Below are 442,554 nucleotides of genomic sequence, written 5' to 3'. Positions count from 1 at the left end.
AGGGGCCGTCATCGGCGGGGGAGTCGTTGGTGGCGGCGGGGTTCCTACCTCTCCTCCCGCCGTTCCGACGCGCCGCGCGAGTCGTTCTGGGCCGGAGACATGCCCGAGCGCGACGACGAGCAGCCGGGCTCCCTGTGGGGGCTGTTCGGCGGCCGTCAGGACAGGAACCGCGACAAGCGCGGCCGGCGGCGAGCGCAGGACCGGCCGGACGCCGAGCGGGAGAGCGTCCAGGGGCGGCCGCGGGAGGAGCCGAGGCGTTCGTGGACGGCGGGCACGCAGGGGCAGCCCGCGGGCGGCGCATGGGACAGGGGCCCGAGCGGCAGCCACGACGCTCCTCCCAAGGAGGAGAAGAGCTCGCGCTACGCGGCCTCGGTCATCGACAGGCCGCAGTACACCTGGCAGGACTTCGAGCGGATCGACGCGCGCCCCAGGGCGCAGCCCAACAGGCCCGACACGCCCGCCCAGGGCGACGGCCTGGCCCACTGCGGGCGGCTCGAGGGCATCCTGCACCGGCAATGGGACGCGAGGCAGGGACCGCCCTCCGCCGACGCCGTGCGAGCCGTGGAGAGCCTGGCCAGGCTCCCTGAGCGGCTCAAGGAGCTGCTCGCCGAGGGGCTCGAGGGCATCTACGTCGGCGAGGGCGGCGTGCCCGACCTCGACGACATGGGCTACCTGAGGGGCGCGCCCCTGCCCTCGGGACGGGCCTCCTGGGACATCTGCGCGGGCGCGTACGGCGACCGCAAGATCGTCGTGGGTGACCGTCCCTCGCCCACGCCCGACGTGATGATGCACGAGGTGGGTCACGCGATCGACGACGTCGACTCCCCTCACGGGGATTGGGTGTCGGACTCGCCGGAGTTCATGGCACTCTACGAGCAGGCCCAACCCCTGCTGGCCTCCTCCTTCCACCGCCAGGGCGACGGACTGGGCCGCAAGGAGTTCTTCGCGGACGCCTTCGCGGCGATCGCATCGCGCCAGCGTCCCGCCCTGGTCGACATGCTGGGCGGTGACACGCGGATGGCGCTCGATGTCATGTTGTTCTTCAACCGGCGCTACGGAATCTAGGTGATCAGCCATGTACGTGATCCGGCTCGCTGACGGGACTCTGCGCGTCCCGCAGAGCCTGACCAGCGAAGACGGGCGGCTCATCGGCAACGCGTACGTCGAGGTGGAGCCCGGCGATCCGGACTACGAGCGGTGGCTGCCCGAGGCGCTGACCGAGGAGGAACTGGCCGAGCGGAGGCGGCGCTGGGAGGAGGAGAACGACGAGCTGGAGCGGGCGTTCCTCGCGTTCAAGTCACAGCAGGAAGAGACCTGAACCCTCATCGAGGGAGGCGGGGCATGGCGGCTCGTCGTGCTGACCATGCGACGTGGCGGCGGCCGGCCGGAGTCCGCTGGAGCGGCGTGGGGGACGGGCCTCGGCCACGGACGGCGGGTGGGCCTGGGCGCGCCTGCCGTACGCGCTGATCATCCGCACCGGTGACCCTGCGGGTTGTGACTAGCAGGATCACCGGCTGACGGAACGTCAGACGCGCGGGGACTCACCAGGCCGGTCGGCCGTAAGGACGTCCTCGCCACGCAGAAGGGCGTGTACTTCCGATTCGCGGAAGCGACGGTGCCCTCCGGGGGTACGGATGCTACTGATGCGGCCTGCCGCGGCCCAGCGCGTCACCGTCTTTGGGTCTACCCGGAAGAGGGCGGCTACCTCTCCCGGCGTCAGCAGACGCTCGCTGCTACTCTCCACCAATCTCTCCCCCTCGCATCCCGCTTCCTGCCAGCGGGCGGACAGGTACCCAGTGTGTCGAGCGAACCCTGATTTATCCGTGCTTTTCTACAAAGATCACGGGTTGTTATCAGCTGACTGCCCGATTGTTATATGATAGAGCCTCTTTGGGGCTCTCGTGGGTGTTTCTTTACGAAAGCGCCTAACTGGGAACAGTAGCAGCGCTCGCGCCCGGTGCGTAGAGCGACCGCCCGAAGGGCCGAGTAACCTCGACGTTGTGCGTCCTGTACTCGTTTACACCGCGTCGCGGATCGGGCTGTTTCTCGTGACCCTGGGTGTGCTCTACCTGCTGAACCTTCGCGACCCGCTGCTGCTGATCGCGGTGGCGTTCGTGATCAGCGGGATTGCCAGCTACGTCCTGCTGTCCAAGCAGCGTGACGCCGTGAGCGCACGCATCAGTGACAAGGTCGACCGGCCGAAGCCGGAGGACGACTAGGGCAGGGGGAACATGCCAATCCGGGCATGGTACTCCCGTCCGAGTCGCGTTGTGTCACTACCAACGAGTAGTCCGCCCGCGTGCGCCAGAAATGCCTTGACTCCGATGCCACGCTCACGTCCCGGATTCCAGCTGAGCGCCTTTCCCGTGACGGGATGAATGGCGGCGATCCCCTCACGTGGCACCGCGCCGGGGCCGGCGGAGTCGCGCCCGCTCGGATTGTCCATCCAGCGCTGGTGTCCGCCCACGTAGACGGCTGACCCCGTCACTGACACCGAGTAGAGCGAATCGCCACCCGTGTGGTTGACCCAGGTGGGCCTGACGCGCTCGCCACGGGCGTAGGTCTCGAACCTGGCCGCGGTGTCGCAGAGCTTCCTCCTGCCGCCGGGCCCGCCCGTCGTGACGACGGCGAAGTAGCTGCCGTCGGGGGCGAAGTCGAGCCCGCGCACGTAGGAGGGGAAGACGTCCATGCAGTCGGCGGCGTAGGCGTCGGTGCGCCAGTCGGCGACCTTCGCGCTCACCCCCCCGACGTCGACCAGGCCGAGCTGCGGCCTCGACAGCCCGTTCAGCGTCGTGAAGGTGCCGTCGACGGCCAGGCGGTCGCGGCTCACCGCGAGCGCGTGGACCTTCACCCTCGGGGTGCGCGGGTGGCCCGGCGTGATCGCGAAGCTGGAGTCGGCCACACCTGTCGTGGCGCTGAGCCTGGCCAGCGCGAGCCGCGGTCGGGTGAAGTCGCCGCCCACGTAGAGCTTCGACCCCTTCCTGGCGAGCGTGGAGACCGTGCCGCCGCTCACCCTGGGATCGAAGCTCCGTACGGCGGAGCCGTCGGAGAGGCGCAGCCGTACGAGCCCCGCGCCGCCGACGTAGACGGTGCCGCCCGCGCCCTCGGCCAGCGCGTTGACGGGCGAGGACATCACGGGGGCGAAGTGCGGGAGGATCTCGCCGGTGCGCAGGTCGTAGGCGAAGAGATTGGCACGGTCCAGCGTCGTGGAGCCGCGCGCGTCGCTCACCTCGCTGAAGGAGCCGCCGACGACGACCGTGTCGCCGACCAGCGCGATGGCGTTGACGATGCCGTCGAGCACGTGGGGTGTGGTGTCGACGGGGTTGGCCGACACCACGCGTGCGTGCGCGATGGGGGAGACGGCGACGAGCGCCGCGAGGGTGGTCCGGGCAAGCATTCGCCAAGTCTTAGCAGACTGTGAGTAATCGAGCGACTACTTCCGGTTTATTGCCGCTAAAGCCCTAGGCTTGTCCCATGACCCGCGCACAGTTGGACAAGCAGCCGCATGAGGTCGCCGCGATGTTCGATCGCACGGCCCGGCGATACGACCTCGTGAACGACGTCATCTCGCTCGGCCAGGTGCGACTGTGGCGCAAGGCAGTCGCCGAGGCCGTCGACGCGGGTCCCGGCGAGATCGTGCTCGACCTCGGAGCGGGCACCGGCACCTCCACCGACGCCTTCACCAGGCTGGGCGCTCGCGCGATCGCCTCCGACTTCTCCATCGGCATGCTGAGCACCGGTGTCAGGCGCAGGGGGCGCAACGCGCTCACCGGCCCCGGCCTGCCGTTCATCGCGGGTGACGCGCTGAACCTGCCGTTCGCCGACAACGCCTTCGAAGCCGTGACGATCTCGGTGGCGCTGCGCAACGTGCACGACACCGAGCAGGCCCTGCGCGAGATGCTGCGCGTCACCAAGCCGGGCGGCAAGCTGGTGATCCTCGAGTTCTCCCACGTGACGGTCAAGTCGTTCGACCTGGTCTACCGCGAGTACCTGATGAAGATGCTGCCCAAGGTGGCCAAGGTCTTCGGCTCCAACGACGACTCCTACGAGTACCTCGCCGAGTCCATCAGAGACTGGCACGACCAGCCGGCCCTGGCCAGGATCATCCAGAGGGCCGGCTGGGAGCGGGTGGCGTGGCGCAACCTCAACCTGGGCATCGTCGCCCTGCACAGGGGCTACAAGCCCCAGGGTTGAACCACTTCCATCGTCACCAGGCCGCCGTTGGCAGGGTGCTGATAGAAGACGACCGCCTGCGCCAGACAGGCGGTCCTGATCTCGGCCGCGTAGTCCTCGAGCAGTTCGAGGCTGAGCCCCGAACGCAGCCCGAGGAGCAACAGCACGCTGGCGCCCTCCACGCTCATCCTGAGCACGAGCGGGAGGCGGCCTCTCGTCGTCCGCATCGAGGTTCTTCTGGCCAGCCCCTGGAAGCGGTGGCGCACGATCACCGAGACGGCGTAGCCGACGATCTCCCGTCTGGCCTGTGGCGTGCCCGCGCACGCGAGGGCGACGCCGACCAGCGCCATCCCCGCGGTGACCGCGTTCGTCCACACCGCCACCTGCGCGGTGGCCATCGCGGTCAGCCCGAAGGCCGCCACCTCCGACCGCCACCTGAACAGCGCTCCGAGGAAGGCCGGCAGGTCCCGTGCCTGCGGTATGTGCGGGTGGTTTCGCGGGTGCCCCTCACCGGGCGGCCCGCCTGCTGTTAAGTGGTGGTCCGAAGAGCTCCAGAGGAGGAAGCTCCCCTTGCGCGACACGCGCCTGGGGGTGACTCTGGTCATGTCTCAAGGCTCCGATGTCCTGTCGTAGGTGCGCGGGTGCTGCGGGACCTTACGGGCGGATGGGTCGCGACCATCCGCCCGCGTCGTCTGCGTGGACATCCGGCTCGATGGGCCCGTGGGGAGGCGCTCGCGTCTTCATCCGATTCACCGCATTTCGCGCTGCAGAGGCTAGGATGGAGATTTCCCTCCGGGAAGTGTCGTGCAATTCCCGCTGGGATTATTGGAGAGATGCCCGCCTTGAGAAGGGTTCAACCCTTCCGAGTGGTGGGTAGTACTTCGACACGCTTGTGAGGAGAGCTGAGTGGCGCGGGAGCCGAGCCCCACCGTCAGCCGACGCCGACTCGCCGCAGAGCTGCGTCGACTCCGCGAGGATGCCCAGGTAACGGGAACACAGGTCGCCCAGGTGCTCGACGGGTCGTCCTCCAAGGTGTCCCGCATGGAAAAGGCCCAGGTCATCGCCCACAAGGACGACGTGGCACTCCTGGCCGACTTCTACCACGTCTCCCCAGCCGCCCGGGCGGAACTCCTGGCCCTGGCCGAGGAGGCCGAGGGCAAGGGGTGGTGGGACGCCCTGGACTCCATCTCGGAGTCCTACGCGAACTTCATCGGCCTGGAATCCGGCGCCGAGACCATCTTCACCTGGCAGAACGTGATCTTCCCCGGCCTGCTGCAGACTTCCGACTACGCCCGTGCGCTGATCGGGTTCGGCGACGCGTGGAGCGCTCTTTCTCCCGCCCAGACCGAGCGGCTGGTGCGGGTCAGGGCGCGGCGAGCGGGTGTGCTCGAGGAGGCGAATCCGCCACAACTCACCGTGCTCCTCGAGGAGTCGGTTCTGATGCGCAGGTTCGGTTCACCGGAGGTGATGCATGACCAGCTCCGCCACGTTCTCGATGTCGCCACCCGCCCCAATGTCTCGGTGCGGGTCGTGCCGCTGGAGCGCTCCTCGCCTTTCCACAGTTTCGTGCTGCTGAAGTTTCCGCAGCGCAAGGGTCTTGGCGACATGCACGACGACCTGGTCTACATCGAGAACGCCACGGGGGCCATATTCGACGAGAACGAGGAGCACACCTTCGCCTACGAGCGCGTCTTCTTCCAGGTGTCCACCGCGGCGCTGTCCGAGGAGGACTCGCTGAAGCTCATCGGCGAGCACGCGCGGTGAATTTCCGGCTCACTGTCGGGGTATGCCCATTTTGGCCCCCGATAGTGAGGATATGCCCATGGAGTCAACGACCTCAGACGAGATCGTGTGGCGCAAGAGCAGCTTCAGCAATATCAGCGGCGAGTGCGTGGAAGTGGCATGGACCGACGGCGGAGTGCTGGTGCGTGACTCCAAGCAGCCGGAAGGCCACGTCCTGAGCTTCACGCGCGCTGAATGGGCCGCCTTCCTCGCCCGGGTCAGGCACGGCGAGTTCGACACCCCCGAGGTCGATATGTTGGCCGAAGGGTGATCTTGTCGGCTTAGGTTGGCGAAGGTGGCATAACCGCCGCGAAAGAGCACAATGCCCCCTCCTTCAGGACGCCGGGGGCTCTAGCCGTGCAATAGGGACAGGTGGGCCAAAAACCCGCCAGTACCATAGCTCAATGGCAACATTCATCTAACCTCGGAGTGCCGATCTGGTAACTTCGCCTGCAGCTTCTGTGATCACTGGGATTCAATCCACCAGGATTGGCGTCATTGTCAGCCGCGGGCGATTCGCCGACGCATCGCCGCGCCTACTTGCCATTGGATGAGACGTGAACAGTGTGGTGGTGGGGGAGTTCCTCCCGAGTGATTCCTCCGGTGACGCGGGCGCCGAGTCGCGAGCGATCGCTTCGTGGCGGAAAAGCACCTTCAGCGGCCCCACTGGCGAGTGCGTGGAGGTCGCTCCTGCCGCCGACGGTGGGGTGATGGTGCGGGACTCCAAGAACCCCGGCGGTGCCGTCCTGGCGTTCACCACCGGCGAGTGGCGGGCCTTCCTGGCAGGGGTCCGCAACGCCGAGTTCGACCTCTGACCCCCCATTTGATGCACGAGTCAAGGCCCTCTGTCGCTGACGGGGGGCCTTCCGTATGGGCCAACCGTGTACCCGCCTGCCACCTGGTGCCGGAAAAGCGCTAGACTTCCAGCCGACAAAGTTTGTGAAGAGCTTCACAAAGGAACGAAGGCCCACACTCCGCGGCCAACAAGCGTGTAGGACAGGACAGGTCCGTGACCGTGCCAGCTGACAGCAGGCAAGCGCAGGAGCTCGCCGTGAGCGCGCGAGGAACCAGCCAACCAGCGGCGAGGCGGGCGCGACCATGAACGCGGTTGACGCCGACGTCATCGTCGTCGGCGCAGGTCCCGCCGGATCGGCGACGGCGTTCTATCTCGCCCAGGCCGGGCTCGACGTGCTGCTTCTCGAGAAGACCCGCTTCCCCCGCGAGAAGGTCTGCGGTGACGGGCTGACCCCGCGGGCGGTCAAGCAGCTCATGAACATGGGCGTCGACATCGACGCGCCTGGATGGGTCAGGAACAAGGGCCTGCGCGTCGTGGGCGGCGGCGGTCGCTACGACCTCGACTGGCCGCAGCTCGACAGCTTCCCCGACTTCGGACTGGTGCGCACCAGGCAGGACTTCGACCAGGTCGTCGCCGCCACCGCGGTCAAGGCCGGTGCCCGTCTGATGGAGGGCGTCAACGTCACGGGGGCGATCCTCGACGACCGCAGCGGGCACATCGTCGGCGTCACGACCAAGGACGGCGCCTCCTACCGCAGCCGCGTGGTGGTGGCCGCCGACGGCAACTCCACCAGGCTCGCCCTGGCGATGGGGCTGTACAAGCGGGAAGACCGTCCGATGGGCGTGGCCGTAAGGACCTACTTCGAGTCTCCTCGTCACGACGACGACTACCTGGAGATCTGGCTGGAGCTCTGGGACGAGGAGACGCTGCTGCCCGGGTACGGGTGGGTGTTCGGCGTGGGTGACGGCACCTCCAACGTGGGCCTCGGGCTGCTCAACACCAGCGACGCGTTCAAGAACATCGACTACCGCGACCTGCTGAAGCGGTGGACGAGGAACATGCCGGCGGAGTGGGGCTTCACCGCGGAGAACATGACGACCCCGATCAGGGGCGCCGCGCTGCCGATGGCGTTCAACAGGCAGCCTCACTACACCCGGGGCCTGGTGCTCGTGGGCGACTCGGGTGGCGCGATCAACCCGTTCAACGGTGAGGGCATCGCCTACGCGATGGAGACGGGCGAGGTCGCCGCCGAGGTGATCGCCAAGGCGCTGCGCGGCACCACCGCCGCCCAGCAGGAGCGAATCCTGCGAAGCTACCCGCAGGTGCTCAAGGACGCCTACGGCGGATATTTCACGCTTGGCAGGTGGTTTGTCGAAGCAATTGGGAAGCCTGGCGTGATGAGCTTCGGCACGCGGCATGGTCTGCACCACCCCAGGCTGATGCGCTTCGCCCTCAAACTCCTTGGTAATCTCACCGACCGGCGAGGCGATGCGTCAGACCGGATCATCAACGCTCTCGCGAAGGTCGCCCCACCAGCATGAACCGTTCATCCACCCGGCACACTTACAGTTCAGTCTGCGCGCCCGCGCGCGTGGAGATGGGAGAGGAGGCGTAGCGATGGATCTTTATGTGCCCATCCTGGTGCTCGCCATTGTCGCGGGGGGCTTCGCGCTCTTCTCGGTGGCGATCGCTCCGTTCACCGGTCCCAAACGCTGGAACCGCGCGAAGCTCGACGCCTACGAGTGCGGCATCGAGCCGACGCCCCAGCCTGTCGGTGGCGGACGCTTCCCGCTGAAGTACATGATCACCGCGATGCTCTTCATCGTGTTCGACATCGAGATCATCTTCCTTTACCCGTGGGCCGTGTCGTTCGACATGCTCGGGGTCTTCGGGCTGGTCGAGATGGTGCTGTTCATCGTCACCGTGCTCGTGGCCTATGCCTACGTGTGGCGCCGCAAGGGTCTGGACTGGGACTAGATAATGGGACTTGAAGAGAAACTCCCGAGCGGGTTCATCCTCAGCACGGTCGAAGCGGCCGCCGGGTGGGCCAGGAAGAACTCCGTGTGGCCGGCCACGTTCGGCCTCGCCTGTTGCGCGATCGAACTGATGGCAACCGGTGCATCGCACTACGACCTGGCGCGCTTCGGCATGGAGCGCGCTTCGGCGTCTCCTCGCCAGGCCGACCTGATGATCGTCGCCGGCCGCGTCTCGCAGAAGATGGCGCCGGTGCTGCGCCAGATCTACGACCAGATGGCCGAGCCCAAGTGGGTCATCGCGATGGGCGTGTGCGCCTCCAGCGGCGGCATGTTCAACAACTACGCCATCGTGCAGGGCGTCGACCACATCGTGCCCGTCGACATCTACCTGCCGGGGTGCCCCCCGCGGCCCGAGATGCTGATCGACTCGATCGTGAAACTGCACGACAAGATCCAGAACATGAAGTTCGGCGCGCACCGCGCCAAGCAGATCGAGGAGCTCGAGCTGCAGGCGCTCCGCACGCTGCCCCTGATCAACCAGGAGGCCTCCAAGTGAGCGAGAACCTCCCCGAGGTGCCCAAGGAGCAGGTGCCCGAGGAGCCGGTGGCCCGCCAGGGCATGTTCGGCGCCAGTGGCACCGGCGACACCTCCGGCTACGCCGGCCTCGTCGTACGGCGGGCGCCCCGCCTGTCGACCCCCCGCCCCTACGGCGGCTACTTCGACGACGTCGTCGACAAGCTCGAGTCCTTCGTCGAGGACGGCGTCGAGCGCGTGGTCGTCGACCGCGGCGAGCTGACCCTCCACGTGAAGCGCGAGAAGCTGGTCGAGATCTGCCAGCGCCTGCGCGACGAGCCCGAGCTGCGCTTCGAGCTCAGCCTGGGCGTGAGCGGCGTCCACTACCCGCACCTGACGGGCGAGGAGCTGCACGCGGTCATCCACCTGTGCTCCATCACGCACAACAGGCGCATCCGCGTCGAGGTGAGCGCGCCCGACTCCGATCCGCACATCCCCTCGACGGTCGGCGTCTACCCGACGCACAACTGGCACGAGCGCGAGACGTACGACTTCTTCGGGATCATCTTCGACGGTCACCCCGCGCTGACCAGGATCATGATGCCGGACGACTGGGACGGTCACCCGCAGCGCAAGGACTACCCGCTCGGCGGCATCCCCGTCGAGTACCGCGGCGCCGAGGTCCCCTCCCCGGACAACAGGAGGTCATACGCGTGAGCACCGGATATGACGAGGCGACCGAGGGCAAGGTCTACTCGGTCAACGGCGCCGACTGGGACGACGTCGTCGGCGCGGTGCGCGACTCCGAGGACGAGCGCCTGGTCATCAACATGGGCCCGCAGCACCCTTCCACGCACGGCGTGCTCAGGTTGATCCTCACTCTCGACGGCGAGTCGGTCACCGAGGCCCGTACCGGCATCGGCTACCTGCACACCGGCATCGAGAAGAACATGGAGTACCGGACGTGGACCCAGGGGACCACGTTCGTCACCCGCATGGACTACCTCGCGCCGCTGTTCAACGAGACCGCGTACTGCATGGGCGTGGAGAGGCTGCTCGGCATCGAGGACCGCATCCCCGAGCGGGCGCAGGCCATCCGCGTCATGATGATGGAGCTCAACCGGATCTCCTCGCACCTGGTCGCGATGGGCACGTTCGGCATGGAGCTGGGCGCGACCACGCCGTTCCTCTTCGGCTACCGCGACCGTGAAATGATCATGGACCTGTTCGAGTACATCACGGGTCTGCGGATGAACATGGCCTACGTCAGGCCGGGCGGCGTCAGCGTCGACCTGCCGGCGGGCACGGTCGACAAGGTCGGCGAGTTCCTCAAGGAGATGCCCAAGCGCATCAGGGACACCCGCAAGCTGCTCGACGAGAACCCGGTCTACACCCGCCGTACCAAGGACGTGGCCTACCTCGACCTGACCGGCTGCATGGCGCTCGGCATCACCGGCCCCATGCTGCGGGCCGCCGGCCTGCCGTGGGACCTGCGCAAGTCGCAGCCCTACTGCGGCTACGAGACCTACGACTTCGACGTCGCCACGCAGCAGAGCTGCGACGTCTACGGTCGCTACCTCGTCCGCATGCAGGAGATGGAGGAGTCGCTCAAGATCATTGAGCAGGCCCTCGACCGCATCGCGGGACCGCTGAAGAACAAGCCGGTCATGATCGAGGACAAGAAGATCGGCTGGCCCGCGCAGCTCGCGCTGGGCCCTGACGGCTTCGGTAACTCGCCCGACCACATCGCGCACATCATGGGCAGCTCCATGGAAGCGCTGATCCACCACTTCAAGCTGGTCACCGAGGGCTTCAGGGTCCCGGCAGGCCAGGCGTACGCGGCGGTGGAGTCCCCCCGCGGCGAGCTCGGCGCGCACGTGGTCAGCGACGGCGGCACCCGCCCGTACCGCGTGCACTTCCGCGAGCCGTCCTTCACGAACCTGCAGGCCGTACCGGCAACCTGCGAGGGTGGCCAGGTCGCCGACGTCATCGCGGCTGTGGCATCCATCGACCCGGTCATGGGAGGTGTTGACCGGTGAGTTACTCGCCGGACGTCCGGGAGCGTCTCGAGAGAGACGCCAAGGAGATCATCGGGCGCTACCCGAAGACGCGCTCGGCTCTGCTGCCGCTGCTGCATCTGGTGCAGTCGGAGGACGGTTACGTCTCCGAGCACGGGCAGGAGTTCTGCGCGGAGATGCTCGGCCTGAGCAAGGCCGAGGTCACCGGTGTCGCGACCTTCTACACGATGTACAAGCGCAAGCCGATGGGCGACTACCACGTAGGCGTCTGCATCAACTCGCTGTGCGCCGTGCTGGGCGGCGACCAGATCTGGGAGGAGCTGTCGGAGCACGTCGGCGTCGGCCACGACGAGACGACCTCCGACGGCAAGGTGTCGCTCGAGCGCCTCGAGTGCAACGCCGCCTGCGACTTCGCGCCCGTGATGATGGTCAACTGGGAGTTCTTCGACAACCAGACGCCCGAGTCGGCCAAGCAGCTCGTCGACGACCTGCGCGACGGCAAGAGCGTCTCGCCCACTCGCGGTCCGAAGAAGCTCTGCACCTTCAAGGAGGCCTCGCGGGTGCTCTCGGGCCTGCCCGACGACCTGGCCGGTGACGGCCCGTCGGCGGCAGGTCCCTCGCTCGAGGGACTGAAGGTCGCCAAGGCCAACGGATGGAAGGCCCCCGAGGCATGAGTACCACCCTTACTCCGGTCCTCACCGCGAACTGGGACCAGGCCAACTCCTTCACGCTGGAGGGCTACGGGCCCTACGACGCGGCGAAGAAGGCGCTCGGCATGGACCCCGACGCGGTGATCCAGGCCGTCAAGGACTCCGGTCTGCGCGGCCGAGGCGGCGCGGGCTTCCCCACCGGCATGAAGTGGGGCTTCATCCCGCAGGGCGACGGCAAGCCGCACTACCTCGTCGTCAACGCCGACGAGTCGGAGCCCGGCACCTGCAAGGACATCCCGCTGATGATGGCCAACCCGCACTCGCTGGTCGAGGGCATCATCATCACCTCCTACGCCATCCGCGCCAACCACGCCTTCATCTACGTGCGCGGCGAGGTGCTGCACGTCATCCGCCGCCTGCACGCGGCCGTGCGCGAGGCGTACGAGAAGGGCTACCTCGGCAAGGACCTCTTCGGCTCCGGCTACGACCTGGAGCTGGTCGTGCACAGCGGCGCGGGCGCCTACATCTGCGGCGAGGAGACGGCGCTGCTCGACTCGCTGGAGGGTTTCAGGGGTCAACCGCGCCTCAAGCCTCCGTTCCCAGCCGTGGCGGGCCTGTACGCGTCGCCCACTGTGGTGAACAACGTGGAGTCCGTGGCCAGTGTTCCCTCGATCATCGCGAACGGCGCCGACTGGTTCGCCTCGATGGGGACCGAGAAGTCCAAGGGCTTCGGCATCTTCTCGCTGAGCGGCCACGTCACCCGTCCCGGCCAGTACGAGGCGCCGCTCGGCATCACGCTGCGCGAGCTGCTCGACATGGCGGGCGGCATCCGCGAAGGGCACCAGATCAAGTTCTGGACCCCTGGCGGCTCCTCCACGCCGATCTTCACCGACGAGCACCTCGACGTCCCCCTCGACTTCGAGGCGGTCGGGGCGAAGGGCTCGATGCTCGGCACCCGCGCGCTGCAGATCTTCGACGAGACCACCTGCGTGGTCCGTACGGTGCTGCGCTGGACCGAGTTCTACGCCCACGAGTCGTGCGGCAAGTGCACGCCGTGCCGTGAGGGCACCTACTGGCTCAAGCAGGTGCTCAAGCGCCTGGAGGCCGGCCAGGGCACCGAGGACGACATCTCGCTGATCACCGACATCGCCGACAACATCCTGGGCCGCTCCTTCTGCGCCCTGGGCGACGGCGCCACCAGCCCGATCCACTCGTCGGTGAAGTACTTCCGTGACGAGTACCTCAAGCACTTCGAGGTCGGCGGCTGCCCGTTCGACCACAAGAAGTCCACCGTGTGGGGTGACAAGTGACAACGACAGCCGTAGAGACCCAGGTCGTCACCCTCACGATCGACGGCTTCCAGATCTCCGTGCCCAAGGGCACGCTGATCATCAGGGCGGCCGAGCTGCTGGGCATCCAGATCCCCAGGTTCTGCGACCACCCGCTGCTCGACCCCGCCGCCAACTGCCGCCAGTGCCTGGTCGACATCCCCGACGCGGGCAACGGCCGCGGCTTCCCCAAGCCGCAGCCGTCGTGCGCGATCGAGGTCGCCCAGGGCATGGTCGTGCAGACCCAGCTCACCTCGCCGGTGGCCGAGAAGGCGCAGCGCGGCGCGATGGAGCTGCTGCTCATGAACCACCCGCTGGACTGCCCGGTCTGCGACAAGGGCGGCGAGTGCCCCCTGCAGAACCAGGCGATGTCCAACGGGCAGGGCGAGTCGCGCTTCCACGAGCACAAGCGCACCTTCCCCAAGCCGCTCCCGCTGTCGACGCAGGTCCTGCTCGACCGCGAGCGCTGCGTGCAGTGCGCGCGGTGCATCCGCTTCTCCGACGAGATCGCGGGCGACCCGCTCATCGACTTCTTCGAGCGCGGGGCCAAGGAGCAGGTGGGTGTCGCCGACGGCAAGCCGTTCGACTCCTACTTCTCGGGCAACACGATCCAGATCTGCCCGGTCGGCGCGCTGACCAGCGGTGCCTACCGCTTCCGCGCCCGCCCGTTCGACCTGGTCTCCACCCCGAGCGCCTGCGAGCACTGCGCGTCCGGTTGCGCCCTGCGCACCGACCACCGCCGCGGGAAGGTCACCCGTCGTCTGGCCGGCATGGACATGCAGGTCAACGAGGAGTGGAACTGCGACAAGGGCCGCTTCGCCTTCACCTACGCCACGCAGCCCGACAGGCTCAAGACGCCGCTGGTCCGCAACGAGGAGGGCCTGCTGGTCCCCGCGTCGTGGCCTGAGGCGCTCGCCGTCGCGGCCGCCGGTCTGGCCAAGGCGCGCGGCAAGGCTGGCGTGCTGGTCGGCGGCAGGGTGACCGTCGAGGACGCCTACGCCTACGCCAAGTTCGCCCGCGTCGCGCTCGGCACCAACGACGTCGACTTCCGCGCCAGGCCCCACTCGGCCGAGGAGGCCCAGTTCCTGGCGCACGCGGTCGCCGGCAAGGGCATCGAGATCTCCTACACCGACCTCGAGCAGGCGCCCGCCGTCCTGCTGGTCGGGTTCGAGCCCGACGAGGAGTCGCCCATCGTCTTCCTGCGCCTGCGCAAGGCGTGGAGGAAGAAGGGCCTCAAGGTCACCTCGATCGCTCCGTTCGCCACCGAGGGCCTGGCCAAGATGGGCGGCACGCTCATCAGGACCACGCCGGGCGGCGAGGCCGACGCGCTCAACGAGCTCGGCTCCGTGGCCGAGGGCACGATCATCCTGGCGGGCGAGCGGCTGGCCGCCGTCCCCGGCGCCCTGTCGGCGCTGGTACGGCTGAGCGCCGCCTCCGGCGCGAAGCTGGCCTGGATCCCGCGCAGGGCGGGCGAGCGCGGAGCCGTCGAGGCGGGCGCGCTTCCCAACCTGCTGCCCATCGGCCGCCCGGTCGAGGACGAGTCGGCGAGGGCCGAGGTCGCCCGAGCGTGGAACGTCGGCTCCCTGCCGGCCGCCCCCGGTCGCGGCACCGACGCGATGCTCGCCGCGGCGCTGAACGAGGAGCTCGACGCGCTGCTCGTCGCGGGCGTCGACCCGCACGACCTCGCCGACACCGAGGCGGCGCTGACCGCGCTGGAGAACACGCCGTTCATCGTCAGCCTGGAGATCCGCGCCAGCGCGGTCACCGACAGGGCCGACGTGGTCCTGCCGGTCGCCGCGGTGGCCGAGAAGGCGGGGACGTTCGTGAACTGGGAGGGCAGGGGCCGCTCGTTCGAGCGCGCGCTCAGGGTCCCCGGTCTCATGAGCGACCTCGGCGTGATCGGCGCCATCGCCGACCACATGGACGTGCACCTCGGCCTGCCGGACGCCGCTTCGGTCCGCAAGGAGCTCGGCGCTCTCGGCGCCTGGCGCGGCACGCGGGTCTCGGCGCCGAACGTCAACGCCAGGGCCCAGGGCTCGCCCCAGCAGGGCGAGGCCGTGCTGGCCACCTGGCACCAGCTCCTCGACGCGGGCAGGCTGCAGGACGGCGAGCCGTACCTCGCGGGCACCGCTCGCGCCGTCGAGGCGCTGCTGTCGGAGAGCACCGCCGCTGAGATCGGCGTGGTCGACGGCGACAAGATCGTTATCGGTGAGACGGTGTCACTGCCCGTGCGCGTCGCCGACCTGCCCGACCGGGTGGTTTGGGTGCCGGCGAACTCCGCAGGCAGCTCGGTCTCGCGCGACCTGCGCGCGGTGGCCGGCGACATCGTCAAGATCGGGAGTGCTTCATGAGCCTGCCAGTCCTCGCGGTCGATCCGACCCTTGCCGACTTCGGCAAGGACCCGCTCTGGATCACCATCATCAAGGCGGTCGGCGTCTTCGCCTTCCTGATGCTCGGCATCCTGTTCGGCGTCTGGTACGAGCGCAAGCTGATCTCCCGCATGCAGAACCGCTACGGCCCCAACAGGGCGGGCAAGTTCGGCCTGCTGCAGTCGGTGGCCGACGGCATCAAGATGGGCCTCAAGGAAGACATCTTCCCCAACACCGTGGACAAGGTGCTCTACCTGCTGGCCCCGGTCATCATGGTGATCCCGGCCTTCCTGGCCTTCTCGATCACGCCGTTCGGCCCCATGGTGAACATGTTCGGCGTGCAGACGCCGCTGCAGCTGGTCGACCTGCCGGTCGCGGTGCTGTTCATGCTGGCGATGGGCGCCGTGTCGGTCTACGGCGTGGTGCTGGCCGGATGGTCGTCCCGCTCGCCGTACGCGCTGCTCGGTGGTCTGCGGTCGGCGGCCCAGGTGGTCTCCTACGAGATCGCGATGGGCCTGTCGTTCGTGGCGGTCTTCCTGTTCGCGGGCACACTGTCCACCTCGGAGATCGTGGCGGCCCAGGCCTCGGGAGGGGAGTTCTTCGGGATCCCGATGCCCTCCTGGTACGTGATCCTGCTGCTGCCGTCCTTCCTGATCTACGTGGTCTGCGCCTTCGGTGAGGCCGCCCGCATCCCGTTCGACCTGCCCGAGGGCGAGGGCGAGCTGGTCGGCGGCTTCCAGACCGAGTACTCCTCGTCGCTGAAGTTCGCGCTGATCATGATGGGCGAGTACCTGCACACGTTCACCGCCTCGGCGATGGCGATCACGCTGTTCCTCGGCGGCTGGCGTGCACCGTGGCCGATCTCGCTCTGGGACGGCGCGAACACCGGCTGGTGGCCGTTCCTGTGGTTCCTCATCAAGTTCATCCTGGTCTTCTCCTTCGTCGTCTGGGTTCGCGCCTCGCTTCCGCGAGTGCGTTACGACCAGCTGATGGCGCTGGGCTGGAAGGTGCTGATCCCGCTGAACCTGGCGTGGATCATGCTCGTCGCCACCGTCAAGCTGATGAGGACCGAGGACGGTGTCATCGACAAGACGCCAGTGATGATCATCGGAGCGATCGTCATCGTCGGAGCCTTCGCCATCTGGTGGCGCTTCGACACCGTGAACCAGCGCCGCAAGGACGCGGACAAGGCCAGGGTCGCCGCCGAATTCGAGCAGCTCGCCACCGAGCCGACGGCCGGCGGCTTCCCTGTGCCGCCGCTTGACCTGCCGCACTACCACGGGGTGGAGCGCAAGGAGGTTCCCAGTGGGACTAACTGATTTTCTGAACCCCGTGAAGGGGTTCGGCGTGACCTTTCACACGATGTTCAAGAAGCCGGTCACGACGAACTATCCGGAGGAGAAGAAGCCGACGGCTCCTCGCTTCCACGGTCGTCACCAGCTGAACAGGTGGCCCGACGGCCTGGAGAAGTGCATCGGCTGCGAGCTGTGCGCATGGGCGTGCCCCGCGGACGCGATCTTCGTCGAGGGCGCGGACAACACCGAGGACGAGCGGTTCTCGCCAGGCGAGCGCTACGGACGCACCTACCAGATCAACTATCTGCGGTGCATCCTGTGCGGTCTGTGCATCGAGGCGTGCCCGACCAGGGCGCTCACGATGACCAACGAGTACGAGCTCGCCGACTCCAGCCGAGAGAGCCTCATCTACACCAAGGAGATGCTCCTCGCGCCGCTCACCCAGGGCATGGAGCAGCCTCCGCACCCCATGCGGCTCGGCGACACCGAAGAGGACTACTACCGCTTGGGGCGCGATAATGGGTGAGACCATTACGTTCTGGGTGCTCGCCGTCGTCTCCGTCGGCGCGGCGCTCGGAATGATCTTCAGCCGCAAGGCGGTCTACTCGGCGCTCCTCCTCGGCGGCGTCATGCTGTGCCTCGCGGTGCTCTACGCCGTGCAGGAGGCGCCCTTCCTCGCCGCGGTGCAGATCATCGTCTACACCGGCGCGATCATGATGCTCTTCCTGTTCGTGCTCATGCTGGTGGGCGTCGACTCGGCCGACTCGCTGGTCGAGACCCTGAGGGGTCAGCGCGTCTGGGCGGGCCTCGCCGGGATCGGCTTCGCCGTCCTGGTGATCCTGGCCATCGGCAACGCGCTGTTCGTGCCCGAGCCCGCGGGACTGGCCGCCGCCACCGAGCAGGCGGGTGGCAACGTCCAGGCGCTGGCGAGGCTGGTGTTCACCCGCTACGTGTTCGCCTTCGAGGTCACCTCCGCGCTGCTCATCACCGCCGCGCTCGGCGCGATGGTGCTGGCGCACCGCGAGCGGATCGAGCCGAAGGCCACGCAGAAGGACATGGCTCGCGCCCGTTTCGCCGAGGGTGACCCCTCGCCGCTGCCGGCACCGGGCACGTACGCCAGGAACAACGCCATCGACATGCCCGCGCTGCTGCCCGACGGCTCGGTCTCCGAGCTGTCGGTCAACCGCCACATCGCGCGCTACGACGTCGAGCGGGGCCACCTGCCCGATGACCCCAAGCTCGCCGAGGCGCTCAAGCACGCGGTCGAGGAGGAGCCCGTGACCGAGCGGAGCCACAGGCACGAGCAGGCTTCGTCGCAGGAAACCGACTCGCAGGCCGAGGTGACCAAGTGACCACCGAGTACCTGGTCCTGTCGGCCCTGCTCTTCGCGATCGGCGCGCTCGGCGTGCTGATCAGGCGCAACGCGATCGTGGTCTTCATGTGCGTCGAGCTCATGCTCAACGCCTGCAACCTCGCGTTCGTCACCTTCGCCAGGATGCACGGCAACCTCGACGGTCAGATCATCGCGTTCTTCGTGATGGTCGTGGCCGCCGCGGAAGTCGTGATCGGTCTGGCCATCATCGTGACGATCTTCCGAACCCGCAGGTCGGCATCCGTGGACGATGCCAACCTGCTGAAGTACTAAGAGGTGACAGTGGAACCGGCTGAGATCATCCCGCACTCCGGTGGAGTGATCGGGGCCTCCTGGCTGATGATCGCACTGCCCCTCTTGGGCGCGGCGATCCTCCTGCTCGGCGGGCGCCGTACCAACGCATGGGGGCACTACCTCGGTGTCCTGATGTCACTGGGTTCGTTCGTCGTCGCGGTGCTCGCCTTCCTCCAGCTCGCTGGTGGTCGTTACAGCATCCGCCTTTTCGACTTCATTCCCGGCATCGCCGACATCAGCCTGCTGGTCGACCCGTTGTCCATCAGCTTCTGCCTGCTGATCACCGGTGTGGGTTCGCTGATCCACATCTACTCGATCGGCTACATGTCGCACGACCCCGACCGCCGCAGGTTCTTCGCCTACCTGAACCTGTTCGTCGCGGCCATGCTGCTGCTGGTGCTGTCGTCGAACTACGTCGGACTGTTCATCGGCTGGGAGGGCGTCGGTCTCGCCTCCTACCTGCTGATCGGCTTCTGGCAGTTCAAGCCCACGGCGGCAGCCGCGGCCAAGAAGGCCTTCATCGTCAACCGCGTCGGCGACTTCGGCCTGCTGGTCGGCATCTTCCTGATGTGGACCACGTTCGGCTCGCTCGCCTTCGGTGACATCTCCGGCAAGGTCGGCGAGGCCTCGCAGGGCACACTGACCGCGATCGGCCTGCTGCTCCTGCTCGGCGCCTGCGGCAAGTCGGCCCAGCTGCCGCTGCAGTCGTGGCTCCTGGACGCGATGGAGGGCCCGACCCCGGTCTCGGCCCTCATCCACGCCGCGACCATGGTCACCGCCGGTGTCTACCTGGTGGTCCGCTCCGGCTTCATCTTCGAGGGCGCGCCCACCGCGCAGCTGGTCGTCACGATCGTCGGCGTCGCCACGCTGCTGGCCGGTGCGATCATCGGTTGTGCGAAGGACGACATCAAGAAGGGCCTGGCCGGCTCGACGATGTCGCAGATCGGCTACATGATGCTCGGCGCGGGCCTCGGCCCCGCCGGCTACGCCTTCGCGATCGGCCACCTGATCACGCACGGCTTCTTCAAGGCCAACATGTTCCTCGGCGCCGGATCGGTCATGCACGGCATGAACGACGAGGTGAACATGAGGAAGTACGGCGGCCTGTTCTCCGTGATGAAGGTGACCGCGGTGACCTTCATCATCGGCTACCTGGCGATCATCGGTTTCCCGCTGCTGTCCGGTTACTTCACCAAGGACGGCATCATCGAGACCGCGATGCACCACAACCAGATCCTCGGCTGGCTCGCCGTCGCCGGCGCGGGCCTCACCGGCTTCTACATGTCGCGGATGGTCTTCATGACCTTCTTCGGCAAGCGTCGCTGGGACTCCGAGGCGCACCCGCACGAGTCGCCCGCCGTCATGACGGTCCCACTGATCATCCTGTCGGTCGGCTCGATCTTCCTCGGTGGCTACCTGGTGCTGAGCAACAGGCTGATGCTCTTCCTCGCCCCCGCTGTCGGCCGGCCGGAGGAACTGCCCGTCTTCCACTGGAACAGCGTCGCAGGACTCGCGACGCTGGCGCTGGTGGCCGTGGGCGCCGTGCTCGCGTGGTTCAAGTACGGCAAGGCGGAGGTCCCCGAGGTCGCTCCTCGCGGCTCGTTCGTCACCGTCTTCGCGCGGCGTGACCTGTACGGCGACGCCCTCAACGAGGCGCTGCTCATGCGCCCCGGTCAGTGGCTCACCCGCATCGCGGTGTTCTTCGACAACCGCGGCATCGACGGCCTGGTCAACGGGCTGGCGGCGACGATCGGCGGCTCGTCGGGACGGCTTCGCCGCCTCCAGACGGGCTTCGCGCGGACGTACGCGTTGTCCATCCTCTTCGGCGCTGCCGTACTGGCGGGCGCTCTGCTCCTCGTAGGGAACCTGTGATGCCCTGGCTTACGATCCTGATGGCGGTGCCCGTGGTGGGCGCCGTCCTGGTGGCCCTCACGCCGAAGGGCAACGACAAGCTGGCCAAGCAGCTCACGTTGGCCGTCTCCGTCGTGGTGCTGGCGCTGACCATCGCGATGGCGGTGCAGTTCAGCCCGAAGGGTGACCGCTTCCAGTTCGTCGAGACCTACGAGTGGATCCCGCGCTTCGGCGTCCACTACGGCGTCGGCGTCGACGGCATCGCCCTGGTGCTGATCGCGCTGTCCGCCGTGCTGGTGCCGATCGTGGTGCTGGCCTCGTGGCACGACGCCGACGCGCCGAGCGCCAAGCGCTCGGTGAAGACGTACTTCGCGCTCCTGCTGGTGCTCGAGGCCATGATGATCGGCGTCTTCGCGGCGACCGACATCTTCCTCTTCTACGTCTTCTTCGAAGCCATGCTGATCCCGATGTACTTCATGATCGGGTCGTACGGCGGAGCCCAGCGGTCCTACGCGGCCGTCAAGTTCCTGCTCTACTCGCTGTTCGGCGGCCTGCTCATGCTGGTCGCGGTCATCGGCCTCTACGTGGTCGCGGGCAAGAACACCTTCATGTTCCCCGAGCTGATCGGGGCCATCCAGGACCCGACCACGCAGAAGTGGCTGTTCGCCGGCTTCTTCTTCGCGTTCGCGGTGAAGGCGCCGCTGTGGCCGTTCCACACCTGGCTGCCCGACGCGGCCGCCCAGGCTCCCGCGGGCGCGGCCGTGCTGCTGGTCGGCGTGCTGGACAAGGTCGGCACGTACGGCATGCTCCGCTTCTGCCTGGAGCTGTTCCCTGACGCGTCGAAGTTCTTCACGCCGCTGGTGATCGTGCTGTCGGTGGTCGGCATCATCTACGGCGCGATCGTGGCCATCGGACAGACGGACATGAAGCGCCTGATCGCCTACACCTCGATCTCGCACTTCGGCTTCATCGCCCTCGGCGTCTTCGCGATGACGAACGACGCGGGCGCGGGCGCCACGCTCTACATGGTCAACCACGGCTTCTCGACCGGCGCGCTGTTCCTGATCGCCGGGTTCCTCATCGCACGGCGCGGCTCGCCGCACATCGAGGACTACGGAGGCGTGCAGAAGGTCACACCGAAGCTGGCGGGCGTGTTCCTCATCGCCGGCCTCTCCGGTCTGGCTCTGCCCGGACTGTCGTCCTTCGTCAGCGAGTTCATGGTGCTGATCGGCACCGCCGAGCGGTACATGGTCCCCGCGATCATCTCCGCGAGCGGCGTGGTCCTGGCGGCCATCTACATCCTGTGGATGTACCAGCGCGTCGCGGGCGGTCCGACGGCCGAGCCCGTCAAGGAGTTCAAGGACCTCAACGGCCGCGAGCTGTGGGTGGTCGCCCCGCTGATCGCCCTGATCATCGGGCTCGGCTTCTACCCCAAGCCGCTGCTTGACGTGATCAACCCGGCCGTGGACCACACCCTGGTCTCCGTCCAGGTGGAGAAGTTCACCCCGGCGATTGCCGAGAAGGGGGCCGGACAGTGAATGGCATCCAAGCGCCGACGATCGAGTACGGCACGCTCGCGCCGATGCTCGTCATCTTCGGCGCCGCGATCATCGGCGTGCTGGTCGAGGCGTTCGCGCCGCGCTACCTGCGCAAGTCGATCCACGTGCCGCTGACGCTGCTCAGCACGGCCGGCGCCTTCGTGCTGGTCATCTTCCAGGTGATCGGCGGCGTTCCGACCACGGCCGCGGCCATGGGCGCCGTCGCGGTGGACGGCCCCGCGCTGTTCTTCTGGGGCGTCATCCTCGTCCTGTCCTTCGTGAGCGTGCTGCTGGTCATCGACGACGAGCACTTCGTGGCCTCGGCCGCGGCCGTGCCGGGCAGCGCGGCCGAGGAGGAGGCGGAGATCTCCGGTGGCGCGCACACCGAGGTCTACCCGCTGATCCTGTTCGCGGTCGGCGGCATGCTGCTGTTCGCCTCGTCGAACGACCTGCTGGTGATGTTCGTCGGCCTCGAGGTCATGTCGCTGCCGCTGTACCTCCTGTGCGGTCTCGCCCGCCGTCGCCGCCTGCTGTCGCAGGAGGCGTCGATGAAGTACTTCCTGCTCGGCGCGTTCTCCTCGGCCTTCTTCCTGTACGGCATGGCGTTCGTGTACGGCTTCGCCGGCTCCGTCGACCTGTCGAAGATCAATGACGCGCTCGGCACGGTCGGCGGGCTCGACACGGTGCTGCTGATCGGCCTGGGGCTGCTCGGCGTCGGCCTGCTGTTCAAGATCGGCGCCGCGCCGTTCCAGGCGTGGAAGCCTGACGTCTACCAGGGCGCCCCGACCCCCGTCACGGCCCTCATGGCCTCGGGCACCCTCGTTGCGGCCTTCGGGGCCGTCCTGAGGGTCTTTTGGGTGGCTCTGGGCAACCTCGACTGGGACTGGCGTCCGGTCATGTGGGGCGTCGCGATCCTGACCATGATCGTCGGTGCGGTCCTGGCCATCACCCAGACCGACATCAAGCGCATGCTGGCCTACTCCTCGATCGCGCACGCGGGCTTCCTGCTCATCGGCGTGATCGCGACCAGCCCCGACGCCGAGGGCAACGCCACCTCGCTGTCGGCGATCATGTTCTACCTGCTCGTCTACGGCATCACCACGGTCGGCGCCTTCGCGGTCGTCACGATGGTGCGCGACGCGGGCGGCGAGGCCACCCACCTGTCGAGGTGGGCCGGGCTCGGCAGGCGGTCGCCGATGCTGGCGGGCGTGTTCGCCTTCTTCCTGCTGGCCTTCGCCGGAATCCCGCTCACCAGCGGGTTCTTCGGGAAGTACGCGGTCTTCGTCGCCGCCGTGGCCAACGGCGCGACGCCGCTGGTCGTCGTCGGTGTGGTCTCCTCGGCGATCGCCGCGTTCTTCTACGTTCGCGTGATCGTGCTGATGTTCTTCAGCGAGCCCGCGGCCGACGGTCCCACCATCGCGGTGCCCACTGCGGCCACCGCGGCTGTTATCACTCTTGCGGCAGCAGTTACGGTAGTGCTGGGGGTTTTCCCGCAGCCTGTCCTGGATCTCGCCGACAAGGCTGCCTCTGCCTTGTTTATCCGCTAAGGGGAATGTATGTCCGCGCCACCGGTTGTTGATCTGCCCATCGACGATGAGCGGTTGGCGCAAGACCTGGCCAGCGGTCTCGCGTCTGTCGAAAAGCTGCTGCGCACGTCGGTCGAGAGCGAGGACGCCTTCGTCACGGAGGCGTCCAAGCATCTCATCGAGGCGGGCGGCAAGCGCTTCAGGACGATGATGGTGCTGCTGGCCGCGCAGTTCGGCGATCCCTCCGCGCCGGGCGTCGTGCCCGCCGCGGTGGTGATCGAACTGACCCACCTGGCCACGCTCTACCACGACGACGTCATGGACGAGGCGCCGGTCCGCAGGGGCTCGCCCTCCGCCAACGCCAGGTGGGACAACACCGTGGCGATCCTCACCGGCGACTTCCTGTTCGCGCAGGCGTCGGAGATCCTCGCCGACCTCGGCGCCGAGGCCATCAAGATCCAGGCGCAGACGTTCTCCCGCCTCGTGCGCGGGCAGATCCGCGAGACGATCGGCCCCTCCGCAGGCGACGACCCCGTGGCGCACTACATCAGGGTCCTGGCCGACAAGACCGGCTCGCTCATCGCCACCTCGGGCCGCTTCGGCGGGCTGCTGGCGGGGGCCTCTCCCGACGTCGTGGAGCGGCTCTCCAACGCCTGCGAGGCGATCGGCGTGGCCTGGCAGCTCGGCGACGACCTGCTGGACGTCGCCTCCACCTCCTCCGAGTCGGGGAAGACACCCGGCACCGACCTGCGTGAGGGCATCAGGACGCTGCCCGTGCTCTACGCGCTGGAGTCGTCGCCCTCCTCGCGGCTGCGCTCGCTGCTGAGCGCGCCCGTGGCGGAGTCCGACGTGGACGAGGCGCTGGAGCTGCTCAGGGCAGACCAGGGGATGGCACGGGCCAGGCAGGAGCTCGACTCGTGGGTGAACAGGGCTCGGAGCGAGCTGGCGGAGCTGCCTGACATCCCGGCCAGGTCGGCGTTCCTCTCGCTGTGCGACTACGTGGTGGAGCGGTCGGGCTGACGCCTTCTCCCTGGACGCCGTGACGGCTTGCCTGGGACGCCTACGCCATGACGGCATCCCTGGAGAGCCGTGACGGCTTCCTGGGAACGCCCATGCCGTGACGGCTTCCTGGGAACGCCCACGCCGTGACGGCTTCTCTGGGCGCCGTGACGGCGGGGACCGGAGTTCTGCTCGGGGGCGCGCCCGCGGCGGGGGGAACCCTGTGACCGCGGAGGCGCCGTGGGGAGCTTGCCGTACGGGGGCTTCCTGACGGTCAGGCCGGCTGCAGCTCGGCCGCGCGCCGGGCGCGCGCCGAGCGGAGGCTGTCGTAGGTGAAGACCGCCAGCGCCAGCCACACGATCGCGAACCCCGCCCACCGGCTCGGCGGCATGGTCTCCTTCACGATCAGGACGCCCACCAGGAACTGCAGGATCGGGGCGATGTACTGCAGCAGGCCGATCGTCGTCAGCGGCACCCTGATCGCGCTGGCCGTGAAGAACAGCAGCGGCACCGCCGTCACCACGCCGCCGCCCGCCAGCAGGAGCGCGTGCCACGGACCGTGGTCGCCGAACGTCGAGCCGCCCGACTGCTCCAGGTAGACGAGGTAAGCCAGCGCGGGGGCCAGGAGCACGAGCGTCTCGACCGTCAGGCTCTCCGCGGCCCCGACGTTGGCCTTCTTCTTCACCAGTCCGTAGACGCCGAAGCTCATCGCCAGCGTGAGCGCGATCCACGGGAGCCGGCCGTAGTCGATGGTCAGCACGAGTACGGCCAGCGTCCCGAACCCCACCGCGACCCACTGCAGGGTCCGCAGCCGCTCCTTGAGCAGGATCACCCCGAACAGCACGCTCACCAGCGGGTTGATGAAGTAGCCGAGCGCCGACTCCACCACGTGTCCCGAGTTGACGCCGTAGATGTAGGTGCCCCAGTTGACCGTGATGAGCATCGCCGCCAGCACGAGCAGTCCGAGCTGCCTGCGCGTCAGCTGCCTGAACCACGACCAGTGCCTGCGCACCGCCAGGATCGCCACGACGGCGACCAGCGACCACGCCATGCGGTGGGCGAGGATCTCGATCGCTCCCGAGGGCTTCAGCAGGGGCCAGTAGAGCGGAAAGAGTCCCCACAGGGCGTAGGCGGCCACCCCGTAGAGGACACCGCGACGTTGGTCAGGCATGTAATCGATTTTTACGCCTTACTCCATTAAATACAAATGCGTATTGCTATCTGGGATGATGTAGGGCCGCTTAAGTGTTGTCGCGTAGAGTCGATGGAGGAGGTGGATGATGGGCTGGCTGTTCGGCACGCACAAGTCATCGATGGTGGACCCCTCGGATGCTCTACCGGGCCGTCCGACCCCGATGCCGGTGCCCGCTCGCCACGCGGTCCTGGACGCTCCCCTCGAGGGCGCGAACGGAGAGATCGCGGACTTCGGGATGGGCTGCTTCTGGGGCGCCGAGCGCATCTTCTGGCAGACGCCGGGCGTGGTGTCGACCGCTGTGGGCTATCAGGGCGGCTACACCCCCAACCCGACGTACGAGGAGGTGTGTTCAGGGCGTACGGGACACACGGAGGTCGTACGGGTCTTCTTCGACCCTGCGAAGGTGTCGTACGGGGAGCTGCTGCGCGTGTTCTGGGAGGCGCACGACCCTACGCAGGGCATGCGCCAGGGCAACGACGCGGGGACGCAGTACCGCTCAGCCGTGTACTTCCACTCACCTGAGCAGGAGAAGGCGGCACTGACGTCGCGCGACTCCTACCAGGAGGTGCTGAAGGGAGCAAGGTACGGCGACATCACCACAGAGATCGCCCCAGCAGGCCCGTTCTACTACGCGGAGGACTACCACCAGCAGTACCTTCACCGCAACAAAAACGGCTACTGCGGGATAGGCGGCACGGGTGTGGCCTGCCCGATTGGCTTGACGTCGGGCGAGGCCTGACGAGTGCCCTTACGGACGCCTCGGGAGCACCTGGAGGACATTCGCAGGCGACCGGGGGCGTACGGCCTGGACGGCTCGTACCGGTTGTTCACGACGTACATCGCCGGGTTCGACGCGGGCGGTGGCCATACTCTTCTGGAAGGCTTCAGGGAGTGGCTGATCGTCCAGGTGAATGGGGCTAACAACCTCGTCTGGGAGGCGCTGGTGCTCATGCTGGCGTTTCCCGGCGAGACTGGACTGTCTTCCGTGCGGGTGGATGAGGAGCGGAACGCGGTCGCTGTGGGCGTGCTCTTCGATGCGCTTGAACGCTTCCTGGCCGATCGTGATGGACGGCCAGGTGGGCGGAACATGATCCAGGCTGCGTATGACCAGTGGCTCAGTCAGCAGAGCTGGATGCAGCCGTAGACGGGCCGTATAGATGAGCACGCGGAGTAATCGCGGCGACAATCTTCACTACCGGGTTAAAGGCGTGCCGCCTGCGGCGCCCCGCCGCGCGTTCGGCGGTCGCGGGCCGCGCTGCGGCTCGGCGCCCGCACCGCCACGCGCTGGCAGCGTCACGCCGGACAGCCTGAGCGAGTGAAGGCCATTACGGAGTAGGCCAGGCGTGGCGACAGGCCGCAGAAAGTGATCGTCAAAGCCATGGCTCCGGCGGGGATCTCCAGCGCCGAGGTGATCAGGATGGACGTGATGTGGGGCGAGGTCAGGTGTAGTCCGCGTACGCCATGTGGATCCCGCAGTTGCGGCACCTGAACAGATAACCGGTTGGATTGCCGTCCTTGTCAAGTGCAGCAAGGAAGTTCTCTACCTGCCCGGAAGACCACCCACCAGTGGATTCCTCGAAGCGCAGCATTTCCCGTGCATCCGGGTAAGTGACGAGTTCTGACGCCCCGGCTGCGCCGAGGAAAGTAGCTCCGTCGCCACAGTGGAACAGCCAACGGTTTCCCTGCCAGGTGGAGAAGCCGGGGGTTCGGCGACTGATGATCTCGATCTTGTCCGTTGGGACGCCGCTTGGGGAGTCATACACATCTACGAACGTGGCGTCGAAGCGGGCTGCGAGGCTTCCGTCCGCGATGCACCAGGGGCATGGCTCACTGGCGAGAGACTCGACGCAGTAGACCGGCCCTGTGTAGACGTATCCCTTATGTCCCTCACAGCACACGCAGGCGGCATCAGATGCCTTCACCGATCCCGTATGGAGCGGGTCCGGGTGATAGGCGAAGTCGGGCAGCATGGCGGTAGCGTACGCAGTGGTGGGCTTGATCCGGTTTGACGGACATCTGAGATCAGGGGTTCGTCCCCGGAAGGATGTCCATCATGGAGAGCATGGGGAAGAAGCGTCCTCGCCGCTCGTTCACGCCGGAGTTCAAGGCCGAGATCGTCGAGCTGTGCCAGCGCGGTGATCGCTCGATCGGTCAGGTGGCCAAGGACTTCGATCTGACCGAGACCGCGGTGCGTGACTGGGTCCGCCAGGTCGAGGTCGATAGCGGCCGAGGGGACGGGCTGACCAGCAGCGAGCGGGAGGAGCTGGCGGCGCTGCGGCGGGAGAACCGCCGACTGCGTGAGGACGTCGACGTCCTCAAGCGAGCGACAGCTTTCTTCGCGAAGGAGACCCGGTGAGCGTTCACCCGTTCATCGAGGCGGAAAAGCGGGGCGGCCACAACGTCAAACGGGCGTGTGAGCTGCTGGGAGTCTCCCGTGCCGCCTTCTACGCGCGCCGCCAGGCCGCGCCCGGTCCTCGCGGCGCGCGACAGGGAGCTGGGCGAGCGCATTACTCAAGTGCACCGCCACTCGCGTGGCACCTACGGCGCCCCTCGCATTCACGCGGTCTTGCAGGGCGAGGGTGAGCGGTGCGGGCGACGGCGGGTGGCCCGGTTGATGCGCGCCGCCGGGCTGCGCGGCCGTCATCGGCGCCGCCGCCTGGTGACCACGATCGCCGATCCTGGTGCCGCAGTTCGGCCCGATCTGATCGGCCGGGACTTCGAGCCGGACGCGGCCGCGGTCGATACCCGCTGGTGCGGCGACATCACCTACATCCCGGCCGATGAAGGCTGGTTGTATCCGGCCACCGTGATCGACATCGCTTCACGCCGGGTGGTCGGCTGGGCTACCGCCGACCATCTGCGCACTGAGCTGGGTGGTCGAGGCTCTGGAGATGGCGTGGTCGCGCCGCCGTCCCACCGGGTCGGTAATTTTCCATTCGGATCGTGGCTGCCAGTTGATCTTGCCTCGATTTGGTGGACACCTGATCTCTGGGGAAGCCTGGTTCCCGGAAGGAGCCCACTGTGCCGGACAGCGCTTGTAGGTGAGTGCTGACAGCGGTTGAAGATCACCACGGGACGAAATGTTGGTGAGAAACGACAGCGCTCGCTCCGCCGTGATCAAGCGGAAGCGGGCGCTGGATGCTCCGGTCATCTGGGCGCGCTGAACCGGCCGAAAGTACGGCCGGGAGACCGTGAGCCCCGTCTTGTGGTCGATGTCCGCACCGGGCCGCATCCGAAGAATGGGGCCCTATGCCCTTACAAGATCATGCTCCGGCACTGAACGCCGGAGATGTGGCCGGCGCTCCCGGCGTCCCCTGCACCCGCGCCGAGGCGACGGCAGGGGAGGCTCCGCGATGACCTCACCCGGCCGATCGCGTATCGCCGCGCTCGACGTCCTGCGCGGGTTCGCGCTGTGCGAGATCCTGTTCGCCAACGTCCAGCTCATGGCCACCGGGAGTTCCGCCGTCGTGGCACAGCCCATGGGCGACTGGGACCCCTGGCTCGGAATGCCGATCTTCTCCCTGCTGTTCGGCATCGGGTTCGCGCTGCTGCTGGACTCCGCCGCGAGCCGCGTCCCCCACCCACGCCTGGCCCTGCTGCGCCGGCTGGGGGCGCTGCTCGCGATCGGCCTCGTGCACATGCTGCTATGGCCGGGCGAGATCCTGACCGACTACGCCGTCGTCGGCATACTGGTGCTGCTGCCCGCGACCTGGCTGCCCCGGTGGGCCATGGCCGGCCTCGCCGCCGCACTCATCCCGGCGGCGCTGATCCTCAGCGGGGGCGGGCCCCTGCTGATCGCAGGGCTGTTCCTGCTGGGCTCGGCACTGGTCCGCTACGGGGTGATCGAGCAGATCGAGCGGTCCACCCGAGGGCCGCTCCTGCTGGGCCTGGTCTTCGCGGCGGGACTGGCCTCTGCCCTGTGGGTGCAGGCCAGCATGCGGGCCGTGGGGGCCACGACGTATCTGCCTTCCACGTCCAGCCTTGCTGATCTACTGCTCGTCGGTGTGTACGTGTGCGGCATGCTGGTCCTGCTCAGAACGCCGCTGCGACCGGCGCTGCAGTTCGTCTTCGCGCCACTGGGCCGGATGGCACTGACCAATTATCTGACCGCCACACTCCTCGTCCTGGCGGCCAGCCACATCCTCGGCCTGCCGATCGGCCAGTCCTTGACGGCGGCGTACTGGACCGCGGGAGCCATCCTGGCGGCCCAGTGGCTGTTGTCCACCCTCTGGCTGCGCCGCCACCGCCAGGGTCCCATCGAGTGGCTCTGGCGCTGGGCCACCTGGGGCCACCGCTCATCCCTGCGCATCCCTACGAGCTGAGTCCATTCCCTTGACATCGGGATGCTCCGGACTTCTACCTGACCGCGGCGGACCGTGAAGAGGAGCGTGAACGGACGCTCGCCACCGCGTCCCGGCTGCTCCTTGCCTTGATCAAGCATGATCCCACCGCGCGTGCGCTGGTCATAGCGATGCCGGAGGTCTTCCCGTGGGTTCGCCACCTCTCGGCGGAAGAACTGCGTGCCTTCACTTTGGAACTGGTGGAAGCGCTCTCTGACGCGGCCGAGTTGGAGGTCGAGGCCACCACCCACGAGGTCATAGAGGGCTGGCGGGCCACTGCCAGAATCAAGGCCGACCCTGCGAACTACGCCGAAGCTCCTAAACCCACGAGCGGTGACTTCGGGCCGGTGCAGGTTTCGGCATGAGCCCGAAGCGCGGAGATCGAGTTACGGTGCCACCGCCGGATGGCGAGTGGGATGTCCGGTTCGGTACCAGCGATGCTGTCAGGGGCTGGGAAGAGCTGTGCCGTCATGCCCTGGCCAACACGCGCCGATGTTTCGAGGTGTTGCGGGTCGATCCCCGTTCACGCTCCAGCCACGACCGTCAACATCGCCTGCGCGGGATCTCGCGACTCATCGTCACAATGGCAAGGACTTGGAGCAGTGGGAGTTCGAGGTCACCAGCGGTGGGCGTGTGCGCTATGCCATCGATGACGTAACCCGCACTGTGTGGGTTATCTATGCGTCGCCTCGACACCCCAAGGACACCGAATAACCGACTATTGTCATGCCAAGCCCACCAGCGATGCCTCATCAGGCTCCCAAACGGCTACTGCGGGCTTGGAGGCACCAACGTCAAGCCAGGTGCCCCTTCCGCGTGGGGTGCCTTTTCGCGCTGAGAGTCGTTTGACAGCTCGATTTGGCCTGCTTGCAGACCACGGGTCCCGCTACGACGGAAGACGCAGGGTGAACGTCGTGCGGACACCTGGCACGCTGGCGACCGTGGCTGTGCCGCCGTGCGCCTCGGCCAGGTTGCGCACGATGGCGAGCCCGAGCCCGCTGCCGCCGGTCTGGCGGTTGCGGGACTTCTCCGCCCGCCAGAACCGGTCGAAGACGTGGGGAAGGTACTCGGCGCGGATCCCGATCCCCGTGTCGGTCACCTCGACGACGACCTGGTCGCCATCCTGACGGGCACCCAGCGTGATATGCCCGCCGCGTGGCGTGTAGCGCAGGGAGTTGGTCACCAGGTTGCCGATGGCCTGGCGGAGCCGTACCGGATCCGCGGTCAGCGGGGGGTCATCGGTAACCACGGTGGTCAGCGTGAGCCCTGCGGCTTCGGCCCGGCCTCGGTGAGCGGTGGTCACCTGGTCGAGAAGGTCGCCGAGGTGGACGGGTTCGACGTGCAGACGGAGCTTGCCCGCGTCGGCGAGGGCGAGCTCCTGAAGGTCGTCGACGATGTGCTGCAGCAGCAGGATCTCCTCGACCAGCGAGGCGATCAGCGCCGGGTCCAACTCGGCGACGCCGTCCTGGGCGGCCTCCAGCCAGCCCCTGAGGTTGCTCAGCGGTGTGCGCAACTCGTGGGAGACGTCGCTGACCATGGCCTTGCGCTGCTCCTCCATGCGCTGGAGGTGTTCCGACATCTCGTTGAACGCCGTGGCGAGCTCGCTGATCTCGCCGGTGGTCCTGACCGTGACGCGGGCGGAGCTGTCCCCGTCACGCATCCGCTGCGCGGCGTGGGTGAGCGCGTTGACGGGCCTGACCAGGCGCCTGGCCGCCATGACGCTCACGCCCACGGTCAACACCAGCACGAGGAGGGCGGCACCGGCGATCGAGGGCAGCGGGATGCGCTGGCCGGTGGCCTCGGCGGGGGAGCCGATGTACAGGTAGGCCGCAGGGGCGACGTAGGGATCGAGTTGTTCTTTGCGGGCGGTGACGACGCAGGTAGAGATCATCTGATCGGGTTCAGCTGCCGGCGGCATCGGCTGTTTCTCCTTGGAGACCCAGGTGAAGTCGAGTCCGACCGAGCCCCTTTCCGCGCCCTTGCCCTTGAGACACCTGCTGACCAGGAGGTTGAGTTGTTTCAACGCCGCCTTCTCGGTGCGCGTCGGCGTGCTGAAGGTGGTGGCGTCGCAGCCGCCCACCACGATGGGGGCCGCGGCCGGCACCGCGCTGGGCATGGGGCTCGGCTCCTGACCGACCCCCTGGCTGAGCGTCGTGACGAGGGGCCTGCCGGTGTTCGAGACGGTCACCTGTACGGCCTGCCCGGTGCGGCCCGCGCAGACGGCGTAAGTGTCGGCGGCCTTCCTCAGCCGGGCGCGATCGCGGGCGGACAGCAGGAAAGGACCCACCGCGCGTGGATCAATACGGTCCCTGGCCGCCCCCGGCACCAGGGTCACGTCCACGGCCAGCGGGTCGACGACGGCCGACACCTTGGCGGGCAGTGGGGTCCCGGCGGTCGCCGAGTCCGCGATGAGGGCGCCGTTCTCGGTGGCCAGCGCGATGCGGCGGCTGGTCTGGGCGGCGAGATCGCGCAGGGTGGGTGCGACGCCCGACCAGTCCGAATGGCGCGAGGCGTAGCCGAGCAGGCTGTTGTTGATCCGGGCGTCGCTGGCCAGTGTCTGGCCCTGTTCGCGCTGGATGGCGCCGGAGGTGCTGCTGGCAGCCAGCCACGCGGTCGCCGTGATCGAGCAGACCGCCACGACAGCCGAACTCGTGAGCAACCTGACGAACAACGACCTCATGCGTGGGTCAGTTTGTAGCCGACGCCGTACACGGTCAGCAGCCGGACCGGGCGGCGCGGATCAGGCTCGATCTTCTTGCGCAGGTTCATCACGTGCACGTCGACCGTGCGTTCGGTGATGAACCTGTCGAAGCCGTGGATGCGCTCCAGCAACTGCTTTCTGGTGAACACCCGCTCCGGCTCGGCAGCCAGCGTCTCGATGATCCGGAACTCCGCGAGCGTGCAGTCCACCAGCGTGTCCGCCGCGGTGACGGTGTGCCTGACCGGGTCCACGAGGAGGTCGCCCGCCTGGAACACCTGCCGATCGGCGTCCTGGGACTTCCCTGTACGGCGCAGCAGGGTCCGCACGCGAGCCATCAGCGCACGCGGGCTGTACGGCTTGGCGACATAGTCGTCAGCACCGAGGTCGAGTCCCAACAGCAGATCATCCTCGGTGGACCTGGCGGTCAGCATCAGGATCGGCAGGTCGGACTCGGCACGCAGTACCCGGCAGACGTCCAACCCGTCAACCTTCGGCATCATCACGTCGAGCACCACGAGGTCGGGATCGGCCCGCCGAGCCTCGTCGATCGCGGAACGCCCGTCGTGCACGACGAGGACCTCATGGCCCTCCCGCTCCAGGTACCGCCTGAGCAGTTCGGCCTGCTTGGGATCATCCTCGGCGACCAGCACGTACGCGCACATGGGCTGAGGCTATGTCCATGTCAGGGGTGCACATGGGATCCGCATGACAACCAAACAGGTTTCACACATTCTGCCGCCAGGCTGCGGCAGGTGAGAACCAACCTGCTTCGTACGGCTGCTGTGGCGACACTCGCGTTCCTGCTGGCCGGCTGTGTGGGCAGCGCGAGCAGCGCCGCACGGCCCGAGCCGGCGAGCAGCGTCAGTTCGAAGATCGCGAGCGTCAAGGGATCTCGGATCACGGTCTACGGAAACAAGGAGGGGGTGGCGCAGAGGACGATCACGAGTCCCAACGACTACGGCGCGACGCGTGTCTTCCTGGTGGAACGTGACGAGGGGAAGTGGCTCCAGGTGCTGCTGCCGATCCGGCCGAACGGCAGCAAGGGCTGGATCAAGGCCACCGACGTGACGCTCGCGGAGACCGCCTACCGGATGGAGATCGATCGCGGGGCGTTCAGGTTCACGGTCTATGACGGCGACAGGGCCGTCAGGACGGGCAAGGTCGCGACGGGCGAAGCGGGCACGCCGACACCTCCGGGTCGCTACTTCTTCACCGAGCTGGTGAAGCCCGTCGACCAGGGAGGGGCCTACGGCGCCTACGCCTTCGGGCTGAGCGGCTTCTCGCCGGTGCTGAAGAGCTTCGCCGGCGGCCCGGGCCAGCTGGCAATCCACGGGACGAACAAGCCCTCCGCCATCGGCACGCGGGCCAGCCACGGCTGCGTCCGGATCAGCAACGACGACATCACCTGGATGGCGAAGAACCTGGCGATCGGTACTCCGGTCGTCGTCCAGGGCTGAGGCCCGACTCGAATGAACAGGGGAACCCATATGAAGATCAAAGCCACTCTCATCGGCATCAGCGCGGTGCTGGCCCTGACCGCGGGCCTCGCAGGCTTCTCGGGCACGGCCGCGGCCGATCCCGAGAAGCCGTCCGCGACGTCCGCCCCGGCGCCGGCCGACCAGCGGCCCACGGTCAAGACGACGGCGGGTCCGAGGGAGCCCGTCGTCGTCAGGCCGGCCTACACCGGCTGATCGCCGTGCGGCGCCGCACGGCGATGCCGCCGTAGAGGACGCCGGCCAGCCGTACCAGGCGTGGCGTATCTCCTCTCCTGCCCGCGGTCGCGTCAGCGACCAGGCCATCGCGGGCAGGAGCAGGACCCCGTGCGTCGACACCGCCTGCGCGGGCTCGCCCGAACATGAAGAGACGCCGCCTCCCTGGATCGGGAGAGCGGCGAAGGGCTTCGTTCTCGAAGCCTCCGCTATGTCCTTCGGCACCCACGCGAACGGGCGAGCTCCTGAAGGCTGGGGCCGCCCGATCCCTCAGATGTGTCGAAGACGATAGAATTGCAGCTCTTATTCCGTTTTGCGCCTCTTCGGCCGTGCCGCATCACTTTTCGTATCACCCTGGCCGCGGTACTGGACCGCCGAGCACGGGGGCTGTGATGCTGGCATGAAGATTTCCCGAGCTGACGACGACGCGCCGAACCGGGCCGCCCGCCGCATGGCTCTGCTGGCACCGTGCGCCGCCCTGCTGATCGCGAGCTGCGTCCTGCCCTCGGAGGCAAGTCTCACGGCCCTCTCTGACGCGTCGCCCGCGCCTGCGGCGGCGGGCGCCCCCAGCCCCACTCCGTCGGCGCTGAAGCCCGTCGATCCGGCCGCGTTCCAGTCCGCCGTCGAGCGTGCGGCGAAGAAGCTCATGGTTCCCGGCGCGGTGGTCCTGCTCCGCACCCCGCAGGGAACCTTCAGGGTGACCGTCGGCACCACCGAGCTGGGCACGGCCAAGGCGCCCACCACGCGCGACCACTTCAGGATCGCCTCCAACACCAAGACCATGACCGCGGCGCTGATCACCCTCCTCGCCCAGGACGGCGAACTCCGGCTGAGTGACCCGGTCTCCGCCTACGTCCCCGGAGTGCCCAACGGCGAACACATCACGATCGCCGACCTGCTGAAGATGCGCAGCGGACTCTACAACTACACCAACGCACCCGAACTCGCGGCGACCCTGGACGCCGACCCCGGCAAGGTCCAGACGCCGCAGGCGATGCTGGACATCGCCTTCCTGCGCCCGCCGAACTTCGCACCCGACGCGTCCTACGAGTACAGCAACACCAACTACGCGCTGCTGGGCCTCGTCGCCGAGAAGGCGGGCGGCCACCCGCTGGCCGAGCAGCTCCGGGACCGGCTGTTCGCCCCGCTGGGACTGGCGGGGACCTTGTTGCCCGCCGCCGACGACCTGTCCCTCCCCGCCCCCTCTTCACACGGCTACATGTACGGCGGATCGGCCTACGCGCTGGTCGACCGGCCCTACCCCGACGACATGCAGGCGGCGGCCAGGTCAGGAAAGCTCAGGCCGGTGGACTACACCCACCAGAACCCCTCCTACGCCACCGCCGCAGGAGGCGTCATCTCCACCGCGGACGACCTGGCCACCTGGATCCGGGCACTGGTGACGGGCAAGGTCCTCAACCCCGAGTTCCAGCAGCAGTGGCTCCACAGCCCGCAAGCCCAGGACCCGGCCGCGCCCGAGGGGCAGAAGTACGGGTACGGCATCGCCTACCAGCGCTTCGGTCCGAGCGCCTCGATGTACTACCACGGAGGTGAACTGCCCGGCTTCAACTCCTTCATCGGCCACGACCCGGACAACGAGGTCACGCTCGTCATCTGGACGAACCTGACCCTCTCGCCCGACGGCAAGACCACGGCCCAAGCCCTGCTGCCCACGGCCCTCAACCAGATCTACGCCGGCCTCTCCCTCCCCACCATCACTGACTAGGGGCCTTGTGGCGGGCGAGTTCAGCCGGCCCGCTCCATGGCGTCCATGCGTTCTGCCCGAAGGTCGTCTTCCGGCTTATCCGAGGTCGCGACGGCGGAGCCCGGCCAGTCCGGCAGCGGTGAGACCGGTGGCGACGACGGCCAGCAGGACCAGCGGCGTCACGGTGAACGCGGCGACCGGAAGGCCAGGGGTTTGCGCGAACGGAGATACCTTCAAGATCGCCGGGTCGGCGCCCAGCAGTTCCACCGCGAACTCGAGCACGAGGCACAGGCCGAGCGCGGCATAGGGGATGATCGCGGCGAGCCGTGGCAACAGGCCGTACGCCAGCGCCGAGACGGCGGCCAGCACCAGGACCGAGGGCAGCCGCGTCAGGCTCGCACCCACCAGCCGTGCGATCTCGCCGCCCGGATCTCCCGTGGAGAGCCCGTGGACCAGACCCATACCCAGACCGAGCCCGGCGAGCACGATCCCCGACCCGGCCGCGACGATGGCCAGGTGACCGCCTGCCCAGCGCAGTCTGCCGACCGGGCCGGTCAGGATGATGTCGGCACGGCCGGAGGTCTCCTCCGCCCGCAGTCTCAGGGTCGCCTGAATCGCGTAGAGCGCGATGACCTGGCTCATCAGGTAGATGACGAAGGCGAAGAAGCCGTCGGCGGGACGGCCACCGCCACCCATCCGCTCGATCAGGTCCCTGAGGGCCTCGCTCGCGTTCAGCTGTTCGGCCGCGCTCCGCGCGGCGCCTCCCAGGCCGGCGCCGAACGCGGTGAACGCGATGGCCCAGGCGAGCAGCGTGCCCCGCTGCAGCCGCCATGCCAGGGCAAGCGAGGTGCGCAAGCTCGGCGCCGCGTCGGCCGGACCGAGCCGGGGCGGGAGGATTCCGGCCCCCAGGTCCCGGCGCGCGGACATCCGGTAGGCGCCGGCTCCCAGCAGCAGGATCAGGCCGATGACCGGCAGGAGCGGCCAGTAGTGGTCACCGGCGAAGGGACGCATGTGCTGGGTCCAGCCGAACGGTGACAGCCAGGACACCCAGGAGCTCCCCTCGACGTCCGCGCCCGCGCGCACGGCGTACAGGATGCCCATCGCCGTGGCGGCGAGGCCGCCGGCGGTATGAGAGCTTTCGGCCAGCTGGGCCGCCAGGCCCGCGACCGCGGCGAAGACCCAACCGGCGGCGGCGACCGACAGTCCCATCACCAGGGAGCCCCGCGGAGGCAGCCCCTGGCCCATGAGCCCCAGTGCCACGACAAGGGCGGCGACCAGGTTGGCGGCGAACGCCACGGTCAGCGCGGCCGTCAGTGCCGCGTGCCTGCCGACCACGGTCGAGCCGAGCAGTTCGCTCCGGCCCGCCTCCTCCTCCGCGCGGGTGCTGCGGATCACCAGCAACAGGCTCGCCAGCGCGATGAGCAGCGCTGCCTGCCCGCGTACTCGCCACGCGGCGAGCCCTCCTGCGGACGAGTCGTAGATCGGGCCGATCATCATGAGCTGTGTCGGGTCGCCGTTGGTCGTGTGGAGGAACGCCTGCCGCGCCTCTTCTGTGGGATAGGCGGCGGCCACCGAGCTCGCGACGCCGATCACGAGCATCGCCACGAGCCCGAACCAGGCCGGTAACCTCACCCGGTCGCGTCGCAGGATGAGCCGGATCAGTCCGCCGGTGCCGGTGAGAGTGCTCATCGCCGTACCACCGCGTGCTCTCCGGTCGCGCCCGCGCCGGACAGATCGTCTGCGTAGTGGCGCAGGAACATCTCCTCCAGCGTCGGCGGCCGGCTGACCAGGCTCCGCACGCCGATCTTCACGAGCTCGCGCAGCAGCGCGTCGAGCGCGTCACCGTCGACCTGGCAGCGCAGCCGGTTGCCCTGTGTCCACAGGTCGTGCACGCCGACCGATCCGGCGAGCCGGGGGACGGGGCCGGCGAGCTCGGCCGTGATCGAGGTGCGGGTGAGGTGACGCAGCTCGGTGAGCGTGCCCGTCTCCACCGTACGGCCGTGCCGGATGATGCTCACCCTGTCGCACAGGGCCTCGACCTCGGCGAGAATGTGACTGGACAGCAGCACCGTGCGTCCCTTGCTCCGCTCTTCCTGGATGCTCTCCTGGAAGACCGCCTCCATCAGCGGGTCGAGGCCGGACGTGGGCTCGTCCAGGATGAGCAGGTCGGCATCCGAGGACAGCGCCGCGACCAGGGCCACCTTCTGCCGGTTGCCCTTGGAGTAGGCCCGCCCCTTCTTTCGTGGATCCAGCTCGAAGCGCTCGAGCAGCTCGGCTCGGCGCCTGGGGTCGAGCCCGCCGCGCATCCGGCCGAGCAGGTCGATCGTCTCGCCACCGGACAGGGTCGGCCACAGGGTCACGTCGCCGGGCACGTACGCCAGTCGGCGATGCAGTGCGGTCGCGTCTCGCCATGGATCGCCGTCCAGCAGCCGAACCGTCCCTGCGTCCTGGCGCAGCAGGCCGAGCAGGACCCGGATGGTGGTGGATTTGCCGGCCCCGTTGGGGCCGAGGAACCCGTGTACCTCACCGGCCCGGACCGTCAGGTCCAGACCGTCGAGTGCCCGTGTCCGGCCGAAGGTCTTGACCAGACCGGACACGGAGATCATGTTGGACATGCTTCGCAGACTACATGAATTTCACGAAATTCGTGAAGTATCGATAGTCTGTAGCCTGGGGCCTGCCGGAGACGACGCGCAGAGGGTGTGCATGACCAAGAGAGTTGACGACGAGAGCGGCACGGCGGACGCGCTGCGGTTCCTCGAACGCTTCGCCGTGATCATGTCCGACTCGGGTTACCCGCGCATGGCCGCACGCGTGCTCGCGGCGCTCCTCATCGCCGACGACGGCCGGCGTACCGCCGCGGAACTCGCCGACATGCTGCAGGTCGGCCCGTCGGCCGTCTCAGGTGCGGTGAAGTACCTGATGCGGGTCGGGATGGTGACCCGTGAGCGGGACCCCGGTGAGCGTCGTGATCATTACCGTGTCGACCAGACGGCGTGGTACAAGGCGGCGGCGTCGAGTGACGAGGTGTTCCGTCGCTTCGAGGAGGGCGCGCGCGATGGGGTCGAGGTGCTCGGCACGGACACGCCCGCGGGCGCCCGGATGGACGAGACCCGGCGTTTCTTCGCGTTCCTCCGCAGGGAGGTTCCCCAACTGCTGCACAAGTGGAACGAGGTGAACGCTCGGCCCGCGGAGCAGTCAGTCGACCCGGATCGAGAGGCCCGGTCCGTCCGATGACTCGTACCCGGTGTCGGCCAGGGCCTCGTACGGCCGGTCGCCTCCGGGTCGGCGGCGAACTCGCGAGCGGGGCGAGGTGAGCCCGGTCGCCGTCGGGTCGCTCCGCGGGTTTCGCTCGGACCCGTCTTCGCGCGGTTCGAGCCCGGCCAGTACAGTACGCGGATGGCGAACCTACGGGAGCAGATTCTCGCCGAACTCGGCGTCAAGGCGACCATTGTCCCCAAGGTCGAGATCCGGCAACGGGTCGACTTCCTCAAGGACTACCTGCGGTCGACCCCGGCCAAGGGTTACGTGCTCGGGGTCAGTGGCGGCCAGGACAGCACGCTGACCGGCAGGTTGTGCCAGCTCGCCAGCGAGGAGTTGCGTGCCGAGGGGCGTGAGGCCACCTTCATCGCGGTGCGGCTGCCGTACGGCGTGCAGGCCGACGAGCACGACGCGCAGATCGCGCTGAAGTTCATCCAGCCCGACCGGTCGATCACGGTGAACGTCAAGCCGGGCGCGGACGCCGTCGCCGCGGAGACGGCGTTCGGCCTGCGGGAGCTGCTGGGCGATGAGCCCAAGCTGCGGGACTTCGTGCGCGGCAACATCAAGGCCCGCGAACGCATGGTGATCCAGTTCTCGATCGCCGGTCAGCTGAGCATGCTCGTCGTGGGCACCGACCACGCCGCCGAGGCGGTGACCGGCTTCTTCACCAAGTACGGCGACGGCGGTGTCGACATCACCCCGCTGACCGGACTGACCAAGCGCCAAGGCGCCGCCCTGCTGCAGGAGCTCGGCGCACCACCGAGTGTCTGGGAGAAGGTGCCGACCGCCGACCTCGAGGACGACCGGCCCGCACTGCCCGACGAGGTGGCACTCGGCCTGACGTACACCCAGATCGACGACTATCTGGAGGGTGTCGACGTCGCGCCGGACCTGGCGGCGAAGGTGGAGTCGGCCTACCTCGCGACCCGGCACAAGCGGACCGTTCCGGTCACCCCCCTCGACAACTGGTGGCGTAGTTGATCCCGCAGTAATCGCCCGGCATCCATCCGATCACCGTCGATTCTTCAGCACGGAGAACATGGACGTGCGACCGTGATCTTCATGGTTTGGGCGACGTTGTTCCGCTTGGTGCTGATCCTGGCCGCGGTGACCGGCTTGAGCTACACGTGGATGGCCCTGGCCGACCCTCTGAACCCGCTCGTGCTCTTCACCGTGCAGAGCAATCTGATGCTCGCGGGATATTGCTCCTGGCGGGTGGTGACCAGACGGCGGCCTTCCACCGAGGTCAAGGGGGCGGTGACGCTCTACATCGTGATAACCGGGCTGGTCTGGCACTTTCTGCGCATGCGTGGAGCCAACCCCTTCGAGCACCTCTCCCTCACAGGTCCCGGCCTCGGCAACTTCCTCCTCCACTACGTGACACCGATCATGGCCGTGATCGACTGGCTGGCCTTCGACCGGACCGCCCCTCGGCCGAAATGGGCGGCCGCCCCTGCATGGCTGGTCTATCCGGTGGTGTACATGGTCTTCGCCCTGGTCCGGGCTGCCCTGCTGCCTCCACACGCATGGAAGCGATACCCCTATCCGTTTCTGAATGTGGACAGGTTCGGGTACAGCGGAGTCCTGCTCATGGCGGTGGCGCTGGCCGTCTGCTTCGTGCTGCTCGGTTACGGGCTGATCGCCCTCCACCGCCTCGTCAATCGCGGGAACCGTACGCCGGTCGACTCCATGCCCCGCCCTCCAACCGAACCGCGACCCTCCAGCCAGATCCAGCCGCACATCTGATGCCTCATGTGAATCTTGAGAGTCGGAGCCCTTCTATGGGAAGGAACTCATGCCGGGCGCGGTGACGATCAGGCCATCCTCGTTGACTTACGGATAGCCACACGGGCGACGTGAAACTCCGCCTCCCAAGATCGCCCTTCTCCTGCAGCTCGTGGAGCGAATCCGGCTGGCCGCGGGGCCCTATCGCCGGCGGCTCACGCGAGTGTGACGTCGTACCATCGGTCCCGTGTCCCGACGATCATCGATCCTGTGGGTGACGGCCCTGCTCACCGCGGTAAGTCCCACCGTCTACTTCTGGATCGACGACGGCGGTGGCGGGTCGTTCACGTGGGGGTCCGCCGGACGGTGCTTAGGCAACGAGCTCAGCGATCAGCTGTGGTTCATGTCAGGCCTCCCGCTGTTCTGGTACGGCGGCGCCCCCCAGATCGTGCTGGGCTTCCTGGGCTGGTACCTGGCCGTTCGCGTCGGGCGGGAACGGCTCGCCCGAGCCCTCGCCCGGGTCGCGGCCGGCGCGCTGCTCGTTTGCGGCAAGGTGAGCACCGAGAGCGAGCTCGACTGCGACGGTCTCGGCGACGGCACCGCCAATGGGTTCAGCAAGGCGGAGAAGGACTTCCTCTGCCGTGCCCACGGCCATACCGCCTTCCACGGCGAAGGGGACGCCTTGGCGGCGGCTCCGGACCAGGTGCTGCTGGAGCGGGGATACCGGCTCTGCAAGATGGCAGAACATGACATTCAGGGCGACCAAGGGGTGGGACGAGGTGGTCGAGGTCGGCTACGAGAGCCCGAGCGGGTCGCTGGTGATCGTCGACAACCAGGCGTTATGGCCATGACCTGCTTCCAGCGCTTCTGGAGCCCGGAACCTACGCGGTGAATCCAGAGCCCTCCGGGCCGCCGTGGCGCAAGAGGGAGGAGATCGGTGCGGAGGAAACAGCAGCCCGCGGCGTGTACGCGCCTGCCTACGCCCTGTCGTACGGGCCGCCGGGAGCGGTCGCGGTCGCACCGGGTGACGTCCGCGGGACCGTTCTGATCTTGGAGCGATGTGACGGCTACTGTTGCGGTCTGGACGGCAAGGACGGACCGAACCTGGCCTGCGTGGCTGCGTGCGATCTACGACCGCGCGAAGGGCAGCCGATCCAGTCACGCGCTCTGGCGGTAGGGAGACATCACTGCTGGCACTGCTCGGGGCCTGCCCAGTTCGTTTCCGTCTGTAGAACCATGTGCTCATGTCCGTGACCGAGTTCGACGGCGTGACGGAGGACAAGGATCGTGGCGTCACCTCCAAAGCAGGGCTGTACGACTTCTGGACCGCGGAGGACGCCCATGTCTACCTCCACGACACCGACTTCAGGTGCCTGACCTATGAGCCAGGCAGGCGGCCAGTGCTGGAGTTGGAGTTTCTCTACGATCCGCGGTGGACTCCGCCCGAGCTGTCCGAGACGCCTGTCGTGGCCTTCCGGTTCGAAGACGTTCGCGTCGTCGAGTGGCGTGAGGACCGGCAAGGTCATGACAGCGTGGCCACTCAGTCTGACGCCCCACCTGGGCAAGTCGAATGCTTCGACTGGGACGGCGCCCACCTGTTCACCTTGGACACCTTCACGCTACGTCTGGTCTTTCACGCCCGACGAGCAGAGGTGACCGTACGCGCGAAGTCCATTCCCAGGCCCCCAACGGGTACCGCGAAATCGGTGGCGCCAACGTCAAGCTGGGTGACCCGTTCGAGTGGGGCTGCTGTCAGGCGGGTCTGATCCCCGCGCTGAGGAGTCGGTCGGGGTCACTGCTTTGGTGCGAGGGTGAGGTCGAAGTGGATCTCGACTTCGTCGCTCACCCTGAGGGCGCCGAAGAACGCCGAGTAGGGCCGAATCCCCCAGCGGGACTGCAGAACGGTCGCCGAGCCGTGTACGCGGTCCTCGGTCAGCGCTCCCTGTACCGTCACAGGCTGGGCGACGCCGACCATGGTGAGGTCGCCCTCGATGCGGAACGACTCCGCGCTTCCCTCGACCCGTGACGACCTGAACGTGATCGTGGGGTGGCGGCCGGTGTGCAGGATCTTCTCTCGAACGATCTTCTCGATCTCTTGACGATCGGAGCTCGTCAGCGGTTTGACGCCGCCGGTTCCTTCCTGGACCTCGAACGACTCGGCGTCGACCTCGACGGTCACCGAGCAGCTGGCCGGGTCGGCGGGGTCGACCGAGGCATCGCCGCGCCAGCGTGTGACCCCGATGGTGAGATCATGGCCGGCCTTCGCACCCAGCCCGGTACGCGTCGTCTTGACCAGGAGCCGACCAGACTCGGGTCCCCACGCGTAGCCACCAGCGGTGATGCTCACCCTTCCAGGCTAGCCCCGGCTGGAGGGTGCGCAGTATCCCGCTCGGCGCCCGAGTTCGGCAGGCGGCGGCGCACGTCTCTCGTCGCCTGCGTGCTCTGCTGGAGGGCGCGCACCACGATGATGGCCGGTCCAGCTGACGTGGGCTGCGGACAACCTCAGGGGCCGGCCGACGCCGGGCATCCACGATCTCGACGCGACGAGAACTCGATCGGCGCTTGCGGGTGAAAGGGAGTGATCGGCCCCAAGGAACGGAGCTCAAGCTTGATCACCCATGGCGAACCGGACGACGCGGAGGTGATCGGCCGTGCCCGGCGAGATCCCGCCGCCTTCTCCGTGCTGTTCGATCGGCACGCTCCCGCCCTCCACCGATACGTGACCCGCCGGCTGGGCGACTCGCTGGCCGACGACGTCGTGGCCGAGACGTTCCTGGCGGCCTTCCGCCGGCTCACCCGCTACGACACCGCCCACCGCGACGCCCGCCCGTGGCTGTACGGCATCGCCGCCAACCTCATCGGCAAACACCGCCGCGCCGAGGTCAGGGCGTACCTGGCGCTGGCCAGAACCGGGACGGACGAGGTGGCGGAGAGCTACGCCGACAGAGTGGAGGCCCGCGTGTCGGCCTCGGCGGCGCACCAGGAGCTGGCGGAGGCGCTCGCGGTGCTGTCGCCCGAGGACCGCGAGGTCCTGCTGATGATCGCCTGGGCCGACTTCAGCTACGAGGAGGTGGCGCGGGCGCTCGGCATCCCTGTCGGCACGGTCCGTTCGCGCCTGCACCGGGCCCGGAGGAAGACCCGTGCAGCCCTGGGCGGGGTCGACCCGTCCGCTGTCGAAGAGGAGACCACCCGTGGATGACCTGGAGCTGCTGAGCGGCATGCGAGCGGACGCGCCCGAGCCCGGGGTGGAGCGGCTGAAGGCCCTGCGCGCCCGCGCGCTGAGGCGCCGGCGCCGGTTCTGGATCGCGCCGTCCGTGCTCGCGGTGGCCGGGGCGCTGGCGGCGGCGGTGGTGGTGAGCGGCACCGGCGCGCCCACCCAGGGCATCCGCCCGATCGTCATCACCGAGACGGCGCCCATGAGCGCGGAGGCTGTGCTGAGACAAGCCGCTCGGGTCTCCGAGCGGCACGCTCCCGCCCCGCCACCCCGCCTCGACCAGTGGTTGTACCGGAAGACCCTGGTCAAGCAGCCGGGCGAAGCGACGGCCGAGGTCCAGGAGTACTGGACCCGCTACGACGGCACCCGGCAGGCCGTACGCCGGGGGCAGGGCCCGCTGGAGCAGCACCACCACAGGCCGGACCCGGATGACGACGACCTGACCCCTCGGGAGTACGCGGCCAGGCTGGCCAAGCTTCCCACCGACCCCGGCAGGCTCCTGGCGCACGTCAAGGGCGACAGGCACTGGGCGACCAAGCCGAAGGAGGAGGCGGGCCTAGGGGAGCATCCAGACGCGCGGGCCTTCCGGGTGTTGTCGGTCTACCTCGAGCAGGAGATACCCGTGCCACCCAGGCTGCGGGGAGCGATCTTCCGCGCCCTCGCCGAGATCCCCGGCGTGCGGGTGGACTCCGGCGTACGCGACGCGGCGGGCAGGTCGGGCATCGGCATCGCCTACGAGTGGGGTGCTCCAGGCGTCGGCACCGAGCGCGACGCGAACGGCCAGGTGGTGGCCAGGTCGTACCTGGTCCTCGACGCCACGACCTACGAGTTCCTCGGCAGGCGGGTGGACTACGTGCGCGACTACGTCATCAACGGCGACGTCGCCTTCACCGCGGGGAGCTTCTACGCCAGTGCCGAAGTCGCGGCGGGCGTCGTGGACGAGCCCGGCGAGCTCCCCGGGTAGGTACTGTCGGCAGATGTCGATCTCCCCCTCTCCTCACCTTCTCGACCTGGCGGCCGAGCTGCTGCCCGGCGTGTCCCTCGACGGAGCGCGGTCCGGCGGAGGGCAGTTCCACGACGTGGTTCTCATCCCCGGCGCGGCCGCCGTCCGTGTCGCGCGCACAGAGGCGGCGGCGGCCTCGTTGCCCCGCTGTACCGAACTGCTGGCCAGGCTGGCCCGGATGGACCTGCCCTTCCAGGTGCCCACCCCGCTCGTCCCCGTCTCCACGGTCGCAGGCCGCGTGGCCGTCGCCGTGAGCTGGGTGGACGGCGCCGCGCATCCTCGGGGGAGCGGTGATCCCGCGAAGCTTCGCGGCCTGCTCGACGCCCTCGCCTCCGTCGATCTGCGACTGGTGGAGGACGTGCTGGACGAGCCGCACGCCTACGCGGGCAGGGAGCGCTGGGAGGAGCTCCTCGTGGAGGAGGTGCTGCCCCGGCTGCCCGTCCATGTGCGAACGGAGGCGCGGCGCAGGGTCGAGGCGGCCCTCGAGCTCGAAAAGGTCACGGCGAGTCTGGTTCACGGGGATCTGGGCGGCGAGAACGTGCACTGGAGTCCGGACGGCGACCTGGTCGGGGTGCTCGACTGGGATCTCGCCCAGGCCTTCGACCCCGCTGTGGACGCCGCCTGCCTGGCCTGGCACGGGTGGGACGCCGTGAGGTCGGCGGTGGACGGCGAGACCTACAGGAGAGCGCGAGTGTGGGCGGGGACGTTCGCGATCGAGCAGGTCGCCTCGGCCCTCGCGAACGGCGAGCCGCCACACGTGGTCGATCGCTATGTCGAGTCGACGGTGCGCCGGCTGGAGCGCGGCGAGCATTGACGGTGCATGACGCCCGACTCTAGCCTGAAGCATCTACCTATCAGTTGGTAGGTCTTCGAGCGAGGAGTGGCGGGATGGATGACAAGCCCGGCATGGCGGAGAAGTCAGCCTTCTTCTCGGGGGTGTTGGGTGGCGTGCTGATGGGCGCGGGCTCCGGCTTCCTCCTGCTGTACCTCACCGACATCGTGGGCCTGGGCGCGGCGGCCGTCGGCACGCTCATGCTGGTCGCCAGGGTCGCCGACGGCGCCAGCGACCCGATCATGGGCTACCTCGTCGACCACCTCCCTCCCACGCGCTGGGGCAGGTTCAGACCGTACGTGCTGGTCGGCGCGGTGTTATGCGTGTGCTGCGTCATCGCGCTGTTCGTCGTTCCCGCGCTCCTGCCCGACGCGCTCGTCGCCCTGTGGATCACCTACCTGCTGTGGGGCCTGCTGCTCGACCTGTTCCAGATCCCGATGACCTCGCTGGTCCCCGCGATGAGCGGAGACCAGGGAGCGCGCGGTCAGCTCGCCGCGATCGTCGGTGTCACGGGGCTGTTCGCGGCGGCGCTGGCCACGGGGCTGACGCTGCCGATCGTGAACCTGCTCGGAGGGGGCACACGCGGATGGCTCACCTACGTCATCGGCTCCGCGATCCTGGGGTTCTGCCTGGTCGTCGTCATGGTGCTGCGGGTGCGCGAGAGGGTGGTGCCGCTCTCGCCCGAGCGCTACCGCCTGTCGGACGTGCGCAGGGTGTTCTTCTCCGGCAGGGCGGTGCCGATCCTGCTGCTGTCGAAGGTGTCGGTGCAGGCGGCCAGCGGGGCGCTCACGGCGGCGATGCCGTACTTCTTCCTCTACTACATCGGCGACACGGTGTACCTGTCGGCGGCGGCGTTCGTGATGGCCATCCCGATGGTGGCGGGGGCCGTGGTGGTGCCCGTGCTGGCCAGGCGGTCCGGGGCCAAGCCGCTCTACGTGGCGAGCCTGGGCGTGTCGATCACGGGCCTGGCGGCGCTGATGGCCGTGCCGCCCGATCCCGTGCCTGTGCTGGCCTGCTTCGCCCTGACGGGGGTGGGCCTGGGCGGGGCGGTGTCGCTCAGCCTGGTGCTGCTGGCCGAGCTGACCGACTACACCGAGTGGAAGCACGGCTTCAGGACCGAGGCGTCTCTCGCGGCGATGACCTCGTTCGCGACCAAGGCGGGCGGGGGCGTGGGAGGCGGCCTGCTGGCGTACACGCTGGCGCTGACCGGCTACCGCAGCGGCGGCGTGGCGCAGAGCGAGGAGACGCTGGACGGCATCCTCATGGCGCAGAGCCTCGTTCCCGCGGGGATCGGCCTGGTGGGCGCGCTGGCCTTCCTCCTCTACCCGATCAGCGGTGAGGTGGCGCGCGAGGCTTCGCGGCGGCTGGCCGAGCGGCGCACGGCCGTGGTGGAGCCGGCATGATCGTCAAGACCGCCCAGGGCCGGGTGCGGGGGACGGTGGAGCGTGGCGTGGCCAGGTTCCTCGGCGTGCCCTACGCCGCCGCGCCGTACGGGGCAGACAGGTTCGCGCCGCCCAGGCCGCACGACCCGTGGGCCGGCGTGCGCGAGGCGACGAGCATGGGCCCCACGCCGCCGCAGGTGCCGTACGCCGGAGGGCTGGAGAAGGTCCTGCCCAGCGTGATCATCCAGGGCGAGGAGGTGCTCAACCTCAACATCTGGGCGCCGGCGGAGGGCGCGGGGCACCCCGTCATGGTGTGGGTGCCGGGCGGGGCGCTCACCAGGGGTGGCAACGCCCTCGCCACCTACGACGGGAGCGCCTTCGCCCGTGACGGCGTCGTGCTGGTGTCGATCAACTACCGGCTGGGCGCCGAGGGCTTCTCCGTGCTCGACGACGCGCCCGCCAACCTCGGGCTGGCCGACCAGTTCGCCGCGCTGCGCTGGGTGCGCGACAACATCGCGTCCTTCGGAGGGGATCCGCGCAGGGTGACGGTGGCGGGCCAGTCGGCGGGCGGCGGGGCGGTGGCCGCGCTGCTCGCCCACCCCTCGGCGGGCGAGCTGTTCGCCCAGGCCGTCGTGCAGAGCGGTCCCCTGGCGCCGGGGCGGGGGGACAAGGCGAGGCGGATCACCCGCCTGATGGCCAAGGCGCTCGGAGTGCGGGCGACGCGGGAGGCGTTCGCGCGGGTGCCGCCCGAGGAGCTGCTGGCCTGCCAGACGCGGGTGCTGGCCAAGGGCGTGGGCTTCGGCGTGGTGCCGGGAGACGAGCTGGTTCCCTCGGACCCCGGCACCGCCCTGCTGGCGGGTGCGGGCGCGGACATCCCGCTCATGATGGGCCACACGGCCGAGGAGTTCAGGCTGTGGACGGTGCCCACAGGGAAGATCGACAAGCTCGGCCGGGTCCACGTGCTGGCCGCCAGGGTGCGCTTCAGGGACTTCGCGGCCCGCGGAGGTGCGAGCAGCGGCGACGTCTTCGGCGCGCTGGTCACCGACGCGCTGCTGCGCAGGCCGATGAACGCGCTGGCCGACGCCCGCCGAGGACGCACCTGGATGTACGAGTTCGCGTGGCGCTCGCCCGTCATGGATCTCGGCGCCGCGCACGCGACGGAGCTGGCCTACGTCTTCGACACGCTCGACAGCCCCGACGCCGAGATGATCGGCGGGCCCGGCCGTCCGCGGGACCTGGCCGACAGGATGCACGCCGCGTGGGTGCGCTTCGTCAAGGACGGCGACCCGGGCTGGCCCGTGTGGGACGAGGGCCGCCCGGTGATGGTCTTCGACTCACCGGGCGGCGGTGTGGTCAGGCCTTCAGACTCGCCCTGATGGAGTCGAGCAGGGTCTCCCGCCAGGCGCGGGCGACGGGCAGGAGCCCGGTGAGCATCTGCGAGCCGTGGACCTGCCCTTCGAACTCCACGTGCGTCACGGGCACCCCGCTCTCACGCAGTCGTGCGGCGTAGCGGCTGCCGTCGTCGGCCAGCGGGTCGCACTCGGCCGTCAGGATGACCGCGGGAGGCAGACCTGTCAGGTCGTCGGCGAACAGCGGGGAGACGAGCGGGTCGGCGGGGTCGTGGCCGCCGAGGTAGTTCTCGACGCACCAGCGCAGCTCCTTGCCCGTCAGCACGTAGCCCTCGGCGTACGTCGCGATCGAGGGGGAGGACAGCGTGAGGTCGAAGGCGGGGATCTCCATGATCTGGAGATCGAGCGAGGGCCCGCCGCGCTCTCTCGCCAGCAGCGCCATGACCGCGGCGAGATTGCCGCCCGCGCTCTCTCCCGTGACGCCGAGCCAGCCGGGGCCGAAGCTCTCGGCCGCCCACTCCAGCGCGCGGTAGCAATCCTCCGCCCCGGCAGGGAAGCGGTGTTCGGGAGCGAGGCGGTAGTCGACGCTGACGACCGTCAGGCCGGTGCCCGCGGCGATGGTCCTGCACCGGGTGTCGGAGTCGTCCGGGTGGCCCGACCACCAGCCGCCGCCGTGGTAGTAGACGAGCGTGCCCGCACTCGCGGGTCCGTGACGGTAGACGCGGACGGCGACGCCGTCGGGCGGGACGCTGTCCTCGTAGACCTCGTCCACGTCGGGCGCGGCCTCGATGTACCTGGCGTAGGGGCTCCCACCGGCGGATCGCCTGGCCTCGTCGCGTTCGCGGCGGCGCTCGGCGGCGCTCTTCCATTCGGGGGTGGGGGGCAGCGAGGAGTAGACCTCGAGCAGCGGAACGAGCAGCGGGTCGAGTGGCATGCAAAAAACCTACCAACTGATTGGTGGTTTTTGTTAGCCTTGATCTCATGACCGCTCGAAAGCCCTCCTCCGTGGGCGTCGCACGCAGAAAGCAGATCCTCGCCGCAGCCCGCGAGTTGTTCAGTCTCAAGGGCTACAGAGGAGCCTCCCTGCGCGACGTGGCCGCCCAGGTCGGGCTCACGCTCGCGGGCGTCCTGCACTACTTCCCCTCCAAGGAGGAGCTCCTCGCCGCGCTGCTGCAGGAGCGCAGCGAGGCCGACACCACCTGGTTCGAGGAGACGTGGGAGGAGCTGGGCAGCTTCCGCCTCGCGGTCCGCGAGCTCATGATCCGCAACATGGACACCGCGGGCGTCATGCGGCTGTTCGTGACCCTCTCGGCCGAGGCCTGCGATCCCGAGCACCCCGCCCACGACTTCTTCGTGCAGCGCTACCGCACCAGCCGTGAACTGTTCTCCACCACGCTCGCCAAGGCCCAGGCCAGGGGCGAGGTCGACGCCAGGGCCACGGGTCCTGTGCTGATCGCCGTACTCGACGGGTTGCAGACCCAGTGGCTGATCGACCCCGAATTCGACCTGCTCGCCTCGCTCGAGGCCTACCTGGACACGATCACGCCGTGAACGACCTGACCCTCGCAGAGAAGGCGGCGCTGACCTCAGGAGCGTCGCTCTGGACCACCAAGCCCGTCGAACGCGCGGGCATCGCCTCGATCACGCTGAGCGACGGCCCCCACGGGGTGCGCCGTCAGCTCACGGGCGGCGACCATCTCGGCATCGGCCGCAGCATCCCCGCCACCTGCATGCCGCCCGCCGTCGCCCTCGGCTCGTCCTGGGACCCTGACCTGTTACGAGGGGTGGGCGCCGCCCTCGGGGCAGAGGCGCGAGCGCTGGGCGTGCAGGTGCTGCTCGGCCCCGGCATCAACATCAAGCGCTCGCCGCTGTGCGGTCGCAACTTCGAGTACCTGTCGGAGGACCCGCTGGTCAGCGGCGTGCTCGGGGCGGCGCTCGTCGAGGGCGTGCAGTCGAGCGGCGTCGGCGCCGCGCTGAAGCACTTCGCCGCCAACAACCAGGAGACCAACAGGCTGAGGGTCAGCGCCGAGGTGGACGAGCGCACGCTGCGCGAGATCTACCTGGCCGCCTTCGAGCACGTGGTGAAGCGCGCCAGGCCGTGGACCGTGATGTGCGCCTACAACAAGGTCAACGGCGAGTACGCCTCCCAGAACCGCTGGCTGCTCACCACAGTCCTGCGCGAGGAGTGGGGGTTCGACGGCCTGGTCATGTCCGACTGGGGCGCGGTCGACGACAGGGTGGCGGGGGTGTGGGCCGGGCTCGACCTGGAGATGCCCACCTCTGGCGGCATCACCGACGCGCTGCTCGTCGAGGCCGTGAGGGTCGGCAGGCTCGACCCCGCCCTGCTCGACCTCGCAGTCTCGCGCGTCCTGGCCCTCGTCGCCAAAGCCCGCGCCGCCCAGCCCGAAGCCTTCGTCGTGAAAGCCAGCGCCGCCCAGCCCGAAGCCTTTGTCTCGGAGTCCTCCGCCGCCCAGTCCGAAGCCTTTGTCGCGTCGGCCCCCGACGCGCGACCCGGAGCCGTGATGGTCACCGAGGGCGGAGGAGCCGTCGAGATCGACGGGGTGCGGGCCTGCGCGCATCACCGGCTGGCTCGCCAGGTCGCCGCGCAGTGCGCGGTGCTGCTGAAGAACGACGGCGTGCTGCCGCTGGCCACCTCCACCTCCGTCGCGGTCCTCGGCGAGCTCGCCCGCACCCCCCGCTACCAGGGCGCAGGCAGCTCGCAGATCGTGCCGACCAGGCTGGACGACGCGCTCACCGAGATGCGCGCCCTCGCCGGCGCCGACCTCCCCTTCGCCCCCGGCTACCGCCTCGACCACGGCGAGCCCGACGAGGCGCTCGTCGAGCAGGCCCGTGAGGTCGCCGCCGCGGCGCAGGTCGCGGTGGTCTTCCTCGGCCTGCCCGAGGGCGAGGAGTCGGAGGGTTACGACCGCGCCCACCTCGACCTGCCCGCAGGCCAGAGCGCGATGCTCGACGCCGTGATCGCCACGGGCACGAGGACGGTCGTCGTGCTGTCCAACGGCGGCGTGGTGGCCGTGTCGGGATGGGACGCGCGGGTGGCCGCGATCCTGGAGGGCTGGCTGCTCGGCCAGGCGGGCGGCGGCGCCGTCGCCGACCTGCTGTACGGCGTGGCCAACCCGTCGGGACGGCTGGCCGAGACGATCCCCCTGCGCCTGGAGGACACTCCCAGTTTCCTGAACTTCCCCGGCGACCCCGACCAGGTGAGGTACGGCGAAGGCGTCTTCGTCGGCTACCGCTACCACGACGCCGTGCGCGGCGAGGTCGGCTACCCCTTCGGCCACGGCCTGTCCTACACCGCCTTCGTCTACTCCGACCTCACGGTGTCGGTGAAGGGAGCCGACGAGGAGATCGAGGTCGAGGTCGCGGCCCGCGTCACCAACACGGGCGGCAGGCAGGGGCGCGAGGTGGCGCAGCTCTACGTGTCGGCGCCGAGCGCCACGGTCAGGCGGCCGGTCAGGGAGCTGCGCGGCTTCACCAAGGTCGCGCTGGAGCCTGGCGAGAGCGCCGTGGTCCGCTTCGCCCTCGGCTATCGCGACTTCTCCTACTTCGACGTGCGGGAGGGCCGATGGGCGGCCGAGCCCGGCACGGCGAGCGTCCACGTGGGCGCCTCGTCCAGGGACCTGCGCCTGCACGCGGAGGTCACCCTCGACGTGGCGGGCAGGCGGCCGCCGCTGACTCCGGACTCGCCGCTCGGCGACTGGTTCGCCGACGACGCCGGCCGTACGGCGCTGCTCGGGGTGGCGCGGGAGCCGTCCCGCTTCCTGAGCGAGGAGTACGCCAGGACCCTAGGCTCGATCCCGCTGAGCCGCCTGGCCAGGTTCCCCGGCTCGAAGATCGACCCCGACAGCCTCGACGAGCTGGCGGCGAGGGTGCGCGATGATCGACCGTGAGCGGCTGGTCCGTGCCCACAACGTCGTCGTGACGGCGTGGCATCCCTCCTCGACACTGAGCGTCGGCAACGGCGACTTCGCCTTCAACGTGGACGTCACGGGGCTGCAGACCTTCCCCGCCGAGCACGAGCTGCCGCCCAGGCCGCTCCTGGTGACCGACGAGCACGGCGTCAGGCGGCTGCCCGTGAGGGAGTTCGCCCTCGACGACTTCCCCGTGCCGCTGCGCACCCAGTCCACGTGGGGGTGGTACGCCACGGAGCCTGCCGCGCCGTACACCCTGGACGAGGCCTCCACGGGCTATGCGACCAGGCGGGGCGAGGTGCGCTATCCCGACGGGCTCGGTCCCGTGCCCGAGGCGGCGGCGTGGCTGTACGCCAACCCGCGCAGGCTCGACCTCGGCAGGCTCGGCCTCGACTTCCCCTGCGGACGGGTCGAGCTCGGCGACCTTGAGGCCACGCGCGTCGAGCTCGACCTGTGGACGGGCTGTGTGCACGCGCGCTTCGAGGTGCTGGGCCGCCCCGTCGAGGTGTGGACGGTCGCCCATCCGCGCCTCCACCTGGTGGCCACCAGGGTGGAGTCGCCGCTCCTGGCCACCGGGGAGCTGCGGCTCAGGCTGTCCTTCCCCGACCAGGGCGACCCTCTGGTGAAGGGCGAACGGCTGACGCAGGAGACCGTGTACGGCAGGGCGTCGGCTGTACGGACGGTCGGCGACGCCTGCTACGTCGTGCGGGTGGCGACCGACGGCGTGATCGGCCCCGAGTTGGAGCTCGCCACCGCCGCGCCCGCGCTCGGCGCCACGGTCGCCTTCGGCCCTATGCGGACAGGCGATCTGCCGGGCTTCGAGGAGGTGAGGGCCGCGGCAGCCGCGCACTGGCGTGACTTCTGGACCCGCGGCGCCGCCGTGAGCTTCGAGGGCAGCTCCGATCCCCGCGCTCCGGAGCTCGAGCGCAGGGTCGTGCTGTCCCGCTATCTCACCGCCGTCCACAGCGCGGGCGTGCTGCCGCCGCAGGAGTCGGGGCTGGTCCACAACTCGTGGGGCGGCAAGTTCCACCTGGAGATGCACTGGTGGCACGCCGCGCACTTCGCCGTGTGGGGCAGGCCCGACCTGCTCGAAAGGGGTCTCGGCTGGTACGAGTCGATCCTCGGCGTGGGCAGGGAGAGCGCGCGGCGGCAGGGCTACGCCGGAGTGCGGTGGCCCAAGCAGGCCGGCCCCGACGGGCGGGAGTCGCCGTCCGACATCGGCGCGTTCATCATCTGGCAGCAGCCGCACCCGATCTACTTCGCCGAACTGCTCAGGCTGAACGGCGACGACCCCGACGTGCTGGAGCGGCACAAGGAGATCGTCTTCGAGACGGCTGAGTTCATGGCCGACTTCGCCGAGTGGGACGGCGGCACCTGCCATCTCGGGCCGCCCGTCGTGCCTGCGCAGGAGACCTACTATCCGGGCAGGGCGCGTACGGCCGACCCGACGTTCGAGCTGACCTACTGGCGCTGGGCGCTGGGGGTCGCGCAGAGCTGGAGGGAGCGGCTCGGCATGCAAAGACGCGCCGACTGGGACGCCGTCATCGACGGCCTGGCCAGGCCCGCCGTCCGCGAGGGCCGCTACGCGGCGGTGGCGGTCGAGCCCTACACGCTGCCCGACGACCATCCCTCGATGCTGATGGCGCTCGGCTTCCTGCCGAGGACCCCGCTGATCGACCTGGAGACAATGGCGGCGACCTACGACGACGTGCTGGCCCGCTGGGACTTCTGCACCACCTGGGGCTGGGACTACCCCGTGCTGGCGATGTGCGCCACCAAGCTCGGAAGGCCCGCCTCGGCGGTCGACGCGCTGCTCATGGACACCGGCAAGAACATGACACTCGCCAGCGGGCACGTGCCGCAGTTCCCTGGAGGGCTGAGCGTCTACCTGCCCGCCAACGGCGGCCTGCTCGCCTCCGTCGCGATGATGGTGAAACAGGACGGCTTCCCCCGCGACGGCTCCTGGCGGGTTCGCCACGATGGGCTGGGCGACTTCCCCTCCGACACAGACTCCTCCTCAGGAGGATGATGTGCGACCGCACAGGGTGGACCACCCTCCCGTGGCCCGGTTGGCGGCCGGTCTGCTGCGCGACGTTCCCGAGCTGACCCGCAGGGTCTTCACGGCGATCGTGGCCGAGGACGCGACCTACGCCGCGCTCGACGCCGAAAGGCTGGCCGAGGTCAGGGAGCACAACAGGCGCAACCTCGTCACGCAGCTGACCGACCTGGCCGAGCAGCGCCCGCCCTCCACGGAGGCGGCCAGGCAGACCGCTCGCCTGCGGGCGGCGCAGGGCTTCCCTCTGGGGGCGCTGCTCCACGCCTACAGGATCGGGTTCAGGGTGGTCTGGGAGAGCCTGGTGGAGCGGGCGACGGCCGATCCCCGCTACCCCGTCGACACGCTGGCCACCTCCATGACCACGGTCTGGACCCTCGTCGACGCCTACTCGGTGGCGGTCACCGAGAGCTACAGGGAGACCGTGGTCGAGCTGACCAGGCACGACGAGCGGAAACGGCTGGTCCTGCTTGACCTGCTCATCGAGGGCAGGGTGAGCGACTGGACGGCGCTCGACGGCAGCGCGCAGGCGCTCGGCCTGCCCGCCAGGGGCCCCTACCTGTGCGTGGTCGCCGACCTCGGCGTGACGATGCCGAGGGGGAGCGCGTGGCGGCTGCGCGCCGACGACCAGGTGGGGGTGCTGGCCGTCCGCGCCTTCGAGGGCATGGACGGCAGGGCAGGCGTCAGCCCGCCGTACGAGCGGCTGACCGAGACGGCTGCGGCGCTGCGTCTTGCCACGCTGGCGCGGGCGAGCCTGCCCGAAGGCGTCACGGGTGTGGCCACGGTCGACGCGCGGCCCGTGGGCGCGCTGCTGGCCGCAAGCCCGGACCTCGCCGAACGGTTGGCGGGCACGGTGCTGGGCCCGCTGCTCGGCAGCAGGGAGAGCGCCCGCCTGCTGGAGGTGCTCGAGATCTGGCTGGAGACAGGGGAGTCCACCGCCGACCTGGCCAGGCGGCTCTACTGCCATCGCAACACCGTCCGCAACAGGCTGGACAGGATCGAGCAGCTCACCGGCAGGTCGCTGGAGCGCCCTGAGGACGTGGCCGCGCTCTACACGGGAGTGCTCGCGCTGCGCCTCACGGGTTGTGCGCCCGCACAGGAGGCTGCTCGGAAGCGGCGGCGCGGGCCTAGTGACTCCAGAACATCGTTCCAGCAGGATCTGGGGACAGCCCGTCCCCGCTGGAGGCGATGATGTCGCGAGCCGTACGTGCCCTGCTCTCCGCACTGGTCATCGCCATGGCGGGGGCGCCGCCCGCGGCGGCCGGCGCGCCTGAGGAGTCCGTCGGCATCACCGGGCCGCTGGCCGAACCTGTGTGGCTGTGCAAGCCGGGCAAGCCGAACAACCTGTGCGGCCAGGACGCCGCCGGGCTTCCCCAGACCCTGCCCCGCTACCCCAGCGGGGCGACCACCCCGCTCGACGCCACCAGGGTCGGCGCGGACGGCACGCTCACCCACGAGCCCTTCGAGGTCGCCGCCCCGCCGCCCGTCGACTGCTTCTACGCCTACCCCACCGTCGACCTGGTCTCCAACCCGCTGCTGCAGATCGGCTCGCTGCCCCCGCTGCCGCGTGACGAGGAACTGGCCGTCACGCTCGTGCAGATCGGCAGGCTCGCCACCACGTGCAGGCTGTTCGTGCCGGTCTACCGCCAGGTGCCGCTCAGCGCGCTCGCGGTCGGCATCATCACGGGGCTGCCCACCGACATGCGTCCGGGAACCCTGGACGTTCAGCAGGCGTGGGAGCACTACTGGACGCACGACAACCTCGACCCCGTCACGGGCAAGCGCAGGGGCGTGGTCCTGCTGGGCCACTCGCAGGGCAACTGGCAGCTCGCCACGCTGATCAGAGACAAGATCGACGGCACGCCCTCGCAGCGCAACCTGGTGTCGGCGATCCTGCTCGGCGGCAACATCGACGTGCCGGTGGCGACCGACGCGTACGGCGGTGTCCCCGTCTGCCGCAGACCCTCGGCCGCCGACCCGGTGCCGACCGGCTGCCTGGTCTCCTTCTCCGCCTACAACAGGCCGGAGGGCGCGCCGCCGAACGGAGCCTTCGGCCGTACCACCACGCCGGGCAACGAGGTCGTCTGCGTCAACCCCGCCCAGCTCCTGCGCGGAGGCGAGGAGCCCTACCTCGACGCCTACCTGCCCACCAGGAAGCTGCTCAACGGCAACGCGCTCACCCCGAACGGCTCGCTCACCCTGCTGCTCGGCAGCTACCGCTTCAGCCAGCACCCCACCGGCTACGACCGCTACACCGACACCCTGCGCGGACGCTGCGCCAGAGCGGTGGACGAGAAGGGGCCCGTCAACTGGTTGCAGGTCAGCGGCGGGGACCACCTGTTCCCCTCGACCGCGCCCGACCACGTGCTGGGCCTGCACGTGGCCGACCACAGCGTCGTCCTCGGCGACGTGGCCGCGCTCGTCGCCGCCCAGGCGGCCGCCTGGAGACCATGACGGCCGCCGTGCCCCCCGATCGGGCTAGGAGCGCTTGTCCTCGACATGGACGACGACCAGCTCATTCCCGTCCTGGTCGCGCTTGCCCCGCCCGAAGAGGCCGACGGTCAGATCGTCGTCGGCCTCGAGCTCGTCGTCGGCGACGTAGGTCAGGATGTCGGGGTGGTGGCAGGTCACTGCCCAGCCGGGCGCGTCGTCGAGGTCGATGGTGGTGAAGTCGCCCGCGGGCGTGCCCGCCTGGACAGGGCCGAACTCGCGGAGCAGGTCTCTGGCCTGCCCGGCCAGATCGCCGTCGGGTTCCATCAGGATCACGCAGGTGCCGTTGGCGAACAGCACCCACGACCTGGCGGGATGCAGCAGCTGCCGCCAGGTCGCTATCACGCTCTCGTGGGTCATGTGCGAGACGGTAGCGATCGGCTACGACAGATCTAGATCATCCTTGGCCGCGAGCCGCCTCACGCTCGGCCTCCACCTTGTCGTCGTAGGCGTACCGGGCGGCGGCGATGTCGTTCTGGTGCGTCTCCGTCCAGACGACCAGGGACTTGATCGCCTCGTGGAGGGTCGCGCCGAGCGGGGTGAGCGTGTATTCGACGCGCGGCGGCACCACGGGATGCACGGTCCTGTCGACGAGGCCGTCGCGTTCGAGCTGCCGCAGGGTGACCGTCAGCATGCGCTGGCTGACGCCGTCGATCTCGCGGCGGAGTTCGGTGAAGCGCATGGTGCGCCGCTCCAGCAGAGCGATCACGAGCAGCGACCACTTGTCGGCGATCCTGTCGAGGATCTGACGCACCTCGCAGTCGGCCCGCGTGTCCCACTGGAGGATCTCGTCATCCATGGTTCTGCAGAAGTAACCCGGTGCCTTTGAAGTGCCGTCTTCCATGCTTCCTCATGGTGACGCAAGATGCTCCCTGTTACAAGAAAGAACTGACGCACCAGCAGGAACCAGGGAGTGCCCGTGACCGCCACCGTTCGACCGCCCACGCCTCAACCGCCCACGCTGAAGATGACACCGCGCGCGTGGGGAATGCTGTTCGTGCTGTGCGGCGCGATCTTCCTTGAAGGCATCAACGTCGCCATGCTCAACGTCGCCCTCCCGGCGATCAGGTCCGATCTCGGCCTGTCCACGGGGGAGCTGCAGTGGGTGATGACCGCCTACGTGCTCGGCTACGGAGGCTTCATGCTCCTGGGCGGACGCGCCGCCGACCTGTTCGGGCGCCGCAGGATGTTCCTTCTGTGGCTCGCCATCTTCCTCGTGGTCTCCGCCGTGGGTGGCCTGGCCAGCGAAGGGTGGATGCTCATCGCGGCGAGGTTCGTGGCAGGCGTGGCGGCGGCGGTCATGACTCCGGCGGGGCTGTCGATCATCACGACCTCCTTCGAGGAGGGCAGGCAGCGCAACCAGGCGCTCCTGGTCTACTCCGGCACGGCGGCGGGCGGCTTCTCCCTCGGCCTCGTGCTGGGCGGGCTGCTCGCCGAGATCGACTGGCGATGGGTGCTCTTCGTGCCCGCCATCCTCTCGCTGCTCATCCTGGTGGCCGCGGTCCCCATGATTCCCAGGACCGACCAGCGCAGGCCGAAGGGGCAGCGGATCGACCTGGCGGGCGCGGTCACGGTCACCGCCGCGATCCTGCTCATGGTCGTCGGCGTCGAGCGGGCCTCGCACGTGAGCCTGGGGCAGACCGTGGCGACCCTCGCGGTGGGCCTCGCGCTGTTCGGCCTCTTCGTCGTGATCGAGCGCAGGTCACCCGACCCTCTCGTGCGCCTCGGCATCCTCCGCTCGGGACCGCTGCTGCGCGCCAACCTCGCGGGGCTGCTGTTCGCGGCCAGCTTCTTCGGCTTCCAGTTCGTCGCCGTGCTCTACCTGCAGGAACTGCGCGGCTGGACCTCGCTCGAGACGAGCCTGGCCATGCTGGCGATCGGCGCGGACGCCGTCCTCGCGCCGACGCTGACGCCCAGGCTGGTCAACCGCTTCGGCAACGCCAAGGTCATCCTGTACGGCCTGCTGGTGGCCGCGCTGTCGTACGCGCTGTTCCTGCCCGTCGGCATGGACTGGGCCTACGCGGCCATGTTCCCCACGATGATCGGCCTCGGCGTGGCGTTCGCGCTCGCCTACGGCCCGCTGACGATCGTCGCCACGGACGGCATCGACGAGAGCGAGCAGGGGCTGGCGGGAGGGCTGCTCTACACCTCCTTCCAGTTCGGCGCCGCGCTCGGCCTCGCCGCCACCACCGCCGTCATCGTCACCTCGCAGGACCTCGCCGACAGCTACCGCTCCGCCTTCGCCGTCCCGCTCGTCGCGGTCGCCCTGGCCGCCGTGGTCAGCGCCTTCGGCCTCAGGCGCCGATGAGTCCTAGGCCCAAAGCCGCACGGCAGACCGGTCCCCGCGGCCGATGTGGGGCACGGGTACGAGCGCGTAGCGTCCGCGGCTATGACGTTTCTCGTGACAGGCGCGACAGGGAAAGCCGGCAGGCACGTGGTCGGCCAGTTGCTGAAGGAGGGGCAGCGCGTCAGGGCGCTGAGCCGCGACCCCGCCAAGGCGAACCTGCCCGAGGGGGTGGAGGTGGTGCGAGGAGATCTCACCGACCCCGCCACCCTCGGGCCCGCGCTCGACGGCGTGACAGGGGCGCATCTGCTGACCATGGGCGGGGACGACTACGCCACGCTGCGCACAGGACCGGAGCTCGCCGAGCTGATGGAGAAGGCCGGCGTACGGCGGGTCACCCTGCTGTGGAACGGCAAGGCCGGCCCGGTCGAGGAGGCCTTCGCGGCGAGCGACCTGGAGTGGACCAGGCTGGAGGCCGTCGACTTCATGAGCAACACGCTCCACTGGGCGCAGGCCATCAAGGCCGAGGGCAGGGTGGAGGAGCCGTTCGCCGATGTGCCCAGCGCGGTCGTGCATGAGGCGGACGTCGGCGAGGTCTCCGCGAGAGTGCTGGTCGACGGCGGGCACGGCGGCAGGTCATACACGCTGACCGGCCCCGAGACGCTCACCGCGCGCCAGCGGCTGAGCGCGCTCGCCGAGGTGCTCGGCAGGAAGCTGGAGTTCGTCGAGCTGACCGAGGATCAGGCGAGGGAGCGCTGGAGGAAGGCGGGCTACGACGAGGAGCTCATCGACCTGCTGGCCGACTGGCAGGGCAACCCGCCGCGCGAGGCGTACACGGTGGTGCCGACGGTCGAGCGGATCATCGGGCGCCCGCCCCGCACGTTCACCCAGTGGGCGGCCGAGCACGCGGAACGCTTCCAGCGGGGCTAGTCGTCCAGGCCGCGGGCGCTCAGGGCCTCGCCGAGGGCGTCCGCGTGCCGGAGCGCGCTGACCACCAGTGGGATGGCGAAGGCGCGCATGCTCCACGAGACCCCGCGGGCCCGCTGCGCCTCGCGTACCCGGGTGGCGAGCGCCGAGATGACCGGCACGCTGCGCACGGTGAGAGACAGGAGCAGCGACACGCGGAAGGGATCGACGCCCACCCTGCGCAGCGGCCCGAAGCAGCGCTCGAAGAAGGTCATCATGTCCGCGAAGCGGGTGGTGAGGGTGACCAGCCCGGCCAGGGCGACCGCGAGGACGATGCGCAGCGTGGAGACGAGAGCCGTGTCGAGGCCCATCAGCACGAACTGCATCACGAAGAGCACGAGCGCGAACCAGCGCAGCGGCCGGATCTGTGCCCACGCGGCGGTGAACCCGACGCCGGAGACGACGTACAGGATCGCGACGAAGGCGCTGAACCCGGCGAGCGCGGCGAGGGAGCCGAGCAGCACGAGCACCGTGCACGACACGACCAGGCCCAGCACCTTGGCCCACGCGGGCAGGCGGTGAAGGAGCGAGTCGCCAGGAACGTAGATCCCGATCACGACATGAGCTTGCGATAGTGGTCGATCGCCGAGGAGGGCAGCCCGTCGGCGACGATCCTGCCCTCGTCGAGGACCAGCACCCGGTCGAAGGAGTCGAGCAGCCCGAGATCGTGGGTGACCACGACGACCTGCTGGGGGAGCTCGCCCAGGAGCTCGGCCACCACGCGGGAGTGCCGCAGGTCGAGCAGCGTGGTGGGCTCATCCATGATCAGGATCCGCGGTTCGAGCACCAGGACGGAGCAGAGCGCGAGGAGCTGCTTCTGCCCGCCGGACAGCTGGTGGGCGGGGTGGTCGGCGTGGTCGGACAGGCCGTGCCTCGACAGCACCCGCTCCACCCTGTCCGCCACCTCGGCGGCGGACAGGCCCTTGCGGCGCAGGGAGAAGGCGACGTCCTCGGCGACCGTGGGCATCACGATCTGCGCGTCGGGATCGGTGAACAGGAAGCCGACCTCGCGCCTGATGCGGGCGGCGTGGCGGCGGGTGTCGTGGCCGAGGACGGTGACCGTGCCCGAGGTGGGCATGGCCAGGCCGTTGATCAGGCGGGCGAGCGTGCTCTTGCCTGAACCGTTCGCGCCGACCACGCCGACGCGGCGCTCGGTCAGCGAGAGCGTGATGCCGGACAGCACGTCGCGCCGGCCGAGCCGTACGTGGACGTCGGTGAACTCGATCACTCACACCACCTCGAACAGGGCCGCGACGCCCAGGCCGCCGCCTACCGCGGCCGCCGCGAGTCCGAGCGTGCCCTGGGGCGCGCCCGCCCGCACGAGCCTGCTGAACAGCCTGGTCACGACCACCGCGCCGGTCGCGCCCCACGGGTGTCCGAGGGCGAGCGCGCCGCCCTGGGCGCAGACCCTGTCGAGGTCGGCCTCGAGCGCGTCGGTCACCGCGAGCACCTGCGCGGCGAACGCCTCCACGATCTCCACGGCGGCGACCTGCTCCATCGCCACCCCTGTACGGCCCAGCACCCGCCGTACGGCGGGCACCGGGCCCCAGCCGGGCAGAGAGGGGTCGCAGCCGACGACCGCGCCCGCCACCAGCCGCAGCCCCGGCAGCCCCTCGCGCAGCCGGTCGGGGACCAGGGCCACGGCGGCGGCGCCGTCGCTGATGGGTGAGGAGTTGCCCGCCGTGACCGTGCCGCCGGGCACGAAGGCCGAGGGAAGCCTGGCAAGCATGGCCATGCGCAGCGCACGCGGCCGCTCGTCGGCGGACCTGCCGTCGACGGGCACGATCTCCTCGCCGAAGTCGGCTGCCAGCGCCAGGGCGTGGCTGCGGTGGGCGTAGGCGTCCTGCCGCTCCCTGCTCACGCCGCGCGCCGCCGCCAGCGCCTCCGCCGCGGGCCCCATGTCGGGGTCGGGATGCCCCTCGGGTGCGAAGGGCGCCCGCGGGTACGGCCCGGCCGCGCCGCGCATCGTCCGCAGCGGCGCGGTGGAGGCGCTCTCCACTCCGCCCGCCACGACGAGGCCCAGGTCTCCCGCGCGGATCGCCTGGCCCGCCAGCAGGATCGCCGCCAGCCCGCTGCCGCACTGGCGGTCCACGGTGACACCGGGGACCTCGTGCCCGAGCCCCGCCGCCAGCGCCGACACGCGGGCCAGGTTGCCGCCCGGCCCCATGCAGTTGCCGAGCACCACGTCCTCGACGGCGAGGTGGGACACCTCGGCCGCGACCGCCGCGATGACGGGCGCGGCGAGCCGGTCGGCCGTCATCGACCTGTAGGCGTGGCCCGCGGTGCCGATGGGGGTACGGCGCGCCGCCACGACGACGGGCTGCTCGCTCATCTCACACCAGCCGGCTGATCGCGGGATCGTCATCGGCCAGGCGCGCGGCGACCAGGGCGCGCGCGGGCTTGCCCGTGGGCGTGCGGGGCAGCGCGCCCATGGCGTACCAGCGGCGAGGGCGCTGTGCGGGGTCGAGACCTTCACGCGCGGCCGTCTCGAGCGCCGACCGCGAGGGCGAGCCCTCCACGACCGCCGTGACGACCGAGCCGAGCTGCGGATGCGGCGAGCCGATGACGACCAGGTCGGTGACGCCCCGCACGTCGCGCAGCACCGCCTCCACGTCCTCGGGCACCACGGTCGCGCCGCCGGTCTGTATCGCGCCGTCGCCTCTGCCGCGCAGCCTGAGCACCTCGCCTGGGCGGTACGGCTCGGCCAGGTCGCCCACGCTCGTCCAGCCCTCGGCGTCGGTCGTGAGCGGGCCCGCCGCCCCCGCCAGGTAGCCCTTCGCCATCCACGGCGAGCGCGCCCACACCTCGCCGCGCCTGACCTCGATCTCCACCTGGGGGAAGGGCCGCAGCCCCGACCCGTCGGCGTCCACGGCCACGAAGGACATCTCCGTCGCGCCGTAGTACGACACGACGCGCACCCCCGCCTTCGCCGCCATGGCGCGTGAGCGGTCGGGCAGCGCCGCGCCGCCGACCACCGCCGTGCGCAGCGGCCCGCCGACCTCCTCCACCACCGCCAGAACGGCCGGCAGCCTGTGCGGCACAAGATGGACCACGCTCGCCCGCCTGAGCTGGACGGTCAGCGTTCCTGGCGACCAGCGCCCAGGGACGATGGCCGTGGCGCCCGCCGCCAGCGCGTGCACGGCGGCGAAGCCGTACAGGGAGGAGACCAGCGGGCCCGGCACGAGTACCACGTCGTCGGGGCCGATGCCCGCCAGCTCGCTCAGATAGGGGAAGGAGCCCGTCCACGAGTGGCGGGTGCGCACGACGGCGCGCGGTCTGCCGGTGCTGCCCGAGGTGAGACACGCCCACGCCAGGTCGTCGGGCCCTTCGCAGGGTGAGGGAGCGGGGTCGGGAGCCTCGGGCAGAGCGCTTTCGACGTGCAGGCTCACCGGGACCGCGGCCGTCACCCTGGCGAACTGATCAGCCTCGCACAGCAGCGGAGTGGCTCCCGCCAGGTCGGCGGCCAGCACTGTCACCAGCTGCTCCACGGGGTCGGCCAGGCTGATCGCGACCAGTCCCTTGTCGCCCAGGCGCCGGGTGCTGACGCGCTCCCACAGCTGGGCGTAGGTGAGCGAGCCTCCGGGGCCGCACAGCGCGAGCTGGTGTGGACGTTCGGTGGCGTGACGCAGGACCTGTGCGGCGACCGGCATGCTCGGCTCAACCGGCCTTGACGCGCTCGCTGTGGACGGCGGGAATCGCGTCGGGGTAGGCCCGCTGGGTGCCTCTGGCCACGACCGCGGCCAGCACCGCCTTGGCCACGTCGCCCGGCACGAACGCCAGGCTGAGCAGCGCCGCCTGCGCCAGCGGCAGCCCGGTGACCGCGGCCTGGACGGGGATGCCGAACAGGTAGATCACTCCGACGCCGCCCGCCAGGCAGGCGACGACCAGCCGTACGATGCCGGGGGTCCTGCCGCCGCGCTCCACGATCCAGCCGGTCAGGGCCGCTCCGGGCAGCCAGCCGAGCAGGAAGCCGACCGAGGGCCCTGTGAAGACGCCGAGCCCGCCGCGCCCGCCCGCCAGCAGCGGGAGCCCCGCGGCGACCAGCAGGATCAGCACGGCGACCGCCAGGGCGGCGCGCCACGATCCGAGGATGGCCCCGGCCAGCATCACGCCGAACGTCTGGAGGGTGATGGGGACGGCGTTGCCGAAGACGTTGAGCGCACCGGGCAGGCCGAGCACGGCGATCAGGGCCGCGAACACGCTGATCCTGGCCAGGTCGCCGGTCGGGAACCTGCGGCGGGGGGATTCATTCGTCATGCGTCTGATCCCACACCAGGACGTCTGGGTTCAAGCATGGAGAGATCCCACAACATTCTCGGTGTTCGTCTGAGCTACACGGACGTGACAACGGTACCTGGCTCTCGAACAAGCAACGGACCCGTGTCCTCGCGGAAAGAGTCGCTGCCTCGCGTCCGGGTAGCCGCAGCCGTTCAAAGCTAGGCATCTGGAGGCAAGGTGACTGAATATCAGTCAACCGGCGACAGACCGGCATCAGAGGTGGCAGATACCGCGCGCCGTCAGGCCGCCGTGGTGACGGGCGAAGCCAGGTCACAGGCGAGCAGGGTCGCGGGGCACCTCAAGGACCGAGTCGGCAGAGAGGCCGACTCTCAGACGCACAAGGCGGCGCGGAGCATCCGCCAGTGGGCCGACGATCTCGCCTCGATGGCGGAGAGCAGCAAGCCCGACTCGCCCATGCGCTCGGCGGCTCACCAGGTGGCGAACACCGGCCAGCGGGCCGCCGACTACCTGGAGGAGCAGGGCCTGTCCGGTGTCGTGCGGGAGGTTCAGCACTTCGCCCGCACGCGTCCAGGAGTCTTCCTCGCCGGCGCCGCCGCCGCGGGATTCCTCGTCGGACGGATCATCAAGGCAGGGGCCGACGTCGCCCAGGAGGAGACGCACCGGCAGGTCAGGGATCCGTACACCGGGCCGGGCGCCGCAGGAGGCCCGTGATGAGCGAGCCGATCGGTCGGCCTGACCGCTCGATCGGCGAGCTGGTCGGTGAGATAGGCGAGGACCTGTCGAAGCTGTTCAGGCAGGAAGTCGCCCTGGCCAGGGCGGAGATCAAGGAAGAGGCGCGCAAGGCCGCCAAGGCGGGAGGCATGTTCGGCGGCGCCGGCTTCGCCGGCGTCATGACCGCCGTCCTGCTCAGCCTGGCTCTGGTGTTGGGACTGGCCAACGTCATGGACGCGGGCTGGGCCTCGCTGATCGTCGCGGCCCTCTGGGCCGTCGCCGGCGCGGTGCTGTACGGCAAGGGCCGCGCTCTCGCGCGCGAGGTGTCCGTCAAGCCGGAGCAGACCGTCGAAACGCTCAAGGAGGATGCTCGATGGGCACGAGACCTGACGAGATAAGGCAAGAGATCAGCCAGACCCGGGCGGAGCTGACCGGCGACGTCGACAGGCTCGCCGAGCGCACCAGCCCCTCGCGGATCGCCAGGCGCCGAGCCGCCCGCGTCCGCGCGGCCGCCCGCACGTGGCGCGAGCGGGTCATGGGCGTCCCCACCCAGGCGGCGCAGACCGGCAGGCAGGCCGCCCACCAGACAGCAGAGACCGGACGGCAGGCCGCCCTCCAGGTGGCGGAGACCGGACGCCAGGCGGTCGACGCCGTCGCCTCGGTTCCCGCGCAGGCGGCCCGTACGGCTCGGGGCAACCCGATGGCGGCGGGCCTCATCGCCTTCGGCGCGGGGCTGCTCGCGGCCAGCGTCATCCCCGAGACCCGCGCCGAGCGCGAGGCCGCGCGACAGGCGAGGGAGTACGTGGAGCCCATGGCCGAGTCGCTGAAGGAATCGGCCCAGCACCTGGGACAGGAGGCGAAGGAGGCCGCCCGTCAGGCCGGCGAGCAGGTCAGGCAGACCGCCGCCGAGGCCGCCCGCTCGACGGGACAGGAGGCGCGCGAGCAGGCCCAGAACGTCAGGAGGGACGGCTTCTAGGCCGGTACCGCCGTGGGCGCTCCAGGACGCGCGCCCACGGCTCCCTCCTGCCAGACCATCCGCTCGTGACGACGCGGAGTACTTCATGCCAGAGATCCGCAGGAGATGGGACCTGCAGGGCGACCGGCATCCGTAGGAGGACGACGGTCAGCGGTCGAACCAGGACCTGGCCCCCGGCGTGCACAGCAGGGCCAACGCCGTCGCGGGCAGGATCACGTGGGGGTTGAGCAGATCGCCGAGGATGAAGTAGCCGAGAAGGACAGGCGGCAGGACCTGTAGTCCCAGAGCCACCGTCTCCACGATGATCGCCAGGATCAGGACGGCTCTTCTTCTCGAGTGCCATCTCACCACCACGAACAGCAGCACCGCCGTCAGCAGCAGCGTCACGGCGAAGACGATCCCGACGATCGTCAGTCCGGACGGCACGCCCAGCATGAAGAGCAGACCGAGGAGCCCGACGACGGCCTGGATCGCCATCACGATCCTGGACGCGTGGGCGACCACGGGCATCCGCGAGGCGAGTTGATCAGTCACCGGCCCACCATGGCACACCGAGAACGGGTGGGACCAGGCCGCGGCTGCCGCCGGGCGGGCTGCCCGCCGGGGGCCGGGTGCGGCAGGGAGGTGCTGCCGTTCAGGGGGTGCGGCTCAGCTGGTGGAGGCCGTGTCGTGGCGGGGCAGGGCGCCGGAGGTGTTCGCAGGGCGGTCGTGAGCGGTCCGCAGGAGCAGCGCGCCGGTCAGTGCGACCAGGACGGCGGTGAGGCCGTGGACGAAGTACGCCATTACGGCCGACCCGTTGTGGCCGAGGACGAGGGCGGCGTCGCCGAACGGGACGAGGGCCATGGCGAGCATCGTCCAGCCGAGGGCGCGGCGCTGACCGGTGACGAGGAGGGCGACGACGATGAGCCCGGATGCCAGATCCCGGACGCCCTTGACCTGGAGGAACCCGTTGTCGGACGGGATGGCGGGCAGGCCGAACCCGGCGGCGGTGGCCTGCGGCGCGAAGAGGTAGCTGACGCCGATGTAGAGGATGAACAGAGCGCCGAGGACGGCGAGGACGGTGGCGACGCGGTTCATGACAGACTCCTTGATTAGTTATTAGTCACTAAGTTTCATGGGCGTGAGGCGACGCCGACGCGCCCCGATGAGGGATCAGGGGGCGAAGTCGGCCCAGACGCGATGGCTGGAGGGGAAGCCGAGGGAGACGAGAGTGTTGATGAGCATGCCGTACGACATGAAGAAGGTCGTCTCGTGCGTGTCGGCGCCGAGGAGCAGGTGCATGGAGTCCCACCAGTCCTCCCACACCTTGCGGATCTCCGCGCCGAACTCGTCCTCCATGGCGGCGACCGCGACGTAGACCTGCATCTGCATGAGCAGCATGTCGCGGTCCTCGATGAAGGTCTTGTAGGCCGCGGCCATCGACATGTGCGGGTCGGCGTCGGTGCAGGCCTCCTCCAGCACGCGGCGGGTCTCCGACAGGCAGCGGGTGGCCGCCGCCAGGAAGATGGCCTGCTTGCCGGGGAAGAGCCTGAAGAGGTATGGCTGGCTGACGCCGACGCGGCGGGCGATCGTCTCGGTCGAGGTGCCGTGGTAGCCGCCGCGCGCGAACTCGGAGATCGCGGCGCGGATGACGCTCTCGCGCCGTTCCTCGGCGCTCATTCTGACCATGCGAGTAAGTTAGTGGCTAATCACTAACGGGGTCAAGTTCGGCGGAGCAATCCGCGTCCAATAGTGTCCGGAGCATGAGCACTCACTTCGACGTTGTCGTCCTCGGCGCGGGGCCCGGGGGATACACGGCGGCGGTCCGCGCCGCCCAGCTCGGCCTTCGTACGGCCGTCATCGAGGAGAAGTACTGGGGCGGCGTCTGCCTGAACGTGGGCTGCATCCCCTCCAAGGCGCTGCTGCGCAACGCGGAGCTCGCGCACATCTTCACCAAGGAGGCCAAGACCTTCGGCATCAGCGGCGAGGTGAGCTTCGACTACGGAGCCGCCTTCCAGCGCAGCCGCAAGGTGGCCGACGGGCGCGTCAAGGGCGTGCACTACCTGATGAAGAAGAACTCGATCACCGAGTACAACGGTCGCGGCACCTTCGTCGACGCCAACACCATCGAGGTGAACGGCGAGAGCATCACCTTCGGCAACGCCATCATCGCGGCGGGCACCACCACCCGCCTCATCCCCGGCACCAGCCTGTCGGAGCGCGTGGTGACCTACGAGGAGCAGATCCTCACGGAGGACCTGCCCGGCAGCATCATCATCGCGGGCGCGGGCGCCATCGGCGTGGAGTTCGCCTACGTCCTGCACAACTACGGCGTCAAGGTGACGATCGTGGAGTTCCTCGACCGCGTGGTGCCCCTCGAGGACGAGGAGGTGTCGGCGGAGCTGGCCAAGCGCTACCGCAAGCTCGGCATCGACGTGCTCACCTCGACCAAGGTCGACAACATCGAGGACACCGGCGCCTCGGTGAAGGTCACGGTCTCCAAGGACGGCCAGCAGCAGGTGCTCGAGGCCGACAAGGTGCTGCAGGCCATCGGCTTCCAGCCGCGGGTGGAGGGCTACGGCCTGGAGAACACCGGCGTCAAGCTGACCGACAGGGGCGCGATCGCGGTGGACGGGCGCGGGCGCACCAACGTGCCGCACATCTACGCCATCGGCGACGTCACCGCCAAGCTGATGCTGGCCCACGCCGCTGAGTCCATGGGCATCATCGCGGCCGAGACGATCGGCGGCGCGGAGACCATGGAGCTCGACTTCCCGATGATCCCGCGCGCCACGTACTGCCAGCCGCAGATCGCCAGCTTCGGCTTCACCGAGGCGCAGGCCCGCGACCTGGGCTACGACGTGAAGGTGGTCAAGTTCCCCTTCACCGCGAACGGCAAGGCCCACGGGCTCGGCGACGCCCAGGGTTTCGTGAAGATCATCGCTGACGACACGCACGGCGAGCTGCTCGGCGCCCACCTGATCGGCCCCGAGGTCACCGAGCTGCTGCCCGAGCTGACCCTGGCCCAGCAGTGGGACCTCACCGTCCACGAGGTGGCGCGCAACGTGCACGCCCACCCGACGCTCGGTGAGGCGGTCAAGGAGGCGATCCACGGCCTCGCGGGCCACATGATCAACATGTGACGTCCGCACGCAGGCGTCCTCGGGCCCTCAGTGGCCCGAGGAGCTGGTTGCTTCTTGCGGCGCTCCCGTCCCGGCGGTCTATCCTCGTCCGGTGGCTCGTGGAGCTGGTTGCTTCTTGCGGCGCTCCCGTCCCGGCGGTCTATCCTCGTCCAGAGGAGGGTCGCATGGACGCACCACCTGGCTGGCGCCGCGGTGGGAATCTCCCCGCCGAGCTCGCCTCCTTCATCGGCCGCGGTGAGCATCTGCGGAGGCTCACCGAGATGCTGGCTGCCTCGCGCCTGGTCACGGTGACAGGCCCCGGAGGGGTGGGCAAGACCAGGCTCGCCGTACGGGCGGCCGGCTCCCAGCACGGCCGCTTCCCCGACGGTGTGTGGATGGCCGACCTCTCGCAGGTCCGCGACCCCGAGATGGTGCCCCACGCGCTGATCGCCGCGCTCGAGTTACAGGACCGCTCCACACGCGACAGGGTCGACTTCCTCGTCGACTTCCTGCACGACAAGGAGCTGCTGCTCGTGCTCGACACCTGCGAGCACCTCGTGGCCGAATGCTCCGAGCTGGTGGAACGGCTGCTGAGCGGCTACGGCGTGCGCGTGCTCGTCACCAGCAGGCAGCCACTCGGCCTCGACATCGAAAAGCGCCTCCCGCTCCCGCCGCTCGACGAGGCCGACGCCGTCGAGCTGTTCCTGGAGAGGGCCTCGCTCGTCCAGCCCGACCTGGCGCCCGACAGGCAGACCGTCGCGCAGATCTGCCGGCACCTCGACCGTATGCCGCTGGCCATCGAGCTGGCCGCCGGACGGCTGTCGGCGCTCTCGGCCGAACAGCTCCTCTCCCTGCTGAACGACAGGTTCAGGCTCCTGCGCAGGGAGGCGCACGGCGTCGGCCCCACGCGCCACCACGCGCTGCGCGCCACGATGGGCTGGAGCCACGAGCTGTGCGAGGCGAACGAGCGGCTGCTCTGGGCCAGGCTCGCGGTCTTCGCGGGCTCCTTCGACCTGGCCGCCGCCAAGTACGTCTGCGCCAGCGACGAGCTGCCCGAGGCCGAGGTGGCGAGCGCGCTGACCGGGCTGGTGGACAAGTCGATCGTGACCAGGACGCCCTCCTCGGGGCGCTACCGCCTGCTCGACACCATCCGCGCCTACGGGGCCGAGCGCCTGGAGGAGCTCGACGAGACGGCGTGGCTGTGCAGCAGGCACCGCGACTACTACCTCGACCTGGCCAGGCAGGCAGAGCGCAGCTGGTCGAAGGGGTCGAGGCAGGTCTACTGGTACCTGCGGATGGTGGTCGAGCACCCCAACGTCATGGCCAGCATGGAGCGCTGCCTCGCCACGCCGCACGAGATCGAGCGCGGACTCGACCTGGCCGCCTCGCTGTGGTTCCTCTGGCACGCCTGCGGCTTCACCGGCGAGGGCGCCCACTACCTCGACCGGGCGCTGAAGGCCAGCAGGCGACCCAGCAGGGAACGGTGCAAGGCGCTGTGGGTGCGGGCCTTCGTCGCCTCCGGCCAGGGCGACATCGAAGGGGCCGAACGGCTCGCGCGGCGCTGCGCCGAGGAGGCCGCGCTCCTGGGCGACTCCGAGGCCATGACCTACGCCTCCAAGATGACCGGCCTGTGCGCCTACCTGCGCGGCGACTTCCCCAGGGCGACCGCCTACCTCGAACTGGCGGTCAAGTCGTTCAGGGCGGAGAGCGGGCTCAACCCGGGGCTGCTGCCCGCGATCGTCGAGCTGGCGCAGTGCCTGGGCGCGCAGGGCCAGCCGGAGAACGCCGAGCAACTGCTCAGCGAGTGCCTCGACCTGTGCGAGGCGAACGGCGAGCGGTGGGTGCGCTCCTATGCGTACTGGGCGCTCGCCGACGTCCACAGGGCGCTCGGCCGTACCTCCAGGGCGATCACCTCCGCGCAGCGGGCGCTGCGCAGCAAGCGGGAGTTCCACGACGTCATCGGCTCGCTCCTGGTCATGGAGACCCTGGCATGGCTGCTCACGGACGGCTCGCCCGACGCCGCCTCCGCCGAGCAGGCCGCGCTCCTGCTCGGCGCCGCCGAGGCGGGATGGCGGCGCTTCGGGCTGGAGCGGCTGTTCGGGTCCCCGCCGTTCATGGACCAGAGCGAGGAGGCGGTCAGGCGAGCGGTCGCGGTGCTGGGCGAAGGCGCCTTCCAGGAGATCGCGGACAAGGGGGCGGCCTTCGACCTGGACGAGGTGATCGCCAGGGCCGTCGCCTAGGACTGTCGGCGCCGTCTGGTTACATGTGCGGCATGGGTGTGAGCGTCGAGGAGTTCATGGCGATCGTCCTGCGGTTGCCTGAGGTGTCGCAGCACGAGAGCGCCGGCTATGTCGGGTTCAAGGTGCGTGGCAAGGGCTTCGGCTACCTCTGGGAGGAGACCGAAACCGTCGGCCTGAAGGCCACGGTCGAGGAGCAGCTCGCGCTGGTGGCCGAGCGGCCCGAGGTCTTCGAGGTCCAGTTCACGGCCGGCAGGTTCGGGTGGGTGGTGGTGAGGCTGGCGGGCATCGAGGCCGACGAGCTCGCCGAGATGGTCACCGAGGCGTGGTCCCTGTCGGCGCCCAAGGGCCTCATCGAGGCCACCCTCTGACGGCATGGGCCCTCGCTCGGCGCGCTTCGCGCGTGGCGCGTTCGGGCCGGCCTCCCGGCGCACCGTGCCGCTTCCTCCGCAGGGAAGCGTGATCTACTGAGGGCCGTGGATGTGATGCAGGGGTGGGACAGCGTGGCGACGCTGGTGGACGGGCGATGGATCGACAGGCGCCCGCGCCGCCCGGAGGTGGCCGATCTGCTGATCATGGAGAGCAGGGTGATGCCCTGGCTGGCTGTCCAGCTTCCTCTCAAGGTCCCCGTCCCGCGCGTGGTGGAGAGCGAGCCGCTGGTCGTCAGGCATGAGGCCGTTCCCGGTTCGCCTGTCACGGAGTTGACGGCCGTCCACGGCAGGCAGATGGGCGCCTTTCTCAAGGCGCTCCACGGGGCGGACGTCGCCGGAGCGGTCGAGCACGGCCTGCAGGGCGCCGAGGTCACCCTCCAGGAGCGGCGGGCCTTTCTCGGGCGGTTCAGGGAGGCGGTCGTGCCCATGGTCCCCGAGCGCGCGGAGGCGCAGGCGTTGCTCGACGCGATCGAGGCGCTGCCCGCCGACACCGTGGTCCATGCCGATCTCGGGCCCGAGCATCTGCTGGCCGTGGACGGCGAGCTCACCGGGGTGATCGACTTCTCCGACGCCCATGTCGGTGACCGGGCGATCGATCTGTCCTGGCTGTTGTACGGCACGCCGCCGCCGTTCGCCGAGGCGCTGGCCGAGGCCTACGCCGTCACGGTCGAGGAGCGCGGGCGCGCCCTGCTGTGGCATCGGCTGGGGCCGTGGCACGAGGTCCTCCACGGCCTGGAGACCGACGACCCCTCGACCGTCGCCTCCGGCCTGGAGGGTGTGAGAGACCGCCTCGCGCCGTGAGCCTGCCAGATGCGGGTGCGGGTGCGGGCGCGTGCAAAAGCGGATGCTCAAGGACACAACGGGCCGCTAGGGTCGGGCGGCGTGACAGCTGACCACACTGAGGTGTTCGAGCGGTTCGGCCTCCCCTCGCAGGAGTCGATCTACCCGTACGCGCCGGTCTTCACCGGGTGGATCGACGGCGTGCGCGTGGCGGTGAAACGGACCCATGACGCCGAGGCGATGGGCCGGTGGGTGCGCAGGCTGAAGGAGCTCGGCCTGCCCGTGGTCACGCCGCTGGCGGGGCCGTACGAGATCGGCGACGATCACTGGGTGGCCTACCCGTGGGTGGAGGGCCGCGCCTACGACGGGTCGGAGCGGGACGTCGCCGCGGCGGGTGAGCTGCTCGGCCGCCTGCACGCGGCGGGCACCAAGGAGGGGCTCGAGGACTTCGGGTGGCCCGACCACGACGAGACCTCCGTGCAGGAGGACGTCGACGGGCTCGCGCCGTACACGAGCAGGTTCGACGAGCCGCTGCGGGCGTTCATGACCACGACACTGCCCGCGATCCGCGACGCCGGACTGCCGGTGGCCGAGGTCAGCATGGACTTCAAGGCGGTCAACCTGGTCTACACGGGCGAAGGGCCCGTGCTGGTCGATCCGGACAACGGCGAGCGCGCCCCCCGCCTGCTCGACCTCGCGCTGGCGGCGTTGCTGTTCCACAACGACCTGGACGGCGAGCCCGCGCGGATGTTCACCGCCGCCGAATGGGCGAGCTTCCGCGACGGCTACCTGCGGCACGTCGAGCTCACCGAGAAGGAGCGGGAGCTGTGGCCGACGGCCCTGCTGTACATGATGCTGGAATGGGGCGTCTGGACGGTGATCAACGGCGAGTGGCACCTCGACAGGCACGCGCGCTTCCTCACCGACCTGCTCGCCGTCGATCTCGGGAGGTACGCGCTGTGAGACTGCGGGAGTGGACGGCCGGCGACGCGGACATGGTGCTCGAGGCCTTCAGGTCCGAGGACATGCGCGCGCAGAGCGGCGAGCCGATCCGCACGCTCGACGACGCCGTGCGTTGGATCGAGGGCTGGCAGGACAGGGGGCACGCCTTCGCGGTCGAGCTCGACGGGCTCGTCGTGGGCAACGTCGCGGTCACCGGCATCGACAGGCACGGCAACGGCTGGGTCTCCTACTGGACCACCGCGCAGGCGCGCGGCAGGGGGGTGGCGGCGCGGGCCGCGGGCCTGCTGGCCGAGTGGGCCTTCGCCGAGCGGGGGCTCTTCAGGCTGGAGCTCGGCCACCGCACCAACAACCCCGCCTCCTGCAGGGTCGCGGTCAGAGCGGGGTTCGTGGCTGAGGGGATCGAGAGGGGAAAGCTCGTCTACGACGGCGTACGCTACGACGTCGAACGGCACGCGCGGCTGGCCACCGACTGACACGCTCCTCTACTCTCGGGCTGTGGACAGCGAGAGCCGCGCGGCGGCCGGGCTGCTGGCGGCCATGAGCAGGGCGGCGGCCATGTTCGACGAGCTGCGCCATCCGTTCGTCAGGCGCGAGCAGCTGACCTACTTCCAGCCCGCAGGATGGACGACGGGCGTGCTGTTCACGCTGCCCGACGGGCGGACGGTGCGATTCTCGGTGTCCTTCGCCCACTCCGAGACGTTCTTCCACGTCAGCGGCGAGGCGCTGGTCGAGGAACGGGCGCTGGTGGAGTTACCGACGAAGAGCACAGGCAGCATCCACGAGGCGCTGGCGCTGCTCGAAGGGCACGTCGGCGAGGTCGTCTCGCCGGCCCGACGGCTGCTCGACCAGCTGCTCGAGGAGATCACAGAGATCTGAGGCCGTGCAGCACCTCGCGCAGCACGCCCACGTCCTCGGCCGCGTGCCGTACGGTGACCAGCTGCCTTTCGCGCAGATCGCCGAGCAGCACGCGGACCACGCCGAGCGACAGCCCGGTGGCGGAGGCCACCTCGGCGACGGATATGGGGTTGCGGCAGGCGGCGAGCACCCTGAGGTACTCAGGAGTGAGACCGGCGCTGGGCGAAGGCACCCCTGTCGCCGCCACGATGGCGATCAGGTCGAAATCCTCGCCCGTCGGGCGAGTACGGCCGCGCGTCATCATGTACGGCCGGACTAACCAGTCTTCACTCATCTCGTCGCCTCCGGGAAGCGGCCAACAGTAGCAACCTCTGACCCGTCGGTGACAGTATCTGCGGGCACTCCCTACGTCGAGAAGGGAGTGAGAATGCTCATCGGGGAGCTTGCCGAGACACAGGTGTGGCTCGCCGACCCACAGGTGGTCGAGCGAGGGGAAGAACTCGAGGAATCGGTGCAGGTCGTGCGCTACGCGCCGACGGTCGTGACCGCCGAGGTGGCGGGCGGCGCGGCGCACGTGGAACTCAGTGTGGTCGACGGCTCACTGACGTGGTTCTGCACCTGCGGCGAGGGCCGCGAGGGCGTGTTCTGCGCGCACTGCGTGGCCACCACACTGGCAAGGCGCAGGCTGCTGGTTCAGTCGGCCTGCAGAAGAACCGACAGGTAGGCGTCGCCGCCGGCGCCGTCGGCGACCGCCTCGGTCAGCACGGCCGCGATCGCGTCGTAGGCCGTGGCATCGGCCGCGCGCAGCGGCGCGGGGTTCGACCAGATCAGCACGTGCTCGCCCGCGGGCAGCCAGGACAGGTCCGTGAGGCAGTCGTAGAGCGCGTCGAGGTTGTGCCCGAAGTAGGAGGGGAACTTCAGCGCGGAGGCGATCGCCGCCATCACCGCGTCGGAGGTGTCGAGCGCGTCGCCGCCGATCTCGTGCTCGAACCTCATCGCTTCACGTCCACGGAGACGAAGGAGCGGTAGTGGTCGGCGGTGTAGTAGAGCTCGTTCGCTCTAACCCCTGTGACCAGCCGCCGCGCGCCCCTGTCGCGCGAGCCGGGGGTCGGCACCGTGTACTCGTGGTAATAGCCGCGCTTCTGCTGCGGCAGCAGCCGCTCCCGGTTCTGGAACACCACGCCGTCCCTCCTGTAGGGGAAGGGGCCGTCGTTCTGGATGAGCTTCCAGGTCATGGCCGCTTCAGGCGGGAGCGAGGAGAGCGCCTTGACGGGCATGGCCGTCGGGACGACGGCGGCTCCACAACCCCCGATGAACGTGACGAGTACCAACAGGACCGCTGCGATGCCCCTGAAATTCACCTCATTCGGCGTACCCGGACAAATTCACTTGCGAACCTTGTCTAGTTGTCAGACAATGTCCGAATGAAGAACGTCCTCGCCGCCGCCGTCCTCTGGGGCACGGCGGGCACGGCCGGCCTGCTGATCACCGCCGATCCGGTCTCCGTGGCCGCCGCCCGCCTGGTCATCGGCGGCCTCGTGCTGGCTCTGCTGGCCAGGGGCACCCGCGTCACGCCCGCCCTGCTGCTCGGGGCGGTCGCCGTCGCGGCCTACCAGCTCTGCTTCTTCGCCGCGGTCAGCCGTACGGGGGTGGCCATCGGCACGGTGGTGGCGATCGGCAGCGGCCCGGTCTTCACCGGACTGCTCTCCAGGCAGTTCTCCGCCCGATGGGCCGCCGCCACGGCCGCGGCCATCGCGGGATGCGCCGCGCTGATCGTCGGCGGCGAGGCGCAGGCGGGTGACGAGGTGCTGGTGGGCGTGCTCCTGGCGCTGCTCGGCGGGCTCATCTACGCCTTCTACGCCGTCACCGCGGCGAAGGCGATCAACGGCGGAGCTCCCTCCGACGCCGTCATGGGCATCATGTTCGGCGGCGCCGCGGTCATCATGCTCCCCGTCCTGATCCTCACAGGCCCCGGCTGGCTGGCCGAGCCGCGCGGCCTGCTCGCCGCCCTCTACCTGGGCGTCGGCACCACCGCCCTGGCCTACTTCCTGTACGGCAGGGGCCTGCGCACCACCCCCGTCGCCACCGCCGCCACCCTCGCCCTGGCCGAACCCGCGGTCGCCGCGCTGCTCGGACTCCTCGTCCTGCGTGAGACGCTGACCCCTATGTCGTTCGGCGGGCTGGTGCTGCTCGGGGTCAGCCTCGTGGCGGTGGCCGTACCGGAGAGGAAGAAGATCAGTGTTGAGGCCGGTGTCGACGGTCAGCGCGCTCGCTGACGCGCTGCGGCAGCGGGTGCTGTCGGGTGAGATAGATCCGGGCACGTCGCTTCCCGAGCAGGAAATCGCCGCCGCCTACGGCGTCGCGCGGCCGACGGTCAGGGAGGCGTTGGCCGTCCTCGTGCACGAGGGCCTCCTCAGGCGCGAACGCAACCGCAGCGCGTACGTCCCCGAGGTGACGACGGCGGACCTCGACGACCTCATGTTCGTCCGCAGGCCGCTGGAGCAGTTGATGGCCAGGTCGCTGGCCGGGAGGCGGGTGCGGGAGGCCGACGCGGCGCTGGAGCGGATGTCCGCGCTGCCCGACGACGCCCCCTGGTCGGACGTGGTGGCCGAGCACATGGCGCTGCACCAGGCGCTGGTGGAGGCGGTGGGAAGCCCCAGGCTGCTGCGGCTGTACGGGGCGCTGGCGGCCGAGACGAGACTCGGCCTGGTACGGCTGCGCAGGGTCTACGAGGACCGCGACCAACTGGTCGCCGAGCACCGCGCCCTGCTCGACGCGATAGCCGCGGGAGACGCCCAGGCCGCCGTCCACGAACATCTCGGACATTCCTGGGGCTCGACGGCCGGCGACTAGGCGGGCGGCCTGGCGTAGAAGGCGACGTGCTCGTAGCGCCAGCCCTCGGCGATCGCCGCGTCCCTGGCAGCCGGGCCGATCACGTACTGGTGGTAGGCGCCCTTCTGCAGGCGATGGATGTCCACGAGGCCCGCCGTCGGTGCCACGGAGGCGTAGAAGGCCACGCCCTCGACGGTGTAACCCCATCGCGTCACCGCGGTGTCCCGCTCGGCCGCGCTCGTGAGCAGGAGCCTGTCGCCCGTCGTCGGGTGGAGGAGGCGGTGGACGGGAGCCAGCGCCCGCGCTCGGCCCGAGGAGGCGAGGAAGCCCACCCCGCGACTGTCGTAGCCACGGGACGCGGCCCGCTCGGCCTCTCGCCCGTCGAGTGTCATTAGGACGTGACCTGTCGATGAATGCACCAGAAAGTGGACCGGCCTGCGGAGCACCCCCTGCCTGTCCGCCGGCGTGGGGGAGGGTGAGGGAGAGGCGGTGGCCGTGGGTTCGGAGCCGCCGGAGTCCGAGTCGGGCCAGCGGAGCGCGCCGAGCGGAGGTCGGGTGCCCTCTTCCACCTCGAGCGCGGCCGCGATGTCGGCGGGCAGGGGGGCTCCCTTCTCCGCCGCCTGGCTCTCCTGGAGGACTCGGTAGTCGTCGGCGCCGGCGAAGAGCGGCTGGGCGCCCTCCAGATAGCGGCCGTGCCTCTCGTGCCCCGTCGCCTTGAAGCCCGCGAGAGTCGGGTAGCCGACCTCGCCGCCGCTCGGCTGCGCCCACGTGACCACGTGGGGAGGGCTGGCGGGCCCGGCTCTGTGATAGGCGTTGTGGTCCATGTGGGTGCCGGGAATCATGCCCTTCGCGCCCACCCGCCTGCCCGACGCCTGTCCGTTGGCGTCGACGGTCTCGATGACGCCGGCGCCCTGCGCCCTGGCGGCGAAGATGTTGTTCATCAGCGTCACGTCCGAGGTGTTCCAGGTCACGCCCCGGGCCAGGGCCTCCTCGCTGGGGCAGTTGTCGGCGTCGCAGCGATCGGTGTTCGGCCTGGGATCCTCGGCGACGAGGAGCGTCTGCGCGTTGCCTGCGAGGGTGTTGTTGTACACGCGCACGTGGTTGGAGCCGCTGATCTTGAGGCCGGACTGGCCGTTGCCCGTCATGAGGTTGGAGGCGATGAGCCCGCGGGCGGAGACCTCGTAGTACAGGCCGTGTTTGGCGTTGCCCTTGGCGAGGTTGCCGACGATCGTGACGTCCTCGCAGGACAGGTCGCACCAGAAACCCGTACCGATGTTGCCCTCGAAGACGTTGTCCTTGATGATCGCCTTGCGCAGGTAGGTGGCCTTCATCCCGGCGCCCGCCAGGCTGCGTGACGACTCAAGCCCCGTCCGCTCCTGGTTGTTGCCGACGATCTTGTTGCTCTCGAAGCGCAGGCCCACCGCCCTGTACGAGAGCACGCCGTTGGAGCCGTTGAACGAGATCTCGTTACCGGTGATCCGCATGTTCGAGGCGTTCGCCACCACTCCGGCGGCGGCGTTCAGCGTGATGGTGTTGTCCTCGAGAACCACGCCGTCCGCCTGGCTGATGACCACGGCCGGTTGCTTGCGGTAGTCCTGGCTCGTGGCGTACTGCGCGAAGCCGATCCCGCGCACGACGGAGTTCTCGGCTCCGGCCAGGAACTGCAGCGCGTAGCGCCTGCTCGAGACCTCGACCACCTGCCCGGCGGGGTCGTTGCCGACGTACAGCGTGCCGCGGGCGCTGTCCCAGTGGAAGGTGTCCTCGCCGAGCTGGTCGTGGGCGGCCACCTGGCGAAGCGGCGCGCCGTTGTAGAAGACCATCGCGGGGTCGCCCGCGAGCTCGTTGCCCTGGACGATGTCGGGCGGGAACACGCAGGCCTTGCCGTCCGCGCCAGGCCTGCAGATGTCAGGGTTCCAGCCGTCCAACCGCCAGGCGGGGCCGTCGGCCACGAACGTGCCGGACTCGACCAGCGTGCTGCCCTTGAACCACACCTCCTCGCCGGGATACGCCTCGATCGTCACCGGCTTGGAGATGCCGCCGAGCGATTCGCGGTAGTCGCCTCCGCGGAGCACGATCGTCGTCATCGCGTCGGCCTTGGCACGGCCGACCGCGGCGGCCGCCGTGCGCAGGGGGCTCTCGGCCGTTCCCGCGTTCCCGTCGTCTCCGTCCGCAGCGGACACGAAGAGCTGAATCCCCGGAGAGAGCGTCGCCGCTGACGTGCCGGAGAATCCCGACGGCGTCAATATGACGAGCAAGCTCAAGGCCACGCTGCTAAAGCGAAGCTTCATGTCACCTTCATACCGATATAGGTGGTTTGCTGCCTATGAAAGTGCTCAACCGTTCTGGATCCCGGGCGACGCTGGGCATGTCACCGTACTTTCCGCCATTCTGCGGTGTAGGTCCCTTGCGGGAAACACCCTGAACTCGCAAGAATCGCGCCCATGCACGGCAACGCAGTGCCGGACTCCTACGTGTACGTCACCGAAGAGGGTGTGACCCGCCACTACGCCGACGGGAGCGTCGAGGCGATGGCGTGGGAAGACGTCGTCGAGGTGCGGGTCGTCACCGAGTCGGAATCCGAGCTTCTCTACATTCTCCTCGACCGCGATGGGGAAGGCTGCGTCGTGCCGCGGTCCGCCACGGACGCCACCTTCCTGGCGCGGCTGCGCTACCTGCCCGACTTCGACCTCGAGCGGCTGCGTGTCGCCTCGGAGGCGATCGCTGACCGGATCGTGGTGGTGTGGCGGAGCCCCGAGCCCCCCGCCGCGCTGCAGGACCTGGAGTACGACTAGCGCGTCTCGGCTGATCTGGATCGCGGACCTTCTGTCAAGGGCGATCTTTGCCATAGGCGTTGATCGGCAATTTAGTCCGGAATGCCGATACCCGTGATCACGGTGGTGCTGGTGATGCGCCGTCGAGTTCCCGGCCATGGCCGTGGCATCTGAGGCGGCGGCCTGTCAAGACCGACTCCTATCAATCCGCGTGGCCGGATCTGGACATCCAAGTTGACTTCCGATGAACGGCAGGCGTCTTGGATTCTAAGGATGATCCCGATTTGGGGGCTTTGGCTGTCAACCAGTGGGGCTAGTGGCACGTCTGTTGTGCATGGGGCGGGTTAGTGCAGCGAGGGGCAATGGATACAGCCGTACAGAGAGCAGCGTTATCGACCTCTCAGAAGGAGGGGCGGTTATGGTTCAGGCGCTACGTCCGTACCGCTATCGCGGGCGATCTCGCCTGCGTCTTCGCCGGCCTGACGACGGTGGTGGTGATCAGAAGCTTCACGGGCCAGCTCACACCCATCGAGATAGGCCTGGCCGGAGTACTCGTGGCGAGCTGGCCGGTGGTGATCGCGGCGGCAGGCGGCTACGACGAGCGCTACCTGGGTGACGCGCCCGACGAGTACCGAAGGGTCTTCCAGGCCGCCGCCGCTCTCGCCTCGCTCGTGGCGATCATCGCGTACGGCACGCAGACCCCGATCGCCAGGGGCTACGTCATGGCGGGCCTCCCCCTGGCCGCCCTGGCCAACCTGTTCTTCCGCTACCGGCTGCGCAAGAGGCTGCACCAGCGCCGCTACGAGGGCGAGTGCATGCGAAGCGTCCTGGTCGTCGGTCACTGGACGGCCGTCATCGAGCTCCACCGCCAGCTGAGCAGGGAGCGCTACCACGGAATGCGGATCGTGGGCGCCTGCGTGCCTTCCCTGCTCGACCCCGATGTGCCGCACCAGTTCGACGGCTTTCCCGTACTGGGTGACTTCACCCGCGTCGCCGACGTGGTGACCGAGGTGGGCGCGGACACGGTGGCGGTGCTCTCCTGCCCGGAGTTCGACGGCATCGCCCTGCGCCAGCTGGCATGGCGGCTGGAGGAACGTGACACCGACCTCTACGTGGCCTCGGCCCTCATGGAGGTGGCAGGGCCGCGTATCAACATCCGCCCTGTCGCCGGCCTGCCGTTGCTGCACGTCGATCACCCCTACCTCAAGGGCGGCCGGCAGATCGTCAAGAGCGTCTTCGACAAGGTGCTCGCCGCCTCGGCCCTTCTCCTCCTGCTGCCGGTCTTCGTGCTGGTCGCCTCCGTGATCAGGGTGGACAGCTCGGGGCCCGCGCTGTTCCGTCAGACCAGGGTCGGCAAGGACGGCAAGGAGTTCACCGTCTACAAGTTCAGGACGATGGTGAGCGACGCCGAACAGATCAAGACCAACCTGCGTGAGCTCAACGAGAGTGACGGCGTGCTCTTCAAGATTAGGAACGATCCAAGAATCACCTCCGTGGGGGCCTGGCTGCGGCGTCGCTCCGTCGACGAGCTCCCTCAGCTGTTCAACGTCATGCGCGGCGACATGTCCCTGGTGGGGCCGCGTCCTCCCTTACCCGAGGAGGTGGCCAAGTACGGCGACGACGTTCGCCGCAGGCTGCTCGTCAAGCCCGGCATCACCGGCCTGTGGCAGGTGAATGGGCGATCCGACCTCAGCTGGGAGGAGTCGGTCAGGCTCGACCTGCGCTACGTGGAGAACTGGTCGCTGATCCTGGATCTCCAGATCCTGTGGAAGACCTGGCCCGCCGTCACCCGCGGTGAGGGGGCGTACTGATGAAGGCACTCGTCCTCGCAGGGGGATCGGGCACCCGGTTACGTCCGATCACGCACACGTCCGCCAAGCAGCTGGTCCCCGTGGCCAACAAGCCGGTGCTCCACTACGCGCTGGAGGCGATCGCCGACGCCGGCATCACCGAGGTCGGGATCGTGGTGGGCGACACGCAGGCCGAGATCGAGGCGGCGGTCGGCGACGGCACCCGGTTCGACCTGGCGGTGACCTATCTCCGTCAGGCCGCGCCGCTCGGTCTCGCGCACGCGGTGCTCATCGCACGGGACTACCTCGGGGACGACGACTTCGTCATGTACCTCGGCGACAACTTCATCGTCGGCGGGATCAACGACCTGGTGTCCACGTTCAGGGCAGAGCGTCCCGCGGCGCAGATCCTTCTCACCCAGGTGGCCAACCCTCAGGAGTTCGGGGTCGCCGAACTCGACGACGGCGGGCGGGTCGTCGCTCTCGAGGAGAAGCCCTGCAAGCCGAAGAGCGATCTGGCCCTGGTCGGGGTCTACCTGTTCACCCCGGCGATCCACACAGCGGTGACAGAGCTGAAGCCGTCGTGGCGCGGGGAGCTGGAGATCACCGACGCCATCCAGTGGCTGATCGACGAGCAGTACCGGATCGAGTCCACGGTCATCTCCGGATACTGGAAGGACACGGGTAACGTCACCGACATGCTCGAAGTCAACCGCCTGGTCCTGGAGTCGCTCGAGCCGGAGGTGTCGGGAAGCGTCGACGGGGCCAGCCAGCTGATCGGGCGGGTCGTGGTCGAGAAGGGGGCGGTGGTGCGGGGGTCACGCATCGTGGGTCCCGCGATCATCGGCGCGGGCACCGAGGTGAGCGCCTCCTACATCGGGCCCTTCACCTCGATCGCGAAAGACTGCAGGATCATCGACAGCGAGATCGAGTACTCGATCGTGCTGCCTCGCGCGTCGATCTCGGGGGTCCGGAGGATCGAGGCCTCACTCATCGGGCACGACGTCGAGGTCACCCCCGCCCCTCACACACCCCGAGCACACCGGCTCGTGCTCGGCGATCACAGCAAGGTGCAGATCAGTTCATGAGGATTCTCGTCACCGGCGGCGCCGGCTTCATCGGGTCGCACTACGTCCGCACGCTGGCCTCCGGCGGCTATCCCGCGTTCGCGGGCGCCGACGTGACCGTTCTCGACCGGCTCACGTACGCGGGCAACCTGGCCAACCTGGAGGCGGTGGCCGGCCGCTTCCGCTTCGTCCACGGCGACATCTGCGACGCGGAGCTGCTCGGGAGGACCGTTCCAGGGCACGACCTGGTGATCAACTTCGCCGCCGAATCCCACGTGGACCGGTCGATCGAGGGCGCGGCGGAGTTCGTGCGCACGAACGTGCTGGGCACGCAGACACTGCTGCAGGCCTGCCTCGACGCCGGAACAGGGAAGTTCGTGCAGGTCTCGACCGACGAGGTCTACGGCTCGATCGACACGGGTTCCTGGACGGAGGAGGCGCCTGTACGGCCCCGCTCGCCGTACGCCGCCTCGAAGGCGGGCGGCGACCTGATCGCCCGCGCCTACGCCATCACGCACGGGTTGCCGGTCTGCGTCACGAGGTGCGGCAACAACTACGGCCCCTACCAGTACCCGGAGAAGATCGTCCCGCTCTTCACGACGAACCTGCTGGAGGGGCGGAACGTCCCCCTCTACGGTGACGGCCAGAACGTGCGCGACTGGGTCCACGTCGCCGACCACTGCGCGGGGATCCAGCTCGTCGCCGAGCGGGGCGAGGCAGGCGAGGTCTACCACATCGCGGGCACGGCCGAGCTGACCAACAGGGAGCTCACCGATCGCCTGCTGCGCGCCTGCGGAGCGGACTGGGAGCGGGTGGAGCACGTCGAGGACCGCAAGGGTCACGACCGCCGCTACTCGCTGGACGACGGCAAACTGCGGGCCATGGGCTACCGGCCCGCCGTCGGCTTCGACGAGGGCATCGCCGAGACGGTCCGCTGGTACGCCGACAATCCCTCCTGGTGGAAGCCGCTCAGGGCGGGCGGATGAGCACCTGGATGGTGACAGGGTCCACAGGCCAGCTGGGCTCCGAACTCGTGGCGCTGCTGGAAGCCGAGGGAGAGCGGGTCGTCCCCCCTGGACGGCGCGTCCTCGACCTGTCCGACGAGCGCGCGGTGCGCGACCTGGTGGCCAGGGTGAAGCCGTCCGTGGTGGTCAACTGCGCGGCGTGGACGGCTGTGGACGACGCCGAGGCGCAGGAGGAGCGCGCCCACCAGGTCAACGCGGCGGGTCCGCGTGCGCTCGCCCTCGCGTGCCGCGAGGCGGGAGCCCGCCTCGTCCACCTGTCCACCGACTACGTCTTCTCGGGGACGGCGACGACGCCCTACCCAGAGGACGCGCCCACCGCGCCGCTCAACGCCTACGGACGCACCAAGCTCTCAGGCGAACGCGCGGTGCTCGACCTGCTGCCCGACAGCGGCTACATCGTCAGAACGGCCTGGCTGTACGGCAGGTCCGGCGCCAACTTCGTCAAGACCATGGCGCGGCTGGCCGCCGAACGCGAGACCGTGCAGGTGGTCGACGATCAGCACGGGCAGCCGACCTCGGCGGCCGACCTCGCCAGGCACCTCCTCCTGCTCGCCAGGTCGGAGGCGCCTCCCGGCGTCTACCACGGGACGAACGCGGGACAGGCCACCTGGCACGGACTCGCCCGCGAGGTCTTCACGCTCCTGGGCGCCGACCCCGACCGGGTGATCCCCGTGGCCACCTCGGCCTTTCCCCGCCCGGCGCCCAGACCCGCCTACGGGGTCCTGGGACATGCCCGGTGGGCGGCGGCCGGGCTGCCCGCGCCCCGGGACTGGCGGGCGGCCCTGCACGCGGCGTGGCCGGGCCTCAAGGGCTGAGGCGGCGCACGCGGCGTGGCCGGACCTCAAGCGCTGAGGCGGCCCACGAGTTCGGCGGCCCGCTCGGCGGGGATCAGGACGACGTCGCGCGAGCCGTACCGGGGAAGGGGCGCCTCGGCTGCGAGTTGCTCGTCGGTGACGGGGTGCAGGGCGTCCTCGCCGATCGCCCACACCTCCCAGTCGTGGGCGCGCAGGTCGACGAGCACCCGGCGCAGGTCGGGAACGTTCCTGAGCACCTCGAGCACGATCGTGGGGCGCCCTGCGAGGATCTGCGGCCACGCGGCCCTCAGGACCTTCGCCTCGTAGCCCTCGATGTCGAGCTTGAGCAGGTCGACGCCGCCGATCAGGTCGGTGATCCTGACCGTCGGCACGCTGATCGTGCGGGAGGCGGGCCTGTCGGTGATCCCCTCGCCGCCCTGCGCCAGGTAGGCCCCGGTGGGCGCCACGTACTGCTCCTGGTCGGGGAGGGCCAGTTCGAGCGAGTCAGGGGCGTCGTCGTCGACCACGGCGGCCTGCACGACCTTGACGTTGTCGAGGGAGTTGGCCGCCACGTTGCGCTCGACGATCGCGGCCGACTCCGGATTGGCCTCGACGGCCACGTAGGCGGCCGGACGCGCCGCGCTCGCGCCCTGCACGGTGTAGTAGCCGATGTTGGCGCCGAGTTCGAGGACGCTGCTCGCGCCGCCGCACAACCGCCGCCAGCACTCGGTCTCCATGCCCTCGTAGCCGCGCTCGCCGTACCAGAAGAGCAGGCGGACCAGCCGCGACTCGACGGAGACCAGCCGGACCTCTGGATTGTCCGGCAGCGAGAAGTCGGTGAGAAAGTCGAGCGGCCGGTGGCGCAGAACTCTGACGACCTGCCCGAGCACCGCTCTGGTGGTTCCGTGTGACCGCGCGAACGCGTTTCTGGCACGGAGTGTGGCGCTTCCCGGAAATATGCGCAGGGATCGCGACAGGGCTATTCGGGCCCTGACGCGGATGCGCAGGGAAAGGGGGAGCGATGAGGGCATGACTTCTCTCGGCTCGGCGCGAATAACGATAAAACGATACACCACGGAATGCATTCTCAATTGTCCAGAAGTGGACATTTTCAGCGTGCGGTGAGCCTCAGGTCGAAGCTCACGTCGCTGGAGGCGACCTGAGCCTGGTGCACTTCCACGGCCAGCGTGTTCTGACCCGCCGACAGCAGCGCCGGCGCGATGGACAGCGTCTGCCAGACGTTCTCCGCGTCGCCCGAGACGGTGCTGGGCGCCAGTGTGGTGGAGGTGATGGTCCCGGCCGGCATGTTGCTTCTCATCACCTCCCGTCCGTTGAGGTGGACGACGGCCCCGTCGTCGCGCAGGACGCTCAGCGTGACCGCCTCCAGCGCCCCGGGGTCGGGCACCGTGAAGGTGTGACGGAAGTAGTAGGTGGTCCGTCCCGCGGCCAGGACGCGGCGCTCGTCGCCGTCGCCGAAGCCCAGTTGGGCCGGGCCCGACGGCCACGCCGAGTCGTCGTGCGTGGGCTGCGACCAGGCGGTGCCCAGGTCGGCGCCGCTGTCGTCGTAGCGCCACGTCGACCCCTGGGCGATCAGCGTGATGTCCGGGCTCGGCGGGCGCAGGGGGAACTCGGTGTAGTAGGGCCTCGACTGACCGTTGACCTGGGAGTACGCGCCACCTGTGCGCAGCGCGTCAGGGCCCGCGTCCAGGGCGAATATCTGCCCGTTGGCCGTGGGCGCGAAGTCGGGATCGACGGCGCCGGTGGCGGCGTCCACGGCTGCGAAGTCGCATCGCGTGAAGCCGGAGAAGTCGGGACAGAAGTGTCCCCCCGCGTAGACCCGGCCGTCACGGACGGCCACGGACTCCACGTCCCCGTCGGCGAGCCGCTCCCACCGGCGGGCGCCTGTGCCGAGGTGGTAGGCGGCGAGCCTGCCCCCTGGACCGGCGATGGAGGCGTAGGCGCTGTCGCCCTCGACCGCCAGGTCGGTGACGATGCACTGGTTGCTCGGGACCATGCAACCCGGCGGCGGCTGCCAGCCGGTCACGGCTCCGGACGCGGCGTCGATGCTGCCCAGGTAGTTGCGCGTGGTGCCGCCAAGAGTGGTGAACAACCCGCCCACCAGGAGCGCCCCGCCGTCAGGACGGGCGGCGAGCGTGTAGACGGTGGCATTGGCCGCCGAGACCCAGCCTGCGCGCAGGGCGCCGCCGGCCGCGTCGAAGGCGGCCAGGCGGGTGCGGGCCTGACCTGCGACGGAGGTGAACTGCCCGCCCGCGTAGAGCGTGGAGCCGATGACGGCCAGCGCGCGCACCGAGCCGTTGGCGGCGGGGTTCCAGCCGCCGATCACCGCGCCCGAGGCCTGGTCGAGCGCCACGAGGCGGACGCGGCTCTGGCCCGCCACCGTCGTGAAGTCGCCGCCTGCGAAGACCCTGCCGCCGCCCACCGCCAGCGCTCTGACCGATCCGTTCGCCGCGGGAGCCCACGACCTGACGAGGTCGCCGGTGGCCGCGTCGAACATCGCGAGGCGGCCGCGGGCGACGGATTCGCCGGTCACGGGGTTGCGCAGGCTGGTGAAATCGCCGGCGATCACGACCCGGTCCCCGGTGTGCGCGATGGCGGACACTCTCGCGTTCGGCAGCCAGTTGTTCCTCGGCTGGGTGGCGTAATCCGCCGCGCGGGCGGGCGAGGCCGAAACCAGAACGACAGGTGTGGCGAGTAAGAGAGCCCCGAGGAATGTTCGGATGTGCATGATTCCCCCACGCGGCATGTTGCCGCTAATTATGCGAGGAAATGCGGTGGCCAGCTATTCATCTGTCCCGTTGTGATGGAAGCGCAATGACGTCGGCGGGGGGTGAATGCCGCTCCCGTCGCCTGCGGACCGCGCTGCTCGCCGCCCCCGCGCCCACCAGCAGGAGCAGGAGCGCTCCCGCGCCGACGAGCCACGCGAGGGGCAGGTCGGACCCGCCGGACTCACTCTCCTGAGCGGCGGGGGCGCTCGTCATGGGGCCAGGGGTGTTGGCGGGCGTCGCGACCAGGTTCTCCGGCAGGGGCAGGGAGAAGACGGAGCTGCCCCTGCCCTCGCTGCCGGCGAGCAGGGACCTGCCGTCCGCGCTGATCGCCAGAGACTCGCCCTGCGGCTGCTGCGGGGCGGGGATGGTCTCGAGCAGCTTGCCGGTGATGTCGGCGAACACCCGGATCTTGTTGTAGCCGCGGATGAACATCAGGCCGTCGGCGTTGAGCGCCCCGTCGGAGACCACGTGCGGGAGGGGGCCGAGGTATTCCAGCCGGTTGTTCACATCGGGCACCAGCGCGGACGGTGCGCCGTAGATCGCACCGCCCGAGGGGCCCTTGGTGATGAGGTAGAGGTTCCCGGTCTGCGGGTGGACCAGGATGCTCTCCGCGTCGTGCGCGCCGTCGGGATAGACCAGCTGGTAGCGCTGGGCGCTCACCCTGCCGTCGGCGAGGACCGTCGGCTCGGGTACGGCGAGCACGGTGACGCCGCCGCTCCTGCTGCCCTCGTTGTCGCCGATGTCGGCCAGGTACAGCATGGAGTTGCCGCGGACGTCCACCGCGCCGCCCATGGCCTCGGTGTCGATCGCCTCGGCTCCCCTGATGGAGATCGCCGCCCTGGTCCTGCCGTCGGGCCCTACCGCGTACAGCGTGGGCGGCCCCGCGCCGTCGTTGTGGGTCCAGACGACGCCGTCGTGAAGGCGGCTGGCGTACAGGCCACTCGATTCGGTGATGCGGTCGTCGGCGTAGGCGAACTCCTTGGCCCACGGCGCGGCGGTGGCGGTGGGCGAAGGGTCGAGGCGGCTCTCGGCGACCGCGGGGGCGGAGGTGAGTGCCGCCACGACGACTGCCGCTAACGCCGACCTCGCAGGCAGGCTAGATCGCATGGGTCCCTCTTTCGGGATCGGTGTGACGTGCGCGCACCGTGTCGCGGATGATGCGCAGTCGCCACCATAGAAGCAAGCCCGAGACCATACCTCCGAGACCGATGCAATACGGGGCAAACACCGCCAGATCTGGGCGCAGGACGAGCAGGATGAGGACCGCCGCGAGGCCGACCGCGGTTTCGGCTCCTCGCACCAGGAACACCAGCCGTGACTGCTTGTACGCGGTCGCCATCGAGGCCAGCGGGAGGGTGGCGGAGAAGCTCACGGCGTAGACGGCCCAGCCCCCCACGCTGACGGCGTCGAGGGTGAACGCGCCACCGGTGATCAGCGGACCGAAGAAGCCGAGCGTGGCGATCGCCGCCACTCCGCACGCGCAGGAGACCCCCGCGAGGACGATCGAGCCCACGAGCGCGTTACGAGGGCGCATCGGGATCCCGGCGTCGCGTTGCCTGACGAACGTGGGAAGCAGGTATCCCCCCGCTCCGGAGATCAGCGTGAGCGCGGGAGTCATCAGCAGCCTGGCCGCCTCGACGACCGCGAGAACCGTCCTGGAGGCGAAGGCGTCGATGGCGACGCGGGTCACCAGCAGGGCCAGGGGGCGCAGGCTCGACTGGGCGGAGCGCCAGGCGGCGAACGCGCTGAGCTCCCGCATGCCGGCGATGCGGGGACGCACGAGCGCGTACTCCTGTCGCGGAAGCCGCCGGAGGGTGACGGCGAGCGCGGCCAGGCACCCGACGCACATGGCCAGGAGAATGCCGTCCAGGTCGAACCCGCCCGTGATCAGGCGAAGGCCGCCGAGGAAGACCAGCGTGGTGATCACGTACGTCAGGTCGTTGGCCAGCAGCGCGCCGAACTCGAGCCTGGCGTGCAGCACGCGTCTGAAGGTCTCCTGGGCCAGCCACAGCGTGATGAGCACGGCGAAGAGCGCCACCCCCGCGGGGCCCGTGAGCCGCAGGACGAGGGCGAGCGCCACCCCGGCCGCCGAGCCGGCCGTCGCGAAGAACAGCGCGGAGGCGACGAGGGCGGGGCGAAGCGCCGGATCGAAACGGTCCAGGACGTTGAGCGAGTCGCCCACCCACGAGGTGTAGACGGTCGTCGCGGTCACCAGGATCGCCGACAGCAGCGCGAAGGCGCCGAGGGCGACGGGCCCGATGAAGCGGACCGCGACCAGCTGCAGCACGAGGCTGCCGAGCGCGGTCACGGCCTGTGAGGCCACCGAGCCGCCCGCGGAGGCGGCGAGTCTGCGAACGCGGGCCATCGCCGCGTGCGGGGACGCCACGGTCAGTGCTGACTGCTGGAGGAGCCGGTCCCCGCGTCGACGGACACGCCGTTCTCGCCCGGCTTGCTCCTGGCGACGTAGCCGAGCAGCTTGTCCCTGTCGTAGACGGCGGTGACGTCGTCCTCCTGCTCTTCGTCCAAGGAGGGGGAGGGGGCAGGGGGCGGGGTGGCGGCGGCGGGTGTCTTCGAGGTGCGCTGGCGCTGGCCGGTCCCCGTGGTCACCCGCTGCGCGGTCGCGATCGGATTGGTGGCCCGCAGGAAGGCGATCACGATGGCGAGAAGCAGGCCCACCGCGAGTCCGATGCCGGCGTTCTTCGGCGCCTGGCTGGGCGTGACCCTGAGCGGGTTGGCCTGGTCGACGAAGCGCACTCCGGAGCCGTACTGCGCCAGGTCGATGGCCGCGTCGCCCTCCTTGAGCTGGAGCTGGACGAGAGCCTCGCCCAGGGTGACGGCGGTCGTGCTCCTGGCGGGGGCGCGTTTGAGCTCGGTCTCGATCCGGGCGCGGGTGCTGCGGACGCTCTTGAGCAGCTTCTGCTGCTCGCGCTGGGCATCGGCCTCGGTGAGCATCTGGTAGGCGGCCACCACGGCGTTGGCGATCTGGGCGGCGGACCGGTCGGTCTTCGCGGTGACGGTGACCTCGACGATGCCGCCGTTGGTGCCGGGCTTGGCCTCCACGGCCTTCCTGAGGTCCTCCAGCCCGATCTGCATGGCCTGCTCGGTCGCGAGCAGCTGCCTGGCCTTGTCGAGGACACCGGCTGATTCGGTGAAGGCGGCGCGCTGGCTGGTGTAGGCGATGTAGCTGCTGTCAGAGGAGACGCCCTGGCGGAGGAAGGTGGTGCTGCGGGGGTCGGTCACGGCGAACTTCGCGGTCGCCTCGACGCTGGTGAAGACGTAGACGGTGGCCAGCCCCCCGGCCAACCCCGCCAGCACGACGAGCAGGAGCGAAGACCACTTGTACCGCCATAAGGCTTCGAGGAGCCCGACCTCGCGGTCCTCGTTGCTTCTCTCTGTCACCACGAAGCCCGCTCTCCCCGCCCTCGTCCATCTTCACGTAATGAAGCGGCCTAGGGGCGATTCTAACCACGAGGCAAGTTACCGAAAATGGCCGTTCTGACCTCCTCCTGGTATCGAGCGAGGCTGTACCGAGATAATGCCTCAGACTGGCCTTTTGCCGCTATTGTCTGAGCCAGCGCCCAGTCATTCAGCAGGGTTTCGACCGCGTCCGCCAGGGCGGCCTCGTCCTTCGGCGGGACGAGCAGCCCTGTCTCCCCGTGCGTGATGATCTCGTTGAGTCCCTGGACATCGCAGGCCACCACCGGGCGGCCCGCCATCATGCCCTCGACCGCCACCAGGCCGAAGGACTCGCCGTGCGAAGGCACGAGCACGATGTCGGCCTCGGCGAGGTGCTCGTCGACGGAGTCGCTGAACCCGGCGAAGGCGACGTTAGGACCCGCCTGCGCGCGCAGTTCGCGCTCGAACCATTCGTAGCCGGGGAAGACGTCCCCCACGACCACGAGCGACACCTCACGACCGCGCCGGGCCAGGAGGGCCGCGGCGCGCACGGCGACGTCGCTGCCCTTGCGCGGTGACAGCCTGCCGACCATGACCAGCGCGCCGCGCGGCGCCCTGGCGAGCGGGGCGGACGCGGGCGGGGCGACGGCGTTGTGAACGGTGACCGTGCGGGCCCTCGGCGCTCCGTCGGCCACGATCCGCGCGCGGCAACTCGCGCTGTTGGCGATGGTGACGTGGGCCAGCCGGGTGGGCAGGCTCAGCGCCCGCCTCATGGGGGACGGCAGCAGGTCCTCCGCCTCATGGACGTGGCAGACGACCCGGGCCAGCCCCGCGAGCCTGCCCGCCGCTGTCCACCAGGGAAGGGTGAGGGTGTTGACGTACAGGACGTCGGGCCTTCTCCTTCGCAGGAAGGCCACCATCGCGGGCATCCTCGTGGCCAGGAGCGCCGCCAGCCTGATCAGCCCTGCCGGGGACAGATAGGCCTTGCGCAGGACCGGAACGTCGAGCACGATCACCTCGGCCCCCGCGTCGCGGAGCCGGTCGCACAGAGGGCCCTCGGCGGGCACCGTGACGACGACCTCCGCGTGCCCTGCGAGCGCCCAAACGGATTCCAGCAGCATGCGGTCCGAGCCGTACAGATCCGGCGACGGATGAGCCAACACCACGCGTTTCATGCTCTTGATGTCCCCGGCCTTTGATTAGTGTTTAGGCTGGCACGCCTATTTTGTCATCCTCGATGGCTTATGAAGGGGAACAATGCGTATTGCCATGATTGGCACCCGAGGTGTGCCCGCGCGGTACGGCGGGTTCGAGACCGCGATCGAGGAGATCGGCTCACGTCTGGTCGCCGCAGGTCATGAGGTGCGGGTGTACTGCCGAGGGGCGGAGAGCCCACAGGGTGAGTACAAGGGCATGCGGCTGGTCCACCTGCCCGCCGTACGGCACAAGGCGCTGGAGACCCTCAGCCACACCACCCTGTCGGTCGCGCACCTGCTGTTCAGGCGAACCGACGTGGCGCTGGTCTTCAACGCGGCGAACGCGCCCCTGCTCCCTCTCATCAAGCTGGCGCGCATCCCGGTCGCCACGCATGTGGACGGGCTGGAGTGGAAGCGCGCGAAATGGAACGGTACAGGCCGGCGCTACTACCTCGCGGCCGAGCGGCTGGCCGTGCGCTGGTCTCGCCAGATCATCGCCGACGCGGTGGCCATCCAGCACTACTACAGGGACCGCTACGGCGCGCCGAGCGTCATGATCCCGTACGGGGCGCCCATCCAGGACGACTGCGACGCCGGGCTGTTAGCCCGCGAGGGATACCAGGTCGGCGAATTCCACCTGGTGGTGGCGAGGTTCGAGCCCGAGAACCACGTCGATCTGATCGTCGAAGGCTACACAAGGAGTTCGGCCAAGCTGCCCCTGGTGGTCGTGGGATCGGCGCCCTACGCCGAGGAGTACAGCAGGCGCATCTCGGCGCTCGCCGAGAAGGACGAGCGGGTCAGGCTGGTCGGCGGGGTTTGGGACCAGGACCTGCTCGACGCCCTGTACGCCGGATGCGCCAGCTATCTGCACGGGCACTCGGTCGGCGGCACCAACCCTTCGCTCCTGCGCGCCATGGGTGCGGGCGCCCCCGTCGTGGCGTTCGACGTGGTCTTCAACCACGAGGTCCTGGGCGACAGCGGCGTCTTCTTCGCCGGCCCCGACGACCTGGCGGCGGCGGTGGAGGCGGCCGAGGCGTCGCCGTCCCACGCGCGCGAGCGAGGAGACAGCGGAAGGGAACGTGCCAGGACGCACTACACATGGGACGACGTCGCGGCGCGCTACGAGCGGCTCTGCCATGACCTGAAGGCGGGCGCATGAGCGGAAGGTTCGTCCGCTATCCACCAGGCCGCAGCAACGTCTGGATCCCGGTGGACGACGCGCGGTCCTGCGCCGCTGGCCTGTCACTGCTGACCTTCTCCAGACCGACGCCGCTGACCGCGCAGCGGATCCTGCACGCCGGCGCCCGCCTGGCGGGACCGTGGATCCTTCCCGGCCGCCGCGAGTGGTGGGACGCCGAGCCGTGGCGGCCGGTGCTCAAGAGCGCGGAGGAGTCGATCGGCCCCTTCGACGGCTACGCGGTCTACCACCGGCCCCAGGCCTCCCGCGAGGGAGCGGCGCTCCTGCTGCTCAGGTCGGGGCGGCCGGTGGGCTTCCTCAAGGCACGCGCGCGGGCAGGGGAGGTCGAGCGCGAGGCCAAGGTCCTGCAGATGCTGGCGGGAGGCCGAAGACCGGGGTTCCGCGTGCCGGAGCTCATGGGCACGGGCTCGGCGGACGGCATGGCCTGGCTGGTCATGTCGCCGATGGAGCCGATCCCCTCCAGGCCCGCGAGGAACGTTCCCGCGGCCGAGGTGGCGGCCCAGATCACGAGCCTGCTGGCCGGACTGCCGCGTCCCGAGGGGGTCGCCGCCCACTGGGAGCCGATGCACGGCGACCTGACCCCGTGGAACCTGCGGATGACCAGGGGCCCGGTGCCGTGGCTGATCGACTGGGAGGACGCGCGCCATGGTCCGCCCGGTGCCGACGAGGTCTACTACCTGGCCACCAGGGCCGCGGTCTTCGGCGGAGCGGTCACTCCGACGGATCATCTCGAGGCCGCCGACTACTGGCGGACCGTGGTGATCGCCCGCCAGGCCGACGACAGAGGGCTTGCCCGCCGCCTGCTGGCGGCGCTCGACAGGCTCGGCGGCTAGCGCGCCGTTCCCGCCCGCACCCGCTCGCACGGCGGAGGTCTCAGGGGGCGGTCCAGTCGGGGAACGTCCTGCCCAGCATCTGTTCCAGTTCGGCGTTGTGCGGAGCGAAGTGCTCGGCCAGCCTGGCCCGCACCTGATCTGTCATGTCCGACTTGGGGGCGGGGTTCCACACCCGTCCAGCCGAGGGGAGAGGGGCGGAGGGCAGGCCGAGGAAGGCCGCGGCGCCGTCGCAGGCCTTCTGCGGGTCCTTGTAGAACTCCTCGCTGGTCAGGATGTGGAACCGGGCGAGAGGGAAGTGCTCGAACCAGCGGCGCAGGCAGCGGGCGTACTCGCTCTGCGCGACGTAGGACTGGTGCTCGTGCGCGTAGCTGGAGTAGGCGGGGTCCGTGACGAGACGCTCCTCCTCTCCCTCGGTCCTCTGCTTCTCGGCCTCGAGCGCCGCCTCGAAGTCGAGCGGCTCGGCCGCGCTGCGGACCCGCTCCCGGTAGTGGGAGAAGGTTCGCTCGACGGGATCACGCAGGATGAGGAGGATGCGCGCGTCAGGGAGATCCTTCGCCGCCCGCTCGGCGGCCAGCGGGTGGTGCAGGTAGTAGGGCGAGCCCTCACCTGTGACGACGGGCCCGCCTGACCTGCGGGCGGCTCTCGCGCGGGTGAGTCTGCTGGGCAGGTGCGAGCGGTACCACCGCAACCCGCGACTGTAATTCGAGTCGAAGAAATGCACGCCCTTGGTGTGATTCGACTTGGGGATCAGGCCCGCCGCGGGAAAGAGCGGAACGACGCGGGGGTGCTCGAGCAGCGCATAGTAGAAAGAAGTCGAACCGCCGCGTTTCGCCCCGATCAGCAGGAAGTCGGGGTCTGGGCGGAGGTCGGCGGTGGCCATGCCGTACAGGCGGAACCCGGCGCGTCCCGCCTCGATTAACGGTTCGGGCAGCAGATCTCGCATCCCCATAAAACAGGCCCTCTCCCTACATTTCGCCGCCGGCGTTACCGTCGTATGCTGACACACGCAGCGCGATCGAACGGTCCAAAACGGGGTGCCAGGTGGAGACAGCGCGTCACCGTCGATCGCGTCCGGCCTGGTGGCCGACGCTCGCGCCGATGGCGCTCATCCTGGCGAGCGAGTACAAGCTCAGGTCCAGAGGGATCGGCGAGGCGATCAGCGGTGGGGTGGACACCCAGATCCTCGTCGAGATCGGGGCCTACGGCCTCGTCGCGGTCTATCTCTACCGCAGGTTCGGCATCAGGTCGCCGCGTCGCACGGCTTCGATCGCCCTTGTGCTGGCGTGGATCTTCGCCCTCTACGTGGCCATGTCCGTGATGTGGACGCCCTATCCGCAGTTCGCGGTCGTCCGCGCGGCTCAACTCCTGGTGACAGCCAGTGTCTGCCAGGTCGTCGCCACGAGGGCGACCAGGGAGGACCTGCACAGGCTCGCCCACGCCTTCATCGGCCTGGTCGTGGTCTCGGTGGGGATCGGCGTGGCGATGCCTCTGCAGCGGACGCCGAACACCCAGGACCGCTTCAACTGGCTGTACGTCCATCCCGTGACGGCCGGGATCTTCCTCGGGATCGCGCTGCTGCTGGCCGTCGCCTTCCTGCTGCCAGGAGGGCCCCCTCGGCGCTGGCGCAAGGGTTTCTACCTGATCGCTGTGGGGGTGACAGGGGCGGCGCTGATCGCGACAGGCACTCGTGGCGCGGCGGCGGGGTGCGTGGTGGGCCTGGCCGTGCTGCTGCTGTGCTCCCGAGGCCCGCGGGGCAGGGCGGAGATGCTGCTGTTCGTCATTCCCGTCGGCGCGCTGGCCGTGCTCGCGTTTCCCGACGAGATCATCGCGTTCGCCACGAGGGGCGAGTCCGCCGAGCAGCTGGAGTCGCTGAACTCCCGTACCGACCTGTGGACGCTGGCGCTGGACGCCGCCATGAAGCAGCCGCTCTTCGGCAACGGGATCTCCTCGGCCCGTGGCCTCTTCCTCGAAGAGATCGGGCTCGGTGGCGGGCACAACGCGTTCGTGAACATCCTGGTCGAAGGCGGGGTCGTGGGCGTGGTGGCGTTCGCGGGGCTCTGCTTCGCCGTCATGGTCGTCCAGCTGTCGCTGACCCGGGTCAAGGAGGTGCGCGCGGAGGCGGCGCTGCTGCTCGGGCTCATGGCCTTCCTGCTCGTGGACGCGCTGACCGCCGAGATGATGGCGGCGAGCGCCAACGTGGCCTCCATCTGGCTGTTCCTGATCATCGCGTGGACTTGTGTGATCGCCGGTAAACCAGCGGGGCTGGAGAAGCGTCATGGTGACGATCGGACTCAAGTGATCGCGAGGGGCTAGATCTCGCAGCCGCCATCGAAGGACCGCATGGCCGCGCTGCGACCAAGGCGTGCGGTCCAGCCCTGAGGGGGGTACATGCGTAAACGACTCATGGCGGCGGGGATGGCCTGCTTAGGCCTCTCCATGCTGCTCGTTCCACCGATGTCGGCAGGCGCCGACACCACGCCCGCTCCAGGCGAGCCCGCCACGGTCACCGCCGACGCGCTGCCGACCTGGCAGACCGACGGGGTCGTGCTGGCGATGGAGATCGTCAACGGCGTCGCCTACGTGGGCGGCAACTTCGACCACGTCAGGCCGCCGGGCGTACCCCGAGGCGGCGCGGGAGAGGTGGCGCGTACCGGTCTCGCGGCCTTCGACGCCGCGACGGGAGCTCTTCTGCCCTGGGCGCCCGTCGCCACCGGCCCGATCTTCACCGACGACGTCGTGCAGACCGAGTGCGACAACCTCGGCGGCAACCAGTACCGCTGCGACACCGTCTGGGAGATCAAGGCCTCACCTGACGGTTCACGGCTCTACGTGGCGGGCGACTTCGGCAAGATCGGCACCGAGCGGCGCTACCGCATTGCGGCCTTCGACACCGCGACGGGAGCGCTGGACCCGGACTTCGCGCCCTCGCCCAACAGCCGGGTCAGGGCGCTGGCCGTCTCGGACACGACCGTCTTCGCCGGGGGTCATTTCACCGCCGTCAACGACGTCACCAGGACCAGGCTGGCCGCCTTCAACCGGGCGGACGGGGCGCTGCTGCCCTGGGCGCCGACCGCGGACAAGCGGGTCATGGCCATGGTGCTCTCTCCGAGCGGCACCAGGCTCATCGTGGGCGGCGACTTCAACAGGATCAACAACATCTGGCAGCACGGACTGTCGGCCGTGAACGTCAGCAACGGCACCAAGGCGAGCTTCCTCAGCAACGACATCCCCTACAACAACTCCAACAGCCGCTCCTGGGTCACCGACCTGGTCACCGACGGCACCAGAGTGTTCGCCAGCGCCGACGGCGTCGGCACGTTCGACGGCCGTCTCGCGGTGAACCCGGAGACCGGTGCGCGCATCTGGATCAACAACTGTCTCGGCGCGACGCAGTCGATCTCGGTGATGGACGGCGTGCTCTACAGCGGCTCGCACGCCCACCGCTGCGACATGCAGACCTACTACGAGGGCAACGGCTTCCCCGAGACCCGCCCGCACAGGCGCTTCCTCGCCGAACCTGCGGACACGGCCCAGGGGGTGAAGCAGAGGGTCCTCCACTGGTTCCCCAACGCCCAGCCGGGCACGACCTACCCGTTCGTCCAGGGGCCGTGGACCATGGCCAACGACGGCACCCATCTGTGGGCGGGCGGTGACTTCACCCAGGTCAACGACGTTCCCCAGGAAGGCCTGACCAGGTTCACCACCCACGACGTCAGCCCCGACGTCACCGGTCCCGTGCAGACCAACTTCCAGGCGCCCACGGCGGTGGCCAACGGTGGCGGCAAGGTGACCATCACCTGGGGCGCGACCTGGGATCTGGACAACCGCAAGGTCCGCTACGAAGTGGTGCGCAGCGACGGGCAGGTGGCCTGCACCGCGGAAGCCAACAGCGTCTTCTGGACGCTGCCGAACCTGTCGTGCGCGGACCTGGGCAGGGTTCCCGGATCGGTCTACAAGTATCGCGTTCGCGCGATAGACCCGCACAATAACCGTATTTCCAGCCCGAGCTCTCCCGACGTCACAGTGACCTGACAGATGGCCCATTCCCGCCCGGGTTGGATCGCCAATCCGGGCGGTACGGCACGCTGCCCTCCGGTGTCATCGACGTGGAAAAACGCGCCGGATTGTTACAAAATTCTACTAATCAGGGTCTCCTCGTCTTTGTAACGCCATATTACGATTCGCATCCAGCGTGACCCGTGAGGGCGCGTTATTCCCTGAGATGTAGGAAAAATCGTGATCAAAGCGCTTTTATCCAGGACCGCGATGGCGCTCATCGCGCTTCTCGCGGTGACACTGGTCATACCAGCGGCCCAAGCGGATATCGATCCCGAACAGGGGACTCCGGAGACCGTCAGCGCCGACGCCCTGCCCACCTGGCAGATCAACGGAGTCGTCTGGAAGATGGCCACCGTGGGCACGACCGTCTATGCCGTCGGCAGCTTCTCCAAGGCCCGTCCTCCCGGCACCAACCCGGGATCGGCCCAGGAGGTGAACAGGTCGAACATCCTGGCCTTCGACATCACCACGGGCAACCTGCTGCCGTTCAACCCCGCCCTCAACGGCCAGGCGCGGACCATCGCGGTCGCCCCCGACAAGTCCAAGATCTATGTCGGCGGAGACTTCACCACGGTGAACGGCCAGACCCGCAACCGGGTGGCCGCCTTCGACGTGGCCACGGGAACGCTGGACGCCGGCTTCGCCCCCTCGGTAGGGAACGTCGTCCGAGCTCTGGCCGTCAGCAACACCACGGTGTACATCGGCGGAGCCTTCTTCAACGTCAACGGCTCGACGAGATCCCGCCTCGCTGCCGTCTCGCGGTCGAATGGCACGCTCCAAACGTGGGCGCCGACCACTGACGACGAGGTGTTCGCGCTCCTGATGTCCCCCGACTCCAGCAGGGTCATCGTGGGCGGCAAGTTCCAGTCGCTCAACGGCGTCACGAGGGTCGGCATCGGCGCGCTCGATCCTGTCACCGCCGCCTCGCTGCCGTGGAGCAGCAACCCGATCCCCGCCCGCCAGGGGACCAACTACTCGATGACCTACGACCTGGTGACCGACGGGACCAACGTCTACGCGGCCGCCGACGGCGAGGGATGGCACTGGTTCGACGGCCGCTTCGCGGTCGAACCCAACACGGGCGACCTGCTCTGGCTCGACAACTGCTACGGAGCCTCCTACGGGGTCTTCCCCATCGGACAAGCCCTCTACAGCGTGGGCCACGCACACGACTGCGTCTCGATCAGCGGCTTCCCCGAGGTCTCCCCGACGCGCTGGCAGCGGGCGCTCGCCACGACGATCTACCCCACCGGCAACGACCCCGCGCCGCCCTCCAACAACAGCCAGTACAGCGGCCAGCCCGTGCCGACGCTCCTGCACTGGTACCCCACGGTCAACGCCGGCAGCTACACGGGCATGAACCAGGGCGGCTGGGCGCTGACGGGCAACTCGCAGTACCTCGTCATGGGCGGCGAGTTCACCACGGTCAACGGCGCGCCCCAGCAGGGACTGACCCGTTTCGCCGTCAAGGCCGGCGCCCCCAAGGACTCAGGCCCCCTCGCCCTGCCCACGTTGACGCCGAGCGCCGTCTCGCTCAACGCGGGCACCGCCAGAGTGAGCTGGCAGGCCACCTGGGACCGCGACCAGGAGAAACTGAAGTACCAGATCCTGCGCGACGGCGGCTCCACGCCGATCGGCGAGGTGGAGTACAAGTCGAACTTCTGGACGCTGCCCTCGCTGGGCTTCATCGACACCGGTCTGGCCCCGGGATCGACCCACACCTACCGCATCCGTGCCGTCGACCCTTCGGGCAACACGGTCGGCAGCGGGACCTCGGCGCCGGTGACGATCTCGTCGTCCGGCTCCATGAGCGCCTACGCGCAGAAGGTCGTCGGCGACGGCGCCGCCCACTACTGGCGCCTCGGCGAGAGCAGCGGCGCGCTCGCCTACGACTACGCGGGCTTCCTCGACTCGACCCGCGAGGCAGGGGTGGGCCACGGCTCTCCCGGCGCGATCAACGGTGACACCGACGCCTCAGCGGCCTTCAACGGCACGGGCACGGGATTCACCAGGACCCTGTCCATGGAGAACGCGACGACCAGCTTCAGCATCGAAGCCTGGATCAAGACCAGTTCCACCAGCGGCGGCAAGATCGTCGGCTACGGCAACGCGGCGACCGGCGACAGCTCCAACTACGACCGCCACGTCTACATGGACAACGCGGGACGCGTGTGGTTCGGCGTGTATCCGGGCGGTGTCCGTACGGTCAACAGCTCCGCGGCCTACAACGACGGGCAGTGGCACCACATCGTCGCCACGCAGGGCTCTGGTGGCATCGCGCTGTACGTCGACGGGCGCAGGGTGGCGCAGGACGCCGGCACCACGGGCGCCCAGCCATACGGCGGATACTGGCGCGTCGGCGGCGACAACCTGAACGGATGGCCGGCCCAGCCCACCAGCCGCTACCTGGCCGGTGACATCGACGAGGTGGCGATCTACCCGTCCGCCCTGTCCTTGACCAAGGTCAACGAGCACTTCGTCGCCAGTGGCAGGACGAGCACCCTTCCGCCGAGGCCAGCGGACGACTACGGCAGATCGGTCTACGACGACGAGCCGAGCCTGTACTGGCGCCTCGGCGAGGCGAGTGGGACGGTGGCCGCCGACTCCGGCCAGACCGGCACGCCCGGGACCTACACCGCCACCGGCGTCACCTACGGGCAGCCCGGCGCGATCACCGGAACCGGCAACCCCTCGATCACGGTCAACGGCGGCAGGGTGATCTCGACCGCGCCCGTCTCCAACCCGACCACCTACTCCGCCGAGCTGTGGTTCAAGACCACCACCACGAGCGGCGGCAAGCTCGTCGGCTTCGGCAACGCCGCCAGCGGCACCAGCGGGAACTACGACCGCCACGTCTACATGGGCAACGACGGCAAGCTCACGTTCGGCACCTACACGGGCGCGTTCAACCTGATCACCACGCCGACCGCCTACAACGACGGCCAGTGGCACCACGTGGTCGCCACGCAGGGCTCGGGCGGCATGACGCTGTACGTCGACGGCGCCGCTGTCGGCACCCACCCGCAGACCAACGCCGAAGGCTACACGGGCTACTGGCGAGTCGGCGGCGACAATCTCAACGCCTGGCCCGCCAGGCCGTCCAGCGACGACTTCGCGGGCACGCTCGACGAGGTGGCGATCTACTCCGCCACGCTGAGCGCCGCCCAGGTGTCCGAACACTGGCAGAAGGGCTCGGGCTCGGGTCCTGCCAACCAGCCGCCCACGGCCTCCTTCACCGTGTCGTGCGAAGACCTGGAGTGCGCGTTCGACGGCACCGCCTCCGACGACGCCGACGGCACCGTGGAGGGTTACGCGTGGAACTTCGGCGACGGGCAGAGCGGCACAGGGGCAGACGCGACGCACACCTACCAGGTCGCAGGTGACTACACGGTCACGCTGACCGTCACCGACGACGACAGCGCCACGGGCCAGAGCAGTCAGGTGGCGGTGCCCCGCCCGCCGGACAACCCGCCGTCCGTCCTCGCCGCGGACGCCTTCTCCCGTACGGTCAGCGGCTCGCTCGGTAACGCCGACACGGGCGGAGCGTGGAGCCTCCTCGGAGGCGGCGCGAACTTCTCCGCGGACGGCAACGCGGCCAAGATCAACCTTCCGGCGACGACCGCGGGCCCCCGCGCCTTCCTCGACTCGGTGTCGAGCACGGACTCCGACGTCACGTTCAAGGTGTCGGCGGACAAGACGGGAACCGGCAACGGCACCTACATCTGGGCCGTCGGCAGGCGGGTGAGCGGCCAGGGCGAGTACCGTGCCAGAGTGCGGCTGCTGCCCACAGGGGTGGCGCTGGCGCTCACCAGGATCACCGCGCCGAACACCGACAACCTGCTGACCACCGAGCAGCTGATCCCCGGTCTGTCCTACGCGGCGGGGGATGTGCTCAGGATCCGGCTCCAGGTCACCGGCACCTCGCCCACGACGATCTCGGCGAAGGTCTGGAACCAGGCGGCGGCCGAGCCCGCGGGGTGGCAGGCCACGGTGACGGACGCCACGGCGGGCATGCAGGCGCCTGGAGGGGTGGGCCTGGCCTCGTACCTCTCGGGCACGGCCACCAACCCGCCGGTACTGCTGACCGTGGACGACTTCTCCGCCACGAGCACGGCATCGGGGCCCACGGCCGCCTTCACGGCCGCGTGCACCGCCCTGGCGTGCTCGGTCGACGCCACGGCCTCGACCCCGGGTTCCGCGCCCATCGACTCCTACACCTGGAGCTTCGCCGACGGCCAGGTCGGGAGCGGGGTCACCGCCCAGCACACCTACGCCCAGGCGGGCACCTACCGCATCACCCTCACGGTGACAGGAACGGACGACCGCACCAGCGTCTCCACACAGACGGTGACCGTTCCCTGATCATCTGATCCGACGCGTACGGCTCGCGGCTCCCTGCGGAGTCGCGAGCCGTACGCACCCCAGCGACCGGAGGGGTCCTGTGCACATGGAACAACTCACGATCGAGGGAGCCCACGTTCACTCCCCGACCGTCCACGAGGACGACAGAGGCGCCTTCCTGGAGTGGTTCAGGGCGGACAGCCTGAGCGGCGCGGCCGGTCATCACCTGCGCCTCGCGCAGGCCAACTGCTCGGTGTCTCGCGCGGGGGTGCTCAGGGGCGTCCACTTCGCGGCGGTGCCCCCCGGGCAGGCGAAGTACGTCACGTGCGTGGCGGGGGAGGTGCTCGACGTGGTGGTGGACGTTCGCGTCGGCTCGCCGACCTTCAGCCGCTGGGAGGCGGTCGCTCTCGACGAGCGCTCTCGACGGTCGCTCTACCTCGCCGAGGGGCTCGGACACGCCTTCATGGCCCTGAGCGAGCGGGCCACCGTCGTGTATCTCTGCTCCGAGCCGTACGCGCCGGGCCGGGAGTACGGGATCCACCCTCTCGACCCCGACCTCGGCATCGCGTGGCCCGACGGGGTCGAGCCCCTGCTCTCACCGAAGGACGCGGCCGCGCCCTCGCTGGCCCAGGCCGCCGAGCAGGGTCTGCTCCCGTCGTATGACGACTGCCTGGCCTACTACGCCAAGCTCGGCTCCGCATGACATCGGCCCGCAGAGGATGATCCTCTGCGGGCCGAAGGTCCGTGCTCTAGCCGATGCGCCAGGTGTCGCCGCCCATCAGCAGGTCGCTCAGGTCGCCTGGGCCCTTCTGCGCCACGGCCTCCTCGAGCTGCTCGGCCATCAGCGTGTCGTAGGCGGGCCGCTCGACCTGCCGGAAGATCCCGATCGGCACGTGCTCGAAGGCGGGCTCGTCCAGGCGCGACAGCGCGAACGCCACCGAAGGGTCGGGGTTGTGCGCGTCGTGCACCAGGACGCGGTCGCCCGCCTCAGCCAGCGGCACCACGTCGAGCCCGCCGTTCGCCGCCCTGACCACGGCCTTGGACGCGCTCGCGATCGGCTGCCCGTGCTCGAGGCGCAGCGTGATGTCGTCGCGGATCTCCGGGTCCTTCAGCTGCTCGAAGGCGTTGTCGTTGAAGATGTTGCAGTTCTGGTAGATCTCCACCAGCGACGTGCCCCTGTGCGCCGTGGCCTCGCGCAGCACCGACTGCAGGTGCTTGCGGTCGGAGTCGATCGTGCGGGCCACGAACGACGCCTCGGCTCCCAGCGCCAGCGAGATCGGGTTGAACGGCTTGTCCAGCGAGCCCATCGGGGTCGACTTGGTGATCTTGCCGATCTCGGAGGTGGGGGAGTACTGGCCCTTGGTCAGACCGTAGATCCTGTTGTTGAACAGCAGGATGTTGAGGTTGACGTTGCGGCGCAGCGCGTGGATCAGGTGGTTGCCGCCGATCGACAGCGCGTCGCCGTCACCCGTGATCACCCACACGCTCAGGTCGGGCCTGGAGGAGGCCAGCCCCGTCGCGATCGCGGGGGCGCGACCGTGGATGGAGTGGAAGCCGTAGGTGTCGAGGTAGTAAGGGAACCGGCTGGAGCAGCCGATGCCCGAGACGAACACGATGTTCTCGCGACGCAGGCCCAGCTCGGGCAGGAAGCTCTGCACCGCGGCCAGGATGGCGTAGTCGCCGCAACCGGGGCACCAGCGGACCTCCTGGTCGGACTTGAAGTCCTTGAGGGTCTGCTTGGCATCGGTCTTCGGGACGAGGGCCAGGCCCTTGCCGTTCAGGGTCTCACTCACTGTCGATCACGTCCTGGATGACTCCGGCCAGCTCCTCGGCCTTGAACGGGAGCCCGCGCACGCGGTTGTAGCTGATGATGTCGACCAGGAACTTCGCGCGCAGCAGCAGCGCCAGCTGGCCGAGGTTGATCTCGGGCAGGAGCACCTTGTCGTAGCTCTTGAGCACCTCGCCGGTGTTGGCCGGCAGGGGGTTCAGGTGGCGCAGGTGGGCCTGGGCGACCTTGCCGCCCGACTTCCTGATCCTTCGTACGGCTGCCGCGATGGGACCGTAGGTCGAGCCCCAGCCCAGGACCAGCACCCTGGCGTCGCCCTCGGGGTCGTCGACCTCGAGGTCGGGCACGTCGATGCCGTCGATCTTGGACTGGCGGAGCCTGACCATGAGGTCGTGGTTGTTCGGGTCGTAGGAGATGTTGCCCGAGCCGTTGGCCTTCTCGATGCCGCCGATGCGGTGCTCGAGGCCCGCCGTACCGGGGATGGCCCACGGCCGCGACAGCGTCTCGGGGTCACGGACGTAGGGATGGAACTCCTCGTCGGTCTTGACCGCGAACTCGGTGGAGATGTCGGGAAGGTCGGAGACCTCCGGCAGACGCCACGGCTCGGAGCCGTTGGCGAGGTAGCCGTCGGACAGCAGGTAGACCGGCGTGCGGTACTTCACCGCGATGCGCGCGGCCTCGATCGCCGCGTCGAAGCAGTCGCTCGGCGTGCTCGGCGCCACGATCGGCACCGGCGACTCGCCGTTGCGGCCGAACATCGCCATCAGCAGGTCGGTCTGCTCGGTCTTGGTCGGCATGCCGGTCGAAGGGCCTGCCCGCTGCACGTCGACCAGGATCAGCGGCAGCTCGGTCATGACGGCGAGGCCGATCGTCTCGGCCTTCAGCGCCACACCGGGGCCGCTGGTCGTGGTCACGCCCAGCGCGCCGCCGAACGCCGCGCCGAGCGCCGCGCCGACGCCCGCGATCTCGTCCTCCGCCTGGAAGGTGCGGATGCCGAACCGCTTGTGCCTGGACAGCTCGTGCAGGATGTCGGAGGCCGGCGTGATCGGGTACGACCCGAGGAAGAGCGGCAGCTTCGACTGGACGCTCGCCGCGATCAGGCCGTAGGCCAGCGCCTGGTTGCCCGAGATGTTGCGGTAGACGCCAGGGGCCAGCTGGGCCGGCTTGACCTCGTACGACACCGAGAAGGACTCGGTCGTCTCGCCGTAGTTCCAGCCCGCCTGGAAGGCCGCGATGTTGGCCTTGGCGATCTCGGGCTTCTTGGCGAACTTCTGCTCGAGGAAGCTGATCGTGTGCTCGGTCGGCCGGTGGTAGAGCCAGCTCAGCAGCCCGAGGGCGAACATGTTCTTGGAGCGCTCGGCGTCCTTCTTCGACAGGTCGAAGCCCTCGAGCGCCGTCACCGTCAGCGAGGTCAGCGGCACGGCGTGGACGCGCCACTCACGCAGCGAGTCGTCCTCGAGAGGGTTGGCGTCGTAGCCGACCTTCTGGAGGTTGCGCTTGGTGAACTCGTCGGTGTTGGCGATGATGTCGGCGCCCTTGGGCAGGTCGCCCAGGTTGGCCTTCAGCGCCGCCGGGTTCATCGCGACCAGGACGTTCGGCGCGTCGCCTGGCGTCAGGATGTCGTGGTCGGCGAAGTGCAGCTGGAAACTCGAGACGCCGGGCAGGGTTCCTGCGGGCGCGCGAATCTCGGCGGGGAAGTTGGGGAGCGTGGACAGGTCGTTGCCGAACTCCGCCGTCCCTGCTGTGAAGCGGTCGCCGGTGAGCTGCATGCCGTCACCGGAGTCGCCGGCGAACCGGATGACCACTCGCTCGAGTTGCTGAACCTGCTTAGTCACAGCGAAGTCCTCCTCGACTGCGCTCGTGGCACGTTCTCGTATTCCATGCTAAGTCCTCGGGGGTCACACGTTTCCGTGACACCCGTCACGGGTAAACGCGGTGAAAGTCAGGCCGACGCGAGAGAACGGGAGGGGCGACACAGCCCTGCCGCGAGCCGGCACAGGTCAACGTGCAGGCGGGCGAAGAGGACGGTTCGGGTCACGGTGCCTAACTATATGTCCCCGGCAAGGCTTACCTACGTCAGGGGCCGCTTACCCGACGTGTACGTGTGTCCTGCCTGCATCCCCGCCGAGCCGTACAGCTCGGGGACCGTCACGAACGTGTAGCCCTTCTCGGCCAGCTGCCGCAGGATCGCGGGCAGCGCCTGGACCGTGGTGCGGTGCACGTCGTGCATCAGGATGATCGCCCCCGGATGCGCGCCCGCGACCGCCCTCCGCACCACCGTCGCCGGGTTCCTTTCGTGCCCGTCCCTGGTGTCGACGTCCCAGTTCACCAGGGAGAGCCCGAGCCTGCGGGCGATCGTGGCCACCTGCTTGTTCACCGCCCCGTACGGCGGGCGGAGCAGCGTGGGCGCCTGTCCGAGCTCGACGCTGATCACGCTCTGCGCCCTGGCGATGGCGTCGGTGATCTTGCTGCTCGACAGCTTGGTCAGGTCCCGATGCGACCAGGTGTGGTTGGCGACGAGGTGGCCCTGCTCCCGCATGTCGGTCACCAGCTCGGGATTGGCCGCCACGTTCGTGCCCACGGTGAAGAACGTCGCCCGCGCGCCCGCCCTCTTCAGCTGCTCCAGCAGCTCGCCCGTGAAGGGCCCTGGCCCGTCGTCGAAGGTCAGCGCCACGCACTTGTCCTTCTCACAGTCCACGCCGCCCGCCTTGCTGCTCGTGGCCGGTGGGCTGGTGATCGGGGTCCCGCTGACGGCGGGCGAAGGAGTCGCCTCCTTCGCCGCCTCGCGCGCGCGCCGTCCCGTCTCCGTCAGCAGCGGCTCCGCCTGCTCTTCCGGTACGGCGACCGCCACCCTGCCCAGCGCGCCAGGACCCACCTGGTAGTCGTCGAACTCCACCACGAGATCGCCCGCAGGGTTGAAGGCCATGGAGTCGAACAGGTCGGGGTTGGGCCGCACGGCGTCGTAGCTGACCTCGGAGCCCCGCTTCCTCAGCTCCTCGCGGACGATCGTGGTCAACGGGTACAGGCTCGTGACCAGGCCGGGGGAGTCGACGACCTGCTTGGAGGAGCGGTCGTACCAGACCGTGCGGAGGGAGTTGGCCCAGGCGGCGCCCGCGAACTCGCCGGTGCGGAGCCGTACGCCCACGATGTCGTCGTCGGCGGCGGTCAGCTGCCAGTCCACGTTGAGCTCGGGACGAGGGCGGGGACCCTCGGGGACGGTGGACTCGGTGAAGCGGCGGAGCTGGGTCTGCGCGAGGGCGCCGAGCTTGCGGTTGAGGTCGGGGGCGTCTTTCAGCTGGGGGTAGACGATGTGCACATCCCTGTCGCCGGCGTCACCTGCGGTGAGTGTCCTGGTGGTCAGCTCCTCGACGTGGGAGGGGTCGACAAAGCTGATCATTGTGGGCTCGGCGGGGATGGTGAGTCCCCGCTCGGGGGAGGCGGTGGCCATGCCGCAGCCGGTGGAGACGGCGGCGATAAGCGCGATTCCTCCGAAGAATCGCCTTTTGTGCATGCAGGTCAGGTTATGGCCGCTCAAACCCGCTTTGCCATGGTTTGGGGTTATGAGGACAGAGGCTTTGGGTGGGGTTACGATCAGCACATGGGTGGCTACTTCGGCTCCTACGCGCTGGTTCTCGCGCTGCTCGTCATCGGGGTGGGCATCGTCGCGGGAGCCCTGACGGCCAACCGCCTGCTCCGCCCTTCCCGGCCCACGGTGGAGAAACTCACCACGTACGAGTGCGGCGTCGACCCTGTGGGCGAGGGGTGGGCGCAGTCGCAGATCAGGTATTACGTGTTCACGTACCTGTACGTGGTGTTCGCGGTCGACGCGGTGTTCCTGTTCCCCTGGGCGACGGTGTTCGCGACACCCGGGTACGGGATGACGACGCTGGTCGAGATGTTCGTGTTCCTGGGGTTCATCGCGCTGGGCATCCTGTACGCCTGGAAGAAACGCGTCCTCACCTGGACCTGACCCCTACACCCTCCTCACCGCCCCAGCCCTTCGCCTTGGTCGGCCTTCCGCCTGGATCGGCCCTGGCGATCTCCCGAAACGCCCTCTCCAGGGCCGGAGTCACACCACAGGGGTGGATTTGTCGAGGCGGGATGCGGGATGTCGGAGTGCCCCTCTACTCCTGGAGCGGCGGGCGTTGGAGAATGGAGGTATGGCCGATCTTCCGATGCCGACTGTGGGGCCGGTCTCCCGGCTGGCGCCCAAGCCGATGCGCTTCGTGCTGAACTGGGGACGGCGCTACTCCCTCTGGGTGTTCAACTTCGGTCTCGCCTGCTGCGCGATCGAGTTCATCGCCACCTCGATGAGCAGGCACGACTTCATCCGCTTCGGGGTGATCCCCTTCGCCAACGGCCCCCGCCAGGCGGATCTGATGATCGTCTCGGGGACCGTCACCGACAAGATGGCCCCGGCCGTCAAGCGGCTCTACGAGCAGATGCCCGACCCCAAGTACGTCATCTCCTTCGGCGCCTGCTCCAACACCGGCGGCCCGTACTGGGACTCCTACTGCGTGACCAAGGGCGTCGACCAGATCATCCCTGTCGACATCTACGTCCCCGGCTGCCCGCCGAGGCCCGAGGCGCTGCTGCACGGCATCATGAAGCTGCAGGAGAAGATCGCCCAGGAGAAGCTCGGCGACCGTTACGTGTGGTCCCGCGCCCACGGGGAGGACGCGTGACCCTCGCCGAGCGGTTCGGGGACAGGGCCCAGGTCTCGGAGTCATGGGGTGATCGGACGGTCGACGTCGCCGCGAGCGACTGGATCGAGCTGCTGACGTTCTGCAGGGACACGGGGTACGAGTTCTTCGACTGGCTCAGCGGGGTCGACGAGCCGCCCGACGCGTTCGGGGTCGTCGCTCACGTCTACAACCCGTCGACGCACGAGCGGCTGCTGCTGCGGACGCGGGTGCCGCGCGCCGATCCTCACCTGCCGTCCGCTGTGGGGGTGTATCGGGGGGCGAACTGGCACGAGCGGGAGACGTTCGAGATGTTCGGCGTGATCTTCGACGATCACCCGTATCTGGTGCCGCTGCTGCTTCCTGACGGGTTCGAGGGACATCCGCTGCGCAAGGACTTCGTGCTGGCGGCTCGGGTGGCGAAGGCGTGGCCCGGCGCGAAGGAGCCTGGCGAGTCGGGTCACGGCGCCCCGAGCCGCCGCAAGACCCTCCCGCCCGGCGTTCCCGCCGACTGGCCCTCCCCATCCGCCTCCACCGGAGCCGTCGCGCCCCCGATCTCCGGGGAGCCGACCGCCCCCGGTTCCACGGCGGAGCCTCCCGCACCCGCCGCGGGTTCCGGAGAGTCGGCTCCGCCAGGCTCCTCTTCTACGGCGGAGCGTCCCGCATCCGCCGCGGGTTCCGGAGAGTCGGCTCCGCCAGGCTCCTCTTCTACGGCGGAGCGTCCCGCACCCGCCGCAGGTTCCGGATTGCCCGCACCCCCCGCAGGTTCAGGAGAGCCCGCTCCGCCCGGTTCCGCATCGCCCGAGCGCCTCGATGCGCCAGGCTCGCCTTCGACTCCTGCGGCGGCGCCTTCGACTCCTGCGGGCGCGGGGGAGGCGGCTTCGTCGGGGGAATCGTCATCGCAGTCTTCGGAATCGCGTGCGCCCCTGGAGGAGCCCGATGGGTGAAGTCCTCGACATCGTTCTGAGGTTCGTCGTCATCCTGCTCGTGTTCCTGCTCCTCCCTCTCGTCGTGGGCCAGGCCGAGCACAAGGTCATGGCGCACATGCAGTCACGCCTCGGCCCGATGTACGCAGGAGGCTTCCACGGCTGGGCGCAGCTCATCGCGGACGGCGTGAAGTTCGCCCAGAAAGAGGACGTCATCCCGGCCGCCGCCGACCGCAGGGTCTTCCAGCTCGCGCCGGGCGTCGCCCTTGTCCCGTACCTCCTCGTACTGATCGTGATCCCCATCGGCCCCGGCCTCGTCGGGGTGGATCTCGATCTCGGGCTGTTCTACGTGCTCGCGGTCATGGGCATCGGCGTGCTCGGCTCGATCATGGCCGGGTGGGCCTCGGCCAACAAGTACTCGGTGCTGGGCGGGATGCGCTCGGCCGCGCAGCTCATGTCCTACGAGCTTCCGCTGGTCCTGGCCGCCTCATCGGTGGCCATGGCGGCGGGCACCCTCTCCCTGCCCGGCATCGTCGAGGCCTGGCAGTGGTGGTGGCTGCCCTGGCAGGCGATCGGCGCGGTCGTGTTCTTCCTCGCGGGCCTCGCCGAGCTGCGGCGGCCGCCGTTCGACATGCCCATCGCCGAGTCCGAGATCATCATGGGCCCGATGACCGAATACACCGGCATGCGGTTCGCCCTGTTCATGCTGGCGGAGTATGTCGGCATCGTGGTGCTGTCGTTCCTCACCACCGTGCTGTTCCTCGGGGGCTGGCACGGCCCGCTGCTGCCCGGTGTCGTCTGGACGTTCCTCAAGGTCTTCGCGCTGGCCTTCGTGATCATCTGGTTCCGGGTCAGCTTTCCCCGGCTGCGCGAGGACCAGTTGCAGCGGCTCGCGTGGGTCGGCCTGGTTCCCCTGGCCCTGGTGCAGCTCGCGCTCACCGGTGTGGTGAAGGTCCTCGTCAGCTGAGGCTCCCGGGGGTACGGCGGGCGCTTCGTCCCTCAGGGGCGATGTGACGGCGGTCAGCCGAAGTCGGCTGGAGGAGCGTGGGGGACGGGCGGGGGCGGTGACCACGGTGGGCTGGGGTGGGCTTGCCGTACACGGTGATCAGTCGACGATGGCGAGCATGATCTCGGACGCGGTGGGGCGGTCTGAGGGGTTCTTGGCCAGCGCGGCGCCCACGATCCCGCGTAACGAGGGCGGCAGCGGCGACAGGTCGGGGTGCAGGTTGAGCACCCGGTTGAAGACGGCGGGCACCGTGTCCTCGCCGAACGCGGGCCTGCCGGTCGCCGCGAAGGTCATCGTCACCGCCCAGCTGAAGACGTCGGACGGCGGGCCGACGGGTGATCCTGACAACTGCTCGGGCGACATGTAGGGCGGCGTGCCCGCGACCTTGCCCGTCATCGTCGAGCTGTCGAGCGAGCGCGCGATGCCGAAGTCGATCACTCGAGGGCCGTCGGAGCCGATCAGGACGTTGCTGGGCTTGAAGTCGCGGTGGACGACGCCCGCCCTGTGGATGGCGGCGAGCGCGCCGACTGTGGACAGCGCGAGCCTGGTGAGGCTGTCCTCGTCGCGCGGCCCATGGGCGCGGACGAGCTGCTCGAGGGAGGGGCCCGCGACGTACTCGCTCACGATGTAGGCCTGGTCCTGGCTGATGTTGACATCGAGCAGCCTGGCTGTGGAAAACGTGGCGACCCTGCGCGCGGCGTCGACCTCGCGGGCGAAGCGGGTGCGGGCGAACTCGTCGCCGAGGTCGTGGAGCACCTTGACGGCCACCTGCGTGCCGTTGGGAGCGGCGGCGAGGTAGACCGCGCCCTGGCCGCCGCGGCCCAGGGAGCGCAGCACCCGGTAGTGGCCGATCCACTCGGGCTCGCCCGGACGGCGCGCGGCGCCTGAGGGCATGGTGGACCTGCTGTGGACAGGGTCGCGGCCCGCGGTGGGACGGGAGTTCGCGCCGTGCGCGGGGCCTCCCTGCCCTGGGTGGCGGTTGTGGACGGCCTGCCTGTGGACAGAGCCCGCGTGGGGGTGGGCGGGCCTGCCGCGCCTGACCATCAGGGGAACCAGGATGCCGCTGTGGATGACGCCCCCTGCCCACGCCACCAGCAGGCCGATGCCGACCAGGGCGAACAGCCAGTCGGGCGCCTTCTCGATGTCGTCGTAGCTGAGCGCGACGATGACGAACGCGCTGGCGCACGCGCCGTAGAGCGCTGCGGCGACGATCAGGGCCCTGCTCTGCAGCCAGTAGGCGGCGAACCCGATGGTGAAGGGCGTCGCCATGCCACACGTCAGCAGCGGGACCACGGCCCAGGCGACGGCGGCAGTCCAGGCTCCTGCGCCGGGGCGGTGGGGATGGCTGTGCGGCATGGGCGAGAGAGTATCCGGTCGGGAGATGGAATCGGGATTGTGGACGACGCCTGTGGATAACGTCCGTGATTCCTGTGGATGGCTGTGGAAAACCTGGGGACAACGGGCTGGTGCATTCACCTGCGACGCATAGTGCGCCATGATGTGAATCATGGCGCGGATACCGGGAGTAGGACTGGTAAAGGGGCTTTCCGTCACCCTTCGCCACATGCTGCGCCGATCCGTGACCCAGCAGTACCCCGAGGTCCATCCCGACCTTCCCTCGCGCAGCCGCGGCGTCATCGCCCTGGTCGAGGAGAACTGCACCTCCTGCATGCTGTGCGCCCGCGAATGTCCCGACTGGTGCATCTACATCGACTCCCACAAGGAGACCCTGCCCGCCCCCGAGGGCGGGAGGGCGAGGCAGCGCAACGTCCTCGACAGGTTCGCGATCGACTTCGCGTTGTGCATGTACTGCGGCATCTGCATCGAGGTGTGCCCGTTCGACGCGCTGTTCTGGTCGCCGGAGTTCGAGTACGCCGAAGGGGACATCCGTAACCTTCTGCACGAGAAGGACAGGCTCGCCACCTGGGTGGAGACGGTCCCGCCTCCTCCCGCGCACGAGGTGGGGGCCGAGCCGCCCAAGGAGCTCGCCGCCGGTGCCCGGCCGCCACGTGCTGCGGGCCGTACCGCGCGGGACGAGGCGGGCGCGGCGGAGACAGCCGCTCCTGGCGCGCGGACGGCGCGCAGGGCCGGGGCCGAAACCCCCGAAACCCCCGCCGCGACCGAACCGACCCCGCCCGCAGCGGAGGCGCGCCCTGCGGGAGGGGCCACCCCCACTGGCGGTCCGGCGACCCCTGGCACGACTTCTCCTGGAACGGCCGGAACTGCCGGTACGCCCGGTATGCCCGCCGCTCCTGGAACGCGAGACGCTTCCGGAACCGAAGGCGCTCCTGGAAGAGCAGGTGAGCCGGGATCGACCGACGCGCCGGGTACGGCAGGCAGGGCCGAAGCCGGCGACCAGGTGGGCGAGCGCGCGCCTGACGTCCCAGGCAGGGACCGCCCCCAGGGCACGTCGGAAGGTGACAGGGGACGGCCTCAGCGCCGCACCAGGATGGGCGACGTACGCGGCATCAGGCCGCCGGGCGCCCTTCCTCCCGAGTCCTCGAGCCCATCGCCAGGCGCTTCATCCACAGGCGCGCCCTCGGGTGAAGAGTTGTCCACAGGTTCGGGCGCGTCGTCGCCGCAGCCTCCGCCGGAGGAGCAGACTTCTGCAACCGAGCCGCGCAGGCGGAGGATGGCCGATCCCCGTTCCATCCGTCCTCCAGGCGGGCTGAAGCGCGACGAACCGGCGGAGCCCGAGGAGGACTAGTGACCGCGGTGCCTTCCTATCTGTCCCCCACAGGGCAAGAGATCGTCTTCCTGCTCCTGGGCGCGGTGGCGGTCGGCTCGGCACTGCTCGTCGTGACCACCAGACAGCTCGTCCACGCCGCTCTCTGGCTCGTGGTCTCCTTCGGAGCGCTCGCCGGCTGCTACATCGTGCTGACGGCCGAGTTCGTGGCCTGGGTCCAGGTGCTCATCTACGTGGGCGCCGTCGTGGTGCTCCTGCTCTTCGGCATCATGCTCACCCGTGCGCCCATCGGCAGATCGGCCGACCTCGACAGCGGCAACAGGCTGGTCGCCGCCGTGGTCGCGCTCGCGACTGCCGGCGTCCTCGTGGCGGTCGTCATCGACGCCTTCCGCACCGCCTACAGCCCGCTCGAACCCGGCGGCGGCGCGGCCAAGGAGCTGGGCGCGAGCGTCTTCCGCACCTGGGTGTTGCCCTTCGAGGCGCTTTCGGTCCTGCTGCTGGCCGCGTTGATCGGAGCCATCGTGCTGTCCCGCACCGATATCAAGTCAGGCGACGAACCCCCGGCCCCTGAGAGCAGGGGGGAGTAGTGCACATCGTCTATCCGGCGGTCGTCGCCGCGTTGCTGTTCTCCATCGGCGTGTACGGCGTGCTCGCCCGGCGCAACACCATCCTGGTGCTCATGTCGGTCGAGCTGATGCTCAACGCGGTCAACCTCAACCTGGTCGCCTTCGACGTCTGGCTGCGCGATCGGCTGCACGGCGGGCAGGTCCTCACATTGTTCGTCATCGTGATCGCCGCGGCCGAGCTCGGGGTGGGCCTGGCCATCGTCCTTGCCCTGTATCGCAACCGCAGGACCGTCGATCTCGACCAGCTGCGCGAGCTGTCGGAGGACCAGCCCATGCCCGCGGGCCGTACGCTCCCGCCCCCGCAGGCGGGCGCCGACCAGCAGGGCGGCGGCTCAGGAGGGGAGCGGCCTGTGGACGACCCCGCGACGTCGGGCAACGGGGCGGCGGCCGGCCGGCAGGAGAAGCGTGCGAGCCGAGGAGGCGTCCAGTGAGCCGCACGTTCGTCGACGCCTTTCCCCTGCTCGTCATCCTGCTCCCGTTCCTCGCCGCCTTCGCCGGTCTGCTGCTGTCCCGCTGGCCCCGCCACCTCCGGCCGTCCTCCGGCACGGCCAGGCCGCGAGCCGCCGACGACCCCGCCGAGGAGAGGCCCGCCGACGGCACGGCCGCGCAACGGGGAGCCGACGCGCGAGCCAACCGCAGGGCCGCCTGGTTCGCGGTGCTTCCCGCCGCCGTCTCCGCCGTCCTGGCGTGCTGGCTGGCGGCGAGCCAGGGCTTCGCGTTCTTCCAGCGGCTCTCGCCCTACTCGGCGGAGGGCCCCGCCGCGTCGGCCACCGCCAAGGCGGGGAACACCTACGGGGTGATCGAGACGGGCGGGGTCCCGATCTCCCTCACCCTCCAGGCCGACGAGCTCTCCTCGATCCTGGCCATCCTGGTCACGCTCGTCGCGCTGGCCGTGCAGATCTACTCGATCGGCTACCTGAAGGACGACCCGCGCTACCCCTCCTACAGCGCCTTCATCAGCCTGTTCACCAGCGCCATGCTGCTCGTCGTCTACGCGGGAGACCTCCTGGTCCTCTACGTCGGCTGGGAGATCATGGGGCTGTGCTCCTACCTCCTGATCGGCCACTGGTGGGAGGACAGAGCCAACTCCAGGGCCGCGGTCAAGGCCTTCCTCGTCACGCGCCTGGGTGACGTCGGCTTCCTGTTCGGCATCTTCGTGCTCGGCCTGTCCGCCGGCAGCTTCCGCATCGACGACGTGATCGCCAAGGTGCCGGAGCTGCCCACCGCCACCGTGGTCGCCGCCACGATGCTGCTGCTCGCGGGGGTCGCGGGCAAGAGCGCCCAGGTGCCGCTGCACACCTGGCTGCCCGACGCGATGGCGGGTCCGACACCGATCAGCGCGCTGATCCACGCCGCCACGATGGTCGCGGCGGGCATCTTCCTGGTCGCCAGGCTCTTCCCCGTCTTCCTCGCCGCGCCGCCGACCCTCGACGTGCTGGCCGTCCTCGCGGCCCTGGGCATGCTGGGCGCCGCGCTGGCCGCGCTCGCCCAGGACGACCTGAAACGGGTGCTCGCCTACTCCACCGTCAGCCAGCTCGCGTACATGGCCGCAGCGCTCGCCGCGGGGTCCGACACCGCCGCGATCTTCCATCTCCTCACGCACGGCGCGTTCAAGGCGCTGCTGTTCCTGTGCGCGGGCGTGGTCATCCACCACGTCGGCTCCAACCTCATGAGCCAGATGGGCGGGTTGCGGAGAGAACTTCCCGTCACGTTCGTGACCATGACGATCGGCTTCGCGGCGCTCATGGGGCTACCGCCCGCCAGCGGCTTCTTCAGCAAGGACGGCGTCCTGCTCGCCACCGAGCACGCGCTGGGCGCGGGCCGCCTGACCGACGCCGCGGCCCTGCTGCTGTACGCCTGCGCGCTCGCGACGGTCGCCGTGACCGGCGCCTACGCCGCACGGGCCTGGCTGCGCACCTTCTTCGGGCAGGTGCGGGTCGTGGCGCTTCCCGAGCCCGAGCCGGGAACCGCTCACATCGTCGACACCCGGGAGGCGCCCGCCTCGATGCTCGGGCCCGTCGTCCTGCTCGCCGTCCCCGCTCTGGGGCTCGGAGTCCTCGGGCTCGACCACGTCAGCTGGGGCACGGCGGCGATCAGTGTGGCGCTCGCGCTGCTCGGCGCCGGCATCGTCTACGCGGTGTGGCGAGGCGATCCGCTCGCCGATCCGGCCAGGCTGCTCGGGCCGCTCAGGGTCCCGTGCGAGCGGGCCTTCTATGTCGACACCGTCTACGGCGCCTTGTTCGTCCGTCCCGTGCTGGCGCTGGCCAGAGCGGTGGTGCGCACCGACGACACGGTGGTCGACGGCGCGGTGCGCGGCTCGGGCCGTGCCGCCCAGGGAGCCTCGGGGCTGCTGCGCCTCGCGCAGAACGGCAACGTGCAGCTCTACGTCAGCGGCCTGCTGGCCGGGGTGCTGCTGATCGCGGTTGGGGCGGTGGTGTTCGGATGACCTGGTTGCCGGTCGCGCTGCTGGCGGTGCCGCTGCTCGGCGCCGCGCTGCTGCTCGTGCCCGCCACCGCGGGCCGCCTCAGGCTCATCGGCCTGCTGGTGTCGGGGCTCACCCTGGCGCTGGCGGTGCTGCTCGCGGTGTTCTTCGAGTACGGCCAGGCCGCGCGTCTCCAGTTCGCCGTGGACGTGCCCTGGATTCCGTCGCTCGGCCTGCGCTTCCACCTCGGCGTCGACGGCATCTCCCTCCCCCTGGTCGTGCTGACCGCGCTGCTGACCTTCCTCTGCTTCGTCTACCTCTGCTGGAGCCCCGGCCGTCTGCCGGACCGCGCACGGGCTCTGGTGTTCACGCTGCTCGTCCTCGAAGTCGGCATGCTCGGCACATTCCTCGCGCTCGACCTGCTGCTGTTCTTCGTGTTCTTCGAGGTCGTGCTCATCCCCATGTACTTCGTGATCGCCATCTGGGGCGGGCAGGGACGGCGGGCCGCGGCGGTCAAGTTCATCCTCTACACGCTGCTCGGCTCGGTCGTGCTGCTGCTCGGCCTACTGCTCATCTGGGCACAGACCGGCACGCTCGACATCGTCGCCCTGACGCAGGCACACGGCTCAGGGCTGTCCCGCTCGGTGCAGATCGTCGCCTTCGTCGCGGTCGGCCTCGGCCTGGCGGTCAAGACGCCGATGTGGCCGCTGCACACGTGGCTGCCCGACGCGCACACCGAGGCGCCCACCGTGGGCTCGGTGCTGCTCGCGGGCGTCCTGCTCAAGATGGGCACGTACGGCTTCGCCAGGATCGCCATCCCCGTCCTGCCCGAGGGCGCGGCCGCCGTCGCCCCGTGGCTGGGCGCCTTCGCCGTGGTCGGCATCGTGTACGGCTCGCTGGCCTGCCTCGCCCAGACCGACCTCAAACGCATGATCGCCTACTCGTCGATCGGCCACATGGGCTTCGTCCTGCTCGGCTTCGCCACGCTGACCCCCGTCGGCGTCAACGGCGCCCTGTTCGCCAACGTCGCTCACGGTCTCATCACCGGCCTGCTGTTCTTCCTGGCGGGAGGCATCAAGGAGCGGTACGGCACGGCGGACATGCCGACGATCGGCGGCGGCATGCTCACCCGCTATCCCCATCTGGGCTCGCTGCTCACCTTCGCCTGCATCGCCTCTCTCGGCCTGCCGGGGCTCGCGGGGTTCTGGGGCGAGATGCTGGCCCTGCTCGGCGCCTTCCAGCCGGCGCCGGGGCTGTCCCGCCCGCTGTTCCTGGCCTTCATGGTGATCGGCGGTCTGGGAGCGGTCCTGACGGCGGCGTACTTCCTCACGATGCTCTCCCGCGTCACCCACGGCCGCAGGACGGCGCCGCGATCGGGCGCCGGTGTCCCCGTCCTCGATTTCGAGGGTGGGCAGGCGACTCCCGCTACCGCCCTCGATGAGGGTGGACGTGCGACGTCCGAGGGGGCAGGGGCCGCCACCGCCGTCCGCGAGGGTGGGCAGGCGGTGCCGACGGCGGCCGACGTCCGCCGGTACGAACTGGTGGCCTGGGTGCCGCTGGTCGTGCTGACGCTGGTGTTCGGGCTGTGGCCCAAGGCGCTGCTGTCCCTCACCACGCCTGCCGTACAGATCCTGCTGGGAGGCGTGTCGTGATCCAGACGATCGACTACTTCGCCATCGCGCCACCCCTGATCGTGGCCCTGCTGGCGGGTCTGGTCCTGCTGCTCGACGCCTTCCTTCCGCACACCGCCAAGGTCAGGACGGCCCTCGGCCTGGTGTCGCTCGCTGGACTGCTGGCGGCCCTCGCGTTCGTCGTCGCCCAGGCCGCGGCCGGCACCACGCTGCAGACGTTCTGCGTGCCAGGCGATCTCGTCAGCTCGGGCGGCGCGGCGCCCTGCTCGTTCGTGGTCGACCACTTCACGCTCGTCTTCTCAGGTCTGGCGCTGGTCGCGGGCCTCGTGGTCGTGCTGCTGTCGATGACGGAGCTCGCTGAGGGCGGCATCCCCGTCGGCGAGTGGTACTTCCTCCTGCTCTGCACCCTCGTCGGCGCGACCACCCTGCCCGCCTCGCGCGACCTCATCATGCTCGTGGTCGCGCTCGAGCTGGTCTCCCTGCCGGTGTTCGCGCTGACGGCGCTCAAACGCTACGACGGCAGGGCCTCCGAGGCGGCCGTCAAGCTCTTCCTCGTCTCGGTCGTCTCCACGGCGATCATGCTGTTCGGTGTGTCCCTGCTGTACGGCATGACGGGCGCCGTGCATCTCATCAGGCTCGGACAGATCCTCGGCGGGCTCTCGCCTGCTCCTTCGGGCGTGCCACTGAACGAGCTGCCCGCCGTGGTGACCGTCGGCGTGGTGCTCGTGGTGGCCGGATTCGCCTTCAAGATCGCCGCTGTGCCGTTCCACGCCTGGGCGGCCGACGTCTACCAGGGCGCGCCGATCCCCGTGGCCGCTCTGCTGTCGGTCATCTCCAAGGCGGCGGGTTTCGCCGGGCTCATCCTGGTGCTCATGAGCGCGCTGCCGAGCCAGGCCCCGACCTGGTCGCCCATCATCGCGATCATCTCGGCGCTCACCATGACGGTGGGCAACCTGCTGGCCATGCGGCAACGCTCCGCCGTACGGCTGTTGGCCTGGTCCTCGGTCGCGCAGTCCGGCTACATCCTCGCGCCACTCGCGGTGATCACCGAGGCGGGTCAGCGTGGTCTGGCGGTGAGCGCGTCCGTGGCGTACCTGGTGTTCTACGCGGCGATGAACCTGGGGGCGTTCGCGGTGGTCATGCTCGTGTCCAGGAGCGGCACGCGCAACGAGCTGGACGACTACAGGGGGATGGCCTTCCGCAGCCCGGTGGCGGCGCTGGCGCTGGCCTTCAGCCTGATCTGCTTGGCGGGGCTGCCGCCCGGGCTCGCGGGGCTGTTCGCGAAGGTGGTGGTCTTCCGCGAGATCGTGAACGGCGGGCTGGGATGGCTCGCCATCGTCATGGCCGTGAACACGGTGATCGGGCTCTACTACTACGTCGTGTGGACGGCCCGACTGTTCACACCGGTGACCTCAGGGGCTCCCCGAGCGACGGGGGTGGGCAGGAGACCGGTGACGGCCGGGTGGATGGCGGTGGGGGTCACTCTGGTGGTCGCCATCCTGTTCTCGGCGGCCCCCCAACTGGTCTTCGGCATGACCACGTTGTAACAGGGCAGGCTGGTCCCCTTCTGCCCCGAGGTCGAGGGCGGACTGCCGACGCCGCGCCCCGCCAACCGGAGCCCTGCCCAGACCCGACACCTCGGGCTCCGGATTCGGCGGCTCGTAGCTTTGGACTCGCCATGTCCCAAGTTCCGATCCCAGCGCACCGGAAGCTTCAGCCGCCATGTCTCGTGCTACGGCCTCAGCTGCAGCGAGCCGGAGCTGCGGGCTCACGGGGTTCTCGGGCTGGGGTTCCAGCACACCGGGAGCTTCGGGCCATCGTGTCTCGGGCCTGGGTTTCAGCTCCAGCGGGGTTTCGGGTGGCGTTGGCGTGGTGGTCCTGGTGCGGGTGCCATCTGCATGGGGCCGGTCTTGGGTCCCGTCCGCGGGGCTCCGCATTGCGAGTCGCGGGGGCCCGCCACAGCGCTTCGCCCAGGGTTCCGGCTTGGGGGTGGGCGGGTTTCGTTCGAGGTCGGCGGGTCGGTCTTCCCGGCCTCCGTTCCCGGGTTCGAGCAGGAGGGGTGGTGGCGGCGGTGGATGTGGGAACGCGTGGCCGGGGGATGGACGTTGGTACAGGTGAGCCCACGCCACGGAAGGAGAGACCCCTTGCGCCACAACGGAATGCGCACCGCTCTCCTCCTGGGGTTGCTCTCCGCGCTGATCATCACCCTGGGGGCGTGGCTGGGAGGCGGCACCGGCGTTCAGATCGCGCTCCTGCTCGCTCTCGCCGGCAACGGCGTCGCCTACTTCTTCTCGGACCGCATCGCCCTGTCGGCCATGCGTGCGCGCCCCGTGAGCGAGGTCGAGCAGCCGACCCTCTACCGGATCGTGCGTGAGCTCTCCACCGAGGCCAGGCAGCCGATGCCGCGCCTCTACATGTCGCCGACGATCCAGCCCAACGCCTTCGCCACCGGGCGCAACCCCCGCCGTGCGGTGGTGTGCGTGACCTACGGGCTGACCCAGTTGCTCGACGAGCGGGAGCTGCGTGGCGTGGTCGGGCACGAGCTGTCGCACGTGTACAACAGGGACATCCTGATCTCGTCGATCGCGGGAGCGCTGGCGACGATGATCACCTGGCTGAGCTATGTGGCGGTGTTCTTCGGGGGTTCTGACGACGACGAGGGGCCGGGCTTCCTCGGGGCGCTGCTCATGATGGTGCTCGGTCCCGTCGCGGCGGGCATGGTGCGGATGGCGATCTCGCGGTCCAGGGAGTTCCAGGCTGACGAGGCGGCCGCCCGGCTGACGGGTGATCCGCTCGCGCTGGCGTCGGCGTTGCGGAAGATCGAGATGGGCGTCCGTCGGTTGCCGCTGCCGGAGAACAGCCGGTTGACGTCGGCTTCCCACATGATGATCGCCAACCCGTTCAGCGGGAGCGGGCTGGGCCGGATGTTCTCCACCCACCCGCCCACGGCAGAGCGCGTGGCCCGGCTGGAGCGCATGGCGGGCTACCGCCGCTGAGCCAGGGGAGCCGTTCGGCGAGCACCCAGCGCCGGGTGGAGTCAGCTGCACCCAAGCCTTGACCAGGCTGGACCGTCGTGTCAGTCGCCTGCCAGGTGGACGTCCCAGGTGTGCCTGCCGACAGTGAAGCTGTCCACCACGCGCGCGCCTCCACCTCTGACCTCCACCGACCTCGCCACGAACCTCCGCGGCTCGTCGAACGTCAGCAGCGTCATCCCTGACCCGGAGTCCCAGCGCAGCATGCGAGGCTCCTCCGCCGAAGGGACCTTCACCCGGACGGGCGCCCGCGACTCCATCGCGTTGGACGTGGCGTAGAACCGCACCAGCACCCGCGATCCCTCACGAGCCGCCCCCGCCACGGTGGCGCCGTCCGACGTCAGCGCCCCCCATCCCACGACCGTGACGCCTCCGGACGGCACCGCGCCCCCGGGACGGTAGACGGCGCTCTCCTCCTGGTCGAGGACCACCCGCAGCAGCCGTCCGTCGGGGCTGAACCCCTGGACGCTCGCATACGCCGGAAGCGTCCACGCCTTCCCCGTCGCCACCTCGATCACCAGGACGCCCCGCGTCGAGTTGCGCGTGGGGTCGAGCACGAGATAGCGGCCCTCGGGGCCGACGCGCAGCTCCACGTCCGACATACGCAGCCCGGACGGCAGGCTGCCTGCCGTACCGGGGACGCGGGTGAGCCTGCCCGAGCCGACGTTCCGTACCACCAGGCGGCGGTCGGAGGTCGCGAAGTAGGCGACGTGCCGGCCGTAGGGGTCGACGGCGACAGGGGCGCGCTGGACCTCTTCACGGCCCCTGGCGTCGAGCGAACGGATCTGGGCGTCCTTCAGCTGCACGGTCCTGCCGCCGCGCAGCCACAGCCGCCACGGCCCGCAGATGTGCCGCTTGCCGTTCGCGCCGGGGCACGAGGTCAGTCCCGCATAGCGGACAGGCGCGGGGGACGGGGCGCCGCCGGGAAGGGCGGCGCCGAGCAGGAGAGAGCCGGCGGCCAGCAGGGGGACGAGCATGGCTGTCACCTTAGCTAGGAGACCAGGCCGGGGACGATGGTTCTCATCGCGTCCTGCGTGACGAACAGCTTCCTGGCCTGCCCTGTCCGCACGTTCACCGCGTAGACCGTGGCGGCGTTGCCGTCGCGTGCTGATGTGGGGACCGCGAGCAGCGTGACCTCGTCGGCGTTCAACCAGGCGCCCAGCCTGGCGGGGTTCACGCCGGAGGGGATACCGGACAGCTTGACCCTGGGCCGGTCGCCTCCCGCGAGCGCGTCCGTGAGGATGATCGTCCTGTCCTGCTGTATCTGGGGTCGTCTGTCGGGGTCATGGGTCTGCCCCAGCCTGGCGATCGTCCTGCCGTCGGGGGCGAGCGGGCTGAAGTCGTAGGTGAAGTCGGGCAGGGTGATCTGGTCGTGGCCGAGGATTCGCAGGCTCGTATGGTCGTCGAAGGGTCTGATCAGCACGGCCGCGCCCGTGTCGCTGACGCTGACGGGGAACCAGGCCCTGTCGAGCTCCTTCACCGACCCCTTGATGAGATCGACGAGCACGTTGCGTCCTCGGCCCGCTCCCCAGCCCGCGACGATCATGCGCATCCCGCTGGGCGACAGCCGGAGCGCGTACTCCGCGTCGAACGTCCTGGCGGGAAGCTGCAGGGGCGCTCCCCAGATCTGTCCGCTGGCCAGGTCGCGCACCACGATGGTGCGCAGTTTCCCGTCGAAGTAGGCGATCCGCCGCCCGTCGACGGTGATGCTCAGCGGGCCGTCGCCCTGGATGACCTCGCCCGCGTCGTACAACCGTCCTTCACGCGTGACCAGATGCCAGCGGCCCTGCCGCTGGTAGGCCTCCAGGAGCGCGCCCACCCCGTTGCGCGGCAGCGGGCGTGCCTCCTGGGTGATCACGTCGGACGGCAGCGGGCTCACCTGCGGGGTGACCACCGTGGCCCGCTCGGGTGCCCCCACCGCGACGGCGACGCCCCCCGTCACGACGGCCACAGCGGCGGCCACGCTCACGACCAGCCGTACGGCACGCCGTCGCCGCGCACCTGCCAGCGCCTGTGAGGCCAGATCCACCGAAGGCGCTTCGAGCGCCAGTTCGTGCAGGTCGTCACGCAGAGCGTTCATCAGTACACCTCCTGGGGAGCGAGTGCGCGCAGCTTCGACAGCGCGTAGTGCGTCTGGCTCTTCACCGTGCCGACCGAGCACCCCATGAGCTGCGCGGTCTCCTGCTCCGAGCGGTCTTCGTAGAAGCGCAGGACGATCACGGCGCGCTGTTTGGGCGAGAGCTTCGCGAGCGACTGCCGGAGGGCCAGACGGCGCAGCGTGGCGTCGTCGTGTGCCTCGCCCCGATCGGGCACCTCGAGCCCCGCGATCTCGGAGAACGAGCGCCGCCGCCGCCACGACAGGTGCTGGTTCACCAGCGCCTTGCGGGTGTAGGCCTCGGGGTTGCCGGTCCCCGCGAGCTTGCTCCAGTGGGAGGCGACCCTGGTCAGGACCGTCTGCAAGAGGTCCTCGGCGAGATGGGAGTCCCCGGTGAGCAGATAGGCGGTGCGCATCAGCGACTGCTGCCGCGCATCGACGAACTCCCGGAACCCTTCGTAGCGGTCCATGCCCTCTAATAACTCCGCTCAGGGCTCCGGGGTTGGAAAGGTGGCCTACTTCCCTGCCGAAGTCGCGCGATCAGGTCGCAGGGGGTGCCGAGCTGCCGAGCTCGAGCGGGGCGGTCAGGAGTGGGTCGCCACGGGGTCGGTCTCCGACGCGCTCAGTCCCGGCAGCCCGTCGATGCTCTCCCTGTTGTTCTTGGCGCGGTAGGCGCGCTTCTGTCGCACGTCCTTGCGCTCCGCCCACTGGTCGAGCAGCCCTCTGTCCTCCTCGAAAGCCATGAAAGGTACGGCATAGCCGCACGAGTCGGAGATGCGGTCGCAGCCGACCACGATGATCGACCGCACGCCGGGATGCGGGCCGAAGCGCGTGAGCAGTTCGGCGAAGTCGGGGTCGTTCTGGGTGACGACGCGGCCGGTGCCGTACAGGCGGACGATGGTGGGAGGGCCGTGGAACGCGCAGAACATCACCGTGATGCGGCCGTTCTCCCGCAGGTGGGCGATGGTCTCGACACCGCTGCCGTCGAGGTCGAGGTAGGCGACGGTGTGGTCGTCGAGGATGGCGAAGGTGTCGGCGTAGCCCTTGGGTGAGACATTCACATGCCCGCCGGATGCGGGAGCGGTGGCCACGAAATAGACCGGCTGAGCGGAAATGAACTCGCGCAGCCGGTCTGTGAGCTTTTCGTAGATTTTCCCCATGAGTCACGATAACTGCGATCGGACGTGACGGGGAGACGCGTCTCGCGCTCGCAAGGGTGCGGAACAATCAGGCCATGGTCGTTCAGAACGGACTACGCCTGCGCCTGACCCAGGCCGAGCGCCGCCTGTGGCGGGCCTTCCACTCAGGCGCGCTGGTCCAGCTCGGGGACAATCCGATCGGCGTCGGCCGTACGCCAGGGCAGAACGCGCCCGCCGACGGCGCGACGTGGGGGCCCGAGCGTACCGTCAGGGCGCAGGTGATCGTGGCGCTCCTGCTGGGCGCGCGCGAGCCGGGCGTCGGCGCGGTTCCCGCGGTACGGCTGCGCGGGGCCAGGATCACCGGACGCCTCGAGCTGCGCGGCGGCACCGTGGACTACGAGCTGGCGCTGAGCGGCTGCTACCTCGACGAAGCGCCCGACTTCAGCGGAAGCGTGACGCGGACCATGCGCTTCACCGACTGCCAGATGCCGGGCTTCAACGGCGGCGGCATGCGGGTCTCCGGTCACCTCAGCCTGTCGGGGGCGCACGTCACCGGCACGGTACGGCTGCCGCGTGCCTCCTTCGAGAGCGGCCTGTGGATGGGCGGAACCAAGATCGACGGTGGGGTCCACACCGGCGCCCTCACCGTCGACGCGGGCTTCTACCTGGAGAACGCGGAGATCTCCTCCGGGCTCAGGCTGGTCGGCGCGCGGCTGACCGGCGGGCTCTTCATGGACGGCGCCACGCTGCGCAATCCGGGCGGCGACGCGTTCACCGGCGACAGCATGGTCGTCGAGGACATCATGAAGTGCGGCAAGGGCTTCACCGCGCTGGGCTGCGTGCGCCTGCGCGGGGCCCGCCTCACCAGCCTGTCGATCACCGGGGCCCTGCGCAGCCCCGACACCCCCTACGCGCTGCACGCGAGCCACATGGAGGCGCGCGAGGTCTATCTGAAGTACACCGAGCCGGTCGAGGGCGTCGTCACGCTGGCCCATTCGCGCATCGGCACCATGCGTGACGACCCGGAGAGCTGGCCCGAGCAGCTGAGGCTCAACGGGCTCATCTACGAGACGCTGCGCGGCGGCTCCATCGAGCGCAGGGTCGGATGGGTGGCGCGCGATCCCTACGGCTTCCTGCCCCAGCCGTACGAGCAGCTGGCCGCCTGGTACCTGCGCGACGGCAACGACCTGCTCGCCCGCCGTACCCTGCTCGCCAAGCAGCGCGCCCGCCGCCGTACCTTCAACCCCCTTGGACGGCTGTGGGGCCGCCTGCTCGATGTGACCGTCGGATACGGCTACCGGCCGTGGCTGGCGGGCGTGTGGTTCTCGCTGCTGCTGGCGGTGGGGACCGTCGCGTTCGGGCTCGTGCCGCCCAGAGCGATCAAGCCGGACGAGAGCCCGGGCTTCGACTCCTTCGCCTACACCTTCGACCTGCTCCTGCCCTTTCCCGCCTTCGGCCAGCGCGACCTGTTCGACCCCGCGGGGTGGACTCAGGGCCTGGCCTACGGGCTGATCATCGCGGGCTGGATCCTGGCCACGGCGCTGATCGCGGGCGCTACGAGGGTGTTGCGGCCTTCCTGATCAGCGCGGGCAGGATCGGCGGGTGGTAGACCTCGCCGCTGGCCTCCAGCTCGTCCGCGCCCCACCAGCGGTGGCCGAGCGTGGTGGCCAGCTCGATCTCCTCCATGTGGTCGAAGCGTACCTCGGCCGCGTCGACGCGGACGGGGAAGTACGTCTGGTCCTGGACGTAGGCGCGATCGGCGAAGGAGAACTCGACCGTGTGGGTCTCCAGCGGACGGCCGAAACTCTCCGGCGCCGCCGTGATGCCGACCTCCTCGAACAGTTCGCGCGCGGCGGCCTGCTCGAGGCTCTCCTCCTTCTCCGCTGCGCCCCCGATCGTGAACCAGTAAGGCGAGTCGGGATGGGCCGGGTCGAAGCCGTACAGCAGCAGGACCCGGCCACGGGCGTCGACGGGCAGAACGCGGGCCGTGAACCGGCGAAGGGGGATCTCTGTCACGATCAGGAGAGTTGCACAACCGCCCTCGCCTTGGACAGCACGCGGGCGTCACCCGACTTCGCGGTCAGCCCGACGACCACCCTCTTGTCCTCGAGCTTCTCCTCGACGACTCCGCTCACCGTGATGGTCGCCCCCTGGTCGTCGTCGGGGACGATCACCATCGAGGAGAACCGCACGCCGTAGTCGATGACCGCCGCGGGATCGCCGACCCAGTCGGTGACGAACCTGCCGCCCTGGGCCATGGTGAACATGCCGTGCGCGATCACGTCGGGCAGCCCGACGGTCTTGGCGAATCGCTCGTTCCAGTGGATCTGGTTGAAGTCGCCTGACGCGCCCGCGTACATCACCAGGTTCAGCCGGCGCACCTGGTAGTCGGTGGCGGGCAGTTCCTGGCCGACCTCGACCTCGTCGTACTTCACCGTGGCAGCCATGCTCAGCCCGCCCCTCCGCGCTCGACGATCGTGTTGTAGGTGGTGCACACCGGCTCGCCCGCCACGGTCGTGACGTCGCTCCTGATCGTCATGAGCTCGTTACGGCCGGCGCTGCGGATCTCGGTGATGGTGGAGGAGGTGACCAGTTCGTCGCCCGGGTAGATGGGGCGGACGTACTCGAACCGCTGCTCGCCGTGGACCACCATGGCGTAGTTCAGGCCGAGCTCGGGGTCGGCCAGCGCCTCGCCGCCGCTCTGCAGGCTGAACACGATGGGGAAGGTCGGCGGGGCGACCACGTCGGGATGCCCGGCGGCCTGGGCGGCCTGCCTGTCGCGGTAGATCGGGTTGCTGTCACCGATAGCCGCGGCGAACTCCTTGATCTTCACCCGGCTGACCTCGTACGAGGTGGTGGACTTGTAGGTCCGTCCCACGAAATCACGGTTCAAGGCCATCAGCGCCCTGCTCCTTAGCTGCGTTCTGGGCTGTTGAGCCGACGGTAACAGAACAACATTCGGGCTGTCGCGGCCTGGAGACGACAAACGGCGCCCTCGAGTGAGGACGCCGTTTGTTCGGTTATGCGTCAGGAGTGCCGGGCTAGGCTACCCGGGACCACCTCAGCCGCCGCAGCGGGCCTTGCGAGCCTGTTGCGCCTGGCAGCGCGGACCTTTGCGGGTCTCGCGGTGCGCCTGGTGGGTGCGGCCCGATTCAGGGACACAGTGGGCGGTACTTCGTTGAAGCGACCGCCCACGGGCGCGGACCTTAGCGGGTCTCGCGGTGTGCCTGGTGGGTGCGGGCCCGATTCAGGGACACAGTGGGCAGTACTTCGTTGAAGCGACCGCCCATGGGCGCGGACCTTAGCGGGTCTCGCGGTGTGCCTGGTGGGTGCGGCAGTTGGGGCAGTACTTCTTCAGCTCAAGCCGATCCGGGTCGTTGCGCCGGTTCTTCCGCGTGATGTAGTTGCGGTGCTTGCACTCCTGGCAGGCCAGCGTGATCTTCGGCCTAACGTCGGTGGCAGCCACGTGGGAGTGCCTTTCTACGTTTGGGACTGGGACACACCCGTACCCGAGCGATGACTCGGGTTTGGGTAGTAGCGGAGGCCGGACTTGAACCGGCGACACAACGATTATGAGCCGTTTGCTCTGCCTGACTGAGCTACTCCGCCTTATGCCGGTCGAAACTCCCGGCCAATGAAGGATACCCGACCCGCGGACTAGTCACGAACACGCCAGAACTTCGCCCGATCGAGTGAGGTGCCCCCCAGTATGCCTCAGGAACCATCCTGACCTGAAATCCATACAAGAAACGCCCGACCCCGAGATCGGAGCGGGCGTTGGCTGTGGAGCCCCCAAACGGAATCGAACCGTTGACCTTCTCCTTACCATGGAGACGCTCTGCCGACTGAGCTATAGGGGCCTGTCCGCTTCGCGTCTGCGCTGCGGACAGGTGTAACCATACACGGCACTCAACGATGATGCGAACTCGTCCGGCCCATGAAGTCGACCACCTCGCACAGCTCCGCGAGATCGACATGCATCGCCACCGCCTCCACCGAGAAGCAGTCGGCCACGATCCATCCGTGCCTGCGAATGCGAAGGACCTGCTGCCCCGCGCGCACCGCCGGGACGATCTCGAGACCCTCCGGCCCAACCCACCGCCTGTCCATAGCGGCACAGAGTAGACCTCAGGTCTCTCATTTTTCGTTGGTTGACACGCGTTACAGCCATACCAACTGGGTTTCACGCCGGGGCAAAGCCAACGTAGCGGGCCTCCGCCCCGCAGGCCGGGCGACACGCGGCTGCTCCGCCGTCCTCACAGGCGGTAGTAACCCCTGAGGTGCTTGCGCCCCGCGATGTCGTCCACGCGGACGACCGCGCCCGTCTCGGGGGCGTTCATCATCTTGCCGTCGCCGAGGTAGACGCCGACGTGGTGGGTTCTGCGCTTGCCGAAGAAGACCAGGTCGCCGGGGCGGGGGTCGGTGACCTTGCGCATCCTGCGCAGATGGTCGTCGGTGTTGCCGGGGCCGAGCACGTCGTAGCCGTGGGCGCGCGCGTAGACCAGCCGGGTCAGACCCGAGCAGTCCAGGCCGCGCGTCCGCCTGGCAGGGCACGGCTTGATCTTGCCCGTGTACCCCTGGCACGTTCCAGTCGACGGCCCGGGGCGCTCCTTGTGCCCGCCGCCCCACGAGTAGGGGATGCCCTGGTACTCGTAGGCCAGGACCACGATCCGGGGCATGGTGAGCTGGCGGAGCGGCATCGACGACGGCACCGCCAGCAGCAGGACCAAGAGGGTCAGCGCGCCTTGAGCGAGACCTTGACGGAGCCGACCGTGACGTTGAGCCCGACCGTGCCCCTCGCCTTCGAGGGCTTGGTCGCGATCGTGACTCTGATCGAGTGTCCGGGGTTGACCTTGGGAATGACGCATCGCACCGCCGTACCGCTGAACGAGCAGCCGGGACCCGCCTTGACCACCTTCTGGCCGCCGAACGTGCGTCCCGCGAGCCTGACGTCGGTGACCGCGTGAGGGCCGGTGTTCTTCAGCGTGATCGTGTAGAGCTTCCTGCTCTTGGCCGCACCCGAGACCGTCACTTCCGCAGGGGGATTGGCCAGGCTCTTGAGCTGCGACTCGGTTCCGTTGAAGGAGTCCTGGCCGCCGACGATGGGGCCCTTGTCAGCTGACTGCCAGAACGTGTGCTTCTTCCATCCTGAAGGCAGTTCGCCCGGTTCGGCGCCCCAGCGGGCAAGCCAGAGCGGATTCTTCCCGAACTTGGTCGAAGCGCCCGTGCACGTCTCCCACCAACTCGTCGTGGTGTAGATGATCGCGCGACGCTTGGTGCGCTGGTGGTAACGGGTGGTGAAGTCGCGGATCCAGGTGACCATGTCCTCGGGGGACAGGTCGTAGCAGTTGTTCTTGCCGTTCTTGTCCTTGTACGGGTTGTCCTCGACGTCCAGCACGCCGGGCAGCGTCTGGCCGTCGGAGATCCATGCGCCGCCGTTGTCGACGAAGTAGTCGGCCTGGGCGGCGCCGTCCGTCTCGTGCGGCTGGGCGAAGTGGTAGGCGCTCCTGATGAGACCCGCGGCGGCGGCTCCGCCGTACTGGGCGTCAAAACGCGCGTTGCGGTAGTCGACGCCCTCGGTGGCCTGCACGAAGGCGAATCTGCCTCCGGCGTCGCGGACCTTGGCCCAGTCGATGTCGCCCGTCCAGTTGCTCACGTCGACCCCTGCCACGCCGTCCGCCGCCTGGGCGCTGGCGGGAATCATCAGACCGGCCACAGCGATCATGGCCACCAGGGACAGGCGTCTCACGGGTGTCCTTCCGGGGGGTGACAAGTGGGGATGATCCTCCCGGAGTACTGCAGAAGCCCGCAAGTGCCTTGATCGGAACAGCAGGCCAGGGCCTGGCAGGATGATCGCATGGACGCACCGCTTGTCGTTCCCGAGCTCCGGGCAGGCCCGAAACACCGGCTCCGCCCCTGGACGCTGGACGACCTCGACGCGGTGAGGGAGGCGTCGACGGACGCGTACATCACGCAGGTCACCAGCGTGCCGTCGGACTACACGGAGGCCGAGGGCGCCGCGTTCGTCCGGCGGCAGTGGGAGAGGGCGGCGGAGGGGACCGGCTACTCCTTCGCGATCGAGGATCTCGCCGCCGGGCGCGCGGTCGGGCAGATCGGCCTGTGGCCGGGCGCCCACGGGCGGGCCTCGGTGGGGTACTGGGTGGCGCCGTCGGGCCGCGGGCAGGGCGCCGCGGCGGCCGCACTGCTGGCGCTGTCGTCGTGGGGACTGACGCGGTTGCGGATCCCGCGCGTGGAACTGCACGTCGAGCCGTGGAACACCGCGTCGTCACGGACGGCGGAGCGCGCGGGCTTCACCCTGGAGGGCCTGCTGCGAAGCTGGCAGGAGGTGGGGGGTGAACGACGCGACATGTACGTCTACTCCCGACTCGCCTGAACCCCTGCCGTGCCGGTTCAGGGTGACGGTAGGAGGCTGACGACGATCTTGCCGGTGGTGTGGCCGCCGTCGATCTGGCGCATGGCTTCGAGTGCCTCGCCGAACGGGTAGACGTGCTGGATGACCGGCGTGACGGCTCCCGATTCGACGAGGTCGTTCAGGGCGAGCAGGTCGGCCCTGTCCTCCTTCGCGGCGAACGGGCGCAGCCGCTGCCGTACGAACGGGCTGATCACGAGCGAGGCGGCGATGCGCCTGGCCGGCCCGAGCCACCGGCCGCCGCCTCCCGAGGACAGCACCAGGGTTCCCGTGGGGCTCAGCGTCCGGCGCAGCGCCGAGACGGGGTGGTTGCCGATGAGGTCGAAGATGACGTCGTACCGCCGGCCCGCCCTGGTGAAGTCCTCCTTGGTGTAGTCGATGACGTGGTCGGCGCCGATCGAGCCGACCAGGTCGGCGTTTCTCCCGCCGCAGACCGCGGTGACGTGGGCGCCCAGTGACGCGGCGATCTGGACGGCGAAGGTGCCGACGCCGCTCGAGGCGCCGTTGATCAGCACGCGCTGCCCTGGCCGGACCTGTCCCCGATCGCGAAGGCCCTGCAGGGCGGCGGTCGCGGCCACCGGGATGGCGGCGGCCTGCTCGAATGTCAGGGTGGCGGGCATCGGGGCGACGAGCCGCTCGGCGGCCCGGACGTACGCGGCGAGCGCGCCTGGGCACTCGGCGTACACCGCGTCGCCCGCCCGCACGCCTGTCACCTTCTCGCCGACCGCCTCGACCAGCCCGGCCACGGCCCTGCCGAGGACGTGGTTCGCCCTCGGCCGGCGCAGGCCGCCCGCCATGGGGCGGATGGCGTACGGCTCGCCGCGCAGCAGGAAGCTGTCGGCGGCGTTCAGCCCCGCCGCGTGCACCTTGATGAGCACCTCGTCGTCGGCGGGGACCGGCTTGTCGATCTCTCGGAGGTCGAGCGCGTCGGGTGAGCCGTACGCGTGATGGACGACGGCCTTCATCGGCTCGCGTGTGGTCGTGGCGGTAGCAGGCATGCCGGGCCGCTTTCCTCGTAGGCTTACGGTGTAAGCCGGGCTTACCGCGTAAGCTAGACAGCCATGGCCGACATGTCAACACGCCGAGGTGACCGGATGGCCGCACGTGAACCGCTGAGCACCGAGCGGGTACTGCGCGCGGCCCTCGAACTCGCCGACTCCGGCGGCACCGACGCGCTGACCATGCGCGGGCTCGGCCAGGAGCTCGGCGTCGAGGCGATGTCGCTGTACAAACATGTGGCGAACAAGGACGCGATCCTGGACGGGATCGTCGACCTCGTCGTCGGCGAGATCGCTCTGCCGTCCCTGGGGGACGACTGGAAGCAGGCCATGCGCCGGCGGGGGATCTCGGCGCACGAGGTGCTGCTACGGCACCCCTGGGCGTGCCGGCTGCTCATGTCGCGTCCGAACGTCGGACCGGCGATGCTGCGCTACGTCGACTCCACCGTCGGCACCCTGCGACAGGCGGGTTTCTCGATCGAACTGGCCGACCACGCGTGGAACGCCATGGACAGCCACGTCTACGGGTTCACGCTGCAGAAGCTGACCTTCCCTTTCGAGCCGCAGCAGTATCCCGAGAAGGCCGGGGCCTACCTGCCGCAACTGCCCCCTGGCAGGTACCCGTACCTCACCGAGATGGCCCTGTACGTCATGGAGGGCCACTACGACGGCGTGCACGCCTTCACGTTCGGCCTCGACCTCATCCTCGACAGCCTCGAACGCCTCCTGGCCGCGCAGTGCGGCTGAGGCGAGCCGCTCAGCAGGCGGTACGGGTGGGCAGGCCCAGCAGTTCAGGTTGCTCGCGGGTCAGGCCCAGGCTCCGGAACAGGTGACAGGCGGTCTCGCGCACCAGAGGCTCCCTGACCCGCGCCACGAAGGTCTCAGGCGTGGGCCCGCACAGCTTCCGCAGCTCCGCCGAGCGGGAGAGCAGGCGGGCGATCAGCCGTGGTTGGGCTTCGAGCCGCATGGCCTCGCCCGTCCTCTCTGTGAGGCACCCGTGCCTGCCCACGTACACCGAGCACGTGGGAAGTGCCGCACCGGACACCAGCGTGACCGGGTGCCGCTCGGCGGGCAGAAGGCGCCGGTAGTAGTTCGGCTCTGTCACGTCCAACGCCACCAGCTGGGCCTGGTCCACCCACAGCACGAACATCCGCGATGGACCGGGAACGGCGATGGGCGCGGCTGGCACGTAGCCGTGGCGGTTGATGTGGGCGGACACCCCGGCAGCGATGCCCCCCACCGTCGCCAGCGTCAGGGGGACGACCGGTCGCAGGGCGCTGTCGAAGAGCTTGCGGTAGAGCTGGCTCGGGGCCGCGTTGGAGCCGACCGCCAGGACGGCGTGACGCGCCGACACGGGCGCCGCGCCGAGCGCCTCCAGATGGTCGCCGAGCCGTACGGCCTGGCCTTCGACGTGGGCCTGCCAGTCCTCGGCGGGCGCGCCTGCGACGTCGGCCAGCGGGACGAAGCTGTCGTCCTGGAGGAGGCCCGAGGTACGGGGGAGACGGCCGGGGTAGGTCAGCGGCGCGGCCGTCGGGTCGTCGACGAAGAGATCGGTGAGCGTGGCGGGGCGGGGGAGCGCCTCGGACATGAATCATCCAGTTCGGGTTCTCGTCTTGGTTGTGGTGCCCATCAGCGTCGCGTGTACGCCGCCTCCGTCTACAGGTATTTTTCCGGTTGTCGGGAAAATTCTTCTAGACGTATATTTGGGCCATGCAGGAGTCGCGACGCGAACGAAAGAAGCAGCTGACCCGGCAGCGGATCGTCATGGCGGCCATCCGGCTGTTCGAGGAGCAGGGGTACGAGCAGACCACGATGGCGCAGATCGCCGCCGCGGCGGATGTCGACCCCAAGACGTTCTCCAACTACTTCCGCAGCAAGGACGAGGTGCTGTGGGTCGGCATGGATCGGGACTTCGACGTGCTGCTCGCGGCGATCGCGGAACGTCGGCCGCACGAGAGCCCTGGCGAGGTGCTGGCGAGGATGGTCCAGCAGTACGCCGCCCACCGCCGTCCCAAGGTTCCCCGCAGGGAGCCCGAGGAGCTGTCGGCGACGGTCCGGCTGGTCATGAGCACGCCGACGCTTCAGGCGAAAGGGCTGTACCTGCTGTTGGACCTGCAGCAGCGGATCGCCGACGAGCTCCTGAAAGCGTTCCCCGACCAGCTGGACCCGATCACCGCGGCCGCGATGACCGGAGCCCTGATGGGCGCCATCCAGCAGGCCGGCCTGGCCAGCGTCCGGCTCGGCCGGTCGCAGGACGAGCTGTGGGAGGCGTCCAGTCGTGGCCTCGACATCGCCATGAGCGGCCTGCTCTCGGTGCGGCAGCCCACCTAAAGCCCGTGAACCGCCTGAAGGTCCTGCTCGCAGGAGAAAGGATCAGCCCATCATGAAGGAAAGCGTCCGATCGCTCTCCCTCGACGCACGACGCGCCATGCGGGAAGGCCCCTCGGGGATCGCACGGCGGCAGCGTGCACGCCTGGCCGAGATGGTGGCCTACGCCCGCGCCCACTCGCCCTACTACCGAGAGCTGTACCGGGACCTGCCGGAGCAGGTGGACGACCTGGGGCTGCTCCCTGTCACCGACAAGAAGATGCTGACGGCCCGCTTCGACGACTGGGTCACCGACCGCCAGGTGACGCTCGAGCGGGTCGAGGCGTTCGTGGCCGACCCGAGCCTCGTGGGGCATCGCTTCCAGGGCCGGTACCTGGTGGCCACCAGCACAGGCACCAGCGGCCTGCGCGGCCTCTTCGTGCTGGACGACCGGAACCTGGCCGTGGGCACCGCCGTCGGGTTGCGCGCCGGCGGTGGGATGGCGGCCCGCGATGTCATCAGGACCCTGTCCCGCGCCGGCCGTACTGCCATAGTCACCGCACCAGGCGGCCATTTCGCCACCGTCGCGGGGGCGGCCAGGTTCGGCGTGGACAGGCCGTGGCTCGGCCGGATGATGCGGGTCTTCTCGATCAACCAGCCGATGGCGGAGCTGGTCGACGAGCTCAACCGGTTCGATCCCGCCAGTCTCGCCGGCTTCGTGGGCATGCTCACGCTGCTGGCAGGCGAGCAGGAGGCGGGCCGTCTGCGCATCCACCCTGCGGTCGTCATCCCCGGAGGTGAGACGTTGACTCCGGAGGTCCGGGAGCGGATCACCACCGCTTTCCAGGCCAAGGTCCGCGCCTCCTACGCCTCCACCGAGTGCGGCTTCCTCAGCTCCGGCTGCGCGCACGGCTGGTACCACGTCAACAGCGACTGGGCCGTCCTGGAGCCGGTCGACGCCGATCATCGGCCTGTCCCGCCAGGTCAGGACTCGCACACCGTCCTGATCAGCAACCTCGGCAACCGGGTCCAGCCGATCCTGCGCTACGACCTCGGCGACAGCGTCCTGGTCCGCCCCGACCCCTGTCCCTGCGGCAGCCCACTTCCCGCCATCCGGGTGCAGGGCCGCGTCGCTGACCTGCTCACCTTCCCCACTGATCGCGGTGAGCGCGTCAACATCTCACCCATGGCCTTCGGCGCCGTACTGAACGTTCCGGGTATCGAGCAGTTCCAACTCGTCCAGACCGCGCCCACCACCCTGCGCATGCGCCTCCTGCCGGCAGACGGCGCCGACATCGACGGCGTATGGCAGATCGTCCACGACAAGATCACCCACTTGCTCGCCGAGCACAAGGCAGGGGACATCACCCTCGAACGTGCCGACGAACCGCCGCAGCAGTCACCAGGCGGCAAGTACCGAAGAATCGTCCCCCTGGCCAAGCCGTGACGACGTTGAATCCCCGCATCCAGGGTGCCGCGACTGATGGTCGAAGGAAGTCGTCCCGTGCCTTTCCGACAAGAGGCGTGAGACTATGCGCAACACTTGCAAGCCCGCCACGTTGAACCGGTGGACTGCAGTATTCCTGGCCGTACTCATCGGGGCATGCGGCTCATGTGGATTCACGGAACCCGGTGACCGCCAATGGCTGCTCGCCGTACAGAATACGTCTCTCGTGTGGAACAGCGGATCCTACTTGTTGTCCAGTGATGGATCCACCCGGCTGGAGTTGGATGGCTGCGGCGTGGATTCCGGTTCTGCGCAACCAGTTCTCAGTAGCGAAGGACGCGCTCTGTTGCTTCTTGGGTGTCACAACGGCGGCGGCGATGGGGGGTCCGTTGCGAATGCTCTGGTGAATAGCGAGACAGTGGTGATGGATATCGACGCGTCTCACGCCACCTGGATAGATCAAGGGCGAGCCCTCTTCGTCGATGAGCGCGGGGTTCTCCGGCTTGTCGATTTCTCGAGCGAAGATCCGAAAATTTCTGTAGTCGGTGACCTTGGTCGCCCCGTCACGGCGATCGACTTCGACGCGGGCACGAGTCGCCTCGCCGTTCTGCTGGGCAATGACAACGAGAGCGCGTCCAGCGCGATTCAGCTGGTGGATATGAAAGGCAAGGTTCTCGGTAAGATCAATCTGGGCCCGGATGTCCGGGCCACCACACCGTTCCCCCTGCAGGCGGCACACCGAATTGCCTACGAAGAACGCCGGCCCTCCGTGAGTGGTGGTTCGGAGTAGTCCAGCGAGAGCTTGGTGCTCAGGTCGCGTAGGCACTCTTCGAAGACCGGCTCCAGGTCGGTGTAGGCGAAGTCGAGCTGGTGCAGAACTTCCATGCACAGCAGGCCGTACAGCCTGATCCAGCACGTCAGGAAGACATGGGCCGCCTCGGGCGGCAGCCGTCCTTCGATGGTGGCCGAGTAGGCGGTCAGTTGTTCGCGCAACGACGCGGGCAGGCCGGCCAGGTCGGGCACCGGGAACGGCTGCGCCTGCCACAGCTCGACGGTCAGGTCCAGCAGGACCTGCTCGAATCGCAGCGCGGCCTGGTGGCGGACCGAATCCTGCTGCCTGTTCGGCGGGGCTATCGGGCTGGCGAAGATCCAGCCGAACTCGGCCGGGTGGGCGATCGCCCAGGCGCGCATGGCGCGGCAGACGGACAGGAGCCGGTCGCCGATCGGCGCGTCGGCGTGAGCGTCGCGCGCCTGCTCCATCGTCTCGGCCAGCTCGCGAAAGAAGCCCGCGGTCACCGCGCCGACCAGCTCGTCGTGGCCGGCGTAGTAGTGGTACAGGGCCGGACCGCTCATGCCCATCTCCCGGGCCACCGCGTTGATCGTCACCGCGGCGGATCCCTGCGCGACCAGCAGCCTGCGCACGGTCACATGAATCTCCTCCACGGTGGCCTGACGCAGCCTGTCCCGCCGGCTCGTGGTGTGCGCTGGCATGGCTCCCCCTCGCTCGCTGTGACGCCGTTGACATCCTAGGGCATCTATGTTTCCTTAATGGCTCTAAGCAAATTTAGAGCCATTAGGAGTCGCTGTGGAACCTCGATGGTGGATCCTCCTCGCGTCACTCACGCTCGCGACGGCCGTGTGGTGGCGGCTGTCCAGGTCCGCGCACGTACGGCGTGGCCTGCGCGAGCCGTACGGCACGCGGGAGAAGTCCTGACATGCCGCGCACGCGCAACCCGCTGATCGCCGTCTTCGGCAAGTACGCGATGAACGCGACCATCACGCACGTCGAGCCGGTCACCCCTGCGATGCAGCGGATCCGGCTCCAGACCGACCGGCCCATCACCTTCTCCTACACGCCCGGCCAGCACATCAGGATCCAGCTCAAGGATCCGCTGTCGGTCTCCGGGATCCTGCGGCCGGCCGAGACACTGCGCACCTACACGATCTGGGACTTCGACCCCCACGAGCAGGCGCTCGAACTGCGGGTGCACCTCTACGAGGGCGACGGCATCGGGCTGAGATGGACGCGCCAGGCCAGGCCAGGCGACGCGGTGACCTTCTGGTGGCCCGAAGGCGACTTCTTCACCCGCGAGGCGGCCTTTCACGTGTTCATCGGCGAGGAGAGCGCCAGCGCCGCCTTCGGCCCGATGATCCGGGCGCTGGGAGGGGCGGCGAGCGTCCACGGTGTCCTGGAGAGCGACACCCCCGAACGCGACCTGCCCATGCCAGGGCCCCACCGGCTGCGCCGCGTGTACCGCCAGGGCGCCTCGGCCGCCTCCTCCCCGCTGCTGCTCGCCGCGGTGGCCGAACTCGACCTGCCGGGCAACACCGGGGCCGCCTATGTGGCCGGAGAAGCCAGGACCTGTCAGATGGTTCGGGACTTCCTGGTCAAGGAGCGCAACTGGCCGCGGACCTCGATCAAGGTCAAGCCGTTCTGGACGCCGGACAAACGGGGCCTGCACTGACGCAGGCGTCCGCGATGACACCACAGATGGAGACCGAACAGTGAAAGCGATCATTGTGGGTGGCGGGATCGGCGGGCTGACCGCGGCCGCCGCTCTGCATCAGCGCGGCTGGGAGATCGAGGTCCTCGAACGCGCCCCCGAGTTCACCGAGGTCGGCGCCGGGCTTGCGGTGCAACCCAACGGGCTCCGCGCACTGGACACGCTCGGCCTGGGCGACCTCCTGCGCTCGAAGGGGCCGGCCGACCCGCCTGCGGGAATCCGGCGCAGGAACGGGCATTGGCTGGTCCGCAACGACCTCGACTACCTGAAACGCCGCTTCGGCCAGTGGGCGACCGTGCACCGGGCCGACCTGATCGACCTGCTGCGCACCGCGGTGCCCTCAGCGGCGCTGCGGCCGGGCATCGAGGTGCATCACGTACGGCCCGACGGAACGGTCATCCACAGCGGCGGCGCCTCCACCGCGGATCTCGTGGTCGGCGCCGACGGCGTGCACAGCATCACCCGGCGATCGCTTTGGCCGCACGCACGCGGACCCCGCTATGTCGGCTACACCACCTGGCGACTCCTCACCCCGCCACAGCCCGTCGAGGCAAGCACCGAAACCTGGGGCGCAGGCGAACGGTTCGGACACATGCCCATGCCCGACGGCCGCGCCTACTGCTACATCATGGCCAACGCCCCGCAGGGCTCCCACGGCGTCCTGGATGACCTGCGCGAACGCTTCGCCCGCTGGCACGATCCGATACCCGCCCTGCTGCACGCCGCGCGGGAGGACCACGTGATCCAACGCGACACCTACGAGCTGCCTGACCTGAGCACCTACGTCGCGGGCAGGGTCGCGCTCCTCGGTGACGCCGCTCATGCCATGACCCCCAATCTGGGGCAAGGGGCTTGCCAGGCGATCGAAGACGCGGTCACGCTGGCCGCCGCGGTGGACGGCAGGGATGTGCGCGCCGGGCTGGAGGCCTACGACCGCGACCGCAGGCCACGGACGCAGATGATCGTCCGCCTTTCCCGCCAGGTCGGCGCGGCCGCGCACTGGACCTCCTCCGCGCTGACCGCCGTACGGGACGCCGCCCTCCCCCTCCTGCCCAGATCGGTCTTCGAGCGGTCGCTGGCTCCCTCGTACGACTGGACGCTCTAGCACAGCGGGCCCGCTCCGACGCTCTTGCACCTATGACGGAAAGGTCGCTTCACCGTGCTTCTCCCGCGCATCCTCATCGCCGCGGTCGGGCTGATCACGATGGCCGGTGCCGTGCTCGCGGACCTGGTGATCCCCGATCTGGCGGCGCAGCACGCCTTCAACGAGGGCTGGCCACCGCACGCGAAGTTCCACGACGCCCAGTACATGGTGATGACGGTGCTGCTCGGCCTCATCGGCCTCGTGCTCGTCACAAGACGGGACGGGAACGTCCACTCGCGGCTGCTCTGTGCCGCCGCGATCCTCGCGACCCCATGGCTCGGCATGCTCGGAGCGCTCCTGTTTCCAGGCACCGCCACCTACGACCCGGAGTTCTCAGAGATGACCGTCTTCGTGCTCGGTATGCACGGGCAGGTCTTCATGGCACTCGTCCTGCTGTTGACGTTGCTCAGCGCAGCGGCCGCGACCCTGCGCCACCTCGGGAGTGCGACGGCTCGATCGTGAGCTCGGGCAGGGGGTGTCAGACGTCAGCTCGCGAACCGCCCGCTCAGAAGTGCTTGATCGGGTCTGGGGGCGGGGGGGACATCCTGGGCCAGGATCAGGTCCAGCTCCTCCTCGGTGAGAAGGTGGACGTCGCGCAGGGTCCGTGCCGACCGGTGCCAGCACTCGCGGGCTTCGGCGTGCCGTCCCAGGTCGTTCAGGGTGTCGCCGAGCCCCCACAGGGAAACGGCCTCCAGTGCCCGGTGGCCGGCTCTGCGCTGGAGCTCCGCGGCCCTCCGATAGAGGGGCTCGGCTTCCGCGAGCCGGCCCGCACGCCGGTAGGCGTCGGCCAGCGTGTCGCACGTCGCGCCCTCGTGATGGGGATTGTCGAAGTCCGACCAGATCTCCAGGCTCTTCCGGCCGGCGTCGATCGCGTCGTCCAGGCGGCCCATCTTGATCAGCACCGACGCCCGGCCGTTGAGCACGGTCGCCTCGTAATCGCGCAGGCCGCTCTCCCGGACTGCCGCTATCGCCCTGTTCTGGGTGGCCAGCGCTTCGTCGAAGCGCCCCAGCCTGCCGTACGTCGTGCCGAGGTTGTGCAGCGGGCCCGCGGCTCGGGAGGGCAGACCCGCCCGTTCCCAGCAGAGGACGGCCTGTTCGAGGTGGGCGACCGCAGGCTCGAAGCGGCCCTGATTCTTGTGGATGCAGCCCAGGTAGTTGTGCCCGCGAGCCTGGCCCGCCCAGTCGCCCGCACGGGCAGCGATTTCCAGCGCGTGAAGCTGGATCTCGATCAGATCGTCGAGCCAGCCTCGATGGCTGAAAGGCCCGTTGACACAGGCGGCCAGTCCGGTGGCGGTTTCGAGATCGTCGGCCTGCCGGACCGCGGCGATGAGGTTGTCGCGTTCGGTGTCGATCCAGGCGATGGCTTCCTGAGCGGTGTTCAGGTGCAGCCCGGGCTGGTCGGCTCGGAGGCCGGCCACGTTGACCAAGGAGGGATTGAGCAGGAGACCGGCCGTTCTGGCGGTGGCGAGATAGTGATGCAGCGCCCGGTGCGTGGCGGCGCGGCGCTCGCCTTCGGGAATGTCTCGGGCAGCCTGCTCTCGTGCGTACAGCCGGACCAGGTCGTGCATACGGTAGCGGCCGGGACCGGCCGGCTCCAGCAGACGGGCCTCCATCAGGTGGTCGAGCGCCGCCTCCACGGCGTGCGCGGGCCGGTCAGTGAGGGCCGCGGCCGCCTCCGGGGTGTGCGCGGGCGTGTCCAGCAGGCCGAGGAGGGCGAACAACCAGGCCGCGTTCTGGCCCGCCGGCTCCTCGCGCAGGTGGTGCAGGCTGACGGCCATGCTGACGCGCACGGCCAGGTCGGCATGTTCCAGCGTGTCGAGGCGGCGCGTGGCGTCGGCGAGCCGGTCGGCGAGGTAGGACGGCGTCCAGTCCGGGCGGGCGGCCAGGCGCGCCGCCGCGATGCGCAGGGCCAGCGGCAGGCCGCCGCACAGCCGGACGATCCGCGCAGCCGCCTCCGGCTCGGCGCACACCCGGGCGGGACCGGCGATCCGGGCCAGCAGCGTGGTGGAGTCGGCCGGGTCGAGCTCGGCCAGGCGTAGGTGGTTCACGCCGTCGAGCGAGGTCAGCGCCTGCCGGCTGGTGATGATCACCGCGCATCCCGCCCCGGCGGGCAGAAGTGGGCGGACCTGGGGGGCGTCCCGGGCGTTGTCGAGGATGATCAGCAGGCTGCGCGTGGCGGTGAGCGAGCGGTAGCGCGCCGCCGCCTCTTCCACCGCGGCGGGTACGGCGGAGCTGTCCAGTCCTAGCGAGCGCAGCAGCCGGCCCAGCGCGTCCAGCGGCGACAGCGGTTCCATCCCGGCGGTGGCGCCGCGCATGTCGACGTGGAGGACCCCGTCGGTGAAGCGGCCGGCCAAGGCGTGCGCGGCGTGCACGGCCAGCGCCGATTTGCCGATCCCGCCCGGCCCATCGATCGCCGCGATGGCCGGCGCACCCGGCGAGATCTCGGTCAGCGTCTTGCCGAGCCAGGTCAACTCGAGGTCACGTGCGGTGAAGGCCCCTGCGGCGGCGGGCAGCTCGGCCGGAGCGGGAGCCACGCCCTGCGCAGCCTGTTGGGGAGGGGTGGAGAGGTCGAGGACCGGGTCTCCGGCCAGCACCGCCTGCTGCAGGCGCCGCAGCGTGGCGCCCGGCTCGATGCCGAGCTCCTCGACCATGACGCGGCGGGTGTCCCGGTAGACCGCCAGGGCGTCGGACGACCGCGAAGCCCGATACAGCGCGAGCATCAGCTGCGCCCTCGGGCGCTCCCGCAGCGGGTGCGCCTCGATGTGCGCGGCCAGCTCGGGAACCACAGCGTGGTGGTCGCCCATGGCCAGCCGCAGGTCGGCGTCGTCCTCGAAGGCGGACAGCCGCTCCTCCCCCAGGCGCGCGGCCTCGATTCGCGCCCACTCTCCCTGCATCCCGGCCAGGGCATCGCCCCGCCACAGACCCAGGGAGTGACGGAACAGCGCGTGCGCAGCGGCGGTCTCGCCACGTGCCCGTGCCGCGCGGGCATCGCGGACCAGCCGGGCGAACCGGTGCGCGTCGACGTGCTCAGCCGGCAGGTCCAGGCGGTAGCCGCCGGGCACGGTCACGATGACCTCGGCGGCCAGGTACGCCGCGACGGTCGCGCGGAGCTTCGACACCACGATGTGCAGTTGCTTGGCCGCCGTCGCCACGTGGCTGTCGCCCCACACATCGGCCAGCAGCTGCTCGGCCGTGACCGGCTGGCCGGCGCTCAGCGACAGCCGGGCCAGCAGGCTGATCCGCCGACTGCCGGCCAACGGCAGCGGTGTACCGTCCGCGGAGACCTCCCACGGGCCCAAGACCCTGATGTCCAGTCCCATGAGCGCACCCCCTCCGTCTGTCACGTACAGGGCTGTTCGGTTCTGCGGCACTGATCTTAGAGCGCTCGGTCACGGCCAGCGTGGCGCGTCTCACTACGTGCATCGGCTGCGGATGGCCGGGAGGAGGCATGGAAAGCCCAGGTCAGCCAGGGCGGACAGGTTCGCGGCGGCTGCGGCGTCCTCCAGCGCCGCCATGGAGCCCGCCGTACTCGTACCCATGCCCATCGGAGGGGCGTCACCAAGGAGCGCACGAAGTCGAGGCAGGAGGAAGGAGGTGCAAACAGCTGTGGTGCCACCCCAATTGGTCGAGATCCTGAACCGGCGGGGTGTCCAACCGTGGGTACGGTATGCCGCGGGTATAGCGGCCCAGGTCCACGGCACGAAAATGTTGACAGCTGAGCCCGGCGGCTGACGGAATGGGCGGCCTCTCCCTGGAAGGAAATCCGTGCGTCTCGCTCGCCCTCTTGCCGCCGCCATGCTCGTGGTCGCCGCTGTGTCCGTCCCGCAGCCCGCGAAGGCGGCCGTGTTCAAGCACCCTGGCGTCCTGGTCAGCCGCGCTCAGCTCGACTTCGTCAAGGCCAACCTCGGCAACGAGCCGTGGAAGTCTGCCTGGACCGCCCTGCAGCGCAGTTCCTATGCCTCGCTGTCCTATACGGCCAAGCCCCGCGCTGTCGTAGAGTGCGGCCCGAGGTCGGATCCCGACCATGGCTGCTCGGACGAGCGCAAGGACGCCATGGCGGCCTACACGCACGCCCTGCAGTGGTACCTCACCAAGGACTCCCGCTACGCCACGAAGGCGATTCAGATCATGGATGCCTGGTCAGCCGTGATCACCAAACACACCGGGGACAACGCGCCACTGCAGACCGGCTGGGCGGGCGCCAACTTCTCCCGAGCCGCCGAACTCATCAAGCACACCTACACCGGCTGGTCCCAGGCCGGCCGGTTCGCCGGCAAGCTTCGCACGGTGTACCTCCCGACCCTGATCGCAGGAAGGCCCAACAACAACGGCAACTGGGAATTGATCATGACGGATGCCGCCATCGGCATCGCCGTACACCTTGACGACCGCGCCTCCTTCGACCGAGCGGTCGCGACCTGGCGCGGCCGGCTGCCTGCCTACATCTACCTCGCGACGGACGGCGCGCTGCCCAAGGCGCCGCCGGGCAGCACGTACAACACCAAAGCCGAGATCATCGACTACTGGCATGGGCAGACCAAGTTCGTAGACGGGCTGACCCAGGAGACCTGCCGTGACTTCTGGCACACCGGCTGGGGGCTTGCCGCCATCTCCCACGTCGCGGAGACGGCCCGCCATCAGGGTGTGGACCTGTACGCCAAGGCCAAGCACCGGCTGCGATTCGCGATGGACTTCCACGCTCGGCTGCAACTGGGCGGGACGGTGCCGTCGTGGCTGTGCGGCGGCAAGGTCACCCGTGACCTCGGGGCGCACTTCGAGGTGGGCTACAACGCGCTGCACCACCGTCTCGGATACGACGACGTTCCCTACGCCACGCGGTGGGTCGAGCAGAGCCGCCCCGCAGGGGTGTCACACTTCTTGGGCTGGGAGACCCTCACCCACGCGCAGAACCCGGACGGCGCCTGGACGAGTGGATCGGCCACGCCGGACTTCAACTCCGACGGCGTGGGCGACATCTTCTCGGCCGCCACCGGAACGCTGACCGTCTGGAACGGCGAAGGCGGTAACAGGTTCGGCCCGGCCACTACGATCGGCGGTGGCTGGGCGGTCTTCAGCCGTCCGATCGCCGGCGATTTCAACGGCGACGGGATCAGCGATCTCCTCGCGGTCAAGAAGGACACCAACACGCTGCACGTCTGGAACGGCGAAGGGGCCAACGAGTTCACCAGCGCCATCGAACTCGGGCCCGGTTGGGAGCCGTACGCGAGCACCTTGATGTCGCTGGGGGACGTCAACGAGGACGGTCACACCGACATCGGCGCCGTGCACGCCGAGACGGGGACGTTGACCGTCTGGAACGGCGAAGGCGGTAACAGGTTCGGCCCGGCCACTACGATCGGCGGTGGCTGGGCGGTCTTCAGCCGTCCGATCGCCGGCGACTTCAACGGCGACGGGATCGGTGACCTGGCGGCGGTCAACAAGGCCGGCAACGAGCTGCACGTCTGGAACGGCCGGGGCTCTAACAACTTCACGCCCGCGATCAAGCTCGGGCCCGGCTGGGAGCCGTACGCGAGCACACTGATGTCGCTGGGGGACGTCAACAAGGACGGTCACACCGACATCGGCGCCGTGCACGCCGAGACCGGGATGCTGTACCTCTGGAACGGCAAGGGGGGGCAACAAGTTCGGCCCGGCCACCGCCATCAGCTCCGGCTGGACATCGTACTTCTGAGGGCCTCCAGGGTGAGGACCACACCGCGATCCCATCCGCCATTGGAGGGCCATGACGAGGCGCTTCGCCGTGCCCGTGAAGCTGTGATGCCGGACGTATGCCGCTCGCTACCTGCACGTCCCCTCTCCTCACTGGACACCAGGATCGTAGGCACGAGGGGTGAGGGTGCTTACCCGGCTACGACACGCCGTTGATCGACCTTGAGACAGGCTCCAGCCGCATGATCGAGCATCGGCTACCAAGGGCCCTGGAGAGCCTCCGGGGCCCTTCGGTGTTCCATCCCGCACATGTCCCGCAGCGCCCTTTGAGCGCAGGGGAAACACGCCCGAAATCAGCCCGCATTTATCCCGCGACCACTGACATGAGGCTGCATGGCCTGGAAAAGCAAAAGAGCCCCCGAAGGGGCTCTTAGCTGGGAAAACTCCCTGTGGCAGGTCCAGGGTTCGAACCTGGGTAGGCTAAGCCGACGGATTTACAGTCCTGTGACGAGCGTGCTTTGACCTGCTGATTCCCGAATCCGCTGCCAGAATGGGAACGCAGTGGGAACAGTCGGAATTTGGTCTGACGGCTATAGGCGCATCCACCGCCTGAATAGCACGGAAACCGCCGACGGGATGTGCTCACGCCAGCAGTTCCTCCGCGACGCTTGGAGGGCCGAGACCGCCTAACCGGCCCTCTCGAAGGCGATCACTACGGTGATGCGGGGGTCAACTCCGACGCGGTCTCATCGTTGCGACCCCCGGTCGCCCCGGAGGGCGACCGCCACGGGCGGGTGAGCACCTGGTTGGGGTTGAAGAGCGTGTTGCGATCCTCGGTCGCCCCGGAGGGCGACCGCCACCATCCACAGGGACGGCGGAGGTGTTCTCGACGTCGATGTTGCGATCCTCGGTCGCCCCGGAGGGCGACCGCCACTCTTTGAGGAGGGTCACTCGATCCACGCCAAGTGGCAGTTGCGATCCTCGGTCGCCCCGGAGGGCGACCGCCACCCGGATGCGGTCCAGGCCGTAGCCGAGCATCGTGATGTTGCGATCCTCGGTCGCCCCGGAGGGCGACCGCCACTGGAGTACGGCAACGGCCGCGGGATCGTCCACTGCAAGTTGCGATCCTCGGTCGCCCCGGAGGGCGACCGCCACCAGGAAATGGAGCGCCTGGAACAGCGTCTGATCGCGTTGCGATCCTCGGTCGCCCCGGAGGGCGACCGCCACTCCGCGTGGAGGACCCGGGAGAGATCCCGGGTGTGGAGTTGCGATCCTCGGTCGCCCCGGAGTGCGACCGCCACGAGCCGGGCACGCAGTTGATGGTCAGATCCCAGTCGTTGCGATCCTCGGTCGCCCCGGAGGGCGACCGCCACAGCCCAGCGCCGGCGCCGGCGTACACGTCCTGAGCCGTTGCGATCCTCGGTCGCCCCGGAGGGCGACCGCCACCCAGGGCATCCCGTTCTGGTGGCCCGTCTCGAGGAAGTTGCGATCCTCGGTCGCCCCGGAGGGCGACCGCCACTTCCAGCGCAGTACCCTCAGCGATCTCGAGCGGGTAGTTGCGATCCTCGGTCGCCCCGGAGGGCGACCGCCACTGTACGACGGGCAGCAAGCCGAAGAGGCCCTTGTGCAGTTGCGATCCTCGGTCGCCCCGGAGGGCGACCGCCACGGTGACCTCCACGGCCTCGTCAACGAACGCGAGGTCGTTGCGATCCTCGGTCGCCCCGGAGGGCGACCGCCACTTGCGGAGGTCCATCTCTCGCCGGCCGGGGAGTGCGAAGGAGTTGCGATCCTCGGTCGCCCCGGAGGGCGACCGCCACCTGCCTGGAGTGGCCGCGCTGACCACCCCGAACGGGAGTTGCGATCCTCGGTCGCCCCGGAGGGCGACCGCCACTCGGCATCGGCGTCGCCCTGCTGGCACAGAACAAGTTGCGATCCTCGGTCGCCCCGGAGGGCGACCGCCACCTGCATGTCCAGCGCGGACAGCGGCGACGTCGACAGGTTGCGATCCTCGGTCGCCCCGGAGGGCGACCGCCACGACCTCGACCTGCCGACCGATGTGATCGAAGCACAGTTGCGATCCTCGGTCGCCCCGGAGGGCGACCGCCACCCGGCATCCGCTCAAGCAGTGCTGGAGGTGCAAGGGCGTTGCGATCCTCGGTCGCCCCGGAGGGCGACCGCCACTTGGGGAGCGTGACGTGGTCCGGGAGCGTGAACCAGTTGCGATCCTCGGTCGCCCCGGAGGGCGACCGCCACCGGCCACGGCGGGCGGGCAGGCGGATAGCTCACAGGTTGCGATCCTCGGTCGCCCCGGAGGGCGACCGCCACCGCGTCGTCCGTCGCGATCCGCGCCTGAGCTGGCGTGTTGCGATCCTCGGTCGCCCCGGAGGGCGACCGCCACGCCGGGAGGCCAGAGACAAGTTCGAGCGCGAGAGTCAGTTGCGATCCTCGGTCGCCCCGGAGGGCGACCGCCACCACACCCGGGCCGCTGACCGCGCGCTGACAGACGACGTTGCGATCCTCGGTCGCCCCGGAGGGCGACCGCCACTCCGAGGGCGAGCAGGTTGATGCGGCCGCCTACGCCGTTGCGATCCTCGGTCGCCCCGGAGGGCGACCGCCACCACGACGGACGCGGGGTGCTGGTTCATCCCGACTGGGTTGCGATCCTCGGTCGCCCCGGAGGGCGACCGCCACGGCACCTGAGCAGGCATGACGCTTTTCTAGCGCCGACAGGAGGGGATGCGAATTCACTTATCAAGGAACATAGGGGGCGATAACTACTTCGGAACCTATCGCGTATCGCGTGAGCACTTCAGGTTCCGAACCGCACGTCTCTCTGTCTGCGGAGGTGTCCGAGCACAAAGTTACTCCCACGGCGGATCCTCGTCTGGTTGGGGTCTCCAGGCGCTCCGAAGAGTTGCGGGATGCTCCGCAGTCGCGAGATTGTGGATCGCAATAATGATCATGGTTGGCCTGCGGGGAGCAGAGGCGCAGGCTCGGTCGCCTGAGCGGCCGACCCTGCACAGCGTGAAGCAATCGATGTTGTTGGCGCTTATTTGGCGGAACGCGGCGAAACTGTCGGTGCTATCTCCTAAAGTGCAGCTCTCGTAGGGTTTTTCCAAGTAGGGGGTGTGCGTGGCTGAGCGCTTGTGGGCGCACAGCGCCCGGGATGGCGACCGGCTTCGCCATGATCTCACCCACCATTTGCGGGGAACTGCGTTACGTGCAGGTGCCTTTGGCGAGGTCTTCGGCGCGGGACCGCTCGCCGCTCATTGTGGTTTGCTGCACGATGTCGGAAAAGGGTCGTGCGAGTGGCAGCGGGGCCTCATCGATGCGGAACGTCACGGTGGTCGGGTAGGCATCCCGCACAAGCATGCGGGTACCTGGCTGCTGGACAAGCAGGGCCTGGGCATCATGTCGTCCGTGGTGTTTGGTCACCACGGAGGATTGCCGGACTCCACACGCCTCAAGAAGGAGTTGCTCTTCGCGGATACTGACCCGCTGGTCGCCGAGGCCATCCAGCGGGTAGGGGAAGTCGTCCCCGAGATCTATTCGCCGGCGTCGATCGCGTTGCCTCGCTGGTTGCCCGAGGCCGCAACTGCGGACTCCTATGCGTTAGATCTCCTGGTGCGTATGGTCTACAGCGCGGTAGTTGATGCGGATTTTCTGGACACTGAGGAGCATTTCTCCGGCACGACACGCCCTTTTCATTCGGTTTCTGCTGCTGATTTGGCTGAGCGATTCGAGCAGGGACGCCAGGAGTTGCTCAAGAACAAGCCGAGGTCACCGATCGACGGATTGCGCCAGGACGTCTATCGGCAGTGCCTGGAGGCCGCGCAGGGACCGCGTGGGATTTACCGCATCCCAGCCCCCACAGGCTCGGGGAAGACACTCGCGGCGGGCGGCTTCGCCGTGCATCACGCCCGGCTACATGGCATGAAGCGCATTATCGTCGCGGTGCCGTTCATGTCCATCACTGAACAGAACGCCTCGGTCTATCGCGACCTATTGGAGGTCGAGGGCGGGGATTCGGTGGTGCTGGAGCACCACAGCGGCATCGATCTGGACGACGGCACCCCTGGGAGGAGGTGGCAGCGGCTGGCTGCGGAGAACTGGGACGCTCCCTTCGTAGTGACCACCACCATCCGGCTGTTCGAGTCGCTGTTCTCTCACAAGCCCGCGGCGATGCGTCGCGTGCACCGGCTGGCCGGCTCGGTGATCGTCCTGGACGAGGTACAGGCACTGCCGGACCGCCTGCTGATCCCGATCGTGTCCGCGCTGCGAAGCCTCACGCAATGGTTCGGGGTGACGGTAGTGCTGGCCTCGGCCACTCAACCACCCTTCGAGGTGCTCAGCCCGCTGCAGCAGACACCGATCAGGGATGTCATTGCCGAGCCGAAGCCGCTGTACAAGGCGCTGAACCGGGTGCGCTACCGGTGGCTGCTAGATCCGAAACCGACGATGGCGCGGATTGCCGAGCAGGCCGCGTCGGAGCCACAGGTCCTGGTGGTGGTAAACACCACCAGAGACGCCGCCCGGATGCATGAACTCGTGGAGGAGCATCGTCCAGCGCTGCACCTGTCGACGCGTATGGCGGCGGCCCACCGGCGCAACACTCTGGAGGAGATCCGGCAGCGCCTCGACGAAGGGCAGCCGATCGCGGTGGTAAGCACACAGCTAGTCGAGGCAGGAGTTGATCTCGACTTCCCCACCGGGTTTCGAGCGATCGCTTCCGCTGATTCTATGCAGCAGGCAGCTGGCCGGGTCAACCGAAGTGGGCGCCTGCCGTACGGAGAGATGATCATCTTCGACCCCGAGGACGGCAACAAGGCAGCCGACATGTTGTACGGCGCCGCACTGCAGGCCACCCGCGCCAGGTTCGGCCCCCACTGCCCGCCGGACGATCTGGATGCGCTGCAGGCCTATTACCAGGCGAGGTTCGACTTCAACAATGTCGAGGCGGCCGGTCGGGAGATCCAGCAGGGACGCCAGGCCCATGACTTCCCGCGTGTGGCGGAACTTTTCCGCATGATCGACGAGTGGACCGTTCCCGTCGCGGTCCGTTACGGCAACACCGAGAAGCTGGACCGGATACTCGCCCACCTGCGTGCCGGCCATCCGGGTGCAGGGGCGCAACTGCGTGCTCTGCGTCCCTATCTGGCCACCCTCCCGCGGGGTGCCGCGCGCAAGGCAATGGAAGAAGGACTTGCCGCCCCTGTCGTCGGTGACCTCATCGAATGGCTCGGCGACTACCACCCGCATCGAGGCATCGATATAGCCTCTCCCGACCCCCAGGAGCTGGTGTTTTGACAACCCGTCGCGTTCACCACCCACCTCCGGCGCTCGTCGTGGAAGTCGAGGCGCCGTACGCCTGTTTTACTCGCCCCGAGTTCAAAACCGAGCGCATGAGCTATCCGGTCATGACCCCGTCGGCCGCCAAGGGTGTTCTGGAGGCGATCTTCTGGAAGCCGGAATTCAGCTACCAGATCGAGCGCATCGATGTACTGAAGCCCATCCGATGGGTTTCGATCCGCCGCAACGAGGTCTCCTCCATGCTGACGCTGGCCTGGGTGCGCGAGGCCATGGCAGACACCACTGTGCGTTTCGACGTCGAAGCTGACCGCGACCAGCGCAACATGGTGTGCCTGCGCGACGTTGCGTACCGTATCCACGCGCAGGTACGGCTGCGCCCGCACGCCACCGCCCCTGAGGCCAAGTACCGCGATCAGTTTCGCCGGAAAGTCCAGCGTGGCGCCTGCTTTTCCCAGCCGTTCCTCGGTGTTCGGGAGTTCTCGGCGTCCTTCCACGCGAAGACAGATCGCGAGCCGATCCAGCGCGACGAAATGTTCGGAGTGATGCTGCACAGCATCGTCTACCGCCCGGACGGCGAAAGCTACCGGTGGTTCCATGCAGAACTCCAGCAGGGCGTGTTGGCGGTACCGCGTGAAGGCATCGAGCTGCCAAGTGCCAGCACGCGTACCGGCGGCAGGCGGTGACCTCATGCTGATCAGACAGCTCGCGGCCCACGCCGCCGACAGACGTGACCTCCCCCCGCCCTACTACCGCAACCGCAATGTGCGCTGGGCGATCGACCTAGACGCGGACGGACGCCCGCGGGGAGACCGCCTGGTGGATCTAAGCACCGCCGATGCCAAGGCGGGGATTCCGCTCGACACGCCGTACGTGCAGCGCTCCGGTACCGGATCGCTGCCGTTCTTGCTGACCGACACCTTGCAGTACGTACTGGCCATGCCCAAGGACGACAGCGACAAGCAGATCGCCGACGCCCAGCGGCGCGCCGAGGACTTCGCTGAGTTGGTCAATCGATGGGCCGAAGACGAACCACTGGCTGAGCCAGTGGTCCGTTTCCTGCGGCGCGGCGCCTTCTCAGAGGTGGAGATCCCTGCGCAGGCCAAGCCGTCCGACGTGGTGGCGGTCCGCACAGATCAGGGCTGGATGCATGATCTGCCGTCCGCTGTGAAGGTGTGGGGGCAGATCGTTCGAGAGCGCAAGAGCGCCGCCAGCGGTCAGGGGATCTGCCTGTCATGTGGTGAGCAGGGCCCGTTGCTGGCCACCATTCCGGAGCCGGTCAAGCCGGGCGGCATCCCAGTGGCGGGTGGACGGGGCCGGGATGCACAGCTCGTATCGATCAACAAGACCGCCCAGGGGCGCGGCGGCATCATTCAACTGGCCAACACCCCGCTTTGCGACACCTGCGGCGGGCAGGCGATGTCCGCACTGAACGCGCTCTTGGCGGACCGTCAGCATCACTACCGCGGCGCTGACAGCGTCCTGGTGTGGTGGCTGCGCCGCCCGGCCCCTTTTTCTCTGCTGGGGGCCGTCCGCGACGCCCAGCCACAGGACGTCCGCAGCGTCGTTGAGCAGCTGAACCTACCGTCGGCCCGCCGGGCCGACTGGCTAGACGACAACGACTTCTACGCCGTTTCCCTGTCGGCGAACCAAAGCCGTGTGGTGATCCGTGACTGGATCGACGTCCCGTTGATCGAGCTGTGTCAACACCTGGGCACCTGGTTTGCCGACCACGAGATGACCGATCTGTGGGAGGAAGGACCACAGCGGGTCCCACTGTGGCGGATGGCGTCCTCGCTCGGCCGGTACGGCAAGCAGGGCTATGTCAAGGACACCGCACCCCGGTCGGCCGAGCGAGATCTCATGGCCGCCGCCCTGCACGGCACCCCGCTGCCCTCGAATCTGCTGGCCCGCCTGATCCAGCGCATTCATGCCGACAACCGCGTTGACCTGCCGCGTACCGCGCTACTGCGTCTTCTACTCGTCCGAGCCACCCCGGCCATTAAGGAGATCCTGTTGGAGCATCTCAACTTGGGCACTCGCGACTCCGCCTACCTGTGCGGACGGGTCTTCGCCGTGCTTGAGGACATCCAGCGCACCGCCCTGGACAACGTCAACACCACCATCGGGGACAAGTTTTTCGGCGCGGCCATGGCCAGGCCGCTGCCGGTGCTCACCATGTTGCGCAAGAACGCCACCGGCCATCTGCGGCGGCTACGAGGCACCAAAAAGGCAGCCGGGATCGCCCTGGACAAACGCCTGGACGAAATTTTCCAGAACTTCACCGACGAGATGCCAGCCACCCTGGATCTCGCTGGCCAGGGACGTTTCGTTCTCGGCTACCACCAGCAGCGGTCGGCAGACCGAGACGCGGCCCGCGCAGCCGCCGCCGCGCGCAAGGCCTCCGCACCCGAATCCGTCTGATTCATCATCTTCGTCCTATCGAAAGGAACTCCACGGCATGTCCGTCCACCTGGACCCCGCCCGTAAGCACGACTTCGTCTTCCTGTTCGACGTGCGCGACGGCAACCCCAACGGTGACCCCGACGCCGGCGGCATGCCCCGGACCGATCCGGAAACCGGCCATGGCCTGGTCACCGACGTAGCGATCAAGCGCAAGATTCGGAACATGGTGGCCCTACTCAACGAGGGCATGGCCGGTTACGACATCTACGTCGAGGCCGGTGTCGCGCTTAACGCGCAGCATGAACGGGCCTACGCCGCCCTGGACCTGGATCCCAAACAGCGGCGTAAGTCCGAGCCTGAGGCGCAGCAGTGGATGTGCCAGACCTTCTACGACGTGCGTATGTTCGGCGCCGTCATGTCCACCGGCACGAAGCCGTGCGGACGTGTCCAGGGCCCGATGCAGCTCACCTTCTCCCGCTCCATCGACGTGGTCCTGCCGCAAGAGCACGCCATCACCCGCGTCACCCAGACCCGCGTGGACGATATCGACAAGGGCGAGTCGACCGAGATGGGCAACAAGCACATGATCCCCTACGGCCTTTACCTGGGATATGGCCACTTCAGCGCCCCTCTGGCCCGCCGCACTGGCGTAACCAGTCAGGACCTGGAAACGTTCTGGCGCGCCATGGTGTTGATGTTCGAACACGACCGCGCCTCCACCCGCGGCGAGATGGCGCTGCGCGGCCTGTACGTGTTCAGTCACGACGACCCCTTTGGCATGGCGCCGGCTCACGAACTGTTCGATCGCATCAAGGCCGCCCCCAACCAGCCGATTCCGCGCTCGTTCGCCGACTACACCGTCTCTGTCGGGAATGACCTCCCCCATGGGGTCGCCCTTACCAGCGTCATCGGGTGAGCCTCAGGACTCTGCAGGCCGACGGCGCTCCCGTGCTACAGGTGACGCTGTCGGCTCTGGAACATCACGCTTACTGTCCACGCCAAGCCGGGCTTATCCTCCTAGAGGACGGATACGCCGATGACGCGGCAACCATTCGCGGCACCCTCATGCACCAGCGCGTCCACGACCCCGGGTACGAGACACGCGGCGCCGTACGCACCCTGCGTGCCCTTCCGGTGTGGCACGACGGGCTCGCGCTGGTCGGGGTCTGCGATGTAGTGGAGATCCATCATGACGGCCCCGTCATCCCGGTCGAGCACAAGTCGGGCTCGTACAAGGCGGGCGGACCTGCTGACGTACAGGTGACGGGCCAGGCGATGTGCCTAGAGGCCATGTTCGGATGCTCGGTTCCGCAAGGGGTGGTTTACTCCACCGCGGATCGCCGCAGACACACTGTCGCCGTCGATGCCGCCGCCCGGGAGCGGGTGCTCACCCTCGCCGAAGAGGTACGACACACGCTGACCACGGCCACGCTTCCCGACGCCGCGGCCGATCAACGGTGTCGGCGTTGTTCGATGCATGACATGTGCATGCCGCGCGTTCTCGCTCGCAGGGGCGCCATCATGCGAGCCGCGTCCAGCCTGTTCACCCCCCAACCTGAAGCGGCCTGGGATGACTGAACTCCTGAACACGCTCTACGTCCAGACACAAGGGGCGAGTCTCCATCTCGACCACGACAGTCTTAAAATCATCATTCCGGAAACCTCGAAAACGAGGCTACCCCTGCGCCGCTTGGACGGCATTGTGGTCTACGGTCACGTGTCTCTGTCCGCCGAACTCCTTACTCGGTGCGCCGAGGACGGCCGGTCCGTGGTCTGGATGAGTCTGTCCGGACGCTTCCTCGGGCGAGTCGACGGACCCATCCGCGGCAACGTCCTGTTGCGCCACGCCCAGCACCTCTCCCACTCCGACACTGCTCTACGCCTGAAGATCGCCAGAAGCTGCGTCGCCGGCAAGTTACAGAACTCTCGGCAACTCCTCCTTCGAGGAGCACGCGATGAGAGCGGCCCGACACAAACTTTTCTGCGGTCGCTCGCGCATGACATCGATGACCTCTTGGCCCGCGCCGGTGACGCGGGAGACCTTGACGAACTCATGGGACTGGAAGGTCACGCAGCCCGCCTCTACTTCGAGGGGTTGACGCGCATACTCCGCCCGCCGTCCGGCATCGCCCCCTTCACCAACCGGACGCGACGGCCCCCCACCGACCCTGTCAACGCGCTGCTGTCGTTCTTGTACGGGCTGACCCGCTCCCTGGTTCATGGAGCCGCGGAGCAAGTGGGTCTTGATCCCTACTTGGGTTTCCTCCACGGCATGCGCCCCGGCAAGCCGGCTCTCGCCCTGGACCTGATGGAAGAGTTCCGTCCCATTCACGCCGACAGGCTCGCGCTCAACCTGCTTAACCGCAAGCGACTACGCAAGGAACACTTCCAGACACTTCCGGGCGGTGCCGTCCAGTTGACTGAGGACGGTCGCCGTCTCGTTCTCGCTGAATGGCAGGGATGGAAGAACAAGGACTGGCCGCACAAGCTACTCGGACGAAAGGTGTCCGCCTCATTGCTGCCTGTTGTCCAGTCCCGCCTCCTAGCTCGGCACATCCGCGGCGAACTGCCTGCTTACGTCCCTTGGACCGTCGGCTGATGCAACTTCTCCTGACGTACGACGTGGTGACTACCACGCCAGAGGGTCGACGTCGGCTGCGGCGAATGGCCAAGCTATGCGAGGGATACGGTCATCGCGTCCAGAAGTCCGTATTCGAGATCACCTGTACGGACGCAGAGTTGCTTACCCTGCTCGACGCCGCAACGCGGATTATCGAGGTTTCCGATGATTCGGTACGGGTCTATCGGCTGCCAAGCAACGGGTTCGCCACAGTGCATCGCTTGGGCGTTGCTGAGCCCGCTCCCCATCATGACCCGCTCATCCTGTAGTTCGGAACCTGAATTGCTCACGCGACACGCGGTGGGTTCCTAATGAGTTATCGCCCTAAATGTTCCTTGATAAGTGAATTCGCCAGTCTTCCTGCCGACGCCGGGAAGGCATTGTGCCTGCTCGAATACCGTGGCGGTCGCCCTCCGGGGCGACCGAGGATCGCAACTTCAGCTCGATCCGGGCGGTGTAGCGGGTCACGGCGTGGCGGTCGCCCTCCGGGGCGACCGAGGATCGCAACACTGGAAAGCCGATCATGGCGATGCTCGCCATCGAGTGGCGGTCGCCCTCCGGGGCGACCGAGGATCGCAACTACGCCAGATCGGTTCGGCCATGACGATCTCCTTCGAGAGTGGCGGTCGCCCTCCGGGGCGACCGAGGATCGCAACATCGTGTGCGGGTCAGTAGCGCTGACCACCGGGGTTGGTGGCGGTCGCCCTCCGGGGCGACCGAGGATCGCAACACGCAGCCGGCGGTGACGAACCCGTCGACCGGCGAGGTGGCGGTCGCCCTCCGGGGCGACCGAGGATCGCAACACCGTCGTACCGGCCGGGAACGTGTAGGAGTTGGTGTGGCGGTCGCCCTCCGGGGCGACCGAGGATCGCAACACCGCGGGCGAGTGGCGAGCGTTCGTCTTGGGCGTGTGGCGGTCGCCCTCCGGGGCGACCGAGGATCGCAACTCGGTGGTCATGAGCGTCATCACGTCTCCTGCGTCTGGTGGCGGTCGCCCTCCGGGGCGACCGAGGATCGCAACGTCGGCCCACGCCTGGTAGGCGCGGCGTGCCTGGGTGGCGGTCGCCCTCCGGGGCGACCGAGGATCGCAACGGCGCACGCCTGCTCGTCCTCCGCCCATAGGTCTGGATGTGGCGGTCGCCCTCCGGGGCGACCGAGGATCGCAACGCTGACACCGGCTGGGAGCCCAGCGCGGTCTACGGTGTGGCGGTCGCCCTCCGGGGCGACCGAGGATCGCAACTTCATCCGCGCCCGGATCTCAGCGTCCGTGGGCCCGGTGGCGGTCGCCCTCCGGGGCGACCGAGGATCGCAACGACGGCGTGAAGGGCACCTGCACCCGCGGCGCCGGTGGCGGTCGCCCTCCGGGGCGACCGAGGATCGCAACATGCGTGCCTACCTGTGTGTGTTGGGGACCTGCATGGTGGCGGTCGGCCTCCGGGGCGCCCGAGGATCGCAACTCGCTGGTACCGGCTCGACGTCCGACCCGGTCGTCAGTGGCGGTCGGCCTCCGGGGCGACCGAGGATCGCAACAGCAATGTCTTCGCGGATGTCGGCTCGCACGTCTCCGTGGCGGTCGCCCTCCGGGGCGACCGAGGATCGCAACCCTGTACGGCTGGCGTCGTGCCCGCCATGGTGGCCGTGGCGGTCGCCCTCCGGGGCGACCGAGGATCGCAACGTGAGCCCAGCCGACAGTAGGACCCGACCGACCGGTGGCGGTCGCCCTCCGGGGCGACCGAGGATCGCAACACGATGGCGCTCAGCGTCGGCACGGGCGGCGGCCCGGTGTGGCGGTCGCCCTCCGGGGCGACCGAGGATCGCAACGGGTGTACCTGAACCTGGCGTTGGCGGAGGCGGCGGTGGCGGTCGCCCTCCGGGGCGACCGAGGATCGCAACACCTTGGTCAGCGCCTTGTACACGGCGTCCGGCGTCGGTGGCGGTCGCCCTCCGGGGCGACCGAAGATCGTAACGATGAGCAGATCTACGCCTGCGCCAAGCCGGGTGGGTGGCGGTCGCCCTCCGGGGCGACTGAGGATCGCAACACGAAGTCGTGACGTCACGAAGCCGCGAAGTCGTGTGGCGGTCGCCCTCCGGGGCGACCGAGGATCGCAACGTCAAGGGCTGGATCACCCCCAAGCCCGGCTCTGCCGTGGCGGTCGCCCTCCGGGACGACCGAGGATCGCAACCACCGCTTCGCCCTCGCCTCCGCCTCCTGCACACGGTGGCGGTCGCCCTCCGGGGCGACCGAGGATCGCAACGGCGACGGGACCACGGCCGTCCACAAGCGCGCGGACGGTGGCGGTCGCCCTCCGGGCCGACCGAGGATCGCAACTTGCGATGCCGGCTCACTTCGCCCCTGCCTGACGGTGGCGGTCGCCCTCCGGGGCGCCCGAGGATCGCAACAGCGCCTTCAAGAACCTGATGCGCACCTGGATCGAGTGGCGGTCGCCCTCCGGGGCCACCGAGGATCGCAACGGCAGCAGCGTCGTGCCCGCTGGGCAGACGCGCGCATGTGGCGGTCGCCCTCCGGGGCGACCGAGGATCGCAACCCCCATGTCATGAGATCCGCTGCTGATGCGATCAGTGCCGGCCCGTAAGAGCCGCAGAATGCCCACTCTTGCGAGGTGATAGCACCTGATTCATTGCTGCGTACCTGTTCGCCTGCGTATGGTCCCAGGACTGAGACATCTATGAAGCGAGGTGTGTCATGTCTGGTCCAAGGACTCCCGACCATGTACAGGGTCACGGACATGGTCACGAGGAATCGCAGGGCATCAAGAAACTGTTGTCTCGTGTCAGGCACGCCATCGCCCCGCACAGCCATGGCAGCGCGGACAAGACAGATCAGGCGCTTGAGTCCAGTAGCCGGGGCATGCGCGTGCTCGCTCTCTCCTTCGCCGCCCTCATGGCCACCGCGCTCGTCCAGTCCGTTATCGTGGCTGTCTCCGGCTCCGTCGCGCTTCTTGGCGACACGCTCCACAACTTCGCCGACGCGCTGACCGCGCTTCCCCTGGCCGTCGCATTCTCCCTGGGGCGTCGAGCAGCGACCCGCCGTTTTACCTACGGGTACGGCAGAGCCGAGGACCTGGCGGGCATCGCGATCGTCCTGCTCATCGCGGCTTCGGCGGCGTTGGCGGGATACGAAGCTGTGGTCCGGCTCATTCATCCACAGGATGTGGAAGCTCTCGGATGGGTCGCCGTAGCGGGTGTAATCGGCTTTCTTGGCAACGAGGCGGTCGCTCGCTATCGCATCAAGGTCGGGAGGGAGATCGGCTCAGCTGCCCTGGTCGCGGATGGTCTCCATGCCCGCACGGACGGCTTCACCTCGCTCGCCGTCCTGCTCGGCGCTGGGGGCGTCGCTCTCGGCTTCCCGATCGCCGATCCCCTCGTCGGCCTCGCCATCACCGCCGCGATCTGCTTCGTCCTGCGCGACGCCGCACGCGAGATCTACCACCGGCTCATGGACGCCGTCGACCCCCGCCTGGTCGAGCAGGCCGAACACATCCTCTCCGGCGTCCCAGGAGTCGAGCAGGTGGGAGCCGTGCGGCTGCGCTGGATCGGCCATGCGTTGCGCGCTGAGGTGGACATCGCGGTGAACCACTCACTCTCCCTGGTCGAAGCGCACGGGGTCGCAGTGGAGGCGGAGCACCGATTGATCCATGATCTACCGCGCCTTCAGGCCGCCACCGTGCATGCCGACCCCAACGGCCCTGAAGGCACAGACCACCACTCTGTGCTTGTCACCCATCGCATCCGCAGCAGGTGATCGGCGCTGGCTGGGGAAGTAGGGAGGGCGTGCCTCCTGTCAGCCGTACATCCGGTGACAGATCCTGTTGCGCAGCGCGGAGGCCCGCTTATGAGGCGGGAAGAGTCGATCGCACTTGCGGTCCGCCGTGCTGATGCGCTTCGCCCTCTGTGGCGGTCTCTTCGTCTTGGAACTTGGTCTCTTGGCCGTCTTCGACTTCGCGCGGGAGCTCGCCGAGGCGTGGCGGTCGGCTCGGTCGCGGTTATGCGCGGCTCGGCCCCGGTGGGTCGACTGGGCGGTAGGGCGCTGCGGCGGCGTGGGCCTCGCGCTCGTCAACGACGGGCTGGCAGTCGCCGGCGTCGGTGAGGTAGGGGCGGGCAGAGCTGAGGCCGTCCGCTGATGGCGTGGTGCGGCCAGCGGACTGTCGTGGACGGCGGGCGTTGGGATGGATGCGCTAGTCCAGCTGGCCGACCACACGCCCATGGCCATGAGAGCGACCAGGGCGCTCAGGAGCACAGGACGCAGGTGGCGATCCCAGATTTGGGCGGCGGCCAGGACCAGCGTGATCCCCCAGCGGCGGCCTGGCGGCGTGGGTTGAGCATAGCGGGCGTACAGTCGCGGGGGCTCGGCGGATTGCTGGCCGAAGCTCGCTGGTGACATGCCGTACGGCGGCGGCCAGCGCCGCGTCTCCTCCTGAGGTCGAGGGTCGTCATGCTCACTGTGCATGTGGGCTCCCTGATGATCGCCGGACTCTGTCAGAGCGTCCGGACAGGTCATGAGTTCGCCGTGAACCTCCCTGCCGTGTGCAAGTAGCGGAACGAAAGACGTGCGGGCATGCTGGTCGGATGCCTGAATTGATCAATCCGACCAGTAGGCTGCGGGTCTCGTTCCTGGCCGCGATCATTGAATGGCGTGCAGACCGCGACTACCCGGTTCCGTGGTTCGTCACCGATGTTGATCCTCCGGCCCTGGTTGTCCCGTCGGCCTTTGACGCGTACGTGGCGCGGTTGTTGCGTGAGCGGGATGAAGCCGCTGACAGAGCACCTGGCTTCGTCCCGATGACGACGCTGTGGTGGACCGATGGGGAGCACATGCTGGGCAGGTTGGCGATCCGTCACCGGCTCACTCCGGCGCTGGAGAAAGCCGGTGGCCACATCGGTTATGACGTTCGGCCCAGTGCACGGCGTCAGGGGCACGCGAGTGCGATGCTCGCAGCAGAACCAGCTCGCTGATCCGAGTGGCTTCTAAGGCACGAACCGTCACGCCTTTCTGGCTCTGTCGCGCATGCCGCCGCATTGCCGCGCAATCCGCAGAATTCCCATGGAGGGCCGATACGGCAGGTCAATGAGCCCGTGCTTCTAGACAGGAGTGCTGTCCGCAGAATCGAGCGCAACTACGCAGATTCGGAGGGCTGCACTCGGCGTGCTGCGCGAGCGAGTTGTCCGGCTCGGGCCTTGGACAAGCCGAGTTGCTCGGCGAGCGCCGACACTGAAAGCCCCTCTGCCGTCTGGATGCGCAACGCGGTCTCGGCTCTCACCAGGGCGGCCTCATCAGCCAGCCCGCGTATCTGCTCGGCGAGGCGAGTGGCACTCTCGTAGGCCGTGCGCAGGTCGGGTTCGGTCCGTATTTGACGGACGACCTCCTGATACGCACGCCTCAAGGCGAACAGAGCTGCGTCCAGGCCCACGACGTCGGAGGGTTCCATCATGAGTGCTCCCTGATCAATCGTTGCTGGACACGTCGGGGTGGTGAGCGCGGCGGCGAGTCGCGACACGGGCCGTCCTTTAAGGGGTGGCAGGACGGGGCGCTCGCCGCCGCGCCGCTTTAGGACCGCCTCACACGCTCGGTGACGAGGCGGGCGCACTCCTTGCAGACGGCATCGCCGACGCGCCAGGTGAACAGTTGGCCGAAGTTGTTGCCCACTCGGGCCGTACGTCCGCACAGCGCGGTGACGCATTGTGAGACGGCCGTGTCGGCCTGGCGCTCGTGGAGGCACCACGGCCCAAGCCCGCTGATGATCAGTACGAACCGGTCCATGTAGGTGTAAGGCGCTGACGGCATCACGAAACCTCGCCAGTCGCGGTGGCGAGGAGCACCACAAGCCCCAGAGCGCTGTGGTGGTGAATCGTCCGTGTACAGGCGCAGCCGGCTTCCCAGCATGTCCCGGTGGCACACCAGATGCCTCCGGGTTGTTCGATGAGCCAGTCCGGGTACGCCTTCTGGATCGACTGAGCGAGTTCCTCGGCCTGCCCCTGATTCAGGTCGAGAGTGATGCGCGAAAATCCTGGCACTCTCATGGCCTCAGGATAGCGCGGTATAGAGCGGTATGCAGCAGCATGCCGCTACCTAAGTGTTTGTGCAGCTCAGGGCCGTTCTAGGTTGCTGTTATGGCAGAAGAGCAGGGCATCCCGCCGTTCGACCCCGAGGGAGCCGTCTACGTCTACGCGGCGATGGCCGATCACATCGCCGCGCGCATCCAGGCGGGAGAGCTACGCGTGAATGCCCGTCTCGCTGGAGAACGCGCCTTGGCCGAGGAGTACGGGGTGGCGTTGGGCACCGCGCGCCGTGCCATTGAAGAGCTACGTCAACGCGGTCTGGTGGTGACCCTGCCCGCCAAGGGGACCTTCGTGGCCGCGCCTCAGCCTGGGGGTGACGGCGAGACAGAGCCGGTCTGATTCTGCGGAGTTCTGCGTGATTCCGCTGAGCGGGAGTGGCGCCTGCCGAAAGCAGTAAGCGCTCAGAAGATCACTCCTCTGAGCGCTTACTGCGGATTGTGCGAGGACGTTCCGCGTCACATCTCGTCGTGACGGATCTCCGCTGCCAGTGTGACCGTCACGCCTGCCCCTTGATCCGCTACAGAGGCATGCAGGCGCACGCCGTAGTCCTGCTTGATGCCGTTCGGCCATGCCTCGGCTCCGAGGGCTGCCCGCCACGCTTCGAAATCGTCTTGCCGTTGGATCGGGTCGACGGCCTCACAGTGCCCAGCGAGGATCGGTTCGGACTGGGCGCTCGCCACGGTCCACGCGATGACTGGCAACTCCTCGCGAGCGGCGCGTTCCAACAGCACGCCCAGCAGTTCATACGCCCGGCGTTGATTCTCCGACTGCTCAGCCATGCGAGTCTCCTAAGCGATCTGCCCATCCGCGATCGTGATGGGCTCCTCACCGTGCTTGTGGTCGTACATGCCGGCCAGCGCGGGACGGAAGGCCGCAAGGTGCCGCCGCCACGTTTCGCACAGCGCATCGCGGGCCGAGGAGTCGGTCTGCAGCAGGAACTGCAGGTGGCGCATCCCGTGCAGGAGGACATCTATGTACCGCGGAATGGGGGCGTCGGCCGCGTCCACTTCGATGGGCTTGCCGACGACGTCAGTCAGAGCGGGGCTGACCGGCTTCGCGTCCGGCCACTGATCGCGCACGTAGTCCAGGCAGTCGATGACCGCCACGTAGGTCAGGATGACGGCCTGGCCGTCAGCACGCCACGAGGTGGAGTGCAGCAGCTTCACGCCTGCTGCGGCCTTGTTCGCCTCCAAGACATCAGTGACGGTCGTGTGCGGGTCGCTCTCCTGAAGGATGGCCGAGGAGCGCCATGCGTCGCTCCCGCTGATCAGCCAAATTCCGGTTTGGTCCGCCGAGACCGGCCAGACCTCCACCCGAACCTCGGTGCGCTCGCTCACTGAGTTTCCTCCATCGCGGTTCCACGCTGATCAGTGGCGTCTTTGGCCGTCTTGATCAACTGGGCTGCTCGTGCCTTCGAAACTCCGATGCGGCCAGCCAGGTCGGCCAGCGACATCCGCTCTTGCTCGAAGATGCGGGCGGCGGTGAGCGCGCGGCGATCGCCCGAAAGCTCATTGAGCTGCCGGATCGTCTCCACAAGCTGAGTTGCACCGCCGTACGCACGGTTGGGATCTGGTTCTGCCTCGATCGCCGCCACTGCCGCGTCGAAAGCGCGCACGAGGTCGGCAAGCGCGGTTTTGACCGCCTCACTCACGCCTTCATCCGTCATGCCCACCAGCGTAGACGCTTCGTCAAGGGGGGACTAGACAACACGCGTGTAGTACCCCCTTGACGTTCGTGCAGGGGGCCCTATACGGTCTGTCGTGTAGCGCCCCCTACACGGGCGGTCGACCAGGAGGAAACCGATGATGATCCCTACGCAGCAGTCACGCCGCATCATGCCGACCCTGCTCGTGATCGGCGCTCTGTTCTTCATCGTCCGCGAGCCTGCGAAGGCCGCCGCGTTCGCCACGGGCGCGCTGGACGCCCTTCTGAAGGTCGCTGAAGCCTTCGCGACCTTCGCCTCTCACCTCGGCTGAACCTTCCACACGCAAGAGGGACGGCCCTCATCCGCCAAGACGCAGGCCGCCCCTCACTCCCGGTAAAAGGAGCAAGCCCATCATGACTCGCCGATCCAACCGCGTAAATCGCCCCGTCCACCCCTCACACACCGCGCTGAAGACGCCGTGGCGGATGCAGGAGACAGCGCTCCCCGAGTGCGTCTACGACCCCGAGCTGCACACCGGACCGATCGACACGATCGAGAGTACCGACCAGCGAGCCGCCCGCGAGGACGTTGCCCGCGACGTCTGCGCCACCTGCCCCGCGCTGCGGCTCTGTGAGCTCTACGCGCTTCGAGTCCGCCCGGCCTCCGGCGTCTGGGCTGGCCACACTGCCGCCGAACTCGCCGAGTACCGAGCGGAGGTGGCCTGATGCAGAGGAACACCATGCTGGTGCTGCTCGCCCTGCCCGCCGCCGTGGCCACGTGGTCGGGATGGGTGGGGCTGGGGGAGAAGACCGGCTTCGGCATGGTCACTCCGTTGCCCGGCATCGCGGACGGTTTTCAGATCAACACCGCCATCACACTGCCGATCGGCGTGGAGACCTACGCCGCGTACGCCCTGGGCGCGTGGCTGAGAAGCGGCGGACGGGTGAGCGACACTACGCGCACGTTCGCCAAGTGGTCGGCCATCGGGTCGCTGGCACTGGGCATGCTCGGCCAGATCGCCTTTCACCTGCTGGAGATCTCCGCTCAACCCAAGGCACCGGACGTGATCACAGCGGCCGTCTCCGTGCTGCCGGTGCTGGTCCTGGGCATGGGTGCTGCCCTCGGTCACCTGATGGCCCGCGATGCGGCTCAGGTCCCCGAATTGCCCACAGAGCAGGCCAGCGACGGGCCCACATCCGCATCAGCCGAACCACAGCCAGAGGCGCTGGCACTTCCGGCAAAACCCCTCAAGCGGACCGTCCCCGGTATCGATGACCTCATGCCGGTCGGGCGCAGCATCGCCGCCGACCTGGCGGACCGAGGCCTCTCCCTGACCCGTGATCGGCTGCTGAAGGCGGTCCGCGACACGGGCCGGTCGATCTCCTCTGACCGCGCCACGGCGTTGCTGGCCCGCCTCAAGAGCGAGGCCAGCCATGCGGACGCCGTACCGAACCAGAGGCAGGCCGCCTGACGCCCGCCGTCCGTCCGGACGGCGCGCAGACGGACCGCGCATCGTCCCTTGAACCGCCAGCAGGGGCGCGGACTCATCCGCCAAGACCAGACCGCGCCCCGCCACCCCGCAACCGCGAAGACCACGAGGTGACCTCATCATGACGCACGACCACATTGACCCCAACGAAAACCCGGACGGCCGAGACGCGGACATCGTCCACCTGGACGCCGCACGCGCCGGACGCCAACCGGACGGACCGCCCGAGGACCGTCCCGCTGAGGCGGACAGGACCGTCGCCCCTGCGGACGGACCGGTTCTCGAAGGCGAGATCGTCCGCGTGGACCAGCCCGGCCCGGCCCGGACCGACTGGCGGACGGACCTGGAGGCGAAGGCTCGTGCTCGACAGCCGATCGTTCCGCTGTGGCTGCGGTCGGCTCCTGAAGCGAGCGAGACGCTGAAGTGGGTGGGCCTCCACTACCTGCACGTCAGCGGGTACCAGCTGGCCCGCGCGCCGCTGTATGGCGGACGGTTGGCCGTTCGCTCCCCGCGAGGCTTCGCCCGCCTGGTCGGTGGCATGGTCCGGTGGACCTTCGACCTGGAGGGCGAACCCGTACGGCTGGCCAGCGTGCAGAAGGCTGACCCCGAGAACTACATCAAGCTGAGCAGGCAGCGAGACTCTCGCGTCCGCCTGCGCGTCTGGGTCACCGGTGCTGCTCTCGTGACGCTGCTGATCGCGGCCATCGTGGTAGCCGACCAGCCAACGCACGTGCAGTGGACGGCACTCGCCGTCGCCCTGGCGGCCCTCGGCGTCATCGGCAAGCCAGCCGATCGCCCGCTCATCAACCGCGCCGTGGTACCTGCCAACGTGGAGCGGCTGACCAGTGACATCGTCATCCGCGCGCTGACCGCCCTGAGCATTGCGGGCATCAACCAGGCCATCGCCAAGAACTCAAAGGACGCCATTCGGTTCGTCGCCCCGATCACCCGCGACGGCCCTGGCTGGCGGGCTGACATCGACCTGCCGTACGGCGTGACCGTGGCCGACGTGATGGACAAGCGCGACCGCATGGCCTCCGCATTGCGCCGCCCGCTCGGGTGCATCTGGCCCGAGGGCGACAGCTCCATTCACGAGGGACGGCTGATCCTCTGGGTGGGCGACAAGGACCTGTCCAAGACCGTCGTACGCTCCCCACTGACAAAGGCGAGCAGCCACGACGTGTTCAAGGGCATTCCCTTCGGCAGCGACCCTCGTGGACGCCCCATTGTTGTGCCGATCATTCAGCACAACATCCTGATCGGTTCGTTGCCAGGCCAGGGCAAGACCGCCGCCGTCCGCGTGCTGGCCTCGGGGGCCCTGCTCGACCCGACCGTTGAGGGCTGGATCCACGAGCTCAAGGGAACCGGCGACCTGGACCCTCACGAGCAGAACTGCCACCGCTACATCTCGGGGATCGAAGACGAGGCTATCGCCTACGCGGCTGACTCCCTGACCCTGCTGCGCAAGGAGGTCATGCGCCGCTCGGGTGCGCTCAAGGCGCTGCCGCCCGACCTGTGCCCGGACAAGCGCGTCACTCGCGAGATCGCCGACAAGCGATCTCTTGGGCTCCACCCGCTGGTCTGCATCATCGACGAGTGCCAGAACCTGTTCGCGCACCCGGAGTACGGCGGCAAGGCCGGCGACGACGCAGAGTTCATCATCAAGCTCGGGCGCGCCCTCGGCGTGGTGCTGATCCTGGCCACCCAGCGCCCGGACAAGGACAGCCTGCCCACTGGCATCTCAGCGAACGTGTCGATCCGGTTCTGTCTTCGAGTGGCCGGTCAGATCGAGAACGACATGATCCTGGGAACGTCCGCCTACAAGAACGGCGTCCGCGCCACCGTGTTCGTTCCCGAGATCGACGCCGGTATCGGCTACCTCGTGGGCGCGACTCCGATGCCGAAGGTGGTTCGGTCGGCCTACTTGGATACTCCGGCCACTCAGCGCATCGCCGATCGAGCGCACGCCCTGCGCACCAAACTGGGGACGCTGTCCGGGCACGGCCTGGGGGAGAGGCCCGAGCACATCATCCCGACCTATGACCTGCTGGCAGACATCCTCGCCGTGGTCCCACCGTCCGAGGCCAAGGTCTGGAATGAGATCGTCGTGGACCGGCTGGCTGATCTCCGCAGCGACGTCTACGCCCCCTGGGCAGCGCTGGAGGGCGGCGCGAGGACGGCTCAGCTCACGACGGCGCTCAAGCCGTACGGCATCAAGACCACGCAGGTATGGGGCACGCCCGAGGGCGGCGGCAAGGGCGCGAACCGCATCGGAATCGTCCGTGACGACATCGTGAACACCATTACCCAACGTGATCGTGGAGCCGCTTCGTAGCGCCCCGGATCGCCTCTAGATCTAGAGGCCGACCCCTCTAGGTCTAGAGGCTCCCCTAGAGCCCAAAACGGCGCTCTACCAGCGATCTAGCGCCTAGACCCTGACCTGCGCAAACTCCGTATTCGGCCCTGGAGGCCCTCATGGCGACCGCCATCGTCCTGCTAGTGCTGTGCCTGCCACTCATCACTCTCGGTTACTTCGGCTTCTGTCTCGCGTCCCCGTGGGGCGTCTGCCGCCGCTGCGCCCCTGGCGGCAAGAACCGCACCTGCCGTTCCTGCCACGGCACCGGCCTGCGGCCTCGCCTCGGCTGGCAGCTCTATGTCTACGCCCGTCGCCTGCACCGCGACGGCAACCACTGATGGGGGAAATCCACATGTACGACCTCACCCGGTATGCCCTGGCCGCCGCCGCTCGCGGATGGCACGTCTTCCCGCTCACGCCTGGTCAGAAGCGCCCCTTGCGCGGCTTCACCGACTGGGAGCGGCAGGCCACCACCAGCGCCGCACTTATCCGTCAGACGTGGGGACGCGCGCCGTACAACATCGGCATTGCCTGTGGCCCGTCTCGCCTCACAGCGATCGACCTGGACGTCCCCCAGGATGGGGATGAACCGGCACCGCCTGAATGGGCTCAGCCCGGCGTTCATGACGGCGCTGACGTTCTCGCCCTGCTCTGTGAGAAAGCGGCAGAGCCTCTCCCTCTGGAAACTTTCACGGTCCGCACGGGGCGCGGCGGCATGCATCTCTACTTCTCCACCCCGCCTGGTGCGGACCTCGGCAATTCGGCCGGCAAGCTCGGCTGGAAGATCGACATCCGAGCATGCGGCGGCTACGTCGTCGGCCCTGGAAGCCGCGTGGCCTCCGGAAGGTACGAGGCCATCCACACGGCTGCCCCGGCGTTGCTCCCGTCCTGGCTGGCAGAACGTCTGGCTGCCGCCCCTGTGCAGCCCTCACGGGAACCCGCGGTGGGTCACGCTCTAGGCTACGCGCTGACCGCCATGCGCGCCGAAGTGGAACGCGTCCTGGCCGCCACTCACGGCAGTCGCAACAACACGCTCAATGCCGCCGCCTTCGCCCTCGGGCAGCTCGCCGCCGCAGACCTGCTGCCACGCCACCTGGCGGAAGCCTGCCTTCAGAGCGCCGCCGAGGCCATCGGGCTTCCTGCCCGCGAAGCCTTCTCCACGATCCGCTCAGGACTCGACTCCGGGTACCGCGAACCTCGGAGGGCGGCTTGAGCACCATCACCGATCCACACGCCGCCGCCGAGGCTCTTCTCACGAGGTTGGGCGCGGCTGAGCAACTGTCCGAGCTTCACCAGGCCGCGCAGCCGTGGGACAAGCCCGCGCCCTTCGGCCAGCGTCGCGACCTGCCGCCCTTTCCCGTGCATGCGCTGCCTACGTGGGTGGCCGATCACATGGTCGCCGTGGCGGAGGAGACTCAGACCCCTCTCGACCTGGCGGGCTGCGTTGGCCTGGCCGCACTGTCCACCGCCGCCGGGGGCCGAGCGGTGGTCAATGTCAGAGGGTCGTGGACCGAGCCGGTCAATCTGTTCGTCCTGGTCGCCATGCCGCCTGGCTCGCGCAAGTCAGCCGTCTTCCGTGCCATGACCGCGCCGCTCCACAGGGCGGAGAAAGCGCTGGCGGATCGGATCGGCCCGCAGATCACCGAGGCCGAAGTCGCTCGCCGCCTGGCCGCTGACGTGGCGGAGAAGGCAGCCCGCACGGCGAGTAGTGCGCGAGGCGAAGCCGCCCCCGAGGCCGTCGCCGAAGCGCAGAGCGCCGCGCTGGCCGTGGAGGGCATCAAGGTTCCTGTCCTGCCTCGGCTCGTAGCCGACGACATCACTCCGGAGACGGCCGCGAGCCTGCTCACCGAGCAGGGCGGACGGCTGGCCGTCCTGAGCGCCGAGGGCGGCATCTTCGCCACGCTCGCCGGACGCTACTCGGGCACGCCCAACCTGGACCTGTTCCTCAAGGGCCACGCCGGAGACGCGCTGATCGTCGATCGGCGAGGCCGCACGGAACGGGTCGACAGCGCCGCCCTGACCATGGGCCTGGCCGTACAACCTGAGATCGTCGCCGACATCGCCGGCATGCCGGGATTTCGCGGCAAGGGCCTGCTGGGGAGGATCCTCTACAGCCTGCCCAAGAGCAACGTGGGATACCGGCGCATCGACTCGCCGCCCGTGCCGGAGCCGGTTATGGCCCGCTATGACGGCAACCTGCAACAGCTCACCATCGGCATGCACGACTGGGAAGACCCTGCCCGCCTGGTCCTGTCCGCCGAAGCGGATCAGATTTTCACGGAGCACCGCCGCAGGACCGAGACCCGCCTACGTCCTGACTCCGGCGACCTCGGACACATCACCGACTGGGCAGGCAAGTTCGACGGCGCAGTGATGCGCCTGGCTGGCCTAATCCACCTGGCAACACATGTCGACGACGGCTGGCGGCGTCCGATCAGCGCCGACACCGTCAACGCCGCCATCTCTCTCGGCGAGTACTTCACCGCTCACGCGCTGGCCACCTTCGACGCCATGGGCGCCGACTCCGACGTGGACGCCGCCCGCACCGTTCACGCCTGGCTTGAGCGCACCCGGACAGCTCGCTTCACGATCCGTGAAGCCTTCACCGCGCTCTCCCGCAGCCGCTTTCGCAAGGTAGCCGAGCTGGAAGCGCCGCTGGACCTGCTCGAACAACTCGGTTGGATCAGGCGCGAACCGCCACCACCTAGAAGCGGGCCAGGGCGCAAGCCCTCACCGGCCTACCGAGTCCACCCCGAGCTAGCTGGAAGGGACATCGCCTGATGAGTGCTGACGAGAAGCTCACCGTCCCCGAGGTGTGCAAGGAACTCAAGATCGCACAGTCCACCTTCTATGAGTGGCGCGCGAAGAGGCGCGGACCGCGCTGCATCACCTTGGCCAATCGGCAGCTCCGTGTACGCCGTTCCGAACTGGACCGCTGGCTCAACGAGCGAGAGGACGCCGCCTGATGAACGTCAGCTACGACGTGCGCATTCACAACATCGAGAAGCGGAAGAACAGCGCAGGCAAGATCACTTCCTGTCGTGTCTCATGGAAGGTGAACGGCACGCCATTGAAGGAGCGCTTCAGCACGGTCGCCCTGGCGGACACCTTCCGATCCGAACTGATGGCCGCTGCTCGCCGAGGGGAAGCGTTCGACGTAACAACAGGGCGGCCGGTCTCGTGGAAGCGCGAGGAATCCGTCCTGACTTGGTTCGCATTCTCGCTGTCCTATGCGGAGGCCAAGTGGAAGCACGCTTCGCCGAACCACCGTCGGGGGATCGCGGAAGCTCTCACAGACGCAACAGAGGCGTTGCTGCTCGGAGTGGACAAGGCGCCTGACAGAGATAACCGTCGCGCGGCTCTCCGCTGGGCGTACAGCAATCGCGTTCGCGATGGTCTGGAGGAGCCGCCAGCGGCCCTGGCAACGGCCTATCGATGGCTGGAGTCCAACACCGTTCTTATGACGGCCTTCGAGGAACCGTCAGGCAAGGGGGCCGTCCTGGCACGGGGCCTGCTCGACAGGATCAGTAGCACCAAGGAGGGCAAGACCGCCGCCGCCGCGACTACAGCCCGCAAGCGTGCGACCGTGAACAACGCCATGGAATACGCCATGGAGATCGGCGCGCTGTCCAGCAACCCTCTCAAGGCCGTGAAGTGGACCAGGCCGCGACTCCTCGCCAGCGTTGACCCGCGCGTGGTCATCAACATCGGACAAGCGCGCCGCTTCTTCAGCGCCGTAGAGCAGCGCGCCGAACGTGGCAAGCGAATGAAGGCGTTCTTCGCCTGCATGTACTTCGCGGCGCTACGCCCCGAGGAGGTCGTAGACCTCCGTGAGGAACACCTGGCTAGTCTTCCCGTAGGCGCATGGGGTGAGATGCGGCTCACCAACGCTGAACCTCGCGCCGGAAGCCGTTGGACGGACAGCGGCAGAGTCCGCGAGCGGCGCGGGCTCAAGCACCGGGCCAATGGCGACACTCGCTCTGTCCCGATCCACCCTGAGCTAGGGGCCATGCTCAGAGCACACATCGACGAGTTCGGGACCGGCCCTGACGGTCGGATCTTTATCGGGCCGCGCGGGGGTCTCATGACAGATCGTGCTTACCTCAAGGTCTTCCATGAGGCACGAGGGAGGGCGTTCACCGAGGCAGAGGCCAAGTCCCCGCTCATGGCGGTTCCCTACGACCTCCGCCACGCCGCCGTCTCCACATGGCTCAACGCCGGGGTCTCGGCGCCGCAGGTGGCCGAGTGGGCAGGGCACAGCGTAGACGTGCTCTTGCGTGTCTACGCGAAATGCATTCACGGGCAGCAGAGCGCGGCGATGAAACGCATCTGGGAAGCGACTCGGGCCTAATCCACGTGGGAACGGAGTGGGAACGATCAACCGTGAATCGCCGTAGACGACCGTAACCAACCGGAGTGAACAAAAAAGGCCCGTCACCGCGTTTCCGCTGGTGACGGGCCTCTTCGTACTGCTGTGGCAGGTCCAGGGTTCGAACCTGGGTAGGCTAAGCCGACGGATTTACAGTCCGCTCCCATTGGCCACTCGGGCAACCTGCCGTGTCATCCGCTCGCGGCGACAGACAGAAGAATAGCGGACTTTCGAGCCGCACGTGACATCGGTTTGTCCCATGCCCGATCCCCACCTCGGACCCCCTTGGTCGCTAAGGTCGGAGGGGACGAAGAGAGGACACTCACACCGATGGCCGACAGCAGCTTTGACATCGTCAGCAAGATCGACCGCCAGGAGGTCGACAACGCGCTGAACCAGACGGTCAAGGAGATCGGACACCGCTTCGACTTCAAGGGCACTGGGGCAGCGATCAGCTGGTCCGGGCAGAACAACATCGAGATCAAGGCCAACAGCGAGGAGCGCGCCAACGCCGCCCTCGACGTCTTCAAGGAGAAGGTGGTCAAGCGCGGCCTCTCGTTGAAGATCCTTGACGCCGACGAGCCGAGGCTGTCCGGCAAGGAGTACCGCATGCTGGTCGCCCTCAAGGAGGGCATCGACCAGGAGCACGCGAAGAAGATCTCAAAGATCATCCGGGATGAGGGCCCCAAGGGGGTCAAGGCGCAGATCCAGGGCGAGGAGCTCAGGGTCAGCTCCAAGAAGAAGGACGAACTGCAGGACGTCATCACCCTGCTCAAGGGCAAGGACCTCGACATCGCCCTGCAGTTCACGAACTACCGCTGAAAAGTGGCTTGATCATGGCTCTTACCTGGGCGGCTATCGTCCTGCAGGGCTTTGAGGGCACATCCGGGGCACACGGCCAAGAGCGCCGTCCACGAGGGCACGCGTCTTCTCGTGTGCCTCGGGCCACTCTCCGACGTACGTGTTGAGCGTGACCATCGGCGTGGAGTGACCGAGGGCCAGCTGTACGGCTTGACCGAAGCGCCCTTGTGGATCAGCAGGGTCGCGAAGTAGTGCCTGAGACGGTGCAGGCCGACGCGAGGCGGGATGCCTGCCGTACGGGCCGCCGGTGACCAGATGTGCGACCAGGTCGCCCGGTGCATCGGAAGCAGCAGGTTCGTGGTGAACAGCAGCTTGGCGGTACGGCGCAGCGGCTTGCGCGGGTCGGTCTCGTCGTCGATCTCTTGTTCGACGATGGCGAAGCGCTTGAGGTGCTCGCGACGAGAAGGGCCGTGACCAGCTGGAGGCACTGCGGAGATATGATCAGGTCATGCCTTTGACGGTGGGTGACGTCGACCGGTTCGAGCTATCCAGGCCCCGTCTGGAGGCCATCGCCTACCGTCTCCTCGGCTCCGCGCACGAGGCAGAGGACGTCGTGCAGGAGACGTTCTTGCGTTGGCAGGCCGCCGACGTCGACCGCGTCGAGGTCCCCGAGGCTTGGCTGACGAAGGTACTCACCAACCTGTGCCTCAACCAGCTCACCTCCGCGCGGGCACGCCGCGAGACCTACGTGGGCCGATGGCTCCCCGAACCGCTGCTCGTGGGGGACCCGATGCTCGGCCCGGCCGACACCGCTGAGCAGCGCGAATCGGTCTCGTACGCGGTCCTCACCCTCATGGAGCGCCTGTCCCCCAACGAACGGGCCGTGTACGTGCTGCGGGAGGCCTTCGACTACCCGCACCGGGAGATCGCCGAGATCCTCGACATCACCGAGGCTGCCAGCCAGCAGATCTTTCACCGTGCCAAGAAGCATGTCGCATACGGCAAAGCCCGCAGCGAAATCGACGAGGCCGCCGCCCAACGGATCGTCGAGGAGTTCCTCGCGGCCGCCACCAGTGGCCAGACCGATGAGCTCGTACGCCTGCTCACCACGGACGCCATCTCCATCGGCGACGGCGGAGGGAAGGTTCCGGCACGCACCAAGGCGTTCGAGGGAGCCGTCGCGGTCGCGAAGTTCGTATGGGCCATGTTCAAGCCCGCCGAGGCCAAGCGCGCCATCGTCGGCGGCTCGCCCGAGATATACGCCTGGGCCGCCAATGGCGAACCCGCCGTTGTGGCCGTCGTGGAAGGCCGGGTCGTCGCCATCATGTGCCTGGAGGTCACCGCCGAGGGCATCACTGCCTGCCGTACCCAGGCAAACCCCGACAAGCTCGAACGCGCGACCGAGCAATGGGCGGCGGCCAGCCATGGGGAGCCCCTGCTCGTGATGTGACGTGTATCACCTCTGGCTCCTGTCAGGAAACGGCGGGCCATCCGGTTCAAGTGACAAATCCGAACCGGACAGCAAGGGAGCCGACGATGAGAGTGCTGGTGGCAGGAGCGACCGGAGCGATGGGCAAGGAACTGGTGCCGCGTCTGGTCGATGCGGGACACGAGGTGTTCGCTATGATCCGCAGCGAATCTGGCAGGGCCAGGGCATCACAGCTGGGCGCGGTACCGGTCATCGCCGATGCGCTCGATCGCGCCCAGGTCGAGGCGGCCGTGCGCCAGGCGGCCCCGGAGGTGATCGTTCACCAGCTGACCGCCATCGGGCACATCGACACCCGCCATTTCGAACGCAGCTTCGCCGCCACCGACCGGCTGCGGATCGAGGGCACCGACAACCTGCTCGCGGCCGCACGCGCCACAGGAGTACGACGGTTCGTCGCCGCGAGCAACGGCGCGTTCACCTACACCCGGACCGGCGGGCCGGTCAAGAACGAACAAGACCCCCTGGATCGCTCACCCGGCCAGATGGCCCCGATGATCGCCGCGATCGAGCACTTGGAGAAGGCCGTGCTGGGCGCCGCCTGGACCGAAGGGATCGTGCTGCGCTACGGCGCGTTCTACGGACCCGGCACCTCCATGGCGCCAGGCTCCGAGCAGCTTGAGACGATCCGCAAACGCAAGTTCCCGGTCGTCGGCGACGGCGGCGGGGTGTGGTCGTTCGTCCACATCGCCGACGCCGCCGAGGCGACGGTCGCAGCCGTGGAGAACGGCGGCCGCGGTGTCTACAACATCGTCGATGACGACCCCGCCCCGGTCGCCGAATGGCTGCCGGAACTGGCAGCGATGCTGGGCGCCAAGAAACCGATGCGCGTACCGCGGTTCATCGGACGGCTGGCCGCCGGACAGGCCGGCGTCGTGCTCATGACCGAACTGCGCGGCGCATCCAACGCCAAGGCCAAGCGCGAACTGGGCTGGCACCCGGCACACCCCACCTGGCGCCAAGGCCTCCAGGTTGTGACGTGACTTGCTGAGCGTCGTTCTTCCTGCCTCGGTAGGTATTCGGGCATCAGCAGCTGGCGGCCGATCTGCTCGCTCATCGACTTGGACGCGGCCTTCGGACATTGGGCGCAGGAGTTCACCGACGCCCAGGATCTCGGCCCCGATGCCGTCGATTGGTTGCTGGAGTTGAACCGCGGAGGCCCATCCCACCGGGAAACGTTCTTCGGCATGGTGCGGGAGCGGTTCGCGCTCGACGACCCCGTCGAGGATCTGTGGGCTGCCTACCGCAGCCACATGCCGCACCTGGTGCGGTGTCGCCCAGAGGTGATGGCCGGGATAGCCGAGCTTCGGGCGTCCGGTCGGCGGGTGGGGATCATCACCAACGGCGCTGCGGACAATCAGCTCGGCAAGCTCCGACAGACCGGACTCGCCGATGCCGTCGATGGCTGTGCGGTGTCCGGCCTGGAGGGCGTCCGCAAGCCAGACCGGGCACTGTTCGAGATCGCCGCCCAGCGCTGCGGGGTGAGTCTGGCCGATGGCGGGTGGATGGTGGGTGACCGGTTGAGTGCCGACATCGCCGGAGGGAGAGGCGCCGGGCTGCGAACGGTGTGGATCGGAACCGATCTGGACCACCAGGGCCAGGCGGACCATGTAGTCGGCGACGTCATCGGGGCGATCGAGATCTTGCGCACGGCAAAGGCCCCGGCCTGAGGCTTCAGTTCAAGAGGTCATCGCGTGGAGGCGTGACGATCGCTGACTTCGGTACCCGAGGTTCAGGGTCGGGGCGATCGGCTGCCGCGACCCTCCTTCGTCGGGTCTTGCCGCCGGACAGGGTGGTGCTGACGACGACACCGCTGACGACAACGTCGGCTTCCGCCAGCGGACGGTGGCACCCGCCCACCACGCCCTGACCTCGCGTGGGCAAGACGATCAGGAATTGGTCCGCATAAAAAGCGGAAGGTCGGCAGTTCGACCCCTGCCCACTGACCCCCGGTCGTCTCAACGATCGTCGTCATTGCATCGTGTCCTCCTCGTTCCTCAGTTGCGCACAACTCGGACGATCGATGGCGTCAGCGGCCGTGATCTGGTCACACGTCCCATTTCTGGGCGTTCAGTTGCTCGATCAGCGCCTCTGGCGTAGGGGCTGGGAAGATGGTCGCCCTTCCTGCGGTGGCGTCGCCCGGCGACGGCTCAGCACCGCTGCGGTGGGGAGGGCTGCGGCCAGGCCGCTCAGAAGTACAGCTGCGAGCGCTCCCAGGATGGCCGGCTCGTTGCCGAAGGCGATGCCCACGGCGGCGAGCGCCGGCCCCGCGTTGCGCACCGCCGCGACTCCGCCCATGGTGGTGCGGCGGGTCCACGGTCCGGTGGCCAGGGCCGTGCCCAGAGCGAAGGCGACGCCGCCGAAGACGAAGCCCGCGAGCAGGCTGAGAGAGCCGATCAGCGCGACGACGTCGCGCCAGTTGCCCAAGAGCATGCCCGCCAGCACGATGAGGAACGTCACGTTCGACGTCTTGGCGGCCGCAGGATGCCACGACAGCGCTGTGGACGGCGCGTAGTGGCGCACGATCAATCCCACGGCGAACGGTGCGAGCTGCAGGATCACGACGGTCAGCATCAGTTTGGGGACGTCGAGCGCGACGCCGCCACCCACATTCGCCGCCTGGAGGACGACGTTCACGGTCGGACCGAAGGTGATGCTGCCGATGGCGGCGAGCAGTACTTGCATCGCCGCACCCGCGGCCACGTCCCCGTTCTGCACCATGCCGAGTTTCGCTCCGAACGGCCCGCCAGGTGAGGAAGCGATCAGAAGCAGCGCGATGAAGGCCGCCGAGGGCAGGCCGAACAGCGCGGCAACGCCCCAGCCGAGCAGCGGGATGGCGATCAGGTTGGCCAGAAGCACCAGCAGGACCAGCAGGACGTTCGCGAACACGGCGCGCAGGGCCGCCAGCGTCGCTCCCAGACCGGCGGCGAACATGGTGGTCGCTATGAAGATCACGGTGACGGCGTTGAACAGCAGTTGCAACGTAGGCATGAGACTCCCCTGTCGTGCAAGAGCAGCGTCGTCATGATCAGCCGGTGAGATCGCCGAGCCAGCGCAGCGCGGTCAGCCCCGGCATGAAGCAGTATTCGCCACCACGTGTGAGGACGAACGACGGCAGCGAGAGCAGACGCCGACGTACAGGACGCCGGGGGATGGTGAAGTCACCGGAGCCGTCGCTGAAGCCGACGACGGGGTCCTTGGCGTCGTCCGCGCCGAAGAAGACGCCGTCGTTCATCCATTCGGTCTGGACGAACTCGAACTGCCGCCCGAGGTGCGCTCCGACGAACGCGAACATCAGCCCCCGATCAACCCCATCGTCCTCCAGGACGCCTTCGGGCAGCGGCGGGCCGTAGACGGTGCCGCGTCTGATCATCCGGTGCAGCCTCACCACGCCCGCCACCGCCGCGTCGCGGGGGTTGCCCCGGCGGATGTGACAGCCGCCGGGGGTGATGAACCCCGCCGGGTCGTCCTTCTGGTAGAGGAAGCTGTTGCGGTACGGGTCGGCGTCGAGGGCGGGATCGTCGCGGTCCGGGCTGAGCGCCAGCGGCGCGCCGCTGCGCCAGCGTCCCATGATCTTCGCGGCCAGCAGTTCCTCGTCTTCGGGGCTGGTGGAGTTGTCCTTCAGGTACTGCCGGAACAGGGCGACCCGCTGGTGGAGTTTGCGGAAGACCACGTAGGTGCCGTTGCGCCCGAGCACCTCGGGCGTCGGGGCCTGGAGGCCGCCGAGTTCGTCGCGGTACCCGAGCACGAACTCACCGGCCTTGAGCGGTTCCTCCAGCGTGTTGGATCCGGGGATGCCGCTGCCCTCGACGGCCGGGTGGCTGATGCCGTCGCGGTAGCCGAAGGGTTCGGTCTCGGTGGGCAACGCGTGGCAGTTCTGTCGCCAGATCGCCTTCACGCCGGAGAGGGCTTCATACGCCGGGCGGGCGCGATCGATGGCGGCCTCCAACTCCGCGCTGTCAGGCGCGAGCGCCACCAGCACCACGTGGACGTCAGGCGTGCCGAGCGGCGATTCCCAGTGCTCGGGGCTGTTCTCGCCGACGTCGCCCAGCGCTTTCGCCCGTGCGGCCATCCCCTGCCGAAACTCCCAGGCGAACGTGCTCAGCGATTCCTGTGGCACGCCCAATGCCTTGAGACCGTGATAGGTGAGGGCGATACTGACCCACGTCTCGCCCAGAGGGCTCATCGAGTCGGCGGCCGAGGTCACCACGGCGCTCGCGCGCCGCATCAGCTCCCGCCCGTGCCTACGGTCGTCGATGCGGAACAGGATGTAGGTGGCCGCGTACGGGCTCGGCCGGGGGCTGAGAACCCCACGCTGGATGTCGTCGAGTTCGAGCTTGACCTGGTTTTGCTCGCTCACCGGAACCCGCCTCCCTGCCGTGCTACTTCGCCGAGACGATGTTGTTCCAGAACGTGCGCAGGCTCTCGTCGACGCCGAACAGGGAGCTGAAGATCGTGGTGTCGGCGAAGATCACGTCACCGGCACGGTTCCCACTTGGCGGCATCCACAGGAACATGTTGAACTCGGTGTTGCCGGCCTCGGTGAACGGGTGCGGCGGCCTGGACATGTCGATCGGCTGCCTGCCCAGCACGTGGATGACGTTCGGGTCGTCGGTGGTCACGGCGTAGTGCGGCAGGTGCATGTGGAAGTTGAAGCTGGACACGCCGTCCAGCCACCCCTTGGTGTCCAGATCCCTGGCGATGGACAGGGGCGCGCTCCTGTTCCCCTCCGCCACGGCGGGGCGCAGCCCGTAGCGGTTCTCGACGGGCGTCCCCAGCCCCGCCATCAGCGAGCGGGTGTACCTGCCGAAGCGTTGCTGACGGGGCACCAGCGCGTCGCCGTGGTGGCGGTACTCCATGTCGCGCACCGCCATGTCGTCCGTTGCGCCGACGTCATGATGCGGCCCCAGAGCCAGGCAGGTTCCTTCACGGGTGAGCCATTCGCGCACCGCATCGATCTCCGCAGGTGTGGCGTCCTGCCCGGTGATCATGTGATCCAGTCCCCACACGAACAGGGTGTCGGTGTCGGCCAGCACCCGCTCATCCAGCGGCGTATGAAAACCCGCCTGATCGACGCGTTGGTACACGGGCACCGGGTACCCGGTGCTCTCTTCCACGAACTGCTGGAACGGCAGCCAGCCCCAGAAGAACAGCTCCAGCCCACCGGCGATGCCCTGCTGGAAGCGCAGCGGGTCCGACCATTTCGGGTCCTCGTAGGCCGGCCACGTCACGCGGCGCACTTCGGTCATCGTGGAGAAGCGGTTGTCCAGCTCGGCCACGTTCCTGCCGGCTTCGGCGGGATAGCTCCAAGCCACGTAGATGCTCAACCGCCGCCGGCCGGGGGTGTAGGGGCGCGGCGCATGGTTCTGGTTGTAGGTGCGCGCGGTTCTGGACTCGCTCATCTCGTCTCCGGGTGGCGCTGGCGGATGTCACTGCAGCTGGTCGAGCATCTCCGACAGGGAGCTCTTGATCTTCAGAGCTTTCTTGATCTCGTCGGCGGTGAAGTACGGGTACTCGCCGTACTCGATGAAGCTCGGGCAATGGTGCTCGCGAACGAATGTGATGAACGCCTCCGGGTTGGTCTTCCAGTCCTCGGGGAAGCCCTCCAGGTTCTCGAAGGCCGTGTTCAGCCCCGCCTGGGTGAAGAGCGCGATGGCGTCTTCGGTGTACTTGTCGAAGTCGGTGTCGAAGATGCCCTGGTACATGAATCGCGTGTCGTCGTCGAAGAGCACCCAGCGCAGGTAGTGCAGCTTGAGCGGAGCGAGGAACTGCGGATCGGCTTCCAGCGCCTTGGCGAGCGTGTTCCCGTAGTTGCGGATGGTGTCGGCCCGGCCGGGCTTGACCTTCGCAATGATGGTGAACCCGTAGCACGCCGGCGTCTTTGGAAAGATGGGGCCGTATTTCCCCTGCTCCAGATGGTCGGTCTCCTTCGGGATGACGACCGCCTGCGGCCTGATCTCCATACCGATCCCCCTACGTCGTCCTACTGGATGGGGGAGGCTGAAGTACTGAAGTGACCCGACTGTCCCAATTGTCTCATAGTGCGGTATTGCGTCAAAGCTCGTCGCGGATGTCTACCCGCAGCCGCCCCCGCGACCGCACAAGCCACCTGCCGGCGTCCCAAGCTTCAAGACGCCTCGTTCAGGTCTCTGCCCGCGTCCTGTTCGAGGCGGCGGGTGGCGATGTAGGCGGCGCGCCCCACGATGCCTGCATAGGTAGGGAAGGACAGGGGGATCCTGGCGAGCTCATCGACCCGCATCCGAGCGGTCATCGCCACAGCGGCGAGCTGGGTGGTCTCCACGGCGCGCTCGCCGACGACATGGCAACCGAGAATCTGGTTGCTGGTCCTGTCGACGATGAGCTTGCAGAATCCGGTGGTCCGGCCATCGATGACGGGACGTGTGGCGGCATCGAGGCCGACGGTGGCCACGATCACGTCGTGCTCCTGGCGGGCCTTCGTCTCGGTGAGGCCCACCTGGGCATATTCGGGGTCGGTGAAGCTGCCGATGGGGCTGACCTGGTCCCACATGGGAACTGCCGGTCCGCGTACCGCGTTCGTCGCTGCGATGAACCCGGACTGACTTGCCTGCGGCACCAGCATGAGCCGGCCGGTGACGTCCCCCGCGGCGAAGATGTGGGGGACGGAGGTCCGCTGGTAGGCGTCGACGCGCACGAAGCCGCGTTCGTCGGTCTCGACACCCGCCGCCGCCAGATTGAGTCCTGTGGTGGCCGCGGTCCAGCCGATGGCGACGACGACGAGCGCCGCCTCGGCACTGGCGGGTGCGCCGTTCTGGGTGAAGTGCATCAGCACGCCATCGGATGTCTTGTCGAAGGACTCGATGGCGTCGAAGTTCTCCCGCACTACCATGCCGCGCTCGCGGAAAGCCTCGGCCACGACCGCCGAGACGTCGTCGTCCTCCGTCGGAAGGATGCGAGGCCCCCTCTCGAACAGCTCGACGCGTGAACCGAAGGCCGTGAAGATGGAGGCCACCTGCGCACCGGTCGCGCCACCGCCGATCACCAGCATGGACGGAGGGACGTCGCGCAACGCCCAGGCGTCGCTGTGGGTGTGGGTCAGCTCGGCGCCTGGAACGGTGAGCGGCCGGCTGACGCCGCCCGTGCACAAGATGATCTTATCGCCGTGGAGTCGCAGCCCCCCGCTGGTCTCGACCGTGTGCGGATCGACGAAGGAGGCCGTCCCTGCATGCTCGTGGACTGTCACCCCCAGACCATCGACGCGATCGCGCAGATCCGATTGTGTCCGGACGTCGTGGACGACCTCGCGTACCCGGGCGAGGAGCCGCGGGTAGTCCAGACGAAATCCGTCCCCGGTGATGCCGTACCGGTCGAGTTGGTGTGCTTCCCGCAGCAACCGGGCCGCATGGGCGAGGGTGCGGACCGGTACGGGGCCGTCGTTGGCCGCCATCCCGCCGAACTCGTCGCGGGCCACCAGAGTGGTACGAGCGCCCAGGTCCGCGGCGCGATGAGCAGCGAAGGCGCCTGCTGGGCCAGCGCCGATGACAATGACATCGGTCATGTCCGGTCCTGTGGTCGAGACGGGAAGATGAGCGGCCGACCGTCTCTCTTCACTGTAGTAAGTCCTGCACAGCCTGCGACAACGCGCCCCCGACACCGAGCGAAACGGCCGCCTCGGTAGACGATCGGGTCTTCGTGCACCTGTTCATCGTCAGCCGTGACGATCGCTGACTTCGCTCCTCGCCGTAGCCAGGGCGATCGGCTGCCGCGGCCCTCCTTCGTCGGGCCTTGCCATCGGGCACGGTGAATCTCTGACGGCACCGCCGGCCATCAGTCCTGTACGGACGCCACCGCGAGCAGCCGAAGGCCATGATCGATCCGACCAGCGGCTGTTGCGTAATCGGGGTGACCTGCGGCGACTTCTTCCACTGGCTGTACCGTCGAAGGTGGCCTGACTCACACCGCCCGCCCACGCCCGGGACGCGTCGCGGCCTCGGGCACCCACCGGCCAACGGTTCGGGTGAAGGAGGCGCTCACCATGAAGCACGACCCGACCACACCGACTCCCCGCCTCGAAGGCGACATCGGTGCACCTGACAAACACATCGCTCCGGCTCTCAGGGAGAGGCTCGACGCCGTCAACAAGACGGCCTACGTCGAACTGGTACGGGCCAGCGAGACCAGAGCCGGTCTCCTGCTGTCCTGGGGAGGTGTCGCGTACGGCGTGCTCGTCACCCTCATCCTGACCGGCCCCGCCCAATTCCCAGGAATCGGGCGCGTCGGCGTCGTGATGGCGCTGATCATGCTGTCCATCGCCGTCATGCTGATCCTGTACACCGTCCGCCCGAGAATCCCCAAACATGGCGGCCCCAGGATCATCACCTATGCCCAGGCACCCACACCTGAGGCCCTGATCGACCTGATGCACGTCGAGGAGGCCGAGGCGGGCAGGTACGAGCTGGCCCTGGCCAACGATGCCCTCCTGGCCTGCAAGATCGCCGTGCTCAAGCACCGCAATCTACGATGGGCTGTCGACCTGATCGTCGCCAGCATCGCGACCTTGACGGTCACGGTCTTCCTGGAACGCCTGATCTGAACCGTGTCGCACAGCACGGCGAGCCTCGTAGGGCCTTAGAGATCGCTCACTTGGCTGGAGCCCGCCGTAGCGGGGTGATCGACACTGAGGTCATACTTCGTCTGGCCTCAGCGCTGGGTGCCAACGATGACAGCAGCGCACAGCAACTTCGATCACCGGGCGAAGCCTCGCAAGACGAAAAGACTCTCATCGATGTCGTTGTGGTAGGGGCCGTAACGATCGCTCACTTCGGTGCTGGCCATAGCCGGTTGGGCGTTCGGGGCCGCGAATGCTCCGACTGTCGATGACCCCGGCATTTGGCGTGGAATCGCACCTCTGACCGAGCCGTTCCTGCCCGCTCAGCGTGGCCCCAACCTCCTGCCTGCTCGCGGCGCCAGTAGTGATACCACACGCCCGATGCTCACCGAAACCCACCCTCTCCGCCACCGAAAAGGATCTTTACATCAGATCGCAACACATGTGATGATCACTCCGTTTTGCCAATTTTGTTCGAAAGGCTGGAGTGAACACATCACGAACAGCGTCGGGCTTATCCGTCCGGACGCGTCGTCGCGCGGCCCTGCTCGCAGCTCTGACGCTGCCGCTCTCGCTAATGAGCGCACCCGCAATCGCGCAGGGCCCCACGCCACCCCCCACCACCACCACTCCGACAAGCATCCCCACGACGCCCCCGCCAAACGCGCCCGCCACCCCCACCAGCAAAGCGCTGACGCAGGCGAAGAAGGACAACCGTCGCGTCGAGATCGAGTCGCTACGCTCAGAAACCGCCACCGTCTACGCCAACCCCGACGGCAAGACCCTCCGGATGGAACTGCACAGCCAGCCAGTCCGGGTCAAGAACACCGACGGCAAGGGCTTCACCCCGATCGACACCACGCTCGTCGAACAGGCCGGCGTGATCAAACCCAAGGCGATCAACGGCACCCTCACGCTGTCTGCCGGGCAGGACAAGACTCTGCTCAAGAGCCAAGCAACGACAGGCGCCGACACCGCGAAGATCACCACACCCTCGACGCTGCCCAAGCCCACACTGAAGGGCAACACCGCGCGATACCCAGCCGCCTACGGCAAGGGCCGCGACCTCGTGGTGACCGCGACCGCGACCGGCTTCCGGCAGCAGGTCATCATCACCGAACGGCCCACCGGCCCGGTCACCTTCAAGATGCCGGTAGCACTGCCCGCCGGACTCTCCTTCAGTAAGAATGCCCAAGGCCAGCCCATCATCGTGGGCAAGGACAGCAAGACGCTGACCGAGGTGCGGCCAACGCTCCTGCAGGACGTCACGGCCGCCGACGCCTACGCCCCCATCGACGCGGGCAAAGTCGGTAAGGCCGCTGTCAGTCTCGATGGCGACGGCAAGACGCTGGTGTTCGCTCCGGATGCCGCATTCCTGGCCGACCCTGCGGTCACCTATCCCGTGACCATGGCGGCCGTAGCAGCCGACTGGTGGGAGACCCATACCGGCGCAGGCGGCCTGCCCAAACAGGGCTGGGACACCTTCGTCAATGACGCGGACTATCCTGACAGCTGGGACAACTTCCGGTTGGACCGGATCCTGGTCGGCAAGTCCAACAGCGGCACCGTGCGCTGGCGCAGCTACATCAAGTTCCCCGACATGCCCGCCGAGTTCCGCGGCCTCAAGGTACAGAACGCTGACCTGATCCTGTGGAACCACCTGTCCAACGACTGTGGGACCTACGTCGGCTCCGGCGTCACCACCCGGCGGATCACGTCGGCCTGGGACGAAGCGACCATGACGTGGAACAGCCAGCCGTCGGTCACCTCGACCGGCCAGATCACCGAATATGCCGCCTACAGCCCCAACTGCACCAGCGGAGCCGCGAGCTGGGCAGGCAAAGAATGGGACCTGGTCTACTCGATCGACGAGATCGTCCAGGCATGGTCGGACGGCGCCTCCAACTACGGCGTCCAACTCACTGCCGGCAGCGAATCAGACAGCACCAACTGGCGCCGCTACCGGACCGACGAAGCAGGCGGCTGCAGGAGCACCCCGCTAGAGGCCTGCAAGGGGCAACTCCACCCTCCGATCCTCACCGTCGACTTCGAGGCACCCACGCCGCCACGCCTGGAGACGGTGGTCACCACCTCACGGGAGCCGCTCACCTCGATTCCTGAATACGAGGAAGCTCTCACCAAATCCGTCTACGTGCCAGAACTCGACGAGCTGATCGAACCGCTGAGCGATGAGCTGATCGCTGCAAATGAAGGGCAGCGGGACAGTGAAGGCACCTTGATCAGAACCGACAAACTCTCCCCCGCAGTGCCGGATCCCGGCGATAGCGACGACACCACCAATCCCGAGGGTGATGACACGACACCGCCACGGGTGCTGGCGACAGAGCCAGCCAGCGGCGCCACCGATGTCTCCCTAGGCTCCCAGGTGCGGGTGACGTTCTCTGAGGAGATCTTCGATCCACAGTTCGTGGTGAAGAGCGCGCAAGGCGTCCAGATCCAGGGCACCACCACGCTGGACGACACCAAGAAGATCGCGACTTTTGCTCCCGTGCAGCCGCTCCACCCCGGTACGGCGTACACCGCTGAGGTATCAGGAGCGATCGACCCGTGGGAGAACGCGATGGCTCCCTACACCTGGTCCTTCCGGACGATCGATCAGGCAGCCGGCCATTGGACGTTTGATGAGGGGGACGGCCGTACGGCTGCCGACTCGTCGGGCAACGATCACGATGCGAGCTTGCACGACACGGCGTCATGGATCGTCGGCAAGAGCGGGAACGCGGTCTCCAACGTGCCGTCGCAGGCGCGGATCGCCGCCTCCCAGGCGGCGGCCAAGCAGGGCAAGGCGGTCGAGGTCGCCGACGAGACGACCGCGACCAGCATCACCTACGCCCAGCCGGACGGGAAGACGTTCAAGACCGAGGTCACGGCCGGTCCGGTGCGGGCCAAGCAGGGCAGCGGCTGGGTGGCGATTGACACCACCTTGGCTGAGCAGGGCGGCAAGCTGCGGCCCAAGGCTTTGGCCGAGGGCGCGGCCGTGGAGATCTCGGCCGGTGGCACGGATCCGTTCGTGAAAATGTCGGCCGACGGGAAGTCGTACGCGCTGCGCTGGCCGACACCGCTGCCCAAGCCGAGCATCAAGGGCAGTGTCGCCACCTACATCGACGCCGCGGGCGTGGGCGCCGACTTGGTGGTGACGGTGTTGCCGACCGGGTTCCGGCACGACGTGGTGCTGCGGCAGCGGCCGTCGAAGCCGCTGGAACTGCGTATCGGCGTAGAGAGCGACGGCCTGACCCTGTCTGAGGGCAAGGGCGGACGGCTGCTGCTGAAGGCCAAGGACAAGAAGCTCGTGGCCTCAGCCCCCCAGCCGATCATGTGGGACGGCAGCGCCAAGGGCCGCCTACCGCTGGCCAAGCACGCGGTCATCGACACCCAAGTCGTGTCCAAGCCCGGGCGCACAGAGCTGGTGCTCAAGCCCGACCACGCGTTCCTGTCGGACCCGAAGACGGTGTATCCGGTCCGGGTGGATCCGACCACGACGCTGCCGGTCAACAACGACCTCAGTGTCCTCAGCACCGATACAGTCGACTCCCCGGCCTATCCGACCAGCAACGCCCTGCCAGTAGGTGTGCAAACAGGCCAGAAGATGCGCGCCCTTCTGCGCTTCGACACCTCCTCGCTCGTGGGCAAGACCATCACCGATGCCAAGCTGTCGATGTCGATCATCGATGCCAAGACCTGCGGAGCAGCAGTCGGGCAGGGTGTCCAGGCGGCCCGGGTGACCGGCGCCTGGGATGAGAACAACCTCTATTGGGCGAACAAGCCCGCCTTCACCACCGAAGACGCCCAAATCAACAAGACATCCATCGACTGCACGAGCACCCTGACTCCGACGGAATGGAATATCACCGGCATCAGCCAAGACTGGGCGGCAGGCGCGGCCAACCACGGCCTGGTGCTGAAGGCTCCGACCGAAAACACCACCATCGAATGGCGGATGTACGCCTCCTCCGACGACAGCGAATGGAACGCCCCGCCCAAGCTGGTCGTCACGACCAACGCGCCCGCATCGTCCCCCACGATCGCTAATCTCACGATCACCCCGGCGCAGGATGTTGCCGGCACGACCGTAACCACCTCGCTCACCCCGCAACTGGCCGCCACCGTCGCCGACACCGTCGGCGGCAACCTGACCGGCGAGTTCGAGGTCGAACACGATCCCGTCGCCACCGGCCAAGGCACCGGCCAAATCTGGGCCGGAGCATCTCCGGCGGTCACGTCCGGTGACCAGGCCACGGTGAGTATCCCCGCCGGGAAGCTGGCCGACGGCTGGAATGTCCGCTGGCGAGCTCGTGCGGTCAACGCCACCGCCGCCACCACCTCGGTGTGGTCGGCTTGGCAGACGGCCACGGTCGACGTGCCGAACCCGACGGTCGGCGCCTTCCAGGTCACCCCCTCACAGGTGGTGAACGACATCACCGTGGCCACGAGCGTGACCCCCACCCTGCACACCACGGTCACCGACCCGGCCGCGCATCCGGTGCGGGCGGAGTTCGAGGTCGAGCACGACCCGGCCTCGACCGGGCAGGGCACCGGCCAGATTTGGGCGAGCGCTGTGGACAACGTTGCGTCCGGCACCCAGGCCAGCATCGCCGTCCCCGACGGGAAGCTCACCGACGGGTGGAAGGTGCGCTGGCGGGTCCGGGCGGTGAATACCGCCACCACGGCCGGCTCGCTGTGGTCGGACTGGCAACTCCTGACCGTGGACGTGCCGGACCCGGTCTCCGAACCGGCCGTTGGCGCGCTGCAGGTCACCCCGTCCCAGCAGGTGGACGGCACCACCGTCACCCCAACCCTCACCCCCAGCCTGCTGGTCCAGGTGAACGATCCGGTCGGCGGCGCACTGCGCGCCGAGGCCGAAGTCGAACACGACCCCGCCGCACCCGCTGGGCAGGGTAGCGGACAGATCTGGACCGGCAGCGCCGACAACGTCCCAGCCGGAACCCAGGCGAACATCGCCATCCCGGCGGACAAGCTGGCCGACGGGTGGAAGGCCCGCTGGCGGGCCCGCGCGGTCTCATCCACCGCCGCCTCCACCTGGTCGGACTGGCAGACCTTCACCGTCAGCCTGCCCAAACCCACCGCCACCGGCCTGACCATCACCCCGTCCAAAGTGGTGGACGGCGTGACGGTGACCGACACGCTCACCCCCACACTGCAGGCCACCCTCACCCACCCGACCGGCCAGGCCCTGCGTGCCGAGGCCGAGATCGAGCACGACCCGGCCGCGACCGGTCAGGGCACCGGCCAGATCTGGGCCGGCGCCGTGGACGGTGTCGCCTCCGGCACCCAGGCGAGCATCGCCGTCCCAGCGGACACGCTCACTGACGGGTGGAAGATGCGCTGGCGTCTGCGCGCGGTCGCCGGCGACGCCTCCTCGGCCTGGTCGGACTGGCAGCAGATGACCGTCGACGTCATCCAGCCGGGTGAGGAGCCTCTGGCGCAGACGGCCGGGCCGGTGATCCGCACCGACCAGAGCTTCACCGCCGCCGCCTGGCTGCGCTGGAGCGACAAGGACGGCGACTACACCGTCCTCGAGCAGAAGGGAACCCACCAGGCGCCCTTCCGCCTCGGCAGCACCGCCGACCACGGACTGGTGTTCACCTTCACCAGCGCCGACACCACCGGTGCGACGGTAGAAGGCGTGCTGTCCGGGATCGAACCGCCCGTGGACGAGTGGTTCCACCTGGCGGGCGTGTACGACGCGTCCACCAAAACGGCGACCTTGTACCTGAACGGTGCACAGGCCGGGACAGCGCAGCTGTCCTTCCCCGCTTGGAACGCCCAAGCCCCGCTACGGATCGGCGCGGCGATGGCAGGGAGCATCGACGAGGTTCAAATCTACCAGCGCCCGTTCAGCGCCGATGAGGTCGCCAGTGTGATCGCATCGGTCACAGTCTCGGCACCTGTGGCTGTGACCGCACCGCAGAAGACCGCGTCTACGCAAGCTGCGGTTGTAACCAGCGACTTCGATTATGACCGCATCAATCTGCAAACATGCCAGGTCAGCGGAAGCGAAACCGGGCACGGCGAGTACGATGCGCGAATCCGCGAGCTGCCGTACAACTCCTGCTGGTCCTCCTACCTCCAAGTGAACGACTACGTAGAGGACGAATCGACCGGCAGACTAGTGAAAGCCGGCTGTAAGAGCCTGTTCAAGAATCCGGTCCTCAAATGGGCCTGCAAGCAGGTGGCTGAGCCGTTCGATGAAGACCTCGCCCTCCGCTTCCGGGCCACGGTAGTCATCCACAGCTATCTCGGAAACGCGACCGGGACCGGTGTGGTGGATGGGGTCGCCGGAGACGGCATCAAGCCGACGGACATGAAGATGTTCATCCAGCTCGATGATTTCGCGCTCATCGGTGAAGACGGGCGCGTGGTCAAGCCCGGAAACCAGTTGAGTGGCATGCCCATCACAACGAGACTATATATTCCGGATCCTCCTCTCACAGATGAGGGCTGCACTACTGGCGACGGAGAAAAGAAGAAGGATATCTCTACCTGGCAATCCAGCTCGTACGATCCCTTCAAGATTCGAACGACCATCGACAATCCGGGCGTAGTCACCTGCGCGTTCCATCCCGAGGTCGTGCTTTACACCGACCTTGGGGTGGAGTGGTTGCGCCTGCCCCTCTTCAGCCAGAAGGTCATTGACGTTAACGGCGAGTGGGTCGGCGTCGCACGCGAGGGTGAGGGGGTGCCCACGGGCTGGAAGCGGTGGATGCCCCACTTCCGCTGCGATAGCCTCGCGTTCGGCGCGGGTGACTCACAGGTTGAGGATCGCGTCGGCGGCTGTATCAACACCAGGTCGAAACGCGTATTCGTCATGTCCACGAAAAGTGGCACTGAATTCCCAGAAGTGGCCCAGCACATCAAGGACGCTCTCAACCCCGCCACGAACAAGAATACCAACCCGCCTAAACGTGAAGGGGAGTACGAGGTCCCGAATCCGCCAAGCAGGAATATCATTGGCAATGAGCAGCCCAAGAAAATCCCGGGGAACTGGGCGGCTCCTGTCGGGAGCGATGCAGGCGAACCACTACACAGGACCACAAGCAAGATCAGGAATATGTCTAACCGGCTCGTCTTCTCGCGACGTTCCTTCATTGCCGACCGCGGCGACGTGAAAGACTATGTATGGCCGCAGAATCCGGGAAGCAACTATTGCAAATACTATCAATGGGAAAAGTACATTGCCCCCGGGGCCGACTGGAGCGACCTGAACTGTGACGAGTATCCATTCGCAGCCACATTAGAGGGAGCCGCGAGCACTGAGTGGGACTTCTCGATTCGTACGCTCAACGCAAAACAAAACCGAGACCAGGGTAATGCCCTGAATAGATTCTACGCCGAATTCCGAGTCGGCAATGAGAACTCTTTCTGGGTGATGATCGAGTAGTAATCGGTGTAGTGCTTGGGTGCTGGGTTCGAGACTGATCTCGAACCCAGCACTCATGCGCAATTAAAGCATGGTCGCGGCGATCAGGTTCCTAACAAACCGGAGGCAATATCATTCCAGGCACCTCAGTAGGTCAAGAATACTAAGCAGTGATCACGTCTACCGCCCGCTAAAGAAAGAGCAGCAGCACATCACTCCTTACCTGATTAGCTTTGATTCGCAGCTTTTCAACCTCGAGACGGGCGTGCCCTCATTTAGGCGCCGATCCTGAGCTCGTACGCTATGAGGTCCCAGAAACACGTGTAACGACTGGCGCCGGCTAGCCAAGGCGCGAGATACCACGCTTCCCACTCACCTTCAGGAGTTTTGACGTGGGGGTTGAGGAGAACGACTCCGTCGTCCCAATACCCGGCTAGAAGGGTATCGGATACATACTCCCCTCTCATGTTGCCGGAGACTTGCTCGTGTCCGTAGACGAAGTAGAGCTCGTCGGGCACGCTCCATGAGTTCTCGGGCTTGGGTGCTGACCAGCTCTCGGCGACCGAGGGGGCGACATCACGAAGCCAGCCGATTTCCTCGACACGCAGCAGGCGGCAGTCATCGGCGTTACCCCACCCATTGGCGAACAGGAGAAACTGCCGGTAACTCGGCGGCAGCTCCATGCCCAATTGCTCTTCAAGCTGGCGGACCTTTGCCTCGGTAGCTGGGGGATGCAGATCGCTGTCAGTGTTCAACGCTGAGCGATCAGGGCCTTCGGTCGCCGAATGCCTTGCGGGGAAGCGTTCAGACCATGCGTATTGGGCACTCATGGTGAAGAAGATATCCCGTTTCGAGCGGCTGCTACATGTGCAGCACAAAGCTAGGGCTGCGCCTCCCGATAACCTCCAGGTGTGGGACATACGCGAGATGATCAAGGCATTGCTCTATCGATGCTTAGCATCGCCGCAGGTCACCCAGCACACCGGATCACAGGAGCGCCGCTGACGACAGAGGACGAGGCATAGCGAGAGCCGGATGCCCAGGCCAGAGCCTAGATCACCACTCGCGTCGAGTTCACGATCATGCACCGCGCAGTTCACGAACTACCGCTGAACCAGGCTCTTACCTCGCCGGCTGTCGCCGGGAGGGGCATCCGGGGCACACGGTCGAGAGCGCCGTCCGTGAGGGCGCGTGTCTTCTCGTGTGCCCCGGGCGATCCCCGCGATGGTGTGGCGGCAGGGCGGACCTGCTCCTGGTCCAAGCGGCCGAGGGACCTGCGCCTCCCGCCCGCGTGGAGGGGGCCGCGGGGCTGCGCCTGATCGCCGATGAGGTTCTGCCTGGCGGGCTGACCTGGCCCTGCTGCTTCGGGCCTGCTCCGGCAGCCCCGCTCGTTCCGGTCGTCCGCGGTGACGAAGCCGCCGGTGTGCAGCTCCGGCGGCGGTACCGGTTGTCCGCGCTGATGGGGCGCTGGTGTCCACCTTCGGCGGTGGTACCGGTCCTCTGCGGTGACGGCCCCGCCGGTGTCCGCCTTCGGCGGTGGTACCGGTCATCTGCGGTGACGGGGCCGCCGGGTTCATTCATCCTCCGGCAGCCGGCGTCATCCGTCCTTCCGCGAATACGGTGGCCGCCCCGCGTACGGAAACCAGCTCGGGTGATCGCTGACTTTCGTCAGGGTGAGTGGGTAGTCGTGGGATATGAGTGAAGCCCCGAGACACGTCACCGAGCTCGCCGAGCGGCGAGTCAAGGCCAGGGCGGTGCGCGACTACGCCGCCGCCGACGTCCTCCGTCAGGAGATCGAGCAGGCGGGCTGGCAGGTCCGCGACTCGGCCGACGGTTACGAGCTGACCGTGAAACCCCCCTTCGAGCAGTGGCCGTCGGTGCGCTCCGTCCCGGTCTCGGCGATGACGGAGACCGAGGGCGAGAAGGGCAGCGGCCTCGACAAGATCAACCCCGCCGCCGAGCTGGGCTTCTCGGGCGACCCCGGCCAGACGGGCGACCCCGGTGACGACATGCTGCACGCGCAGCGGACCTGGGACGCCGGCCTCGCGACGAACAGGCTCGACATCGCGGGTGTCGACCTGGAGCGGCAGCGGGTCGAGATCTCCGGCGTGACCGCGAGCGTGGGGGTCATCGTCGACGGATGGGCCGACGACATGCGCAGGTGCCTGGAGTCGGTCCTCGAGCACACCAGCGCCCCGATCCTCGCCCTCGACCTCGGGAACGTGCACGGCGCGGGGGAGGCGCTGCACCAGCTGGCCGAGCGTCACCCCGAGCGGATCACCGCGTGGCACGTGGCCGAGCAACCGCACTGGCAGGGAGGTACGGCGGGCTGGGGCGCGGCCCGTACCAAGCTGATGCAGCTGGACACCGCGGACGTGCACGTGCTGATGGAGACGTCCACGGTCCTGGAGGGAGACGCGCTCACGCCGCTGGTGAAGGCGGTCAAGGACGGGGCGGTCGCCGCCGGGTGGAAGGGCGTGGATCCCGGCGAGAACGACACGGAGTGGAACGAGTCGGGGCCCGGACGGGTGCGGGCGCTGCTCGGGTACCTGATGGCGGTGCGGAGAGGCGCGGCGCTGCGGGCCTTCCCCGAGAAGGTGCGCTACTACCGCAACGCCGATCTGGTGCTGTCGCTCGCGCTGGAGGGGCCGCTGGTGGTGCCCGACGCGCGGCTGCCCGTACGGCAGGAGCGTCACCACGGTTACCACGACGTCTCCCCTGAATACAGGGACAGGGAGGCGCGCAGGAACTACGAGGCCGTGTTGCGCATGCTGCGTTCCTCGTAGGCTTGTCGCTTATGGGAGACCTGAGGTTGCTCGCGCCGTACACCACGCTGGGCCTGGGCGGGCCCGCTCGCGCCTACGAGGAGGCGACGACCGCCGAGGAGCTGGTCTCGCTGGTGGCCGAGGCCGACAGGCGTGGTGAGCCGACGCTGATCCTGGGTGGCGGCAGCAACCTGGTGGTGTCCGACCAGGGCTTCGACGGCCTGGTGGTCAAGGTGGCCACGCGCGGGGTGACGGTCTCGCGCGACGGCGGCCAGGTGGTGGTCGAGGCCGAGGCGGGCGAGGACTGGGACCCCCTGGTCGCGCGGGCGGTCGCCGAGGGCTGGTCGGGGCTCGAGTGCATGTCGGGCATCCCTGGGCTGGTCGGGTCGACGCCGATCCAGAACGTCGGCGCCTACGGCCAGGAGGTCGCCCACACGGTGCGGTGCGTGCGGGTCTTCGACCGGCGCACGCGCGAGGTGGTCGACGTGGAGGCGCGCAGGTGCGGGTTCTCCTACCGCGACAGCGCCTTCAAGCGAGACCTGGGACGCTACGTCGTGCTCGGCGTCACCTTCGCGCTGGACGTCTCGGCGACGTCGGGCCCGCTCACCTACCAGGAGCTGGTGAACCGCGTGGGCGAGCGGGCCGCGCTGACCGAGGTGCGCGAGGCGGTGCTGGGGCTGCGCAGGGGCAAGGGCATGGTCCTCGACCCCGACGACCCCGACTCCCGCAGCGCGGGCTCCTTCTTCACCAATCCGATCGTCTCCGCCGAGCAGGCCGCCGCGCTGGGCGACGGATCCCCCCGGTTCGACATGCCGGACGGCTCGGTCAAGGTGCCCGCGGCGTGGCTGATCGAGCAGGCAGGGTTCCCGAAGGGGTACACGCGCGGTCCCGTGCGCATCTCCACCAAGCACACGCTCGCGCTGACCAACCCTCACGGCCACGGCACCACCGCGGACCTGATCGCGCTGGCCCGTGAGGTGCGCGACGGTGTGCTCGCGAAGTTCGGCGTCACGCTGGTCAACGAGCCCGTGATGGTCGGCTGCGCGCTCTAGCCCTGCATCCAGCGGGTGTCGGAGATCACCCAGTACTCCACGAACCTGTCGTTCTCGGCGCGCAGGATGTCGTGGCCGCTGAAGGCGACGCGGGCGTTCTCGGGAAGGGGCACGCCGGGGATGCCGCCCGTGTAGTCGCCCTCGAACGTCCAGCGGGCTGCGACGGTGTCGCCGTCGACGATCGGGCCGACGTCGAGCGTGACCATCACGTTCGTGAACGGCGCGTGGCCCTGCTCCAGGGCGCGCTTGAGCCCGTCGGGGCCGTGCACGTCCATGCCGGGCCAGTGGCCGACGAAGTCGTCCGACACCAGCTCGTCGGCCAGGTCGAAGTCGCCGTTCCACATCTCCAGCAGCCAGCGTCTGTACAGCTTGACCATGGTGATATCCTCAGTCCGATATGCCCGAAGGGGAGTAGTCCACAATCCGCGTGGTCGACATGCTGGCTCTTTTGCCCGGCTACGCGAGCCTGTAACAGGCGGACGAGACCTTCGGCCTGGCAGCCATGCCGGGCCGAAGTCGTGCTTCCCCAGGTCGCTTCAGGTCCGGCTGTACGAAAGAGGACCGTTGGAAGCGTTCTGGATCAGTCTTGGCGTGATTTTCGTAGCCGAGCTGGGCGACAAGAGCCAGTTGATGGCCATGACGTTCGCCACCCGTTTCAAGACCTGGCCCGTGCTGGCCGGCATCACCATCGCCACCACGGCAGTGCACCTGGCCAGCGTGGCCGTCGGCGGGCTGATCGGCGACGCGCTGCCGACCACGGCCATCTCGATCGTCGCGGGCATCGCCTTCCTCGGCTTCGCCCTGTGGACACTGCGCGGCGACGAGCTGACCGAGGAGGAGTCGCGCAAGGCCCAGCGGACGACCAGGAACGCCGTGATCGCCGTGACGGTGGCCTTCTTCCTGAGCGAGCTGGGCGACAAGACCATGCTGGCCACCATCACGCTGGCCACGCAGCACGGATGGCTCGGCACCTGGATCGGCTCCACTGTGGGCATGGTCGCCGCCGACGCCCTGGCCATCGTGGTCGGGCGCCTGCTCGGCAAGCACCTGCCGGAGAAGGCCATCAGGTACGGCGCCGCCGCCGCCTTCGCGGTCTTCGGCATCGCCCTGCTGGTCGAACCCCTGCTCTAGGACGGCGTCACGCCGACAGCAACGCCAGCCTGTGTGCGGCGGCGGCGGCCTCGCCCCTGGTCGCCACCCGCAGCTTGGCGAGGATGTTGGAGACGTGCACGCTGACCGTCTTCGCCGAGATGAACAGCTCGGCCGCGATGTCCCTGTTGGTACGGCCGAGCGCGACCAGGCGCAGCACCTCCAGCTCGCGCGGGGTGAGCAGGTCGGGCGAGGGCGCGGCGGGCTCCTCCAGCAGCGTGACACCGAGACGGCGGGCCAATCCCTCGATCTCGGCGACCAGCGGCGCGGCCAGCAGCGCGGTGGCGAGGGGATGGGCGGCGCGCAACCGGGAGGCGGCCCCCTCCTTGTCGCCCGCGCGTGCCCGTACGGTCGCCGCCCTCAGCAGCGACTTCGCGCGGGCGTGCGGCCTTTCGAGCCGTTCCCACGCCTCCGCCGCGGCGTCGAAGTCGCCGTCGAAGGTGAGCCTGTAGGCCTCGGACACCGGGCCGCTGACCGCCAGCGTGGCGGCCAGCTCGGCTGCCATCGCCCGCACCCGTGCCGCTCTCTCGGGCAGTCCTGGCTCGGCGGCGTCGCAGACGGTGCGGATCATCGAGAGGGTTCGCCAGGCCAGTGCGGCCTTGTGCGCCTGGTTGGGCCTGTTGAGCAGGCGTTCGGCGACGGCCAGCGCGTGGTCGGGCTCGCCCTTCAGCATGTGCCAGCCGATGTGCAGGCGGCTGCTGTTGGTGATGTCCTGGATGAAGTCCTCCTGGCGGTCCTTCAGGACGCCGAGCTCGGACAGTATCCCTTCGACCAGGTCCACCTCGCCTCTGCCCAGCGCGATGTCGGCGCGCCCCCTCATGAGGTGGTGGCGGGTGCTCTGGGTGGGGCCGAGGCTGAGGGCGTGGTCGATGACCTGGACGGCCTCCTCCCACCTGCCCAGGCTCTCCAGCGCCTCGGCCAGGTTGTTGAGGATGAAGGCGCCCGAGGCTCTGACCCTGCCGTACTTCTTGGCCAGCGCCTCGCCCTCGCGGCCCAGCTCGATGGCCTCGCGGGAGCGGCCCAGCTCGTTGAGCGCGTCGATGTTGTTGGCCACCGCGCGCAGGATCAGCTGGCCCGAGCCGACCTCCTCGCCCAGGCGCATGGCGCGCGTGTTGGCCTCGAAGGTGCGCTCGATCTCTCCGTCGAGGGAGTATCCGAGGGCGAGGTTGATGATCAGCTCGCCCTCGATGACCCTGTCGCCGAGCTGCCTGGCCAGCGCCAGACCCTCCTCGGCCAGCATGGTGCCCTCGGCGACCTGGCCGGTGAGCATGAGGTGGCGGCTGAGCTTGACGAGCACGTCGGCGCGGGTGCTGCTCGGCTCGGGGACCAGGCTGAGAGCGTGGCGGAAGTTCTCCAGCGCGCCTGGCTTGGTCTTGGCCAGCTTGAAGTTGCCCCAGCGCACCAGGAGCGCGGCGACCCGTTCGGGCTCGGCCGACTCCTCCAGCTCGCTGAGCGCGGCCTTGACGAACTTGACGCCCTTGTCGATGTCGGCGCAGGCGTGGGAGGCCTCGGAGGCCCGCTCCAGCACCGCCGTGTGGTCGGCGCCGATGTCGCCGCAGGCGCCCGGCACCTTGTCCCACAGCATGAGGACGCGTTCGAGCAGGGGGATGGCCTCGGTGTAGGCGAAGGCCTTGAACGACTTCTGCGCCGCCTCCCACGCCGAGATCAGCGCCCAGTGGTCGTCGCGCGCGCCGTACCAGTGGTGGGCGATCTCGACCGCCGCCCTGCCAGGGGGCACGAGGGTGCGGTCGCGGGAGATCTCCTCGGCGTAGCGACCGTGCAGGCGCTGGTGCTCGCCGGGCAGCAGTTCGTCGTGGACGGCCTCGCGGATCAGCGCGTGGCGGAAGACGTAGGCGCGGTTGTCGGCGATCTGCAGGACGTTGCCCGCGATGGCGGGGCGCAGCGCGGCCTCGAGGTCGAGCTCCGACAGGCCGCTGACGGCCGACAGCAGGGCGTGGCCGACCCGGATGCCGCCCGCGGCCGCGATGCGCAGGACGCGCTGGGTCTCCTCGGGAAGGCGCTCGACCGAGCCGAGGATCAGGTCGGTGAGGGAGTCGGGCACCTCGCCCGCGCCGTCGTCGCACTCCATCAGGGCCTCGACGAACAGCGGGATGCCCTGGCTGCGCTGGTAGACGGTCTCGATGCGGGAGTAGAGCGGCGGGACGCCGAGAATGCCGGCCATCTGCCCTGCGACCTCGTCGCGCGACAGGCGCGGCAGGTCGAGCCTGAGCACGCCGGCCACCCGGCCCAGCTCGGCCAGGACGGGGCGGAGAGGATGCTGGCGGTGCAGGTCGTCCGAGCGGTAGGTCAGCACCATGAGCACCTGCGACTCGCGCAGGTTGCGGCTGAGGAAGGCGATCAGGTCGCGGCTGGACCTGTCGGCCCAGTGGATGTCCTCCACGACCAGCACAACGGGCCGCGACTCGGCCAGCCGTTCGAGCAGGGTGAGGAACTGCTCGAAGAGCCTGGCCCTGCCGGTGTTGGTGTCGCCGTCCGCGCTCGGCTCGCCGAACTCGGGCAGCAGTCTGGCCAGGTCGCGCTCGGCGCCCTCGGGCAGCAGCGAGCCGATCCTGGCCGTGCCGATCTCTCTGACGAGCTGGCGGAGCGCGGCGGTGAACGGAGCGTAGGCGAGGCCGTCGCTGGAGAGCTCGACGCAGCCGCCGAACAGCACGTGCGCGCCGTCGGCCGCCGCGCGCTCGGCGAAGCTCTGCACCAGTCGGGTCTTGCCGACCCCTGCTTCGCCGCCCAGCAGGACGGCGGTGGCCGCGCCCTTACGCGCCTCGTCGAAGGACTCCGTCAGGACGGTCAGCTCCGCTTCCCGCCCCACGAAGACGGGACTGACCGATCGACCTATCACGTCCTCAAGCATGGCATGCCCTTTAGAGAGGTTACGACCGGTTTAGGGGGGCTGTGGGGCCCGGCCGCGAGGGAGGATGCGGCCGGGCTCCTTGGGGGCGGTCACGACTTCCTGAACTTGCTGAAGAGCGAACGGTGGCGACGCTCGGACTCACCCGACTTCTGCGCCTCGCGTACTCGGCGGTGCATGGCCGCCGCCTGACGAAGCTCCTTGGCGTGGGACTGCATGAGCTGGTACTCAATTTCCGGGTTCACGGCCGGATCTCCTGTTTCTTCATGCGACTTGCTGACATGTTCAAGAATCCGGCTAAGGCCCACCCCGCCACATCGGGCGGATGCCCTATCTCTGCCGAACCATCGGCTTACGACTACCTAGGACACGCCTGGGGGCCGCCTTAGACCGGCGACGATGGTGCGCCGTGAAGCTATGGACGATCATCGTGGCGGCCTGCGTGCTCCTCATCGCGGACGCTCCCGCCGCAGCTCACGGACATGGGTGGCAGGTCTCGCTGATCGGCGAGACCGGTATGTGGGGCGGCTTTCGCGAGGTCTCCTCCGGCGGGCCGCAGGACGCGTGGGTGATACGTGCGGGGCTGCCTCCGCTGCGGTGGAACGGCGTGGAGTGGCACGGCGAGCCGGGTAAGGCGGGGCCGTACCTGGTCAGGCAGGCCGGGCAGGGCGTGACCTGGACCTTCACCGACGGCCCTGCCCGCGTGGACGTGCGGCGCATGGCGGAGGGCCAGTGGAGCAGGCTGCCGATCGAGGCCGAGTCCGCGCACGTGACCGCGGCGGTGGCCACGGGGGCCGACGAGTGCTGGGCGGCGGGGCTCAGGCTCTCGCGCGACGGTATGACTGACGGGCTCTGGCACTACGAGGGACAGGCGTGGCGCCCGGTCGCCGCCCCGCTGCCGATCAGCGACCTCGCCGCGGCTCCAGGCGGGCACGTCTGGGCGCTCAGCAGCCCGGGGGAGTCCAACCTCGGCTACGGGGGCGAGCGCGCCGCCTCGATCCTGCGCTGGACGGACGGGGAGTGGCTGCGCACCCCGATTCCGGCGATCGCGCTGCCCGAGGGCGGACACCTGGAACTGAACGACCTCGCCATGCCGTACGCCGGTCTCGGCTACGCGGTGGGGGCGATCACGGTGGGCGGCGCGCCGCTGGAGGCGGTGGTGCTGCGCTGGGACGGCGTCGCGTGGGAGCGGCTGCCTCACCGTCCCCCCGCGACCGCCTACACCCACGTGACCACGGACGGCGGCAGCGGGATATGGCTGGCAGCCGCGCGGACGGGGCTCCCTGGCGCGCTGGTGCGCTTCGTGGACGGCTCCTGGTCGCAGATCTCCGTCATGCCCGAGGGCTCCACGCACGCGGAGGTGCGGGGGCTGGCCAACGTTCCCGGCACCTCCCAGATGTGGGCCACGGTCGACGCGGGCGGCACGAGCGCGGTGCTTACCTACAGGTGAAACAGATGATGCTGACGAAAAACGAGCGAACATTCGGGCAGCTCCGGTTTGGAACTACCCATCCCGGTCGGCGATGCTGTGATGGTGTCAACTGTGACTACCTCGCTCGCGGACGTGGCCTCTTCGGACGCCACGCTGCGGGCCTTCCTGCACGGCCTTCCAGGTGTCGACCGGGTGGGCGCGGACCAGCGGGCGGCGATGCTCGGTACCCGCTCCATCAAGACGACCGCCAAGGCTCAGGCCATCGACCTGGCCATCTCGATGGTCGACCTCACCACCCTGGAGGGCGCCGACACGACCGGCAAGGTCCGGGCGATGTGCGCCAAGGCGATGCACACCGCTGAGGGTGCGCCCCGGGTGGCCGCCGTCTGCGTCTACCCCGACCTGGTCGCCGTCGCCGTCTCCGCGCTGAAGGGCTCGGGGGTGAAGGTCGCCTCGGTGGCGACCGCCTTCCCCAGCGGCCGTTCGTCCCTCGAGGTCAAGGTGAGCGACACCGCGCTGGCCGTGGCGGCCGGCGCCGACGAGATCGACATGGTGATCGACAGGGGCGCCTTCCTGTCGGGCGACTACCAGAAGGTCTTCGAGGAGATCGTCGCGGTGAAGGCCGCCTGCGGCGAGGCGCACCTGAAGGTGATCCTCGAGACGGGCGAGCTGGCGACCTACGACAACGTACGGCGGGCGTCGTGGCTGGCGATGATCGCCGGCGCCGACTTCATCAAGACCTCCACCGGCAAGGTGTCGCCCGCCGCGACGCTTCCCGTCACCCTGATCATGCTCGAGGCCGTGCGCGACTTCCGTGACGTCACGGGGCGCCAGGTCGGCGTGAAGCCCGCGGGCGGGATCCGCACGACCAAGGACGCCATCAAGAACCTGGTGCTGGTCAACGAGACCGTCGGCGACGACTGGCTGAGCCCCGACTGGTTCAGGCTCGGCGCCTCCTCCCTGCTGAACGACCTGCTCATGCAGCGCCAGAAGCTCGCCACAGGCCGGTACGCCGGTCCCGACTACTTCACCCTGGACTGATCGAGATGTTCGAGTACGCACCTGCGCCCGAGTCGCGCGATGTCGTGGACATCAAGCCGTCCTACGGGCTGTTCATCAACGGCGAGTTCGTCCCCGGCTCCTCCTCCTTCAAGACCGTCAACCCCGCGACCGAGGAGGTCCTGGCCGAGGTGGCCGTCGCCTCCTCCGACGACGTGGACCGCGCGGTCCAGGCCGCGCGCAAGGCCTTCGGGGTCTGGTCGTCGATGCCCGGGGCCGAGCGGGCCAAGTACCTCTTCCGTATCGCCCGCATCATCCAGGAGCGCGCCCGCGAGCTGGCCGTCCTGGAGTCGCTCGACAACGGCAAGCCCATCCGCGAGTCGCGGGACGTGGACGTGCCGCTGGTCGCCGCGCACTTCTTCTACTACGCCGGATGGGCCGACAAGCTGGCCTACGCCGGGTTCGGCGACAGGCCGCTCGGCGTGGCGGGCCAGGTCATCCCGTGGAACTTCCCGCTGCTGATGCTCGCGTGGAAGATCGCTCCGGCGCTGGCCTGCGGCAACACGGTGGTGCTCAAGCCGGCCGAGACCACGCCGCTGACCGCCCTGCTGTTCGCCGAGATCTGCCAGCAGGCCGACCTGCCGCCCGGCGTGGTCAACATCGTGACGGGCGCGGGCGAGACGGGCGCCGCGGTCGTCGCGCACCCCGACGTCAACAAGGTGGCCTTCACCGGCTCCACCGAGGTCGGCAGGATCATCGCGAGGACCGTCGCGGGCACGTCCAAGAAGCTCACGCTGGAGCTGGGCGGCAAGGCGGCCAACATCGTCTTCGAGGACGCAGCCATCGACCAGGCCGTCGAGGGCATCGTCAACGGCATCTTCTTCAACCAGGGGCACGTGTGCTGCGCGGGCTCGCGCCTGCTGGTGCAGGAGTCCGTGCAGGACCAGCTGCTCGACTCCCTGCGCAGGCGTCTCAGCACGCTGAGGCTCGGCGACCCGCTGGACAAGAACACCGACATCGGTGCGATCAACTCCGCCGACCAGCTGGCGAGGATCAGGCAGCTGTCGGACCTCGGTGAGCAGGAGGGCGCCTCGCGCTGGTCTCCCGCCTGCGAGCTGCCCGAGAAGGGCTTCTGGTTCCCGCCGACGATCTTCACCGGCGTGGCGCAGTCGCACAGCATCGCGCGCGAGGAGATCTTCGGTCCCGTGCTGTCGGTGCTGACCTTCCGCACGCCTGCCGAGGCCGTGGAGAAGGCCAACAACACTCCGTACGGCCTGTCCGCGGGCGTCTGGACCGAGAAGGGCTCGCGCATCCTGTGGATGGCCGACCGGCTGCGCGCCGGGGTCGTCTGGGCGAACACCTTCAACAAGTTCGACCCCACGTCCCCCTTCGGCGGTTACAAGGAGTCCGGTTACGGCCGGGAAGGCGGGCTCGCGGGGCTGGAGGCCTACCTTGACGTGTGATCATCGCCTGACCAGGAGGCGGACCAGGCGCGCTCAGGCCACCCGTGGCCACGCCTACGCCCGTACCGGGCGCCCGACCAGGACCGGCTGGTTCGCCCACCGCTGCGGGGTGAGCCGCTGCGGCCAGATCTTCGTTACCGTACGGCCGGCGGAGGAGAAGCGATGAGCAGGCTCAGCGTGCGCAAGACCTACAAGCTGTTCATCGGAGGGGCGTTCCCGCGCTCCGAGAGCGGGAGGTCGTACGTCGTGACGTCCCCGAAGGGCGACTTCCTGGCCAACGCCTCAAGGGCGTCGCGCAAGGACGCGCGTGACGCCGTGACGGCGGCGCGCAAGGCGTTCCCCGGATGGTCGGGGGCCACGCCGTACAACAGGGGGCAGATCCTCTACCGGATCGCCGAGATGCTGGAGGGGCGCCGGGGCCAGTTCGCCGAGGAGCTGCCTCTGGGCAAGAAGGCAGGGCTCGAGCAGGTCGACGCGGCCATCGACAGGCTGGTCTGGTACGCGGGCTGGTCCGACAAGATCGCTTCTGTCCGCGGGTCGGCCAACCCCGTGGCGGGGCCGTACTTCAACCTGTCCACGCCCGAGCCCTCGGGCGTGGTGGCCGTGATCGCCCCCTCGGATCCGCTGCTCGGGCTGGTCTCGGTCGTGGCTCCCGTCATCGTCACGGGTAACACCGCCGTCGTGGTGGCCTCGGAGAGCTCGCCGCTGGCCTCCATCACGCTGGCCGAGGTGCTGGCCACCTCCGACCTGCCGGGCGGCGTGGTCAACATCCTGACGGGGCACCAGGCCGAGCTGGCGCCCTGGCTGGCCGCGCACATGGACGTCAACGGGCTCGACCTCACCGGGGTCGCCGATCCCGACCTGGCGCTGAGGTGCGAGCAGGAGGCGGCCGAGAACCTCAAGCGGGTCATCCGCCCGAGCTCGCCCGACTGGTCGGCCGATCCCGGCATCCGCAGGATGACGGCGTTCATGGAGACCAAGACCGTCTGGCATCCCGCCGGAGTCTGATCGACGCATCGAAGGGGATCGGCGGCGTCTCTGACGCCGCCGGTCCCCTTCGGCGTTCTCTCCGCCGGTTTCATGGGCTATCGTAGTGATATCACTTCAATAGCAAGGGGACACGATGGAGAAAAGGGCCTTCCGGCTGAACGGGTTCCTCGTCCTCGCCGTGCTGATCGTGCTCGGCGTGGCCGCCGGCCTCGTGGGCGTCAACGCGGGCGAGATCGCGCTGATGGGACTGGGCCTGGCCTGGGTGGTTCTCGCCGTGGTGATCCTGACGGGCTTCACGGTGATCAACCCCAACGAGGCCAAGGTCGTGCAGTTCCTCGGCCGCTACGTCGGCTCGGTGGCCGAGGCGGGCTTCCAGTGGGTGCTGCCCTTCACCAGCAAGCGCAAGATCACGCTGCGGGTGCGCAACTTCGAGACCACCAAGCTCAAGGTCAACGACGCCGACGGCAACCCGGTGGAGATCGCCGCAGTGGTCGTCTACAAGGTCGTGGAGACCGCGCGCGCCACGTTCTCGGTCGACGACTACGAGGAGTACGTCGCGATCCAGTCGGAGGCCGCCGTGCGGCACCTGGCCACCACCCACCCCTACGACTCGCACGAGCCCGCCCGCACCAGCCTGCGTGACGGCGCCGAGGTCGCCACCGAGCTGACGACCGAGCTGCGCGACCGCACGGAGCTGGCGGGGGTCGAGGTGCTGGAGGCCCGCATCACGCATCTGGCCTACGCCCCCGAGATCGCCCAGGCTATGCTCGTGCGCCAGCAGGCCGCCCAGGTCGTCGCGGCTCGCACGAAGATCGTGGAGGGCGCTGTCGGCATGGTGCAGCTCGCGTTGGACAGGCTCGCAGCCGAGGGAGTCGTCGACCTCGACGAGGAGCGCAAGGCGCAGATGGTCTCCAATCTCCTGGTCGTGCTCTGCGGTGACCGGGCGACCCAGCCGGTGGTGAACGCCGGCAGCCTGTATGCCTGAGAAGAAGAAGCTCCTGCTCCGCCTCGACCCCGCGGTCTACGAGGCGATCGCGAAGTGGGCCGCCGACGACCTCAGAAGTGTCAACGCGCAGATCGAGTACGCGCTGCGCGCCGCACTCAAACAGGCGGGCAGGGAGCCCAGATCCTGATCGGGCCTGGCCCCGGCCTCTGGTGAACGCCTCCCCGTGGGGCCAGAATCGGTTCATGGTGTGGGCAGGCAGGTCCGCGATCGAGATCGCGGAGGCCGTACGCCAGGGGGAGGCCACGGCCACCGCGATCGCCGACGACCTTCTCCACGCGGTCGGCGCGGACGGCGAGCGCCTGGCCGACGAGGCGCGTGCCGTACAGAAGAGGGCCGATCTCCATGAGCTGCCGCTGGCGGGGGTGCCCGTGGCGGTGGCTCCGGCCGGGGAGCGGCCCGCGCACGCGAGATTGCGGGCGGCGGGCGCGCTGCTCGTCGAGACGGGACGGCCCTGCGCGGAGGACGTGGCGGCGGGGCTGGTGCCGCTCGCGCTCGGGAGTGACGAGTTCGGCTCGCTGCGCACACGGGCCGCCTGCCACGGGGTGCTCGCGCTCAAGCCAGGAAGGGGAGTGATCCCCGAGGCCACGCGCGAGTGGCGGGAGTGGGCTCCCCTCGCCCGCACGGCCGAGGACCTGGCGCTGGTGCTGTCGGTGCTCGCGGGCGAGCCCGAGCTGGCCTCGGCCTGGCGCGATCCCGGCCCCGCAGGACAGTGGGGCCTTCCCGACTTCGAGGACGACGACTGGCTGCTCAGGCCGCCCCGTGGCGTCCCGCCCAGGCGCTCGGGCCTGCGCGTCGCCGCCGCTCCCCAGCCGCTGCCTCGAGGGCTCGGGGTACGAGCCGGCTTCAGGGCGGCGGTCGCGGCGGCAGCCGAACGCCTGCGGGAGGCGGGGCACACGGTCGTCGACCATCCCGCCAGGCTGCCCTCCTTCCTCGTCCTCGCCACGATCGCCGGCGGGCGCTCCCCTGGCCGCGTGCGAGAGAGGGGCGGCGGACTGGGACGCCGTAGTCGCGAGCGCTGGCGCGACTACGGCGCCGACCAGTGGTTCGGCGACGCCGACGTGCTGATCGTGCCCGCGCTCGCCGCCCTTCCCCTGCCCGTGGGCAGGACACGCCTGCGCGACATCGCCGTCGTGGCTCCGTGGAACCTGTCGGGCTGGCCCGCGCTCTCCCTGCCCTTCGGCGCCCGTCCTGGAGGCGTGCAACTCGTCGCTCCTCCGGGCTCCGAGCCGCACCTGCTGCTGCTCGCCGCCCAGCTCGCCTGACTTCCTTACGGCAGCCTGCACCTGACAGGTGTACCTCCAGCAGGGCGCTGGTCGGCCGATCGCGTCCGCACCACGCTGGTCGGCATGACGAACGACACCTCACTGGGCGCCCGCGGCCGGCTGATCCTCATCACACTGTGCGGCGCCACCTTCATGACAGGACTCGACTACTCGATCATCACCGTGGCGCTCCCCGCGATCGGCAGGGACCTCGGCTTCGCCACCGCTTCGGGGCTGCAGTGGGTGGTGACGGCCTGCCTGCTGCCCACGGCGGCGTTGATGCCGCTGTTCGGCAGGGCCTCCGACGTCGTGGGACGGCGAAGGCTGTTCATGGCAGGGGTGGTCGCCTTCATGGCCTTCTCCCTAATGGCGGCGCTCGCCGCGCTCCCCGGCGTGCTGGTCACCGCGAGGGCGGGGCAGGGCGTGGCCGCGGCCATGATCGGTCCGACCGCGCTCGCGTTGATGACCTCCGCCTTCCCCGAGGGGCCGAGGAGGGTCAGGGCCATGGGGGTGAACGGCGCGCTGCTCTCGCTCGGCTTCGTGATCGGCACGATCGGCGGCGGCCTCATCACCTCGGGGCTGAACTGGCGATGGACGATGCTGATCCTCATGGCGATCGGCGCCCTCGTGCTGCTCGGCGCGGTGAGCGTCGTGCGGGAGAGCGAGAGCGGGAGCCTCGCCAGGCTCGACGTGCCCGGCGCCGTCCTGGCGAGCGCAGGGCTGTTCGCGCTCGTCTACGGCATCTCGGCGGGCTCGTGGCTCTCCGTGGGAGCCTCGGTCGTGCTCCTCGGCCTGTTCCTGGTGGCCGAGGGCAGGCATGTCGCCCCGCTCGTGCCGCTCGGGCTGCTGCGCCGTACGACGGTGAAGTGGGGGATGACGCTCGGCCTGGTCACGTTCGGGATGTGCGGAGGGGCGACGTTGCTGCTCAGCATCCACATGCAGGACGTCCTGGGGTACTCGGCGCTGCAGACGGGGCTGGGCTTCCTCGGGGAGGGCGTCGCGGCGTTGGCGGCGGGGGCCTTCGCGGCCCGTCTGATGTCCACGATCGGCACCGTGCGGGTGCTCACCGCCGGGCTGGCCGTCCAGGCCGTGGGAACGGCCGCGATGGTGTTCCTGCCGGTCAGCGGCGGCATCGGAGTGTTGCTCGCGACATCGGCCGCGATGGGGTTCGGGCACGTGCTCGCCGTGGTGGCCACCATCACGACGATCACCTCAGGTCTCTCCGACGACGATCAGGGGGTGGCGGGGAGCCTGGCGCAGATGCCCACGTTCGTGGGGGCGATCGGCGTGGCGGCGCTGACCGCCGTCGCCGCCGCCCGCTCGGCCGCGCTCGCGCCCGAGGCCACGGCGTCAATGGCGACGCTCGGCGGACTGCACGCGGCCTTCCTGGTGGCGGGGGCGGTCGCGCTGCTGGGCGCCCTCGCGGCTCCGCTGGTGCTCGCGCGCCCCGCCGACCGGCTCGTGACGGCCTGAGCGGATCAGGCCTGAGCGGATCAGCTGTGAGCGGGTCGGGCGGCCTCAGCGTCGGGAGGCCTCAGCGTCGGGCGGCTCAGCGGGTCAGCTCGGCGGCGAGGGCGCGGAGGCGGGCGGCGGAGGGAGAGCCGGGGGCCGGCTGGAACAGCGTGACGCCCTGGCCTTCGTCGTCGGGCGTGCGGAGGAACTCGGCGGTGAGGGACAGGACGCCGTGCTCGGGATGCAGGTGGTCGCGCGCGATGGAGGCGCAGTTGCTGACAGGGTGCTCGGTCCACAGGCGCGCGAAGTCGGGGCTGAGCTCGAGCAGCTCGTCGACCAGAGCGGTCAGGCCCTCGTCGCCGGGGAAGCGGCCGAGTGAGCCGTGCAGGTAGGCGACGTCGTCGCGCGCCTTCTGCGTCCAGTCGGCGTACAGGCCGCGGGTGAACTCCTGGTCGAGGAAGTCCATGCGGACGAAGTTCGGCAGCTCGGGGCCCTCGAACTCCCAGTGCGGCGCGAAGAGGGCGTGGGCGAGGCGGTTCCAGGCCAGGACGTCGCCCCTGCGGCCCACCGCCCACGCCGGCACCTCGGTCATGGACTCCACCATCAGCCTGATCCCCTGGCGCAGCCGCTCGGGCGCGGCCCTCCTGGGACCCGAGGCCGCCGCGCGGGCCAGGCGGTGCAGGTGGGCCAGCTCGTCGTCGTCGAGGTCGAGCACGCGGGCGATGGCGTCGAGCACCTCGGCCGACACGTTGGGGCTCTGGCCCTGCTCCAGGCGGGTGTAGTAGCCGACACTGACACCGGCGAGCGGGGCCAGCTCCTCGCGGCGCAGGCCGGGGACTCTGCGGTGCCTGACGCCTTCCGGCAGGCCCAGCGCTTCGGGGGTCACCCTCGCGCGGCGCGAACGCAGGAACTCGCCGAGGGCGGAGCTTGGATACATGCCTCCTTTCTAGCCCTGGCGGGGTTTGGCCCGGCGGGTCGGGGTCGCGGTGAGCGGGTCCTCAGGCCACGGGTGCTTGGGATAGCGGCCCCTCAGCTCGGCGCGGACCGAGCGGTAGCCCTCGCGCCAGAACGAGGCCAGGTCCGCGGTCACGGCCGCGGGACGGCCCGCGGGCGAGAGCAGGTGGATCAGCAGCGGGACGCCCGCGATGCGCGGGGCCTCCTGCCAGCCGAACAGCTCCTGCAGCTTGACGGCCAGCACCGGCTGCTCGCCCGAGTAGTCGATGCGGATCCGCGAGCCGCTCGGCACCTCCAGATGCGAGGGCGCGTCGTCCTCCAGCCGCCGGCTCCACGGGACGAGGCGCTTGAGCGCCGCCACCACGTCGAGTCGTTCGAGGTCGGCGCGGCGGCGGGCCCGGGACAGCTCCGGCTCGAGCCACCGGTCGGCCAGGCCGATCAGGTCGTCCATGGAGGGCCAGGGCTCGCCGATGGCGCGGTGGCAGAAGGCCATCCTCTCCCTGAGCGCGACGGCCTCGCGGGTCCAGGTGAGGATCTCCTCGGTGCGCAGCCCTTCCAGCAGGGCCGCGCGGACGTCGGCGTCCCTCAGCGGGGTCGCCGACAGCTCGATGGCGCCCAGGCGCTCGATCACGCGGGCGGAGACGTCGCCGCGCCGCTCGCCCGGCGGCACGCGCCAGACGACCTCTTCGCGTACGGTCACCGGCACGGCCAGCCTTGCGGTCGGCTCGTCGATGACGACGGCCTGCCTGATCCTGGCGGAGGCGGCGCCGGTGGGACGGTCGGCGACGGCGATGGCCAGCCATTCGGCGGTGGCGAGCCTGGAGCCCTCAGGGAGCTGGGCCTGGGTGCCCGAGGCCATGAGGTAGGCGCCGCCCCTCCTGCGGGCCACGCGTTCGGGGAAGGCCATCGCGACGGCCAGTCCGGCGGCGGCGTCGTCAGGCCCCTTGACGGGCTCCTTGGTCAGGCGTCTGACCTCGCGGAGCCAGCGGGGGTCGTTGTCGCGCCTGGCCCTGCGCCAGATCTCGACGAGGTCGTCGCCCGCTTCGCGGGGCAGCTGCTCGGACAGGAGCGCGACGACCTCGGCGGCGCGGGGGCCGCCGTCGATGAGGGCTCTGGCCAGGCGGGGATGCACGCCGGCGAGCGCCATCCGCCGTCCCCTCCCGGTTACCCGCACGGCTGTCACGTCGTCGCCCGCGGGCCCGCCTCCCGCACCGACGGCCTCCTCGGCCGGAGACGCCGCTCTCTCGGAAGGCTCCTGGGGTGCCGGGGTGGCGGGGGCGGGGGTGAGGGCGCCGAGGGTGAGCAGTGTGCGGGTGGCGGCGGACATCGCGGCGCGCGGGGGGCGGGTCGAGGAGCGCGAGGCCGGCGGCGCCTGGCGCGCCCCAGCAGGCCGCCTGCAGCGCGAACCCCGTCAGGTCGGCCAGCGCGATCTCGGGGGGCGCGTGCGGCGCGAGGCGGGCATGGGCGGCGGCCGTCCAGCACCGGTAGACGGTGCCGGGACCTTCGCGTCCTGCCCGTCCCGCCCGCTGGTCGGCGGAGGCCCGCGAGACGTGCACGGTGGTCAGCGAGCCGAGCCCTCTGGCGTGGTCGGTCCTCGGCTCCCTCGCCAGCCCCGAGTCGACCACCACGCGGACGCCGGGCACGGTGAGGCTCGACTCGGCGACGGAGGTGGCGAGGACCACCCTGCGCGTGGAGGAGGGCCTGAGCACGGCGTCCTGGACGCGGGCCGGGGCCTGGCCGTGCACCTGGAGGACGTTCAGGTCCTGCAGCATCCCCGCGACGCGGGTGATCTCGCCGACTCCCGGCAGGAAGCACAGCACGTCGCCCTCGTGGGTGGCCAGCGCCCGCCGTACGACGTCGGCGACGTGGGCCAGCAGCGCGGGATCGACGCGCAGGCCGTGCGGCGGCACGACAGGACGGGCGGGCGGCGCCCAGACGATCTCGACGGGGTGGGTGACGCCGGAGGCGGAGACCACGGGGGCGTCGCCGAGCAGCCGCGACCACGGCGCGGTGTCGGCGGTCGCGGAGGCGGCCACCAGGCGCAGGTCGGGCCTGAGCGTCTCGCGGACGTCCAGCAGGAACGCCAGCGCGGTGTCGGCGTCGAGGTGTCGCTCATGGCACTCGTCGATCATGACCACGTCGACGCCGGGAAGCTCCTGATCGCGCTGGAGGCGCTGCAGGAGCACGCCCGTGGTGACGACCTCCACGCCCTTCCTGGCCCCCGTGCGGCGCTCGCCCTTGATGGTGTAGCCGACGTCCATCCGGTGTGCGGCGGCCCGTACGGCCAGCCGCCTGGGCTCGGCGACCACGACCCGCAGCCCCGCATCGGCCAGCGCGAGCGGGACCACGGTCGTCTTGCCGGTGCCTGGCGGGGCGGTCAGGACGGCGCAGCCGCCCTTCTCCAGCACGTCGATCAGGTCGGGCAGGGCCGCGTGGATGGGCAGCATCAGAGCGTGGCGCCGAGGACCGAGTCGAGCAGGCCGGGGAAGCGGGCGTCGAGGTCGTCCCTGCGCAGCGTCATGAACTTCTGCCTGCCCTCCTGACGGCTCGAGACGACCCCCGACTCGCGCAGCACCCGGTAATGGTGGGACATCGTCGACTTGTGCAGCCCGATCTCGTCGCCGACCCCTCTGCACGTGAGCTCTCGCTGCACCGCCAGGCGGGTGACGACCTCGAGGCGCGCCGGATCCGAGAGCGCGTGCAGCACCTCGGTGAGCTGGATGTCTTCGGTCGCCGGTTGTGGGAGCACACGCATCCCTCCAGCCTGCCTCTCGATTTGAAAGTTTGACAACAGTCCAACAATAGGCGAGTTTTGTCCTCATGACCCCCAAGCTCTACGCCCTGGCCCTTGGGAACTTCGCCGTGGGCACCGGCATGTTCGTCACGGCGGGGCTGGTCCTGCCGATCGCGGGCGACCTGAGCATCTCGCCGTCGGCCGCCGGCCAGCTCATGACCGTCTTCGCCCTGGCCTACGCCCTGCTCTCACCCGTACTGGCGGCGCTGACCGCGAAGCTGTCCAAACGGCGGCTGCTGCTCATCGGCCTCGGCGTGCTCGCCGCCGGAAACGCGCTGACGGCGCTCTCGCCCACCTTCGGCCTCATGCTGGGCACCAGGGTGATCGCCGCGGCGGGCGCGGCGATGGTCACCCCCGTGGCCTCCGCCGTCGCCACCGCCCTGGTCGGCCCCGAACGGCGGGGCCGCGCGCTCGCGCTGGTGATGGGCGGGCTGACCGTGGCCTCGGCGATCGGCGTGCCGCTCGGCACCTGGATGGGCGACGTGGCGGGATGGCGCTCGGCGCTGTGGCTGGTGGTCGGCCTGGCCGCCGTCGGGTTCGCCGCCGTCGCCCTGGTGGTTCCCGACGTGCGCCTGCCCGCCTCCACCAGGATCAGGGATCGCTTCACGCCGCTGGCCGACCGCGGTGTGCTGGCCGTCCTGCTGACGCAACTGCTGATCTTCGCCGGGGGCTTCAGCGCCTACACCTACCTCGGCTCGCTGATCGATCTGCCGCTGGCCGCGGTGCTGTGGGCGTGGGGGGTCGGCGGCGTGGTCGGCAACGCGGTCGGTGGACGCCTCACCGACGCCTACGGTCCCCGCCGCATGGTCTTCCTCGGCATCGCGGGGGCGACCGTGCTGATGGCCCTGCTCCCTGTGGCCAACCTCAACCTCGGCGTCGCCCTCGTGTGGGCCTTCGTCTGGGGTGCGCTCGGCTGGTTGATCGGTCCCTCGCAGCAATACAGGACGGTCGCCGCGGTGCCGGGCAACGTCCCGGTCGGGCTCGGGCTGCTGGCCTCGAGCCAGTACTTGGGACTGTTCGTGGCGGGCATCGCCGGAGGGCTCGCCCTCGAGTGGTACGGCAGGACGGGCGTGATCGTGCTGGCCAGCGCCCTCGGCGTGGTGACGCTGCTGTTCACGATGGCCACCTACCCGGCCGTCACCCGTAGACCAAAGACGGATGTCGCCGTGTGAGGCCCCTGCCCAGAATGGGAGCGTGACCGATCCACGTGAGGAGCCCGCCCCGTTCGGCGCAGTGGTGCTGCTGACGACGCTGTCGGCGGTGGCGGTGATGGCGCTCGACCACTTCCTGCCCCAGCAGCTGAACGCGAAGATGCTGCTGTTCGGGCCGATCGCCCTGGTGGCGTTCGAGGTCGTCGTGCACGAGGTGTGGTGGCGGCGCTGGTGGGGCGCGATCCCCGGCGCCGTCGTCGGCCTGGTCGTCTACTTCGAGGGGCGGCAGATGGTGGGGGAGCCGGTGGCCTACGTGGCCGCCTGGGCCCTGTTCGCGGTGATCTTCTGCCTGGCGAGCAGGGTCACGCTGGGATCCAGCCCAACGACACCGCGGCGATGACGAAGACGCCCAGCAGGATGCGGTAGATGACGAAGCCGGTGAACCTGTGCGTGCTGATGTACTTCAGGAACCAGGCCACCGCCGCGTAGCCCACCACGAACGAGATGACCGTGGCCAGGATGGTCGGGCCCCAGTCGGGGGTGCCGTGGCCGCCGATCTCGAACAGCTCCAGCGCACCCGACGCGAGCACCGCGGGGATGGCCAGCAGGAAGGAGTACTTCGCGGCCTCCTCGCGCCGGTAGTCGAGCAGCAGCCCCGCGGTGATCGTGCCGCCGGAGCGGGAGACGCCGGGGATGAGCGCGAGCGACTGCGCCAGGCCGAAGAGCAGGGCGTGGGTGAAGGACAGGTGCTTCTCGAGCGTCAGCTTGGTGCGGGCGGTGCGGTCGGCGATCCAGAGGATGACGCCGAAGACGATCAGCGTGGTGCCGATCAGTCGCAGGTCGCGGAAGACCGTCTCGATCTGGTCCTTGAACGTGACCCCGAGGATGGCGATGGGCAGCGTGCCGACGATCACGTACCAGCCCATGCGCGCGGGGAAGGCGCCGCGCAGCGAGGGCGTCCACAGGGAGCGGGTCCAGGTGGAGATGATCTCCCAGAGCTCCTTGCGGAAGTAGATGAGGACCGCGGCCTCGGTGCCGAGCTGGATGACGGCCGTGAACGCGGCTCCAGGGTCGTCCCAGCCGAAGAAGGCCGAGACGACCCTGATGTGCGCGCTCGACGAGATCGGCAGGAACTCCGTGAGCCCTTGGAGCAACCCGAGGACCACCGCTTCGAACCAGCCGATCACGAGACGCACCTTCCGTTGAAAAGACGACGAGGTGAGGCTACTGGACCTTACGGGGGCCCAGGAGCTGCTCTCGCAGAGCGGTCAACTGGTGTGAATACTCCACCGATCGGTTCTCGTCGAGGGAGTCGACGGCCAGGAGCAGGGCGTCGGCCACGATCATGCCGGTCAGTGGCTCGGCGGTGATGCCGGTGGGGGTGTGGGGCGCCGAAAGGACGGCCTCGACACTGCCGGAGAAAGCCGCGCCCAGCTCGTCGGAGACCAGCACGACGCCCGCGCCGACCGCGCGGGCCCTGTCGATCAGCACCTCGATCTCGCGCAGCCGCCGCCCCGGCTGGAAGATGACCACGGCGTCGCCGTGCCCGAGCCAGAGCAGTTCGTCGGCCAGCGCGAAGCCGGTCGCCGAGATGGGTCGGGCGCGGTGGCCCCGGCGGCCGAGCTTGAGCGCCAGGTGGCGGGCGGCGGGCTCGGAGGCCCCCGCGCCGTAGACGAGCACCGAGCCTGCGGCCGCCACGACGGAGACCGCGCGGGTGAAGACCTCCTGGTCGAACAGGCGCTTGCAGTGCTCGATGCGCTCGAAGGCCTCGTCGAAGACCCTCGCCCAGATGTCGGACAGGTCGTGGCCGACGTGGCTGATGCGCTGCTGCAGCCGTATGTCGGGGGCGACGGCCGAGCTGAACTCGGCCGCCAGCGCCCGCTTGAGACCGGGCAGGCCGCCGAAGCCGAGCCGCTGCATGGTCCTGATCACGGTGGCGTTGCTGGTGCCCGTGGCCGTGCCGAGCTCGGCGGCGCTGGCGAAGAGGATCTGCTCGGGCGCCGCGGAGATCAGGTACTGGCAGACCGCGCGCTCGGCGGGGGACAGCTCCTCCCACACCTGCCGGACCACAGCTCTGAGCTGCTCGATCGGACTCTGTGAATTTTCCATTACGGCTATTGACTCCTGCGTAACGCTCATTACCCTGGCTTCAGAAACCCGCGTTACAGAGTTCTGCGGTCTCTGGAACGCACATTACATGGCCCGCCAGGTCCAAGGAGCACCATTGAGCCTCACCTCTCTGCCCCTCGTCGAGATCTCGGGCGCACCGCGAGAACGCGGCCGCCAGTACGGCGAGCAGACGCGCGAGCTGATCGAGAGGGCGCTGGCCTACTACGCGGAGGCGTTCGCCCATTCCAGCGGCCTCACCTGGGAGCAGGTCACGCAGCGAGCGGGGCGCTGGGTCGCGCCGTCCAGGGCCTTCGCCCCCGAGCTGGTGGAGGAGATGGAGGGCATCGCCGAGGGCGCGGGCGTCTCCTTCCTCGACATCCTGGCGCTCAACGCGCGCGGCGAGATCATCTACGACAGCACGTTCGGCTCGATGGAGCCCGACGGCTGCACCTCCTTCGCCCTGCTGCCTGAGGCGTCGGGCGACGGCCACGTCTACGCGGGCCAGAACTGGGACTGGCGCAGCGGCGTCGCCGACACCGTCATGGTCCTGCGCGTGGTCCAGCCGGGCAGGCCGACGGTCATCATGCACGTCGAGGCGGGGCAGGTCGGGCGGCAGGGGGCCAACTCGGCGGGCATCGCGCTCAACGCCAACGGGCTCGGCGGCAGGTTCGACGACTCCGTGGGGGTGCCGCAGACGCTCGTCAGGCGGCGCGTGCTCGACAGCGACAACCTCAACGCCGCGCTCGAGGCGCTCACCAGGTCGCGCGCCCACATCGCCAGCAACGCGCTGGTCACCCACCGCGACGGCTTCGCCATCGACCTGGAGACGACGCCCGGCGCGGTGGGCTGGATGTACCCGGCAGAGGGGCTGCTCGTCCACGGCAACCACTACCAGGCGTTCATGCCGCCGCAGCTGGCCGCCACCTACAGGCCGGGCTCGGCCGACTCCCTCTACCGGGTGCCGCGCGCGGAGTCGGGGCTGCGGGCCGTACGGCACGCCTCGGGTCGCGACGAGGCGCGCAAGCTCATCCACACCGCGATGTCCGACCACCTCGGCCACCCCGAGTCACTGTGCACCCACCCCGACGAGGGCCAGCCCGCCGTGAAGCGGTGGGCCACCCTGCTGTCGAGCTGCGTCGACCTCACCACGGGCGACTACCTGATCGCTGCGGGCACGCCCTGCGACCACGAGTACGAGCGCGTCCCATGGAACCTCTACGACGGAGACACCCTGTGAAGAAGATTCTGGCCCTCGTGGGCCTGATCGGCGTCACCGCCGCCTGTGGCGCACCCGCGGCCACGACGAAGGCGCCCGACGTGGCCAAGCTGACCCTGGTCGACCAGACACCCAAGGCCAAGGGCGCGCTGGAGAAGGCCACATGGCTGCTGGGCGAGGAGCCCGGCACCCTCGACCTCGACAGTGACGGCGGCACGCCCAACCGCACGATCATGGCCAACGTCTGCGAGCGCCTCATGCAGACCCAGCCCGACATGACGATCAAGCCATGGCTGGCGGAGAAGGCCGAGCAGCCCGACCCCAAGACCCTCGTGTTCACGATCAGGAAGGGCGTCACCTTCCACGACGGCAGCCCGCTGACGGCCGACGACGTCGTGTGGAGCCTCCAGCGGCACGCCGGTGAGGGGATGAACGAGTCCGACGAGTTCGAGGACGTCGACGCCGTCGCCAAGGTGGGCGACGACCAGGTCAAGGTCACCTTCAAGAAGGCCAACGCGCTGTTCATCCAGGCGATGGCCGGCGACGCGGGCATCGTGCTCAACAAGAAGGTCGTCGACGGGCTCGGCAAGGACTACGGCACGCCCGGCCATCCCGACGCCTGCTCGGGGCCCTACAGGCTCGCCGAGTGGAAGTCGGGCACCGAGATCACGATCGACCGCTTCGACGGCTACTGGAACAAGGACGTCAAGCCGCTGACCAAGGCCGTCACCTTCAGGTGGGCCGACGACGGCGCCATGGTCAACAGCCTCACCACGGGAGCGGCCGACGGCGCCTACCTCGCGGAGACGGGCCCCGCCGTCGCGCTGGCGAAGAACCCGGCGGTCAACGTCGCCTACGGGCCGACGACCAGGGTGTTCGTGCTGCTGCCCACCGATCGGGGCGTGCTCAAGGACGCGAAGATCCGCAGGGCGCTCTCACTGGCCGTCGACAGGGCGGGCGTCGCCAAGTCGGGCTTCGCCGGGCTGGCCAGGCCGTGGAAGGTGCCCGTCGGCGCGGGCGCCTGGTCCTACGAGAAGCAGAGCTTCCAGAGCGCCTACGACCAGCTCCAGGGCGCGCCCGCCGCGCCCGACCTCGAGGCGGCCAAGAAGCTCGTGCAGGAGGCGGGCGCACCGCAGACCCCGATCGTCGTCGCCTCCGACGGCGACCAGGCCCGCTCGGTGATCGCCAACGCGGTCGTCGACGCGGCCACGAAGATCGGGCTCAAGGCGGAGATCAAGACGATCCCCGGCTCTGAGTTCGGCACCTTCTACACCGACAAGGACAAGCGGGCACAGGTCGATCTGGTGCCCGACGACTGGTACATCACCAAGAACGACCCCATCGGCTTCTACGACAACGGCCTGAGCGGCTCGTCGAACAACTGGGTCGGCTTCAGCTCGCCCGAGTACGACGCGCTGGTGGCCAAGGCGCTGGAGACGACCGACGCGGCGGCCCGCGCCAGGCAGGTGATCGAGCTGCAGCAGCGCTTCACCTCCGACATGGTGTGGATCTCGCTGGTCGAGGTGCCCTCCACGGTCGTGCTCGGCGGCAAGGTGACGGGCCCGCCCGCCTCCATGACGTACTTCGGCTACCCGTGGGCCGTCGACCTGGGGGCGAAGGGCTGACATGGTGACACGCGTGGCCCGCAAGGTGGCGGGCCTGGTGGCGACCTTGCTGGCCACGTCGTTCGTGATCTTCGGGGCCGCCTACGCAGCCCCCGGCGATCCCGTCACGTTCCTGGCGGGCGGCAAGGAGAACCTCACCCCCGAATACCTCGCGGCGATCAGGGCGCAGTACCACCTGGACGACCCCTTCGTCGTGCAGTACCTCAGGTGGCTCGGCGACGCGCTCACCGGCGACCTCGGCCGCTCGCTGAAGTACAACGACCAGGTGGGCGACCTGCTGACGGCCAGGGTGCCGACCACGCTCGGCCTGGTGGCCTACGCGGCGGTGCTGTTCGTGGTGTTCGGCGTCGCGCTCGGCGTGCTGGCCGCCGTGCGCGGCGGCCGCACCGACGCGGCGGTCGTGGCCGGCACCACGTTCGCCACCTCGGTGCCGCCGTTCGTGGTGGCCACCGCGCTGATCTCGCTGTTCGGCGTGCAGCTCGGCTGGTTCCCCGTCGGCGGCGGAGGGTCGCTGTGGCACCTCACGCTGCCGGCGGTCACGCTGGCGCTCGGCGCGCTCGCCATCATCAGCAGGGTGACCCGCCAGGCGATGGTCGAGCAGCGCGAGCTCGACCACGTCACCGTCGCCCGCGCCTCGGGGCTGTCCGAGCGGCTGATCGTGGTCCGCCACGTCTTCCGCGGCGCGCTCGGGCCCATCGTCACGATGTGCGGCCTGGTCACCGCGGGCCTGCTCGCGGGCACGGTGACCGTCGAGAGCGCCTTCCAGCTGAGCGGCGTCGGCACGCTGCTGGTGGGTGCCATCAACACCCACGACTTCCCCGTGACCCAGGCGGTGCTGCTGCTCATGGTCACCGCCTACATCGCGGTCACCACGCTGGTCGAGCTCGTCCAGCCGCTGATCGACCCGCGAGCGAGGAGCAGGTCATGACCCTTGTCGCGACCACCATGCCCTCGGCCAGGCGACCGCTGGGCTTCCAGCTCGCCGCCGCCTTCCTCGTGCTCGTCGTGGCGGGGGCGGTGCTGGCCCCCGTGGCCGCGCCGTACGCGCCCGGCGCCGTCGACTTCGACGCGACGCTGTCCCCGATGTCGCCCGCGCACCTGCTCGGAGCCGACCAGTCGGGCCGCGACCTGCTCTCCAGGATCCTGTACGGCGCGCAGACCTCGCTGATCGGCCCGCTCGCGCTGCTGGCCATCGCCTCGGTGCTCGGCGTCGCGCTCGGCACCGCGGCCGCCTGGTGGCGCGGCTGGGTCGACGCGCTGGTCTCGCGGGTGACCGACGTGATGTACGCCTTCCCCGGGCTGCTGTTCGTGGTGCTGGTCGTGGCGGTCTTCGGCAACGGCGTCACCACGGCGGTCGTCGCGCTCGGCCTGGCCTACACGCCGACGATCGCCAAGTACACCAGGGCGATCGCCGTCACCGAGTGCGCCAAGCCGTACATCGACGCCTACCGGGTGCAGGGCATGAGCGGGTTCACGATCTGCGTGCGCTACCTGGTGCCCAACATGGCCCGCGCGATCGTCGGCTACCTCGTCGTGCTGTTCGGCGAGGGGCTGATGAGCCTGGCCACGCTGAGCTTCCTGGGCTTCGGCGCGCAGCCGCCCTCCTCCGACTGGGGCCTGATGGTCAAGGAGGGGCAGGCGGCGATGGTGCAGGGCGCCTTCCTGCCCGTGCTCGTCCCCGGCGCGGCGATCGCGCTGGTCGTCGTGTCGTTCAACGTGATCGGGGTCAGGCTCGCTGACCGGCTGGCCGCGAGGAGACCGTGATGCTGCTGGAGATCAGGAATCTCACGATCGAGGCGGGCGGCAACCGGCCGATCCTGCGCGACGTGGCGTTGAGCGTGGCCCGCGGCGAGGTCGTCGGGCTGGTCGGCGAGTCGGGCTCGGGCAAGTCCACGATCGCCCGCGCGGTGCTCAGGTTGCTTCCGCAGAACGCGGCGGCGCGTGGCGAGGTGCTGGTCGAGGGCCAGGACGTGCTCTCGCTCGACGACGGGGGGCTGCGCTCGCTGCGGGCCGCCACGGTGTCGATGATCTATCAGGATCCGCGCTCGTCGCTGAACCCGGTGCGCAGGATCGGCGACTTCCTCACCGAGCGCATGGTCCACACGCTGGGCCGCGGCAGGAAGGAGGCGCGCGGGCGGGCGCTCGAACTGCTGGCCGCCGTCGGCATGCGCGATCCCGAGCTGCGCATGCGGCAGTACCCGCACGAGCTGTCCGGCGGCATGCTCCAGCGGGTGGTGATCGCCGCGGCCCTGGCGGCCGACCCCGCGCTGCTGCTGGCCGACGAGGCCACCAGCGCGCTCGACGTCACCACCCAGGCCGAGACGCTGGCGCTGCTGCGCGGCGTGCAGGCCGAGCGCGAGCTCGGCATGCTGTTCATCACCCACGACCTGCACCTGGCCGCCGCCTACTGCGACCGGATCTACGTGCTCTACGCCGGAACCGTGGTGGAGTCGCGGCCCGCGTCCGCGCTGTTCGCCGATCCCCGCCACCCCTACACGGCAGGGCTGCTGGCCTGCACCCCCGAGCTGGGCGACCCCCGGCCGATCAAACCGATTCCCGGCAGGCCGCCCTCGCTCGACGACGCCTTCGACGGCTGCCCCTTCGCGCCCAGGTGCGCGCACGCCGTGGCGGCCTGCGCCTCCTCGCCTCCGCCGAGCGTGGCGGTCGAGGGCGGCTCGGCGGCCTGTCATCTGATCAAGGAGGAGGCGCCCGCATGCTGACCGTCGAGAGGCTGCGCAAGACCTACCCCGGCACGGTCGCCGCGGACGACGTCTCCTTCTCCCTGCCCAGCGGCGGTGCACTGGGGCTGGTCGGGGAGTCGGGCTCGGGCAAGACGACCGTGGCCCGCATGCTCGTCGGCCTGGTCACGCCCGACTCGGGCACCGTCACCGTCGACGGGCAGGTCAGGGAGCTTCGCGAGCGGGGCCGTACGGCGCGGCTGCGCAGGGCCCGCGAGATCCAGATGGTCTTCCAGGACCCTTATGTCTCCCTCGACCCCAGGCTCAGCGCCGCCGAGTGCCTGCACGCGGTGCTCAGGCTGCACGGCAAGGACCGTTCGCGCGCGGCGGCCCTGCTCGACCAGGTCGGGCTGGGCAGCCGCGAGGCGGGCGCACGGCCCCACCAGCTCAGCGGCGGGCAGCGCCAGCGGCTCGCCATCGCCAGGGCGCTGGCCGTCGAGCCCTCGGTGCTGGTGCTCGACGAGGCGGTGGCCGCGCTCGACGTCTCCATCCAGGCCCAGATCCTCGACCTGCTGGCCGAGGTCCGCCGCGAGTCGGGGGTGGCGCTGCTGTTCGTCAGCCACGACCTGGCCGTCGTCAGGCACCTGTGCGACGACACGCTGGTGCTGCACAGGGGCAGGGTGGTCGAGAGCGGCCCCGTCGCCCGGGTGCTCGAGGAGCCCGAACACCCCTACACCCGGCTGCTGCTGGCCTCGGTGCCGCAGCCAGGCTGGGATCCTGCCCAGGTCGCCGTCATCAGGAAGGGCATGCCCGCGACGTCATAGCCGGTTGGTGAGGTCGTCGCCGTCCGGGGCGTGCCCGCGTGGTGGAGGGCGAGCGCGGCCGGGTGCCCGCCGTCCGCAGGACGGTCAGCGGGACTGAAGGGCGTCGAGCGCGACCGCCATGGCGATCACCAGCCGCCGGTCGGTCCTGGGGTCGCGGATGTCGACGACGTAGCGGTCGCGCAGCCCCCACTTCTTGACCACGGAGAAGACCTCGCCGAAGTCGAAGTGGTAGGGCAGCCACGAGAGGGAGTCGACGAACCTGCGCAGCACGCTGACCAGCATGCTGCGCTCCTGCCCCGTGACCGTGGGCAGGCCGGGCTGGTCGAGGTGCCAGGTGGAGCGGATCAGCGACTGGCCGAAGTCCTTGCGGAAGACCCCGATCGGACGCCCCTCCCCGTCGAAGACGTCGTAGCCGCTGCCGAGGTCGATGATGTTGCGCGCCTTGAAGGAGGCGAGCACCTGGCTCCTGGACTCGTCGGTGTAGAGGGTGACCTGCTCCTTGAGCGTCATCCGCTTCTGCTCGGCGAAGGCCACCATCGGGCCCTCCGAGCCGTCGGGGTTCTCGGCGTGGGCGACATATCGGTTCACCATCATGGTGACTTTCTGGCGGACCAGCAGGCGTTGCTGGTTCTGGAGGGAGTGCAGATCCATGCAAAGCACCATAGAGCCCCACGCCATGGTCACTAGTCTGGCTGGGTGAAGCCACTCCTGCTGGTGGACGTCGACGGCGTGCTGAACCCCTTCAGCCGCGCCAGCCCCGACTTCAGACGTTACGAGTGCACGATCGGCCCCGACTCCTACACCGTCCACCTCAACCTCCGCCACGGGGCCCGGCTGATGGAGCTGGCCCTGAAGACCGGCTCCGAGCTGGTCTGGGCGACCACGTGGGAGCACAACGCCAACGAGTGGATCGCGCCCCGCCTCGGACTGCCCGAACTGCCCGTGGTGCCGATGACCCCCCGAGGGCCGAGCGAGCGGGGCGAGTCGTTCAAGACGCCCTGCGTCGCCGACTACGTGGACGGCAGGCCGTTCGTCTGGTTCGACGACCACCTGTGGGTGGCCGACGAGGAGTACCTCAGGGGACATCAGGGTGTCGACGAGTTCCTGCTGATCCCGGTGGAGCCACGCAGGGGCCTGACCCCGCGACATCTGGCGCTGGCCGAGAGATGGCTGACCCTGTCAGGGTTCAATCAGGGTCGCGGATAGGAACGCCCATCCGGGGCAGAGCCGTTGAACAAGGTGAATCGACACCACACGGAGGAGCTCGATGCACCGCTCGAGAGAACACCGAATCATCGCAGGGGTCTGCGGCGGAATCGCCGACCGGCTGGGCCTGCCGCCCACCCTCGTCAGGATCGTGTGGCTGCTGCTCTCGCTGATCCCAGGCCCGCTCTGGATCCTCTACGTCGTCCTCTGGGTCATCATGCCCAACGGCCCTCAGCGTCACTGACGGGTTCTATGCTCGAAGCATGAGGGAACGGTCGCTGACGCTCATCCAGGACGAACTCGTCGACTACGAGAAGGCCATGGAACGCATGGCCGATCTGGTCGCAGAGCGCCAACGCGATGCGCGGCCCGACACGTTGTGGCTGCTCAGCCACCCCTCGGTCTTCACCGTCGGCAGGCGCACACCGCTGCACCACCTGCCCGACCCCACCCGCGGCATCCCCGTGGTGGAGACGGGCAGGGGCGGTCAGCTCACCTACCACGGGCCAGGGCAGCTGGTCGGCTACCTCATCGTCAAGCTGGGGGATGACGAAGGGATCGTCGACTACGTCCGCGAGGTGGAGCTGCGCCTGGTCGAGGCGCTGGCCGCGCTCGGCCTGTCCGCCGAGCGCCGCGACACGCCACCCGGGTCCGAACTGCTCACCGGCGTCTGGACGGTCGAGACGGGCCGCAAGATCGTCTCCATCGGCATGCGCCAGTCGCGCGGCGTCACCAGCCACGGCTTCGCCCTCAACGTCGACGGCGACCTCGAGCCGTGGCACTGGGCGATCCCCTGCGGCATGCCGGAGGCCGACATGACCTCGCTGCTGCGCGACCGGGGCTCGGCCGACATGAACGAGGTCCGCGCGGTCGTGGCGAAGGCCTTCCAGGCCTCCTAGCCCGGAAACACCCGTACGTCGGCGTCGTGGGCACTGCCTGCGAGCTTTCCGTCGCAGGTGATCAGTGGCGCTTCGAGGGCCTCGGCGAGCGCGAGATAGCAGGCGTCAAAGGCGGTGTGGTCATGCCGCAACTCCCACACCCGCTCCGCTAGTCCCTTGATCTCGTAGCGGGAGATGTTCAGGGCGAGGTAGTCGATGCGAGCCTGTTCGGCAGAGGCTTGCGAGAGCTTTCCCCCCGGTGCGAGCCCCCGCAGCGTGGAGAGGACCTCGACGTCCAGGTGATGAGGGGCGTGGATGCTGCCCTGGAGGGCGTCGAGGAGCTCAACGTCGGCTTCGCGGCCGGTGAGGGCGGCGACCATTGCCGACGAGTCGATGACGATCACCGCCTGCCCTCCGCGACGGCTTCGAGGATGTCGGCCGTCGGGGGGGCGTCGCTACGGTCTCGCGACTTCAAGCGGTTGACGATCTCCGCGTTGGTCGGTCGGGGGTACGGCATGCCTGCCGTACCCCCGATGGCTCAGCCGATGGTCTCGTCGACGTCGACGGTGCGGCGAGGGCCGGTGAACCACTTCCTGGCCGACAGCGTCCACCACAGGGCGATGCCGAGCAGCACCCCGCCCACCGCGAGCGGCGCGTAGTTCACCGCCGTCCAGGTGAAGTCGGCGCTGCCGGGAATCCCCGCGGGCGACAGCGGCATGATGAAGTACACCGAGATGACCGCGATCTCGATGATGGCGATCCAGGCCAGCACCTTGTACTTCGGGCCCAGCGTCCACGGGCCGGGCACGAAGCGGTCGCCCATGCGCAGCCGCAGCCAGATCGGGATGAGGAAGGCCAGGTAGAGGCCGATCACCGCGATCGAGACCACCGCGTAGAACGCGATGGGCGTGCCGAGCCCCGCGGGGGCGTAGAGCGCGGGCAGCGTGATCAGGCCCGCCACCGCGCACCCTGCGACGATGGCGTTGACCGGGGTCCTGTTGCGGTTGACGCGCGACCACAGCCTCCAGCCGGGCACCGCGCCGTCGCGGGAGAAGGCGTACATCATGCGTGACATCGACGTCACGCAGCTCATCCCGCAGAAGAACTGGCCGATCGTCGAGATGGCGAAGATCGCGGTGGCGAGGTTCGCGGGCAGCGCGGTGTCGAAGATCGCGCCGACGAAGCCGAACTGCTTGTTGATCTCGTCGACGTTCGTGGCGGCGAACAGGAAGGCCAGCAGCAGGATCCAGCCGCCGATGGCCGAGTAGAAGATCGAGCGCCACAGGCCCTTGGCCGCGGACATGGCCGCGCCCTGCGTCTCCTCGGAGACGTGCGCGCAGGCGTCGAAGCCGGTGATCGTGTACTGCGTGAGCAGGAAGCCCAGCGGCAGCACGTAGAACCAGAACGACGAGTCGGAGAAGCCCGAGTTGTTGATCGTCTCGGTGAACACGAAGCCGAGCGTCTGGTGCTCGCTCGGCGCGAAGACGAGGATGGCCACGATGATCGCCGCACCCGCGACGTGCCACCAGACCGAGACGTTCTGCAGCAGCGAGATGAGACTGTGGCTGAAGACGTTGATCAGCGCGTGCAGCACCAGGACGACGACGAACAGCCCGAACGCCTGGGAGAGCGTGCCCTCCCACGCTCCGCCCGTGAGGCGGTTGAGGGTGATGTTGAGGAAGGTCGCGCAGCCGTAGTCGACGGAGGCGGTGACGGCGATGAGCCCGATGAGGTTCAGCCAGCCGGTGAACCAGCCGTGGATCGGCTTGCCCATCGTGGCGGCCCACCAGTAGATGCCGCCCGCCGTGGGAAAGGCGGAGACCAGCTCCGACATGCAGAAGCCGATGATCAGGATGAAGGCGGAGATCAGCGGCCAGCCCCAGGAGATGGCGATGGGCCCGCCGTTGTTCCAGGCCTGGCCGAAGGTGGTGAAGCAGCCTGCCAGGATCGAGATGATGGAGAAGGAGATGGCGAAGTTGGAGAAGCCGCTCCAGGTCCTCGAGAGCTCCTGCTTGTAGCCGAGCTCGGCGAGCCGCCTGGAATCCTCGTCTAAGGTCATGGGTCTCCTTGGGGGGTGTCAGTGCCTCCGGACGTCGTCGATCAGACGGCCGACGCCGTCCAGGTCTCGTACGGCTCGCGCGAACTTCCCCGCGGCCTCGGCCGCGTAGTCGAAGTCGGCCTGCCTGTCGAGCAGGCCGTGGTGGACGGAGAACCACAGCGTCCAGGTCACGTTCGACATGATGTGGAAGAGGCGCACACGCGAGTCGTGCTCGCCTGTGGTGAAGTAGGCCCTGGCCAGGCGTGCGGTCTGGTCGGGGTCAAGATCCGCCTCCGCGGCGATGTCGCCGAGCTCGAAGGCGGGGTCGTTGTTGCCGGAGAGCTGGTAGTCGACGATGCGGATCTCGTCGCCCTGGGCGATGAAGTTCTCGGCCAGCAGATCGTTGTGGCACGGAACGGTGGGAATCGCCGGCATGGCCCGCTCGATGTCGGCCACGGTGGGAAGGATGTCGTCATAGCCGGGCGGGGTGGCCAGGCCGTTCGTACGGCAGAGGCGGCGGAAGTCGCGGAGCTTGTCGAAGATCGAGAAGTCGTTGACGAAGCGGGGGCCTGCGTGGAGCGTGCGGCAAGCCGTGGCGATGGCGTCCAGATGGCGCGGCACCTGTGCGGCGTTGAGGGTGACGCCGTCGAGATACTCGATGAGCAGGGCGTGGACCTCGGGGAAGTGGTGGATCACCTTCGGCCCGACACCGGTGTCCGCGGCGCGGACGGTGTTCTCGATCTCCTGCTCCATCGGGATGCCCAGCCCGGCCGAGCACACGGCGGGGTCGAGGACGCGCAGCAGCCATCGCTCGCCGTCCCCGGTCTCGACCTTGGCGATCAGATGGCTGAGGCCGCCCTTGATGGGCGTCTGCCTGACCGGCCGCCCGGCCCAGTCGGAGACCAATTCGATCACGTCTGGCATGCGCGACTCCCTTTGGCCTACATTTAGACCATTCCGATCCTGCGGGCAAGGTGTTACATGACTTCTTCGATCATGGGAATACCCGATTCGGCACAGGCGATAGTGATCGGCGGGGGTGTGGCGGGCTGCAGTGTGGCCTACCACCTGGCCCGTCTCGGCTGGCGAGACGTCGTGCTCGTCGAGCAGCACGAACTCACCGAGGGCACCACGTGGCACTCGGCGGGGTTCGTCGGACAGCTCCGCTCCACCGTCACCCAGACCCGCATGATCATGTACTCGGCGGGCCTCTACGCCGAGCTCGCGGAGCTGACGGGGCTCGACCCCGGATGGCACGGGGTGGGTGGCCTACGCCTCGCGACCACTCCCGCCAGGGTGGAGGAGCTGGTGCGGCAGGCGGGGGCGGCCGAGACGTACGGGCTGGAGATGTCGCTGCTGTCGGGGCGGCAGACCAACGACCTGATGCCGATGCTCAACGACGAGGACATCCTCGCCTCGCTGTGGCTGCCTGGCGACGGCTGGCTCGACCCCGCGTCGCTGGCCAGGGCGCTGGCTGCGGGGGCGGCCAAGCTCGGCGTGCGCATCGTCACGGGGGTGCGGGTCACCGGGATCGACGTCGCCGGCGGGGCCGTCCACGCCGTCCGCCTGGCAGGGGCTGAGGCGCAGGAGTGGACGATCACCGCCGAGACCGTGGTGAACTGCGCGGGAGCGGCGGCGGGCAGGGTGGGCGCGCTGGCAGGGGTGGACGTGCCGATCGTCCCCATCAAGCACCAGTACGTCGTGACCCACCCGGCCGACATCCCCGCGTCCACGCCGACCGTGCGCGACCCCGACAACATCGTCTACTTCCGCGAGCAGGACGGCGGCATCCTGGTCGGCGGCTACATCCGCAGCCCCGAGGTCTGGGACACCGCCGACCCGCTGGCCGAGCCGAGGCTGCTGTTCGAGCCGAACCTGCCCAAGTTCGGGGAGTCGTGGGCGTCGGCGCGGCACCGGCTGCCGGTCGTCGCCAAGCGCACCACGGACGACTTCGACGCGTCACAGGTGTCGAAGATCGTGCACGGGCCCGAGGCGTTCACCCCCGACGGCGAGTTCCTGCTGGGCGAGACGGCCGTGCGGGGGTTCTGGGTCGCGGCGGGCTTCTGCGTGCACGGGCTGGCGGCGGCGGGCGGCGTCGGCAAGGTGATGGCCGAGTGGATCGTCGACGGCGTGCCCGAGTACGACCTGTTCGGGATGGACGTGCGCCGTTTCGGCGGCTACGCGGGGTCGGGACGCTGGGCGAGGACGAAGGCGCTCGACTCCTACTCGAAGTACTACGACATCGTCTATCCGGGCGAGGAGCGCACCGCCGCGAGGCCGTTGCGCCGCTCGCCCGCCTGGCCCAGGCACGCCGACCTGCGCGCCTCGTTCGGCGAGAAGGCCGGATGGGAGCGGGTGAACTGGTTCGAGTTCGACGCCCCGCCCGCCAAGCCTGCCGCTTCGGTCCCGGAGAGGGAGAGAGGCAAGGACGGCAGGCCGCTGGGCTGGGCGGGACGGGTGTGGTCGCCCGCCGTACGGGAGGAGTGCCTGGCCACCCGCGACGCGGCGGGGCTGTTCGACCAGAGCTCGTTCGCCAAGCTGGAGGTCTCGGGTCCGAAGGCGCTCGAGACCCTCCAGCACCTGTGCGCGGGGCAGATCGACAGGAAGGCCGGCGCGGTCGTCTACACCCAAGTGCTCAACCACAGGGGCGGCATCGAGGCCGACCTCACCGTCACCCGCCTCGCGGAGGACCGCTTCCGCCTGGTCACCGGCACCGCGTACGGCACGCACGACGCCGCGTGGCTGCGCCGTCACGGCCTCGATGTCAGGGACGTCACCTCCGCGTACGCCTGCTACTGCCTGTGGGGCCCAGAGGCGCACGCGATCCTGGAGCGGCTGTCCGACGACGACCTGGGCTTCCCCTACCTCCAGGCCAGGCAGATCACCGTCGCCCACGTGCCGGTGCTGGCGCAGCGGGTGACGTTCGTGGGCGAGTACGGCTGGGAGCTCTACTGCCCCGCGGAGTACGGCCTCACCCTGTGGGACGCGCTCATGGAGGCGGGCCTGCCGTACGGCATGCGGCCGGGCGGCTACCGGGCCATCGACTCGATGCGCCTGGAGAAGGGCTATCGCGTCTGGGGGCTGGACATCACCCCCGAGACCACGCCGTACGAGGCGGGGCTGGGCTTCGCCGTCCACGAGGGCAAGGACTTCCTCGGCAAGGAGGCGCTCACGCGCGAGCCCGAGCGGACGCTCCGGTGCCTGGTGCTCGACGACCCTCGGCGGGTGTGCCTGGGTGGCGAGCCCGTCAGGGTCGACGGTGCGCCGGCGAGCAGGGTGACCAGCGGCGGCTACGGGCACAGGGTGGACGCCTCGATCGCCTACGCCTACCTGCGCGGCGCCCCCGAGAACGTGACGGTGGGGGTCGACGGCACGTGGGTGGAGGCCAGGGTCGAGCAGCGCGCGCCGTACGACCCGGGGCACGCGCGCGTCAGGTCACGTCCAGCACGATCTTCCCCCTGATCTTTCCCGCGAAGAGCGCGTCGGCGGCCTCGCCGACGCGCTCCCACGAGCCCCGCCAGCCGACGGACGGCGACAGCAGCCCCCTGGCCGCGAGATCGACCAGCACCGCCAGGTCGGGCCCAGGTTCGCTGACGTCGCCGAACGAGTGGACCGACCTGGCTGCGCCGAGCGCGAACAGCGAGGTGAACGCCGCGGGCTCGCCGGAGGCCCAGCCGATGCTCTGCGCGTTCCCTCCGGGCGCGAGCAGCTCCCACGCCCTGACCAGGTAGGGGCCGCCCAGCAGCTCGAGCGCCACGTCCACGGGCTCGACGTCGTCGAGGGAGGAGACCACCTCGTCGGCGCCCAGCTCGCGCAGGCCGTCGCCCCGGCGGGCCTGGGCGATCACGTGCGCTCCCGCGAGGTGGGCGAGTTGGACGGCCAGCCTGCCGACGCCACCCGAGGCGCCGGTGACCAGCACCCGCCTGCCGAGCACGGGCCCGGCCGCCCTGAGTGTGCGCAGCGCGGTGAGCCCCGCCATGGGCAGCGCCGCCGCCTCCGCGAGATCCAGGCCGTCGGGGACCTCGGCCACGGAGGAGGCGGGGAAGACCGCGCGTTCGGCCCACGCTCCCGCGCCGAACGCCACCACCCTGCGTCCCTTGCCTGGCCCCTCGAGCACGATCCCCGCGGCGTCGTGCCCGCCGATCCGGGGGTGGCGGAGCTCGCTGTGGTTGGCCGAGATGTGGCGCACCTCCACCAGGACCTCGCCAGGCTCCGGCTCGGGCACGTCCACGATCCGATGCTCCTTCAGCGCACGCATGGCGCTCCTCCCATTGAAGCGGACTGACGGTCCGGTTGATAATAGGAGGACCGTCAGTCCGGTTACAAGGGGGAGATGTGCGATCCGACGCCACCAGGAACCGCGAGGCGATCCTGCGGGCCACCGAGCAGCTGCTCGCCGCGGGCGAGAGCGTCTCGCTCGACCGGGTCGCCGAGGCGGCGGGGGTGGGCAAGGGCACGGTGTTCCGCAGATTCGGCAGCCGCACGGGGCTGTTCCAGGAGCTGCTCGCCGAACGCGCCGAACGGCTGGCCGCGCGCATCGCGGCCGAGGACGGGGCCCTTCCCGCGACCGAGCGGCTGCTCGGATTCCTCGACGAGCTGGCCGAGCTGGCGGGGCGCAACATCGCGCTGTTCGCCGCGCACGAGCGGGCCTGCGCGGAGGACAAGTACGCCGACCCCACCTACCTGCGGTGGCACGCCCACGTCAGCAGGCTGATCGCCGAGGCCAGGCCCGGTCGCGACGCGGACTTCCTCGCCCACGCCGTCCTCGGCTCGTTCGACGGGGAGCTGGTCCGCCACCTGGGCGTCGAACGGCTGAAGCGCTCGGTCAAGGAGCTGGTCGCCGATTTGACTTCCTGAGCCATCACCCTTTCACTATTCGAATAGTGAAAGGGTGATGGTGATCGACTTCTATCTCGACAGAGGGTCGGGGGTGTCCACGTACCTCCAGCTCGTCCACCAGGTCAAGCAGGCTCTTCGCCTCGGCACGCTGCGTCCCGGCGATCAGCTGCCCACCGCGAAGGAGGTCGTCGAGCGCCTCGCGATCAACCCGAACACCGTGCTCAAGGCCTACCGCGAGCTCGAACGCGAGGGCCTGGTCATCGGCCGTCCCGGCATGGGCACCTTCGTGGAGCGCTCGATCGGCGGCGCGGGCCTGGCCGACCACGCCCGGCTGCGCAGGTCCCTGATGTCCTGGATCGGGCAGGCGCGTGAGGCGGGGCTCGACCAGGACGACATGCACGCGCTCTTCGGCGCGGCCGTCACCGACTCCTTCCGTGAGGAGAGCGCATGATCGAGGCGAGGGGCCTGAAGATCGGCAGCAGGTTGCGCGACTGCTCCGTCCGCGTGCCGGACGGCAGGGTGGTCGCGCTGGTCGGGCCGAACGGCGCGGGCAAGACGACCTTCCTCCACGTGGTGGTCGGCCTGCTGACCCCCGAGCGCGGCGCCGTCAGGACGGCGGGCGAGGTCGCCTTCGTGGCGCAGGACAAGCCGCTCTACGACGGCTTCAGGGTGGCCGAGATGCTCACCCTCGGCCGCAGGCTCAACACCCGATGGGACGACTCGTACGCGCGCGAGCGCCTGGCCGGCCTCGGCATCCCGCTCGACCGCAAGGTCGGCAGGCTGTCGGGCGGGCAGCAGGCGCAGGTGGCGCTCACGATCGCGCTGGCCAGGCGGCCCGACCTGCTCGTGCTCGACGAGCCGCTCGCCAACCTCGATCCGCTGGCCAGGCACGAGGTCATGCGCTCGCTCATGGGCGCGGTCGCCGAGACGGGGATGAGCGTGGTGATCTCCTCGCACGTGGTCTCCGACCTGGTGGACACCTGTGACTGGCTGATCGTGCTCAACGAGGGGCGGGTGCAGGTCAGCGGCGACATCGACGAGCTGCTGTCGGAGCACAGGATGATGACGGGGCCGCTCGGGCTCTCCCCGAACGCGCGCGTGGTGGGCGGCAGCCGTACGGACAAGGAGCAGACGGTGCTGGTGCGCGGCGCGCCGGTGGCCGACCCGCGCTGGCGGGTGCGGGCGGTGAGCCTGGACGACCTGGTGATGGCGTACCTGCGCAGCCCCGAGGCGGCCGCGCTGCCGAGGCTGGAGGGGGTGCGGACGTGATCTGGCTGACCTGGAGGCAGCACAGGGGGCAGCTGCTGGTGACGTTCGGGCTGCTGGCGGCGCTCGGGCTGATGTTCCTGGTGTCGGGGCTGGAGGCGGCGGCCTTCGTCGCCTCGAACGCGAGCCTGGCTCCTGGCGACCTCGACGCGGCGCTGGGGGCGCGCTACGACGCCGTCTACACCGTCTTCGGATGGCTGCCGATCGTGGCTCCCGCGCTGATCGGGGCGTTCTGGGGCGCGCCGCTGCTGGGCAGGGAGTTCGAGAGGGGGACCCACCGGCTGGTCTGGACGCAGGCGGTGCCGGTGCGGCGCTGGCTCGCGGTCAAGCTCGTGGGGCTCGGCGGCCTGGTCGCGCTGGGCGGGCTGGCCATGTCGGCGATGGTGTCGGTGTGGCGGCCGAGGTTCCGCACCGACACCTTCGGAAACGTCGGCATCTTCAACATGCTCGGCGTGGAGCCCGCGGCCTGGTGGCTGTTCGCGTTCATGCTGGGAACGGCGGCCGGGGCGGTGCTGCGCCGCACCCTGGCCGCGATGGCGGTGGTCGTGGGGGTGCTCGCGGTCATGACGTTCGGGCTGTTCACCCTGAGCGACCACTACGCCACGCCGTCCAGGGTGGTGACGGCCGACCAGACCACGGTGACGAGCCAGGACGTGCGGCTGGTGGAGCACGCGTGGCTCGACCCCGCGGGGCGGGAGATCGCCGAGACGCCGCCTGGCGCGTGCCCCCGCGGCGTCGACACGGGGAGGAACGACAGCGCGCGAACGGCCTACGAGGAGTGCCTGATCGGCAAGGGGTACCGGCACGTGGTCTACTTCCACGGGCATGACCGGTTCTGGCGCTTCCAGCTCATCGACGCGGCGATCCTGCTCGCCGGGGCCGCGGGGCTGGGGCTGGTCACCGTCCGCGCTGTCCGCAGGGCCTCCTGAGGGGGCCTCGTCGTCCTGGGGAACGTCCGAGTACGGCTGGCGGTCGGCCAGCCGTACGAGGTGGTTACCGGTGGCGATGGGCCGCCGGTCAGGTCCAGGAGACGCCGCGCTGCACGGTGCCACCCCCTTCCCCTTGGACGCGGTGCGTGAATCGGATTTATCACTCATTATGGTGATAAATTGATCTACGCCGCGTTCGTAATGATCTGAAATTGTTTGCGGTATTTCAAGCCTTGATCTCATCAGGGGATCTTGTTACGTTGCAACCGTTTTGCGATCTATGGACACGGGTGGCGAAGATCCATGGCCGGAACGGTGAAGCCCTCAGAGAGCACCGACCAGTCCGTGGGATTCCGCGACGTCTTCGCCGTCGCGGAGTATCGCCGCCTCTGGAGCGCCACCGTCATCTCCGAGCTGGGCGACCAGCTGGCCAGGGTGGCCGTCGTCATCCTCGTCTACCAGCGCACGTCGTCGGCCTGGCTGACCGCGCTCTCCTACGCCATCAGCTATCTCCCCGCGATTATGGGAGGCTCGCTGCTGGCCGTTCTCGCCGACCGATATCCGCGCAGAAACGTGATGGTCTCAGCGGACCTGCTGCGCGCGATTCTCGTGCTTCTCCTCGCGATTCCCGCGATGCCGCTCGTCGTGCTCTACCTGCTGCTCTTCGCCGTCCAGGCGCTCGAATCGCCCGCCCGCGCGGCGCGGGCCGCCATCCTGCCGCAGATGCTGGCGGGGGAGCGTTACACCGTCGGGGTCGCCGCCTACCACGTCACCAACCAGTTCACCTATGTCGCGGGCTTCCTGGTGGGCGGCCTCGTCGTCGTGGCGACGGGGCCGAGGCTCGCCTTCGTCATCGACGCCGCCACCTTCCTCGTCTCCGCGCTCATCGTCGCCAGGCTGGCCGCGTACGCTCCCGCCGAGCCCGAGCGGGCCGCCAAGGCCCGCCTGCGCGACAGGGTCAGGACGATCACGGCCAGGCCCCGCCTGCGCTGGCTGGCCATGCTGGCGATGCTGGCGGCCTTCTCCATGACACCGCTGGCGCTGGCCGTCCCGTACGGCAGGCAGATCGGCCTCGACGAGGATCTGTCGAGTCTGCTCATGGCCGCCATCCCCGCCGGATACGTGGCCGGGACTTTCGTGCTGACCAGGCGGGTCAGGCCGCAGGCACGACCACGCCTGCTCGGGCCGATGGCGCTGGCGAGCTTCCTGCCCCTCATGGGCGCGGCCCTCGTGCCGCCGCTGCCGGTGATGCTGGCGCTGCTCGTGGCGTGCGGCGCGCTCACCGCCTACCAGGTCGTGGCCAACGCCGAGTTCGTCGCCCTGGTCCCCGACGAGCAGCGGGGTGGCGCGATCGGCGTCGTCGCCGCCACCCTGACGGCCGTGCAGGGCCTGGCGATGGTGGTGGCGGGGGTGGTGGCCGAGTTCGCGGGCGCCGGCGGCGCCATCGCGATCTTCGGTGCGTCGGGCGCTCTCGCGGCCCTGCTCCTGCTCAGGGCCACGGGCTCCCGCGCGGAGGTCGTGGCGGGCTGAGGACGCGACGCCGCCGGGCAGCACGAGCCCGTCGAGGTCGGCGACCGAGCTCACCACCGTGCCCGAGTAGGGCCGATCTATGCCGCGTAAACCCCTGGGGGGTATATAGTGAGCGACACGAGCTTCCGAGCTGTGAGGAGAGACTGATGACCGTCACGACGTACCAGGTCGAGGGTATGACCTGTGGCCACTGTGTCAGCTCGGTGACCGCCGAGGTCGGCAAGGTGGCAGGGGTCAGCGAGGTGCAGGTGGACCTGGCGAGCAAGGCCGTCACCGTGACCAGCGCGGCGCCGCTGGACGACACGCTGGTGCTGGCCGCCGTCACCGAGGCCGGCTACGAGCTGGCCGGCCGTGCCGACAGGGTCATGCTGGCGCAGGCGGGCGGTTCGTGCTGCGGCTCCGGCGGCTGCCACTGACCGTCGCCGTCTCGCGAAGGGCCGCGCATCCAGGGGATGCGCGGCCCTTCGCGCGTTCTACCGGGCTCATCCGCGCCGTGCGCTCGGGCGCGCCGGACAGCAGGACCAGCAGTTCGTAGTAGGTGATCGGCATGCCAGGCGGCCTGACCGTGCGCGTGCCGCCTCAGGGTGCGGCCGGGGATTTCCGCCCTGCCCTGCTTCGCAGGGTGAGGTCGAGGGCGAGGACCCCCGCCGCGCCCACGGCGTACCAGAACAGGTCAGGCGGGTTGAAGGTGCTGCCCAGCACCGGCGCCAGGACCCTCGGCAGGTCCAGCAGCTGGGCGAACTCGATCGCCCAGCTCGCGCCCAGAGCGATCAGGGCCGCCACCGCCGGCCTCGCCCTCGGCGCGACGAACAGCACGACCCAGTACAGCAGCACCGTGTAGAACGCGTCCCCCGCGTACTTCGACAGCGGCCTCGTCGCCAGCCCCAGGATGATCGTTACGGCGGCGAAAATCGCGATGCGGGAGCGCGGCATGCGATTACGCTAGCGGTTGTTATGAGTGCAACTCTTGTTGGAAAAGGTCTCGCCGCAGGTCATGGGGGGCGAGTCCTGTTCTCCGAGCTCGACCTGGTCGTCGCCCCCTCCGATGTCATCGGCCTCGTCGGCGTCAACGGAGCGGGGAAGTCCACCCTGCTGAGAATGCTCGCGGGCATCGACCAGCCGGAGGGCGGCTCGATCCGCCTCAACCCGCCCTCGGCCGTCGTCGGCTATCTGCCGCAGGAGCCCGAGCGGCGGCAGGGCGAGACGGTCAGGGAGTTCCTCGCCCGCCGTACCGGTGTCACCGGCGCGCAGCGCGACCTCGACGAGGCGACGCAGGCTCTCGTCGAGTCGCGGCAGGGGGCCGACGACGCCTACAGCCTCGCGCTGGAGCGCTGGCTGTCGCTCGGCGGCGCCGACCTGGAGGAGCGCGCCGAGGAGGTGGCCGCCGACCTCGGGCTCATGATCGACCTCGACCAGGCGATGACGTCCCTGTCGGGAGGTCAGGCCGCCCGTGCGGGCCTGGCGTCGCTGCTGCTCAGCCGCTACGACCTGTTCCTGCTGGACGAGCCCACCAACGACCTCGACCTCGACGGCCTCGACCGGCTCGAGGCGTTCGTGAAGGGGCTGCGCGCCGGCACCGTGGTCGTCAGCCACGACCGCGAGTTCCTGGCCAGGACCGCCACGGCCGTCCTCGAGCTCGACCTGGTGCAGCAGCAGGTCCGCCTGTTCGGCGGCGGCTACCAGGCCTACCTGGAGGAGCGCGAGGTCGCCCGCAGGCACGCCCGCGAGCGCTACGAGGAGTACGCCGACACCCGCGCCGACCTGGAGCTGCGCGCCCGCACGCAGCGCGCGTGGATGGAGAAGGGCGTCAAGAACGCCCGCAGGAAGCAGAAGGACAACGACAAGATCGGGCGTAACGCCCGCGTCGAGACGACGGAGAAGCAGGCCGCCAAGGCCCGCCAGACCGAGAAGCTGATCGAGCGGATGGAGGTGGTCGAGGAGCCGCGCAAGGAGTGGGAGCTGCGCATGGAGATCGCGGCCGCCCCACGCGCCGGCGCCGTCGTGGCCACGATGCGCGAGGCGGTGGTCAGGCGCGGGTCCTTCACCCTCGGCCCCGTCGACCTGGAGGTCGGCTGGGCGGAGCGCGTGGCGATCACCGGCGCGAACGGCTCGGGCAAGACGACGCTGCTGGCCGCGATGCTCGGCAAGCTGCCGCTCGACGAGGGGCACGCCGCGCTCGGTCCCGGCGTCGTGGTCGGCGAGGTGGACCAGGCGCGCAGGCGCTTCGAGGGCGAGGAGCCGCTGCTCGGCGTCTTCGGTGAGGCGTCAGGCCTGGTCGAGGCCGAGGCGCGCACGCTGCTGGCGAAGTTCGGGCTGAGGGCCGACCACGTGCTGCGGCCGGCCGCCACGCTCTCGCCGGGCGAGCGGACCCGCGCGGGTCTCGCGCTGCTGCAGGCCAAGGGGGTCAACCTGCTCGTGCTCGACGAGCCGACCAACCATCTCGACCTCGCCGCGATCGAGCAGCTGGAGTCGGCGCTGGCCCACTACCCCGGCACGCTGCTGCTCGTCACGCACGACCGCAGGATGCTGGAAGCCGTGCAGGTAGATCGCAGGTTGCGGGTGAAGGAAGGTCAAGTTTCCGAAGAGGGGTGAAAAATAACATCGCGGATGGAAACGAGAGTGAAACAATTTTCCGCCACTCGTTGACACGCGATGTTGGGATGGTGTGCCTTTCTCTATTAACAGGTCTCCCCCTGCCTGAGAGTGAGGCAACCAACAATGGGTAAATGGCTCGCGCGCCTGACGGCGCTCGGGGTGGCTCTAGTCCTGGCGGCACCCGTCACCGCCGCCCAGGCCGCTGACCCTGCTACGACGGGCAAGAAGACCGTCAGGATCGGCTCGATCCAGTCGGTCGACTCGATGAACCCGTTCCTGGCGGTACGGCTGATCGCGGGCCAGCTCCAGCGATGGACGTACATGTTCCTCACCGCGCCCGACCCCAAGACGCTGAAGCCTGGCCCTGACCTGGCCGAGTCCTGGGAGTCGTCGGACGACGGGCTGACCTGGACCTTCAAGATCCGGCAGGCCAAGTGGTCGGACGGTCAGCCGGTCACCGCGCACGACGCGGCCTGGACGTTCAACAAGATCATGACGGATGACGCGGCCAAGACCGGCAACGGTCCCGCCGTGGAGAACTTCGAGACGGTCACCGCGACGGACGACCGCACTCTGGTGATCAAGACCAAGGCGCCGCAGGCGTCGATGCTGTCGAACCCGATCCCGATCGTGCCCAAGCACATCTGGGAGAAGGTCGGCGACATGGCCACGTTCGAGAACGAGACCTACCCTGCGGTCACCAACGGCGCGTACATCCCGATCGAGCACAAGAAGGACAACTACGTCAAGCTCAAGGCCAACCCTGACTACTGGCAGGGCAAGCCCAAGATCGACGAGCTTCAGGTCATCTTCTACGAGAACCCCGAGGCCGCCATCGCGGGCCTGAAGAAGGGCGACATCGACCTGATCGGCCGCCTGGCCGCGCCGCAGTTCGAGGCGGGCGCGGGCGACGCGAACATCGTGCAGTGGAACACCCCGGGCCGCCGGGCCGCGTACCTGCAGATCAACCACGGCGCCACCACCTCCGACGACAAGGAGATCGGTGACGGCCACCCGGCGCTGAAGGACCCGAAGGTCCGCCAGGCCATCCACCACGCGATCGACAAGCAGGCCCTCGTCGACCAGGTCCAGAACGGCCTGGCGGTCCCCGCCAGCGGCTCGATCGTGCCGCCGATGTACACCGACTTCTTCTGGGAGGCCGCCGGCGCGGACAAGATCTCCTTCGACCTCGCCAAGGCCAACCAGATCCTCGACGAGGCCGGGTACAAGAAGGGAGACGACGGCGTCCGCACCATGCCTGACGGCAAGCGGAAGCTCGAGATGCGCTTCAGCATCCACACCGACACCCCCACCGAGGACAAGCTGGCCCAGTTCCTCACCGGGTGGTTCAAGGAGATCGGCATCACGCTGACCACGCGCAAGCTCGACTCCAACAAGTTCACCGAGGAGACCGGCAGCACCGCGCTGTTCGACATCGCGATCAGCGGCTGGTCGGTCAACCCCGACCCCGAAGAGGTCCTGGCCACGCACCTGTGCAGCCGCAGGCCGACCCCGACGGGCGAGGGCGGCGGCACCGAGTCCTTCTACTGCGACAAGCAGTACGAGGACCTCTACCAGTCGCAGCTCAAGGAGCTCGACGCCACCAAGCGCGCCGACATGATCAAGCAGATGCAGCAGCGCCTCTACACCGACGCGCCGGTCATCGCGATCTACTACCCGAACAACCTCGAGCTGTACCGCAAGGACCGGATCACCAGCATCACCCCGATCCCGGCGGGCAAGCAGGGCGAGGGCATCCTGTACGGCGGCGCCAGCGGCTACCCGATGATCACCCTGGACGCCCCCGCCGTCGCCACCGGCGCCTCGTCCGACGGTGGCGGCTCCAACACCGGCATGATCATCGGCATCGCGGCGGCCGCGGTCGTCGTGCTCGGTGTCGGTGGTTTCCTCCTGTCCAGGCGGCGTAAGACCACCTCGGACGAACGCGAATAATGGCCACTCCGCTCGAAACCGAGCCCGCCGCCGTCCAGACGGCGGCGGGCCCCGGCGAGGACCGGCCCGCCTACCGGGGCACGCTCCGCTACGCCCTCACCAAGCTCGGCGGGGCGCTGCTCAGCATCGGCATGGTCATCGTCGCGACGTTCTTCCTGTTCCGCCTGATCCCCGGCGACCCGGTGATCGCCTACACGCGTGACGTGCCGCTCAGTCCCGACCAGATCGAACTGCTGCGCAGGCAGATGGGCCTGGACAAGCCGCTCATGCAGCAGTTCGCCGACTTCGTGCTGAGGACGCTGCAGTTCGACCTCGGCACCTCCTACGAGTACAAGCGCCCTGTCACCGACCTCATCGGCGAGCGCGTCGGCCCCACACTGCTGCTCACGGGCGTCGGCCTGTTCATCGCGGTCAGCCTCGGCCTGTGGCAGGGCACCCGCGCCGCATGGCACCACGGCGGCCGCCTCGACCGCTTCTCCACCGGCGTCTCGCTCGTGCTGTGGTCGGTGCCCACCTTCTGGCTCGGCCTGCTGCTGCTCATGGTGCTGGGCGCGGGCATCGGCCCGATCCCCGGGCTCTTCCCGACCAGGGGCATGGAGAGCGTCGACGCGCCCGACGGCTTCGGCTACGTGCTCGACGTCGCCCACCACATGGTGCTGCCCTGCCTCACGCTGGTGGCGGTGGTCTACGCGCAGTACCTGCTGGTCATGCGCTCGTCGCTGCTGGACGAGATCGGCCAGGACTACGTGACGACCGCGCGCGCCAAGGGCCTGCGCGACGACATGGTCCGGCGACGCCACGCCATCCCCAACGCCCTGCTGCCCACCGTGACGCTCGTCTTCATCCACATCGGCTTCGTGGTCGGCGGCGCGGTCTCCGTCGAGACCGTCTACTCCTGGCCGGGCCTCGGCCTGCTGTTCTACGAGGCGATCAAGGGCCCTGACTTCGCGGTCATGCAGGGCACGTTCATGGTCGTCTGCGTCGCGGTGATCATCATGAACACGCTGGCCGACGTGGCCTACCACGTCCTTGACCCGAGGGTGAGGTCGGCATGAGCGCCGTGACGTGGGCGCGCAGGCGCTCCGCGCTCGCCAGGTTCTGGCAGCAGTACCGCCGCCAGCGCGCGGGCGTGGTCGGCGCCGTCGTCCTGCTGGTCTTCGTCGTGCTCGCGGTGATCACTCCGCTGATCACCGACAGGACCGGCATGGACGTCACGAAGGCGACCGGCGACAAGATGGCCCCGCCCAGCCTGGAGTTCCTGCTGGGCACCGACGAGTCGGGCCGCTCGATCCTGCTGATGATCCTGTGGGGCTCGCGCGTCTCGCTGCTCATCGGGTTCCTGTCCGCCCTGCTCAGCATGGTGATCGGCACCGTGGTCGGCATCGCGGCGGGGCACTTCAGAGGATGGGCGTCCGCCACGCTGATGCGGATCACCGACTGGTTCCTGGTGCTGCCCTCCTTGGTGCTCGCGCTGGTGCTCTCGGCGATCCTCGGCGGCAGCACCTCGACGATCATCCTGGCGATCGGCATCACCTCGTGGGCCTCCACGGCCAGGCTGATCAGGGCCCAGACCCTCGCGGTCGAGGCCAGGCCGTACATCGAGAGGTCCAGGGCGCTCGGCGCGGGGCACTGGCACGTGATGACCAGGCACGTGCTGCCGAACGTCGCGCCGCTGGTGCTCGCCAACACCACCCTCCAGGTGGCCAGCGCGATCGTCGCCGAGTCGACGCTCGCCTTCCTCGGCGCCGACTCCGGTCAGGCGTCGTGGGGCCAGTTGCTGCGCGGGTCCTACGACTGGGGCGCGGCCACGGCCGGGGCCTGGTGGTACATCCTCGCGCCCGGTCTCTGCATCGTCGCGGTCGTGCTGGCGTTCACGCTGTGCGGACGGGCGATGGAGGCCGTGCTCAACCCACGCCTTCGGGGAGTCAGCCGATGAACCTCTTGTCGCTCGAAGACGTCTCGGTGACGTACACCATCGCCTCCGGCGAGGTCCCGGCCGTGCGCGACGTCTCGCTGACGCTGGCTCCCGGCGAGGCCCTCGGCATCGCGGGGGAGTCGGGCTCGGGCAAGTCGACGCTGGCCATGGCGCTGCTGCGGCTGCTTCCCCGCGACGCCCGGGTCGAGGGCAGGATCGTGCTCGACGGCGAGGACATCCTGGCCATGAAGTGGGGACGGCTGCGCGCGGTGCGCTGGGCAGAGGCCTCCATCGTCTTCCAGGGCGCCCAGCACGGCCTCAACCCCGTGCGCCGCATCGGCGAGCAGATCGCCGAGCCGCTGCTCGTGCACGGCCTGGCCCAGCCCGCGCAGGCGCGTACCCGCGTGGCCGAACTGCTGGAGCAGGTGGGGCTGCCCGCGTGGCGGTCGCGCAGTTATCCGCACGAGTTGTCCGGAGGGCAGCGGCAGCGGGTGATGATCGCGATGGCGCTGGCCTGCTCGCCCCGCCTGATCATCGCCGACGAGCCGACGACCGCGCTCGACGTGATGGTCCAGGCGCAGGTCCTCAGCCTGATCAAGGACCTGATCGCCTCGCACGGCATCTCCCTGATCATGATTTCTCACGATCTGTCCGTCCTGGCGGACATGTGCGACAGACTGGCCGTCATGTACGCGGGCAGGGTGGTCGAGAACGGCCCCTCGCACGAGGTGTTCCACGCCGCCAGACACCCCTACAGCGCCGCTCTGGCCGCGGCCTTCCCGACGGTCGGCGACCCGGTCTCCAGGATGGCGCCCAAGGGGCTCGGAGGGGACCCGCCCGACCCGATGGACCTGCCTTCGGGCTGCTCGTTCCATCCGCGCTGCCCCGTCGCCCTCGACCTCTGCTCGTCGCTGGACGTCGAGCTGTGGCCCGCGGGCCGCGAGGGCGAGGGACCGCACACCGCCGCCTGCGTGCACGTCCGCCCCGACCTCAAGGCCGGCGCGGACGAGCTCGGCTCACCCGACGCGGAGACCGGCGGCGATGATCCGGCCGCGCCCTCCCCGGACAGTGAGCGCGGGCAGGGCAGGGGCGAGGTGGTCGCGGCGGCCTCGCTGGAGACCGCCGCCCGTGACGAGCGCGCCAAGGAGACCTCATGAGCACCCCCCTCCTGCAAGCGCGCGACCTGCACGTGGAGTTCTCCTCCAGGGGCAGGCGCGCCCGAGCCGTCGACGGCGTCAACCTGGCCGTCGGCGAGGGCGAGATCGTGGCCCTGGTCGGCGAGTCCGGCTGCGGCAAGACCACGCTGGCGCGCACCCTGCTCGGCCTGGAGCGCCCCACCAGCGGCACCGTCCTGTACGGCGGGCAGCCGCTGACCTACACCAGCAAGGCGCTCAAGGCCTACCGCCGTGAAGCCCAGCTCGTCCTCCAGGACCCCACGGGTTCGCTGAACCCCAGGCACACCGTCTACGAGGCGGTCGCCGAGGGGCCGCGCATCCACGGCATGGCCAACGAGGAACAGGTCGTCGCCGAGGCGCTGTCCAGGGCGGGGCTCAGGCCTCCCGAGCGGTTCTTCCTGCGCTACCCGCACGAGCTGTCCGGAGGGCAGCGCCAGCGCGTGGTCATCGCCGGCGCGCTCGCGCTCAACCCGCGCATGCTCGTCGCCGACGAGCCGGTGGCCTCGCTCGACGCCAGCGTCAGGGGCGAGATCCTGGCCCTGCTGCTGAAGCTGCGCGAGGAGCTCGGCCTGTCGGCCCTGGTCGTCACCCACGACCTCGGCCTGGCCTGGAACATCGCCGACAGGGTGGCGGTGATGTACCTCGGCAGGATCGTCGAGTCGGGGCCCGTCGAGGAGGTGCTGAAGGAGCCGAAGCATCCCTACACGCAGGCGCTGCTGTCTGTGCTCCCCGAGTCGCCCGAGCGGGTGGTGCTGAGCGGCGAGCCGCCGGACCCGACGCGCATCCCCGGTGGCTGCCGCTTCCACGCCCGCTGCCAGGTGCTGGCCTCAGGCGCGGCGGCTCTGGCGGGGGTCGACTCGCGGTGCAGGTCGGAGCTGCTGGAGGTGCTGCCTGCCGTACCCGAGGCGCAGGCCGCCTGCTACTACGCGGACACGATGGCGGCGGACGAGGCCGTCGTGCGCTGAGACCCGCGCGGCCAGGAGCTCAGTCCCACACGAGATCGCCCTCTGGCGTGCCGGAGGGCGTGAAGCCGCGCCACCGCCTGCCCGACTCCAGCGTCCTGGCCAGCTCCTCGAGGAAGTGGAGGTAGCAGGGCCGGCCGTCGGTGAAGTACAGCCCCGTCGTGGCGCAGCAGTGAGGCCTTGAGCGCGTCGGGGAAGCGCGTCCCCATCGCAGCCTCCGCCCGCGCGATCCGCTTCGGCGTGGCGGGCGGGCGCAGCGAGCGGTAGGTGTTCGGCGCGTTGACGGCGAGCCAGAGTAAATCTAAGGGATGACATCCGCCTGGTCCCCCCGCAGGAGGAAAGCGGGCGAAAGCCCGGCAATCATGAACATCATGTCCAGAAGCGCCATCGTGACGGGCGTGGGCCTGGCGGCGTTCGTCGTCGCCTACGCGACGCTGATCCTCACCGGCAACACCGAGATCCGGATGTCGGCCGATCCGGGCGCCACGGGCGTCACCCTCTGGGCCACGCTGCTGCCGCCCCTCGCCGCGATCATCCTGGCTCGCCTGGTTCCGCCGCGCGTGCCGCCGCCCCGGCCCCTGGCCGAGCTCCCGAGGCCCAGACTGGTCAGTGAGAGCCGGCTGCTGGTGGCCGCGGCGCTCGTCTTCCCCCTCGCCGTCCTGCTCGTGGGACGCGGCCTGCTCTACCCCGTGGTCAAGGTCGCCATCCTGCTGGTGGTGCCGCTGGTGGGGTTCAGGCTGCTGAGGAAGGGCGGCCCCGCCGCCAGGTCCATGCCCGCGCCGGTGACCTGGCTGGCGCCGCTGCCCGCCGTCCTGGCCTGGTTCCTGCTGGCAGAGGTCAGCCCGCTCTCGCCGCCGCTCACCCAGCAGCTGCCCGACCCCGTCACGCTCGCCGTGGGCTCCCTGATCACGCTGCTCACCGCCAGCGTGCTGGAGGAGATCTTCTACAGAGGGTGGCTGCAGACCCGCCTGGAAGCCCTGTACGGCACCTGGCCCGGCATCCTCGCCACCTCGCTGCTGTTCGCCGCGATGCACGTCAGCCACATCAGGCCCGACGCGATCGGCATCGGCCTGGCCTCGGTGGTCGCCGCGCAGGGTCTGTTCGGCCTGATGCAGGGCTATCTGTGGGCCCGCTACCGCAACATCTGGGTGATCATCCTCATCCACGTCGTCGTCAACCTCGTCTACGTGGACATGCTGATCCGGCCGTCCGCATGATGGAGGCATGCTGCTCGAACACCAGGGCGTGAGCCCGGCCGTCGATCCCACGGCCTACGTCGCCCCGACCGCCACACTCTGCGGTGAGGTCCGGGTGGGTCCAGGCTGCAGGGTGCTGTTCGGCGCGGTTCTCACCGCGGAGGGCGGCCCCGTCGAGCGCACCGACGTGCCGGAGGACACGACCGTGCCGATCGGCTGGGTGGCCGTGGGCGACCCTGCCGAGCTGTTCCCGCCCGACCGGGACGAACGGATCTGGGAGGTGCAGCGCGAGCTCGACTTTCCCGGATACGTCTTCGGGCTGCCGCGCGCCGCCGACGGCGAGTCGATCATGCCGGAGGTCTCCCACCGGTACGGCAGGGCGCTCGACCGCCACCGCACCGACCGGATCCTCTGACCCCGCCGCTCAGAAGGTGCGCTCTCCCGCCAGCCAGGTGCCGAGCACCTTGATGTGCCTGAGCCGCAGCGGGTCCTCGGCGCGCGGGTCGGCCGACAGCCACACCAGGTCGGCCGCCTTGCCGGTGTCCAGGGCGCCGCGGTCGGCCTCGGCGAAGGCCTGGTAGGCGACTCCCGAGGTGTAGGCCGCGAGCGCGTCCTCGACCGAGAGCCGTTCGTCCGGTGTCCACGCTTCGCCCGCGCCGTCCAGGGTCTGCCTGGTCGTCGCGACCTGGATGCCGAGCAGCGGTTCGTGCGAGCTGACGGGCCAGTCGCTGCCGAACGACAGCGTGGCGCCGAGCTCGCGCAGGGTCCGCATCGGGTACTGCAGGTCCGCGCGGGAGGGGCCGAGCCTGGGCACGGTCAGCTCGGTCTGCAGCGGGTCGAGTTGCGCCCACAGCGGCTCGAAGTTGGCGATCACGCCGAGCTCGGCGAAGCGCGGCAGGTCGGCGGGGTCGACGAGCTGGGTGTGCGCGATGACGGGGCGGCGGTCCCACGCGGGGTTCTCCCGTGCCGCCCTCTCGACGGCGTCCAGCGCGGCCCTGATCCCGCCGTCGCCGATCGCGTGGATGTGCACCTGGAAGCCGTCGGCGTCGAACGCGGCCACGGCCTCGGCCAGCGCGGCGGGCTCCCAGACGGGCATGCCGCAGGAGTGCGGCACGTCCACGTACGGCTCCAGCATGGCCGCGGTGCCGCCCTCGATGACGCCGTCGGCGAAGAACTTGACGGTGTTCGCGGTGACGAGCGCCTCCCCTGCGCGGTTGACGGTGTCTCGCAGGGAGGAGAAGGCGGGGCGCTGGGCCGTCCAGGTGTCGGGGTCGGCGCGGAAGGCGAGGTTGGCGCGGAAGCGCAGCGCGCCGCGCCTGGAGGCCTCCAGGTACGCCTGCACCATGGACGGCTCGACCCAGGCGTCCTGCACCCAGGTGATCCCCGCGGCGGCCATGGTCCTGCCCGCCTCGGCCAGTCCCTCGACCAGCTCGTCCAGGGACTTGGCGGGTACCAGGTCGAGGACGAGGTCGCAGGCGTGCCACTCCCTGAGCGTGCCGAGCGCGCTGCCGTCGGGCCTGCGCAGGATCCAGCCCAGCCGGGGATCGGGCGTCGAGGGGCCGATCCCCGCCCGCTCCAGCGCCGCGGTGTTGCACCAGACGGTGTGGTAGTCGTAGGCGCGCAGCACCACGGGCCTGTCGGCGACCGCCTCGTCCAGCCAGCGCGCGTCGAACTCGCCGAAGGGGGCGATGGAGGGGTCGTAGCTGCCCCCGACGATCCACTCCTGCGACGGGTGCTCCGCGGCGTGGCGCCCCACCTCCGCGACGATCTCCGACACCGTGGTCAGGCCCTTGATCTGCGGACCCTGCGCCTCGAGGCCGCCGAACATCGGGTGCGCGTGCCCGTCGCCGAAGGACGGCATGAGCAGGCCGCCCTGCAGGTCCACCACGGTGGCGCCGGGGGAGGGTCGCGAGACGATCCTTCCGCCGGAGACGGCCAGCGAGGTGGCCGTCTCCGTGCCCGTCCAGACGGTGCCGTTGGTGAAGTGCAGGTCAGGCACGGGTGGCTTCCTCCGTGGTGAGTTGGGCGTAACGGGCGGGGTCGTGGCGCCGGATGCGCAGGGCGAGCAGCGCGCCGAGCGCGAAGACGACGGGGACGGGCAGGATGAGCAGGGCGTTCACGGTGCCCGTCGCCCCGGTGATGAGCTCGAAGTTGGTCACCACCAGCACGATGATCACCGCGAGGAGGACGAAGGCGGAGAAGGGCGCGACGAGCACGCGTCCTGCGCTGAAGCCTCGGCGATCCTTCCTGAAGAAGGCCACCACCGACAGCGCGGCCAGCGCCTGCAGGACCATGACCCCGATGATGCCGGTGCCGTTCGTCCACAGGAAGATCACGGCGTAGGGGTCGGAGCCCGCGACGATGCCCGCCACGATGATGAGCACGGAGATCACGACCTGTGTGATCACCGCGACGTACGGCGAGCCGTTGTGCGCCGAGATTCTGGCGAGCGGCCTGGGCAGCACGCCCTCGCGGCCGAGGGCGTAGAAGTATCGGGTGGAGGCGTTGTGGAAGGCCAGGGCGGCGGCGAAGCAGCTCGTCACGATCAGCAGGTGCATCGCGTCCGCTGCCCACTTGCCCGCGAAGGAGGCGGTGGCGGTGAAGACCATGTCCGCGCCGCCTTCGCCGTTGGCCACCTCGACGGCCCTGTCCGCACCGTAGGCGTTGATGATCATCCACACGGTGAAGGTGTAGAAGAGCGCGAGGAAGGCGACGGCGGCGTAGGTGGCCTTCGGCACCGTCCGCTGAGGGTCTCTCGCCTCCTCGGCGTAGATCGCGGTCGCCTCGAAGCCGATGAACGCGCCGATCGACAGTACGAACATGCCGCCCGCGCCGCCCGAGAACAGCTCGGCGGGGTTGAACGGGCTGAGCGACAACTCCGCGCCGCTGACCAGCACCGACACCTCGAAGACCAGCAGGATCAGCACTTCGAGCGCGAGCGCCACGCCCAGCACCTTGGCGCTGAGCGTGATCTTCAGGTAGCCGAGCACGCCCACGGCCGCCACGCACAGCAGCGTCCACGCCTGCCATGGCACGTCGAGCCCGAAGACGTCGGCCATCGTCGAGGCGGCGAACACCCCGAAGGCGGCCATCAGCCCGATGCCGATGAGGTTGTAGGAGATGACCGCGACGTACGCCGAGCCGAGGCCCGTCGCCTTGCCCAGGCCCCTGCCGATATAGGCGTAGAAGGCTCCCGCGTTGCGCACGTGCCCGCTCATCGCCGTGAACCCGGCCGCGAACAGGCCGACGACCATGCCCGACAGCAGGTAGCCGAGCGGAGCGGCGACGCCGCCGATGCCGATCGCCAGCGGCGCCACCCCTGCCATGACGGTGAGGGGAGCGGCCGCGGCCACGACGAAGAAGACCAGGTCAGCGGTGCCGATGGCATTGCGTGACAGAGACATGGCCGGCTCCGAAACTAAAGGCGTTAGTTTGTTGGTGGGACGGTACTCGAAGGGGGCACGTGATGGGAAGACCGCGGCGGCCGATCCTGAGCAGGGAGGGCATCTTCGCCGCTGCTCTGGCGCTGGTGGACGAGGAGGGTTCCGAGGCGCTGACCGTGACGCGCCTGGCCAGGAGGCTCGGCGTGCAGGCCGCTTCGCTGTACAACCACGTCTCGGGCCGCGAGGAGATCGTCGAGGGCGTGCGCGACCTGGTCGTGGCCGAGATGGACGTGGACGCGCTGGACGGGGAGCCGTGGCAGGAGGCGCTCGCCGTATGGGCCAGGTCGTACCTGGCCGCCTTCGCCCGCCATCCCAACACCGCGAAGCTGCTGTCCACGACCACGATCAGGTCGCCCGCCACGCTGGCGATGTACGAGCGCGCGGTGGCGCTGCTGGAGCGGGCGGGATGGCCGAGCGATCAGGTGGTCACGGTGTTCACCGCGATCGAGTCGTTCGCGATCGGCTCCGCGCTCGACCTGGCCGCGCCCAGTGTCATGATCGATCCTTCCTCGCAGGAGCTCCCCCTGCTCTCGTTGGCGTTGAAGGACGCGCCGCCCGCGCGGGCCATGGCCGCTTTCGAGCTGGGGCTCGCGGCGCTCGTCCGCGGCTTGGATGAACGTCTAAGACAATTGTGCTAGGTTGGGGCGATGGGAGGAAATCGCGAAGACCTGCTCAAGGGCGCCAAGCGCTGCCTGGTCGAGAAGGGATACACGCGCACCACCGCACGCGACATCGCCAACGCCTCAGGGGTCAGCCTGGCGGGGATCGGTTACCACTTCGGGTCGAAGGAGGCGCTGCTCAACGAGGCGCTGTTCGAGTCGATGAAGGAGTGGGGCGACTCCCTGGAGGTCGCGCTGAAGGGCGACCTCGATCCCGAGGCGAGCCCCATGGAGCGCTTCGAGGCGGCGTGGAAGCGGGTCATCGACACCTTCGAACAACTGAGGCCCCTGTGGGCGACGCAGTTCGAGATCCTGGGACAGATCGACCACCTGCCGGAGATGCGCGAGCACCTCGCCGCGGGCGTGGAGGCCGCGCGGCTCGGGCTCGCGGAGATCTTCAGCGAGATCGACCCCGAGGCCGAGCCCGAGCGGGCGCGCGTGCTCGGCTCCTTCTACCAGGCGATGCTCACGGGACTGCTGGCGCAGTGGCTGCTCGATCCCGCCACCGCGCCGTCGGCTCACGACGTGGCCGAGGCCATGCGCCTGCTGAGCTCACCCTCCGCCTGATCGGCCTCCGGCGGGCTCAGAAGGCGCTTATCGTCGCGGGCGCGCGCTCGGTCCTGCTCAGCGCGCGGATCACCGCCGTCGGCCCGTGCCGGTGGACGGCCAGCCGCGCCAGCAGGTCGACCACCGGATCGATGACGTCCTGAGGCAGCTCGGGCGTCGGGATGCCCACGCTGGCCGCCAGGTCGTCGGAGTGGACGACGAGCTCCATGAGCCTGGTGAGCAGGAAGTCGTCGAGCGTCAGCGACCACTGCGCCCACGGCAGCCCGAGCACCCTGTCGGCCGGCTCGGCTCGCAGGGCGACCGTGAGCTTGTCGAGGCCGGCCTGGGCGAGGGCCACCAGCGAGCCTGGCCCCTCCGCCGCCGTGTCCTCGCCGCCGCGCCTGATGCTGACGTTCGACTCGTGCCCGAGGCCGGCCGTGACCCAGGCGGAGCGGGCGTAGTGCTCCCTGAGCGGGATGACGGAGCCGTTCGGCTCCGCGCCCAGGGCGAGGTCGACTCTGAAGATCTGCTGAGCCAGGTGGCCGGCCAGGCCGGCCACGCTGAACTCGGTGAGCGCGCTGGGCTTGGCCCAGGCCGCCGCCACCGCCTGGTCGCGAAGCAGGGCCACCGCTGAGGCCGCCGCAGTCAGATACAGCTCCCTGATTTCAGCCACGTCCGCGATCCTACTCACGAGCCGGAAATGCCGCCCTTCGGACGGTCAGGCGGTGACCCTGGCCAGGACCACGCCGCCCACGATCAGCGACAGCGCGGCCATGCGCCCCACGCTGACGGGGTCGTCGTTGAACACGATGCCCAGCGTGATCGCGCCCACCGCGCCGATGCCGGTGAAGACGGCGTACGCGGTGCCGACGGGCAGGGTGTCCATCGCCTTGGACAGCAGCCATACCGCCGCCGCCATCAGCACCAGGGAGATCGCCGTCGGCACGGGCCTGGTGAAGTTCTGCGTCGGCTTGATGCTCTGCGACCAGGCCACCTCGACCAGGCCGGCGAGAGCGAGATAGACCCAGTTCACCGTCCCGCCTCCTTTCGCGCCCTGGCCACCGACTCCAGGTGCCGCTCACGCAGGTGCGCGAGCCCGGGGTCGATCAGCGAATTCACCAGCTCGGCGTGGACGAAGCTCACCTCGGACACGGCGAAGTGGCCGAGGAAGAAGTCGCGCAGGTAGCGCTCCTGGTGGTCCACGGCCTCCTTGGGCGTGCCGGGTCCGTACGCTCCGCCCCTCGCGCTGGTCACCACGAACGAGCGCCCCTTGAGCGACATCTTCGGGAAGGTGATCTGGTCGAGCCAGGCCTTCAGCGACGAGGGGATCGAGTAGTTGTACATCGGCGTGCCGATGAGGATCACGTCGGCCGCGACCACCTCGTCGAGCATCGGCTCCAGAACGGCCCATGCCCGCTCCTGCGCCGGGGTGCGCACCGCCTCGCGGTAGCGCGCGATCTCGGTGATCTCGTGGGCGAGCACGTAGTCGCAGAGCTCGGTCCAGGCCTCGTCGATGTGGGGGACGGGCGAGGCGGCCAGGTCTCTGTAGGTGTAGCCGCCGTCGGGGTTGGCGGTGCGCCAGGCGTCTGCGTAGATCCTGGACAGCTCGCGGGAGAAGGACGCGCGCCTGGCGCTGGCGTCGAGGTGCAACAGGTTCACAGGGGGCTCCTCACTAAGCGGACACGGTGTCCACTTGCGAAGCTACCCGATAACCGGACACCATGTCCACATGGAGAGAGCCGACGCCGCCCGCAACCGCGCCAGGATCCTGGAGGCCGCCGCAGGACTGTTCAGGGCCAAGGGCGCGCCGAACGTCACCATGGACGACATCGCGAAGGCCGCGGGCGTCGGGCGGGGCACGCTCTACCGCCGCTTCCCCGACCGGGCCTCGATCGCCGTGGCCCTGCTCGACGAGCACGAACGCGTGCTGCAGGAGAAGCTGATCCGCGGCGAGCCGCCGCTCGGACCGGGGGGCGCCCGCCGCCGAGCGCATGGCCGCCTTCTACGCGGCGATGGTGGAGCTGCTGGAGGAGCACGCCCACCTGATCCTCGGATCGGAGGTGGGCCGCTCCCGCTTCGAGACGGGCGCGTACGGCTTCTGGCGCGTCCACGTCAGATCGCTGCTGGACGGCGTGCGGGACGCCGACGCGCTGGTCGACACCCTGCTGGCGCCCCTGGCCCCCGACGTCTACACCTACCAGCGGGAGGACCGGGGCCTGACGCCGTCCCAGATCAGCGCCGCGCTGGCCCGCGTGGCTCGCGCGGTGGTCGCGTAAGGAGGGAAGGTCAGCCGAAGAGGGCGGAGACCGACTCGCCCTCGTGGATGCGGCGCATCGCCTCGGCCAGCGCGGGCGCCACCGACAGCACGCGCAGCTTGGCGTCGGGCTTGGGCTCGGGGATCGGGACGGTGTTGGTGCAGACGATCTCCAGCACGTCGTCGCGGTCGGTGAGCCGCTCCACGGCCCCGGCCGCGAACAGCCCGTGGGTGCAGGCGATCCTGATCGAGTTGACCTCGCGCTCGCGCAGCCTGTCGAGGAGCTCGATGACGGTCGTGCCCCTGGCGATCTCGTCGTCGAGGACGATGACGTCCTTGCCCTTGACCTCACCGATCACCGAGCTGATCGTCACCTTGTCGTCGCTCAGGCGCTGCTTGGCGCCCATGGCGACCCCGGCGCCCAGGAGCCTGGCGAAGGCGGCGGCCTCCTTGGCGTTGCCGAGGTCGGGGGAGACGACGACGGTGTTGGACAGGTCGTACCGGCGGAAGTGGGCGGCCAGCTCACGCAGTGCGTGCAGGTGGTCGACGGGGACGCTGAAGAAGCCGTGCACCTGCGGCGAGTGCAGGGTCATGGCCAGCACCCTGTCGGCGCCCGCGGCCACCAGGAGGTCGGCGACGAGGCGGCCGCCGATGGAGATGCGAGGTGCGTCCTTCTTGTCGGAGCGGGCGTAGGCGTAGTGCGGCATGACGACCGTGGTGCGGGCGGCCGACGCGCCGCGCGCGGCGTCGATCATGAGCAGGAGCTCGACCAGGTGCTCCTGCACGGGAGGGACGAGCGGCTGGATGAGGAAGACGTCCCGTTCGCGGCAGTTGGCCTGCAGCTGGACTTCCAGACAGTCGTTGGCGAAGCGATGGAGGCGGACGGGATGGAGGGGGGTGCCGAGGTGGGCGCAGATCTCCGCGGCCAGCTCAGGGTGGGCGCTGCCGCTGAAAACAGTGATGTCTCGCACGTCAGGCCACCCTATCCGGCCTGTTGGGGCAGCCTCCGCAGTGGCTCGTCGGTAAGCCGGTAGACGGTCCACTCGTCCATCGGGACCGCCCCGATCGACTTGTAGAAGTCGATGGTGGGCTGGTTCCAGTCGAGGACGGACCACTCCAGGCGGTGGTAGCCGCGCTCCACGCAGATCCTGGCAAGCTCCTTCATCAGCGCCTTGCCGTGGCCGCCGCCCCTGGCCTCGGGGCGCACGTAGAGGTCCTCCATGTAGATGCCGTGGGTGCCGCGCCAGGTGGAGAAGCTGAGGAACCAGAGCGTGTAGCCCACGACACGCCCGTCCTGCTCGGCGATCAGGGCGTGCAGGGCGGGGCTGGGTCCGAAAAGGGCGCTCTCGAGCTGCTCCTGGGTGACGCGCACCTCGTGCAGCGCCTTCTCGTAGTCGGCGAGCTCGCGGATCATGGCGATGATCTCGGGGACGTCCTGGACGGTTGCTGTACGAATCACGCGCGCAGCCTACCTGCGTGTTAACGTCACCGGTCGTGACGGAGAGCATCTACGTCGGCCACGCGCAGGCCGACGCCCTCGGCGACAGGGGCTGGCTGCTGGGGCACTTCAAGCCCGAGGACGACGTACGGCACAGCCAGGACGTCGAGATCAAGTGGGGCGTCCACCCCCAGGGCGAGGAGCGCGCCCAGTGGGTGCACGGCGAGAAGCGCACCGCCCTTCTCGTGCTGATCAGCGGCAGGTTCAGGCTGGAGTTCCCCGGCCGCAGCGTGGTTCTCGAGCGGCAGGGTGACTACGTCGTGTGGGGCGTGGGGGTGGACCACTCGTGGGTCGCCGAGGAGGAGTCGGTGGTGATGACCGTCCGCTGGCCCTCGGTCGCCGGCTACGCCGTCGGGTAGATCTCGCACCCCCATGCGATGCGCTTGACCCTGCGTGACCAAGTGGTCCAAGTTCGCCACCACCTGGCAGGGCGTCTCGCTCGACGTGCTGTTCGAGGACGTCGAGACCGCGGCGGAGTACGCGCTCGTCCACTCCTACGGCGGCCACACCACCAACCTGCCGCTGGAGGACCTGCCCGACGGCAAGGCGTGGATCTGCCACCGCTTCGACGGCGAGGAGCTGGAACGCTCGTGGCGGGCGGGTCGGGGATCGTACCGCTCATGGCCATGATCAGGGCCAGGCGGCTGGCGGGCGGCGACACGCCGTTCCACCTGGTCTACTCGCTGCGCGAGCCCGCCCGCCGCTACTACGCCGCCGAGCTGGACGCGCCCGACCCCTGGCTGACCATCACCTGGGTTCACACCAGGCTCGCGCCGCACCGCAGGATCACCAAGGGCGCATCCCGCTCCAGTAGTACTCGAGCACGTCCACCTCGAAGCCGGGGAAGCGCTCGACGAACTCCCTGGCCCTGGTGGCGCCATGGCGCTCGTAGAAGGCGATGGCGGGCCTGTTCTCCTTCAGCACCTCGAGGTAGAGCTCCTGGCCCGCCGCCCTGTCGAGGGCGTGGCGCAGCAGCACGCCGCCGATGCCCGACCGCTTGAGCGCGGGGTCGACGTGCAGGTTGTCCAGCAGGACCCGGCCGTCCTCGGGGATGAGATAGGCGAACCCCGCGATGCTCGTGCCGTCGTCGGCGATCAGCAGTTCGCCCTTGGCGCCGTTGACCAGCCTCTCGTGCCACATGGCGGCCTGCTGCTCCTCGACGGGCCCTTCGAGGTAGTCGGCGGGGAAGATCCCGGCGTAGGCCGTCCGCCAGCTCCTGGTGTGCAGCGCCGCGATCCGCTCCGCGTCGGCGGCCGCGCCTTCTCTGATGTCCACCACTGAATTGTCGGCGCTCGTCCCCATGGTCGCGACCACACAGGTCTGGTGCCTCTCGGGCCGCGGTTCGCCCCTGGTCGTCCTCGCCGCCGACGTCGCCCTCGTACGGCGCGCCCGCCTGCACGACTGGCTCACCCGCTCTCCGGCCTGCACACCGTTCCCCGAGGGGGCAGTCGCAGATCGATGAGGTAGCGGTTGGCGTGCGCGATCGTGCAGGCGTCGCCTGTCAGGTAGAGCCCGTGCCCGTGTCCCTCGAAGCGGACCGCCGACGAGCCCGGCACCCGCATCGCCAGGTCGGCGGTGTCGTCGTAGTCGGTCCACGTTCCCGCGCCGAGGAACGGCGGCAGTCCGGCCGTGGGTAGCGGCGCGGGCGGGTTCTTCACGGGCCGCGGCCAGCCCACGCAGCCGAGCCGGTGCCAGACCACGTTGCCCGACAGGTTCGGCGACAGGCGCTCGCCGTTCCTTCTGACGCCGCGGTAGTCGGCGTAGTCGCGGAAGCGGAAGCCGTCGAGGCAGTGGGTCATGTTCATCCCGACGAAGGCCATGGGCTTCGGGCTGCCGATGCCCGCCTCGACGTAGCCGGAGAAGCCCGAGGCGTCGCCACGTTCGGCCCTTTCGACGCTCTCCGCCAGCTGCTTCCACCTCGCGTGGTCGTCGCCAGGCGAGACGAGGTGCGGAGCGGCGGCGATCTGCAGGTCGAACCCGCTGTAGGCGGTGCCGTCCGCGGGGATCGGCGTGCGGTCGGCGGCGGCCACCAGCGCGCGCCACGCCTCGCCCGCGTCGCGTCCGTGCAGCTTGCACGCGGTGCTGGCGGCGCACCAGGTGACGAACCGGTCGAACTGCGCCTCCATGACCTTGTGGCGTTCGTCCCTGCGGAACAGGTTCACCACGCCGTCCAGGTACATCGCCCTGATCCTGGAGGGGAAGAGCCTGGCGTAGGCGTAGGCGGGCACGCCGCCGTAGGAGGTGGCCACGAAGCTGAGCCGCTCCTCGCCGAGCGCGACGCGGACGGCGTCGATGTCCCTGGCGACGGAGACCGAGTCGAGGTGGCCGAACAGCTCGGGGTCGCGCGCCGCGCACCGCCGCGCGGCGGCGGCGTTCGCCTCGCCCAGCCTCTCGTACGCGCGCTCGTCGCCCGGCAGAGTCAGCCACGGACCCTTCACGAGACACTCGGAGGAGAAGACCTCCAGCGAGGGCGAGTTGCGAGGGGTGAAGCTGACCACGTCGAAGCGATCGCGCAGGTGGGAGAAGTTGCCTCCCGACTTCTCCAGGTCGTCGACGCCCGAGCCGCCCGGGCCTCCCGGGACGGAGAAGACGGTGCCGATCCTGCGCCCTGTGCCGTTCGCGGCGAGCCTGGCCACCGGCAGGCTGATCTTCCTGCCGCCGGGCTGGTCCCAGTTCACCGGCACCTGGACGGAGCCGCACTCCATGTCCTTGCGGCACGGCTGCCAATCGATGGCGGACGCCGCGCCCGCGGGCTGGGCGAACACCACCGTCGCCACCAGCGCGCCCGTGGCCGCCACCCCCGCGACCAGCGGCCTGGTCCTGCGTCCCCGCACGACGATGGCGACCGCGCCCGCCGCCATGGCCACGACCGGATAGGCGACCAGCACCGCGAAGGCGGCGAGCGGCGGCAGCAGATCGCCACCGCCCACGATCATGTACGCGCCGATCCGCGAGCCCCACGGGTTCGGCAGCGTCATGGCCGCCGTGGGCAGCACGAACACCAGCATGATGAGCGCGACCAGCGAGCCGGCCGTGGAGCGGAGCACCGTGCCCACGCCGAGACCGACCAGCGCCACCAACGACACCGACGCACCGGCGAGCGCCACCCCGGCCAGCACGCCGGGCTCGGACAGCGACGTCCCGAGTGTCTGCCCGCTCAGCAGTACCCGCCCCGCCCTGTCGCCGAGTACCGCCTGCGTGGCGAAGTGCATGCCGAAGGCCAGCACCTCACCGGCGACCAGCCCCACCACCAGGAGCGTCGGGACCTTGGCGAACAGCAGCAGGAGCCGCCTGGGCACGGCCACCAGGCTCGTGTCGTGCTCGGCGGTCATGGTCAGCGCACCGAGCGCGCCCAGCACGAAGTAGGCCACAGGAAGCCCGGTGCCCAGCCCGTCGCCGAGGCTGTCGAAGCGCAACCGGTCCGCGCCGGACTGGTTGTCGAAGCCGCGCGTGACCATGAAGGCCACCCCCGCGCTCAGGAACACCGCCAGCAGCGACGAGGCGAGCAGGTAGAAGTTGGAGCGCAGCGACCTGAACTTCAGCCACTCCGCCAGCACCGCGTCGATCATCGAAACTCCACAGTTCCCTCGGTCCACCCCATGAACGCCTCCTCGAGCGACGTCCCGGCCGTTCGGGCTCGGCGGCCCTGACGAGCACGCCCCGCTGGAAGCGCCCCCTTCAGGCTTTCGCGCACCGGCGCCCGGCACAGTGGGGTTGGACCTACTCTTCAGATGTGAGGCTGTTCACGAACGCGGCGACCGGGGTGGCAGCGCTGGTGCTGCTGCTCGCGCTGCCGTTCGCGCGGCGCAGGGTGCTGGCGGCGGGACGCAGGCTCGCCGGATCGGACCCCGGTGACCTGCGGCTGGTCGCATGGTTGTTCGTGCACGGTGTGACGGGCCCCGCCGCCCTGCTGGGGGTGGTGGTGATGCTCTCGGCGCTCGGGGTGATCTGGACCCTGCGCACGGCCGAGGCCTCGATGGCCGTGACGCTCACCCTGTCGCTGTCGATGCTGGCCATCGTGTCGCTCGCCGCCGGCTTCGGCCACCTCGCCACCAGGGCCCAGACCCGCCTCGCCGACCTGCTCCTGCACCCCGACACCCGTGTCAGGGAGCTGGCCGACGCGCAGGCCGCCGAGCTGCGCAGGATCGAACGCGACCTGCACGACGGCGCGCAGGCCAGGCTGATCTCCATCAGGATGGCCCTCGGCCTCGCCAAGTCCGCGCCGGACCCGAGGGGGCTGATCGAGGAGGCATGGGAGTCGGCGGGTCAGGCCCTCACCGACCTGCGTGATCTCGTGCGCAACATCCACCCGCCGGTCCTGGCAGACCGCGGGCTCGTCGGCGCCCTCCAGGCCGCCGCGCTGCTGTGCCCCGTCCCCGTACGGCTCGACCTCGACCTGGAGGGCAGGCCTGAGGCTCCGGTGGAGTCCGCGCTCTACTTCGCCGCCACGGAGGCCCTGTCCAACGTCGCGAAACACAGCTGGGCCTCGTCGGCGTGGGTGCGCCTGACGTACGCCGACGGCGTGCTGCGCCTGACCGTCGGCGACGACGGCCGAGGAGGCGCCGACCCTGGAGCGGGCACGGGTCTGCACGGCATCGCGCGCAGGCTGTCCGCCTTCGAGGGCACGTTGACCGTCCACAGCCCCCCAGGCGGGCCGAGCGAACTCATCATGGAGCTGCCGTGCGCGTTGTCATCGCCGAAGATCTCGCTCTCCTCAGGGACGGGCTGATCCGCCTGCTGACGACGCACGGCTTCGAGGTGCTGGAGGCGGTCGACAACGGCCCGATGCTGCTGGCCGCGCTGCTGAAGCACCGGCCCGACGTGGCGGTCATCGACGTCAGGCTGCCGCCCACCCACACCGACGAGGGCCTGCGCGTCGCCCTGGAGGCGCGACGCAGGGTGAAGGGGCTGCCGGTGCTGATCCTTTCCCAGTACGTCGAGCAGCTCTACGCCAGGGAGCTGCTGTCCGACAGGTCGGGCGGGATCGGCTACCTGCTGAAGGACAGGGTGGGCGACGTCGAGCAGTTCGTGGAGTCCGTCAGGAGCGTCGCGGCCGGCGGCACCGCGCTCGACTCCGAGGTCGTCAGCCAGCTCCTGACCCGCCGCGACGACCGTCTTGCGGCGCTGACGCCGAGGGAGCGCGAGGTGCTGGCGATGATGGCGGAGGGGCTGTCCAACCAGGCCATCGCCGGCAAGCTGGTCGTCACCGACAAGGCGATCGGCAAGCACACCTCCAACATCTTCGCCAAGCTCGGACTCCCGCCTGACGACGATCTCAACCGCCGCGTCATGGCCGTCCTGGCCTATCTGGATGGCTGATGGACCTGCGCGCGCTGACCGAGGAGGTCGAGGAGGTGTCGCGGCTCTACGCGGACAGGCACGGCATCGACCGCGACGACACCTGGTTCCTGCTGAAGCTGCAGGAGGAGATCGGGGAACTGACCCAGGCCTTCCTCATGCGGGCGGGACAGGCCCGCGCCAAGGGGTTCTCGGCGGAGGAGCTCGACGCGCGCTTCCGCTCGGAGCTCGCCGACGTCCTGAGCCAGGTGCTGCTGATGGCGCGCCACCACGGTGTCGACCTCGAGGACGAGGTCGAGCGCAAATGGCTGGTGTGGAACCCCGGCCGGAGGGGCGGATCAGTCGAAGTCGAGGCAGGTGGTGTACCAGTCGCCGGTGAGGTGCTCGATCTCTGAGGCCTCGATGTCGGCCAGACGGTCGGCCGGTGCCCTGGCCAGCCCACAGGAGACGAGCAGCCCACCGTCTCCTGTGGCGAGCTGGACGACGCCCTGCCGGCGGCGCGCCTGCGTGATCGTGAACAGGCCCGCGCGCCGCTCCTCGAACGTCCACGACTCCTTCTCGGGAAGGGCGTCGGCGTAGGCGGTGAGCGCGGGCTCCGACAGCAGGAATGCCGCCCGTGTCGGAACCTGGGCGGTGCTGCTCCAGAGGGCGAGGCCGGCGATGAGCGGGGGGCCGAGCAGCAGGAGGGGGCGGCGGAACTCGGCGTACGCGAGGCAGGTCATCCACGTGCACAGGGCCATGAGCCCTGCCACCCCCGCGAGGGTGGACAGCAGGAAGCCGTCGCCGACGGGTGGGGCGGCCAGCATGGTCAGGACGGCGAAGGCGGCCGCGGGTCCGAGAACCGCCAGGTGCCAGAGCTTCACGACACGCCGTGCCGCTCTTCGGAGATCGCCTGGCGACGGTGAATACCTAAGCGATGGCTCATGACGGGCGAATATACCGGCGGTGGGCGCGAGTGAGGGGCCCATGCCGAGGGCATGGGCCCCTCACGTCGACGTCGTCGCGTCGTTCAGTGCTGGCCGATGAAGGTCACGAGTGCGTGCGTGGCCGGTCGAACTCAGCCGACATGCCACTCGGTAGGCACCATCGTGATCTCAGAGCCGGAAAAGCTTGGGGTACGGCGCGCTGATGCGCAGTTTCTCGGTGCCGAAGTCGACAAGGACGGCGACGTCCTCTTCGACGCCGATCACCAGGCCGAGGCCGTATTTGTCGTGGCTCACCCTGTCCTGCAGCTCGAACTGCTCAGGCGGAGGTAGAGGCGCGGCAGGTCGGTTGAAGGGACTTCCGGGCAAGGGGCGACGGGCTGCTCTCGTGGGCTTCATCGTTACCAGTATGCGCCTGCTCAGCCGATAAAGGCGAACTTCCGTGGAGTCAATCTCCGAGACCGGGTTAGTTCGGCCCGTCAAGGGCAGGTCAGGGGCCCTGTCTCTGCCCGTCGTACCGGTCTTTTTGCCTTCGGTGGAAGCGCGGGTAGATCTATTGCCACGGTCGTGGCGGCATGCCGCGCTTCGACGGCGGACGAATGAGGAAGATCCCTGACATGGCACGTTACGGAACCCAGTTCGGCCCGGACATCACCTTTCTCGGCGTGGAGCGATGCGACTGGCAGGACGGCGCGACCTACGCGGACGCCGACGTGGTCATCCTCGGCGCGCCGTTCGACGGGGGCACCTCGCACCGGCCCGGCACCCGGTTCGGCCCTCAGTTCATCCGGAAGTCCTGCTATCTGCCGCACGACGGGTCGAGGCCCTCGCTGGCGATGCGGGTCGACGGGCTGCGCGATCTGAAGGTCTACGACGCGGGTGACGTGGAGATGTACTCGGGCGACGCCGCGCGCTCGGTGCACGACCTCCAGCACGCTGTCCACACCGTGACGTCGAACGGCGCGATCCCGCTGATCCTCGGCGGCGACCACACCATCGCCTGGCCCGACGCGGCGGGGGTGGCCCAGCATCTCGGGCAGGGTCGCGTGTCGATGATCCACTTCGACGCGCACGCCGACACGGGGAACATCACGTTCGGCTCCCTCATCGGGCACGGCCAGCCGATGCGGCGCCTCATCGAGTCGGGGGCGCTGCGGGGTGACCGGTTCCTGCAGATCGGGCTGCGCGGCTACTGGCCCGAGCCCGAGACGCTGAACTGGATGGCCGAGCAGCGGATGCGCTCCTACGAGATGTCGGAGATCGTCGCCAGGGGCCTCGACGAGTGCCTGACCGAGGCGTTCGCCATCGCCGTCGACGAGTGCGACGGCGTCTTCATGTCGGTGGACATCGACGTGTGCGACCCGGGGCACGCGCCCGGCACCGGCACCCCGGAGCCTGGCGGGCTGACCGCGCGCCAGCTGCTGGACTCCGTCCGCCGCATCGCCTACGAGCTGCCGGTGGTGGGTGTCGACGTGGTCGAGGTGTCTCCGCCGTACGACCAGGCCGACATCACCTCCTTCCTGGCCAACAGGGTCGTGCTCGAGACGCTGACGGGCATCGCGCGGCGGCGGCGCGACCTGGCGGACGACACCCGCTGGGACCCGAAGCTCCCCCTGCTCGCGGACCGGCCTGACAACAGGCCCGCGAGCGGCGACTGAGGGGTGGCCCTCCGAGTGCTGGTGTCCGTCGGGCCGTACGGCCTGCGCGACGTACCCGCCAGCAGGCCGTGGGCGTGCTCGAAGCACCACGCGAAGCCTGGCGCGGTCTCGGGTGGTTGCACTAGTGCACAGTAGGGCGTTTTCCATGGTGGCGCCTGGCTCGGGAGCTTCCCTGCGTACGGTGTCCACATGAGATATCTGGAAGGGCCTTTCGCGCCTGTCACCGAAGAGGTCACCGCCTACGATCTCCCGGTCACCGGGCGGATCCCGGCCGAGCTCAACGGCCGCTACCTGCGCAACGGACCCAACGCGCTGGGCGTGGAAGACCCGGTGGTGCACATCTGGGGCATGGGCCAGGGCATGGTGCACGGGGTGCGGCTGCGTGACGGCCGGGCCGAGTGGTACCGCAACCGCTTCGTGCGCACACCGGGCTTCGCGCCCATGGTGCACGTGATCGAGCACGCCCGGCGCACCTTCGCCATGGCGGAGGGCGGTCTGCCGCCCGCCGAGCTGGACGAGGAGCTGAACACCGTGGGCGTGTGCGATCTGGGAGGGACCGCGGAGGGGTTCACGGCGGGGGCGCACTCCAAGCACGACCCGCTCACCGGCGAGCTGCATGCGCTGTCGTACATGCCGGGCCGCGACTTCGTCCAGCACATCGTGACCGACGCGGGGGGAAGCGTCGTCAGGACCACCGCCATCCCCATGCCGCGGACGCCGTTCATGCACGACTTCGCGCTCACGGAGAACCACGTGGTGCTCTGGGACACGCCGCTGGGCTTCGACGGGTTCGACTGCGGGTGGTTGCCGGAGCACCCGACGCGAGTGGGCGTCATGCCGCGGACCGGTGGTGACGTGCGCTGGCTGGACATCGACCCGATCCATGTCAGCCACACGCTCAACGCCTACGACGACGGCGACTCGGTCGTGGTCGACCTGGTCACGGCCGAGGGGCCGTTCGATCCCGGCGACCCGGGGGCCATCCGGCCCGTGCTGGACCGCTGGACGATCGAGCGGGACAGGATCCACCAGCGGCGCATCGACGACCGGCCGCAGGACTTCCCGCGCGTGAACGAGGCGCGTGCCACCCGCCCCTACCGATATGGCTACTCGGCGGCGACCGCCCTGTACGGGATCCCGTTCGCCCCCGAGGGCATGCCGCCGGACGACGCCTTCACCAACGCCCTGGTCAAGCACGACCTGGAACGGGGGACGGCCGAGGTGCACGCGTTCGGCAGGGACGAGGCGGTCGGGGAGGCCGTGTTCGCCGCCGCGGGGCAAGGGGAGGACGAGGGGTACCTGCTCACGTACGTTCATGATCCCCTTCGAAACGCGAGCGACCTGGTGATCCTCTCGGCCCAGGACTTCACCGGTGAGCCCGTCGCGCGCGTCCACCTCCCTGTGAGGGTGCCGCTCGGCCTGCACGGCAACTGGCTGCCTGACCGCTGAGGCGTGGCAGCATGGCGTCGTGAACGATCCGCAACCGCCGTACCTCCGGATCGTCGCCGACATCGAGCGGCGCATCGCCGATGGAGAGCTGCGGCCCGGCGATCCCGTCCCCACCACCAGGGCGATCGTGCGCGAGTGGGGCGTCGCCATGGCGACGGCCACCAAGGCGCTGGCGGCGCTCAAGCAGGCGGGCGCCATCGAGTCCGCGGCTCGGGTCGGCGCCGTGGTCGCTCCCAGGAGACTGCCCTCGCGTTCGGCAGGGGGTCTCGAACGCGACCGCGTCGTCCGCGCGGCCATGGAGATCGCCGACGCCGACGGCTTGGCCGCGCTGTCCATGCGGGCGGTGGCGACCAAGCTCGGGGTCGCCACCATGACCCTCTACCGGCACCTCGAGGCCAAGGCCGAGCTCACCCAGCTGATCGCCGACGCCGCTTTCGCCGAGATCGAGTATCCGGAGCCGCCACCGGGATGGCGCTCCCACCTGCGGGTGGCCGCTCAGCTGCAGTGGGCGACCTACCAGCGCCATCCGTGGTTGCCGCGGCTCGTGTCCATCACCAGGCCGGTCACGCTGCCGGGGTTGCTGGAGTACGGGCTGTGGACCCTGCGCGCGCTCGACGGCCTCGGCCTGGACCCGAACACCCGACTGCACGTCTACGCCACGATGGTCAACTACGTGAGGGGGACGGCGGTGAACATCGAGAGCGAGGCCGGTGCCGAGCTGGACACGGGGATGACCAGCAAGCAGTGGATCAGGGCCAGGCTCCCCGTCGACGGGCCGCTGATCGCCCAGGTCACGGAGCCCGGCGCGGAGCTCGATCTGGAGTCGCTGTTCGCCTTCGGCCTCGAACGGCTGCTCGACGGCCTGTCCGTCGTGCTCACGCCGCGGGAGGCTCGCCGGTGACCTGGTGACCTCCCGTCTTCGGGCTACGCGAACGCGTTCAGCCCGGTCAGTTCGCTCGACAGGTCCCAGAGGCGAGCGGCCTGCGCGGGGTCGAGCGCCCAGGGCTTGACCCCGCCGACGAGCATGTCGTCGGTGGTGGCGGGTTCGGCGAGGTCGCAGTCCTGGCAGTACGCTCCGCCGTACCTCTCGAGCAGGGGAGAGGTGGCCGCCCACACGGCCGTCGCCGCGCCCTGGGCGGGGGTCTTGAACCCCGGCGCAGGCTCGCCCTCAGGCGTGATCCAGCCCTGAGCGAGCTGCTCCTCGCGCGGGATGTGCCGCTGCAGGGGAGTGAGGATGCTGCCGGGGTGCACGGAGAAGGCGCGCGGTCCGCCGGCGGCGCCGAGCCCGTCCAGGTGGACGGCGAAGAGGGCGTTGGCGGTCTTCGACTGCGCGTAGGCCAGCCATCGGTCGTAGCCGTCGCGGAACTGGAGGTCGTCCCAGCGGATGCCGGACAGGAAATGCCCGGAGGACGCCACGGACACCACGCGTGGCCTGCCTGGGGTCAACGCCGGACGGAGGCGGTTGACGAGGGCGAAGTGCCCCAGGTGGTTGATCGCGAAATGCGCCTCCCAGCCGGGGCCGACCCGGGTCTCAGGGCAGGCCATGACGCCCGCGCCGTTGATGATGACGTCGAGCGCGCGGCCCGCGTCCAGGAACCGGTCGGAGAACGCGCGCACGCTTTCCAGATCCGCGAGGTCGAGCGCGTGCACCTCCGTCTTGGGGATGTCGCGCAGGGCCTCCTCCGCCGCGGCGGGCCTGCGGGCCCGAAGACGTCGAGTGGCTCCTGCTCTGCAACCGGCTGCGCGATTCGGGCATGTCGATCGCCAGGCTGAAGGAGTTCGCTCGACTCGTCCGGTCGGGGCCTGGCAACGAGCCCGACCGTCTCGCTCTGCTGCGGGAGCACGAGCGGATCGTGCAAGCCAGGATCGCCGACCTCGACGCATGCCTCGGGATCATCCACGACAAGGTCGTCACCTACGAGAAGCACCTGCGTGACGGCACCGCCGCCGGCCTCTGGTCCCCGGCCCCGTCCCGCTGATCGGCGAGATGGCCGCGGCGTGAGCCAAATCGCGGAACGATCCTTTCCGCATTGAGTTCTACCGTGGTTCCCATGAGCGCAGACCCGCAGATCCGCCCCTTCCGTATCGAGATCCCGCAGGCCGACCTCGACGACCTCAAGGACCGGCTCACTCGCACCCGCTGGCCTCAGGAGTCGCCCGAGCAGGGCTGGGGCCGAGGGGTGCCGCTCGGCTATCTCAAGGACCTGGCCGCCTACTGGGCCGACGGGTTCGACTGGCGCGCCCAGGAGGCGGCGCTGAACGAGATCCCGCAGTTCATGACCACGATCGACGGGCAGGACGTGCACTTCATGCACGTCCGCTCCTCTGAGCCCGACGCGTTCCCGCTGATCCTCACGCACGGCTGGCCCAGCTCGCCGATCGAGTTCCGGAAGGTGATCGAGCGCCTCACCGACCCCCGCTCCCACGGCGGCGACCCGGCGGACGCCTTCCACCTGGTCATCCCCTCGCTGCCGGGCTACGGATTCTCCGCTCCCATGCGGCAGGGCTGGGGCAACCTGTTCAGGGTCGCGCAGGCGTGGGCGGAGCTGATGGCCAGGCTCGGCTACGAGCGGTACGCCGCCCACGGCACCGACGCGGGAGGGGGAGTGGCGGGGATGCTGGGAATGGTCGCGCCCGACCGGGTCACCGGCATCCACCTGACGGGGACCAGCTCGACGTTTCCCTTCGCGCCGCCGCTGGAGATCGAAGGGCTCTCGGAGTCCGACCGGATCAGGGCCGAACGGTTCAACGCCGCTCAGCAGGACGGGCTCGGCTACCTGCACCTCATGACGACCAGGCCGCAGACGCTGGCGTACTCGCTGGCCGACTCGCCGGTGGGTCAGCTCGCCTGGATCGTGGAGAAGTTCAAGGAGTGGACCGACCTGTCGGCCGAGCTGCCCGAGGACGCGGTCGACAAGGATCAGTTGCTGACCGGCGTCAGCGTCTTCTGGTTCACCGGCTCGGGCGCCTCCTCGGCCCACGCCGTCTACGAGGGCATGCAGGTCTACCGGCAGATGACCGCCCAGGCGGCGGGCGACGACGGTGGGTGGGCGGAGCCGGCGGGGCCGCCCACGGGCGTCGCGGTCTTCGCCGCCGACCCCACGGTCCGCTCGGTCATGGACCCCGCGGGGAAGATCGAGCACTGGACGGAGTTCGACCGAGGCGGCCACTTTCCCGCCATGGAGGCCCCCGACCTGCTCGCTCAGGACCTGCGCACCTTCCTGCGCGACCTGCGCTCGTAGCTCGGTCCGCGCCAGGAAGGGCCGCGGAGATCCGCGCTCAGGAAAGGTCGCGGAGCGCTCAGGAGGGGTCGCGGGGATCCGCGACCCCTCCTACCGCGCCGGGGCGGAGGAGGGTCAGGGGCGGTGGCCGGGCTTGTCGACGAGCTTGGTCTCCAGTTGGGCGGTCCAGGCCAGCGGCGTGCCCGCCTTGACCGTGACCTTCTCCAAGGTTCGGTCGGCGATGGCCTCGCCGTACGTTCCCAGGAACCGGTAGTCGTCCGAGCTGAGGACGATCTCGGAGCGCTCCCACTGGCCGGTGTAGGCGAACGCCACGCCGCGGCGGCCGGTCGCGTCGACGGCGTCCTGCTTGACCGTGACGCCTTCGATCATCGGGAGCGCGCGGAACAGCGCGGCCCGTACCTCAGGCGTGAGCGCCTGCTCTCTCATGAGCTGGGAGATCGCCTGGAAGACCCGCTGCTGCCTGCTCGCGCCGTCGTCGAACGGCGACGCGGGGGTGGCGTCGACGACCGCCCCGACCCTGGCCAGCGACTCCTCCGGAGTGACGGGGCTCTTGGCCAGGTCGGCGGCGGTGATGTCGGGGCGGGTTTCATGGATGACGAGCTTGCCCTTCCCGTCGTCCAGCGCGGTCTGCTTGCCGTCCAGGCTTTGCCACGTCTCGCGCGTCATGCGACTGTCGCGATCGACCTCCGGGTGCGGCTCGTTGAGCAGCGGAGCGATCGTCTCCTTCACGTACAGCCATTGGCCGGGCGAAGGGGTGCGCTTGTAGGCGGCGTAGGGGTCGTGGGGGTCGCCCTCGACGCTCTTGGCGGCTCGTTCTCCCAGCTCTTGGACGTTGGCGACGGCGACCGTGTCCGGCCGGCCGTCGCTCTGGACCACCTCCAGGCCCGCGACGAGCGCCACGGCCGCCGCGCCGGCGACCACGAGCCGCCACGCGAGGCGCGGCACGCGTGGCGCGCGCCGCCGTACGGGCTCGGGGGCAGGCTCGTGCATCGCCCGCAGCAGGCGGGCGCGGGCCGCGTCCTCCGCTTCACGGGTGATCACGGGGGTGGCGGAGCGGAACTGCTTGATCTCGTTCATCAGGAGACCTCTCTCGTCGGATCGTCGCCGCCGAGGGCGGCCCTGGCCTTCTTGCGCGCCCGGTGCAGGCGGGAGCGGACGGTCCCGATCGGCACGCCGAGCGCCCACGCCACCTCCTCGTAGGTCAGATCGCCCCACGCCACCAGCAGCAGCACGTCCCGATCGCCCTGCGACAGGCCCGCCAGCGCCCCCGCGAGCCGGCGGTCCTCCTCCTGGGCGGCGACGCGGCCGACCACCGCGTCGGCCATGGGCTCGGGCAACGGGTCCACCCCCGTACGGCTCAGCGCGCGCAGGAACCGCTCCTCGCCGCGCCGGTGCCTGGCCATGAGGGTGGTCGCGATGCCGTACAGCCACGGCCTGGCCAGCCGCTGCGTGAGGTCGTAGGACGCGCGGCGGCGGAAGGCGGTCAGGAACGTCTCCGCCGCGATGTCGTCGGCCGCCTGGGTGCCGAGCCGCCTGGCGACATAGCGATGGATCTGCTCGATGTAGCGGTCGAACAGCCCCGCGAACTGTTCAGGGTCATCGTGTGACCGGCGGATCAGCTCGGCGTCGTCCGCCTCTAGCGTCTCCACCGGTTGCGGTTGTGTCATGCCTGCTGTCTCCCGATGGCGGGATTCGGGTTCTCGCCGTGGTCAGGGAATCAGGCGGTCGCTGAGCCTGCAGCCGCGGGGCCGCTCGGGGCGCTCGTCGGTCCAGCCGGCCTCGGGCGCCCATGCCTGGTAGTACATGACGGTCCCCTGAGCGAGCCCTTCGGCGCTCTCGGCCGCGATGGAGACGTTGGCGGCCAGGACGGCGCCGGTGCGAGGGTGAAGGATGGCGACGTACCGCTCAGCCACCTCGTCGTCGGCGCCGAACTGGCCGGTGAACCCCTCGCTCTTCACGAAGGTGACCGCGAGGCCCTGGCGTCCCATGGGGTCGGTGACCGAGCCGCGCACCTTGGTCGTCGGCAGGCCCGCGAGAAGGCGCAGGGCGGCGGCCCTGACCGAGGGGCTGACCGGCAGCTCCAACAGGGCCAGGGCCATGGGGAGGAACTCCTCGAAGCTCTTCCATGCCCGGGCGTTCTCGCCGGCCTTCCAGTAGGCGCGCAGTCTCTCCCGCAGCAGGGCGGCGTCGCCGGGCAGCGCCGAGAGGTCGGCGAGGGTGAGTTCGCCCAGCCGCAGGTCGCCGAGCACACCCCCGGGCTCGGCCGCGTGCGTGTAGAGGCAGTCGGAGGGCTTCGACCGCATCCGCAACTTCTTGCAGTCGCCCGCGCGGGTGCCCGGCGTGCACACGCGCTGGACGGTGGACGGCGCGCCGGCCGCCCGCCAGGCGCGTTCGTCGGCGGAGGTGGCGGGGCGGACGAACTGCTCCCACCGCTCCACGTGGACGGGGTCGCGGACGTCGCGCGGCTGCCAGAGGTCGATCCGCGACGAGGAGAGCACGTTGAAGGCCTTGTCCTCCACCCGTACCCTGAAGCCCGTTGTTGAGCAGCGGCCTGCGCCAGTAGGCGCCGCGGTCGTCCGGCAGTTTCGCCACCTCGTCGGCCAGTCTGAGCAGGGCCTCTTGCCCCCTGCTGGCACGAGCGCGGGCGCGGGGACGGGGGCCAGGCTCGACACCAGCGTGACGACGGCCATGACGACGGCGGCCGTGGCCACGGCCGTGCCCAGGGTCCATGCCCAGACGAGGCCGCGCCGGCCCGGCCTGCGTGGCCGTACCGGCTCCCGGCGGGCGGCGGCCAGCCGGGCACGGGCCCTCTCGACCACCTCCGCAGACGGCGGAGGAGCGTCGGGCAGCGCCCGTGCCAGGAGGGTCAGCTCATCCATGGGTCTCCTCCAGGGGGTTGACGTCGCCGAGTGCCTTGCGGGCACGGTTGAGCCTGGAGGCGACCGTTCCTGCCGGGATCTTGAGGGCGGCGGCGACCTCGGCGTGGCTGAGGCCGCAGAGCACGCTCAGCAGCACCCGCGGTCCCCCCGGTTGAGCACCCGCAGGTCGGGTGGGTCGGCCAGGTCAGGTGGAACGGCCATGCAGGTGTCTCCGCTGGGTCGGGTCAACGATGGTCGCCCCTACTTGCCCGAAGCGCCGAAGTGCTTTCACAGGCGCCCGCAGAGGGCTACCTGGCGGTTCTCCTTCTGAACAGCACCGCCGCGATCGGGACGCTGATCAGCACGGCGGCGGTGAGCCAGATCGCGGACAACCATCCCGCGTTCCCCATCGGCTGGTCCAGGAGCAGCGCGCGCAGCGCCTCCACGATGGGCGTCGTGGGCTGGTGCTCGGCGAAGCCGCGCAGCGGGCCCGGCATGGTCTCCGCGGGCACGACGCCGTCCGAGACGTACGGGAAGAAGATCACCATGAAGCTGAACGCCTCGGCGGCCTGGGTGGATCTGACGAACAGCCCCCACAGCGCCGCGACCGCGGACACCGCCAGGACGTACCCGAAGACCAGGGCCAGCACCAGCGCCCCTTCGGCGAGCGAGGCGCTGGGGCGGAAGCCCAGCGCGATCGCCACCGCCAGTGCGATCGCGGTCGCCACCACGCTGCGCACCACCGAGGCGACGACGAACCCGGCAGGGACCACCCAGCCGCTGATGGGCAGGGTGCGGAAGCGGTCGATCATCCCGCCGGTCATCTCACGGGAGATGCTCACGGCCGTCAGCGCGGCGCCGTACCCGCCCGCCATGAGCAGGACGGCCGGCACCACGAAGTCGACGTAGGCCAGCCCGCTCGACCCTGTGGTGATCGCGCCGCCGAAGACGTAGACGAAGAGCAGCATGATGATCACCGGCAGGGCGATGTTCACCATGAGGGCGTCGGGCGTGCGCGCCTCGTGGCGCAGCGCCCTGCCTGCGAGACGGCGCAGGTCGCCCGCCGTCGTGGCGATGGCGGTGCTCATGCCGCCGCCGTCAGCTCGAAGAAGACGTCGTCCAGGGTGGGTGTGCGCAGCTCGACCCGCTCAACGGCGATGGCGGCGCCGTGCAGGAGGTCCAGGGCGCGGCGCAGGTGATCGGGGTCCTGGAGTGCCAGCGTGACCTCGCACCGGCCGGCGTCGAGATGGAGGCCCGTGTCACCGCCCGTGGCCAGGACGGCGCCGGCGCGGGAAAGGTCCTCGGCGCTCGACAGGCGCAGGGTCAGGCGCTCGGAGCCGACCTGGAGCTTGAGGACGTCAGGGGCGTCCTCGGCGACGATGCGACCGCCGTTGATCACCGCGATGCGGGCGGCGAGCTGGTCGGCCTCCTCCAGGTACTGGGTCGTCAGCAGGATGGTGGTGCCGGAGGCGAGCAGCTCGCGGATGACCGACCAGAGCTCGGCCCTGCTGCGCGGGTCGAGGCCGGTGGTGGGCTCGTCCAGGAAGAGGATCCGGGGTGCGGCCACCATGCTGGCCGCGAGGTCGAGTCGTCTGCGCATGCCGCCTGAGTAGGTCGAGACCCGGCGGTCGGCCGCGTCGCCGAGGTCGAAGCGGTCGAGCAGCTCTGTCGTACGGCGCCTGGCCTCCCGCCTGCCCACGTGGTACAGGCCGGAGAACAGCTCCAGGTTCTCCCTGCCCGTGAGCAGGTCGTCCACGGTGGCCTGCTGGGCCGTCAGGCCGATGGCGCGGCGCACCGCGACGGGCTCGCGCGCGACGTCGTGGCCCGCCACGGCGGCGGTGCCGCTGTCGGCGGCCAGCAGCGTGGTCAGGATCCGCACCGTGGTGGTCTTGCCGGATCCGTTCGGTCCGAGGAGAGCCAGCAGTGAGCCTGTCGGGACGGCGAGGTCGACCCCGAACAGCACGCGCGTGCCGCCGAAGGACTTGGTGAGGCCCCGGGCGTGGATCGCGGCCTCAGTATCCGTGTGCGTCGTACTGTGTATCGCATACATAGTTATTAAGCTATATCACGTACACAGTTCCTGGAAAGGGAGGTGTTCGATGGTGGAGCTGCCGCCGGTCGTGGCGCGGATGTGGGGGCGCGAGCACTCATCGCGCAGGGGCCCGAAGCCGCGACTGGATTTGGCGACGATCACTGCTGCCGCCATCGAGATCGCCGACACCGAGGGGCTGGCAGGGCTGTCGATGAGCAGCGTGGCGGCTCAGGTGGGCGTCGCGCCGATGGCGCTGTACCGGTATGTCGGCAGCAAGGACGAGTTGCTGACCGTCATGTCCGACAGCGCGGTCCCGTCGCCACCCGAGCGGGGGGAGCTGTCCTGGCGTGACTACCTCGCCGTGTGGACCCGTGCCAACAGGGACTTCCTGCTCTCGCGTCCATGGCTGCTGTCGCTCCAGGGGCTCACCCCGCCGATGGGGCCTCGGCGGCTGTACTGGCTGGACCGTCTCCTGGACGCGCTCGGCGACACCACGCTCGACGACGGTGAGAAGTTCAACGCCGCCACCGCGCTCACCGGCTACGCGCTGACCGACGCCACGCTCGTGCATGCGACGAAGGCGGCCGGCCAGGAGTTGGCGGCGGCGGGGGTGAAGGGAGCCACCGACTACGGCGAGGTGCTCGCCGAGGTGCTCGACCCCGCGACGTATCCGGTGCTGTCGGCGATGATGCGCTCGGGGCTGCTGAGGGAGTCCGAGGGCTGGACGGAGGACGCCGACTTCCTGTTCGGGCTCAACCTGCTGCTCGACGGCATCGAGGCGCTGATGGCGCGGCGCGCCGGGCGACCGGAATAGGCCCCCTCAACGGGCGGAAGCGCGTCTACGGTGGGGGAAGTTCTGTTCCTGTCCGGTCCCGAGGGGAAGCACTCATGACCGAGCTCGATCGACGATCCTTCCTCGGCCGTGGCCTGGCAACCGCAGGAGGCGTGCTGGCCAGCGGCGTCGCCATGGAGACATTGGGGGCTCACGCGTCGTGGGCGGACGCCGGCCGTCCCTGGACCGACCCGAACCAGGTGGGGTACGGCCCGCTGCGCCGTACGCCCTCCAGGAACACCGGTGAGGAGCTGCTCGCGCTGCCCGCCGGCTTCTCCTACGTCGTGCTCGGCAGAACGGGCACCCCCATGACGGACGGGGTGGCGACCCCGATCGCCCACGACGGCATGGCCGCCTTCCCCGGCACCCGCCGTCACACCGCCAGGCTGATCCGCAACCACGAGGTCCGCACCCCGCCGGGGTCACCCATCGGCCGGGTCCACGTGCCCGGTTCCGAGCGCTACGACGAACTCGGCGTCGGCGGCACCACTACGCTCGAGGTGGATCTGCGCAGCGGCGAGGTGCTGCGGCACTTCGTCAGCCTCAACGGCACGATCATCAACTGCGCCGGCGGCATGATGCTCCACGGACGTGGCTGGCTGACGTGCGAGGAGACCACGGCGGGCCGGGGTCAGGGCTGGGCGCGGAAGCACGGCTACATCTTCGAGGTACCGCTCGACGGACCCGAGCCCGGCAGGCCCGCCGCCTCCATGCCGCTGACCGCGATGGGGAGGTTCTCCCACGAGGCGGTCGCCGTCGACCCGCGTACGGGCTACGTCTATGAGACGGAGGACGACTCGGGCAAGCCCGACGGGTTGTACCGCTTCCGTCCCAAGGACCCTCGCCACCTCGCCTCGGGCGGCGTCCTCGAGATGCTGAAAATCAAGAATGTCGCCAACTACGACTGCCGCGAGGGACAGACGATGGGCACCCGCCTGCCCGTCGAGTGGGTGCGGATCGACGACCCCGATCCCGACCTGGAGAACGGCGCCCCGACCTGCACCCAGCAGGGGCTGGCCAAGGGCGGAGCGAAGTTCAACCGGCTGGAGGGCTGCTGGTACGGCGACGGCAGCGTCTTCTTCAACTCCACCAGCGGCGGCGACGCCAAGAACGGCGACGCCCCCGGCGCCGACGGCTACAGGGAGGGCTACGGCCAGGTCTGGCGGCTCATCCCCGGCACGCGAGGCAGGGGCGACACGCTGGTGCTGGTCTACGAATCGCCCGGGCGCAGGGAGCTCGACTCACCCGACAACCTCGTCTTCACCCCACGCGGCGGCATCGTCCTCTGCGAGGACGACGCGTCGTCCGCCGACGCCGACCCCCACCCGCTCGCGCCAGGGCTGACGAACGTCAACCGGCTGATCGGCCTGGACCCTCGGAGAGGGCAGCCGTTCGAGTTCGCCGTCAACATCGCCGACGACAGTGAGTTCGCCGGAGCCTGCTTCGCCCCCGACGGCTCGACCATGTTCGTCAACCAGCTGGGCAGCACCGCCGAGCTCGACCCGCCCGGGCGGACGTACGCGATCCGCGGCCCCTGGCGTCGCGGACCGCTCTAGATCTGTTCGGCCAGGGAAACCGCCCTGGCCGAACAGATCGGCTGACGCGGGCCCGCCGCGCGGGGCGGGTGCGGGGCGCCGCCCCTGACCCAGGGGCGGCGCCGGTGAACTACTGGCGAGTGACCTTGACGTCGTCGACGCCCGCCTCCAGCAGGCTCGCCCCCGAGGCGTCGGCCGCCTCGAACACGATGCGGACGGTCTGGCCCGCGTACGCCGAGATGTCGGCGGTGGACGCCGCCCACGCCCCGTCGCGGTCCGAAGCGGCTCCCAGCTGCTGGAACACCGTGCTGGTCGTGCCGCCCACGACCTTCACCCTGAAGAAGTCGGCGCTGGAGGAGTTGCTGCCGTGCGCCAGGTACCAGGAGAACGACACCCTCAGCACGCCACTGGACGGCAGCGTGACGGGAGGCGACTGGATCGAGGTGATCCCGCCGTCGACGTCGTACGCTCCCGCGCTCGCGCCCGCCAGCCGTCCTGTGACCAGGTCGTTGGCGCCGCTCACGGCCGTGCCGAGCTGCTTGTTCCCGCTCGAGGTGGTGGCCTCGGGGTCGCCGCGCTCCCAGAGACCCAGGGTGGCGGTGTCGGTCCCGCTCGGGTTGGCGGTCCAGGCGGTGGCGCTCTCGAGGTCGTCCGACCACACCGTCTGCGGCGGCACGGCGGTGGCGATCGTCCACACGGCGTAGGCCACCGCGTCGGCGTTGCGGTCCAGCGCCGTGTCGTTGATGTTGCTCGTGGTGTCGCACGCGCGGTGGTAGCAGGGGTCGAAGGCCTGCCCCGCCGTACCGCCCCACAGCTGGGCCTGCGCGCTCGACTTGATGCCCTCGGCGCCGGTGAAGGTGCCTCCGGCGGGGATGCCGCGCGAGATGAACGGCCCGTAGTCCGAACGGCCGTCGAAGTCGGTGCCCCTGGTCGGCACGCCGATCGAGGCGAAGTAGTCCTGCAGCGTCCGCTCCAGCTCGGCCGAGCCCGCAGGTCCGGGGCCCGACCCGACGCCGTCGGAGTTGTCGCCGTCGTAGAGGAAGTAGCCGGCGTTGGGCGAGCCGACCATGTCGAAGTTCAGGTACCCCTTGATCTTGGAGCGTTCGGCGGTGGGCAGGTTGGTGACGTAGTACTGCGAGCCGCGCAGTCCCAGCTCCTCCGCGCCCCACCAGGCGAAGCGCAGGTGCTTGGACGGCTGCAGCGCCTGCCGCGACACCTCGAGCGCCGTCTCCAGGATCGCGGCGCTGCCCGAGCCGTTGTCGTTGATGCCGGGCCCCGCCGTCACGCTGTCGAGGTGGGCGCCGACCATGAGGACGTCGTCGGGGTTGCCGCCGGGCCAGTCGGCGATGACGTTGTAGCCCGTCGCGCCGTTGTAGGTGAACGACTGCAGGGTGGTCTGGAACCCGGCCGCGTCCAGCTGTCCCTTGACGTAGTTGGCCGAGGCCAGGTAGCCGGGCCTGCCGTGGGCGCGGTTGCCGCCGTTGCTGGAGGCGATGGACTGCAGCTGGCTGAGGTGGGCCTTGACGTTGGCCAGCGAGATGTTCGGTGGCGCCAGAGGTAAGGACGCCGTCGAAGCGCCGGCGGTGAGGGGAGCGGCCAGCGCGATCGCGGCGGCCAGGACGAGGATACGGGACTTCATCGGTTCCTCCGTGGGGGGTGGGACAGAGGGTGCGATGGAAGGAGGGCGGCTCCTGTGGGAGCGCCCTCCTTCACGTGATGAGGGTCAGCTCGCGGCGCTTCCCGTGGCAGCCCGTACGGCGGCGCGTGCCGTCAGCGCGGCCTCCCTGTCGGGCAGGTTCCGCGTGTTGAAGGCGTAGCGGGCGACGGAGTCGGCGATCGCGTCGGCGTTGACGTCCAGCGCGGTCGCGTTGACGTTGGTGATCGTGTCGCAGGCCTGGTGGTAGCAGATGTCGTAGGCGATGCCTGCCGTACCGCCGAACATGGCCGCCTCCTCGGGCGTCTTCGGCTGCTCGGCGCCGGTGAAGATGCCGCCGGAGGGGATGCCGACCGCGATGAACGGGCCGTAGTCGGAGCGGCCGTCGAAGTCGGTGCCGACGGTGGGCAGGCTGCGGCTGGTGAAGAAGGCCTTCAGCTGCTGCTCGATCTCGGCCGATCCGGGCGGGCCCGCGGGGAAGCCGGTGGCGTCGGAGTCGTCACCGTCGTACAGCTTGTAGGCGTAGTTGGGCGAGGCGACCATGTCGAAGTTCAGGTAGAGCTTGATCCGGTCGCGTTCGGCCTGGGACAGCTTCTCGACGTACTGGTCCGAGCCGAGCAGGCCGATCTCCTCCGCGGCCCAGAAGGCGAAGCGCACCTTGTTGCGCACGGGGAAGAGCTTCATCTGCAGGGCCGTCTCCAGGATGGCCGCGCTTCCCGAGGCGTTGTCGTTGATGCCGGGGCCCTCGGGCACGCTGTCGAGGTGCGCGCCGACCATCACGACGTTGCGCGGGTCGCCGAACCGGGTCTCGGCGATCACGTTCTCGTCGGTGCCGAGCACGAGGGTGGAGTCGACCTTGAGCCGGACGGTGGTCCCCGGCGCGGCCAGCGCCTGGCCGACGGCGAAGTCGGCGAACACCATCGGCACTCCCGCGCGCCATTCGCCGATGTCGAGGGGGTAGGCGTCGGTCCTGCCCGGCTGCCCCTCGTTGAAAACGATGATCCCCGCGGCGCCCGCGAAGCCCGCGTTGCGCACCTTGGTGGCGAACGGGCAGGTACCGCGCTGGATGAGCGCGATCCGTCCCGCCACGAAGCCCGAGAAGTCGGACATCTCGCAGCCGCTCGTCGAGCTGGGAGCGGGGCTGGGCGGCAGCGTCAGGTCCACGCCCTGGACCTGCGCGGTGACGTCGCCCGCAGGGGAGGGCTGGAAGGAGTAGAAGTCCTCGTTCGGCACGTACGAGCCCAGCACGGGCGGGCTGTTCTCGACCCAGCTCTCGACGTAGTTGATCGGCTGGAGCGTGACCTTGTAACCGGCCTTGCGCAGCTTGTTCGCCACGTAGTCGCGAGAGGCGTCGTAGCCGGGCGTGCCCGCGGCGCGGTTGCCGCCGTTGGCGGTGGCGATGGACTGGAACGCGTCCAGATGCTTCTTGACGTTCGCGCCCTTGACCTGCTTGACCAGCAGCTTGGCGAAGACGTCGTCGACGGGCGTCGCCTGGGCCGGGGCGGTGAGTGAGAGGGGTAAGGCCAGAGCCGCGGCCGCGGCCACGGCGACGGCCTTACGGAAGGACAAGCGCATGAAGCTCCTCCAGGAAACTGAGGGTGAGCAAGATCGTCCCCCGAGATCACGCCTCCTGGAACGTACCTCTTTTGCCGATATGCGCCTAGAGCCCACCATTTTGGTCCCCCTGAGGCTCGCGGTGGCCGTGGCGGACCTTGAGGCCGCCCTCGTCGGGACGACCCCATCCCATGCGACCGCACGCACCTGACCGCCGAAGGCCGCCGCCTTCGTACGGCTCACCTACGCGGAAGGCGGCCCCACCGCGTGTCACGGGTGGGGCCGCCTGTCCAGGCGCTTCAGGCCCGGCTGGAGATCTTGTGGATGACCCGGTCAGGGGGTGGCGCGGACTAGCGCCAGTAGGTGACGCTCAGGGTCGGGGGCTTGACCGAGGCGTCCTTGTTCTCCGACGCGGCGAAGGCGCGCCAGTTGGTGGTCTCCTTCTCGTCGGCGCTGCGCAGCTGGATGCCGTGGTTGGCGGCGCCGGCGGCCCAGTCCCTGGCGATCGTGGTGACCGGCCACTGGAGGTAGCCGGCGCCACGGGCGCATCCCTCGGTCCAGGTACGGCCGCGGCCCTCGTAGGTGGTGAACGCGCCCCTGCTGGTGGTGGAGGGCTTGTTGTCCCAGTTGAGGTTGGTCTCGTCCCAGGCGCTGGTGATGCGCTCGGCGGTGAGCCCGGAGCCCACAATGAGACCGCACTTGTTGGTCTCCAGGTTCCACGCCTTGAGCGTGGCCCAGACGACGCGCTTGCCCTTGAGGTTGTCGGTGTTGAACTTCAGCAGGCTGCGCATGATGTCGCCGCCCTGGCCGTTCTCCCACGGCATGGTACCCGCGATGATCATCGGGTCGCCGGGGTGGGAGGCCCAGGAGGTCGCGACGTCGGTGTCGGTGACGATCGGCAGAGTGATCGTCGGGTCCACGGTGACCGGGTAGACGGTCTTGGGGTCCGACAGGTACGCGGTGTCCGGCTTGAGCACGAGCACCGAGGTGCCGTTCTGCGTCTCGACCTGGGTGTCGATCTTCTTGATCGAGTCACCGCGGGGCTTGCCGTGACCGCGGGAGTCCCACATGACGGGCTGCGCCGCGGAGGCGACCTGCTGGCCGTTCTCGCCGGCCAGCTCCAGCTTGCCGTCGGCCGTCTCGGACAGCGTCAGGCCCTGCGTCCGCACGGGGATGCGCAGCTCCAGCGGCTCCGTGGGACGCTCGCGCAGGACGACGTCGTGGCGGAAGCCGGTCGGGATCACGGTGACGACCAGGTCGGCGCCGGGCCCCGCGGCGTTGGTGAACGTCGCGACGTTGTCCTTGACGACGGGGGCGGGCAGCGCCGTCGGCCACTGCAGCGAGAACACCCTGCCCTGGTCGTCGGTCAGCTTGGCCAGGGTGTCGTTGCCCCCTGCGGAGACCTCCACCTTCGCGCGGGAGGCCTTGGGCTTCAGCACCCCGCCCTCGGCGACGAGGCCGGTGTCGATGGGCACCCACGCGCCGTCGCGCTGGACGTTCGAGGGTCCGGAGGTGATGGAGGTGGTGAAGCTGCCGTCGGGGTTGGCGACGGTCGTGCTGTTCTCATCGGTCAGGCTGGCGACCTGGACCGCGGCGCCCGAGGAGGCGGCCTGGGAGAGGGCCTCCTGCACCGGGTCGACGGTTGCCACGGCGTCGAGGGTCGTGGCGCCGACGAGAAGGGTGGCCGCTCCGAGTCCAAGCGCAGCTCGGCGAAGGGGCGTGGCCATAGAAATGCTCAATGTGCGTCCTTTTTGGATAAATCGGACATGCAATGTCAGAGGTGTCCCCATGTACGGATGGGGTTGACGGCAGAGGTCGGCGCAGCGGCCCGATGTCCCCCACCGGGCGGATGGCCGTAACGGTCTACCGCTCCAGATGCCTTGTCGGTTCGATCATGAACAGAACCCCCGTTCTGAATGTCCACAAGATCGTGTCCGGTCACAGAAATATCACAGGCAACTTCCGGACATAATTGGATTTACGGACGGTGTGATCCATGTCATAAGGGACGGCCGCACGGATCCGGCGCAGGGGTGGAAGCCGGGCAGGAAACGGGCCAGGTCACTCCAGGGCACCTTCGATGTACGGCATGCGCGGCGCGTCAGCAGCCGATGTGGTTCGCAATGAAAGGCGAAATTTCCCGACTAGTTATCAACCATCACTACGATCACTCGCCGTGTCCCCCGAGCAGCACGGCCCTGCGCCGATCCAGAAGGCGGTCTTCGTCGACCACAGCGGTCGACGTCGACGGTTGGTCATCGTCAGCTCCATCGCCTCCGGCGTGCTGGCGCTGGCCATGTTCGCCATCGTGATCGGGGGGCTGTTCTCCAGCACGACGCTCTCTGTGAGCGGCTGGCCTGGAAACGACGGAGAAAGTCCCGCGAGCGCGGCCTCGCCCGGAGCTTCCGAGCCGGCGGCGACACCTCGGGCGAGCATGTCCAGACGGCCCACACCCACGGCGACACCCACGCGAACCAGGGCCATCCCCACGGTCAGGTCCCGCGTGACCCGTCGCGCCACGCCGTCACAGCAGCCCGTGCCCGACACGGTGGTGGACCCACGGGAGCCCTCTCCCAGCGCCGAACCAAGCGCGACGCCCAGCGGCGATCCGCGACCGAGCACGGAACCGACACCCGACCCCACCCCCGACCAGCCGCCCGGCCTGGACAAGACCCCACCGGGACACGCCCAGGGCAAGACGAAGGGCCCGAAGGAGTGAGGGCCCCGAGCCCTCAGGACAGGCAGGTCTGGCCACCGGCTCCCCTCCTTCCCCGGCAGGACGTCGGCGCCGCGCAGTCCGAGGAGGGCCGGCGCAAGAGCCCGAGCGAGCCGCCCGGCCTGTCGCCTCAGCCTGTCAGGAAGGCCACCGATCCCAGGGGCCACTGGTTTCTGCTGGCCGTCGGGCTCCTGCTGGCCTCCGGCGCCCTGGTGCTCAACGGCTACGTGACCAACGTGGTCGGCGAGACACACGCGGCCCCGCCCGCCGCCGGCCCTCCCTCCCCCGAACTCGAGCGGGTACGGCGGGGCGGTCCCATGCTGAACCTCACGGGGAGCCAGGTCGCCAGCGTCCGCCTGCCCGCCAAGACCCTCGCTCTGACCTTCGACGACGGCCCCGACCCCGCCTGGACCCCTCAGGTGCTCGACGCGCTGAAGAGGCACGGCGCCAAGGCGACCTTCTTCACCGTCGGCTCCAAGATCGCTCAACACCCCGAGCTGGCCAGGCGGATCGTGGCCGAGGGCCACGAGATCGGTAATCACACCTACGCCCATGCCGATCTGAGCGAGGTCCCCGGCTGGCGGCTCGGGCTGGAGCTGTCGCTGACGCAGCAGGCACTCGCGGGGGCCACAGGCCTGCACACGACCCTGGCCCGCCCGCCGTACTCCTCGACTCCCGCCGCGGTCACGGGCCCACAATGGGAGAGCCTGAAGGCCGTCGCGGACAGGGGATATCTCCTCGTGCTCACCGACCTGGACACCAAGGACTGGGCCAGGCCCGGCTCGGCGCAGATCGTCAAGGCCGCTCTTCCCGCCAGAGGACGCGGCGCGATCGTCATGATGCACGATGCCGGTGGCGACAGGCGCCAGACCGTGGAGGCCGTCGATCGGGTGCTGGGCGCTCTCACCGCGAAGGGGTATCGCGGGGTCACCGTGACGCAGGCGCTCGGGATGCCCTCGGCGCACCGGCAGGCTGAGCCGGTGGAGCGGTTCGCGGGCGCCGTGCTCAACGTCGCTCAAAGGGGCTCGAAGGCGTTCACCGAATCGCTGTCGTGGGTGCTGTTCGCCGCCGGGGTGCTCACCCTGGCCAGGCTCGCCTTCTTCGCGGTGCTGGCCTGGGTGCACGCCCGCCGTAACCGAGGTGGAAGAAGGCGCAGGGGCCGCGCCCCCGCCTGGCCCGCGCCACCCTCGGTGACCGTCATCGTGCCCGCCTACAACGAGGCGGCGGGCATCCAGGCGACGATCAGGTCGCTGGTGAACACCACCTACGAGGGCGCGCTCGAAGTACTTGTCGTCGACGACGGATCCACCGATGACACCGCGGCGCTCGCCGCGGCGCTCGCCTTCGACAACGTCAGGGTGATCAGGCAGCACAACGGCGGCAAACCGTCCGCGCTCAACACCGGCATCACCCACGCCGGGCACGAACTGCTGGTCATGGTGGACGGTGACACCGTCTTCGAACCCGCCACGATCGGGCAGCTGATCCGCCAGCTCGCCGACCCCGCCGTCGGCGCGGTGAGCGGCAACACCAAGGTCGGCAACCGGCGCGGCATGATCGGACGCTGGCAGCACATCGAGTACGTGATCGGCTTCAACCTCGACCGGCGCGCCTTCGAACTGCTGGACTGCATGGCCACCGTGCCGGGCGCGATCGGGGCCTTCAGACGCTCGGCGCTGATCGAGCTCGGCGGCGTCAGCACCGACACGCTGGCCGAGGACACCGACCTGACGATGGCGCTGTGCCGGGCCGGATGGCGGGTGGTCTACGAGGAGAAGGCGCTGGCGTGGACCGAGGCGCCGACCTCGCTCGGCCAGCTGTGGAAGCAGCGCTACCGCTGGTGCTACGGCACCCTGCAGGCGATGTGGAAGCACAGGAGAGCCGTACTGGAACGCGCCTCCTTCGGCCGCCGGTGTCTCGGGTATCTCACCCTGTTCCAGGTCGTGTTGCCGCTGCTCGCGCCCGTCGTCGATCTCATGGCCGTCTACAGCGCCGCCGTGGGCGATCCGCTGCCGGTCGTGGCGGTATGGGGCGGGTTCGTCATCGTGCAGGCGCTGACCGGCTGGTACGCGCTGCGGCTGGACGGCGAGCGCGCCTCGGCCCTCTGGGTCCTGCCCCTGCAGCAGTTCGTCTACCGCCAGCTCATGTACCTCGTCGTGATCCAGTCGGTGGCCACCGCGGTGCTCGGGGTGCGGCTGCGCTGGCACACCGTACGCAGAGAGGGCACCTTCGACGCGTCACCGCTACCGCGGACGCCGGCGGGAACGCCCTCCTAGCTCCTCTCTGGATCGAGGGCAGGTCAGGTGGTCCGCCTGGCCTGTCACACTTCCGAGCCCTGCGGGGTCAAGGCAGTGAAGGGCTCACACCCGCGCCCACCTGATGAGGAGCATCTCTCATGTCCACTGTTTACCTGGTCGTCACCGTTCTGGCCGCCGCATGGGTGGGCTTCTCGGCCTTCTCCATCTTCGTCCGCGCCAAGTGGGTCGTGGAGCCCCTGACCGAGTACGGCGTCCCCAGCTCGTGGTGGCCGTGGCTCGGCGTGGCCAAGGCCGCGGGGGCGGTGGGCATGCTGGTCGGCCTGTTCGTGCCGGTCATCGGCGTCCTGGCCGCGATCGGCCTGGTGCTGTACTTCACCGGAGCCGTCGTCACCGTGCTTCGGGCGCGCTCGTACTCACACGTCCCCTTCCCACTGCTCTACCTGGTGCCGGTGGCCGTCTCCCTGGCGCTGGGATACGCCGCCTGAGCGCCGTGCTCCCACGGCGTCCTGGCTGGGAGCTTCGCCGCTCCGGCTGGCTCCTCGACCTGGTGAGGAAGGATGTCCGCATGACTGGATGGGAACCGAAGGCGGATCTTCACCACTACCTGCAGGTCGCCCGTGAAGCCCTGTTGGGCAAGCTCGACGGGCTCTCGGAGTACGACGCCCGCCGTCCACTGACACCCACAGGAACCAACCTGCTGGGGCTGATCAAACATGTGGCGGGCGTGGAGCTGGGGTACTTCGGCGACACCTTCGGACGGCCGTCCGCCGAGCCGTTGCCGTGGATGGCGGACGACGCCGAGCCCAACGCGGACATGTGGGCGACCGCCGACGAGCGGCGCGAAGAGATCGTCGGGCTGTACCGCCGGGCCTGGGCGCACTCGGACGCGACGATCGACGCGCTGGCGTTGGACGCGATCGGGCAGGTGCCGTGGTGGCCGGAGGAGCGGCGTCGGGTGACGCTGCACCGGACCCTCGTCCTGGTGATCGCGGAGACCAGCCGGCACGCGGGGCACGCCGATATCGTCAGGGAACTCATCGACGGGACCGCAGGGCTGCGGGCGGACAACGACAGCCTGGCTCCGGGCGACCAGGCGTGGTGGCAGGAGTATCGGGGCCGGCTCGAGCGGGTGGCGCAGGAAGCCAATCGGAGCTGAGCCGGCCCCTGGCCGAGGTGAGGCAGCGGGCTCAGCCGCAGTTGCCCCAGGCCGTACGCTCTCCGACTCCCACCGGGGTGCTGCTGGTGAACTTTCCTCCAGGTCTCATCCCGGAGACCAGGCCCTGGTAGCCGACGCATATGCCCTTGCCGTACGCCTTCACCGGCCCGGCGTAGTACCGGTAGTAACCGGCGTCCTGCGGTTTGTCGCGGCCGCGCCGGATCAGGTTGACGCCGGTCCAGGTGGACTCCCCGACGTACTTCGTCTTGATGGTGACGGTGCAGTTCTCTCCTGTTCGCGCGTTGTAGAGCAGGTAGACGTGGCCGAAGACGGTGCCGTGGTCGTCCACCACGGCCCTCGTGCCGTCCTTGACCCGGCCGAAACCGCTGCCGCACACCCCTTCGGGGGTGTAGCCGGTGACCGCGTCGGCGGGTGATGCGGTGAGGGTGGTCGCGGCCAGAGCCACGACGGTGCATTGCGCCAGCTTGCTGCGAACCATGAAGTTCCTCCCGTTTGCTCTGGACGATCGACGGGTTTGCGTCGCAACACAAGACTTGACGGATCCGGCATCGCGGAGTCGGTCGCTTCACCAGGGCACCTGTCCGGTGATCTTCTCCCTCTCGGCCGCGTCGCAGACAGGGAGAAGTCGCGCGGCGCTCTGCCCGGGACTCTCGTCGAGGGTGTACAGGGTTACGGTCGCCAGCCGCTCATTCCCGCGTCCTCGACCCACTCGGCGGTCTTCGCTTCGGGACCCCAGCGCGCCGCTCGGGGTGAGTTCGTGGCCTGTGCCGGGACGGCAGAGCCCAGCCCGAGGCGTCCCTTGACTCTTTATCGATTATCGATACGATCGATAATCGATAGTATCGATGAACGATAAGGAGCCTCGCGATGCCTCTCGACAGATCAACCCCTCTGAGATGGACGGCGGTCACCGTACGCGTCCTCCTGGTGCTGTTCGCGGCAGTGATGATCTACGAGGTCGGGCGTGCGGCCCTGACCGGCGGAGAGAACGCCTATGGTTCCCTCGGCGCCCGAAGCCTGGTGTGTGCGCCCTCGCCGCATTTCGGCGATGTGAAGAACAACTTCATCGAGAATCCCCAACGCCGGAAGGCCGTGGAAGCGAGTAGCGCCGCAGACGGCGCCCTCTACCCCGTGAAGGAGGGGGCCGAGTTCCTCCACCCCATGCCTCAGCTCTGCAAGGACGACTCCGGCCTCGGCACCCAGCTGCTGTACCAGACCTCGCGTTTCGCCACCCCGCTGGTCCTGCTCGCCGCGCTCTTCCTGCTCGACCGGCTGATCAGGGGCGCACGGCGGGAGGGCGGTTTCGACGAGATGGTCGTCCGCAGGCTGTGGTTCCTCGGCGTGTTCCTTGTCGCGGGTACGCTCGCGAGCTCGCTCTTCACCACCATCGTCGAGACCGGCCTGGCCGTGTCGATGGTGGCCGGCCCCGTCAGTGATGTGTGGGAGATGGCATTGTCTGGCTGGGTCTTCCCGTGGGCGTTCCTGATCGCCGGGCTCGGGCTCGTGGTGATGTCGAAGGTCGTCCGCGTCGGCGCGCACATGCGTGAGGAACTCGCGGGAACCGTCTGATGTCCCCTGTCGAGAACCCCGAGCACGCCATCGAGGTGCACCTGGACCGGCTGCTCGAGGAGCGTGGCATGACGCTGGTCGAGCTGGCCGACAAGGTGGGGATCACCAACGTGAACCTGTCGATCCTCAAGAACAACCGCGCCAAGGCGATCCGATTCTCCACGCTGAGCAAGATCTGCGAGGTTCTCGGCTGCCAGCCCGGCGACCTGCTGTCCTTCAAGCCCCCCTCCTGACGAGATTCCACCTGCGCTGTTGCTCCCGCTTCGCTACTCGCGGTGGCCGTGAGGGTGTTGTCAGTGTCGTCGAGCCGAGGGGAAGCGTTCGGGGAGGGGAGATGCGCTGCCCCTCCCCGAGTGCCGAGGCGAAAACTAGCTCAGCATCTTCGACCGGGCGGTCGAGGCCGGTGGCCGCTCACGCAGCATCTGCGTGCCCAGCGGGACCAAGGCCACGCAGAGCAGGACGGTGACCAGGACATCGGGGATCGAGGCGGCCTTCAGCACGCCCATCCAGGTGCCGCCCGCCAGCAGCAGCATCAAGGCACGGGCGATGCCGAGCACGCCGGAGCGCCAGGCGGCGATGGCCAGCAGGAGCGAGCCCGCGTACTGGCCGACCGAGGCCCAGACCGGTACCCGCCAGGGCCCGTAGGAGATGTCGACGTACTCCTTCATGATGGCGTCCGTCGCCTGCTCCAGCCCGAGGACCTCGGTGAGCTGGAAGGCGGTCTGGTCGGCACCGGCGAAGTACAGGCGGGCGAAGAGCCCGGCGACCAGCAGCGTGGCGCCCCAGAACGCGAGGCTGCCCCCCACCCGCTGGGCCAGGGCGATGAAGGCGGGGAAGAGCAGCACCGCCCCCAGCGCGAAGACCGCGTAGGAGAGGGTGAGCAGGGCGGGGTCCGAGGTGTAGGCGAGGAGCTGGCCGGCGGCGGCGAACGGCTGCGCCTCCGCCCACGCCTGCTGTTGAGAAGTGAGCGCGGTGACCGAGCTCAGGTAACGCAGCAGGTATCCGGCGCACAGGACGACCGGCCCCAGGACGAGCGTCACGCCGCCGATCCACCGTCCGGGAAAGTACATGTTCATGGGAGCGAGCCTGGTGCGGGTGGCCGGGACGGATCATCCCTCGATAGTCAACTCATACCCCTGTCGAAAGTCAGGGGACACATCACGTGCTCGTCGAAGCCGAACCCCGTCATCTCCATTCGGCCCGACCCGGCATGGACCGCAAGCTGATTTCCGCGATGTCCTCATAGCCGGCGAGATCTGCCCCTGGATCTCGGTCGGCCACTCGGCTTCCACCTCGGCCGGTAACCACCCAGGGTCGTCTTGCCCGTCTCTCCGCCGCCGCCCAGGCCTCGTCGGCGCCGGGTCCACCGAAAGAATGCGCAGGCCTGCTTCGCCCCAATATAAGGTTAGTCTCACCTAAGTTGATAGATCGAGAAGGCGCGGGATCGGCGGACACAAGCCCGCTCTCCCGAGACCACCCCCACGGGAAGCGGCCCAGCCGACAGCGGACGGTCGCGACGCGCGAGGCGATGGTGGGTGGGTTCTTCTCGGATGGCATGTCCGAAGCTGGGCGGCCGGCGCTGAGGTCGCGACCCCTCTGGCCGTACGCCCCTGGTGGATCGAAGGAATAGCGTGCGTCGATGAGTACGACTGTGGGGATACGTCCCTCGTCCGAGGCCGCCACAGCGGCCCGCCGGCGGCGGGTCGCGGGCCTGGGCGCGCTCGCGGTTGTTCTCCTGGTCGCGGGGGCGGTGTCGCTGGCTGTCGGTGCGCGCGCGTTGAGTCCCGCGGAGGTGTGGCACGGGTTGTTCACGGCGCAGGGCTCCGACCAGCGGCTCACCGAGATCACGCTCATCGTCCAGACCGTACGGGTGCCCCGGACCGTGCTCGCGGTCGTGGCGGGCGTCGCCCTGGGGGTCAGCGGTGCGTTGATCCAGGGGTACACGCGTAACCCGATCGCAGACACGGGGTTGCTTGGGGTGAACACCGGCGCCTCGTTCGCCGTGGTGTCGGTGATCGTCCTGTTCGGATTCTCCAGTCCGTACCAGTACGTCTGGTTCGCCTTCCTGGGAGCGGCGGTCGCCGGTGTCGTCGTGTTCGGGCTGGCGAGCATCGGCAGGGGGGCGGGCAGCCCGTTGACGCTCGCGCTGGCCGGGCAGGGGGTCGCGGTGTTCCTGGCAGCGATGACCACGGCGGTTTCGCTGTCGGACCAGGCGTCGCTGAACGCGCTGCGGTTCTGGAAGGCGGGCTCCGTGTCCGGTGTCGGATTCGACGTCATCTGGCCGGTGCTCGCGTTCACGGTGCTGGGGTTGGCTTTGGCGTTGACCACCCTGCCCACCATCAATCTGCTCAACCTGGGTGACGATGTGGCGCGAGGGCTGGGGGTGAACCTCACGCTGAGCCGAGCCGTCGGCATCGTCGCGATCACCCTGCTGGCCGGCGCGACGACGGCGGCATGCGGCCCCATCGCGTTTCTCGGGCTCATGGTGGCCCATGTGGCCCGGTATGTCACCGGGCCTGACTACCGCTGGCTGGTGCCGTGCGCGGGTCTGCTCGGAGCCCTCGTCCTGCTGGTCTGTGACATTGTGGGGCGCGTGGTGGCACGACCGGGCGAGTTGCAGGCAGGCGTCGTCGTCGCCCTCGTCGGCGCCCCGTTCTTCGCGGCGCTGGTGTGGCGCGGAAAGTTCAAGACGGTATGAACGAGACAGCGGTGAAGCGGTCGGTGACGCCGGGCGTGCGGCTCGGCTCCGCGTCGTTCGTATGGCGGCCCTGGATGGTGTTCGTCACGCTGCTGCTGATGGCGGCGACCTCTCTGGTGTTCTGCCTGTCCATCGGCGTCGGGGACTTCCCCATCGGCCTGTCCCAGGTGATCGCCACGCTCCTCGGCCAGGGGGAGCGGGTCGACGAGTTCGTGATCATGGATCTGCGGATGCCGCGCGCCCTGGCCGGGCTCATCGTGGGGGTCGCGCTGGGGATGTCCGGGGCGATCACGCAGTCCATCGCGCGCAACCCGCTGGCCAGTCCGGACATTCTGGGGATCACCGGTGGCGCGAGCGCGGTCGCGGTGTTCCTCGTGACGGTGTCCGGTGGGGCCGCCGCGGCGATCGTCGACTCCGTGGGCCTGTCCGTGGCCGCACTCGCGGGCGGTCTCGGCACGGGCCTGCTGGTGTATTTCCTGGCGTGGCGGCGCGGGATCGATGGCCTCCGGCTCATCCTCATCGGCATCTCGGTGAGCGCAGTGACGGAGGCGATCACCATCTGGCTGCTGGTCACGGCTGACATCCGGGACGTGGCCCGGGCTCAGGCGTGGCTGGTCGGCTCGCTGGACAACCGATCGTGGAGCGAGGTCTGGGTGGCGCTGTGGGGCGCGCTCGCCCTCGTGGCCGTCGTGTCGTGTGTCGCGTTCCACCTCAGGCCGCTGCACTTCGGTGACGAGGTCGCGGCCGGCCTGGGCGTCCGGTACTCGATGGTGCGGGCGGTCCTGCTGTTGTGCGCGGTACTGCTGGCCGGCGTGGCGGTGAGCGCGGCGGGCCCTGTCCCGTTCGTCGCGCTGGTGGCGCCGCAGGTGGCGCTGCGTTTGTCGCGGTACCCGACGCCGCCGCTGGTGGCCTCGGGGCTGACGGGCGCGCTGCTGTTGATCGGTGCCGACCTGGTGGCGCGGACGGCGCTGCCGGTCACTCTCCCGGTCGGCGTGGTCACTGCCGCGATCGGCGGCCCCTTCCTCGTCTACCTGCTGGTGAGGGCGAACCTCAAAGGGCGGTAGGGCTCCCAGGTCATGGGCCGGCCGCACCCCACGTCAGATCAAGTGAGCTTAGGCTTGCCTAATCTCCCGTGCTACGGTTCTCCTGCTGCTAGTCAGGGTCGCAGTGGATCGCACGAAAGCAAGGGATTCCGGATGCTCCTCCAGCGAACAACAGTCAAGAAGTCCTTGCGGCGGTTCGCAGCGGTATTGTCCGCCGCGACCCTCAGTGCCGGCCTCATCGCGGGATGCGGTTCCGGCGCGGCGGACAGGCCGAGCGGCGACACCGCGGCCGCCGCGGGTGGCGCGTTCCCCGTCACTGTGGAGCACGCGTTCGGGTCCACGCAGATCACCAAGGCCCCCCAGCGGGTCGTCTCCGTCGGCTACACCGACGACCAGGCCATCCTGGCCTTCGGCATCAAGCCCGTCGGCATGGTCGACCAGTACCCGAACCCGCCGGGCAAGACTCCTGACATCAACACCCAGTGGCCCTGGGTGAAGGACAAGTGGGGCGACGCCCGTCCCGAGGTCATCATGAGCAACGGGGACACCGGCCCGAACTACGAGAAGATCGCCGCCCTGCGGCCCGACCTGATCATCGCGGTCTACTCCGAGATCGACCAGGCCGCCTACGACCGGCTCTCCAAGATCGCCCCGACGGTGGGCCGCACCAAGGGCGAGAAGGAGCCGTTCAGCGCGCCGTGGCAGGACAACGCGGTGCACATCGCCAAGGCGCTCGGCAAGGCGGACGAAGGCGCCAAGCTGGTGCAGGGCATCCAGGACAAGCTCGACGCCGCCCGTAAGGCGCACCCGGAGTTCGCGAGTCAGACCGCCGTCGCGCTGTCCTGGTACAAGGACGCGGTCGCGCCGTTCACCACCACCGACGTGCGCGGACGCCTCCTGACGGGCATCGGCTTCAAGGGCGCGACGGAGATCGACAAGATCGCGGACGGCAAGTTCTACACCGTGCTTTCTCCCGAGCGCATCGACCTGATCGACGTCGACCGCATCTTCGTCATCAACGACCAGGCCGACCAGGACGCGCTGAAGAAGTTCGCGCTGTTCGACAACCTGCCCGCGGTCAAGGACGGGAAGGTGTCGTACCTTCTGGACAGCGAGGGCCCGGCGATCGGCGCGGCCCTGTCGCAGGGCACCCTGCTGTCCCTGCCGTACGCGATCGACGAACTCGTCAAGTCGGTCGGCTGACGATGTCGATGAACGTGCTCCGCCCCCGTCCCGCCCTGATCCGGGTGTGAGCACCACCGACACCCCTGTCGCCCCGGCCACCCTGCGTACGGCGACCGGACGCGAGGCCACCCGCTGGGTCGCGGCGCACGCCCGCGAAGTGCCATGGCTGACGACGGCCACCGCGCTCACCACGGTGGCAGGGGCGGCGTTTCAGGTCCTGCCGGTGCTCCTGCTCGGCCGGGTGGTCGACGGGGTGATCGAAGGCGAACCGCAGTCGATACTGATCACGATCGGCGCGCTGATGGTGGCCGCCGCGCTTCTCGGCGCGGCGGCCACCGCGGCGTCGACGTACCTGATCGGACGGCTGGGCGCGGACCTGCTCGCGCGGCTGCGGGAGGGCGCCGTCCGGGCGGTGCTGGGAATGCCGAGCGCGCGGATCGAGCAGGTCGGCCGGGGGGACGTGCTGTCCAGGGTCGGCGACGACGTGGCCGTGCTGTCCAGGGGGATCCGCACGGCCGTCCCCACGGTGTTCTCGGCCGGAGTGCTGGTCGTCATCGCCACGGGCGGCATGTTCGGACTGGACTGGCGACTCGGCCTGGCGGGCGCCGGCGCGCTGCCCGCGTACGCGCTGGCCCTGCGCTGGTATCTCCCACGGTCTGCCCCGCTCTACCAGAAGCAGCGGGAAGCCCAGGCCGACCGTGCGCAGGCGTTGATCAGTGGTCTGAACGGGATCGACACGGTCCGGGCGTACCGCCTTGAGGACGCCTTCCGCGAGAAGGTCGCCAGTGAGTCGTGGCGGGTGCGCGATCTCGGCGTCGAGGTGTTCCGGTTCTTCGGCCGGTTCGTCGGCAGGGAGAACCGCGCCGAGTTCATCGGGCTGGTCCTGATCATCGTGGTGGGCTACGTCCTGCTGGAGGCCGATGCCGTCACCTTGGGTGAGGCGTCGGCGGCCCCGCTGCTGTTCCACCGGCTGTTCAACCCACTGGGCTCCATCATGTTCACCTTCGACGAGGCGCAGAAGTCGGGCGCGAGTCTGACCCGGCTGGTCGGGGTGCTTGGCGAGGCCACGGAGGAAAGGCTGGTGGGTCGTGTGGCCGTCGCGCCGGCGGACGTCGAGCCGTACCCGGTGACGGTGGAGGGGCTGACGTTCGGCTATCCCGATTCCGAGCGGCCGGTCCTGCGGGACGTCAACCTGGTGATCCCGGCGGGTGGCTCCCTCGCGCTGGTGGGGGCGACGGGCGCGGGCAAGACGACCCTGGCGGCGCTGATCGCGGGCATCGGGACCCCGCAGGCCGGGTCGGTGCGCATCGGATCGACCGATCTCGCGGACCTGGACGAGGCGGGGGGCGCGGGCCCTGGTGAGCATCCTGACGCAGGAGACGCACGTGTTCTCCGGTCCGCTCGCCGACGACCTGCGGCTGGCCGCGCCGAAGGCTACCGACACCGAGCTGATGGACGCGTTGCGCAGGGTCGGCGCCGGTACGTGGATCGCGGCGCTGCCCGACGGGCTGGGCACCGTGGTCGGTGAGGGCGGCGAGCGCCTGGACGGCACCAAGGCCGCCCAGCTCGCCCTGGCTCGGCTGGTACTGGGCCGATCGCCCGTCGTGGTGCTGGACGAGTCGACCGCGGAGGCGGGCAGCCAGGGCGCCGCCGAGTTGGAGCGGGCCGTGTCGGCCGCCTGTCTGGGCCGCACCACGCTGTTCGTGGCGCACCGGCTGACCCAGGCGATGGCGGCGGACCGCATCGCCGTGCTGGAGGCGGGACGCGTCGTGGAGCAAGGAACCCACGAGGAACTCGTGGCATCGGGCGGCCGGTACGAGCGACTGTGGCGGGCGTGGCAGGAAGGCAGTCAGCAACGTGATCACCGTTCGTCATCAGCTCACCCTGCGAACCCCGGAAGCGATTGCCCGACACCTCGATGACCACTCCTGACAAACAGAGGTCTCGCGCGGGGGCCGACGTGCTCCGGACAGCCCTGCGGCGCAACGCGGGCGCCATGGCCTGGGGCACCGTCCTCATGGGCATGTACCAGGCCGGCGAGACCGCCTTCCCCATCGCGCTCGGCCTGATCGTCGAACACACGCTGCGGGACCGAAGCCTCGGCTCGCTCGCCCTGTCGATCGCCGCGCTGGCCGTGATCATCACGACCGTGTCACTGTCGTGGCGGTTCGGGATGCGCATCCTGCAGAAGGCCAACACGACCGAGGCACACCGCTGGCGTGTGCAGGTCGCGGCCTGCGGACTCCAACCGGTGGCCAGGGACGTCGACCTCAAGTCCGGCGAGGTCCTGACCATCGCCACCGAGGACGCCGACCAGACCGCCGACATCATCGAGGTGGTGCCGCTGCTGATCAGCTCACTGGTGGCGGTGCTGATCGCGGCGGTCGCGCTGGGCATGGCCAGCGTCCAGCTCGGCCTGCTGGTGATCGTGGGGACCATCGCGATCCTGTCGATCCTGAGCGTGATGTCCAAACGCATCGGCACCAGCACCCGCGAGCACCAGGCCCGGGTGGCGCGGGCGGGCGCGAAGGTCGCCGACCTGATCGTCGGCCTGCGCCCGTTGCACGGCTTCGGCGGCAACCACGCGGCGTTCCTCTCCTACCGGAAGGTCAGCACGGAGGCGAAAAGCCAGGCGATCACCGTCGCCAGGGTGAACGGCGCGTACGCCGGCGCCGCGCTGGCCCTCAACGCGCTCCTCGCCACCGCTGTGACCCTGACGGCGGGCTGGCTGGCGTTCGACAGCCAGATCACCATCGGGGAGCTCGTCATGGCCGTGGGGCTGGCTCAGTTCATCATGGAACCGCTCAGGCTGTTCTCGGAGATGCCGAAGTACGTGATGATCGCGCGGGCGTCGGCCGAGCGGATGGCGCTGGTGCTGGCCGCGCCTCCGGTGATGACCCCGGGGACAGAGCGCCTGTCCGCAGGCGGAGACCTCGAGGTCGACAGCGTCCGATACGGGTCCCTGCGCGAGCTGAAGTTCCACGTGTCGGCCGGCGAGTTCGTGGCGATCGCCGCCTACCAGCCGCGCGCGGCGGCCGACCTCACGTCGATCCTGACCATGAACGTCCCGCCCGACGCGTACGAGGGCGTGGTGCGGGTCGGCGGGCGAGAGACGGAGGAGCTGTCGATCGAGGCGGTCCGCGAGCACCTGCTGGTGAACCCGTACGACGGGGAGATCTTCGCAGGCACCCTCCGCACGAACATCGACCCGGCGGGCGCCGGCCGTATGATCCCCGAGGCCGTCGAGGCGTCCATGCTGACCGACGTCGTCGCCCTCCACCGCGAAGGGCTCGATCACGGTGTCCGAGACCGCGGCGCGAACCTTTCCGGCGGGCAGCGCCAACGGCTGTCCCTGGCCCGCGCCCTCGCCGCCGACGCCGACATCCTGGTCCTGCGTGACCCGACGACAGCCGTCGACGCGGTCACCGAACAGCTCATCGCGCGCAACATCGCGAAGCTACGCCGGAACCGCACCACCATCGTGATCACCAGCAGCCCGGCCCTCCTGGACGTGGCCGACCGTGTCCTCGTCCTGGACGGCGGCGTCATCACCGCGGACGACACCCATCGGAACCTCCTCACCACCGACGAGAACTACCGCCTGGCCGTGGCCCGGTGACGGGCGACCCCTGACGTTCGCCAGACGCCCAGGCAGCGCGCCATGAACCGGAAGGGGATGGCCTGTCCCTTGGTCTGGTCGACGGTGCCGACCAGGTGCAGGTCGAGCTCCGGACAGTGGAAGAGCCACGTCCCTGTGGCTCCCGAGTGGCCGACGAGTGTGACAGGGCGGCGCCCCAGTGACATGAGCCGGCCGACCTTGTAGAACATGGTGCCCAGGCCGTACCGGAGGATGGGGATGTTGCGCAGCCGGTTGCGCCGTTCGGTGAGCAGCTCCAGTGAGCGGGCGTCACTGAAGAGTTGGCCGTCGAGCAGCGCTCGCTGAAAGGTGAGGAGATCGCCGGTGGTGCTGAACAGGTCGTTGCAAGACTCGATCATCGAGGTCAGCTCCACGCGGCGCTGTCTCGCGTAGAGCGGTGAGGGCGCTGCGGTCGCCGGATCCGGCGGGCGATGTCCTGGGAGCCAGGTGTGCGTCAGGCCGAGCGGCCCGATGATCCGCTCGGTCAGCAGCTCGGCGAACGAGCGACCGGTCACCGTCTCCACGATGCGGATGAGCAGTTGGAAGCCGGTGTCGGAGTAGCGGGCCTTCTGGCGGGCGGCCGTGAGGTCCTGCGGCTCGAAGTGCGGGCGCTGCTGCTCGCGCGTGATCCGCATCGCGTCCTCGAAGGTCCAGGCCAGATCCTGACCGGCGGCGAGGCGCTCATACAGGCTGGGGCCTTCACGACGCTTCTCGAAGTAGTCCGGCAATCCGGACGTGTGGCTCGCGAGGTGGCGCACCGTGATCGCGGACGTCCTGTCGATCCCCCTGAAGACATGGAGTCCAGTGATCATCTCTGCCCGCAGATAGCTGTTGATCGGCGCGGCCAGCTCGAGCTCGCCGCGCTCGTGCGCCTGCAGTACCAGCGTGATGATGAAACGCTTGGTGACGCTCGCGATGAAGAACGGGGTGTCGGGACGCAGCGGATGATCGTCGGCACCGGCGGGGCCTGAGGCGGCGGACCAGCGCTGTTTCCCGTCGCCGCTTGTGACGGCGAGGTTGGCGTGGTGCACGCCGCGTTGCGCGACGAGGCTCTCCAGCAGGCCCGTCAGCCGCGCGTCGACGTCGTCGGGAACGCGATTGTCATGAGCAGGGGTCGTGGCGAGCGGCGATGTCACGTGAATGTTCCTTGTCTCCGTTCCCTCCGGGTTCTGATGATCTATCTACTAGACATGTCTATGAGAGTCAACAATCTAGACTTGACCAATGGCTCATGTGATCCTCGGTCTGCTCCTGATCGCCCCGCAGACCTTCTACGACCTCATCAAAGGATTCGAGGCCGGCGTCGCGCTCTTCTACAGCGCCAGCTCCGGCAGCATCAAACGCGCGCTGGACAGCCTGCTCGCGCGGGGGTTCATCGAGGTGGCCAGCGTCGAGGCCGGAGGCCGGGGGCGGAAGGTGTACCGCCTGACCGACGCCGGTCGTCAGGAGTTCCGCGCGTGGATGACGGGGGACCTGACCGGGCCCGACCTGGAGACCGCGGCGCTGTCCAGGCTCTACTTCCTCGGCCTGTTGGAGCCGGCCGAGCGCCTACCGGTGCTCCGCCGCATCACGGCGCGCGTCGAGACCGACCTCGCCGTGCTCTCGGCCCTCGACGAGCACCTCGACACCCTGGACGTTCCTGAGGAGCACCGCGACCTCGTCACCCATCAGCGCGCGACGCTCGACTACGGCATCGCCTCATACCGCTTCACGCTCGACTGGTTCCGCGATCACATCGATCGGCACGAGACGCCAGACCACTGACACCGTACGGACGCGGTCCCAAACCGTCGGCACGCCCGCCACCTGGGTCACCTGGCGTGCCAGGGTCGCTGATAACGGGCCGCCACCCTGTCCGGTCACCCCCGTCCGCCGTCGACCCGCCCGAAGGGCAAGCGGGCCGAGGGCGCCAGGCCAAGGCGAAGCGCCCCACTGGACGAACGACCTTGACCCTCGACTGCCTTGCTCCGCGGTATTCGTTGGGACAACACTGGGACACGACGTGCCCGGTGATAGACGTCCGGCGCGGCACGATTCCGCTTCACCTGCTGTTCTCCTGTGAGTGCGAAGGTAACGCCGCGCACAGCGTCGGCATCGGCAAAGGGGTGGTCGTGTGTCCCGGTCCGCTACGACTTCCGCCCCGGCACGGACTCCCGCATGGCGTTACGCCATCGGGATGTTCGGCACGTCGATCCCGATCAACATGATCAAGGGATCGATGATCCTGTTCTACGTCGACATTCTCGGGCTCGACGTGCGCGCCTACGGCGTGGTCATGGTGATCTACGCGATCATCGACGCCGTCGACAACCCGGTGCTCGGCCACCTCTCCGACCGCACCAGAAGCCGGTACGGCAGGCGCCGGCCGTGGCTGCTCGTGGGTGCGCCGATGCTCGCGGCGTGCATGGTCGCGTTCTTCTCCGCGCCGACCTCGCTGGATGGCATCGGCCTCGTGCTCTGGTTCGCGATCTTCGCGATCCTGTGCGAGGCCTTCGACTCGATGCTCAACGCGAACTACGGCGCGCTGCTCCCCGAGCTCTATCCGCACGAGCGCGACCGAGCCGTCGCCAACAGCCTGCGCCAGGGCTTCCAGCTCGTGGCACTCGTGATCTCGCTGGCGGTCACCCCGCTGCTCACGACGCAGGTGTTCGGCACCGAGGAAACCACCCAGGGCTTCCAGACCACTGCGATCATCTACGGCGTGATCGCGCTCGTCGTGATCGCGTTCATGGCGCTCGGCGCACGCGAGAATCCGCGCTACGCCACGCACGAGCGGCCGCGCCTGCTGCCCAGCCTGTGGTCGATCGTCCGCAACCCGATGTTCTGGACGGTCGGGCTCACCGGCGCCTGCTACGGGGTGGCCATGGCGCTCGTCCTCTCCGGCATCCAGCTGTACGTGCGCTACTCACTCGGGCTCCCTGTCGCCAACGCGCTCTACCTGCAGGGCATCGTCATCCTCATCTCGGCCTGCGGCCTCGCGGTGTGGACGCGCGTCGTCGCCCGCCGCGGCGCCCTGTGGACCTGGCGGCTGGCCTTCGCGATCCTGGCGGTCAGCTTCGCGGCCTTGTTCTTCGCCACCGACCTCGTGACGGCGATCGCCGCAGGGGTGCTCGTAGGCGCCGGATGGTCGGGGATGCTCGCGACGAACGACCTCATCGTGGCACGTGTGCTGGACGCCGACGCCGCGCGCAACGGAGCGCATCGTGAAGGGCTCTTCCTGTCGGCATTCGGGTTCTTCGCCCGGCTCAACGGGATCGTGACGGGATTCGCCCTCACCTCGCTGGGAGTCTTCTTCGGCTACAACTCGGGCCATGACCCCGGTGCCGACCCCGGGCTCGCGTTCCGTGTCTACCTGTGCGTGTACCCGTTCGTACTGACGGCGATCGGCGCGGTCGCGGCGCGACTCGTCTCGGTCCCGGTCGAGCCGCCGCCCGAGGCGGCTGGGCCGGTCGAGCCGCCGCCAGCCGGTCCCGCGAACGAGCCGGACGTGGAGCGCACCCCGTGACCCGGCGCGTCGTGATCACGGCCGACGATCTCGGCCGCGAGCCCGGCACCACAGAGGTCATCGCCGCCCTGCTCGCCGAAGGACAGGTCAGCGCGACGACCCTCATCCCTGTCTCTCCGCTCGCCGAGCAGGCCGCCAACCACGTCCGGGAGCTCGGCGTGGTGCCCCGGCTGCACGTGACCCTCACGAGCGAGCACGGACTCCCGCGCTGGCGACCTCTCGACGGCGCGGCCAGCCTCGTCGACCCTGACGGGACTCTCAGCGACGATCCGTTCGTTCTCGGAGCCCGAGGCGAGGCCAGGGAGGTCATCGGGGAGGCGGACGCCCAACTGCGCTGGATGCGCGGCCGCGGCTTCGCGCCCGCGGCGGCGGACTCTCATGCCGGCACCCTGTACGGCCTGCACGGCCGATCCTGGCTCGCTCAGGCGCTGGAATGGTGTGCGCGCCACGGTCTGGCCTTCCGGCTGCCTCGCGACGCGGAGCCGTACGTCGGTGGGCCACTGCCGCCGCAGCTCGCGGCGGAGCACGCCAAGGCAGTCGCCCTCGCTGACGCTCTCGGCGTGTCCATTCCGCAGACGATCGCCACCAATAGGCGCACGGCACACGAACTCGGCACCTACCAGCAACTGCGGGACGATTACCTCCGCCGGCTCGCGGCCCTGCCCGAGGGCACGAGCGAGCTGTTCCTGCATCCCTCCCGCGAGGACGCGGTCATGGGACCGGACGGCATCGTGCGGGTCTGGGAGGCGCGGCTGCTGCGTGATCCGGTGTGGCACGACGCCCTTGAGAAGGAGGGCGTCGAGGTCGTCGAAGGCTGGTGGACCTGACCTGAGTACCCGCAGGGGGAGTCGACACGTTCGTACAAGCCCTGCCCAGATCCTCGGCGCATCCTAGGGACGTAAGACGTTCCGGTCCCGGACGAGGCAGGGGCGTAGCCCTGCGCACGCCGGGCGTGGCAGCGGTCCATGCGCTTTCGCGACGAGGGGTTCGACGCGAGCTGAGTGGCCCTCCCACATCCTGAGGAAAGGGTCGCGATGCTCAACCTGTCGATCATTCTTGAAGACAGCGCCCACCATGTTCCAGACCGCACCGCGCTGGTCTTCGGCGACCTGCGCCTGCCGTACTCCATGGTGAACTCCGTCGCGAACCAGGTGGCCAACCTGCTGGTGGCCCGGGGGATCGGCAAGGGTGACAAGGTCGCGCTGCTCTGCCCGAACCTGCCGTACTTCCCCTTCGTCTACTTCGGCATCCTCAAGGCCGGGGCGACCGTGGTCCCGCTCAACGTGCTGCTGCAGCCGCGCGAGATCACCTACCACCTGGACGACAGCGACGCCAAGGCGCTCTTCTGCTTCGAGGGCTCCCCCGAGCTGCCCATGGGCGCGCGCGGGCGGGAGGCCTTCGACGCCGTCGAGGGCTGCGAGCACTTCTTCGTCCTGCCCGCCACGCCGCTGGCCACCGAGTCGCAGCACGGCGAGTCGCTCTGGGCGGCGCTGGACGGCATGTCCGGGGAGTTCGAGACGGTGCAGACCGCGCCTGACGACACCGCGGTCGTCCTCTACACCTCGGGCACCACCGGCCAGCCCAAGGGCGCCGAGCTGACCCACCTGAACATCCTGATCAACACCATGGTCAGCGACGAGATGTTCCCCGCCGACCCCGACGGCGACGTCTCGCTCATCGTGCTGCCGCTCTTCCACTCCTTCGGCCAGATCCCAGGCATGTGCGTGAGCCTGCGCCGCCGCGCCACCCTTGTGCTCCAGCCGCGTTTCGAGCCAGGCGAGGCGCTGGAGCTCATGCGCAGGGAGGGGGTGACCATGTTCGCCGGGGTGCCGACGATGTTCTGGGCGCTGCTGTCGAAGATCCACGCCGACGGGGCCGAGGCGCCCTCGACGCTGCGGCTGGCGGTGGCGGGCGGGGCCTCCTGCCCGGTCGAGGTGCTCAAGGACTTCGAGGCCACCTTCGGCATCCCGATCCTGGAGGGCTACGGCCTGTCGGAGACCTCCCCGGTGGCCAGCTTCAACCAGCTCGGGCGGCCCACCAAGCCCGGCACCGTCGGCTTCCCCGTCTGGGGCGTGCAGATGCGCCTGGTGGACGACCACTGGAACACCATCGAGGGCGAGGGCCCCGGCGAGGTGGCCATCCGCGGGCACAACGTCATGAAGGGCTACTACGGACGGCCCGAGGCCACCGAGGAGGTCATACGCGATGGCTGGTTCCGCACCGGCGACATCGCCACCCGCGACGAGGACGGCTACTACGCCATCATCGACCGCACGAAAGACATGATCATCCGGGGCGGCTTCAACGTCTACCCGCGTGAGGTGGAGGAGGTGCTGATGACGCACACGGCGGTCTCGCTGGTGGCGGTGGTCGGCGTCCCCCACGACTCGCACGGCGAGGAGGTCAAGGCCTACGTCATCCCGTCGCCAGGCGCGACGGCGAGCGAGGACGAGCTCATCGCCTGGTGCAAGGAGAACATGGCTGCGTACAAGTACCCGCGGACCATCGAGTTCTGCGACTCGCTGCCGATGACGGCGACCGGCAAGATCCTCAAGCGCGAGCTACGCCAGACGTAGTCAGCCATCCGTTGGCGACACACCGTAGCTCCGCATCGACGAGGCAGGGCGACGGCTCTCATTGCGCGCGCCGGGAGCGACCCCAGAGCTCCGGCGCGGGCTGTGCCTCGACGTCGAGGCCAAGGACCTGGACGAGGCGCTCAGCCTGGCCTACGAGGCGCGCGACCAGCGCAGGCCGGCGTCCTTCCGGTTCAGGGCAACCAGTCGATCGCGGCGGCGAGCTCGGAGGGCGCATTCCCGAAGGTGTCCCGGAAGACGCGGGTGAAGTGCGGGCTGTCGGTGAACCCGGCGCTGTGAGCGGCCACCGTCAACGTCTCTCCCTCGGCCACCAGGCCGATGGCACGCTGCAGGCGCAGCCACCGCACGTACGGCCGCAGAGGGATCCCCACGTGCGCGCTGAACAGGTGAGCCAGCCGACTCGGCGACAGGTGGACCGCGTCCGCCACCGTACGCAGTCGCACCGGTCCTCCTCGTAGAAGCGTGGGGATCACGGTGATCGCCGCCTCCACGGCCGGGTGGAGCGGAACGATGTCGGCGGCGCTGTGGCCGGTCCACACCTCGACCACCTGCAGCGCGGTCGTCGCCTCGGCCGAGCGCGCATGACCGACCGGCGGCTCCGCGAACATGAGCGGCCGTCCCTTGTGGTGCCCCGATCTCGGGCTCGTGCGCGCCGGTTCGGTCACCGCGTGAGCTGGAGAGCCGTGGACGGGCAGATCCCTGGTTTGCGTGACGGACGGCGACCAGGCCGAAGCCCTGCACCCCGTACCGAAGCGCGCGAGCAGGGACCGGCCCGGCGCACTCCGGGGATCCAGGTGAGCGAGCAGGGCCTCACGAGCTCCGGCGAGTATCGCGTGGCGGGTGTCGGGGGGAACGACGGCGATCCTCGTGGTCAGCCGCTCGCCGTGGGCGTCGGCCATGGTGAAGGGCTCGGCGGAGACGATCAGCTGAACCGCATGGTGGGCGTGCAGGCCATTCCTGCCGACCGTCCCGCCGTACAACATGAGGCCGGGTCGAAGGACACACCAGCCGCGCCAAGGATGCGACATCACACCGTCCTTGATCGGCACACTTCGCACGACGCCGGCCGTGTCTCTGCCGTCACCAGGCCGGCACACTGCCGGCGGATGCGCGCTGATCTTCTGGACAGCCCCTGCGGCTCACACACCGCCGCCCACCGGCACGCGATCGCCGGGTGCGCCGCGTGACAGCAGGCGCGTAACGAGGCTCCCAACGGCCGAACCACCGCTCCTCCTCCGGCCAGAGCCCCGCAGTACGCTCTGACGCCGCTGAAAGCGTATCCGGTCATGGGTAACCGGGGTCTTCCGCTGTTTCCAGGGCCGCGGATGAGGCGATGGCTCCTTGGCCCCGTAGCCCTGTTCTCGGCTTGTCCGGGGTCCACAGTAAGTTCCCCGGTTGGTTCCTTATCGACGGTCACCACAAGCTGGCCGCCTACCTCAAACGGCAACTGCCTCCGGCGTGCGTCGCAATCGAACGCCTGCCGCCCCACGGTGTGCACCGCGAAGCACTACCACCGTGGTGGCCCTCGTTGCGCGCCATCTGGGAGGAGTGACCGCGGGCTGGATCGAAGTTGTCTGCACACTCATCCAGCCAGGCCTCGAATGTTGCATCCGACCCGGCTTCAACACGTGGAGCGAGTGACGGGATCTATCCCGAGCTGCCATCTTAGGAACCGCATGGATGACGACTTGTAGGGTGCCGGGCCTGGGGCGTAGGCGCGGTCATGAGTGACCGTGGTTGCCCACTCGTTCCCCTGGCTAATTGCACGGTGATCACCCCGGACCTGGGGGTCTACCACTCCTTGCTTTCGGCCTGGCGTTGCTCTTTCATCACGTCGATCGCAGCACCGATTGCGTGCAGCACCTTGCGGGCTTGTTCGCGATCGACACCCATGCGGGTCTGGAAGTCCCACTCATCGAGGTGGACGCCGTTGCAGATCTCATTGAGGGCGTTGTTGATGGCGAGAGCGTCGTCCGGCCCGAGGTTAGCCGTGATCACATCGGACGTTGCTCTGATGATCTCCATGGTCACATTCTGCAGAAGTGAGCACCTGCGCAGACCTCACGCCAGCCTGATCACCCCGTGGCCCTGGCCTGCTCGGCTTGTCCCGGGTGATCAGACTTCCACCTCAGCCACCTATGGCCCAGCCGCCCAGCGCGGCGATGATTCCGGAGCCGGAGCGCCCCCGCCGGGGGCATGGTCTGTCTGTTGCCATCGCCACCCGAGCTGCCCGGAGGTCGAGCGGTCGGGGAGCGGGAGGGGCGGAGCCCCTCGCCGGGGTTTGGGGCGAAGCCCCGAGGAGATGCAGCCTGAGCTCTCAGGCGCGTAGCGCTCAGATCGCGAAGCCGATGCAGTGGAGCGGGGTGTGGGGGCCGCGCCCCCACAGAACACGGCCTGAGGCTCGACGCGCGAAGCGCGCTCCACACGAAGTCGAAGCAGTTGGAGCGGGTGACGGAATCCAACCTGCGCTGTCAGCTCCTCATGCTCGCGGCCTTCCCGGGCCGAGCCCGATGGCGGGCAGGATCGCCTGGTCGACGATGGCCGAAAGGTCCTCGTCACTGGGCGCTGTCCCGGAGTCGAGCAGCCGCTTGGTGACGAGAGCCTCGCCGATGTCGGCCACGACCGGGGTGAGCAACTCGACAGGGAATCGGCCCCGGTCGGCGTAGTGCTGCAGCACGGTACGGGTGAACGTGCCGCCCCGGTTGGCGAAGACCCGCTCGAACAACGCCTCGGACATCAGCGCGGCGCTCTTGGGATCGGTGAGGATCGTGGCGACCGCGCGGCCCGCCGGGCTGAGAGCCCACTCGACCATGAGACGCAGGGCGCGGATGAGGTCGCCGCGCAGGTCGTCGGCGCCGGGCGTCGGCTCCTCGACAGGGTGCTGGTGGTAGAGCGCGTCGAGGAGCACCTCGATCGGGTCCGACCAGCGGCGGTACAGGGTCGTGCGGGGCGTGGCCGCGCGCCGGGCGATGCCGTCCATGGTCAGCCGTCCCGCACCGACCTCCACCACCTCCTCCAGTACGGCGTCGTGAATGGCCTTGATCAGTTCTTCGCCGCGACGGCGCGGCCTGGCGCTGTGCTCGCTCATCGCCACCCCTTGCATAGCTACACGACTGTAGCTTACCTTGGTTGTTAGCTACATTTATGTATCTAATTCTGAGGGGACAGCCATGTCCATCGCCCCACCGGCTCCCATAGAGGGGGCCACTCCCATCACCCATCGAGCGCTGGCGCCGGATCTGGCGCGCGGGCTGATGTTGCTGCTCATCGCGTTGGCGCACGCGCACATGTACCTCTCAGGCCATGAGGCGGGCTTCCGCGGCTACGCCCTCGACGGGGGCTCGCTCGACCGGCTGGTCGGCGGCGTCCAGATCCTCCTGGTGGACGGGCGCGCTCTGCCCATGTTCGCCGCCCTGTTCGGCTACGGCCTGGTGCAACTCGCCAACCGGCAACTCGCCACCGGCAGAAGCTGGCCACAAGTGCGCAAGGTGCTGCGCCGCCGGAGCCTGTGGCTGCTGGCGTTCGGCTTCTGCCACGCGCTGCTGCTGTTCTTCGGTGACATCCTCGGGGCGTACGGGCTGATCGGGCTCGTACTCGTCGGATTCATCCGGCGCGAGGACCGATCCGTGCTGCGGGCCGCCGTCGTCGGGCTCGTGCTGCACGTCGTGGTGCTGTTCGGCTTCGGGCTGCTCACCATCTCCGCACCCAAGGGCGACACGCCCGCCGCCATGGCGGACCCGATCGAGGCGACCGTGATGCGGCTCATCGGGTGGTCCGGGATGACGCCTACGTACTTCGCCGCCAGCGTGGTGCCGGCCTTCCTGTTCGGGATCTGGGCGGCCCGGCGCCGCATACTGGAGGACCCCGTGCCGCACCGGGACCTGCTCTCCCGGGTCGCCGTCGTGGGCACAGGGCTGGCCCTCCTCGGAGGGGTGCCGCTGATGCTGATCGACACCCAAATCTGGACGCCGTCGGACATGGTTGCCGTGTCCGCGTACGCACTGCACAGCGTGACGGGCATCGCCGGCGGGCTCGCGTACGCGGCGATCATCGGACTCGTCGTCAGCCGGATGCGGCGCGGGTATCCCGGTCCGGTCGTCAGGGCCCTCGTCGCGTGCGGCCAGTGGTCTCTGACCTGCTATCTCCTCCAGTCAGTGATCTTCGTGGCGGTGTTCGCGCCGTACGCGGGAGGGCTCGGCACACGTGTCGGAGACGCCGCGGCGTCCGGCATCGCCGTGGTCGCCTGGCTGGCCACCGTGGTGCTCGCCGCGCTGCTGGCACCCGGTGGGCGAAGGGGACCGGCCGAGGCGGCGCTGCGGCGGCTGACGTACGGGCGCCGCTGACTCACTCACCGTAGTTCTGGCGTCGCGGCCTGCCGGCCGACATCCACCAACGTCGAAGGTCGCCGGCAACGCCCCGGAAGCGACCCTTGACGTTGGCTGTGGGCCGGGAGGGATCACGACGGTAGGCACCGGACACAGTGGTGAAAGGGGTCGTGGGGGAGCAGGGCGCACAGCTAGCTCCCCGAAGACGGATCGATGCCTTTCCCTCAGCAGGGAGCCCACCTTCGTACATGTGAGGGGGCCGATCCCAAGCCCGCAATCCTGAAACGATCTTCACCTAAGCGATGAGTACTCTGTCCCTGTGTGCACATACGCGATGGTCACCTACAAGGTCCACTACGTGTGCGTTCCTTGCCGTCAGAGCCACAAACTCTCCTGGGACGGCGCAGAGCACCTCTGCACACGCTGCCGGAGGCCGATGCTCTTCGCCGGCCATGACTTCGCCGCACCGCGCAAGACCAAAGACCGCCGTTGGTCGGCGGTCGCGGCCGTTCTGGGAGCAGGACTCCGCTACGACGGATTCGAGACCTGCGGCTGCGCCAGGGAGCCGAAATATCGTCCGCGCACGAGCTCACAGGTCCGGGCACGGCGCAGGGCCGCAGCGCGCAAAGGACTGACCGAAGCCAAAGCACTCGCGCTACGCGACCCTGCCGACGCGTAGGACGCCTTCGGGCATCCGAACCACCGGATCAAATCCAGCCCGGACCGTTCCGGATCGTTCAATGCAGGTCAGAGAGTGTGGGCGGTCCATGTGAACAGTTTGAACCGTCTCGTATTGCATTCGAACTGCAAGCCTCGCGGCTCGCTGATTCCAGCGATCACAGGAGGTCTTGAGGGCTATTGCAGCCCGCGGCGGCCCTGACAGAGTGGGCTGCATGATCGAGATTGACGGGCCTTTCTATCGCGTCAGCGACCCGGGCTTCGAGATGATGATCCCTGCATGGGAGGGGCACGCTCCCGAGACCGCTGATCAGGCCGACGCGACCATCACACTGCCAGATGGCACCCGTCGGTACGCGACGTTCATGACACTTGGCGTCGTCAGCGAGATCATGGATCGCTGGCAGGAGACAGGCGAGCACCTCAACGGTCGGTACTTCTCCTGCTCGGATCTGATCATCATCCGCCAGCCTGGCTTCGCCTCGATGGTCGCTGCCATACAAGACATGATCGCAAGCGGGGACATCGAGCATGCATGCGGCCTGCTGCCGTCCGAGGACGAGGAGGATACGGGTTGAAGGTGATCGCTGCGCGACGTGTGGCGTCGCGGCCTGGAGCTTCATGCCTCACGGGGCATGACGGGTGGAGATCGTTCCGAGTGTGCTCCGGATCTTCATGAGCACAGCGGCTGTGGCCGTGCTGCGGACAGCAGACGAGTATCGCGGTGATCACGCCAGAGGCGTCGACGACTTCGCTCGTGGTCCATGCGCTGTCGGCTTGGGCACTCTTTCGAGATTCCGGTTTCTGAACGGGGAAACGCCCCGCGATTCCCCGTTGATCGCTCTGAGAACGGGCACGCAACGGGCACGAAGAATGGCGTACGCCCCTCGGTTGGTCGCATCGGTCCTGCAGGATTGTGAGCTCCCCTTCGTCAACAGGCTCCTCGAATCCGGCCAGGTACCTGTTGAGCAGATCCTCGGACACGGTCACAGAGTTGGCCCCGTGCAGCTTGTTGCGTACAGCCAGCCGCTGGCGCAACGTCGCCGGGCTTGTCCTGAGATAGATCAGCTCCCACCGACACCCATGACTCTCGATCGGGGCCTTGTAGTGATCACGAGTCGTCCGGCGCCAAAAGCTGTGGTCCAGGACCACCGGTTGGCCGGCTTCCACCAGATCTACGAGCCGCTTCCTCAATGATTCCTCGGCAGCCGCCTTGTGGTCCTCCGGACTCTGCTGGATCGAATTCGGCAGCATCGCGCCCGAACCGCGTCCAGATCACTTCATCGATCGACAGCCTGACATAGCCGCGCCGTTCCAACGCCGGTGCATAGGTCGCCTTGCCTGCGCCCGGAAATCGAAACAGCTCTGGAAACGATCAAAGCCAGGTCGGGCCTTTATCGCTGACTTGGCTTTCACAGTGAGAGCGGGAAACGGGAATCGAACCTGGGCTGTCAGCTCGGGAATTCAAGGAATCTCGCCTTGTGGGGGGCGTTTAGCCGGAGCGCCCCGCCCGAGGCTCTTTCGGCTGACATGATCCATGCCGAAGCGGGGTGAGTTAGGGTGCCCTCGTGAGCCCGCTCGAGGTGGCCGCCGACCGGTTATCGCGCCTGGTAGCACGTGCCCGGTCAGCCGCACTGGTCGGGAGGACGGGTGGGCGCCCCGCCCCGCTCGTCGAAGTGGCTGGTCTGCTGCTCGTGATCCTTCTCTTCTCACGGCTTCATGCCGCCGCCGGGAAGGACGTCGCAGCCGCCACCGCCAACGCGCTGGCCCTGCAGTCCATAGAGCGGGCCGTCCACCTGGACATCGCGCTGAGGGCGAACCAGTGGCTGACCGAGCATCCGGCCCTCATCCAGCCGGCGGTGTACTACTACCGCCTGTACTACCTCGCGATCATCGGTGTGCTGGTGTGGGTCTTCGTCCGGCATGCCGATGTCTACGTCAAGGTCCGCCGGACCCTCGTCGCGATGGCCGTTCTCGTGCTGCCCGTTTTCTGGGCGCTGCCCATGTCACCTCCACGGTTCGCTCTACCGGGCGTCGTCGACATCATTGCCGGGCACGACATCCTGGGCGGCCATGCCTCACGAGAGATCGAGAACGGTCAGAACTTGTATTCGGCGATGCCCAGCATGCACGTGGGGTGGTCGTTGTGGTGCGCGTATGCCGTGTGGTACGCGCTGCGGGGCTCCCATCCGCGATTGGCGTTGCTGTCGTGGATCTTTCCGCTGGGTATGGCGGCAGTCGTGCTTATCACGGGCAACCACTATGTGCTCGACATCGCCGGAAGCGCCACGTTGCTGGTCGTCTCCATCGCTGTCGCATCAGCGTGGGGCCACCTCGCGGAGCGTCGGCGTGCTCGGGATTGAGCGCCCGCGGGAGGCCGCAGGGAAACCGGTACCGCCCGGATGCTTGCTCAGCCCACGATCGTCCGTATGGCTATCCGTTGCGCGGCCCGAGCGCTGGCGCGCGCGAGCGGGACGCGTACGCCTTCGGCGGGTAGTGCATACACGCTGCGCAGAAACGGGGTACTGGCGGCGAATGCGCTGTTGACGGACGGCAAGGCCACAACCGGGATGCCCAGTCCAGGAGCCTCGGACAGGAGACCAAGAGCGTAGGTGCCGGCGGTCCATCCATTGTCCTGGGTCAGAGTGCCGAGCCGGCCGACTTCTCCGGCCGGCCCTGCGGCGCAGACGATTCCAACGCGGCTGCGTTATCCGAGTCGTTGCTTTGTTTGCGGGATCTCACACGTCCGACTCGTCGATCCACTCCACGGCGGCAAAGAGGTTCCCGTGGACGGTGACGAAAGCCGCCTCCATCAGGGCCGTCTCACGAGTGATGGCTACCGTCTGTGGCCAGGGTGCGTGAGGGTCGAACTCCCAATGCAGGGTTTCGTGGTCGGTCCAGTAGATGCCGGTGTCAGTAGTCCTCCACAGCTGGAAGTACAAGACGGCCTGGTCGTGCTTGGCAAGGTCGTTGATGACCTCTTCCAACCGCATCGCTGGACAGGTCGCGTCCAAGGCGCCTGTCGAGACCCGTAAGGAAGCGGTCAACGGTGGCACCACCTGCTGCCGTCCCCCTAGCGTCGTCAGCGCACGGCGAAGGGCAACCGGCTCGGTGAAGTCCGGAGGGACACCCTGGACCCGCAGCCGTCGATAAGCCGCCCGTAGCGCAGGCACAGCCGAACGGACGCCTAGTACTCCAGTGACACTTCGCGATCTTCGGTGTTGTGGTCGCATGGGAACGGCCACTGCAAGATCATGCGGAGTTTGTGAGAACAACCGAAGATCACGCAGTGGCCGTGGGCGACAGCGTAGACCCTGACCGATGGACCGTCACCCTCAACGACCTCCTCGCCCGGATCGCGGCCAGGTTCGGCCGCATCGAGCCACGTCGAACCGCCGCCGCCTATGTGCACGGCCTGCTGGACGACATCGACCGCAAGAACTGCTGGAACCTGGCCGAACACACCGGAGCAACCGGCCCGCAGGGCATGCAACGCCTGCTGCGCCAGGCGCGCTGGGACGCCGATGAGGTCCGCGACGATGTCCGCAGCTACGTCGTCGAGCACCTGGGGCCGGGCGGTGTACTGATCGTGGATGAGACCGGCTTCGAGAAGAAGGGCACCGGCTCGGCCGGGGTGCAGCGCCAGTACTCCGGCACGACGGGCAGGATCGAGAACTGCCAGATCGGCGTCTTCCTGGCCTATGCCACCGGTGCCGGACGAGCCCTGATCGACCGTCGGCTGTATCTGCCCGAGCACTCGTGGCTGGCCGATCCCGAGCGCTGCGGGCGGGCTGGAGTCCCGGACCCAACCACCTTCGCGACCAAGCCCGCGCTGGCCACTGCGATGATCACCGCCGCGCTGGACGCCGGGATCGCGACCTCCTGGGTGAGCGGCGACGAGGTCTACGGCCAAGACCCTCGCCTGCGCGCGGCGCTGGAGGATCGCCGGGTCGGCTATGTGCTGGCCTTCGCCGCCAACCGCCGGGCCAGCCTGGACGGGGCGGAGATGACCGTCGCCCAGATCGCCGCTATGGCGGCTGACCGGCACTGGCACCGCTACAGCGCCGGGGCAGGAGCCAAAGGCCACCGCCTGTATGCCTGGGCATGGACCCGCATCGACGAACACCGGCCCGGTTGGCGGTGGCTACTGATCCGCCGCAACCTGACCACCGGCGAACTGGCCTTCTACCGCTGCTACGCACCCACCCCGAAGCCATTGATGACGTTGGTGCGCATCGCCGGCATCCGCTGGGCCATCGAGGAGTCCTTCCAGGCGGCCAAGGGCCAGGTCGGCCTGGACCACTACCAGGTCCGCGGTTGGACCCCGTGGCACCGCCACATCACCCTGGCCATGCTCGCCCTAGCTTTCCTCGCCGTCGTGGCAGCCCAACAGCCCCGAACCACCGACAACCAGCACATCGCGTTAACCGTGCCCGAGATCCGCCGCCTGCTGGCCGCACTCCTGCTCACCCACACACGCTCGATCGAGCAGGTCCTGCGCTGGTCGAGTTGGCGCCGACGGCATCAGGCGATCGCCCGCCGTTGCCACTACCAGCGCAGATCCCGCCCATGATCTCGAAATGTCGCTGGAGTACTAGCTGCTCCAGAGCATTTGCCGACCACTCGCGTACCGTCGAGTTCTCGCTGTCTAGCAGGTCGATCAGCACCGGTGCGGCGTTGACCTCGCCGAGATGTTCAAAGATTTCGATAGCGGAGAGCTGGCCATATGACCGCATCCGGGGCACTGCGGTCATCAGTGGCTGCATGACGCCGATGCCGATCGTCATCAGTTCGTCTCGCGCATCGTCGGCGATGTTGGTCGAGTCGTCGTCAAGCAGTTCGATGAGCTGCGCGATGTCCTCTGTCACGCCCTCAGTCTGCCCGGCAGGCTGGTGTGGGAGTTCCGTGCTCTCCCCACATCAACATCCTCCCTTGCGGCTGGCCGTAGTTTCGAGAGCACCGCGCCTAATGCAGCGGCGTTGGACAATGGCCGCTATGCGTATCTTCAACACGACCGGTTGGACTGCCGTCTTCACCGGAGCTGAAACGGAAACCGGACGCTTTCGTCCTGTCGAAGCATGGGACCAGGGAACAGGCGAAGCCCTGGTGGTCGATCCTCAGCACGGTGTCCTTCGGCCAGTCTCCTACTGGCAGGACTTTTCGCATTTAGAGCGCGCAGAGCGAGTCGTGGGCGTGGTGCCTGGGGATGGATGGCGGGCTCATTGGAATGATGAGGGCGGAAAACCGCTAACCGAGCTGGTATTGGCTTGGTTGATTCATGCCAATGGCCTAGCCACGCCCATTAGCGTTGATCCTGATGGGACAGTCGGCACGGCCGAGCTGGCCGATCGGATCCTCGCTCCAGGCCAAGACCTAGACCCGCATCACTGACGAGAGGGCAGGCATATCCGTTCTTCACGCGGCCCGAGTGGCGGGCGCGCGAGAACGGCCCCCCAGGCCGCACGCGCAGCGTGCGGCCCGCAAGCTCGGGTCGCGTGGCGGCGCTTGCGCCGCCCTTGGCACGCTGTCCACCGCGATGGTCCGGCAGTGGCGGGCCGAACTGCTCGGCAACGGCGTCTCGGTCACCATGGCGGCCAAGGCGGACCGGCTCCTGCGGGCCGTGTTGATGACGGCTGCGGAGGACGACCGGATCATCGCCCGCAACCCGTGCCGAATCCGCGGGGCCGATGCCGAGCACGCCGAGGAACGGCCCGTCCTGTCCGTGACCCGGGTCTTCGAGCTGGCGCAGAGGATCGGCAAGCGGCCTGTCGGCAGCATTCGGGGTCTGAAGAAGGGGGAGGGCTACCGCGTCCGGTTCTGGCGCAACGGCGAGATGCGGACACATCCTGAGGTCTTCGCGACCCGCGCGGAAGCCGAACGGGCGCTCTGGCGGGTGCCCGAGACGGGTCACGCGGACTTCTCCCAGGACCGGCGCTTCCGCGCCTTCGTTCTCCTCGATACCTTCGCGAGCCTCCGCTGGGGTGAGATCACGGCGCTCACTCGCAGTGACATTGATCTCAAGGTCGGCACCGTCCGGATCAAGGCGGCCTACACCGAACGATCGACGGGAGAGATGGTCCTCGGTCCGCCCAAGTCCAAGGCCGGCCGTCGCAAATATCCAAGGCGATCATTCCGGCACTCACCGAACACCTGGCGATCTACGTCAAGGACGCGCCCGGTTCGCTGGCCTTCCCTAGAGCCAAGGGCGGCCTCATGCGGCGGAGTGGCTTCAACCGGGCATCGGCGTGGCCGGAAGCAGTCCGGGCCATCGGTGTCCGAACCTGGACTTTCATGATCTTTGGCACGCCGGGAAACATGTTCGCGGCCGAGTCCGGCGCAGGGCTCAAGGACCTGATGGCGCGGATGGGCTACGACAACGTCAGAGCGGCGATGATCTATCAGCACGCCGGACGAGGTGCCGACCAGACGATCACTGACGCGATCGGCCGGCACATCAGCGGGACCGATGAGGATGACGACGGCTCGGCCGGAATCTTCGTTCCAGCGGGCTAATTGCACGGAAGATCGACAAGGCTCCAGAAACGATCAAGGCCCAGACTGGGAATCCGTCCCGGACCTGGGCCTTCGTCGTTGAAGCGGGTGACGGGAATCGAACCCGCGCTCTCAGCTTGGAAGTGCAGCGAGTACGGCAGGTGAGGCCGCTGAACTGGGCGTTCGACTGGTCGTGAGTGACCGTGGTTGACCCCTCGTTGCCGGGGTTAATGGCCCGACGATCAGCTCGTGACCTCGTCTTTCCTTCGTGACATGCACACCTCGCCCGCTTGACCATCCGGGAGTGGGAGCGGCCTGTTGGAGGCGTGGGTTGTACGGTCGCCTGCATGGATTCGCAGTATGCCGTTGATGCTCGACACATCTGGAAGACCCATGTACCGCGTCGGGGGCAGGCGGACAGCGTCCAGGGCGAGTTGCTGCGGGCGGCGGAAAAGCTCAGAGACGAGGCTCAGCGCAACGGCAACGTGAACTGGGACGAGCACCACGAGCGTCTCTTGGTCTACCTGCGTGAGAAGCTCATCGGGTCGGGACTGTTCGGCGCGGAGACCTTGAAGGGGCTGGCCGCGGATCTTGATCGCTTGGCCGACTGTGAGCACCCGCTCACCGATGATGAGCCCTTCGACCGCATCACGTACCGCGTTGTTGACTGGTGCCGTGCCCATCCCGAACCCGTGCTGCATGAGCATGACCCGGATCTGCTGCGCTAAGCAGTGGTGGGAGCGGGTGACTGGAATCGAACCCGCTGTCAGCTTGGGAACTCTTTCAAGATCAGGCCTCTGAGCAGGGGAAACGCTGACCTGGGCATGCGCCGGTCGAGTGACCGCGAGTCCCCGTGACTCCCCACTGATCGCTCTGCGAACGGGCACACAACGGGCACGGCTGCCAGACTCACCATGCGATCGACATCGACGGCCCTTTCTATCGTGTTAGACCGTGTCTTGATTGGTGATCACTCGTTGGATCGATCACGGAAGCGCTCCTGGATCAGCTGGTTCCTGACGAGTTATGGGAGCTGTTTCAGCGCGTGATGCCGCCGCCTCCGAAGCGGCCGCAGGGGTGGTGACCGCCGGCGAGCCGATGATCGCCTGATCCTGGCCGCCATCGTGTTCGTGGCCACCACAGGCTGCACGTGGCGGCAGCTGCCACCGGGCTTCGGCGCTTCCTGGCAGACGGTGCATCGCCGCTTCGCTGACTGGAGCAGAGCCCGGGTGTGGGCCAAGCCGTATCGGGTCATCCTGGATGAGCTCGGTTCCCGCGGCGAGCTGGACTGGTCGCGGTGTGTGATCGACTCGGTCAGTGTCCGGGCGGCCAAAGGGGGGATCTGACGGGCCCGAATCCTGTCGATCGCGGCAAGAAAGGCTCGAAGATCCACTTGATCACTGAACGGACCGGTCTGCCGATCTCTGTCGCGATCAGCGCAGCCAACACGCACGACAGCCTGGCGTTGGAGCATGTGCCGGTGGACGCCGGCGCTGGGACCCGCGCCACGGACCAGCCGCTCTCCCTGCATCAACCGATCGGTTGATGCCGGAATCCACCATCCCGCTCTCCGGCCGGACGATCCGCCACCCCCGCCGCCGCGCGATTCTCAAGGCATGCCAACACACCGGGAGTCCGCCCTCCGCATCGTCGGACTCCGTAAAGCCTTCGGCGACCACGTGGCCGTCGACGATATCCACCTCACCGTCGCCGAGCACATGCGCGACCACCGCGTCCAGCTCATGGCGCTGGGGGAGATCTTCCACAACCTCCGGCTGCCCGACGGCTCACCCCGCTACGGCATCACCGCCAACGAGGAACTGTACGAGTCGCTGGAGCGCATCTACCGCTTCGGCCAGGAGAGCGGCGAGTTCCGGCCGTTCGACACCCGCGTCATGGCGATCACCCACTCCTCGGCGGTGGACAACATGTTCGCCTACTGGGCGGCCTACCCCCAGCACGACCTCGACGCCCACGCCAGGGAACTGGTCGAGATCTTCCTCAGGGCGGTCCGATGAAGCGCCTGGCCTACGTCGACAACCTGCGCGTCGCCCTCACCGTGCTGGTCGTCCTGCACCACGTCGCCGTCACCTACGGCAACATCCCCGTCTGGTACTACGTGGAGACCGCCCAGGACCCCTCGGGGCTCGCCCTCGACGTCCTGGTCATGTTCGACCAGGCCTTCTTCATGGGCTTCTTCTTCCTGCTGTCCGGCTTCTTCACCCCCGGCTCCTACGACCGCAAGGGCGGCCGCCCGTTCCTCAGGGACCGGCTGGTACGGCTCGGCATCCCCCTGCTCGTCTTCCTCCTGCTGCTGAGGCCGCTGGTCACATTCGGCATCTACAGGGAGATGGACCTGCCGTACTGGCAGTTCTACCTCGCCTCCTGGGACCCGGGCCCGATGTGGTTCGTGGAGGTGCTGCTCGTCTTCGTCGCCGTCTACGCGCTCGTCCGCCGCTACGGCAGGACCCCACGCCCCGTGCCCCAGGGCGCGCCGGGGCTCGCGGCGATCGCCGGGTACACGCTCGCGCTGGCGGCCGCCACGTTCCTGTGGCGCCTGGTCGTGCCCACCGGCCTGTACGTGCCGGTGCTCGGCCTGCCGACGCCCTCGCACCTGCCCCAGTACGTCAGCATGTTCGTCCTCGGCGTGCTGGCCTTCAGGCACGGCTGGTTCGACGCGCTGTCCAGGAGGGCGGGCAGGCTCGGCTTCGCGGCGGCGGCGGCCTGCTCGCTGGTGCTGCTGCCCGTCCGGTTCGCGACCCAGGGCATGCCGTCGGAGCTGGCGGCGGCGACGTGGGAGGCGGTGTTCGCGGTGGGGATCACCATCGGCCTGCTGGTGACCTTCCGCGAGCGCTTCAACCGGCAGGGGCCGCGCGGCAGGTTCCTGTCCGACCAGGCCTACACCGTCTACTTCATCCACCCCGTCGTGCTGGTCGGCCTCTCCTACGCCTTCAGCGGGCTGCACGCGGCCGCGATCGTCAAGTTCGCCGTCGTCGCCGTTCTCGCCCTGCCGCTGTGCTGGGGCCTGGCCTACCTGGTGCGTTCCCTGCCGGGGGCCAAACGCGTCCTGTAAACGTCGGCGAAGCTGGGCAAGAGATACACATGCGACTCCGATCACGCCTGAACCGGCTCGACAAGCACCTGTACGCCTCCGTCGCGCAGGCCAGGCTGCCCGGCTTCGAGCGCGTCCTGCCGCCGCTGTCGGCCTGTCGGTAAGGCTGGCCCCACCAGCCGCCATCTGCGCCGTTCCTGCAGGTAGGCGGGGTGGGCTTCGGTACGGCGGGTGGTTTTTTCCTCTAAGTGGGCGTTTAATCCTGGGAGGTGATGTAGGTCCCAGTACGTCCCTAAGCCTGACCGCCCTATTTGCGTGCTTTCGGCGCATGTCGGTGTGGTGGCGTCGATGAGAAGCCGCAGAGCGCCGACCTCATCCAGGAAAGTCCTGTCTCATCCCAAGATGCCGAGCACGTCACGGTATGTGATTGAAAGCTGACACTCAGGACTGGGTGGCACGTGCAATCTGCGATACGCCAGAAGCATGGCCGAGCAGCGACCGTACCCCAGCGACCTGTCCGACGCACGATGGGCGCTCATCGAACCAGTGCTGAGCGCCTGGCGCGCCGACCGTCGCGGCAAAGGCCTCGACATCGGCCGCCCCTGCGAGCACGACCTGCGCGCCATCCTGAACGCGATCCTCTACGTCGACCGCACCGGCATCCCTTGGCGCTACCTACCGCACGAGTACCCACCCTGGCAGACCGTCTACGGCTACTTCGCCCACAGGCAGAAAGACGGGGTCTTCACCCAGCTCACCGGCCTGCTCCGGCGATCAGTGCGCACCGCCGAAGGCCGCGATCCCGAACCGAGCGCCTGCGTCATCGACGCTCAGAGCGTCAAGACCTCCGCCAACGCGCCCGCGGCCAGCCAGGGCTACGACGCCGGCAAGAAGATCGCCGGCCGCAAGCGCAGCATCGTCACCGACACCCTCGGCCTGCTACTCGCCGTGCTGGTCACCGCCGCCGGCGTCTCCGACGGCGCCGCCGGACTGCCCCTGCTGACCCAGGTCGCCGAAGACCACCCGACCATCACCAAGGCCTGGGCCGACAGCGCCTACCGCACCAAGGCCATCGAAGGCGGCGCCGCCCTCGGTATCGACGTCGAAGTCGTCCGCCGCGACCCTGCCACCAGGGGGTTCACTGCCCTGCCCGGCCGCTGGGTCGCCGAACGGACCCTCGGCTGGCTCGTGCTCCACCGCCGACTGGTCCGCGACTACGAGGCCCTGCCCGCTCGATCCGAAGCCATGATTCACATCGCCATGATCGATCTGATGACCCGCCGCCTCGCCCGCGAATCCACCCCAACCTGGCGAGAGACCTGAAACACCGACCAGACAGAACTCACAGGACCAAACACCCACTAAGCGATCTTTAGTGGGGGTGCGTTTGTGCTGGTGGAGCCTAGGAGATTCGAACTCCTGACTTCCTGCTTGCAAACGGCAGCCGGTTCGTCCGGGACAGTCGTTGAGCTGGGGTTATGTGGTACATCGGTCCACCGAAGTGGTTCAGGATGGCTGCTACATGCGCGGGCTGCAAACAGGACGCGTTGACCTCTTCGGTGTGAAATCTCGGCAGCGAGATCGCTACAGGTCGTTTGCGCTGGTCGCAGGTCATTAACGGCCGCTCAAGGTCGCCCGAATATGGCGCGGTTGCTGCTGCGGTTGCTGCCCCCGGCCAACCGCCGGGCCAGGGCCAGATTCATATCTGCGCGAATCGGAATTTTCGGGAGCTAAGCGTCCGGATAATATCCATTTTAATGGCAGATATTCGGACATCAAGGACACCCCCTCTTTTCGCTCCTTGCTGATTATTTGCCCGCTTGTAAACGTGTGTGCGTCTTTCATGCTTGATGCTGGGGTATCTCCCTTGTCGCACTATCGCAGCGGTGCGGGCGGATACGAAAAAGAACAGCTCCGGCATCCGCGCTACCGCGACACCATTCACGAGCTCGATCTGACACAGGTCAACGAGCCTCAGGAAATTACCTGACGTTCTCGCTGGGAACGCTCACACGGAAAGGAATGCCCTATGCCATTCATCATGCGCAACACACTCCCTAAGCTGGCCGCAGGTACATTCGCCGCCGCCGTCCTCACCGCAGCAGTCATGACGCCCGCGGTCGCGACATCCTCTGCCCCCAACCCGGCCGAGGCATACATCTCGAGCGTCAGTGCGAACGGAAACGGGTGCCCGCCCGGGACATGGGAGGCGGCGATCAGCCCCGACGGGAAGGCGTTCACCGTTACATTCAGCGCATACGAGACGCTCATCGAACCCGGTGATGATGCCTCGGATAAGGAATGCACGCTCTCGCTGAACGTGCATACGCCGCCGGGGACCTCGCTTTCCACCGTCGAGTTCTCCTACCAGGGCTACGCGCTCATGGACCAAGCAGGGATGAGCGCGACGCAGAGCGCAAGCTACGACTTCCGCGGTGCTCCCGTCCCGGCTCAGTCGGTTCGCTCGCAGATCTCGGGGCCACACGACGACACGTACCTCTTCTCCGACCGGATCTTGCTTCACGACGACGTGGCGTCGGCGCAGGGCGCAACCCGCGCGCTAAACGGGGCAACGGGCCTAGTCCTCACCAACAACCCCGCAGAGACCGGCAGCGGCTTCTTCAACACCAACAGTGTCCACGGGACGCTCCAGGACGGACCGGGCTGCACCATCGACCGGCGCACCGCCACCTCGGGGCAGGCCATCATCGGCACCTCGGGCGCCGATGTCATCTGCGGGTCACCGTTCGCCGACCGTATCACCGCGCTGGGCGGCGACGACGTCATCCTCCCCTTCGCGGGCAACGACCGGGTCGCCGCCGGTGCCGGCAACGACACCGTCTTCGGCGGCAACGGCGCCGACGACATCAGCGGCGACGCCGGCAACGACACCCTCGACGGCGAAGCCGGCAACGACCGGATCCTGGGCGGGCCGGGCACCGATACCGCTAACGGCGGGCCGGGCACCGATTCCTGCCTAGCCGAGACGACCACCTCCTGCTGAGTCAGGTCGACGCTCCGGTGATGTGGCTTCGGGACGAAGTAGTCGAGGTCGGAGCCGGGCGACCTGCTTTACCCACCTCGGCCGCGCCGGGTCCCGAAGCGAGGGGACCCAGGTCGGACACTTGCGGGCAGGAAGGAACCTGCCCGACCCGCCGGGCCAGCGTACGGGCCCCCTCGCTCCCGGCCCGACCAAGGACACCGGGCGAAAGCCGGCCGCCCTTCACCATCGCCCGGGAGCCGATCCGGCGCAGGAGTGCCAACCGTGTGCGACCAGCGTGCGATCCGCCGCGGTCAGCTTCGGTGAGCAGTGGCGACCCAGAGTCCAACTTCTGAGCGGGGGCAAGGCCCCGATCAGGGCACAAAATCGGGTTCCCAAGCTGACATACCCATCACCCAGGTAGGGGGTTGTTCGCTTGCTGCACTTCGCGTGTCATGGCTAGGCCATCGAGCACGCGACCATGGGGACGGTGAGCGGCTCGCGGAGGACGATCGCTTCAGGACGGCGGTCACCACAGGCGACAGATGCGTGACCACGGACGCGGTAGTCACGCAGTTTGTCACTCACCCTCGCCTCACAGTGATCGGCGAGGGAGAGTCTTCCCAGGTGGAACCTAGGAGATTCGAACTCCTGACTTCCTGCTTGCAAATCGTCATGATCGCCCAGGCTATGGGGGTTGACCTGCGCGAGAGGGGTTCCGCCTGTGTCCGCGAGTGACCGCCATTGCCCCCCTAATGGCCCGACGTCGTGGCCATATTCGTGCGGACGCACACGCTCCTCCCCGCCCGATCTTCCCGTCTGTCTCGTCCCACATGCAATGCAGCGGAGCAAGGCCAGGGGGTCAAGGTGGAGCGCCCCATTGGACGAACGATCTCGGCCCCATACCCCTGGTCTGCTCGGCTTGTCCCGGGTCGACGGCAGACGGAATGAGCAGGCCCCTACCCCAGCCACCAACGGGTCAGCGGCGATGAGAACGCCTGCGGTGGTCATCCCGGAGCCGGAGTGCCCCCGCCGGAGGCATAAAGCGTCTGGTCGCAGGTCAACGGTTGATCGTCTTGCAGAGAACGATGTTCCGTACTCTGGTTTCAGGCCGGGGCGGCACTACGGGTGTGGAGGTGTCGTTGGCGTAGCGCTGGTTTCCTTCCGTGCTGTGTTCAGTTTCGTACGGGTGGCAGGCGGCTTCGTACGCCGCTTCCGACACCCAAGAGTCGAGGGGGGCGGATGCGCCGGTGACCATCAAGGTCAGCAGAGCTGCGGGGGCAGCGAGGGCGCGTAGAGCCCATCTGGTCATGTGGGTTCAGCCTTCCGGAGGTTCAGCCATCTGATCACGGCGGAGCGGCTGCGTGACACGTCGGGCGGCGGCGTGCCGGTGGTCGGCGCGGTGGTTTGGTGCGGCGGGCGCGCGGTGCGGCGACGGCCCAGGGCGCCGACGGCCGGGACCGGCCCCCAGGCCGCATGCCCGGCCGACGGGCGGCAGAGGGCCGGGGTACGGCGGCGCGGCGCGCCGCCGCTTGATTCCTATGAGCCCAATTCGGCAAGTTCGCTGAGTGCGCGTTTCCACGGGTAAGTGTCGAACTGCTCCCCGCCCGTGCTCGGTGCGTGTGGCTCGAACTGGCCGGGGCCGAACAGGACGCGTACCCCTTCGGCGCGTAGGTCTTCGACGCTGCGCAGAAACGGGGCTCGCGAGGCACGTGCGCTGTTCACGAACGGCAGGACCACAACCGGGATCCCCAGCCCAGGAGCCTCGGACAGGAGGCCCAAGGCGTAGGTGTCGGCGATGCCTTGGGCGAACTTGTTGATCGTGTTATAGGTGGCGGGGCCACGATGATCGCGTCGGCTCGCGGCGACTTGGGCTCGGACGGCTTGCGGTACTGGCTACGTACAGGACGGCCGGTCTGCTGCTCCAGCTCTGGCGCGTCGATGAAGTCGAGTGCCGGTGGGGTGGCGATGATCTGGACAGTCCATCCGTCGTCCTGGGCCAAGGCGACGAGGCGGCCGACATCTGCGGCCGGTCCGGCGGCGCACACGATGATGTACAGGACCTTGCCAGGCTGGGTCACGCGATCTCGCCGCGCGCTCTGGGGCGAGCCTCCGGGACCTGATGACCCGAATGGGTCACTCGACAACGAGAGCCGCGTTGATCTATCAGCACACCGCGATGGAGCGCGACCGGGCCATCGCGGACGCCCTCGGGAAGCTCGCGGAGGAGGCCCTGAAGGACCAAGATCCAGACGGATCGGGCACGTAACGGGCACGGAAGATCGAATGGAAGACTAGAAAGATCAAAAGCCAGGTCGGGAAACCATTCCTGACCTGGCTCTTCTTCGTTGGAGCGGGTGACGGGAATCGAACCCGCGCTGTCAGCTTGGGAACAGCAATGATCCGGGCTTGTCAGGGCGCTGAGCTGAGCAGGTAGCCGGTCCTGAGTGACCGTGGTTGACCCCTCGTCACCCCGTCTAATTGCACGCTAATTGCACGACGATCATAGGTTGTCCTGCGGTTCCATCGACTTACGGAAGCTGCTTCCAAAGGATGAGCCACTGGTCAATCTCGTGGGCGGTTGTCGGTTCCGTCAGGTGCTCGCGAATGGCTTTGGCTGTGTTGACAAGGTTCTTGCAGCGGCGCAGAGTCAAGATCTCCGGTAGAGGCTGATCACTCCAGGCGACGGACCACGCCGCGGCTTGCTGTCGGCTGAGGGGGAGGGCCTGAAGGATGTCGACTCCAAGCGTGTCAGGGTCCCACAGGGGATTTCCGTTGGAGCCGAGATCGGTGATCACGTTCGCCCGTAGGTGGAACCGGCTGACGTCGGCGTCGACCTTGTCCACGCCCTCGTCCTCTGCTCTGGCAAGGGCGTACATAGCCGCCTCGGCCCACGCGCGGCGCCCCTCCCCTTGGCTGGTGTCGCGTGCGTAAAGGCTGTTCAGCTCCCACACAGCAAGCCAGTGATTAATCGCTGGCGAACGATCCTCGACCACGAGGGCAGTCTGTCACGCGCGACGCCCAGCCCTCACCCTGCTTGATCATCCCGTCTGCCGTCGTCCCGCCCCGCAGGGGAAGCGGGCCAGGGTCACGGGTACCAGATGGAGCGCCCCACGGACGAACGATCTGGTATCCGTGGCCCTGGTCTGCTCGGCTTGTCCCGGGTTGATGGCGGGCGGGATGATCAGGCTTCCACCTCAGCCATCTACGGCCCTGGCGTACGGCGCGGCGATCATCCCGGAGCCGGAGAGCCCCCACCGGAGGCATTACTCTCTGTCCGTGAAGGTAGCCGTTCGCGCGCTCAATGAACGTGGTGACTCTATTGATGGCCCGACTTCAGAGGACATCCGCAAGCTCCTGAATGAGTTGTCGGCGAAGAATCGTTTCCTCATCCTGGAACGTTCAGATGCGGAAAACTCTGAGTACTACATGCAGGCCTACCGTCAGGATGATGGAACGTACCGGTTGGAGCATCGCGAGGGTGGCGCCGATGCTCACTTCCAGACCGCATGCCGAGACATCCGAGTGTTGACTCAGGCATTCACGATGTGGATGTATCGCATCTCGGGTTGGCGCGATGCCTTCCATTGGGAGGCCTGGCGTGAGACGCCAACTGGCGACGTGGGATAGAACGGCTTTGTCCTCGCGCGGCCCGAGTGGGGGGGCGCGCGCGAGAACGGCCCCCAGGCCGCACGCGCAGCGTGCGGCCCGCAAGCTCGGGCCGCGTGGCGGCGCTTGCGCCGCCCTTGATCCATACAAGAACTATTCGGCAATGCCCGCGTTCAGTCGTGCGGCCTTTTGCGCTTCGGCGATGAGTTCGACGAGATCGGCAAGGATCTTCGGGCTGGCTGCGATGGTGGCTTCGGAGTTCATGGTGTGGGGGCTGCCGTCCATGTCGACGACCGTTGCTCCGGCTTCGCGGGCGATGAGGACGCCGGCGGCGGTGTCCCACGGGTTGTTGCTGAGCATGATGTTGGCGTCGATCTTGCCTTCGGCGACCCAGGCCAGGTCGACGGCTGCTGAGCCGAACATGCGGACTCGCTGCACGCGGGCCGCCAGCTCGTGAGTGAGCGCGAAGCGAGGACGGTTCTTGGCTGCGGCATCAGTCCCGACCGCGTAGTCCCCTATCGCGACGATCGCGGCGTCGAGGTCACCGGTGTCTGTGACGCGGATCCGGGTTCCGTTGGCCTCGGCCCCGTCCCCTATGGCGGCGGTGTAGCGGGAGCCGAGAAAGGGCAGCTCGATCACGCCTAGCGCGGGCATGTCCTTGTCGACCAGGCCCAGCGAGATTCCACATAGCGGGATGCCGTGCAGGAAGTTCGCGGTGCCGTCGACCGGGTCGAGTGCCCACATCAGGCCCTCTCCGATCCGGCTGCCGCCGTCCTCTTCGCCGAGGAACCCGATCTCTGGCGTCTCGACCGCCAGGAACTCCCGGACGGCCTGCTCGACTGCGTAGTCCACTTCGGTGGCCATGTCGCGGTCGCCCTTGACGGTGACGGTTCCGGGCAGCTTGGTTCTGACGATCTCGCTGGCGATGGTGACGGCTTGTTCGGCGATGGGCAGGAGGGTCCGGGTGTCGATGGTCATACGGATTTGCTCCGCTCCCACATCTCGTTGAAGACCTGGTCGAAGACGGGGAACAGCCCGTCCGCGGCAGTGTTGTCAGTGATCACGAGCGTAGGGGAGTCGACTCCGCGGGCCTGCGGGAGGTAGGGCTGAACGACGCAGGTGGCGTGGTCGACGATGAGGATGTTGAAGCGAATCGTCTCGTCGTAGACGTGGAGTTCGAGTCGCTCGGCAGCCTCCGGAGTGAGCCGGGCCTTGAGACGGCTCAGCATGCTGATGTTGAGGGCAGTGAGTGTGGTCAGCGTCCCGTCCGTGTATCGCTCCTCGTCCTCCCGCGCCTTGATCGCAGATCCGGCGGGGTCGAGGAAGAGACAGCGAATCCGGGTGCCGCTCTCAAGCAGTCGCTTGAGCTGGTGATCCGGGTAGCTCTGGCAGATCACGTTGAGCGAGAGCCCGGCCGCGCTGATCTCCTTCGCGCCGTCGAACAACGTCGAGGGCGGAAAGGCTGCGGAGAAAGCAGACCGGCTGCTGAAGACAGCGGACACATCGGCCATCTGCGGCCCGGGGCCTGTCTCGTCTGCGCAACCCGCGCTCGTCGTCGGCTCGGGGGCCGTCCGTTGCGCGGGCACCTCGGGTGCGTACGCGGCGAACAGTTCGCTCGCGGTACGCCCCGGGAACATCGCCTCCAGGACCCGGCAGTGATCTGAGTACGGCAGGCCCTTCAACTCGCCGGACAACCAGCGGTGGAGCTGCGCGCGGCTCGGGTAACCACCACGCAAGGTCGGGTCCACTTTCGCGGCGGCCCTGTCGTACTCCTTGCAGAAGGTGCTGTATGTCTGCCAGTGCCGTTCGCACAACAGCGTCTTGAGCGTGATCGACTGCTCCGCCATGAGCGCGCCTCGGGGTCTGGGGGACCTGGTACGCCCAGGTTAACCGCGGGAGGCGGCAGAGAGGAGACAAAGACGAGACAGATCGAGACGGCATGATCACAAGCGGCACATGAGCGCAGGCGAGACGCGACATGAGATCGGGAAATCCTCGTCGCATGGCAGCGCAATGTGATTCGTGCTCGGGACGGGGCTGGAAGTACGTCAGCCTTCGTCGGGCTCTGGTGGTGGCGGAGGGGTCGGGTGCTCACGTCTACGGTGGGCGGCAGCCTGCCGACTGCTGGCGTTGCCGCGGGACGGGGAAGACCGGTGAGGAGTCGTGATCGTCCTCGCTGACTGTCTCAGTCCTCACGTCGCCATGGCGAAAGCCGATCACATGCGCCTCGCCTGGCAGCAGCCCTACCCAGGAGAAGGCCGCGTGCGGGTTCTCTCGTGGACATGTACCTGCCGGGCTACGGTCTACGAACTCTGCCAATCCGGCGGCGTGGCGTACATCCGCCGGATGCTCCAGCTCGACGGCGCGCCGGAGATCCACGAGACCTTTCGGTGGTCGCTCAGCGAAGCGCGCACCGTGTGGGCTGCGTTGCTCTCCGGTCAGGCGCGATAGACGGGCGCGGCGACATGGTCGACTCCGGGTGTCCTGTGTCGCCGCGTCTCAGAGCGCGGGAGGCGCGCTGCGCGCAGTCGGTGTCGTCTCCCCCGGCTCCTTCCTGTGGGGCAGACAGAACGAGACCACACCGCTAGACTTCACGACAAGTCGAGTTGTTGGGTGGTCGTCATGTCGTCTGAAGAGTTCGCGCCTCCGAAGTACGCCCAGATCGTGCAGGCGATCAGACAGAGAATCGCAGACGGCACTTACCCTCCAGGCTCTTTGCTGCCTTCCGAAACGCAGCTCGTACGCGAGTTCAACGTGAGCCGGCCGACCGTCGTACGGGCGCTTCAGGTGCTTCAACTGCGAGGCACTATCGAGCGCGAGCATGGCAAGGGATCCTTCGTCAAGGCGGCTCCGCCCGTCTCGGAAGAACAGAACACTCGGCCAGGGCGCGCCGTGCTCGATCGTGCCGAAGTCGACGAGAACGGATCTCCGATCGACGCCGGAACAGTTCCCGCTCCTGCGCACGTGGCAAAGCTCCTTGGGCTCTCCGAACAATCGCCGGTGATGAGGCGGCGCGTCCTCTTTCGCGAATCGGAGCGGCCGATTGATCTCGTGACGATCTGGTGCCCCGCCGAGGTGGCGGAGGGGACTGATCTCGGCGATGACGAGGCCCTGGCGGTAGGCGTCAGGCAACACCTTCAGTCAGCCAAGGGGATCAAACTTCAGCACGTCGCGGAGCGGTTGAGCGCCCGTCACCCTTCGGCGGATGAGGCCAAGCTTCTGGGGCTACGCAAGACGGCTCCGGTCCTGGGCGTGCTGGCCAGTGTGTTCAACGGTGGTGGCCGCCCGGTTCTGATCGTGGACCTGGTGCTGCCGGGAGATCTCCACGAGTTGGAGGACGCCTACTCGCTCTGACGATCTGCGGTCGGAGTGAACTGCACGAGGATCGCACTCGCGTCCGGACGGTCGACATACCCGGCGCGGACGGTGTAGCTGCCTGGTGCGAGATCGATCAGCAGGTGGTCCTCCGCTGCGATGTGCTCGTGAGCACATGAGGAGTCGAAGAGGATCACCGGCTCATGCACGTCCCACAGCAGCTCTTCATCCCATGGGACTGTCTGTGAATCGAGCGCATCGATGGCGACGCCTATGAGCTCGGCCTCCGAGTCTGCCCCCATCCAGCGGACAAGTGTTCTCTGCGATCGCAGATACGTAGTCATGCCGGGATGGTCCCCGAAGACCAGTGCTGGCACCGTCCCGACGTCGATCAACCCGATATAGCCGTCCACAGCGCAGGCTCGGCCGTAGTCCCCCTCATCATCGGAATAGTCCATGGGCACGCCACGCCAGTGCTCGCAAGAGGACTCCGGCACCAGAATGTGCGGGCCGCCGGTGGTGCTAACCCAGGTCAATCCAGCGGACTTCACCTGTTTTGCGTCGCTCGCAGCCATGCCGTCGAGGGTAGACCACCCCATCACGCGAAGATCTTGGAACTCGTATTGTCGAGTTGATAAGTTCATGTGCTACTCTCGAATCACTCGACAATACGAGTTGTCGACAACACGACAAGCGGGAGCACATCATGGCACTGCAAGGACCCATCCCTGTCCAGTTCGGTCACGTCTTCCCATATGGCTGCTACGCCGTCGGTGGGGTCGAGATGGTCAAGGACTTCGACGCCTCCTCGGGTGATCGGGTCGTCCAGGCGCGGGACAAGCAGACGGGTGAACTCGTCTGGCAGATCCCCGTCATGGACGCGGACCCGTCGCTGAAGGCGGCGCAGAAGACCGTGGCCGTCAAGATCGTCTCTCCGGTTCAGCCGGTTCCGCCGCCTCCGGCCAACGGCATGCCGTTCACGCCGGTCGAGTTCGACGGCATGACGGTGACCCCCTACGTCAACGCCGCCGGCCGGTTGGCGTACTCGATCAAGTCGGCGGACATGCACGCACCGCGCGTCCATGCCAAGCCCGCCGCGAGTGCCAAGGACGCCGCCTGATGGCCCGCCGCCAGGCTCACGCGGTGAGCGTGATCAGCCTCAAGGCGGCTCCTGGCGCGCAAGCCGAGAGCCACTCCTACAAGCAGAGAACGCCCGTTCTGGAGCTGCACCTTGGCGGCACGCAGGTCCTCGTCACCACGTCGGCCAGGGATCACATCACGGCCGACGACGTCGAATTCGCCCGGTCCCTGGCCCGCGAGGCCGTGTCGTTCGTGCTCACGGTGGAGCGAATGTTCCGCGGCGTTCACGGCACCCAGGCGAACAAGGCTGCCTGACACACAAATGGGGCCGCTGGAAGTGGCATTCCGGCGGCCCCTGGATCTCCCACACACGCGAATGCTTGGAAGGACACCGATCCTAATGTTGAAGAAGATGCCCGGCGACGAGCCGCACCGCATCATCTCCACCACACCCGACACCGCCGTCGTCTTCAAGCCCGCGGTCGTCCAGACGCCCGCGATCATCACGCTCGTCATCTTCGCGGCTCGGTTCGTCACGGGCCTATTCCGGTTCGCCTGGCGTCATCCGGTCGTCCCCGTCGTCGTCGCCGTTCCGGTAATGCTGCACGTCCTGTACGGCTGGCGCGTCGCTCTCCTTCTCGTCACTCCGGTCCTCGTCGGCCTGGTGACGTGGGGCTTCCTCGACCGGCCCACGTTCGCCCACTGGGTGGGTTGGCGGTTGCTGGCCTTCGCCCGATGGTTCTGGATCTACCGGCGCCACTGGCAACCGGTCATGACGGTGTCCAGGCTCGCCCGCCACATCCGTGGACGGGAGTATCTGCCGCGCCTCGTCAAAGTCATCTCTGACGCGTGGGCGGACCGGATCACCGTGAAGATGCTCGATGGACAGGCGGTCAAGGACTGGGCCGATAGAACCGACAACCTCTCGCACGGCTTCGGCGCACGTACCTGCCGCGTGAGCATCGTCAGCTCCGGTCGGCTCGTCCTGACCTTCCCGCGGCGCGACCCGCTGGAGACTCCCATACCGGCGCTCCCGATCCCTGATACCCCAGGCGTCGGACCCGTCGAGATAGGCAAGCAGGAGGACGGCACGCCGTGGTTCCTGCGTCTCCTCGGCACACACGTGCTGGTCGCTGGAGCCACAGGGGCCGGCAAGGGATCCATCATCTGGTCGGCCATCCGGGGCCTGCTCCCCGCCGTACGCGCAGGATTGGTCGAGATCTGGGCGCTGGACCCGAAGCTCATGGAACTGTCCTTCGGCCGCGAACTGTTCGGCGCGCGATATGCCGCTGATCCGGGGGACTGCGCCGACCTGCTCGACGAGGCGGTCAGCGTCATGCAGAAGCGCGCGGCACGCTTCGCCGGTCTTCAGCGCTCCCACACCCCGACGCTCGACGACCCCTTCCTCCTGGTCGTCGTCGACGAAGTGGCCTTCCTTACGGCGTACCAGCACGACAGGCAGCTGAGGCAGCGCATCTCGGCTGCCCTGGCCACTCTCACCACGCAGGGCCGTGCGGTCGGTGTGGGCGTTCTGGCGGCCCTCCAGGATCCGCGCAAGGAGGTCATGAACATCCGCAACCTGTTCCCCGACAAGATCGCGCTCCGACTTGACGAGTCGGAACAGGTGGACATGGTTCTCGGCGACGGCGCACGCGACAGGGGAGCGCTCGCCGATCAGATCTCACCGCTTCCCGCTCCGGGCGCGGGCGTCGGATACGTCCGGCTGGAAACGACCCCAGATCCCGTCAGGGTCCGTGCCGCGTACGTCTCCGACGCGGACATCCGGGCCATGGTCGCCGACTGTGAGGAGGCTCGATGACGCTGGCCCACTTCCTCGACGAGCTGCGCTGCTCCGTCTGCGGGGTGCTCAACATGCTGTGGCTCGACCCGATGCGAGGCGTCGTCGAGTGCCGCAACTGCGGACAGTCCGCGCTCACGTTCCCCGAGACCGGAGAGGAGCCCCGTTGACCGAGCGTTCAGCCCCTCGGGCAGTCCGCATGGCACAGCCACTCGTAAGAGACGTCGCTGAGGAAATCGCCAAGATCAACGGAGTGTGTGTCCGGCCCGTGGCGCTCGGGCGACTGGACACGATCACTGGAAAGAGCGAGATCGTCGACGTCCCATGCGGCGCGACGATGGAGAGCAAGTGCCCGCCGTGCGCGAAGCGGAACCGGCAGCTTCGCATGGCCCAGTGTCGAGAGGGCTGGCACCTCGACCACGAGCCGGTCATCACACGTGACGAGCCGACCGACGAGCAGCGCTGGCTCGTCGAGTTCCGCGCGGACATCCAGGCCCAACGGGATGCCGCCGAAAAGGCCGGCGACGACACCGCCGACCATGACGCCATCCTCGCCGGGCTTGACACTGAGATCAACGAGTCGGGCATGCGGGGCAGCGTGCTCGGCCGTACGGCTGCCAAGCGCAACCGCTCGACCAGGCGGCGGCAGGATGCCCCCGACCTGCCCAAGCGCAAGATGGCGAACAGCACGCTCGGCCGTACCTTCACCGGCTCGGACGGCAAGACCTACCGGCCGTCGCTGTTCGTCACGCTCACCCTGCCCAGCTACGGCAAGGTCAGGAACGGCATCCCGATCGACCCGGACACGTACGACTACCGCCGGGCGGCCCGAGACGCGTTGCACTTCTCCAAGCTCGTCGACCGGTTCGTGCAGAACCTCCGCCGCGTCGCGGGCTATGACGTGCAGTACTTCGCGAGCGTCGAGCCTCAGAAGCGCCTCGCTCCGCACCTGCACATGGCGATTCGGGGCACGCTGCCCCGCGCTGAGATCAAGCAGATCGCAGCGGCCACGTATCACCAGGTCTGGTGGCCGTCGACCGATCACGTCGCCTTCGACGGCGATCACCTGCCCGTCTGGGACGAGGACGCGGGCTACCTTGATCCGACGACCGGTGAGGTTCTGCCGACCTGGGACGAAGCTCTCGACACGCTCGACCAGGACGACGAGGCCGAACCCCTGCACGTGATCCGCTTCGGGGCACAGGTCGACGTTCAGGGCGTCCTCGCGGGCACGCCTGACGCGGACCAGTGCATCCGCTACCTGAGCAAGTACCTGACCAAGAGTCTCGGCGAGTCCCTCGACGGTCAGGCTCACCAGCAGCACGCGGCCCGCTTCGTCGCGGCCCTCCGCTACGAGCCGTGTTCGCCGACGTGCCCGAACTGGCTGCGGTACGGCGTGCAGCCCAAGGGTGCGAAGCGGGGATGTCTCCTGGCCAGTGCCGTTCCAAGGCCCACAAGCCTGACCACCTCGGCTACGCCGGTCGCCGCGTGCTGGTCTCCCGCAAGTGGTCGAAACAAGACGCTCGCCGAGCACAAGCAGGACCGCCGTACCTGGGTCCTCGAAGCCCTCGGCCAGCCAGACGAGCCGGTCGACGTCCGCCGCTACGTCTGGCGGCCGGTGAAGGCCGGAGATCCCGATCTCGACCCTCTCGGCGTCAGGCTCCTGCGCTCCGTGGCGAAACGCAACCTGTGGCGCGCTCATCTCCGCGAGTTGGAAGCGAGAGCCAGCGGTCAAGATCTTTCGGCAATTCCGGAAGCGGCTTGAGGGGAGTGACCGTGGACGATCTGCACACCGTCCCTGAGGCGGCCGAACTGCTCCACACCTCCGAACGTTTCGTCCGCCGGCTGATCGCCGAACGCCGCATCGAGTTCGTGAAGATCGGGCGGCACGTCCGCATCCGCGAGTCAGCACTGATCGCCTTCGTCGTCGCCGGCACCGTCGCGCCCCTGACGACCTTCGACGCGACCGGGAGGGCCGCCTGATGGCGAACAAGGACAACCATCGGCACTTCGGCAACATCCGCAAGCGAGAGTCCGGGCGCTTCCAGATCCGCTATCCCGGCCCTGACGGGCAGATGCGCTCCGGCACGGAGACCTACGAGCGCAAGTCGGACGCCGAGCGGGCGCTGTCCCTGATCGAAGCTCAGATGATCAAGGGGGAGTGGATCGATCCGGAGCGCAGCAAGGTCAAGCTCAAGGATTACGCCGAGACGTGGATTTCGCAGCGTCCCGGCCTGCGACCGCGAACCGTCGACCTGTACCGCTGGCTCCTCAAGAAGCACATAGTCCCGTACCTGGATGGCGTGGCGGTCGGCAAGCTGTCCACCGCGACCGTTCGGCAGTGGCGGGCCGAGCTCGGCAAGGGCGTCTCGGTCGGAATGGCGGCCAAGGCGTACCGGCTGCTGCGGGCCGTGCTCATGACGGCTGCCGAGGACGACCGGATCATCCCGCGCAACCCATGCCGAATACGCGGGGCAGGTGACGAGCAGGCGCAGGAACGGCCGGTACTCACCGTTGCCCAGGTCTACGAGCTGGCCGACCGGGTGGGTCGACGACCGATCGGCAACGTCCGCAAGATCAAGGACCGGGCATACCGGCTCCGCTTCCAACGGCACGGCGAGATGCGCACGCACCCTGAGACCTTCCTCACTCGCACGGAGGCCGAACGCGCGCTGTGGAAGATGAGCACGGACGGCCGGGCCGACTCCACGCAGGATCGCCGCTACCGCGCGATGGTCCTGCTGGCCACATTCGCGAGCCTGCGGTGGGGTGAGGTCAGCGCGCTGCGCCGGATGGACGTCGACCTCGACGAATGCGCCGTCCGCATCCGCGTGGCCTTCGTGGAGCGGTCAGCCGGAGGCTTGGTCCTCGGCCCGCCCAAGTCCAAGGCCGGTCGGCGCACGGTCGGCATCCCGCGGAGCATCGTCCCCATCCTCCGGGAGCACATGGAGACCTACGTCAAGGACGATCCGGCCGCGCTCATGTTTCCCGGCGCGAAGGGTGGCCCGATCCGCCGGAGCGGCTTCAACACCCGGACCCGCTGGGTCAACGTGGTCGCCGAGATGGGCCTGAGCGGTCTCCACTTCCACGACCTGAGGCATACCGGCAACATGCTTGCCGCGGAGTCCGGTGCGGGGCTCAAGGACCTGATGGCCCGCATGGGCCACGACAACGTACGAGCCGCGATGATCTATCAGCACGCTGTACGGGGTGCCGACCAGACGATCACGGACGCGATCAATCGGCAGCTAGAAGAGCCTGAGAGTGATGAGGAAGGCGGCGCGACCGGAACGCTGGTGCCTACGGGATGACTAAGGTGCCGAGAGCCAATCGCTCTGCTGACCGGGTCATGAGTGCAGCCAACGCCCGTCTTCGTACTCAATGGGGATCTCGGCTCCCCATGGGTCGATCCCGCGCTGCTCCAGTTCCTCGAACCAGCGATCACGCTGAGAGACGGGCAGGCGGCTCCCGCACCAAGGGCAGAAGGCGATGCCGATGGTCGAGGTCCCACCGTCATGGATGATCAGTCCGTACTCCCGGAACCTGGCGTCGAACCTTATGAGGACATCCAGGCAGTCGAACGGATCTTCGTGATCGTCGCAGCGCCACGTCACTTGACGGGTCATCAACTCACAGCAGTGCTCGTCCACAGGGCAAGGCTCTCGCAGGACGAGACCTAATGGCCCGCTAATGGCCCGCGAAGATCAACCAACCCTAGAAACGATCAAGGCCCGGGTCGGGGTTCAATCCCTGACCTGGGCCTTCGAAGTTGGAGCGGGTGACGGGAATCGAACCCGCGCTGTCAGCTTGGGAAGCTGATGTTCTGCCATTGAACTACACCCGCATCGGCGATCGCCGCGCCCACCACTGTAGCGGAAATCCCGCCCACTCAAGCAACCCCGCCCCAGCCGACTTCGCTGTCGCACACGGTAAGTTGCTCTCCGTGCTGCTTTCTGACCGAGACATCCTCGCCGAAATCGAGTCCGGCCGTGTCAGTCTCGACCCGTTCGACAAGGCAATGATCCAACCGTCCAGCATCGACGTGCGGCTCGACCGCTTCTTCAGGGTGTTCGAGAACCACCGCTACCCGCACATCGATCCCGCCGTGGAGCAGCCCGACCTCACCCGTCAGGTGGAGCCGGAGGGGGATGAGCCTTTCATTCTGCACCCCGGCGAGTTCGTGCTCGCGAGCACCTACGAGGTGATCACGCTCCCTGACGACCTGGCGAGCCGGCTGGAGGGGAAGAGCTCTCTCGGCAGGCTGGGTCTGCTGACGCACTCGACGGCCGGCTTCATCGACCCCGGCTTCTCCGGGCACGTGACGCTGGAGCTGTCCAATGTGGCCACGCTGCCGATCAAGCTGTGGCCGGGGATGAAGATCGGGCAGCTGTGCATGTTCCGGTTGAGCTCTCCCGCCGAGCACCCGTACGGCTCGGCGAAGTACGGCTCGCGCTACCAGGGCCAGCGCGGCCCCACACCCTCGCGCAGCTTCAAGAACTTCCACCGCACGCTCATCTGAACGCCCTTATCAGGCGCTCAAACCAGGGCAAAGCGGCCACGAGCAAAATACCCTCCAAAGTACTCCCGAACCCGGTGTCGCAGATCATACGAGGGGTAGCGAGAGGGAGAAGAGTGGGTGTGCGCACCATGAAGTTCGCATTTCCGCTGGTAACCCGTACCCTTCTCTGCGGACCATCCCCGCACATCTGGAGAACGACGTGCGCCTGCGTCTCACGCCTCGTGAGGACAGCTACTACGACCTGTTCGCCGACTCAGCGAACAACCTGGTCACGGCATCGCGGTTGCTGGTGGAGATCATCAGTGACGGTTCGGACAGGGAAGCCCTGGCCGAGAAGATGCGCGCCTGCGAGCACGCCGGTGACGAACGCACTCATGCGATCATGAACCGGCTCAACGAGAGCTTCATCACGCCTTTTGACCGTGAGGACATCTATCGCCTCGCCTCGAACCTCGACGATGTGATGGACGCCATGGAAGAGGCGTCCGACCTCATCGTCCTGTATCAGATCGACCATCTGCCGAAGGACGTCGTCAGGCAGGTGGAGGTGTTGGAACGGGCGGCCGAGCTGACCGCCGAAGCCATGCCGCGCCTGCGTTCGATGAAGAACCTCAACGAGTACTGGATCGAGGTCAACCGCCTGGAGAACCAGGGTGACCAGGTCTACAGGAAGCTTCTGGCCAAGCTCTTCAGTGGTGAGTACGACGCGCTCACCGTCATGAAGATGAAGGAGGTCATCGACCGCCTGGAGGAAGCCGCGGACGCCTTCGAGCACGTGGCGAACACGGTCGAGTCGATCGCGGTCAAGGAAAGCTAAGTGGACCTCACGCTCGCCCTCGTCATCGGCGTGGTGGTCGTGTCACTGGTCTTCGACTACACCAACGGCTTCCACGACGCGGCGAACGCCATCGCGACCTCCGTGTCGACCCGCGCGCTCACCCCGCGCGCGGCGCTCTTCCTGGCCGCGGGGATGAACTTCATCGGCGCCCATCTCGGCACTCAGGTCGCCCAGACGGTCGGCAAGGGGATCATCGACGCGCCAGAGGGCACCCACGGCCTGGTCGTGGTGGCGGCCGCGCTGATCGGCGCGATCACCTGGAACCTCGTCACCTGGTACTTCGGTCTGCCCTCCTCCTCCAGCCACGCGCTCATCGGCGGCCTGGTGGGTGCCGCGCTGGCCTCGGCCAGCCTGGTGCACTGGGACGGCGTGCTGGAGAAGGTCGTCATCCCGATGATCCTGTCCCCGATGGTCGGGTTCTCGCTCGCCGCCACGATCATGATCGCAATCTATTGGATCTTCCGCAACGCGCAACCAGGAAAGGCCAACAGGGGCTTCCGCTACGCGCAGACCGTCTCGGCCGCCGCGATGGCGCTCGGGCACGGCCTGCAGGACGCGCAGAAGACGATGGGCGTGATCTTCCTCGCGCTGGTCGTCGGCGGCTACGCCGCGCCGGCCGACCCGATTCCGCAGTGGGTGATCCTGGCCGCGGCCGGTGCCATCTCGCTGGGAACGTACGCCGGTGGCTGGCGCATCATGCGCACGCTGGGACGGCGGATCATCGCCCTCGACCCTCCGCAGGGTTTCGCGGCCGAGGCCGCCGCCTCGACCGTCCTGTACGTCGCGGCGATCGGCTTCGGCGCTCCCATCTCCACCACCCACACCATCACCAGCGCCATCATGGGCGTCGGTGCCACCAAGCGGCTCTCGGCCGTGCGGTGGGGCGTGGCGGGCAACATCGTGACCGCGTGGATCCTCACGATCCCCGCGGCGGCGCTGGTGGCCGCTGTGTCGTACTACATCCTCCACTGGCTCATCGAGTAGCCGCGTACATCACGTCGACGTCCCACCGGTTGAAACCGAGGGACTCGTACAGCCTGATCGCCGCCGTGTTGGCCTCGTCCACGTAGAGCATCGCCTGGGCGAGGCCGCGCGAGCGCAGATGGCGAAGACCGGCCAGGGTGAGCGCCTTGCCCAGGCCGGTGCCCTGCTGCGAGGGATCCACCCCCACGACGTACACCTCGCCGAGGGGCTCGTGGCCGTGCTCCTCGGAGGAGGATCCGTGGATCTTCGTCCAGTGGAAGCCGACCAGCCGCTCGTCGCGATAGGCGAGGAAGAACCCCTCGGGGTCGAACCAGGGCTCGCCCTCGCGCAGCCGCACGTCGTCGAGGGTCCACCCGCCCTGCTCGGGGTGGTGGGCGAAGGCGGCGGCGTTCACCTTGAGCCACGCCTCCTCGTCCTGGCCCGGCACGAACGTGCGCAGCCGTACCCCCTCGGGCAGGGAGGAGGCGGGCAGGGGCGCGAACAGGGAGCGGCGCATCTGCCACAGCGAGCGCATCCGCTCGAAGCCCGCGGAGGCCGCCAGCGCGGCCGCGCCCGTGTGGTCGCCGTGCGCCCACAGCCGCAGCCGCCCTCCCGAGACCTCCAGTACGGCCCGCAGCAGCGTCGCGCCGAGTCCCTGACGACGGAACGCGGGGTGGACGACCAGCTCGCCGCTGGGCCCCTCGACCTCGTCGGTCGGGTCCACGTGCGCGTAGCCGGCCAGCGAGGCGCCGGAGTAGAGCAGCAGCGAGCGGGCCCGCTCGTCGCCGCCGTAGCGCAGGTGCAGCATCACGTGCTCGTTGAGCGGACGCGCCCCGTCGGCCTCCGTCGCCGCCTCGACGACGTCCAGCACGTCGGCTGTTTCCCTGTCATCGAGCCGTCCCCGCTCCACCACGCGCACTGTCATAGATCGAACTCTAGGCTGCCGACTGGCAAATAACGCCATGTGGGAGGCCGATGAATCGTTACCTTTCAGACGTCTGCCGCATAGCTTCGTTCCGTAACGTCTGCAGGCATGACCTCTCGCTCCTTCCTCCCGCTCGTTCTCGCGGGGGCCATCGCCATGGGCGGCGTCACGCTCGTGGCGGGACCTGCCGACGCGGCCAGGCCCGAGCGGACGGTGCCCGTCCGCCTGCTGACGATCAACGACCTGCACGGCAACCTGGAGCCGCCGAGCGGGTCCGCCAGCCGCATCCTCGACCCCAAGGGGCCGCTGGTCGACGCCGACGGCAAGCTGACCGGCATCGTCGGCGGCAAGTACTCCATCGCGGGCGGGGCCGCCTACCTCGCCACCCACCTCAAGCAGCACACCGGCCGCAACACCATGGTGGTGGCGGCCGGCGACCTCATCGGCGCCTCCCCGCTGATCTCAGCCGCCTACCACGACGAGCCGACGCTCGACGTGCTCGGCCAGATGGGGCTGAAGGCCTCCTCGGCGGGCAACCACGAGTTCGACGAGGGCTACACCGAGCTCCAGCGCCTGATGAAGGGCGGCTGCCACCCCGTCGACGGCTGCTCGCCCGCCGGCGAGTGGGAGGGCACCGACTTCGACTTCCTCGGCGCGAACGTGCTGAAGGAGCGCAACGACAGGTACGCGCTGCCGCCGTACTTCGTGAAGAGCGTCAACGGCGTGAAGGTGGGCTTCATCGGCCTGGTGACGGCCACCACCCCGACGATCGTCTCCTCCTCCGGCATCCAGGGCCTGAAGTTCACCGAAGAGGTGGCCGCGGCCAACAAGGTCTCCAGGCTGCTGGCCCGCCAGGGCGTCAAGGCCCAGGTCGTGCTGGTCCACGAGGGCGACCAGGTCACCCCGAACCAGGACCCGAGCGCCTGCTCGGTCACTCCGGGCAACGGCTCGCGGATCGCGAGCGGCCTCGACCCGCAGGTGGACGTGGTCGTCAGCGGCCACTCGCACCAGGCCTACGTGTGCAAGACGACCGACCCCGCAGGGCAGCCGCGCTACTACACGCAGGGCTCCTCCTTCGGCCGCGTGCTGACCCAGATCGACTTCCAGGTCGACAAGCGCACCAGGGACGTCGTCCGCTCGACTGTGGCGGCCGCCAACCACATCGTCACCCGTACCGTGGCGGAGGACAGGGCCGTCGCCGACTCGGTGGCCCTGTGGAAGGCCCGCAGCGCGGACATCGCGAACAAGCAGGTCGGCAGGATCACCGCGGAGATCGGCATCACCGCCGCTCCCTCGGGCGAGCTGCCGCTCGGCAACCTCATCGCCGACAGCCAGCTCGAGGCGACCAGGACCGGTGGCAACGCGCAGATCGCGTTCATGAACCCAGGCGGCGTGCGCGCGCCCCTCACCCACCCGGGCTCCCCCGCGGGTGAGGGCGACGGCGTCGTGACGTACGGCGAGGCGTTCACCGTCCAGCCGTTCAACAACCTCACCCAGGTGATCACGCTGACCGGTGCGCAGCTCAAGACGGTCCTCGAGCAGCAGTTCGTCGGCGGACCCAACAACCAGGCGTTCACCAAGATCCTGCAGCCCTCGTCGAACTTCACCTACACCTACAGCAGGAGCGCCCCGTGGGGTTCCAAGGTGTCGGCCATGAAGATCGACGGCGTCGCGGTGACCGACACCCAGTCGATCCGCGTGGCGGTGAACAACTTCCTCGTCGGCGGCGGTGACGCCTTCGCCGAGCTCAAGAACGGCACCGACCTGTGGAGCGGCCCGCTGGACATCGACGCGTTCGTCGACTACCTGGGCAAGCACAGCCCTGTCGCACCTCCCGCGACCGACCGCATCACCGTCGTCGACTGATGCCACCCGCAGGGGCCCGCGATCAATTCGGTTGCGGGCCTCTGTCATGAGGTGATCCCCTTCTGGCCATGCTCAGAGGCACACGCATCCGACTGCGTCCCATGGAGCCCCACGAGGCCGAGACGCTCTGGCGCTGGAACAGCGACCCCGAGGTGATGCGCTGGATGGATGACGGCTATCCCGAGACGCTCGCCCAGACCGTGGCCCGCTGCGAGGCCCGCGACCGCAACTCCTACGACAACGTGCTGCTCGGCGTGGAGAGCCTCGAGGACGGCAGGCTGATCGGCCTGGTGCGGCTGGGCGGCGCCGAACCGGAGACGGGCGACGCCGAGCTCGACGTCTACCTCGGAGAGAAGGACTGCTGGGGCCGTGGCTTCGGCACCGAGGCCGTCCGGCTGATCTGCAGGTACGGCTTCGACAGGATGCGCCTGCACCGCATCACGCTCTGGGTGGCCGACGCGAACACCGGCGCCAGGCGCGTCTACGAGAAGGTGGGTTTCGTCGAGGAGGGGAGGGCGCGCGAGTCCTTCCGCAGGGACGGCAAGTGGCACGACATGGTGCTGATGGGCCTCCTGGAGGGCGAGCTGCGCGATACTCCCTGAATGTCGCGATTCGGGGAGTTCTTCGCGAGAGGCCGGTCGGCGCTGCTCGACGGACGGGCCACCTACGACCGTCCTCCGGTGGAGGGGGCCGGACGCTGGGGCGCGGCGGCGGTACTGCGTCCCTCGGGTCCCGTGCTCGACAGGCTGGTGGAGCTGGCCGGCGAGCTGAGGCCCGTGGTGGGGCCGGGGCACTGGGTCCATGGCGCCGACGTGCTGCACGTGACGCTGCGCTCGCTGGAGCCGTACAGGGAGGACGTCACCGACCGGCGCGTCTACGGGGCGGCGCTGGAGGAGGCGATGCGTGGGCTGCCGCCGGTCAGGGTTGAGCTGCGCGGTGTGGCCGGCCACCACGGCGGCGTGCTGGTCTGGGCCACGCCTGCCAACGAGACGCTCGCCACGTTGCAGAAGCGCTTCGCCCACGCGCTGGGGGAGAAGGGCGCCTTCGAGAGCTGGACGCGCGACATCTGGTACGTCAGCCTCGTCCACTTCGCCGCGCCCGTCGAGCGGCCCGAGGCGATCGTCGGCTGGTGCGAGGAGCGCGCCGACCTGACGGTCGGGATCGCGGAGCTGCCGCGGGCCGAGATCGTGCGGGCCGTCCACGCCGGTGGTGGCGTGCGCCTGGTCACGCTCGAGCGAGCGGAATGCGGACCGTGAACGTGGTGCCCTTGTCCTGCGCCGACGAGGCGGTGGCCAGGCCCCCGTGCGCGGCCACGACGGAGGCCACGATCGACAGGCCGAGCCCCGCGCCGCCGCCCCGCTGGGCCCCGGGCTGGCGGTGGTCGCCCCTGTAGAACCGTTCGAAGACGCGCTCGGCCTGCTCGGAGGTCAGCCCCGGGCCCTCGTCGCTGACCTCGAGGACCGCGAAGCCGTCCTCCTCGGCCACCCGCACGTTCGCCGCCGTGCCCTCGGGGGTGTGGTGCAGGACGTTGGTGAGGAGGTTGGCCACGACCTGCCTGAGCCTCGCGGGGTCGCCCGTCACCACGACGGGCGTGCCGTACTCGAGGGTGATGGAGCGCGACGGATCGACCGCGCGGGTGTCGGCCACCGCGTCGGCGGCCAGCGAGACCAGGCTGACAGGCTCCCGCTCCAGCGGCCTGCCCTGGTCGAGCCTGGCCAGCAGGAGCATCTCCTCCACCAGCAGGCCCATCCTGGCCGACTCGGCCTCGATCCTGTGCATGGCCCTGGCCAGGTCCTCGGGCCTGTCGTGGGCGCCCCGCCTGAACAGCTCGGCGTAGCCGCGGATGGTCGCGATCGGGGTGCGCAGCTCGTGCGAGGCGTCGGCGATGAAGCGGCGCAGCCGCTCCTCGGAGGCCTCGCGCTGCCTGAAGGCCCGCTCGAGCTGGACCAGCATCGCGTTGAGCGCGTGAGCGAGCCTGCCGACCTCGGTGCCGGGCGGGGCGGTCTCGATCCTGCGGTCGAGGTCGCCCGAGCCGATGTGGGCGGCGGCCTCGACGATCCTGTCGAGCGGGCGCAGCCCCCTTCTGGCCAGGTGGGCGGCCAGCACGGTCAGGCACACCAGCGCGAAGGCCGAGGTGCCTGCCAGGACCAGGGCGATGCGGCTGGTCAGCTCCTCGGAGGCGGCCAGCAGCGCCTCGGGCGTGGTCAGCGCCATGAGCTTGCTGTTGCCGGGGCCGTGCCAGTCCTGCAGCGCGCGTGGCCCCCGCGACCAGGCCGAGCGCGATGGCGACCAGGCCCACGGTGGTCAGGACCAGACGGGTGCGCAGCGACATCACTGCTCCACCGGCAGCCGGAGGACGTACCCGATGCGGGGCATCGTGTGGATCAGCGGCGGGTCGAACGCGTCGACCTTGCGGCGCAGGTAGCTGATGTAGGTCTGCACGACGCCGTCGTTGCCGCCGAAGTCGTACTCCCACACGTGGTCGAGGATCTGCCGCTTCGACATCACCTTGCCTGCGTTGCCCAGCAGGAAGCGCAGCAGCTTGAACTCCGTCGGCGTCAGGTCGATCCTGCGGCCGGCGCGGAAGACCTCGTAGGTGTCGTCGTCCACGACCAGGTCGGCGAAGGCCACCCTGGCGCTCTCCGGCGCGCTCCTGTCGGTCCTTCGCAGCACCGCGCGGATGCGGGCGGTCAGCTCCTCCAGGCTGAACGGCTTGGTGACGTAGTCGTCGCCGCCCACCGTGAACCCGCCCACCTTGTCCTCGGTGGCGTCCCTCGCGGTGAGGAAGACGACGGGGACCTGCGACCCCGCGAGCCTGATCCGGTGGCACACCTCGGTGCCGAGAATGTCGGGCAGCATCACGTCCAGCACGATGAGATCGGGATCGAAGCTTCTGACCAGTGCCATCGCGACCGCGCCCGTCTCGGCGACCGCCGTCTCGAACCCCTCGTAACGCAGGGCGGTGGCGACGAGATCGGCCAGATAGGGTTCGTCTTCGACGACCAGGATTCGGCTCACGTGGTCATTCTGACCCGAAGAGTCAGGGATCGGGGAAACTCACATGGCTCTCTAAGAGAGATCACAGAGCTGCCTGCCGCCGCGCTGGTCAACTGCTCGTATGGAGAGAATCTCGGCATTCGTGCTAGGCCGCAAGGGCCTGGTCATCCTGCTGACCGCGGTCGCCTTCCTGGTGGGGATGGGCGCGACCCCGCTGGCGATCCAGCGCCTGTCGGAGGAGTACGCCCACCCTGGGATGCCCGCCTTCGACGCCAACCAGGAGATCGTCAAGGTCTACGGCAACGGTGGCTACCAGCGTCCGTTCGTGCCGGTCGTGCGCCTGCCCGAGGGACAGTCGGTGACGGCCCAGAAGGAGAGCCTGGGCAGGGCGTTCGCCGCGGTGGCCGCGGTGCTGCCCAAGGCCCGCGTCGTCTCCTACGCAGACACCGCCGACCCCAAGCTGGTGGGCTCGGACGGCAGGACCACGCTCGGCCTGGTCTTCCCCGGCACCTACTCCGACGGCAGCCCGCCGGGCGGCGGCCTCGGTGAGACGCCCGACGAGAGCCCGGTGATCGTCAAGGCGATGACCCCGCATCTGCCGCCTGGTTCGACGGTCCATGTCACCGGGCTCGACGCGCTGGCGCCCAGCGTGGACGCGGGAGGCGTGGACGTCCCCACGAAGATCGGCATCGGCGTGCTGGCCGCGGTGGTGGTGCTGCTCCTGGTGTTCAGGTCGGCGCTGGCCTTCGTGCCGTTGCTGATCTCCGTGCTGGCCATCTTCTGCTCCTTCATCGTGATCCTGCTGCTGACGCTGGTGATGACCGTCCACGACGTGGCGCTGACCACGATGCCCCTGCTGGGCCTGGGAATCGCGGTCGACTACTCGCTGCTCATCGTGGCCCGATGGCGGGAGGAGCAGGCGCTCGGGCACAGGGGGGACGAGGCGGTCCACAGGGCGATGGCGGGCGCGGGCAGGGCGGTGCTGTTCAGCGGGCTGGCGGTGGCGATCGGCCTGGTCACGATGGTGGTCCTGCCGGTGCCCTTCCTGCGCAGCCTGGGGATCGCCGGAATGATCATCGCGGCGGTGAGCGTCGCGGTCACGCTGACCGTCCTTCCCGTGGTGCTGGCCCGCACGGGCCAGCGGCTGGACAGGAGGCGGGCGGGCGGGGCGCGCTTCGCCCGCGAGGCGCGGGCGGGCAGGGCGTGGTCGGCGTGGGCCAGAGGCGTCGTACGGCTGCGCTGGCCCGCCGCGCTGCTCACCGGCGGTCTGCTCGTCGCCCTGGCGGTCACGGGCACGAGGGTGGACCTCGGCCTGCCCGAGAGCGGCAGCCTGCGCACCAGCGGCTCCGCCTACGAGGGCCTGACCGAGCTCAAGGAGGCGGGCATCCCCTCCGGCTCCATCGTCGCCTTCGACGTGTTCGTCACCGGTGACCCCGCGCCCGCCGTCGAGGCCATCAGGGGTGTCGAGGGCGTCTCGACCGTGCTGGCCCCCGACCACGCGGCCTGGCGCAGATCGGGTACGGCGGTGGTCACCGTCCTGCCCGTGGCCGAGGGCGGCAGCGCGGCGGGCGAGGCGACGATCTCCGCGGTGCGGGCCGCGGTGCCCGCCAACGCGAGGGTCGGCGGCAACGCGGCGCAGAGCATGGACTTCAGGTCGCAGACCTACGGCGCGTTCCCGTGGATGCTCGCCATGATCGCGCTCGTCACGTTCGTGATGCTGGCCAGGGCGTTCAGGTCCCTGCTGCTGCCGCTCAAGGCCATCGCGCTCAACCTGCTGTCGCTGGGCGCGGTCATCGGCGCGATGGTGTTGCTGTGGCAGTACGGCTGGGGCACCAAGGAGCTGCTCGACATCCATCCGACCGGCTCGATCGGCGAGTTCGTCCCGCTGACGATCTTCGCGTTCCTGTACGGCCTGAGCATGGACTACGAGGTCTTCATCCTGGCCAGGATGCGTGAGGAGTACGACAGGTCGGGCAGCACCGCGCACGCGGTGATCGAGGGCGTCGGGCGCACGGGCCGGCTGGTCACGTCGGCGGCGCTGATCCTGTTCATCTCGTTCGCCGCGCTGGCGATGACGCCCGAGCTGGACGTGAAGGTGTTCGCCAGCGGCCTGGCGCTCGGCATCGCCCTGGACGCCACGCTCATCAGGGCGATCCTGGTGCCGGCCGTCGTGGCCATGATGGGCAGGTGGAACTGGTGGCTGCCCGGCTGGGCGGCCAGGCTGCTGCGGGTCGAGCCCTCGCCCGCCAGGCCCGAGGACGAGCACGTGCGGCCCGCCGTACCCGAGCCCGTGCACTGAGCAGGCATGGGAGGACGAAGGAACGGCCACCGCCTCGGGGAGAGGCGGTGGCCGTTCCGGTGGGGAAGGGGTCAGACGGCGGTCAGGACCGCCGCGGAGTTGAAGCCGCCCGAGCCCCTGGCGACCACCAGCGCCGCCGACAGGCCGGAGACCGTGCGGGCCTCCCGCACCAGGTCGAGCCCTCCGACCTCGACGCCGGCGTTGACGGTCGGCGGGATCACCTGGTCGGCCAGCGCGAGCGCCGCCCAGGCCAGGTCGAGGGCGGCGCCGCCCGAGCACAGCCTGCCCGTCATCGTCTTGGGCACGGTGACGGGCACCGCGCGCGAGCCGAAGACCTCCGTGAGCGCGACGACCTCCAGGGCGTCCCGCTCGGGCGTGCCCGCCCCGTCGGCGAAGACCACGCCGATGTCGTCGGGGCGCAGCCCGGCCCTGGCGATCGCCTCGCGCATGGCCCTGGCGTACTGGCGGGGATCGGGCGCCGCGTCGGTGATGTGGTGCGCGTCGTGCGTGGACGCGGTGCCCGCGATCTCGGCGTACACCGAGGGCGTGCCCCGTCCGAGCGCCGACTCGCGCTCCTCCACCAGCAGGATCGCCCCACCCTCCGCCGGCACGTACCCGCCCGCGTCGGGCGCGAACGGCCGGTAGGCGCGGGCGGGGTCGCTCTCGCGGCTGACCGTCTCCTCGCCGGCCTGGCAGGCCAGCGCGTACGGCGAGAGCGGCGCCTCGGTGCCGCCGGTGAGCACCCCCTCGGTACCCCTGCGGACGAGCCTGGCGGCCTCTCGCAGGGCGTCGATCCCGCCGGCCGCGTCGGCGACGAGGACCCCGCACGCCCCCTTCAGCTGGTGCCTGATGGACAGCTGGCCGCTGCTGGCCGCGTAGAACCAGCCGATCGACTGGTAGGCGCTGACCGAGCGCGGCCCACGGCTCCACAGCGCCTGGATCTCCCGCTGGCCGAAGGCGTTGCCGCCCGAGCCGCCCGCGGTGACCACCGACAGGTCCGACGGGCTCTCCCTGGCAGGGTCGAAGGCCGCGTCGGCCAGCGCCAGCTGGGTGGCGGCCATGGCGAACCAGGTCCACCTGTCGGTCTGCACCCGCAGCTTGCTGTCGACGAACTCCTCCTCACGGAACCCCTCGACCTGCCCCGCCAGCCTGATCGGCGAGCCCTCCACCCGGCTGATCATGGTGGCGCCCGCCAGCGAACGCTCCCAGTGCTCGCTGACGCCGATGCCCGTGGGGGCGACGACGCCGAGACCGGTGATGACGGCCCTTCTGCGGCTCATGCGGCCGCTCCGGGCACCGAGAAGATCATCGCCGACTGGAAGCCGCCGAACCCGCTGCCTGCCGACAGCGCGTGCCTGGCCTCGACCTCGCGGGCGACCAGCGGCGTGTAGTCGAGGTCGCACTCGGGGTCGGGGGTGGTCAGGTTGGCGGTGGGCGGCACCACGCCCCTTTCGAGCACCAGCGCGCAGGCGGCCATCTCGATCGAGCCGATCGCGCCCAGTGAGTGCCCCACGACCGACTTGATCGAACTGATCGGCACCCTGCGGGCGTGCTCGCCGAGCGCCCGCTTGTAGGCGGCGCTCTCGTGCCTGTCGTTCTGCTTGGTGCCCGAGCCGTGCGCGCTGATGTAGCCGATGTCCTCGGGCACCAGCCTGGCCTGTCCGAGCGCGTCCACGATCGCCTCACCGAGCTCGACCCCGTCGGGACGCAGGCCCGTCATGTGGAAGCCGTTGGCCCTGGCCGCGTAGCCGGTGATCTCGCAGTAGACCCTGGCGCCGCGCTTCCTGGCGTGTTCCAGCTCCTCCACGACCAGCACCGCGGCGCCCTCGCCGAGCACGAAGCCCTGACGGCCCGCGTCGAAGGGCCTGGAGGCGCCCTCAGGGTCGTCGTTGGCGGGGGTGGTGGCCCTGATGGCGTCGAAGCAGGCCACGGTGATGGGCGAGATCGGCGCGTCGGACGCGCCGGCGATCATCACGTCCGCCTCGCCGTCCTGGATGAGCTGCAGGGCCCTGCCGATGGCGTCGATGCCCGAGGTGCAACCGGTCGAGACGACGGCGGCGGGGCCGTGCGCGCCGTACCGCACGGCCAGCTCGGTGGCCGCGCTGGAGGGCACCAGCGCCTGGTAGAGGAAGGGACGCAGGTGGCGGTGGTCCACCTGCCACTCCCTGCCGTGGTCGCTGGCCACGACGTACTCCTCCTCCAGCGAGATCGTCGCGCCCACGGCCGAGCCGAGGCTGACGCCGACCCTGTCGCGGTCGGAGCGCTCCAGGTCGAGCCCGGAGTCGGCCAGCGCCTCGTCCGCGCAGACCGTGGCGAACTGGACGAAGCGATCCATGCGCCTGCGCTCCCTCGGCGTCAGGCCCAGGGCTGCGGCGTCGAAGTCGACCTCGGCGGCGATCTGCGATCTGAAGGGGGTGGGGTCGAAGGTGGTGATCCTGCGGACGGCGGGCTTGCCGTCCACGATCCTGCTCCAGAACTCCTCCCTGCCCACGCCGCCTGGCGCCAGCACGCCGATGCCGGTGACGACGGCCCTCCTCATGCGCCCACCTGCTCGGGGTAGGGCTCGGTGTCGACGTGACCGAGCTCGGGCCTGGGGGCCAGCGGGCTGAGCTGGAAGACCGCCAGCGCGTCGCCGGCGCCGACGTTGGTGAGCCTGTGCCGCACGTTGCGCGGCACGAACAGGGCCTGCTCGGGGCCGAGCGTGACGGGCTCGCCGTCGAGATCGACCTTCAGCGTGCCCGAGGCGACGAACAGGTACTCCTCCGAGTACGGGTGGTAGTGCTCGGAGATGCCCTCACCGGGGGCCAGCCGTACGGCGCCGCAGAAGCCCGAGGAGGACCCGCAGGTGGCAGGGGAGAGCAGGGTGCGCAGGTCGCCGCCGCGCCTGGTGTTGGCGGGCACGTCGTGGAAGCCGACGACCGAGCGGCGGCGGCGCTCCACCTTCTCCTTGATGAGGTTCAGCTGCGCCACGGAGTTGGTGTTGATCCTGTCGGTCATCGCGGCGGTGTCGAGGGGGGCGTCGGGCTTCATGTGGAAGTCCTGCACCCACCGCATCCTGGTGAGGTCGGGGGTGAGCTCCTCGTACTCCCAGGCGATGTTCATGAACTCGAAGGGGCCCGTCTCGATCCTGCGCGCCCTGACGGTCCTCGACTCGGTGTCCCAGGTGCGCTGGGACACCCAGCTCCACACCCTGCCCTGCTCGTCGGGGTGCATGGTCAGCCGGAAGGTGACCGTGCTGTCGCCCTCCTCCAGCACCTCGGCCTCGGCGTACTCGGAGAACAGGTCGGGCCAGGTGCGCACGTCGTTGGTCTGCTCCCAGACGAACCCGATGGGCGCGGCGATCTCGATCGCGTTGTCGGTGTGGCCGATCATCGCACGGCTCCGATCAGTCGCTCGTTGACCAGGTCGCGCACCAGCGAGGGGGTCGCCTCCGCGGTGATCCGGTCCTCCACGTCCACGCCGAACCTGTCCTGGATGCGGGTGGCGAGCTCCATCCTGGCCAGCGAGTCGAGGCCGAGCTCGTCGAAGGTGCGCTCCAGCTCCTCACCGCCCTCGCTGGACGGCAGGCCCACGGTGGCGAGCAGGTCGCGCAGGTTGCTCTCGGTGAATTCCATCGTTGTCTCCCTGTCAGTCAGTCGCGGGTGGCGTCGACGAGCCAGATGCGGGCCGATCCCGCGACCGCGGGGTGGGCCATGGCGGGAACGGGACGGCCGAGGCTCACGGCGAGGTCGGCCTGGTGGGTGATCTCGGCCCGCCAGCCGTGCGCCGCGAGCCATTCCTCGGGGTCCTCCACCGACGACAGCCAGGCCGCCTGCGTGGCCGCCAGCTTGTTCATGGCGGGCCGCATCTTCGGCTGGTCGGCGTAGGCCTGGTTGACGTGCTCGACGGAGAGCCTGCTGCCCGGCGCGGACAGCTCGCTCAGCCGCTTCAGCACGGCGGCGCCGTCCTCGGGGGTCAGGTACATGAGCACGCCCTCGACCAGCCACGCGGTCGGCCGTTCAGGGTCGAACGCGGCCGAGACGAGGGAGGCGGGCCAGTCGTCGCGCAGGTCGGCGGCGACGGCCGTGCGCTCGCACCGGGCCTGCGCGTCGTGTTCGGCCAGCACCCTGTCCTTGAAGGCGATGAGGTCGGGCAGGTCCACCTCGAACAGCCGGGTGCCCGCGGGCCAGTCGAGCCGGTAGGCCCTGGTGTCGAGCCCCGCTGCCAGCAGCACGACCTGCCGCAGCCCTGCGCGGACGGCCTCGCCGAGGCGGTCGTCGAAGTAGCGGGTGCGCAGCACGAAGTGCTCGGCCGCGCGGCGGCCAGCCTCGCTCACACCGCTGATGCGGCCTGCGGCCTCCACCAGAGGGCGGGCGAGCGGGTCCTTGAACAGACCGCTGGGACGGGCCGTTTCGGCCTCCCTGGCCTGGGCGATCAGCACCGCCGTACGGCTGACGCCCGTCGGCAGACCTGTGACGGTCATGAGGTGTCCTCCATGGTGAGCTGGTAGGTCTTGCGGTAGACGAGCCGGTCGAAGGTGAGGCGCATGAAGGCGTCGCGCGCGGCGCACGCCACGGGATGGCGCCACCTGGTGAGGGCGCCGTTGGCCCTCGACCTGCGGACGATGCGGGCGGCGCGGGCCACCCGGCGCGCCTCGTAGCGGCGCAGCCCCTCGGCGACGTCGCCGCCCTTCAGGCACCGAGCCAGGACGAGGGCGTCCTCGATCGACTGTCCCGCGCCCTGTCCGAGGTTGAAGGTCATCGGGTGCGCCGCGTCGCCGAGCAGCGCCACCCTGCCGTGGGCCCAGCGCGGCATGGGCGGCCTGTCGAAGATCGGGACGGTGGTCAGGTCGGCAGGGTCGGTGGCGGCGACCAGCCGGGGGATCGGGTCGGGCCAGTCGCCGAACTCCCTGGCGAGCAGGTCGAGCGGGCGCGTTCCGAACGGGGCGGTGATGTGGTCGCTCAGCACGCCGTCCCAGTAGACGAGATCGCCGGCGAGCCGGTAGCAGACGAACCAGCGACCCCTGCCCCAGGTGCTGAGGAAGGTGTGCTCGGGCACGCCGGAGCCCGGCAGCTCGATGACGCCCTGGAAGGCGGTGAACCCGGCGTAGCGCGGCGGCGGCTCGTGCGGGACGAGCGCCGCCCGCACCACCGAGCGCAGCCCGTCGGCGCCGATGAGCGCGTCCACCCGCTCCTCGGCGTCGCCGACCCGGACGGTGACGCCGCTGCCGTCGGCGGAGAACCCGCCGCAGGGCGAGTCCAGCCTGAGGGCGTCGCCGACCTCCTCGACCAGCAGCGCGTGCAGATCGGGACGGCTCACGCTGTAGACGGGCGCCCCGAGTTCGGCCGCCTTCCTCGCCATGGACCAGCGGGCGAGCCTGCGCCCACCGCTGTTCCTGAACAGGTGCTCGCGCAGCTCGTAGCCGATCTTCTCGACGCCCGGCTCCAGGCCGAGGTCGCGCAGCGCGAGCACGGCGTTGTGCCACAGGACGAGCCCGTGACCGGCCTGGGCCATGCGCAGCTCGGGGGCGCGTTCGTGGACGGTGACCGCGGCGCCCGCGCGCCTGAGCGCCACCGCCGCGGTCAGCCCCCCGATGCCGCCGCCCGCCACGAGCACCCTGAGCGGGTTCACGTCCCTGTCTCCGCCTTGACCAGGAAGCGCAGCGACCTCGCCGCCGTGATGCACTCGCGCATGGGCTTGACCAGGTCGCGGTGCTCCTGCGTGGCCTCCCATGCCAGGAAGTCGGCCAGCTCCCGCCACTCGCTGGTGATGAGCCACTGCTCGGGGTCGGTCGCCGACTGGCAGACCTGGTCCTTCAGGTGGCCCGGCACGCCTCCCGACACCTGGTACCTGATCTTCTCGTAGGCGACGAGGAAGTCGTCCTGACGCTCGGCCGGCACGGTGATGAGGAAGACGATCCTGGCGGTCATCGCGGCGGCCCCGACAGGTCGGAGCGGAACTCGAAGCGGCCGAGCACCGGCACCACCGCGCCGTAGAGCCCGTCGGCCTCCTCGCTGGTGAGGAAGGCGACGGCGCGGGCGACGAGGTCGGGCGCGATCGTGTGGTCGAAGTTGAGGTCGGGGCGGGCGGCCCGCTTGTCGGGCGTGTCGGCCATGGTCATGCTGATCACGTTCACGTGGACGCCGCCGCGCTTGAGCTCGTGCGCGATCGAGCGCGCCCAGGCCACCAGCGCGGCCTTCGAGGCGGCGTACGCCGACAGCGCGGGCAGCGGCTCGTCGGCCAGCGGCGTGGTGAAGAAGACCAGCCTGGCACCCTGGCCCAGGTGCGGAAGGGCGGCCTGGGTGGCGGTGACCGCCGACAGGAAGTTGGCGCGAAGCGTCTGCTCGTAGGCGTCGGCGTCCATGAGGAACAGCGGGCCCGCCTTGAAGGCGCCGACCAGGTGGACGAGGCCGTCGAGCCTGCCGTACCTGGTGACGGCCTCCTCGGCCGCCGACCTGGCGCCCTCGGGGTCGGACACGTCGGCGGTCAGGGTCTCCACCCGGCCAGGCGCTCCGTGGGCGGCCTCCAGCTCGGCGAGCCTGTCCTTGTCGCGGCCGACCAGCAGGAGTCTGTCGCCTCGTGCGGCCAGCCTGGGGACGATCGCGCCGCCCAGACCGCCGGTGGCGCCGGTGACCAGCAGGACCTGCCCGCTCATCGGACCGGCTCCGCGACGCGGGTGGTGACGTGCTCCATGAGGGCGCTGACGAAGAAGGCGCGGGCGCCCTCTGGGGTGCTCATGTCCCTGGGGGTGGCCAGGTAGGGGTCGAGCTCGCGTTCGAGCTTCTGGATGCTGGGCTGTGCGGCCAGGTGGCGCATCACGCTCGGCAGGCTGCCGTCGATCTCGATGACCCGGATCACCGTGGTGTCCTTCATGAAGATCGAGGTGCTCAGCAGCCGGGTGCCGTCGGCGGTCTCCCACTCGGGCGGCGCGTACCCGGACAGCAGCTCACGCACCGCCGCCTGGGTTCCCTGTCGGATCTCGAAGGTGATCGCGTAGCGCTGCATCAGGCTTCCCTTCGGTCTGTACGGCTCTGCGCCGTCGCCGTTCAGCCTGTTGCGCCGGGCCCCGCCCGTCTTCCACCGCCAGGGCGAACCCCGCGCTCCCCTCTCGGGTGGACCTCCTCGTCTTATGGATAAGTACAGAATTGAATTACTTCTAGGAGCGTTCTGTGAAAGCGCTGTGAATCATTGATTGTGCGGCCTGGACGTGCTACCAAGCGTCCGCGTTTCGCGAAAGATGTACGGAATGTTAATCTATGGAAGGGCTGTGGGCTTTCTTAACGCACTCTTGTAAGCTGCCGATTCATGGGGGACATAGCCGGATATTTAGCGACTCTCCTGTTACACACCGTGATAGACGCGTTGGGGAGCGCGCTCATCCTCGCGGTGGCGCTGCTGGTACACCGCAGGAGGAGTGGACGACACCGCGGCCCGATCCTCGCCGAACGCCGGCGGATCGCCCGTGACCTGCACGACGGCGTCGGCCACGGCCTGACCGTCATCGCCTTGCACGCCCGCCATCTCGGCGCGGCGTCCACATCGGCCGGGCACGCCGCCGAGATCATCGACCAGACCGCGCAGGCCACCCTTGACGACCTGCGAGCCATCCTGGGCACCCTTCGCGACACATCCGCGGCGAAACCCGTCGAGCGGAAAACAGAAAGCGATTCGGTCGAACCGCTGTCGTCGCGGGTCGTGCAGTTGGCGACCCGCCTGCCCACCGGCACGACCACTCTTCGCCTGGACAATCTTGCCGCCGAAAGGACATTTCCAAGTGACATCACGCACACCGCTTTCCGCATCGCGCAGGAAAGCCTGACGAACGCGCTGAAGTACGGGGCTGACCGAATCGAGCTGAGCCTGTCCTACGCCGACGACCTGTGCGTCGAGGTGGTCAGCAGGGGGTGGAGACGCTCGGCCGCGGCCTGGAGCAGGTCGGGCGGCCACGGACTGAAGGGCCTGCGCGAACGGGTCGAGGAACATCGCGGCAGCCTCGTCCACGACCACCACGCCGACGGCTCGTTCGTCGTGCGGGCGGTCATCCCGCGACAGCCCGGAAAGGCAGGGATATGCGAACTATCCGCGTCCTGATCGTGGACGACCAGCCGCTGATCCGCAGCGGGCTGCACGCCACGTTCTCGAAGGCCGACGACATCGTGGTCGTCGGCGAGGCCGCCAACGGCGTGGACGCGGTGCGGATGGTCCGCTCGCAACAGCCCGACGTGGTGCTGATGGACATCGACATGCCGAGGATGAACGGCCTGACCGCGACCCGCGAGATCGTCGCGCTCGACAGGAGGAAGCCGACGAAGGTCGTCATCCTCACGATCTTCGACCAGGACGAACACCTCTTCGACGCCCTCCGCAGCGGCGCCAGCGGCTTCATACTCAAGCACGCGCCCATCGAGAGGCTGCTGGAGGCCGTCCGCGAGGCCGCCGAGGGCGACGCGCTGCTGTCGCCCTCGGTGACCAGAAGGCTGATCGACGAGTTCGCCAGGCGCCCCGAGCTGTCATCGGGCTCGGCACAGACGCTCGACAAGCTCACCGAGCGCGAACGTGAGGTCTTCAGGCTGCTGGTGCGGGGCTACAGCAACGAGGAGATCGCCAGGACGCTGGTGCTCGGCGACAGCACGATCAAGTCGCACGTCCAGCACCTGTACCAGAAGCTCGGCGTCCGCGACCGGGTGCAGGTCGTCATCTACGCCTACGAGAACGGCCTGGTTCCCGTCAGCCCGTAGGGGGAGGGGTTCCCCTGTCCGGGGGAGGCCCACAATCGAGCGGGCGGCGGGAGACAGGCCGTGACCGGGGTTCCTACGGTGAGAGCGTCCATGACGGCCCGTTCCACCAGGAGTTCACGTGTCCGACAGGATTCTCATCGTCGCCCGCCTGGCCTCAGGCGACTCGGCCGAGGTCGCCCGCCTGTTCGCCGAGTCGGACGCGGGCGAGCTGCCCCACGCGCTCGGCGTGACCAGGCGCGAGCTGTTCACCTACCAGGACCTCTACTTCCATCTCGTGGAGTTCGAAGGGCCGCAGCAGGCGGCGATGGCGCGGGCCAGGAGCAGGCAGGACTTCGCCGAGCTGAGCGACAGGCTCGGCGCGCACGTCCTGCCGTACGACCCCGACACCTGGCGAAGCCCCGCCGACGCCATGGCCACCCGCTTCTACACCTGGACCCCGGAGGGGCGGGCCCAGTGACGATCTCACCGCCGCTTCCCGCCGCCGAGGAGTGGGCGCTGTGCCCGGGCTGCTCGGCCATCGTGTACCAGCCGCGCCTGGCCAGGGTCGGCATGGTCTGCCCCGACTGCGGGCACCACCACAGGCTCGGCGCGGCCGGCCGCCTCCACGTCCTGGTGGACGAGGGCTCCTTCGCCGCGGCCCCACAGGTCGCCGGCGACGACCCGCTGTCCTTCACCGACTCCCGTCCCTACCGCGAGCGCCTGGCGTCCGCCCGCGTCCGCACCGGTCTCGCCGACGCTCTCGTGTACGGCGTCGCCACCATCGGCGGGCACCGCGCGGTCGTCGCGGTGATGGACTTCTCCTTCCTCGGCGGCAGCATGGGCTCGGCCGTCGGCGAGAGCGTGGCCCGCGCCTGCGAGCTGGCCATGGCCGAGCGCCTGCCGCTGGTGCTGTCGATCGCCTCAGGCGGCGCGCGCATGCAGGAGGGCGCGCTGTCGCTGATGCAGATGGGCAAGACCGCCCAGGCCATGAGGCGGCTGCAACGCGAGGGGCTCCTCAGCGTCTGCGTGCTGACCGACCCGACCTTCGGCGGGGTCACCGCCTCCTTCGCGACCCTGGGCGACGTGCTGGTGGCCGAGCGCGGCGCGCTCATCGGCTTCGCGGGGCCCAGGGTCATCGCGGCGGCCACCAGGGAGCGCCTGCCCGAGGGCTTCCAGAGCGCCGAGTACCTGTTCGCGCACGGCATGCTCGACAGGGTCGAGTCTCGCGACGGCCTGCGGCCGCTGCTGGCCAGGCTGCTGGCCATGACGACCGGCGCGGGCTCCGCGCCCGCCGCGCCCCGTGAGCCCGTCGTGCTGCGCGACCCCACCGCGCTGGGCGGCGTGCTGGGCCCGCACGAGACGGTACGGCTGGCGAGGGACCCGGCCAGGCCCACCGCGCTCGACCACATCTGGCGCCTGTGCACCGACTTCGTCGAGCTGCACGGCGACAGGCTGCACGGCGACGACCCCGCCGTGGTCGGCGGACTCGGCCTGCTCGACGGTGCCCCCGTCATGATCGTCGCCCACCAGAAGGGCCACGACACCAAGGAGCTGGTCGAGCGCAACTTCGGCCTGGCCCACCCCGAGGGCTACCGCAAGGCGCTGCGCCTGATGAAGCTGGCCGACAGGCTCGGCCTGCCGGTGGTCACGCTCGTCGACACCCAGGGCGCGGCCCCCGGCGTCGGAGCCGAGCAGCGCGGCCAGTCGTGGGCGATCGCCGACTGCCTGGCCGGCATGTCCGAGCTGTCGGTCCCGGTGGTCGCCACCATCATCGGCGAGGGCGGCAGCGGAGGCGCGCTGGCGCTCGCCATGGCCAACCGCGTGCTGATGCTGAGGCACGCCGTCTACTCCGTGATCAGCCCGGAGAGCTGCTCCACCATCCTGTACGGCGACCCGTCCCACGCCCCCGAGATGGCCGAGTCGCTGCGCCTGACCGCGCCCGAGCTGCTCGGGCTCGGCGTCGTCGACGGCGTGGTACCCGAGCCGAGGGGCGGCGCCCAGGAGGATCCGCAGGCCGCGACGGACCTGCTCCACGCGGCCGTCGCCGAGACGCTGCGGGAGCTGTCAGGGCTGGGACCCGACGAACTGCGCAAGGACCGTTACGAGCGGTTCAGGAGGCTGGGGGTGATCCACGGTGAGTGAGCGCGAGCAGGAGCACGACCAGCACGCCGCGCTGCGGGTGCTGCGGGAGGAGGTCGCCCACCTGGTGAAGACCGTCCCAGGGCCGGTGGCGGCGGTGTCGCTGCGGCTCGGCGACTGCGCGCTGGAGGTCACATGGGCGAGCGCCGCCTCGGCCGCGCAGGTCGTGGCGGCGCCCGCCGTACCCGCCCAGGCTCCGGTGGCTGCGGAGGAGGCGGCGGAGGACCCCGCGCTCACGGCGGTGACGGCGCCCCTGGTCGGCACCTTCTACCACGCGCCCGAACCGGGGGCGGCGCCGTACGTGCGGGTGGGCGACAGGGTGCGGGCGGGACAGACCGTCGGCGTCGTCGAGGCGATGAAGCTGATGAACCAGGTGGTGGCCGAGCAGGAGGGCGAGGTCGTGGAGGTGGTCGCGGGCAACGCCGAGCCGGTGGAGTACGGCCAGGCGCTGGTGCGGATCAGAGTGGGCTCGGTATGAGCGTCGGCAAGGTGCTCATCGCCAACAGGGGAGAGATCGCCCTGCGGATCGCCAGGACCTGCAGGGAGCTGGGCCTGCGAACGGTGGCGGTCTACTCGACCGCCGACCGCCACGCCAGGTTCGTGGCCGCGTGCGACGAGGCCGTCCACATCGGCCCCGCGCCCGCGCGCCGCAGCTACCTCTACGTCCCGGCCGTCATCGAGGCGGCGCTCAGGACGGGGGCGGACGCCGTCCATCCCGGCTACGGCTTCCTCTCGGAGGACGCCGACTTCGCCAGGGTGTGCGCGGGCCAGGGCATCACGTTCGTCGGACCGCGCCCCGAGGTGATGGAGGCGGTCGGCGACAAGGCCAAGGTGCGCGCGCTGATGGCCGCGGCAGGCCTGCCCGTGCTGCCCGGCAGCGAGGGAGCGGTCGGCTCGCCGGCCGAGGCGGAGTCGCTCGGCGAGGAGATCGGCTACCCGGTGATCGTGAAGGCGGCCGCGGGCGGCGGAGGGCGCGGGATCGAGGTGGCACGCGACCGCGCCGAGCTGCGCGAGGCGTTCAGGCGCACCACCGCGCTGGCCCAGCAGGTCTTCGGCGACGGATCGGTGTACGTGGAGCGCTTCGTGCCGGCCGCCAGGCACGTGGAGGTGCAGCTCCTCGGCGACGATGCGGGCACGGTGGTCCATCTCGGCGAGCGCGACTGCTCGCTGCAGCGCCGCAACCAGAAGCTCATCGAGGAGGGGCCCTCGCCGCTACTGCCCGAGCAGGTGCGCGAGGCGCTGGGCGCGTACGCGGTCGCGGGGGCGGCGCGGGTCGGATACACGGGCGCGGGCACGATGGAGTTCCTCGTCGATCCCTCGGGAGCGGCGACGTTCATGGAGATCAACGCGAGGATCCAGGTGGAGCACCCGGTGACGGAGATGCTGACCGGCGTGGACCTGGTGGCCGAGCAACTGCGCGTGGCGGCGGGCGAGCGGCTCTCCTTCACCCAGGAGCAGGTGACGCTCACGGGCGCGGCGATCGAGTGCAGGATCAACGCCGAGGATCCCGCCGCCGGTTTCAGGCCGACCCCCGGCACGCTGGCCGTCTTCAACCCGCCGGGCGGCCCCGGCGTGCGGGTCGACTCGGGCTTCGCCCAGGGCGACAGGGTGCCGCCCGACTACGACTCGCTGATCGCCAAGCTGGTGGTGTGGGCGCCGACGAGGGCGCAGGCGATCGCCAGGGCCGACAGGGCGCTGGCGGAGTTCGAGGTGGAGGGGCCGGGCGTCGCCACCACCATCCCGCTGCTGCGCGAGCTGCTGGCGCTGCCCGAGTTCGCCAAGGCCACGCACACCACGAGGTTCGTCGAGGAGTATCTGAGCCGCTGAGCTCAGACGTGGGCGTGGTTCTCGGCGTCGGCCGCGCCGCGGTCGGGCACGAAGCGGTAGCCGACGTTGCGGACGGTTCCGATCAGCGACTCGTACTCGGGGCCCAGCTTGGCGCGCAGGCGTCGCACGTGCACGTCGACGGTCCTGGTGCCGCCGAAGTAGTCGTAGCCCCATACCTCCTGCAGCAGCTGGGCACGGGTGAAGACCCTGCCGGGGTGCTGGGCGAGGTACTTCAGCAGCTCGAACTCCTTGAACGTGAGGTCGAGGGCGCGGCCGCGGAGCCTGGCGGTGTAGGTGGCCTCGTCGATGGCCAGGTCGCCGCTGCGGATCTCGTCGGGCACCTCGTCGGTGGCGGCCATGGACAGCCGGCCCGTCGCCATGCGCAGGCGGGCCTCGACCTCGGCGGGGCCCGCGCTGTCGAGCAGGACGTCGTCGACGCCCCACTCGGCTGTCATCCCCGCCAGGCCGCCCTCGGTGACGATCACCAGGAGCGGGCAGTCGACGCCGGTGGTCCTGATCAGCCTGCACAGGCTCTTGGCCTGGACCAGCTCGCGGCGGGCGTCGACCAGCACGGCGTCGGCGGGTGGAGCGTCGATCAGGGCCGAAGCCTCGGCGGGCGCGACGCGGACGGAGTGCAGCAGCAGCCCCAGGGCAGGCAGCACCTCGGAGGACGGCTCGAGGGCGTTGGTCAGCAGGAGCAGGTTGCTCATTTCGACTCCTCTGTTCGGGGCCTCCGCGTTTGCCGTACGTGGTGTGCCGTACAAACACGTGTGGGACCCGGGGGCTACGTCGCCCGGATCCCGCTGTAGGTGAGGATAACCCACGGGCATGAAGCGTCCAGGTCGCGTCCACCTGGTGAACATGCGTTCACACGAAACATTCTCGTTAACGAACCCGCACAATGGAGCGGAATCAATTGTGAGGTGGCTATGCCTACTGGAAAAGTTCGCTATTGGGCCGCGGCCAAGGAAGCGGCCGGTATCGCGGAGGAGGACTTCGAGGCCGACACGCTGGGCGATCTCATGACCAAAATCACAGCGGACCGTGAGGAGCTCGCGCGCGTCGTGCGCCGGTCGTCATTCCTCGTGAACGGAGATCCGGTCGGCAGGCGCGAGCACTCGGCGGTGAGCCTGCCGGAAGGGGCCGTCGTGGAGATCCTTCCGCCCTTTGCCGGGGGATAAGGTAGCGCCAGGCATTCCCCCAGAAGGAGCCCGATGCGCAAGCTGATCATTTTCCTGATCGTGCTGATCATCGTCCTCGTAGCCGTGGACAGGGTGGCCGTCGCGGGGGTCCAGCGCGACATCGCCACCAGGATCGCCGCGTCCTCCGACCTCTCGGGCACCCCCACCGTCACCATCGAGGGCATCCCCTTCCTCACCCAGGCCATCGCGGGCCGCTACCCCGAGGTCCGCTTCGACCTCGGCACCCTGACGTACAACACCGTCAAGGTGGACAACCTGCGCGGCGCCGCCTACGACGTGACCGCTCCGCTGGCCGACGTCGTGCAGAACCGCGCCCAGATCACCGCGGGCAGGGTGCACGTCCAGGGGACGCTCTCCAGGTCGACCGTGGACAAGTTCGCGCCGCGCGGGGTCAAGATCGGCGGCAGCGGCGACAGGCTCACCGCGTCAGGCGAGGTCGACCTCGGCGTGACGAAGGTGAAGTTCGACGCCGAGATGCGGGTCGAGGTGGTCGACGGGGGCATCAAGCTGACCGCCGACAAGGTCAACGGGATCCCCTCCAAGTCCGCGGGCTTCCTGACCTACACGATCCCGTTCAAGGGCAAGCTCCCGTTCGACGTCAAGGTGACGGGCGTGAAGGCCGTCCCCGCCGGGCTGGAGATCACCGCCGAGGCAAGTGACGTACCTCTCCGTGGCTGACTTCGAACCGAAACGGCCCGCCGTACGTGATGAGGGGGTGAGCCCAGCAGGCACCGCCGACGAGGAACTCGTCAGGACCCTCTTCGACGAGCACGCCGGGCCGCTCTACGGTTACGTGCTGCGACTGACCGGGGACCCGGGCCGAGCGGAGGACATCGTGCAGGAGACGCTGCTGCGGGCATGGCGGCATCCCGAGGCGATCTCCGGGCGGCCGATCAGGGCGTGGCTGTTCACCGTGGCCCGCAACCTCGTCGTCGATCAGCACCGTGCCCGCAAGGCCAGGCCGCAGGAGGCAGGGGACGAGGCGCTGGCGGTGATCCCCGCCGACGACGAACTGGAGAAGGCGGTGGAGTCGTGGGCGGTGGCCGAGGCGCTGGCCGCGCTGCGTCCTGAGCATCGTGAGGTGCTGCTCGAGGTCTACTACCGGGGGCGATCGGTGAAGGAGGCGTCGGCGACGCTCGGCATTCCCGCAGGCACCGTCAAGTCGCGGACCTACTACGCGCTGCGGGCGCTCAGGCTCGCCCTGGAAGAGCGGGGGCTGGCGCCATGATGACCTGCGAGGAGGTACGGCTGTCGCTGGGCGCCTACACACTGGGCGCGCTCGACGCCGAGGAGGCGCAGGAGGTCGAGGTCCACCTGGCCTCGTGCGAGGGGTGCACCGACGAGCTGATGGAGCTCGAGGGGCTGCCCGTCTTCCTGTCGAAGGTGTCGGAGAAGGACGTGGAACTGGTCGCGAGCCCTCCTCGTGAGGTGCTCGACCGGCTGCTGAACGACCGCGTCAAGCGGCACAGGCGCGGACGCCTGCTGCTGGTGGCGGCGGCCTCGGTCGCGGCGCTCGCGGTGGGCGGCACGGTGCTGACCACCCTCCAGGACCGCAGCCAGCCGACGGCGGGGGCGCCTGCGGCGCAGGACGCCCCTGCCTCGGCGGTGCGACCTTCCGAAGGTGAGCTGGCAGCGAAGGAGTCGGAGCCGCGGGATTCGGCGGCGCGGCCGGACCGGAGCCGCGCCGCGGAGGAGGACCGAAACGCGACAATGGCCTCGCCCTCGGCTTCACCCCTGCCCTCGGTCTCGGCCGAGCTCAAGATGAGCGAGCCGGGGCGGGCCTTCACCGGACAGTCGAAGGACGTCAAGGCGACCGTGACCGTGTCACCTGGCATGCCGTTGCAGGTGCAGCTCGAAGGCGTGCCGCCGGGCACCGAGTGCAGGCTCGTCGTGGTGAGCAAGGCGGGTGCCAAGGAGGTCTCCGCGCCCTGGACCGTCCGGGCCGCGCGCTACGAGGCCGGCGCGGAGGTCTTCAAGGTGCAGAGCCGCACGCCGCCGGAGTCCATCCGCTCCTTCGAGGTCAGGGACGCCGACGGCGGGCTCCTGGTCAGGATCACCGCGAAGTAGGGGGAAGAATCCCGTCGCCGCCGCGGTTGCACCTGGCGATGACAGGCTGGTGGGTGGTGCTGGCGACGCTGGCGCTCGGCACGGTGATCGGGGTGGTGAAGCTGCGCCGCGACGGCAGGCTGCGCGAGTCAGGGCAGAGTCTCACGGCGCACGCGCTGGGCCACGAGCTGGGCGAGCGGGCGACGCTCGTGCAGTTCTCCACCGCCTTCTGCCAGCCCTGCAGGGCCACACGCAGGGTGCTGGCCGAGGTCAGCGCGCTGGTGCCGGGGGTGAGTCACGTCGAGATCGACGCGGAGTCCAGGCTCGACCTGGTGCGCGAGCTCGACATCATGCGGACGCCGACCGTCCTCGTGCTGGACGGTGGCGGAGCCGTCGTGAAGAGGGCGTCTGGGCAGCCCAGGAAGGCCGACGTGATCGCGGCGCTCGGAGCGTTCCTGTCTCACGACCCGGACGAGAAGTGACAGAAGGCGAGACGGCAGGTAGTGTCGTGGTCATGAACCCCACGACAGAGCTGCTGACGAAGCGGCGCGCGGTTGATTTCTGCCGCGTGTCCACCGCGCTCTGTCGCGCTGCCTGAGGACGGTCTCGCGCGGACATTCGATCCGCCCCATCCGACCCTTCAGGAGCATCCCACGATGCGTGCCGACCCTAGAGTGCTGCGCCTCGGCGCGGCCGTCACCACCCTGGTCCTCGCTCTCGTCCTCGTGACGGGAAGCGCCTGGCTGCTGGCCGTCCAGGCAGTGGTGTTCGCCGCCGGTGCGGCAGGTCGCTCGCCGTACAGGATCTTCTTCAGGAGTGCGCCGACGAAGACGGAAGACGCTCGCCCACCGCGGTTCGCGCAGGTGGTGGGGCTGGTCTTCGCGGCCGCGGGGCTGATCGGATTCATCGCAGGGATCACACCGCTCGCCCTCGGGGCGACGGCCGCGGCTCTCCTCGCCGCCTTCCTCAACGCAGCCTTCGGATTCTGCCTCGGCTGCGAGATGTACCTGATGATTCGCCGTCTACTGCCCGCTGCCAAAATGGAGGTTCCCCAATGAGCCGCTCCGCCGCCCTGGTGGATGCCGACTGGGTCGAGGCCAACCTCGACACTCCCGGTGTCGTGCTCGTCGAGGTCGACGAGGACACCAGCGCCTACGCCAAGGGCCACATCCGTGGCGCCGTCCGGATCGACTGGCAGGCCGACCTGCAGGACCCTGTCCGCCGTGACTTCGTGGACAAGGCGGGCTTCGAGGCCCTGCTGTCCGAGCGCGGCATCTCCAACGACGACCTGGTGGTCCTCTACGGCGGTAACAACAACTGGTTCGCCGCCTACGCCTACTGGTACTTCAAGCTCTACGGCCACTCCAACGTGAAGCTGCTCGACGGCGGCCGTAAGAAGTGGGAGCTCGACTCCCGCGAGCTGGTGACCGACGTGCCCGCCCGTGCCGCGACGACCTACACCGCGCAGGAGCAGGACTCCTCGATCCGCGCCTTCCGCGACGACGTCGTCAGCGCGATCGGCAAGCTCAACCTGGTGGACGTCCGCTCGCCCGACGAGTTCACCGGCAAGCTGCTGGCCCCCGCCCACCTTCCGCAGGAGCAGGCGCAGCGCGCGGGCCACGTGCCCACCGCCCGCAACATCCCGTGGTCCAAGGCGGCCAACGACGACGGCACCTTCAAGTCCGACGAGCAGCTCAAGGAGCTCTACTCGGGCGCGGGTGTCGACTTCGGCAAGGACACCATCGCCTACTGCCGCATCGGCGAGCGGTCCGCGCACACGTGGTTCGTGCTGCACGAGATCCTCGACCAGGCCAATGTGAAGAACTACGACGGTTCGTGGACCGAGTACGGCTCGCTCGTGGGCGTGCCGATCGAGTTGGGGGAGGCCCGCTAATGACCGTTTCGACGCAGGGTTGCGCCGCTCCGGAGCAGACCGTCGCGCTGCCGGCCGGAATCGACCTGTCCACCCAGTCCGTGATCCAGGGTGTGGTGACCGGCGCGGGCACCGCCTACGCCCGCCTGCTCGACCACTCGGGCGAGTTCACCGGCGAGGTCGTGGTGTCCGACGAGGGCGTCTTCCGCTTCTTCGCCGCTCCAGGTGACTGGACCGTCCGCATCATCGCGGGCGGCGGCGTCACCAGGGACGTTCCCGTCCAGGCCAAGCTGGGCGAGGTCGCCCAGCTGTCCGTCGCGGTCTGACCGCGCGCCGCACGTAGAGAAGGGGGTCACGTCCGCCAGGACGTGGCCCCCTTCTCGCGTTCCCGCCGAGGACTGCAACGATCCAGGTCCCGGCGGTGTTGTAGAGGACGTGAACCGACTCGACTGCCTGGACCCGGTCAGGAAGGCGCTGATCGACGACCTCGACCAGGGGTTCGCCGAGCTGTACGGCACCTATCGCGGGCTGGTGTTCTCGACCGCGCTGCGGCTCAGCGGCCGCTGGGCCGATGCCGAGGACCTGACCGCGGAGGCGTTCCTGCGCGCTTATCGGGCGGTGGCGGGTTACGATCGCGAGCGCATCGCCGCGTTGCAGCCGCGCCCCTGGCTGATGACGATCCTCATGAACGTGTGGCGCAACTGCGTGCGCACCCGCGTCCGCCACCCGCCGCCCGACCTGATGGAAGAGCCCGTCGACTCCGTGGACACGGGCGAGGGCGTGGAGGCGGCGGCCGAACGGCGTGAGACCGGAGGAGAGCTGGCTGAGCTGCTGCGACTGCTGCCCGAGGATCAGCGCGCCGCGGTGGTGCTCAGGCACGTCGTCGACCTGCCGGTCAGTGAGGTGGCCACGGTGCTCGGACTCCCGCAGGGCACCGTCAAGTCGCACGTGTCGCGCGGGCTCAAGCGTCTGAGGGAGATGACCCGATGAACCAGGATCCGTTGCTCTCCGGGCTCGCAGGCCTGACGGCCGACGCACCCGAGGGACTGCTCGACAGGATCGCCGCCCGCTGGGTCCGCGTGGAGGGACCGCTGGGCGAGGTGTCCGTGGCCGCCACCGACCAGGGCGTGGCCTTCCTGCGGTGGTACGGCCCGCACGACGACCCCGCCGTGAGGGAGAGCTTCACCGCGGAGTTCAGGGCCCGCTACGGCAGGCCGCTCCTGCAGGGCGATCGCCCGCCCGCCGGCCTGGTGCCCGCGCTGCGCACGGGGAAGGCCGCCGGCCTGCGCTTCGACCTGCGAGAGCTGAGCGACTTCCAGCGTGACGTGCTGACCGCCGCGCAGCGCATCCCGCGCGGCGAGGTGCGGCCCTACGCCTGGATCGCCCGCCAGATCGGCAGGCCCGCCGCCGTACGCGCGGTGGGCACCGCGCTGGCCCGCAACCCCGTCCCGCTGCTCATCCCCTGCCACAGGATCGTCAGGTCCGACGGCTCGCCCGGCGAGTACGTCTTCGGCGCCGAGGCGAAGGAGCGGCTGCTCAGGCACGAGGGCGTGGACCTCGAAGGGCTGCGCGACCTCGCGCAGGAGAACGTCTTCTACCTGGCCAGCGACACCACCGGCATCGTGTGCTTCCCCACCTGCCACAACGCCAGGCGTATCACGCCCAGGCACAGGCACGGCTTCCGCAGCGTCGCTCAGGCGGAGTCCGCGGGCTACCGCGCATGCCGTACGTGCAGGCCGGGGGAGGTGGCGGCGTGAGCGCCAGGTTGGGCGCCGAGCTGACCATGGTGCTGCGGCTGGTGGACCAGCACCATCCGACGCTGGTGAACGTCGGGCACGGGCGGTCGGCGGCCTCGGTGGGCAGGGCGCGCGCTTTCGTCGAGGAGTGGGAGGCCAGGAGCGGGCTCGTCGGGGAGGTGGTGTCGTGGCCTGAGGAGGCGGCGTCGTGGCTGCGGCCCGCCTGCCGGATGGTCGCGGGGCACCCCGATCTCTGGGTGGTGGCCGACGAGCCCGAGGGGTGGAAGGGCATGGGCAGGCGGTTGGCGGCGACCGGCGTGTGGCGGCCGTCCAGGACCATCGCCTTCGCCGGGCTGGCCGTGCCCGAGTTGCCCGCTCTGGCGGGGGAGGAGGCCACGGAGGGGCTGCGCGGCGCGCTGCCCGACGGCAGGCTGTGGCTGGTCGACGACGGTCACCTGGTGGCCGGGTAGCGGATGAGCAGGGAGGCGAGCACCTCCTCCGCGCCCACGGCCGCGTAGCCGTGCGGGACGTCCGAGCGCCAGGTGAGGTAGCCGCCGGGCCCCGCCACCTGCGGAGAGTCGAGCGGGCCCGCGCTGAGCGTGCCGGTGAAGACGGTGATGTGCTCGGTCACGCCCTCGTGGTGGGCGGGCGAGGTCTGGGTGCCCCCGGGCGGCACGCGCATCCGGTAGAGCTCGTAGGTGACGCCATCGTCCTCGAAGACCTCGAGCAGGGTGGCCACCACCGCCTCGCCGCGCATCACGACGGACTCGGTGGGCGTGCCGAGGACGGCGGCGATGGGCACGCCGAGCTGCGCGGTGATCGCCCACAGGGTGTCGAGGGTGGGGTTGCGCACACCAGTCTCCACCCCCGACAGCGTCGCCTTGCCCACCCCCGCCCGCCTGGCCAGCTCCGACAGTGAGAGGCCGCGCTCTTCACGCATGCGGCGCAGCCTGGCTCCGACCTCGCGCAGGTCCCCGTCGATCGCGCTCATGGGAGTCATCCTGCCCGATCTGTTACTGTTCCATATATGGAACGCGCCCGCCCGATCGTCGCCGGAGTGGTGACCGCCCTGGTCGGATTCGCCAGCTCGTTCACCGTGGTCCTCGCCGGACTGCGCGGGGTGGGCGCCGACGAGCGGCAGGCCGCCTCGGGGCTGCTGGCGCTCTGCGTCGCCGTCGGCGTGGTCTCCATCACGCTCGGCCTGCGCCACCGGATGCCCATCGCCATCGCCTGGTCCACCCCTGGCGCGGCGCTCCTGATGGGCGCGGGAGGCTCGTTCGCCGAGGCGGTGGGCGCCTTCGTGGTGTGCGGGGCGCTCATCATGGCCGCGGGGCTGGTGCCGTGGCTCGGCCGTGCGATCGCGGCGATCCCCGGGCCCATCGCGGCGGCGATGCTCGCCGGTGTCCTGCTCAAGCTCTGTCTGGCGCCGGTGCACGCCATGCTCGACGTGCCGTACCTCGCGGGCCCCGTGATCCTGGTCTGGGCGCTGCTCTACAGGTTCGCCCGCACGTGGGCGGTGCCCGGCGCGCTGCTGACGGCCGTCGCGGCCATCGCGCTGACGTCGCGGCCCGCCGGTCTGGAGGTCGCGCCGGTGATCGAGATCACCGTGCCGGTCTTCACCCTTCCCTCGATCGTCGGGATCGCGGTGCCGCTCTTCCTGGTCACCATGGCGGCGCAGAACGTGCCGGGCATGGCCGTCCTGTCCGGCTACGGCTTCCGCCCGCCGCTGCGCGGCGTGCTGCTGGCGACAGGGGCGGCGAGCGCGGTGGGCGCGCCCCTCGGAGGGCACGCCATCAACCTGGCCGCCATCACCGCCGCCCTGGCCGCCTCGCCCGAGGCGGAGCCCGACCCCTCCCGCCGCTGGATCGCCTCGGTCACGGCCGGGGTCTCCATGATCGGGCTGGGCCTCTGCTCGAGCGCCGCCGCCGCTCTCGTGCTCCTGTCGCCTCCCGTGCTGGTGGAGGCGGTCGCGGGGCTGGCGCTCTTCGCCGCGCTCGGCGCCGCCCTGTCGTCGGCCTTCACGCGGGCCGACGGCAGGGAGGGCGCGGTCGTCACCTTCGTCGTGACCGCCTCGGGCGTCACCTGGGCAGGCGTCGGCTCGGCCTTCTGGGGCCTGGTCGCGGGCGGTCTCATGCACCTGCTCGTACGGCCCGCTCAGGCGGCCAGCTTGCGCTCCACCCTGCCGACCGACTCCGCGTAGTCGGGGTCGGCGTGCATGGCGGCGGCCATGCGCAGGTGCGGCAGGGCCTCCGTCAGCAGGCTCGACCGCTCCAGCGTCCTGCCGAGCAGGAAGCGGGCGTAGTGGTCGCTGGGATCGCGCTCGAGCAGCGAAGTCAGCGCCTGCCTCGCCCTGCCGAGCTGGGCGGAGTGGTAGTAGGCGCGGGCGGCGAGCTCCTGCAGGCCGCGGTCGTCGCCGTGCTCCTGGAGCAGCGGCTCCAGCATCATCAGGGCGCCGAGCGGGTCCTTCATCCCGAGGAGACGCTCGGCGAAGCGGTAGCGCTCGATCTCGTTCATGGGTAGTTGAACAGTCAACTATAGGATCGCATTCCCGCTGTTAACCGTGTAACGCTACGATTCACCAGATGTCAGGATCGTCTGGTGTGGCGGCACCTCCCCGGCCTGCGCCGACACCGGCCCAGCGGATGCCGTCACCGTTCTCGCTGCCCCTGCACGCGCTACGCCTCGCGGGCAAGTGCGCGCTGCCCTTGATCATGTGGTTCTCCGTGGGCGAGGCCGTCCGGTTCGGCCTGATGTACGCGGGCACGGAGATCGCCTACGGCGACCTCCGCCAGGTCCGGCTGGTCGCGACGATGACCTTCCTCACGCTGGTCGTCATGACCTCCATGGCGGTGACCACGGGGATGCTCTACTCCCTGAGAGGTGCGCTGTGGGAGATCAGGGCGCGACAGGCGGACGGCGAGGCGGACGAGCGGTTCTGGAAGGCCATGGACAGGGTGGCCCCGACGTTCGCGGCGATCTACATGACCTGGAGCTTCCACAGGGAGGACGCCAGGGAGTTCGTCCAGCTCGACTTCTTCCACAACATCGACCAGGTGGCGGCCGACGCCTTCCAGGGAGTCAAGTCCGTGGTCGGCCGCGGGCTCGTCGACCTCGACTGGCGGGTGTCGCTGGGCGCCATGGCGGTCGCCTTCGCGCTGAAGCTCTTCTTCGCCAAGATGGTGGAGAAGGGCACAGGGAAGTTCGCGGGCATCGCGGCGGCCTTCTCCGAATTCGCCTTCGTCTTCTACGGCTTGAACGCCACGGTGGCGGTTGCCGACGCGCGGTCGGAGTGGATGGAGCACAGGTCCGTGGTCTCCACGACCGGCGAGGTGTGGTCGCAGGCCAAGGAGACCGTTCCGGGCTGGGAGGCGGTCTGGGGCGCGGTCGGCGAGATCTGGCCGTTCATCGTCGACGCCGTGGTGATGCCGTTGACGTGGCTCACGGTGGCGATCCTCGTCTTCGGCGCCTTCGCCGACGACACGCGCACCATGCTGCGAGGCACACGGTTCGAGCGAGGGGTCGACAGGCTCGAGAGCTCCCATGACCTCACCCAGAAGTCGTTCGACAGGGTCACAGGCGGCTTCCAGGAGCGCTGGGTGCCGCTTGCCAACTCCCTACGCCTGACGCTCAAGGGCGGCGCGGCGCTGTTCGGCATGATGTGCCTGTCCTACGTGGCGCTCCACGTAGGGGCGGAGTACGCGCTGCGTGGAGTACGCACGCTGGTCGGCTCGGGCACTCCCTGGTACTGGCTGCTCATCGGGCCGCCGATCGAGATGGTCAAGGAGCTCGTCGTGACGGTTCTCACGATGGCCCTGATGGCGGCCACGTTCGACCTGGCCGCCACCAGGGCGAGGCTTTCGGGGCAGGCTGTCAGCGCTTGAACCGCAGCTCCACGTCGTCCGGGTCGGTGTTCGTGGTCATCAGCTTCTCGGTGGGAACGTCTGAACGGTAGTTGGAGGGCCGCAGCACCAGCTCCACCTCCTGGGCCTGGGCAGCCGGAACCCGGGCGAAGGCGGTGATCGGGTACGGCCGCCCGATCTCCAGCTTGTCGCCGCGGACGGCGTCGTCGCCTACCTCGATCGCCCATGAGCGGCCTAGGCGGTCCTCGAGCCTCATCTTCCCCGGCTTCGCGGTCTTGACGGTGCCTTCCTGGTCCGCGGCGGCTCTTGTGATGATGATCTTCATGTAGGTCGTCCCTGGCCCGGCCTTCTTTCCGTCGGGCAGGGAAGGAATGGCCTCGACGCTCGCCTTCCACGAGATGTGCTTCAGCGTGATCGCCTGGCCGGGCTGCACGACGTGGGTCTGCGTGATCTCGTTCGCGCCGGTCCTGACCCTGTAAGCACGGTAGTCGTCGTAGGTGATCGCGCCCAGGGTCACGGCGAGGGCGAGCACGGCACCGAGTCCCTGCAGGACGATGCGGGGCTTGCGGGGCGGAGGCACGGCGGCGGAGGAGTCGTTCGAAGCGGACCGGTCCTGCGCAGAGGGGTCCTGCGACCTCTGCGGCGGCGGCTGCGGTAGCGGCCCCGCGCTCGGCAGGGCAGGGATGGGTTGCGTGCTGCTTCCCACGGGATCGGGAGCCGGTGGAGGCGGCCACACCTGCTGGTCGGGATGGGGCATTCGCGGGGCGCCACGCGGATCCCAGCCGCGCGGTGGAGCCGGCTGATTCCTTGGGCCGGGCGTCGGCCCTGGTGCGGGAGCGAACCAGTCGCGTTCTGTGCTCATCAGCTCTTCTTCAGCGGGTAGACGTCCTGGGGCGCGGAGGTGAGCTGTGCCGCCTTCGCCTCGTCGAGGCCGAGGTCCACCTCGGCCTCGGGCTCGAATGGCTCGACGAGGGCGCTCTTGGGCAGGCCGAAGGCCACCTTGGACCCCTGCACCGCGGACGCGGGCACTTCGAAGACGAAGAAGCCGCTGACCCAGAAGCCGGGCTGGACCCAGGGGTTGGCCAGGGTGTTCGTCGCAGGGATCTTGTCGGTGGCCTCATAGGAGACACCGTCGGGCGTGATCAGTCGCGGCTGGCCGAGCTTCAGTGGCTCCTTGGCGGAGGTGGCAGAGGCCGTCACGACGACGAAGAGCTGCTCTGTCGCCACCGGCTCGGCCGACAGGGTCTCCACGGCTCTCGCCCCGGCGACCTTGTCGACCCTGACGGTGAACCTGCCCGTGTCGACATCCTCGCCCAGGCTGCCCGTCGTCGAGATGGGAGCGCGCCGGTCGTTCGGGGTCAGGCCGAGGGTCTGCACGCCCACTGCGGCGGCCACCAGGACCAGCCCGGCGATCGCGCTGAGTGTGCGAGAGCCGGCCCTGCCCCTGGCCGCCCGCCGCGACCGGCGCGGGGGAGCCGAGCGTTCCTGCGTGGCGGTCATGCGGAGCCCTGTCCCTTCACATCGAGCGTGATGCGCGCCTTGACCTCAGGAAAGAACGCGTCGTCCACCTCGTCGGAGACCATCCGCCACGCGAAGGAGGGATCATTGAAGCCCGGCTTCCACTCGAAGCTCGCGACGTCCAACGTGACCTTCTCCGGAGCCGGAGCGTCCCCCAGCAGGTCGTAGCGGACGATCACCGTGGTCGTCACGCCCGGCTGAAGCTGCTCGCTCTGGACACCCTTCGAGACGGCGTAGGCGTAGGGACCGTACTGCTGCTTGAGCGACGGAGACACCTTCACCAGCGAGCCTGCGAAGCTGTCGAGGGCGAAGGCGCCCTCGATCTTCGCCGGCGGTATGCCGACGCGAGCCGTCTCCTTGCCCTGGTTGGTCACCTTGAAGACGAGCTCGATGAAGCGCTTGGCCTCGTCACCGGTGAACCTGGGCTTCTGCACAGACTCCCTGGCCTCGACGAACTGAGTTTTGAAGCGGCCCTGGTCGAGCTCCTGGCCGTTCGTGTACTGAGGAGGGTTGGGATCAGGTACCTCGTTCAGGCCGCCGAGGAGGGCGGTGATGCCCAGCCCTGTGGCCAGGACCAAACCCACCGCGGGCACCAGAACGGGACGCCGTGGGCTGTCGTCGCCTGAGGAGGGTTCCGTCATGGGCAACGATGGTAATAGGTCACAGTTGCACCATCTGCCGCAATGCTCCCATCTGCTGGGTGAATTGCCGGGAACCCTGCCGGAACCGGTGGTGTAACTCGTAGGCTTGGGCACTACTAATGAGATAGGGCGGCCGGAGGGTCACGTGGCGGACGTGCATCCCGAGCAGGCGCAGCTCCAGGCGGATCGCATCTACCTGGGCTGGCAGTACGTCCTGCTGCACCCAGATCCGGGGCCGCCGCCCAAACGTCCCTCTCCTTTCGTCGAGCCGCAGCGGGAGAGCAAGCCCGATCCCGAGCTCGTGCGCAGGGAGCGGATGCAGGAGGACCTGCTCAACCGCCCCGTGAAGATCTTCAGGACGTTCATGGCGGTGCTCGCCGTGCTCATCCTGGGGGCCGCCGTCGCGGGCGTGCTCAACTGGTCGTTCGCGATCATCGGCCTGGTCGCGGCCGGAGGCGTGGCGGCGATCTGCAGCTACGCCGTCCTGCAGGGCGACAGGGCGGTCCGCTACCGCGTGCAGGAGCAGCAGGCCAGGGACGACCGCGTCAGGCAGGAACGCGACAAGGAGCTGTTCAGGGCGCAGGAGGAGCACGCCGAGCGCTACCGCGAGTGGCAGGAGCTCAAGGACCGCCACGACAGGCAGCTGACCTGGTACGCGGTCGCCGTACCCGACGAGATCGATCGCGTCGACGTGGCGGGCGGCACGCTGCCCGGCTGGTCGGCGCTGGTGACGCTGCTCGGCGCGACCCGGCTCTACAGCGGAGGGCACCTCACCGTGCTCGACCTGTCCGAGGGCGCCATCGCCAAGGACCTGATCGAGCTGGCCCGCAGAGGCGGCGACGACCCGCTGGTGTGGGTGCTGCCTGTCGACCTGCCCAAGCTCGACCTCGGGGCGACGCTGAAGCCCGAGGCCTTCGCCGACGTGCTGGCGCACGTGGTGAGCGTCAGCGAGGAGCACCGCACCACGCGCGACCTCAGCTTCGACAACGCGATCCTCGAGCGGGTCCTCGACGTGCTCGGGGAGAACGCGACGATCGCCCAGGTGACGGCCGCCCTGCGGGCGCTGGCGCAGGTGGGCGACCCTCGCGATGACCTCAAGTACGGCCTCATCACCGCCGAGCAGCTCGAGCGCATCGGCACCATGTTCGGCAGGGGCGTCAGCGACAGGGTGGTCATCGAAAGGGCGTGGGCGCTGGAGTCGCAGCTGCGCAAGCTGGAGACCCTGGGCACCGAGGCCGTACGGCTGCCGCCCGCCCGCCTGCGCGTGGTCAGCATGGACAGGCAGGCCGGGGTGTTCGGCAACCGCGTGCTGGGCACGTACGTGGCCACCGCGCTCACCCACATCCTGCGCCAGTCGCCCGCTTCCGACCGGCCGTGGTACCACACGATCATCGTCGCGGGCGCGGACAAGCTGCGCGGTGACGTGCTCGACAGGCTGATGGACGCCTGCGAGACGTCGAGGACCGGGCTGGTGCTGACCTACAGGTCGCTGACGCCGACCGTGCGCGAGCGGCTGGGCAGGGGGCACGCGGCGGTGGCGTTCATGCGGCTCGGCAACGCCGAGGACGCGCGGGTGGCCAGCGAGCACGTCGGCACCGAGCACCGCCTCGAGCTCGCCCAGCTCACCGAGACGATCAGCGCCTCCGTGGCCGGCCTCAACGGCACCCCCTACACCTCCACGATCGACCAGGTCGAGGAGGGCGTCGAGGAGCGGGCCGACAGCGGCACCGACCTGAAGGAGGACATCACCGAGTCCACCGAGTGGGGCAGGACCGCCGACAAGATCGGCGAGAAGGAGCGGGTCCTGCAGCGTTCGAGGGAGTTCCTCGTCGAGCCGCACCAGCTCCAGCAGCTGCCCACCACCTCGGTGATCGTCACGGACGCCACAGCCGAGGGCCGGAGAGTACGGCTGGCCGACGCCAACCCCGCGATCCTCACCTTCCCCAGGACCACGCTGGGCGAGCTGGAGCAGGTCCGTGAGGCGGTGCTCGGCATGGACGAGCCCGCCGACCCGGAGGAGCCCCCGCCCAACCTCGGCCCGCCCCCTCAGCGCCTCGACTGGCGCAAGAAGGGGTAAGAAGATGGCCAACTCCCGGGTGTCAGCTTGATCATCGGCGGACTTTCTCAGATGGAACGTGCGTCTCCTCCTCCTCCGACGCTCGCGCGCGTTCTCGTGAGAGTTCCCAGGAGGTAAAGACGTGCTGATTGGTCCGTGGTACCGCATCCAGTCGATCGCCGCGCCCGCCCGCGCCTCGTCGGTGGAGTGGGACTTCGTCACCGTGCTGCCGGCCGTGCTCTCCGCCGCGCAGCACGGAAGGCCCTTCGTGATCGGGTGGGTGTCGCGCGGCGGCGGCGCGCCCCTCGAACTGGTCACCAACGCGGGGCCGATGCGGGGAGCGCTGCTGTTTCCCAGCGGAGCCCGTGGCGAGCGGCTGGCCGACGACTACCTGACCGACCTCGGCGACCTCGTGTGGGTGCCGTGCCCAGGGCGGCAGGCCCCGCCGCTGGACAACCGCCGCGAGGCCGCGCCCACCGAGCCGACGCTCTTCGAGTCGACGCTGGTCACGCTGATGTCCAGGCCCTTCGCGTGGCTGGTGGTGGCCGAGCCGACCGACCTGCTCGAGACCGAGGTGGCGCATCTGCGCACCCAGCTCAACGTGCTCAGGCAGTACGGCGACGCCTCCGAGCGCTCCAGGTTCGACGCCGAGCGGGCCGAGCGCCGCATCCAGGAGCTCGACGCCTTCCGCGAGGCGGGGCTGTGGAACGTCAGGGTGCTCGCGGGCGCGGCCACCCCCGAGGACCTGCGGCAGATCGCGCCCGTGCTGGTCGGCTCGGTCGAGCTGAGCCACCACCCCTACCGCCTGCGCACCGCGCTGCCCGCCGCGGGCGCGCTGACCGAGGCGCTGTCGGCGGCGATGCAGGATCCCGGCGACGGCGCGGCCGTGCCGTTCGCCGCGACGGCGGGCACGCTGGCCGCCCTCGCGGGCCTGCCCAGACGCGAGGTCCCCGGCGTGCGGGTGCTCGACCCCGGCTTCTTCGACGTGACGTCGGAGGCCACGGGAGAGCTGGAGCTCGGCTCCATCCTCGACGGCCACGACAGGACCGTCGGCTCGTTCGGGGTGCCGCTCGCCACGCTCAACAGGCACGCCTTCGTCACAGGGGCGACGGGCTCGGGCAAGTCGCAGACCGTCAGGCACCTGCTCGAACAGCTGAGCGTGGCCAAGATCCCCTGGCTGGCCATCGAGCCCGCCAAGTCGGAGTACGCCGCCATGGCGGGACGCGTCGCCGAGCCCGTCACCGTCATCAACCCCTCGGCCCCCGACACCGTGCCGTTCAGCGTGAACCCGCTCGAGCCCGAGCCCGGCTATCCCGTGCAGGCGCACATCGACATGGTCAGAGCGCTGTTCATGGCCGCCTTCGACGCGGAGGAGCCGTTCCCCCAGATCATGTCGATGGCGCTGCAGCGCGTCTACGAGGCCAACGGGTGGGACGTCGTCACGGGCGGCGCGGTGCCGGGCTCCAAGGTGCCGCCCTCGGTGCCGACGCTGGAGCAGCTCCAGCACCACGCCATGGACGTCATCAGGGAGATCGGCTACGGCCGCGAGGTGCAGGCCGACGTCGAGGGCTTCATCTCGCTGCGCCTGCGCTCGCTGCGGGTCGGCTCGGCCGGGCGCTTCTTCGAGGGCGGACACCCCGCCGACATCGGCGGGCTGCTCCAGCGCAACGTCGTGCTTGCCATCGAGGACGTGGCCAACGACGAGGACAAGGCGTTCCTCATGGGCACGCTGATCATTCGCATCGTCGAGCACCTTCGGATGCGGGCGAGGGGCGAGCGGGCGAGCGGGCTGCGGCACGTGATCGTCATCGAGGAGGCGCACCGGCTGCTGCGCGACCGGGGCGCTGGGCGTGCCGCCACCCACGCGGTCGAACTGCTGGCAGGGATGCTCGCCGAGATCAGGGCGTACGGCTCCGGCCTCGTCGTCGCCGAGCAGATCCCCACCAAGCTGATCTCCGACGTGGTGAAGAACACGGCGCTGAAGGTCGTCCACAGGCTGCCCGCCGCCGACGACAGGGCGCTGGTCGGCGCGGCCATGAACCTCAACGACGAGCAGTCGCGCCAGGTCGTCTCGCTCCAGCCTGGCGTCGCCGCCGTCTTCGCCGACGGCATGGACAGGCCCCTGCGCATCCAGGTGCCGCTCGGCGAGGACAGGGAGAAGGCGATCGCGGGGCCGCCGCCGCCCATCAGGGGCAGGCGCTCGGCGGCGTGCGGGACGCAGTGCCGTACGGGCCAGGCCTGCACGCTGGTCGAGCTGCGCGAGGCCGATCTGCTGGCCGACGCCCCCGAGTGGGCGTGGCTGCGCATCTGGTGCGACACGGTCGTGCTCGCCTACGTCAGCAACAGGCCGCTGCCCGGCGTGCCGCGCCACCTGGCGGGCGCGTGGAGCGAGCTGCCGTCGCGGCGCAGGGAGTGCCTGCTCGCCACGCTCGTCGAGCGCTCGGTCACCCGGCGGGCCTGGTCGCTGCGCAGCTGGTTCGATCCCGCGCTGCTGACCGAGCAGGCCGCCGCGTCGGCGCTGCGTCTGCTCGACGCGATGGAGGCGGGCGGCGAACGTCCCGGGCACTCCTGGGTCATCCCGCAGGTGCGCTGGCTGCACGAGGTCGACAGGCTCTTCCCGTACGGCAGGCCCGCCCCCGACCTGCGCAGCCCCGCGCCGCCGATGGAGTACGCGCTCTTCGGCAGCGCAGGGGCCCCCACCGACCTGCTCGGGCACAGGGCCAGGGCGCTTCGCCACCATCCGCTGTCCATGGAGATGGACCACAACAGGGCGTTGGCCTGGCGGGTCATCCTCGGCGACGACGAGAACGCGGGGATCCAGCGTGACATCGGCACGGTGGCCGTCGGGGTCGAGCAGGCCGCCAGGATCAGGCACGTGGGCCAGACGATGGGCGCGGGCTGGCTGGAGAGCGTGCTGTCCTGGCCCAGGCGCTTCGTCCTGCCGTTCGACGGGGAGGGTCCCGCCGAGATCGCCTTCGCCGATCAGGGGTAGGTGTCACGGTGTGCGACGGACCGTGGCCGCCCTGGCCCTGCTGGCCGGGTTCGCCCTGGTGGGGAGCGCGTTCTACCTGACGCGCTCCACTGCCCCCGCGCCCGTCGTCGCACCGCCGGAGGGGGTGCGTGAGCGGGCGACGGTGGTGTGGGTGACCGACGGCGACACCCTCGTGGTGTCGCCGCTCGAGGGACGGCGCAGGGGACGCGAGCAGCGGGTCAGGCTGATCGGCCTTGACGCTCCCGAGACCCGCCCCAGGCCCCGGTGCTGGGCGAGGGAGTCGACGTCGGCGCTCCTGCGGATGGTGCCGCGCGGATCGACGGTCGCGCTGGCCTTCGACAGGCGCAGGTTCGACGACCAGCGCCGTCAGCTGCGGTACGTGTGGACGGCGTCGGGGGAGTTCGTGAACGCCAGGCAGCTGGCCGAGGGGAACGCCTTCGCCCTGCGGGTGCGGCCCAACGTGGCGCACGCGGAGGAGTTCGCGAGCCTGGAGAGGCAGGCCAGGGCCGCCCGCAAGGGCCTGTGGGGCTCCTGCCCCGGCCCCCTGCCCCCCTCCCACACCCCCCGCCCTTCGCCCACCCCCCGCTCCTGACGCGGCGTTCCAGGTCGCCCCCTCGTCGCTCGGCTCCGTCGCCTGGAGAGGTTCGGTCTTCTGGTGCCGGGGGTGAGGGCGGCGGCGAGGTTGCGGGTGGTCATGGGGTGGTTCGTCCTCGAGAACCCTTGCGGGCGTGGACGTCGGGAGGGTGACGGCCTGTGCGGGTCGACTAGGATCGGTCAGCATGACCCAGCTTCCGCTGCGGGCCCAGCTCGCGAGTGTCCTGGGGCGCACCGCCGCCACCTTGTCGAGGGTCACCGGGCGTGGTGACGGGTCCGTGATCGGCGGGCGCGTCGGCCTGGTGCTCGAGCCCGACCTGCTCAAGCAGCTGGCCAGGGACCGCAAGCTCGCGCTCGTCAGCGCGACCAACGGCAAGACCACCACCACGCGCCTCATCACCTCGGCGCTGACCGAGCTGGGCGAGGTGGCCACCAACGCGTTCGGCGCCAACATGCCCGCAGGTCACGTCTCCGCGTTGTCGGCCAACAAGGCCGCGCCGTACGGCGTGCTCGAAGTGGACGAGAAGTACCTGCCCGAGGTCCTCGACACCACCGGCGCCAGCGTCGTCTGCCTGATGAACCTCAGCCGCGACCAGATGGACCGCGCCGCCGAGATCTGGCTGCTGGCCCAGAAGTGGCGCAGGGCGCTGTCAGGCAAGCCCACCCACGTGATCGCCAACTGCGACGACCCGCTGGTCACCTGGGGCGCCTCCACCGCGGCCAAGGTCACCTGGGTCGCCGGTGGCCAGCGCTGGAAGGAAGACTCCTGGAGCTGCCCCGAGTGCGGCGGGCCGCTCGACCGGAAGGGCGCCGACTGGGCGTGCCGCGAGTGCACCTTCCACAGGCCCGAGCCCCACTGGGTGCTCGACGACGACGCGGTGATCGACCCTCGCGGCGACCGCTGGGTGCTCGACCTGCAGCTGCCCGGCCTGGCCAACCGCTCCAACGGCGCGATGGCGCTCGCGGTGGCCGAGGCGTTCGGGCTGCACGTGCAGTCGGCGCTGCCCAGGTTGCGTGAGGTCACCTCGGTCGCGGGCCGCTACACCACCGTCCAGCGTGACGGGCGGGCCGCGCGGCTGCTGCTGTCGAAGAACCCCGCGGGCTGGCTGGAGGCGTTCGACGTCTCCGACCCCTCGCTGCCGATCATCCTGTCGGTCAACGCCCAGGGCCCCGACGGGCGCGACACCTCATGGCTGTGGGACGTCGACTACCGCATCCTGCGCGGCCGTCCCGTTTACATCACGGGGGAGCGCCGTCTCGACCTGGCGCTCAGGCTCGACGTGGCCGACGTGCCTTTCCAGCTGTGTGAGAGCTTCACCGAGGCGTTCAACGCGATCCCGCCAGGACGCCTCGACGTGATCGCCAACTACACCGCCTTCCAGCAGATCCGATCGGAGTTCGGCCGTGCCGTCTGACAGCTCCCTGCGCCTGGTCTGGATCTACCCCGACCTGCTCAGCACCTACGGCGACCAGGGCAACGTGCTCGTCCTCGAGCAGCGCGCCCGCCGCAGGGGGATCGAGGTCGAGACCGTCCACGTCCGCTCCTCCGACCCGGTGCCCGAGACCGGCGACGTCTACCTGATCGGCGGCGGCGAGGACAGGCCGCAGATCCTCGCGGCCCAGCGGCTGCGCAAGGACGGCGGCCTGCACCGCGCCATCGCCAGGGGCGCCTCCATGCTGGCGGTCTGCGCGGGCTACCAGATCATGGGCAGCACGTTCGGCGGCGAGGAGGGCCAGCCGGTCGACGGCATCGGCCTGCTCGACATCTCCAGCACCCGCGGGCCCGCCCGCGCGGTCGGCGAACTGGTGGCCGAGGTCGACAGCGAGCTCAACCTGCCCACGCTGTCCGGCTTCGAGAACCACATGGGCGTCACCCACCTGGGGCCCGGCGTCAAGCCGCTGTCGCGCACGCTGGTCGGCACGGGCAACGGCGACGGCTTCGAGGGTTGCTACGCGGGGCACGTCGTCGGCACCTACCTGCACGGCCCGGCGCTCGCCCGCAACCCCGCGCTGGCCGACCTGCTGTTGGAGTGGGCGGTGGGCAGCACGCTCGCGCCGATCGACGACAGCTGGTACGACCGCCTGCGCAAGGAGCGCCTCGACACCGTCCTCGCCCGCTGACCCACTCCCGGGGGCGCGTGCACGACCGGCTCTTGTCCGTGGCGGCGGCCGGTCACGTGCTCCCGGCGAGCGGCCGAGGACCCGCGGTCAGTAGACGAGGGCTTGGGCGCCCTCGGTGACGGCCTCCTCGACGAAGGCCGGCGCTCCGGCGATGCGGACGCCGTCGATCAGGTCGTCCACCGTGATGTCGCGCCGGGCGGCGCACTGGGTGCAGACCGTGACCCGTCCCGCCGCCAGCACCGCGTCGAGCAGGTCCTCGAGCGGGGGCGGCGTGCGGCAGGCTGAACTCCTTGGCCCTGCCGGGCAGGGCGAACCAGGAGGCCTCACCCGTCAGCCACAGCGAGACGGGAACCCCGCTCGCCAGTGCGGCGGCCGCGACCGTGAAGGCCTGGTTGCATCGCTCGGGGGCGTCGGCCCCAGCGGTCACCTTGATCACCAGTGATCGTGCCATGTTCGTCAGCCTAGACCGAACCGCCCCGCACGTCCGCATCCGCCCGCCTTCAGAGCGCCGCCGATCAGGCCGCGGTCCCGCCTCGCCCTCCCGGACGCCCTACGCTTGGGAGACATGGAAGAACCTGAAGTGCATCCCGACCTCGAGCCGATCGCCTGGCTGCTCGGCAGGTGGGAGGGCGCGGGAGTGGGCGGCTACCCGACGATCGAGAGCTTCAACTTCGGCCAGGAGATCGAGTTCGGTCACAACGGCAAGCCGTTCCTGACCTACACCAGCCGCACGTGGCTGCTGGACGACGCGGGCGACAGGGTGCGGCCGCTGGCCACCGAGACCGGTTACTGGCGCCAGCAGCCCGACCGCCAGCTCGAGGTGCTGCTCTCGCACCCCACCGGCATCGTCGAGATCTACGTCGGCGAGGTGGTGTTCCACAAGATCGAGCTGCGTACCGACGTGGTGGCGCGCACCGCCAGCGCGAAGGAGTACACCGCGGGACACCGCCTCTACGGCCTGGTCAACGGCAACCTGATGTGGGCCTACGACATGGCGGCCGAGGGTGTAGGGCTGACCTCGCACATGTCCGCCGAGCTGAAGAAGGTCGCGTGAGCGGCCCCTTCACGCCTGACGTGGTCGAGGCGATCAAGCGGCACATGAACGACGACCACGCCGCCGACGGCCTGCTGATCGTGCGTGGCCTGGGCGGCCGTCCCGAGGCGACGACCGCGACGACCAGCGACGTGGACGCCGAGGCCATCGAGTTCACGATCGACGGAGGGGAGCGGGTGCGCGTGCCGTGGGGCCAGACGCTGACCGAGCGCCCCCAGGTACGGCAGGCGGTGGTGCGCCTCTACAACGAGGCCTGCGCCAAGCTCGGCGTCCCCGCGCGCGGGGAACACTGACGCTCTGAAGGCCGCAGCACCCCGGCTCGCAGGGGTCTGCGGACCTTCGGGGAAAGCCTCAGGAAATGGGAAGGGCCCCGAGCTCGCTCCACCTGTCGACAGGCGGGCTGGATGGACCACAGACGGGGATGGACCCCGCCCTCCAGCTGCTCGGAGCCCCGGTGGCTGCCTCAGATTCGCCTCTGCGGCGTGAGACATCCAGACCTGGTCCGGATGGTTCCGCCGCTAGCGGACAGCCACCTCGCTAGCCCAACTATGAATCACCATTGTTTGGACCACCTCCTTTCCGCGTGCTTTCAAGCTATGCGGCAGGTCCGGTAACGGGCAAGCGATTATTCGCCGGCCGTAGACTCTGGACATGACCGAGACCGCATGGCACGAGGAGCTCCGCGCCAAGGGCTACCGCGTGACTCCGCAACGGCAGCTCGTTCTCGAAGCGGTCAAGACGCTCGGGCACGGCACGCCCGAGGAGATCTGCGCGAAAGTCAGGCAGACCGCCCGCGGCGTCAACATCTCCACCGTCTATCGCACGCTCGAACTGCTCGAAGAGCTCGGCATGGTCACCCACACCCACCTCAACCACGTCGCCCCGACCTACCATCTGGCCGCCGAGGCCGACCATGTCCACCTGGTGTGCAGGGGGTGCGGCGAGGTCAGCGAGGTGCGTCCCGAGATGGCCGACGGGCTGGTGAAAGGGTTGGAGGAGGAGCTGGGCTTCGTCGCCGACGTCCGGCACCTGACCGTCTTCGGCCGCTGTCGTGGCTGCCGGGTAGCCTGACGGCATGCGTAGCCCTCTGCTCGATCTTCCCGGCGCCGTCGCGGCCGAGTCCCCCGACGCCGACGTCGCCGCCCACTACGGCGACCTCTTCGCCGAACAGCGCGCGCTGGTGAAGGGCGAAGCGGTCGTCGACCGCAGCAACCGCGAGGTCGTCAGGATCGCGGGCGTCGACAGGCTGAAATGGCTCAACGACCTCACCTCGCAGAAGCTCGACATCCTCAAGCCAGGTGAGTGGACCCAGACCCTCATCCTCGACCTGCAGGGCCGCGTCGAGCACCACCTCACGCTCGTCGACGACGGCGAGGCCGTCCTGGCCCACGTCGAGCCCGGCACCTCGGCTCCGTTGATCGACTACCTCGACCGGATGCGGTTCATGCTGCGCGTCGAGGTCTCGCTCGCCGACGACCTCGCGGTGCTGTCGGGCGCGTCGGAGGACTTCCTCGTGCCGCGCGCCGAGCTCGACACCCACCTGGGCAAGCCGCTGGCGGGGCTGTGGGCCTACGAGGCGCTGCGCATCGAGGAGCACAGGCCGAGGCTGGGCCTCGACACCGACCACAAGACGATCCCGCACGAGGTGGGCTGGATCGGCGCGGCCGTCCACCTCACCAAGGGGTGCTACCGGGGCCAGGAGACCGTGGCCCGCGTGCACAACCTGGGCCACCCGCCCAGGCGGCTGGTCTTCCTCCACCTCGACGGCAGCGTCGACACGCTGCCCCCGCACGGGGCGCCTGTGCTGCTCGACGGGCAGGAGGTGGGCTTCGTCGGCTCCGCGGCCCGCCACCACGAGCTGGGACCGATCGCGCTGGCGCTCGTCAAGCGCACGGTGCCGGTCGACGAGCCGCTGCTGGCGGGCGGGGTGGCGGCCTCGCAGGAGGTCATCGTGCCTCCAGACGCAGGCCGCAACGTCGCCATCGACCCCGCCCTGCGCCGCCGCATCCGCTAGATCCGGTGCGGGCCTTCCCGCCCGCCCGGTCAGCCGTCCTGGCATACCCGAGGTGCGCAGGTGAGGGTCCTGGGCGGCGTGATCAGCCGTACAGGGGTGCCCTCGGGGACGGTCAAGGTGTAGAGCGCGCCGCACGCCGCCACTCCGCACATCATCTCCGCCCGCAGCCACCTGCCGTTCCATGACTCGGAGTGGTGGCGGCCGTCGGCGCCGGTCCAGGTGAGGCGCCGCTCGACGGTGAGCCGCCGCGCTCCCTTCGAGGCGGGGGTGGCGATCACCTTGACGTCCACCTCGCCCGCCACCTCGACGAACAGCTCGGGGGTGGTGATCCGGTAGGCGCTGACCGTGGTCTCCGTCGTGGTGGAGTAGAGGAGCGAGGTGTCGGCGGAGTCTTCCGGCAGGCCGACGTTCAGACCGAAGCCGGTTCCCAGGCCGCCCACGGTGGCCAGGGTGAACACTCCGCCCACGATGAGCCAGGTTCTGCGCACGCGTGCTCCTCTCACACCTTGAGGAAGCGCAGGACGGCCAGCACCCTGCGATGGTCCTTGTCGTCGGCGCCGGACAGGCCGAGCTTGGCGAAGATGTTGTTGATGTGCTTGCCGACCGCCCCCTCGGACACGACCAGGGCATCGGCGATGGCCCCGTTCGAGCGGCCCTCGGCGATGAGGGCGAGCACCTCGTGCTCCCTGCGGGTGAGCTGGTCCAGCGGGTCGCTGCGGCCGCGCAGCAGCAGCTGGGCGACCACCTCGGGGTCCAGCGCGGTGCCTCCGGCGGCCACCCTGCGCAGCGCCTCCACGAACTCGGTGACGTCGGCCACCCTGTCCTTGAGCAGGTAGCCCACCCCTGTGGTCTCGGTGGACAGCAGCTGGCTGGCGTAGCGCTCCTCGACGTACTGGGAGAGCACCACGATGGGCAGCCCGGGGCGCTGCCTGCGCAGCACCAGCGCGGCGCGCAGTCCCTCGTCCCTGTGCGAGGGCGGCATGCGCACGTCCGTGATGACCAGGTCGGGCAGGTGCTCGCCGACGGCGCGCAGCAGCTCCTCGGCGTCGCCCACGGCGGCCACGACCTCCATGCCCGCCGAGCCGAGTACCCACGTCAGGCCCTCTCTCAGCAGGACGGAGTCCTCGGCCAGCACTACTCGCATGGAAGCTCCACTTCGATCGTCGTCGGTCCACCCTGCGGGCTGTCGATGCGCAGCTCGCCGTCCACGGAGCCGACGCGCTGCGCGAGGCCGCGCAGCCCCGAGCCGCGTTCGGGCGCGGCCCCTCCTCTTCCGTCATCTCGTACGGCCAGCCGTAGCCTGTCACCCTTGCGCACGACCGTGATCGACGCCTTGGTGGCCCCGGCGTGCTTGGCGATGTTGGTGAGCGTCTCGGAGACCACGAAGAAGGCCACCGCCTCGATCGTGGGCGAGGCGCGCTGCCCGACGTCGACGCTGAGCCGTACGGGGAAGGGGGCGCGGGCGGCGAGGCCGGACAGGGCCGCGTCCAGGCCCTCGTCGGTGAGGACGGCGGGGTGCAGTCCGCGCACGAGGTCGCGCAGCTCCTTGAGCGCCTGCTTGGACTCCTCGTGCGCCTGGGTGATCACCTGCATCGCCGGTTCGGGCAGGTCCTTGAGGGTGGCGCGGGCCATGCCGAGGTTCATGGCCAGCCAGACGAGGCGCTGCTGGGTGCCGTCGTGCAGGTCGCGCTCGATGCGGCGGCGCTCGGCGTCCGCGGCGTCGATGACCTCGGCGCGGCTCTCCTGCAGGGTCTCCACCCGCTGGGCGAGCTCGTCGCTGAGGGCCGGCCCGAGCAGCGCCTCGCCCGCGATGACGTCCACCCACGTGAATGCCCGAGCCACCAGGGGGCCCGCCAGGAAGAGGCCGACGCCGATCAGCGCGAACGCCGCCCCGAACGCGGGGGACGGCGAGAAGTCGAAGGCGCGTGCCGAGAGGAACACCATGGCGACGGTTCCGCCCCACGCGGTCAGGAGGGCGAGCGAGCCGAGACCGTTGAGCAGCGGGCACAGCAGGTGGTAGGCGAGCTGCCGCCATGTGCTCAGGGCTCTGGCCTGCGAGACCAGCCACTTGAGCGGGTGGAGGGAAAAGTCCTTTCGCGGCAGAGGGGGGATGTGGACGTCAAGGTGGGCGGCGAAGCGGGAGCGCTGCAGGGCGGTGAAGAGCGGCAGGGTCCAGAACAGCAGGGCCACCGCGATCACGGGGACGACCACGGTCCAGACCAGCAGCACAGAACCGACCACCAGAGTCGCGATCACCCCCGCTGAGAGCAGCCCGGTCAGCAGGCCCGTCGCCACGTGGAGCGTGCGCAGCCAGGTCGCCGCCCCCCAGTGGGCGCGGATCCGTCGCCAGATGGTCATGCGTCCACGGTAGAGATGGTGGAGTACGGGCGACATGGGCGGCTCATCACTGAAAAAGGTGAGGCTGGCCCCACCTGTCAGAGGTCGATGACGAGCGTGATCGGGCCGTCGTTCAGGAGCGAGACCTTCATGTCGGCTCCGAAGCTGCCGGTCTCGACGTGCGCGCCGAGCGCGCGCAGCTCGTCGATCACCGCCTGCACCAGCGGCTCGGCGACCGGGCCCGGAGCGGCGGCCTGCCAGGTGGGGCGGCGGCCCTTGCGCGTGTCGCCGTAGAGGGTGAACTGGCTGATCACCAGGAGGGGGGCGCCGATGTCGGAGCAGGACTTCTCGCCGTCGAGCACGCGCAGGCCCCAGAGCTTGGCGGCCAGCCTGCGGGCCTCCGCGGGGGTGTCGGTATGGGTGACGCCGACCAGGACCATCAGGCCGGGCTCGTCGATCGCGCCGACGGTCGTGCCGTCGACGACGACGGAGGCGTGGCTCACCCGCTGAACGACTGCTCGCATGGAACACCATTGTGGCGCACCCTCGCCTTCCCGGCGGAACGCCCCCGGAAGGCGGTAATACACTCGTGGCGAAAGGGAGGGGAAATGTCGCTCGTTGTGGAGGTTGTCCGTTCCGGGTTCGTGGAGTCCACGCACCGGGCGAGGATGCTGGCCGTGTCGGCCGAGGGCAAGCCCGTGCAGGCGCACGGCGCCGTCGACGCACTGGCCTCGCCGCGCTCCTCGATGAAGCCGCTGCAGGCGCTCGGCATGCTGCGCAGCGGGCTCGACCTGGACGGGGAGCTGCTCGCGCTGGCGTGCGCCTCCCACTCGGGCGAGCCGTTCCATGTCGACGGCGCCAGGAAGATCCTCGCGGGCGCCGGTCTCGACGAGAGCGCTCTGCTGTGCCCCGAGGACTATCCCGACGACAGGACCGTGACCACCAAGGCGCGGATCTTCATGAACTGCTCGGGCAAGCACTCGGCCATGCTCGCCACCTGCGTGGTCAACGGCTGGCCCCTGGAGACCTACCTCGACCCCGCCCATCCGCTGCAGCGGGCGATCAGGGAGACCGTCGAGGAGCTGACAGGCGAGCGCGTGGCCGCCACCGGGGTCGACGGCTGCGGGGCGCCGCTGTTCTTCGTCTCGATGGTGGGGGTGACGCGCGCCTTCCGCGCGTTCCCCCTGGGAGAGCAGGGCTCGCCCGAACGGCGCGTCTACGAGGCCATGACCACCCACCCGGAGTGGACGTCGGGCACCACCCGGCTCGAGGCCAGGCTGATGCGGGCCATCCCGGGGCTGATGGTGAAGGCCGGGGCCGAGGCGTTCGACGCCTTCGTCTACTCCGACGGCAGGGCAGGCACCGTCAAGATCGAGGACGGCTCCTCCCGCGCCCGCGTTCCCGTGACCGTGGCCGCCCTGCGGGCGCTCGGCCTCGACGCCCCCGAACTCGACGACATGGCGACCGCCCCGCTGCTGGGCGGCGGCCGTCCGGTCGGCGAGGTACGGCTAGGCGCGTCGTAGGATCTCGACGATCTCTCGCTGGCCCTTCTGCTCGGCGTGCCGCAGCGCGGTCACGCCGTTGGAGTCGGCCAGGTCGGGATCGGCGCCCGCGGCCAGCAGCAGCCTGACGATCTCCTGGTACGGCCCACTGCCGTCGCCGAGGATGACCGCCTCCAGCAGCCCCGTCCAGCCCAGGTTGTTGACGTGGTTGACGTCGATGCCGGTCTTCAGCACCTCGCGCACGTAGTCGACGTGCCCGCGCTCACAGGCGGGGATCAACGAGACGCCGCCGTAGCGATTGGTGATCGTCAGGTCGGGCCTGGCGGGCAGGAGCGCGCGCATCATGGCCACACTGCCCGTCACACCGGTCACCAGCCAAGGGGTGTCGTGCTGGGCGTCGAGGGCGTTGGGGTCGGCGCCCGCCGCGACCAGAAGCTCCGCGACCTCGACGTGGTCGGCCGCGCTGGCCAGCAGCAGGGCGGTGCGTTGCTGGCTGTCGCGAGCCTCCAGATCGGCGCCCTCGGTGACGGCCTCCCTGACGGCGGTGGTGTCGCCCGCGGCGGCGGCTGTGAGCAGTTGTCCTGTGAGCACATTCGATCCTTTCATGCCTGGTCGCACAGTCTGTGACCCGGGCTCGGGACCGGCAGGCCCCGCGCACGCGGCCAGCGCGAGGTGGGCCGCGGCGAGGAGCACGGCCCTGCGCGTCGGAGATCCGCGGCCGACAGGCATCGGGGATCAGCCGAGCTGCCCCTGGACGGCCTTGAGACCGGCCTGGGCGAGGGCCTCGTCGATGTCGCCGGAGGGCGCGCCGCCCACCCCGATGCCGGCGATCGGGCTGCCACCGGAGGCGACGGGAACGCCGCCGCCCAGCAGGAGCGTGCCTGGGATCGCGGCCAGCGCCTGGTTCTTCGACAGCGCGCTGGTGGCCTGGCCGAACGACACGGCGGTGAACGCCTTGCGCCTGGCCGACTCCTCGGTCTGCGGGCCCGCGCCGTCACCCTTCAGGATCAGCCTGGTCGCGCCCGAGCGGTCCACGATCGCGACGGTCACGCGCTGCTTCTGCCTGGCCGCCTCCTTCTGCACCGCCTCTGCGATCTTCAGAGCGGCGTCGGCCGACAGCACGTTCGTCTGGACGACGGCGGGGGCGCCGGGGTCGGCCATGGCGGCAGACTGTGAGACGGTGACGCCACCGACCACGGCGAGAGCGGCCAGGCCGGCGGCGGTGCGGATGCGGAAGCTCTTGAGGTTCATGTCCTCCAGCCTGCCGTCGCCCACGGCGGGGGCCATCGCACGTCCGGTCGAAGCGGGGGAAGAAATCGGCTGAGCCGTACGTCAACCGATTGGTTGATGTGGAGGGGGGAGGAGCAGGTGGAACGCTTCCGGCTGAACCGCGCCATGCACGTGGGCTTCTTCCTGCTGCTCGTCGCCTCCGCCTCCCGGTTGCTGGTGAGGCACGGTCTCAACGCCGAGAGCGCCGTCAACGTCGGCCTCGCCGCGGTTCTGGGTCTCGTCTACGCTGCGGGCGTGGTCTTCTGGCGGCCGCTCGGCCACCGCGGGCGCCTGGCGTGGCTCGTCGCGGTGCTCCTGCTCTGGCTGGTGCTGGTCGAGATGGCGCCGTCGTTCTCGTGGTGCGCGATCCCGCTCTTCTTCGTCTGCCTGCGCCTGCTCTCGCCCCCGCTGACGATCGTGGCGGCGACCGTCCTGACGGTCTCGGTGATCGTCGCCCAGATCAACCTGGCCGACAGGTTCGACCCGAGCCAGGTCCTCGCGCCGATCGCGGTGGCGGCCATGACCGTGGTGATCTTCTGGGAGCTGCGCCGCGCGGGAGTCCTGGAGGAGAGAGAGCGGCTCAGCCGCGAGATCCACGACACCCTGGCCCAGGGCCTGACCAGCCAGCGCATCCTGCTGCAGGCCGCCGACAGGGCATGGGAGAGCGACCTGTCCCTTGCCCGCTCCTACCTGCGGCAGGCGATGACCTCGACGGGGGAGAACCTGGAGGAGGCCCGGCGGTTCGTCAGGGACCTCGGGCCCGCCGACCTGGCCGAGAGGTCGCTGCCCGACGCGCTCAAGTCGATCTGTGACGACTTCCGCCAGGAGGGGGCCGAGTACCCCCTCGACGCCAGGACGCAGGCTGTCCTGCTGAGGGTGGCGCAGGGAGCGCTCGCCAACGCCCGCGAGCACGCCCAGGCAAGCAGGGTGGTCGTCACCCTGTCGTACCTGGAGGGCGAGGTGACGCTGGACGTCTTCGACGACGGCGTCGGCTTCGACCAGGCCGCGCCCGGGCCAGGCCGGGGGTACGGCCTGCGCGGCATGCGTGACAGGCTGGCCGAGGTGGGTGGCACGCTGGTGGTCGAGAGCGTGCCCGGTGAGGGCACGGCCGTGGCAGCGAGGATCCCGCTTTGAAACTCTTCCTGGTGGACGACCACCCCGTCGTCAGGGCGGGCATCGCCGCCCTCGTCGGCGGCGAGCCCGACATGGAGATCGTCGGGGAGGCGGCCACGTCGCAGGAGGCCGTGCGCGGCATCGCCCTGCGCGAGCCCGACGTCGTGCTCATGGACCTGCAGCTCGGTGAGGGCCCTGACGGCGTGGAGACCACGCGGCTGGTCCGCGCCCTTCCCCACGCGCCGCAGGTGCTCGTCCTGACCACCTACGAGACGGACGCCGACATCGTCAGGGCCATCGACGCGGGCGCCACCGGCTACGTGCTCAAGGCCTGCCCTCCCGACGAGCTCTTCCAGGCGATCAAGGCCGCCGCCAGGGGAGAGACCGTCCTGTCGCCCAAGGTGGCGACCCGGATGATGCGCCGCATGCGCGACCCCGGGCCCGCGCTGACCACCAGGGAGATCGAGATCCTGGAGCTCCTGGCGAAGGGCGCGGGCAACAAGGAGATCGCCAGGGCGCTGTTCATCACCGAGGCGACCGTCAAGACCCACCTCGTCCACGTGTACGGCAAGCTCGGCGTCGACACCCGCACCGCCGCCGTCACCGTGGCGGTCGAACGCGGCCTGATCCGCCTGTGACCGACAGGCCGGAGCCTCCTAGTCGGTGATCGGGAACGAGTGGTGCTCGTGGGCGACGATCCACCGGCCGTTCTCCTTGCGCAGGCCGAGCGTCAGCCTGAGGCGGTTCTCCGGGTTGTCGGCGAGCTCTTCCCGGGTGCCGCACCGCAGCAGGGCGTGGGCGAAGGCGACGTCGTCACCCGCGGTGACGTCCAGCGACTCGATCGCGAACGAGGCGCCCTGCTCCTGCCACTGGAAGAAGGGCGGCCACGTCTGACGATAGGCGTCGAGGCCGCGGACGCCCTCGTAGGGCGGCGGCACGTCGAACATCACGATGTCCTTGGCGTGGTCGGCGAGAACCCCGTCCAGGTCACCGCGGTGGACCGCCTCGGCCCAGCGCTCGATCATCGCGCGGATCTGCTCGTGGTCGGTGGACATGGCTGCTCAGTCCTTCCGGATCGATGCTTCCCTCAGGACTACAACCCGCGCGGATCCCCGAAACTCATCGCGGGCGCCCGCGTCGGCCTCCGTCAGCTCCGCGGGCAGGCCGTACGCGAGGAAGTCGGCGTCCAGGAACGAGACCACCTCGGCGACGCGCGTGCCGCGAAGGGCCAGCAGGTCCAGGCCCGCGGCGACGTAGCGGGCCCTGTCCTCGTCCCACATGTAGGTGGCGAAGGCGAGCTGCCCGTTCGCCCGGGTCGGCAGGAAGCGCCAGCGCCGCTTCAGCGGTGCTTCGACCAGGAAGCCGCGGATGCCGTCGTGGCCCTCGTACCACGCGGTCAGCGGCGGCATCGAGTACTTGGCGTCCTCCGTCAGCATCGCCACGATGGAGTCGACGTCTCCGGCCTCCCACGCGGCCATGTACCGCTGGACCAACTCCCGCTGGGCCGCCTCGCCCAGCGTGATCAGCGTCCGCCGCTGGGTGGATTCGGGGAGCAGGCCTGCGAGGACCTTCCTGGACCGTTGGAGGGCGCTGTTGACCGCGGGGACCGTGGTCTCCAGCAGGTCGGCGGTCTCACGAGCGGTGTGGCTGAGGACGTCGCGCAGCAGCAGGACGGCTCGCTGCAGAGCCGTCAGGTGCTGCAGGGCGGCGACGAACGCGAGCTCCACGCTCTCGCGCGCCACGACCTGGGCCTCGGGGCTCAGCTCCGCCGTCCAGCTCATCAGCTGGTCAGGATACGGCTCGAGCCAGGCGGTCTCGCTGAGGGGAGCGCCCTCCGGGCTCAGGTCGGTGGGCAGCTCGCGCCGCCCCCGCCGCTCGATGAGCGTCAGCGACCGGTTCGTCGCGATCCTGTACAACCACGGCCGGATCGACCCCCGGTCCTCGAACCGTGACAGGTTGCGCCAAGCCCGATCCAGCGTGTCCTGGACGGCGTCCTCCGCGTCGTGGACGGAGCCGAGCATCCGGTAGCAGTGCGCGCGCAGCTCGTCCCGCAACGGCCCGACCAGCCGGCCGAAGGCGTCGTCGTCACCGGCGCGCGCCGCGCTCAACAGGTCCCCCGCGGTGTGCTCGTCCGTCCAGCGCCGCATCCACCCTCCCCTCGGACACCGTCCTCCGCGCCCCTACCCATCACCGCTCCCCCGGCACCGCGGGCCGCCGCCGGGGCTTCCCAGGCGAGAAGCCTCCGGCCCCGGCCGCGCGGAGCGTGTCATAGGACAGCACGCCCCTGCCCGTCGAGGTGTTGTGAACGGGGGTGCCGGAGGTCATGGGACGGCCGGTCGCGGGGTCGGCCACCCCCGCGACGGCGTCGACGAGCTCGCCGGCCGTCCACGCCCTCAGTATGGTGACTGACATGAAGTACGTGATGATCATCTATGGCAACAAGGAGCTCTGGGAGTCGATCCCCGCCGAGGAGTGGCAGGCCACGGCCGCCGCCTTCGACGCCTTCACCGCCAAGCACAAGGAGAGCGGCGAGCTGCTCGGCGCGTTCGGCGTGGCCGACGCCGCCCAGGCCAAGATGGTCAGGACCGTGACCGGCGCGCCCGTCGTCACCGACGGCCCCTACCTGGAGTCGAAGGAGTACCTCGCCAGCTGGTACCTCCTCGACGTCGACAGCGAGGAGCGGGCGCTGCAGCTCGCCGCCGAGCTGCCGGCCGACCAGGTCGAGGTCTGGCCGATCCTTCACGAGGCCTGATCGACGCGCACCTCGCCTGGCCCCTTGTCCTCCCTCAGCCCACGCCACGACGGGTGCCTGAGACTCCTCTCGGGTGTCCACTCGGCGTATCGGACCTCCCCGACCAGCACGGGCTCCACCCAGTGGGCGTCGCGGGCGTGTTCGCGCGGCACGCCCAGCACCGGCGGGTCGGGCCTTTCCAGCGGCCGCAGGCGCGAGCCGAGGTCGGCCAGCATGCGCTCGGTGAACCCGGTCCCGACGTGGCCCGCGAAGACCAGGCGTCCGCCGGCGTCGTGCACGCCGAGCAGCAGTGAGCCGATCATCCCCGACCGCCGTCCCTCGCCTGGCTTCCAGCCGCAGATGATGACCTCCTGCATCCTGAAGTTCTTCACCTTCGTCCAGTCGGCCGAGCGCCGGCCCTGCCGGTAGGGCGAGTCGAGCCGCTTGGCCACCACCCCTTCGAGGCCCAGTTGCTTGCTCGCCGCCACCGCCTCCTCGCCCGAGCCGTGGAACCAGACGGGCACCTGCCAGCGCGCGCCCGGCGTGACCGTCTCCTCCAGCAACCGTCTCCTGTCGGTGTACGGCAGGCCGACCGCGCTGGCGGAGTTGATGTGCAGCAGGTCGAAGAGCATGAACGTCACGGGCACCGACCTGACGAGCTCGGCGATCCTGACGGGGTTGCGCTGGTGCATCCGCGGCTGCAGCGCGCCGAAGGAGGGCCTGCCCGCCGCGTCGAAGGCGACGATCTCGCCGTCGAGCACGAGATCGTGCCCGCCCACCGCGCCGCCCAGCATGCGCAGCTCGGTGTAGGCGACGGTGACGTCCTTGCCGTTGCGGGAGACGAGCCTGACCCCCCTGTCCTCGACGTAGGCCAGGGCCCTGACCCCGTCCCACTTCATCTCGTAGGCCCACTGGCCCTTGGCGGGCAGCGGCCCCGCTTTGGCGAACATCGGCTCGTAGGAGGGCAGCGCCATCAGGACACCTCCGGCGGGGGCATACCGCCGATGAAACTCCGTCCGGGCGCCCACGCATAGGCCCACAGGACGACGGCGACCGCGTCGTAGATCGCTGACAAAGCCCGCAACATTTGCATTCCCCCTGGTCAGAGCTGTACCCACTCAGAGGGTCGGTGCCAACCGCTACGATCTGCCGCCATGACGGGTATCAGGGTCGCCTTCATCGCTCTCCTCATGGGAGCGATGCCTTTTGCCGCGCAGACAGCGCCTCTCACCGACGAGGTGACGCTGGAGCTCGGCAAGGGCGGCGTGCTGCACGTGACCGAGAAGATCAGCGGCGCGGGCGGCAAGGTCGAGCGCACGTTTCTCACCCGCACCCGTTTCGACGACGACTTCGACAGGATCTACCGCATCTCCAACGTCAAGGGCGGCACCCTCGCCGGAGACGTGCTCACCATGCAGGGCGACGGCACCGTCTCCTACGACGTCACCGGCGCGGTCACGCAGGTAGGCGGCACGGAGGAACTGCGCTGGTTCGCCGTGGGCGGTTGGAGCGCTCCGGTGGCGAAGGCGACGGTCAAGGTCTCGGGGCCCGCCGCCATCCAGAACCTGTCCTGCTTCGCGGGCGACCTCACCTCCGCGATCGGCTGCACCTCGGCCTCGATGGACCACACGGGCGTGCGCGCCGAGTTCGAACAGCAGGGCCTCAACGCGGGCCAGGCGCTGACGGTGGTCCTTGGCTATCCCAAGGGCACCAGCGGCGGCGCGCCGATCCTCGAGCGGCGCTGGTCGATGACCAGCGCGTTCACTCTCGACACCGTCACGGGCGGCGCGCTGGCCGGGCTGCTGGCCCTGCTGCTGGGCGGGGTCGGCCTGCTGTGGTGGACCCGCGGACGCGACGCGCGCGCGGTGGGTCACGAGCAGGGCGCCGTCGCCGCCGTCCAGGACGGCCACTTCACCCCGCCCGACGGCGTGCGCCCAGGCCAGATCGGCACGCTGATCGACGAGCAGGCCGACGTGATCGACGTGACCGCCACCATCGTCGACCTCGCGGTGCGCGGCTACCTGCGCATCGACGAGCAGCCCCGCCAGACCTACGACGCGCCCGACTGGGTGCTCGTCAGGCTGCCCAACGCGCCGATCGCCTCGCTGCTGCCGTACGAGAGGGCGCTGTACGACGCGATCTTCGAAGGGCGCGACAGCGTGCTGCTCTCGCAGCTGTCCGGCGCCTTCCACTCCCACCTCGGCAAGGTGCGCGACGCCCTCTACACCGACGTCGTACGGCAGGGCTGGTTCGCCCGCAGGCCCGACGCCGTACGCACCAGGTGGACCACGGCCGGGGTCGGGCTCTGCCTGCTCGGGGTCGCGGCCACGGTGGCGCTGGCCTGGTTCACCACCTACGGCCTGCTCGGCCTCGCGGTGATCATCGCGGGCGCCGCGCTGGCGATCGGCGGGCAGTCGATGCCCGCCAAGACCGCCAAGGGCTCGGCGGCCCTGGCCCACACGCTCGGCTTCCGCCACTACCTCATGACGGGCGATCTCGGGAACGTGCCCGAGCAGCACAGGGTCGAGCTGTTCTCCCGCTACCTGCCCTACGCGGTGATCTTCGACGGGGTGGAGCACTGGTCGAGGGTGGTGGCCTCGGTCACGGGCAGCGGCCAGCAGGCCGACAACCTCTACTGGTACCACGGGCCCGCCGAGTGGGACCTGTCGAAGTTCGCCGGGTCGATGCGCACCTTCACCACCACCACCTCGGGCGCGATCTCCTCCACCCGCCAGTTCCGCTCCCTTTGAGGGAGCCGGTCAGAGGGTGATGGCGTTCTTGGCCTTGGCGACCGACTCGTCGGAGGCCGGCCCTCCCGGGTTCTCCAGCGCGAGGGCCTGGTTGGCCTCGACGAAGGGCCGCATCCGCGACTCGTACCTGTCGAAGGCCCCGTCCAGCGACCTGCCCAGTTCCTCGGCCAGGACGTAGGCGCCGACCATGGCCAGGCTGGTTCCCTGGCCCGACAGAGGCGAGGCGCAGTATCCGGCGTCGCCGACCAGCGCGACCCGTCCCTTCGACCACGTGGGCATCCTGATCTGCGCCATCGAGTCGAAGTAGAAGTCGGGCGCCTTCCACATGGCCTCGAGCAGCCTGGGCGCCTCCCACCGCAGGCCGCCGCAGTGCTCGGCGACCAGCCGCCTCTGCTGGTCGAGGTCGCGGTAGTCATAGTCGAGCCGCTCCTTGTGGAAGCCCAGGTTGACCTTGAGCTGGGTGTTGTCGCGCACGGGGAACAGGCCGAGCCCGGCGTCGCCGTCCCTGAGCCAGATCTGCCAGTTCTCCAGGTCGAGGAGGTTGTCCATGGTGAAGATGCACAGGTGCATCCCCAGGTGGTGGATGAAGTCGGACTCGTCGCCGAAGGCCAGGCGGCGCACGGTGGAGTGCAGTCCGTCGGCCCCGATCACCAGGTCGAAGCGGCGCGGCGCGCTGTTCTCGAAGGTGACCTCGCCGTCCTGGCCGATGGAGGTGACGGTGTCGTCGAAGAGATACTCCACCCCGTCCCGCGCGCGGTCGTGCACGATCCGCGTGAGGTCCTCCTTGAGCAGTTCCATGTCGCCGCTGTCGAACCTGCCGCCGCTGTAGGTGCCCTCGGTGTCGCGCATGACCTCGTTGCCGTCGCCGTCGAGCATCGACATGCCGCGCCAGGTGGTGCGCAGGCCGCGCATCTCGTCCAGGACGCCCATGCGCTCGGCCACGGTGAGCGCGGCGCCGCGCACGTCGATGGCCTGGCCGCCGGGGCGCAGGCCTGGGGTGCGCTCGACGACGGTGGTGGAGAAGCCGTGGTGGCGCAGCCAGTAGGCCAGAGTGGCGCCCGCGATGCTCGACCCGGAGATCAGGATGTTCGTCATGTCCTGAATGTACGATGTATTGTGTACTAGTGCAGTCGCCCTATCTCGACATCGTCGACGACATCAAACGCCGTATCGCCTCGGGCGAGCTGAAGCCGGGTGACCGGCTCCCGCCCGTCAGGCAGGTCGCCAGGCAGTGGGGGGGTGGCTCTGGCGACCGCCACGAAGGCCATGAACACCCTGCAGCAGCAGGGGGTCGTCCTGGCCAGGCCGCGCGTGGGCACGGTCGTGGCCTCGCCCGCCTCGGGACCCCTGCCCGAACCCCTGCCGGAGACGGCGCTGTCACGTGAGCGGGTGGTGCGCGTCGCCATCGAGATCGCCGACGCCGAGGGGCTGGGCGCGCTGACCATGCGGGGGATCGCCGCCAAGCTGGGCGTCGCCCCGATGTCGGCCTACAAGTACGTCGGCGGCAAGGACGACCTCGTCCTGCTGATGGCCGACGCCGCCTACGCCGAGCTCGGCTACCCGACGCCGCCCCCCGAGGGCTGGCGGGCTCGGCTCGAGCTGGTGGGAAGGACACTGTGGACCCTGCACAGGCGCCATCCCTGGCTCGCCCAGGTCACGCCGCTCAGCCGTCCTGTCATCCTTCCGAACCTGGCCGTCCACGCCGAGCAGGCGCTGGCCGCGATCGAGAGCCTCGGCTTCGACCCCGTCACCAGGCTCGACCTGCACGTGCTGTTCTACAGCTTCATCCAGGGCCTGGCGGTCAACGCCGAGCGCGAGACCCAGGCGCAGGCCGTCACCGGGCTGACGGAGGACGAGTGGATGGACGCCCAGGAGCCCGGCCTGCGCACGCTGATGGACACGGGCGCCTATCCCGCCTTCGCGGCCATGGTGAAGGGCGTCGGCGACGGCTACGACCTCGACCTCGACGCGCTGTTCGAGCTGGGGCTCAAGCTACAGCTCGACGGTCTGGCCGCGATGATCGAGGATGGCGGGCATGGACGTTGAGGAGCCGAGGACGCTCGCCGTGGTCGCCGCCGTCCGCGCGGGCGACCACGCCGAGCTCGACCGCCTGCTGACCGAGCATCCCGACCTGGTCGGGGCCAGGATCGAGGGCAGGTCACTGCTCCACGTCGCGACCGACTGGCCGGGCCACCTGCCGCATGTGGCTGAGACGATCGCCACGCTCGTCGCGCACGGCGCCGAGGTCGACGCCCGGTTCGTCGGCGCGCACACCGAGACCCCGCTGCACTGGGCGGCCAGCAACGACGACGTCGAGGCGCTCGACGCGCTGCTCGACGCGGGCGCCGACATCGAGGCCGAAGGGGCGGTCATCGGTGGCGGCACGCCACTGGCGGACGCGGTCGCCTTCGCGCAGTGGAATACCGCGCGCAGGCTGGTCGAAAGGGGCGCCTCGGTGCAGGCGCACCAGGCGGCGGCGCTCGGGCTGCTGGATCGCATGACCGAGCCCTTCGATCTCGACCTGGCCTTCTGGCACGCCGCCCACGGCGGTCAGCGCGAGCTCGCCGCCTATCTCCTGGAGCGCGGGGCCGACCCGTCGTGGCTGCCCGGCTGGGAGCCTGTCGACGCCGAGGGGGCGGCCAGGCGCAACGGCTTCGGCGAGCTGGCCGACTGGCTCAGTCGGAGATCGTGATCCGCAGGCGGCGGAAGCCCCTGCCCTTGCTCTCGATCTTCGCCACCTTGATCCGGCCGATCTGCTTGGTGGAGGCGACGTGGGTGCCGCCGTCGGCCTGGGTGTCGAGGCCGACGATGTCGACGACGCGGACGTCCTCGACGTCGTCGGGCACCAGGTTGGTGGCGGTGCGGATGATGTCGGGGATCGCGAAGGCCTCCGAGCGCGGCAGCACCCGAACGTCGATGCGCCGATCGGCGGTGATCTCGGCGTTGCAGGCGTCCTCGACCGCCTCCTTGAAGCCGGGCGGCACCTCGGGCAGGTTGAAGTCCATCCTGGCCGAGAACGGCTCCATGTTGCCGCCGGTGACCAGCGAGCCGTAGTCGCGGAAGACGACGCCGCACAGCACGTGGAGCCCCGAGTGGGTGCGCATGAGGGCCGAGCGCCGCTCGTCGGCCACGGCGGCCTCGACGACCGTGCCCACGGGCGGGATCGGGTCGCCCTCTGCCGGAATCAGGTGGAGATCGTCGCCTTTGCGCACGCCGACGATCCTGGTTTCCACCCCCTGCCAGAGGAGAACTCCGTGATCCGCCGGCTGGCCGCCGCCTCCTGGGTAGAATGCCGACTTGCTCAAGACGATCCCCTCTGGCGTCGACTCCAGGACGACCGCCTCGAAGGCGCGCAGGTTCTGGTCGGACAGTTCGAGCCGCTGTGTGCGCCCGTGGAGATCGAAGCTCATGTCGGCAGCCTAGAGCTCTCGAGGTGGTCATGCGCGGCTTGCTGCGGAGTCGTCTGCTCGCGTCGGCCGCCACGATTTTCGGGATATGTCCCGCTATCGCGGGGTGCAATGGCGCCGCGTCGGAGCCGCCTCCCTTAGTGCCGGCCGTCCAGCAGGCGGCACAGCAGCCCGCACGGAAGGCGGCGCCGGTGATGATGTTCGTCGGCGACAGCTTCACCGTCGGCTCGGGGCCGGTGCGCACCTGGCAGACCTACGCCACCGAGACCGCGAGGCAGCTCGGCTGGCAGCCGGTGATCGCGGGCGCGGGCGGCACGGGCTTCGTCAACGAAGGCAGGGTGGGCCGCACCTTCGAGCAGTCGTTCATGGCGGAGCTGGCCTGGCGCCCCGCCCCCGACCTGCTCGTCATCTCAGGCGGCCACAACGACAGCAGGTGGCCCGCCGCCACGGTACGGCAGGCAGCCGCCAGGCTCGTCTGGTCGGTCAAGGCCCACTGGCCAGGCACCAGGATCGTCATGGTCGGCCCGATCTGGATCGACAGGGCCCCGCCCAGCGCCTACCTGCTGCGCGACGCCCTGGCCGAGGTCGCAGCGCGCGAGCGGGTGGCCTTCCTCGACCCGCTGGGCAGGCGCTGGATCGAGGGCAGGAGCTCGGAGGTGCTGCTGCCCGACGGCGTGCACCCCACGCTCGGCGGCCACCACAAGCTGGCCCGCTGGCTGGCCGGCGCCCTGCAGACGACGTCCGCGCCCGCGTGAGGCGCGTCCCTCCCTCTCGGGGAGGAGGAGGGACGTCCAGGATGTGGATCAGCTACCGCTTGTGCTGATCACCGGAGTGGGTGGCGTGCCGGATCCTGTCCAGGTGCCGAGGAAGCCGAAGGTGCCGCCGGAGGCGTTCCAGGACAGGTTGGTGAAGGTGTAGGTGCCGGTGAGGGAGGCGTTCCAGGTCTGGGTGACGGTCACGCCGGCGGGGTAGGTGAGTGTGGTCTTCCAGCCGGTGGTGCCTGAGGGGCAGGTGACGGCGACTTCGCCCTGGAAGCCGCCCTGCCAGGAGTTGACCAGCTTGTAGGTGGAGGTGCAGGTCGTCGTGGACGTGGTGGTCTTGAAGGTGGTTGTGGCCGAGGCGTCGGAGAGGTTGCCTGCCGCGTCCCGGGCGATGACGTGGACGGTGTAGCTGGTGTTGGGGGTCAGGCCGGTGAGGGTGGTGGAGGTTCCGGTCGAGCTGACGAGCTTGGTGGTGCCGTTGTGGACGTCGTAGCCGGTGACGCCGATGTTGTCGGTGGAGGGGTCCCAGGTGAGCGTGGCCGTGGTGCCGGTGACGGCCGAGGCGGCGGGGGTGCCCGGCCTGGTCGGCTTCTCGGTGTCCGGGACGACGGCGCCGTAGATCGCCGCCTGCTTCGCGGTGGCGGCGATGCCGTTGGCGCCGTTGAACAGGCGCCGGCCCCAGCTCGTCAGCCTCGCCGGGTCGAAATCGGTGACCTGGTCCAGGTACTCCACGCCGCCGCCGTTGCCGCTCCACGACCAGCCGAGGTAGCCGACCCCGCGGGCCTGGGCCTCCGCCATGATCGTGTCCTCGTCGGGGTCGCCGTCGGAGTGGTTGAAGCCGAACTCCCCGATGACGAGCGGGAGGCCGGCGGCTTCGAAGGCGTCGAGGTAGGAGACGATCTCGGCGGCGGTGTCGTAGACGCCGTACATGTGGACGGAGAAGACGGTGTTGCGCTTCGGATCGGCGGCCATGACCGTGGCCGCGTTGTCGCGCATCTCGTTCTTCCAGTCCTGGCCCCACGCGGGCGCGTCGGCCATGAGCAGGTGCTCGAACCCCGCCGTCCTGAGTCGCTTGATCGCGTCGGAGGTGGCCTCGGTCCACGCGGGGGTGACGGCGTTGTTGCCGACGGGCTCGTTGCCGATGTTGAGTACGACGTAGTCCTCCTGGCCCTGGAGGGCGGCCTTCACGCTGATCCAGTAGTCCACGGCCTGGTCGAGGGTGTAGGCGCCGGACTGCTCGCCGTACCCGGTGGTGTCGTGGTTCTCCAGCACGCAGATGAGCTTGCTGGCCTTGCACAGGCCGATCACGTTGGTCACGTCGGCGGTGTCGTTCTTCGTCCAGCGCCCGCCGCTGAGCACCACCCGTACCGTGTTGGCGCCGAGCGACTTGATCCCCTGGAAGGAGGAGATCCTGGTCGGGTACCAGGTGTGGGCGTGGCTGGTGCCGCGCATCACGAACTCCTGGCCGCCGGCCTCCAGGATCTTCGTGCCGGAGACGTGCAGGCCGGTGGCGGCGTGGGCGGGCTGGACGGTGAGGGGGACGAGCAGGGCGGCGGCCATGACGGCCAGGGCGTGGCGGAGTCTCATGGGCTTCCTCGAAGCCAGGGGAGCGCCTGCTCCCCTGGCGTTGGGTTCAGGGCTTGACGCAGGTGAGCGGGGAGGGGGTGACGCCTGAGCCGGTGGCGGTGAAGCCGAACGAGCCTCCGTCGGCGTTCCACGCGAGGTTCTTCACCGACACCGCCGCGCCGCTCTGGGTGTGCGTGCCGTTCCAGAGCTGGCCGATCCTCTGGTCGCCAGGGAAGATCCAGCCGACCGTCCAGCCGCCTGTCGCGGTGACGCTGACCTCGGCCTGGAATCCGCCCTGCCAGGAGTTGACCAGCTTGTAGGTGGCCGTGCAGTCGCCGGGCGGAGGCCCGTCGGAGGTGGTGAAGGCCGTGGCCTCGGAGGCGGGCGAGCTCTTGCCAGAGGCGTCGCGAGCCACCACGTGGACGGTGTACGCCTTCTCAGGGGTGAGGCCGGTGAGCGTGGTGGTGGCGCCGGTCGAGGTGGCCAGCCTGGTGGTGCCTTCGTAGACGTCGTAGCCGGTCACGCCGACGTCGTCGGTGGAGGGGGCCCAGGTCAGCGTGGCCGTGCTGCCCGTGATGCCGGAGACGGCGGGCTTGCCGGGCTTGGTGGGCGGGCTCTGGTCGGCCGGCTCGTCGCCGGGCGGGTTGCCCCAGATCCTGGTGGCCCCGCTGTGGAGGGTGATGTTCCGCACGAGCACGGGGGTCGCCCCCGGCGTGGTGGCGACGCCCGTGTACGACCAGTCGTTCGAGGGGTCCCACGTGCCGGTGCTAGCGATGCGGAACTGCACCTCGCGCCGGTGCTGCGACTGCCCTGCGGGGGCGATGGAGGTGCCCGAGCAGTCGACGTTCACGTAGTAGATCCTGCCGCCGAACGGCTGCACGGTCGGCGCCTTGCACTGGTTGTAGGCCGCCGAGACGCTGATCTGCGAGGCGGTGGTGTCGCCGTCGAGGGTGAAGTAGTAGCGGAAGGAGCCGTCGTTCAGCGCGCGGGCCGGCCAGCCCGACTGGTTGCGCACGATGGCCTTGATCTCGGTGAAGGCCGTGCCCGAGGCGTTGACCCCCGCCTCCACGAAGAGCTCGGGGCCGTCCGGGGTCTCCCGCACGGGGAAGGCCGCGTCGGGCGCGCCGCCGTACTCCTGGTAGAGCCTGGCCACCGCGCTGGTGAACCCGGCGTTGTAGTCGGTGGCCACCTCGTTCATCACGTAGTCCTGGCGGCTGTCGGTGTACTTGTCGTCGGGGTCGGGCGGGCCGCCGACCAACGCGCCGTACAGGACGTGGCGGCTGTCGACGGGGGAGCTGAGCTGGTCGGTCCACGAGCCGTGAGCGGTGCGGTGGTGCGGGTTCTTCGGCGGGTTGACGCCGAACCCGATCACGTACGAGCTGCCGCGCGGGTTGTCGCCGAGCGCGTAGTCGATCTGGCGTTTGGCGAAGTCGTGGTAGCGCGTCCTGCGGGTGGCGTCGGAGATCGAGTCGCTGTGGACGAGCGCGGCGAAGGCGGTGTTGGCCGCGTAGCGCAGCGAACCCCACCGGTCGAGGACGGCCTGGCCACCGGGGGAGTACCTGACCTTCTGCCCGTTGACGCCGACCGTCCAGTAGTCGAGCCAGCGGTTGGCGTCGTCGAGGTAGCGCTGCTTGCCCGTCAGCTTGTGCAGCAGCACGTACGCGCCGTAGGACTTGTCGTCCCACGCGATCGTCCACTTGTACGACTTGGTCGTGGACTGCGGCTCGGAGCCGAGGTTGTCGTAGTACGACTCCGCCTTGGCCAGGTAGGCCTGGTCCTGGGTGGCCCGGTGCAGCCAGATCGCGCCCCACACAAGCTCGTCGTCGTAGCCGCTCCAGGAGTTGTAGAAGCTCTGGGCGTCGGTGATGCACTCGCTGTACTTCTTCCGCACGGTGTCGGCGAAGGTGTAGAGCTGCTTCGCGTGGGTGACCAGCGTGTCGGCGTACGTCGGGTTCGTCGGGCGGAAGACGATCGAGGAGGCGGCCATCGCGGCGGCCGTCTCGGCGGCCAGGTCCGAACCTCCGCAGGAGGCGTCGATCTTGTAGGAGGGCCTGGCCATCGGCATGACCTCGGCGGGGCCCCACCACGCGTGGTCGGGGCCTCCCGCGCCGATCTGCCCGTAGAGCACGTTGGGCGAGGGGTGGGCCTTGATGAAGTAGTCGTTGACCCACTTGAGGTTGTTCTGCAGGTGGGTGAGCTGGCCCGAGGCGGCGTAAGCGTCGCGGTACTCCACCGCGCCCCACGCCAGCATGGTGGCGGTGAACGCCATCGGCAGGCCGAACTTCACGTGGTCGCCCGCGTCGTACCAGCCGCCCGTCAGGTCCAGCCCGACGTCCTTGCCGTCGTCGAGGCCCGAGTCGCCGCGCCAGGAGACGCGGTTCCAGCTCGGCAGCCTGCCCGACTGCTGGGCCTCGTAGAAGAACAGCGACTTCTGCAGCGCCTCGCCGTACTCGAAGGTGGCGGCCTGCGCTGGCTGGGCGACGAGCATGGACGCGGGTAACAGCAACGCCATGAGCGCTTTGCGCATGAGGGATTCCTTCCGTCAGGGGGCGGCTCTCGCGAGCCGCCCCCTCCGGTGCTCTAGCCGAACAGGCGGCCGTACTCGGCGAGCGCGACGGCCACGTCGACCTGCGCCCAGAAGCGGTGGTAGTTGAACGAGGGAACGGGGCCCGTGCCCTTCAGGTAGGCGTCGACCTCGGGCCAGTCGGGGTCGTTCTTGTAGAAGGACCTGATCGACAGGAACGTGGAGTCGCTGTTGATGACGTCGCCGTTGGGCATGGTGCCGGTCCATCCGGCGGGCACGTAGACCTTGTCGGCCAGGCGCCTGTAGTCGGCCTTCGTCTCCGCCACCGAGACGCCCTTCGCGTCGCGGTTGTTCTTCCACATGCCGTCGAGCAGGCCCTTGGCGATGTCACCCGCCTTGGTGTCGCCCGACTTGGCCGCGTAGTACATCAGCACCTTGGCGTAGGAGCCCGCCACGCCGACGTCGGTGGTGTAGTCCTTGACCGTGACGTGCAGCCCGGCGTTGGCCCCTGGGCTCGCGGCGTTCCAGGTGTCGGGCCGGCCGGTCCACACCAGCGTCGAGGGGATCTGGTAGGTGCCGTCGGCGTTGACCGTCGTGTGGTCGGTCGCCCACTTCACCCACTTGTCGAGCACGGCCTTGGCCTCGGCGTTGCCCGTCACGTTGTAGTACTCCGCGACGCGCTCCATCGACCAGGCCTGGAAGCCGAACCACTGGTTGGAGGGCGGGTCGTGGTAGACGGGCTGCCAGTCGTAGGCCATGCCGTAGAAGGTCGGCGTGCCCGCGGGCGGGGTGGCGTAGTGGCCCTGCCAGCTGTTGGTGGCGCCGCCCGCGATGCCGCCCTCGGCCGACTGCAGCCAGCGGTAGAACTCGATCTGCCGCTTGAGGCTGGTGCCCCAGTCCTGTACGGCTGTCGCGCCCTTCGGCTTCAGCACGTCGACGCTCGACAGCGCCCACGCCGCCATCGGGTTCTGGTAGCCGGAGTGGTTGTGGCTCGAGCCGATGCGCCAGGCCCAGCCCGCGCTGGTGTCGAGCGCACCGCCCCACGCGTAGTACCAGCTCATGAGATAGGCCGAGCTGTCCTTGCCGGTGCCGGCGGGGCAGCTCGTGCTGGTGCATCCCTGCTTCTTGAAGTACTTGTCGTACATCGCGTAGCGCAGGTAGTCGCCCATCTTGGCGGCCTTGGTCACCGTCGCGGTGATCTGCGACTCCTTGCCCTGCTCCTTGGCCCAGATGTGCGCCCAGTAGGCCACCTGGACGGCACGGGCGTCGGCGTCGGGGGCGTTGGTGTACTTCCACTGCTTGGCGTAGCCGGCGTCGCCCGTGAACAGGTCGAGGAAGCCGTTCTTGCCGCCGTGCTTGAAGGTGTCGCAGCTCGGCTGGGGGATCGTCTCGAAGACCGACTCCTCGGGGCCGCGCTGGTAGGTGTTGATGTAGGCGGGCTTGGTCGTGCCGTCGCCGCAGCGGCCGAAGCCGTAGGTGTTGTCGACGTCGAGCAGCCAGTGCATGCCGTAGATGTCGCTGGTGCCGTAGGCGGCCTTGAGCTCGGCGGCGATGGGGTCCTGGCCGACGCTCACGCCGGTGTCCAGCTTCGACGGGTACTGCGCGATGTCGTCCCACTCGCCGGCGTAGGTGGCGGGCTTGGCGGCGTTGTAGAAGGAGTTGGTCGGCTGGTCGGCCGTCGCGGGGATGATGTACTTCTCCATCGAGGCCCAGGCGTCGTTGAACGGCGCCCAGTTGCCCGTCGCCTTGCCGTAGGCGGCCTCGAGCCACAGGTAGTAGCTGTAGGCCTCGCTGGTCGTCTCGTGCCCGTGGTCGGGCGCCTCGACCAGCAGCGTCTCCACCGAGTGGTACGGCACGCCCTCCGGCGAGAAGTACCCGTTGGCCGGGTCCTTCAGGTCGTTGTAGAGCTCGATGAAGCGCTTGGTGTACTCGTTGTCCCCGCCCAGGTCGTTGTCCGCCTCCGAGGCGGTGACCTCGGCCGCGCCGTGGCCGGTCGCGGTGGAGGTGAACTCGGCGCTGCTCGAGGTCTGGTCGGCGTCCTCGGCGGCGGCGATCGTCACCTTCTGCGCGGTGTTCCAGTTCGAGGTGGTGAAGGTCAGGGAGGCCCCCGACTTCACGGTCAGGTCGGTGTCGCCCGAGGTCCTGGACGTCGCCACGGTCACGCCGGCCGCCGGCTGCTTGGACAGTTTCACCTCGTAGGAGGCCTCGCTGCCCTCGGGGACCGTGATGCCGCTGGGAGTGGCCACGACGGCGGGCGCGCTGTCGGCCTTGACGCTGATGCCGACGGGGGCCGAGGTGGTGATCGCCCCCTTGTCGTCGGTCGCCCTCGCCGTCAGTGAGTACTCACCCACGGCCACGTCCGCCCAGCTGTAGGCGTACGGCGCGGTGGTGTCCTCGCCGAGCTTCGTGCTGCCCTGGAAGAACTCCACCTTGGCCACGCTGCCGTCGGCGTCGCCGGCCTCCGCCGCGATGGCGACCGTGGCAGGCGCGGTGAACGTCGCCCCGGCGCTCGGCGAGGTCACCTTGACGGTGGGAGCCTGGTTGGCGCCCGTGCAGGCGGTGCCGTTGACGGTGAAGGCGGACGGCTTGGCGTTGGGGCCGGTGTAGGTGGCGTTGAAGCCGATCGCGGTCGACTGGCCGGTGCCCAGGTTGCCGTTCCACGACAGGCTGTCGGCGGTGACGCTCGCGCCTGACTGGTTCCAGGTGGCGCTCCAGCCCTGCGAGATCTTCTGGGTGCCGGGGAAGCCGAAGCCGAGCTTCCATGCGGTGAGCGGGTCGCCGAGGTTGGTGATCTTCACGTTGGCGGTGAAACCCCCGCCCCAGTCGTTCATCGTGTAGTCGACGCCGCAGGCGACGGCGGCGTGCGCTGGTGTGATCGTGGCCGTGCCGGCGGCCATGACGACCAGCGCCGCGATGGTCAGGCGCCTGCGGGCGCGGGGTTTGGACATGCTGGAGGTGCTCCTCTGCGGGAGATGCGGGGGGATCGTGGGAGCGCTCCCAAGACACATTCTGCGATGCGCTCCAGTGATGTCAACGAGCGGTCGGGGCGCTCACACCGGTGGCTGCTCCCATCCGGCACCCATGCTGCGGCTACACCCCGCCGCCCCCGACCGGCGCGGATGAAACTTTCAGCGGTGCCGGGGCGTGGCCCGCCTCGCTTCGCTCCTGGAGGTACTGTCGCCCCCATGAAGGAGGCCGGCCGTGCCTGAGGCGAGAGAGCTGGAACCGCACAGGTCCGAACTGGTCGGGTACTGCTATCGGATGCTCGGTTCGCCCTTCGAGGCCGAGGACGCCGTGCAGGAGACGCTGATGCGCGCCTGGCGGAGCCTGGACCGGTTCGACGAGCACAGGGCCTCGCTGCGCACGTGGTTGTACAGCATCGCCACCAATGTCTGCCTGGACATGCTGCGGAGCGCGCAGCGTCGCGCCCGCGCGATGGATCTGGGTCCGCAGGCCCAGGCCGGTCCCGACCTGGGCCCGCCGCTTCCCGAGAGCGCCTGGGTGCAGCCGATCCCCGACGGCAGGGTCGTGCGCGCCGACGGCGATCCCGCGGAGGTCGCCGCGCAGCGCGAGACGATCCGCCTGGCCTTCGTCGCCGCGCTGCAGCATCTGCCGCCCAGGCAGCGGGCGGTGCTGATCCTGCGCGACGTGCTGTGCTGGAAGGCCGACGAGGTCGCTCGGCTGCTGGACAGCTCGGTCGCGTCGGTCACCAGCGCGCTGCAACGGGCCAGGGCGACGCTCAGGACGGTGCCCGTCGCGCCCGCCGAGCCGTACCGGCCGATGGACGAGGAGCAACGGCGGCTCCTGGCCCGCTACTGCGACGCCTTCGAGCGCTACGACGTCGAGAGCCTGGTGTCGCTGCTGCACGAGGACGCCACGACGTCCATGCCCCCGTTCCCTTGGTGGCGCCGCGGCCGCGCGGAGATCCGCGAGATGCTGCTCGCGGCGGGCCGCCCCTGCGAGGGTGCCCGCCTGCTGCCGACCGTGGCCAACGGTTCGCCGGCCTTCGCCCAGTACCTGCCGACAGGCCCGTACGGCAGGCACGAGCCGTTCGCGCTCGTGGTCCTCTCGCTGTCGGGCGGCCTGATCATCGAGCTGACGACCTACCTCGACGCCGGCAGGCTCTTCCCCGTGTTCGGCCTGCCGTCGGGTGAGGAGGCCGAAGCGCTGTTCCGATGAGTTTCCCGCCGCCGCTTCGTACTACCGGCATGAGCATTCACCCGGAGACGAAGGAGAGGCGGCACGATGGCTGACTACGTGGACGTGAACGGCGTGCGGACCTGGTACGACGAGCGCGGCGAAGGCGATCCGCTGGTGCTGCTCCACGGCGGTCTCACCGACAGCAGGGACTTCACGGGCAACCTCGACGCGCTGGCCGACCGGTTCAGGCTCCTGCTGCCCGAACGCAGGGGCCACGGTCACACCGCCGACGTGGAAGGGCCGATCACGATCGGGGTGATGGCCCAGGACACCATCGAGTTCCTGGAGAAGACCGTCGACGGGCCCGTACGGCTGGCCGGCTACAGCGCGGGCGCGCTCGTGGCGCTGTGGGTCGCCGTGCGCCGTCCCGACCTGGTCGACAGGCTCGTCCTGGTCAGCGGTGGCTTCCATCCCGACGGGATGATCCTGCGGCCCACCGCCGACGCTCCTCCGCCCGCGCCTCTGGTGGCGGCCTACGCGGAGGTGTCGCCCGACGGCCCTGACCACTTCCCCGTCGTGATCGCCAAGGTCGCCAGGTCGGTGAGCGAGGAGCAGGGGCTGGCGAGCGCCGATCTGGACGCCGTCGCCTGCCCCACGCTGGTCATGGCCGCCGACGACGACATCGTGACGCTGGAGCACACGCTGGCGTTGTACCGGGGCCTGCGCGACGCGCAGCTGGCCGTCGTCCCTGGCACCTCCCATCTGCTCCTCCACGAGAAGCCGGAGCTGTGCGTCAGGCTGATCACCGACTTCCTGACGACAGGTCCCACGCCCACCTGGATGCCCGTCCGCCGGGCGGCGCGGCCGGGCTAGCGGGCGCGGAGGGCGTTCTCGACGGCGCCGAGGTGGCGGTCGAGAACCCTGAGCAGGTCGGTGGCCAGCACCCCTTCGCGTCGGCGGTCGTGCAGCTTGACGCGCACCTGCTCCAGATCGCCTGAGCCCGAGCGGGCCAGGTTGGCGAGAACCTGGCGGAGGTCGAGCGCCACGTCGTACCGGATCGACGCGCCTGCCAGCCCCCTGTCCAGCGCGTCGTTGAACTCGGCCACGGCCTCCTCGACCGTGGGACGAGGGGCCGCCGCGGCCGCTCGTCCCACGGGATCGGCGGTGGAGGGCGGCGCGGCGGATGCACGCGCCAGGCGCTCCGGGTCAGGATTGGCCGCAGGGGGCTCGACCGGCGGGTTCTTCTCCGTGCCGATCGGATCGGACACACGGCTGCTCTCGAGGCCGCTTCCCGGGCGGGGCGAGGGGGTCACCGAGGGAGCGTTCGCGGGTGGGCTCCCCTTCGGCGACGCAGGGAGCGCGGGTTCGCCGGTGGCGGTGGAGATCGGGAGCGGAAGGGCCATCCACGGCGTGGCGTCGGGCAGCCCGTACCCGGTGGCGACCGTGAGTGCGGCGCCGGACAGCAGCAGGGCCCCCGCCGTCATCGTCGCCCGCGCGGACCACCCGCGAACCTTCCGCGCTCCCTTCGGCGCGCCTGCGACGGATGAGGGGGCGGGGTGCGTGCCCTCCCGTGAGCAGGCGGAGCGGAGGACGGCGGCGGCCTCGCGCGAGGTCGGACGCCGGGCGGGGTCGGGCGAGAGACAGGCTCGGCACAGCCCGGCCACCACCCCGGGAGCGCCCTCGGGCACCGGCGCGGGACCGTGGTGGCGGGCCGCAGCCACGTCCTCCCACGTCGTCTCGGGGTACGGCAGCCGCCCCGTGAGCATCTCGAAGAGCACCACCCCGAGCGCGTACACGTCCACGGCGGGGTCGGCGGGCGCGCCCGCCAGCCGCTCGGGCGCCACGTAGGGCGGGGTCCCCGACAGCTCCTCGTACGACGACCCGGCCGGAGCCGCGATCCCGAAGTCGAGGAGCTTGGCGCCGTCGGAGGTCAGCAGCACGTTGGCAGGGGTCACGTCGCAGTGCACGATGCCCTGGGCGTGCGCGGCGGCCAGCACCCCTGCCAGCCGGCCCGCCACCGTCACCGCCTCCGGCCACGGCAGCGGGCCCGAGGCGATCCTGTCGGCGAGGGAGGGCCCGTCGAGCAGGCGCATCACGACGTAGGCGGCCAGCCGTCCGCCGGGGGTGACGGTCTCGCCGTAGTCGTAGACCTCGATCACGTCGGGGTGGACCAGCCGCGCCGCCGCCCTCGCCTCGCGCCTGATGATCTCCCTGTCGCAGGAGAACGGCCCGGCCAGCAGCTTGATGGCCACGGTGCGGTGCAACGACCTGTCGAAGGCCCGCCACACCACGCTCATCCCGCCGGTGGCGATGCGTTCCTGCAGCTCGTACCGCCTGGCGAGCAGCTCGCCCTCATGCGGATTCACGGACCACCAGCTCGGTGGGGAGGACGGGGTTGTGCCGCTGGCCGTTCAGCAGGAGGCGGGCGGCGACGACGGCGAGCTCCTCCACCGGCTGCCTCACCGTCGTCAGAGGGGGATTGACGTGCCTGGCGACCGGCGCGTCGTCGAAACCGACGAGCGCGACGTCGTCGGGCACCCGGCGTCCCGCCCGGTGGAGGACCTGGAGCGCGGCCACCGCCATGACGTCCGAGGCGGCGAACACCGCGTCCAGGTGGGGTAAGCGGCGTAACAGCCACCGCATCGCCTGCGCGCCCGACAGGTGACTGAAGTCCCCGTAGGCGACGGGCACGTTGGTCATGCCGGCGCTGGTCAGCGTGGTGAGGAAGCCTTCGATCCTGGCGCGCGCGCCGGGCATCGCGGGCGGCCCCGCGATCACCGCCATCGCCTTCCTGCCCGACAGCAGCAGGTGCTCGGCGGCCTGGCGTCCGCCGTCGCGGTTGTCGAGATCCACGTACGGCAGGGCCAGCCCGTCGGGCGGGCGCCCGACGCAGCGCACGGGGATGCCCGAGGCGGCCAGCGTGACCGCGAGCGGATGCCCGTCGCGCGCCCCGACCAGGAGCACGCCGTCGATCCCCTTGGCCACCAGAGGGGGCACGGCGTGCGCGGCCGTCATGACCATGAGGGGGACGCCGTGCTCGGCCAGCGCCTCCTCGAAGGCCGACAGCAGCCTGGCGTAGAAGGGCTCACCGAACAGGCGTGGCGCGGGCTCACACACGACGGCGGCGAGGAACCGGTCGGTCCTGCGCGAGGAGACGCCGTGCGGCGCGCGCCGCCGTACGTAACCGAGGCGGGACATCGCGTCGTGCACTTGACGACGCGTCGAGGTCGTGACCCTGACTGACCCGGTCAGGACACGGGAGGCGGTCGCCGGGGAGACTCCGGCTTCGGCGGCGACCTGTGCGAGGGTGGGCTGATCTGGCATCTGTCCTCCACACACCGGATGATGCGCGCAGGGTGGGAGCGCTCCCGCGAACGTAGCATTGTTCCGGAAGCGTTAACAGATGGTTTCCGATGTCACCAGGGCCCGTAAGGACCGTTATTGCCACCCTTGCCCATTCCGGTGACAGCCGGCTTGACATCGGCCAGGTAGACGCCCGCCGCGATGACCGAGGCGATCGCGAAGATGTTGAGCCGCGCCAGACCGCTCGCGCCGAAATAGCCCCATGCCGTGGCGAACGAGAACAGCGTGCCGAGGCCGAGGATCAGGAGCCACCACTTCTTCTGCAGCTTGCCCGCGGCGACGAACGCGTTGGCAGGGGTGCGGATCGCGTGGATGAGGGCCCACACGGTCATGCCGAACGCGATGATCGCGAGGATCGCGAAGATGAGGTCAAGTCCAAAGGAGATCATGTTCGCTCCGCCCAGTACCGCAATGTCGCCCCCCACCCTAACCGGTTGCCAATCCCTTACGGCAAGCAAGCCCGAGACCTCCCGCGTCTCAGCGTCCCCTCCAGCGAGGGCGCGCCGCCCGGCAGGACTTCGGTCCCCGCCGTCACGGCGCCCCATGAGCCGGATCTCCGCCCCCGGCCGCTCCCCGAGCCAGGGCCGGCTTCCCCGAGCTCGGCCGGCTTCCCCGGGCCAGGGCGGCTTGTCCGGGCTTGGGCCGCTTCCCTCGGCTCGGGCCGCTTCACCGGGTTGAGTGCCCGCCGATGTGCGAAGGACCCCCGCCCGGACTGCGGGCGAGGGTCCTCGATGCTGCTTGGTCAGGCCTTCGTGGTGGCCCTGGGGGCGCGGGTGGTCTTCTTCACCGGTGTGGCCACGGGCGGCTCCGCCGCCTCGGAGACCTCCTCCAGCTCCAGCGCGGCCTCGCCGCTCACCTTGCTGACGACCTTGCGGCCGCGGGTGGCGAACTCCTCGTAGAACTCGGTGGCCTTGCTGCCGAGCTGGTCGGCGTACACGCGGGCCTTCTCGGGGAACTCGCGGGCGAGCTCCTCGGCCTTGGTGCGGACCTCGCGCGCCTTGACCGGCAGGTCCTTGGTGATGTCGGTGCGCCGCGACTGCAGCTTCTGGAGCTGCTCGGGCAACTCGCGGAGCTTCTCCACGGCGAAGTCGCCCGCGCCCGCGACGGCGTAGAACGGCTTGGACTCGGTGAGCTTCTTGACCTCGGTGGCCAGCGTCATGGGTTAACCTTCCTTGGTTTCCTGGGTGACGATGCCGTTGTTCGAGGTCGCCGCGAAGGGCTCAAGAGCGGCGAGAAATTCCTCTGGCAGCGGCGGCTCGTCGTCCGTGTCGGAGCCGTGCCGGGGATGAGCATTCTGGGAGGTCTGCTCGTCCTCGGCGCGGTTCTCCTTGCGGAACGACTCGTAGATATCGATCAGCACCTGGCGTTGCCGCTCGGTGATGAGGCTGTCGCTCCTGATCGCGGTGATCACGTCGCTCGGCGGCTCGCGATCCTCGATCAGGCCTGCTTGGACATAGAGCGCCTGAGACGAGATGTGCAGACCCTTGGCGATCTGGTTCAGGATCTCGGCGCTCGGCTTGCGCAGGCCGCGCTCGATCTGGCTGAGGTAGGGGTTGGAGACCCCTGCCGCGGCCGCGAGCTGCCGCAGCGAGATCTTCGCCTGCTGCCGCTGCTCGCGGATGTACTCGCCGATCGAGCCGACCTTGGGTAGTGCCATACCCGTAGTCTGCCCCTCCGTGCTTGCAATTGCAAACGGACAGCTAACACCTGCAAGCGGCGAACAGTGAGGTCAGAAGGGCAGCGCCCACAGGAAGGGGGCCGACGTGGTCAACGTCACACTCAGCGCGACCAGTCCGTAGCGCGTCGAGCGCGACAGCTCGGGGCGCGGCTTGATCAGCCTGTCGACTCTCGCCATGACCTGCGACTGCGCGACACCGAGCATGCCGCTCGGGGTCGGTACGGCTCCCGCCGTACCGAAGCGGAGCAGGGCGGTGGCCAGGCGGCGAGGGGAGCAGTAGCGGCGGGCGCGGTCGTCGGCGGCCATCTCGACCAGCAGCTCGACCTGCGCCTGCGCGTCCCTGACGACCTTCGACCACGGCAGCGCCCTGCGCAGCGCCCCGAAGGGCAGCAGCACCAGGTCGTGGCGCTCGCGGACGTGGGCCGACTCGTGGGCGAGGACCGCGGTCAGCTCGTCGTGCGAGAGGAGCGCGAGCGTGCCCGAGCTGACCACGACGTGCGAGCGCAGGCCTGGCACGCAGTAGGCGGCGGCGCCCGGGTGGTCGAGCACCCGCACGCCCGGGATGCCGGGCTCCTCGCGGGCGATCAGCGAGAGCACCAGGCGGTGGCGGCGTCGGGCGCGCAGCGTCTGGACGCCGGCGGTCACCAGGACCGCGACGAGCACGGCCAGCAGGGTCAGGCCAGCGATCATCGCGAGCGCGTGCCAGAGGTCCCAGCTGGCGTCGGGCTTCCTTCCCGTCGCGAAAGCGACCAGCCCGTGGATCACGCCCCTGTCGTACGGCGTGACGGCGTAGGCGAGCAGGGCTCCGATGCTGGCCAGACCCCACGTGACGCCGAGCGACTGCCACAGCGCGATGGCGAGGCGAGGCGCGCGTGAGGTCCAGCGCGCGGTGGTGAAGCGCCAGGCGCCAAGAGCGCACGCCGCGGCGAGCGCTGACAACGCCGCCGCCGTGATCACTCTTCCTCCAGCTCCGACAGGGCTCTGAGCAGGATCTCCGCCTCCGGGCCTGACACAGCCTGAGCGAAGCGGGTCAGGGCGGCCGAGCGGTCGCCCGTCATGTCCAAGGCTTCAAGCATAAGCTCAGCGACATAGTTGTCGCGGCTCTCGGCCGGCTGGTAGCGCCAGGCCCTGCCGTCGCGGGTCCTGTCGAGGAAGCCCTTGCGGGTGAGACGGTCGAGAACGGTCATGACGGTGGTGGGCGCCAGGTCTCTTTCCTCGATGAGCCTGCCGACCTCACGGGCCGTCAACGGGGTGTTCTGCGCCCAGAGGATGTCCATGATGCTGCGTTCGAGCTCGCCAAGACCCTTCACACTCATCAGCGTAGTACTACAGGCTGTCGAGCTGGGATCTGGGAGGCAGATGAGAGCGACATCACGCCCTTTGCTCCAGAAATGTCACCATGGCGACCTCGTCGCGGTCGTCGCCAGGCGCGACCCTGATCGCCAGCGGCTGGCGGCCGATCTCCTGGTAGCCGCACCCCGCGTAGAAGGACTCGAGGCCGAGCCCGCCCCTGCAGGTCAGCTTGAGCGCCTCGAGCCCGAGCCGCAGGCCCGCGTCGGCCACGGCTCGCATGAGGTCCGCGCCGTAGCCCTTGCCCTGGTGCTTGGGGTGCACCATCACGCGCATCACGGTGCGCCAGTGCGCCATCAAGGGGTTGGCGTTGGCGACAAGGACGGCCCAGGCGGCCACCCTTCCTTCGCCGTCCAAGCCGACCAGCAGGCTGTCGGGGCCGTTCTCCCCGCAGCGGGCGAAGGTCACGGTGGCGACCTGCCTGATGTCGTCCGCTGTCACCGGCGGCACCCATCCGACGGCGCCTCCCGCGTTGGTCACATCGACCCAGCAGTCCAGCACGTCGTCGAAAAGGTCCTCGGTCAGCTCGGGGTCCAGGACAAAACGCAACATAGGGGGCAGATTACGAGATCGGCGTTACCGCCGCCCACGGCAGGGTCAGCTCGCCCAGCCGCCAGCGCCCCGTTCCGCCCAGCGGCGCCGTGCGGTACACCGGCCAGCTCTCCACGAGGGTCTCGACGGCCGCCAGCCAGCGCTGCCTCAGGCCGTGCGCTCCATAGGGGGCGGCGAAGGCCCATGCCCTGTCGAAGTCGCGGAGGAAGGCGTGGATCGGCTCGCCAGGCACGTTGCGGTGGATGAGCGTCTTCGGCAGCCGGTCGGCCAGGTCCGAAGGCCGCTCGAAGGCGTTGAACCTGGCCGAGAACGTCAGCGTCCTCGGCCCCGACGCGTCGAGGCAGACCCACACCGCTCTGTGCCCGGTCTCCGAGCAGGTCCCCTCCACCAGGACACCGCCTGGCGCGAGCCTGCCGCGCAGGAGGTCCCAGTAGCCCCACGCCTCGGCCTCGCCGTACTGCCTGAGCACGTTGAAGGCCCTGACGACGGTCGGCGGGCGCGAGACGGGCAGCTCGAAGCCGCCGAGGACGAAGGACAGCCCCTCCCTCTCGTACGGCCTGGCCAGCGCCACCCGCGCGGGGTCGATCTCGATCCCGACGACCTCGGCGTCGGGCGCCACCGCACGCACCCGGGTGAACAGCTCCAGCGTGGTGGTGTGGGACGCGCCGTACCCCAGGTCGACCACGAGGGGCCGCTCGGCCACCCGCAGCAGCCGGCCGTGGACGGCGGTCAGCCACCGGTCGGCCCTGCGCAGCCTGTTGACGCCGGTCGTGCCCCTGGTGACGCTGCCGACCGGTTTAGCCACTGACGCGGTGCACCTTGTGCTGCGCGGCCTGGGCCCGCGGCCTGATGACCATGCGGTCGACGTTGAAGTGCGCGGGCCTGGTGACGCTCCAGGTGATCGCGTCGGCCACGTCGTCGGCCGTCAGCGGTCCCGGCACACCCTCGTAGATGCGCGAGGCCGCGTCGGCGTCGCCGCGGAAGCGGGTGAGCGCGAACTCCTCGGTGTGCACCATCCCGGGCGCGATCTCGATGATCCGCACCGGCTGGCCGACCAGCTCCAGCCTGAGCGTCTCGACCATCGAGGTCTGCGCGTGCTTGGCCGCGCAGTAGCCGCCGCCTCCCTCGTAGGAGACGAGGCCGGCGACCGAGGTCAGCATCAGCAGCACGCCGTCGCCCGAGGCGACCAGCTTGGGCAGCAGTGCCTGTGTCACGCGGAGCGAGCCGAGCACGTTGGTGTCGTACATCCGCTGCCAGTCCTCGACGCGGCCCTCGGCCACGGACTCCAGCCCGATCGCGCCTCCGGCGTTGTTGACCAGCACGTCGCAGCGGGACAGGGAGGCGGCCAGCTCGTCCACCGACTCCTGGGAGGTGACGTCGAGCGTCACGGGCGTGATGCCGTCCACCTCTGCGGCCAGCTTGTCGAGCCTGTCCCTGCGCCTGGCCCCCGCCACGACCTCGTAGCCCTCGGCGGCCAGCCGCCGCGCGGTGGCCTCTCCGATCCCGCTGCTCGCGCCTGTCACCACTGCCGTCTTCTTCATGGCCCCCATCCTGCCAGGGCACGAAACGCTGATCTTTCCGTGGGAATGTCGGAAAGTTCTGGCTAGTTATAACCCTCTTGGAGGTGATGTCTGGTGAGGCGACGCGTCAACAGGGTCGCGACGGTGAGCATGCACACGTCTCCGCTGGACCAGCCGGGCACCGGCGACGCCGGCGGTATGAACGTGTACATCGTGGAAACCGCCAAACGGTTGGCCCAACTCGGCGTCGAAGTGGAGATCTTCACCAGGCAGACGGCCCGCGACCTGCCCCCCGTGGCGGAGCTGGCCCCCGGCGTGCTGGTCAGGCACATCACCGCCGGCCCCTACGAGGAGCTCGACCGCCGCGAGCTGCCGGGGCAGCTGTGCGCGTTCCTCTCCGGCGTGCTGCGCACCGAGGCGATGTACGAGCCCGGCCACTACGACCTCATCCACTCTCACTACTGGCTCTCCGGCCAGGTCGGCTGGCTGGCCAAGGAGCGCTGGGGCGTGCCGCTCGTGCACACGATGCACACCATGGCCAAGGTCAAGAACCTGCTGCTGGCCGAGGACGACAAGCCGGAGCCCCAGGCGCGGGTGCTCGGCGAGGAGCAGGTCGTGGAGATCGCCGACCGCCTCGTGGCCAACACCGAGGCAGAGGCCGGCGAGCTCGTCGACCTGTACGGCGCGCCCGCCGACCAGGTGGCCGTGGTCAACCCCGGGGTCAACCTCACCGTCTTCCAGCCCGCCTCGCAGGGCGCCGCCCGCCACAGGCTCGGCCTGCCGCAGGAGGCCCACGTGCTGCTGTTCGTGGGCAGGATCCAGCCGCTCAAGGCCCCCGACGTGCTCCTGCGCGCCGCCGCCAGGATGCTGATCGAGGATCCCTCGCTGCGCGGCCGTCTCGTGGTCGCCGCCGTCGGCGGTCCCTCGGGCAACGGCCTCGCCCGGCCCTCGATCCTCACCGAGATGGCCGCCGAGCTCGGCATCTCCGACGTCGTACGGCTGGTGCCCCCCGCTCCGCAGCACGAGCTCGCCGACTGGTACCGCGCGGCCGACGTGACGGTCGTGCCGTCCTACAGCGAGTCCTTCGGCCTGGTCGCGCTCGAGTCGCAGGCGTGCGGCACCCCCGTGGCCGCGGCCTCGGTGGGCGGGCTGCGCACCGCCGTGAACGACGGCGTCTCGGGGGTGCTCGTGGACGGCCACGACCCCGACACGTGGGCGCGGGTCCTGCGCAGGTTCGTCACCGAGCCGCGGTGGCGCGACGAGCTGTCCGAGGGCGCGCGGGCGCACGCCAACGCGTTCGGCTGGTCGGCCACGGCCGCCAGGCTGATGGACGTCTACGGCGGCGCCGTGTCACATCTGCGTGACATGTCTAGGCTTGCCGTATGAGGGATGTGCTGGAAGCCGCGCTCAAGTCCGCCGAGGTCTCCTTCGAGGAGACGCGTCCTGGCGCGTTCCTTGTGAAACTGCCGGGCCAGCACAAGCTGGCCACGATGACCTGGCTCATCGTCGGCGACCAGGCGCTGCACGTGGAGGCGTTCTTCTGCCGCCAGCCCGACGAGAACCACGCCGAGTTCTACAAGTGGCTGCTGGGCAAGAACGGCGGCATGTACGGCGTGCACTTCGCCGTCGACCCCGTCGGCGACGTCTATCTCGTCGGCAGGGTCCCGCTCGCGGCGATCAGCGAGGAGGAGCTCGACAGGCTGCTCGGCTGCGTGCTCACCTACGCGGACGAGTGGTTCGACAGGGCGCTGGAGCTCGGCTTCGCCTCCTCGATCAGGCGCGAGTGGGAGTGGCGGGCCAAGCGAGGGGAGTCGCTGGCCAACCTGCGGGCCTTCGCCCGCTTCGCCGACCCGGACCGGTCGCCCTCGTAGCCCGACGACTCTGATGCCGAATCAGATGATCGGTATGCCTTCGTTGGCGTACGATCGCGATTCGTGAGCTTTGATCCCAGTATTCCTAATGTCGCGCGAATGTATGACTATTACCTCGGCGGCAAGGACAACTTCCCCGCCGATCGCGCGGCGGCGGAGAAGGTGCTGGAGATCGTTCCGCAGGTCCCCTTCATGGTGAGGGAGAACCGCGCCTTTCTAGGGCGCGCGGTCCGTTTTCTCCGGGCACAGGGCATCACCCAGTTTCTCGACATCGGCACCGGCCTGCCGACGCAGGAGAACGTGCACCAGCTGGCGGGCGAGGAGGCGAAGGTCGTCTATGTCGACAACGACCCCCAGGTTCTCGCGCACGCCCGCGCCCTGCTCCAGGACCGCCCCCATGTCCGGATCATCGACGGCGACCTACGCGAGCCCGAGCGCCTGCTCGCCGACGCCGGCGAGCACCTCGACCTCTCCAGGCCGGTCGCCGTCCTGATGGTGGCGATCGTCCACTTCATCCAGGACGACCCCAGGCCCATCATGGCGACGCTCACCTCCGCTATGGCGCCCGGCAGCTTCATGGCGCTCTCCCACGCCTGCAAGGACATCAGGCCCGAGATCGCGCCCGGCGTCGAGCGCGTCTACCAGGAGGCGTCCGCGCCGTTCACCGCACGCGGCTCCGCGGAGATCATCGCCCTGTTCGACGGGCTCGACCTGGTGGAGCCGGGGATGGTCAACCTGCCCGAGTGGCGCCCCGAGGACCCCGACCACGTCCCGTTCAGGGATTCGCCCCCGTATTTCCTGTGTGGTGTGGCACGCAAGCCCGCTCGCTAGGCTTGTCCGCATGGCGACTTTGGTGCTCGTACGGCACGGCGAGAGCGAATGGAATGTCAAGGGCCTGTTCACCGGCTGGGTGGACGCCCCCCTGTCACCCAAGGGTGAGGAGGAGGCCCGCAGGGGTGGCGAACTGCTGGTCGAGGCCGGCATCAGGCCCGACGTGGTCCACACCAGCCTGCTGACCCGCGCGATCCGCACCGCCAACCTGGCGCTCGACGCGGCCGACCTGGCCTGGCTGCCGGTCGTCCGCTCGTGGCGGCTGAACGAGCGCCACTACGGCGCGCTGCAGGGCAAGAACAAGGCCCAGACGCGCGAGGAGTTCGGCGAGGAGCAGTTCATGCTCTGGCGCCGCTCCTACGACGTGCCGCCGCCGCCCCTCGACGACGACGACGAGTACTCCCAGGCGGGCGACGCCCGCTACGCGACGCTGCCGTCGGAGCTGATGCCGAGGACCGAGTGCCTCAAGGACGTCGTCGACCGCATGCTGCCCTACTGGTACGACTCGATCGTGCCCGACCTGGTCGCGGGCCGCACGGTGCTGGTCGTCGCGCACGGCAACTCGCTGCGCGCCCTGGTCAAGCACCTCGACGGCATCTCCGACGACGACATCGCGGGGCTGAACATCCCCACGGGCATCCCGCTGCGCTACGAGCTCGACGCCGACTTCCACCCGCTCGTGCGCGGCGGCGAGTACCTCGACCCCGCGGCGGCGAAGGCGGCCATCGAGGCCGTCGCCAACCAGGGCCGCTGACGGGCCGTACGGCCGGAAGGTGGAGTCTGCTGTAGTGCGAGCTGTTCGCGCGTTACAGCAGACTGGACGGCATGCGTGAACGTTGGGACCAAGTGTGGCGCGGTAGCCGATATCTCCTGATCGGCCTGCCGACGGCGCTCGCGGCGATTCTCGTCGTGCCATTCCTCGCGGTCGGCGCGCTCTCCACCGGGCTGGGCGGCGTCGGGCTCGTGGTGTTCCCCCGGATGGTGGCGGGCCTGCGGCTGTGGGCCGAGTGGCACCGCCGCAGGGCCGCCGAGCTGCTCGGCGTCACCATCACCCCTCGGTCCGCGACCCTGGCCAAGGGCGTTGGCGCGCAGTGGCGTCAGCTGCTCGACGACAGAGGGAACAGGCGCGACCTGCGCTGGGTCCTTCAGCACATAGTGATCGGCCTCGCCGCGGGGCTGGGCGCGCTCTTCTGCGTCGGCCTTTCGGTGGGCGGCCTCGTCGCGGCCACGGCGTGGTGGATCTTCCCCGTGGACGAACCGATGACGGTTCTGCTGGCGGTCCCCGTGACGGGATGGGGCAGCGCGCTCGGTCTGGGCGCCGTGCAGATCGTGCTCGGCGGGGCGCTCACCGCGTGGGCGATGCCGCGCCTGGCGCGGTGGGAGGCCCGCGTGTGCCTGGCCGCGCTGGAGCCCTCGGCCGAGGAGCAGCTGGCCGAACGGGTCGGCGAGCTGACCGAGAGCCGCGCGGGCGTGCTCGACGCCCACGGCGCCGAACTGCGCCGCATCGAACGCGACCTGCACGACGGCACCCAGGCCAGGCTCGTGGCCATCGCGATGCGGCTGGGCGTGGCGAGGGAGGCGCTTCCTCCCGACGAGTCGGGCACGCTCGCCAGACTGCTGCAGGAGGCGCACGAGGGGACGGAGGAGGCCATGACCGAGCTGCGCGACGTGATCCGCACGATGTACCCGCCGATCCTGGCCGACAGGGGGCTGGAGGGCGCTCTGGCCTCGCTGGCCGCGGGCTCGGCCGTACCCGCCGAGCTGGACCTGGGCGAGCTCGGCAGGCTGCCGGCCGCCGTCGAGGCGGCCGCCTACTTCATCGTGGCCGAGACGCTCACCAACGCCGCCAAGCACAGCGGGGCCACCCGCGTCGCGGTGCGGATGAGCAGGCACGACGGCAGGCTGCTCGTCGAGGTCACCGACGACGGCATCGGCGGCGCCGACGAGAGCCGCGGCACGGGCCTGGTCGGCATCCGGCGCAGGGTCGCCGCGCTCGACGGCACCGTGCTCGTCTCCAGTCCGCCCGGCGGGCCCACCGCGATCAACGTGGAGCTGCCGTGCGCGTCGTGATCGCCGAGGACAACGTCCTGCTCTCGGCAGGGCTCGAACTGCTGCTCGGCACCAAGGGCATCGACGTGGCCGCCATCGTCACCGACGCGCAGGGGCTCATGGAGGCCGTGGAGCAGCACAGACCCGACGCCGTGATCGCCGACGTCCGACTGCCGCCGACCTTCCGCGACGAGGGCATCAGGGCGGCGCTGGCGATCAGGCAGGCGCACAGGGGCATGCCGGTGCTGGTCCTGTCGCAGTACGTCGAGAAGGTGTACGCGCGCGAACTGCTCTCCGACGGCTCGGGCGGCGTCGGTTACCTGCTCAAGGACAGGGTGAGCAGGGTCGGCGAGTTCGTCGACGACCTGCGCAGGGTCGCCGACGGAGGGACCGTCATGGACCCCGAGGTCATCGCGCAGCTCATGGCCGGGGGGAACGCCGTCGACGCGCTCACCAACCGCGAGCGCGAGGTGCTCGCTCTGATGGCCCAGGGCCTCGGCAACACCGAGATCGGCAAGCGGCTCTTCGTCACCGACAACGCCGTGCACAAGCACGTCGGCAACATCTTCTCCAAGCTCGGCCTGCCGCCCTCCGACGGCGGCCACCGCAGGGTCCTCGCCGTGCTGACCTTCCTCAACAGCGCACGGTGAGCCGGCGACGGCCGCCGGACGGCCTCAGGACGGGCGGGATCCGGTGACCAGGTAGACGACGTCGCGCGCCACCCTGACCGCGTGGTCGGCGTAGCGCTCGTAGTAGCGGCCGATCAGCGTGATGTCGATCGCCGGCTCCACGCCGTGCTTCCAGTCCTTGTGCAGGATCTCCTTGAACAGCCGCCTGTGCAGCCTGTCCATCGCGTCGTCGTCATGCTCGAGCTCCATCGCCGCCTCCACGTCGCGGCTGGCAACGCAGGAGCCCGCCTTCGTGATGAGGCTCTCGGCGATCTGGCCCATCTGCACGATCGTGGAGCGGATCTCCGGCGGGATCGCCGAGTCGGGGTGGCGCAGCCTGGCCACCTTGGCCACGTGCTCGGCCAGGTCGCCCATGCGCTCCAGGTCGGTGCCCATGCGCAGCGCGGTGATGACCATGCGCAGGTCGATGGCGACGGGCTGCTGCCTGGCCATCAGTTCGTAGATGGAGGCCTCGATGTCCGCGAAGATCCGGTCGATCTCCTCGTCGTGCGAGATGACGCTCTCGGCCAGCGGCAGGTCGGCGTCGAGGAGGGCGGTGGTGGCCCTCGAGATGGCCGAGCGGACAAGCCTGGTCATTTCCACCAGCTTGTCAGTCAGCGAATCGAGTTCTTCGTGGTAGGCGTCACGCATGCCGTCACCGTACGTGTCACGCGATGAACGAACCCCGACCGAGAGATGAACTTTCCGGGAAAGGCCCCGTTCATGCCCTGGTGAGGGGTCTGTAAGCCCGAAAAGGCCGCCTACCATCGAGTCGTAGGACTCAGGAAGGATGCGCATGGGTGAGATGGCCATGAGCTTTGCGGCTTTGGCCGGATTCGTCGTCGGGGCTGTCGCTGTCCTGTTCTACCGGAACCAGATCGAGATTCCGGGCAAGGCCGACGCAGCAGATGACGCGGAGACCGGCGCCCTTCCGCAGGGCGTAGCCTCCGTTCTGGCCGTACTGCCCTCCTCCGCGGTGGTGCTGGACGCTCACGACCGCGTCCTGCGCGCCAGCTCGGCCGCGAGGGCCTTCGGTTTAGTGAAGGGTGACCGGATGATGGCCGCCGAGCTCCTCGCGCTGGCCAGGCAGGTACGGCGCGACGGTGAGATCCGCGAGAGCGAGATCGACGTCGCGGGACACAAGTTCGGCCAGGAGGTCACGAACTTCGCGGTGCGCGTGGCGCCCCTCGGCTCCCACGGCCAGGTGCTCGTGCTCGCGGAGGACCAGACCGAGCGGCGCAGGGTCGAGGCCGTCCGCCGCGACTTCGTCGCCAACGTCAGCCACGAGCTCAAGACCCCGGTGGGCGCGCTCAGCCTGCTCGCCGAGACGATCCAGGACGCGGCCGACGACCCCGAGGCGGTCACCCGCTTCGCGGGCAGGATGCAGCACGAGGCGGCGAGGCTCACCTACCTGGTGCAGGACCTCATCACGCTGTCGAGGATCCAGGGCGCCGAGCCCATCCCGACGCCGGGACAGGTCCCGATCGACGAGGCGGTCCACGACGCGATCGACCACTGCAACACCAAGGCCCTCGCCAAGGACATCACGCTGGTGGCGGGCGGCACCGAGGGGCTGCGCATCTGGGGCGACGACGAACTGCTCGTCACCGCGCTGCGCAACCTCATCGACAACGCCATCGCCTACAGCCCGGAGCACACCAGGGTCGTGGTCAGCGCCAGGCCCGCGGGCGACTCGGTCGAGATCAGCGTGAGCGACCAGGGCATCGGCATCCCCGAGGAGTCGCTGGAGCGCATCTTCGAGAGGTTCTTCAGGGTCGACGCGGCCAGGTCCCGCGCGACCGGTGGCACCGGCCTCGGCCTCGCCATCGTCAAGCACGTCGCCGTGGCGCACGCGGGCGAGGTGAGCGTGTGGAGCAAGGAGGGTTCGGGCTCCACCTTCACGCTGCGCCTGCCGGCGTTCGGCGGCTCCGCCGTACCCGTCCAACGCTCCCTGGAGGCCGCCAATGGCTGAGCGGCGCGAAGCCAACACCAACCAGCTCACGCTTCGGGTCGCGAACCCGACTAAGGAGGGATTGTGACCCGCGTTCTCGTCGTGGAGGACGAGGAGTCGTTCTCCGACGCCCTGTCCTACATGTTGCGCAAGGAGGGGTTCGAGGTCTCGGTCGCGACGACCGGACCCGAGGCGCTCGACACCTTCGACCGCAACGGCGCCGACCTGGTGCTGCTCGACCTGATGTTGCCGGGGCTGCCCGGCACCGAGGTCTGCCGCTCGCTGCGGCAGCGCTCCAAGGTGCCCGTCATCATGCTGACCGCCAAGGACAGCGAGATCGACAAGGTGGTCGGCCTCGAGCTGGGCGCCGACGACTACGTCACCAAGCCGTTCTCCTCCAGGGAGCTCGTCGCCCGCATCCGCGCGGTGCTGCGGCGGCAGGGGGACACGGTGGAGGAGCTGGAGTCGGCGGTGCTGGCGGCCGGGCCCGTCAGGATGGACGTGGACAGGCACATCGTGGCCGTGCGCGGTGAGCAGGTGCAGCTGCCGTTGAAGGAGTTCGAGCTCCTCGAGGTGCTGCTGCGCAACGCGGGCAGGGTGCTGACCCGTGGCCAGCTCATCGACAGGGTCTGGGGCGCCGACTACGTGGGCGACACCAAGACGCTCGACGTGCACGTCAAGCGGCTGCGCGCCAAGGTCGAGGCCGATCCTTCCAACCCCCGCTGCATCCTGACCGTGCGTGGCCTGGGCTACAAGTTCGACCCCGTCGAGGACTGACGCCACACCGAAAACCCCGCCTGCCGTACGGCAGGCGGGGTTTCGCTGTTCCAGGGGCCTGAGGGGCCTGAGGGGCCTGAGGGGGCCCTCTCACGTCTCGCCGTGACGGCGGGGACCGGAGTCCCGCCCGGGGCCCGCCCGCGCCGGACGGGCACCCTGCGGGGACGGAGGCGCCGATCGGGCGTGCCGTACGGGAAGGGCACGGAAAGCCCCCTGCCGTACGAGGAGGGGCACGGAGAGTCCCCCGTCGTGCGGGAAGGGCGTGGAGAGCGCCCTCTGCCGTGCGGGGAGGGCGCGGACGGCGCCCTCGTCGTGCGGAGAGGCGCGGACGGCGCCCCCTGTCGTGAGGGGAGGGCGCGGACGGCGCCCTCTGTCGTGTGGAGAGGCGCGGAGAGCGCCCCTCCGAACGGAAAGCGGCGTCAGTGACCCGACTCGGCGGCGGTCGTCGCGGACGGCGTCGGCGTGGGCGGAGCGGGGGTGGCGCCGGGAGCCATGGGATAGGCCATGTACTCACGGCTGCGGGTGATCACGGGCACCGTGACGGGCACCACGCCCGCGTTGGCGAACTGCAGGTCGAGCTTGACGCTCTCGCCGCCGCTCAGCGGCTTGGTGAGGCCCTCGATCATGATCTGGGGCGTGGGCTTGCCGGTGTTCACGCCCTGGTTGCTCGGCAGCGCGATCGGGGCGGCGAGCTTCACGTTGCCGAGCCCCTCGGCGACGACGCCCACGAGCTGGTCGGCCGCGCCGTTGGTGTTGACGAAGTGGAGGTAGACGGGGGCGGAGCCGCCCTGAGCGAGCTTGGCGCCCGAGTCGGGGCCGAGCACGAACGCCTGGGGGATCTTGATGCCGCGCGTGCCGTAGGAGCCGTCCTGGATGAGTGCGGCGGCCTCGTTCGGGGCATAGGGCTTGTTGGTGTTGGCGTCGAATCCGGCGGCGCAGCCGGCCAGTACCGGTGCGGCAAGGAACGCAGCGGCGGCGATAATCCAGCGACGGCTGGTCACGGGCGGGTTCTCCTTATGGCACGCGTGCGAGTTGGGGCAGCGCCTACCTTATCCATCCGCCTTCATGGTCATATCCGCGCCCCCGCAGGTCATTCGGTATGTCAGACTCTGTGATTCACAGAGTTGAACGGTTGTCAAGTGGTAATATGCGCCTTTGACCTGCAGTTATGGTGATTTCACTGTTCCGGGAGGCTGTGAACGCGTGGTACCCTGGAGTACAGCGGAAGGGGTACTTGTCACATGACTTTCCAGGTCGGCGACACTGTCGTCTACCCCCACCACGGGGCTGCACGGATCGAAGAAATCACGACCCGGACCATCAAGGGTGTGGAAAAGACCTACCTGGTTCTCAAGGTCGACAAGGGCGACCTTACCGTCCAGGTGCCTGCGGAGAACGCGGAACTTGTTGGTGTGCGCGATGTCGTTGGCCAGGAAGGCCTTGAGCGCGTTTTCGACGTTCTGCGCATGCCCCACACCGAGGAGCCGACCAACTGGTCGCGGCGTTACAAGGCAAATCTTGAAAAGCTCGCGTCGGGTGATGTCAACAAGGTCGCCGAAGTCGTTCGGGACCTCTGGCGTCGTGACCGCGAGCGCGGCCTGTCGGCGGGCGAGAAGCGCATGCTCGCCAAGGCCCGTCAGATACTGGTGAGCGAGCTGGCTCTCGCGGAGAAGACCAACGAGGACAAGGCCGAGGCCCTGCTCGACGAGGTTCTCAACTCCTGAACACGAATCTGCCACGGGTGGGCGTCGGAGTCGACGTCCACCCGTTCGCGTCTGGCCGTGAGCTCCATCTGGCCGGCCTCCACTGGCCGGGCGAGACAGGGCTCGAGGGCCACTCCGACGGCGACGCCGCCGCTCATGCCGCCTGTGACGCGCTGCTGTCCGCAGCGGGCCTCGGCGACCTGGGCGGCCTGTTCGGCACGTCCGATCCACGATGGGCAGGCGCCACCGGCGTCGCGCTGCTGGAGGAGAGCGCCCGCGTGGTGCGCGCCGCCGGCTTCGAGATCGGCAACGTGGCCATCCAGGTGGTCGGCAACAGGCCCAAGCTGGCGCCGCGCCGTACCGAGGCGGAGAAGGCGCTGAGTGCTGCCGTGGGCGCGTCCGTGAGCGTCAGCGCCACCACCACCGACGGGCTCGGCCTGACCGGGCGGGGCGAGGGCATCGCGGCGTTCGCGACCGCGCTCGTCGTCGCCAGGACAACCGATACGGGCTCTGGCGCGTCTTTCTAGCGAGGGGTAGTCCCGGCGGGTGGTGCCTAGCCCGCCATGCCACCGAGGGCGACGGTCCGTCACTGGCGCGGTACGGACCGTCGCCTTTGGCGTGCGTAAGCTGCGACGATGTCGGGTATGTCCAGTTCTGACATGTCATCGTCACGGGGGGAGACTGACATGATCGGTGCGATCATTTCCGCGATCGTCTTCGGCATCATCATCGGCGCGATCGCGAGGCTCATCGTGCCCGGCAAGCAGGACATGTCGATCGCCATGACCTGGGTGGTGGGCGTCGTAGGCGCGCTCCTCGGCACCTTCGTGGCCTACCTGCTCGGAGTGAGCGAGACGCGGGGCATCAACTGGATCCAGCACGGCCTGCAGATCCTCTTCGCGGTCATAGGAGTGTTCATCCTCGCGCGGGCCCAGATGAGCAGGGGTACACGCTGACCTGCGTCTTCGGCATGGACGCGATAATCGCGGTGTAGAGGGGTAATCCACTCCCGTGAGAAGTGAAGATCTCACTCTCACGGGGAGGTTCTCATGACAATCGCATCCATCCTCGGCGCCATCGTCATCGGTGCCGTCATCGGCGCGATCGGTCGTCTTCTGCTTCCCGGCAGGCAGGCCATCGGCTGGATCCTGACCATCGTGGTCGGCATCGTGGCGGCACTGATCGGCACCGCTCTCGCCCAGGTCCTGGGCGTACAGACGACCCCTGGCATCGACTGGATCGAACTGGTGATGCAGGTCGTCCTGGCCATTGTCGGCGTGGGCATTGTGGCGGGTCTCCGTCGCGGCACGAGCGTTTAGGCGGCAGGAGGCTCCTCTCAGCCTCGCCGAACCTCGGGGTGTGAGGCGTTCGCGCGCTGAGACGGAGGCTGCCGCCGTACAGCAGTAAGGGTTCGTTTCCCGTTCCCTCTTCAGCAGCATCCCTCAGGGAGACGGACCTCTAGGCCATCAGATCGCCGGTGCGCTGAGCGCACCGGCGATCGTGGCTTTGCAGGCGGTCTTCGGGCGGGGGAGCGGCTCGTACGGCGGCCGCCCACCGCGGCCCCCTCTCCGCCGCCCCTGCGCCCCCTCTCGGCGGGCGCGGGCTCGAGGGTCACTCCTCCTCGGGAGGGCGTGGGGTGCTGCGCAGGCGTCCTGAGGGGGCGTCGGCGTACGGCGCGTCGTGCTCGCCGGCGAAGTCCCCGGTGGACGGAGAGGAGGGCTCCGCAGCACGATCCGGTGCCGGAGGTTCACCGGCGAGCTTCGAGTGAGGTTCACCGGCGTCCTGCGGCGCTGTGGGATCCCCGGTGTGATGCGGGCCGGCTTGGGCGGGGCCGTGCGTGGGCTCGCTCTCGTCGGCCGCCTCGGGGCCGTGGCCGGGGTCGGGGCCGTCGGCCGCGGCGAACGTCTTCTGCGGGTTCGGGGTGCGGTCGGTGATGACGCGGACGGGCTGGGTGTCGGCGTCGCGGTTGGCGTCGGGGCGGGGGTGGACGAGCACGTCGGCGGGCGCGGTCCTGCGCAGATCCCCCCAGCGAACGGGCCGCCGCCGCTCGGGCGCGGGTTCGGGCTCAGGCGTGGGCGCGGGCTCGGCTTCGGGGGCGGGCGCTGCTTCGGCGACTTGGGGGGCGGCCGATGGCTCCTGGGCTTCCGGGTGCGCGACCGCCGAGGGGATGTGGTGCGGCGCCGTGTCACCCGACGAGGGGAGGTGATGTGGGGCCGTGTCGTCCTGCGAGAGAGGGTGGTGCGGCGCGGTGTCGTCCTCCGGGGCCTCCCAGGTCACCGGCGCGCTCTCCTCCAGCCGCATCTCCTCCCTGCGAGCCTCCTCCCGCAGTCGAGCCTCCTCCGCGGCGACCTCCCGCAGCCGAGCCTCCTCAGCCTCGGCCCGGAGAGCCTCTGCCTGGAGAGCTTCCGCGCGGATCTCCTCCGCGCGGATCTCCTCCGCCTGAGCCTCCTCCGCCTGAGCCTTGTCCCTGCGGGCGTCCTCCGCGCGGGCCTCCTCGGCGGCGCGAGCCGCCCCTACGGGGTCCTCTGCTCGGACGGGGTCGCCCACGGCAGCGTCCGTTGGGTAGGCGTCCGTTGGGTAGGCGTCCGTTGGGTCGGCCTCCGTTGGGTGGCCTGCCGTCGGGTGGGTCTCCGCCACGCCGGGAGCGCCTGCGGGCGCCTGGGCCAAGGGGTCGGGGCCAGGGCGTGGCGCCTGGTCCAGGGGGTCGGGGTCCGGGCGTGGCTCGGGTACGGCGCGCCGCTCCTCCTCGACCCTCCTGTGTGACTCGGCCTCCCAACGGGCGACACGCTCCGACACCGGGATGGAGGGCTCGGGGATCGAGGGCAGCTGCGACACCGGCGGCGTCTCCGGGGCGGGGGTGGGCCCGATCACCGGGGTCGGCTCGGGCTCCTGCTCGGCCGAGCCGGTCAGGGGAGGCGCCTCACGATGTCCGCGGAAGGGCACGATGTCGGGCTCCGCCGTACCGCCTGGCTCGTCGGGGGCCGCGCGGCGCGTCTGCACGTGTTTGATCAACACCAGCCACAGCCACAGCGCCACCGCCAGCAGCACCCACGGCGTGACCGCCACGCCCACCGCCACCGGCTGGGCGGGCAGGCGGGTGAGGCCGCCGACCGCGGCGAGCACGTTGACGGTGGCGGCGGCCACGATGAGCAGCACCAGCACGACGGCCGCCTGGGCGCGCACGAGCAGTCGCCCCGAGCGCAGCAGCAGCACGCTGATCAGCGCGACCACCAGCAGGGCGTCGAAGCCCGCGGGGTAGAGATAGGCGAGGTCGGCGCGGGCCGTACCGAGAACGGCGAGGGCGCGCAGGTCGTCGAAGGAGAGGACACAGGCGGCGGCGGTCAGGCCCGCGACGGCGAGCCCGGCGAGCGCGATGCCGATGCGGCGCAGAGCGGAGGGGGGAGTCACATCCATGGCGGGTTCGAGCCTACAGAACAATGGTGTTCATGAACGAGGACGTACGCAAGCTGTTCGACGCCGCCAACTACGCCACAGTGACGAGCATCAACCCCGACGGCGGGCCGCAGTCGAGCGTGGTGTGGGTGCGGACCGACGGGGACGACATCCTGTTCTCCACGGTGAAGGGACGGCGCAAGCCGCGTAACTTCGCGCGCGACCCCAGGGCCAGCATTCTCGTCATCGACCCCGCCAACCCGTTCAGGTACGCCGAGGTGCGTGGCCGCGTGGTCATGGAGGACGACCCCACCGGCGAGCTGATCCAGGAGCTCTCGCACAAGTACACGGGCAAGCCGTGGGAGGACATGCCCGGCAACGAGCGCTTGATCGTACGCATCCGTGCCGAGAAGGTGACTCTCAGGGGCTGATTCTTCGGCATGTGAGGCGGGGTGAGGCGTTAGCCTTGCGTTCGTGAGCCTGCACCTATACGACACCAGCACGCGCGCCATCCGTGAATTCGTTCCGGTCGAAGCCGGCCGGGCGTCGATTTACCTGTGTGGGGCCACCGTGCAGGCGCCTCCGCACATCGGGCACATCCGCTCCGGTGTGAACTTCGACGTGCTCAGGCGCTGGATGACGCGTTCCGGCTACGACGTGACGTTCTGCCGGAACGTGACCGACATCGACGACAAGATCATTCGGGTGGCCGCGGCCGAGGGCGTGCCGTGGTTCGTCGTCGCCGAGCGCAACCAGCGCGCCTTCGCCTGGGCGTACGACACGCTTGGCTGCCTGCCGCCGACCGTCGAGCCGCGAGCGACCGGGCACGTGCCCGAGATGGTCACGCTCATGCAGCGCCTCATCGAGCGCGGCCACGCCTACGCCTCGGGCGGCGACGTCTACTTCAACGTCCAGTCCTACGCCTCCGAGTACGGCAAGCTGTCCAACCAGAAGCTCGAGAACATGCGCGCCGCTGGCGACACCGACGACGAGTCGTGCAAGCGCGACCCGCGCGACTTCGCGCTGTGGAAGGGCGAGAAGCCCGGCGAGCCGATCTGGCCCACGCCGTGGGGGCCGGGCCGTCCCGGCTGGCACCTGGAGTGCTCGGCCATGGCCACCAAGTACCTCGGCTCCACCTTCGACATCCACGGCGGCGGGCTCGACCTGATCTTCCCGCACCACGAGAACGAGATCGCGCAGTCGCAGGCGGCCGGCGACGGGTTCGCCCGCTACTGGATGCACAACGGCATGCTCAAGATCGGCGCCGAGAAGATGAGCAAGTCGCTCGGCAACTCGCTGCTGATCCCCGACCTGCTGGAGCGGGTCAGGCCGGTGGAGCTGCGCTACTACCTGGCGGCGCCGCACTACCGCTCCTCGATCGACTACTCCGAGGAGGCGCTGCTCGAGGCGGCCGCCGCCTACCAGCGCATCGAGGGATTCGTCACACGGGCGGCCGAGGTCATCCACGACGTCGACGCCGACGCGCCCCTGCCCCAGGCCTTCGTCGACGCCCTCGACGACGACCTGGGCACCCCCCAGGCCCTCGCGGTCATCCACGAGGTGGTGCGCGAGGGCAACGTGGCGCTGGCGCGCGGCGACAAGGAGGCCGTGGCCAGGCTGCTGGCCGAGACCCAGACCATGCTCGACGTCCTGGGCCTCGACCCCCGTTCGCCGCAGTGGCGCACGGGCGACTCCGGCCTTCGTCCCGTGGTCGACGCGCTCGTCAAGGTTGCCCTCGACCAGCGCGCCCTGGCCAGGGCGCGCAAGGACTTCGCGGCCGCCGACGCGATCAGGGACGGGCTCACCGCAGCGGGCGTCACAGTCGAGGACACTCCGCACGGGGCGCGATGGGAGTTGTCCCGCTAGTACCCTTGGTTGCATGGCAGCAGGTGGAAGAGCGTCGGGCAGGCCCTCCAAGAAGAAGGGACCGGCCAAGGGCACAGGTGGCAACGTACGCCGGTCCCTGGAAGGCAAGGGCGCGACTCCGCCTGCGCACATGAGGCACTGGTACAAGGACAAGGCCCGCGGTGAGCGCATCGCCCGCGAGGATCGGGGCGGAGCCTCCTCCAAGGCTCCGGTACGGCAGAAGCGCTCCGAGGACGCGCCCGAGTACATCGGCGGGCGCAACCCGGTCCTCGAGGCGCTTGTGGCGGGCGTCCCCGCCAACGCGCTCTACGTCGCCCAGCGCATCGACAACGACGACCGCGTCCGCGAGGCCATCAAGGTCGCCGCGGACAACGGCGTCGCGCTGCTCGAGGTCAGCCGCGACAAGCTCGACCGGCTCACCGAGGGCGCCGTCCACCAGGGCGTCGCCCTGCAGATCCCGGCCTACTCCTACGCGCACCCCTCCGAGCTCATCGAGATCGCGCACGACGCCGCCGAGGTCCCGCTGATCGTCGCGCTCGACGGCGTCACCGACCCGCGCAACCTGGGCGCCATCGCCCGCTCGGCCACGGCCTTCGGCGCGCACGGGATGCTCATCCCCTCGCGCAGGGCGGCCGGCGTCACCGGCGGCGCCTGGAAGACCTCGGCGGGCGCCCTCGCCAACCTCCGCGTCGCCCGCGCGTCCAACCTGACGGCCGCGCTGCGCGAGTACCGCGAGGCGGGCCTGTTCGTGGTGGGCCTGGACGGCGCGGGCCGCGTCGACATCGACGAGGTGGAGCTCCTGCAGGAGCCTCTCGTCGTGGTGGTCGGGTCTGAGGGGAAGGGGCTGTCGCGGTTGGTGAGCGAACAGTGCGACGTGGTGGCCCGCATCCCGATGCATGCGGCGGCGGAGTCGCTCAATGCAGGGGTGGCGGCTGGGGTGACGTTGTACGAGGTCGCTCGTCATCGGCGGCGGTAGCGTCTAGACTGTTGGGCCGTGCCGACGTAGCTCAATCGGCAGAGCATCTGTCTTGTAAACAGAAGGTCAGGGGTTCGATTCCCCTCGTCGGCTCCGAGTAGTGAAGCCCCTGAACAGGGAGTCCTTGTTCAGGGGCTTCTCGTTTGTCCGGACAATCTGGCGATCTTGCTAACGCCCCTGCTAACGGCTCCTCCTGGAGGTGGCCGGAGCGGTGCGCATGGCAGCTAAGGGTCACCTCGAACGAGCCGTGGATAAGTGCACAATTCCCAAACGTGGGGATCGCGAAGGTCCTAAGCTTTCATGCGTCCGTCGAGTCGCCATCTCCTCGCGCAGTAATGACCCAGCGGAGCGACTGGCATGGCCAGTTCCACTCCGCGCGTCAGAAGGAGGAGCATGTCTAGGCGCGGACGAAAGAAGCAGCTCAACCGGATCGAGTGGGTCTCGCACGGTGTGCGAGCCATCTTGATCATTATCGACTGGCTGCTAAAGAGGTAGGGCCCGGTGGAAGAGTGACCACCAGGCCCTAGAGCAACGGATGCCCGCCTAAGAGGCTCAAATCAAGGGCGGGCATCTGCTTGCGTGGCAGGTTCACAGGTAACCATGCTCCGCATCATCGTAGCGGCGTCACCCGACTTTTGGCCGACTTTTGGCAGCGGCGAAAAGTCGGCCAAAAGTCGATGACTACAACCGGGGAACGCACGCGCTTCTGCGCTGAGTGCCACAGTAGGTATCCGTGTACTAACGGGCCTCTTCAACCATGCTGGCGAAGACGTTGGCGGATGCGGTGGCTTGCTCATGGACGACATGAGCGTAGACGCGGAGGGTGATGGCGGGATCCGCGTGGCCGAGGCGAGCAGCGACGACATGAACAGGGACGCTGGCTAGAAGCAGGGTCGTCGCGTGGATGTGCCGGAGGTCGTGAAGCCGGGCGTGGGGGAGCGGCGTCTTCGAATGCTGCTTGTTGAAAGCGGCGATGAGCTTCGGCATGAGTGAGCTGGGCGTATCGGGGAAGAGCGGGTCTCCCCATCCAGTCGTGAAGACATAGGCGCCCCCGCCCCTCCACTCCGGGCCGAGCTTGAGGCGTTCCTCGTCCTGACGGGCGCGGTGGGCCTTGAGAACCTTGACGGTGCCGTGATCCAGGGACACGACGCGCGAGCGCCCGCTCTTCGTGGTTCCCTCGACCCGTTGCCGGTCGATCACGGCCGCTGAGCCAGTGATATGGATCTGGGGCGTCTCCAGGTCGACGTCGGACCAGCGCAGGTTGAGCAGTTCCCCGCGTCGAGCGCCGGTGTAGGCGGCCAGGTGGAAGAAGGCGAACAGCCGGTGTTCCGCTGCGGAAGCGAGGAACTCGCGAAGCTGGCCTGGGGTCCAGATCATGCCAGGCTCCGTTACCTGGGCACGGCTGACGGGCACCACGTCACTGGTGCCACGTGTGATCGCCGCTGTGGTGGTGTGCACATGCGTGATCACGACGGCGACGATCCAAGAACGGCGAGCGGAGACGGAACAGCGGCATCGGCGGAGTGAGTACATCACCTATCTCCGCGAGTCCGTCCCGTTGGCGGTGCCTGCTATCGTCCCGGATCGCCGGCTGGTCAGGACATTGCCTCTCGCCGACCGCACCACGGAACTCGGCTACGCCAAGGATCGAGAGAGCGAAGCCGACGTGCTCATCCGTATCACCGACAACGAGGATCCACGTCGGGCATGTGCGGCGTGGAGTCGGGAAGATGCCAAGCCCGGTTGTGAAAGGCTCGCGGCGGATCGTTGGCTTTGGCGGCATGAGTCGAACGGCAGGATGGTGCTGTTCTCCAAGGTCGGGCATCGGCTGGTCGAGGTCGGCTCAGTGATGCTGACCCTCGACGAGGCCCTTGTCGCAGAGAGCAAGCTGCGCGCCGTCAGCGCCGAATACCTTGCCGACGTCGGCGACTGAGCAGCGTGACGTCACCCAGCGGCTTCACGCGCCAGGATCGCGGCCTCGACCGAATGTACGGCAGCCATGATGCACGGGGTCGAGACGGTGATTGATCTACTGACCAGGTGGTCCGGGCCATAGCGGGAGTGAATTTCGGACAGCCGGTCCGCCATGTTGAGGTGTTGGCCGTCGGGACCGGTGGTCATGTCGCAGAAGGTCATCATGCCGAAAGCGAGAGCGCCGCCTAACTGGCGAAGACAAGCCGTACATCGGCTGCGTAAAGGCGTTCCCTCACCGTGTGGACGGCGGACAGGATGCACGGGGTTGCCTTCTGGATGGTGCCGGTGACCAGATGCTCGGGGCCGGAGCGGCTGCTGATCTCGGCCAGCCGGTCCTCTACCTTTACCGGGGCGCCGTCGGGGCTGGTGGTCATGTCGCAGAAGGTGAGCGCCTCGACCAGGTCGGGACGCTCCATCGGGAACTCGCGCTCCAGGATGTCGAGCAGACCGCGGTCTTCGGCCTCGATGGCGGCGCAGGTGTGGTGGGCGACCAGCTTGCACAGCAGCTCGTCGGCGCCGTGAACGTCGCGCAAGTAGCGCGCGCCGTCGATCGGGTGGAACCCGGTGTCAACGAGGTCGGGGGCGTAGCCGATGTCGTGCAGCCAGGCGGACATGGCCAGGAGTTCGGCGTCCTCGCCGAGGATGAGGGCGATCTCTTCGCCTCGTGTGCCGACCCCGCGCGAGTGCTCCCAACGGCGGGGCAGCGGACGCTCCAGCAGCTGGTTGGCCAGGCCTCGCGCCCAGGCAACGTGTCTCATGCTGTTCACGATAGGCAGGGGGCCCGGAGGGGAAGCTAGTGGATGAGTTTGGGACGTCCCGGGACGTCCCAAACTTACCCTTCGCTGACGAACCGGCCCTTGCCCGGGTGGGTGATGACGAGGCCCTCGCGCTCCAGCACCGCTAGCGCCTGCCGCACGGTGTTACGTGAGGCGTCGTAGCGCCGCCGTAACTCGCTCTCACTCGGTACGGCGGCGCCGGGCGCGAGGGCCCCAGAGGTGATCTGGCCGCGAAGGTCGGTGGCGATCTCTTGATAGCGGTACGGCGCGGCCCGTGTGCCCGACACCATGCGTCCCTTGGCCGGGATGGTCACGATCAGGCCCTCGGCCTCCAGGACGGCCAGGCCGCGCCGAGCGGTGTTGCGGGCGACGCCGAATTCGGTGCACAACTCCGCCTCAGACGGCAGCGTGCCCGTCGGGTACTCGCCCGCGGTGATGCGCTCCCGAAGCACATCGGCGATCTGGCAGTAGACCCGCCAGCCGGTCTTCGCGCATGCTCACGGCATCAGGAACGATGAGCGTTGGCGATCTTGCTGAGGTCGACGCCGATCTCTCCTTGCTCGCCCTCGTTCCAGCCGTCCGCGACGACTTCCGCCAGGCGCTCAACGGCGGCAGCAGACGCAGGCAGGTCACCCGCTCATCCTGCTGGTCACCCCAGTAGAACCAGCAGAACGCCAGGTGCACGAAGACGCGGCGGGTCCGGAACCGACTGTCGACGACATCCAGGCCGGGCCGTCCGCCTTCGGCGATGACGAGGACCGCCGGGATCGTGCGAGCGCGCAACTCGTCGCGCAGGGCCGTCAACAGTCGCTCTTGGTAGACGAGCTGGTCGGGGCGGGTGTTCACCATCGGGCCTGTCCCTTCGACGTGGTGGGGCTTGTCCGTCGAGGGTCTCCAGAGGTTAGGAATCTCTACACCGCAACTCTGGGACGTCTAGGGACGTCTCGTGTTGGCGTCCCTGGCAACAGGCGGTTTTGCTTGAGGAGCGGACCGGATGAACCAGCACCTGCGTTACGCGCTCGCCAATGCCAGGCTCCAGGCGACCGATCTTGCAGCGCGCCTGGCTGTGGACCCCAAGACGGTGGAGCGGTGGCTGCAAGGCCGTGTTCCCTATCCGCGACATCGGTGGGCCGTGGCCGACGTTCTCCAAGTGGACGAAGCCGACCTATGGCCGGAGGTAGCCGGGTACCGCCGAACGATCTCCAGCGATATTCAAGCGGTGTATCCGCACCGTCACGCCGTACCGCAAGCGGTGTGGCGACAGCACTTCGCCAGCGCAGTCAGGGAGATCGACATCCTGACCTACAGCGGGCTATTTCTCGCCGAGGACACCAGCCTCATGCTGACGATCGCTCAGCGGGCCCGCGTGGGGGTAAAAGTACGCGTGCTCCTGGGCGATCCTGACAGCCCGGAGGTTGCAGCCCGAGGGGCGGACGAGCACATCGGTCCCGACGTTATGGCGGCCAGAACCAGGAACGCGCTCATGCTCTACCAGCCTCTCCATGACGTCCCCGGCGTCGAGGTCCGCCTCCACGGGACGGTTCTGTACAACTCCATCTACCGGGCCGACAACCAGATCCTCGTCAACACCCACGCGTATGGCATCTCAGCTGCCCAAGCCCCGGTCACGCATCTTCAGTCAGGCACCGAAGCCGGCACTGCGGCTGTCTACCTGAGCAGCTTCGAACGCGTATGGACCAGCGCCAGGCCGCATCCCCTCAAGATCACCGATCAATGACCACGTGTGAAAGCAACCTATCTACACGTCATCAAGGCAGTCCGCCTACGGCGTCCTGCGCGTCGGGCGCTCGCTGGCCGCGCTGCGGCTCTCCGGCCGGTCGCGGCCAGCACCGCCCACGCGGAGAGGCCGTCAGTCGTATGCTGGCCCAGACTGCCCCAGAGGCCGCACTTCTTCGAAGGAGCCAGATTGGACTCATTCGATATCGGACGACTGACGGATTTTGACTTTGAGATGCTCTGCAAAGACATTTTCGAATCAAAATTTGGGGTTCATCTTGAAATATTTTCACCCGGCCCCGACGGTGGAATTGACCTTCGCCTAAAGAGTTCTCCACAGACTCTTGAACTAGTAATTCAATGCAAGCACTGGGTGTCATCTGACGCGAGTTCGCTAGTAAGCCATATCAAGAACCGAGAACTTCCAAAGATACAATCTCTCAAACCGCAGCGCTATATTCTCGCGACTTCGTCCCGGATGTCTCGAAGCATGAAGGACAAGCTCGCAGATCTGCTCCATCCATATGTGCACGGCCCTGGAGACATATTCGGCATAGAAGATGTCGTGAGCGAGCTACGGAATAATCCGACTTTGGTCCAGCGCCACTTTCGCCTATGGCTAAGCAGTACCGCGGTCTTGCAATCAATCCTTAATCGCGACACGCTCGCGCGGTCCGCGCACCTCGGAGAAGATATTGCAGAGTCCGCGAAAACATTTGCTACGAGCGACGTCTTTAGTCGATCGGCTACCGTTCTCGAACGGCATCACTTCTGTCTGATAACTGGCATGCCAGGCATCGGGAAAACCACTCTTGCGCATATGCTAATCGCGGCGTATATGCAGGAGGGTTATCAGGTTGCGGAAATCAGCAGAAGCGTGGATGAGATATATGCCGTTTGGGACGATAGTGCTCCCCAAGTTTTTTACTATGATGACTTCTTGGGCAGCAGTATACTTGCCGATGGCCTATCCAAGAATGAAGACAACCGTTTGCTACGGCTCATAGAGCGTGTCCATCGATTCTCCAATAAGCGCCTAATTCTCACGACTCGTGAATATCTCCTTCAGCAAGCGCGCCTAGAATACGAGCGTGTTGCACTATATGATTTCGACCCGGCCAGTTGCGCAATCTCATTGGACGACTACACCGATGAGGTGCGGGCAAGGATTTTCTACAACCATTTGTATTTCTCCGGGCTAAGTGCGGCGGAGCGGGCAAATCTCGGAAGCGAGCAGACCTACAAAGAGATCTTAGACCACCACAACTTCAATCCACGTCTAATTCAACAGAGCTTGGCCGTCTCGAAAACCCTCAGCGAGGATGGCCGAACCGCTTCCGCCAGGCTGCGGAGAACGCTGGATAGGCCCGATTTGCTGTGGGATCATATCATAAATAACCAGCTGGAGCCGGACTGTGCAATTCTTCTGAGCGTGCTCCTCACCTTGAAGCAACCAGTCGCCCTTTCAGAGCTGGAAAGTTCCTTCACCGCCTGCACTACCATGCTCGGGAACGTAGCCAACTCGCGCGCCTTCACCAAAGCGTTAAAGCTTCTAAATGGGACCATGATTAAATCCCCAAGTGTCGAATCCGACTCTTGGGTCGAGTTTCACAACCCATCCATTAGGGACTATATGCAGGGCTACGTTAAGCGTAGTCCATTGGTAATTGATGCCCTCCTGAAATGCGCAGAGTACTTTGAGCAGATTTCCGCGATCTACAGCATCGCGCAGGTGCGGTTTGTGGAGTCCCGCCCCGACTTTCTCACGCCCCATCTTTCTGAGCTAGTCGCTGCGTGTATGAGAACTATGAAAAAGCCGCCAACCTTGTGGCATGGCCTTCTCACTGGAAATCAAGAAGACGAGGAGCTCCTTGGTAACGCGGTCACGGCACTTGAGATCGCACATTACTACAATTTGGAAGAACTGGCCGACTGGATCGGTGCGTCAATTATCGAGCTAGAGGCTATCAACCTTTCCGCCTGGGAATTAAGCTCGATCGATAAGGTTTGCGAATATCTAAACGTAGCGATATTGCTTGAAGAAAATCACTGGGAGGCGCCGAAGGTTCTCGAAACCATGAGAATGCTTTCTGACTCAATGGATAAATGGATCAGGCGAGAGTGTGTTGAAAACTGGTCAGGTGCACTGTACGCACAAGATCTGATAGATCAACATGATCTATATTACTTTATAAGACTCGATACCCCCGAAGTCGTTGAGACTGTTCTGCGGACGATTGCTCAGCAGTGGATTGATGCTATCAACACTCCTCGGTCAGTCACCCTGCTTGAAGATGTTTATCCCGACGAGGTGATGAAATACATTGAATCCTATGACAATCCTGCGGATTTTTTCACGGGACTAGAGGAGGCAAAACGTAGAGCTGTTGAGCTCGATTTGCTACCTGCTTCAACTGATGGCCCAAGCAAGGGAACCGCTCAAGCAAGGAAATCGGGTGCATCCATAATCCATGCAATGATGAACTCCATAAACGAAAGATCTGACAGCGACGAGGTGGAGAGGTGAGGTGCCAAAACTCGGTTGAGTGTTGGCAGGAACTCTCTGATCTCCCTGAGGTGGATTGCCGTGAAGACTGCCGCGCCGCTTCCGGTGCTCGGGCCTGACGGCCCTGCGCTCCGGGTCGGCTTGCCATCGGATGATGTGGTGACCGTAGCTAGGCGGACGACGCGGGACATGTGCGGGATGTTCAAACTTGCCGAACGAGATCATCACTGTGTTTCGTGCAGGTCAGCCTGGGCGAAGTGTCCATCCATCCCACTCTCTCCTTAGAGCGGTGTTGTTCGCTGCACCGACGAACGGGGTTGAGACCGTGACGATCACCGACTTCGATACCCAGCCACCGGCGGGGGCGATCTTGCTAACGCGGTTGCTAACAACGGTCCTGGATAACCTTGGACGGACCTGGATCGGTGCCCTGGTGACCCGAGGCGCGAGCTGGGCAGGCAGACGGACATGGACACCTGTGGACGACCATGACCCGGCTACGGATCAGAAGGTTAGGGGTTCGAGTCCTCTCGGCCACGCTCCAGGTCAAAGGCCCTCCGGGATGATCCCGGAGGGCCTTTGCCATGCCCGTACGAGGAGCATGTCAGCCGCGATATCCGGGCGGCGGCATTATCAGGCGGTGTGCTTTGAAGGCGCCTGTGACGGATGAAGCCCTCCGAGCCAGGAGTGAGGCGCAGGTACGTCTTGTGTCGTGGACCCAGATGCGCGGGGTCCCCGGCCCGCTGCCGCTTCGCGGTGGGTCGACGGCGTACGAGGTGATCATACTAGTGGAGGTACTCCTGGCTCTGTCGCGGGAGGGATAGCTGGCGGCTGCGGAGACGATTGGGCCATTCTCAACTGTTTGATGTCGCCTGCGGTCGCGTGCCGAAGCACGAAGATCTTCACTAGGGCGAACACACTCGGCCCCGTGAGCGCGAGTGCGAACCATGTGTGGCCATTCACCGCGAGAGCCACCGCGGCGGCAAGCATCGCGACAGCGACGACCAGTCCTGCGCCAACCCCAACGAGATGGAGAACGTACCCTCGGCGGTCATGGACCTCTTGGGTTCGCGCCGCAAGCACCGCCATCCGGTACTGATGCTCTCGCCTAAGCACGGGTTCAAGAGCCTTGAGGGCAGGAGTGAGATGCTCGGCAGGGAGCTGGGCCCATTGCGTTGCTATTTCCAGGCCCGTGGGCCCTCTGTCGAGAGGATCGGCCGTCATCGGTTGGCTCCCCCGTCCCCCTGCAATAGTGGTTCGCGCTCGTCTGAAAGGTGAGGTGGAGGCGGGCCGAGCCGTCTGAAGAGGTAGTCGAGGCCACCGACCAGGCTCACTGCGGCTTCCCGCGCATGTTCATCCGCCCCCATAGACAAGAGATCGAAACCCTGAGGGGGGATATGGCGTTCCGACTCGCCCCGAATAAGGAGCGACTCCACGCTTGCGACGAAGGTTTCAGCCTCGGCAAGCAGATCATCAGCTTCGCTAGCAGTTATGTGACGGACCATGCCAGCCTCGGCCGCCGCCCGCTTCGCGGCGGATACCGAAAAATAGGCAGCCCATTCAGCTAGGTCAGGTTGAACAAGAGGAAGCAGTTCCCAGGCGCTGCGTAGCCTGGCGCGATTCCCTTGAGGCCGGGGGTGGCTGGCGAGGATTGCTGCAGCGGCCCGCAGAGCAGCCAGGTGAGCGCTGACATAACGGGTGGCCGGAGTGCGGGATGTGGCGGCTTCAGCCAGGCATCTGCGTGCATCGGCAAGGTGTGCTCGGACAACTGGGGATGATGGAGGTGGCCGAAGGTCGCCGGGGAGCACACCGGTCGTGCGAGCCTCACGGCTGTATGGATAGATCATTCGATCGCGCCACCGTCTCAATATGTCCTTGAGTCTCAGACCCACTGGATGGCTCCCTCGCGAGCGAACGGCTGATGCGCTGAGAATAAGCTGTACGGTACGGGCGTGTCAGGAGATTAGTGGCTATGTCATGTGTAGCTATGCTCGTGACAGTCTGTCATTGCGCTGACTTCAAATATGGAGACAGCACAGCGAGCTCTACGCGCACCTCGATCGCCTTTCGATCTCAAGTCATGATTGCTCAGCCGCAAAGGCAGATAGTGGTAGTTGGCTCCGCTTACGGTGCTCCGGCTGACGGCCCTGGGCAGGGCCGAGAAGATCGCTCACTTCTCTATTCACCGTCAGTGGCTGGGGCGATCGACGCCGAAGACTTCCTTCGTCGGGCCCCGGCATCAGGTGGCTATGGCTGAGGTGACAGTAGCGCTGACAGCAACGTCCCCACACACCGACGTATCCGCGCCACCGTCCACACGCGTCTGACCACGGTTCCGATCAGCCGAGCAGGGAGTTACTACACCTGAAAAGTGGACGGTCATGCTGCCGCGCCGCTTCCGGTGCTCGGGCCTGGCGGCCCTGTGCTCCGGGTCGGCTTGCCACCGGATGAACTGTGGTTGATGTCCGTGACGCGCTGGGATGCTGCTTGGTAAGCGCCGCGGTCCACCAACTGGAGCCGCGCTAGCCTTGAGCCCGGTCGCCGTCGTATGCGGGTTGCAGGGTCGGCTCGCCCTGAAGCGGCACCGGCTTTCCCTCCAGGTGGGCACGTCCGTTGCTCAAAAAGATTCCGCGCGCCCGGGACGCCTCCATCGTGGCGGCATCCAGTGCCTCTCTGATCTCGTCCAGCTTGGGCCGACCGACTACCCCGTATTTTGCGAGAGCCCTTTCGGCACGTTGACAAGCGAAGTAGACGTCCCAAGCCATATCAACAAGCTCGCCCGGTCCGTGTAGTTGAACGCTGATGGCGGTGTGTGCTACCTCGTCCAGGCAAGCGTCCAGTGCCGCGTACTCCTCGGCCGGCACGGGTACGTGAGTAGGACGCGATCCAGCCCAGCGCCTGTCCATGATCTGTTGGATGTCAGCGACCTTGCGTCCGAACCGAAACGCGGCCGTGCCGAGCGCAGCGTAAGCCTGGCGGCGGGCCGCCTGGCGCGCCAACTCGTGGTTGGAATCGCTTGTCACCGACGCCACTTTGACCGCACCTCGTCTGCCGACTAGCGCGCCACCGAGTGTGCCCGCTACCCCGACAAGCCCAGTGAGAATCGCTACGATGCCACCGTCCATACCGGCCCCAATGCGTGGAGGGGATCAGATGCCTGATCTCCTTGATACAGCACACAGACGACGGCTGTTGGAACGCGCCTGGGCCTCCCGATGCCACGGATGATCCAAAGATCAGTTTGGACAACACCGGAAATGCGAAAGATGAGAAGCCTGCTCACAAGCCAAGGCCCTCAGCGACCGGACAGGGGCGGTTCGTCAGCATGATCTTGCTAACGCGGTTGCTAACAACGGTCTCACATATCCCTGGACGAAGGTGGACGCTGAACCCACCGGGGGAGCTCTGGAGCTGCACCGAAGGATGCTGGGCCCGTATCTGGTGGGTGTGGTTGGCGTCCTCGTGCCGGCCTGGTTGCGGCGAACAAATCGTGAACACGACTAGAGCCGACGTGAGATCGATGACGATCGACAAAGGCGGACGCAGTTGAGAAGCTCTACGTCCGCCTCTTGCAGTCGTTTTCCGGTCTTGGCCAGCACCGGGTTAGGTTGGTCGGGTGGGACCTATGAGGATCTACCGGCGGAGCTGGTGACCGAGCGGCTGCGGTTGCGGCGGTGGGTGCCGTCGGATGCCGAGGAGTACCGCGGGTTATGGCTTGAGCGGGATCCACGAGTGCCGCCGATACGGCGGATCGACGCCGAGGGACGCCCGACGGTCGAGGACATCCGCGGCTGGCTCCTTAACAATCCGCTGGCGGCGGATCCGGGGCTCGGGTTGCTGCCGATCGAGCTGCGAGACACCGGTGAGTTCATTGGGTACTGCGGATTGACTGTCGGTCAAGGATCTCTCGACGAACCTGAGATCGCGTATGAGCTGGCACAACGAGCTCACGGCCATGGTTACGCGACAGAAGCCGCCCGTGCGGTCGTCGAAGCCGCGACTCGAACAGGACGTCGACGACTCTGGGCGACCGTGTGGGAGTGGAACACACCCTCGTTCCGCGTCCTCGAGAAGCTCGATTTCTACCGAAGCGGCCGCATCACCGAGAACGCCGAACGCGCGGCAACACGATCTGGATGACGCGCGCACTCGACCCGAGGTAGAGACGTGAGCACCGGCCGCGATCCACTCCCCGAAGAGCATCAGATTAGGTGATCTTGCTAACGCGGGTGCTAACAACGCCCCCGAACAGCCGTGGACGCTGGTGGACCGGGATCTTGCGAACAGGCCGCTGACCAGGGCCGGAGGGATGGCAGCGGACGCCGTTGGACAGTCACAGAGAATCTTGTAAACAGAAGGTTTGGGGTTCGATTCCCCACGTCGGATCTGCAAACGACAAGGCCCCTGAACTGGCATTACGCCATCAGGGGCCTTGTCGTTTCGGTGCTTCATCCGGTGTCTTCCCCGCCGTCGGGAGCCACCTTGGGAGCCACCGGAGACTGTTTCCCCAGGAGGGCGGTCGAAATGGCCTCCGTTGCCGCGCGCCTCTCGCCCTCCAGCAGATGCCCGTAGACATCCTTCGTGATCGCGATGCCGGCGTGGCCGAGCACTTCGGAGACGACGTGCAGCGGAGTGCCCTGGGCGAGCATGAGCGAGGCGCCGGAGTGGCGCAGCTCGTGCGGATGCCGGTGACCGAGGCCCGCCTTCCTGGCCAACCTGGAGAACAGGTGCGAGAAGGTGTCCGGGTCGGTCTCATGAACGTTCCGACAAGGCAAGCGCTCCCGCTACCGGCCTCAACCGCTACGCGGCCATTTGGGTGCTTCGCATTGGCGCCGACTGCTGAACCCCGGCCGTCCTGGGACTGCCTGAAAGCCGATGCCTCCGGCGGGGGCCTCAGGCTCCGAGATGATCGCGATGAGCACCAGGCGGTCAGGGGCTGAGGTGGAAACGGCACCTGTCAGATGTGATCTATCGAGCCCTCGTCCAGGACCAGACCGCACACGTCGTGGTTGAACAGCCGGCTCCCTGACGAAGATCTGGAAGGCAGCAGACCTCTGCTGAACAGGAGCCGTCACCCGTATTCGTCCACGTCCAGCTCAGCGCGGGTCGAGATCAAGAAGTACAGCACTCGGCGGTCCAGATGCCAGCCGAGCAGTTGATGCTGCCCCGCTATCTTCTCAAAGCCCCGCTGGGGCGAGCACAAGTCCTCTTCCTCGCCATCCTCGTCGTCGAGGTAACGGACCACCTGCAGAACTGCACACGAACCATCATCACCCTGGCCCTGGTTCAGTTCCTCCGCCAACTGGCCAATGGCCTGGCTGAACGGTTCAACCCGATCGATCAGGTGAGCGATCATCTCATCGACCGTCAGCCCCGGCTCGCGACACACGATCTTCCATGCATGCGCAACGGGACGGGGCGGCTCTGCTGTCCGGCTGCCGCGGACTGTGGTCTCGTCCGGCTCAAGCCCAATCCGAGCTGTGATCTCCGTGGTTTCCTGGTCTCGCTCTTCAGGGCGAAGTAGACATATTGGCGAACACGCACACGCTGACCCTAAACGATCTACAGCCGCCCACCCGTTGACATAGGAGCGTCAGGCGGAGGCTCGGCGTGTGGAATTTGCCGAAACCGCGACGATGAGGCCATGGCATCCCCTCTTGGCGACCGGCCCGGCGAGTCGACAACCATGTGGTGGAAGAGGCCCGCGCCGAGGTTTCAAGACGTGCAGACCAACCAGGTCCGCTCATGGTCGAGAAAGGCGAGATCCACGGCGCGAGGCCGGTGCCTGGTCGGTTACTGCTTGGCCATCAACCGGTGATGACGCTGCTCGGCGCTCTCCAGATGGCTGTGGTCGTCCTGGCCGATGTCGATGCGGACATAGGCGATCGTGCCGGTGAAGGCGCTGTCACCGGCGGCGTAGTCCTCGCTCACCGGCGAGGCGGTGTCGATGCCGATGTCCAGCGTCTCGTCGGCGGAGAACATGTGCGGCACCGTCTTCTCGATGCGCCCGTCGGCGACCTTGGCATCGTCCACGGTCAGCAGCCCGGTCCCGCCCTGGCCGACCCCTCCTCCGTCGTAGGTGAACTCGTAGCGGACGACGTGCCGCCCGGCGGCGAGCGGTTCGGGCGCGCGCAGGAAGTACCGCTCCTTGCCGAGATAGTTGTAGCAGTAGGTCAGGCAGCCCTCGTGAAGGTAGAGCGCCCACCCGCCGAACCGACCGCCCTGCACGATGATCACGCCGTTGGCGCCGCCGTCGGGTACCTCGATCTCCGCGGTGATCGAGTGCGACTTGTTCTTGACGTTGGGCACGGTGTTCTCGAGCAGCTGTTTCATCCCGGCGTGCAGCGTCATCGAGGTGCGGTCGCCGAGCAGGTCGGGACGGCCGGCGATATCGGGGTTGAACCGCTCTGAGAGGCGGTCGTCCAGCGGGAACACCTGGTACTTGGCGGCCTCGATGAGGAACTGCTCCTTCAGCCGGGCCAGCCTGCCCGGCTCCTGTTCGGCGAGGTCGCGGGCCTGTGTCCAGTCGGTGTTGGTGTCGTAGAGTTCCCAGACGTCGTCGTCGAAGGCCCGCGTTTTCTGGTCCCCCGGCTGCCAGGGGATGCGGTGGCGGGTTACCGCGGTCCAGCCCAGGTGGTAGATGCCGCGGTTGCCGAACATCTCGAAGTACTGCGTGGTGTGCCGTTCGGGAGCGTCGGCGTCGGCGAAGCTGTAGCGCATGCTGACGCCCTCGATCGGCCGCTGTGCGACGCCGTCGACGGAGTACGGCTCGGGCAGCCCGGTCACCTCCAGGATCGTCGGCACGACGTCGATGACGTGGTGCCACTGGTTGCGGATCCCGCCGCCTGTCTCGATCCCTGAGGGCCAGTGCACGATCAGGCCGTTGCGGGTGCCGCCGTAGTGCGAGGCCACCTGCTTGGTCCATTGGTACGGCGTGTCCATCGCCAGCGCCCACCCGAATGGGTAGTGCGGATACGACTCTGGGCCGCCGAGTTTGTCGAGGCCGGCGGCGACGCTCTCGAGGGTGTCCTGCAGGCCGTTCAGCGTGAAGAGCTCGTTGGTCGTGCCGTCCAGCCCGCCTTCGGCCGAGGCGCCGTTGTCGCCCAGCTCGTAGAACAGCAGGGTGCCGTCCAGCACGCCCATCTCGGTGAGCGCGTCGATGAGCCTGCCAACCTGGTGGTCGGTGTGGGCGGCGAAGCCGGCGTAGTTCTCTATGAGCGCGGTCGCGACCCGCTTTTGCAGGTCGGAGAGCTGGTCCCAGTGGGGGGCCTCGGCTGGCCATGGTGCCAGTTCGGCCTCTTGGGGCACGACGCCCAGTTCCTTCTGGCGGGCGAGCGTCCGGTCGCGCAGGGCGTCCCAGCCGTCGTCGAAGCGGCCCTGGTACGGCTCGCGCCACTCGGGTGCCACGTGATGCGGGGCATGCGTGGCACCAAAGGAGAGGTAGCAGAAGAACGGCTTGTCGGGGGTGAGTGACTGCTGGGCCTGTATCCAGGCGATCATCTGGTCGACGAGATCCTCCGACAGGTGGTAACCCTGCTCGGGGGTGCGCGGCGGCTGCACGGGTGAGGTGCCATCGAAAAGGGTCGGTTCCCACTGGTTGGTCTCACCGCCGAGGAAGCCGTAGAACTTCTCGAACCCGTCGCCGACCGGCCAGCGGTCGAACGGCCCCGACGGGCTGGTCTCCCAGGCGGGCGTCTGGTGCATCTTGCCGAAGGCGGCGGTGTTGTAGCCGTTGTACTTCAGGATGTGGGCGATGGTCGCGACGCTGTGGGGGCGGATACCGGTGTAGCCGGGAGCGGTGGTCGCGAGTTCGGTGATGGCGCCCATCCCGACCGAATGGTGGTTGCGGCCAGTGAGCAGGGACTGCCTGGTCGGCGAGCACAGCGCGGTGGTGTGGAAGCGGGTGTACTTCAGCCCCTGGGCGGCCAGTCGTTCGGCCGCGGGCATCTCACACGGCCCGCCGAAGGCCGACGACCCGCCGAATCCCATGTCGTCGATGAGGATGATCACCACGTTGGGCGCGTTCCCCGGCGGGCGTAGCGGCCGCCTCTTGTCGAAGGCGGGTTCCTGGTCCCTGATGTCCTGGGCGGTGAACCCGATCGGGGCGGTATCGGGTATGGGCAGGTTCCTGCGCCACTCGTCTGGTGTGTGACTCATCGCGCTCTCCTGTCTGTTCGGTAAGCCGAAAGCCACCTCAAGACGGTCTCCCCTGATAGGACGAGCCTCACCCGATCAACTGACGGATCATTGCTAACCGCCATCAGTCTCTTGAACAGGACAATTCCGACGCCGGAGATGCTGCGGGTTGAGGTGGGGTTTTTACGCTGGAACCCAGTCGTGTCGGGTGAGCGGCGGCCGGCGCTGATCGCATGATGGACTTTCCGCTCCAGCTGGGTGAGGAGTCGTCGAATGGATGCCCCTCGGGCTCCCATGGCGGACGTGATACCGCTGCTCGGCCAGTTGCGTCAGTATTCGGCACGCTCGGCGCGCGCCGATGTCGTGATCGCCCTGTCGATGGCGGTGACCCTGCTGCCGACAGGCCTGGCCTACGGCGCTCTGGCCGGCCTGAACCCAGCCGTGGGGCTCTACACCGCCATGGGCTCCGCGATCGTGTTCGCCCTGCTGACCGCCACGCGCTTCGTCGCGGTCGGAGCGTCGTCGACCATGGCGCTGCTGACCTTCACCACGGTGCAGGATCGTGCGGGCGGTGACCCGGGCAGAGCGGCCGCGCTGACGGCGGCCCTGTCGATATTGGTAGGCCTGTGGTGCCTGCTGGGAGCCGTACTGCGGCTCCAGGGCATCGCTGAATTCCTGTCCTCGCCGGTCATGCTCGGCTACCTCGCGGGCGTGGGCATCCAGATGCTGGCGGGACAAGTGGGACCCCTCCTCGGCATCCCGACACCTCACCCCGACCCGATCGCCAAACTCTGGTACGCGCTCACGCACGTGCAGAAGGCGCAACCACTGACCGCGATGATGGGCGTGGGCGCCCTCATCGCGCTCGTCCTGCTCAAGCGTCTTCTGTCCCGAGTGCCTGCCGGCCTGGCCGTCTGCCTCGCGGCGATCGCGATCTCGGCGGCGGCGGGCCTGGCCGACCGGGGCCTTGCCGTGGTCGGCACAGTCTCAGGCGGCCTGCCGACACCCGCAGGACTGCCTCGGGTGAGCTGGGACGACCTGTCCGCCCTGGTGATACCGGCCCTGGGCATGGCCTTCATCGCCTCGATCGAGACTGTCAGCGCTGTCCGGCAGACGGAAGCCGACGTCGGCCGCCGCATCGCCCTGTACAGGGAGACCGCCTCTCTGGGCGCGGCGAGCATCGCCACCGGCGCGCTCGGAGGTTTCCCTCCCATGGCCAGCACCAGCCGCACCATGGCAGCCCGCGCCGGCGCGCATTCCCAGCTCTTCCAGCTCATCACCGCAGGCATCGTCATGTTCGTCCTGGTCAGCGGCGGCCCGTTGATCGCGCTGCTCCCGATGGCGGTGCTGGCCGCCATCGTCATGGCCGGCGCGCCCAAGCTCATCGACGTCACCGGCTTCCAGCGGCTGTGGCATGGCTGGCGCGCCGAGAGCGTGTTCGCGCTCGTCACCTTGGCCGGCGTGCTGGCCTTCGGCGTACTCCGGGGCCTGATCGTCGCCGCGCTCCTGTCGGTGGGCCAGTTGCTACGCCGCACCGCCCGGCCGCATGACGCCCTGCTCGCCATCGACGGAGACAACCAGGACCCCCGCGAGATCACCGAAGGCACCTCACCCCATCCGGAGATCCTCATCTATCGCATCGACGCGCCGCTGTTCTTCGCCAACGCCAGGCGGATCAAGCAGCGAATGCTCAATCTGGTCACCACCGCCGAGCCGCGCCCTCGATGCATGATCATGGACGCGGAGGCGGTCTTCTACGTGGACGCCACGGCCGCCGACGCCCTGGCCGAGCTGGCGGCCAGGCTCCAGGCACTTGACTGCCCGCTCGTGCTGGCCCGGGCCCACGGTTCCGTCCTGTCGGTCCTGCGGGCCAATCCCTACCACGACGGCGCCACTCAACAGCTCCGCGCGTTCGCCACTGTCAGGGAAGCCTTCATCACCATGCGACAGACCTGAACCCGGACGCCGACAGGTCGGCCCGCTCATGTTCCACGAGCGGTTCGTGACAGCTCGCCGCGCCCTCACCAGCCGCCGCCCTGAGCTTCTGGATTGAGCCACTAGTGACAGGCGTGGCCGCTGCATTGCCGAATTGTTCTCATAGGGATCAAGCGGCGGCGCTGCGCGCCGCCGTGCGGCCCGCGCTTGCAGGCCGCACGCTGCGCTTGCGGCCTGGGGGCCGTTCTCGCGCGCAGCCCCCACTCGGGCCGCCTATCGCATCAGCCATCTCCCAGCCGTACTCGTTCCATGACATCGATCACGTAGTGCACCACGTCATCGACACGATTCGTGCCGCCGAAGATCATAGGGTCGACGCCCAGCGTGGGATCAAACCGCGCCGCGTGGATTACAACCGGCAGGTTGATACCTCTCGCACGGAAGGTGTGGAGCATCTTGATCCCAGCCTGACCATCCATCTCTCTATGGATGTCGCTGATCACGAGGTCGTATGCATTCCGGTTGAGGTGCGCCAAAGCTTCATCCGTTGAAGTGACCTCGTCTACCACCATGCCCAGCTGCCTGAATAGTGCGGTCAGGTATGAATTACCCCCTGGGAGATCATCCACCCAAAGTATCCGGCCACCCTTGAGATACACGGCCGCATGGTCCAGCCTTCGGATAACCGCCTGACGATCTGCACGACTGACCAGCGGCTCTGTCTCCTCCTGACTGCTGCTTTCGACAGCCTTGGTCAGCAGTCGCTCAACCTCTGTGAACTCGACCTCGACAACACCTAACGCCCCGATCCTCGTCATTCGCGGTAGGGCTTCCCTGAGTGGTTTCCGTAAGCCCAAATACACCACGAATGCAAAAACCACCCAGAGTACAGCTGGAACCATGTCGATCAGCTTGCCCCACAACGCTTCGGACACAAGACCTCCGAAAACTCGACACCGTCCATTCCCTCCGAGGGATAGCACCCTCGATAGGAGACGTATTGAGTAATCGAGATCCGTTACATCACTGTGCCTCTGGCGGGGGTACTCGGCTCCGGGGTGATCGACGTTGCACCACGAAGGCCATAGGTAGTTGAGGTGGAAGCCGGATCTTCCCGTCTGCCGCGTCCCGGGCGAGCCCAACATCTCGACTCCTCCGGATCAAGGCCGTCTGTGACCGTTGGCATCCCATGGCCGAGGAACGTCTACCGGCTGACGTACACGCGAAGACGGCCTTGACCCTCCGTCCCCGAGCTGTTGTCCCTCCGGGTGGGACGAGGCAGACGGGAAGATCCGGCGTGAAGGGGCGTGCGTACGCGTGGTCTATCCCTTTGCTGGCCTCACACACCAATGGGAGGCTCAGCGCATGAGTGAACAAGAAGATCCTGCCGCACGTCAGGGGAAGGCAACTGACGGCAACCAACCAGTGGACGGGTGGGGGAACGCAGCTCTTGCCCTGAGCGCAGCAGTTCCCATCCTCGGCTTCATCATTGAAGAAGAGCTCACAACTAACGCCCTCCTTGGAGCGCTCATCTTCGCGACCGTCGGAATTGGGCTACGTATTGAGGCAGCGATCAAGAGTCGTAGGTGACGTGCCACTCGCGTGCCAGTACGACTGGAGAACAGGGGGGACTCGCGGGGACTCACGGACAGGGGAAGACCGCCTCTCACCTGCACCGCAGCAGTTCGGCGAGCTGTGTACCGAAATCTTCCTCACTGGTGATCCAGCCTCTTCCCGTGACCTCCCGCCGTGGCCACATAACTGCAGATTCCCCTACCATCAGCCGATGAGGTCCGAAGCTGGTTGCGGTACCCGATGGGCGCTGGCGAGCTACCACGACTCGGATGGCTCACACCATGCCGATCAACCCATCACGCGCGAACAGATCAAGCTGATCCGAGATCTCTTCGAGCGAGGCGACGACGAGTGGATGGAGGCCGGCTGCTACCCCATCACTTCCGCAATATGGCCGGAGGTGAGCGCGATTCTGGGCTACGGGCCGCCGGTAGCAGGGGTTACGTATTTCATTGAGGCGTTCTCGACTGATGTCAGTTCGCATCAACAGGGCTCAGGCTCATTGCCTCCTCATGGCCTGGGAGCCATCTTGGGAGCCACCCGAACGGACGATCACGAACTGAGCCGAACTGATCTGGACGGTCGGGCGTCCGGCGACCAGCGGGGCGAACGAACCTGAACGATCCTGATGATCGTTTGTGGACCTTGTAAACAGAAGGTTTGGGGTTCGATTCCCCACGTCGGCTCTGTTGCGAGAAGCCCCTGAACAGGGAAGATCTGTTCAGGGGCTTTTCATTTGTCAGGACCATCTTGAGATCTTGCTAACAGGAGACTCTGTGACCCTGGAAGAGCATCCGGGCACCTGGACCTACGACCCCGAGGCGGAGGCCGCGTACGTCTATCTGCGGGGTCCGATCGCGCCCGGTGGCGTGGCGCGGACGGTCCCGGTGGACAGCCCGATGGTCAACTTCGACCTGGACGAGAGCGGCCGGGTGATCGGTATCGAGATCCTCGCCGCGTGGCCCGGAGAATAGGAAAGAGGGCCCTCCCGAGCTGGGAGCAC

General features: G+C 69.0%; 447 protein-coding genes, 5 tRNA genes, 7 pseudogenes and 2 CRISPR repeat arrays. Of the genes and pseudogenes, 285 read left to right on the top strand and 174 right to left on the bottom strand.

Translation table 11 applies throughout. From position 1 onward, the window contains the following. The first annotated feature begins 99 nt into the window (after nucleotides 1-99). Together ABFX55_RS34305 and ABFX55_RS34300 are read left to right on the top strand one after the other, a co-directional pair. Nucleotides 100-1,065 carry a hypothetical protein gene (locus ABFX55_RS34305; protein ID WP_346126849.1) on the top strand — a complete coding sequence of 322 codons (966 nt, stop codon included), beginning with the start codon at nucleotides 100-102 and terminating at the stop codon, nucleotides 1,063-1,065. Between the two features lie 10 nt (nucleotides 1,066-1,075). Next, complete coding sequence (locus tag ABFX55_RS34300; protein ID WP_183652078.1) at nucleotides 1,076-1,318, top strand: hypothetical protein; 243 nt, start codon at nucleotides 1,076-1,078, stop codon at nucleotides 1,316-1,318. A 207-nt stretch (nucleotides 1,319-1,525) separates the two neighbouring features. Here ABFX55_RS34300 and ABFX55_RS34295 read toward each other — a convergent pair whose 3' ends face one another. After that, nucleotides 1,526-1,744: a BldC family transcriptional regulator gene (locus ABFX55_RS34295; RefSeq protein ID WP_183652076.1), complete on the bottom strand. Its 219-nt coding sequence runs from the start codon at nucleotides 1,742-1,744 to the stop codon at nucleotides 1,526-1,528. 256 nt (nucleotides 1,745-2,000) lie between these two features. On the opposite strand from ABFX55_RS34295, the gene ABFX55_RS34290 reads away from it, so the two are divergent. Next, nucleotides 2,001-2,219 (top strand): DUF4229 domain-containing protein, encoded by a 219-nt coding sequence (locus tag ABFX55_RS34290; RefSeq protein WP_183652073.1) that lies wholly within the window; start codon nucleotides 2,001-2,003, stop codon nucleotides 2,217-2,219. Here the strand turns inward: ABFX55_RS34290 and ABFX55_RS34285 are convergent. Next, the gene (locus ABFX55_RS34285; protein WP_346126847.1) at nucleotides 2,216-3,397 is read right to left on the bottom strand and encodes a hypothetical protein; all 1,182 of its coding nucleotides are present in this window, start codon (nucleotides 3,395-3,397) and stop codon (nucleotides 2,216-2,218) included. The two genes, ABFX55_RS34290 and ABFX55_RS34285, sit on opposite strands and share 4 nt — an antisense overlap. Before the next feature lie 77 nt (nucleotides 3,398-3,474). Between ABFX55_RS34285 and ABFX55_RS34280 the strand changes: the two genes are divergently transcribed. Then, the gene (locus ABFX55_RS34280) at nucleotides 3,475-4,194 is read left to right on the top strand and encodes a demethylmenaquinone methyltransferase (protein ID WP_346126846.1); all 720 of its coding nucleotides are present in this window, start codon (nucleotides 3,475-3,477) and stop codon (nucleotides 4,192-4,194) included. Here the strand turns inward: ABFX55_RS34280 and ABFX55_RS34275 are convergent. Beyond that, nucleotides 4,176-4,778: a hypothetical protein gene (locus ABFX55_RS34275; RefSeq protein WP_346126844.1), complete on the bottom strand. Its 603-nt coding sequence runs from the start codon at nucleotides 4,776-4,778 to the stop codon at nucleotides 4,176-4,178. The two genes, ABFX55_RS34280 and ABFX55_RS34275, sit on opposite strands and share 19 nt — an antisense overlap. 301 nt (nucleotides 4,779-5,079) lie before the next feature. Between ABFX55_RS34275 and ABFX55_RS34270 the strand changes: the two genes are divergently transcribed. From ABFX55_RS34270 to ABFX55_RS34180, 19 genes are all read left to right on the top strand, one after another. Then, nucleotides 5,080-5,937 carry a DUF5753 domain-containing protein gene (locus ABFX55_RS34270; RefSeq protein WP_346126843.1) on the top strand — a complete coding sequence of 286 codons (858 nt, stop codon included), beginning with the start codon at nucleotides 5,080-5,082 and terminating at the stop codon, nucleotides 5,935-5,937. A gap of 58 nt (nucleotides 5,938-5,995) precedes the next feature. After that, nucleotides 5,996-6,226 (top strand): DUF397 domain-containing protein, encoded by a 231-nt coding sequence (locus ABFX55_RS34265; protein WP_346126842.1) that lies wholly within the window; start codon nucleotides 5,996-5,998, stop codon nucleotides 6,224-6,226. Nucleotides 6,227-6,512: 286 nt separating this feature from the next. Then, nucleotides 6,513-6,770 (top strand): DUF397 domain-containing protein, encoded by a 258-nt coding sequence (locus ABFX55_RS34260; RefSeq protein WP_346126841.1) that lies wholly within the window; start codon nucleotides 6,513-6,515, stop codon nucleotides 6,768-6,770. A 283-nt stretch (nucleotides 6,771-7,053) separates the two neighbouring features. After that, a complete protein-coding gene (locus ABFX55_RS34255) occupies nucleotides 7,054-8,292 on the top strand; it encodes a geranylgeranyl reductase family protein (RefSeq protein WP_346126839.1) in 1,239 nt (412 codons plus the stop codon). Nucleotides 8,293-8,368: 76 nt separating this feature from the next. Then, on the top strand, nucleotides 8,369-8,728 hold the full coding sequence (locus ABFX55_RS34250; RefSeq protein ID WP_183652058.1) for an NADH-quinone oxidoreductase subunit A: 360 nt from the start codon (nucleotides 8,369-8,371) through the stop codon (nucleotides 8,726-8,728). 3 nt (nucleotides 8,729-8,731) lie between these two features. After that, a complete protein-coding gene (locus tag ABFX55_RS34245; RefSeq protein WP_346126838.1) occupies nucleotides 8,732-9,283 on the top strand; it encodes a NuoB/complex I 20 kDa subunit family protein in 552 nt (183 codons plus the stop codon). After that, a complete protein-coding gene (locus tag ABFX55_RS34240; protein ID WP_346126836.1) occupies nucleotides 9,280-9,957 on the top strand; it encodes an NADH-quinone oxidoreductase subunit C in 678 nt (225 codons plus the stop codon). The genes ABFX55_RS34245 and ABFX55_RS34240 overlap by 4 nt, the downstream gene beginning before the upstream one ends. Then, nucleotides 9,954-11,279 (top strand): NADH-quinone oxidoreductase subunit D, encoded by a 1,326-nt coding sequence (locus ABFX55_RS34235; protein ID WP_183652049.1) that lies wholly within the window; start codon nucleotides 9,954-9,956, stop codon nucleotides 11,277-11,279. Before ABFX55_RS34240 ends, ABFX55_RS34235 begins: the two co-directional genes overlap by 4 nt. Further along, entirely contained in the window at nucleotides 11,276-11,932 is a 657-nt protein-coding gene (gene nuoE, locus ABFX55_RS34230) for an NADH-quinone oxidoreductase subunit NuoE (protein WP_346126834.1), read from the top strand. The genes ABFX55_RS34235 and nuoE overlap by 4 nt, the downstream gene beginning before the upstream one ends. Further along, a complete protein-coding gene (nuoF, locus tag ABFX55_RS34225) occupies nucleotides 11,929-13,218 on the top strand; it encodes an NADH-quinone oxidoreductase subunit NuoF (protein ID WP_346126832.1) in 1,290 nt (429 codons plus the stop codon). The genes nuoE and nuoF overlap by 4 nt, the downstream gene beginning before the upstream one ends. After that, a complete protein-coding gene (locus tag ABFX55_RS34220; RefSeq protein ID WP_346126830.1) occupies nucleotides 13,215-15,587 on the top strand; it encodes an NADH-quinone oxidoreductase subunit G in 2,373 nt (790 codons plus the stop codon). Before nuoF ends, ABFX55_RS34220 begins: the two co-directional genes overlap by 4 nt. Beyond that, the gene (gene nuoH, locus ABFX55_RS34215; protein ID WP_346126829.1) at nucleotides 15,584-16,924 is read left to right on the top strand and encodes an NADH-quinone oxidoreductase subunit NuoH; all 1,341 of its coding nucleotides are present in this window, start codon (nucleotides 15,584-15,586) and stop codon (nucleotides 16,922-16,924) included. The genes ABFX55_RS34220 and nuoH (ABFX55_RS34215) overlap by 4 nt, the downstream gene beginning before the upstream one ends. Beyond that, a complete protein-coding gene (gene nuoI, locus ABFX55_RS34210; protein ID WP_346126828.1) occupies nucleotides 16,911-17,426 on the top strand; it encodes an NADH-quinone oxidoreductase subunit NuoI in 516 nt (171 codons plus the stop codon). Before nuoH (ABFX55_RS34215) ends, nuoI begins: the two co-directional genes overlap by 14 nt. Further along, the gene (locus ABFX55_RS34205; protein ID WP_346126827.1) at nucleotides 17,419-18,252 is read left to right on the top strand and encodes an NADH-quinone oxidoreductase subunit J; all 834 of its coding nucleotides are present in this window, start codon (nucleotides 17,419-17,421) and stop codon (nucleotides 18,250-18,252) included. The genes nuoI and ABFX55_RS34205 overlap by 8 nt, the downstream gene beginning before the upstream one ends. Next, nucleotides 18,249-18,545: an NADH-quinone oxidoreductase subunit NuoK gene (gene nuoK, locus ABFX55_RS34200; protein WP_183652029.1), complete on the top strand. Its 297-nt coding sequence runs from the start codon at nucleotides 18,249-18,251 to the stop codon at nucleotides 18,543-18,545. Before ABFX55_RS34205 ends, nuoK (ABFX55_RS34200) begins: the two co-directional genes overlap by 4 nt. A gap of 66 nt (nucleotides 18,546-18,611) precedes the next feature. Further along, entirely contained in the window at nucleotides 18,612-20,438 is a 1,827-nt protein-coding gene (nuoL, locus tag ABFX55_RS34195; RefSeq protein WP_346131352.1) for an NADH-quinone oxidoreductase subunit L, read from the top strand. Further along, nucleotides 20,438-21,955 (top strand): NADH-quinone oxidoreductase subunit M, encoded by a 1,518-nt coding sequence (locus ABFX55_RS34190; protein WP_183652026.1) that lies wholly within the window; start codon nucleotides 20,438-20,440, stop codon nucleotides 21,953-21,955. Before nuoL ends, ABFX55_RS34190 begins: the two co-directional genes overlap by 1 nt. 44 nt (nucleotides 21,956-21,999) lie before the next feature. Beyond that, a complete protein-coding gene (gene nuoN, locus ABFX55_RS34185; RefSeq protein ID WP_346131351.1) occupies nucleotides 22,000-23,502 on the top strand; it encodes an NADH-quinone oxidoreductase subunit NuoN in 1,503 nt (500 codons plus the stop codon). Between the two features lie 9 nt (nucleotides 23,503-23,511). After that, nucleotides 23,512-24,501, top strand: coding sequence for a polyprenyl synthetase family protein (locus tag ABFX55_RS34180; protein ID WP_346126824.1), 990 nt, complete (start codon nucleotides 23,512-23,514; stop codon nucleotides 24,499-24,501). 253 nt (nucleotides 24,502-24,754) lie between these two features. Here ABFX55_RS34180 and rarD read toward each other — a convergent pair whose 3' ends face one another. After that, complete coding sequence (gene rarD, locus ABFX55_RS34175; protein ID WP_346126822.1) at nucleotides 24,755-25,651, bottom strand: EamA family transporter RarD; 897 nt, start codon at nucleotides 25,649-25,651, stop codon at nucleotides 24,755-24,757. A 109-nt stretch (nucleotides 25,652-25,760) separates the two neighbouring features. Here rarD and msrA point away from each other — a divergent pair, with 109 nt between their 5' ends. Together msrA and ABFX55_RS34165 are read left to right on the top strand one after the other, a co-directional pair. Next, entirely contained in the window at nucleotides 25,761-26,414 is a 654-nt protein-coding gene (gene msrA, locus ABFX55_RS34170) for a peptide-methionine (S)-S-oxide reductase MsrA (RefSeq protein WP_346131349.1), read from the top strand. An 84-nt stretch (nucleotides 26,415-26,498) separates the two neighbouring features. Then, complete coding sequence (locus ABFX55_RS34165; RefSeq protein WP_346126820.1) at nucleotides 26,499-26,819, top strand: hypothetical protein; 321 nt, start codon at nucleotides 26,499-26,501, stop codon at nucleotides 26,817-26,819. Nucleotides 26,820-27,114: 295 nt separating this feature from the next. Here the strand turns inward: ABFX55_RS34165 and ABFX55_RS34160 are convergent, their stop codons facing one another. Further along, nucleotides 27,115-27,645 (bottom strand): CbrC family protein, encoded by a 531-nt coding sequence (locus ABFX55_RS34160; protein WP_346126818.1) that lies wholly within the window; start codon nucleotides 27,643-27,645, stop codon nucleotides 27,115-27,117. Nucleotides 27,646-27,728: 83 nt separating this feature from the next. Here ABFX55_RS34160 and ABFX55_RS34155 point away from each other — a divergent pair, with 83 nt between their 5' ends. The 4 genes from ABFX55_RS34155 to ABFX55_RS34140 all read left to right on the top strand — a co-directional run bounded on the left by ABFX55_RS34155 (nucleotide 27,729) and on the right by ABFX55_RS34140 (nucleotide 30,380). Continuing rightward, complete coding sequence (locus tag ABFX55_RS34155; protein ID WP_346126817.1) at nucleotides 27,729-28,031, top strand: transposase; 303 nt, start codon at nucleotides 27,729-27,731, stop codon at nucleotides 28,029-28,031. 57 nt (nucleotides 28,032-28,088) lie between these two features. Beyond that, nucleotides 28,089-28,727: an IS3 family transposase gene (locus ABFX55_RS34150; protein ID WP_346126815.1), complete on the top strand. Its 639-nt coding sequence runs from the start codon at nucleotides 28,089-28,091 to the stop codon at nucleotides 28,725-28,727. 301 nt (nucleotides 28,728-29,028) lie between these two features. Next, nucleotides 29,029-29,997: a DUF418 domain-containing protein gene (locus tag ABFX55_RS34145; RefSeq protein WP_346126813.1), complete on the top strand. Its 969-nt coding sequence runs from the start codon at nucleotides 29,029-29,031 to the stop codon at nucleotides 29,995-29,997. A gap of 107 nt (nucleotides 29,998-30,104) precedes the next feature. After that, nucleotides 30,105-30,380 (top strand): hypothetical protein, encoded by a 276-nt coding sequence (locus ABFX55_RS34140; protein ID WP_346126812.1) that lies wholly within the window; start codon nucleotides 30,105-30,107, stop codon nucleotides 30,378-30,380. 521 nt (nucleotides 30,381-30,901) lie between these two features. On the opposite strand, the gene ABFX55_RS34135 is transcribed toward ABFX55_RS34140, so the two are convergent. Together ABFX55_RS34135 and ABFX55_RS34130 are read right to left on the bottom strand one after the other, a co-directional pair. Further along, nucleotides 30,902-32,695: a sensor histidine kinase gene (locus ABFX55_RS34135; protein WP_346126810.1), complete on the bottom strand. Its 1,794-nt coding sequence runs from the start codon at nucleotides 32,693-32,695 to the stop codon at nucleotides 30,902-30,904. Continuing rightward, nucleotides 32,692-33,378, bottom strand: coding sequence for a response regulator transcription factor (locus tag ABFX55_RS34130; RefSeq protein ID WP_346126808.1), 687 nt, complete (start codon nucleotides 33,376-33,378; stop codon nucleotides 32,692-32,694). The genes ABFX55_RS34135 and ABFX55_RS34130 overlap by 4 nt, the downstream gene beginning before the upstream one ends. Before the next feature lie 90 nt (nucleotides 33,379-33,468). Between ABFX55_RS34130 and ABFX55_RS34125 the strand changes: the two genes are divergently transcribed. From ABFX55_RS34125 to ABFX55_RS34115, 3 genes are all read left to right on the top strand, one after another. Further along, nucleotides 33,469-34,173, top strand: a complete 705-nt coding sequence (locus ABFX55_RS34125) for a L,D-transpeptidase (protein ID WP_346126806.1) — start codon at nucleotides 33,469-33,471, stop codon at nucleotides 34,171-34,173. Nucleotides 34,174-34,203: 30 nt separating this feature from the next. Next, a complete protein-coding gene (locus ABFX55_RS34120; RefSeq protein ID WP_346126804.1) occupies nucleotides 34,204-34,407 on the top strand; it encodes a hypothetical protein in 204 nt (67 codons plus the stop codon). Between the two features lie 418 nt (nucleotides 34,408-34,825). Beyond that, nucleotides 34,826-36,151, top strand: coding sequence for a serine hydrolase domain-containing protein (locus tag ABFX55_RS34115; RefSeq protein WP_346126802.1), 1,326 nt, complete (start codon nucleotides 34,826-34,828; stop codon nucleotides 36,149-36,151). Nucleotides 36,152-36,226: 75 nt separating this feature from the next. On the opposite strand, the gene ABFX55_RS34110 is transcribed toward ABFX55_RS34115, so the two are convergent. Together ABFX55_RS34110 and ABFX55_RS34105 are read right to left on the bottom strand one after the other, a co-directional pair. After that, nucleotides 36,227-37,819, bottom strand: coding sequence for an ABC transporter permease (locus ABFX55_RS34110; protein WP_346126800.1), 1,593 nt, complete (start codon nucleotides 37,817-37,819; stop codon nucleotides 36,227-36,229). Continuing rightward, a complete protein-coding gene (locus tag ABFX55_RS34105) occupies nucleotides 37,816-38,745 on the bottom strand; it encodes an ABC transporter ATP-binding protein (RefSeq protein ID WP_346126799.1) in 930 nt (309 codons plus the stop codon). The genes ABFX55_RS34110 and ABFX55_RS34105 overlap by 4 nt, the downstream gene beginning before the upstream one ends. A gap of 91 nt (nucleotides 38,746-38,836) precedes the next feature. Between ABFX55_RS34105 and ABFX55_RS34100 the strand changes: the two genes are divergently transcribed. The 5 genes from ABFX55_RS34100 to ABFX55_RS34080 all read left to right on the top strand — a co-directional run bounded on the left by ABFX55_RS34100 (nucleotide 38,837) and on the right by ABFX55_RS34080 (nucleotide 42,882). Further along, the gene (locus ABFX55_RS34100; RefSeq protein ID WP_346126797.1) at nucleotides 38,837-39,367 is read left to right on the top strand and encodes a GbsR/MarR family transcriptional regulator; all 531 of its coding nucleotides are present in this window, start codon (nucleotides 38,837-38,839) and stop codon (nucleotides 39,365-39,367) included. A gap of 162 nt (nucleotides 39,368-39,529) precedes the next feature. After that, entirely contained in the window at nucleotides 39,530-40,372 is an 843-nt protein-coding gene (gene nadE / locus ABFX55_RS34095) for an ammonia-dependent NAD(+) synthetase (RefSeq protein ID WP_346126795.1), read from the top strand. An 81-nt stretch (nucleotides 40,373-40,453) separates the two neighbouring features. Further along, nucleotides 40,454-41,137: a Pr6Pr family membrane protein gene (locus ABFX55_RS34090; RefSeq protein ID WP_346131347.1), complete on the top strand. Its 684-nt coding sequence runs from the start codon at nucleotides 40,454-40,456 to the stop codon at nucleotides 41,135-41,137. A 253-nt stretch (nucleotides 41,138-41,390) separates the two neighbouring features. Further along, the gene (locus ABFX55_RS34085; RefSeq protein WP_346126793.1) at nucleotides 41,391-42,008 is read left to right on the top strand and encodes a hypothetical protein; all 618 of its coding nucleotides are present in this window, start codon (nucleotides 41,391-41,393) and stop codon (nucleotides 42,006-42,008) included. Nucleotides 42,009-42,366: 358 nt separating this feature from the next. Further along, a complete protein-coding gene (locus ABFX55_RS34080) occupies nucleotides 42,367-42,882 on the top strand; it encodes a hypothetical protein (protein ID WP_346126792.1) in 516 nt (171 codons plus the stop codon). A 26-nt stretch (nucleotides 42,883-42,908) separates the two neighbouring features. Here ABFX55_RS34080 and ABFX55_RS34075 read toward each other — a convergent pair whose 3' ends face one another. After that, complete coding sequence (locus ABFX55_RS34075; RefSeq protein WP_346126791.1) at nucleotides 42,909-43,463, bottom strand: YceI family protein; 555 nt, start codon at nucleotides 43,461-43,463, stop codon at nucleotides 42,909-42,911. Nucleotides 43,464-43,724: 261 nt separating this feature from the next. Between ABFX55_RS34075 and ABFX55_RS34070 the strand changes: the two genes are divergently transcribed. The 5 genes from ABFX55_RS34070 (at nucleotide 43,725) to ABFX55_RS34050 (ending at nucleotide 48,923) form a co-directional block, all read left to right on the top strand. Further along, nucleotides 43,725-44,315 carry an RNA polymerase sigma factor gene (locus tag ABFX55_RS34070; RefSeq protein WP_346126790.1) on the top strand — a complete coding sequence of 197 codons (591 nt, stop codon included), beginning with the start codon at nucleotides 43,725-43,727 and terminating at the stop codon, nucleotides 44,313-44,315. Beyond that, nucleotides 44,308-45,294, top strand: coding sequence for a CU044_5270 family protein (locus tag ABFX55_RS34065; RefSeq protein WP_346126789.1), 987 nt, complete (start codon nucleotides 44,308-44,310; stop codon nucleotides 45,292-45,294). The genes ABFX55_RS34070 and ABFX55_RS34065 overlap by 8 nt, the downstream gene beginning before the upstream one ends. A gap of 13 nt (nucleotides 45,295-45,307) precedes the next feature. Continuing rightward, a complete protein-coding gene (locus ABFX55_RS34060; protein WP_346126787.1) occupies nucleotides 45,308-46,147 on the top strand; it encodes a phosphotransferase family protein in 840 nt (279 codons plus the stop codon). A gap of 74 nt (nucleotides 46,148-46,221) precedes the next feature. After that, a complete protein-coding gene (locus ABFX55_RS34055; RefSeq protein WP_346126785.1) occupies nucleotides 46,222-47,568 on the top strand; it encodes an MFS transporter in 1,347 nt (448 codons plus the stop codon). Then, on the top strand, nucleotides 47,565-48,923 hold the full coding sequence (locus ABFX55_RS34050) for a carboxylesterase/lipase family protein (protein WP_346126784.1): 1,359 nt from the start codon (nucleotides 47,565-47,567) through the stop codon (nucleotides 48,921-48,923). The genes ABFX55_RS34055 and ABFX55_RS34050 overlap by 4 nt, the downstream gene beginning before the upstream one ends. Here the strand turns inward: ABFX55_RS34050 and ABFX55_RS34045 are convergent. Next, complete coding sequence (locus tag ABFX55_RS34045) at nucleotides 48,901-49,830, bottom strand: alpha/beta hydrolase (RefSeq protein ID WP_346126783.1); 930 nt, start codon at nucleotides 49,828-49,830, stop codon at nucleotides 48,901-48,903. The two genes, ABFX55_RS34050 and ABFX55_RS34045, sit on opposite strands and share 23 nt — an antisense overlap. A 47-nt stretch (nucleotides 49,831-49,877) precedes the next feature. Between ABFX55_RS34045 and ABFX55_RS34040 the strand changes: the two genes are divergently transcribed. The 5 genes from ABFX55_RS34040 to ABFX55_RS34020 are packed head-to-tail and all read left to right on the top strand — an operon-like array spanning nucleotide 49,878 to nucleotide 57,332. Beyond that, nucleotides 49,878-50,447 (top strand): TetR/AcrR family transcriptional regulator, encoded by a 570-nt coding sequence (locus ABFX55_RS34040; protein WP_346126781.1) that lies wholly within the window; start codon nucleotides 49,878-49,880, stop codon nucleotides 50,445-50,447. Next, nucleotides 50,444-52,804: a glycoside hydrolase family 3 C-terminal domain-containing protein gene (locus ABFX55_RS34035; RefSeq protein ID WP_346126779.1), complete on the top strand. Its 2,361-nt coding sequence runs from the start codon at nucleotides 50,444-50,446 to the stop codon at nucleotides 52,802-52,804. Before ABFX55_RS34040 ends, ABFX55_RS34035 begins: the two co-directional genes overlap by 4 nt. Continuing rightward, nucleotides 52,791-54,854 (top strand): hypothetical protein, encoded by a 2,064-nt coding sequence (locus ABFX55_RS34030; protein WP_346126778.1) that lies wholly within the window; start codon nucleotides 52,791-52,793, stop codon nucleotides 54,852-54,854. The genes ABFX55_RS34035 and ABFX55_RS34030 overlap by 14 nt, the downstream gene beginning before the upstream one ends. A 1-nt stretch (nucleotide 54,855) precedes the next feature. Continuing rightward, nucleotides 54,856-56,070 (top strand): PucR family transcriptional regulator, encoded by a 1,215-nt coding sequence (locus ABFX55_RS34025; protein WP_346126776.1) that lies wholly within the window; start codon nucleotides 54,856-54,858, stop codon nucleotides 56,068-56,070. Then, the gene (locus tag ABFX55_RS34020) at nucleotides 56,070-57,332 is read left to right on the top strand and encodes a DUF3089 domain-containing protein (RefSeq protein WP_346126775.1); all 1,263 of its coding nucleotides are present in this window, start codon (nucleotides 56,070-56,072) and stop codon (nucleotides 57,330-57,332) included. Before ABFX55_RS34025 ends, ABFX55_RS34020 begins: the two co-directional genes overlap by 1 nt. A gap of 24 nt (nucleotides 57,333-57,356) precedes the next feature. Here the strand turns inward: ABFX55_RS34020 and ABFX55_RS34015 are convergent, their stop codons facing one another. After that, nucleotides 57,357-57,728: a hypothetical protein gene (locus ABFX55_RS34015; RefSeq protein WP_346126774.1), complete on the bottom strand. Its 372-nt coding sequence runs from the start codon at nucleotides 57,726-57,728 to the stop codon at nucleotides 57,357-57,359. Between the two features lie 37 nt (nucleotides 57,729-57,765). Further along, nucleotides 57,766-58,167 carry a winged helix-turn-helix transcriptional regulator gene (locus ABFX55_RS34010; protein ID WP_346126772.1) on the bottom strand — a complete coding sequence of 134 codons (402 nt, stop codon included), beginning with the start codon at nucleotides 58,165-58,167 and terminating at the stop codon, nucleotides 57,766-57,768. 120 nt (nucleotides 58,168-58,287) lie between these two features. Between ABFX55_RS34010 and ABFX55_RS34005 the strand changes: the two genes are divergently transcribed. Together ABFX55_RS34005 and ABFX55_RS34000 are read left to right on the top strand one after the other, a co-directional pair. Then, nucleotides 58,288-59,676, top strand: a complete 1,389-nt coding sequence (locus ABFX55_RS34005) for an MFS transporter (RefSeq protein WP_346126771.1) — start codon at nucleotides 58,288-58,290, stop codon at nucleotides 59,674-59,676. A gap of 81 nt (nucleotides 59,677-59,757) precedes the next feature. Continuing rightward, complete coding sequence (locus tag ABFX55_RS34000) at nucleotides 59,758-60,582, top strand: NmrA family NAD(P)-binding protein (RefSeq protein WP_346126770.1); 825 nt, start codon at nucleotides 59,758-59,760, stop codon at nucleotides 60,580-60,582. Here ABFX55_RS34000 and ABFX55_RS33995 read toward each other — a convergent pair. Genes ABFX55_RS33995 through ABFX55_RS33975 form a run of 5 tightly spaced genes read right to left on the bottom strand, consistent with a single transcriptional unit; the run spans nucleotide 60,579 to nucleotide 64,875 of the window. After that, nucleotides 60,579-61,175 (bottom strand): energy-coupling factor transporter transmembrane component T family protein, encoded by a 597-nt coding sequence (locus tag ABFX55_RS33995; protein ID WP_346126769.1) that lies wholly within the window; start codon nucleotides 61,173-61,175, stop codon nucleotides 60,579-60,581. The genes ABFX55_RS34000 and ABFX55_RS33995 overlap by 4 nt on opposite strands. Continuing rightward, nucleotides 61,172-61,846 carry an energy-coupling factor ABC transporter ATP-binding protein gene (locus ABFX55_RS33990; RefSeq protein WP_346126768.1) on the bottom strand — a complete coding sequence of 225 codons (675 nt, stop codon included), beginning with the start codon at nucleotides 61,844-61,846 and terminating at the stop codon, nucleotides 61,172-61,174. Before ABFX55_RS33990 ends, ABFX55_RS33995 begins: the two co-directional genes overlap by 4 nt. Continuing rightward, nucleotides 61,847-62,950: a thiolase family protein gene (locus ABFX55_RS33985; protein ID WP_346126766.1), complete on the bottom strand. Its 1,104-nt coding sequence runs from the start codon at nucleotides 62,948-62,950 to the stop codon at nucleotides 61,847-61,849. It lies immediately after the preceding gene. Nucleotide 62,951: 1 nt separating this feature from the next. Continuing rightward, the gene (locus tag ABFX55_RS33980) at nucleotides 62,952-64,268 is read right to left on the bottom strand and encodes an AMP-binding protein (protein WP_346126765.1); all 1,317 of its coding nucleotides are present in this window, start codon (nucleotides 64,266-64,268) and stop codon (nucleotides 62,952-62,954) included. Nucleotides 64,269-64,275: 7 nt separating this feature from the next. Beyond that, a complete protein-coding gene (locus tag ABFX55_RS33975) occupies nucleotides 64,276-64,875 on the bottom strand; it encodes a biotin transporter BioY (RefSeq protein ID WP_346126763.1) in 600 nt (199 codons plus the stop codon). Between the two features lie 240 nt (nucleotides 64,876-65,115). Here ABFX55_RS33975 and ABFX55_RS33970 point away from each other — a divergent pair, with 240 nt between their 5' ends. From ABFX55_RS33970 to ABFX55_RS33960, 3 genes are read left to right on the top strand one after another with little or no spacing between them, the layout of a single operon-like run. Further along, complete coding sequence (locus ABFX55_RS33970) at nucleotides 65,116-65,568, top strand: hypothetical protein (RefSeq protein ID WP_346126762.1); 453 nt, start codon at nucleotides 65,116-65,118, stop codon at nucleotides 65,566-65,568. Next, nucleotides 65,568-65,966 carry a phage holin family protein gene (locus tag ABFX55_RS33965; RefSeq protein ID WP_346126760.1) on the top strand — a complete coding sequence of 133 codons (399 nt, stop codon included), beginning with the start codon at nucleotides 65,568-65,570 and terminating at the stop codon, nucleotides 65,964-65,966. Before ABFX55_RS33970 ends, ABFX55_RS33965 begins: the two co-directional genes overlap by 1 nt. Then, nucleotides 65,942-66,544, top strand: a complete 603-nt coding sequence (locus tag ABFX55_RS33960) for a DUF3618 domain-containing protein (RefSeq protein ID WP_346126758.1) — start codon at nucleotides 65,942-65,944, stop codon at nucleotides 66,542-66,544. The genes ABFX55_RS33965 and ABFX55_RS33960 overlap by 25 nt, the downstream gene beginning before the upstream one ends. 147 nt (nucleotides 66,545-66,691) lie before the next feature. Here the strand turns inward: ABFX55_RS33960 and ABFX55_RS33955 are convergent, their stop codons facing one another. From ABFX55_RS33955 to ABFX55_RS33945, 3 genes are all read right to left on the bottom strand, one after another. After that, nucleotides 66,692-67,078, bottom strand: a complete 387-nt coding sequence (locus ABFX55_RS33955; protein WP_346126756.1) for a hypothetical protein — start codon at nucleotides 67,076-67,078, stop codon at nucleotides 66,692-66,694. Between the two features lie 114 nt (nucleotides 67,079-67,192). Next, entirely contained in the window at nucleotides 67,193-67,621 is a 429-nt protein-coding gene (locus tag ABFX55_RS33950; protein WP_346126754.1) for a DUF4267 domain-containing protein, read from the bottom strand. A gap of 75 nt (nucleotides 67,622-67,696) precedes the next feature. Then, nucleotides 67,697-68,212, bottom strand: a complete 516-nt coding sequence (locus ABFX55_RS33945; protein ID WP_346126752.1) for a TetR/AcrR family transcriptional regulator — start codon at nucleotides 68,210-68,212, stop codon at nucleotides 67,697-67,699. 74 nt (nucleotides 68,213-68,286) lie between these two features. On the opposite strand from ABFX55_RS33945, the gene lpdA reads away from it, so the two are divergent. From lpdA to ABFX55_RS33910, 7 genes are all read left to right on the top strand, one after another. Then, on the top strand, nucleotides 68,287-69,666 hold the full coding sequence (gene lpdA / locus ABFX55_RS33940) for a dihydrolipoyl dehydrogenase (RefSeq protein ID WP_183651916.1): 1,380 nt from the start codon (nucleotides 68,287-68,289) through the stop codon (nucleotides 69,664-69,666). 164 nt (nucleotides 69,667-69,830) lie between these two features. After that, a complete protein-coding gene (locus ABFX55_RS33935) occupies nucleotides 69,831-71,885 on the top strand; it encodes an ATP-binding protein (RefSeq protein WP_346126750.1) in 2,055 nt (684 codons plus the stop codon). 32 nt (nucleotides 71,886-71,917) lie between these two features. Further along, a complete protein-coding gene (locus ABFX55_RS33930) occupies nucleotides 71,918-72,253 on the top strand; it encodes an MmcQ/YjbR family DNA-binding protein (protein WP_346126749.1) in 336 nt (111 codons plus the stop codon). A gap of 114 nt (nucleotides 72,254-72,367) precedes the next feature. After that, nucleotides 72,368-73,114 carry a phosphotransferase gene (locus ABFX55_RS33925; protein WP_346131345.1) on the top strand — a complete coding sequence of 249 codons (747 nt, stop codon included), beginning with the start codon at nucleotides 72,368-72,370 and terminating at the stop codon, nucleotides 73,112-73,114. Nucleotides 73,115-73,195: 81 nt separating this feature from the next. Beyond that, nucleotides 73,196-74,056: a phosphotransferase gene (locus ABFX55_RS33920; protein WP_346126748.1), complete on the top strand. Its 861-nt coding sequence runs from the start codon at nucleotides 73,196-73,198 to the stop codon at nucleotides 74,054-74,056. Then, the gene (locus tag ABFX55_RS33915) at nucleotides 74,053-74,529 is read left to right on the top strand and encodes a GNAT family N-acetyltransferase (protein ID WP_346126746.1); all 477 of its coding nucleotides are present in this window, start codon (nucleotides 74,053-74,055) and stop codon (nucleotides 74,527-74,529) included. Before ABFX55_RS33920 ends, ABFX55_RS33915 begins: the two co-directional genes overlap by 4 nt. Nucleotides 74,530-74,551: 22 nt before the next feature. Beyond that, a complete protein-coding gene (locus tag ABFX55_RS33910) occupies nucleotides 74,552-74,932 on the top strand; it encodes a hypothetical protein (RefSeq protein ID WP_346126745.1) in 381 nt (126 codons plus the stop codon). Here the strand turns inward: ABFX55_RS33910 and ABFX55_RS33905 are convergent. Next, nucleotides 74,919-75,245 (bottom strand): DUF742 domain-containing protein, encoded by a 327-nt coding sequence (locus tag ABFX55_RS33905; RefSeq protein WP_183651901.1) that lies wholly within the window; start codon nucleotides 75,243-75,245, stop codon nucleotides 74,919-74,921. The genes ABFX55_RS33910 and ABFX55_RS33905 overlap by 14 nt on opposite strands. A gap of 93 nt (nucleotides 75,246-75,338) precedes the next feature. Between ABFX55_RS33905 and ABFX55_RS33900 the strand changes: the two genes are divergently transcribed. Next, nucleotides 75,339-75,635, top strand: coding sequence for a hypothetical protein (locus ABFX55_RS33900; RefSeq protein ID WP_346126743.1), 297 nt, complete (start codon nucleotides 75,339-75,341; stop codon nucleotides 75,633-75,635). On the opposite strand, the gene ABFX55_RS33895 is transcribed toward ABFX55_RS33900, so the two are convergent. Both ABFX55_RS33895 and ABFX55_RS33890 read right to left on the bottom strand, forming a co-directional pair. Next, nucleotides 75,605-75,907 (bottom strand): barstar family protein, encoded by a 303-nt coding sequence (locus ABFX55_RS33895; protein ID WP_346126741.1) that lies wholly within the window; start codon nucleotides 75,905-75,907, stop codon nucleotides 75,605-75,607. The two genes, ABFX55_RS33900 and ABFX55_RS33895, sit on opposite strands and share 31 nt — an antisense overlap. Continuing rightward, nucleotides 75,904-76,272 (bottom strand): guanyl-specific ribonuclease, encoded by a 369-nt coding sequence (locus ABFX55_RS33890; RefSeq protein ID WP_346126740.1) that lies wholly within the window; start codon nucleotides 76,270-76,272, stop codon nucleotides 75,904-75,906. Before ABFX55_RS33890 ends, ABFX55_RS33895 begins: the two co-directional genes overlap by 4 nt. 63 nt (nucleotides 76,273-76,335) lie before the next feature. On the opposite strand from ABFX55_RS33890, the gene ABFX55_RS33885 reads away from it, so the two are divergent. Continuing rightward, nucleotides 76,336-77,187: a DMT family transporter gene (locus ABFX55_RS33885; RefSeq protein WP_346126738.1), complete on the top strand. Its 852-nt coding sequence runs from the start codon at nucleotides 76,336-76,338 to the stop codon at nucleotides 77,185-77,187. After that, nucleotides 77,162-77,764, top strand: a complete 603-nt coding sequence (locus ABFX55_RS33880; protein ID WP_346126737.1) for a GntR family transcriptional regulator — start codon at nucleotides 77,162-77,164, stop codon at nucleotides 77,762-77,764. Before ABFX55_RS33885 ends, ABFX55_RS33880 begins: the two co-directional genes overlap by 26 nt. Here the strand turns inward: ABFX55_RS33880 and ABFX55_RS33875 are convergent. Continuing rightward, a complete protein-coding gene (locus ABFX55_RS33875; protein ID WP_346126735.1) occupies nucleotides 77,761-79,923 on the bottom strand; it encodes a right-handed parallel beta-helix repeat-containing protein in 2,163 nt (720 codons plus the stop codon). The genes ABFX55_RS33880 and ABFX55_RS33875 overlap by 4 nt on opposite strands. 261 nt (nucleotides 79,924-80,184) lie before the next feature. On the opposite strand from ABFX55_RS33875, the gene ABFX55_RS33870 reads away from it, so the two are divergent. The 5 genes from ABFX55_RS33870 (at nucleotide 80,185) to rfbD (ending at nucleotide 85,211) form a co-directional block, all read left to right on the top strand. Further along, entirely contained in the window at nucleotides 80,185-80,535 is a 351-nt protein-coding gene (locus ABFX55_RS33870; protein WP_346126734.1) for a hypothetical protein, read from the top strand. Nucleotides 80,536-80,876: 341 nt separating this feature from the next. Beyond that, nucleotides 80,877-82,325: a sugar transferase gene (locus ABFX55_RS33865; RefSeq protein WP_346126732.1), complete on the top strand. Its 1,449-nt coding sequence runs from the start codon at nucleotides 80,877-80,879 to the stop codon at nucleotides 82,323-82,325. Continuing rightward, nucleotides 82,325-83,392, top strand: a complete 1,068-nt coding sequence (locus ABFX55_RS33860; protein ID WP_346126730.1) for a glucose-1-phosphate thymidylyltransferase — start codon at nucleotides 82,325-82,327, stop codon at nucleotides 83,390-83,392. The genes ABFX55_RS33865 and ABFX55_RS33860 overlap by 1 nt, the downstream gene beginning before the upstream one ends. Beyond that, nucleotides 83,389-84,357 carry a dTDP-glucose 4,6-dehydratase gene (gene rfbB / locus ABFX55_RS33855; protein WP_346126728.1) on the top strand — a complete coding sequence of 323 codons (969 nt, stop codon included), beginning with the start codon at nucleotides 83,389-83,391 and terminating at the stop codon, nucleotides 84,355-84,357. The genes ABFX55_RS33860 and rfbB overlap by 4 nt, the downstream gene beginning before the upstream one ends. Continuing rightward, on the top strand, nucleotides 84,354-85,211 hold the full coding sequence (rfbD, locus tag ABFX55_RS33850) for a dTDP-4-dehydrorhamnose reductase (protein ID WP_346126726.1): 858 nt from the start codon (nucleotides 84,354-84,356) through the stop codon (nucleotides 85,209-85,211). Before rfbB ends, rfbD begins: the two co-directional genes overlap by 4 nt. Before the next feature lie 26 nt (nucleotides 85,212-85,237). Here the strand turns inward: rfbD and ABFX55_RS33845 are convergent, their stop codons facing one another. From ABFX55_RS33845 to ABFX55_RS33820, 6 genes are all read right to left on the bottom strand, one after another. Next, nucleotides 85,238-86,080 carry an FkbM family methyltransferase gene (locus ABFX55_RS33845; protein ID WP_346126724.1) on the bottom strand — a complete coding sequence of 281 codons (843 nt, stop codon included), beginning with the start codon at nucleotides 86,078-86,080 and terminating at the stop codon, nucleotides 85,238-85,240. Nucleotides 86,081-86,301: 221 nt separating this feature from the next. Then, nucleotides 86,302-87,936, bottom strand: coding sequence for a hypothetical protein (locus tag ABFX55_RS33840; RefSeq protein ID WP_346126723.1), 1,635 nt, complete (start codon nucleotides 87,934-87,936; stop codon nucleotides 86,302-86,304). Nucleotides 87,937-87,994: 58 nt separating this feature from the next. Next, entirely contained in the window at nucleotides 87,995-89,083 is a 1,089-nt protein-coding gene (locus tag ABFX55_RS33835; protein WP_346126721.1) for a hypothetical protein, read from the bottom strand. After that, entirely contained in the window at nucleotides 89,073-90,362 is a 1,290-nt protein-coding gene (locus ABFX55_RS33830; RefSeq protein WP_346126719.1) for an MATE family efflux transporter, read from the bottom strand. Before ABFX55_RS33830 ends, ABFX55_RS33835 begins: the two co-directional genes overlap by 11 nt. 2 nt (nucleotides 90,363-90,364) lie before the next feature. After that, nucleotides 90,365-91,378: a hypothetical protein gene (locus tag ABFX55_RS33825; protein WP_346126718.1), complete on the bottom strand. Its 1,014-nt coding sequence runs from the start codon at nucleotides 91,376-91,378 to the stop codon at nucleotides 90,365-90,367. A gap of 59 nt (nucleotides 91,379-91,437) precedes the next feature. Then, nucleotides 91,438-92,547, bottom strand: coding sequence for a glycosyltransferase family 4 protein (locus ABFX55_RS33820; protein WP_346126717.1), 1,110 nt, complete (start codon nucleotides 92,545-92,547; stop codon nucleotides 91,438-91,440). A gap of 94 nt (nucleotides 92,548-92,641) precedes the next feature. On the opposite strand from ABFX55_RS33820, the gene ABFX55_RS33815 reads away from it, so the two are divergent. Both ABFX55_RS33815 and ABFX55_RS33810 read left to right on the top strand, forming a co-directional pair. Further along, nucleotides 92,642-93,727 (top strand): DUF1972 domain-containing protein, encoded by a 1,086-nt coding sequence (locus tag ABFX55_RS33815; protein ID WP_346126715.1) that lies wholly within the window; start codon nucleotides 92,642-92,644, stop codon nucleotides 93,725-93,727. Further along, a complete protein-coding gene (locus ABFX55_RS33810) occupies nucleotides 93,724-94,599 on the top strand; it encodes a phosphotransferase (RefSeq protein WP_346126713.1) in 876 nt (291 codons plus the stop codon). Before ABFX55_RS33815 ends, ABFX55_RS33810 begins: the two co-directional genes overlap by 4 nt. 40 nt (nucleotides 94,600-94,639) lie before the next feature. Here ABFX55_RS33810 and ABFX55_RS33805 read toward each other — a convergent pair whose 3' ends face one another. After that, on the bottom strand, nucleotides 94,640-95,542 hold the full coding sequence (locus ABFX55_RS33805; RefSeq protein ID WP_346126711.1) for a sulfotransferase domain-containing protein: 903 nt from the start codon (nucleotides 95,540-95,542) through the stop codon (nucleotides 94,640-94,642). Between the two features lie 155 nt (nucleotides 95,543-95,697). Between ABFX55_RS33805 and ABFX55_RS33800 the strand changes: the two genes are divergently transcribed. From ABFX55_RS33800 to rfbC, 4 genes are all read left to right on the top strand, one after another. Continuing rightward, nucleotides 95,698-96,912 carry an O-antigen ligase family protein gene (locus ABFX55_RS33800; RefSeq protein WP_346126709.1) on the top strand — a complete coding sequence of 405 codons (1,215 nt, stop codon included), beginning with the start codon at nucleotides 95,698-95,700 and terminating at the stop codon, nucleotides 96,910-96,912. Between the two features lie 75 nt (nucleotides 96,913-96,987). Further along, nucleotides 96,988-98,631, top strand: a complete 1,644-nt coding sequence (locus tag ABFX55_RS33795) for a PQQ-binding-like beta-propeller repeat protein (protein WP_346126708.1) — start codon at nucleotides 96,988-96,990, stop codon at nucleotides 98,629-98,631. A gap of 204 nt (nucleotides 98,632-98,835) precedes the next feature. Continuing rightward, a complete protein-coding gene (locus ABFX55_RS33790; protein ID WP_346126706.1) occupies nucleotides 98,836-103,020 on the top strand; it encodes a LamG-like jellyroll fold domain-containing protein in 4,185 nt (1,394 codons plus the stop codon). Between the two features lie 85 nt (nucleotides 103,021-103,105). Then, a complete protein-coding gene (rfbC, locus tag ABFX55_RS33785) occupies nucleotides 103,106-103,702 on the top strand; it encodes a dTDP-4-dehydrorhamnose 3,5-epimerase (RefSeq protein WP_346126704.1) in 597 nt (198 codons plus the stop codon). Between the two features lie 46 nt (nucleotides 103,703-103,748). Here the strand turns inward: rfbC and ABFX55_RS33780 are convergent, their stop codons facing one another. From ABFX55_RS33780 to ABFX55_RS33770, 3 genes are all read right to left on the bottom strand, one after another. After that, nucleotides 103,749-104,792 carry a 2-oxoacid:ferredoxin oxidoreductase subunit beta gene (locus tag ABFX55_RS33780; RefSeq protein WP_346126702.1) on the bottom strand — a complete coding sequence of 348 codons (1,044 nt, stop codon included), beginning with the start codon at nucleotides 104,790-104,792 and terminating at the stop codon, nucleotides 103,749-103,751. After that, complete coding sequence (locus ABFX55_RS33775) at nucleotides 104,785-106,620, bottom strand: 2-oxoacid:acceptor oxidoreductase subunit alpha (protein WP_346126701.1); 1,836 nt, start codon at nucleotides 106,618-106,620, stop codon at nucleotides 104,785-104,787. The genes ABFX55_RS33780 and ABFX55_RS33775 overlap by 8 nt, the downstream gene beginning before the upstream one ends. Before the next feature lie 236 nt (nucleotides 106,621-106,856). Continuing rightward, nucleotides 106,857-108,296 (bottom strand): polysaccharide deacetylase family protein, encoded by a 1,440-nt coding sequence (locus ABFX55_RS33770; RefSeq protein WP_346126700.1) that lies wholly within the window; start codon nucleotides 108,294-108,296, stop codon nucleotides 106,857-106,859. A gap of 87 nt (nucleotides 108,297-108,383) precedes the next feature. Here ABFX55_RS33770 and ABFX55_RS33765 point away from each other — a divergent pair, with 87 nt between their 5' ends. The 4 genes from ABFX55_RS33765 (at nucleotide 108,384) to nuoH (ABFX55_RS33750) (ending at nucleotide 111,360) form a co-directional block, all read left to right on the top strand. Continuing rightward, nucleotides 108,384-108,755 carry an NADH-quinone oxidoreductase subunit A gene (locus ABFX55_RS33765; RefSeq protein WP_346126698.1) on the top strand — a complete coding sequence of 124 codons (372 nt, stop codon included), beginning with the start codon at nucleotides 108,384-108,386 and terminating at the stop codon, nucleotides 108,753-108,755. 190 nt (nucleotides 108,756-108,945) lie between these two features. Further along, entirely contained in the window at nucleotides 108,946-109,470 is a 525-nt protein-coding gene (locus ABFX55_RS33760; protein ID WP_428834775.1) for an NADH-quinone oxidoreductase subunit B, read from the top strand. Beyond that, the gene (locus ABFX55_RS33755; RefSeq protein ID WP_346126696.1) at nucleotides 109,467-110,414 is read left to right on the top strand and encodes an NADH-quinone oxidoreductase subunit C; all 948 of its coding nucleotides are present in this window, start codon (nucleotides 109,467-109,469) and stop codon (nucleotides 110,412-110,414) included. Before ABFX55_RS33760 ends, ABFX55_RS33755 begins: the two co-directional genes overlap by 4 nt. Next, nucleotides 110,407-111,360, top strand: a complete 954-nt coding sequence (gene nuoH / locus ABFX55_RS33750) for an NADH-quinone oxidoreductase subunit NuoH (RefSeq protein WP_346126694.1) — start codon at nucleotides 110,407-110,409, stop codon at nucleotides 111,358-111,360. The genes ABFX55_RS33755 and nuoH (ABFX55_RS33750) overlap by 8 nt, the downstream gene beginning before the upstream one ends. 138 nt (nucleotides 111,361-111,498) lie before the next feature. Here the strand turns inward: nuoH (ABFX55_RS33750) and ABFX55_RS33745 are convergent, their stop codons facing one another. Then, the gene (locus ABFX55_RS33745; protein ID WP_346126693.1) at nucleotides 111,499-112,755 is read right to left on the bottom strand and encodes a serine/threonine-protein kinase; all 1,257 of its coding nucleotides are present in this window, start codon (nucleotides 112,753-112,755) and stop codon (nucleotides 111,499-111,501) included. Nucleotides 112,756-112,963: 208 nt separating this feature from the next. On the opposite strand from ABFX55_RS33745, the gene ABFX55_RS33740 reads away from it, so the two are divergent. From ABFX55_RS33740 to htpX, 7 genes and pseudogenes are all read left to right on the top strand, one after another. Beyond that, nucleotides 112,964-114,106 (top strand): 4Fe-4S binding protein, encoded by a 1,143-nt coding sequence (locus tag ABFX55_RS33740; protein ID WP_346126691.1) that lies wholly within the window; start codon nucleotides 112,964-112,966, stop codon nucleotides 114,104-114,106. Next, the gene (locus ABFX55_RS33735; RefSeq protein ID WP_346126689.1) at nucleotides 114,106-114,672 is read left to right on the top strand and encodes an NADH-quinone oxidoreductase subunit J family protein; all 567 of its coding nucleotides are present in this window, start codon (nucleotides 114,106-114,108) and stop codon (nucleotides 114,670-114,672) included. The genes ABFX55_RS33740 and ABFX55_RS33735 overlap by 1 nt, the downstream gene beginning before the upstream one ends. Then, nucleotides 114,672-114,974, top strand: a pseudogene (gene nuoK, locus ABFX55_RS33730) (NADH-quinone oxidoreductase subunit NuoK); the annotation flags it as partial. The gene ABFX55_RS33735 and the pseudogene nuoK (ABFX55_RS33730), both read left to right, overlap by 1 nt. A gap of 164 nt (nucleotides 114,975-115,138) precedes the next feature. Beyond that, nucleotides 115,139-117,157, top strand: coding sequence for an NADH-quinone oxidoreductase subunit 5 family protein (locus ABFX55_RS33725; RefSeq protein WP_346126688.1), 2,019 nt, complete (start codon nucleotides 115,139-115,141; stop codon nucleotides 117,155-117,157). Beyond that, the gene (locus ABFX55_RS33720; RefSeq protein WP_346126687.1) at nucleotides 117,154-118,785 is read left to right on the top strand and encodes a complex I subunit 4 family protein; all 1,632 of its coding nucleotides are present in this window, start codon (nucleotides 117,154-117,156) and stop codon (nucleotides 118,783-118,785) included. Before ABFX55_RS33725 ends, ABFX55_RS33720 begins: the two co-directional genes overlap by 4 nt. Continuing rightward, nucleotides 118,782-120,311 (top strand): NADH-quinone oxidoreductase subunit N, encoded by a 1,530-nt coding sequence (locus ABFX55_RS33715; protein ID WP_346126686.1) that lies wholly within the window; start codon nucleotides 118,782-118,784, stop codon nucleotides 120,309-120,311. The genes ABFX55_RS33720 and ABFX55_RS33715 overlap by 4 nt, the downstream gene beginning before the upstream one ends. 597 nt (nucleotides 120,312-120,908) lie before the next feature. Then, entirely contained in the window at nucleotides 120,909-121,760 is an 852-nt protein-coding gene (gene htpX, locus ABFX55_RS33710) for a zinc metalloprotease HtpX (RefSeq protein WP_346126685.1), read from the top strand. Between the two features lie 80 nt (nucleotides 121,761-121,840). On the opposite strand, the gene ABFX55_RS33705 is transcribed toward htpX, so the two are convergent. From ABFX55_RS33705 to ABFX55_RS33690, 4 genes are all read right to left on the bottom strand, one after another. Next, nucleotides 121,841-122,773 (bottom strand): TolB-like translocation protein, encoded by a 933-nt coding sequence (locus tag ABFX55_RS33705; protein WP_346126684.1) that lies wholly within the window; start codon nucleotides 122,771-122,773, stop codon nucleotides 121,841-121,843. 14 nt (nucleotides 122,774-122,787) lie between these two features. Then, on the bottom strand, nucleotides 122,788-123,876 hold the full coding sequence (locus ABFX55_RS33700) for a hypothetical protein (RefSeq protein ID WP_346126683.1): 1,089 nt from the start codon (nucleotides 123,874-123,876) through the stop codon (nucleotides 122,788-122,790). Further along, nucleotides 123,876-124,361 (bottom strand): SigE family RNA polymerase sigma factor, encoded by a 486-nt coding sequence (locus tag ABFX55_RS33695; RefSeq protein ID WP_346126682.1) that lies wholly within the window; start codon nucleotides 124,359-124,361, stop codon nucleotides 123,876-123,878. The genes ABFX55_RS33700 and ABFX55_RS33695 overlap by 1 nt, the downstream gene beginning before the upstream one ends. A gap of 114 nt (nucleotides 124,362-124,475) precedes the next feature. Then, nucleotides 124,476-125,051: a pyridoxamine 5'-phosphate oxidase family protein gene (locus ABFX55_RS33690; RefSeq protein ID WP_346126681.1), complete on the bottom strand. Its 576-nt coding sequence runs from the start codon at nucleotides 125,049-125,051 to the stop codon at nucleotides 124,476-124,478. Nucleotides 125,052-125,125: 74 nt separating this feature from the next. Here ABFX55_RS33690 and ABFX55_RS33685 point away from each other — a divergent pair, with 74 nt between their 5' ends. After that, nucleotides 125,126-126,610 carry a hypothetical protein gene (locus tag ABFX55_RS33685; RefSeq protein ID WP_346126680.1) on the top strand — a complete coding sequence of 495 codons (1,485 nt, stop codon included), beginning with the start codon at nucleotides 125,126-125,128 and terminating at the stop codon, nucleotides 126,608-126,610. Here the strand turns inward: ABFX55_RS33685 and ABFX55_RS33680 are convergent. From ABFX55_RS33680 to ABFX55_RS33640, 9 genes are all read right to left on the bottom strand, one after another. Beyond that, nucleotides 126,585-127,046 (bottom strand): NUDIX hydrolase, encoded by a 462-nt coding sequence (locus tag ABFX55_RS33680; protein WP_346126679.1) that lies wholly within the window; start codon nucleotides 127,044-127,046, stop codon nucleotides 126,585-126,587. The two genes, ABFX55_RS33685 and ABFX55_RS33680, sit on opposite strands and share 26 nt — an antisense overlap. Before the next feature lie 2 nt (nucleotides 127,047-127,048). After that, nucleotides 127,049-127,477 carry a MaoC family dehydratase gene (locus ABFX55_RS33675; RefSeq protein ID WP_346126678.1) on the bottom strand — a complete coding sequence of 143 codons (429 nt, stop codon included), beginning with the start codon at nucleotides 127,475-127,477 and terminating at the stop codon, nucleotides 127,049-127,051. Between the two features lie 2 nt (nucleotides 127,478-127,479). After that, nucleotides 127,480-127,929: a MaoC family dehydratase N-terminal domain-containing protein gene (locus ABFX55_RS33670; RefSeq protein ID WP_346126677.1), complete on the bottom strand. Its 450-nt coding sequence runs from the start codon at nucleotides 127,927-127,929 to the stop codon at nucleotides 127,480-127,482. A gap of 402 nt (nucleotides 127,930-128,331) precedes the next feature. After that, nucleotides 128,332-128,496: a 50S ribosomal protein L33 gene (gene rpmG / locus ABFX55_RS33665; protein ID WP_181616146.1), complete on the bottom strand. Its 165-nt coding sequence runs from the start codon at nucleotides 128,494-128,496 to the stop codon at nucleotides 128,332-128,334. Nucleotides 128,497-128,565: 69 nt separating this feature from the next. Then, a tRNA-Met gene (locus tag ABFX55_RS33660) sits at nucleotides 128,566-128,639 on the bottom strand. A gap of 175 nt (nucleotides 128,640-128,814) precedes the next feature. Next, nucleotides 128,815-128,890 (bottom strand) — tRNA-Thr (locus ABFX55_RS33655). 49 nt (nucleotides 128,891-128,939) lie between these two features. Then, a complete protein-coding gene (locus ABFX55_RS33650; RefSeq protein WP_346126676.1) occupies nucleotides 128,940-129,140 on the bottom strand; it encodes a transposase in 201 nt (66 codons plus the stop codon). Between the two features lie 146 nt (nucleotides 129,141-129,286). Then, nucleotides 129,287-129,760, bottom strand: coding sequence for a C40 family peptidase (locus ABFX55_RS33645; RefSeq protein ID WP_346126675.1), 474 nt, complete (start codon nucleotides 129,758-129,760; stop codon nucleotides 129,287-129,289). Nucleotides 129,761-129,765: 5 nt separating this feature from the next. After that, nucleotides 129,766-130,779: a lysozyme gene (locus ABFX55_RS33640; RefSeq protein ID WP_346126674.1), complete on the bottom strand. Its 1,014-nt coding sequence runs from the start codon at nucleotides 130,777-130,779 to the stop codon at nucleotides 129,766-129,768. Between the two features lie 108 nt (nucleotides 130,780-130,887). On the opposite strand from ABFX55_RS33640, the gene ABFX55_RS33635 reads away from it, so the two are divergent. Further along, nucleotides 130,888-131,424: a GNAT family N-acetyltransferase gene (locus ABFX55_RS33635; RefSeq protein ID WP_346126673.1), complete on the top strand. Its 537-nt coding sequence runs from the start codon at nucleotides 130,888-130,890 to the stop codon at nucleotides 131,422-131,424. A gap of 17 nt (nucleotides 131,425-131,441) precedes the next feature. Here the strand turns inward: ABFX55_RS33635 and ABFX55_RS33630 are convergent, their stop codons facing one another. Beyond that, on the bottom strand, nucleotides 131,442-132,458 hold the full coding sequence (locus ABFX55_RS33630; RefSeq protein ID WP_346126672.1) for an NAD(P)-dependent alcohol dehydrogenase: 1,017 nt from the start codon (nucleotides 132,456-132,458) through the stop codon (nucleotides 131,442-131,444). Nucleotides 132,459-132,554: 96 nt separating this feature from the next. Between ABFX55_RS33630 and ABFX55_RS33625 the strand changes: the two genes are divergently transcribed. Continuing rightward, nucleotides 132,555-133,205, top strand: coding sequence for a TetR/AcrR family transcriptional regulator (locus ABFX55_RS33625; RefSeq protein ID WP_346126671.1), 651 nt, complete (start codon nucleotides 132,555-132,557; stop codon nucleotides 133,203-133,205). Nucleotides 133,206-133,215: 10 nt separating this feature from the next. Here the strand turns inward: ABFX55_RS33625 and ABFX55_RS33620 are convergent, their stop codons facing one another. Next, nucleotides 133,216-134,046 (bottom strand): hypothetical protein, encoded by an 831-nt coding sequence (locus tag ABFX55_RS33620; RefSeq protein WP_346126670.1) that lies wholly within the window; start codon nucleotides 134,044-134,046, stop codon nucleotides 133,216-133,218. Between the two features lie 122 nt (nucleotides 134,047-134,168). Between ABFX55_RS33620 and ABFX55_RS33615 the strand changes: the two genes are divergently transcribed. The 3 genes from ABFX55_RS33615 to ABFX55_RS33605 all read left to right on the top strand — a co-directional run bounded on the left by ABFX55_RS33615 (nucleotide 134,169) and on the right by ABFX55_RS33605 (nucleotide 137,002). Next, nucleotides 134,169-134,789 (top strand): TetR/AcrR family transcriptional regulator, encoded by a 621-nt coding sequence (locus ABFX55_RS33615; protein ID WP_346126669.1) that lies wholly within the window; start codon nucleotides 134,169-134,171, stop codon nucleotides 134,787-134,789. Between the two features lie 52 nt (nucleotides 134,790-134,841). Continuing rightward, the gene (locus tag ABFX55_RS33610) at nucleotides 134,842-136,212 is read left to right on the top strand and encodes a hypothetical protein (RefSeq protein WP_346126668.1); all 1,371 of its coding nucleotides are present in this window, start codon (nucleotides 134,842-134,844) and stop codon (nucleotides 136,210-136,212) included. A gap of 226 nt (nucleotides 136,213-136,438) precedes the next feature. Further along, on the top strand, nucleotides 136,439-137,002 hold the full coding sequence (locus ABFX55_RS33605; protein WP_346126667.1) for a hypothetical protein: 564 nt from the start codon (nucleotides 136,439-136,441) through the stop codon (nucleotides 137,000-137,002). On the opposite strand, the gene ABFX55_RS33600 is transcribed toward ABFX55_RS33605, so the two are convergent. After that, nucleotides 136,960-137,703, bottom strand: coding sequence for a TetR/AcrR family transcriptional regulator (locus tag ABFX55_RS33600; RefSeq protein ID WP_346126666.1), 744 nt, complete (start codon nucleotides 137,701-137,703; stop codon nucleotides 136,960-136,962). The two genes, ABFX55_RS33605 and ABFX55_RS33600, sit on opposite strands and share 43 nt — an antisense overlap. A 94-nt stretch (nucleotides 137,704-137,797) precedes the next feature. On the opposite strand from ABFX55_RS33600, the gene ABFX55_RS33595 reads away from it, so the two are divergent. Genes ABFX55_RS33595 through ABFX55_RS33580 form a run of 4 tightly spaced genes read left to right on the top strand, consistent with a single transcriptional unit; the run spans nucleotide 137,798 to nucleotide 140,322 of the window. Continuing rightward, nucleotides 137,798-137,926: a hypothetical protein gene (locus ABFX55_RS33595; RefSeq protein WP_281388178.1), complete on the top strand. Its 129-nt coding sequence runs from the start codon at nucleotides 137,798-137,800 to the stop codon at nucleotides 137,924-137,926. A 1-nt stretch (nucleotide 137,927) separates the two neighbouring features. Continuing rightward, a complete protein-coding gene (locus ABFX55_RS33590; protein ID WP_346126665.1) occupies nucleotides 137,928-138,677 on the top strand; it encodes a siderophore-interacting protein in 750 nt (249 codons plus the stop codon). 40 nt (nucleotides 138,678-138,717) lie between these two features. Continuing rightward, nucleotides 138,718-139,821 carry an FAD-dependent monooxygenase gene (locus tag ABFX55_RS33585; protein ID WP_346126664.1) on the top strand — a complete coding sequence of 368 codons (1,104 nt, stop codon included), beginning with the start codon at nucleotides 138,718-138,720 and terminating at the stop codon, nucleotides 139,819-139,821. Nucleotides 139,822-139,875: 54 nt separating this feature from the next. Beyond that, the gene (locus ABFX55_RS33580) at nucleotides 139,876-140,322 is read left to right on the top strand and encodes a DUF6640 family protein (protein ID WP_346126663.1); all 447 of its coding nucleotides are present in this window, start codon (nucleotides 139,876-139,878) and stop codon (nucleotides 140,320-140,322) included. A gap of 23 nt (nucleotides 140,323-140,345) precedes the next feature. Here ABFX55_RS33580 and ABFX55_RS33575 read toward each other — a convergent pair whose 3' ends face one another. After that, on the bottom strand, nucleotides 140,346-143,180 hold the full coding sequence (locus ABFX55_RS33575; RefSeq protein WP_346126662.1) for an AfsR/SARP family transcriptional regulator: 2,835 nt from the start codon (nucleotides 143,178-143,180) through the stop codon (nucleotides 140,346-140,348). Nucleotides 143,181-143,625: 445 nt separating this feature from the next. Here ABFX55_RS33575 and ABFX55_RS33570 point away from each other — a divergent pair, with 445 nt between their 5' ends. The 10 genes from ABFX55_RS33570 (at nucleotide 143,626) to ABFX55_RS33525 (ending at nucleotide 160,837) form a co-directional block, all read left to right on the top strand. Continuing rightward, entirely contained in the window at nucleotides 143,626-145,746 is a 2,121-nt protein-coding gene (locus ABFX55_RS33570) for an FG-GAP-like repeat-containing protein (protein WP_346126661.1), read from the top strand. A gap of 535 nt (nucleotides 145,747-146,281) precedes the next feature. Continuing rightward, nucleotides 146,282-148,221: a CRISPR direct-repeat array (repeat unit 37 nt; unit sequence GTTGCGATCCTCGGTCGCCCCGGAGGGCGACCGCCAC). 441 nt (nucleotides 148,222-148,662) lie between these two features. Continuing rightward, complete coding sequence (gene cas3, locus ABFX55_RS33565; RefSeq protein ID WP_346126660.1) at nucleotides 148,663-150,837, top strand: CRISPR-associated helicase Cas3'; 2,175 nt, start codon at nucleotides 148,663-148,665, stop codon at nucleotides 150,835-150,837. A gap of 38 nt (nucleotides 150,838-150,875) precedes the next feature. Further along, a complete protein-coding gene (cas5c, locus tag ABFX55_RS33560; RefSeq protein ID WP_346126659.1) occupies nucleotides 150,876-151,523 on the top strand; it encodes a type I-C CRISPR-associated protein Cas5c in 648 nt (215 codons plus the stop codon). Between the two features lie 4 nt (nucleotides 151,524-151,527). Continuing rightward, a complete protein-coding gene (gene cas8c, locus ABFX55_RS33555; RefSeq protein ID WP_346126658.1) occupies nucleotides 151,528-153,261 on the top strand; it encodes a type I-C CRISPR-associated protein Cas8c/Csd1 in 1,734 nt (577 codons plus the stop codon). 37 nt (nucleotides 153,262-153,298) lie between these two features. Then, nucleotides 153,299-154,159, top strand: coding sequence for a type I-C CRISPR-associated protein Cas7/Csd2 (gene cas7c, locus ABFX55_RS33550; RefSeq protein ID WP_346126657.1), 861 nt, complete (start codon nucleotides 153,299-153,301; stop codon nucleotides 154,157-154,159). Then, nucleotides 154,156-154,821, top strand: a complete 666-nt coding sequence (cas4, locus tag ABFX55_RS33545; protein ID WP_346126656.1) for a CRISPR-associated protein Cas4 — start codon at nucleotides 154,156-154,158, stop codon at nucleotides 154,819-154,821. The genes cas7c and cas4 overlap by 4 nt, the downstream gene beginning before the upstream one ends. After that, nucleotides 154,814-155,842 (top strand): type I-C CRISPR-associated endonuclease Cas1c, encoded by a 1,029-nt coding sequence (gene cas1c / locus ABFX55_RS33540; protein WP_346126655.1) that lies wholly within the window; start codon nucleotides 154,814-154,816, stop codon nucleotides 155,840-155,842. Before cas4 ends, cas1c begins: the two co-directional genes overlap by 8 nt. Continuing rightward, entirely contained in the window at nucleotides 155,842-156,132 is a 291-nt protein-coding gene (cas2, locus tag ABFX55_RS33535) for a CRISPR-associated endonuclease Cas2 (RefSeq protein ID WP_346126654.1), read from the top strand. The genes cas1c and cas2 overlap by 1 nt, the downstream gene beginning before the upstream one ends. A 130-nt stretch (nucleotides 156,133-156,262) precedes the next feature. Further along, a CRISPR array of direct repeats spans nucleotides 156,263-158,409; the repeat unit is 37 nt; unit sequence GTGGCGGTCGCCCTCCGGGGCGACCGAGGATCGCAAC. A 323-nt stretch (nucleotides 158,410-158,732) separates the two neighbouring features. Beyond that, on the top strand, nucleotides 158,733-159,626 hold the full coding sequence (locus ABFX55_RS33530) for a cation diffusion facilitator family transporter (RefSeq protein ID WP_346126653.1): 894 nt from the start codon (nucleotides 158,733-158,735) through the stop codon (nucleotides 159,624-159,626). Between the two features lie 824 nt (nucleotides 159,627-160,450). Beyond that, on the top strand, nucleotides 160,451-160,837 hold the full coding sequence (locus tag ABFX55_RS33525) for a GNAT family N-acetyltransferase (protein WP_346126652.1): 387 nt from the start codon (nucleotides 160,451-160,453) through the stop codon (nucleotides 160,835-160,837). A 161-nt stretch (nucleotides 160,838-160,998) separates the two neighbouring features. Here ABFX55_RS33525 and ABFX55_RS33520 read toward each other — a convergent pair whose 3' ends face one another. The 3 genes from ABFX55_RS33520 to ABFX55_RS33510 all read right to left on the bottom strand — a co-directional run bounded on the left by ABFX55_RS33520 (nucleotide 160,999) and on the right by ABFX55_RS33510 (nucleotide 161,902). Further along, nucleotides 160,999-161,313 (bottom strand): hypothetical protein, encoded by a 315-nt coding sequence (locus ABFX55_RS33520; RefSeq protein WP_346126651.1) that lies wholly within the window; start codon nucleotides 161,311-161,313, stop codon nucleotides 160,999-161,001. Between the two features lie 116 nt (nucleotides 161,314-161,429). Next, entirely contained in the window at nucleotides 161,430-161,666 is a 237-nt protein-coding gene (locus tag ABFX55_RS33515; RefSeq protein ID WP_346126650.1) for a hypothetical protein, read from the bottom strand. Next, on the bottom strand, nucleotides 161,666-161,902 hold the full coding sequence (locus ABFX55_RS33510) for a hypothetical protein (RefSeq protein WP_346126649.1): 237 nt from the start codon (nucleotides 161,900-161,902) through the stop codon (nucleotides 161,666-161,668). Before ABFX55_RS33510 ends, ABFX55_RS33515 begins: the two co-directional genes overlap by 1 nt. A 90-nt stretch (nucleotides 161,903-161,992) precedes the next feature. Here ABFX55_RS33510 and ABFX55_RS33505 point away from each other — a divergent pair, with 90 nt between their 5' ends. After that, nucleotides 161,993-162,280: a GntR family transcriptional regulator gene (locus ABFX55_RS33505; RefSeq protein WP_346126648.1), complete on the top strand. Its 288-nt coding sequence runs from the start codon at nucleotides 161,993-161,995 to the stop codon at nucleotides 162,278-162,280. A gap of 116 nt (nucleotides 162,281-162,396) precedes the next feature. On the opposite strand, the gene ABFX55_RS33500 is transcribed toward ABFX55_RS33505, so the two are convergent. From ABFX55_RS33500 to ABFX55_RS33490, 3 genes are read right to left on the bottom strand one after another with little or no spacing between them, the layout of a single operon-like run. Continuing rightward, entirely contained in the window at nucleotides 162,397-162,720 is a 324-nt protein-coding gene (locus ABFX55_RS33500; protein ID WP_346126647.1) for a hypothetical protein, read from the bottom strand. Nucleotides 162,721-162,729: 9 nt separating this feature from the next. Then, nucleotides 162,730-163,278 carry a hypothetical protein gene (locus tag ABFX55_RS33495; RefSeq protein WP_346126646.1) on the bottom strand — a complete coding sequence of 183 codons (549 nt, stop codon included), beginning with the start codon at nucleotides 163,276-163,278 and terminating at the stop codon, nucleotides 162,730-162,732. Beyond that, entirely contained in the window at nucleotides 163,275-163,607 is a 333-nt protein-coding gene (locus ABFX55_RS33490; protein WP_346126645.1) for a hypothetical protein, read from the bottom strand. Before ABFX55_RS33490 ends, ABFX55_RS33495 begins: the two co-directional genes overlap by 4 nt. Nucleotides 163,608-163,743: 136 nt before the next feature. On the opposite strand from ABFX55_RS33490, the gene ABFX55_RS33485 reads away from it, so the two are divergent. The 9 genes from ABFX55_RS33485 (at nucleotide 163,744) to ABFX55_RS33445 (ending at nucleotide 171,782) form a co-directional block, all read left to right on the top strand. Next, nucleotides 163,744-163,917 carry a hypothetical protein gene (locus ABFX55_RS33485; RefSeq protein WP_346126644.1) on the top strand — a complete coding sequence of 58 codons (174 nt, stop codon included), beginning with the start codon at nucleotides 163,744-163,746 and terminating at the stop codon, nucleotides 163,915-163,917. Between the two features lie 82 nt (nucleotides 163,918-163,999). After that, nucleotides 164,000-164,311 (top strand): WhiB family transcriptional regulator, encoded by a 312-nt coding sequence (locus tag ABFX55_RS33480; RefSeq protein WP_346126643.1) that lies wholly within the window; start codon nucleotides 164,000-164,002, stop codon nucleotides 164,309-164,311. Nucleotides 164,312-164,325: 14 nt separating this feature from the next. Continuing rightward, nucleotides 164,326-165,057 carry a hypothetical protein gene (locus tag ABFX55_RS33475; protein ID WP_346126642.1) on the top strand — a complete coding sequence of 244 codons (732 nt, stop codon included), beginning with the start codon at nucleotides 164,326-164,328 and terminating at the stop codon, nucleotides 165,055-165,057. 139 nt (nucleotides 165,058-165,196) lie between these two features. After that, on the top strand, nucleotides 165,197-167,410 hold the full coding sequence (locus ABFX55_RS33470; protein ID WP_346126641.1) for an ATP-binding protein: 2,214 nt from the start codon (nucleotides 165,197-165,199) through the stop codon (nucleotides 167,408-167,410). 140 nt (nucleotides 167,411-167,550) lie between these two features. Further along, entirely contained in the window at nucleotides 167,551-167,769 is a 219-nt protein-coding gene (locus ABFX55_RS33465) for a hypothetical protein (RefSeq protein WP_346126640.1), read from the top strand. 14 nt (nucleotides 167,770-167,783) lie between these two features. Next, nucleotides 167,784-168,644 carry a bifunctional DNA primase/polymerase gene (locus ABFX55_RS33460; protein WP_346126639.1) on the top strand — a complete coding sequence of 287 codons (861 nt, stop codon included), beginning with the start codon at nucleotides 167,784-167,786 and terminating at the stop codon, nucleotides 168,642-168,644. Continuing rightward, nucleotides 168,641-170,212, top strand: coding sequence for a YfjI family protein (locus tag ABFX55_RS33455; RefSeq protein ID WP_346126638.1), 1,572 nt, complete (start codon nucleotides 168,641-168,643; stop codon nucleotides 170,210-170,212). Before ABFX55_RS33460 ends, ABFX55_RS33455 begins: the two co-directional genes overlap by 4 nt. Continuing rightward, complete coding sequence (locus ABFX55_RS33450; protein WP_346126637.1) at nucleotides 170,212-170,397, top strand: helix-turn-helix transcriptional regulator; 186 nt, start codon at nucleotides 170,212-170,214, stop codon at nucleotides 170,395-170,397. The genes ABFX55_RS33455 and ABFX55_RS33450 overlap by 1 nt, the downstream gene beginning before the upstream one ends. Beyond that, nucleotides 170,397-171,782 carry a tyrosine-type recombinase/integrase gene (locus ABFX55_RS33445; RefSeq protein WP_346126636.1) on the top strand — a complete coding sequence of 462 codons (1,386 nt, stop codon included), beginning with the start codon at nucleotides 170,397-170,399 and terminating at the stop codon, nucleotides 171,780-171,782. Before ABFX55_RS33450 ends, ABFX55_RS33445 begins: the two co-directional genes overlap by 1 nt. A gap of 124 nt (nucleotides 171,783-171,906) precedes the next feature. Here the strand turns inward: ABFX55_RS33445 and ABFX55_RS33440 are convergent. After that, nucleotides 171,907-171,988: transfer RNA gene (locus tag ABFX55_RS33440), tRNA-Tyr, on the bottom strand. Between the two features lie 142 nt (nucleotides 171,989-172,130). On the opposite strand from ABFX55_RS33440, the gene ABFX55_RS33435 reads away from it, so the two are divergent. The 4 genes from ABFX55_RS33435 to ABFX55_RS33420 all read left to right on the top strand — a co-directional run bounded on the left by ABFX55_RS33435 (nucleotide 172,131) and on the right by ABFX55_RS33420 (nucleotide 175,757). Then, a complete protein-coding gene (locus ABFX55_RS33435) occupies nucleotides 172,131-172,622 on the top strand; it encodes a YajQ family cyclic di-GMP-binding protein (protein WP_183651742.1) in 492 nt (163 codons plus the stop codon). A gap of 499 nt (nucleotides 172,623-173,121) precedes the next feature. Next, nucleotides 173,122-174,051, top strand: coding sequence for an RNA polymerase sigma factor SigJ (gene sigJ, locus ABFX55_RS33430; RefSeq protein ID WP_346126635.1), 930 nt, complete (start codon nucleotides 173,122-173,124; stop codon nucleotides 174,049-174,051). 86 nt (nucleotides 174,052-174,137) lie between these two features. Next, a complete protein-coding gene (locus tag ABFX55_RS33425; RefSeq protein WP_346126634.1) occupies nucleotides 174,138-175,070 on the top strand; it encodes an NAD-dependent epimerase/dehydratase family protein in 933 nt (310 codons plus the stop codon). Nucleotides 175,071-175,148: 78 nt separating this feature from the next. Then, the gene (locus ABFX55_RS33420; protein ID WP_346126633.1) at nucleotides 175,149-175,757 is read left to right on the top strand and encodes an HAD family hydrolase; all 609 of its coding nucleotides are present in this window, start codon (nucleotides 175,149-175,151) and stop codon (nucleotides 175,755-175,757) included. A 412-nt stretch (nucleotides 175,758-176,169) separates the two neighbouring features. Here the strand turns inward: ABFX55_RS33420 and ABFX55_RS33415 are convergent, their stop codons facing one another. The 5 genes from ABFX55_RS33415 to ABFX55_RS33395 form a co-directional block, all read right to left on the bottom strand. Continuing rightward, the gene (locus ABFX55_RS33415; protein ID WP_346126632.1) at nucleotides 176,170-177,078 is read right to left on the bottom strand and encodes a bile acid:sodium symporter; all 909 of its coding nucleotides are present in this window, start codon (nucleotides 177,076-177,078) and stop codon (nucleotides 176,170-176,172) included. Between the two features lie 37 nt (nucleotides 177,079-177,115). Next, nucleotides 177,116-178,447 carry a Dyp-type peroxidase gene (locus ABFX55_RS33410; RefSeq protein WP_346126631.1) on the bottom strand — a complete coding sequence of 444 codons (1,332 nt, stop codon included), beginning with the start codon at nucleotides 178,445-178,447 and terminating at the stop codon, nucleotides 177,116-177,118. 22 nt (nucleotides 178,448-178,469) lie between these two features. Then, complete coding sequence (locus ABFX55_RS33405) at nucleotides 178,470-179,489, bottom strand: hypothetical protein (RefSeq protein ID WP_346126630.1); 1,020 nt, start codon at nucleotides 179,487-179,489, stop codon at nucleotides 178,470-178,472. Nucleotides 179,490-179,516: 27 nt separating this feature from the next. Beyond that, the gene (locus tag ABFX55_RS33400; RefSeq protein ID WP_346126629.1) at nucleotides 179,517-180,050 is read right to left on the bottom strand and encodes a hypothetical protein; all 534 of its coding nucleotides are present in this window, start codon (nucleotides 180,048-180,050) and stop codon (nucleotides 179,517-179,519) included. Nucleotides 180,051-180,214: 164 nt separating this feature from the next. Continuing rightward, a complete protein-coding gene (locus tag ABFX55_RS33395) occupies nucleotides 180,215-181,720 on the bottom strand; it encodes a dihydrolipoyl dehydrogenase family protein (RefSeq protein WP_346126628.1) in 1,506 nt (501 codons plus the stop codon). Between the two features lie 381 nt (nucleotides 181,721-182,101). Between ABFX55_RS33395 and ABFX55_RS33390 the strand changes: the two genes are divergently transcribed. Both ABFX55_RS33390 and ABFX55_RS33385 read left to right on the top strand, forming a co-directional pair. Further along, the gene (locus ABFX55_RS33390) at nucleotides 182,102-182,659 is read left to right on the top strand and encodes a Pycsar system effector family protein (protein WP_346126627.1); all 558 of its coding nucleotides are present in this window, start codon (nucleotides 182,102-182,104) and stop codon (nucleotides 182,657-182,659) included. 592 nt (nucleotides 182,660-183,251) lie between these two features. Beyond that, nucleotides 183,252-190,094 (top strand): DNRLRE domain-containing protein, encoded by a 6,843-nt coding sequence (locus ABFX55_RS33385; protein ID WP_346126626.1) that lies wholly within the window; start codon nucleotides 183,252-183,254, stop codon nucleotides 190,092-190,094. Between the two features lie 254 nt (nucleotides 190,095-190,348). On the opposite strand, the gene ABFX55_RS33380 is transcribed toward ABFX55_RS33385, so the two are convergent. After that, entirely contained in the window at nucleotides 190,349-190,828 is a 480-nt protein-coding gene (locus ABFX55_RS33380) for an SMI1/KNR4 family protein (RefSeq protein ID WP_346126625.1), read from the bottom strand. Nucleotides 190,829-191,767: 939 nt separating this feature from the next. Here ABFX55_RS33380 and ABFX55_RS33375 point away from each other — a divergent pair. Together ABFX55_RS33375 and ABFX55_RS33370 are read left to right on the top strand one after the other, a co-directional pair. After that, entirely contained in the window at nucleotides 191,768-192,859 is a 1,092-nt protein-coding gene (locus tag ABFX55_RS33375; RefSeq protein WP_346126624.1) for a glycosyltransferase family 2 protein, read from the top strand. 11 nt (nucleotides 192,860-192,870) lie between these two features. Further along, on the top strand, nucleotides 192,871-193,890 hold the full coding sequence (locus ABFX55_RS33370) for a UDP-N-acetylmuramate dehydrogenase (protein ID WP_346126623.1): 1,020 nt from the start codon (nucleotides 192,871-192,873) through the stop codon (nucleotides 193,888-193,890). On the opposite strand, the gene ABFX55_RS33365 is transcribed toward ABFX55_RS33370, so the two are convergent. Then, nucleotides 193,887-194,267: an ester cyclase gene (locus tag ABFX55_RS33365; protein ID WP_346126622.1), complete on the bottom strand. Its 381-nt coding sequence runs from the start codon at nucleotides 194,265-194,267 to the stop codon at nucleotides 193,887-193,889. The two genes, ABFX55_RS33370 and ABFX55_RS33365, sit on opposite strands and share 4 nt — an antisense overlap. Before the next feature lie 187 nt (nucleotides 194,268-194,454). Between ABFX55_RS33365 and ABFX55_RS33360 the strand changes: the two genes are divergently transcribed. Next, nucleotides 194,455-195,021, top strand: coding sequence for a TMEM165/GDT1 family protein (locus ABFX55_RS33360; protein WP_346126621.1), 567 nt, complete (start codon nucleotides 194,455-194,457; stop codon nucleotides 195,019-195,021). 7 nt (nucleotides 195,022-195,028) lie between these two features. Here the strand turns inward: ABFX55_RS33360 and ABFX55_RS33355 are convergent, their stop codons facing one another. After that, entirely contained in the window at nucleotides 195,029-197,908 is a 2,880-nt protein-coding gene (locus ABFX55_RS33355) for an ATP-binding protein (RefSeq protein ID WP_346126620.1), read from the bottom strand. Nucleotides 197,909-197,997: 89 nt separating this feature from the next. Further along, a complete protein-coding gene (locus ABFX55_RS33350; protein WP_183651698.1) occupies nucleotides 197,998-198,150 on the bottom strand; it encodes a hypothetical protein in 153 nt (50 codons plus the stop codon). Nucleotides 198,151-198,314: 164 nt separating this feature from the next. Here ABFX55_RS33350 and ABFX55_RS33345 point away from each other — a divergent pair, with 164 nt between their 5' ends. The 8 genes from ABFX55_RS33345 to ABFX55_RS33310 all read left to right on the top strand — a co-directional run bounded on the left by ABFX55_RS33345 (nucleotide 198,315) and on the right by ABFX55_RS33310 (nucleotide 206,530). Beyond that, a complete protein-coding gene (locus tag ABFX55_RS33345) occupies nucleotides 198,315-199,355 on the top strand; it encodes a beta propeller repeat protein (RefSeq protein ID WP_346126619.1) in 1,041 nt (346 codons plus the stop codon). A gap of 81 nt (nucleotides 199,356-199,436) precedes the next feature. Then, nucleotides 199,437-200,378, top strand: coding sequence for a deoxyribose-phosphate aldolase (deoC, locus tag ABFX55_RS33340; protein WP_183651692.1), 942 nt, complete (start codon nucleotides 199,437-199,439; stop codon nucleotides 200,376-200,378). 5 nt (nucleotides 200,379-200,383) lie between these two features. After that, complete coding sequence (locus ABFX55_RS33335; RefSeq protein WP_346126618.1) at nucleotides 200,384-201,799, top strand: aldehyde dehydrogenase family protein; 1,416 nt, start codon at nucleotides 200,384-200,386, stop codon at nucleotides 201,797-201,799. Nucleotides 201,800-201,961: 162 nt separating this feature from the next. Then, nucleotides 201,962-202,807 carry an aldehyde dehydrogenase family protein gene (locus ABFX55_RS33330; protein ID WP_346126617.1) on the top strand — a complete coding sequence of 282 codons (846 nt, stop codon included), beginning with the start codon at nucleotides 201,962-201,964 and terminating at the stop codon, nucleotides 202,805-202,807. Nucleotides 202,808-202,922: 115 nt separating this feature from the next. Further along, nucleotides 202,923-203,774, top strand: coding sequence for an SPFH domain-containing protein (locus tag ABFX55_RS33325; RefSeq protein WP_183651686.1), 852 nt, complete (start codon nucleotides 202,923-202,925; stop codon nucleotides 203,772-203,774). Continuing rightward, nucleotides 203,767-203,922: a type II toxin-antitoxin system antitoxin gene (locus ABFX55_RS33320; RefSeq protein ID WP_183651684.1), complete on the top strand. Its 156-nt coding sequence runs from the start codon at nucleotides 203,767-203,769 to the stop codon at nucleotides 203,920-203,922. Before ABFX55_RS33325 ends, ABFX55_RS33320 begins: the two co-directional genes overlap by 8 nt. A 55-nt stretch (nucleotides 203,923-203,977) precedes the next feature. Then, nucleotides 203,978-205,057, top strand: coding sequence for an amidase family protein (locus tag ABFX55_RS33315; RefSeq protein WP_346126616.1), 1,080 nt, complete (start codon nucleotides 203,978-203,980; stop codon nucleotides 205,055-205,057). 84 nt (nucleotides 205,058-205,141) lie between these two features. Continuing rightward, on the top strand, nucleotides 205,142-206,530 hold the full coding sequence (locus tag ABFX55_RS33310) for an MFS transporter (RefSeq protein WP_346126615.1): 1,389 nt from the start codon (nucleotides 205,142-205,144) through the stop codon (nucleotides 206,528-206,530). Nucleotides 206,531-206,606: 76 nt separating this feature from the next. Here the strand turns inward: ABFX55_RS33310 and ABFX55_RS33305 are convergent, their stop codons facing one another. The 4 genes from ABFX55_RS33305 to ABFX55_RS33290 form a co-directional block, all read right to left on the bottom strand. Next, nucleotides 206,607-207,446 (bottom strand): helix-turn-helix domain-containing protein, encoded by an 840-nt coding sequence (locus ABFX55_RS33305; RefSeq protein ID WP_346126614.1) that lies wholly within the window; start codon nucleotides 207,444-207,446, stop codon nucleotides 206,607-206,609. A gap of 9 nt (nucleotides 207,447-207,455) precedes the next feature. After that, nucleotides 207,456-207,914, bottom strand: a complete 459-nt coding sequence (locus ABFX55_RS33300) for an ATP-dependent helicase C-terminal domain-containing protein (protein ID WP_346131342.1) — start codon at nucleotides 207,912-207,914, stop codon at nucleotides 207,456-207,458. A gap of 484 nt (nucleotides 207,915-208,398) precedes the next feature. Next, a complete protein-coding gene (locus tag ABFX55_RS33295) occupies nucleotides 208,399-209,910 on the bottom strand; it encodes a helicase-related protein (protein WP_346126613.1) in 1,512 nt (503 codons plus the stop codon). Beyond that, nucleotides 209,910-210,218 carry an ArsR/SmtB family transcription factor gene (locus ABFX55_RS33290; RefSeq protein ID WP_346126612.1) on the bottom strand — a complete coding sequence of 103 codons (309 nt, stop codon included), beginning with the start codon at nucleotides 210,216-210,218 and terminating at the stop codon, nucleotides 209,910-209,912. The genes ABFX55_RS33295 and ABFX55_RS33290 overlap by 1 nt, the downstream gene beginning before the upstream one ends. Before the next feature lie 65 nt (nucleotides 210,219-210,283). Between ABFX55_RS33290 and ABFX55_RS33285 the strand changes: the two genes are divergently transcribed. Beyond that, a complete protein-coding gene (locus tag ABFX55_RS33285; RefSeq protein WP_346126611.1) occupies nucleotides 210,284-211,429 on the top strand; it encodes an MFS transporter in 1,146 nt (381 codons plus the stop codon). Nucleotides 211,430-211,451: 22 nt separating this feature from the next. Continuing rightward, a complete protein-coding gene (locus ABFX55_RS33280; protein ID WP_346126610.1) occupies nucleotides 211,452-211,808 on the top strand; it encodes a hypothetical protein in 357 nt (118 codons plus the stop codon). Here ABFX55_RS33280 and ABFX55_RS33275 read toward each other — a convergent pair. Both ABFX55_RS33275 and ABFX55_RS33270 read right to left on the bottom strand, forming a co-directional pair. After that, nucleotides 211,771-212,595, bottom strand: coding sequence for an undecaprenyl-diphosphate phosphatase (locus tag ABFX55_RS33275; protein WP_346126609.1), 825 nt, complete (start codon nucleotides 212,593-212,595; stop codon nucleotides 211,771-211,773). The genes ABFX55_RS33280 and ABFX55_RS33275 overlap by 38 nt on opposite strands. A gap of 37 nt (nucleotides 212,596-212,632) precedes the next feature. Next, a complete protein-coding gene (locus ABFX55_RS33270) occupies nucleotides 212,633-213,517 on the bottom strand; it encodes a MurR/RpiR family transcriptional regulator (protein WP_346126608.1) in 885 nt (294 codons plus the stop codon). A 115-nt stretch (nucleotides 213,518-213,632) separates the two neighbouring features. On the opposite strand from ABFX55_RS33270, the gene ABFX55_RS33265 reads away from it, so the two are divergent. Genes ABFX55_RS33265 through ABFX55_RS33240 form a run of 6 tightly spaced genes read left to right on the top strand, consistent with a single transcriptional unit; the run spans nucleotide 213,633 to nucleotide 219,860 of the window. Beyond that, on the top strand, nucleotides 213,633-214,754 hold the full coding sequence (locus ABFX55_RS33265; RefSeq protein WP_346126607.1) for a C45 family autoproteolytic acyltransferase/hydrolase: 1,122 nt from the start codon (nucleotides 213,633-213,635) through the stop codon (nucleotides 214,752-214,754). After that, on the top strand, nucleotides 214,751-216,358 hold the full coding sequence (locus ABFX55_RS33260; RefSeq protein WP_346126606.1) for an ABC transporter substrate-binding protein: 1,608 nt from the start codon (nucleotides 214,751-214,753) through the stop codon (nucleotides 216,356-216,358). Before ABFX55_RS33265 ends, ABFX55_RS33260 begins: the two co-directional genes overlap by 4 nt. 1 nt (nucleotide 216,359) lies before the next feature. Continuing rightward, entirely contained in the window at nucleotides 216,360-217,286 is a 927-nt protein-coding gene (locus ABFX55_RS33255) for an ABC transporter permease (RefSeq protein ID WP_346126605.1), read from the top strand. Then, complete coding sequence (locus ABFX55_RS33250; RefSeq protein WP_346126604.1) at nucleotides 217,283-218,122, top strand: ABC transporter permease; 840 nt, start codon at nucleotides 217,283-217,285, stop codon at nucleotides 218,120-218,122. The genes ABFX55_RS33255 and ABFX55_RS33250 overlap by 4 nt, the downstream gene beginning before the upstream one ends. Next, nucleotides 218,122-219,078 (top strand): ABC transporter ATP-binding protein, encoded by a 957-nt coding sequence (locus ABFX55_RS33245; protein ID WP_346126603.1) that lies wholly within the window; start codon nucleotides 218,122-218,124, stop codon nucleotides 219,076-219,078. The genes ABFX55_RS33250 and ABFX55_RS33245 overlap by 1 nt, the downstream gene beginning before the upstream one ends. Next, nucleotides 219,072-219,860 carry an ABC transporter ATP-binding protein gene (locus ABFX55_RS33240; protein ID WP_346126602.1) on the top strand — a complete coding sequence of 263 codons (789 nt, stop codon included), beginning with the start codon at nucleotides 219,072-219,074 and terminating at the stop codon, nucleotides 219,858-219,860. The genes ABFX55_RS33245 and ABFX55_RS33240 overlap by 7 nt, the downstream gene beginning before the upstream one ends. Nucleotides 219,861-219,944: 84 nt before the next feature. Here ABFX55_RS33240 and ABFX55_RS33235 read toward each other — a convergent pair whose 3' ends face one another. After that, entirely contained in the window at nucleotides 219,945-220,511 is a 567-nt protein-coding gene (locus ABFX55_RS33235) for an LURP-one-related family protein (protein WP_346126601.1), read from the bottom strand. A gap of 45 nt (nucleotides 220,512-220,556) precedes the next feature. Here ABFX55_RS33235 and ABFX55_RS33230 point away from each other — a divergent pair, with 45 nt between their 5' ends. The 3 genes from ABFX55_RS33230 to lipB all read left to right on the top strand — a co-directional run bounded on the left by ABFX55_RS33230 (nucleotide 220,557) and on the right by lipB (nucleotide 221,965). Beyond that, nucleotides 220,557-221,066 (top strand): HAD domain-containing protein, encoded by a 510-nt coding sequence (locus ABFX55_RS33230; protein WP_183651645.1) that lies wholly within the window; start codon nucleotides 220,557-220,559, stop codon nucleotides 221,064-221,066. 61 nt (nucleotides 221,067-221,127) lie between these two features. Next, a complete protein-coding gene (locus ABFX55_RS33225) occupies nucleotides 221,128-221,310 on the top strand; it encodes a PspC domain-containing protein (RefSeq protein WP_183651642.1) in 183 nt (60 codons plus the stop codon). Between the two features lie 19 nt (nucleotides 221,311-221,329). Beyond that, nucleotides 221,330-221,965 carry a lipoyl(octanoyl) transferase LipB gene (gene lipB / locus ABFX55_RS33220; RefSeq protein ID WP_346126600.1) on the top strand — a complete coding sequence of 212 codons (636 nt, stop codon included), beginning with the start codon at nucleotides 221,330-221,332 and terminating at the stop codon, nucleotides 221,963-221,965. Here lipB and ABFX55_RS33215 read toward each other — a convergent pair. The 3 genes from ABFX55_RS33215 to ABFX55_RS33205 form a co-directional block, all read right to left on the bottom strand. Continuing rightward, nucleotides 221,962-222,348, bottom strand: coding sequence for a type II toxin-antitoxin system VapC family toxin (locus ABFX55_RS33215; RefSeq protein ID WP_346126599.1), 387 nt, complete (start codon nucleotides 222,346-222,348; stop codon nucleotides 221,962-221,964). The two genes, lipB and ABFX55_RS33215, sit on opposite strands and share 4 nt — an antisense overlap. Before the next feature lie 134 nt (nucleotides 222,349-222,482). Further along, nucleotides 222,483-224,003, bottom strand: coding sequence for an amino acid permease (locus ABFX55_RS33210; RefSeq protein WP_346126598.1), 1,521 nt, complete (start codon nucleotides 224,001-224,003; stop codon nucleotides 222,483-222,485). 18 nt (nucleotides 224,004-224,021) lie between these two features. Next, the gene (locus tag ABFX55_RS33205; RefSeq protein ID WP_346126597.1) at nucleotides 224,022-224,906 is read right to left on the bottom strand and encodes a phosphotransferase; all 885 of its coding nucleotides are present in this window, start codon (nucleotides 224,904-224,906) and stop codon (nucleotides 224,022-224,024) included. Nucleotides 224,907-224,963: 57 nt separating this feature from the next. Here ABFX55_RS33205 and ABFX55_RS33200 point away from each other — a divergent pair, with 57 nt between their 5' ends. Next, on the top strand, nucleotides 224,964-227,444 hold the full coding sequence (locus ABFX55_RS33200; RefSeq protein WP_346126596.1) for a GcvT family protein: 2,481 nt from the start codon (nucleotides 224,964-224,966) through the stop codon (nucleotides 227,442-227,444). Here the strand turns inward: ABFX55_RS33200 and ABFX55_RS33195 are convergent. Further along, complete coding sequence (locus tag ABFX55_RS33195) at nucleotides 227,413-228,240, bottom strand: zinc-binding dehydrogenase (protein ID WP_346126595.1); 828 nt, start codon at nucleotides 228,238-228,240, stop codon at nucleotides 227,413-227,415. The genes ABFX55_RS33200 and ABFX55_RS33195 overlap by 32 nt on opposite strands. 77 nt (nucleotides 228,241-228,317) lie before the next feature. On the opposite strand from ABFX55_RS33195, the gene ABFX55_RS33190 reads away from it, so the two are divergent. From ABFX55_RS33190 to ABFX55_RS33165, 6 genes are all read left to right on the top strand, one after another. Continuing rightward, entirely contained in the window at nucleotides 228,318-228,839 is a 522-nt protein-coding gene (locus ABFX55_RS33190) for a TetR/AcrR family transcriptional regulator (RefSeq protein ID WP_346126594.1), read from the top strand. Between the two features lie 37 nt (nucleotides 228,840-228,876). Continuing rightward, on the top strand, nucleotides 228,877-229,272 hold the full coding sequence (locus ABFX55_RS33185) for a GntR family transcriptional regulator (RefSeq protein ID WP_346131340.1): 396 nt from the start codon (nucleotides 228,877-228,879) through the stop codon (nucleotides 229,270-229,272). Further along, nucleotides 229,269-230,090 (top strand): ATP-binding cassette domain-containing protein, encoded by an 822-nt coding sequence (locus ABFX55_RS33180; RefSeq protein ID WP_346126593.1) that lies wholly within the window; start codon nucleotides 229,269-229,271, stop codon nucleotides 230,088-230,090. The genes ABFX55_RS33185 and ABFX55_RS33180 overlap by 4 nt, the downstream gene beginning before the upstream one ends. Next, a complete protein-coding gene (locus ABFX55_RS33175; protein WP_346126592.1) occupies nucleotides 230,087-231,016 on the top strand; it encodes a hypothetical protein in 930 nt (309 codons plus the stop codon). The genes ABFX55_RS33180 and ABFX55_RS33175 overlap by 4 nt, the downstream gene beginning before the upstream one ends. A gap of 303 nt (nucleotides 231,017-231,319) precedes the next feature. Beyond that, on the top strand, nucleotides 231,320-232,546 hold the full coding sequence (locus tag ABFX55_RS33170) for an MFS transporter (RefSeq protein ID WP_346126591.1): 1,227 nt from the start codon (nucleotides 231,320-231,322) through the stop codon (nucleotides 232,544-232,546). Between the two features lie 146 nt (nucleotides 232,547-232,692). Beyond that, nucleotides 232,693-232,962: a heavy-metal-associated domain-containing protein gene (locus tag ABFX55_RS33165; RefSeq protein WP_379479021.1), complete on the top strand. Its 270-nt coding sequence runs from the start codon at nucleotides 232,693-232,695 to the stop codon at nucleotides 232,960-232,962. Nucleotides 232,963-233,125: 163 nt separating this feature from the next. Here the strand turns inward: ABFX55_RS33165 and ABFX55_RS33160 are convergent, their stop codons facing one another. Then, nucleotides 233,126-233,479 (bottom strand): ribosomal maturation YjgA family protein, encoded by a 354-nt coding sequence (locus tag ABFX55_RS33160; protein ID WP_346126590.1) that lies wholly within the window; start codon nucleotides 233,477-233,479, stop codon nucleotides 233,126-233,128. A 21-nt stretch (nucleotides 233,480-233,500) separates the two neighbouring features. Between ABFX55_RS33160 and ABFX55_RS33155 the strand changes: the two genes are divergently transcribed. The 8 genes from ABFX55_RS33155 to ABFX55_RS33120 all read left to right on the top strand — a co-directional run bounded on the left by ABFX55_RS33155 (nucleotide 233,501) and on the right by ABFX55_RS33120 (nucleotide 242,757). Continuing rightward, entirely contained in the window at nucleotides 233,501-235,138 is a 1,638-nt protein-coding gene (locus ABFX55_RS33155) for an ABC-F family ATP-binding cassette domain-containing protein (RefSeq protein ID WP_346126589.1), read from the top strand. A gap of 126 nt (nucleotides 235,139-235,264) precedes the next feature. Continuing rightward, the gene (locus ABFX55_RS33150; RefSeq protein WP_346126588.1) at nucleotides 235,265-237,094 is read left to right on the top strand and encodes an ABC transporter substrate-binding protein; all 1,830 of its coding nucleotides are present in this window, start codon (nucleotides 235,265-235,267) and stop codon (nucleotides 237,092-237,094) included. After that, nucleotides 237,091-238,149 carry an ABC transporter permease gene (locus tag ABFX55_RS33145; protein WP_376773292.1) on the top strand — a complete coding sequence of 353 codons (1,059 nt, stop codon included), beginning with the start codon at nucleotides 237,091-237,093 and terminating at the stop codon, nucleotides 238,147-238,149. Before ABFX55_RS33150 ends, ABFX55_RS33145 begins: the two co-directional genes overlap by 4 nt. Next, nucleotides 238,146-239,030, top strand: a complete 885-nt coding sequence (locus ABFX55_RS33140; protein ID WP_346126587.1) for an ABC transporter permease — start codon at nucleotides 238,146-238,148, stop codon at nucleotides 239,028-239,030. The genes ABFX55_RS33145 and ABFX55_RS33140 overlap by 4 nt, the downstream gene beginning before the upstream one ends. Continuing rightward, nucleotides 239,027-240,166 (top strand): ABC transporter ATP-binding protein, encoded by a 1,140-nt coding sequence (locus ABFX55_RS33135; RefSeq protein ID WP_346126586.1) that lies wholly within the window; start codon nucleotides 239,027-239,029, stop codon nucleotides 240,164-240,166. Before ABFX55_RS33140 ends, ABFX55_RS33135 begins: the two co-directional genes overlap by 4 nt. After that, nucleotides 240,163-241,149, top strand: a complete 987-nt coding sequence (locus tag ABFX55_RS33130) for an ABC transporter ATP-binding protein (RefSeq protein WP_183651593.1) — start codon at nucleotides 240,163-240,165, stop codon at nucleotides 241,147-241,149. The genes ABFX55_RS33135 and ABFX55_RS33130 overlap by 4 nt, the downstream gene beginning before the upstream one ends. Before the next feature lie 368 nt (nucleotides 241,150-241,517). Next, nucleotides 241,518-242,363, top strand: coding sequence for a CPBP family intramembrane glutamic endopeptidase (locus ABFX55_RS33125; protein WP_346126585.1), 846 nt, complete (start codon nucleotides 241,518-241,520; stop codon nucleotides 242,361-242,363). A 7-nt stretch (nucleotides 242,364-242,370) separates the two neighbouring features. Beyond that, nucleotides 242,371-242,757: a hypothetical protein gene (locus tag ABFX55_RS33120; RefSeq protein WP_346126584.1), complete on the top strand. Its 387-nt coding sequence runs from the start codon at nucleotides 242,371-242,373 to the stop codon at nucleotides 242,755-242,757. Between the two features lie 9 nt (nucleotides 242,758-242,766). On the opposite strand, the gene ABFX55_RS33115 is transcribed toward ABFX55_RS33120, so the two are convergent. Then, entirely contained in the window at nucleotides 242,767-244,341 is a 1,575-nt protein-coding gene (locus tag ABFX55_RS33115; RefSeq protein WP_346126583.1) for an amidohydrolase, read from the bottom strand. Next, the gene (locus ABFX55_RS33110) at nucleotides 244,334-245,746 is read right to left on the bottom strand and encodes an APC family permease (RefSeq protein WP_346126582.1); all 1,413 of its coding nucleotides are present in this window, start codon (nucleotides 245,744-245,746) and stop codon (nucleotides 244,334-244,336) included. Before ABFX55_RS33110 ends, ABFX55_RS33115 begins: the two co-directional genes overlap by 8 nt. Nucleotides 245,747-245,808: 62 nt before the next feature. Between ABFX55_RS33110 and ABFX55_RS33105 the strand changes: the two genes are divergently transcribed. Together ABFX55_RS33105 and ABFX55_RS33100 are read left to right on the top strand one after the other, a co-directional pair. Beyond that, on the top strand, nucleotides 245,809-246,423 hold the full coding sequence (locus ABFX55_RS33105; protein WP_346126581.1) for a TetR/AcrR family transcriptional regulator C-terminal domain-containing protein: 615 nt from the start codon (nucleotides 245,809-245,811) through the stop codon (nucleotides 246,421-246,423). A gap of 9 nt (nucleotides 246,424-246,432) precedes the next feature. Next, on the top strand, nucleotides 246,433-247,011 hold the full coding sequence (locus ABFX55_RS33100; RefSeq protein WP_346126580.1) for a TetR/AcrR family transcriptional regulator: 579 nt from the start codon (nucleotides 246,433-246,435) through the stop codon (nucleotides 247,009-247,011). A 16-nt stretch (nucleotides 247,012-247,027) separates the two neighbouring features. Here the strand turns inward: ABFX55_RS33100 and ABFX55_RS33095 are convergent, their stop codons facing one another. Genes ABFX55_RS33095 through ABFX55_RS33085 form a run of 3 tightly spaced genes read right to left on the bottom strand, consistent with a single transcriptional unit; the run spans nucleotide 247,028 to nucleotide 248,649 of the window. Continuing rightward, nucleotides 247,028-247,663: a maleylpyruvate isomerase N-terminal domain-containing protein gene (locus ABFX55_RS33095; protein ID WP_346126579.1), complete on the bottom strand. Its 636-nt coding sequence runs from the start codon at nucleotides 247,661-247,663 to the stop codon at nucleotides 247,028-247,030. 45 nt (nucleotides 247,664-247,708) lie between these two features. Beyond that, nucleotides 247,709-248,023, bottom strand: a complete 315-nt coding sequence (locus ABFX55_RS33090) for a DMT family transporter (protein WP_346126578.1) — start codon at nucleotides 248,021-248,023, stop codon at nucleotides 247,709-247,711. Then, complete coding sequence (locus tag ABFX55_RS33085) at nucleotides 248,020-248,649, bottom strand: FMN-dependent NADH-azoreductase (protein WP_346126577.1); 630 nt, start codon at nucleotides 248,647-248,649, stop codon at nucleotides 248,020-248,022. Before ABFX55_RS33085 ends, ABFX55_RS33090 begins: the two co-directional genes overlap by 4 nt. Before the next feature lie 70 nt (nucleotides 248,650-248,719). On the opposite strand from ABFX55_RS33085, the pseudogene ABFX55_RS33080 reads away from it, so the two are divergent. Then, a pseudogene (locus ABFX55_RS33080) lies at nucleotides 248,720-248,833 on the top strand (TetR family transcriptional regulator); the annotation flags it as partial. Between the two features lie 148 nt (nucleotides 248,834-248,981). Next, the gene (locus ABFX55_RS33075) at nucleotides 248,982-249,266 is read left to right on the top strand and encodes a hypothetical protein (RefSeq protein WP_346126576.1); all 285 of its coding nucleotides are present in this window, start codon (nucleotides 248,982-248,984) and stop codon (nucleotides 249,264-249,266) included. A gap of 10 nt (nucleotides 249,267-249,276) precedes the next feature. Here ABFX55_RS33075 and ABFX55_RS33070 read toward each other — a convergent pair whose 3' ends face one another. Together ABFX55_RS33070 and ABFX55_RS33065 are read right to left on the bottom strand one after the other, a co-directional pair. Continuing rightward, nucleotides 249,277-250,215, bottom strand: coding sequence for a ribose-phosphate diphosphokinase (locus tag ABFX55_RS33070; RefSeq protein WP_346126575.1), 939 nt, complete (start codon nucleotides 250,213-250,215; stop codon nucleotides 249,277-249,279). A gap of 11 nt (nucleotides 250,216-250,226) precedes the next feature. After that, nucleotides 250,227-250,703 carry a GNAT family N-acetyltransferase gene (locus tag ABFX55_RS33065; protein WP_346126574.1) on the bottom strand — a complete coding sequence of 159 codons (477 nt, stop codon included), beginning with the start codon at nucleotides 250,701-250,703 and terminating at the stop codon, nucleotides 250,227-250,229. A 35-nt stretch (nucleotides 250,704-250,738) separates the two neighbouring features. On the opposite strand from ABFX55_RS33065, the gene ABFX55_RS33060 reads away from it, so the two are divergent. Together ABFX55_RS33060 and ABFX55_RS33055 are read left to right on the top strand one after the other, a co-directional pair. After that, nucleotides 250,739-251,101: a cupin domain-containing protein gene (locus tag ABFX55_RS33060; protein WP_346126573.1), complete on the top strand. Its 363-nt coding sequence runs from the start codon at nucleotides 250,739-250,741 to the stop codon at nucleotides 251,099-251,101. Between the two features lie 34 nt (nucleotides 251,102-251,135). Next, the gene (locus ABFX55_RS33055) at nucleotides 251,136-251,372 is read left to right on the top strand and encodes a molybdopterin-dependent oxidoreductase (RefSeq protein WP_346126572.1); all 237 of its coding nucleotides are present in this window, start codon (nucleotides 251,136-251,138) and stop codon (nucleotides 251,370-251,372) included. A gap of 156 nt (nucleotides 251,373-251,528) precedes the next feature. On the opposite strand, the gene ABFX55_RS33050 is transcribed toward ABFX55_RS33055, so the two are convergent. Both ABFX55_RS33050 and ABFX55_RS33045 read right to left on the bottom strand, forming a co-directional pair. After that, a complete protein-coding gene (locus tag ABFX55_RS33050; RefSeq protein WP_346126571.1) occupies nucleotides 251,529-252,017 on the bottom strand; it encodes a GNAT family N-acetyltransferase in 489 nt (162 codons plus the stop codon). Nucleotides 252,018-252,148: 131 nt separating this feature from the next. Continuing rightward, nucleotides 252,149-254,311, bottom strand: a complete 2,163-nt coding sequence (locus tag ABFX55_RS33045; RefSeq protein ID WP_346126570.1) for an alpha/beta fold hydrolase — start codon at nucleotides 254,309-254,311, stop codon at nucleotides 252,149-252,151. A gap of 164 nt (nucleotides 254,312-254,475) precedes the next feature. Here ABFX55_RS33045 and ABFX55_RS33040 point away from each other — a divergent pair, with 164 nt between their 5' ends. Genes ABFX55_RS33040 through ABFX55_RS33030 form a run of 3 tightly spaced genes read left to right on the top strand, consistent with a single transcriptional unit; the run spans nucleotide 254,476 to nucleotide 256,435 of the window. Next, nucleotides 254,476-255,471 (top strand): sensor histidine kinase, encoded by a 996-nt coding sequence (locus ABFX55_RS33040; protein WP_346126569.1) that lies wholly within the window; start codon nucleotides 254,476-254,478, stop codon nucleotides 255,469-255,471. Next, nucleotides 255,423-256,061 (top strand): LuxR C-terminal-related transcriptional regulator, encoded by a 639-nt coding sequence (locus ABFX55_RS33035; RefSeq protein ID WP_346126568.1) that lies wholly within the window; start codon nucleotides 255,423-255,425, stop codon nucleotides 256,059-256,061. The genes ABFX55_RS33040 and ABFX55_RS33035 overlap by 49 nt, the downstream gene beginning before the upstream one ends. Beyond that, nucleotides 256,061-256,435 (top strand): nucleoside triphosphate pyrophosphohydrolase family protein, encoded by a 375-nt coding sequence (locus ABFX55_RS33030; protein WP_346126567.1) that lies wholly within the window; start codon nucleotides 256,061-256,063, stop codon nucleotides 256,433-256,435. The genes ABFX55_RS33035 and ABFX55_RS33030 overlap by 1 nt, the downstream gene beginning before the upstream one ends. Here ABFX55_RS33030 and ABFX55_RS33025 read toward each other — a convergent pair. After that, nucleotides 256,379-256,903, bottom strand: a complete 525-nt coding sequence (locus ABFX55_RS33025; RefSeq protein ID WP_346126566.1) for a hypothetical protein — start codon at nucleotides 256,901-256,903, stop codon at nucleotides 256,379-256,381. The two genes, ABFX55_RS33030 and ABFX55_RS33025, sit on opposite strands and share 57 nt — an antisense overlap. 231 nt (nucleotides 256,904-257,134) lie before the next feature. Then, nucleotides 257,135-257,260, bottom strand: coding sequence for a hypothetical protein (locus tag ABFX55_RS33020; protein WP_281388177.1), 126 nt, complete (start codon nucleotides 257,258-257,260; stop codon nucleotides 257,135-257,137). Nucleotides 257,261-257,580: 320 nt separating this feature from the next. On the opposite strand from ABFX55_RS33020, the gene speB reads away from it, so the two are divergent. The 3 genes from speB to ABFX55_RS33005 all read left to right on the top strand — a co-directional run bounded on the left by speB (nucleotide 257,581) and on the right by ABFX55_RS33005 (nucleotide 260,971). Continuing rightward, complete coding sequence (speB, locus tag ABFX55_RS33015; RefSeq protein WP_346126565.1) at nucleotides 257,581-258,621, top strand: agmatinase; 1,041 nt, start codon at nucleotides 257,581-257,583, stop codon at nucleotides 258,619-258,621. A gap of 189 nt (nucleotides 258,622-258,810) precedes the next feature. Continuing rightward, the gene (locus ABFX55_RS33010; RefSeq protein WP_346126564.1) at nucleotides 258,811-260,070 is read left to right on the top strand and encodes a carotenoid oxygenase family protein; all 1,260 of its coding nucleotides are present in this window, start codon (nucleotides 258,811-258,813) and stop codon (nucleotides 260,068-260,070) included. A 19-nt stretch (nucleotides 260,071-260,089) separates the two neighbouring features. Then, nucleotides 260,090-260,971 (top strand): TetR/AcrR family transcriptional regulator, encoded by an 882-nt coding sequence (locus tag ABFX55_RS33005; RefSeq protein ID WP_346126563.1) that lies wholly within the window; start codon nucleotides 260,090-260,092, stop codon nucleotides 260,969-260,971. Between the two features lie 23 nt (nucleotides 260,972-260,994). On the opposite strand, the pseudogene ABFX55_RS33000 reads toward ABFX55_RS33005, so the two are convergent. Next, a pseudogene (locus tag ABFX55_RS33000) lies at nucleotides 260,995-261,750 on the bottom strand (SDR family NAD(P)-dependent oxidoreductase); the annotation flags it as partial. A 74-nt stretch (nucleotides 261,751-261,824) separates the two neighbouring features. Here ABFX55_RS33000 and ABFX55_RS32995 point away from each other — a divergent pair. Beyond that, nucleotides 261,825-262,049, top strand: coding sequence for a MerR family transcriptional regulator (locus tag ABFX55_RS32995; RefSeq protein WP_346131503.1), 225 nt, complete (start codon nucleotides 261,825-261,827; stop codon nucleotides 262,047-262,049). Nucleotides 262,050-262,121: 72 nt separating this feature from the next. Beyond that, nucleotides 262,122-263,312 (top strand): epoxide hydrolase family protein, encoded by a 1,191-nt coding sequence (locus ABFX55_RS32990; RefSeq protein WP_346126562.1) that lies wholly within the window; start codon nucleotides 262,122-262,124, stop codon nucleotides 263,310-263,312. A 114-nt stretch (nucleotides 263,313-263,426) separates the two neighbouring features. On the opposite strand, the gene ABFX55_RS32985 is transcribed toward ABFX55_RS32990, so the two are convergent. The 6 genes from ABFX55_RS32985 to ABFX55_RS32960 form a co-directional block, all read right to left on the bottom strand. Further along, entirely contained in the window at nucleotides 263,427-264,389 is a 963-nt protein-coding gene (locus ABFX55_RS32985; RefSeq protein WP_346126561.1) for a CU044_5270 family protein, read from the bottom strand. After that, nucleotides 264,389-264,961, bottom strand: coding sequence for an RNA polymerase sigma factor (locus tag ABFX55_RS32980; protein WP_346126560.1), 573 nt, complete (start codon nucleotides 264,959-264,961; stop codon nucleotides 264,389-264,391). The genes ABFX55_RS32985 and ABFX55_RS32980 overlap by 1 nt, the downstream gene beginning before the upstream one ends. A gap of 60 nt (nucleotides 264,962-265,021) precedes the next feature. Beyond that, nucleotides 265,022-266,191: a hypothetical protein gene (locus tag ABFX55_RS32975; RefSeq protein WP_346126559.1), complete on the bottom strand. Its 1,170-nt coding sequence runs from the start codon at nucleotides 266,189-266,191 to the stop codon at nucleotides 265,022-265,024. Beyond that, nucleotides 266,184-266,327, bottom strand: a complete 144-nt coding sequence (locus ABFX55_RS32970) for an RNA polymerase sigma factor (protein WP_346126558.1) — start codon at nucleotides 266,325-266,327, stop codon at nucleotides 266,184-266,186. Before ABFX55_RS32970 ends, ABFX55_RS32975 begins: the two co-directional genes overlap by 8 nt. A gap of 151 nt (nucleotides 266,328-266,478) precedes the next feature. Further along, on the bottom strand, nucleotides 266,479-267,258 hold the full coding sequence (locus tag ABFX55_RS32965; RefSeq protein WP_346126557.1) for an ABC transporter permease: 780 nt from the start codon (nucleotides 267,256-267,258) through the stop codon (nucleotides 266,479-266,481). Then, the gene (locus ABFX55_RS32960) at nucleotides 267,255-268,220 is read right to left on the bottom strand and encodes an ATP-binding cassette domain-containing protein (protein WP_346126556.1); all 966 of its coding nucleotides are present in this window, start codon (nucleotides 268,218-268,220) and stop codon (nucleotides 267,255-267,257) included. Before ABFX55_RS32960 ends, ABFX55_RS32965 begins: the two co-directional genes overlap by 4 nt. A 49-nt stretch (nucleotides 268,221-268,269) precedes the next feature. On the opposite strand from ABFX55_RS32960, the gene ABFX55_RS32955 reads away from it, so the two are divergent. Next, nucleotides 268,270-269,016: a TetR/AcrR family transcriptional regulator gene (locus ABFX55_RS32955; protein ID WP_346126555.1), complete on the top strand. Its 747-nt coding sequence runs from the start codon at nucleotides 268,270-268,272 to the stop codon at nucleotides 269,014-269,016. A gap of 74 nt (nucleotides 269,017-269,090) precedes the next feature. Beyond that, complete coding sequence (locus ABFX55_RS32950; protein WP_346126554.1) at nucleotides 269,091-270,590, top strand: PhoX family protein; 1,500 nt, start codon at nucleotides 269,091-269,093, stop codon at nucleotides 270,588-270,590. Between the two features lie 109 nt (nucleotides 270,591-270,699). On the opposite strand, the gene ABFX55_RS32945 is transcribed toward ABFX55_RS32950, so the two are convergent. The 3 genes from ABFX55_RS32945 to ABFX55_RS32935 form a co-directional block, all read right to left on the bottom strand. Further along, a complete protein-coding gene (locus ABFX55_RS32945; protein WP_346126553.1) occupies nucleotides 270,700-272,208 on the bottom strand; it encodes a M28 family peptidase in 1,509 nt (502 codons plus the stop codon). Between the two features lie 84 nt (nucleotides 272,209-272,292). Further along, entirely contained in the window at nucleotides 272,293-273,798 is a 1,506-nt protein-coding gene (locus ABFX55_RS32940) for a M28 family metallopeptidase (protein WP_379479023.1), read from the bottom strand. A 329-nt stretch (nucleotides 273,799-274,127) separates the two neighbouring features. Next, nucleotides 274,128-275,426: a DNRLRE domain-containing protein gene (locus ABFX55_RS32935; RefSeq protein ID WP_346126551.1), complete on the bottom strand. Its 1,299-nt coding sequence runs from the start codon at nucleotides 275,424-275,426 to the stop codon at nucleotides 274,128-274,130. Between the two features lie 527 nt (nucleotides 275,427-275,953). On the opposite strand from ABFX55_RS32935, the gene ABFX55_RS32930 reads away from it, so the two are divergent. The 4 genes from ABFX55_RS32930 (at nucleotide 275,954) to ABFX55_RS32915 (ending at nucleotide 279,907) form a co-directional block, all read left to right on the top strand. Then, the gene (locus tag ABFX55_RS32930) at nucleotides 275,954-276,496 is read left to right on the top strand and encodes a hypothetical protein (RefSeq protein WP_346126550.1); all 543 of its coding nucleotides are present in this window, start codon (nucleotides 275,954-275,956) and stop codon (nucleotides 276,494-276,496) included. After that, nucleotides 276,493-278,769 carry a bifunctional polysaccharide deacetylase/glycosyltransferase family 2 protein gene (locus ABFX55_RS32925; protein ID WP_346126549.1) on the top strand — a complete coding sequence of 759 codons (2,277 nt, stop codon included), beginning with the start codon at nucleotides 276,493-276,495 and terminating at the stop codon, nucleotides 278,767-278,769. The genes ABFX55_RS32930 and ABFX55_RS32925 overlap by 4 nt, the downstream gene beginning before the upstream one ends. A gap of 119 nt (nucleotides 278,770-278,888) precedes the next feature. After that, entirely contained in the window at nucleotides 278,889-279,236 is a 348-nt protein-coding gene (locus tag ABFX55_RS32920; RefSeq protein WP_346126548.1) for a DoxX family protein, read from the top strand. An 80-nt stretch (nucleotides 279,237-279,316) separates the two neighbouring features. Beyond that, nucleotides 279,317-279,907 carry a DinB family protein gene (locus tag ABFX55_RS32915; RefSeq protein ID WP_346126547.1) on the top strand — a complete coding sequence of 197 codons (591 nt, stop codon included), beginning with the start codon at nucleotides 279,317-279,319 and terminating at the stop codon, nucleotides 279,905-279,907. A 31-nt stretch (nucleotides 279,908-279,938) separates the two neighbouring features. Here the strand turns inward: ABFX55_RS32915 and ABFX55_RS32910 are convergent, their stop codons facing one another. Further along, nucleotides 279,939-280,406 (bottom strand): hypothetical protein, encoded by a 468-nt coding sequence (locus ABFX55_RS32910; RefSeq protein ID WP_346126546.1) that lies wholly within the window; start codon nucleotides 280,404-280,406, stop codon nucleotides 279,939-279,941. A gap of 389 nt (nucleotides 280,407-280,795) precedes the next feature. On the opposite strand from ABFX55_RS32910, the gene ABFX55_RS32905 reads away from it, so the two are divergent. Both ABFX55_RS32905 and ABFX55_RS32900 read left to right on the top strand, forming a co-directional pair. Beyond that, nucleotides 280,796-281,497 (top strand): DUF2975 domain-containing protein, encoded by a 702-nt coding sequence (locus tag ABFX55_RS32905; RefSeq protein ID WP_346126545.1) that lies wholly within the window; start codon nucleotides 280,796-280,798, stop codon nucleotides 281,495-281,497. Further along, entirely contained in the window at nucleotides 281,497-281,730 is a 234-nt protein-coding gene (locus tag ABFX55_RS32900) for a helix-turn-helix domain-containing protein (RefSeq protein WP_346126544.1), read from the top strand. Before ABFX55_RS32905 ends, ABFX55_RS32900 begins: the two co-directional genes overlap by 1 nt. 135 nt (nucleotides 281,731-281,865) lie before the next feature. Here ABFX55_RS32900 and ABFX55_RS32895 read toward each other — a convergent pair whose 3' ends face one another. Then, a complete protein-coding gene (locus tag ABFX55_RS32895) occupies nucleotides 281,866-282,573 on the bottom strand; it encodes a hypothetical protein (RefSeq protein ID WP_346126543.1) in 708 nt (235 codons plus the stop codon). Between the two features lie 563 nt (nucleotides 282,574-283,136). Between ABFX55_RS32895 and ABFX55_RS32890 the strand changes: the two genes are divergently transcribed. The 6 genes from ABFX55_RS32890 to ABFX55_RS32865 all read left to right on the top strand — a co-directional run bounded on the left by ABFX55_RS32890 (nucleotide 283,137) and on the right by ABFX55_RS32865 (nucleotide 290,042). Continuing rightward, nucleotides 283,137-284,195 carry a FecCD family ABC transporter permease gene (locus ABFX55_RS32890; protein ID WP_346126542.1) on the top strand — a complete coding sequence of 353 codons (1,059 nt, stop codon included), beginning with the start codon at nucleotides 283,137-283,139 and terminating at the stop codon, nucleotides 284,193-284,195. Further along, nucleotides 284,192-285,259, top strand: a complete 1,068-nt coding sequence (locus ABFX55_RS32885; RefSeq protein WP_346126541.1) for a FecCD family ABC transporter permease — start codon at nucleotides 284,192-284,194, stop codon at nucleotides 285,257-285,259. Before ABFX55_RS32890 ends, ABFX55_RS32885 begins: the two co-directional genes overlap by 4 nt. Before the next feature lie 186 nt (nucleotides 285,260-285,445). After that, on the top strand, nucleotides 285,446-286,441 hold the full coding sequence (locus ABFX55_RS32880; protein WP_346126540.1) for an iron-siderophore ABC transporter substrate-binding protein: 996 nt from the start codon (nucleotides 285,446-285,448) through the stop codon (nucleotides 286,439-286,441). Between the two features lie 46 nt (nucleotides 286,442-286,487). Beyond that, nucleotides 286,488-287,951, top strand: a complete 1,464-nt coding sequence (locus ABFX55_RS32875; RefSeq protein ID WP_346126539.1) for an ABC transporter transmembrane domain-containing protein — start codon at nucleotides 286,488-286,490, stop codon at nucleotides 287,949-287,951. Further along, the gene (locus tag ABFX55_RS32870) at nucleotides 287,875-288,345 is read left to right on the top strand and encodes an ABC transporter ATP-binding protein (RefSeq protein WP_346126538.1); all 471 of its coding nucleotides are present in this window, start codon (nucleotides 287,875-287,877) and stop codon (nucleotides 288,343-288,345) included. Before ABFX55_RS32875 ends, ABFX55_RS32870 begins: the two co-directional genes overlap by 77 nt. A 38-nt stretch (nucleotides 288,346-288,383) precedes the next feature. Further along, nucleotides 288,384-290,042 carry an ABC transporter transmembrane domain-containing protein gene (locus ABFX55_RS32865; RefSeq protein ID WP_346126537.1) on the top strand — a complete coding sequence of 553 codons (1,659 nt, stop codon included), beginning with the start codon at nucleotides 288,384-288,386 and terminating at the stop codon, nucleotides 290,040-290,042. Here the strand turns inward: ABFX55_RS32865 and ABFX55_RS32860 are convergent. Continuing rightward, nucleotides 290,018-291,196: a serine hydrolase domain-containing protein gene (locus ABFX55_RS32860; protein WP_346126536.1), complete on the bottom strand. Its 1,179-nt coding sequence runs from the start codon at nucleotides 291,194-291,196 to the stop codon at nucleotides 290,018-290,020. The two genes, ABFX55_RS32865 and ABFX55_RS32860, sit on opposite strands and share 25 nt — an antisense overlap. Nucleotides 291,197-291,284: 88 nt before the next feature. On the opposite strand from ABFX55_RS32860, the gene ABFX55_RS32855 reads away from it, so the two are divergent. The 4 genes from ABFX55_RS32855 to ABFX55_RS32840 all read left to right on the top strand — a co-directional run bounded on the left by ABFX55_RS32855 (nucleotide 291,285) and on the right by ABFX55_RS32840 (nucleotide 296,141). Beyond that, a complete protein-coding gene (locus tag ABFX55_RS32855; protein ID WP_346126535.1) occupies nucleotides 291,285-291,824 on the top strand; it encodes a PadR family transcriptional regulator in 540 nt (179 codons plus the stop codon). 412 nt (nucleotides 291,825-292,236) lie between these two features. Continuing rightward, nucleotides 292,237-293,565 (top strand): MFS transporter, encoded by a 1,329-nt coding sequence (locus tag ABFX55_RS32850; protein ID WP_346126534.1) that lies wholly within the window; start codon nucleotides 292,237-292,239, stop codon nucleotides 293,563-293,565. Beyond that, a complete protein-coding gene (locus tag ABFX55_RS32845) occupies nucleotides 293,562-294,392 on the top strand; it encodes a carbohydrate deacetylase (RefSeq protein ID WP_346126533.1) in 831 nt (276 codons plus the stop codon). The genes ABFX55_RS32850 and ABFX55_RS32845 overlap by 4 nt, the downstream gene beginning before the upstream one ends. A 207-nt stretch (nucleotides 294,393-294,599) precedes the next feature. Further along, complete coding sequence (locus ABFX55_RS32840) at nucleotides 294,600-296,141, top strand: long-chain-fatty-acid--CoA ligase (RefSeq protein ID WP_346126532.1); 1,542 nt, start codon at nucleotides 294,600-294,602, stop codon at nucleotides 296,139-296,141. A 191-nt stretch (nucleotides 296,142-296,332) separates the two neighbouring features. On the opposite strand, the gene ABFX55_RS32835 is transcribed toward ABFX55_RS32840, so the two are convergent. The 3 genes from ABFX55_RS32835 to ABFX55_RS32825 all read right to left on the bottom strand — a co-directional run bounded on the left by ABFX55_RS32835 (nucleotide 296,333) and on the right by ABFX55_RS32825 (nucleotide 299,247). Further along, the gene (locus ABFX55_RS32835) at nucleotides 296,333-297,187 is read right to left on the bottom strand and encodes a helix-turn-helix transcriptional regulator (protein WP_346126531.1); all 855 of its coding nucleotides are present in this window, start codon (nucleotides 297,185-297,187) and stop codon (nucleotides 296,333-296,335) included. Between the two features lie 763 nt (nucleotides 297,188-297,950). Beyond that, nucleotides 297,951-298,184, bottom strand: a complete 234-nt coding sequence (locus ABFX55_RS32830; RefSeq protein ID WP_346126530.1) for a hypothetical protein — start codon at nucleotides 298,182-298,184, stop codon at nucleotides 297,951-297,953. 454 nt (nucleotides 298,185-298,638) lie between these two features. Continuing rightward, nucleotides 298,639-299,247 (bottom strand): TetR/AcrR family transcriptional regulator, encoded by a 609-nt coding sequence (locus tag ABFX55_RS32825; RefSeq protein WP_346126529.1) that lies wholly within the window; start codon nucleotides 299,245-299,247, stop codon nucleotides 298,639-298,641. Nucleotides 299,248-299,329: 82 nt separating this feature from the next. Between ABFX55_RS32825 and ABFX55_RS32820 the strand changes: the two genes are divergently transcribed. Beyond that, the gene (locus ABFX55_RS32820) at nucleotides 299,330-300,502 is read left to right on the top strand and encodes a DUF418 domain-containing protein (protein ID WP_346126528.1); all 1,173 of its coding nucleotides are present in this window, start codon (nucleotides 299,330-299,332) and stop codon (nucleotides 300,500-300,502) included. Nucleotides 300,503-301,377: 875 nt separating this feature from the next. Further along, nucleotides 301,378-301,740, top strand: a complete 363-nt coding sequence (locus ABFX55_RS32815) for a hypothetical protein (protein ID WP_346126527.1) — start codon at nucleotides 301,378-301,380, stop codon at nucleotides 301,738-301,740. On the opposite strand, the gene ABFX55_RS50030 is transcribed toward ABFX55_RS32815, so the two are convergent. Beyond that, nucleotides 301,622-302,416 carry a P-loop nucleotide/nucleoside kinase family protein gene (locus tag ABFX55_RS50030; RefSeq protein WP_379479025.1) on the bottom strand — a complete coding sequence of 265 codons (795 nt, stop codon included), beginning with the start codon at nucleotides 302,414-302,416 and terminating at the stop codon, nucleotides 301,622-301,624. The two genes, ABFX55_RS32815 and ABFX55_RS50030, sit on opposite strands and share 119 nt — an antisense overlap. Nucleotides 302,417-302,730: 314 nt before the next feature. Between ABFX55_RS50030 and ABFX55_RS32810 the strand changes: the two genes are divergently transcribed. Next, entirely contained in the window at nucleotides 302,731-303,525 is a 795-nt protein-coding gene (locus ABFX55_RS32810) for a phosphatase PAP2 family protein (RefSeq protein WP_346126526.1), read from the top strand. A 375-nt stretch (nucleotides 303,526-303,900) separates the two neighbouring features. Here the strand turns inward: ABFX55_RS32810 and ABFX55_RS32805 are convergent, their stop codons facing one another. Then, nucleotides 303,901-304,149, bottom strand: a complete 249-nt coding sequence (locus ABFX55_RS32805; RefSeq protein ID WP_346126525.1) for a hypothetical protein — start codon at nucleotides 304,147-304,149, stop codon at nucleotides 303,901-303,903. Nucleotides 304,150-304,457: 308 nt separating this feature from the next. Between ABFX55_RS32805 and ABFX55_RS32800 the strand changes: the two genes are divergently transcribed. Next, nucleotides 304,458-305,735: an IS701 family transposase gene (locus tag ABFX55_RS32800; RefSeq protein ID WP_346131339.1), complete on the top strand. Its 1,278-nt coding sequence runs from the start codon at nucleotides 304,458-304,460 to the stop codon at nucleotides 305,733-305,735. Here ABFX55_RS32800 and ABFX55_RS32795 read toward each other — a convergent pair. After that, nucleotides 305,629-306,030: a HEAT repeat domain-containing protein gene (locus ABFX55_RS32795; RefSeq protein WP_346126524.1), complete on the bottom strand. Its 402-nt coding sequence runs from the start codon at nucleotides 306,028-306,030 to the stop codon at nucleotides 305,629-305,631. The genes ABFX55_RS32800 and ABFX55_RS32795 overlap by 107 nt on opposite strands. Nucleotides 306,031-306,157: 127 nt before the next feature. On the opposite strand from ABFX55_RS32795, the gene ABFX55_RS32790 reads away from it, so the two are divergent. The 10 genes and pseudogenes from ABFX55_RS32790 to ABFX55_RS32745 all read left to right on the top strand — a co-directional run bounded on the left by ABFX55_RS32790 (nucleotide 306,158) and on the right by ABFX55_RS32745 (nucleotide 313,710). After that, a complete protein-coding gene (locus tag ABFX55_RS32790) occupies nucleotides 306,158-306,553 on the top strand; it encodes a hypothetical protein (protein ID WP_346126523.1) in 396 nt (131 codons plus the stop codon). Between the two features lie 145 nt (nucleotides 306,554-306,698). Next, the gene (locus ABFX55_RS32785; RefSeq protein WP_346126522.1) at nucleotides 306,699-307,457 is read left to right on the top strand and encodes a hypothetical protein; all 759 of its coding nucleotides are present in this window, start codon (nucleotides 306,699-306,701) and stop codon (nucleotides 307,455-307,457) included. Next, nucleotides 307,454-307,675 (top strand): hypothetical protein, encoded by a 222-nt coding sequence (locus ABFX55_RS32780; RefSeq protein ID WP_346126521.1) that lies wholly within the window; start codon nucleotides 307,454-307,456, stop codon nucleotides 307,673-307,675. The genes ABFX55_RS32785 and ABFX55_RS32780 overlap by 4 nt, the downstream gene beginning before the upstream one ends. 326 nt (nucleotides 307,676-308,001) lie before the next feature. Then, the gene (locus tag ABFX55_RS32775) at nucleotides 308,002-308,382 is read left to right on the top strand and encodes a hypothetical protein (protein WP_346126520.1); all 381 of its coding nucleotides are present in this window, start codon (nucleotides 308,002-308,004) and stop codon (nucleotides 308,380-308,382) included. A 257-nt stretch (nucleotides 308,383-308,639) separates the two neighbouring features. After that, nucleotides 308,640-309,123, top strand: a pseudogene (locus tag ABFX55_RS32770) (IS5 family transposase); the annotation flags it as partial. Nucleotides 309,124-309,270: 147 nt separating this feature from the next. Then, on the top strand, nucleotides 309,271-309,672 hold the full coding sequence (locus tag ABFX55_RS32765; protein ID WP_346126519.1) for a hypothetical protein: 402 nt from the start codon (nucleotides 309,271-309,273) through the stop codon (nucleotides 309,670-309,672). Further along, a complete protein-coding gene (locus ABFX55_RS32760; RefSeq protein ID WP_346121309.1) occupies nucleotides 309,669-310,727 on the top strand; it encodes an acyltransferase family protein in 1,059 nt (352 codons plus the stop codon). The genes ABFX55_RS32765 and ABFX55_RS32760 overlap by 4 nt, the downstream gene beginning before the upstream one ends. A 462-nt stretch (nucleotides 310,728-311,189) precedes the next feature. After that, on the top strand, nucleotides 311,190-312,029 hold the full coding sequence (locus ABFX55_RS32755) for an IS5 family transposase (RefSeq protein WP_346126518.1): 840 nt from the start codon (nucleotides 311,190-311,192) through the stop codon (nucleotides 312,027-312,029). A gap of 520 nt (nucleotides 312,030-312,549) precedes the next feature. After that, nucleotides 312,550-312,696, top strand: coding sequence for a hypothetical protein (locus ABFX55_RS32750; protein WP_346126517.1), 147 nt, complete (start codon nucleotides 312,550-312,552; stop codon nucleotides 312,694-312,696). A 39-nt stretch (nucleotides 312,697-312,735) separates the two neighbouring features. Beyond that, nucleotides 312,736-313,710 carry a DUF4360 domain-containing protein gene (locus ABFX55_RS32745; RefSeq protein WP_346126516.1) on the top strand — a complete coding sequence of 325 codons (975 nt, stop codon included), beginning with the start codon at nucleotides 312,736-312,738 and terminating at the stop codon, nucleotides 313,708-313,710. A 2,507-nt stretch (nucleotides 313,711-316,217) separates the two neighbouring features. Here the strand turns inward: ABFX55_RS32745 and ABFX55_RS32740 are convergent. Then, nucleotides 316,218-316,682, bottom strand: coding sequence for a hypothetical protein (locus ABFX55_RS32740; RefSeq protein WP_346126515.1), 465 nt, complete (start codon nucleotides 316,680-316,682; stop codon nucleotides 316,218-316,220). A 283-nt stretch (nucleotides 316,683-316,965) separates the two neighbouring features. Here ABFX55_RS32740 and ABFX55_RS32735 point away from each other — a divergent pair, with 283 nt between their 5' ends. Next, a complete protein-coding gene (locus ABFX55_RS32735; protein WP_346126514.1) occupies nucleotides 316,966-317,316 on the top strand; it encodes a hypothetical protein in 351 nt (116 codons plus the stop codon). 132 nt (nucleotides 317,317-317,448) lie between these two features. Here the strand turns inward: ABFX55_RS32735 and ABFX55_RS32730 are convergent, their stop codons facing one another. Together ABFX55_RS32730 and ABFX55_RS32725 are read right to left on the bottom strand one after the other, a co-directional pair. Then, entirely contained in the window at nucleotides 317,449-318,273 is an 825-nt protein-coding gene (locus tag ABFX55_RS32730) for an inositol monophosphatase family protein (RefSeq protein WP_346126513.1), read from the bottom strand. Next, nucleotides 318,270-319,142 carry a DUF5919 domain-containing protein gene (locus tag ABFX55_RS32725; protein ID WP_346126512.1) on the bottom strand — a complete coding sequence of 291 codons (873 nt, stop codon included), beginning with the start codon at nucleotides 319,140-319,142 and terminating at the stop codon, nucleotides 318,270-318,272. Before ABFX55_RS32725 ends, ABFX55_RS32730 begins: the two co-directional genes overlap by 4 nt. 316 nt (nucleotides 319,143-319,458) lie before the next feature. On the opposite strand from ABFX55_RS32725, the gene ABFX55_RS32720 reads away from it, so the two are divergent. Together ABFX55_RS32720 and ABFX55_RS32715 are read left to right on the top strand one after the other, a co-directional pair. Continuing rightward, nucleotides 319,459-319,746, top strand: coding sequence for a hypothetical protein (locus ABFX55_RS32720; RefSeq protein ID WP_346126511.1), 288 nt, complete (start codon nucleotides 319,459-319,461; stop codon nucleotides 319,744-319,746). Between the two features lie 171 nt (nucleotides 319,747-319,917). Further along, nucleotides 319,918-320,649 (top strand): GntR family transcriptional regulator, encoded by a 732-nt coding sequence (locus ABFX55_RS32715; protein ID WP_346126510.1) that lies wholly within the window; start codon nucleotides 319,918-319,920, stop codon nucleotides 320,647-320,649. Here ABFX55_RS32715 and ABFX55_RS32710 read toward each other — a convergent pair. Continuing rightward, entirely contained in the window at nucleotides 320,637-321,185 is a 549-nt protein-coding gene (locus ABFX55_RS32710) for an Imm21 family immunity protein (RefSeq protein ID WP_346126509.1), read from the bottom strand. The two genes, ABFX55_RS32715 and ABFX55_RS32710, sit on opposite strands and share 13 nt — an antisense overlap. A 131-nt stretch (nucleotides 321,186-321,316) precedes the next feature. Between ABFX55_RS32710 and ABFX55_RS32705 the strand changes: the two genes are divergently transcribed. The 7 genes from ABFX55_RS32705 (at nucleotide 321,317) to ABFX55_RS32675 (ending at nucleotide 326,799) form a co-directional block, all read left to right on the top strand. Next, nucleotides 321,317-321,730, top strand: a complete 414-nt coding sequence (locus tag ABFX55_RS32705) for a plasmid replication, integration and excision activator (RefSeq protein WP_346126508.1) — start codon at nucleotides 321,317-321,319, stop codon at nucleotides 321,728-321,730. A gap of 23 nt (nucleotides 321,731-321,753) precedes the next feature. Next, on the top strand, nucleotides 321,754-322,005 hold the full coding sequence (locus tag ABFX55_RS32700) for a hypothetical protein (RefSeq protein WP_346126507.1): 252 nt from the start codon (nucleotides 321,754-321,756) through the stop codon (nucleotides 322,003-322,005). Between the two features lie 85 nt (nucleotides 322,006-322,090). After that, the gene (locus tag ABFX55_RS32695; RefSeq protein WP_346131337.1) at nucleotides 322,091-323,509 is read left to right on the top strand and encodes an FtsK/SpoIIIE domain-containing protein; all 1,419 of its coding nucleotides are present in this window, start codon (nucleotides 322,091-322,093) and stop codon (nucleotides 323,507-323,509) included. Further along, on the top strand, nucleotides 323,506-323,658 hold the full coding sequence (locus ABFX55_RS32690; RefSeq protein ID WP_346126506.1) for a hypothetical protein: 153 nt from the start codon (nucleotides 323,506-323,508) through the stop codon (nucleotides 323,656-323,658). Before ABFX55_RS32695 ends, ABFX55_RS32690 begins: the two co-directional genes overlap by 4 nt. A gap of 29 nt (nucleotides 323,659-323,687) precedes the next feature. After that, a complete protein-coding gene (locus tag ABFX55_RS32685; protein ID WP_346126505.1) occupies nucleotides 323,688-325,253 on the top strand; it encodes a replication initiator in 1,566 nt (521 codons plus the stop codon). An 11-nt stretch (nucleotides 325,254-325,264) separates the two neighbouring features. Continuing rightward, nucleotides 325,265-325,471 (top strand): helix-turn-helix domain-containing protein, encoded by a 207-nt coding sequence (locus tag ABFX55_RS32680; RefSeq protein WP_346126504.1) that lies wholly within the window; start codon nucleotides 325,265-325,267, stop codon nucleotides 325,469-325,471. After that, entirely contained in the window at nucleotides 325,471-326,799 is a 1,329-nt protein-coding gene (locus ABFX55_RS32675; protein WP_346126503.1) for a tyrosine-type recombinase/integrase, read from the top strand. The genes ABFX55_RS32680 and ABFX55_RS32675 overlap by 1 nt, the downstream gene beginning before the upstream one ends. A gap of 36 nt (nucleotides 326,800-326,835) precedes the next feature. Here ABFX55_RS32675 and ABFX55_RS32670 read toward each other — a convergent pair whose 3' ends face one another. Together ABFX55_RS32670 and ABFX55_RS32665 are read right to left on the bottom strand one after the other, a co-directional pair. After that, nucleotides 326,836-327,138 carry a DUF6980 family protein gene (locus ABFX55_RS32670; protein ID WP_346126502.1) on the bottom strand — a complete coding sequence of 101 codons (303 nt, stop codon included), beginning with the start codon at nucleotides 327,136-327,138 and terminating at the stop codon, nucleotides 326,836-326,838. Between the two features lie 120 nt (nucleotides 327,139-327,258). Continuing rightward, nucleotides 327,259-327,332 (bottom strand) — tRNA-Gly (locus ABFX55_RS32665). A gap of 99 nt (nucleotides 327,333-327,431) precedes the next feature. On the opposite strand from ABFX55_RS32665, the gene dcd reads away from it, so the two are divergent. From dcd to ABFX55_RS32650, 3 genes are all read left to right on the top strand, one after another. Continuing rightward, the gene (gene dcd, locus ABFX55_RS32660) at nucleotides 327,432-328,007 is read left to right on the top strand and encodes a dCTP deaminase (protein WP_183651391.1); all 576 of its coding nucleotides are present in this window, start codon (nucleotides 327,432-327,434) and stop codon (nucleotides 328,005-328,007) included. A 199-nt stretch (nucleotides 328,008-328,206) separates the two neighbouring features. Then, entirely contained in the window at nucleotides 328,207-328,824 is a 618-nt protein-coding gene (locus ABFX55_RS32655; protein WP_183651388.1) for a DUF47 domain-containing protein, read from the top strand. Beyond that, a complete protein-coding gene (locus tag ABFX55_RS32650; RefSeq protein WP_183651385.1) occupies nucleotides 328,825-329,829 on the top strand; it encodes an inorganic phosphate transporter in 1,005 nt (334 codons plus the stop codon). It abuts the gene before it with no gap. Here the strand turns inward: ABFX55_RS32650 and mshD are convergent. Beyond that, nucleotides 329,819-330,733, bottom strand: a complete 915-nt coding sequence (gene mshD, locus ABFX55_RS32645) for a mycothiol synthase (RefSeq protein ID WP_346126501.1) — start codon at nucleotides 330,731-330,733, stop codon at nucleotides 329,819-329,821. The two genes, ABFX55_RS32650 and mshD, sit on opposite strands and share 11 nt — an antisense overlap. Nucleotides 330,734-330,841: 108 nt before the next feature. On the opposite strand from mshD, the gene ABFX55_RS32640 reads away from it, so the two are divergent. The 3 genes from ABFX55_RS32640 (at nucleotide 330,842) to ABFX55_RS32630 (ending at nucleotide 333,855) form a co-directional block, all read left to right on the top strand. Continuing rightward, entirely contained in the window at nucleotides 330,842-332,599 is a 1,758-nt protein-coding gene (locus ABFX55_RS32640) for a bifunctional metallophosphatase/5'-nucleotidase (RefSeq protein WP_346126500.1), read from the top strand. Nucleotides 332,600-332,667: 68 nt separating this feature from the next. After that, on the top strand, nucleotides 332,668-333,201 hold the full coding sequence (locus ABFX55_RS32635) for a GNAT family N-acetyltransferase (RefSeq protein WP_346126499.1): 534 nt from the start codon (nucleotides 332,668-332,670) through the stop codon (nucleotides 333,199-333,201). Then, entirely contained in the window at nucleotides 333,202-333,855 is a 654-nt protein-coding gene (locus tag ABFX55_RS32630; RefSeq protein ID WP_346126498.1) for a 2'-5' RNA ligase family protein, read from the top strand. It begins immediately after the preceding gene. Here the strand turns inward: ABFX55_RS32630 and ABFX55_RS32625 are convergent. Together ABFX55_RS32625 and ABFX55_RS32620 are read right to left on the bottom strand one after the other, a co-directional pair. After that, complete coding sequence (locus ABFX55_RS32625) at nucleotides 333,824-334,813, bottom strand: sensor histidine kinase (RefSeq protein ID WP_346126497.1); 990 nt, start codon at nucleotides 334,811-334,813, stop codon at nucleotides 333,824-333,826. The two genes, ABFX55_RS32630 and ABFX55_RS32625, sit on opposite strands and share 32 nt — an antisense overlap. 117 nt (nucleotides 334,814-334,930) lie before the next feature. Next, the gene (locus tag ABFX55_RS32620; protein ID WP_346126496.1) at nucleotides 334,931-335,617 is read right to left on the bottom strand and encodes a response regulator transcription factor; all 687 of its coding nucleotides are present in this window, start codon (nucleotides 335,615-335,617) and stop codon (nucleotides 334,931-334,933) included. A 100-nt stretch (nucleotides 335,618-335,717) separates the two neighbouring features. On the opposite strand from ABFX55_RS32620, the gene ABFX55_RS32615 reads away from it, so the two are divergent. Beyond that, the gene (locus ABFX55_RS32615; RefSeq protein WP_346126495.1) at nucleotides 335,718-337,895 is read left to right on the top strand and encodes an MMPL family transporter; all 2,178 of its coding nucleotides are present in this window, start codon (nucleotides 335,718-335,720) and stop codon (nucleotides 337,893-337,895) included. A 71-nt stretch (nucleotides 337,896-337,966) separates the two neighbouring features. On the opposite strand, the gene ABFX55_RS32610 is transcribed toward ABFX55_RS32615, so the two are convergent. Genes ABFX55_RS32610 through ABFX55_RS32570 form a run of 9 tightly spaced genes read right to left on the bottom strand, consistent with a single transcriptional unit; the run spans nucleotide 337,967 to nucleotide 344,879 of the window. Beyond that, complete coding sequence (locus tag ABFX55_RS32610; RefSeq protein ID WP_346126494.1) at nucleotides 337,967-339,175, bottom strand: beta-ketoacyl synthase N-terminal-like domain-containing protein; 1,209 nt, start codon at nucleotides 339,173-339,175, stop codon at nucleotides 337,967-337,969. Then, nucleotides 339,172-340,434, bottom strand: coding sequence for a beta-ketoacyl-[acyl-carrier-protein] synthase family protein (locus ABFX55_RS32605; protein WP_346126493.1), 1,263 nt, complete (start codon nucleotides 340,432-340,434; stop codon nucleotides 339,172-339,174). The genes ABFX55_RS32610 and ABFX55_RS32605 overlap by 4 nt, the downstream gene beginning before the upstream one ends. Next, nucleotides 340,431-341,267, bottom strand: a complete 837-nt coding sequence (locus ABFX55_RS32600; RefSeq protein WP_346126492.1) for a cupin domain-containing protein — start codon at nucleotides 341,265-341,267, stop codon at nucleotides 340,431-340,433. Before ABFX55_RS32600 ends, ABFX55_RS32605 begins: the two co-directional genes overlap by 4 nt. Further along, nucleotides 341,264-341,509 carry an acyl carrier protein gene (locus tag ABFX55_RS32595; protein WP_346126491.1) on the bottom strand — a complete coding sequence of 82 codons (246 nt, stop codon included), beginning with the start codon at nucleotides 341,507-341,509 and terminating at the stop codon, nucleotides 341,264-341,266. Before ABFX55_RS32595 ends, ABFX55_RS32600 begins: the two co-directional genes overlap by 4 nt. A 17-nt stretch (nucleotides 341,510-341,526) precedes the next feature. Continuing rightward, nucleotides 341,527-342,357, bottom strand: coding sequence for an SAM-dependent methyltransferase (locus ABFX55_RS32590; RefSeq protein ID WP_346126490.1), 831 nt, complete (start codon nucleotides 342,355-342,357; stop codon nucleotides 341,527-341,529). Continuing rightward, on the bottom strand, nucleotides 342,354-343,505 hold the full coding sequence (locus ABFX55_RS32585) for an FAD-dependent monooxygenase (protein WP_346126489.1): 1,152 nt from the start codon (nucleotides 343,503-343,505) through the stop codon (nucleotides 342,354-342,356). Before ABFX55_RS32585 ends, ABFX55_RS32590 begins: the two co-directional genes overlap by 4 nt. Continuing rightward, nucleotides 343,502-343,804, bottom strand: coding sequence for an antibiotic biosynthesis monooxygenase family protein (locus ABFX55_RS32580; RefSeq protein ID WP_183651349.1), 303 nt, complete (start codon nucleotides 343,802-343,804; stop codon nucleotides 343,502-343,504). The genes ABFX55_RS32585 and ABFX55_RS32580 overlap by 4 nt, the downstream gene beginning before the upstream one ends. Beyond that, nucleotides 343,801-344,529, bottom strand: a complete 729-nt coding sequence (locus ABFX55_RS32575) for an SDR family oxidoreductase (RefSeq protein ID WP_346126488.1) — start codon at nucleotides 344,527-344,529, stop codon at nucleotides 343,801-343,803. The genes ABFX55_RS32580 and ABFX55_RS32575 overlap by 4 nt, the downstream gene beginning before the upstream one ends. Further along, complete coding sequence (locus ABFX55_RS32570; RefSeq protein ID WP_183651345.1) at nucleotides 344,526-344,879, bottom strand: SchA/CurD-like domain-containing protein; 354 nt, start codon at nucleotides 344,877-344,879, stop codon at nucleotides 344,526-344,528. Before ABFX55_RS32570 ends, ABFX55_RS32575 begins: the two co-directional genes overlap by 4 nt. Nucleotides 344,880-345,179: 300 nt before the next feature. Between ABFX55_RS32570 and ABFX55_RS32565 the strand changes: the two genes are divergently transcribed. The 6 genes from ABFX55_RS32565 to ABFX55_RS32540 all read left to right on the top strand — a co-directional run bounded on the left by ABFX55_RS32565 (nucleotide 345,180) and on the right by ABFX55_RS32540 (nucleotide 350,557). Continuing rightward, on the top strand, nucleotides 345,180-345,965 hold the full coding sequence (locus ABFX55_RS32565) for a sensor histidine kinase (RefSeq protein ID WP_346126487.1): 786 nt from the start codon (nucleotides 345,180-345,182) through the stop codon (nucleotides 345,963-345,965). Next, the gene (locus ABFX55_RS32560) at nucleotides 345,944-346,612 is read left to right on the top strand and encodes a response regulator (RefSeq protein ID WP_346126486.1); all 669 of its coding nucleotides are present in this window, start codon (nucleotides 345,944-345,946) and stop codon (nucleotides 346,610-346,612) included. Before ABFX55_RS32565 ends, ABFX55_RS32560 begins: the two co-directional genes overlap by 22 nt. A 118-nt stretch (nucleotides 346,613-346,730) precedes the next feature. Further along, complete coding sequence (locus ABFX55_RS32555) at nucleotides 346,731-347,069, top strand: TcmI family type II polyketide cyclase (protein ID WP_346126485.1); 339 nt, start codon at nucleotides 346,731-346,733, stop codon at nucleotides 347,067-347,069. Then, nucleotides 347,066-348,733, top strand: a complete 1,668-nt coding sequence (locus tag ABFX55_RS32550; protein WP_346126484.1) for an acetyl-CoA carboxylase carboxyltransferase subunit alpha — start codon at nucleotides 347,066-347,068, stop codon at nucleotides 348,731-348,733. The genes ABFX55_RS32555 and ABFX55_RS32550 overlap by 4 nt, the downstream gene beginning before the upstream one ends. Continuing rightward, the gene (gene accB, locus ABFX55_RS32545; RefSeq protein WP_346126483.1) at nucleotides 348,726-349,208 is read left to right on the top strand and encodes an acetyl-CoA carboxylase biotin carboxyl carrier protein; all 483 of its coding nucleotides are present in this window, start codon (nucleotides 348,726-348,728) and stop codon (nucleotides 349,206-349,208) included. The genes ABFX55_RS32550 and accB overlap by 8 nt, the downstream gene beginning before the upstream one ends. Then, on the top strand, nucleotides 349,205-350,557 hold the full coding sequence (locus ABFX55_RS32540) for an acetyl-CoA carboxylase biotin carboxylase subunit (RefSeq protein WP_346126482.1): 1,353 nt from the start codon (nucleotides 349,205-349,207) through the stop codon (nucleotides 350,555-350,557). The genes accB and ABFX55_RS32540 overlap by 4 nt, the downstream gene beginning before the upstream one ends. A gap of 2 nt (nucleotides 350,558-350,559) precedes the next feature. On the opposite strand, the gene ABFX55_RS32535 is transcribed toward ABFX55_RS32540, so the two are convergent. Beyond that, nucleotides 350,560-351,267, bottom strand: coding sequence for a response regulator transcription factor (locus tag ABFX55_RS32535; protein WP_346126481.1), 708 nt, complete (start codon nucleotides 351,265-351,267; stop codon nucleotides 350,560-350,562). A gap of 219 nt (nucleotides 351,268-351,486) precedes the next feature. Here ABFX55_RS32535 and ABFX55_RS32530 point away from each other — a divergent pair, with 219 nt between their 5' ends. From ABFX55_RS32530 to ABFX55_RS32480, 11 genes are all read left to right on the top strand, one after another. Further along, complete coding sequence (locus ABFX55_RS32530; RefSeq protein ID WP_346131335.1) at nucleotides 351,487-351,738, top strand: MoaD/ThiS family protein; 252 nt, start codon at nucleotides 351,487-351,489, stop codon at nucleotides 351,736-351,738. Nucleotides 351,739-351,771: 33 nt separating this feature from the next. Next, nucleotides 351,772-352,437 carry an LmeA family phospholipid-binding protein gene (locus ABFX55_RS32525; RefSeq protein ID WP_346126480.1) on the top strand — a complete coding sequence of 222 codons (666 nt, stop codon included), beginning with the start codon at nucleotides 351,772-351,774 and terminating at the stop codon, nucleotides 352,435-352,437. Between the two features lie 37 nt (nucleotides 352,438-352,474). Then, nucleotides 352,475-352,987, top strand: coding sequence for a sigma-70 family RNA polymerase sigma factor (locus ABFX55_RS32520; protein ID WP_183651325.1), 513 nt, complete (start codon nucleotides 352,475-352,477; stop codon nucleotides 352,985-352,987). Further along, nucleotides 352,984-353,826, top strand: a complete 843-nt coding sequence (locus tag ABFX55_RS32515; RefSeq protein WP_346126479.1) for an anti-sigma factor family protein — start codon at nucleotides 352,984-352,986, stop codon at nucleotides 353,824-353,826. The genes ABFX55_RS32520 and ABFX55_RS32515 overlap by 4 nt, the downstream gene beginning before the upstream one ends. A gap of 38 nt (nucleotides 353,827-353,864) precedes the next feature. Next, a complete protein-coding gene (locus ABFX55_RS32510) occupies nucleotides 353,865-354,287 on the top strand; it encodes a thioredoxin family protein (RefSeq protein WP_346126478.1) in 423 nt (140 codons plus the stop codon). Nucleotides 354,288-354,461: 174 nt separating this feature from the next. Beyond that, nucleotides 354,462-354,863: a DUF4395 domain-containing protein gene (locus ABFX55_RS32505; RefSeq protein WP_346126477.1), complete on the top strand. Its 402-nt coding sequence runs from the start codon at nucleotides 354,462-354,464 to the stop codon at nucleotides 354,861-354,863. After that, nucleotides 354,860-355,699, top strand: a complete 840-nt coding sequence (locus ABFX55_RS32500; protein ID WP_346126476.1) for a sulfurtransferase — start codon at nucleotides 354,860-354,862, stop codon at nucleotides 355,697-355,699. Before ABFX55_RS32505 ends, ABFX55_RS32500 begins: the two co-directional genes overlap by 4 nt. Then, nucleotides 355,699-356,004: a DUF1416 domain-containing protein gene (locus ABFX55_RS32495; protein WP_183651316.1), complete on the top strand. Its 306-nt coding sequence runs from the start codon at nucleotides 355,699-355,701 to the stop codon at nucleotides 356,002-356,004. The genes ABFX55_RS32500 and ABFX55_RS32495 overlap by 1 nt, the downstream gene beginning before the upstream one ends. 109 nt (nucleotides 356,005-356,113) lie before the next feature. Then, nucleotides 356,114-356,668 carry an RNA polymerase sigma factor gene (locus ABFX55_RS32490; RefSeq protein ID WP_312895680.1) on the top strand — a complete coding sequence of 185 codons (555 nt, stop codon included), beginning with the start codon at nucleotides 356,114-356,116 and terminating at the stop codon, nucleotides 356,666-356,668. Beyond that, nucleotides 356,665-357,435: a methylated-DNA--[protein]-cysteine S-methyltransferase gene (locus tag ABFX55_RS32485; protein WP_346126475.1), complete on the top strand. Its 771-nt coding sequence runs from the start codon at nucleotides 356,665-356,667 to the stop codon at nucleotides 357,433-357,435. The genes ABFX55_RS32490 and ABFX55_RS32485 overlap by 4 nt, the downstream gene beginning before the upstream one ends. Next, the gene (locus ABFX55_RS32480) at nucleotides 357,432-357,884 is read left to right on the top strand and encodes a type 1 periplasmic-binding domain-containing protein (RefSeq protein ID WP_346126474.1); all 453 of its coding nucleotides are present in this window, start codon (nucleotides 357,432-357,434) and stop codon (nucleotides 357,882-357,884) included. The genes ABFX55_RS32485 and ABFX55_RS32480 overlap by 4 nt, the downstream gene beginning before the upstream one ends. Here ABFX55_RS32480 and ABFX55_RS32475 read toward each other — a convergent pair. Then, the gene (locus ABFX55_RS32475) at nucleotides 357,866-358,405 is read right to left on the bottom strand and encodes a helix-turn-helix domain-containing protein (protein ID WP_346126473.1); all 540 of its coding nucleotides are present in this window, start codon (nucleotides 358,403-358,405) and stop codon (nucleotides 357,866-357,868) included. The genes ABFX55_RS32480 and ABFX55_RS32475 overlap by 19 nt on opposite strands. Nucleotides 358,406-358,441: 36 nt before the next feature. Between ABFX55_RS32475 and ABFX55_RS32470 the strand changes: the two genes are divergently transcribed. After that, nucleotides 358,442-359,614 carry a benzoate/H(+) symporter BenE family transporter gene (locus ABFX55_RS32470; RefSeq protein ID WP_346126472.1) on the top strand — a complete coding sequence of 391 codons (1,173 nt, stop codon included), beginning with the start codon at nucleotides 358,442-358,444 and terminating at the stop codon, nucleotides 359,612-359,614. Here the strand turns inward: ABFX55_RS32470 and ABFX55_RS32465 are convergent. Then, nucleotides 359,569-359,928, bottom strand: coding sequence for a tetratricopeptide repeat protein (locus tag ABFX55_RS32465; RefSeq protein ID WP_312895678.1), 360 nt, complete (start codon nucleotides 359,926-359,928; stop codon nucleotides 359,569-359,571). The genes ABFX55_RS32470 and ABFX55_RS32465 overlap by 46 nt on opposite strands. A 128-nt stretch (nucleotides 359,929-360,056) precedes the next feature. On the opposite strand from ABFX55_RS32465, the gene ABFX55_RS32460 reads away from it, so the two are divergent. Further along, nucleotides 360,057-361,295 (top strand): hypothetical protein, encoded by a 1,239-nt coding sequence (locus tag ABFX55_RS32460; protein ID WP_346126471.1) that lies wholly within the window; start codon nucleotides 360,057-360,059, stop codon nucleotides 361,293-361,295. Here the strand turns inward: ABFX55_RS32460 and ABFX55_RS32455 are convergent. The 3 genes from ABFX55_RS32455 to ABFX55_RS32445 form a co-directional block, all read right to left on the bottom strand. Further along, nucleotides 361,285-361,854 (bottom strand): hypothetical protein, encoded by a 570-nt coding sequence (locus ABFX55_RS32455; protein WP_346126470.1) that lies wholly within the window; start codon nucleotides 361,852-361,854, stop codon nucleotides 361,285-361,287. The two genes, ABFX55_RS32460 and ABFX55_RS32455, sit on opposite strands and share 11 nt — an antisense overlap. Before the next feature lie 281 nt (nucleotides 361,855-362,135). Beyond that, nucleotides 362,136-362,774, bottom strand: a complete 639-nt coding sequence (locus ABFX55_RS32450) for a hypothetical protein (protein WP_346126469.1) — start codon at nucleotides 362,772-362,774, stop codon at nucleotides 362,136-362,138. Continuing rightward, entirely contained in the window at nucleotides 362,771-363,433 is a 663-nt protein-coding gene (locus ABFX55_RS32445; protein WP_346126468.1) for a hypothetical protein, read from the bottom strand. Before ABFX55_RS32445 ends, ABFX55_RS32450 begins: the two co-directional genes overlap by 4 nt. A 145-nt stretch (nucleotides 363,434-363,578) precedes the next feature. Between ABFX55_RS32445 and ABFX55_RS32440 the strand changes: the two genes are divergently transcribed. From ABFX55_RS32440 to ABFX55_RS32420, 5 genes are all read left to right on the top strand, one after another. Beyond that, entirely contained in the window at nucleotides 363,579-365,510 is a 1,932-nt protein-coding gene (locus ABFX55_RS32440) for a hypothetical protein (RefSeq protein ID WP_346126467.1), read from the top strand. A 121-nt stretch (nucleotides 365,511-365,631) separates the two neighbouring features. Then, entirely contained in the window at nucleotides 365,632-368,481 is a 2,850-nt protein-coding gene (locus tag ABFX55_RS32435) for an ATP-binding protein (protein WP_346126466.1), read from the top strand. 10 nt (nucleotides 368,482-368,491) lie between these two features. After that, nucleotides 368,492-369,073 (top strand): thermonuclease family protein, encoded by a 582-nt coding sequence (locus ABFX55_RS32430; RefSeq protein ID WP_346126465.1) that lies wholly within the window; start codon nucleotides 368,492-368,494, stop codon nucleotides 369,071-369,073. Nucleotides 369,074-369,260: 187 nt separating this feature from the next. After that, entirely contained in the window at nucleotides 369,261-370,490 is a 1,230-nt protein-coding gene (locus ABFX55_RS32425) for a MurT ligase domain-containing protein (protein ID WP_346126464.1), read from the top strand. Then, nucleotides 370,480-371,196: a type 1 glutamine amidotransferase gene (locus tag ABFX55_RS32420; protein ID WP_183651283.1), complete on the top strand. Its 717-nt coding sequence runs from the start codon at nucleotides 370,480-370,482 to the stop codon at nucleotides 371,194-371,196. The genes ABFX55_RS32425 and ABFX55_RS32420 overlap by 11 nt, the downstream gene beginning before the upstream one ends. Nucleotides 371,197-371,283: 87 nt before the next feature. On the opposite strand, the pseudogene ABFX55_RS32415 reads toward ABFX55_RS32420, so the two are convergent. Further along, nucleotides 371,284-371,647: pseudogene (locus ABFX55_RS32415) on the bottom strand (DsrE family protein). Nucleotides 371,648-371,761: 114 nt separating this feature from the next. On the opposite strand from ABFX55_RS32415, the gene ABFX55_RS32410 reads away from it, so the two are divergent. The 4 genes from ABFX55_RS32410 to ygfZ all read left to right on the top strand — a co-directional run bounded on the left by ABFX55_RS32410 (nucleotide 371,762) and on the right by ygfZ (nucleotide 374,264). Beyond that, nucleotides 371,762-372,250 carry a heme-binding beta-barrel domain-containing protein gene (locus tag ABFX55_RS32410; RefSeq protein WP_183651279.1) on the top strand — a complete coding sequence of 163 codons (489 nt, stop codon included), beginning with the start codon at nucleotides 371,762-371,764 and terminating at the stop codon, nucleotides 372,248-372,250. After that, the gene (locus ABFX55_RS32405) at nucleotides 372,247-372,543 is read left to right on the top strand and encodes a DUF2470 domain-containing protein (protein WP_346126463.1); all 297 of its coding nucleotides are present in this window, start codon (nucleotides 372,247-372,249) and stop codon (nucleotides 372,541-372,543) included. Before ABFX55_RS32410 ends, ABFX55_RS32405 begins: the two co-directional genes overlap by 4 nt. A gap of 358 nt (nucleotides 372,544-372,901) precedes the next feature. Next, nucleotides 372,902-373,321, top strand: coding sequence for a Fur family transcriptional regulator (locus ABFX55_RS32400; protein WP_346126462.1), 420 nt, complete (start codon nucleotides 372,902-372,904; stop codon nucleotides 373,319-373,321). A gap of 4 nt (nucleotides 373,322-373,325) precedes the next feature. Then, on the top strand, nucleotides 373,326-374,264 hold the full coding sequence (ygfZ, locus tag ABFX55_RS32395; protein WP_346126461.1) for a CAF17-like 4Fe-4S cluster assembly/insertion protein YgfZ: 939 nt from the start codon (nucleotides 373,326-373,328) through the stop codon (nucleotides 374,262-374,264). A gap of 29 nt (nucleotides 374,265-374,293) precedes the next feature. On the opposite strand, the gene ABFX55_RS32390 is transcribed toward ygfZ, so the two are convergent. From ABFX55_RS32390 to dtd, 4 genes are all read right to left on the bottom strand, one after another. Continuing rightward, nucleotides 374,294-374,752 carry a hypothetical protein gene (locus tag ABFX55_RS32390; RefSeq protein WP_346126460.1) on the bottom strand — a complete coding sequence of 153 codons (459 nt, stop codon included), beginning with the start codon at nucleotides 374,750-374,752 and terminating at the stop codon, nucleotides 374,294-374,296. Nucleotides 374,753-374,763: 11 nt separating this feature from the next. Then, nucleotides 374,764-375,408, bottom strand: a complete 645-nt coding sequence (locus tag ABFX55_RS32385; protein ID WP_346126459.1) for a response regulator transcription factor — start codon at nucleotides 375,406-375,408, stop codon at nucleotides 374,764-374,766. Beyond that, nucleotides 375,399-376,622 (bottom strand): sensor histidine kinase, encoded by a 1,224-nt coding sequence (locus ABFX55_RS32380; RefSeq protein ID WP_346126458.1) that lies wholly within the window; start codon nucleotides 376,620-376,622, stop codon nucleotides 375,399-375,401. The genes ABFX55_RS32385 and ABFX55_RS32380 overlap by 10 nt, the downstream gene beginning before the upstream one ends. A 77-nt stretch (nucleotides 376,623-376,699) precedes the next feature. Next, entirely contained in the window at nucleotides 376,700-377,125 is a 426-nt protein-coding gene (gene dtd, locus ABFX55_RS32375) for a D-aminoacyl-tRNA deacylase (RefSeq protein ID WP_346126457.1), read from the bottom strand. An 84-nt stretch (nucleotides 377,126-377,209) separates the two neighbouring features. Here dtd and ABFX55_RS32370 point away from each other — a divergent pair, with 84 nt between their 5' ends. Continuing rightward, nucleotides 377,210-378,124 (top strand): asparaginase, encoded by a 915-nt coding sequence (locus tag ABFX55_RS32370; RefSeq protein ID WP_346126456.1) that lies wholly within the window; start codon nucleotides 377,210-377,212, stop codon nucleotides 378,122-378,124. On the opposite strand, the gene ABFX55_RS32365 is transcribed toward ABFX55_RS32370, so the two are convergent. Next, a complete protein-coding gene (locus ABFX55_RS32365; RefSeq protein ID WP_346126455.1) occupies nucleotides 378,110-378,694 on the bottom strand; it encodes an ankyrin repeat domain-containing protein in 585 nt (194 codons plus the stop codon). The genes ABFX55_RS32370 and ABFX55_RS32365 overlap by 15 nt on opposite strands. Nucleotides 378,695-378,838: 144 nt before the next feature. Continuing rightward, complete coding sequence (locus tag ABFX55_RS32360; RefSeq protein WP_346126454.1) at nucleotides 378,839-379,390, bottom strand: GlcG/HbpS family heme-binding protein; 552 nt, start codon at nucleotides 379,388-379,390, stop codon at nucleotides 378,839-378,841. Nucleotides 379,391-379,471: 81 nt separating this feature from the next. Here ABFX55_RS32360 and ABFX55_RS32355 point away from each other — a divergent pair, with 81 nt between their 5' ends. Both ABFX55_RS32355 and ABFX55_RS32350 read left to right on the top strand, forming a co-directional pair. Beyond that, on the top strand, nucleotides 379,472-380,506 hold the full coding sequence (locus ABFX55_RS32355) for a sensor histidine kinase (protein WP_346126453.1): 1,035 nt from the start codon (nucleotides 379,472-379,474) through the stop codon (nucleotides 380,504-380,506). Further along, nucleotides 380,503-381,123: a response regulator gene (locus tag ABFX55_RS32350; RefSeq protein ID WP_346126452.1), complete on the top strand. Its 621-nt coding sequence runs from the start codon at nucleotides 380,503-380,505 to the stop codon at nucleotides 381,121-381,123. The genes ABFX55_RS32355 and ABFX55_RS32350 overlap by 4 nt, the downstream gene beginning before the upstream one ends. An 18-nt stretch (nucleotides 381,124-381,141) precedes the next feature. Here ABFX55_RS32350 and ABFX55_RS32345 read toward each other — a convergent pair whose 3' ends face one another. The 3 genes from ABFX55_RS32345 to ABFX55_RS32335 are packed head-to-tail and all read right to left on the bottom strand — an operon-like array spanning nucleotide 381,142 to nucleotide 382,897. Then, nucleotides 381,142-381,540 (bottom strand): YybH family protein, encoded by a 399-nt coding sequence (locus ABFX55_RS32345; RefSeq protein ID WP_346126451.1) that lies wholly within the window; start codon nucleotides 381,538-381,540, stop codon nucleotides 381,142-381,144. A 6-nt stretch (nucleotides 381,541-381,546) separates the two neighbouring features. Then, the gene (locus ABFX55_RS32340) at nucleotides 381,547-382,632 is read right to left on the bottom strand and encodes a sigma-70 family RNA polymerase sigma factor (protein WP_346126450.1); all 1,086 of its coding nucleotides are present in this window, start codon (nucleotides 382,630-382,632) and stop codon (nucleotides 381,547-381,549) included. 40 nt (nucleotides 382,633-382,672) lie between these two features. Continuing rightward, entirely contained in the window at nucleotides 382,673-382,897 is a 225-nt protein-coding gene (locus ABFX55_RS32335) for a hypothetical protein (RefSeq protein WP_346126449.1), read from the bottom strand. Between ABFX55_RS32335 and ABFX55_RS32330 the strand changes: the two genes are divergently transcribed. Next, nucleotides 382,896-383,237 (top strand): YciI family protein, encoded by a 342-nt coding sequence (locus ABFX55_RS32330; RefSeq protein WP_183651245.1) that lies wholly within the window; start codon nucleotides 382,896-382,898, stop codon nucleotides 383,235-383,237. The two genes, ABFX55_RS32335 and ABFX55_RS32330, sit on opposite strands and share 2 nt — an antisense overlap. Here ABFX55_RS32330 and ligD read toward each other — a convergent pair. After that, the gene (gene ligD / locus ABFX55_RS32325; protein WP_346126448.1) at nucleotides 383,225-384,190 is read right to left on the bottom strand and encodes a non-homologous end-joining DNA ligase; all 966 of its coding nucleotides are present in this window, start codon (nucleotides 384,188-384,190) and stop codon (nucleotides 383,225-383,227) included. The genes ABFX55_RS32330 and ligD overlap by 13 nt on opposite strands. Nucleotides 384,191-384,370: 180 nt before the next feature. Here ligD and ABFX55_RS32320 point away from each other — a divergent pair, with 180 nt between their 5' ends. Next, complete coding sequence (locus ABFX55_RS32320) at nucleotides 384,371-385,966, top strand: DUF2207 domain-containing protein (RefSeq protein WP_346126447.1); 1,596 nt, start codon at nucleotides 384,371-384,373, stop codon at nucleotides 385,964-385,966. A 9-nt stretch (nucleotides 385,967-385,975) separates the two neighbouring features. On the opposite strand, the gene ABFX55_RS32315 is transcribed toward ABFX55_RS32320, so the two are convergent. Next, nucleotides 385,976-387,061 carry an FAD-dependent monooxygenase gene (locus ABFX55_RS32315; protein WP_346126446.1) on the bottom strand — a complete coding sequence of 362 codons (1,086 nt, stop codon included), beginning with the start codon at nucleotides 387,059-387,061 and terminating at the stop codon, nucleotides 385,976-385,978. Nucleotides 387,062-387,075: 14 nt separating this feature from the next. On the opposite strand from ABFX55_RS32315, the pseudogene ABFX55_RS32310 reads away from it, so the two are divergent. The 3 genes and pseudogenes from ABFX55_RS32310 to ABFX55_RS32300 all read left to right on the top strand — a co-directional run. Continuing rightward, nucleotides 387,076-387,156 (top strand): annotated as a pseudogene (locus ABFX55_RS32310) (hypothetical protein); the annotation flags it as partial. Between the two features lie 49 nt (nucleotides 387,157-387,205). Next, on the top strand, nucleotides 387,206-388,012 hold the full coding sequence (locus ABFX55_RS32305; RefSeq protein WP_346126445.1) for a TetR/AcrR family transcriptional regulator: 807 nt from the start codon (nucleotides 387,206-387,208) through the stop codon (nucleotides 388,010-388,012). Then, nucleotides 388,002-388,658, top strand: coding sequence for an ankyrin repeat domain-containing protein (locus ABFX55_RS32300; protein WP_346126444.1), 657 nt, complete (start codon nucleotides 388,002-388,004; stop codon nucleotides 388,656-388,658). The genes ABFX55_RS32305 and ABFX55_RS32300 overlap by 11 nt, the downstream gene beginning before the upstream one ends. On the opposite strand, the gene ABFX55_RS32295 is transcribed toward ABFX55_RS32300, so the two are convergent. Further along, on the bottom strand, nucleotides 388,642-389,376 hold the full coding sequence (locus ABFX55_RS32295; protein ID WP_346126443.1) for an alanyl-tRNA editing protein: 735 nt from the start codon (nucleotides 389,374-389,376) through the stop codon (nucleotides 388,642-388,644). The two genes, ABFX55_RS32300 and ABFX55_RS32295, sit on opposite strands and share 17 nt — an antisense overlap. Before the next feature lie 191 nt (nucleotides 389,377-389,567). On the opposite strand from ABFX55_RS32295, the gene ABFX55_RS32290 reads away from it, so the two are divergent. Next, on the top strand, nucleotides 389,568-390,128 hold the full coding sequence (locus ABFX55_RS32290; RefSeq protein ID WP_346131333.1) for an SGNH/GDSL hydrolase family protein: 561 nt from the start codon (nucleotides 389,568-389,570) through the stop codon (nucleotides 390,126-390,128). A 48-nt stretch (nucleotides 390,129-390,176) separates the two neighbouring features. Here the strand turns inward: ABFX55_RS32290 and ABFX55_RS32285 are convergent, their stop codons facing one another. Genes ABFX55_RS32285 through ABFX55_RS32275 form a run of 3 tightly spaced genes read right to left on the bottom strand, consistent with a single transcriptional unit; the run spans nucleotide 390,177 to nucleotide 397,172 of the window. Then, nucleotides 390,177-391,721, bottom strand: a complete 1,545-nt coding sequence (locus ABFX55_RS32285; protein WP_346126442.1) for a cellulase family glycosylhydrolase — start codon at nucleotides 391,719-391,721, stop codon at nucleotides 390,177-390,179. A gap of 46 nt (nucleotides 391,722-391,767) precedes the next feature. Beyond that, on the bottom strand, nucleotides 391,768-394,227 hold the full coding sequence (locus tag ABFX55_RS32280) for a glycoside hydrolase family 9 protein (protein ID WP_379478926.1): 2,460 nt from the start codon (nucleotides 394,225-394,227) through the stop codon (nucleotides 391,768-391,770). A 53-nt stretch (nucleotides 394,228-394,280) separates the two neighbouring features. Continuing rightward, complete coding sequence (locus tag ABFX55_RS32275) at nucleotides 394,281-397,172, bottom strand: glycoside hydrolase family 48 protein (RefSeq protein ID WP_346126441.1); 2,892 nt, start codon at nucleotides 397,170-397,172, stop codon at nucleotides 394,281-394,283. A gap of 253 nt (nucleotides 397,173-397,425) precedes the next feature. Between ABFX55_RS32275 and ABFX55_RS32270 the strand changes: the two genes are divergently transcribed. Next, nucleotides 397,426-398,403: a sigma-70 family RNA polymerase sigma factor gene (locus tag ABFX55_RS32270; protein WP_346126440.1), complete on the top strand. Its 978-nt coding sequence runs from the start codon at nucleotides 397,426-397,428 to the stop codon at nucleotides 398,401-398,403. 66 nt (nucleotides 398,404-398,469) lie between these two features. Further along, nucleotides 398,470-399,237 (top strand): alpha/beta fold hydrolase, encoded by a 768-nt coding sequence (locus ABFX55_RS32265; protein WP_346126439.1) that lies wholly within the window; start codon nucleotides 398,470-398,472, stop codon nucleotides 399,235-399,237. On the opposite strand, the gene ABFX55_RS32260 is transcribed toward ABFX55_RS32265, so the two are convergent. The 10 genes from ABFX55_RS32260 to ABFX55_RS32215 all read right to left on the bottom strand — a co-directional run bounded on the left by ABFX55_RS32260 (nucleotide 399,234) and on the right by ABFX55_RS32215 (nucleotide 406,848). Beyond that, on the bottom strand, nucleotides 399,234-400,730 hold the full coding sequence (locus ABFX55_RS32260; RefSeq protein WP_346126438.1) for a protein kinase domain-containing protein: 1,497 nt from the start codon (nucleotides 400,728-400,730) through the stop codon (nucleotides 399,234-399,236). The genes ABFX55_RS32265 and ABFX55_RS32260 overlap by 4 nt on opposite strands. Further along, entirely contained in the window at nucleotides 400,717-401,688 is a 972-nt protein-coding gene (locus ABFX55_RS32255; RefSeq protein WP_346126437.1) for a LacI family DNA-binding transcriptional regulator, read from the bottom strand. Before ABFX55_RS32255 ends, ABFX55_RS32260 begins: the two co-directional genes overlap by 14 nt. Nucleotides 401,689-401,780: 92 nt before the next feature. Beyond that, nucleotides 401,781-402,152 carry a DUF2516 family protein gene (locus tag ABFX55_RS32250; RefSeq protein ID WP_346126436.1) on the bottom strand — a complete coding sequence of 124 codons (372 nt, stop codon included), beginning with the start codon at nucleotides 402,150-402,152 and terminating at the stop codon, nucleotides 401,781-401,783. Between the two features lie 317 nt (nucleotides 402,153-402,469). Further along, nucleotides 402,470-402,886, bottom strand: a complete 417-nt coding sequence (locus ABFX55_RS32245; RefSeq protein WP_346126435.1) for a hypothetical protein — start codon at nucleotides 402,884-402,886, stop codon at nucleotides 402,470-402,472. A 3-nt stretch (nucleotides 402,887-402,889) separates the two neighbouring features. Beyond that, nucleotides 402,890-403,384, bottom strand: a complete 495-nt coding sequence (locus tag ABFX55_RS32240; RefSeq protein ID WP_346126434.1) for a helix-turn-helix domain-containing protein — start codon at nucleotides 403,382-403,384, stop codon at nucleotides 402,890-402,892. Between the two features lie 72 nt (nucleotides 403,385-403,456). After that, entirely contained in the window at nucleotides 403,457-404,362 is a 906-nt protein-coding gene (locus ABFX55_RS32235) for a M56 family metallopeptidase (RefSeq protein WP_346126433.1), read from the bottom strand. Beyond that, complete coding sequence (locus tag ABFX55_RS32230) at nucleotides 404,359-404,715, bottom strand: BlaI/MecI/CopY family transcriptional regulator (protein WP_312895672.1); 357 nt, start codon at nucleotides 404,713-404,715, stop codon at nucleotides 404,359-404,361. Before ABFX55_RS32230 ends, ABFX55_RS32235 begins: the two co-directional genes overlap by 4 nt. A 61-nt stretch (nucleotides 404,716-404,776) precedes the next feature. Then, nucleotides 404,777-405,307, bottom strand: coding sequence for a GNAT family N-acetyltransferase (locus ABFX55_RS32225; RefSeq protein WP_346126432.1), 531 nt, complete (start codon nucleotides 405,305-405,307; stop codon nucleotides 404,777-404,779). A 10-nt stretch (nucleotides 405,308-405,317) separates the two neighbouring features. After that, the gene (locus ABFX55_RS32220; RefSeq protein ID WP_346126431.1) at nucleotides 405,318-406,112 is read right to left on the bottom strand and encodes a class I SAM-dependent methyltransferase; all 795 of its coding nucleotides are present in this window, start codon (nucleotides 406,110-406,112) and stop codon (nucleotides 405,318-405,320) included. Beyond that, nucleotides 406,105-406,848: an SDR family oxidoreductase gene (locus ABFX55_RS32215; protein WP_346126430.1), complete on the bottom strand. Its 744-nt coding sequence runs from the start codon at nucleotides 406,846-406,848 to the stop codon at nucleotides 406,105-406,107. Before ABFX55_RS32215 ends, ABFX55_RS32220 begins: the two co-directional genes overlap by 8 nt. Before the next feature lie 93 nt (nucleotides 406,849-406,941). Here ABFX55_RS32215 and mshA point away from each other — a divergent pair, with 93 nt between their 5' ends. The 6 genes from mshA to ABFX55_RS32185 all read left to right on the top strand — a co-directional run bounded on the left by mshA (nucleotide 406,942) and on the right by ABFX55_RS32185 (nucleotide 412,228). Continuing rightward, a complete protein-coding gene (mshA, locus tag ABFX55_RS32210) occupies nucleotides 406,942-408,213 on the top strand; it encodes a D-inositol-3-phosphate glycosyltransferase (protein ID WP_346126429.1) in 1,272 nt (423 codons plus the stop codon). Then, a complete protein-coding gene (locus ABFX55_RS32205) occupies nucleotides 408,210-408,698 on the top strand; it encodes a type III secretion system chaperone family protein (RefSeq protein ID WP_346126428.1) in 489 nt (162 codons plus the stop codon). Before mshA ends, ABFX55_RS32205 begins: the two co-directional genes overlap by 4 nt. Nucleotides 408,699-408,797: 99 nt before the next feature. After that, nucleotides 408,798-409,529, top strand: coding sequence for an SAM-dependent methyltransferase (locus ABFX55_RS32200; protein ID WP_379478927.1), 732 nt, complete (start codon nucleotides 408,798-408,800; stop codon nucleotides 409,527-409,529). Nucleotides 409,530-409,539: 10 nt separating this feature from the next. Then, nucleotides 409,540-410,283, top strand: a complete 744-nt coding sequence (locus ABFX55_RS32195; protein WP_346126426.1) for a phosphoglyceromutase — start codon at nucleotides 409,540-409,542, stop codon at nucleotides 410,281-410,283. A gap of 71 nt (nucleotides 410,284-410,354) precedes the next feature. Further along, the gene (locus ABFX55_RS32190; protein WP_346126425.1) at nucleotides 410,355-411,599 is read left to right on the top strand and encodes a sensor histidine kinase; all 1,245 of its coding nucleotides are present in this window, start codon (nucleotides 410,355-410,357) and stop codon (nucleotides 411,597-411,599) included. Further along, nucleotides 411,587-412,228 carry a response regulator transcription factor gene (locus ABFX55_RS32185; RefSeq protein ID WP_346126424.1) on the top strand — a complete coding sequence of 214 codons (642 nt, stop codon included), beginning with the start codon at nucleotides 411,587-411,589 and terminating at the stop codon, nucleotides 412,226-412,228. Before ABFX55_RS32190 ends, ABFX55_RS32185 begins: the two co-directional genes overlap by 13 nt. A gap of 24 nt (nucleotides 412,229-412,252) precedes the next feature. On the opposite strand, the gene phoU is transcribed toward ABFX55_RS32185, so the two are convergent. Further along, nucleotides 412,253-412,897 carry a phosphate signaling complex protein PhoU gene (gene phoU / locus ABFX55_RS32180; RefSeq protein ID WP_183651176.1) on the bottom strand — a complete coding sequence of 215 codons (645 nt, stop codon included), beginning with the start codon at nucleotides 412,895-412,897 and terminating at the stop codon, nucleotides 412,253-412,255. 154 nt (nucleotides 412,898-413,051) lie between these two features. On the opposite strand from phoU, the gene ABFX55_RS32175 reads away from it, so the two are divergent. After that, nucleotides 413,052-414,218 (top strand): ATP-binding protein, encoded by a 1,167-nt coding sequence (locus ABFX55_RS32175; RefSeq protein WP_183660240.1) that lies wholly within the window; start codon nucleotides 413,052-413,054, stop codon nucleotides 414,216-414,218. A gap of 63 nt (nucleotides 414,219-414,281) precedes the next feature. Then, nucleotides 414,282-414,974: a response regulator gene (locus tag ABFX55_RS32170; protein WP_192779499.1), complete on the top strand. Its 693-nt coding sequence runs from the start codon at nucleotides 414,282-414,284 to the stop codon at nucleotides 414,972-414,974. A gap of 419 nt (nucleotides 414,975-415,393) precedes the next feature. Here the strand turns inward: ABFX55_RS32170 and ABFX55_RS32165 are convergent, their stop codons facing one another. Continuing rightward, complete coding sequence (locus ABFX55_RS32165) at nucleotides 415,394-415,975, bottom strand: copper chaperone PCu(A)C domain-containing protein (protein ID WP_346126423.1); 582 nt, start codon at nucleotides 415,973-415,975, stop codon at nucleotides 415,394-415,396. Nucleotides 415,976-416,215: 240 nt separating this feature from the next. On the opposite strand from ABFX55_RS32165, the gene ABFX55_RS32160 reads away from it, so the two are divergent. The 4 genes from ABFX55_RS32160 (at nucleotide 416,216) to ABFX55_RS32145 (ending at nucleotide 417,996) form a co-directional block, all read left to right on the top strand. Continuing rightward, nucleotides 416,216-416,698, top strand: a complete 483-nt coding sequence (locus ABFX55_RS32160; protein ID WP_181615762.1) for a CarD family transcriptional regulator — start codon at nucleotides 416,216-416,218, stop codon at nucleotides 416,696-416,698. Between the two features lie 17 nt (nucleotides 416,699-416,715). Next, nucleotides 416,716-417,204: a 2-C-methyl-D-erythritol 2,4-cyclodiphosphate synthase gene (gene ispF / locus ABFX55_RS32155; protein WP_183651167.1), complete on the top strand. Its 489-nt coding sequence runs from the start codon at nucleotides 416,716-416,718 to the stop codon at nucleotides 417,202-417,204. A gap of 159 nt (nucleotides 417,205-417,363) precedes the next feature. Further along, on the top strand, nucleotides 417,364-417,633 hold the full coding sequence (locus tag ABFX55_RS32150) for a GlsB/YeaQ/YmgE family stress response membrane protein (RefSeq protein ID WP_183651164.1): 270 nt from the start codon (nucleotides 417,364-417,366) through the stop codon (nucleotides 417,631-417,633). 93 nt (nucleotides 417,634-417,726) lie between these two features. Further along, nucleotides 417,727-417,996, top strand: coding sequence for a GlsB/YeaQ/YmgE family stress response membrane protein (locus ABFX55_RS32145; RefSeq protein WP_346126422.1), 270 nt, complete (start codon nucleotides 417,727-417,729; stop codon nucleotides 417,994-417,996). Nucleotides 417,997-418,288: 292 nt separating this feature from the next. On the opposite strand, the gene ABFX55_RS32140 is transcribed toward ABFX55_RS32145, so the two are convergent. Further along, the gene (locus ABFX55_RS32140; RefSeq protein WP_346126421.1) at nucleotides 418,289-420,091 is read right to left on the bottom strand and encodes a DUF2637 domain-containing protein; all 1,803 of its coding nucleotides are present in this window, start codon (nucleotides 420,089-420,091) and stop codon (nucleotides 418,289-418,291) included. 32 nt (nucleotides 420,092-420,123) lie between these two features. Here ABFX55_RS32140 and ABFX55_RS32135 point away from each other — a divergent pair, with 32 nt between their 5' ends. The 4 genes from ABFX55_RS32135 (at nucleotide 420,124) to ABFX55_RS32120 (ending at nucleotide 423,005) form a co-directional block, all read left to right on the top strand. Beyond that, nucleotides 420,124-420,501, top strand: coding sequence for a PPOX class F420-dependent oxidoreductase (locus tag ABFX55_RS32135; RefSeq protein ID WP_346126420.1), 378 nt, complete (start codon nucleotides 420,124-420,126; stop codon nucleotides 420,499-420,501). 43 nt (nucleotides 420,502-420,544) lie between these two features. Then, nucleotides 420,545-421,936 carry a cysteine--tRNA ligase gene (cysS, locus tag ABFX55_RS32130; RefSeq protein WP_346126419.1) on the top strand — a complete coding sequence of 464 codons (1,392 nt, stop codon included), beginning with the start codon at nucleotides 420,545-420,547 and terminating at the stop codon, nucleotides 421,934-421,936. Between the two features lie 13 nt (nucleotides 421,937-421,949). Continuing rightward, entirely contained in the window at nucleotides 421,950-422,912 is a 963-nt protein-coding gene (gene rlmB, locus ABFX55_RS32125) for a 23S rRNA (guanosine(2251)-2'-O)-methyltransferase RlmB (RefSeq protein ID WP_346126418.1), read from the top strand. A 20-nt stretch (nucleotides 422,913-422,932) separates the two neighbouring features. After that, nucleotides 422,933-423,005 (top strand) — tRNA-Thr (locus ABFX55_RS32120). 645 nt (nucleotides 423,006-423,650) lie between these two features. Here ABFX55_RS32120 and ABFX55_RS32115 read toward each other — a convergent pair. Next, nucleotides 423,651-424,382, bottom strand: coding sequence for a site-specific integrase (locus tag ABFX55_RS32115; RefSeq protein WP_346126417.1), 732 nt, complete (start codon nucleotides 424,380-424,382; stop codon nucleotides 423,651-423,653). Here ABFX55_RS32115 and ABFX55_RS32110 point away from each other — a divergent pair. Continuing rightward, the gene (locus ABFX55_RS32110; protein WP_346126416.1) at nucleotides 424,375-424,845 is read left to right on the top strand and encodes a hypothetical protein; all 471 of its coding nucleotides are present in this window, start codon (nucleotides 424,375-424,377) and stop codon (nucleotides 424,843-424,845) included. The two genes, ABFX55_RS32115 and ABFX55_RS32110, sit on opposite strands and share 8 nt — an antisense overlap. Before the next feature lie 11 nt (nucleotides 424,846-424,856). Here ABFX55_RS32110 and ABFX55_RS32105 read toward each other — a convergent pair whose 3' ends face one another. The 3 genes from ABFX55_RS32105 to ABFX55_RS32095 all read right to left on the bottom strand — a co-directional run bounded on the left by ABFX55_RS32105 (nucleotide 424,857) and on the right by ABFX55_RS32095 (nucleotide 426,123). Continuing rightward, on the bottom strand, nucleotides 424,857-425,051 hold the full coding sequence (locus ABFX55_RS32105; RefSeq protein WP_346126415.1) for a hypothetical protein: 195 nt from the start codon (nucleotides 425,049-425,051) through the stop codon (nucleotides 424,857-424,859). A 20-nt stretch (nucleotides 425,052-425,071) separates the two neighbouring features. Further along, a complete protein-coding gene (locus ABFX55_RS32100) occupies nucleotides 425,072-425,644 on the bottom strand; it encodes an HD domain-containing protein (protein ID WP_346126414.1) in 573 nt (190 codons plus the stop codon). 74 nt (nucleotides 425,645-425,718) lie between these two features. Further along, on the bottom strand, nucleotides 425,719-426,123 hold the full coding sequence (locus ABFX55_RS32095) for a GntR family transcriptional regulator (RefSeq protein WP_346131329.1): 405 nt from the start codon (nucleotides 426,121-426,123) through the stop codon (nucleotides 425,719-425,721). 53 nt (nucleotides 426,124-426,176) lie between these two features. On the opposite strand from ABFX55_RS32095, the gene ABFX55_RS32090 reads away from it, so the two are divergent. From ABFX55_RS32090 to ABFX55_RS32080, 4 genes and pseudogenes are all read left to right on the top strand, one after another. Next, a complete protein-coding gene (locus ABFX55_RS32090; protein WP_346126413.1) occupies nucleotides 426,177-426,323 on the top strand; it encodes a hypothetical protein in 147 nt (48 codons plus the stop codon). Between the two features lie 333 nt (nucleotides 426,324-426,656). Beyond that, complete coding sequence (locus ABFX55_RS32085; RefSeq protein ID WP_346126412.1) at nucleotides 426,657-427,400, top strand: helix-turn-helix domain-containing protein; 744 nt, start codon at nucleotides 426,657-426,659, stop codon at nucleotides 427,398-427,400. A gap of 6 nt (nucleotides 427,401-427,406) precedes the next feature. After that, a pseudogene (locus ABFX55_RS50025) lies at nucleotides 427,407-427,874 on the top strand (restriction endonuclease); the annotation flags it as partial. Nucleotides 427,875-427,889: 15 nt separating this feature from the next. Next, the gene (locus ABFX55_RS32080; protein ID WP_346126411.1) at nucleotides 427,890-429,926 is read left to right on the top strand and encodes an nSTAND3 domain-containing NTPase; all 2,037 of its coding nucleotides are present in this window, start codon (nucleotides 427,890-427,892) and stop codon (nucleotides 429,924-429,926) included. Nucleotides 429,927-431,125: 1,199 nt separating this feature from the next. On the opposite strand, the gene ABFX55_RS32075 is transcribed toward ABFX55_RS32080, so the two are convergent. After that, on the bottom strand, nucleotides 431,126-431,752 hold the full coding sequence (locus ABFX55_RS32075; protein ID WP_346126410.1) for an SAV_6107 family HEPN domain-containing protein: 627 nt from the start codon (nucleotides 431,750-431,752) through the stop codon (nucleotides 431,126-431,128). A 675-nt stretch (nucleotides 431,753-432,427) separates the two neighbouring features. Beyond that, nucleotides 432,428-432,928, bottom strand: coding sequence for a hypothetical protein (locus ABFX55_RS32070; RefSeq protein ID WP_346126409.1), 501 nt, complete (start codon nucleotides 432,926-432,928; stop codon nucleotides 432,428-432,430). Nucleotides 432,929-433,553: 625 nt separating this feature from the next. On the opposite strand from ABFX55_RS32070, the gene ABFX55_RS32065 reads away from it, so the two are divergent. Next, complete coding sequence (locus tag ABFX55_RS32065; RefSeq protein WP_346126408.1) at nucleotides 433,554-434,045, top strand: GNAT family N-acetyltransferase; 492 nt, start codon at nucleotides 433,554-433,556, stop codon at nucleotides 434,043-434,045. 308 nt (nucleotides 434,046-434,353) lie between these two features. On the opposite strand, the gene ABFX55_RS32060 is transcribed toward ABFX55_RS32065, so the two are convergent. From ABFX55_RS32060 to ABFX55_RS32050, 3 genes are all read right to left on the bottom strand, one after another. After that, nucleotides 434,354-434,680, bottom strand: coding sequence for a tyrosine-type recombinase/integrase (locus tag ABFX55_RS32060; RefSeq protein WP_346126407.1), 327 nt, complete (start codon nucleotides 434,678-434,680; stop codon nucleotides 434,354-434,356). A 296-nt stretch (nucleotides 434,681-434,976) separates the two neighbouring features. Next, a complete protein-coding gene (locus tag ABFX55_RS32055) occupies nucleotides 434,977-435,378 on the bottom strand; it encodes a DUF4279 domain-containing protein (RefSeq protein ID WP_346131328.1) in 402 nt (133 codons plus the stop codon). Between the two features lie 320 nt (nucleotides 435,379-435,698). After that, nucleotides 435,699-438,062: an arylsulfatase gene (locus ABFX55_RS32050; RefSeq protein WP_346126406.1), complete on the bottom strand. Its 2,364-nt coding sequence runs from the start codon at nucleotides 438,060-438,062 to the stop codon at nucleotides 435,699-435,701. A 252-nt stretch (nucleotides 438,063-438,314) separates the two neighbouring features. Here ABFX55_RS32050 and ABFX55_RS32045 point away from each other — a divergent pair, with 252 nt between their 5' ends. Further along, nucleotides 438,315-439,997 (top strand): SulP family inorganic anion transporter, encoded by a 1,683-nt coding sequence (locus tag ABFX55_RS32045; RefSeq protein WP_346126405.1) that lies wholly within the window; start codon nucleotides 438,315-438,317, stop codon nucleotides 439,995-439,997. 260 nt (nucleotides 439,998-440,257) lie between these two features. Here the strand turns inward: ABFX55_RS32045 and ABFX55_RS32040 are convergent, their stop codons facing one another. Then, nucleotides 440,258-440,911 carry a response regulator gene (locus ABFX55_RS32040; protein WP_346126404.1) on the bottom strand — a complete coding sequence of 218 codons (654 nt, stop codon included), beginning with the start codon at nucleotides 440,909-440,911 and terminating at the stop codon, nucleotides 440,258-440,260. 430 nt (nucleotides 440,912-441,341) lie between these two features. On the opposite strand from ABFX55_RS32040, the gene ABFX55_RS32035 reads away from it, so the two are divergent. From ABFX55_RS32035 to ABFX55_RS32025, 3 genes are all read left to right on the top strand, one after another. Continuing rightward, nucleotides 441,342-441,566 (top strand): hypothetical protein, encoded by a 225-nt coding sequence (locus ABFX55_RS32035; protein ID WP_346126403.1) that lies wholly within the window; start codon nucleotides 441,342-441,344, stop codon nucleotides 441,564-441,566. Nucleotides 441,567-441,762: 196 nt separating this feature from the next. Beyond that, a complete protein-coding gene (locus ABFX55_RS32030; protein WP_346126402.1) occupies nucleotides 441,763-442,170 on the top strand; it encodes a hypothetical protein in 408 nt (135 codons plus the stop codon). A 157-nt stretch (nucleotides 442,171-442,327) separates the two neighbouring features. Continuing rightward, entirely contained in the window at nucleotides 442,328-442,525 is a 198-nt protein-coding gene (locus ABFX55_RS32025; RefSeq protein WP_346126401.1) for a DUF2283 domain-containing protein, read from the top strand. The last annotated feature ends 29 nt before the right edge of the window (nucleotides 442,526-442,554 follow it).

Source organism: Nonomuraea roseola (assembly GCF_039535395.1).
GTDB lineage: Bacteria > Actinomycetota > Actinomycetes > Streptosporangiales > Streptosporangiaceae > Nonomuraea > Nonomuraea roseola.
Note: the sequence above shows the minus strand (reverse complement) of the source record. Positions and strands in the feature narration are given on the sequence as shown.

Bases quoted from the DNA above. Each gene is read 5' to 3' on its own strand.
- ABFX55_RS34305 (WP_346126849.1), top strand. From the start codon at position 100: ATGCCCGAGCGCGACGACGAGCAGCCGGGCTCCCTGTGGGGGCTGTTC.
- ABFX55_RS34300 (WP_183652078.1), top strand. From the start codon at position 1,076: ATGTACGTGATCCGGCTCGCTGACGGGACTCTGCGCGTCCCGCAGAGC.
- ABFX55_RS34285 (WP_346126847.1), bottom strand. From the start codon at position 3,397: ATGCTTGCCCGGACCACCCTCGCGGCGCTCGTCGCCGTCTCCCCCATC.
- ABFX55_RS34280 (WP_346126846.1), top strand. From the start codon at position 3,475: ATGACCCGCGCACAGTTGGACAAGCAGCCGCATGAGGTCGCCGCGATG.
- ABFX55_RS34275 (WP_346126844.1), bottom strand. From the start codon at position 4,778: ATGACCAGAGTCACCCCCAGGCGCGTGTCGCGCAAGGGGAGCTTCCTC.
- ABFX55_RS34265 (WP_346126842.1), top strand. From the start codon at position 5,996: ATGGAGTCAACGACCTCAGACGAGATCGTGTGGCGCAAGAGCAGCTTC.
- ABFX55_RS34255 (WP_346126839.1), top strand. From the start codon at position 7,054: ATGAACGCGGTTGACGCCGACGTCATCGTCGTCGGCGCAGGTCCCGCC.
- ABFX55_RS34250 (WP_183652058.1), top strand. From the start codon at position 8,369: ATGGATCTTTATGTGCCCATCCTGGTGCTCGCCATTGTCGCGGGGGGC.
- ABFX55_RS34245 (WP_346126838.1), top strand. From the start codon at position 8,732: ATGGGACTTGAAGAGAAACTCCCGAGCGGGTTCATCCTCAGCACGGTC.
- nuoF (WP_346126832.1), top strand. From the start codon at position 11,929: ATGAGTACCACCCTTACTCCGGTCCTCACCGCGAACTGGGACCAGGCC.
- nuoH (WP_346126829.1), top strand. From the start codon at position 15,584: ATGAGCCTGCCAGTCCTCGCGGTCGATCCGACCCTTGCCGACTTCGGC.
- ABFX55_RS34205 (WP_346126827.1), top strand. From the start codon at position 17,419: ATGGGTGAGACCATTACGTTCTGGGTGCTCGCCGTCGTCTCCGTCGGC.
- nuoL (WP_346131352.1), top strand. From the start codon at position 18,612: ATGATCGCACTGCCCCTCTTGGGCGCGGCGATCCTCCTGCTCGGCGGG.
- ABFX55_RS34190 (WP_183652026.1), top strand. From the start codon at position 20,438: ATGCCCTGGCTTACGATCCTGATGGCGGTGCCCGTGGTGGGCGCCGTC.
- nuoN (WP_346131351.1), top strand. From the start codon at position 22,000: ATGCTCGTCATCTTCGGCGCCGCGATCATCGGCGTGCTGGTCGAGGCG.
- ABFX55_RS34180 (WP_346126824.1), top strand. From the start codon at position 23,512: ATGTCCGCGCCACCGGTTGTTGATCTGCCCATCGACGATGAGCGGTTG.
- rarD (WP_346126822.1), bottom strand. From the start codon at position 25,651: ATGCCTGACCAACGTCGCGGTGTCCTCTACGGGGTGGCCGCCTACGCC.
- msrA (WP_346131349.1), top strand. From the start codon at position 25,761: ATGGGCTGGCTGTTCGGCACGCACAAGTCATCGATGGTGGACCCCTCG.
- ABFX55_RS34160 (WP_346126818.1), bottom strand. From the start codon at position 27,645: ATGCTGCCCGACTTCGCCTATCACCCGGACCCGCTCCATACGGGATCG.
- ABFX55_RS34155 (WP_346126817.1), top strand. From the start codon at position 27,729: ATGGAGAGCATGGGGAAGAAGCGTCCTCGCCGCTCGTTCACGCCGGAG.
- ABFX55_RS34145 (WP_346126813.1), top strand. From the start codon at position 29,029: ATGACCTCACCCGGCCGATCGCGTATCGCCGCGCTCGACGTCCTGCGC.
- ABFX55_RS34135 (WP_346126810.1), bottom strand. From the start codon at position 32,695: ATGAGGTCGTTGTTCGTCAGGTTGCTCACGAGTTCGGCTGTCGTGGCG.
- ABFX55_RS34130 (WP_346126808.1), bottom strand. From the start codon at position 33,378: ATGTGCGCGTACGTGCTGGTCGCCGAGGATGATCCCAAGCAGGCCGAA.
- ABFX55_RS34120 (WP_346126804.1), top strand. From the start codon at position 34,204: ATGAAGATCAAAGCCACTCTCATCGGCATCAGCGCGGTGCTGGCCCTG.
- ABFX55_RS34115 (WP_346126802.1), top strand. From the start codon at position 34,826: ATGAAGATTTCCCGAGCTGACGACGACGCGCCGAACCGGGCCGCCCGC.
- ABFX55_RS34110 (WP_346126800.1), bottom strand. From the start codon at position 37,819: ATGAGCACTCTCACCGGCACCGGCGGACTGATCCGGCTCATCCTGCGA.
- ABFX55_RS34105 (WP_346126799.1), bottom strand. From the start codon at position 38,745: ATGTCCAACATGATCTCCGTGTCCGGTCTGGTCAAGACCTTCGGCCGG.
- ABFX55_RS34100 (WP_346126797.1), top strand. From the start codon at position 38,837: ATGACCAAGAGAGTTGACGACGAGAGCGGCACGGCGGACGCGCTGCGG.
- nadE (WP_346126795.1), top strand. From the start codon at position 39,530: ATGGCGAACCTACGGGAGCAGATTCTCGCCGAACTCGGCGTCAAGGCG.
- ABFX55_RS34090 (WP_346131347.1), top strand. From the start codon at position 40,454: ATGGTTTGGGCGACGTTGTTCCGCTTGGTGCTGATCCTGGCCGCGGTG.
- ABFX55_RS34060 (WP_346126787.1), top strand. From the start codon at position 45,308: ATGTCGATCTCCCCCTCTCCTCACCTTCTCGACCTGGCGGCCGAGCTG.
- ABFX55_RS34055 (WP_346126785.1), top strand. From the start codon at position 46,222: ATGGATGACAAGCCCGGCATGGCGGAGAAGTCAGCCTTCTTCTCGGGG.
- ABFX55_RS34050 (WP_346126784.1), top strand. From the start codon at position 47,565: ATGATCGTCAAGACCGCCCAGGGCCGGGTGCGGGGGACGGTGGAGCGT.
- ABFX55_RS34045 (WP_346126783.1), bottom strand. From the start codon at position 49,830: ATGCCACTCGACCCGCTGCTCGTTCCGCTGCTCGAGGTCTACTCCTCG.
- ABFX55_RS34040 (WP_346126781.1), top strand. From the start codon at position 49,878: ATGACCGCTCGAAAGCCCTCCTCCGTGGGCGTCGCACGCAGAAAGCAG.
- ABFX55_RS34030 (WP_346126778.1), top strand. From the start codon at position 52,791: ATGATCGACCGTGAGCGGCTGGTCCGTGCCCACAACGTCGTCGTGACG.
- ABFX55_RS34020 (WP_346126775.1), top strand. From the start codon at position 56,070: ATGTCGCGAGCCGTACGTGCCCTGCTCTCCGCACTGGTCATCGCCATG.
- ABFX55_RS34015 (WP_346126774.1), bottom strand. From the start codon at position 57,728: ATGACCCACGAGAGCGTGATAGCGACCTGGCGGCAGCTGCTGCATCCC.
- ABFX55_RS34010 (WP_346126772.1), bottom strand. From the start codon at position 58,167: ATGGATGACGAGATCCTCCAGTGGGACACGCGGGCCGACTGCGAGGTG.
- ABFX55_RS34000 (WP_346126770.1), top strand. From the start codon at position 59,758: ATGACGTTTCTCGTGACAGGCGCGACAGGGAAAGCCGGCAGGCACGTG.
- ABFX55_RS33985 (WP_346126766.1), bottom strand. From the start codon at position 62,950: ATGAGCGAGCAGCCCGTCGTCGTGGCGGCGCGCCGTACCCCCATCGGC.
- ABFX55_RS33980 (WP_346126765.1), bottom strand. From the start codon at position 64,268: ATGCCGGTCGCCGCACAGGTCCTGCGTCACGCCACCGAACGTCCACAC.
- ABFX55_RS33975 (WP_346126763.1), bottom strand. From the start codon at position 64,875: ATGACGAATGAATCCCCCCGCCGCAGGTTCCCGACCGGCGACCTGGCC.
- ABFX55_RS33965 (WP_346126760.1), top strand. From the start codon at position 65,568: ATGAGCGAGCCGATCGGTCGGCCTGACCGCTCGATCGGCGAGCTGGTC.
- ABFX55_RS33960 (WP_346126758.1), top strand. From the start codon at position 65,942: ATGGGCACGAGACCTGACGAGATAAGGCAAGAGATCAGCCAGACCCGG.
- ABFX55_RS33950 (WP_346126754.1), bottom strand. From the start codon at position 67,621: ATGAACCGCGTCGCCACCGTCCTCGCCGTCCTCGGCGCTCTGTTCATC.
- ABFX55_RS33945 (WP_346126752.1), bottom strand. From the start codon at position 68,212: ATGGTCAGAATGAGCGCCGAGGAACGGCGCGAGAGCGTCATCCGCGCC.
- lpdA (WP_183651916.1), top strand. From the start codon at position 68,287: ATGAGCACTCACTTCGACGTTGTCGTCCTCGGCGCGGGGCCCGGGGGA.
- ABFX55_RS33935 (WP_346126750.1), top strand. From the start codon at position 69,831: ATGGACGCACCACCTGGCTGGCGCCGCGGTGGGAATCTCCCCGCCGAG.
- ABFX55_RS33930 (WP_346126749.1), top strand. From the start codon at position 71,918: ATGGGTGTGAGCGTCGAGGAGTTCATGGCGATCGTCCTGCGGTTGCCT.
- ABFX55_RS33925 (WP_346131345.1), top strand. From the start codon at position 72,368: ATGCAGGGGTGGGACAGCGTGGCGACGCTGGTGGACGGGCGATGGATC.
- ABFX55_RS33905 (WP_183651901.1), bottom strand. From the start codon at position 75,245: ATGAGTGAAGACTGGTTAGTCCGGCCGTACATGATGACGCGCGGCCGT.
- ABFX55_RS33900 (WP_346126743.1), top strand. From the start codon at position 75,339: ATGCTCATCGGGGAGCTTGCCGAGACACAGGTGTGGCTCGCCGACCCA.
- ABFX55_RS33895 (WP_346126741.1), bottom strand. From the start codon at position 75,907: ATGAGGTTCGAGCACGAGATCGGCGGCGACGCGCTCGACACCTCCGAC.
- ABFX55_RS33885 (WP_346126738.1), top strand. From the start codon at position 76,336: ATGAAGAACGTCCTCGCCGCCGCCGTCCTCTGGGGCACGGCGGGCACG.
- ABFX55_RS33870 (WP_346126734.1), top strand. From the start codon at position 80,185: ATGCACGGCAACGCAGTGCCGGACTCCTACGTGTACGTCACCGAAGAG.
- ABFX55_RS33865 (WP_346126732.1), top strand. From the start codon at position 80,877: ATGGATACAGCCGTACAGAGAGCAGCGTTATCGACCTCTCAGAAGGAG.
- ABFX55_RS33860 (WP_346126730.1), top strand. From the start codon at position 82,325: ATGAAGGCACTCGTCCTCGCAGGGGGATCGGGCACCCGGTTACGTCCG.
- rfbB (WP_346126728.1), top strand. From the start codon at position 83,389: ATGAGGATTCTCGTCACCGGCGGCGCCGGCTTCATCGGGTCGCACTAC.
- rfbD (WP_346126726.1), top strand. From the start codon at position 84,354: ATGAGCACCTGGATGGTGACAGGGTCCACAGGCCAGCTGGGCTCCGAA.
- ABFX55_RS33840 (WP_346126723.1), bottom strand. From the start codon at position 87,936: ATGCACATCCGAACATTCCTCGGGGCTCTCTTACTCGCCACACCTGTC.
- ABFX55_RS33835 (WP_346126721.1), bottom strand. From the start codon at position 89,083: ATGCGATCTAGCCTGCCTGCGAGGTCGGCGTTAGCGGCAGTCGTCGTG.
- ABFX55_RS33820 (WP_346126717.1), bottom strand. From the start codon at position 92,547: ATGAAACGCGTGGTGTTGGCTCATCCGTCGCCGGATCTGTACGGCTCG.
- ABFX55_RS33815 (WP_346126715.1), top strand. From the start codon at position 92,642: ATGATTGGCACCCGAGGTGTGCCCGCGCGGTACGGCGGGTTCGAGACC.
- ABFX55_RS33810 (WP_346126713.1), top strand. From the start codon at position 93,724: ATGAGCGGAAGGTTCGTCCGCTATCCACCAGGCCGCAGCAACGTCTGG.
- ABFX55_RS33805 (WP_346126711.1), bottom strand. From the start codon at position 95,542: ATGCGAGATCTGCTGCCCGAACCGTTAATCGAGGCGGGACGCGCCGGG.
- ABFX55_RS33800 (WP_346126709.1), top strand. From the start codon at position 95,698: ATGGCGCTCATCCTGGCGAGCGAGTACAAGCTCAGGTCCAGAGGGATC.
- ABFX55_RS33795 (WP_346126708.1), top strand. From the start codon at position 96,988: ATGCGTAAACGACTCATGGCGGCGGGGATGGCCTGCTTAGGCCTCTCC.
- rfbC (WP_346126704.1), top strand. From the start codon at position 103,106: ATGGAACAACTCACGATCGAGGGAGCCCACGTTCACTCCCCGACCGTC.
- ABFX55_RS33770 (WP_346126700.1), bottom strand. From the start codon at position 108,296: ATGCACAAAAGGCGATTCTTCGGAGGAATCGCGCTTATCGCCGCCGTC.
- ABFX55_RS33765 (WP_346126698.1), top strand. From the start codon at position 108,384: ATGGGTGGCTACTTCGGCTCCTACGCGCTGGTTCTCGCGCTGCTCGTC.
- ABFX55_RS33760 (WP_428834775.1), top strand. From the start codon at position 108,946: ATGGCCGATCTTCCGATGCCGACTGTGGGGCCGGTCTCCCGGCTGGCG.
- nuoH (WP_346126694.1), top strand. From the start codon at position 110,407: ATGGGTGAAGTCCTCGACATCGTTCTGAGGTTCGTCGTCATCCTGCTC.
- ABFX55_RS33745 (WP_346126693.1), bottom strand. From the start codon at position 112,755: ATGCCGCACAGCCATCCCCACCGCCCCGGCGCAGGAGCCTGGACTGCC.
- ABFX55_RS33740 (WP_346126691.1), top strand. From the start codon at position 112,964: ATGCTGCGCCGATCCGTGACCCAGCAGTACCCCGAGGTCCATCCCGAC.
- ABFX55_RS33720 (WP_346126687.1), top strand. From the start codon at position 117,154: ATGACCTGGTTGCCGGTCGCGCTGCTGGCGGTGCCGCTGCTCGGCGCC.
- ABFX55_RS33705 (WP_346126684.1), bottom strand. From the start codon at position 122,773: ATGCTCGTCCCCCTGCTGGCCGCCGGCTCTCTCCTGCTCGGCGCCGCC.
- ABFX55_RS33700 (WP_346126683.1), bottom strand. From the start codon at position 123,876: ATGAACGCTCTGCGTGACGACCTGCACGAACTGGCGCTCGAAGCGCCT.
- ABFX55_RS33695 (WP_346126682.1), bottom strand. From the start codon at position 124,361: ATGGACCGCTACGAAGGGTTCCGGGAGTTCGTCGATGCGCGGCAGCAG.
- ABFX55_RS33690 (WP_346126681.1), bottom strand. From the start codon at position 125,051: ATGGGGAAAATCTACGAAAAGCTCACAGACCGGCTGCGCGAGTTCATT.
- ABFX55_RS33685 (WP_346126680.1), top strand. From the start codon at position 125,126: ATGGTCGTTCAGAACGGACTACGCCTGCGCCTGACCCAGGCCGAGCGC.
- ABFX55_RS33675 (WP_346126678.1), bottom strand. From the start codon at position 127,477: ATGGCTGCCACGGTGAAGTACGACGAGGTCGAGGTCGGCCAGGAACTG.
- ABFX55_RS33670 (WP_346126677.1), bottom strand. From the start codon at position 127,929: ATGGCCTTGAACCGTGATTTCGTGGGACGGACCTACAAGTCCACCACC.
- ABFX55_RS33650 (WP_346126676.1), bottom strand. From the start codon at position 129,140: ATGGACAGGCGGTGGGTTGGGCCGGAGGGTCTCGAGATCGTCCCGGCG.
- ABFX55_RS33635 (WP_346126673.1), top strand. From the start codon at position 130,888: ATGGACGCACCGCTTGTCGTTCCCGAGCTCCGGGCAGGCCCGAAACAC.
- ABFX55_RS33630 (WP_346126672.1), bottom strand. From the start codon at position 132,458: ATGCCTGCTACCGCCACGACCACACGCGAGCCGATGAAGGCCGTCGTC.
- ABFX55_RS33625 (WP_346126671.1), top strand. From the start codon at position 132,555: ATGGCCGCACGTGAACCGCTGAGCACCGAGCGGGTACTGCGCGCGGCC.
- ABFX55_RS33620 (WP_346126670.1), bottom strand. From the start codon at position 134,046: ATGTCCGAGGCGCTCCCCCGCCCCGCCACGCTCACCGATCTCTTCGTC.
- ABFX55_RS33615 (WP_346126669.1), top strand. From the start codon at position 134,169: ATGCAGGAGTCGCGACGCGAACGAAAGAAGCAGCTGACCCGGCAGCGG.
- ABFX55_RS33610 (WP_346126668.1), top strand. From the start codon at position 134,842: ATGAAGGAAAGCGTCCGATCGCTCTCCCTCGACGCACGACGCGCCATG.
- ABFX55_RS33600 (WP_346126666.1), bottom strand. From the start codon at position 137,703: ATGCCAGCGCACACCACGAGCCGGCGGGACAGGCTGCGTCAGGCCACC.
- ABFX55_RS33590 (WP_346126665.1), top strand. From the start codon at position 137,928: ATGCCGCGCACGCGCAACCCGCTGATCGCCGTCTTCGGCAAGTACGCG.
- ABFX55_RS33575 (WP_346126662.1), bottom strand. From the start codon at position 143,180: ATGGGACTGGACATCAGGGTCTTGGGCCCGTGGGAGGTCTCCGCGGAC.
- cas8c (WP_346126658.1), top strand. From the start codon at position 151,528: ATGCTGATCAGACAGCTCGCGGCCCACGCCGCCGACAGACGTGACCTC.
- cas7c (WP_346126657.1), top strand. From the start codon at position 153,299: ATGTCCGTCCACCTGGACCCCGCCCGTAAGCACGACTTCGTCTTCCTG.
- cas1c (WP_346126655.1), top strand. From the start codon at position 154,814: ATGACTGAACTCCTGAACACGCTCTACGTCCAGACACAAGGGGCGAGT.
- cas2 (WP_346126654.1), top strand. From the start codon at position 155,842: ATGCAACTTCTCCTGACGTACGACGTGGTGACTACCACGCCAGAGGGT.
- ABFX55_RS33530 (WP_346126653.1), top strand. From the start codon at position 158,733: ATGCGCGTGCTCGCTCTCTCCTTCGCCGCCCTCATGGCCACCGCGCTC.
- ABFX55_RS33525 (WP_346126652.1), top strand. From the start codon at position 160,451: ATGCCTGAATTGATCAATCCGACCAGTAGGCTGCGGGTCTCGTTCCTG.
- ABFX55_RS33520 (WP_346126651.1), bottom strand. From the start codon at position 161,313: ATGATGGAACCCTCCGACGTCGTGGGCCTGGACGCAGCTCTGTTCGCC.
- ABFX55_RS33515 (WP_346126650.1), bottom strand. From the start codon at position 161,666: ATGCCGTCAGCGCCTTACACCTACATGGACCGGTTCGTACTGATCATC.
- ABFX55_RS33510 (WP_346126649.1), bottom strand. From the start codon at position 161,902: ATGAGAGTGCCAGGATTTTCGCGCATCACTCTCGACCTGAATCAGGGG.
- ABFX55_RS33505 (WP_346126648.1), top strand. From the start codon at position 161,993: ATGGCAGAAGAGCAGGGCATCCCGCCGTTCGACCCCGAGGGAGCCGTC.
- ABFX55_RS33500 (WP_346126647.1), bottom strand. From the start codon at position 162,720: ATGGCTGAGCAGTCGGAGAATCAACGCCGGGCGTATGAACTGCTGGGC.
- ABFX55_RS33490 (WP_346126645.1), bottom strand. From the start codon at position 163,607: ATGACGGATGAAGGCGTGAGTGAGGCGGTCAAAACCGCGCTTGCCGAC.
- ABFX55_RS33485 (WP_346126644.1), top strand. From the start codon at position 163,744: ATGATGATCCCTACGCAGCAGTCACGCCGCATCATGCCGACCCTGCTC.
- ABFX55_RS33480 (WP_346126643.1), top strand. From the start codon at position 164,000: ATGACTCGCCGATCCAACCGCGTAAATCGCCCCGTCCACCCCTCACAC.
- ABFX55_RS33475 (WP_346126642.1), top strand. From the start codon at position 164,326: ATGCTGGTGCTGCTCGCCCTGCCCGCCGCCGTGGCCACGTGGTCGGGA.
- ABFX55_RS33470 (WP_346126641.1), top strand. From the start codon at position 165,197: ATGACGCACGACCACATTGACCCCAACGAAAACCCGGACGGCCGAGAC.
- ABFX55_RS33465 (WP_346126640.1), top strand. From the start codon at position 167,551: ATGGCGACCGCCATCGTCCTGCTAGTGCTGTGCCTGCCACTCATCACT.
- ABFX55_RS33460 (WP_346126639.1), top strand. From the start codon at position 167,784: ATGTACGACCTCACCCGGTATGCCCTGGCCGCCGCCGCTCGCGGATGG.
- ABFX55_RS33450 (WP_346126637.1), top strand. From the start codon at position 170,212: ATGAGTGCTGACGAGAAGCTCACCGTCCCCGAGGTGTGCAAGGAACTC.
- ABFX55_RS33445 (WP_346126636.1), top strand. From the start codon at position 170,397: ATGAACGTCAGCTACGACGTGCGCATTCACAACATCGAGAAGCGGAAG.
- ABFX55_RS33435 (WP_183651742.1), top strand. From the start codon at position 172,131: ATGGCCGACAGCAGCTTTGACATCGTCAGCAAGATCGACCGCCAGGAG.
- ABFX55_RS33425 (WP_346126634.1), top strand. From the start codon at position 174,138: ATGAGAGTGCTGGTGGCAGGAGCGACCGGAGCGATGGGCAAGGAACTG.
- ABFX55_RS33415 (WP_346126632.1), bottom strand. From the start codon at position 177,078: ATGCCTACGTTGCAACTGCTGTTCAACGCCGTCACCGTGATCTTCATA.
- ABFX55_RS33405 (WP_346126630.1), bottom strand. From the start codon at position 179,489: ATGAGCGAGTCCAGAACCGCGCGCACCTACAACCAGAACCATGCGCCG.
- ABFX55_RS33400 (WP_346126629.1), bottom strand. From the start codon at position 180,050: ATGGAGATCAGGCCGCAGGCGGTCGTCATCCCGAAGGAGACCGACCAT.
- ABFX55_RS33390 (WP_346126627.1), top strand. From the start codon at position 182,102: ATGAAGCACGACCCGACCACACCGACTCCCCGCCTCGAAGGCGACATC.
- ABFX55_RS33385 (WP_346126626.1), top strand. From the start codon at position 183,252: ATGAGCGCACCCGCAATCGCGCAGGGCCCCACGCCACCCCCCACCACC.
- ABFX55_RS33375 (WP_346126624.1), top strand. From the start codon at position 191,768: ATGAGTGAAGCCCCGAGACACGTCACCGAGCTCGCCGAGCGGCGAGTC.
- ABFX55_RS33370 (WP_346126623.1), top strand. From the start codon at position 192,871: ATGGGAGACCTGAGGTTGCTCGCGCCGTACACCACGCTGGGCCTGGGC.
- ABFX55_RS33365 (WP_346126622.1), bottom strand. From the start codon at position 194,267: ATGGTCAAGCTGTACAGACGCTGGCTGCTGGAGATGTGGAACGGCGAC.
- ABFX55_RS33355 (WP_346126620.1), bottom strand. From the start codon at position 197,908: ATGCTTGAGGACGTGATAGGTCGATCGGTCAGTCCCGTCTTCGTGGGG.
- deoC (WP_183651692.1), top strand. From the start codon at position 199,437: ATGGTGTCAACTGTGACTACCTCGCTCGCGGACGTGGCCTCTTCGGAC.
- ABFX55_RS33335 (WP_346126618.1), top strand. From the start codon at position 200,384: ATGTTCGAGTACGCACCTGCGCCCGAGTCGCGCGATGTCGTGGACATC.
- ABFX55_RS33330 (WP_346126617.1), top strand. From the start codon at position 201,962: ATGAGCAGGCTCAGCGTGCGCAAGACCTACAAGCTGTTCATCGGAGGG.
- ABFX55_RS33325 (WP_183651686.1), top strand. From the start codon at position 202,923: ATGGAGAAAAGGGCCTTCCGGCTGAACGGGTTCCTCGTCCTCGCCGTG.
- ABFX55_RS33320 (WP_183651684.1), top strand. From the start codon at position 203,767: ATGCCTGAGAAGAAGAAGCTCCTGCTCCGCCTCGACCCCGCGGTCTAC.
- ABFX55_RS33315 (WP_346126616.1), top strand. From the start codon at position 203,978: ATGGTGTGGGCAGGCAGGTCCGCGATCGAGATCGCGGAGGCCGTACGC.
- ABFX55_RS33310 (WP_346126615.1), top strand. From the start codon at position 205,142: ATGACGAACGACACCTCACTGGGCGCCCGCGGCCGGCTGATCCTCATC.
- ABFX55_RS33305 (WP_346126614.1), bottom strand. From the start codon at position 207,446: ATGTATCCAAGCTCCGCCCTCGGCGAGTTCCTGCGTTCGCGCCGCGCG.
- ABFX55_RS33300 (WP_346131342.1), bottom strand. From the start codon at position 207,914: ATGGACGACCTGATCGGCCTGGCCGACCGGTGGCTCGAGCCGGAGCTG.
- ABFX55_RS33295 (WP_346126613.1), bottom strand. From the start codon at position 209,910: ATGCTGCCCATCCACGCGGCCCTGCCCGACCTGATCGACGTGCTGGAG.
- ABFX55_RS33290 (WP_346126612.1), bottom strand. From the start codon at position 210,218: ATGCGTGTGCTCCCACAACCGGCGACCGAAGACATCCAGCTCACCGAG.
- ABFX55_RS33285 (WP_346126611.1), top strand. From the start codon at position 210,284: ATGACCCCCAAGCTCTACGCCCTGGCCCTTGGGAACTTCGCCGTGGGC.
- ABFX55_RS33270 (WP_346126608.1), bottom strand. From the start codon at position 213,517: ATGGAAAATTCACAGAGTCCGATCGAGCAGCTCAGAGCTGTGGTCCGG.
- ABFX55_RS33255 (WP_346126605.1), top strand. From the start codon at position 216,360: ATGGTGACACGCGTGGCCCGCAAGGTGGCGGGCCTGGTGGCGACCTTG.
- ABFX55_RS33250 (WP_346126604.1), top strand. From the start codon at position 217,283: ATGACCCTTGTCGCGACCACCATGCCCTCGGCCAGGCGACCGCTGGGC.
- ABFX55_RS33245 (WP_346126603.1), top strand. From the start codon at position 218,122: ATGCTGCTGGAGATCAGGAATCTCACGATCGAGGCGGGCGGCAACCGG.
- ABFX55_RS33240 (WP_346126602.1), top strand. From the start codon at position 219,072: ATGCTGACCGTCGAGAGGCTGCGCAAGACCTACCCCGGCACGGTCGCC.
- ABFX55_RS33235 (WP_346126601.1), bottom strand. From the start codon at position 220,511: ATGGATCTGCACTCCCTCCAGAACCAGCAACGCCTGCTGGTCCGCCAG.
- ABFX55_RS33225 (WP_183651642.1), top strand. From the start codon at position 221,128: ATGCACCGCTCGAGAGAACACCGAATCATCGCAGGGGTCTGCGGCGGA.
- lipB (WP_346126600.1), top strand. From the start codon at position 221,330: ATGAGGGAACGGTCGCTGACGCTCATCCAGGACGAACTCGTCGACTAC.
- ABFX55_RS33210 (WP_346126598.1), bottom strand. From the start codon at position 224,003: ATGACCTTAGACGAGGATTCCAGGCGGCTCGCCGAGCTCGGCTACAAG.
- ABFX55_RS33205 (WP_346126597.1), bottom strand. From the start codon at position 224,906: ATGCCAGACGTGATCGAATTGGTCTCCGACTGGGCCGGGCGGCCGGTC.
- ABFX55_RS33200 (WP_346126596.1), top strand. From the start codon at position 224,964: ATGACTTCTTCGATCATGGGAATACCCGATTCGGCACAGGCGATAGTG.
- ABFX55_RS33195 (WP_346126595.1), bottom strand. From the start codon at position 228,240: ATGCGTGCGCTGAAGGAGCATCGGATCGTGGACGTGCCCGAGCCGGAG.
- ABFX55_RS33185 (WP_346131340.1), top strand. From the start codon at position 228,877: ATGGTGATCGACTTCTATCTCGACAGAGGGTCGGGGGTGTCCACGTAC.
- ABFX55_RS33180 (WP_346126593.1), top strand. From the start codon at position 229,269: ATGATCGAGGCGAGGGGCCTGAAGATCGGCAGCAGGTTGCGCGACTGC.
- ABFX55_RS33170 (WP_346126591.1), top strand. From the start codon at position 231,320: ATGGCCGGAACGGTGAAGCCCTCAGAGAGCACCGACCAGTCCGTGGGA.
- ABFX55_RS33165 (WP_379479021.1), top strand. From the start codon at position 232,693: ATGACCGTCACGACGTACCAGGTCGAGGGTATGACCTGTGGCCACTGT.
- ABFX55_RS33160 (WP_346126590.1), bottom strand. From the start codon at position 233,479: ATGCCGCGCTCCCGCATCGCGATTTTCGCCGCCGTAACGATCATCCTG.
- ABFX55_RS33155 (WP_346126589.1), top strand. From the start codon at position 233,501: ATGAGTGCAACTCTTGTTGGAAAAGGTCTCGCCGCAGGTCATGGGGGG.
- ABFX55_RS33150 (WP_346126588.1), top strand. From the start codon at position 235,265: ATGGGTAAATGGCTCGCGCGCCTGACGGCGCTCGGGGTGGCTCTAGTC.
- ABFX55_RS33140 (WP_346126587.1), top strand. From the start codon at position 238,146: ATGAGCGCCGTGACGTGGGCGCGCAGGCGCTCCGCGCTCGCCAGGTTC.
- ABFX55_RS33135 (WP_346126586.1), top strand. From the start codon at position 239,027: ATGAACCTCTTGTCGCTCGAAGACGTCTCGGTGACGTACACCATCGCC.
- ABFX55_RS33130 (WP_183651593.1), top strand. From the start codon at position 240,163: ATGAGCACCCCCCTCCTGCAAGCGCGCGACCTGCACGTGGAGTTCTCC.
- ABFX55_RS33125 (WP_346126585.1), top strand. From the start codon at position 241,518: ATGTCCAGAAGCGCCATCGTGACGGGCGTGGGCCTGGCGGCGTTCGTC.
- ABFX55_RS33120 (WP_346126584.1), top strand. From the start codon at position 242,371: ATGCTGCTCGAACACCAGGGCGTGAGCCCGGCCGTCGATCCCACGGCC.
- ABFX55_RS33110 (WP_346126582.1), bottom strand. From the start codon at position 245,746: ATGTCTCTGTCACGCAATGCCATCGGCACCGCTGACCTGGTCTTCTTC.
- ABFX55_RS33105 (WP_346126581.1), top strand. From the start codon at position 245,809: ATGGGAAGACCGCGGCGGCCGATCCTGAGCAGGGAGGGCATCTTCGCC.
- ABFX55_RS33100 (WP_346126580.1), top strand. From the start codon at position 246,433: ATGGGAGGAAATCGCGAAGACCTGCTCAAGGGCGCCAAGCGCTGCCTG.
- ABFX55_RS33075 (WP_346126576.1), top strand. From the start codon at position 248,982: ATGGCCGCCTTCTACGCGGCGATGGTGGAGCTGCTGGAGGAGCACGCC.
- ABFX55_RS33045 (WP_346126570.1), bottom strand. From the start codon at position 254,311: ATGATCGACGCGGTGCTGGCGGAGTGGCTGAAGTTCAGGTCGCTGCGC.
- ABFX55_RS33030 (WP_346126567.1), top strand. From the start codon at position 256,061: ATGGACCTGCGCGCGCTGACCGAGGAGGTCGAGGAGGTGTCGCGGCTC.
- speB (WP_346126565.1), top strand. From the start codon at position 257,581: ATGGCACGTTACGGAACCCAGTTCGGCCCGGACATCACCTTTCTCGGC.
- ABFX55_RS33010 (WP_346126564.1), top strand. From the start codon at position 258,811: ATGAGATATCTGGAAGGGCCTTTCGCGCCTGTCACCGAAGAGGTCACC.
- ABFX55_RS32995 (WP_346131503.1), top strand. From the start codon at position 261,825: ATGTCGATCGCCAGGCTGAAGGAGTTCGCTCGACTCGTCCGGTCGGGG.
- ABFX55_RS32990 (WP_346126562.1), top strand. From the start codon at position 262,122: ATGAGCGCAGACCCGCAGATCCGCCCCTTCCGTATCGAGATCCCGCAG.
- ABFX55_RS32985 (WP_346126561.1), bottom strand. From the start codon at position 264,389: ATGAACGAGATCAAGCAGTTCCGCTCCGCCACCCCCGTGATCACCCGT.
- ABFX55_RS32975 (WP_346126559.1), bottom strand. From the start codon at position 266,191: ATGGATGAGCTGACCCTCCTGGCACGGGCGCTGCCCGACGCTCCTCCG.
- ABFX55_RS32965 (WP_346126557.1), bottom strand. From the start codon at position 267,258: ATGAGCACCGCCATCGCCACGACGGCGGGCGACCTGCGCCGTCTCGCA.
- ABFX55_RS32960 (WP_346126556.1), bottom strand. From the start codon at position 268,220: ATGTATGCGATACACAGTACGACGCACACGGATACTGAGGCCGCGATC.
- ABFX55_RS32955 (WP_346126555.1), top strand. From the start codon at position 268,270: ATGGTGGAGCTGCCGCCGGTCGTGGCGCGGATGTGGGGGCGCGAGCAC.
- ABFX55_RS32950 (WP_346126554.1), top strand. From the start codon at position 269,091: ATGACCGAGCTCGATCGACGATCCTTCCTCGGCCGTGGCCTGGCAACC.
- ABFX55_RS32945 (WP_346126553.1), bottom strand. From the start codon at position 272,208: ATGAAGTCCCGTATCCTCGTCCTGGCCGCCGCGATCGCGCTGGCCGCT.
- ABFX55_RS32940 (WP_379479023.1), bottom strand. From the start codon at position 273,798: ATGCGCTTGTCCTTCCGTAAGGCCGTCGCCGTGGCCGCGGCCGCGGCT.
- ABFX55_RS32920 (WP_346126548.1), top strand. From the start codon at position 278,889: ATGTCCACTGTTTACCTGGTCGTCACCGTTCTGGCCGCCGCATGGGTG.
- ABFX55_RS32915 (WP_346126547.1), top strand. From the start codon at position 279,317: ATGACTGGATGGGAACCGAAGGCGGATCTTCACCACTACCTGCAGGTC.
- ABFX55_RS32910 (WP_346126546.1), bottom strand. From the start codon at position 280,406: ATGGTTCGCAGCAAGCTGGCGCAATGCACCGTCGTGGCTCTGGCCGCG.
- ABFX55_RS32905 (WP_346126545.1), top strand. From the start codon at position 280,796: ATGCCTCTCGACAGATCAACCCCTCTGAGATGGACGGCGGTCACCGTA.
- ABFX55_RS32900 (WP_346126544.1), top strand. From the start codon at position 281,497: ATGTCCCCTGTCGAGAACCCCGAGCACGCCATCGAGGTGCACCTGGAC.
- ABFX55_RS32895 (WP_346126543.1), bottom strand. From the start codon at position 282,573: ATGAACATGTACTTTCCCGGACGGTGGATCGGCGGCGTGACGCTCGTC.
- ABFX55_RS32890 (WP_346126542.1), top strand. From the start codon at position 283,137: ATGAGTACGACTGTGGGGATACGTCCCTCGTCCGAGGCCGCCACAGCG.
- ABFX55_RS32885 (WP_346126541.1), top strand. From the start codon at position 284,192: ATGAACGAGACAGCGGTGAAGCGGTCGGTGACGCCGGGCGTGCGGCTC.
- ABFX55_RS32870 (WP_346126538.1), top strand. From the start codon at position 287,875: ATGGACGCGTTGCGCAGGGTCGGCGCCGGTACGTGGATCGCGGCGCTG.
- ABFX55_RS32855 (WP_346126535.1), top strand. From the start codon at position 291,285: ATGGCTCATGTGATCCTCGGTCTGCTCCTGATCGCCCCGCAGACCTTC.
- ABFX55_RS32850 (WP_346126534.1), top strand. From the start codon at position 292,237: ATGTTCGGCACGTCGATCCCGATCAACATGATCAAGGGATCGATGATC.
- ABFX55_RS32840 (WP_346126532.1), top strand. From the start codon at position 294,600: ATGCTCAACCTGTCGATCATTCTTGAAGACAGCGCCCACCATGTTCCA.
- ABFX55_RS32835 (WP_346126531.1), bottom strand. From the start codon at position 297,187: ATGTCGCATCCTTGGCGCGGCTGGTGTGTCCTTCGACCCGGCCTCATG.
- ABFX55_RS32830 (WP_346126530.1), bottom strand. From the start codon at position 298,184: ATGGAGATCATCAGAGCAACGTCCGATGTGATCACGGCTAACCTCGGG.
- ABFX55_RS32825 (WP_346126529.1), bottom strand. From the start codon at position 299,247: ATGAGCGAGCACAGCGCCAGGCCGCGCCGTCGCGGCGAAGAACTGATC.
- ABFX55_RS32820 (WP_346126528.1), top strand. From the start codon at position 299,330: ATGTCCATCGCCCCACCGGCTCCCATAGAGGGGGCCACTCCCATCACC.
- ABFX55_RS32815 (WP_346126527.1), top strand. From the start codon at position 301,378: ATGATCGAGATTGACGGGCCTTTCTATCGCGTCAGCGACCCGGGCTTC.
- ABFX55_RS50030 (WP_379479025.1), bottom strand. From the start codon at position 302,416: ATGCTGCCGAATTCGATCCAGCAGAGTCCGGAGGACCACAAGGCGGCT.
- ABFX55_RS32790 (WP_346126523.1), top strand. From the start codon at position 306,158: ATGCGTATCTTCAACACGACCGGTTGGACTGCCGTCTTCACCGGAGCT.
- ABFX55_RS32785 (WP_346126522.1), top strand. From the start codon at position 306,699: ATGGTCCGGCAGTGGCGGGCCGAACTGCTCGGCAACGGCGTCTCGGTC.
- ABFX55_RS32780 (WP_346126521.1), top strand. From the start codon at position 307,454: ATGATCTTTGGCACGCCGGGAAACATGTTCGCGGCCGAGTCCGGCGCA.
- ABFX55_RS32775 (WP_346126520.1), top strand. From the start codon at position 308,002: ATGGATTCGCAGTATGCCGTTGATGCTCGACACATCTGGAAGACCCAT.
- ABFX55_RS32765 (WP_346126519.1), top strand. From the start codon at position 309,271: ATGCCAACACACCGGGAGTCCGCCCTCCGCATCGTCGGACTCCGTAAA.
- ABFX55_RS32760 (WP_346121309.1), top strand. From the start codon at position 309,669: ATGAAGCGCCTGGCCTACGTCGACAACCTGCGCGTCGCCCTCACCGTG.
- ABFX55_RS32755 (WP_346126518.1), top strand. From the start codon at position 311,190: ATGGCCGAGCAGCGACCGTACCCCAGCGACCTGTCCGACGCACGATGG.
- ABFX55_RS32750 (WP_346126517.1), top strand. From the start codon at position 312,550: ATGCTTGATGCTGGGGTATCTCCCTTGTCGCACTATCGCAGCGGTGCG.
- ABFX55_RS32745 (WP_346126516.1), top strand. From the start codon at position 312,736: ATGCCATTCATCATGCGCAACACACTCCCTAAGCTGGCCGCAGGTACA.
- ABFX55_RS32730 (WP_346126513.1), bottom strand. From the start codon at position 318,273: ATGACCATCGACACCCGGACCCTCCTGCCCATCGCCGAACAAGCCGTC.
- ABFX55_RS32725 (WP_346126512.1), bottom strand. From the start codon at position 319,142: ATGGCGGAGCAGTCGATCACGCTCAAGACGCTGTTGTGCGAACGGCAC.
- ABFX55_RS32715 (WP_346126510.1), top strand. From the start codon at position 319,918: ATGTCGTCTGAAGAGTTCGCGCCTCCGAAGTACGCCCAGATCGTGCAG.
- ABFX55_RS32710 (WP_346126509.1), bottom strand. From the start codon at position 321,185: ATGGCTGCGAGCGACGCAAAACAGGTGAAGTCCGCTGGATTGACCTGG.
- ABFX55_RS32705 (WP_346126508.1), top strand. From the start codon at position 321,317: ATGGCACTGCAAGGACCCATCCCTGTCCAGTTCGGTCACGTCTTCCCA.
- ABFX55_RS32695 (WP_346131337.1), top strand. From the start codon at position 322,091: ATGTTGAAGAAGATGCCCGGCGACGAGCCGCACCGCATCATCTCCACC.
- ABFX55_RS32690 (WP_346126506.1), top strand. From the start codon at position 323,506: ATGACGCTGGCCCACTTCCTCGACGAGCTGCGCTGCTCCGTCTGCGGG.
- ABFX55_RS32685 (WP_346126505.1), top strand. From the start codon at position 323,688: ATGGCACAGCCACTCGTAAGAGACGTCGCTGAGGAAATCGCCAAGATC.
- ABFX55_RS32675 (WP_346126503.1), top strand. From the start codon at position 325,471: ATGGCGAACAAGGACAACCATCGGCACTTCGGCAACATCCGCAAGCGA.
- mshD (WP_346126501.1), bottom strand. From the start codon at position 330,733: ATGACAGTGCGCGTGGTGGAGCGGGGACGGCTCGATGACAGGGAAACA.
- ABFX55_RS32640 (WP_346126500.1), top strand. From the start codon at position 330,842: ATGACCTCTCGCTCCTTCCTCCCGCTCGTTCTCGCGGGGGCCATCGCC.
- ABFX55_RS32635 (WP_346126499.1), top strand. From the start codon at position 332,668: ATGCTCAGAGGCACACGCATCCGACTGCGTCCCATGGAGCCCCACGAG.
- ABFX55_RS32630 (WP_346126498.1), top strand. From the start codon at position 333,202: ATGTCGCGATTCGGGGAGTTCTTCGCGAGAGGCCGGTCGGCGCTGCTC.
- ABFX55_RS32625 (WP_346126497.1), bottom strand. From the start codon at position 334,813: ATGGCGCTGACCACGCCCGAGGCGCTGCTGGCCGCCTCCGAGGAGCTG.
- ABFX55_RS32615 (WP_346126495.1), top strand. From the start codon at position 335,718: ATGGAGAGAATCTCGGCATTCGTGCTAGGCCGCAAGGGCCTGGTCATC.
- ABFX55_RS32610 (WP_346126494.1), bottom strand. From the start codon at position 339,175: ATGAGCCGCAGAAGGGCCGTCATCACCGGTCTCGGCGTCGTCGCCCCC.
- ABFX55_RS32605 (WP_346126493.1), bottom strand. From the start codon at position 340,434: ATGAGGAGGGCCGTCGTCACCGGCATCGGCGTGCTGGCGCCAGGCGGC.
- ABFX55_RS32600 (WP_346126492.1), bottom strand. From the start codon at position 341,267: ATGATCGGCCACACCGACAACGCGATCGAGATCGCCGCGCCCATCGGG.
- ABFX55_RS32595 (WP_346126491.1), bottom strand. From the start codon at position 341,509: ATGGAATTCACCGAGAGCAACCTGCGCGACCTGCTCGCCACCGTGGGC.
- ABFX55_RS32590 (WP_346126490.1), bottom strand. From the start codon at position 342,357: ATGACCGTCACAGGTCTGCCGACGGGCGTCAGCCGTACGGCGGTGCTG.
- ABFX55_RS32580 (WP_183651349.1), bottom strand. From the start codon at position 343,804: ATGACCGCCAGGATCGTCTTCCTCATCACCGTGCCGGCCGAGCGTCAG.
- ABFX55_RS32575 (WP_346126488.1), bottom strand. From the start codon at position 344,529: ATGAGCGGGCAGGTCCTGCTGGTCACCGGCGCCACCGGCGGTCTGGGC.
- ABFX55_RS32570 (WP_183651345.1), bottom strand. From the start codon at position 344,879: ATGCAGCGCTACGCGATCACCTTCGAGATCCGACAGGGAACCCAGGCG.
- ABFX55_RS32565 (WP_346126487.1), top strand. From the start codon at position 345,180: ATGGGGGACATAGCCGGATATTTAGCGACTCTCCTGTTACACACCGTG.
- ABFX55_RS32560 (WP_346126486.1), top strand. From the start codon at position 345,944: ATGCGAACTATCCGCGTCCTGATCGTGGACGACCAGCCGCTGATCCGC.
- ABFX55_RS32540 (WP_346126482.1), top strand. From the start codon at position 349,205: ATGAGCGTCGGCAAGGTGCTCATCGCCAACAGGGGAGAGATCGCCCTG.
- ABFX55_RS32535 (WP_346126481.1), bottom strand. From the start codon at position 351,267: ATGAGCAACCTGCTCCTGCTGACCAACGCCCTCGAGCCGTCCTCCGAG.
- ABFX55_RS32530 (WP_346131335.1), top strand. From the start codon at position 351,487: ATGCCTACTGGAAAAGTTCGCTATTGGGCCGCGGCCAAGGAAGCGGCC.
- ABFX55_RS32525 (WP_346126480.1), top strand. From the start codon at position 351,772: ATGCGCAAGCTGATCATTTTCCTGATCGTGCTGATCATCGTCCTCGTA.
- ABFX55_RS32515 (WP_346126479.1), top strand. From the start codon at position 352,984: ATGATGACCTGCGAGGAGGTACGGCTGTCGCTGGGCGCCTACACACTG.
- ABFX55_RS32510 (WP_346126478.1), top strand. From the start codon at position 353,865: ATGACAGGCTGGTGGGTGGTGCTGGCGACGCTGGCGCTCGGCACGGTG.
- ABFX55_RS32505 (WP_346126477.1), top strand. From the start codon at position 354,462: ATGCGTGCCGACCCTAGAGTGCTGCGCCTCGGCGCGGCCGTCACCACC.
- ABFX55_RS32500 (WP_346126476.1), top strand. From the start codon at position 354,860: ATGAGCCGCTCCGCCGCCCTGGTGGATGCCGACTGGGTCGAGGCCAAC.
- ABFX55_RS32495 (WP_183651316.1), top strand. From the start codon at position 355,699: ATGACCGTTTCGACGCAGGGTTGCGCCGCTCCGGAGCAGACCGTCGCG.
- ABFX55_RS32485 (WP_346126475.1), top strand. From the start codon at position 356,665: ATGAACCAGGATCCGTTGCTCTCCGGGCTCGCAGGCCTGACGGCCGAC.
- ABFX55_RS32475 (WP_346126473.1), bottom strand. From the start codon at position 358,405: ATGAGCGCGATCGACGGGGACCTGCGCGAGGTCGGAGCCAGGCTGCGC.
- ABFX55_RS32470 (WP_346126472.1), top strand. From the start codon at position 358,442: ATGGAACGCGCCCGCCCGATCGTCGCCGGAGTGGTGACCGCCCTGGTC.
- ABFX55_RS32465 (WP_312895678.1), bottom strand. From the start codon at position 359,928: ATGAACGAGATCGAGCGCTACCGCTTCGCCGAGCGTCTCCTCGGGATG.
- ABFX55_RS32460 (WP_346126471.1), top strand. From the start codon at position 360,057: ATGCCGTCACCGTTCTCGCTGCCCCTGCACGCGCTACGCCTCGCGGGC.
- ABFX55_RS32450 (WP_346126469.1), bottom strand. From the start codon at position 362,774: ATGACCGCCACGCAGGAACGCTCGGCTCCCCCGCGCCGGTCGCGGCGG.
- ABFX55_RS32445 (WP_346126468.1), bottom strand. From the start codon at position 363,433: ATGACGGAACCCTCCTCAGGCGACGACAGCCCACGGCGTCCCGTTCTG.
- ABFX55_RS32425 (WP_346126464.1), top strand. From the start codon at position 369,261: ATGACCCAGCTTCCGCTGCGGGCCCAGCTCGCGAGTGTCCTGGGGCGC.
- ABFX55_RS32410 (WP_183651279.1), top strand. From the start codon at position 371,762: ATGGAAGAACCTGAAGTGCATCCCGACCTCGAGCCGATCGCCTGGCTG.
- ABFX55_RS32400 (WP_346126462.1), top strand. From the start codon at position 372,902: ATGACCGAGACCGCATGGCACGAGGAGCTCCGCGCCAAGGGCTACCGC.
- ygfZ (WP_346126461.1), top strand. From the start codon at position 373,326: ATGCGTAGCCCTCTGCTCGATCTTCCCGGCGCCGTCGCGGCCGAGTCC.
- ABFX55_RS32385 (WP_346126459.1), bottom strand. From the start codon at position 375,408: ATGCGAGTAGTGCTGGCCGAGGACTCCGTCCTGCTGAGAGAGGGCCTG.
- ABFX55_RS32380 (WP_346126458.1), bottom strand. From the start codon at position 376,622: ATGACCATCTGGCGACGGATCCGCGCCCACTGGGGGGCGGCGACCTGG.
- dtd (WP_346126457.1), bottom strand. From the start codon at position 377,125: ATGCGAGCAGTCGTTCAGCGGGTGAGCCACGCCTCCGTCGTCGTCGAC.
- ABFX55_RS32370 (WP_346126456.1), top strand. From the start codon at position 377,210: ATGTCGCTCGTTGTGGAGGTTGTCCGTTCCGGGTTCGTGGAGTCCACG.
- ABFX55_RS32360 (WP_346126454.1), bottom strand. From the start codon at position 379,390: ATGGCCCCCGCCGTGGGCGACGGCAGGCTGGAGGACATGAACCTCAAG.
- ABFX55_RS32345 (WP_346126451.1), bottom strand. From the start codon at position 381,540: ATGTCCACCGACCACGAGCAGATCCGCGCGATGATCGAGCGCTGGGCC.
- ABFX55_RS32340 (WP_346126450.1), bottom strand. From the start codon at position 382,632: ATGCGGCGCTGGACGGACGAGCACACCGCGGGGGACCTGTTGAGCGCG.
- ABFX55_RS32330 (WP_183651245.1), top strand. From the start codon at position 382,896: ATGAAGTACGTGATGATCATCTATGGCAACAAGGAGCTCTGGGAGTCG.
- ABFX55_RS32335 (WP_346126449.1), bottom strand. From the start codon at position 382,897: ATGTCAGTCACCATACTGAGGGCGTGGACGGCCGGCGAGCTCGTCGAC.
- ligD (WP_346126448.1), bottom strand. From the start codon at position 384,190: ATGGCGCTGCCCTCCTACGAGCCGATGTTCGCCAAAGCGGGGCCGCTG.
- ABFX55_RS32320 (WP_346126447.1), top strand. From the start codon at position 384,371: ATGACGGGTATCAGGGTCGCCTTCATCGCTCTCCTCATGGGAGCGATG.
- ABFX55_RS32315 (WP_346126446.1), bottom strand. From the start codon at position 387,061: ATGACGAACATCCTGATCTCCGGGTCGAGCATCGCGGGCGCCACTCTG.
- ABFX55_RS32300 (WP_346126444.1), top strand. From the start codon at position 388,002: ATGGACGTTGAGGAGCCGAGGACGCTCGCCGTGGTCGCCGCCGTCCGC.
- ABFX55_RS32295 (WP_346126443.1), bottom strand. From the start codon at position 389,376: ATGAGCTTCGATCTCCACGGGCGCACACAGCGGCTCGAACTGTCCGAC.
- ABFX55_RS32290 (WP_346131333.1), top strand. From the start codon at position 389,568: ATGATGTTCGTCGGCGACAGCTTCACCGTCGGCTCGGGGCCGGTGCGC.
- ABFX55_RS32285 (WP_346126442.1), bottom strand. From the start codon at position 391,721: ATGAGACTCCGCCACGCCCTGGCCGTCATGGCCGCCGCCCTGCTCGTC.
- ABFX55_RS32280 (WP_379478926.1), bottom strand. From the start codon at position 394,227: ATGCGCAAAGCGCTCATGGCGTTGCTGTTACCCGCGTCCATGCTCGTC.
- ABFX55_RS32275 (WP_346126441.1), bottom strand. From the start codon at position 397,172: ATGTCCAAACCCCGCGCCCGCAGGCGCCTGACCATCGCGGCGCTGGTC.
- ABFX55_RS32265 (WP_346126439.1), top strand. From the start codon at position 398,470: ATGGCTGACTACGTGGACGTGAACGGCGTGCGGACCTGGTACGACGAG.
- ABFX55_RS32255 (WP_346126437.1), bottom strand. From the start codon at position 401,688: ATGCCAGATCAGCCCACCCTCGCACAGGTCGCCGCCGAAGCCGGAGTC.
- ABFX55_RS32245 (WP_346126435.1), bottom strand. From the start codon at position 402,886: ATGACGCTGGCCACCGAGGTCAAGAAGCTCACCGAGTCCAAGCCGTTC.
- ABFX55_RS32240 (WP_346126434.1), bottom strand. From the start codon at position 403,384: ATGGCACTACCCAAGGTCGGCTCGATCGGCGAGTACATCCGCGAGCAG.
- ABFX55_RS32225 (WP_346126432.1), bottom strand. From the start codon at position 405,307: ATGTTGCGTTTTGTCCTGGACCCCGAGCTGACCGAGGACCTTTTCGAC.
- ABFX55_RS32215 (WP_346126430.1), bottom strand. From the start codon at position 406,848: ATGAAGAAGACGGCAGTGGTGACAGGCGCGAGCAGCGGGATCGGAGAG.
- ABFX55_RS32205 (WP_346126428.1), top strand. From the start codon at position 408,210: ATGAGGGATGTGCTGGAAGCCGCGCTCAAGTCCGCCGAGGTCTCCTTC.
- ABFX55_RS32200 (WP_379478927.1), top strand. From the start codon at position 408,798: ATGTATGACTATTACCTCGGCGGCAAGGACAACTTCCCCGCCGATCGC.
- ABFX55_RS32195 (WP_346126426.1), top strand. From the start codon at position 409,540: ATGGCGACTTTGGTGCTCGTACGGCACGGCGAGAGCGAATGGAATGTC.
- ABFX55_RS32190 (WP_346126425.1), top strand. From the start codon at position 410,355: ATGCGTGAACGTTGGGACCAAGTGTGGCGCGGTAGCCGATATCTCCTG.
- phoU (WP_183651176.1), bottom strand. From the start codon at position 412,897: ATGCGTGACGCCTACCACGAAGAACTCGATTCGCTGACTGACAAGCTG.
- ABFX55_RS32175 (WP_183660240.1), top strand. From the start codon at position 413,052: ATGGCCATGAGCTTTGCGGCTTTGGCCGGATTCGTCGTCGGGGCTGTC.
- ABFX55_RS32160 (WP_181615762.1), top strand. From the start codon at position 416,216: ATGACTTTCCAGGTCGGCGACACTGTCGTCTACCCCCACCACGGGGCT.
- ABFX55_RS32150 (WP_183651164.1), top strand. From the start codon at position 417,364: ATGATCGGTGCGATCATTTCCGCGATCGTCTTCGGCATCATCATCGGC.
- ABFX55_RS32145 (WP_346126422.1), top strand. From the start codon at position 417,727: ATGACAATCGCATCCATCCTCGGCGCCATCGTCATCGGTGCCGTCATC.
- ABFX55_RS32140 (WP_346126421.1), bottom strand. From the start codon at position 420,091: ATGGATGTGACTCCCCCCTCCGCTCTGCGCCGCATCGGCATCGCGCTC.
- ABFX55_RS32135 (WP_346126420.1), top strand. From the start codon at position 420,124: ATGAACGAGGACGTACGCAAGCTGTTCGACGCCGCCAACTACGCCACA.
- rlmB (WP_346126418.1), top strand. From the start codon at position 421,950: ATGGCAGCAGGTGGAAGAGCGTCGGGCAGGCCCTCCAAGAAGAAGGGA.
- ABFX55_RS32105 (WP_346126415.1), bottom strand. From the start codon at position 425,051: ATGATGACCTTCTGCGACATGACCACCGGTCCCGACGGCCAACACCTC.
- ABFX55_RS32100 (WP_346126414.1), bottom strand. From the start codon at position 425,644: ATGAGACACGTTGCCTGGGCGCGAGGCCTGGCCAACCAGCTGCTGGAG.
- ABFX55_RS32090 (WP_346126413.1), top strand. From the start codon at position 426,177: ATGAGCGTTGGCGATCTTGCTGAGGTCGACGCCGATCTCTCCTTGCTC.
- ABFX55_RS32085 (WP_346126412.1), top strand. From the start codon at position 426,657: ATGAACCAGCACCTGCGTTACGCGCTCGCCAATGCCAGGCTCCAGGCG.
- ABFX55_RS32080 (WP_346126411.1), top strand. From the start codon at position 427,890: ATGAAGGACAAGCTCGCAGATCTGCTCCATCCATATGTGCACGGCCCT.
- ABFX55_RS32075 (WP_346126410.1), bottom strand. From the start codon at position 431,752: ATGATCTATCCATACAGCCGTGAGGCTCGCACGACCGGTGTGCTCCCC.
- ABFX55_RS32050 (WP_346126406.1), bottom strand. From the start codon at position 438,062: ATGAGTCACACACCAGACGAGTGGCGCAGGAACCTGCCCATACCCGAT.
- ABFX55_RS32045 (WP_346126405.1), top strand. From the start codon at position 438,315: ATGGATGCCCCTCGGGCTCCCATGGCGGACGTGATACCGCTGCTCGGC.
- ABFX55_RS32035 (WP_346126403.1), top strand. From the start codon at position 441,342: ATGAGTGAACAAGAAGATCCTGCCGCACGTCAGGGGAAGGCAACTGAC.
- ABFX55_RS32030 (WP_346126402.1), top strand. From the start codon at position 441,763: ATGAGGTCCGAAGCTGGTTGCGGTACCCGATGGGCGCTGGCGAGCTAC.